Here is a 455,470-nt window from a genome sequence, read left to right on the forward strand (position 1 = left end):
CTGTGCCCGCGCCATGCTGCGTTGCGGGACTCGGTAAGGAAACAACCCTTACCTTCGTCCCGCGCCTTGCCTGGCACGACCACAGTACCAACGCGATCGTTGTTAAACGTCAGCGCACCTTCGGGCGCCTGAGTTTTTGCCATTCCTATGAGGCTCTCGCTATGACCGCACCGACTGCAATTCGCCGACTCAACGCTGCTGACCCGGATTTCGCGCATCATCTGGATCATCTGCTGAGCTGGGAAAGTGTGTCTGACGACTCGGTCAATCAGCGGGTGCTGGACATCATCAAGGCCGTGCGTGAGCGTGGCGACGCGGCACTGGTGGACTTCACCCGCCAGTTCGATGGGCTGGACGTGAAGTCCATGGCCGACCTGATCCTGCCGCGCGAGCGTCTGGAACTGGCGCTGACCCGCATCACCGTGCCTCAGCGCGAAGCACTGGAAGTCGCCGCAGCCCGCGTACGCAGCTACCACGAGAAGCAGAAGCAGGACTCCTGGAGCTACACCGAAGCCGACGGCACCGTACTGGGCCAGAAAGTCACGCCGCTGGACCGCGCCGGCCTGTACGTGCCGGGCGGCAAGGCGTCGTACCCGTCGTCGGTGCTGATGAACGCGATTCCGGCCAAGGTCGCCGGCGTCACCGAAGTGGTCATGGTCGTTCCGACCCCGCGCGGTGAAATCAACGAGTTGGTGTTGGCCGCTGCCTGCATCGCCGGCGTCGACCGCGTGTTCACCATCGGTGGCGCTCAAGCCGTTGCCGCTTTGGCTTACGGCACCGAAAGCGTGCCGAAGGTCGACAAGGTGGTCGGCCCGGGCAACATCTATGTCGCCACCGCCAAGCGCCACGTGTTCGGCCAGGTCGGAATCGACATGATCGCCGGCCCTTCGGAAATCCTCGTGGTGTGCGACGGCCAGACCGATCCCGACTGGATCGCCATGGACCTGTTCTCCCAGGCCGAGCACGATGAAGACGCCCAGGCCATTCTGGTCAGCCCCGACGCCGAGTTCCTCGACAAGGTCGCGGCCAGCATCGCTAAACTGATGCCGACCATGGAGCGTGCCGCGATCATCGAAACTTCGATCAACGGCCGTGGCGCACTGATCAAGGTTCGCGACATGGAACAGGCCATCGAAGTGGCCAACCGCATCGCGCCGGAGCACCTCGAATTGTCCGTTGCCGATCCACAGGCCTGGCTGCCGCAAATCCGCCACGCCGGCGCGATCTTCATGGGCCGTCACACGTCCGAAGCTCTGGGCGACTATTGCGCAGGCCCGAACCACGTGTTGCCGACTTCCGGCACCGCGCGTTTCTCCTCGCCACTGGGTGTGTACGACTTCCAGAAACGCTCGTCGATCATCTTCTGCTCCGAGCAGGGCGCATCCGAGTTGGGCAAGACCGCTTCCGTGCTGGCCCGTGGCGAGTCGTTGACCGCCCACGCCCGCAGTGCCGAATACCGCATCGTTGACGACAAGCAGGGGAACTGAACATGAGTAAATTCTGGAGCCCGTTCGTCAAGAATCTGGTGCCTTACGTGCCGGGCGAACAGCCGAAGCTGGCGAAACTGGTCAAGCTCAACACCAATGAAAACCCGTACGGTCCATCGCCCAAGGCCTTGGCTGCGATGCAAACCGAACTCAATGACAGCCTGCGCCTGTACCCGGACCCGAACAGCGATCTGCTGAAGAATGCGGTCGCCAAATACTACGGCGTGCAGAGCAACCAGGTGTTTCTCGGCAACGGCTCCGATGAAGTGCTGGCGCACATCTTCCACGGCTTGCTGCAGCACGATCAGCCGCTGTTGTTCCCGGACATCAGCTACAGCTTCTACCCGGTCTACTGCGGGTTGTACGGCATCAAGTTCGACGCGGTGCCGCTGGACGAGCAATTCCGGATCGACCCGGCGGACTACGCCAGGCCGAACGGCGGGATCATCTTCCCCAACCCGAACGCCCCGACCGGCTGCCTGCTGGCGCTGGAAGCGGTGGAGCAGATCCTCAAGGCCAGCCCGGATTCGGTGGTCGTGGTGGACGAGGCCTACATCGATTTCGGCGGCGAGACGGCAATCACGCTGGTCGATCGTTACCCGAACCTGCTGGTGACCCAGACCCTGTCCAAGTCCCGTTCACTGGCCGGCTTGCGGGTTGGCCTGGCGGTGGGGCATCCGGACCTGATCGAGGCGCTGGAGCGGATCAAGAACAGCTTCAACTCCTATCCGCTGGACCGCATGGCGAATGTCGGCGCTGCTGCCGCGTTCGAGGATCGCGAGTATTTCGACAAGACCTGCCGGTTGGTGATCGAGAGTCGAGAGAAGGTCGTTGCGCAGCTTGAGGAGAAGGGTTTTGAAGTACTGCCATCGGCGGCGAACTTCATCTTTGCCCGTCACCCCCGGCACGATGCGGCGGGGCTTGCGGCGAAGTTGCGCGAGCAAGGCGTGATCGTCCGGCACTTCAAGCAGGAGCGGATTGCGCAGTTCCTGCGGATCAGCATCGGCACGCCAGAGCAGAATCAGGCGCTGATCGACGGCCTGGGCGACCTCTAAAGCACCTTTATCCCCTTGTGGGAGCGTGGCTTGCCCGCGATGAACGATAACGCGGTATAGCTGATACACCGCGGTGTTCCTATCGCGGGCAAGCCACGCTCCCACAGGACATGTGTCGCCTGCTTAGTTTTCTTCTTTCTCTTTGACCGGTGCCGGCGGCGGACGCAGGCCGATTTCCGCGGTCAGCTTGAGTTCCTTGCCGTTGCGCATCACCTGGATCGCGACTTTGTCGGTCGGCTTGATCCGCGCCACCTGATTCATCGAGCGGCGGCCATCACCGGCCGGTTCGCCATCGATGGCAAGAATCACATCACCCAGTTGCAGGCCGGCCTTCTGTGCCGGGCCATCGCGGAAAATCCCCGCCACGACAATGCCCGGGCGCCCGGACAAGCCGAACGATTCGGCCAGTTCCTGGGTCAGCGGTTGCACTTCGATACCCAGCCAGCCACGAATCACCTGGCCGTGCTCGATGATCGATTTCATCACTTCCATCGCCAGCTTCACCGGAATCGCGAAACCGATGCCCTGGGAGCCGCCGGACTTGGAGAAGATCGCCGTGTTGATGCCGGTCAGGTTGCCGATGGCATCCACCAGCGCACCGCCGGAGTTGCCGGGGTTGATGGCGGCGTCGGTCTGGATGAAGTCTTCGTAGTTATTCAGGCCAAGCTGGTTGCGACCGGTGGCGCTGATAATGCCCATGGTCACGGTCTGGCCGACGCCGAACGGGTTGCCGATGGCCAGCGCGACGTCGCCGATGCGGATGTTGTCGGAACGCCCCACGGTGATCGACGGCAGGTTTTTCAAGTCGATTTTCAGAACCGCGAGGTCAGTCTCCGGGTCGCTGCCGATCACCCGCGCCAGGGTTTCCCGGCCGTCCTTGAGCGCCACCACGATCTGGTCGGCGCCACTGGTCACGTGGTTGTTGGTCAGGATGTAGCCTTCCGGGCTCATGATCACGCCGGAGCCGAGGCTCGATTCCATGCGTTTCTGCTTGGGCGAGTTATCGCCGAAGAAGCGCCGGAACTGCGGATCTTCGAACAACGGATGGTTGGTCTTGTTGATGACTTTGGTGGTGTACAGGTTCACCACCGACGGCGCGGCGGTGGTCACGGCGTCAGCATAGGACACCGGGCCCTGCTGCATGCTGGTGGTTTGCGGCGCCTGTTGCAGGTTGACGTCGAGGCTCGGCAGCCCGACCCATTCGGGGTAACGCTGGATTATCAAAAGAGCGACAAGCACGCCGGCCAACAGCGGCCAGCCGGAAAAACGCAGCGCCTTGAGCATTAAGCACGTCCTGAGAGAGTTGCAGGCGGTATGAGACCGCTCATAATGACGCGCATTATACGAGGCCGCACGCGCCTCTGAACGGGATATTTAGGAGTCTTTTATGGCCGTCGCCCTGAGCACCCTCGTCGAAGAAGCCGACCGTTACCTCAACAGCGCCAAAATCGCCGATTACTGCCCCAACGGCCTGCAGGTCGAGGGGCGGCCGCAAGTGATGCGCATTGTCAGTGGCGTCACCGCCAGCCAGGCATTGCTCGACGCCGCCGTGCAGGCCAATGCCGACCTGGTGCTGGTGCATCATGGCTATTTCTGGAAGGGCGAGAACCCGTGCATCACCGGTATGAAGCAGCGCCGCTTGAAGACCCTGCTCAAGCACGATATCAGCTTGTTGTCCTATCACTTGCCGCTGGATCTGCACCCGGATGTCGGCAATAACGTGCAGCTTGCACGCCAGCTCGACATCACCGTCGAAGGCCCGCTGGACCCGGACAACCTGAAGATTGTCGGCCTGGTCGGCTCGCTGAATGAACCGATGATGCCCCGGGATTTCGCCCGGCGCGTCCAGGAAGTCATGGGTCGTGAGCCGTTGCTGATCGAAGGCAGCGCCATGATCCGCCGCGTCGGCTGGTGCACCGGTGGCGGCCAGGGTTACATCGATCAGGCCATTTCGGCCGGCGTTGACCTCTACCTCAGCGGCGAGGCCTCCGAGCAAACCTTCCACAGTGCCCGGGAAAACGACATCAGCTTCATCGCCGCCGGTCACCATGCCACCGAGCGCTACGGCGTTCAGGCGCTGGGGGATTACCTGGCGCGGCGCTTTGCGCTGGAGCACATCTTCATCGATTGCCCGAATCCGATCTGACGAAACACCATCCCCGTAGGAGCGAGCCTGCTCGCGATGAACCTGAGAACACCGCGGGGTGTCAGGCTCCCAGCGTTATCGTTGACGACCATCGCGAGCAGGCTCGCTCCTACAGGGGGCGCGTTTGGCCCAAACGCAGGGGCATATTCATATGCTCTTTCGATCTAGTTGGCGTCCTGATTAGAAGAGGTCGCTGTGCTAGGATCCCCGCTCGAACACGGCCCGCTGGCCGTTCATAAGAAAGCTTTCGTGAGTAGCCATGGTCGACAAACTGACGCATCTGAAACAGCTGGAGGCGGAAAGCATCCACATCATCCGCGAGGTGGCCGCCGAGTTCGACAACCCGGTGATGCTGTACTCCATCGGTAAAGACTCCGCCGTGATGCTGCATCTGGCACGCAAGGCGTTCTTCCCGGGCAAGCTGCCGTTTCCGGTGATGCACGTCGACACTCGCTGGAAATTCCAGGAGATGTACGCCTTTCGCGACAAAATGGTCGCCGAGCTTGGTCTCGACCTGATCACCCACGTCAACCCGGACGGCGTGGCGCAGAACATCAACCCGTTCACCCACGGCAGCGCCAAGCACACCGATATCATGAAGACCGAGGGCCTCAAGCAGGCACTCGACAAGTATGGTTTCGACGCAGCTTTCGGCGGCGCCCGTCGCGATGAAGAGAAATCCCGCGCCAAAGAGCGCGTGTACTCGTTCCGCGACAGCAAGCACCGCTGGGACCCGAAAAACCAGCGCCCCGAGCTGTGGAACGTCTACAACGGCAAGGTCAACAAGGGCGAGTCGATCCGTGTCTTCCCGCTGTCGAACTGGACCGAGCTGGACATCTGGCAGTACATCTATCTGGAAGGCATCCCGATCGTCCCGCTGTACTTCGCCGCCGAGCGTGAAGTCATCGAGAAGAACGGCACGCTGATCATGATCGACGACGAGCGCATCCTCGAACACCTGAGCGATGAAGACAAAGCCCGCATCGTCAAAAAGAAAGTGCGTTTCCGTACCCTTGGTTGCTACCCGTTGACGGGCGCGGTGGAGTCCGAGGCCGAAAGCCTCACGGACATCATTCAGGAAATGCTCCTGACGCGAACTTCCGAGCGCCAGGGCCGTGTCATCGACCACGATGGCGCAGGCTCCATGGAAGACAAAAAACGTCAGGGTTATTTCTAAGGGGTTGTCATGTCGCACGTATCTGATTTGATCAGCGAGGACATCCTCGCCTACCTGGGCCAGCACGAACGTAAAGAGCTGCTGCGCTTTTTGACCTGCGGTAACGTCGACGACGGCAAGAGCACCCTGATCGGGCGCCTGCTGCACGATTCCAAGATGATCTACGAAGATCACCTGGAAGCCATTACCCGCGACTCGAAAAAAGTCGGCACCACCGGTGAAGACATCGACCTGGCGCTGCTGGTCGACGGCCTTCAGGCCGAGCGTGAGCAGGGCATCACCATCGATGTCGCTTACCGCTACTTCTCCACCGCCAAGCGCAAATTCATCATCGCCGACACGCCCGGCCATGAGCAGTACACCCGCAACATGGCCACCGGTGCTTCCACCTGTGACCTGGCGATCATCCTGGTCGATGCCCGTTACGGCGTGCAGACCCAGACTCGTCGCCACAGCTTCATTGCCTCGTTGTTGGGCATCAAGCACATCGTCGTCGCCATCAACAAGATGGACCTCAAGGGTTTCGATCAGGACGTGTTCGAGTCGATCAAGGCCGACTACCTGCAATTCGCCGAAGGCTTGAAGTTGAAACCGACCAGCATGCACTTCGTACCGATGTCGGCGCTCAAGGGCGACAACGTGGTGAACAAGTCGGAGCGTTCGCCGTGGTACACCGGCCAGTCGCTGATGGAAATCCTCGAGACCGTGGAAGTGGCGGGCGACCGCAACTTCACCGACCTGCGTTTCCCGGTGCAGTACGTCAACCGTCCCAACCTGAACTTCCGTGGTTTCGCCGGTACGCTGGCCAGTGGCATCGTCAAGAAAGGCGACGAAGTCGTGGTGTTGCCGTCGGGCAAAAGCAGCCGCGTGAAATCCATCGTCACCTTCGAAGGTGAACTGGAGCACGCAGGTCCGGGTCAGGCAGTCACGCTGACCATGGAAGACGAAATCGACATCTCCCGTGGCGACCTGTTGGTGCATGCCGACAACGTGCCGCCGGTGACCGACAGCTTCGAAGCGATGCTGGTGTGGATGGCTGAAGAGCCGATGCTGCCGGGCAAGAAATACGACTTCAAACGCGCCACCAGTTACGTGCCGGGCTCCATCGCCAGCATCGTCAACAAGGTCGACGTGAACACGCTGGAAGAAGGTCCGGCCAGCGCGTTGCAGTTGAACGAAATCGGCAAGGTCAAGATCGCGCTCGATGCGCCGATTGCCCTCGACGGTTACGACAGCAACCGCACCACCGGCGCCTTCATCATCATCGACCGCTTGACCAACGGCACCGTTGGCGCGGGCATGATCGTCGCCCAGCCTCTGGCCCATGGCACCAGCACGCACCATGGCAAACTGGCTCACGTCGCCACCGAAGAGCGCGCACAGCGCTTCGGCCAGCAACCGGCCACCGTGTTGTTCAGCGGCTTGTCGGGCGCGGGCAAGAGCACGCTGGCCTATGCGGTCGAGCGCAAGCTGTTCGACCTGGGTCGTGCGGTGTTCGTACTCGATGGCCAGAACCTGCGTCACGACCTGAACAAAGGTCTGCCACAGGATCGCGCCGGGCGTACCGAGAACTGGCGTCGTGCCGCGCACGTTGCGCGTCAGTTCAACGAAGCGGGTCTGCTGACGTTGGCGGCATTCGTTGCGCCGAGTTCCGAAGGTCGTGAGCAGGCCAAGGAGCTGATCGGCAAGGAGCGTCTGCTGACGGTCTACGTCCAGGCCTCGCCAACGGTCTGCGCCGAGCGTGACCCGCAAGGCCTGTACGCGGCGGCCGGGGATAACATCCCTGGCGAGTCCTTCCCGTACGACGTGCCGCTGGATGCCGATCTGGTGATCGACACCCAGTCCGTGTCGCTGGAGGAAGGCGTCAAGCAGGTGCTGGAGCTGCTGCGCAAGCGTGGTGCGATCTAAGCGCTAGCCGGAAATGAAAAACCCGCAGACAAGTGATTGTCTGCGGGTTTTTTGTTGCCTCTAGATTGCTATCGCTGGCAAGCCAGCTCCCACAGGTTTCTCGGTCGTACTGCAGCTCACTGTGGGAGCTGGCTTGCCAGCGATAGGGCCGGAACAGGCACCTCAATACTTCGCTGGATACTCGCGATGCATCTGTTCCAGCAACGCATCCTTGTCCTGCCACAACTGATTGATCCAACCCTGGAACTGCAGGCGGTATTCACCGTCCTGGTCGTAATTCTTGCCGATGAACTGCAGCGGAATGTTCAGTTGCTGAAAATGCACCACCACGTCTTTCACGTATCCACATAGCAGATCCCAGAACCAGGAAGCCTCTGAAAATCTAAAGTCAGAAGGAATAGTCAGAATCCTTGACCGGAAATGGACTACAAGAAAGTCGGAAGTTATGAGGTTTTATTGATTTGTAAATGAGAATAGTGTTTGCAACAGGGTAGATGTGTTTTTGCGCAGATTGTATCAAGTCGAGCAATTGCAAGGAAGTCGGTGGTTGCTTAAAAAGTAAGCTTGCGCTTGAGGATCAAGGAGTGCGAAATAAAATTTTTCCAGTTCCGGTTGGTTATGTTTCTAGTGCTTTTGAGATCGTTTTCTGTGTAATTGTTCTGTTGTTGTATCTTGTTTTTTCTCTTTATATTTATAGTAGGTTGATAGAAGTTCCTCCGGTTCCTGATAAGTTAGTTATGAAAGATGCTTTTGTATATAGGGGGCATTCACAAGCTTCAAAGACAACATCTTTTTTGTATCTGAGGGTTGGAACTGATGACGCTGCTTACAAATATATCATTGAGGCTTCGAATCGTGATGTTATGTACACGGACTTTGATAAGTCAAGAAGGTTGTGGGTGGCAGTAGATACTGACCAAAGTAAAAAATTTGTTTGGGGAGTATATGATGAAGATTATGGGTTGTTGATAAGTCGTCAAGATATATTGCGCTGGGCTAGCTCAGTTAATATCGATAATTACTTTGTGCTTTCTTTGTTATTTATTTCATCGTTGTATTTCCTTTATATTGTTTTTTTGACTGGTGTTTGGAATAGGTGTGCAGCGAAAAGGATGGCTTGTGAAAATAAATAAGATTGATGATGAGATATTTGTAATTGACGATTTTTTAACTCAAGGGGAAGAGGAGTGCATAAATGTTCAACTCAAGGGCGCCGTTTGGAGATACAACTGGCCAAATTATGAGGAGCTTCCATTTGTTAGGCCTTGTTGGCATGTTTTTATTGCGGGTAAAGGTCGGTCGGATCGGAAGTCATGTTTAGACGAATTAGACAGAAGTGAATCTTGGCGTTTTCTTGTCGGCTTCTGGGAAAGGTTATCAATATTACATGATTTCAAAATCACGTTATTAGGTGTTTATGCAAATGGGCAAACGTTTGGGCAAGACACGATTATACATCGGGATAACAAGACGCATCCAGGGATGACAGTGATCGTATTTTGTAATGAACACTGGCCAACGTCGTGGGGAGGTGAACTCGTATTCTACGATGACAAAAAAGAAAATATTATTAAATCAGTACTTCCAAAATCGCGACGTGTGGTGATTTTTGACGGGCGAGTTCCACATGCGGCGAGATCGCCTTCAGTAAAGTGTGATCAGGTAAGGATGACGCTTGCGTTCAAAACTGTGATTAAGGAGTAGTATATGGCCGGGAAAACCGAAATATTTGTAGCTGTCGTCAATGATGGTGTGACTATTGGCTCGGGGGCGACTGCAGTATCAGATCAGTTTTTAGTCAACGGAACTGGAATGGTGTTGCTGAGTCAGTCGGTGCAGACCGGTGCTGTGATAGCGAGTGTTACCTCGGTGACAAAATTAGCAGGTCCTTATGTACCGATTGTAAATATGCCGGCCAATATAGTCGCCGGTACGATAACTTTTCTGAAAATAGGGATCGATTTCAGAGATGGGCGCGAAATCAAGACGGGTGACGTTGTCAGTCTGGTTGGTAATGTTGCAGGGGTGATTGCAACCATGGCAGTTTTGCTAGCTGCGCCATTTTCGGTTGTTGCTACCTTAAGTGTTGTAGCTATCGGCACAGGGATATATTCGATTTATAACTCAGAAGTGCTCGGTGCTATTGCGACAAATGCCAAAAATTTCTTCAGCGATAAAGGATTGGAAAGCTACCTTGACTATGTGTGTGCGCCCGATATGCAGATTGTCCATAAAAACACCTTGAGGGATGTCTACAGTAATCAGATGCTTTCCTGTAATTGGATATCTGAAACCGGAGAGCTGCAGCCCTCAGTGGTACCTGTTTTCGATGAGGATATTGGCGGTGGAGGGGGGTATATACCAATACCTCCTGTTTTGCCGGCTCCCCTTCCTGATATTATCCCAGTTGTAACTATCGGGCCCCTTGAGATTAATGACGGCTCTGATGATAACGGTGATGAGTATGGTTGCTGTACAGGCGGAAGTGATGGTTATGTGTAGCAGTTCGCATATATAGATTTTCTGCTCCTCATTTTTGACTTTCGATTTTTAATACCAATTAACGAGCTGCTTGACACTATTTAGAGCTAAGCCCGAGTCAGGCTGAACTTAAGAGTGCGCTGGTGTGTGGGTAATCGTCAGCTTCATCGCTTGGAACTGAGTTGCGTTTCGTTGGAGGAAGGCGTCTAGCAAGTGCTGGATCTGCTGCGCAAGCGTGGCGCGATCTAAGCGTTAGCCGGAAATGAAAAACCCGCCGATGAGTGATCATCGTCGGGTTTTTTTGTGCCCTTGAGATAGTCATCGCGGGCTTGCCCGCGATGAGGGCATTACAGACACCTGATTATTTCGCTGGATACTCGCGATGCATCTGTTCCAGCAGCGCATCCTTGTCCTGCCACAACTGATTGATCCAACCCTGGAACTGCAATCGGTACTCGCCGTCCTGATCGTAGTTCTTGCCGATGAACTGCGGCGGTATCTTCAGCTCTTCAAAGTGCACCACCACATCCGCCACATTCCCGCACAGCAAGTCCCAGAATCCCGGGCGCCCGGCGGGGTAGTGGATGGTTACGTTGACCAGCGATTCAAGCTGCTCACCCATCGCATCCAGGACAAAGGCAATGCCGCCGGCCTTGGCCTTGAGCAGATACTTGAACGGTGATTGCTGTTGCTTGTGCTTACCCTCGGTGAAGCGCGTGCCTTCGACGAAGTTGAAAATGCCCACCGGGTTGTCGCGAAATTTCGCACAGGTCTTGCGGGTGGTTTCCAGGTCCTTGCCTTTCTTCTCCGGGTGCTTCTCCAGATACGCCTTGGAGTAGCGCTTCATGAACGGAAAGCCCAGTGCCCACCAGGCCAGGCCGATCACCGGAACCCAGATCAGCTCTTGCTTGAGAAAGAACTTCAGCGGTTGAATGCGCCGGTTGAGCACGTATTGCAGCACCAGAATGTCGACCCAGCTCTGGTGGTTGCTGGTGATCAGGTACGAGTGCTTGTAGTCGAGCCCTTGCAGGCCGCTGATGTGCCAGCGGGTGCGACGGACCAGGTTCATCCAGCCTTTGTTGAGGCTGATCCAGGCTTCGTGGGTATGGCTCATCAGCCAGCCGGCGAGGCGTTGGGTGAGGGCGAACGGCAAGACCTTGACGAGCGCCACGCAGAACAGGAACGAGCACAGCAAAATCGTGTTGAGTGCCAGCAACAGCGCGGCGATCACGCCGCGCAAAGGGACGGGTAGGAAGTCCAGCATTTACACATCCATAGGTCGGTTGGCGGCTTGAATCGCGGTCAGGGCGATGGTGTAGACGATGTCATCGACCTGCGCGCCGCGCGGCAAATCGTTCACCGGTTTGCGCAGGCCTTGCAGCATCGGCCCGAGGCTGACGCAGTCGGCGCTGCGCTGCACAGCCTTGTGGGTGGTGTTGCCGGTGTTGAGGTCGGGGAACACGTACACCGTGGCACGACCGGCTACCTGACTGTTCGGCGCCAATTGCCGGGCCACGCTTTCGTTGGCGGCGGCGTCGTACTGCAACGGGCCGTCGATCAGCAGCGAGTGCTGTTGTTCGTGGGCGAGCAGGGTCGCCTCGCGGACTTTCTCGACCTCTTCGCCGCTGGCCGAATCGCCACTGGAGTAACTGATCATCGCCACCCGCGGCGTGATGCCGAAGGCGGCGGCCGAGTCGGCGCTTTGCAGGGCGATCTCGGCCAGTTCGCTGGCGCTCGGGTGCGGGTTCATCACGCAGTCGCCGTAGACCAGCACTTCTTCCGGGAACAGCATGAAGAACACCGACGACACCAGGGTGCAGCCCGGTGCGGTCTTGATCAGTTGCAAGGCCGGGCGAATGGTGTTGGCGGTGGTGTTGATCACGCCCGAGACGAGGCCGTCGACTTCATCCAGGGCCAGCATCATGGTGCCGATCACCACGGTGTCTTCCAGTTGTTGCTCGGCCATCGGCGCGTTGAGGCTTTTGCTTTTGCGCAGCGCGACCATGGGCTCGACATAGCGCTCGCGGATCGAGTCCGGATCGATGATTTCCAGCCCCGGCGGCAGCTCGATGCCCTGGGCGCGGGCGACGGCTTGAACGTCCTCGGGCTTGGCCAGCAACACACAGCGAGCGATGCCACGGGCCTGGCAGATCGCGGCGGCCTGCACGGTAAATGGCTCGCTGCCTTCGGGCAAGACGATGCGCTTGTTGGCCGCCTGGGCGCGCTGGATCAATTGATAACGGAAAACCGCCGGCGACAGGCGCATCTCCCGTGGCGTGCCGCAGCGCTGGTGCAGCCAGTTGGCATCGAGGTGGCCGGCGATGAAATCGGTGATGATTTCGGCGCGCTCGCGGTCGTCGATGGGGATTTCCTTGTTCAGGCCATTGAGCAGGTTGGCGGTGTCGTAGGAGCCGGTACTCACTGACAGCACCGGTAACCCGGCCTGCAGGGCGCCGCGGCACAGGTCCATGATGCGTGGGTCGGGCAGGGTGTCGCTGGTCAGCAGCAGGCCGGCCAGCGGCACGCCGTTCAAGGCCGCGAGGCTGACGGCGAGGATGATGTCGTCGCGGTCGCCGGGGGTCACCACCAGCACGCCGGGCTTGAGCAACTCCACGGTGTTGCGCATGGTGCGGGCGCAAATGATGATCTTGGTCATGCGCCGGGTTTCGTAGTCGCCGGCGTTGAGCACTTGCGCGCCCATCAGGTCGGCGACGTCGCGGGTGCGCGGGGCGTTCAGTTCCGGCTGGAACGGAATGCAGCCGAGCAAGCGGAAATCACCGCTGCGCAGCAACGGCGAATGTTCCTTCAGGCGCGTGGCGAAGGCCTCCATGCTTTCTTCGGTCTTGACCTTGTTGAGGATCACGCCGAGGACTTTCGGGTCTTTCGGGCCACCGAACAATTGCGCCTGCAACTCGACGCGACCGGAGAGCTCGGTCAGCACTTCGTTTTCCGGTGCCGAGACCAGGATCACTTCGGCGTCGAGGCTCTTGGCCAGGTGCAGGTTGACCCGCGCGGCGTAACTGGCGCTGCGGGTCGGCACCATGCCTTCGACGATCAGCACGTCCTTGCCGATGGCGGCCTGCTGATAAAGGGCGATGATCTCTTCGAGCAGTTCATCGAGCTGACCGTCGCCGAGCATGCGCTCGACATGGGCCAGGCCCAGGGGCTTGGGTGGTTTCAAACCGTGGGTACGCGCCACCAGTTCGGTGGAGCGCTCCGGGCCTGTGTCGCCCGGATGCGGCTGGGCAATCGGTTTGAAAAAGCCGACCTTGAGGCCGGCTCGCTCAAGGGTGCGCACCAGCCCGAGGCTGATGGAGGTCAGACCCACACCAAAATCGGTGGGCGCGATAAAAAAAGTTTGCATGCGGATTCTCTGGAGGTGCATTGCAAAGGTGATGACCTATGACTGGTCGTCTACCGAAATTCAGTCACCAAGGTTATCGCTAACCATGCCTTGTGCGCACCAACCGCAGGCAAAGGGTTGGCCTATTTTTTCCTGGCGCTGTGCAGGGTCCATGACCCAGGCGCGCGATTGCCAGGGTGGCTGGTGCCGCAGGTGTTGGGTGTGGCCGCAGGAAAGCGCGGCCACCCAGTGTCCGTCTTCGTCCTGATGAAAGCCTGTGACCGTCGAATCCCGTTTGTCCGGGTTGTGTTCGCTTTCGGTCGATTGCTTCGCTAAACTTGGCCTTTCAATCTTCTTATGCAAAAGGTCTCGCCCCATGCTGATCGCCGCCAATAAGGCTGTCTCCATCGACTATACCCTGACCAACGACGCTGGTGAGGTCATCGACAGCTCCGCCGGCGGCGCGCCGCTGGTCTACCTGCAAGGCGCAGGCAACATCATCCCGGGCCTGGAAAAGGCTCTGGAAGGCAAGGCCGTCGGCGACGAGCTGACCGTAGCCGTTGAACCGGAAGACGCTTACGGCGAGTACGCTGCCGAACTGGTCAGCACCCTGAGCCGCAGCATGTTCGAAGGCGTCGACGAGCTGGAAGTGGGCATGCAGTTCCACGCTTCCGCTCCGGACGGCCAGATGCAGATCGTGACCATCCGTGATCTGGACGGCGACGACGTGACCGTTGACGGCAACCACCCGTTGGCTGGCCAGCGCCTGAATTTCCAGGTAAAGATCGTTGCCATCCGTGACGCCAGCCAGGAAGAAATCGCTCATGGCCACGTCCATGGCGAAGGTGGCCATCACCACTGATTTCTGCGCTAAGCTCAGATAACTGGAGAGGCGCCCCGAGGGCGCCTTTTTAGTCTGCGGCTGTCCCTGACGACACCGCCAAGTGGCTGTTTCGAGAAGAACACGGGAATCTGGAGTACGTCATGAGTGCTTTTCACGACCTAAAATTGACAGCCCTGGATGGTCAGGAGCTACCTCTGGCGCCTTTCAAAGGCCAAGTCGTACTGGTGGTCAACGTCGCCTCCAAATGCGGCCTGACCCCGCAGTACGCGGCGCTGGAAAACCTCTACCAGCAATACAAGGCCAAAGGCTTCAGCGTGTTGGGCCTGCCCTGCAACCAGTTTGCCGGACAGGAGCCTGGCACCGAGCAGGAAATCAAGGACTTCTGCAGCCTCAACTATGGCGTGACCTTTCCGTTGTCCAGCAAGCTGGAAGTCAACGGGCACGAACGTCATCAGTTGTACCGCTTGCTGGCGGGCGAGGGCGCGGAATTCCCCGGGGACATCACCTGGAACTTCGAGAAGTTCCTGCTGGGCAAGGACGGCCGCGTGTTGGCTCGGTTCTCGCCACGCACCGCGCCGGATGATCCGACCATCGTCCACGCAATCGAAAAAGCATTGAGCTGATTCCCCCTCCCTGTAGGAGCGAGCCTGCTCGCGATGGTTGTAGGAACACCGCGGGGCATCAGACCGCCAGCGTTATCGTTGACCACCATCGCGAGCAAGCTCGCTCCTACATCACCAAAATCAATAATGCTGTTCAATACGCTGGACTCTCCATATTATCGCCGTCATAAAATTATTTCCCGTGGAGCGTCCCATGCCCGTCAAAGCCCTGTTCAAACCGTTCCACCTCGGCACCCTCGAACTGCCGACCCGCGTCGTCATGGCGCCGATGACCCGCTCCTTTTCCCCGGGCGGCGTGCCAAATTCCAAAGTGATCGAATACTACCGTCGCCGCGCCGCAGCCGGCGTCGGCCTGATCATCACCGAAGGCACCACCGTCGGTCACAAGGCTTCCAACGGCTACCCGAACGTTCCGCATTTCTATGGTGACGCGGCCCTCGCCGGCTGGAAGAAGGTCGTCGACGCCGTTCACGCCGAAGGCGGCAAGATCGTTCCGCAGCTGTGGCATGTGGGCAGCGTGCGCCGTATCGGCACCGAGCCGGACGCCAGCGTGCCGGGTTATGGCCCGTCGGAAAAAGTGAAGGAAGGTCAGGTCGTGGTGCACGGCATGACCAAACAGGATATCCAGGACGTGATCGCTGCGTTCGCCCAGGCCGCCAAGGATGCCCAGAGCATCGGCATGGACGGCGTTGAGATCCACGGCGCCCACGGTTACCTGGTCGACCAGTTCTTCTGGGAAGGCAGCAACCAGCGTACCGATGAATACGGCGGCAGCCTGGCCAACCGCTCGCGCTTCGCCATTGAATTGATCCAGGCCGTGCGTGCCGCGGTCGGCGAAGGTTTCCCGATCATCTTCCGTTTCTCCCAGTGGAAGCAGCAGGACTACAGCGCACGCCTGGTACAAACCCCGGAAGCCTTGGGCGAGTTCCTCAAGCCGTTGGCCGATGCGGGCGTGGATATTTTCCACTGCTCGACCCGCCGCTTCTGGGAGCCGGAGTTCGACGGTTCCGAGTTGAACCTGGCAGGCTGGACCCGCCAACTCACCGGCAAGCCGACGATCACCGTGGGCAGTGTCGGCCTGGATGGCGAGTTCCTGCAGTTCATGGTCAACACCGACAAGGTCGCACAACCGGCCAGCCTGGAAAAACTGCTGGAGCGCTTGAACAACGACGAGTTCGACCTGGTGGCGGTCGGTCGTGCGTTGCTGGTGGACCCGGACTGGGCGCAGAAAGTGCGTGATGGCCGTGAGGAAGACATTCTGCCGTTCAGCCGTGAGGCGTTGATGTCGCTGGTTTAAGCGGCGACCGGGAAGGCCTCATCGCGAGCAAGCTCGCTCCCACAGGTTCTGCGGTGATCACCAATCATGTGTGAACCAAGAACCCTGTGGGAGCGGGCTTGCCCGCGAAGACTGACTCAAGAACACTGCAAAATCACGGAACAGTCGGTGCATTCGGCACCACCATCTCCCCGGCACACGCCCCGCGCAACTGCCCTTCGAACTGCTCGATGATCGTTGCCCATCCCTGGCGACTGGCATGCTGGCGCGCATTGAGCCGCACATTGCGCAGGGTTTCCCTGTCTTCCAGCAACCATGCCGCTGCATCGCAGAACGCTTCTTCATCCCCCGGCATCGCCAGCACTCCGTTGTAGCCATGGCGAATATGCTGGGCCGCTGCCGCCTGATCGTAGGCCACCACGCCCAACCCCGAGGCAAGTGCTTCAAGCACCACATTGCCAAAGGTTTCGGTCAGGCTCGGAAACAGGAACATGTCCCCCGACGCGTAATGACAGGCCAGGGCTTCCCCCCGTTGCGTGCCGCAGAAAATCGCCTCGGGCATTTCCTTTTCCAGTTCCTGGCGCTGCGGACCGTCGCCGACCACGATCAGTTTCAGGATGCGCTGGGGATAACTCGCCTTGAGGGTATTGAAGGTGCGCTTGAGCAGACCCAGGTTCTTTTCCGGAGCCAGGCGTCCGACATGAATGACGGCGATGTCTGCCTCGGTCAGCCCCCATTGCTCGCGCAGGGCATTCAAGCGTTTGGCCGGGTGAAACAATTCGCTGTCGACCCCACGGGACAGCAACGCCAGTCGCTCGAACTGCCGCCGCTCCAGCTCCATGCGCTGACTGACGCTGGGCACCAGGGTCATGGCCGAGCGGTTGTGGAACCAGCGCAGGTAGTGAGTCAGCAGGCGCGTGAGCAAACCCAACCCGTACTGGTTGGAATATTGCTGGAAATTGGTGTGGAAACCGCTGACCACGCAAATCCCCAGTCGCCTTGCTGCACGCAAGGCAGACAAGCCCAGCGGGCCCTCGGTGGCGATGTAGAGCACATCCGGGCGGTGACGCGTCCAGCGTCGCAGCAGTTTGTGCATCGACGACTGACCCCATTGCAAGCCGGGATAGCCCGGTAGCGGCCAGCCGCGACACAGCAGCAGTTCATCATCGCTGCCCAGGTGCTGGTCGCAGCCCTGACGCGGGCGCACCAGTTCCACCTGATGCCCGCGCGCGCGCAAACCGTCGCACAAGCGACCCAGTGTATTGGCCACGCCGTTGATTTCCGGTGGGAAGGTTTCGGTGATCAGGGTGATATGCAGAGCTGTCGTCATGACCCCAGTGTCGGCTGGGGCCATGTCGTCAGTGTGACGTCGGGATGATGGATTTGTGACGTTGTGAACTTGCCGATAAGCGAGTTTGCACTAACGAGTGCCCAATCAGACGCTCACGAAACCTGTTCTGTTACCACGGTTCTGGCGGCGGATGGGCGACGGCGCGTGCGATCAGTGACAGCGATTTGTACTCGGTAGCGCCGTTCGGAGAGTCCCAAGTGCGTTGCCCCAAAGGCAACAGCCAAGGGACCAGCTGGTTCCAGGCCTCTTCCGGGGAACTGAAGGACGGCACTTCGATCCAGAACTGGATTCCGGCTCCCACTAAAAACGGACTGTCCGCGGGAATATCCGATATCGCGCCTCCAGCCTCGTCCATGAAATGGTTGGCTTGCCACGTGTCATAAATACCGCGAGGCGAATGTTTATCATGGAGGAGATTGTCCCAGGTCTTGTTAATGATGAAGTAAAAGTCACCATGGGCGTTGATCACGTTGTATCCGGCATTTATCAAGTCTTGTGCGGTCATCTCTCCGCGCAGTCTGCCCCAGAGACTCCAGCATTCGATTTCTACCTTTTTATCCACAGCGATGACCGGGTTGGGTCGAACGGCCCCGTCGTTCCAGACTCGCGCGATTTTGCCTCTGTCTTGTATCAGGCCAGCCATGTCGTTGATGAAGTACCTGACAGCGTCCTCGGAAGATGCATTTGGATTGCCGGACATGTCACGTGCGTATTTGGCCAGTTGGGGCGTGTTGTTGTGGGTGATCGGGCTGAGAAAAAATTCATCGGCTCCCAAGTGGATACGCCGGCTGCGTGGAAACATTGTGAAAAGGTCAGAGACGAGAGTTGTGATAAAGGAACGTGCAGCACTAATGCTGAAATCGAGAGCTTTGGACACAACGGTGCCATTACTGAGGCGAAGCTGAAATTCAGGCCGGTCGCGTAGTATCCAGTCCATATGTCCAGGCATGTCGAGCTCGGGAATTACCTCGATATGGTAGGACGCGGCAGTGTCGAGAACGCGCTTGAGCTCTTCTGCGCTCCAGGCATCGGAACTGGAGATGTCCACGCAAGAGGGAAAGGTCACCCTTACGCCTTCGTTATCTGTCAGATGTAAGTGCAGCGTATTGAGTTGATTCCAGGCCATTTCCTGAATCAGGTTGATGACCCAGTCGGGGCTGAAATACCAGCGGCCCATATCGATCATGACCGAGCGCTCGGCATGCATGGGGGCATCAATTACAACCCCCGATTCGAGTGTGGTTGAGACTCGCACAGCTTTATGCAGGGTGGTCAGGGCGCGGGCCATGGCCTCCGGGGTTTGTGCGCTGACCAGAACATTGTGTGAGATATCAATCCGGTAACTTTCCCTTTTGCCTTTGACGGGAATCGGGACGTCCGCCGTATTCGGTGCGGACAATTGCAACGATACGTCACCGCTTAGTGGCGGAGCGCCTGGCAGTAGTGTGATGGCCGTGGGCTTGCCAAGCCCGGCGGCACCCGCGAGCCCGGCTGCCAGTCTTGTTGCCAAGGGCCGCAGGCTCTCGCTGTCGATGAGAATGCGCGAACTTTCACTGATGACAAAATCAGCTCCCGCTTCCGGTTTCGCATGCAGTACGGCCGGGCTCATGCTGGTCCAGGGGAAGGATGCATTCCGGTCCCTGGCACTGAGATGTTCGCCTGTCATCAAGGAAGCCGCAGCGGGGGGATGGATGGGTGTTGCCATTGAAGTGGTTCTCCATACGTTGAAGTTTTGACTCATCCCTGACAATTGATTGGGTTCAAGTTTGGGGAGTCGCTGTACGTATTGGATGTTTTATGCGCAGAAACGTATACGGTAAGAATTAACAGGTATGGGGTAACAGGTTTGTAAGGTTGTGTCGTTCATTGTTATTTGTTGGTGGAAGTAAGTGTTTGAATGGTGTGCTGGGGAAGGCGATCGCTTGCCGGACCTGTCACTTGTTATAGGTGTCTTTTCTATCAATTAACGTAAAGATAGCTCTGCATTACAGGCAATTGTGCCGGATAAAAGGAGTTTTAATGATGAAAGAGCAATCGAAAGTTAATCAGGATTCAAGTAATGTTGCCGAGCTCGGTATTCCCGTTCCGACGATCACCTATCCTTTAGATGGAACTCGTCACTCTTTGGGGCGAGTGTTTATTGAAGGGGAGTGTTTGCCGGGGGCAACCGTTGACATGCTTAATTATGACGACACCAGGCTGGGTTCTGCCACAGTGAACGGGAAGACTTGGTATTTCAGTCGCAACTGGGACGACGGTGCGAAAGTTGTGAAGGCACGGCAGCGTCTCGCGGGTCTATCTTCCTCCCCAACCGAGCCGCGGTTCTTTTTTGTCAGTCTACCTACTCCAGGTATTACTTACCCAAAAGACGCAAGTCGCTTACCAGCAGGTCAGATTGTCATCGAGGGCACCTGTAGCTACGGAGCAGAAGCGGTTGAAGTGCTGAATCATGACTTTAGTGTTTTAGGTAAAGCTATCATAGACTCTGATGGAGCGACTTGGAGGTACAGCCGTGTTTGGGATAAAGGTGTCAAACATGTCAAGGTAAGACAAATCCTGAATGGCAAGCTTTCTGAATCGGGCGGTCAAATTGAGTTCGTCGTACAGTGAAATACCCCACCAGGAACTGATTCAACTAACCGCTGTGAGTCAGTTGTAAGGCCTGCGGCAAGAGAAATACTCTTGCCGCAGTTTTTTTATCGGGCGTTTTTTACTTTGCAGGCGTTGTCAGCACTTGGGTGTCGCGTTCACGCACCCAGAACAGCGTCGCGCCGGCCACGGCCGCTGGCATCATCAGGATGTTGACCACAGGGATCAGCAGCACCAGGTACACGCTGCCGCCAAAACTCATGCTCTGCCAGCGCTTCTGCCGCAGCCAGGCGAGCATTTCGTTCCAGCCCAGCTTGTGGTTGTCCGCCGGGTAGTCGATGTACTGGATCGCCATCATCCACACCCCGAACAGCAGCCACAGCGGCGCGGCGATGATGTTCACCACCGGGATGAACGAGAGGATGAACAGCCCGATCGCACGGGGCAGGAAGTAGCCGAGCTTGCGCATTTCCCGGGCCAGGGTGCGCGGGATCATGGCAATCAGTTCACCCCAGCTGAAGGCCGGGAAGTCATCGGTGCCGCGCACCACCACTTCCACTTTCTCCGCGAGAAAGCCATTGAACGGCGCGGCAATGACGTTGGCGAGCATGGTGAAGGTGAAGAACACCATCAGCACGACGAGCACCACGAACAGCGGCCAGAGGAGGTAGTTGAGAAAACTCAGCCAGTCGGGCAGGGACGGCATCAAGGTGTCGACCCACAGGCTGAATTGATGGCCGGCCAGGTAGATCAATCCGACGAACAGCACCAGGTTGATGGCCAGCGGCAACAGGACGAACAAACGCAGGCTGGGGCTCAGCACCAGCTTGAGGCCTTCGCGCAGGTATTGCGGGCCGGACAGGACAGGGGCGGGCATAAGAGGCTCCGGACAGAGGGAAATCGCGCCGACCTTACCGGCTTTGCTTCACGTGCGAAAGCGCGGCAGTGGTATCGACATTCACTGTAACAAAGACGTCGATATCGTCGCTCAGATGGCATAGAGACCACCTATGAGCTGGATTGTTAATCCGTATTTCCTTAATCTTCGCCCCCTCGATACGCTGCACCCAATCTTTTACAGGACGGTCGGGTTCAAGCCTTCCCCAAGCGCTTGCAACCGTTCTTTTTTATTCCAGCCGGCAATCCGGCGTTCCGCGCCAGGTGTTCCGGGCCGGTCAACAGGAGCAGGTCATGTCTGAAGTCCGTCATTCGCGAGTGATTATTCTCGGTTCCGGCCCTGCCGGTTACAGCGCCGCGGTCTATGCCGCCCGTGCCAACCTCAAGCCGCTGCTGATCACCGGCATGCAGGCCGGCGGTCAACTGACCACCACCACCGAAGTCGACAACTGGCCGGGCGACGTCCACGGCCTGACCGGCCCGGCGCTGATGGAGCGGATGCGCGAGCACGCCGAGCGCTTCGAAACCGAGATCGTTTTCGATCACATCAATGCCGTGGACTTCGCTGCCAAGCCGTACACCCTGACCGGCGACAGCGCGACCTACACCTGCGACGCCCTGATCATTGCCACCGGCGCCAGCGCTCGTTACCTGGGCCTGCCGTCCGAAGAAACCTTCATGGGCAAAGGCGTTTCGGCCTGCGCGACTTGCGACGGTTTCTTCTATCGCAACAAGCCAGTGGCTGTGGTCGGCGGCGGCAACACCGCTGTCGAAGAAGCCCTGTACCTGGCCAACATCGCCAGCAAAGTCACGCTGATCCACCGTCGCGAAACCTTCCGCGCCGAGAAGATCCTGATCGACAAGCTCAACGCCCGTGTTGCCGAAGGCAAGATCGAGCTGAAGCTGAACGCAACCCTGGACGAAGTCCTGGGCGACAACATGGGCGTGACCGGTGCCCGCCTGAAGAACAACGACGGCAGCTTCGACGAAGTGAAAGTCGACGGCGTGTTCATCGCCATCGGCCACACCCCGAACACTTCGCTGTTCGAAGGCCAGCTGACCCTGAAAGACGGTTACCTGGTGGTGCAAGGCGGCCGTGACGGCAACGCTACTGCCACTAGCCTCGAAGGCATCTTCGCCGCCGGTGACGTGGCTGACCACGTGTACCGTCAGGCCATCACCTCGGCCGGCGCCGGTTGCATGGCGGCACTGGATGCCGAGCGCTACCTCGACGATCTGCAGAACGCTTGATTCTGCTTTCGTTGAAATGAAAAACCGGCTTCGGCCGGTTTTTTCATGGGCAACACAAAACAGACCTGTAGGAGCCGGCTTGCCGGCGATGGCGGCGTATCAATCAACATCGGCGTTGCCTGACACACCGCAATCGCCAGCAAGCCGGCTCCTACAGGATCAGGTTTCAGGTCAGTTTGGCGAGGCACGCCTCAAGGATATCCAACCCTTCCTCCAGCACCGCCGCTTCGATGGTCAACGGCGCCAGCAGGCGAATGATGTTCCGCGATTTACCACTGGGCATCAGCAGCAGACCCGCATCCCGCGCCAGGGTCAGCAGTTGGGTCAATTGTGTCGATCCGGGTGAGCCATCGACATTGATCAACTCGATACCGCGCATGGCACCGACACCAGTCAGGCGACCCAGGTAAGGTGTCAGTTTGCTCGCACGCCAGGTTGCATGGCGGCCAACAATCGCCTCTTCCTGCTGCGTGCCCCACGCTTGTAGGTTGGCATCGGTCATTTCGTCCAGGGTTGCCAGTGCCGCTGCGCAGGCGATGGGATTGCCGGAGTAGGTGCCACCGAGTCCGCCCTTGGGCAGGTTATCCAGCAGCGCTTTGCGCCCGACCACCGCACCCAGCGGCACGCCGCCGGCAATGCTTTTGCCGAGCAGGACCAGGTCGGGCTCGATGCCCAATCGCGAGAACGCGAAGCGCTGGCCGGTACGGCCGAAACCGGACTGGATTTCATCGGCGATCAGCACAATGCCCTTGTCGTCGCAGAACTTGCGCAGTGCCTGGGCGAACTCCACATCCATGGCCAGGAAACCCGCTTCGCCCTGCACGGGTTCGACGATGAAGCAGGCCACGTCCTCGACATCGATCTCGACGCTGAACAAACGCTGCATGGCCTTCAGGGCTTCGGCGCAGGTCACGCCGTTGTCCGGGCTGGGGTAGGGAAGGTGATACACCGGCCCCGGCAGCACGCCGACTTTTTGTTTGTAGGGCGCGACCTTGCCGTTGAGGTTCAGGGTGGCGAGGGTGCGGCCGTGGAAAGCGCCATCGAAGGCAATGACGGCGGTACGGCCGGTGGCGCCACGGACGATCTTCAGGGCGTTCTCGGCGGCTTCCGCGCCGCTGTTGGTGAGCATGCCGCTGACCGGATAATCGACCGGGATGAACGCGCTGAGGCGGTCCATCAAATCGATGTAGGGGGTATGGGGGGCTGCGTTGAACGCATAGTGGGTCAGCCGGGTGGCCTGCTCGCGAATGGCTTCGACGATGCGCGGATGGCAATGGCCGAGGTTCAACACGCCGATGCCGCCGACAAAGTCGATGTAGCGTTTGCCATCGGTGTCCCAGACCTCGGCGTTCTTGCCGTGGCTGAGCGTGACAGGGTGAACGATGTTGATCGACTGGCTGATGGTTTCGCTGCGCATGGATGACCGGCTCGAAAGAAGGAGGACTTCTTTTATCTAAGCCGTGAGCAGCGGTACCCGGCAAACGAAATAAAGTGGCGGGGTCAATCTTAAAAGTCGGGTTGTGCTGTTGACCATCTGTAGGAGCGAGCCTGCTCGCGATGGTCGTGAACGATAACACTGGGTGCCTGATGCCCCGCAGCGCTCTCAGGTTCATCGCGAGCAGGCTCGCTCCTACAATTTGAATCAGCGGCGGGTCAGTGGCTGTTGGGTGAATTTCACGCCAGCCAGGCCATGGGCCATCAATGCACGGATATTGCCGTGATCGCTGCCTTCAGGTGTGGCAACAACCGAACGGTAATGCTCGCCAAAAGCCAGCAGTGCTTCTTCATCACTCAAGCCTTCGAGCAGTGCCAGGCCCAGGGTCTTGCACGAGCCTTCGTTCTGCCCGGCCGCGTTTTCCACTCCACCGTTGTTGAAGGCCTGAGGCTGGTAGTCGTAACCGGCGGCAATGAACGCCAGGGTGTCGGCGAAGGCGTGTTCGCCGGTCTTGAGGCTGGCGCGCAGGGTGTTCAGATCACTCATTGGGTTTTCCTTTGGCGAACGCCGCCTGTTGTTCGGCGTTGGCTTCTTGCTGATATTGGGCTTTCCATTCGGCGTACGGCATGCCGTAAACCACTTCGCGGGCGTCGTCGAGGCTGACCTCGATCTGGCGCTCGTCGGCAGCCGCCTTGTACCACTTGGACAGGCAGTTGCGGCAGAAGCCCGAGAGGTTCATCAGGTCGATGTTCTGCACATCCTTGCGGCTGTCCAGGTGGGCCACCAGCCGGCGAAAGGCGGCGGCTTCGAGTTCCAGGCGTTGTTGATCGTTCATGGGAGGTCTCTGCGAGACAGCTGCAAGCTGCAAGCTGCAAGATGGATGGCGGTGGCTACAAGTTTACAGCCTGGCGCCTGTGGCTTGAAGCTAGCGGCTCGCTGCAAGCGTAATCGATACCGACTCGGCGAATCGCAGCGCATGGGGCTTGTCGACCTCGACCTCGGCGTAGAGCACCGATGCGTTGGCCATCACCAGGTCGAGAATTTCCTGGGTCAGGCGTTCGAGCAGCGCAAAGCGGTTGCCTTCCACATGGGCGATGATCGCCTTGGTGATGGTCCGGTAGTTCAACGCGTGATCGATGTCGTTGTCCCGGACCGCTTCCTGGGCGGCGTACAGAATGGTCAGGTTGATCAGCACATCCTGTTTGTTGAGGATTTCATCCTCGTTGATGCCGATGAAGGTACGCAGGCACAGGTCCTTGACCCGGATGCGTGCCATGCCTGGCTGAAGTTGTGGCATTGCTACTTGCTCCGTCCAATCAATTGCAGGAACTCCTGGCGGGTATTGCTCGACTCGCGGAAGGCGCCGAGCATCACCGAGGTGTTCATGGTCGAATTCTGTTTTTCGACGCCGCGCATCATCATGCACATGTGCTGCGCTTCGATGACCACTGCGACGCCTGCCGCGCCGGTCACCTGTTGCACGGCGTCGGCGATTTGCCGGGTGAGGTTTTCCTGGATTTGCAGGCGGCGGGCGAACATGTCCACCAGCCGCGCAATCTTCGACAGGCCCAGCACCTTGCCGGTTGGAATATAAGCCACATGCGCCTTGCCGATGAAGGGCAGCATGTGGTGTTCGCACAGCGAGTACAACTCGATGTTGTCGACGATCACCATTTCATCGTTGTCGGAGGCGAACAGCGCGCCGTTGACGATCTGCTCGATACTTTGCTCGTACCCATGGCAAAGGTACTGCATGGCTTTGGCTGCGCGCTTGGGCGTATCGAGCAAACCCTCGCGGTCGGGGTTTTCACCGAGACCGATGAGGATCTCACGGTAGCTCTGGGATAGGGCGTTCTGGGGCAGCGATAACGTCATGGAAAATCCTCGCGGGACACTTATTTGATGTGCCTTCCGCCGTTGACGGTCAGGGTGGTGCCGGTGACGTAAGGGTTGTCGAGCAGATAACGCAGGCTCTGGTAGATCACTTCGCAGCCGGGTTCGATGCCCAGCGCGGACTTGGCCAGCGCCCTGGCGCGGTAGGCCGCGTCGTCTTCAGGGTTGAACAGTAGCAGGGCCGGCGCGATCCCGTTGACCTTGATGGCCGGCGCGTACCTGGCGGCGAAGGACAGGGTCAGGCTGTCGAGCCCGGCCTTGCTGGCGCAATAGCCGATGTGCTTGCTGCTGCCCTTGCGCGTCACGTCATCGCTGATGTGCACGATGTCGGCGGGGCTCGAGCGTTGCAGCAGGTCGGCGCAATGCAGGTTGATCAGGTAAGGCGCCAGCATGTGCACGTTGAACATTCGGGTGAACGCTGCGGCATCGGTGTCCGGTGTTTCGGCCAGCCATTCGGAGGCGTTGTGGACAATCGCGCGCAAACAGTCGGTGTGGGTTTTCAGTTCGCTGATGAAGGCGAGAATCCCGGTTTCACTGGAGAAGTCCGCGAACACCGCGGTGGCCCCCAGGTCGCGCAGGGCTTGTACGCCGGGTCGCTCGCTGCGGTAGCTGAAAATCACCCGATGGCCATCTTCCAGCAGTCGCCGGGCGCAGTGCAGGCCGACGCGCTGGCCGGCGCCGGTAATGAGGACAGGGGCTGCGGAAGAAGTCATGAACGGCTCGCGTCGCGGTAAGAGCAAAACTATACCAGCGACGGGAGCGCTCTATCTATTGCAGGCAACATCCACAGAAGGTGATCAGTGGTTTTGGGTCGAGGGCTCGACGGGCAAGCGGCGCACGGGCGTGCTGTTCAGCCAGTTGGCCAGCAGACGGGTCGACAGCGGGATAAACCAATACACCATCAACGGCGTCAGGCACAGGGTGCTGATGAGTACGCGAGGCAATAGCGTCATCTCGCTCAGCAGCGGACCCAGTACAAAGTTGAACAGCAGCGAGACCGGAAAGAACGCCAGCCAGATCGCCACGGCCTGTTTCCAGCGCGGCGGGCGTTGGCCGGCGACGCCGAACCAGCCTTCTATGCCGCTGACCCGGTGCTCCGTCGGGTGGGCGAACAGCTCGCTGCCACGTCCGAGCCAGGCACTGCGCGAGGCGGAATGCTCCCAGGCGTGCAGGGTCTGTTCATCGGCGAAGCGGAAGATAATCTGGAATTCGTCATCATCGGGCGGCGGAGCAAGCACGCCGGAGCCGAGGTAGCCGGGAAAGTCGGTGGCCAGTTGTTCGCCTTCGCGCAGCCAGGCGATCAGGTCCTGATAACGTCCATTGGCAACGCGGCGCGCAACCATCAGCGTGACGGGTGGGGTAGACATTGTGTATCTCCATAAGGCATTTGCGTCGCTCCGGATAAGAGCTTCGCCAGGCACAGGCGCCGGGGTGGTGGGCCGTGTCTTGTAACAAGCAAGGATTATTCCTGATTCAGTCAATCGCGTCTGCGACGGTTTTAGCTCATTCGCGGCATGTTTTTTTACGGAATTTTTACGGGCTGGGCGAGTAGAATGTGTCTCGGACGATACAAGGATGTTACATCAGGATGCCCGTACTTACTGACGCTGCTTCAGATTCCGCGCAGGCTGCATCACTCGAACAGGAAGAACTCTTTCCCATTCGCGAGGTGGCGCGCCTGACAGGTGTCAACCCGGTCACGCTGCGTGCCTGGGAGCGACGCCATGGCCTGATTGTTCCAACGCGCACTGAAAGCGGGCATCGCCTGTATTCGCTGACCGATATCGAGCGGGTGCGCAGCATCCTCGGCTGGATCGAGCGCGGTGTAGCCGTCAGCAAGATCGGCAAGATCCTGGCCAGGGCCGAGCCGTTCAAGGCGTTGTCGCATTTCATCCCCAACAATCTCGTAACAGCCGATTACGCGCAGTGGCAGCATCAGGTACTTGCTGCGGTCAACGGGTTTGACGACCTTCGGCTGGAACAGGTCTACGGGCAAATCTTTTCCAGCTACGCCCTGACGGTGGTGTTTCAGGACATTCTGATTCCCGTGTGGAAGCAGTTGTTGCAACGCCAGGACCAGTTCGGCGGAACCAGCGAGTGGCTGTTCCTGGATGGTTTTCTGCGTGCCCGGGTGGCGCAGCGCCTGTTGTTGATGCGCGAAAAACAGCCGCGTTGCGTGGTCATCTGTGCCCTGGTCGGTCACTGCCGGGAGCTGGAACTGCTGGTCGCCGCCCTGTTCCTGAGTTGCGGGTCAATGACCGTTCGAGTGCTGCACATGGGCCAGCCATTCGAGGAGCTGGCGCTGACGTGTGAAAGAATCAAGCCCCAGGCGCTGGTGCTGTTTTCCAATCATGTGCCGGCTGCCGATTTGCCTCGGCGCCTGAATCGCCTGGCCATGGGGCTGGAGTGCCAATTGCTGTTGGCCGGCGATGCTTCTGACCTGGCACAGGAGAGCCTGACCGGTTCATCGATCGGTTGCCTGGGCAATGAGGGCGAGGTGATGGGCCAGCGTCTGAAACAGTTCCTGGCGGGGAATCTGGATACTTGAGGTTCAGAGATGCAGCGTTGGATGAGTCAAACGATGCTGCTGCAGGATGAACTGGCGCAGACGCTCGGTTTCGTCCGTATCGCTCTGGCTCAGTTGATAGGCGTAGAAGCCTTGCTCGTTTTCTTTCTCGAAAGTGCCACGCAGGGCAATCCGCTCATAACCTGAGGGGCTGAACCACAAGGCAAAATGCTTCGGCGGCTTGGTCTTGTTGCGAACTTCCAGCAAAACCCCTTTGCACGACACTTCGTGTACCCACAAGGTGCCGGGCTGACCCTGGGCGTTTTCCAACGCTACCGGTTCGTCCAGTACCAGACGCCACGGCCGGACCATCGGCCCGTCCTCATAGATGCTCGGCACGCCGAGGCGCAAATGCAGCGCATGGAACTCGTCTTCCACCAGGTGCAGGGGGAAGGTCATTTGCTGGTTTTCGAAGCTGGCTTGAATGGTGACCTGCTCATGGGCCGCCAGGCGGGTGAGCAGGTCACGGATTTGCGACCCACCATTGACCATCAGGCTCGACGTCGCATCCCGCACATTGAGTTGCGGGTTGTGTTGCATGGTCTGGATGAAATCCAGCTCATCCTGGGTCAGGAGTGCGTCGCGCTGCATGGCCAACTCGAAAGAAATAATTACAAAGTCATTGGTGATTGTAGTTACTGACAATTAATTCTGAATTTTGTTTTAGCCGTTCGTCGCCTTGAGCGCGGCAAGCTCGGCCTGGAGTTCAGCCAGTTGCCCCTCCAGTTGAGCCACACGCTGTTGCGCCTTGACCTGCACGGTGACGTCTTTCTGCACGCCGACAAAATAGGTTTGCCCGTCCGCCGGATTTTTCACCGTGGAAAGGGACAGCTCGTTCCAGAACGGAGTGCCGTCCTTGCGGTAGTTGCGCAGTATTTCCCGGCAGGAGCCTTCACGGTTCAGGGCGTCGCGAATCAACGGCAGGGCTTCCTGGTCGCGGTCGCCTGACTGCAGGAAACGACAATCCTGATAGAGAATTTCTTCGCTGGAATAGCCCGTCAGGCGTTCGAACGCGGGGTTGACGTAGATGAGGATCTTGTCCTGATCGCCTTCCTTCTCGGCAATCACGATACCGTCGTTGGAGGCATTGATCACCATTTGCAGCAATTGTGCATTAATCACCGGAGTATCCTTTCCTGATTGATATTCGATTGCATTCTAAAAGAACAATCACGACCGTGCTGTTAATATCCGGTTTTTTTACTCGGATTCAGGATCAGATTGATGAAAGTCGCCATCATTTCCGGCTCGGTGTACGGCACGGCCGAAGAAGTTGCCCGCCACGCCGCCAGCCTGTTGCAAGCCGCCGGTTTCGAAACCTCGCACAACCCGCGTGCGACCCTCGCCGATATCCAGGCGTTTGGCCCCGAAGCTTTTCTGGCAGTGACCTCCACCACCGGCATGGGCGAGCTGCCGGACAACCTGCAACCACTGTACTCGACCATTCGTGACCAATTGCCAGCGGCCTGGCGCGGTTTGCCAGGTGCAGTGATCGGGTTGGGCGATGCGAGTTATGGCGACACCTTTTGTGGCGGCGGCGAGCAGATGCGCGAATTGTTCGGTGAGCTGGGCATTCGCGAAGTACTGCCAATGCTGCGCCTGGACGCCAGCGAAAGCGTGACCCCGGAGACGGATGCCGAGCCTTGGCTGGCAGATCTGGTCAGCGCTTTGCGCGCGTGACAGATAACCCGATACCAATGCCGGTCAATGCGCTGGCAGTGCAGCAAAACCTGCCTGCCAGAGCTGCGCTGGCGCCGGTCATTTGACATGGATCCCGGGCAGCAGGGCGGCTGACTCGCTGGGCCATCAAGCTGGCTGCCAATGCAACTACACGAACCTCAACGGCTGACTAGACTCGGTAGTCATAGGAAACACTCCATAATAAAAAACACCGAGGCTCCTTGCCGTGACTGTCGCTCCCGTCCAATCGCCACACAGCGTCAAAGACCAGGTCAGTGCTGCCGAGTGGCAGACCCGTGTCGACCTGGCCGCCTGTTATCGCCTGGTTGCTCAACACGGTTGGGATGATCTGATTTTTACCCACATCTCCGCCAAGGTGCCCGGCACCGAAGACTTCCTGATCAACCCGTTCGGGTTGATGTTTCACGAAATTACCGCGTCGAGCCTGGTCAAGGTGGATCAGGCCGGCAACAAGCTGATGGACAGTCCTTACGAGATCAATCCGGCGGGCTACACCATCCACAGCGCCGTGCATGAGGTCCGTCACGATGTCGTCTGCGTGCTGCACACCCACACGGCTTCGGGGGTAGCGGTGTCGGCTCAGAAACAGGGCGTCCTGCCGATCAGCCAACAGTCGTTGTTCGTGCTTTCCAGCCTGGCCTACCACGCCTATGAAGGTGTGGCGCTCAACCATGAAGAGAAAGTGCGGCTGCAGGCCGACCTCGGTGAAAACAATTTCCTGATGCTGCATAACCACGGCCTGCTGACTTGCGGCAGCACCATCGCCGATACGTTCCTGATGATGTTCACCTTTCAGCGTGCCTGCGACATTCAGGTCATGGCGCAAAACGGTGCAGCCGAACTGATCGCCATCGAACCGCAGATCCTGGCCGGCGCCAAAGCCATGATCGCGGGTGTCACCAGAAGTGCTCAAGGAATGGGCGGAGCGCTGGCGTGGCCGGCGCTGCTGCGCAAACTCGATAAACTGGACCCGGGTTATAAACTCTAATGGAACTCGCCGAGATCCCTCTGTGTGTCTGGCGCAAACGCAGCCAGACCTTCGTATTCCGTGGCCACAGCATCCGTTACTGGACAGCGGGGCAGGGTGAGCCGTTGTTGCTCATTCACGGGTTTCCGTCCGCCAGTTGGGACTGGCATTACCTGTGGCAGCCATTGTCCCAGCGCTTTCGCGTGATTGCTTGCGACATGCTGGGCTTCGGCGATTCGGCCAAACCGGCGAATCACGAATACAGCCTGCTGGAGCAAGCGGATCTGCAAGAGGCTCTGCTTGAACACCTGAACGTCCGGCAACCGGTGCACCTGTTCGCTCACGATTACGGCGACAGCGTGGCCCAGGAACTGCTGGCCCGGCATTACGAGTCGCGGGTGGAGTTGGCCAGTTGCGTGTTTCTCAACGGCGGCTTGTTTCCGGAAACCCATCGTCCGGTACTGATGCAAAAACTCTTGCTCAGCCCTCTGGGCTGGATGATTGGCCGGGCCTTCAGCCGCGATGGTCTGGTGAGAAGCTTTCGGCAGATATTCGGTCCGCAAACCCGCCCCAGCGAAAGCCAGATGGATGATTTCTGGAGCCTGGTCGAAAGCCAACGCGGGCCACGTATCATGCATAGATTGATCGCCTACATCCCCGAGCGACGTGTCTGGCGCAATCGTTGGGTGCGCGCGATGCAACGCGGTGAAGTGCCGCTGCGGGTGATCGATGGCGGGGTCGATCCAATCTCCGGCCTGCACATGGTCGAGCGATACCGCGAACTGATCCCGGACGCGGACGCGGTGGTGTTGCCCGACATTGGTCATTACCCGCAGATCGAGGCCCCCGGCGAGGTGCTCAAGCACTACCTGGCGTTTCGCGATCAACTGCTCTTGCCACCGCGCAAGGTGGCGTATTCCTGACGCACCGCGTGAACCTGCGGGGCTTTTTTTGTGGTGAGGGGGCAAGCCCCCTCACCCCAGGTTTGTGTCAATTTCGCGGTCAATCATCCCCCAGCCTTATCGCGCACCATTCAGCCTCCCCCGTGTTCATTGTGACCCGCTGCGCCGTGCCTGAAACTCGGGCTCATTGTCCCTTGGCCTGCTGGAGTCCCCCCATGAACGAGCCTGTTCGCTTCGAAGATAAAGTCGTGATCATCACCGGTGCCGGAGGCGGCCTGGGACGGGCGCATGCGCTGCTGTTCGCCAAACAGGGCGCCAGGGTGCTGGTCAACGATCTCGGCGGCTCGACCCAGGGCGAAGGTGCCAACGCTTCGGCCGCCGCCCGCGTGGTAGCGGAAATCCGCGAGGCCGGCGGCATCGCCGAGGCCAACCACGACTCGGTCACGGACGGTGACAAGCTGGTCCAGCACGCCCTGGACGTGTTCGGTCGCGTCGACGTGGTGGTCAACAATGCCGGTATCCTGCGCGACAAAACCTTCCACAAAATGGAAGACGCCGACTGGGACCTGGTTTACCGCGTCCATGTCGAAGGCGCCTACAAAGTCACCCGCGCCGCCTGGCCGCACATGCGCGAGCAAAACTACGGCCGGGTGATTTTCACCGCGTCGACCTCGGGCATCTATGGCAATTTCGGCCAGTCCAACTACGGCATGGCCAAGCTGGGACTCTATGGCCTGACCCGCACCCTGGCCATCGAAGGCCGCAAGAACAACATCCTGGTCAACGCCATCGCCCCCACCGGCGGCACGCGCATGACCGAAGGCCTGATCCCGCCGCAAGTCTTTGAACAGCTCAAGCCCGAACTGGTCAGCCCGCTGGTGGTGTACCTGGCCAGCGAGAGCTGCCAGGAAACCTCCGGCCTGTTTGAAGTCGGCGGCGGCTGGATGGGCAAGGTCCGCTGGGAGCGCAGCCTCGGCGTCGGGTTCGATCCACGGGCGGGTTTTTCCCCGGAAGACGTGGCGGCGCACTGGCAGCAGATTTGCGACTTCCAAGGCGCGGCGCATCCGAAGGACAACATCGAGGCGCTGAAGGAAATGATGGGGAATTTGCAGAGGTATGCGATTTAACCGCACTGACAAGGGCACGCAATGTGCCCTTGCCGGTTTTTCAATGTCGGATCACATAGGTGATTCAGGGAAGTACTTATGCACCAACGCAGCCAGGTTTGCGGCGGTCTGCGCGTCTATCGCCCCATCATAATTGTCCTGGCGAAAGTGCAATTGAAACGCGCGGACAAGGGCTTTGAATCCAGCCTTGTTTGAGGCGTTGGATGTATCGTAGCCATAACGTTTAAACAGCCTCAATAATTCGCACTGCGCCGGAATTCCGGACACTTCGTATTGCTTCAGATACTTGTCGCGGGTCGACTCATCAAACCAGGCGCCAACGCCCTTCAAATAAAGTGCATGCCAGGGAAACGCCGGGCCGGGATCGCTTTTGTTGCCGATCGAGATATCGGAATGACCAACAACATTAGTGGGGGTGATGTCTGGATAACGTGCCAGAATATTCCGAGCCAGTTCTTCAATCGCCGCAATCTGCTCGGGATGATAAGGCGGAAAAAAGAACTCACCATTATTGTCCGTTGCAAGGTTGACGATTTCAATGCCAAGGGAAGTGTCATTCAGCGACGAGCGACTGCCCCACTGGCTAACGCCTGCATGCCAGGCGCGAGCGTTTTCATCTACCAGGTTGAATACTTCCTGCTCCTTGTAACCGGCTTTCAGATAACTCGGGTCGGTAATGTCTGGAATCAAATAGTGAGAACTGACCCGCGGGCCGGTCAATAACTCGACGGAGCGGGCAAAGTCGGCAGCGGTGTAGTGCATAACCAGAAAACGTACACGGCTGTTGAATCCTGCAGTTGAGCGATACTTATCATGGATAATGGGTTTCATATCAATACTCGTAATGGATAAGATAGGAATCAGCGGCCAATGCAAAAGTGAAAGGCTGCTGGAAACTGGATCTTAAGTCGCTCGAGTATTTTTGGTGCTGGTGAAAACGTGTATAGGTGTTCCTGACAAGATGGACATGTTGAATATGTAGTTACGATTTGATTCGTAACTAATTTTCGGTAAACCATCGCCCATAAAAAAGGCCGCTGCAAACGCAGCGGCCAAGTAAGACGTTGGATCAGGAGCTACAAAACAACGTCAGTGAACACGGGGCGATGAACCGAATCCTCGATTCATCTGAAATCTTTCAATCACGGCGCAGGCCGGCACATCGTGCCTTGCGTGGTTTACCGTGGCAGCCAGGTAAGAATAAGCCCTTACTGTCGTAGGAAAAATACCGAATCCGGACATGCACTGTTGCAGCCCCGGCAACAGTCAGGCTTCGGGCGCTCGCCGCCTGGGTCATGTCCATAGTCAGTCATCCTTTAGAGGTACACCGCGAATACCTCCTTGGTGCGCTTATCGACCCCGATGCCCGGCAGTAGGGTGTGGCCTTCTGTCACTCACCGGGGAAGACGCATGACAAAAACAACAATGCGCGCCATCTTCACACCGCAGGCGCTGGCGGCTGCGGTTGCATTGGGCTGCTGTGCCCAGGCTCAGGCCGTTTCGTTCAACATCGGGGAAATCGAGGGGACGTTCGACTCCTCGTTGTCGGTCGGCGCAAGCTGGGGCATGCGTGATGCCGATGACGCCCTGGTGGGTACCGTCAACGGCGGTTCCGGCCAGGCTTCGACCGGTGATGACGGGCGCCTGAATTTCAAGAAAGGCGAAACCTTCTCGAAAATCTTCAAGGGTATTCACGACCTCGAATTGAAGTACGGCGACACCGGCATGTTTGTGCGTGGCAAGTACTGGTACGACTTCGAGCTGAAGGATGAAAGCCGCCCGTTCAAGGACATCAGCGATCACAATCGCAAAGAAGGCGCCAAGTCTTCCGGCGGGCAAATTCTCGACGCCTTCATCTATCACAACTACTCCCTCGCCGATCTCCCGGGCACTGTGCGCGCCGGTAAACAGGTGGTCAGCTGGGGCGAGAGCACCTTCATCGGCAACTCGATCAACAGCATCAACCCGGTCGACGTTTCCGCGTTCCGTCGACCGGGCGCCGAGATCAAGGAAGGCCTGATTCCGGTCAACATGCTGTTTGCCTCTCAGGGCCTGACGGACAAGCTGACGGTCGAAGGCTTCTATCAACTGGAATGGGACCAGACGGTCGTCGATAACTGCGGCACCTTCTTTGGGGTCGATGTGGTGGCGGACGGCTGCAACACGGGCTACACCGTCGCCAGCCCGGCCATTGCACCCTTGCAGCCGATTGCAGCGGCCTTTGGCCAGGGCTTTGAAGTCAGCAAGGAAGGTGTGATCGTTCCCCGTGGTGGCGACCGCGATGCCCGGGATTCCGGGCAGTGGGGGACGGCGTTGCGCTGGCTGGGGGACGACACCGAATACGGCCTGTATTTCATGAACTACCACAGTCGCAGCCCGAATGTCGGAACCACCACCGCCGGCGCCGGTACGCTGGCAAGCATTCCGGGGATCGTTGCCGCGGCAAACCGCATCGCGCCCGGCAGCGGTTCAGGCCTGGCCCAAAGCGTGATGCTCGGTCGCGGCCAGTATTACCTCGAATACCCGGAGGACATCCGTCTCTACGGCGCGAGCTTCGCCACCACGTTATCCACCGGCACCGCGTGGAGCGGGGAGATCAGCTACCGCCCCAACCTCCCGGTGCAGGTCAACACCAATGACCTGACCCTGGCCATGCTCAATCCGATTGCAGGCGGCGCGGCATCGCCCATCGCCACTTCACCGGGGGCTGACAACAAAGGCTACCGCCGCAAGGAAGTGACACAGATCCAGAGCACCCTGACGCACTTCATCGATCAGGTCGCAGGTGCGGATCGCCTGACCCTGGTGGGCGAGGCGGCGGTGGTCCGGGTCGGTGGTCTGGAAGCTCGCTCCAAATTGCGCTATGGCCGTGACTCGGTGTATGGCCAGTATGGTTTTGGCGGCAATACCGATGGCTTCGTGACCTCGACGTCATGGGGTTACCGCGCCCGGGCCATCCTCGATTACAACAACCTCATCGCCGGGATCAATGTCCGGCCCAACCTCTCGTGGTCCCACGATGTTTCCGGCTATGGCCCCAACGGCCTGTTCAACGAAGGCGCCAAGGCCGTCAGCCTCGGTGTCGATGCGGACTATCGCAATACCTACACCGCGAGCCTCAGCTACACCGACTTTTTCGGCGGGGACTACAACGTCCTCACCGACCGTGACTTCGTGGCATTGAGCTTTGGCGTGAACTTCTGATCTGGCTGATAAGGATGATTTCGATGCGCAAGATGATGTTGCAATTGGGCGCGCTGACCCTCGGGTTGCTCGCCGCCAACGTGATGGCCGCGGTGTCGCCGGAAGAAGCCGGCAAGCTCGGTACCAGCCTTACACCGCTCGGGGCCGAGAAGGCCGGCAATGCCGATGGCTCGATTCCGGCCTGGACCGGCGGCATCCCGAAAAACGCCGGGGCGGTGGACAGCAAAGGTTTCCTGGCTGACCCGTTTGCCAGCGAAAAACCGCTGTTCGTGATCACCGCGGCGACGGTCGACAAGTACAAGGACAAACTCTCCGACGGCCAGATCGCGATGTTCAAACGCTACCCCGAGACCTACAGGATTCCGGTCTACCCGAGCCACCGCACCGTGGCATTGCCGGCTGAAATCTATGAGTCGGCCAAGCGCAGTGCGCTGAACGTAACACCGATCAACGACGGTAACGGTCTGGTCAATTTCACCGGCAATCGCTACTACGCCTTCCCGATTCCGAAGAATGGCGTGGAAGTGATCTGGAACCACATCACTCGTTACCACGGCTGCAATCTGCGGCGCACCATCACCCAGGCGACACCGCAGGCCAATGGCGACTTCACCGTGATCCGCTTCAGGGACGAGGTTGCCGTACCCTCGTTGCTCGGCGATCTGAAACCGGGCAGCGACGACAACGTCCTCAACTACTTCAAGCAGGAAGTGACCGCGCCGGCGCGGCTGGCGGGCAACGTGTTGCTGGTTCACGAGACCCTCGACCAGGTCAAGGAGCCGCGCAAGGCCTGGATCTACAACGCTGGCCAGCGCCGGGTACGGCGTGCGCCGCAGGTTGCATATGACGGTGTCGGCACCTCATCCGACGGCCTGCGCACCACCGACAACTTCGACATGTTTTCCGGCGCGCCGGATCGCTACGACTGGAAACTGATCGGCAAGAAGGAGATGTACATCCCCTACAACAGCTACAAGCTCGATTCGCCCGACCTCAAGTACACCGATGTGATCAAGGCCGGGCACATCAACCAGGACTTGACCCGCTATGAGTTGCACCGGGTCTGGGAAGTCGTCGCCACGGTCAAGCCGAACGAGCGCCATGTGTACGCCAAGCGCCACATGTACATCGATGAAGACAGCTGGCAAGTGGCGCTGGCCGACCACTACGACGGACGCGGACAGCTCTGGCGCGTCGCCGAAGGGCATGCCCAGTTCTACTACGATCACCAGGTGCCGGCCTACACCGTCGAAGCGCTGTACGACCTGATCGCCGGTCGCTACATCGCCCTGGGGATGAAGAACGAAGAGAAACGCAGCTTCGAATTCAACGTCAGCGCAAAAGCAGGGGACTACACGCCGGCAGCCTTGCGGAGTACGGGGGTTCGGTAGGTTTCCTACGGGCTCCTACACAAAAGGGTGACTTCGCGGTCACCTTTTTTATAGGGGACGATCAGTGTGTTGAATACTTCTTCAACAAGCGCTCGGGAGGGGTCTAGGGTGGCGCCAGAATTATAAAAAAGGCGCACCGCTATGACCGCACTGACGCACTGTCCGGACCGCTCTGGTTTTCTGCCCCGACTGTCGTCCCACCATCTGTCCCGCGAGCGGCTGACAGGCGCGTTGCTGGTCTCGACCGCTCGGGTGAAGTTGCTGTGCGCGCCGGCCGGCAGTGGCAAGAGTGCGCTGCTCACGGAATGCCTGCTGCTGGCCCCGGAGCATTGTCGGGTCTGTTGGCTGCCGCTGGCGGGAGAGCCGTCGAGCGCGGCCGATTTTCTGTTGCTTGTGGGGCAAGCGCTGGGGCTGCCTTCGACGGATGAGCCCGGGCTGCTGGCGCATCTGGCGCGATTGCAGACGCCGACCTGGCTGTTTCTCGACGACTTCTGCCGTGCACCCGACCCGGAACTCGACCGGATGCTCGATCGCCTGTTGGCCGTCGCCAGTCCGGCGCTGACCTGGTGGCTGGGTTCCCGGCGTCGCCCAGCCTGCAACTGGTCACGCTTGCTGCTGGATGATGAGTTGTACGAGTGCGAAGGCCGCGCGCTGGCCTTTACAGAGGCCGAGGTCAGGCAGTTGCTCGGTCATGTCGAGCCTAGCCTGGCTGCACAAACGGCCAAAAGGGTTGTCGAGCGCAGCGGTGGCTGGTGCGCCGGCGTGCGGATCGCGCTACTCAACGGTTGTCCCTGGTCGCAAGAGCAGGGGCGTTCGACGACGTTGCTCGATTATTTGCAGCACGAGTTGTTGAACACCTTGCCGCCGGAGTTGGTGGAGGTCTGGCAGGTGTTGGTTCATCTGCCACGTTTCAACGCCAGTCTGTGCGAGCATCTTTTCGGTGTCGGTGAGGGCGCGAAATGGCTGCACGCGCTGCAGGAAAGGGGATGCTTCATCGAACCCTGGGAAGACTCCGTCGAGTGGTTGCGGATCTTCGAGCCACTGGCGCGGGCGATGCGCGAAGAGCCGGCTTCGGCCGGGCGATCCTGGCATCGCCGCGCGTGCCAATGGTTCAGCGCCGAAGAGGACTGGCAAGGTGCGTTCGAGCAGGCGCTGTTGGCGCAGGAGTTCGAAGTGGCGGTCAGTCTGTTGCAACACTTCAGCTTCGAGCATTTGTTCAAGCGTCAGAATGTCAGATGGTTACTCAAGCTGCATGAGCAACTGGGTGAACAATTGACCCTGGGCACGCCGCAACGGGTGGGGCTGATCACCGCAGCGTTGCTGTTTGCCGGGCGTTTCGAGCAGGCGGCTGCCTGTATCGGGCAGCTGTCGCGATTTGCCCCACAACCGACGGCATCCTTGCAACGGCAACTGCTGGCGCGTTGGCAGGCGCAACAGGGGTGGTTGCTGCATTTGCAGGGACGCCTGCCGGCGGCACGGGCGCATTTTATCGAGGCGCTGGACGAACTGGCGGCCGATGCGTGGCCCGCGCGCTTGTTGTGTCTGTCCGGGTTGACCCAGCAAGCGCTGCTTGACGCCGACCTCGATGCCGCCCAGGCCTTCAATCGTGACGCATTGTGTCTGGCGCGGGCCCAAGGGTCGTTGTTGTTTGAAGGCTTGCTCGAACTCGATCATGCGCAGTTGCTGGAACAGCGTGGCGCACCCCGGCGAGCCGCTCAGCTGTTGGTCGACATCGAGGAAATGCTCCGTCGGCAGGCTGATCGACCAACGCCGCTGCTGGGACGGATCGCCCTGCGGCGTGGGCGGCTCGCCTTGTGCCAGGGGCAGGATGAACTGGCCGATGAATGTTTCCAGGCGGGCCTTGTTGACTGCCTGCACAGTCAGGACAAGCACGTGTTGTACGGGTTCCTCGGACAGGCGCAACGGGCGGCCAATCAACGCGACTACGCCCATGCGTTTGATCGCCTGCGCGAGGCTGAACGGTTGATGCAGCAACGGCAGATCCCCGACACGGTTTATCGCGGTGTGCTGCTGCAAATCAGCAGTCATTTCTGGTTGCAACAAGGGCGCCCGGAGTTGGCCCGGGAAGCGTTGACCCGGGTTTTGCGTCATTACCGCGGGGCCCACGCGCGCCAGGCGCCGCCGGCCACACTGCAGCTGATTGCGCGTATCGAATACCAGTTGGTGTTGGCCGAGACTCATCTGCAACTGGCGCACCGGCCATTGGATCAGCTCAAGGCGTTACTCGAGCATGCGCAACAACACGCCATGCTGGCGCTGGAAACGGAATTGCAGTTGGCGATCTGCGAAGTGGCGGACCTGACCGGCGAAACGAACATGGCCCGCGCTGCACTGGAGGCCGGTCTGTCATTGGTAAAGCGTTGTCAGGGGCAGCAGGCATTGCGTGATCTGAACTTGCGCCAGCCGAACCTGATCTGTCGTTTACAAGGCGAGGAAACGGTGTCCGCGTTAGCCCAGGACGCCAGTTTACTGAGCAGTCGGGAACTGGAAGTGCTCGGCCTGATTGCCCAGGGTAGTTCCAATCAACAAATTGCCGAGCAGCTGTTCATTTCGTTGCATACGGTGAAAACCCATGCCCGTAGAATCCATAGCAAATTGGGGGTTGAACGTCGCACGCAAGCGGTGGCGATGGGCAAGAGGTTGGGCCTGATCCTGCCCGCCTGATCAGCGCCGCTGTGTTCAGGTTGTCGATGAGTCGGGTTCAAAGCCCATACGCCAGCTCACGGCACGGGTGGCGGCTAACAAACGCTGCGCCGCCGGACCGTTTTCATCAGCATGAAACAGCGAAGTCGGCCCGACCACGGTCAGTACCGCCGCAATCTTGCCCATGGCGTTGAATACCGGTGCCGACAAGGCATCCACTCCGGGCATCAACAATCCATGCACATGGTGCAGGCCCCGTTGGCGGATCTGTTCGCACATCGTTGCGTACGCCTGGTCATCCATCAGGGCGTGGGCGGTACTGCCTTGCAGTTCCCGGGCGCGCAAGTCCACGGTTTCACGCGTGGGCTGGTAAGCGCCAAATACCAGTCCCGTCGAAGAACTGAGCAGCGGCAACACCGAGCCCAGCTGTGTCACCACCGTCACCGCGCGCACTGCCGGTTCGATGTGCACCACGGTCGCGCCCTGATTGCCCCACACCGCCAGAAAGCAGGTTTCGTTCAAGTCATCGCGCAACTCGGCCAGGGGCAGGGCGGCGACTTTCAGCACGTCCATACTGTTGAGTGCTGCCAACCCTACGCGCAAAGCTTCGCGACCCAGGCCGTAATGGTTGGTGGCGGCGTTCTGTTCGGCGAATCCGCTGGCGATCAAGGCCTGCAAATAGCGGTGAACCTTGCTCGCCGGCATCTGCACGTGTTCGGCCAGGCGCGACAGCGAAGTCGAGGGCGACAACTCGGCCAGAGCCTTGAGGATGTCAGTACCCACCTCGGCCGAGCGGACTTTCTGTTTACCGTTGTTGTCGCTGGTTTTTTCCATGGTGGCTGGGATCCCGGGACGAATGGGCGTCTTTATAGCTTGACGGTCAATACCAATCAAATTACGTTATGCGTAATCAAATTACGATAAAAATAACCCAGGCGTGCCTCGACCTCTGCAACAGAGCGAGCGGCCACTGCCGACTCCCTGTTCAGGAGGCTCCATGAACCCCGATTCAACGATGCCAGCGCTGGCCTACCTGTCAGGCTTCGGCAACGAATTCAGCAGCGAAGCGTTGCCCGGCGCATTGCCTGTCGGCCAGAACTCCCCGCAAAAAGCCCCGTACGGCCTCTATACCGAACTGTTCTCCGGCACGGCGTTCACCATGCCGCGCAGCGAGGCGCGGCGGACCTGGATGTACCGCATTCAGCCGTCGGCCAATCACCCGGCGTTCGTTAAACTGGACCGGCAACTGGCCGGCGGCCCGCTGGGTGAAGTGACCCCCAACCGCCTGCGCTGGAACCCGCTGGACATTCCCGCCGAGCCGACCGATTTCATCGACGGCCTGGTGAGCATGGCCGCCAACGCGGGTGCAGAAAAACCGACCGGGATCAGCATCTACAACTACCGCGCCAACCGCTCCATGGAGCGCGTGTTCTTCAATGCCGATGGCGAGCTGTTGCTGGTGCCTGAACGGGGGCGCCTGCGCATTGCCACTGAACTCGGCGTGCTTGAACTGGGGCCGCTGGAAATTGCCGTATTGCCACGCGGCCTTAAATTCCGCATCGAACTGCTCGATCCGCAAGCGCGCGGTTATGTCGCCGAAAACCATGGCGCACCGCTGCGCCTGCCGGACCTGGGACCGATCGGCAGCAATGGCCTGGCCAATCCACGGGATTTCCTGGCCCCGGTGGCGGCCTACGAAAACCTGCAACAACCCACCACTCTGGTGCAGAAATTCCTCGGCGAGTTGTGGGCCTGCGAGCTCAATCATTCGCCGCTCAATGTGGTCGCCTGGCACGGCAACAACGTGCCGTACAAATATGACCTGCGCCGTTTCAACACCATCGGCACCGTCAGTTTCGATCACCCCGATCCGTCGATCTTCACCGTGTTGACCTCGCCGACCAGCGTTCACGGCCTGGCCAACCTCGACTTCGTGATCTTCCCGCCGCGCTGGATGGTGGCCGAGAAAACCTTCCGTCCGCCGTGGTTCCATCGCAACCTGATGAACGAATTCATGGGTTTGATCCAGGGTGAATACGACGCCAAGGCCGAAGGTTTCGTACCCGGCGGTGCTTCGTTGCACAGCTGCATGAGTGCCCACGGTCCTGACGGCGAGACGTGCACCAAAGCGGTCAACGCTGATCTCAAACCGGCGAAAATCGACAACACCATGGCGTTCATGTTCGAGACCAGCCAGGTGTTGCGCCCGAGCCGTTTCGCCCTTGATTGCCCGCAACTGCAAAACACTTACGATGCCTGTTGGGCCACGCTGCCCGCCACTTTCGACCCGACCCGGAGATAACCCATGACGCAGACTTCCATCACTCGCAGCTGGGTTGCATCCGCCAACGACCACGCGGATTTCCCCCTGCAAAACCTGCCGCTGGGCGTGTTCAGCCTCAACGGCTCGGCGCCGCGCAGTGGCGTGGCCATCGGCGAACATATCTTTGATCTGCAAGCGGCCCTTGAAGCCGGGTTGTTCGATGGCGCTGCGAAAACAGCGGTCGAAGCGACCCGTGGCGGCCAGTTGAATGCCTTTTTTGAACTGGGCCGCGAGGCTCGCGTCGCGTTGCGCGTGCGTTTGCTGGAACTGTTCGCCGAGGGCAGCACCCTGCACGGCAAGATCGAAGCCCAGGGCGCAAAACTGCTGCCGCTGGCGGCGGATTGCGAGATGCACCTGCCGGCGAAAATCAACGACTACACCGACTTCTATGTCGGCATCGAGCACGCGCAGAACGTCGGCAAACTGTTCCGCCCGGACAATCCGCTGCTGCCGAACTACAAGTACGTACCCATCGGCTATCACGGTCGCGCGTCGACCATTCGCCCGTCCGGTACCGATGTGCGCCGTCCGAAAGGCCAGACCTTGCCGGCCGGTCAAACCGAACCGACCTTCGGCCCTTGCGCGCGCCTGGACTATGAACTGGAACTGGGCATCTGGATCGGCCAGGGCAACGACATGGGCGACTCGATCGCCATTGGCGACGCCGCCGATCATATCGCCGGTTTCTGCCTGCTCAACGACTGGTCGGCACGGGACATCCAAGCCTGGGAATACCAGCCGCTGGGTCCGTTCCTGTCGAAAAGCTTCATTACCAGCATCTCACCATGGGTTGTCACCGCCGAAGCGCTGGAGCCGTTCCGTCGTGCCCAGCCTGCGCGCCCCGAAGGCGATCCGCAGCCGCTGCCGTACCTGCTCGACAAGCGCGATCAGGCCGCTGGCGCATTCGACATCGAACTGGAAGTGCTGCTGCTCACCGAGGCCATGCGCGAACAAAACCTGCCGGCCCATCGCCTGACCCTGAGCAACACCGGGCACATGTACTGGACCGTGGCGCAAATGGTCGCACACCACAGCGTCAATGGTTGCCAGTTGCAGGCCGGTGACTTATTCGGCTCGGGCACCTTGTCGGGGCCGGAGAACGGTCAGTTCGGCAGTCTGCTGGAAATCACCGAGGGCGGTAAAAAGCCGATCGAACTGGCCTCGGGCGAGGTGCGCAAGTTCCTCGAAGACGGTGACGAAATCATCCTGCGCGCACGTTGCCGCCGCGACGGGTTTGCGTCCATCGGCTTCGGCGAATGCCGCGGCAAAGTGCTGCCGGCACGCTGAGAGGAGCGGGGCATGGAACTCTATACCTACTACCGTTCGACGTCTTCGTACCGGGTGCGAATCGCGCTGGCGCTCAAGGGCCTGGATTATCAATCCGTGCCCGTGAACCTGATCGCGCCGCAGGGCGGCGAGCATAGGCAGCCGCCTTACCTGGGCATCAATCCACAGGGCCGCGTGCCGGCCTTGCGCACCGATGAAGGCGAGTTGCTGATCCAGTCTCCCGCGATCATCGAGTACCTGGAGGAACGTTATCCACAGGTGCCACTGCTGTCCAAAGACCTGGCTGCCCGTGCTCACGAGCGCGGCGTAGCGGCGGTGATCGGCTGCGATGTGCACCCGCTGCACAACGTCAGTGTGCTCAATCGGCTGCGCCAGTCGGGCCACGACGAACCGCAGGTGGTGGAGTGGATCGGCCACTGGGTTGGCCAAGGCCTGGCCACGGTGGAGCAGTTGATCGGTGATGACGGTTACTGTTTCGGTCCCGAGCCAGGGTTGGCGGATGTCTACCTGATCCCGCAGCTGTACGCGGCAGAACGTTTCAATGTTTCCCTTGAGGCTTATCCGCGCATCCGGCGAGTGGCGGCATTGGCGGCGACGCACCCGGCGTTCATCGAGGCGCATCCGGCGAACCAGCCAGACACGCCATGAAATCTGTAGGAGCCGGCTTGCCGACGATAAACGATAACGCGGCCATTCAGAAAAACCGCGGCGTTCTGATCGCCAGCAAGCCGGCTCCTACAGTGCGAGTCAGTGAACGATTGAATTCGGCGGCAGATGGCCTAGCCGTTCCGTCAGGCGAATGCGCTGGATCGGATCGTCGCTGAGCAGCAATGCGTGCTCCAGGTCAAAACGCTCGGCGTTCGGGCAGTCCAGGCGTTGGTACAGGCTGGCCCGGGCCAGATAGTCGGAAGTGCTGGCGTTGCCCAGTTCGAGGACGCGATCGGCGTCGATCAAGGCGTTGATGAAATCGTCGTGGGACAGGTACAACTGGCGCAGGTTGCGCGACAGCCGTTGCAGCATCTGCCCCGGTTCGGCAGTTGCCAGATGCTCGGCGCTGAGCTTCATGTTCGGGCCGTATTGGCGGTGCAGCAGTTCCCGGCAATCATTGGGATAAAGGCGACGGCCGCCGCAAGGGTCGAGCAAGTGATCGGCGCCCGGCACCCGTAGCAGGAAATGCCCGGGGAAGTTGACCCCGACCATGGGAATCTCCAGGCTCCTGGCCAATTCCAGCGCAATCAGTCCCAGCGTCAAGGGTTGCCCGCGTCGGCGCTGCAGTACCTTGTCGAGCAGTGCCACTTGCGGGCGCAAGGGTGTGAAGTCGTCCTGGGCGAAGCCAAGATCGTTCATGCGCCGCAGCAGCGGCTGGGCCAGTTCACTGACCGGCAGCATCGGCAAACCGCCACTGACCCGTTGTTGCAACTCCTGGAAATCGGCCAGCAGCGCTTGCGGCTTCACTTCGCTGTCATGTTCGGCTGCAATCCATAGCGCCGCCTCGAACAGCGCGGGCGGTGAACGTTGCAGGCAGGTGAAAAACGATTGGCGCGGGGTCATCGGAATCTCCGGGCAATGCCTCGTTTTAGCCCCCTCTCCGGCATTCGTCCAGTGCTGCAAAAGGGCGATCCCGGGTTATTTCCGAAAGCCTGCATCGGTGGCGTGCTTATTCCGGTGCGCTTCTGCAATTTTTGGGCGCAAGCCTATACTGGCGTCTACAAGAAGTGATTCGGGAGCCTTACGATGTTCGCTCTCATGCAAAGTACTCGCCTTGAATCGCTGCATCTGAGCGTTGACCCGGTCACCGGGTTGAAGGCGGTCATTGCCATTCATAACAGCCGACTGGGGCCTGCCCTGGGTGGCTGTCGTTACCTTGCCTATCCCAACGACGAATCCGCGGTCGAGGACGCCGTGCGCCTGGCCCAGGGCATGAGCTACAAGGCTGCGCTGGCCGGCCTGGCCCAGGGCGGCGGCGTGGCGGTGATCGTGCGCCCGGCCCATGTGGAAAACCGGGCGGCACTGTTCGAAGCCTTCGGACGTTGCATCGAACAGCTCGAAGGCCGTTACATCACCGCCATCGACAGCGGCACTTCCGTGGCGGACATGGATTGCATCGCTCAACAGACCCAGCATGTCACCAGCACCACTTCAGCCGGTGACCCTGCGCCACACGCGGCGATGGGCGTGTTCACCGGCATCCGCAGTACCGCCATGGCGCGGCTCGGCAGCGATAACCTCGAAGGCCTGCGGGTGGCCATTCAAGGATTGGGCAATGTCGGCTATGCCCTGGCCGAACAACTGCACGCCGCCGGTGCCGAACTGCTGGTCAGCGACATCGATCACGGCAAGGTGCAACTGGCGATGGAACAACTCGGCGCGCATCCGATTGCCAACGATGCGCTGCTCAGCACACCTTGCGACATACTCGCGCCTTGCGGGCTGGGCGGTGTGCTCAACAGCCATACCGTGTCGCAATTGCGTTGCTCGGCGGTGGCCGGCTCGGCCAACAATCAGCTGACACATCTGGACGTCGCCGACCAGCTGGAACGGCGCGGCATCCTGTACGCGCCCGATTACGTGATCAACGCCGGCGGACTGATCTACGTGTCACTCAAGCATCGCGGCGAAGAACTCTCGACCATCACAGCGCACCTGTCGAAAATCAGCTCGCGCCTGACCGAGGTGTTCGCCCACGCCCAGGCGGAAAAACGCTCCCCGGCACGGGTGGCCGATGAGTTGGCGGAGAAAGCGCTGTACCGGTGAATGTGTTGAGTTTTCCACAGGCATGAAAAAGGCCCTGAGCCATTCGACTCAGGGCCTGTTCAATTTGCGTCTTGCTTACTTGGCGGCTTTGGGAGCCTTCGCAGGTTTGACCGGGGCAATCGGCTCGGCGGCTTCAACGACCTCGGCCACAGCAACGGGTTCTGCGACTTCTACCGGTGCGCTGAGCAGTTCGGACAGGGCGTCCGGCTGGCTCTTGAACGCCTTGGCGAACACATCGCGATTTTTCGCCATGTAGATCCCGGCTTCTTCCACCTGCTGCTCGGTCAGGGACGGAACGGCTTTTTGCAACACTTCAGCCAGCAATTCGGCCAACTCGAGCATTTTGTCATGACGGTCAGCTTCGGCTTTATCCATGAACAAGCGCTCCAGATCTCGGCTGCTGCGGTATACCACTTCGACGGCCATTCACCACCTCACATGCCTTCACATTGGTTGTCGATTTCGACTACTGTATCTATATACAGCTAAAGAATAAGCGAAACCCTGTCTTTTGGGTAGTGGCTTTTTAATGTAGACCGGTTTCGGCATTTGTCAGGCGAGGCGCTGCACAGGTGCGACCAAACGCCACGGCGCGTAATCCAGAGCGGCTCGCCATCATGGGCTGGCCTTTTTTCTGCATGCAGAAAAACCGTCACGTCCAACCCGCATCATCCGGTCGAACCGACCTAAGGAAGCAGCATCGTGAAAATCAACTGGGCCGAAAAACTGCGGCAGAACGTGCATGAACTGGCCGAGTCACTGGGCAATCTGTTCGTCGAAACCTTTCACTACCTGGCGCTGTTCGCCATTGGTGCGGTGACCGCGTGGGCGGCGGTGATGGAGTTTCTCGGGATGATCGAGGAGGGGCACATCAAGATCGATGACATCTTGCTGCTGTTCATCTACCTGGAGCTGGGTGCGATGGTCGGGATTTATTTCAAGACCAACCACATGCCCGTGCGCTTCCTGATCTACGTGGCAATCACCGCGCTGACGCGGCTGCTGATTTCCAACGTATCGCACCACAACCCGCCGGACCTGGGGATCATCTACCTGTGCGGCGGGATTCTGCTGCTGGCGTTTGCGATCCTGGTGGTGCGTTACGCTTCGTCGCAATTTCCTTCGGTGAAGATCGAGAACCCACACCGCAAGACAGGTGCGGGCTCCAGTGAACACCCGGAAGTGGAAAAGGGCGAACTTTAAAGTCCCATGGCGGGTCGGGGACGGCCACTGGGTGATGGTGGCGGCAGGCTGCGCGTGCCGTCGTCGGTCATGGCTTCGAGGATGGCCACGGCGCTGTGGCCCTGTTCGATGGCAATGCCGAATTGAATGCTTTGCACCAGTCGCTTGAGACGTTGCGGGTCATTGCGCTGTTCGGCGCTGATCATGCGTTTGGCCACTATGCGGCCACTGTTGGAAAGGGTCAGCATGATGTTGCCGTCCAGGCCCTGGATGCTCAGGTTGATCTGGTAATCCGCTGCAAAGGCATCGGTAATGAGCTGGAAAGGGTTGTCCATGATGCGTCACCGCCTGATTGAACGTGCAGTTGTTGACCGGCCGTGATCGGGTTGGTTCGCAATGCCAGACCACCGGCCATCTCGCCATCATTGTTCCAGTCAGGATGTAGCAAGGGGCATGCCGAGAAAATTGTCGGACAAAAAACAAACTCTGTAGGAGCGAACCTGTTCGCGATGGTCGTCAACGATAACGCGTAAACCCAGACACCCACGGTGCCTTCTGGTTTTTCGCGAGCAGGCTCGCTCCTACAGGGGGTTTCTGCACGTTTCAGGGCAATAACGGCGGGCGTGCAACCAAAACGGTCAGCATTCGACCCAGTTCACCGCCAGTCCGCCTCGTGATGTTTCCTTGTACTTGTCGTGCATGTCGGCACCGGTGTCGCGCATGGTGCGGATCACCCGATCCAGGGAAATGAAATGCTGGCCGTTGCCGCGCAGGGCCATTTGCGTGGCGTTGATGGCTTTCACCGCGGCGATCGCGTTGCGTTCGATACACGGCACCTGCACCAGGCCGCCAACCGGGTCGCAGGTGAGGCCGAGGTTGTGCTCCAGACCGATTTCGGCGGCGTTTTCCAGTTGCTCCGGGGTTGCGCCAAGCACCTCTGCCAAGCCCGCGGCGGCCATGGCGCAGGCAGAACCGACTTCACCCTGGCAGCCGACTTCGGCCCCGGAGATCGAAGCGTTTTTCTTGCACAGGATGCCCACCGCCGCTGCGCCCAGGAAGAACGCGACCACGTCGTCGTCAGACGCATCGGCATTGAATTTCATGTAGTAGTGCAGCACCGCCGGAATGATCCCCGCCGCGCCGTTGGTCGGTGCCGTGACCATGCGCCCGCCGGCCGCGTTTTCTTCGTTGACCGCCAGGGCGTACAGGTTGACCCATTCCATCGCCGACAAGGTGGACGTAATCACATTCGGCTTGCCGATTTCCTGCAGGCTGCGATGCAGTTTCGCTGCTCGGCGTGGAACATTCAGACCGCCGGGCAGAATGCCTTCGTGGCGCAAGCCTTGCTCGACGCATTCGCGCATCACCGACCAGATGTGCAACAGGCCCTGGCGGATGTCTGCATCACTGCGCCATGCCCGCTCGTTGGCCATCATCAGTTCACTCACCCGCAGCCCGTGCTCGTTGCACAACTTGAGCAGTTCGGCGGCGCTGGAGAAGTCGTAAGGCAGCACAACATCGCCGGCCGGTGCGATCCCGGATTCGGCTTCGGCCGCCTCGATGATGAAGCCGCCCCCTACCGAGTAATAGGTTTGCTCGAACAGTTCGCCGGTTTCGCCGAAGGCTGTCAGGGACATGGCATTGGGGTGGTAGGGCAGGCTCTCGTCGAGCAGCAGGAGATCGCTTTGCCAGTCGAAGGCAATTTGCGCAATGCCTGCCAGACACAACCTGCCGGTTTCGCGCAGGGCATGAATGCGGCTGTCGATGCTGGTGGGGTCGATGCTGTCCGGCCACTCGCCCATCAGGCCCATGACGCAGGCGCGGTCCGTCGCGTGGCCGACGCCGGTTGCTGACAGTGAACCGTAAAGGCGGATTTGCACACGTCGCACCTCAACCAGAAAACCCTGATCGACCAGCGCTTGGGCAAAGGTTGCGGCAGCGCGCATCGGACCGACGGTATGAGAACTGGACGGGCCGATGCCGACTTTGAAGAGATCGAAAACACTGATAGCCATGCTAAAGCCTGTACAAGGAATGGAAGAGGAATCGCCGCCATTTTTGTAGGACAAGCGCAATTTCAGCGATACTGCCCGTCAAGGTCCTACGTGACCAACGAAACTTCCTAAGACATCCTTTAGCAGGACTAAACGATGAGTCGTCAATTACACGCCCAGACCTATGTCTGGCTGAACGTGTTTGCCTGTGCCGCGCGACACCTGTCGTTCACCCGCTGCGCCGAAGAGCTGCACATCACACCGGGAGCCGTCAGCCAACAGATCCGCCAGTTGGAGGAGCGCCTGGGCTTTCGCCTGTTTCATCGCCGCGCCCGTGGGGTGGAACTGAGCGCTGAGGGGCAACGGCTGGCCATGACCGTCAACGAGGCCTTTGGCAGCATCGATGCGGAATTGCGGCGCCTGGACGCGGGCATGATCAGCGGGATTCTGCGGGTACGTTCGATTCCGTCGTTCCTGAGCAAATGGCTGACGCCGCGCCTGCCGCGTTTGCAGCAGCGTTTTCCGGACATCCAGTTGCGCCTGGTAGCCGAGGACAGCAGCGTGCCGTTGCACGAAGGCGACTTCGACCTGGCGATCGACCTGAACGACGGCAGCTACCCCGGCCTGTTATCCACAGCCTTGCTCGATGAGCAGATTTTCCCGGTGTGCGCGCCGGGTCTGTTGCGTGGTCGCCCGCCGCTGCACGGTCCGGCAGACCTGATGCACTTTCCCTTGCTGCACGACATCACCGCCTGGCGCGGCAGCTACGAGTACGCGGAGTGGGAGTTTTACCTCAACGCCATCGGCTTCGAGGGGGCAGATGTGCGGCGCGGGCATACCTTCAATCGCAATCACCTGACGATCGAAGCGGCCATTGCCGGAATGGGGGTGGCGATTGCCCGGCGAACGCTGCTCAACGATGAGCTGGAACGCGGCGCCTTGATCGTGCCTTTCGGCTTGGCGGTGCCCAATCACAAGCGCTACATGCTGCTGTACGCACCGGGGGCATTGAGCCATCCGGGTGTGCGCGCGGTGCACGACTGGCTGGTGGAGGAAGCAGGTGTTTTTCGCAGCTTGCACCCATTGGGGGAGCAGCAAATGTGAGCAATTATTACGTAAGAGCAGGGCGACCCAACTCCCGACCTTAACAGCGCTTTTGCTCGTTGTCCGGTTTTTTTGCGTGTGAAAAATTATCTTTTTTCAGGGGTTGAATTGTTCAGCGTACAGACCGATTGTGTAAGTAAGAGGTCACGGTGATGACGCCCAAGGGCTTAGCTGACCGGCCTCTCGCGAGCTAGCTGAAATAAGGGATGAACTATGCAAATCCAAGTCAATAGCGATAACCATATTCAAGGCAGTAAACGACTGGAGGAGTGGGTACGTACGACCATTGAGAGCACGCTCGAACGCTACGAAGAGGACCTGACACGCGTGGAGGTTCACCTGCGGGACGAGAACGGCGACAAGCCCGGTCCCCACGACATGCGCTGCCAACTGGAGGCGCGGCCAAAAGGCCATCAACCGGTTTCCGTCACCCATAAAGCCTCCACCATGGAGCAGGCGATCGACGGAGCGGCCACCAAACTTGAACATGCGCTGGAGCATATGTTCGGCAAATTACGCGGCAAACGAGCCAATGTGGTGCCCCTCGAGAGTGGCGCCCATGCCGACCAGCTGCTGGAAGAAGAGTTTCTGGAAAACGAACAGGCTGCGCTTAACGGCTGACACCTGATTCACTGTTTACCTTCCCATGAAAACGGGCCTGCATTGCAGGCCCGTTTTGTTTTCGCCCGATCCTTTTGCATATGAGAATATTTATCATTAATATTGCGGCCTTTCCGGCCCCCTGACGCTGTCGTGGCTTCACCGGTTTTCAGGTCGAAACGTGAACGATGATCACTCTGCCCCCCGAGCCCCACGATATCGAACGCGATCAACACCGCGGCGACCGTGCGCATTTTCTCCAGGTATTTCTCTCCCAGCGTTCGCAAATGGAGGCGCTGGTGAGTCGTCGCGTCGGTTGCCGGGCGACGGCGGCTGATCTGGTGCAGGATCTGTTCCTGCGGTTCTGGCGGCGGCCGCTGGTGCAGGTCGAGGAGCTCAGCACTTACCTGCTGCGCTGCGCCGGCAACATCGCCATCGACCATTTGCGCAGTGAAGGCACGCGGGTCCGCGCCAGTGAAGGCTTGATGGTCGAACCGCCGGACAGCCATGGCAGCGGACCGCAAGCGGCGCTGGAGGCGGGCAACGATTTGCGCCACGTGGAAGCTGCATTGCGTGCGCTACCTGAGCGCACGCGGCAGATCTTTTTGCTCAATCGCATTCACGGCCGCAAATACGCCGAGATCGCCAAGGCCATGGGCTTGTCCCAAAGTGCCGTGGAAAAACATATGATGCGCGCCCTCGAAGCCTGCAAGGCCAGCCTTCGGGAACCTGAACCGCGTACGCCAGGGAAAGCACCGTGAACCACTTCGAACGCGTCACCCCGACGCCCGCTCAGGAGCAGGCCGCGCTGGCCTGGCTGAGCCTGTTGCATGACCAGCCAAGCAGCGGTGACCAGGCGACGTTCAGCCAGTGGCTGCAAGCAGACCCCGCCCATGCCGAGGCATATGCCCGGGCGCAGGTCCTGTGGGAGTTGAGCGAAGGTCCGGCGCGCACGCTCGCCGATGAAGAGGCTTTTGCCTTGCAGGGCTATCTCAACGCCATGGACAAGCCGCGGCGCAGTGCGATCGGGCGCTGGTCAGGTGTGCTGGCGATGGCTGCATGCCTGCTGCTCATGATCAGCCTCGGAACCGGCTGGCAGCCCTCGCGCTGGATGGATGACCTGGGTGCGGATTACGTCTCGGCCCCGGGGCAGATTCGCACCGTCACCCTGGCCGACCAGTCGCAGGTGACACTGGATGCCGACAGCGCCATCGCTGTGGATTTCAGTCGCGGCGAACGGCATGTGCAACTGCGCCGCGGCGCCGGGTTTTTCAGCGTCACCCACACCGGCGAGCCATTTGTGGTGGATGCCGAGAAAGGCCAGGCGCGGGTCCTGGGCACGCAGTTCGAGGTCCGTTTGCAGCCCCATGGCGCGCAGGTCACGGTGTTGTCCGGACGGGTGGGCGTGACGGCGGAGCAGCACGCCGAACAGCAAATTCTTACCGCAGGCCAGCAAGTGGCCTACGGCAAAGGCACGGCGGAAAAACTCCACGCGGTGGACAGTGAAGCGCAGCTGGCATGGCGCCAGGGCTGGCTCAATTACTACAAGGCGACGCTGGCCGATGTGGTGAATGACCTGAGCCGCTATTACCCCGGGCGGATCGTGCTGCTCAATGATGAACTGGCGATGCGGCGGGTCAGTGGCAGCTTTCCGAGCAGGAACCCGCAGGCGGTGTTGAGTTCGTTGCAGGGGGTGTTGGGGTTTGAGCAGCATCAGGTGTTGGGGCATCTGATTATTTTGCGTTGAGACGACCGGCCTCTTCGCGAGCAGGCTCGCTCCCACGGGGAAATGCATTCCAAATGTGGGAGCGAGCCTGCTCGCGAAGACGTCGGGTCAGACGCCACTGTTCTTTCAATAAAAATATTTTCAGATTTTTGCTGAGGTAAACCCGATCGCCATCCGTGTAGTGACTGAAACTGCGAGTCATTCGCATCCGTTGCGGTTCTACACAGGTCATGAGCAATGAAGTCCAGGGCAAAATCGGGTTCGGTCAAACAATGGTTGAGTGTGTCTGTCTTGAGCTTTTCGGCATTGGCGTTGCTGCCATTGAGCGTGGCGCTGGCCGCCGAGGCCGGCAGCAACCAGTCGCGTACCCAGTTCAGCTTCTCCCTGGCCGCCAAACCTCTGCCCCAGGCCCTGAGTGATTTCAGCCGGGTGACCGGCATCAGCGTCGTCTACACCGATGAAGCGCCGTACGGCCTCAATGCGCCGGCGGTCAATGGCCAGATGAGCGCCGAACAGGCCCTGCAACGCTTGCTTAGCGGCTCGGGATTGACGTTCCGTCGCACCGACGGCCACACCATGGCGCTGGAACCACGGCCGACCGAGGGTGCGTTGAACCTGGGCGCGACCACCATCACCTCGGTGATGGACGAGTCCATGAGTTACCAGCCGCCACCGACCTCTTCGGTGATGCGCTCTTCGGCACCGATTCAGGAAATCGCGCAGTCCATCAATGTCGTGCCGGCCCAGGTCATCCGCGACCAGGCGCCGCGCAATCTCGATGACGCCCTGGCCAATGTCAGCGGCATCACCCAGGCCAACACCCTGGGCAGCACCCAGGATTCGGTGATGGTCCGCGGTTTTGGCGATAACCGTAATGGCTCGATCATGCGCGACGGCATGCCGATCGTGCAGGGCCGTGGCCTCAACGCCAGCGTCGACCGGGTCGAAGTGCTCAAGGGCCCGGCCTCGCTGCTCTACGGCATCCAGGATCCGGGCGGGGTGGTCAACATGGTCAGCAAGAAGCCTGAGCTTGAGCAGTACAACGCCTTGAATGTGCGCGGTTCCAGCTATGACGACGGCAAGAACGGCAGCGGCGGCGGCCTCGACAGCACCGGTGCCCTCGGCGATTCCGGGCTGGCCTACCGCATGGTGCTGGACTACGAGGACGAGGATTACTGGCGCAACTACGGTGTGCATCGCGAGAGCCTGATCGCGCCGTCGCTGGCCTGGTACGGCGAAAGCACCAGCCTGCTGTTCTCCTATGAGCACCGCGAGTTCCTCACGCCGTTTGACCGCGGCACGTTGATCGACCCACGGACCAACCATCCGCTGGACATCTCGCGCAACGAGCGTCTCGACGAGCCGTTCAACAACATGGAAGGGCGTTCGGACCTTTATCATTTCGAAGCCGATCACGAACTCAACGACAACTGGAAAGCCCACTTCGGTTACAGCTGGAACCGTGAAACCTACGACGCCAGCCAGGTGCGCGTCACCGCCATCGACACCCAAAAGGGCACCCTGACCCGCAGCATGGACGGCACCCAGAATGCGATCAGCACCGACCGTTTCACCACCGCCAGCCTTGAGGGCAACGTCAATTTGCTGGGCATGCAGCATGACCTGCTGTTCGGTATCGATGACGAGTACCGCAAGATCTATCGCGAAGACCTTATCCGCCAGAAAAGCCGCACCACCTTCAGCTACGTGAATCCGGTCTATGGCCAGGAAGTGCCGGGTACCACTGTCAGCGCTCCCGACAGCGCACAGACCGATGAGCTGCGCAGCGACTCGATTTTCCTGCAGGACTCCATCCACCTCACCGACCAGTGGATTCTGGTGGCCGGCGCACGCTTCCAGACGTACGACCAGTACGCCGGCAAAGGCGTGCCGTTCCACGCCAACACCGACAGCAACGGGCAGAAATGGGTGCCGCGCGCGGGCCTGGTGTACAAATACACCGATGCCTTGTCGTTCTATGGCAGCTACACCGAGTCCTTCAAACCCAACTCGACCATCGCGCCATTGAGCGGCAGCAGTACCGTGCTTGACGGCGGCATCGCGCCGGAAGAAGCCAAGTCCTGGGAGCTGGGGGCCAAGCTTGATCTGCCGGGCCGCGTCACTGGCAACATCGCGCTGTTCGACATCAAGAAGCGCAACGTGCTGGTGGCCAACGCCGAAGGCCCGACCACGATTTACAGTGCCGCCGGCGAAGTGCGTTCCCGTGGCCTGGAAGTGGACCTGAGCGGTCAATTGACGGATCGCTGGAGCATGATCGGCAGCTACGCCTACACCGATGCCGAAGTCACCGAAGACCCGGATTACAAAGGCAACCAGTTGCAGAATGTGGCGAAGAACAGCGGCTCGCTGTCGGCGGTCTACGACTTCGGCACCCTTGTCGGTGGCGATCAGCTGCGGGTCGGCGCCGGAGCGCGTTATGTGGGTGAGCGCGCGGGCAACGCGGTGAACGATTTCGACCTGCCGAGCTACACCGTGGCCGATGCGTTCGCCACCTACGACACCGGGGTCGAAGGGCAGAAGGTCAAGTTCCAGCTCAATGTGAAGAACCTGTTCGATCGTACCTACTACACCTCGGCGGCGAGCCGGTTCTTTGTGTCGATGGGGGATTCGCGGCAGGTGACGTTGTCGAGCACCTTGGAGTTTTGACGACTGTTTCTCCCTGTGGGAGCGAGCTTGCTCGCGATGGCGGCCTGAAGGCCGCCGAAAATCCCGCGCCTAGCGCACAAACGCCTGGCGATATTCGCCGGGCGTTCCACCCAGGGCCTGGCGAAACCGGTTGGTAAAATGGCTGGCGCTGGAGAACCCGCAGGCCAGCGCAATCTCCCCCAGCGGCTGCGAGGTCGTGCGCAGCAACTCCCGCGCCCGGTTCAGGCGCCGCGCCAGCACGTACTGGTGGGGCGGCAAGCCGAAGCTCTCGCGGAACATCCGCGCGAAGTGGTATTCCGACAAGGCGCACAACGCCGCCAGTTGACCGAGGCTGATGGCGTCGTCCAGATGGCTGTCGATGAACTCCACCAGATGCCGGCGCTGATGCGCAGCCAACCCGCCCTTGAGGCGCAGGTCGGGGCGTACATTGACTTGGCTGAGCAGGGCATGGCTGAGCAATTCGTGCGCCAGGCTGCTGGTGAGCAAACGTTCGCCCGGCTCGCCCCAGTTCAAGCTGATCAACCGTCGAAAGCGCAGCGCCTGCTGCGCATCGTCAAGAAAAGTCTGCTCGCGCAGCTGCATTTCCCGCGGCTCACGATCAAGCAGGGTGACGCAGCCGAGGGCAAATTGTTCAGGGCTGAAATACAGGTGAGCCAGGCGAATGTCGCCGTTGATCACCCAGCCTGACTGGTGACCGGCCGGCAGGATGCACAGTTTGTCCGGGCCGCCCTTGGTCGCGGGCTGATCGCGCCGGAAGGTGCCGGTGCCGCCGGCAATGTAACAGGACAACGTATGGTGGCTGGGCGCTTCGTATTCCTGGGCGTCGTGGTGATTGCTCCACAAAGCGGCAGACAAGCCGTCCCCAAGCTCGGCGCTGTGCTCGAGGCGAGCATTCGGCGAGCGGTTGAGGGCTTGAAAGACTTGTAGGTTATCCAGTGCAGCCATGATCGTTGTTCTCTGACACCTGCATGCAACGCCTTGCATCCTACTCCGTGGACGTGCGCCTGCCAGCCTGTCGCCAGACAAAAGCGCAAGTTTATGCAAGTGCATCCCGGCGTGGCGCCGGACACTGGGTGCCTATCGAGGAGCCTTTGCCATGAACCTTTCTTTGTACCTGTTGACCGTGCTGATCTGGGGCACCACCTGGATTGCCTTGAAATGGCAACTGGGGGTGGTGGCGATTCCTGTGTCGATCGTCTATCGCTTCGGCCTCGCCGCACTGGTGCTGTTCGTGATCTTGCTGCTCAGCCGACGCCTGCAAGTGATGAACCGTCGCGGACACCTTATCTGCCTGGCTCAGGGTTTGTGCCTGTTCTGCGTCAACTTCATGTGCTTCCTCACCGCGAGCCAGTGGATCCCCAGCGGTCTGGTGGCCGTGGTGTTTTCCACCGCCACGCTGTGGAATGCCCTCAATGCACGAGTGTTCTTCGGTCAGAGAATCGCCCGCAATGTGCTGATGGGCGGGGCGCTGGGCCTGCTGGGGCTGGGGCTGCTGTTCTGGCCGGAACTGGCCGGGCATGCCGCCAGCCCGGAAACCTTGCTCGGTCTCGCTCTGGCCCTGTGCGGCACCTTGTGTTTCTCGGCGGGCAACATGCTCTCGAGCCTGCAACAGAAGGCCGGTCTCAAGCCATTGACCACCAATGCCTGGGGTATGGCCTACGGGGCGGCAATGCTCTCGGTGTGGTGCCTGGTCAAAGGCATTCCCTTCGAGATGGAAATGAGCGCGCGTTACATCGGGTCACTGTTGTACCTGGTGATTCCGGGGTCGGTGATCGGTTTTACTGCCTACCTGACTTTGGTCGGTCGTATGGGACCGGAGCGCGCGGCCTATTGCACGGTACTGTTTCCGGTGGTGGCGCTGAATGTCTCGGCGTTTGCCGAAGGTTACCAGTGGACCGCTCCGGCACTGGCGGGGCTGGTAATGGTCATGCTGGGTAATGTGCTGGTGTTTCGCAAGCCCAGGGCGAGTGCCAGTCCGGTGGCGGGCAAGCTGGCCTGAAACTGTTCAGGTATCCTTTGCCGCCAACAGATAAATAATACCGAAGAACATGTATTGAATTTGGATTTGTGCCCAGTAAAGGGCGTTGGCCTGTTTGGAATACTCTAAGTCAAACCATTCGTTTAGTATGATGATGTAAAAGGTCTGATATGTAAAAATGGCTGTAATAAAGCCGCTTATGGCAAATTTCTTGGCTTCATAGAACTCGCTTCGTGATCCGTCGAGTTTACGGTAGAGTTGATAGGATCCAACTATGAAGCTACATGTGAATATGGTCTCGAGTGTGATCAGAGCCCAGTAGAAACGGTGGTGAACCAAGGGTGAGCTGATGGCGCGGTAACGGCGGGAATCATTGCCTATGGTGTCGCTCATGCCGAGAATTCGCCCGATATACTCGGCGTAGGCGGTGTAGTCGGTAAAATTGTTGATAAGGGTCGTTATACCGAATAATGCCGCGATGAAGACAATTATTAATTTGCTCCGCCTTACCATGCAGGCAGTGGTTAAATAGCTCATGCAGGATGCTCTCCGAATGTACGGTTGATACGTTCTTGTTTTTCGGAGTTTATAGCTGTTTAGATGTAGTGGGGGTAAAGAGTGCTTTGCGAGTTATGTCGCTTGATATAAGGGGGTGATGGAAAGTTGTTTAAGGTTTTATATAAAGTGGCACGCCAATGAAGACGTGCCGTTGTTCAATCAGGCTTTCCATACCTGCGGATTGACCAGATCCTGCGGTCGCTCACCCAGCAGGGCACTGCGCAAGTTGGCCAGGGCACGGTTGGCCATGGCATCGCGGGTCTCATGGGTGGCCGAGCCGATGTGCGGCAGGGTCACTGCATTTTTCAACTGGAACAGTGGCGACTCGGCCAACGGTTCTTTTTCGTATACGTCCAGGCCGGCCCCACGAATGCGGTTGTTTTGCAGCGCTTCGATCAGCGCCGGTTCATCCACCACCGGACCACGGGCGATATTCACCAGAATGGCGCCTGGCTTCATCAGCGCCAGTTCGCGATGGCTGATCAGGTGTTTGGTTTTCTCGCTGAGCGGCACCACCAGGCAGACGAAATCAGCTTCGGCCAGCAACTGGTCGAGGCTGCGGTATTGCGCGCCGAGTTCCTGTTCCAGCTCGGTCTTGCGGCTGTTACCGCTGTAGATGACCGGCATGTTGAAGCCCAGACGGCCGCGTCGGGCAATGGCGGCACCGATGTTGCCCATGCCGACGATACCCAGCGTCTTGCCATGCACATCACAACCGAACAGCGGCGCACCGACAGTGGCCTGCCATTGCCCGGCCTTGGTCCAGGCGTCCAGTTCGGCGACGCGACGGGCGCTGCTCATCAATAGCGCAAACGCCAGGTCGGCGGTGCTTTCGGTGAGCACATCCGGGGTGTTGGTCAGCATGATCCCGCGCTCGTTGAAGTAAGCGAGATCATAGTTGTCGTAGCCCACCGAGACGCTGGACACCACTTCCAGCCTGGCGGCGTTTTCCAATTGGGCGCGACCGAGCTTTCGACCGACGCCGATCAGGCCGTGGGCGTGGGGCAGGGCTTCATTGAACTGGGCATTGATGTCGCCGTTTTTCGGATTCGGCACGATGACGTCGAAATCCTGTTGCAGGCGTTCGACCATGGCCGGGGTGACGCGGCTGAAAGCCAGGACAGTCTTTTTCATGGGGGCGGACTCGTGGGGCGGTGAAGAATGATGAGCACGCTAACATTCTTCGCGGGATTTGTGCGAGTCGCCAGACGGTCAATGCAAGCTTGCAGCTTGCGGTGCTTCATCCAGTTATACTGCCGCACTTCTTAGACTGTGGCATGCGGCTCGCTCACCGGGCCCGACACTTCATGCATCACCCGGAGCTTTCATGACTTCCCCGAAACAATCGCCGGTCGCGGACGCCTGCGACGTACAGGCAGAGCTGCCAGACAGCGTCGACTCCAGTGCCGATAGCGAAACCAAAGCCGAGATCCCGTCGTTCAAGTTCCCGTTCAAGCCGGGTGAACTGGCCGCCGCCAAGGGCTCGAACCAGCCGTGGTACAAGAACGGCGCCAAGAACGGCCACACCAAGACGCCGGGCATGGCACCGCCGGGAACTCGTCGGTCGATGGGCAAGCGCTGAGATTTCATCAGCGCGGACTCTGATCAGCCGTCTTCGCGAGCAAGCCCGCTCCCACACTTGTTCAGAGCAAGTCGTGCGCCACTCAGTTGGCCTTGCCGGTCGGGCGGATGGAGTCCCATTCGGTGACGTACGCGGTTTTGTTGTTCTTTTTGTAGAGGCACAGCTCGGTGCCTTGTGTGCCTTTCATGTGCTTTTGCGGGTACTGGCCCTGGAGCAGGAGCGCGGTGTAGCCGACCCGGTCATCGAACTGCGCGGCGTTGCCCACGGGTTTGGCGTCTTTCAGGCCGCTGGCCTTGGTGCAGCTGGCGAGTACGGCTTTGTCGTAGTTTGCCCAGGCGTCGGGGCTGGAGGCATGGGCCTGGGCGGTGAGGGCGGTGAGGGCGGTGAGGCAGAGAATAGTCAGGGTTGCTGCTTTCATGGTTCAGGCATCCTTGGTGCTGTGACCGAAAGGTAAGTATGCCTGAAGGTTTTGAAGTGGTTGTGCCGGCCCCATCGTCGCGTCAGAGCGGAACCGGCTCCCGGCGGACGGCGTACATCCCGACGCTTTCATACAAGCGCCGCGCGCGAAGGTTGTCTTCACGTACTTTGAGGTCGACGAAACCTTCACGTCGCTGCTCGAACACCTTGAATGCCTGGAGCAATAACGCTCGCCCCAGTCCCCGCCCCTGAAACCGCGGGTGCACCACCAGATTCTTGATATAGGCACTGGTCCAGCACTGACACACCCCCACCACTTCTGCGCCTTCCAGGGCAATGAAGCACAGGGCCGGGTCATATTCCGGATCGGTTTCGAACTGGCGTTGCCACATTTCCAGCGCGGCTACGCGCCCGCCGCCGTCGAGATAACCGAACTCCATCACGCGGTGCACGGCTGCGCCCAGTTCAGGGCGATATTCGCTAAGTTGCAGGCCGGCTGGCCATTCGGAGGACGGCACGACGACAGACAGGTCGCGCCGCATCAGCCAGCAGTAATCTTCGGTCAACACTCAATAACCCTGTTCGGCGACAGCCTTGGCCGCGGTGATCAGACACTGGGTCAGTTCCGGCGAAGAGAACTTGGTCAGCACCGCGTTCGCCCCCGCCAGTCGTGCTTTCTCGGCGTTCATCGCACTGTCCAGTGAGGTGTGCAGCAGTACATAAAGATGCGCGAAGTCCGGGGTTTCCCGCAGGGTGCGGGTGAAGGCGTAGCCGTCCATCTCCGACATTTCGATGTCCGAGACGATCAGGTTGATCTGCTGCGCGGTGCCTTGCAGGTCCAGCAGGCAGTCGATGGCTTCCTTGGCGCTGCGGGCCGTATGGCATTGCAGGCCGAGGTTGCGCAGGGTGTGCACCGATTGCTGCAAGGCGACCTGGCTGTCGTCAACCACCAGGATGCGCGCATTGCCGAGCAGTTCGGCGTCTTCCATGCTCAGTTCGGTCGGCGCCATTTCGATTTGTGCCGGGGCAATGCTGTGGATGACTTTTTCGATGTCCAGCACTTGCACCAGGGTGCCATCGACCGACGTCACGCCGGTGATGTAGGCGCGCAAACCACCGGAGCCGAATGGCGGCGGGCGGATGTCGGAGGTCAGGCAATGGACGATCTTGCTTACCGCCTGCACGTGCAGGCCCTGCTTGGAGCGGCTGACATCGGTGACGATCAGGCAGCCGCCGTTGGGGTCTTCCAGTGGACGCTCGCCAATGGCGCGGCTGAGGTCGATCACCGACAGCGACGCACCGCGCAGGCTGGCGATGCCTTTGACGTGGGGATGCGACTCCGGCAGTTTGGTCAACGGCGGGCAGGGAATGATCTCGCTGACCTTGAGCAGGTTGATCGCCATCAACTTGCCGCTGCGCAAGGTAAACAGCAGAAGCGAAAGAGAGTCTGCGCGGGCTTTGGTGGAGGACATAGGAACCTTCTCTGGAAAAGGTGGCGGGCGATCACTGGATCGCCAATGACTTCGATGCCGGGTTATCGACTTGTCGGGGGCAGGCTTTAGGGTAAATGACTTGATTGCCCAGCAAATGGTGATCGCACTGTAGGAGCCGGCTTGCTGGCGATGGCGACCTCGAGGACGCTATCGCCGGCAAGCCGGCTCCTACAGCATTCGATGCCGGGTTATTTCATCCCCAACCTTTTGGCCATCCGCCCCAGGTTCGCCCGATCCAAGCCTAGCTCACGGGCCGCGCTTGCCCAGTTGTGGTTGTGCCGCTCCAGGCAGGCACTGATCATTTGGCGTTGATAGTTCTCCGTGGCCTCGCGCAAGTCGCCGGTCACCGCTTGCGTTACGGCGGCGGCAGGTTGTTCGGCGGCGGCTTCAACGCTGGCATTGGGCAAGTCCAGGTCGGCGGCGCTCAAACTGAGAATCTTTGGCCGTTCCTTGCAGTTGCCCAGTGCTTTCAAGGCACTGCGGCCGATCAGATGTTCAAGCTCGCGCACGTTGCCGGGCCAGTCGTAGGCCAGGAGCGCGGTCTGGGCGTCGCTGTTCAGGCGCAGGCTGTTGAGGCCCATGCGCGAGCGGTTCTGCTCCAGGAAGTAGCCGCTGAGCAGCAGTACATCGCGGCCGCGATCGCGCAGGGCCGGGACCCGCAGCGGGTAAACGCTGAGGCGATGGTAGAAGTCGGCGCGGTAACGGCCGCTGCGCACTTCTTCGGCGAGGTCGCGGTTGGTCGCGGCGATCAGGCGCACATCGACCTGATGCTCCTTGTCCGACCCCAGTCGCTGCAGTTGACCGCTCTGCAACACCCGCAGCAACTTGGCCTGCACGGTCAGCGACAGCTCACCGACTTCATCGAGAAACAGCGTGCCGCCATTGGCCAGTTCGAACTTGCCGCGACGGTCGTTCATCGCTCCGGTGAAGGCGCCACGGACATGGCCGAACAGCTCGCTTTCCACCAGGGTATCGGGCAGCGCGGCGCAGTTGAGGCTGATGATCGGTTTGTCGGCGCGGGGCGAGGCGGAATGGATGGCCTGGGCCACCAACTCCTTGCCGACCCCGGTTTCGCCGGTGATCAGCACGGTCAGGTCGCTGCCACCCACCAGGCTGATTTCTTCGACCAGACGTTTATGGGCCTTGCTCTGGCCGATCATCTCGCGGTTCTGCTGGCCGCTGGCCTGGCGGTACACCTCGGCACGTTGATGTTCGTCTTCGACCCGGTTGTTCAAGCGCTCGATGCGTTCGGCGGCGTTGACCGTGGCGGCCGCGAGGCTGGCGAAGGCTTGCAGGGCATCCAGTTCGATCGGTTCGAAGCGCTCGGGGTCGAGGGCGTCGAGAGTCAGCAGACCCCATGGGCGCTCGTCGATGAACAAGGGGCAACCCATGCAGTCGTGGACTTCCAGGTGGTCATCGAGGCCATCGACCAGACCGTCATAGGGGTCGGGCAAGTCGCTGTCGGCAGCGAAACGGGTCGGGCCGGGGCTGCTGAGCAGCGCTTCAAAACGCGGGTGCTCGCTGACCTTGAAGCGCCGGCCGAGGGTGTCGGTACTCAAGCCGTCGACGGCCAGCGGCACCAGCCATTCACCGTCGAGGCGCAGCAGGGCGGCGGCGTCGCACGGCAGCAGCGCGCGCATGGCATCCAGCAGGCGACGATAACGCTCGCCCTCGGGCAGTTCGCGGGACAGGTCGGAGACCAGGGGCAGCAGGGCAGTGAGCAGGGATTTTGCAGTCATAGTGACTCCATGTAGTCGGTATGACTATAAGTCAGATGCTGTCAAAATGACTATTTAGTTATTAACATGTTGATTTATAAGGATTAAATAGTTGGCATGGAAACTGATAGGCATAGGGTATTCCGTTAGCAACCCAAGAAGACCAGGAGTCACCTTATGCTGAGCGCTCAAGACCGTGCCATCGTCAAATCCACCGTGCCGCTGCTTGAAAGCGGTGGTGAAGCGCTGATCACGCACTTCTACCGCATGATGCTCTCCGAATACCCGCAAGTGCGCCCGCTGTTCAACCAGGCCCACCAGGCCAGCGGTGATCAGCCGCGTGCGTTGGCCAACGGCGTATTGATGTATGCGCGCCATATCGACCAACTCGACCAGTTGGGCGACCTGGTGGCCAAGATCATCAACAAGCACGTGGCCCTGCAGATCCTCCCGGAACACTACCCGATTGTCGGCAGCTGCCTGCTGCGGGCTATCGCCGAAGTGCTCGGCGAAGAGATCGCCACCCCGCAAGTGATCGCAGCCTGGGGCGCGGCCTACGGCCAACTGGCGGACATCCTGATCGGTGCCGAAACCAGCATCTACGACCAGAAGGAGCAGGCACCGGGCGGCTGGCGCGGGGCGCGGGAATTTATCGTGGCCGGCAAGGTGGAGGAGAGCGCCGAGATCACTTCGTTCTACTTTGAACCTGCGGACAAAGGCCCGATCCTGACGGCAGAGCCCGGTCAGTACATCGGTATGAAACTGATCCTCGATGGTGAAGAGATCCGTCGCAACTACTCGTTGTCGGCGCTGGCGAACAACGGCCAGTATCGCATCAGCGTCAAACGCGAGGACGGTGGCCGCGCATCCAACTTCCTGCATGACCAGTTGCATGTCGGCGCCAGCATCCAGCTGTTCCCGCCATCGGGCGAGTTCGTCCTGACCGCCAGCGACAAGCCACTGGTGCTGATCAGTGGCGGCGTCGGCATCACCCCGACCCTGGCGATGCTCGAAGCTGCGCTGGAGACCAAGCGGCCGGTGCACTTCATTCACTGCGCGCGCAACGGCAGCGTCCATGCCTTCCGCGACTGGATCGATGGCCTGGCCGAGCGTCACCCGCAGCTCAAGCGCTTCTACTGCTACGCCGAAGATGACGGCGTGAGCCCGGCGGCGCACAAGGTCGGTTTGTTGAGCCAGCAGCTGTTGAATGCATGGCTGCCGCAAGAGCGTGACCTGGATGCTTACTTCCTGGGGCCGAAAGGTTTCATGGCAGCGATCAAGCGCCACCTCAAAGACCTGGGTGTGCCGGAGAAGCAAAGCCGCTATGAGTTCTTCGGGCCGGCTGCGGCGTTGGAGTAAGACCGAGGCGGCTTCATCGCGGGCAAGCCACGCTCCCACAGGTTTTGTGTCGTTCACATCAATCTGGATTGACACAAATCCTGTGGGAGCGGGCTTGCCCGCGATTGCTTCACCTCGGTCTTGATTTGAAAAAACACCAGAAAGTTAATCCCTCCTTAACCGCCTTGTCGTCTATTCCCCCGAATCCCCCTCACACGCTCCAGGCTCTCAAAGGTCCGGGCCAGCGTGTAGACTGGCGGGCAATCGAAATCTTCAAGGGAAACGCGATGAGCGATGAATCCATGCGGTTGGGGCGTGAACGGCGCTACCTGGTATTGTTGGGCATCATTTGCCTGGCGTTGATCGGCGGCGCGCTGTACATGCAAATCGTTCTGGGCGAAGCACCTTGCCCGCTGTGCATCCTGCAACGTTATGCATTGCTGCTGATCGCGATCTTCGCCTTCATCGGTGCGGCCATGCGCAACCGTCGCAGCATCACGGTGTTCGAAGCGCTGGTGGTGATCTGCGCACTGGCAGGCGTCGGCGTTGCCGGGCATCACGTGTATACGCAGTTCTATCCGGCGGTCAGCTGTGGCATCGATGTGCTGCAACCGATTGTCGATGACTTGCCGCTGGCGAAGATCTTCCCGCTGGGTTTCCAGGTCGACGGTTTCTGCTCTACGCCGTACCCGCCGATCCTCGGCCTGTCGCTGGCGCAGTGGGCGCTGGTCGCCTTCGTGCTGATCGTGGTGCTGGTGCCGTTGCTGACCTCGCGTAACCGCAAAGCGCTGCGCTGAGGTCGTCTGTCGCCACGTATTGTCGGACAAAAAAAGCCCCGGTCCTCCCAGAGAAGGCCGGGGCTTTTTTTGTCCTGCCGGGCGCATTTCAGGCACCAGGTAAAAAGACCGTGATGTGCGACAGCCAAGGGTGCGACACATGTGCGACATGTTGTCACAGAGCCGGTGTCGCAGGCCGCTCGAGGAAGGCCGATTAGTACATGGAAACGTAACGGAATTGGGCTGTTTTACAGGCTTGCGGTTTTTTCCGTTGCGAATACGAACAGGCAGTTTTAACAGGCTCTGGCGAATGGCCAGAGCCCCCGTCATATCGGGCTTCGGGCAAGGTAAACGCAAGCAGGCAGGGGCAGGATACTGTCTGAACTGCGGGTGGAAGGCCTACTTATTTTGGTGTTTTTGTTGAGAATCAATTTCGATAAGATGCGCCACTTTTGCGAAAACGGTTAATGATTGTTGCTGGTTCGGATAAAAATTATTTCGGGATGAGACATGGTTTATAGATCGCTACCTATCTACAATCGCCCGCACTGAATTCCCGACACTGCTCAAATCTTAACCAGATATGAGCAGAAACAGGGTGTCGAGAGGTCTGGTGGCTTCATGCGATGCCCAGGTGTCGGAGCCTCCAACTTTCCGCACCAAATGGAATTGGTCTGTAACAAGGCCTTTGACCACGAATTCGAATAAGAACTCACCGCAGGCCCGGGATTTGTCGCACAGCGTCTGACGCTCGACGGGCATGCCCTTATTCAATCCAAGAAAAATGCCAACCCTTGGCAGGGTGAAGTGTTGGCGATCAAAACCCAACTGCATTGCGCAAGCTGCTTTAGAGGTCGTGAGATGAGTAAAAACAGGTACCCCAGACTACTAGGCTTATTGCCGCTGATCGGCACGCTGTTGCTGTCAGGCTGCAACATGACCTTGCTCAATCCCAAGGGCCAGGTAGGTCTGGATGAGCGAAACCTGATCATCACCGCAACGCTGCTGATGCTGTTGGTCGTGGTGCCGGTCATCGTCATGACCTTCCTGTTCGCCTGGAAATACCGCGCGTCCAACACCAACGCCACCTACACGCCGAAATGGAACCACTCCACCAAGATTGAAATCGCGGTGTGGGCTGTTCCGGTGCTGATCATCATTGCCCTGGGTTATGTCACCTACAAGTCGACCCACGCTCTGGACCCGTACAAGCCGCTGGAGTCCGACGTCAAGCCGGTGACCATCGAAGTGGTCGCGCTGGACTGGAAGTGGCTGTTCATCTACCCGGAACAAGGCATCGCGACGGTCAACAAGATCGTGTTCCCGGCGCACACGCCAATCAACTTCAAGATCACCTCCGACGCCGTGATGAACTCCTTCTTCATCCCTGCCCTGGGCGGCCAGATCTACGCGATGGCGGGCATGCAGACCAAGCTGCACCTGATCGCCAACGAGAACGCTGAAATGGACGGTATCTCCGCCAACTACAGCGGCGCTGGTTTCACCGGCATGAAATTCAAAGCGATCGCAACTTCCCAGGAAGATTTCGACGCCTGGGTAAGCGAAGTCAAAAAGGCACCTAAACAGCTTGAACAAGCTGAGTACGCAGCCCTTGCCAAGCAGAGCCAGAACAACCCAGTCGAGCTCTACTCCTCGGTCACGCCGAACCTGTTCCAGACCATCGTCGACAAGTACGAAGGCATGAAACCAGGTCCGAAAGTGAAGCACGAGAAGAAAGAGAAAGAAGTGGCCGCTACGGACATGGATTCGCATTCAGCTGCCGGGGCAGAGGAGTAAACGATGTTTGGTAAATTAAGTTGGGAAGCGGTCCCGTTCCACGAGCCGATCGTAATGGTGACCATCGCCATGATCGCGCTCGGCGGTCTGGCACTGTTCGCGGGTATCACTTACTTCAAGAAGTGGACCTACCTGTGGACCGAGTGGCTGACGTCGGTCGACCACAAGAAAATCGGCGTGATGTACATCGTCGTTGCCATGGTCATGCTGCTGCGCGGCTTTGCCGACGCCATCATGATGCGTACCCAGCTGGCCATGGCCACCGAGGGTTCGCCTGGCTACCTGCCACCTGAACACTATGACCAGATCTTCACCGCTCACGGTGTGATCATGATCATCTTCATGGCGATGCCATTCTTCACCGGCCTGATGAACCTGGCAGTGCCGCTGCAGATCGGCGCGCGTGACGTTGCCTACCCGTTCCTGAACTCCCTGAGCTTCTGGCTGCTGGTTTCCGGCGTAGTGCTGATCAACCTGTCCCTGGGCGTCGGCGAATTCGCCAAGACCGGCTGGGTTGCCTATCCGCCGCTGTCGGGCCTGCAATACAGCCCTGGCGTGGGGATGGACTACTACATCTGGGCGCTACAGCTATCCGGGCTAGGTACGACGCTGACGGGGGTCAACTTCCTGGCCACCGTGCTGAAAATGCGTACCCCTGGCATGAAGCTGATGGACATGCCGATCTTCACCTGGACCTGCACCTGGGCCAACGTCCTGATCGTGGCTTCGTTCCCGATCCTGACCGCTACCCTGGCACTGCTGACGCTTGACCGTTACATGGATTTCCACATTTTCACCAATGAACTTGGTGGCAATCCGATGATGTACGTGAACCTGTTCTGGGCGTGGGGTCACCCTGAGGTGTACATCCTGATCCTGCCAGCGTTCGGCATTTTCTCGGAAGTGATCTCGGCGTTCACCGGTAAGAAACTGTTCGGCCACAAGTCGATGATCTACGCATCGGGCGCAATCTCGATCCTGGGCTTCATGGTTTGGCTGCACCACTTCTTCACCATGGGTTCGGGGGCCAGCGTCAACGCCTTCTTCGGTCTGGCGACGATGCTGATTTCCATCCCGACGGGTGTGAAGCTGTTCAACTGGCTGTTCACCATCTACCAGGGCCGTCTGCGTTTCACCAGCCAGGTTCTGTGGACCCTGGGCTTCATGGTGACCTTCGCCATCGGCGGCATGACTGGCGTACTGCTGGCCATCCCGGGTGCCGACTTCGTTCTGCACAACAGCCTGTTCGTGATCGCGCACTTCCACAACGTGATCATCGGCGGTGCGGTATTCGGTTACATCGCAGGTTTCGCGTTCTACTTCCCTAAAGCGTTCGGCTTCAAGCTGCACGAAGGTTGGGGCAAGGCAGCGTTCTGGTTCTGGATCAGCGGCTTCTTCGTCGCGTTCATGCCGCTCTACGCTCTGGGCTTCATGGGCATGACCCGTCGCCTGAACGCCACCACCAACCCTGAGTGGGTGCCGTACCTGTACGTTGCGATGTTCGGTGCGGTGATGATCGCTGTCGGTATCGCTTGCCAGTTGATCCAGCTCTACGTGAGTGTGCGTGACCGCAACAAGCCAGAGAACATGTGCGAACACGGCGACCCGTGGAATGCCCATACCCTGGAATGGTCGACCTCGTCGCCACCTCCGTTCTACAACTTCGCTGTGCTGCCGAAAGCCGATTGCGTCGATCCGTTCACCGAAGCCAAGGAAAACGGTACCGCGTACCAGGCTCCGGCCAAGTACGAACCGATCCACATGCCAAACAACACCGCGACCGGTGTGGTCATGGGCGCTCTGTTGACGGTGTTCGGTTTCGCGATGATCTGGCACATCTGGTGGCTGGCAATCGCTGGCCTGGCCGGCACCGTGATCTACTTCGTGATCCACGCCGCTCGTGATGATCAAGGCTATATGGTGCCGGTCGACGTGATCGAGCGCATCGAAGCCGAGCAGCACAAGCGTCTGGTTGCGGCAGGGAAAATCCCGGCCACCGCCACCCGTGTTGAAACCTCGTTGGAACAGGCTTAAACCATGTCGAACTTAGTGACCAATGCTGGACACACCCATGTCGATGGACATGGGCATGATGACCATCACCACGACTCGGGCGAGATGACCGTATTCGGTTTCTGGCTCTACCTGATGACCGACTGCATTCTGTTTGCGTCGATCTTCGCGGCGTACGCGGTACTGGTTAACAACGTAGCGGGTGGCCCGTCGGGCCACGACATCTTCGAACTGCCATACGTACTGGGCGAAACCGCTCTGCTGCTGTTCAGTTCGATCACCTACGGCTTCGCCATGCTGGCGTTCTTCCGTGGCAACAAGAAGCAGGTCCTGGGCTGGCTGGCCATGACCTTCCTGTTCGGTGCCGGCTTCATCGGCATGGAGATCAACGAGTTCCACATGCTGATCTCCGAGGGCTACGGCCCTAGCCGTTCCGGCTTCCTGTCCGGGTTCTTCACCCTGGTCGGCACCCACGGTCTGCACGTGACCAGCGGTCTGATCTGGATGGCGATCATGATGTACCAGGTGCAGAAAAACGGCCTGACGGCGACCAACAAGACCCGTCTGAGCTGCCTGAGCCTGTTCTGGCACTTCCTGGACGTCGTGTGGATCTGCGTATTCACCGTTGTTTACCTGATGGGGACTATGTAAATGGCTAACACACACTCCCATGACAGCCACGATGCCGGTCACGGCAGCGTCAAGTCCTACGGTATCGGCTTCATCCTGTCGGTGATCCTGACCCTGATCCCGTTCGGTCTGGTGATGTACCCGACGCTGCCGAAGTCGATCACCCTGATGATCGTCGTCGCGATGGCCGTCATCCAGGTGCTGGTGCACCTGGTGTACTTCCTCCACCTGGACCGTTCGGCCGCGCAGCGTAACAACGTGATTGCGTTTGTCTTTGCCGCGATCGTGATTGTCCTGCTGGTTGGCTTGTCGCTGTGGATCATGTTCAGCATCCACACGTTCATGATGGCGAAGTGAGGTAGATCCGCATGTCCCTTAAGCACTTTATCCAAATCACCAAACCGGGGATCATTTTCGGTAACGTGCTTTCTGTGGCAGGCGGATTTTTCCTGGCCTCCAAAGGGCATGTCGATCTGGCCATCTTCCTGGCCGCCATGATCGGCACGTCCCTGGTGGTTGCCTCCGGTTGCGTGTTCAACAACTGCATCGACCGCGACATCGACCTGAAGATGGAACGCACCAAGAACCGGGTGCTGGTGCAGGGCTTGATCTCCCTGAAACTGGCCCTGATCTATGCGACCGTCCTGGGTGTCGCCGGCGTTGCGCTGTTGTACAAGGTGGCCAACCCGTTGGCCGCGCTGTTCGCAGTCATCGGCTTCGTGATCTACGTCGGCTTCTACAGCCTGTACCTCAAGCGCAAGTCGGTTCACGGCACGCTGGTGGGCAGCCTGTCGGGCGCCATGCCGCCAGTGATCGGTTATGTCGCAGTCAGCAACACCTTCGACATGGCCGCGCTGACCCTGCTGGTGATGTTCAGCCTGTGGCAGATGCCGCATTCCTACGCCATCGCGATCTTCCGCTTCAACGATTACCTGGCCGCATCGATTCCGGTGCTGCCAGTGAAGCGCGGTATCCAGGTGGCCAAGAAGCACATCCTGATCTACATCCTGGCCTTCCTCGTGGCGACCTTGATGCTGACCTTCAGCGGCTACGCCGGCATGAGCTACCTCGCCGTCGCCGCGGCCATGGGCATGTACTGGTTGTACATGGCCTGGACCGGTTACAAGGCAGTGGATGACACGGTCTGGGCACGCAAGTTGTTCGTGTTCTCGATCTTCACCATTACCGCGTTGAGCGTGATGATGTCCCTGGACTTCAAAGTGCCGACCGAGTTGCTGCTGACGTACGCGCCTTAAGCGTCGGATGCTTTAAAGAAAAGCCCCGCCTTCGAGAGAAGAGCGGGGCTTTTTTGTTGGGGTAAGTCGCAAGGGCTGCTCGTCAGGTAGATGTTTCGATGGTTGCCTGACTATAGGCAGTTTGCTTATAGTTGGCTAATGCGAACCGTATTCTTCGAAACCACATCTTTCACTGCTACCGTTGGTAATTATCTGACGGACGATGAGTATCGTGCGTTGCAGTCGCACATGCAGTTGAACCCGCAAGCGGGTGATGTCATGCCTCGAACAGGCGGTTTCCGAAAGCTGCGTTGGGCTGATGGACGCCGAGGTAAAGGTAGGCGAGGTGGCTTGCGGGTTATCTATTATTGGCTTATGAATGATGGCCAGTTCTGGATGTTTGCAATTTATGACAAAGATGAGCTTGAGAATTTGACCGCCGACCAAGAGAAGGTGCTCAAGAAAGCCATAGAGATAGAGTTGAAAAAACGAGGTACCCCATGAAAAAACGCGACCTGTTTGCAGAGTTGATGCAGGGCGTTGATGAGATGGCGGCTCAACGCGAAGGCAAGATTACATTGCGCAATACGGTTGTGGAGGACATCCCTGCACCTGAGGTGGGGGCGCAAGAAATCGTTGCGCTACGGGAAAAGCTACACATGTCCCAGGCTGTTTTCGCCAAGCGAATTCGAACCAGTCCCAGCACCCTGAGAAACTGGGAGCAGGAAAAGTCGAAGCCCAATGCTCAGGCCGCCTTGCTGATCAGGTTGGTTGAGAAGTTTCCGGATATGGTTGATCGACTGGCAGTCGTCTGATCACATCGTCGAATATCTGAAAAGCCCCGCGTTTCAAACGAAACGCGGGGCTTTTTCATTCACGCGCGGTTGTTACACGGTGCATCGAGCACCTTAACCACGTCATCGATGATTGCCTTGCTCATGTCCTGCAAAAAGTGCGAGGCCCAGGCGTGTCGGTCGGAGTCGCGAACCATGGCTGCGTCTGAGGCGAGCAGTTTTGCGAGGTGGAGCAGGTCGGAGGCGTGGTAGAGGGCTTCGGTTACCGGGACGCCGGCATTGATGCGGAACAGGGGTTCGTTGGCGTGGTAGGAGAAGGGGGTGAGGCCGATGGTTTTGAGGTCTTGGGGAATGGTCATTGGGCTTCACCTCCTGTTGGTTGGTAGGTGGTGAATGACGTTTGAAGCAGACAGACCAATAGCATTCATGAGTAAAGCTCCCGAATCAAGTTGAGAGCTACCACGTTCGTTCTCAGGCGAATGGGTGGCAGCTATGCGCGGGCTGAGAAACCGGAGATACAGGAATCCGGCAGACCCGAAGGTCTCCCACGCACAGCCGCCATTGCACGAATGTACTGGCATAAAAAAAGCGCCGGCAATCGTGATTGGTGGCGCTTGTGCGCCCGTATCTTACCCGGGTTCTCAGGCCCGGTCGCTGAATTGGCAGCGACCGGGCGAAGTTAGCGGGCAAGGATGAGGTCGGCAATCGTAGCGATCTGGTGGCCGGGGATGGCCGGGACACTGCAGGCCCTGTGGGAGCGGGCTTGCCCGCGATGGCGGTGTGTCAGGCGACATTGATGCTGGATGTGACGGCCTCATCGCTGGCAAGCCAGCTCCCACAGGATCGGTGAGTGGCAGTTATTTACCTGGTTTTTCGAGCAACCGGAAAAACCGTTCCCGCACCTGCAAGCTGTCGCTGTGAGCCACGTTGAATCGCAGGAACTGGCTGGCATCCGGCGCTTTGCTCAGCAACGTGCCCGGCGCCAATACCATGTTGTTCTCCAGCCCCTGGCGAGCCAGGTTCTCGGCGTGCAAGCCGTCCGGCAACCGCGCCCAGATAAATACGCCTTCACCCGGCAATGACGACAGCGAACACCCGGCCTCGGCCAGCCAACCCGCCACACGACTATTGGATTCATACAACCGATCCACCGTGCGCCGCGCATGTTTGGCATAGCTGCCATCGCTGAGCATGGTGCAGGTGATCTGCTCCGCCAGTTCCGACGTCACCCCGCCGCAAGCCATTTTCAGCGCGACCATGCGTGCCGCCAATTGTGGCGAGAGTACGGTGTAGCTGACGCGGCTGTTGGCGGTCAGGGTCTTGGAGAAGCCGGAGACGTAACTCACGTTGTCCAGCCCGCTGGCCGCCAGGCGCGGGGTGCGGCGTTGCTGGATGTCGCAGTACAGATCGTCTTCGACGATGTGGAAGCCATGGCGGTGGCTCAGTTCCAGCAAGCGGTACACCTGGGCTGGGGTGAACGAGTGGCCGGTGGGGTTATGCAGGGTGCTGTTGGTCATGTACAGCACGGGTTTGTGGGCGATCAGCAGTTGCTCGAACGCGTCCAGGTCGATGTTGTCGCGATTGCGCGCAATGGTGATGACTTTGGCCCCGTGCAGCGCCAGGTTGGCGTGCATGTTGAAGTAACACGGATCGTCGAGCAGCACGGTGTCGCCGGGTTTGACCAGCAGGCGCATCAACAGGTCGATGGCCTGCATGGTGTTGGCGGTGGTGATGATCTGGTCCACCGGCGCTTCGATGCCGAAGGTCGCCAGTTTGACCCGCAGGGCCTGGCGCAACGGCAGATATCCGCCGGCCACGCCGTACTCGCCCATGCGCAACGACGTCGCTCGCAGGGTACTGCGCACGGCTTTCTGCAATTCTTCGGCGGGCAGCCACGAGGTCGGCAGAAAACCGCAGCCGGGGCGCAGCGCGCCGTTGTCCAGCAGCAGTGCGCGGCGTACCACGCTCAGGGTGTCCTGGGGTTGCAGGTCCGGGCCGGTGCCGCTTTTCAGCGCCGCTTCGGAGCGATGCACGTAATGCCCGGAGCCCTGGCGAGACACCACCAGCCCCTTGGCCCGCAAGCGGTCCAGTGCATCGACCACCGTGGACTTGCCCACGTTCATCAAGTCGGAGAGTTCGCGAATCGGCGGCAGCTTGGCGCCATGGGGCAGGCCACCGGTGCTGATCGCCCGGGTCAGCTGATCGACGATCTGCTGCACCAGCGGCACGCCGGGCTGGAATTCAATGGCGGCAATGACTGCGCGTTGAACCTGCATTTTACTGGTCTCTCCGGCAGTAAAGTTTGTTGGATTCTATACGAACTTGCTCTGATCAGGACAAGCCTCTCTCTCTACCATGCCCTTACAGACTTTTCCGAGTGTCGGCCTTTGTTGGCGGGCGTTCTCCCGGTTCCTGAGGTGCTGCATGGGTGTCGAAACAACGGTCGCGGTGGCCAAACCGGTCATTAACCTGCGGTTATTCACGATCCGGATGATCACCGCTGTCTCGCTGTTCGCGGTGCTGGGCAAGGCCAACGTCTGGCTCGACACCGCCACCAACAGCATCCTGGCCCTTGGATATCGCGCCTTGCTGCTGCTGTTGCCCCTGACTCTACTGGTGCTTGGCCGCCGCTCCCTGAGCGTCACGCTGCTGTGTGCCGGCCTTGGCCTGGTGCTGCTGGCGCTGACCAGCAATCAAGGCATGGTGATGTTTGCCGCCGCACTGTTCGCCTATGGCATTGCCATTGCCGGTTACCTGATCAAGAGCGAAGCGGCCCAAACCAAGGAAGGCGCGGCCTACAACCGCGTGGCCATGAACATGGGCAGCCTGGTGGCCGGTCTGATCCTGTTGTCGCCACTGCTCACGCCTACGATGTTTTTCCTCGGTGCGGCGGCGTTCGTGCTGCTGTGCCTGCCGATCGCCCTCGGTGCGACCTTCACCACCGAACCGCTGGCATCCCGCCCGGCCAGCCAGGCCGGCAGCAACTGGGGCAGCAAACTGCCCCGGGTAATCGCCGGGATCATCATGGGCATCAAGCTGTTCGGGGTGTTCTCGATCCTGCCCCAGGCGATCCTGCTCAAGACCGGCGAGCTGCCGGCCTGGTACGGCTTGATGCTGATCCTCAACAGTGCCGTGGTGGTCTTCGCCCAGGTGCCGGTGATGAAGCTGATCGAGCGCACGGGGCGCTTCAAGGTGCTCGCGGTGATCGGGATCATCGTCGGCGGCTTTGCCGTGCTGTCGTCGCCATCCGCGTTCCACGTCGAGACCCTCGCCGGGGCGCTGATCTGGGTGGCGCTGCTGTCGATCGCCGAATGCGCCTTCAGCTACCTCGATTACTTTTCGGTCAAGCAAAACAACATGTTCGTTAAGGAAGTGTCCCTGGGGGTAGGGGCCGGGCTGACCGTGTTGATCATGCGAGTGGTGCCGGCGCCGTACAACGCGCTGGTCCTCGCCGCCATCGGCGCCGGCGGGATCCTGGCCTGGTATTGGCTCAACCGTAAATCCAATGCGTCGTTGCATGACTGAGTCATCGCCGTTGCGGATTTCACTTTGCGGGTCGGGGGCATCAATGAATACGACTTCATGCGTGGTAGTGGTGGGTTACAACGGCAGTCGAGTTCACGACATCCAGAAGCTGCGCGAGCTGTGCAAGTCGCTCTACAACGCCAGGCTCATCCTGCTGGTCGAGAAGATTCAGCCCCATGACGACCAGGTGGCCGATCACGTCTGCAGCACTTCGCTGGCCGAGAAAGACGTGGCGGCGTCCCTTGAACTGGTAGTGGGGTGCCTGAATGCCGACAGCTGGAAGCTGATCGGCGTACTGCCGTTCTCCGATCGCGGCGTGCTGCTGGGGGCCGCGCTGGCCAGTCACTTCGGCTTGCCGGGCATTACCCCGGGCGAGGCACGGGCGGGCCTGGACAAGCAGATCTTCCGTCGCCTCGAAGCGGCGGCCAGCAGCTCCCCTGAAGAATACCGGCCGGTGTTTTCCGCGCGGGTCGAAAGCCTGCCGGAACTGCGCCAGCGCGTCGTCGAACTGGGCGGCAAGGCCTTCATCAAACCGGCCTGCGAAGGTGCGAGCCGAGGTTGTCGCGTGATCCATCACCCTTCGGAATGCGACGACGCCTGGCTTGCCCTGAAACCCTACCGCGAGGGCGGCATCGTTCTCGAAGAGCTGGTGCAGAACGCCCGCGAATACAGCTGGGACTACGTGGCCGGCAGCACCTGGGTGACTGAAAAAACCACCACCGAAGGCGCCTACCGCGCAGAGATCCAGCAAGTCGTGCCCGCACCGCTGGCGGCTGAGGTGCAGGCGCGCTTGATGGCGGCCGGTCGGCACATGTCGGCATTGGTGTCCCGGGACAACGGTGCCTGGCACAACGAAGTGTTCCTGCGCAGCGACAACCTGACCTCCGCCGTGGAAACCAACATGCGCCCTGGCGGCATGCACATATGGGACCTGGCCAAACGCGCCTTCGTCGATTTCGATCCGTGGGAACGCTGGGTGCGCTGGGCGGTGGAAGGCAAGACCGAAGAGCACGAGCCAGTGGCCCGTGGTTACTGCGGCATTCGCCTGCTCAAGGCGCCGGCCGGCGGCATCCTGCGCACAATGCCCGACATCGAGGCTCTCGCCCGCGCGCTGCGCATCGACCTGGTGGAAGGCCAATACGCCAAGCGTATCGGCGACTCGGTCGACGCGCTGGTCAAAGACAATTTTTCATTCGTCGGCCACATCGTGTTGTTCAACGAACACTACGGGCAACTGAGCAACGACCTGTTGCGCCTGGCCGAAGTGATTGAGTCACACATCGAGGTCACTAGCCTGGCGCCGCCCACTCGCGCCGCAGGTTGAGCTGGCCAGCAGCCGTTTTTTTTGCATTACCGATCAAGAGGGTTCGATCCATGATCCAGCACATGACCTGCGATGAACGCTTCATCGCCCTGGCCAAAGAGTTTGGTTATGACATCTATGGCGAAAACACCGCAGGCGGGCACTACGCGCCGCTGATACGCCATCATGACGAGCTGTACATCAGTGGCCTGGTGCCGCGCATGAACGGCAAGATCCACTATCCGGGCCGCGTCGGGCTGGACCTCAGCATGGCCGACGCGCAAGCCGCCGCCAGCATCAGTGCGATGCGTGGGCTGGCGTTGATCGTCGATGCGATTGGTTCGCTGGACAAGATCAAGTCATTGATCCGGGTAACGGTCTATGTGAAATCCACGGCGGATTTCGTCGATTTGAGCGAAGTGGCCAACGGCGCCTCGGATGTGTTCAGTCATGTATTGGGCGATGCCGGTAAACATACCCGCACCACCGTCGGTGTTTATCAGTTACCCAAGAATGCCGCGATAGAGGTGGACATGATCGCGGCCTTGCGTCCATCGGTGTTGTAAGTTATTTCCATACTTTACAGCGCTGAATCCTTAACTTAGTGTTTAGCGCTAAAGTGTTGAAAATAAAAAGGGCGTACGAATGGATAACTTTCAAGGTGCGTTTTTTTCATATAAGGACTTCCGTCAAAGCCTGCACCATCGAGCGCCAAGTCCCAAAGTATGGAAAGGCAGCGAACTGGCGGGAATGCGACAGACCCTCGAAGCCAGCGACGTTGATATCGTCGCGCTGGCTCATGACAAAAGCATTGGGGGTTGCGAAGTGACGCCTGGGATGGCGATCGCCATGCAATGGCTGAACCCCGGTGTGACGCTCAACGGTCACGCGCATTCCTGGTGGCATCTGTTTGTCATCCAGTGCGGCAGCGGGGTGTTGACCCTCGGCGATGCCGACGGGGTCGACGTCAGCAGCGGCGACGTGCTGCTGGTGCCGGCCTGGACCCGGCATGGCTTCGTCAACACCAGCAAATACGAGCCTCTGGCGATGCTGAACATGAGCAACATGCCGCAAATGGCGTTGCTGTCGAACTTTGCCGACAGCCATGGCCTGATCACCACCCAGCCGTAATTCCCCCCCACCAGCGCTTTTTCGTAGGAGCCGGCTTGCCGGCGATAGCGTTCCCGGGACCGCCATCGCCGGCAAGCCGACTCCTACGTTTTTCATTGCCTTCACGACCCGCTCCCGAGCCTGTTTTTGCCTCTGCGTTTGCCCGCGTAAACGAACTTTCTGTATCGATTGAAACGAACAAATTCTGTATCTATTCAGCCCTCATTCAACTAACTACGATCACTTCCAATGCACGTTAATCCCTGCAGTCAGTGAATGGAGTGCTCTATGGAAAACAGCAAGCTAAAACTGTATGTCGGCGCCGATCATGTCAGCGCTTTTGCGATGTCGGCTTTTGTGGCGCTCAAGGAAAAGCAACTTTCATTTGAACTTGTGCCGGTTGATTTAAAAGCCCGCGAAAACTATTTGCCGGTTTATCGCGATCTTTCGCTGACATGCAAAGTTCCAACTCTGGTTCACGAAGATTTTGCCTTGGCGGAATCATCGGCGATTGCCGAGTACCTCGATGAGCTCACCCCGGGGCATACAAAACTTTATCCGCAGGGCATCCAGCAACGCGCCCGTGCCCGTCAATTGCAGGCCTGGTTGCGCAGTGACTTGCTGGTGGTGCGCAGGGAACGCCCGTTTGATCTGGTCTATTTCGGTAAAAAGGATCTGCCCTTGAGCGCCGATGCCCAGGCTGCCGTCGAGCGTCTGTTGTTCGTCGCCGACCATTTGCTGGAAGAGGGCGCCGAACATCTGTTCGGTGACTGGAGCATTGCCGACACCGACCTGGCAATCATGCTCAACCGACTGGTGGCCAACGGTGATCCGGTGCCGGCGCGGCTCGAAGCCTATGTGCAGCGACAGTGGGACCGCGACAGCGTCCGGGCGTGGATGGACATAGAGCGCAAAGCGCCGGCCATCGCCTAACAACACTCAGGGCATTCACCAGGAGCGCGGCCATGCAAGGACTGTCGGAGCACGAACGCTACACACCCTATAACTCACGCACCATCCGCGACACACCCTACTGGCACAAGCTGACGCCGGAGTTACAGGAGGCCATGACCGTGGTGGCGCGGGTCATGCCGTTTCGCACCAACGAATATGTGCTGGGCACGCTGATCGACTGGAACAACATTCCCGACGACCCGATTTTCCGCATGACTTTCCCGCACAAGGACATGTTGCTGGCGGACGAGTATGCCTCGCTCAAACACCTGATCGAGCTGGATGACAGTGCGGCGATCAAGCGCCGGATCGAGGCGATCTGGCTGCGCATGAATCCGCATCCGGCCGGGCAGTTGACGCACAACGGGGTCACCCTCAATGGCAAGGTCCTGCCGGGTATCCAGCACAAGTACCGCGAGACCGTGCTGTTTTTCCCCGGGGCCGGTCAGACCTGTCACGCGTACTGCACCTTCTGTTTCCGCTGGGCGCAGTTCATCGGCGAGGAAGAACTCAAGTTCAATGCCCGTGAATCCCGGGAACTGGTCAGCTACCTGAAGGTGCACAGCGAAGTGACTGACGTGCTGATTACCGGCGGCGACCCGATGATCATGAACACCCGTTCGCTGGCGGGTTACATCGAACCGCTGCTGGAATTGCCGCACCTGAAGAACATCCGCATCGGCACCAAATCCGTGGCGTACTGGCCGCAGCGGTTTGTCAGCGACAAGGATGCGCCCGAGCTGCTGGAGCTGTTCCGGCGAATCGTCGCGGCGGGGAAAAACCTGTCGATCATGGGGCACTACAACCACCCGGTGGAGATCCGCCCGGCCATCGCCCGCCAGGCCATCGAGCGCATTCGCTCGACGGGCGCGACGGTGCGCATGCAGGCGCCGGTGATCCGCCACATCAACGAAAACCCCGCCGATTGGGCCGCGCTGTGGACCGAAGGCGTGCGGCTCGGGGCGGTGCCGTACTACATGTTCGTGGAGCGCGACACCGGCCCCAGCCATTACTTCGCGATGCCGCTGGCGCGGGCCTTCGAGATCTTCCAGGCGGCGTACCGCACGGTGTCGGGGCTGGCGCGAACGGTGCGCGGGCCGTCCATGAGCACCTTCTACGGCAAGGTGCTGATCAACGGTATCGAGACCGTCGCCGGGGAAAAGGTCTTCGTTCTGCAGTTCCTCCAGGCACGCAATCCGCAATGGGTGTTGCGCACGTTCTACGCGCGCTTTGATCCGCACGTCACCTGGTTCGACGACTTGCAACCGGCCTTCGGCGAGCGTGCGTTCTTCTTTCAGAACGAACTGGCCGCGGTGCCGGAATTGATACCTGTGTTGCTGGAAACGGCGTAGGAAAATTCATGAAAAATGGGGAGATATGGAAATGAGCAGTATCCCGTTTGATCAGCGCGAGGGTGTTATCTGGCTCGACGGCGAGTTCGTCGAGTGGTCCCGGGCGCAGTTGCATGTGCTGACCCATGGCCTGCATTACGCGAGCACCGTGTATGAAGGCGAGCGGGTCTACAACGGCAAGATCTTCAAGCTGCGCGAGCACAGCGAGCGCTTGTATCGCTCGGCGCAACTGATGGACTTTGCCATCCCCCATGAGCTGGCTGAACTGGAGGCGGCGAGCCATGAACTGCTGCAACGCAACCAGGTGGTCGACGGTTATCTGCGGCCGGTGGCCTGGCGGGGCAGCGAGATGATTTCCACCTCGGCGCGCTTCAACCGAGTGCATGTGGCCATCGCTTGCTGGCAGTGGCCGAGCTATTTCGATCCGGCGGCGCGCATGGCCGGCATCCGCTTGAAAACCGCGACCTGGCGTCGCCCGCCACCGTGCAGCAGCCCGTTCGAAGCCAAGGCGTCCGGGCATTACCAGATCGCCACGCTGAGCAAGCACGACGCCGAGAACAGCGGTTACCACGATGCACTGATGCTCGACTGGCGCGGCCACGTTGCCGAAGCCACCAGCGCCAATGTGTTCTTCGTCAGAGGCCGGACGCTGCACACGCCGCTGGCGGATTGCTTCCTCAACGGCATCACCCGCCAGACCGTGATCGAGCTGGCCAGGGCGCTGGATTATCAAGTGGTCGAACGCACGATTCTGCCTACGGAGCTTGGCGACTTCGACGAGTGTTTTCTCACCGGTACCGCCGCTGAAATCACCCCGGTGCAGAGCATCGATGAGCAGCGTTACCGACCGGGCGATACCTGCCGCGACCTCATTGCCGCTTACACCTCAACCGTAAACGCCTGATCACCTGCCAGGAATCTCACCATGTCAGACCAAGGGATTGTTGCGTCTCAACCGTGCATCTCGCTCGGCCATCGTCATGAAGAACTGTCGACGCTGGGCTGGACTGTGCTGACTCCGGACGAATTTGCCGATGATGTCGTAGGCAACTTGCAGGCGTTCGGTCCGATCATTCCGCAGTTCAACGGCCAGACGGCCTTTGCCATTACCCGCAAGCCGGGTTACGAAGACTTGCCGTATTCCCAGAGCATGAACGGCATCGGTCCGCACACCGAAGCACCGGTGTACGGGCCGCCGCCGCGTTATCTGGCGTTGCACTGCCATACACAGGCCACGTGCGGTGGCGGGCACACCGGCCTGGTGGATGGTTATGAATTTCTCAAGTCTCTGGAACGCAGCGAGCCGCAATTGCGCCAATGGCTGGACGACACGCCGGTAGAGTTTGTCGCCACGGCCAAACCGGGTGAACCGGGGCAACGGCGGGTCAGGGAATACATCCTCACGCCAACGGAGGACGGCGATATTTTCCGTTTCAGTTACAACCAGTTTCACTACGGCGATGTAAACCCGTCCAGGGAAGCACTACAACAATCCCTGGTCGCCAACAGCACCTCGCCGCTGGCCCGGTTTGCCGCGCTCGGCGAGGCGTACTTCGTCGAGCACAACGTTGCGGTACTGATTCCCGACGGATGCCTGCTGATTTGGGACAACTGGCGAATGATCCACGCTCGCAGTCGTTACACTGACCCGGCGCGCAACCTGACCCGCTACTGGCTGGCCTGATTTTTCCGGCGCCCTTCATTCTTTTGGCGTACCCCTTGGCGGGTACGCGTCTTACAGGTATCGCGTCATGCAAACAGCAATCGAGATCGCCCAGGTCGATCACCAACTGATCGTGCGGCTCAACCAGGCCTGGACCAAGCGCGCGTCCGTGTGTGCACCGGACAGGGCCCTGATCGACGAAGTGTTCGACCCGCTGCGCCCGGATTACCCGGAGTGCATGGTGCCGTTCTTCCATCATCCGAAATTCCAGGCCCTGAGCGACGAGCTCAAGAGCAGCGTGGTGACCTGGGGCTGGATCGGCTACAACCTGCGCACCGTCACCGCCGAAGAACTCATCGTCAATCCGGCCCTGAGCGTGATCGCCAATCAGTACCTGGGCAAGGACGACTGGCATTTTCGCGAGGCCATGCAACAGACCCTGATCGACGAGCACTACCACACGCTGATGCACCTGCGCGCCATCGAACGGACCCGGCTGGATCGGGCGCTGGACCAGGATCTGGACTTGCCCCCCTCTGTCACTTACCTGCGCCTGAAAGCACAGCGTGAAGCACTGCCCGAGCAATGGCAGCGGGATTTGGCGGCGATCACCTTTGCGGTGGTGGCCGAGATCAGCGTCAACGCGTATCTGGATTTGCTCGCGGACGACCAGAGCATCCAGCCGCAGAACCGCCGCGTGGCCGAACTGCACAATCGTGACGAATACGCTCACAGCAAGGTGCTCGCCGAAGTGGCCAAGGTCATGTACGCGAACATGCAGCCCATGCAGCGGGAATTTTTCGCACGCAACCTGTCGGTGGCGCTGAGCGCTTTTATCGCTCAGGACTACTCGATGTGGGAGGCGATTCTGACGCAGCTCGGGGTCGAGGACGCAGCGCTGATCATTGCCGACACCCGCGAGAGCAACAAGAACGCGACCATCATGCGTGACTACAGCGGCCTGCATAAGCTGGCCCGGGACCTGGGCATCAGCGACCAGATCGATTTCGACTTCCGTCCGACCCTCAAAACCACGGCGGCCGCCTGAACCTGGAGGTGTCTATGTCTGCTCCTGTGTACGAAGTGTTCGCTATTCGTGTCGGCGCAAACGCCCAGCGCACCGCCAGGGAAAACTTTCTCTACGACGCCTGCTGCGGTGATCCGAATGCGCCGATGCCGCTGGATTACTACTTCTGGGTCATCCGCAACGAGCAACAGGTGATCGTGGTCGACACCTGTTTTCAACCAGCCACGGCGGATCGGCGAAATCGCCAGATGTACCGCCTGCCGGAGGAATCCCTGCGGCAGCTGGACATCGACCCGGCGCAGGTCGAGCACCTGATCCTGACCCATTTGCATTGGGACCATGCCGGCAACCTTGGACTGTTCCCCAAGGCGACCGTGCATTTGCAGGAAGCGGAACTGCGCTTTTGCACCGGGCCGAAAATGACCCATCGCACGCTGAACAAAACCTACGAGGTCGAGGATGTGATGTCGGCGCTGCCGCCGCTGTTCGAAGGGCGGATGCGTTTGCACAACGGTGTTGTCGAGGTGCTTCCCGGCGTGACGCTGCACCCGGTGGGCGGGCATACGCCGGGCAGCCAGGTGGTGCGGGTGAATACCGGACGCGGCTGGATTGTGCTGGCATCCGATGCTGCGCATTTGTGGGTCAACATTCGTGAGCGCAGCCCGTTTCCGATTCTCGATGACCTGGCGCAAACCCTTGAAGCATTCACCGAGATCGACCGACTGGCCGATGGCGAAGACCACGTCATCCCCGGCCACGACCCGCTGATCGCCGAGCGCTTCCCGCATTGGAATGACGACCCGCATATCATTTGCCTGCACCAGAATCCAATCTGAAGACCACCCCAAAACCTGTGGGAGCGGGCTTGCCCGCGATGACGGCAGCACATTCAACATTGATGTGGCTGACACACCGCTATCGCGAGCAAGCTCGCTCCCACAGGATCGCGGTTAACCCTGATTTTTCAGGATGCGCCCCAGCGTCAGCAGCGCCTCATCAATCCGTGGCGAGTACGGCGCGCCACAGCCAATGCGCACAAAGTGATCGAAACGATGGGCGTTGGAAAAGATATCCCCAGGGGAAATCTGAATGCCGAGCTTCAGCGCTTCCTGAAAAAGCAGCATCGATGAATGCCGGCGCGGCAGTTCCACCCATAACAGCGTACCGCCCTGGGGGTTGGTCACATGGGTGCCGAGGGGGAAGTAGCGAATGATCGCCTCGCTCATCTGTTGACGTTGTTGGGTCAGGGTTTTGCGCAACCGCCGCAGGTAACGTTCGTAGGACGGTGTACGCATGAATTCGCTGACTGCCAATTGCGATAACACCTCGCACCCCCGCGATTGCGTGTGCTTGAGCATCTCCACGCGGTCGTGCCATTTGCCGGCGCTGATCCAGCCCAGGCGTATGCCCGGTGCCAGGGTTTTGTTCAGCGAGGCGCAATAGATCACGTTGTCGGTGCGGTCCCAGTGTTTGAGCGTGGACAGCGGCTGCTCGCTGTCCACCAGGTCGCCGTAGGTGTCGTCCTCGATCAGCACCGTGTTGTGCTCGGCGCAGATTTTCACCAGCCGCGCCTTGTTGGCATCGGGCATGATGCTGCCCAGCGGGTTTTGCAGGTTGGGAATGACGATCAAAGCCTTGACCCGTTCGGGGCCCTGCAGCAGCAGTTGCAGGGCCGCCAGATTGAGCCCGGTGTGGGCCGAGGCCGGGACTTCCAGCACCCGCAGGCTCAGGCTTTCGAGAATTTGCAGCAGGCCGTAGAAGGTCGGCGACTCCACGGCCACGGTGTCGCCGGGGCGGGTGACCGCGCGCAAGGCCAGGTTGATCGCTTCGGTGGCGCCGTTGGTGATCACGATCCGTTCGGGGGCCAGATGGGTCTTGCTGGCCAGCGCCCGACGCGCCAGGAGGCTGCGCAATGCGCTGTTGCCGCAGGTCGAGCCTGCGGCACCGAGCAGATCGGCGTCGTAGCGCAGCGACTTGATCATGTTGTCTTGCAAGGTCTTCAACGGGTAAAGCTGCGGTGCGCAGTAGGCGCTGGCGAAGTTGACCTTGATCGTCGCACGCTGACTGGCCTTGAGCACCGCGCAGACCTGTTCATGAATGCCGACATAGACGCTGGTATCCAGCGCTGGCGCCAGGGCAGACGGGGCCGGCCTGGGCGCGATGTCGGGCTGGCGAATGTAGTTGCCGGAGCGTGGCCGGGCTTCCAGCACACCGTAGTCCTCCAGTTCCCGGCACACCTGCACGGCGGTCGACAGGCTGACGGCGTGTTTTTCCATCATCAAGCGGATCGAGGGCAAGCGTTCACCGGCTTTCAGGGTGCCGCTGCGGATCGCGTCCAGGTAGTGGTTGGCCAACTGGCGATACAAGGGGGGCGTGTTCATGATGACCTCGGCAGTTGCACCACCGGGGTCTGGGCTGGAAAGTGAGTTGACGCTCCCCGCAGGCGGACCCGTGGTGCTCATGGGTGAAGGGAAGTGGTGTTCTGCGTCGATACTGGAAGAGTAATCGCGGTTTTGCCCGAATCACGGGCAATAAAAAGCCCCGCACTGATGGCGGGGCTCTTGTGTCAGTCGCTGACTACTGTGTGGCGAGGGGCCTTACTGCGCGGCGATGCTGTACCCGTCGAACGCGGTCTGCTGCTGCAGGGCGGTGATGATGTTCTTGCGGTTGACCGCTTGCTCGGCGCCGCTGTTGTCCAGGAAAGTCTCGCTTTCCAGCTCTGCCTCTTCGCCTTCGCCAACGAAGGTGAAGCCGAGGAACTCCAGGGCCTCGCGGTCGACGTTCAGGCGCGAGCGCGGGGTGCGCAGCGGCAGGGTGACGCTCACGCCGTCCTTGCTGATGGTGAACACTTCGAGTTCTTTCTTGGCCTTGGCCGCCTTGCTCTTGCCGCCGCTCGGGTTGCTGATGGCCTGATGCGTCTGGTTCAGCACCTTCAGGGCCAGGCCGTAGACGATTTCCTGGAACGCCGGATCATCCTTGAAGCTGGACAGGATGCGGCTGATCGGGAATTTGATGCTCAGGTCTTCCAGGGCGGCGATGTCTGCCGACTCGGCGTCCTTGAGCTGCTTGAGCTGGCCCATCAGTTCGTAGGCCTTGTCGTCGTCGAAACTGTCGTGGGCCTGGCGGATCGCGACGCGAAGTTCGCGGATCTGATCGCTTTCGCGGGTGGACTGGAAAGCGTCCAGCACCATCTCGCTGATGGTTTTTGCCTGGGGAACGTGTTGTGAAAGATTGATGGAGTTTTCGTATTCCGCTTTGGACGACAGGGTAACTACGGATTCGGCGGTGTTGGAATCGGACATTGAAATTTCACTACTTCTTTGAACTTGAATAGGGGCGAGAAAGCACGGGGGCTTTTTCAGGCCGACTAATCTATTGGACCGGGGCGACGTTGTCACGGGCGAACAGGCGGCTGGTCAAGTTTTTGCTTTCGCGATGGGCGCTTACGATCACGCGTTTGTTCTGGATAAACCGATACTCTGTAGGAGCGAGCTTGCTCGCGATGGTCTCAAGGACACCGCGTTCATCCAGGATGAGCGCGTTATCGTTGACGTCCATCGCGAGCAGGCTCGCTCCTACAGGGATGTGCAGTGCTCAGGAATGCTGCAGTTTCTGCGCGCGTTTGTCCGCCAGATGCTGCACCACCAACCGGCCAATCAATACCAACAAGGTCAGGCTGATCAGCAACACCGAAATCGCCGCGACGCTCGGGTCGACGTTATCGCGCAGGCCGCTCCAGATGCGTTTGGGCAAGGTGTCGACGTTGACGCTGGTGATGAACAGCGTCACCGCCACCTCTTCCCACGACAAGGCGAACCCCAGCAGGGCAGTCGAGGCCAGGCCCAGTTTCAGGTTCGGCAAGATCACCATGAAGGTGGTCTGCATCAGGCTGGCGCCGAGGTTGCGCGAGGCCAGTTCGATGCGTCGGTCGACGTTGCTCAACGCCACCAGCATGGTCACCACGCCGTACGGCACCACCATGATCACGTGGGCGATCACCACGCCGGTCAGGGTGTCGTAGCCCATGCCCGGTGCGAAGCGGCCGAGTTTGGTCTCCATGAAGTACAGCACCAGCGCGGAGATCACCGGCGGGATCGCCATCGGCAACAGCACCAGGCCCATCAGCGCCGTGGCCCATTTCGAGCGCATGTACCAGATGCCCAGGCTGAAACTCGCCGCGAGCAACGTGGCGATGATGCTGGTGGCGAAGGCGATGGTCAGGCTCTGGCTGATCGCGTGGAACCAGTCAGGGTTGCTCACCAGCGCTTCGTAGTGACGCAGCGACCAGTTGCCTTCGGGCATCGACAGGAAGCGTTTGCTGGTGAACGACACCGGAATGACCGTCAGCAGCGGGAACAGCATGAAGGCCATGGCGACCACGGCCAGCAGGCGGGTACTCAGGCTTGTGCGATGGGTATTCATAGATATCTCAGCCTACCAGTCGGTTCACGCGGGTCATTTTCAGCAGCACCCAGATCAATGCACTGACCAACGCCAGAAGCACGACGCTCAGTGCAGCCCCCAGGCCCCAGTTGCTGGTCTGGAACATTTGCAGGAACACATACTCGGCGATCATCACCGTTTGCCCGCCACCCAGCAGCACCGGCGTTATGAAGAAGCCCAGGCAGAACACGAAGACCATGATGAAGGCACCGAGAATGCCCGGCAGGGTCTGCGGCAGCAGCACTTGCCAGAAGGTGCGCAGGGCACCGGCACCAAGGCCGCGCGAGGCCATGAGCACACGCTGATCGAGTTGACGCATGGTCGACAGCAGCGGGAACACTGCGTACGGGATCATCACGTGGAGCATGCCGATGACCACGCCGATTTCATTGCGGCTCAGTTGCAGCGGCTGATCGATCAAGCCCATGCCCATCAACCCGTTGTTGAGCACGCCGTTGCTGCGCAGGGCGATCAGCCAGCCGAAGGCCCGCACCAGCACGGAAATCCAGAACGGAATGAAGATGCAGATCTCCACCACGCGCTGCCAGAACGGCGGGCTGAACACCCAGCAGTAGGCCAGCAGGTAGCCGATCATCAAGGCCAGGCCACTGACGGTCAGGCACAGGCGCAAGGTACGCCAGAGCATCTCGTGGATGGCCGGGTCCGTGGCGATGCGCTGGTACTGCTCGATGCCCGGAGTGGGCAGCGAGAAGCTCCAGCCGACCACGCCGAGGAACGGCAGCACATAGAACACCAGCAGCAACACCGGCAGCGGGAACAGCAGCAAGCCGCGCTCCAGGCCCGGCGAACTGAAGCGGGGCTTGGGGCTGGTCAGGGTTGAGGTCAGGGTGGTAGTCATGGTCACAGGCTCACTTGGACAACCGCGTCAGGTACTCTTCCAGGGCTTTGGAATAGTTGTCGGCGTACCACTGGGCGTTGAGAGCGATCTGCTTTTTCAGGTTTTCTTCGGAGGCGCAGTTGGCTTCGAGCTGCTTGGCCGACATCAGTTTTTCCGTGGCGCTGTTGGACGGTCCGTTGCCCAGCAGTTCAAACAGCTTGAGCTGGCCTTCGGGTTGCAACGCTTGCTGGATGAACTGCATGGTTGGCTGAGTGCCGCCCGGGTTGCCATTGAGCACCGCCCAACTGCTGGAGTTGATGAAGCCGTTGTCGAAGCTCCAGCGCACGCGGTTGTCGGTGTCTTCGCTGAGCAGCTTGGCGCGGGTGTGCCAGATCGCACCGACCGACACTTCACCCTCGACCATCAGTTGCTGGCTCTCGGCACCCGAGCTCCAGAACGACAGCACGTGCGGCTTGATCTCGTCGATCTTCTTCATCGCCCGTGGCACGTCCAGCGGGTACAGCTGGTCGGCCGGAACGCCGTCGGCGAGCAGGGCCGCTTCGAGCATGCCGTTCATCCATTTGTACAAGGTGCGCTTGCCGGGGAATTTCTTCACGTCCCAGAAATCGGCCCAGGTCTTGGGCCCGTTTTCACCGAATTTTTCGCTGTCCCAGGCCATCACGTAGCTGAACTGGTAGCTGGCAATGCCGAAGTCGGAGGCCAGTGCCGGAGCCACCTGATCGCGCTTGATCACGTTGTAGTCCAGCGGCTGCAGGATCTTTTCCCGGCCCAGCACAATGGCGCTGTAGCTCTCGACGTCGACCACGTCCCAGCTCGGTTGACCGCTGGCCAGTTGCGAGCGGATGGCGCCTTCGGTCGGGCCGGCGCCGTCGATGCGCACCTGGATGCCGGTGTTCCTGGTGAAGGTGTCGGTCCATGCCGAGCGGAAGGCGTTCAGCGCATCGCCACCCCAGTTGACCACCACCAGTGGCTTGTCCGCCGACCAGCTGATGCCGCTGCGCAGCGCCAATGGCACGGCAGCCAGCAGGCCCATGGCCTGGATGAAGGTGCGACGGTTGATCTGACCGTCACGGGCCTTTTCGATAAGCACTTCGATGCAGTCTTGTTGGTGATCCTGGCGCATGGGCAAGTCCTCAGTCGGCAGGCACCTGCGTGGGCACCGGCCTTTTTGTTGTCATTGGAAGAGAGCTTTGTGACGCAATTTTTTAAGGGTCAAGCCTGGAGCAGGAAGCTTTGCTGCACCGGCCAGCTCAGCCACACCGGCGCGCCGCCGGGCATCGAGGCGCCCGGGTGATTGCCCGGCACGGACAGATTGATCGGCAAGGTGTCGCCGCCGACTTTCAGGGAAAGATGCGTGCTCGAGCCCTGGTAGACCTTGTCGGTGAGCTGTGCGGGCATGACGTTGTAGCCATCCCGGGTCGGGCACGCGCTGTGCAGTTCCATGTGCTCGGGGCGCACGGCCAGCACGATCGGTGCGGCGCTCAGGGCGTTCGGGGCCTGCGCATGCAGCACGCTGGTGCCGCAACGGCCGCTGGCGGTCTGGCCGTTGCGGGTCAGGTTGTCCAGCGGGAACAGGTTCATCTTGCCGAGGAATTCGGCGACGAAACGGCTCTCGGGGCGGTTGTAGATGTTTTCCGGGGTGTCGACCTGGGTCAGCTTGCCGTGGTTGAAAATCGCGATGCGCGACGACAGCGCCAGGGCTTCGTTCTGGTCATGGGTGACGAAGACGAAACTGGTGCCGACCTGGCGGTGGATGCGTTGCAGTTCGGTTTGCAGTTGTTCGCGCAGGTTCTTGTCCAGCGCCGACAGCGGCTCGTCGAGCAGCAGCAGTTCCGGCTCGAACACCAGTGCCCGGGCAATCGCCACGCGCTGCTGCTGGCCGCCGGACATCTCGGATGGCTTCTTGTGCATGTGCGCGCCGAGGCCGACCACTTCAAGGATGTGCTTGACCCGACGGTTGCGTTCTTCGGCCGCTACTTTGCGGATGCGCAGCGGGTAGGCGACGTTGTCGGCGACGGTCATGTGCGGGAACAGCGCATAACCCTGGAACACCATGCCGTAGTTCCGCTTCTCGGCGGAGCGCCTGATGATGTCGACGCCTTGCTCCATCAGCTTGCCCGACGTCGGGCTGAGGAAGCCGGCCAGGATCATCAGCAAGGTGGTCTTGCCCGAGCCGGACGGACCCAGCAGGGTCAGAAACTCGCCTTGGCGAACGTCGAGATCGACGTTATCCAGCGCCGCGAAACGGCCGTAATACTGGCTGATACCTTGAGCGCTGAGCTGAACCGCTGAACGGCTGGACACAATGAGGTTCCCCTTTTTATTGCCCATATGACGTACGAGGACGGATGCAGATCCGAAATGGGCTTTGGGGACTCATTATTGTTAAAAATATCGCTACATCAATGGAATTATTTTGCGCGTATTGGTTAGTTTTATTACTCAATTTTTGAAGGTGCATCGACCGCTTTTCTGTAGGAGCCGGCTTGCTGGCGATAGCGTTCTTCAGGCCGCCATCGCCAGCAAGCCGGCTCCTACAGATCAGCAGTTGCCAGGGCCTATCCGACCTGTCGTCAGAGGGTGTCCTGCCAGGTCTGGTGGGATGACTGTAACTGCGTCTTGACCCAATTGCTGAACGCCTGGACCACCGCGCGCTCGGCTTTTTGCGGGTCGGCCGCCAGGTAATAGCCACGGTGCAGATCGATGGTGATGTCGAACGGCCGCACCAGCAGACCCTTGGACAAGGCATCGCCGCTGATCAGGTTGTCGCCGATGGCGATGCCCTGGCCGGCAATGCAGGCGGACTGTGCGCAGTGCGCATCGGAGAAGAGGATGCCGCTCACCGCGTTGACCCCCGAGGCGCCCGCGGTGGTCAGCCACACGCGCCAGTCCGAGTAGTCGGTCATGTGCAGCAACGGGTAGTTGCTCAGTTCCTGCGGGGTTTTCAGGCCGCCCAGGGCGTTGATCAGGCGCGGGCTGCACACCGGGAAGAAACGCAACGCCACGATCTCTTCAACGATCACCTCCGGCCAGTCGCCGATCCCGTAGGCGATGAACAGGTCGGCGGCCGGATTGTTCACGTCATCCGGGGTACGGGGCGAAATGAGCTGGAGTTGCACCTGCGGGTATTGGCGTAGAAACGCCCCGATGTGGTGGCACAGCCAATAGGTGGCGAAGCCCGGAGCGCAACTGACGCACAACCGGCCGGAAATCTCCTGATCGTCGATCAACTGCCCGGCGTCGAGCAGGTTCAACAGAATCCCGTGGACTTCCCGCGCATAACGTTCGCCCTGATACGTCAGGCCGATGCCCCGGCCAATCCGCTCGGTCAGGGCAAAGCCGACGCACTCCTCGAGCTTGCTGATCTGGTGGCTGATGGCGCTGCGGGTCAGGTTCAGTTCACGGGCCGCGACCGACACGCTGCCTGTGCGGGCAACCGCATCCAGCGCGCGAAGGGCTGTCATCGAAGGAAAGCGCATAAATCCATCCCGTTGTTTGTTTTGAATGGCTCGTATGGTGACGTAAATCGAACAGTCAGGCCAAAAAAAATCGATTGTTGTATCGGTTGATTCAACAATACTAGCCCCATTCGTCGTTGGGCCGAGGTGGCCCCTTATCCAAGAGGTGCTGCATGACCCGTTGTGCCGAGGCGCTCGTTCAGTTGCTGGAAGGTTATGGTGTTGAAACCGTCTTCGGCATTCCCGGCGTGCACACCGTCGAGTTGTACCGTGGCCTGCACGGCAGTCGCCTGAAGCACATCAGCCCGCGCCACGAGCAGGGCGCCGGGTTCATGGCCGACGGTTATGCCCGCGCCAGCGGCAAGCCCGGGGTGTGCTTCATCATTACCGGCCCGGGCATGACCAACATCATCACCGCCATGGGCCAGGCCTATGCCGACTCGGTGCCGATGCTGGTGATCTCCACCTGCAACCGTCGCGAACACCTGCGCCTGGGCCATGGCCACCTGCATGAACTGCCGGATCAGCGCGCACTGGTCGCCGGGGTCTGCGCCTTCAGCCATACGCTGCAACATCCAGCGCAATTGCCGGAAGTGCTGGCGCGGGCCTTTGCCTTGTTTGGCTGCACGCGGCCGCGGCCGGTGCACATCGAGATTCCGCTGGATGTACTGGAGATGTCGGCCGACGGCCTGGACCTGCGTCCGCGTGCGTTGCCTGCCGCGCCAGCCCCTGCGCCAGAAAACATTGATGCAGCGGTTGCGCTGATCAGCAACGCGAAGCGTCCATTGATTCTCGCCGGTGGTGGCGCGCGCCGGGCGGCCGAAACCCTGAGCGCACTTGTCGAACGCTTGCAGGCTCCCGTGGCGCTGACCACCAATGCCCGCGGTTTGCTGGCCCCGGAACATCCGTTGTTGCTCGACGGCGTGCAGTCGTCGGCTCACGGTCGCGAACTGATCGCCGAAGCTGATGTGGTGCTGGCGGTCGGCACCGAACTGGGTGAAACCGACTACGACTTTTTCGGCCTCGGCCCGTTGGCGTTCAAGGCGCCGCTGATTCGCCTGGACATCGATCCGCTGCAAATCCTCGGTGTACAAGCGGCCACGGTCGGTTTGCTGGGGGATGCCGAACAGGGCTTGCTTGCGCTGTTGGAACGCCTGCCGCAACGCCAGGCTGATTCGGCCTGGGCAGGTGAGCGGGTGAGCCGGGTCAACGCCATCGAACGTGCTGGCTGGAGCGCGAAACAGGGCCGTATGCAAGCGTTGCTCGATACCGTCCGTGACCACCTGCCGCAGCCACTGATCGTCGGCGACTCGACTCAACCGGTGTATCAGGGCGCTCTCGGCTACCGTGCGCCAACCCCCAACAGCTGGTTCAACGCCGGCAGCGGCTACGGCACCCTCGGCTACGGGTTGCCCGCCGCCATCGGCGCCAAGCTCGCCCAACCATCGCGCCCGGTGGTGGCATTGGTCGGTGACGGCGGCTTGCAGTTTTCCAGCGCCGAACTGATCGCCGCCAAAGAGGCCGGTGTCGGCGTGATCCTGCTGGTCTGGAACAACAGCAGCTACGCCGAAATCCGCGACTACATGAATGCCAAAGCGGTGCCGTTGCTGGGGGTGGACATCCTCACGCCGGACTTCGCCGCCCTCGCGCAAAGCTGCCACGTCAGCCATCACCGGGCCAACAATCTGCAAGGTTTGCGCAAGCTGCTGGGGCAACTCGCCAACATTACCGAACCGGTGATGATCGAGGTCGACGCCGCAACGTTTCTGGCGGACTAAAACAACAACAAATTTTTCAGGTCGCCAACACGCACAGTGCCCGGTAGACCTTTCAATCTCCTGAACTCAAAGGTGGCTTACATGGCTGAGTCCGATAACTTTTCCTCTACCCATTCCGCGCAGGGGACCTACGCCGACCTGATCCTCGCCAATGGGCGTATCTACACCCAGGACCCGGCCAACCCGTGGGCCGAGGCCGTGGCGATCCGCGACGGCAAGTTGATCGGCGTTGCCAGCCTCGGCCAGATCGAAATGTTCAAGGGCCCGAACACCCGCGTGCATGACCTGCAAGGCGCGTTCTGCATGCCGGGCCTGCACGACATGCACACTCACCCCGACCTCGCGCTGGCGCCGCGCTACGCCGATGACCTCGACGTCGGCATCGAAGACCCGACTCCGGAGCAACTGCGCGAAAGCATCCTAGCCTACGCCGACAGCCATCCCGGCGATGGCTGGATCTACGGTCAATACTGGGTGCGCTACACCTTCCGCGAAGCCGGCCTGACCCCGGGCCGCGCCTGGCTCGACAGCGTCATGCCGGACCGTCCGGTGGCGCTGCTCGACCGCATGTGGGGCACCATGATGGTCAACTCCAAGGCCCTGGAACTGGCCGGCATCGATGGCAACACCTCTGATCCGCGCAACGGCTATTTCGAGCGTGACGAGCTGACCGGCGAACCCACCGGCCTGATGATCGACGGCGCCTACGCGATGATCCACGCCGCCATGCCGCCGACCTCGGTCAGCGTGCTGCGCCGCGCCTATCGCGATGGCGTGCATTTCCAGAGTTCGCGCGGCGTCACGGCGAGCAAGTACGTGCACGTCTGCGAACAGCGCTTGCAAGCGCTCAAGGAGCTGGACGACAGCGGCGAGCTGACCGTGCGCATCGAAGCGGCGATCAGTTGGCAGGACGACATTTTTCCGGTGCGTCGCCGCTGGGAACTGCTGGCCGGCGAGCGTCACTACTACCGCAGCGCACGCCTGAGCGCCAACGCGGTGAAGTTCCACTTCGACGGCACCGTGGAGCCGAAGTCTTCGTACCTGCTGACCCCGTGGCCAGAGGAAAAGAGCTGGCGCGGCAAGCTCAACCTGACCCCGGAACACATCACCGACATGGTGGTGGACATGGACCGCAAGGGCATCCGCGTGATCGCCCACTGCACCGGCGACGGCGCCTCCGACGTGTTCCTCGATGCCGTGGCCGAGGCCCGTCGTCGCAACGGTTTCAGCGGCGTGCGCCACCAGTGCGCCCACAGCACCTTGCTGCACCCCGGCAACCTGCCGCGCTTCAAGGAGCTGAATGTCATCGCCGAATTCTCTCCGGCCGCCTGGTACCCGACGCCATTCGCCAGCGGTGCGCGCTCCGGTTACGGCCAGGAACGTCTCAAGCGCATCTACGATTTCAAGGGCGTGCTCGCCGCCGGCGGCACCGCAGTGATGGGCACCGACTGGCCGGTGGCGTCCATCGACCCGTGGCTGGCGCTGGAAACCATGATCACCCGGCAGAACCCGTGGAACGACGACCCGGCCTGCTTCGGCGACCCGATCAGCCTCGAACAGGCGCTGAGCGTGATCACCAGCAACGGCGCGATCGCCATGGGCCTGGAACACAGCACCGGCAGCTTGCAGGTGGGCAAGGCAGCGGACCTGATCGTGATCGACCGTGACCTGTTCGCCGCACCTGCGCGCAACTACATCCACAAGACTCAGGTGCTGCTGACCTTCGTCGAAGGGCAACTGGTTTACGACCGCCACTCGACGCTGGAATCGCTCGGTCTCAAGGCCGTGTGGCAGGGCGAACCACCGGTGCTGGAGGGCAAGGCAGAATGACTTCCCAACGAATCGCCGTGACCGTCGTCTCGGGTTTCCTCGGCGCCGGTAAAACCACGTTGCTCAACCGCATGGTGCGCCGTGCCGAAGGCAGCCGACTGGCGGTGATCGTCAACGATTTCGGTGAGCTGAACATCGATGCGGCCATCGTTTCCGAAGTCACCGACGCGGTGTACAGCCTGCAAAACGGCTGCATCTGCTGCACCGTGCAGGAAGACCTGCTGGCGCAACTGGGCAGCCTGGCGCAGCTTGAACCAAGGTTGGAACGCATCGTCATCGAGTGCAGCGGCGTGTCCGACCCGCAGCGCATCGTGCAGACCCTGGCCTACCCGCAACTGCGCAGCCAGATGCAACTGGACATGGTGATTACCGTGGTCGACGCGACCCGTCATCTGCAACTCGACGGTGAGTACGCACGACTGGCGCGGGCGCAGGTGGCGGCCGCCGACTTGCTGCTGTTGAACAAGACCGATCTGGTTGATGAACCGCAGTTGCAGGCGTTGCGCGAGGCGTTGGGCCTGCGGACGCGAGTGCATGAAAGCGTGCAGGCGCAATTGCCCGATGCGCTGTGGCTCGACACCGATCTGGAGCTTGAGCCGCGCACAGTGAAACCGCTGACGCGGGTGTCCGACGGCGATCACGGCGAGATGTTCAGCAGTTGGCTGTGGCAGAGCGACAAACCCCTCGATACTGATGGCTTGCGCGCCTGGTTGCAGGCATTGCCCAGCGATGTGTTCCGGGTCAAAGGGCTGGTCAAGCTGGCGCAAGGCAACAAGGCGCACTGGCTGCAACACGTCGGCACACGCAGTCAGTTTTTGCCGGCCACGGATGAAGCGCAGGCGGTCACCACACGCCTGGTGTTCATCGCCCGTCGTGGCTTCGACGGCTGGGACGCATTGGGGGAGGGACTTGAGGCCTGTACGCTGAAGGAGACCGCATGAGCCCGACAGAACAACGCTTGCGTGAAGAACTGGCCGCCTGTTATCGACTGGTGGCGCACTTTCGCATGACCGACCTGATCTTCACCCACATCTCGGTGCGCATTCCGGGGCCGGAGCATCATTTCCTGATCAACCCTTATGGGCTGATGTTTGATGAGATCACCGCGTCGAACCTGGTGAAAATCGACCTCGATGGCCATGCCGTGGAGCCATCGCCGTACCCGGTCAACCCGGCCGGATTCGTGATCCACAGCGCCATCCACGGCGCCCGCGAAGATGCGCAATGCGTGCTGCACACCCACACCAGGTCCGGGTGCGCGGTGGCGGCGTTGCAGTGCGGGTTGTTGCCGGTGAACCAGATTTCCATGGAGTTCCATGGCCGCGTCGCTTACCACGACTACGAAGGCGTGGCGCTGGATCTGAGCGAGCAACAACGCCTGGTGGCAGACCTGGGCGACAAGTCGGTACTGATGCTGCGCAACCATGGTTTGCTGACCGTCGGCGAAACGGTGGGGCAGGCGTTCATGCGCATGTACTACCTGGAGAAGGCCTGTGAAATCCAGTTGACGGCCATGGCGGCGGGAGAGGTCGTGCTGCCCTCGGCCGAGGTGTGTGAACACACCGAGCGCCAGTTCAACGACCCGGGGCGGCCGCTGGACGAGGGGGAGCTGGCTGATCCGGATGCGATGCAATTGGCCTGGGCTGCATTGTTGCGACTGCTGGAGCGAGTGGCGCCGGGGTATCGGGACTGATCCAGGCTCTCGGTTGTCTGGGCTGGCCTCATCGCTGGCAAGCCAGCTCCTACAGGGGTTGTGGGTGTACGCAAATCCCGCGAACAACCGGGATCCTGTGGGAGCGTGGCTTGCCCGCGATGCAGGCGCCTCGGTCCGTCAGGCCTGCCTCGGTGTATTGAGGTTCATCGACCGCTCAGCCAACGCCGTCGCTGTCTCCTCATCGATCGGCAACGAAAACCTGAATGTCGCCCCACGCCCCGGCACATCGATCAACTGAATCTCGCGCCCATGCAATTGCAGGATGCGATGCACGATCCGCAGCCCCAACCCGCCATCACGCCGTGCGCCGCCGATATTGAACGGGCGCAGAAACAACCCTTCGCGCAGTTCCGGGGCAATCCCCGGCCCGGTGTCGCTGACCGTGACTTCGATGAATGCCCCCTGCGGGCGCAGGCCCAGTTCGACTTCGCCACCGGCCGGGGTATGGCGCAGGGCGTTGTCGAACAGGTTGGTCAGCACCCGCTCGATCAACCCCAGATCCGCGCAGGCGGCGGAGGCATTTGGCGCGAACGTGGCCTTGAGTTCGACCTTGCGTGCTTCGGCGGTGAGTTCGAACTTCTGGAAGATGTCCTGGGCGAGGTCCGTCAGGGAAAAACGCTCCAGCACCGGTTGCACGAAACCGTGCTCCAGCCGCACAAGCTCCAGCAGCGACTGCGCCAGACCACCCACTTTGCGACTCTGGTCCAGGGCGATGCCCAGATAGCGACGGCGGTCGGCGGGGGACAGCGTGGCGTCCTTGAGCGACAGGGTTTCCAGATAACCGTGCAACGAGGCCAGCGGCGTGCGCAAGTCGTGGGAGATGTTCGCCACCAGTTCGCGGCGCTCTTGATCCTGCCGGGTCAATGAGCGCCATTGCTCGCCCAGGCGTGCCTGCATCTGCCGGAACGTGGCGTCGAGGATGGCGATCTCATCGTGGCTGGCGGTTTTCTCCACCGCGACGGGCAGGGCCGGGGTAACCGGAACGCCGTCGATGTCGAACTGGCTGACGGTGTCGGTGAGGCGCCGCAACGGCCGGGTGATCAGGGCAAACGCGGTGAGACCGGCAATCAGGCACAGCAGCGCCACCAGCCCGATGGACAGCAGGGCGGTGTTGAGCGCCGCGCTGGTCGCGCCACGTTCGGCCAGGCGATCGTGATCCTCACCGAGCAGCACCACGTAGAGATAACCGGCCGGCTTGCCATCAACCTTCAGCGGTGCCGCGCTGAATACCTTGCGCGCATCGAGGCTGCGCGGATCGTCGCCGAGAATCGGCAGGGCATCGCCGCGCAACAGGCGCTGGATCGGCGCGATGTCGACCTGCTCGCGACGAATCCGGCCCTCGGGCGCGGCGCTGCCGACAATCTTGCCCTGGGAGTCGAGCAGGTACACCTCGACGCTCGGGTTGACCTGCATCAGCTTGCTGAACAGGTCGCGTACGGCGTTAGGCATCAGGCCCTGGGTGTCCATCAGCACCGTGTCACTGGCGATGTGCTGCGCCAGGTCGCGGGACAAGCCTTGCACCACTTCCTGCTCGTGCATCTGGTTGGCGCGCACCTGCATCCACGCCGAGGTGCCGCAGCACACCAGCAGCAGCACGGCGAACACCAGGGACAGGCGTTGCGTCAGGGTCAGCCTCATGGCTGCGGCTCCTCACCGGTGGCGAATTTGTAGCCGCGGCCCCAGACCGTGAGGATGCGCACCGGCTGCGCGGGATCGGTCTCGATCTTGGCGCGCAGGCGGTTGATGTGGGTGTTGACCGTGTGCTCGTAGCCTTCGTGGCTGTAGCCCCACACGGCATTGAGCAGGTCCATGCGCGAAAACACCTTGCCGGGCTGACGGGCGAAGAAATACAGCAAGTCGAACTCCCGGGGCGTGAGGTCCAGGCGCCGTCCATCGAGGGCCACTTCGCGAGTGATCGGGTCGATGGCCAGGCCGTCGATGAGCAGGCTGCCGGCGTCCATCTTCAGGTTGCGCGCCATGGCATCGACCCGGCGCAACAGCGCCTTGACCCGGGCCACCAGCTCAAGCATGGAAAACGGCTTGGCCAGGTAGTCGTCGGCGCCCAGCTCGAGGCCGAGAATCCGGTGCACTTCGCTGGAGCGCGCACTGGTGATGATGATCGGCGTGTAGCGCGCCATCGCCCGGGCGCGGCGGCAGATCTCCAGGCCGTCGACGCCGGGCAGCATCAGGTCGAGGACCAGTGCGTCCCAGTTGCCTTGCTGCAGCAGGCGCATGCCTTCATCGCCGTCGGCGCTGTGCACCACCTCGAACTGCTCATCGCGCAGATGCAGGCAGATCAGGTCGGCGATGTGCTGGTCGTCCTCGACCACGAGGACGCGTTTGGTCTGTTCCATCCAGGTCAATCCTTCGGCGCATTGTGCGTAATGCCCCCTGTAGGAGCGAGCCTGCTCGCGAAAAACCTGAGGACGCCGCGGGGCGTCAGAAATCCCGCGTCATCGTTGGCCTCCATCGCGAGCGAGCTCGCTCCTACAGTAGTGGCATGCGCATTGTGCGGGTTTTTCGGCGCCCGAGTTATCACGAATTGTTTAACTTCCCGTGAGGATTTGGCGATCACCCAAAGCCTAGGCTGTGTTCCATGAAACACCCCTGGATTTTTGGGAGGCGAGCATGTTTTCACGACGGCAATTTCTCGTAGCAGGCGGCGGGCTTGGGGTTGCAGCCCTGGCGATCGGCCTGTTGCCAAAGTTTTCCACAGGCACCGCATTGATCAGCGAGGCCAGTGCGGCCGAGGCGTTCGAAGTGACCCACAGCGACAGCGAATGGCACGCGATCCTGAGCGACGAGCAGTACGACATCCTGCGCGAAGAGGGCACCGAACGGGCCTACAGCAGCCCGTTGAACAACGAGCACCGCGACGGCACTTTTGCCTGTGCCGGTTGTGACCTGCCGCTGTTTTCTTCTGCCACCAAGTTCGACAGCCGCACCGGCTGGCCGAGTTTCTGGGCACCGCTGGACAAGGCCGTGGCCACCCGTCAGGACCGTGCGTTCGGCATGGTCCGCGAGGAAGTTCACTGCCGGCGCTGCGGCGGGCATCTGGGCCATGTCTTTGACGACGGCCCGAAACCCACCGGCCTGCGTTACTGCATGAACGGTTTGGCGATGAAATTCGTGCCGACGACGGTTTGATTCCCCTCTACTCACATTTTGCAGGTAATCGCCATGTGGCTGCTGGTCCTCGCTTATCTCGGTGGTGTGCTGACGATTGTCAGCCCGTGCATTCTGCCGGTGCTGCCGTTTGTCTTCGCCCGCACCGGACAACCTTTCGCCAAAAGCGGATTGCCGCTGCTGGTGGGGATGGCACTGACGTTCGCGCTGGTTGCCACGTTGGCGGCGGTGGGCGGCGGCTGGGTGGTGCAACTCAACCAGTACGGGCGCTGGCTGGCGCTGGTGTTCGTCGCGTTGTTCGGTCTGACCCTGTTGCTGCCGCAACTGGCCGAGCGCCTGACCCGGCCGCTGGTCGCGGCGGGTAGTCGATTGTCGGAAGCGGCGGGTGCGGATGCGCGGCCGCGTCCCGGTGCGTCGTTCCTGATCGGCGTGGCCACCGGCCTGTTGTGGGCGCCCTGCGCCGGGCCGATCCTCGGTTTGCTGCTGACCGGTGCAGCGCTGCAAGGCGCCAGCATCCAGACCACCTTTTTGCTGCTGGCCTATGCCGCCGGTGCTGCCACTTCCCTTGCGCTGGCGTTGCTGTTGGGCGGTAAGGTTTTCACGGCGATGAAGCGCTCGATTGGCGCCGGCGAGTGGGTCCGTCGCGGTCTCGGCGCGGCGATGCTGGCCGGTGTGGCGGCGATTGCCCTGGGGCTGGATACCGGGGTACTGGCGAAGTTTTCCACAGCCTCGACTGGCGGAATCGAGCAAGCGTTGGTGGAGAAACTAAGCGGCAAATCGCCGCGTAACAGCGCGGCGCCGAATACAGTCGCCGAGGGCGCGGTGCAAGTGGCTGACAAAACCCCGGGCACCTTGCCGGTCGAAGGCAACCTGCCGCCGCTGGATGGCGCCGTGCAATGGCTCAACTCGCCACCCCTCGATGCCCAGGCGCTGAAGGGCAAGGTGGTGCTGGTGGATTTCTGGACCTACTCCTGCATCAACTGCCTGCGTTCGCTGCCCTATGTGAAAGCCTGGGCCGAGAAGTATCGCGATCAGGGCCTGGTGGTAATCGGCGTGCACGCACCGGAGTTTGCCTTCGAACGCGACGTCAACAACGTCACCAAAGCCATGAAGGACCTGGGCATCAACTACCCGGTGGCCATCGACAACGAGTTCAAGATCTGGCGCGCCTTCAACAACGAATACTGGCCGGCGCACTATTTTGCTGATGCCCAAGGCCGCATCCGTTATCACCATTTTGGCGAAGGCGCGTACGACGAATCGGAGCGGGTCATCCAGCAACTGCTGCGTGAAGCCGGCGCCGCCAAGGTCTCGGACGGGCTGATCAATGCCAAGGCTGACGGCGTGCAAATGGCCCCGGACAGCAACGAAGTGCAGTCGACGGAAACCTACGTCGGTTATCAGCGCGCAGAACATTTCGTACCGGAAACCGCACTGGTACCGGACAAGGTCGCGGCCTACAACCCGCCGGCGCAACTGGCCCTCAACGACTGGAGTCTGGGTGGCCAATGGCATGTCGGCGCGGAGCGGGCCACGGCCAACGCACCCGCCAGCCGCATCGTCTATCGCTTCCACGCCCGTGATTTGCATTTGGTGCTCGGCCCAGGCGGCGATGGCAAACCGGTGCGGTTCAAGGTGCTGATCGACGGCAAGGCGCCGGGCGCTGACCACGGCATGGACGTGGCCCCCGATGGCAGCGGCACCGTGACTGACCAGCGCTTGTATCAACTGGTGCGGCAGAACGGTGGCGTGACCGACCGGACTTTCAGCATCGAGTTTCTTGATCCGGGCGCGTCGGCTTACGCCTTCACCTTCGGCTGATTACTTTCCAACGCTTCAGGAGTTCGCCCCATGAAAACCCTCTTTACCTGGCGCCGTACCCTGCTGGGGTTGGCGGCTGCCGGCATCATCAGCCAATGCTCGGCCTTCTCCTTCGGCGGCGCCGAAGAGGCGGTGATCATTCCACCACCGGCCCTCGACGAAACCACCCAGGCCCGCAGCGAAACCGCGGTGTTCGCCGGCGGCTGCTTCTGGGGTGTTCAAGGTGTGTTCCAGCATGTCAAAGGTGTGAAGAACGCCGTCTCCGGCTACGCAGGCGGTGCGGCCAATACCGCACAGTACGAGCGTGTCAGCGACGGTAATACCGGCCATGCGGAATCGGTCGAAGTCACTTTCGATCCAGCCCAAGTCAGCTACGGCACCTTGCTGCAGATCTACTTTTCAGTGGCGCACAACCCGACCGAACTCAATCGTCAGGGACCGGACAGCGGCACCCAGTATCGTTCGGCGGTCTTTACCAAAAGCCCCGAGCAGCAGCGGGTCGCGCAGGCCTACATCACTCAGCTCGACGCCGCCCATGCGTTCGACAAACCGATCGTGACCAAGCTCGAAACCTTCAACGGTTTCTACCCGGCGGAGGAAGAGCATCAGGACTTCCTGACCGAGCATCCGACCTATCCGTACATCGTGATCAACGATCTGCCGAAGGTCGCGCAGTTGAAGCAGCTGTACCCGGATCGTTATCAGGAACAGCCGGTACTGGTGAAGGCGGGGATGTGAATGCATGACCTATTCGGCCGAGGGGTGCTTGCCCCACTTCTGTACGGCGAATTCGACGAAGCGCCGCAGTTTCGGCAACCGGTGGCGATCCTGGGCATAGACCAGGTGCATCGGTCGGCTGGGCGGGCAGTAATCGGGCATCAAGGCCAGCAGCTTTCCGTCCTTGAGGTCCTGCTCGACCAGGGCGTCGGGCATCATCACGATGCCCATGCCGGTACGCGCCGCTTGATGCAGGCCGGCCGAACTGTTGATCAGCATCGGCCCGCCGACCCCCACGCTGACTTCGCCATCGGGGCCTGCCAGGCGCCATTCCTTTTGCACCGATTGCCAGTCATCGCCGGCCGGATAGGCGAAGGACAGGCAGTCGTGGTGTCGCAGGTCCTCAGGCGTTTGCGGCGTGCCGCGCCGGGCCAGGTATTGCGGTGACGCGCACATGGTCAGGGTGTAGTCGATCAGCGGGCGGGCGATCAGGTTGGAGGGCTCAAGTGCGCCCAGGCGAAACGCCACATCGAGACCGTTTTCCAGCAAATCCGGACGCCGGTTGGTCAGCACCACGTCGAGCTTTACCCGCGGGTGTTGCAGGCTGAATTCACTCAGTGCCGGCGCCAGGCGCTCGGTGCCGAAGGTCAAGGGGGCGGTGATGCGCAAGATGCCGCTCGGTTCGTCCAGCGCCTGTTCGGCCAGGCGCTCGGAATCGGCCACCAATCCCAATACTTCGAGACAGCGCTGGTAATACGCGGTACCGAATTCGGTGAGCCGCTGGCGCCGTGTCGTGCGGTTGAGCAGGCGCACACCCAGCCGCTGCTCCAGGGCCTTGAGGTGATTGCCGACCATGGTCGTGGACATTTCGCACTGCAAAGCGGCGGCGGTCATGCTGCCGGTTTCCACCACTTTGACGTAGACGGTCATTGCCTGGAACAGATCCATTATCAAGCCCAGCTTTTAAATGATTGAAGTTTTACAGCGTTTATCCAGCTTCGGTGGCTAACCATACTGCAAAAACACCGACCCCTGCTGGAGCTTGATGTCATGACCGCCGCCTGCCTGATGAGCACTTACCAACCCTTGGCCTTGAGTTTCAACAAGGGCCTGGGCACTCGCCTGTGGGATCAGGCCGGTCGCGAATACCTGGATGCGGTTGCCGGTGTGGCGGTGACCAACGTCGGCCACTCCCACCCGAAAATCGTTGCCGCGATTACTGAGCAGGCCGGGTTGCTGCTGCACACGTCGAACCTCTACAGCATCGACTGGCAACTACGGCTGGCGCAGAAGCTGACTCGGCTGGCGGGCATGGACCGGGCGTTTTTCAACAACTCCGGGGCCGAAGCCAACGAAACCGCACTGAAAATCGCCCGGCTGCATGGCTGGCACAAAGGCATCGAGCAGCCGCTGGTGGTGGTCATGGAGAACGCATTCCATGGCCGCACCCTCGGCACCTTGTCGGCCAGCGATGGCCCGGCGGTTCGCCTGGGTTTCAACAAACTGCCGGGGGATTTCGTCAAGGTGCCGTTCGGTGACTTCGACGCGCTGGACAAGGTGCAGCAGGCCCACGGTTCACGGATCGTGGCGATCCTGATGGAGCCGATCCAGGGCGAAAGCGGTGTGCAACTGGCGCCACCGGGTTATCTGAAGGCCGTGCGCGAACTGTGCAACCGGCGCTCATGGCTGTTGATGCTCGATGAAATCCAGACCGGCATCGGCCGCACCGGCCAGTGGTTCGCCTTCCAACACGAAGGCATCATCCCGGACGTCATGACCCTGGCCAAGGGCCTGGGCAACGGCGTGCCCATCGGCGCATGCCTGGCCCGTGGCAAGGCGGCCGAACTCTTCACGCCGGGCAGCCACGGCAGCACCTTCGGCGGTAATCCGCTGGCCTGCCGGGTCGCTTGCACCGTGCTGGAGATCGTTGAAGAACAAGGGCTGCTGCAAAACGCCCGGCTTCAGGGCGCGCGCCTGCTCGACAGACTGCACACAGAGTTGGCGGGCAATCCGAATATCCTGGCGATCCGGGGGCAGGGCCTGATGATCGGCATCGAACTCAAGCAATCGATCCGCGATTTGAGCCTGATCGCCGCAAGGGATCATGGTTTGCTGATCAACGTCACGCGGGGGAAAACCATTCGCCTGCTACCGCCGTTGACCCTTGATGAGCGGGAGGTGGAGATGATTGTCAGGGGGGTGAGTGGTGTGGTGAAAGCGGGCTGAGGCAATGCTCAGTAGTGGTATCTGCACATCACGACGCGTATTTCGCCATCTTCAACGGCGTAGACCAGACGATGTTCAGCCGTAATCCGGCGTGACCAGAATCCGCTCAAGTTATGTTTGAGCGGTTCGGGTTTTCCCAGACCGTCGAAAGGCTCGCGCTGGATAGCTTTGATCAGCAGGTTGATACGTTTGAGCCCTGCCTTATCGTTCTGCTGGAACCAGAGATAATCGTCCCAGGCTTCAGGAGTGAACTCGATATTCATTCTTCAATCAGTTGCCTGGTTTTGGTTTTGCCAGCTCGCAGGTTACCGATTGATTTGATCAGGCGTTCAGCGTTGGCTGGGGAGCGCAGCAGATAGGCTGTCTCTTCGAGAGCGTTGTATTCGGCCAATGACATCATCACTACCGGCTCGCCTTTCTGACGGGTTACCAGTAGCGGGGCGCGATCCTCATTCACCCGGTCCATGGTTTGCGCCAGATGTGCCCGTGCGTTGGTGTAGTTGATGGTTTCCATGTGATTGTCCTCGCTTGATGCAAAGAACGTACAGAAATGAGTACATGTTGGCAAGGCGATACCTACGAGTGGTTGTTACGTGGAAAGTGCATCCGCGCTTGTATCGAGTATCGCCGAATGTTCCTCAGGACGTTTCCGTGAAAAAATGTAATCCCGTTCTGAGCTACATGCCATCCATAAGGGGTTATGTCCGACCACAGCTTCGAAACCTTAAGAGTGATGAACCAGCGCCGCAGTTTCCTCCCGATCCACCAACCGGATTTTCGTACCGCGAAACCCTTCGAACAACCGCTGATGCACCGCAAACCCACTTGAGTCATCACGCACGCGATAGCTGCCCGCCCACTCCTGCATCGCCACCAATCGTTCGTCATCCTGTGTTTCCCGTCGGCGAATGTTGGCGACGCACTCCACGTCATCAATACACAACCAGATCAACGCCGTGGCGCGGTGGAGGATTTCGCTGACGATCCAGCCGTAAACCCCTTCGATCACCCAGCGCTCCTCATCGGCTGCGGTTCGCGCCATGGCCAGTGCCTGTGAGCGGGGGCGGGGGATGCTGTGCGGGTCCGACAACCAATGAATAGAATCCAGATCGATCCATGGCACTTGCAGGTGGCCGGCCAGTCTTTCGGCCAGCCAGCTTTTGCCGGCCCCGGAATTACCGATGATCAGGGTCCGGGTCAGATCCGGTTCGTATGCGCTTGGAGATTTCATCTTCATTCGCTGGAGTCCCATCGGCAGAACCCGCAGAATCGATGCTCACTCAAGGGAAAGGAGCTCCATCAGGTGTGGATTCCAATTGCGTTACTCATGACGTTGGGCACGGTTTCAGGCGTAAATGCTGCAACGCAAGCACCGGACATTGCCGGGCATTACACATTGCAGGCCAGGGAAATCGGCTCGAAGCTGGTGCTGGAGCCTGACAACACCTTTGAGGCCTACATCGAGTACGCCGGTGCCGAAGGTTCCGCCAAAGGTCACTGGAAGCAGGTCGACAATACCCTGACCCTGACCAGTGACGCCGTCGAACCGCCCGCTGAAAACCTGCTGTTCAATCTCAGTCGTACCCACAGTCTGGCAGACCTGCAAGACACCCATCAGCCCGATGGCGGCGACACGTTCAGGCAGGCGCAAGACAACTATGTGCTGAACCTGCGTTACGCCCGCTCCAGCCCCGTGCCGAGCATCGCCCCGGTGATGGTGACGTTCGAGTTCAAACAGGGGCCGGCCACCCAACTGTTGTGGAACAACGCGGTGGGCCGTCAGCTCTACGTACCCTATGCCGAGCAACGCCCCCTGACCCGGATCGGTTTGCAAGGCAGCCCCGACCAAGCGCCACAATGGTTTGCCATCGCCCCGCAGACACGCACCCTGTCCTTGAGCTGGAAGGTCGATCGCACGACCGGTCAAATGACTTACGACAAACCGGATGAGCTTGGCCTGGCACAGTCGCAACAGTTGTTTCGCAACGCCCGCAAAGCGCTGGCGCAGATTGATCACAACTACATCCTGACGCTGCTCTACGGCGTGACTGCCCAACCGCCGGCGATCAAGCCTGTGGATATCTATTGGTCGTTCGACGACGGTTCGCAGCAACACCAGCGCTGGACCGATTCACGGCAAGCGCAATTGCTGCTGCCGGCACCTGCGGGCAAGACCCTGAATAAAATCGGGGTGAAGTCGAGCGCTGATCAGAGCCCGCAATGGTTCGATGTCGCGGCGCACAGCCGGGCAATCGACATGATGTGGGACGAACGCGTCAACCCCGATCAGATGCGCGATTTGTCCGAGGTCTTCAAAACCCTGGAGCTGGAAGTGAAGGGTGATTGCCTGTCGGTGGACTTGGGCAATGGCCTGGTGTGTTATCGCCAATAGCTTCAGTCATTGTGCTCGGGGGCAAGCATCCGGGTCTTCGGCGAGCCGTTCGAGTTGTGCTGATAGATGGTCTGCGGCTGCCCCAGGTCATTGAAAAACACCTGGCCGATGCCCGCCGAGTTCCATAGCCGCTCACCGGCCTCGGCGTGTTCGGGCACGTGGGGCACGATGCGCATGCGGCGACGTTTGGTCAGCCAGTTCAGCGGCGAGCGTGGTGAGTACAGCCAGCGGTTGAGGCGGTCGAACCATTCAAGCAGGGCAGGCGGGAACTCGTTCTTGATGCCGCTGCTGGTGATCTGCCAGATGCGTGGCCCGGCCTTGCGGTGGCGGATCAGCACTTCGTAGACGAAGCAATAGTGCACATCGCCCGACAGCACCACGTAGTTACCCGGCGTGCGCGAGTGGCGGAAAATGTTCAGGATCACCTGCGCCGCACCGCGATGGGCCATCCAGTTTTCCGCGTCCACCAGCAGTGGATAACCGCACCAGCTGAATACCCGCTGCACGGTTTCAATCAGTTTGACGCCGAAGATCGGCGCCGGCGAAACGATGATCGCGCTGGGGTGGTCCAGCAGTTCCTGTTGCAGTTCGCTGAGGGCCTCCCAGTCGAGCAGGCCGGAAGGCTGCTTGAGGTTCATCTCGCTGCGCCAGCGCCGGGTGCGGGTGTCGATCACCACCATGGCCGGGGTGGTCGGTAACACGTAATGCCAGTGCTGGAACTTCAGCAGATCATCGATCAAGTCATCCTGAACCGTGCTGTCGAGGTGACTCTGGTGTGTGCTGGCGCTCAACGCGCCGGCCTTTTCCAGCACGGCACCGAACGCATCCGGATTGTTGCCCCAGCCCTGGCACAGCATGTACGCCAGCAGCGCGTTGCCGATGATGCGTCGGGAGAACGGATGGCCGTAGGCGGTTTCCTCCCATTGCGCACTAAGGTTCCAGTCATCGGTGATGTCGTGGTCGTCGAAAATCATCAGCGTCGGCAGATGCGCCAGTGCCCGCGCGACATTGCCAAGGCCCGCCTTGAAGGCATCGATGCGCGTCTGTTCAAGGGTGTAGCGCTTGAGCCGTTCCGGTGTCAGCGCTGGTGGCTGGGGTGCGATCAGGGTCCAGGGCACTGGCGACCAGACCAACAAGTACATGGCCATGACTTCGGCAAAGGTCACCAGATGATTGTCGGCGCTGCTGCTGGTGAAAATCGGCTTGCGCGCACCACCGAAAAACCGCTCGCGCAGGGTTTCATTGCTTTGCAGCGCCGGCAGCAGATCGGCCCGGTGGTAGTAGCTGGCCGGATGCTCGTAGAGCCTGGCGCTGTCGCTGACCACGGCGCCTTCGAGGTGCTCACCGAACAGGCCCAGACGCTCGATCAAGGCGTGAACCGCGCGCAACATCGGCCCTGCGACGTCGTCGGCGTAGACCTGATCGCCGGTCATCATCAGCAGTGCCGGGCGGTCTTTGGCGGCGTGTTCCTGCGCCAGCAACCGGTCGACGCACAGCAAGCCGTCGGCCGCCGGGTGATGCGGCTTGCGGCAGGAGCCGTGCAGCAACTGATCGACCCGTGCACGCAGGACGAAGTTCGGGCAGCGGGCAGCGCCGTACAGCAAGTGCGGCGCCCAATCCGCGATGCCTGCCCCTTCAATCAGCACGTCGTATTCGATCAATTCGTCGCAGGGCAGGGCGCTATCGAGTTGCACATCGATCAAGTGCACAAAGGCATGAGTCCCCGCGGCAATCACCGTACATTGCCCGGCATCGAGACGGATATTGCCGACGCCCTGCAACCGCAGGGTCAACGCCAGCGCCCGGGAACCCACCAGCCACAGCACCAGCCGCGTGGGCTCCAGGCGCCGCAGCAGCGGGCCGGCCAGGACCGGTGGCAGGGCTGGGTGATCGTCGGGCAGTGGCAGTGTTTCGGACATCCGCGGTCAAGGCTCTTGGGGCATAGAGGCGGGCGATGATAGCGCAGGTGACGGCGAGACAGGCTAGAGTGAGTCTGCCGCGCCGTGTGTCGGCGATTTCAGTCGGAGAAAGGCACCCATGTACAAGATTATCCTGCCGGCATTGGCCGTTTTACTCCTCGTCCAATCCCCGGCCCATGCCATCAATGACAAGTACCGCAAGCAACTGGAGAAGTCCGGTTGCACCCAGGTGAGCGAGTCGCAGGGCTGCGATATCCACAAGTCCAAGGCGGAAAACGCCAAGGCCGGGTTCAGCAACCCGCCGGCACCGGACGCTACCGGGAACAATCAGGAAAAGACCCCGGACAGCCAGCAAGGAGCTAACCCGCCTGTCACCAAATGAAAAGCCATTGTCGTCTGATGAGAAGCGTCCCGACAGGCCTCGTCCTACAGTCCAATCAGCGCAATTCGATGCAACACGCCCATATTGCAGATTGGAGAATAAGAAAAATGGCCAAAGCCGTACGCTTTTACGAAACCGGTGGTCCCGAAGTTCTACGTTATGAGGACGTCGAAGTCGGCGAACCCGGTCCGGGTCAGGTTCGGCTTCGTCATGTGGCAGTCGGCCTGAACTATGCCGACACCTATTTCCGCAACGGCACCTACCCGATTCCGATGCCCAACGGCATGGGCGTCGAGGCCTCTGGCGTCGTCCAGGCTGTGGGTGAAGGGGTCACCAACGTCGAGGTCGGTGATCGCGTCACCTACACCGGTTTTCTCAACACCCTCGGCGCCTACAGCACCGAGCGCCTGATCGCGGCCGCGCCGCTGATCAAGCTGCCGGAAACCATCAGCTTCGAGACTGCTGCGGCGATGACCATGCGCGGCTTGACGTCTTCGTACCTGATGCGCCGCATCTACGACTTCAAACCGGGCGACAGCATCCTGCTGCACGCCGCCGCTGGCGGTGTCGGCCTGATCGTTTCGCAGTGGGCCAAGCTGTTGGGCCTGAACGTGATCGGCACGGTGTCGACCGAGCAAAAGGCGGAAATCGCCCGGGCTCACGGTTGCGACCATACGATCAACTACAGCCATGAAGACGTCGCCGCTCGCGTTCGCGAACTGACCGATGGCGTGGGCGTCAACGTGGTGTTCGACAGCGTTGGCAAGAACACCTTCATGGGTTCGCTGGATTCGTTGAAGCCCCGTGGCCTGATGGTCTGCGTCGGCACCGCATCCGGACCGATCCCGGCGTTCGATCCGGTGATGCTGGCAATGAAAGGTTCGCTGTACCTGACCCGTCCGGCCCTGGCCAACTACATCAGCGACCCGGCCGAAAAAGCCGCGCTGGCCGGTGAGTTGTTCGACCACGTCGGCAGCGGCCGGATCAAGATCGAGATCAACCAGCACTACGCCTTGCAGGACGCGGTGCAGGCCCATCGCGACCTTGAGTCACGCAAGACCACCGGCTCGTCGATTTTCGTCATTTAAGGAGCGACCAGCCATGAAAGTCGAACAATTGACCTGCACCATCGGCGCCGAACTGATCGGCGTCAACCTGGCCGACGCCGTGCATGACGACGGCCTGTTTGCCGAGATCCGCGCACAGTTGCTCAAGCATCGCGTGGTGTTCCTGCGCGATCAGGACATCACCCGTGCCGAGCACGTGGCCTTCGCCCGGCGTTTCGGCGAGCTGGAGGATCATCCGGTGGCCGGCAGCGATCCGGAGCATCCGGGTCTGGTGCAAATCTACAAGCGTCCGGACCAGCCGGCGGACCGCTACGAAAACTCCTGGCACAGCGACGCCACCTGGCGTGACGCCCCGCCGATGGGCTGTGTATTGCGTTGCCTGGAGTGCCCGCCGGTGGGCGGTGACACCATGTGGGCCAACATGGTCGAGGCCTACGCGCGTTTGCCCGAAGACGTGAAGGTCAAGATCGCCGACCTGCGTGCGCGCCACAGCATCGAAGCGAGCTTCGGTGCGGCGATGCCGATCGAAAAGCGCCTGGCACTCAGGGAGAGGTTCCCGGATGCCGAGCACCCGGTGGTGCGCACTCACCCGGAAACCGGCGAGAAGGTGCTGTTCGTCAACGCGTTCGCCACTCACCTGAGCAACTACCACACCCCTGAGCGGGTGCGCTTCGGTCAGGACGCCAACCCGGGCGCAAGCGATTTGCTGCGCTACCTGATCAGCCAGGCGTACGTCCCCGAGTATCAAGTGCGCTGGCGCTGGAAGCCCAACAGCATCGCCATCTGGGACAACCGCAGTACCCAGCATTACGCCGTCATGGATTACCCGCCTTGCCATCGCAAGATGGATCGCGCCGGGATCATCGGCGACAAGACTTACTGATCCACGCCTCTGCATTCGCTCTCGTAAACACGCCTGCCCGGCGCGACTCCGGGTGGGCGGGACAATCATAAGAACTGGAGTAACCCATGCAATTTTTCGACGATTCCCTGCACCCCGAAAACATGGAAAAGGTAGTCATCACCGTGGCCCCGTACGGCCCGGAATGGATGCCTGAAGATTTCCCGGAAGACATCCCGCTGACCATGGACGAGCAAGTCCAGAAAGCGGTCGATTGCTATGAAGCCGGCGCCACCGTGCTGCACCTGCATGTGCGCGAACTGGACGGCAAGGGTTCCAAGCGTCTGTCGAAGTTCAACGAGCTGATCGCCGGTGTGCGTGAAGCCGTGCCGGACATGATCATCCAGGTCGGCGGCTCGATTTCCTTCGCCCCGGAAAGCGACGGCGAAGCGGCCAAGTGGCTGTCCGACGATACCCGCCACATGCTGGCCGAGCTGACGCCGAAGCCGGATCAGGTCACGGTCGCGATCAACACCACGCAAATGAACATCATGGAGCTGTTGTACCCGGAGTACCTCAAAGGCACCTCCCTGGACAACCCGATGATCCACGCCGCCTACAGCGAAATGACCGTACCGGCGGGCCCTGCCTGGGTTGCCGAGCACCTCAAGCGCCTGATGGACAACGGCATCCAGCCGCACTTCCAGCTGACCGGCATGCACGCCATGGAAACCCTCGAGCGCCTGGTGCGCCGTGGTATCTACAAAGGTCCGCTGAACCTGACCTGGATCGGCATCGGCGGCGGCTTCGATGGCCCGAACCCGTTCAACTTCTTCAACTTCATCCACCGCGCGCCGGACGGTTGCACCCTGACCTCCGAATCGCTGCTGAAGAACGTGATGCCGTTCAACACCATGTCGATGGCCATGGGCATGCACCCGCGTGTGGGCAACGAAGACACTATCATTGACCACAAGGGCGATCGTTTCGGCTCCGTTGCCCAGATCCAGCAAACCGTGCGCATTGCCCACGAACTGGGCCGTGAAATCGCCACCGGCAAGGAAGCCCGCGAGATCTACCGCATCGGCGTGCAGTACGAAACCATCGAAGAAACCCTGTTGGCCAACGGCATGGCCCCCAACCGCAAGGCTGGGCAGAAAGGTACTCCGCAACGCGGTTGACCGTGGGTCGGGACGAGGGGCCGTGACCTCTCGTCCGCCTGACCGTTACACGCTTGATAACAAAAATAAGACAAAGCTCTTGAGGAGGCTGCATGGCCTTTCACCCAATCGCCGCTGACGATGACGACGCAGGTTGCGTCGGCGTTGCGCGCCAATATGCCTGGATCGTCTTTGCACTGACGTTCGGCCTGTTGATTTCCGATTACATGTCGCGTCAGGTGCTGAACGCGGTATTCCCCCTGCTCAAGACGGAGTGGGCGTTGAGCGACGGACAGCTCGGGTTGTTGAGCGGCATCGTCGCCCTGATGGTCGGCCTGCTGACTTTCCCGCTGTCATTGATGGCCGACCGCTTCGGCCGGGTCAAGAGCCTGGCGTTGATGGCGATGCTCTGGAGCGTGGCCACCCTGGGCTGCGCGCTGGCGCAGGATTACCAGCAGATGTTCATTGCGCGATTCATGGTCGGCGTCGGCGAAGCCGCCTACGGTAGCGTCGGCATCGCGGTGGTGATTTCGGTGTTCCCCAAACACATGCGCGCCACCCTGGCCAGCGCCTTCATGGCCGGCGGGATGTTCGGCTCGGTGCTGGGCATGGCCCTGGGCGGCGCCATCGCGGCGAAGCTTGGCTGGCGCTGGTCGTTCGCCGGCATGTCGTTGTTTGGCCTGTTTCTGGCGGTGCTCTACCCGATCATCGTCAAGGAAGCGCGCATTGCGCCACAACGTGCCGCGCAGATCGCGAACAAGACGGCCGCGGCGGTCAAGCGCCCGCTGAGCACCTTGTGGTCGAGCCGTTCGGTGGTAGCGACTTACATCGGCAGCGGCTTGCAGTTGTTCGTCGGCGGGACGGTGATGGTGTGGATTCCCAGCTACCTCAACCGCTACTACGACATGCCCACCGACAAGGCCGGCGGCATGGCGGCGATCATCGTGTTGTGCAGCGGTGCGGGCATGATCCTGTGCGGCATGCTCAGCGACCGCCTGTGTCGCAACTCGCCGGAGCGCAAGGTCAGCCTGGCTATCGGCTTTTGCCTGGGCAGTTGCCTGTTGCTGTCGGCGGCGTTTGCCTTGCAGGCAGGACCGGTGCAACTGCTGCTGATCTGCCTGGGCATGCTGATTGCCACCGGTACCACCGGCCCCGCCGGCGCGATGGTCGCCAACCTGACCCATTACTCGGTGCACGGCACGGCGTTCGCCACGCTGACCCTGGCCAACAACATGCTCGGGCTGGCGCCGGGGCCGTTCATCACCGGCCGGGTGTCGGACCTGATCGGTCTGCATGCCGCGTTTCAACTGGTGCCACTGGTCAGCCTCGCGGCGGCAGCGGTGTTCTTTTATGCCAAGTGTCATTACCACAAAGATATTGCCCGCCTTCAGGGTCAGAGCGTGCCTGACCCTATCGGTGAAGCCGGGATAGAGGTGAAGTTGTGAGTCGTCGTTTACGTATTGATGTGTTTTTCGATTTTATCTGCCCGTGGTGCCTGATCGGCAAACGCCAACTGGAGCATGCGCAGGTACAGTTTCGCAGCCGCCATCCGGACGTGCAGATCACCACGGTGTGGCATGGCGTGCAGTTGTTGCCGCAGATACCGGTAGAGGGTGAGCCCTTCGCCGATTTCTACCGCAAGCGCCTGGGCAATGCCGATGCCATGACCATGCGCCAGAAACAGGTGCAGCAGGCTGCCAGTGCGGTGGGCCTGGCCATTGACCTCAGTCGCATCGAGACGATGCCCAACACCGCGGACGCCCATCGTTTGTTCGCGCGTGCCAGCACACTGGGCAATGCCAGTCAGCGTGAAATGCTGCTCGAGCGACTGTTCGCCGCTTATTTCCTCAGGCGCGAAAACCTCGGTTGCCGTGAGACCTTGCTGGCCATTGCCCGCTCCTGCGGCATCGCCACGGACGAACTGGTCGATTGCCTGATGGGCGACGCCACGCCATTTGCAGGCCCCCCAGGCGCGACCAGCGGCGTGCCGAGCTTTCAGTTCGACGGCCGTTTGACCGTGATCGGTGCGCAACCGGCCCAGGCGCTGCTCGCGGCCATGAACGAAGCCCTCAAGGAAAGTGAGCGCGAGCGGCAGCCAGCATGACCCGGCGCATTCCCGTACCGGCCGGCAAATACCCGCCGGCCGGTGGCCGGGCGCTGTTCGAATTCGAAGACAAAAGCCTGGCGCTGTTCAACGTCGACGGGCAGTTGTTCGCCATCGACGACAGCTGTCCGCATCAGGGCTCTTCGCTATGCGGAGGGCGTCTTGAAGGCCGGGTGATTCAATGCCTCGCCCATGGCTTGCGCTTCGATTTGCACAGCGGCTACCTGCTCAATTCAAGGCAGGTCAAAGTCACCAACTACCCGGTCGAGATCATCGACGGCCAGGCGTTTATCGTCATCGCAACCGAGGAGTCCGCGCCATGAGCGCCATTGCTCTCACCCGCATCCACAGCCGCACGCGCGAACTGGCACCGGGGTTTATCGTCAGCCTGATCGTGGCGGCCGCCGCTTCGTTCCTGTCCGAGCATTACGGTGCGCCGGTCATGCTGTTTGCCTTGCTGCTGGGCATGGCCCTGAATTTTCTCGCCGACGACGGCCCGTGCAAGGCCGGCGTCGAATTCACCGCCCGTACGGTGCTGCGCATTGGCGTGGCGCTGCTGGGCATGCGCATCACCCTGGAGCAAATGGCGGCGCTGGGCTGGAAGCCGATAGCGCTGGTCGTAATCCTGGTGGTGGTGACCATCAGCGTGTCGGTGATCGCCGCCAAGGCCCTGGGTTTCCAGCGTTTGTTCGGCCTGCTCACCGGCGGCGCGACGGCCATCTGCGGCGCCTCGGCGGCCCTGGCGTTGGCAGCGGCGCTGCCGAACCATCCGCAGAAAGAACGCGCCACCTTGTTCACGGTGATCGGCGTGTCGGCGCTGTCCACCCTGGCGATGATCGTCTACCCGATGATCGCCAACTGGCTGGAGTTATCGCCGCAGGTCGCTGGCGTGTTCCTCGGTGCCACGATCCACGACGTGGCCCAGGTGGTCGGCGCCGGTTACGGCATGTCGACCGAGACCGGCGACACGGCCACGGTGGTCAAGCTGATGCGCGTCGCGATGCTGCTGCCGGTGATCGTCACCGCCGCAATGATCACCCGCATGCAAGGCGCCGACCCGACCGGCAAGCGCCCGCCGCTGTTGCCGTGGTTCGCCGTCGGCTTCCTGATCCTGGCGTGCATCAACAGCACCGGCTGGATCGCTCCGGCGGTGCAAGGCGGGGTCAATGAGTTGTCGCGCTGGTGCCTGGTGATTTCCATCAGTGCCCTGGGCATGAAGACCCGCTTGCGCGAGCTGGCGGCTGTCGGGATCAAGCCGATCTTGCTGATGGTTGGGGAGACGGTGTTTCTCGTTGTGCTGGTATTGCTGTTGCTGCGCTGGGGGCTCTGAGCGCGCTGACGTTTTATGGCAGGGCCACGCGGCGTTGACTCCTCATGCCGTGGGGCTCCAGATCGGTGCTAAAAACACCGGTCTTTCGCGGCGACTGCCCCCAGCAGTCGCCGTTTTTTTATGGCGGCCAACTTGAGCATATGCCGGGTGCCGACGGGCGTTCATCGCTGTTCGCCACGTCTTGCCAAACAATAAATCGCCTCTCTTTTCCTCAGACTCAGCACAACAAACCAATGGACATATAACCACCCTGTTACTTCTGACAGTAGACAGTTGTCGCGATAAAAAATAGCTTAAACCCCACCGTATACCAGACAGTTTTCCAACGTTCGGCATACACGCCAATTTGTTGCTGACACTAAGCTTGGTCAGGGCGATTTGTAGTGCTTGCCCGAGAGATGGGAGTCTCTGCAAATGAACCTGTTCTTTTGGCTTGCACTCGTCAGCTATGCGTCGGCGTTTCTGATCATCATCTTTTTTTCAATTGCATATCTGTCACGATCCGACTTTATGCCTTATCACAGTATCGCCGTCGCCCGCCCTTGGAGCGAAGTTGAACCCCGCATGCAAGTGTTACTTCTGGCGCTGATCAAAGTGACGGGTTGGGCATGGCTGGCCGTGGCCACTGCTGGCTTCTTGCTGTTATACCTCCTGTTCTGGCAAAACGGTGGACTTGAGCAGCTTATAGTGTTTCAGCTGTATTGCTTCGTCGCTGTAACTCCTCCCATAGTTGTTGCTTGTTACGTACGTCAAAAAACCCTGGCCCCTACGCCGATACGCAGCGGCGCCCTTGTTGTGATTCTGACGCTACTGGGTTTTACATTTGCACTTCTATCGGCTCAGTTCACCTGATTGTTCCCAATGGAGGTAAAGAGCATGAATCCCGAAAGCCTGTTCTGGAAAGTCGCTAACGGCGAACTTCCCCGACCGAATGCCGCCGCACTGTTAGGTTGGAAGTTCATCACATACGATGAACAAAACAGCAAAGCCTACATCGAGTTCGACGCCAGCGCTGAATTGACCAACCCAATGGGCAATATTCAGGGTGGCATACTCTCCGCCATGCTGGATGACTGCATGGGGCCATCAGTTTATGCCAACTTATCCGCCACTCAGGTCGCTGTGACGATTGAAGCGAAGACCCAGTTCTTTCGCCCTGCATCACCAGGGCGCATTCTCGGTTGGGGGCAGGTTGAACACGCAACGAGCAAAATCTGCTTTACCACCGGCCAACTTACCAATGAAGCCCACGAGGTGCTAGCAAGAGCGACCGCCATTTACCAGATCCACAATCTCCGTTAGCACGGCGTTTGAAAGGTAGCTTCTGGATTTTTAGACTTCAGGCATTCAGGTGAAGTGGTGGATGCCTTGAGTTTTTCGCGAGCAAGCTCGCTCCTACAGGGTGATGGGTGATGGGTGATGGGTGATGGGTGATGGGTTATCGGGATAACGCAGCACCAGATCGCGACGCACATCGTTGATCACGTCGTTGAACGTACAGCGGTCGTCCTTGAATCGACTTTGCAGGGGCTTCACCTGTAATTTCTGACAGTAGACGCTGTCCGACAGCGAATGCTATCCAGAGCCCATGAACAATCCCGCTGTGCATCACGCCACGCCCACCCTCGCGGTCATCGACCCGCGCGGGCTGGCTGTGCGTGGTGTCGGCTACTGGCGCTCGACCGTCGGGCAAACAGCAGAGGCGCGGGTGACGCGGCAGGTATTTGATGCGGCGGGGCGTGAGGTTGAGCAGTGGGATGCGCGGTTGGCGATTCCGGCGTTGTGTCATGGATATAACTTGTCGGGGCAGGTACTGGCGACGGACAGCGTGGATGCCGGCTGGCGGGTGTTGCTGTCGGGGCAGACCGGTGAAAGCCTGAGCCAGTGGGACAGTCGAGGCTCGCGACAGGATTCTGAATACGACACGTCGTTGCGCCCGACGGCAGTGAGAGAGCAGGCGCTTGGTGCGGCGGTGCGGGTGGTCGAGCGTTTCGAGTATGGCGCCGCCGATTTTGAAGTCGGCAACCGGTGCGGTCGGCTGATTCGTCACGACGATCCGGCCGGTACCCGACATATGCCCGAGTACGATTTGCGGGGGCTGGCGCAGAGTGAAACCAGTCACTTTCTCACTGAGTTGGACACGCCCGACTGGCCGCTGGAGGCATCGGCGCGCGATGCGTTGCTGGAGCCTGGCACCGGACTGGAGAGTCGCTGGGCCTACAACCCCACCGGCGATTTGCTGAGCCTGGTCGACGCCCACGGCCACCGTCGGCGCTTCAACCACGACGTGGCCGGTCAGCTCACGCAAGGTTGGTTGCAACCGGCGGGAGAGGCATCACCCGGTCGCTGCCTGGTGCACGGCATTCGTTACACCCCGAGCACTCATGTCGAACGGGAAACTGCCGGCAACGGCGTTGTCAGCGAAGCCGAATACGCGCCCGACGATGGACGCCTGTTGCGCCTGGCCGCGGGATTACCCGGTGATCCACCCGTGCAAGACCTGCGTTATGCAGTCGATGCGGCCGGCAATATCGTCGGCATCGAAGACCGTGCGCTGCCGGTGCGCTTCTTCAAGAACCAGCGCATCGAGGCGCTACGCACCTTCGGCTATGACACCCTCGGTCAGTTGATCAGCGCTACCGGCTGGGAAGCCGACAAAGCCGCGTCCTATCCCGCCAGCGGTTACCGGGCGTCGAACGACGCCAACGCCGTGGTCAACTACCGCGAGGGATACGACTATGACGCGGCCGGCAACATGACCGAGCTGCGCCACCTCGGCGCACAGCCCTTTACTCGGCGTTGGGCCGTCGATTCGAACAGCAATCGCAGCTTGCTGGAGGATGATCAACCGGCGGATTTCGCCAGCGGCTTCGACCGCAACGGCAACCTGCGGTTTTTGCAGCGTGGTCAGGCGATGAGCTGGGATGTGCGCAACCAACTGTCCAGCGTGTCGCCAGTGCAACGTGAAAATGAAGGCGACGATGTCGAACGCTACCTCTACGGCGGCGGAGGTAAACGCCTGCGCAAAGTCCACACGGCCCTGACCGACGCTCGAACCGTAACCACCGAAGTGCGCTACCTACCGGGACTGGAAATCCACCAACGCAACGGCGCCCCCTCGCACCAGGTGCTGAACCTCGAGGCCGGCCGCAATCGCGTGCAGTGGTTGCGAGGAACGGACGCACCCGCGCATGCCATGCGTTATCACCTGACCGACCATCTGGGCTCCGGCACCCTAGAACTGGATGAACACGCCAACGTGCAGAGCCGCGAAGCGTACTACCCGTTTGGCGGCACGGCCTGGGAAGACCACAGCGACCAGAGTGGCGACTGGAAAACCCTTCGTTACTCGGGCAAGGAGCGTGATGCCACCGGGTTGTATTACTACGGCTATCGCTACTTTGCGCCGTGGTTGAGTCGCTGGATCAACCCTGACCCGGCGGGGGCGGTGGATGGGTTGAATCTGTATGGGTTTTTGGGGAATTCGCCGGTAGCAAGGGTGGACCGGGATGGGCGGGTGGGGAGTCCGGTATCGTCATTGTTTAAAGACGACTCACTGGCATCGTTACCTGAGAGCTTGCTTGAAACGTTAGACATGAGTGGAACAAGCCAGTTGCCGTCATTCGTCATCAACGAAGTCGACTTGGATTCACAGACTTCACAGACTTCACAGACTTCACAGATTTCACAATTGAGCATCGGGAAATTACTTGCGGCGCCGGTGACGCTGGCTGAGTTGAGTTTTGGCTGTTCCCTGGAGCCACGTATCTGCCCGACCTGCAGTAAAGCATTTACGAAAAACCGCAGTTTAACGAATCATCTTCGAACCCATACTGGTGAAAAACCCCATCACTGTGACCATCCGGGATGCGTCAAAGCGTTTGTGAAAGCGTCAGATCTTACGCTCCACAAGCGAATCCATACCGGCGAAAAGCCTTACAACTGTGACTATCCGGGATGCGGAAAAGCGTTTTCGCATAAGTCAAATCTAACGACCCACAAGCGAGCCCATACCGGCGAAAAGCCCCATCAATGTGATCATTCTGGATGCGGCAAAGCGTTTTCGTTTTCGTCAGATCTTACGATCCACAAGCGAATCCATACCGGCGAAAAGCCCTACGACTGTATATATCCTGAGTGCGCCAAAAAATTTGGCGATACAGTAGCCAGGGATAGACACAGCTGGAGCCACGTACCAAAACAAATATGTCCAGTTGTAGACTGTCTCTCTAGTGTCGGTGCCCCAACCTATATGAGAAAACATATAAAACAGAAACACCCAGGCTGGCAGCCCGGCACCGGACTGAAGGCGTTTTGGAACTACCAATAGTCCAACCGAATCAGCTTTCTTTCGGAACAACCTGCCCCGCACCCTCCACCTGAACCTTCACCCCCCCACCTTCTGCGCCCGCCAAGTCGCCGGCGGCATACCAAACTGACTGATAAACCACCGCGTAAACGAACTCGCCATCGAATAACCCAGCATGTCGGCAATCCGGCTCAGCGGATAGTTCGGGTTGTCCAGATAACGCAGCACCAGATCGCGACGCACATCATTGATCACGTCATTGAATGCACACCCATCGTCCTTGAGACGACGCTGCAGGGTGCGTACGTTCATGCCCTGGCTTTGGGCGATCTGTTCGATGGTGGCGCGGCCCATGGGCAGCAGCAGGTAGATGGCCTTGCGCACTTCGAACAGCATCGAGGTGCCCTGGTGGCCCTGCAGCGAGTCGAGGTAGCTCTGGGCGTAGCGCGCCATCGCCGGGTCGGCGTTGGGATTGGTGATGTCGAGGCTGGCGTCGGAGCAGACGATGCCGTTGAACTCGCTGCCGAACTCCAGGGTGCAGCCGAACAGGCGCCGGTGCAGGTGCAGGTTGTCCGGCGCCTGGTGCATGAAGTTGACGCTGTAGGGGTGCCAGTGCGAGCCGAGCAGGGCCGAGCACAGCCGGAACATCACGCCGATGGCCAGCTCCGTGGCCTGGCGGCTGGGCATGGGCGTTTCGGTGACCACCTCTTCGCGGATGATCACCATCTTGCCGGCCTCTTCGATGAAGATCGCCAGTGAATCGTTCATCAAGTGCCGGTAATGCACCACCACCTGCAAGGCATCGCGCAGGGTGCGCTGGTGGCTGAGCAGCAGGCTGACCACGCCGAAGTCCGAGAGCTGGCGCGACTCGGCCATGCTCAGGCCGAAGGTCTGGCAGCCGCTGGCGACGGCCGAGTCTTCGAGCAAGCGGACGGCGGCATCGATATGGATGCGGTGTTCAGGGGCTTGCAGTTGGGCCCTGCTCAGGCCGACAGCGGCCAGCACGTCGCGCGGGTTGAAGCCCAGGTACTGGGTGACCTCCAGGTAGTTGGTCAAGACGGCGGCGCGAACAAGCTTGGTCATGCGAAGGTCTTCCCTGTGCCGATGGCGAATGGCGTGAGCGTGGCGACTATATCCAGCGTATCAACAGTTGAACAGTTGTCATGTCGTTGATGGTTTTCATGCCGTGCGCTCACCCATCCTCTACGCTGCATGGAGCCATCAGCGCTCATCCGTTGATTACAGTGACCCTGCGCCAACCTGCGGGATTTTTCGACCAGTGGTCGCACTGTCCAAGTGTCCGACAATTTGTCATCAAAAGAAAAGTGCCTGACGTCCAATGTAAAGCGCTTCGGGCGGGCGCTCTTTAATGTCGACCCTACAAAAAGCCCCTGGCGAAAACAGCCAGTCGAGTTATCGAGAAAGCGAAGGTGTTGACCGTGGACAAACTGCAAACTGCCGCCACCGTTCTGATCGTCCCGGGTCTGCGCGAGCACGTGGCCGAACATTGGCAAACGTTGCTGCAAGCCAGGCTGGGCAATGTGCGTAGCGTCCCGCCGCTTACGACCGACAAGCTCGATTGCATGGCCCGTGTGCGGGCGATTCAACACGAACTCGAACAGATCGACGGCCCCGTGATCCTGGTGGCCCACAGCGCCGGTGTGTTGATGGTCGCGCACTGGGCGGCTCACTACAGCCGTCCGATCAAGGGCGCTTTACTGGCCGCGCCACCGGATCTCGATGCGGTCTGGCCAGCCAATTATCCTTCTTCCGAAACCCTGCGTAGCCAGGGCTGGAATCCTCTGCCACAAGGCCCGCTGCCATTTCGCAGCATCGTGGCCGCAAGCACCAACGATCACCTTGCCACGCTGCCTGCGGTCGCCCGCATGGCAGAAGGCTGGGGCGCCGAATTGCTCGACCTGGGCGATGTCGGTCACCTCAATCCGGCCTCGGGATTTGGCCACTGGCCGCAAGCCGAAGCACTCATTCTGGAGCTGGACCGCTAGTACAAGGAGCTGGACTGGCAGTACGCCACCGGCATTTGCCCTCATTCCTTAAACGCAGGCACAACGATGCTTGCGTGAGGGCGGCTGCGCTAAAACAAATACAAAAAGGGCGGAGACAACGCAATGCACAACAACAAGAATCACGGCTTCACCGCAGCACGCTACACCTTGCTGGCCTCGGCCATTCTGGCCGTGATCGCGCCGATGGCCCATGGGGTCGAGATCGACCTGGGCAACCCGGACTGGACTGCGCGCCTGGATAACACCGTCAAGTACAACTACGGCGTGCGCACCGAAAGCGCCGACAAACGCATGTTGGCAACGCCGAACAACAACGACGGCGACTACAACTTCCGCAAGGCCGGCACCAACATCACCAACCGTGTCGACCTGTTGACCGAAATGGATGTGGTCTACAAGAACGCCATGGGCTTTCGCGTCAGCGCCGCCAGCTGGTACGACAAGGCCTATGACAACACCGGTTCCAACTCCAACCCGTTCGTCAACGGCAACGATGCGCGTTCGGGCCTGATCGCCAACGACCCGCGCCTGGCAGGGGTCACCCGTGACAACGTCGGCAACGGCAGCTCGCACCTGAGCAACTATGCCCAGCGCTACTACAGCGGTCCTTCGGGGGAGATCCTCGATGCCTTCGTGTTCTACAGCACCGAAGTGGGCGAGGAGTCGATGTTCAGCGCCAAGGCCGGTCAGCACAACGTGTTCTGGGGCGAGACCATTCTCAACCCGGTGCACTCGGTCAGCTACGGCCAGTCCGGCCTCGACCTGGCCAAGCTTGCCGCGTCGCCGGGTACCGAAGCCAAGGAACTGTTCGTTCCGCGTAACCAGCTGTCGATGTCGTTCACCGTCAATCCCGAGCTGACCGTGGGTGCCCAGTATTTCCTGAACTGGGATGCCGCGCGCCTGCCGGAAGCGGGCACCTATTACGGTGGTTCCGACCTGGTCGGCTTCGGCGCGCAATCGTTCCTGTTGGGCAACACCAACGGCGTGGTACCGGGCAGCCCGCTGGGTTGTGGCCTGGCGCCGTGCAACGCCTTGACCAATGTGCGTCGTGGCAAGGACCTGACGCCACATGACAGCGGCGACTGGGGCGTCATGGCCAAATGGTCGCCGGCCTGGCTGGATGGCACCCTCGGCGTTTACTACCGCGAAACTTCGGAAATCCTGCCGCAAGCTTACCTGGACGCCAGGGGCATTACCTCGGCCAACCCCAACGGCACCCGGCCGGCAGGGCAAGTGCCAGCGGTGGTCAACACCCTCAATTCGCTGGACACCGCCACCTATCAACTGGCCTACGCCGACAACATCAAGATCGTTGGCTTGAGCCTGTCCAAGGATGTCGGCGGGATCAGCGTCGGTTCCGACCTGAACGTTCGTCACAACATGCCGCTGGCCAGTATCCCGGCGATCGTCAGTACCCGCAGCCCGCTGGGCCTGGGGCAAGGGCTTGGTCTGCTGCCTGCACGGACCGACGCCACCGGTGTGGTCTATGACACCCCGAGCCGCGGCGACAGCATGAGCGCCACCGGCGACACCCTGCACTGGACGCTCAACGGTCTGATGACCCTGCCGAAAACGCCGGTGTTCGATCAGGCAACCGTGCTGGCCGAGCTGTACTACAGCAACCTGCTCAAGCTCGATAGCGAAAACGAGGCGCTCTACAAAGGCAAGAGCAGCTATCGCGGCATCGACGCGCCGACCCGTGACAACTGGGGTCTGGCGGTCAACTTCACACCGACCTGGTACCAGGTGTTCCCGGGTGTCGACCTCAACGCGCCGATGTCGGTCAACGTCGGTCTCGACGGTGTGTCGCCGGTCTCCGGTGGTGGTGCCAAGGACACCGGCAACTATGCCGTGGGCGTCGGTGCCGTTGTGTACAACAAATACTTTGTCGACCTGAAATACGTGGACTCCTTCGGCCAGACCGACAAGTGCAACAACAGCGGTGTGAGTACCGGTTCCAAGGCCGGTGACGGCTCCACCCCGAACGCCTTCAGCGGCAACGAAAACTACGCCTGCTACGCCGGTGGCTACTCGTCCTTCTCCGGAGGCGGAGCCACGACCGAGGACCGTGGCGCCGTGTACCTGACGATGAAAACAACATTCTGATTCACCACTGATTTGCTCAATGCAAGCAGGAGAATAACAACATGAAATTTGTAAAAACCGTGTTGGCCGCGTCCTTGGCCATGGTCTTCGCCGCTCAGGCGCAGGCTGCTGTTTCAACTCAGGAAGCTGCCAGGCTCGGCACCAGCCTGACACAGGTAGGGGCTGAAAAAGCCGGGAACGCTGATGGTTCCATCCCTGCCTATGCCGGTGGCCTGACCACGCCGCCAGCCAGCTTCAAATCCGGCGACAGCATGCGCCCGGATCCGTTTGCCAGTGAAAAGCCGCTGCTGGTGATCGACGGCAAGAACGTCGATCAGTACAAGGGTCTGCTCACGGCAACCACGGTAGAACTGGCCAAGCGTTTCCCGACCTTCCGTGTCGACGTGTTCCCGACCCACCGCACCGTTTCGCTGCCCCAGGCGATTCTGGATAACGGCGTGAAGAACGCCAGCGGCGCCAAGTCCCTGGAAGGTGGCCTGGCCATCGACAACGTCCTGCCGGGCATTCCGTTCCCGATTCCGCAGTCGGGCAACGAAGCGATGTGGAACTTCCTGTTGCGCTACCAGGGCGTCAGCATCAGCTCCAAGTACGACTCCTGGAACGTCGACTCGGCCGGCGTGGCGAGCCTGGCAACCACCGGGCAAGCGAACATCTCCTACCCGATCTACGAAAACCTCTCGCAGCCGATCAGCAGCGCCGACGTGTACTACCAGATGAAGCTGGCGTACACGGGTCCTGCGCGCCGCGCCGGTGAGGCGATCATGCTCAAGGATGCCGCCAACCCGCTGCAGCAGCCGCGTCGCGCCTGGCAGTACTTGCCGGGGCAGCGTCGAGTCAAGCTGGCTCCGAGCCTGGCCTACGACACGCCAAACCCGGGGACCGCCGGTGCGGGCACCTACGATGACGTGTTCGTGTTCAACGGTGCGCTGGACCGCTACGACTGGAAGCTGGTGGGCAAGCAGGAAATGATCGTGCCCTACAACACCTACAAGCTGACCTACGTGCAGGATCCGAAGTCGCTGACCACCGCCAATCACCTGTCGCCTGACTTCGTGCGCTGGGAAAAACACCGCGTGTGGGTCGTCGAAGGCAACCTCAAGGCCGGTGCTCGTCACATCTACGCCAAGCGCCGCTTCTACCTCGACGAAGACAGCTGGACCGCTCTGGCCTCGGATCAATATGACGCCCGTGGTCAGCTCTATCGTGGTTCCTTCGCCTTCCTGAGCCAGAGCTACGACAAGCAGGTTCCGGATTCGACGCCCTTCATGATCTACGACCTGGTCGGCGGTTCCTACAACATCAACGGTGTGGTCGGCCCTTACGGGGGCATCAAGTACATCGAGCCGCTCTCCAAGGCCCAGTGGTCTTCGGAATCCCTGGCAGGCGCAGGCATTCGCTAAGCCAACCGCAACAATGCACCCGCACGATCCACCGGCACTGTAGGAGCGAGCTCGCTCGCGATGGACTCAAGAACACCGCGGGGAACCAGACTCCCCGCGTCATCGTTTACGACCATCGCGAGCAAGCTCGCTCCTACAACTGCATGAGCTGCACAGCGCGAGGTGTGGCGCGGTTTTCCGATGAGGACGCAGTATGTGTTCGTATAAAAATAATATCTTGCAGCTGGCGTTCGGCGCTGTGCTCTGCCTGTCGCAGGGCGTCACTCACGCGGCCGATTACGTCGATGTGCTGGACCTGCCCGCCAGGGTCAGCGCCTTGGCCGTCAACAGTCCGTTGTCGGGCATGACCCGCGCCGGTGAGCGCGTGATCACCGTCGGCCAGCGTGGCCACATTCTGTTTTCCGATGACGCCGGCCAGCATTGGCAGCAGGCCGCCGTGCCGGCCAGTGCCGATCTTACGGCCGTGAATTTTCCGACCGCCACCCAAGGTTGGGCGGTGGGCAATGACGGCGTGGTGCTGCACAGCAGCGACGCCGGCGCGACCTGGAACAAGCAACTCGACGGTCGCCAGATAGGCGAACTGTTGATCAAACATTATTCGGCATTGGCCAAGGCCGAGCCGGACAACGAGCAATGGCCGCTGCTGTCTGCCGAGGGCCAGAGGCTACTGGATCAAGGCGCGGACAAACCCCTGCTCGACGTCTGGTTCGCCAACGACAAGACCGGCTATGTGGTCGGTGTCTTCAACCTGATCCTGCGCACCGACGACGGTGGCCAGAGCTGGACCCCGTTCCAGGACCGCACCGACAACCCCCAGGGTTTCCACCTCAACGCCATCGCTTCCACCGGCGATAGCCTGTACATCGCCGGCGAGCAGGGCCTGTTGCTCAAGTGGGACGACAACGCCCAACGCTTCAATGCCGTGCCGACGCCGTATCAAGGCAGCTTCTTCGGCGTGCTCGGCAAGCTCGGCGAAGTGCTGGTCTACGGCCTGCGCGGCAACGTACTGCGCAGCACCGACGGCGGCCAGAGCTGGACCGCACTGGACAGCGGCCTGCACGTCAGCATCACCGCCGGCCTGATCGATGCCCGTGGCAATTATCGCCTGTTCACCCAGGGCGGGCAGATGCTGGTCAGCCAGGGCACGGGCGCGCAGATGCAATGGGTGCGCAAGCCCGCACGGACTCCGGTGTCCGCTGCCACCCAGTCCGCCGCCGGCGCGTTGGTGGTCGCGGGCAGCCGTGGCGCCCAGACGCTAGCCCTCGAACCCTAAGAGCGAGAACCCAGACATGGGCAATATCAAACAAGACGCCATGCCGGTGATCCGCGATGTGCGTGATTTCGACCAGCGCTCCGGCAACCTCCTCGAACGGCTGGTGTTCAACTTCCGCCCGCTGTTCATGCTGCTGATGGCGCTGACCACCGTGCTGCTGGGCTTCATGGCCGTGACTCGCCTGGAGCTGCGCCCAAGCTTCGAAAAAATGATCCCGCAGAGCCAGCCTTACATCCAGAACTTCCTGGAAAACCGCTCATCCCTGCGCGGCCTGGGCAACTCGGTGCGGGTGGTGGTCGAGAACACCAAGGGCGATATCTTCGACCCCGCGTACCTCGATGTACTCAAGCAGGTCAACGACCAGTTGTTCCTCACCGAAGGCGTCGACCGCGCGTGGATGAAGTCGCTGTGGAGCCCGGCGGTGCGCTGGACCGAAGTCACCGAGGACGGTTTCCAGGGTGGCCCGGTGATGCCCGACAGCTATCAGGGCTCGCCCTCCGACATTGAACAGTTGCGCCAGAACATCTCCCGCGCCGGCGTCGTCGGCAGCCTGGTGGCCAGCGATTTCAAGTCGACCATGTTGATCGTGCCGCTGCTGGACAAAGCCGGCGCCGGTGGCCAGCGCATCAACTACCACGCGTTCTCGCAGATGCTCGAAGAGCAGTTGCGCGACAAGATCGAATACGCCGGCGACAGCGCCGCGCGCAAATCCGGGGAGGAGGGCACGGGCCAGTACAAGGTGCGGGTGATCGGTTTCGCCAAACTGATGGGCGACCTGATCGACGGCCTGATCCAGGTGATGATGTTCTTCGGCCTGGCCGTGGTCACTTCACTGATCATCATCTACGCCTACACCCGTTGCGTGCGCAGCACCCTGCTGGTGGTCGGCTGCTCGCTGATCGCGGTGGTCTGGCAACTGGGCATCGTCGCCTGGCTCGGCTACGCCATCGATCCGTACTCGGTGCTGGTGCCGTTCCTGATCTTCGCCATCGGCGTGTCCCACGCCGCGCAGAAGATGAACGGCATCATGCAGGACATCGCCCGTGGCACCCACAAGCTGATCGCCGCGCGCTACACCTTCCGCCGTCTGTTCATCGCCGGTGTCACCGCGTTGCTCGCCGACGCCGTGGGCTTCGCCGTGTTGATGCTGATCGACATTCCGGTGATCCAGGACCTGGCGATCACCGCCAGCATCGGCGTTGCGGTACTGATCTTCACCTCGCTGTTGCTCATGCCGGTGGCGCTGTCCTACGTCGGTGTTGGCGCCAAGGCCGCCGAGCGCGCACTGAAAATCGACAACCGCGCCGAGAAGCACAAAGGCTTCGGCAAACTGTGGGATGCGCTCGACCGCTTCACCACCGCCAAGTGGGCCACGGGCGCCGTGCTGGTCGCGGTGTTGATGGGCATTGGCGGCTATGTGGTCAGCCTCAACCTGAAGATCGGCGACCTGGAAAGCGGCGCGCCGGAGTTGCGTGCCGACTCGCGCTACAACCGCGACAACGCCTACATCACCCAGCATTACGCGCTGTCCAGCGACCTGTTCGCGGTGATGATCAAGACCGCGCCGGAAGGCTGCCTGAACTACAAGACCCTGGTGCTCGCCGACCGCCTGGCCTGGGAGCTGCAACAGTATCCGGGCGTGCAGGCCACCACGTCGCTGGTCAATGCGGTGCGCCAGATCACCGCCGGCACCTACGAAGGCAACCCCAAGCTCAACAGCATCCAGCGCAACCAGGACGTGCTCAACTACGCCGCGCAACAAGCCTCGGTCAACTCTCCGGAGCTGTTCAACACCGACTGCTCGCTGATGCCGGTGATCACCTTCCTCAAGGATCACAAGGCCGAAACCCTCGACGCGGTGGTGGCGATTGCCGACAAGTTCGCCAAGGAAAACAGCACCCCTGATCGCCAGTTCCTGCTCGCCGCCGGCACCGCCGGGATCGAGGCCGCGACCAATATCGTGGTGCGCGAAGCCAACCGCACCATGCTGCTGTATGTGTACGCGGCGGTGACGCTGTTCTGCCTGATCACCTTCCGCAGCTGGCGTGCCACGCTGGTGGCGCTGTTGCCGCTGGTGCTGACTTCGATCCTCTGCGAAGCGCTGATGGTGGCCATGGGCATCGGCGTGAAAGTCGCGACCCTGCCGGTGATCGCCCTCGGCGTGGGCATCGGCGTCGACTACGCCCTGTACCTGCTCAGCGTGCAACTGCATTTCCAGCGCCAGGGCCTGCCGCTGTCCGAGGCTTACCGCAACGCGGTGTCCTTCACCGGCCGCGTGGTCGGGCTGGTGGGCATCACCCTCGCGGCGGGTGTGGTGTGCTGGGTCTGGTCGCCGATCAAATTCCAGGCCGACATGGGCATCCTGCTGACCTTCATGTTCCTGTGGAACATGCTCGGCGCGCTGATCCTGATTCCGGCCTTGTCCTACTTCCTGCTGCGCGAACGGGCTCCTCAGCCCGGTTCTGTCGCGGCAGCCGAAAACACTGAATCCACTGAACGTCCCGGCATGCCGCATGCCGTGACCACTTCCGAGTAAGCCAAGATGTCTGATTACAAAGCTCCCCTGCGCGACATGCGCTTCGTACTCAACGAGGTTTTCCAGGTGTCCCGGCTCTGGGCGCAGTTGCCCGGCCTGGCCGACGTGATCGATGAAGAAACCGCCGCCGCCATCCTCGAAGAGGCCGGCAAGATCAGCGGCGAAGTGATCGCACCCTTGAACCGCGCCACCGACGAACAGGGCTGCACCTGGGACAATGGCTCGGTCAGCGCTCCGGACGGTTTTGCTCAGGCCTATCAAGCCTTTGCCGGCGGCGGTTGGGTGGGTGTCGGCGGTGATCCGCAGTACGGCGGCATGGGCATGCCCAAGGCCATCTCGGCGCAGGTCGAAGAGATGGTCAACTCGGCCAGCCTGTCGTTCGGTCTGTACCCGATGCTGACCGCCGGAGCGTGTCTGTCGATCAAGGCCCACGCCAGCGAAGAGCTCAAGCAACGCTTTCTGCCGAACATGTACGCCGGCATCTGGACCGGTTCGATGTGCCTGACCGAAGCCCATGCCGGCACCGACCTGGGCCTGATCCGCACCCGCGCCGAGCCGCAGGCTGACGGCAGCTACAAGGTCACGGGCAGCAAGATCTTCATCACCGGCGGCGACCACGACCTGACCGAGAACATCATTCATCTGGTGCTCGCGCGCCTGCCCGATGCACCGGCCGGGCCGAAAGGCATCTCGCTGTTCCTGGTGCCCAAGGTGCTGGTCAACGCCGACGGTTCGCTGGGTGACAACAACGCGCTGTCCTGCGGTTCCATCGAACACAAGATGGGCATCAAGGCGTCCGCCACCTGCGTGATGAACTTCGACGGCGCCACCGGCTGGATCGTCGACGCGCCGAACAAAGGCCTGGCGGCAATGTTCACCATGATGAACTACGAGCGTCTGGGCGTCGGTATCCAGGGCCTGGCGCAAGGCGAGCGTTCGTACCAGAACGCCGTCGCATACGCCCGTGACCGTCTGCAAAGCCGTGCACCGACCGGCGCGCAGAACAAGGACCACTCCGCCGACCCGATCATCGTGCATCCGGACGTGCGCCGCATGCTGCTGACCATGAAGGCCTTGAACGAAGGCGGTCGTGCGTTCTCCAGCTACGTCGCGCTGCAACTGGACACCGCCAAGTACAGCGAAGACGAAGTCACCCGCAACCGCGCACAAGAGTTGGTGTCCCTGCTGACTCCGGTGGCCAAGGCCTTTCTCACCGACATGGGCCTGGAAACCACTCTGCACGGCCAGATGATCTTCGGCGGCCACGGCTACATCCGCGAATGGGGCCAGGAGCAACTGGTGCGCGACGTGCGCATCACGCAGATCTACGAAGGCACCAACGGCATCCAGTCCCTCGACCTGGCCGGGCGCAAGATCGTCGGCAGCGGCGGGGCGCTCTATCGCTTGTTCGCCTCGGAAATCCGCAACTTCACCGCCAACGCCAGTGCCGAACTCGACGAGTTCACCAAGCCGCTCAATGCCGCCGTGGACAGCCTCGACGAGCTGACCGCGTGGCTGCTGGACCGGGCGCAAAACAACCCGAACGAAATCGGCGCGGCGTCGGTCGAGTACCTGCACGTATTCGGCTACACCGCGTACGCCTACATGTGGGCGCGCATGGCCAAGGCCGTCATCAGCGGCAATGCCGAAGACGATTTCTACACCAGCAAACTGGCCACCGCACGCTTCTACTTCGCCCGGTTGCTGCCGCGTATCCACTCGTTGAGCGCTTCGGTCAAGGCCGGCAGTGACTGCCTCTACGAGCTGCAAGCCGATCAGTTCTGATCGAAAGGACAAGGAACCCTAATCATGATGGCGACAAAAATAATCCCGCCCGCCGACGGCGCCTATGCCTATCCCTTGCTGATCAAGCAACTGCTGCTGTCCGGTGTGCGCTACGAGCCGGGTCGGGAAATCGTCTACGCCGACAAGCTGCGCTACAGCTACCAGACGCTCAATAAGCGCATCCGCCGACTGGCCAATGCGCTGACGGAAGCGGGGGTCAAGGCCGGTGACACCGTGGCCCTGCTCGACTGGGACAGCCACCGCTACCTGGAATGCTTCTTTGCCGTGCCGATGATCGGCGCGGTGCTGCACACGGTGAACATTCGCCTGTCGCCGGAGCAGGTGCTGTTCACCATGAACCACGCCGAGGATGACCTGGTGCTGGTGCATGACGATTTCCTGCCCCTGGTCGAGCAGATCCACGGTCGGCTGGAAACCGTCAAAGGCTACCTGCAACTCACCGATGACGAGGCGACCACCACCTCGCTGCCGGTGCTGGGCGAGTACGAGCACCTGCTGTCCCTGGCCCCGGACCAGTACGACTTCCCCGATTTCGACGAGAACTCGGTGGCCACGCTGTTCTACACCACGGGCACCACCGGCGACCCGAAAGGCGTGTACTTCAGCCACCGGCAACTGGTGCTGCACACCCTGAACGCGGTCGGCACCCTGGGCGTCTATCAAGGCGCACCGCTGTTGCGCTCCGACGACGTGTACATGCCGATCACGCCGATGTTCCATGTGCATGCCTGGGGCGTGCCGTATGTCGCGACCCTGATGGGCATCAAGCAGGTGTACCCGGGCCGCTACGAACCCAACAGCCTGGTCAGGCTGTACCGCGAAGAGAAGGTGACCTTCTCCCACTGCGTGCCGACCATCTTGCAGATGATCCTCAACTGCGAAGAAGGCAAGGCGACCCGTTTCGACGGCTGGAAAATGCTCCTCGGCGGCAGCGCGCTGACCCTCGGCATCGCCAGCGAAGCCAACGCCAAAGGCATGGTGGTGCACGCCGGCTACGGCATGTCCGAGACCTGCCCGTTGCTGTGCGTGACGTACCTGCGCGACGAGGACCTGCAGCTGTCCGCCGAAGCGCAACTGCCGATCCGCATCAAGACCGGCACGCCGGTGCCGATGGTCGACCTGAAGATCATCGATGCTGAAGGCAACGACGTCGCTCACGACGGCGAGTCCCTGGGCGAGATCGTGGTGCGCGCGCCGTGGCTGACCCAAGGCTATCTGAAGTCCCCGGAAAAGGGCGCCGAGCTCTGGCTGGACGGCTGGTTGCACACCGGTGACATGGCTTCGATCGACAAGCTGGGCGGCGTGGAAATCAAGGACCGGATCAAGGACGTGATCAAGACCGGCGGCGAGTGGATCAGCTCCCTGGAACTGGAAAGCCTGATCAGCGAACACCCGGCTGTGATGTCGGTGGCGGTGGTGGGTATCGTCGATGAACAGTGGGGCGAGCGTCCCATGGCCATGGTGGTGTGCGAGCCGGGGCAATTCCTCGACCGCAAGATCCTCGAGACCCACCTGCAAGCCTTCGTCGACGGCGGGCGCATCAACAAATGGGCGATCCCCAAGCAGTTCAAGTTCGTCGCCGAAATCCCCAAGACCAGCGTTGGCAAGATCAACAAGAAGCTGATTCGCGAAAACGAAATGAGCTGAGCGCTATATCCGGGGGCGCGGCATCGTTGAGGGATCGAGTTGCTGCGAAGGGATCTGCCTGCTACTGCACCTCGGTGGCAGGCAGACGTTGCACGGCGTTTGCGCTTGCGGTTTCACTTTCCTGCTGCCGAAAAAAAGGTCTCGCTCAGCAAGACCTTTTTTGATTTGGGGACGAGGAGAAAAACGTTAAATAAATAACAGTCACACCAGGCTAGCCGAACACCACCACGGTCTGCCGGCTGAGTGCCAATAGTTTTCCATCGGGTGTATGCAGGGTGGTCGAACAGGCACTGTAACCTTCAAGCGCATAATCGGTTGAGGCATGCATGACACACCAGGTATCGGCTGGCAGATTGATCAGCGGTTGCGCGAACTCCACGCTCCAGGTCAGCGAGCTGCCCTGAGCCAAGGCACGGTGCTGGGAGAGTACCGCTGGTGGCCAGGCATCAAGCATCGCCAGTAGCTGTGTTTCACTCAACGTTGCGTCGAGGGGAGCGTCCTTCAATCGAATCCACCCTCCTGTCGACCGTGATGACGCGCCACTAAACGGCATTCCGCCATAGCCCCAGCGAATGTCGAAATGCTGTAAGTACCGCGGAGCCACATCAGGCAACAAGGGCAAGGGTTCGCACGTCTCCAGGGCTGGCAGCCCCGGCATCGGCTCAGCCGGCAACGCCAACGCAGAAGACCTGGCGGAACCAAAGCAAGCTTGCACGGAGGTGACGGTCTGCTCCGACTGCACGACCCGGCAATGCAGTTGAGTCACTGCACTGCCTTCGCGAAGTACTTCGGTTTCAAAGAACAACGGTTGATCTACCGCTACGGGGCCTATAAACGTCAACGAAAGTGACCGTAGCGAACGATCCCGAGGAACGAACTGACGCATTGCTTCGTGCGCAAGCGCCACGACGACGCCACCGAAAGCAGCTCGGCCTTGGCTCCAACTCGCGGGAATCATCAGGGGACGATGGGGTAGACGACTTGCGTCGATTAGCGCGGAGAAGTTCATGATTCGCTCATTGTCAGCCTTTGGGGATCCAATGGTAAGTTTCCTGGCAATTGTTCGCGACTGACATAATAGATAGTTGCGTGTGTAAGGTGATCAAGAAAAGTTGATGGGGGTCCGTGAATTAGCTAGTTGTCATTGCAATAATCAATGACGGTCTAACACATTTGCTAGTTATCATTAATGCTAAATGGCCAAATAATATTAGCTCTGAAAAGGAGGTAATAATGGCTATCGCAATTGGTTCCCGTATCGAACTTGATAACAAGCGACTTGAACAAATGCACAGGCTGCGTGCCGAAGTTTTCAAGGAGCGTAAATGTTGGGATGTTTCGATCATCGCCGGCATGGAAATCGATGGTTATGATGCGCTGAACCCCTATTATCTGATCTTGCAGGATGAGCCTGGCTCTGAGCGTTTATTCGGATGTTGGCGAATCTTGCCGACCACTGGCCCTTATATGCTCAAGGACACTTTTCCAGCGTTGTTGTACGGTGCCCAAGCCCCTCATTCAGAGCGTATATGGGAATTGAGTCGTTTCGCTATCTTGCCGCGGGAAAAGTCCCCGCAATGTCTGTCGCTTGATTCAATTCTGGCAATCAAGGCCCTGATTCATTTTGCCATTGAACGGGGCGTTGATCAGTTTGTAACGGTGACCACACTCGGCGTGGAAAAATTGCTCAGGCGAAAAGGGCTCGATATCAGCCGTTTTGGCCCGGCCATGCGCATTGGTGTCGAGAATGCGGTTGCGCTGCGTATAGAACTTAACGACACCACTCGTGCATCCCTCTCCATGTGAATAAAGCAACGGTGGGCGTTCGGAGATCCTGAGCAAATTGATAGTTTCACGGTAAAAGTCCGTGTCTGGGCCAGGGTCGACTATCAGAACTGATAGTCAATCTGCTCACAGGTTGACCTGCCGCAGGTGCCTCTATCAAATGTTCTATTTGGTTTCAGCCTCCACGACCACCGGTTCAATGGACGGAAGATTCACTGCTTGCCAAATATCGAAACAGAGGGATCAACGCGATGACAAAACGAATTGTAATTACTGGAATGGGGGCGGTGTCCCCGTTGGGTGTTGGCGTTGAACACAGCTGGAAGCGTCTGTTAGAGGGCAAGTCTGGCGTGCGCAAGATCGAGCGAATAGGCGATCTGCCGGTTGAAATTGCGGGTACGGTCCCGGACATTGGTGCCGACCCTGAAGCCGGTTTCGATGCCAGCGTCTTCGTGAATCCCAAAGAAGCTCGACGCATGGATCGCTTCATCATATTTGCCCTGGCTGCCGCCAGTGAGGCGATCCGGCAATCGGGCTGGGTTCCATCAACGGATGAAGAAAAGGCACGCACAGCGACCGTCATCGCTTCGGGCATCGGGGGGTTGAATTACATTCGTGATGCGGTGAATTCGATAAACGAAAGTGGCGTGCGCCGTGTTTCGCCTTTTACCGTCCCCGGTTTTCTGGTGAACATGGCATCCGGTCAGGTTTCGATCAAATACGGTTTCAGAGGGCCGCTGGGAGCACCTGCAACGGCCTGCGCCGCTGGCGTGCAGGCAATTGGCGATGCCGTGCGAATGATCCAGAACGATGAAGCTGATGTTGCCATTTGTGGTGGCAGCGAGGCGTGCATCAATGAGGTCAGCATTGGTGGGTTCGTCGCGGCCAAGGCAATGGCGACCAGTTTCAATGATCGCCCGCAAGAGGCCTCCCGTCCTTTCGATGCGGATCGTGACGGCTTCATTATTGCGGAGGGCGCAGGGCTGATGGTCATCGAAACCCTGGAACATGCTTTGGCTCGCGGTGCCAAACCTATCGCCGAGATTGTCGGTTATGGCACCAGCGCCGACGCCTATCACGTTACGGCGTCGCCTGAGGACGGCGCGGGCGCTCAGCGTTGCATGCGGGTTGCCCTGAAGAAAGCAGGTGTTGAACCGGGCGCGGTGAAGTACATCAACGCGCATTCCACTTCGACGATGGTCGGTGACAAAGGCGAACTGGCGGCAGTCAAGGCGGTATTTGGTCCGAAGAATGTCGCGGTGTCTTCTACCAAGTCATCCACCGGCCATCTACTGGGCGCGGCAGGAGGCCTGGCAGGCATTTTTACGGCCATGTCGCTGGTTAACCAAGTGGTGCCATTCAACCTTAACTGCCACCAACCTGATGAAGACGCACGAGATGTCGACCTGGTGCTTGGTGAACCGCGCGCTATAGAGATGGATTACGCGCTGTGCAACGGTTTCGGTTTTGGTGGGGTCAATGCCAGTCTACTGCTTAAGGCGTGGCGCGATTGACACCTGCCACATCGTTCGTGTTTATCTCCAGTTCTGTCGCTTGAGTGACAGGCTGGGTGGCATCGAACTGTTCTAACCGTCACTGCCGGGTTCGCCCGGCAGCGACCTTCCGAGACAACGCAGAACGGCGATCTGTCGTCTGGCTAGTTCAAGCCGCTTTGCGTCATGCCTGCTCGGCCATCCTCCAGAAAGCAGGGGCTCCCAGCCTCGGCATCCAATGATTGGGTCCGCCGATTCAGCGAACACATTTGTTCAGCCTGGATCAGCACCAATCCGCGTCATTGCATCCCCGATCAACTCATGCACTTAAACACCCACTGGGCTCGTTCGTCGAATCAGGTATAACAACGGCGAGTCGCTGGTTATGCGTGGGTGCAATAGTGACTACTGCGGGGCATCTCTATTTATTGTGCTTGGTTTAATTATCGACTAGTAGTTGTGCTAGTCGGTGCTCGTTTTCTTGTTTGTCAGTGCTTCGGTCGTCACTGTTAGTTGAGATAGTCAGTGGTTGGTGTGCTTGACTCGGAAAAATTCAACTGTAAACATTAGTTGGATATATGAGGAGTGAAGTTAAGAAATGAAATACGATCCACAAGTAGATAATTGCCCTCTACCCCACTCGCCGTTCAGAAGTTGCGTCGTGCCCCGTCCAATTGCCTGGATATCCAGCGTCGATGAAAGTGGCAATGAAAACCTGGCGCCATTCAGTCAGTGCGGCATTCTTACATTTGATCCACCTATGGTCATGTTCGCGGCTAACCATTATCCGACAGGTCAACGAAAAGATTCGGCCGTAAATGCTGAAAAGACCGGCTGGTTTGTCTGGAATATGGCAACCGAGGCGCTTAAGGAAGCGGTAAATATCTCCGCAATGATTGTCCCTTCCGATCAGAGTGAGTTCGAACTGGCAGGCCTCGAGAAAATAAAGGCCGATCTTTCCGATGTGCCGATGGTGAAAGACAGTCCGTGCCACCTTGAGTGTCGTTATGTTTCAACAACGGTGGTCAAGGGTAAAAGTGAACTGGGAACAGTGGACCTGATCATCGGTGAGGTGATTCGTGTACATATTAATGATGACTACATAAGGCCGGATGGTTGTGTCGATATTCAGAAGGTTCGGCCCATTGGTCGAATGGGATATCTCGATTATTCAGTGATCGATAATACTTTTTCCATGGAAGTGCCGATGACTGATGAAATCCGCGCGATCATGAGTGAAATCATGTCCGGCAGTGCCAATAAACCTCAATCAGTAGGAGTGGAATAATGAACGTAAGTACCGTGGTTAATAATGTGATTGGCGAGCTGACTGATTTTGACGTCGCGACCATCACCGACCAAACCCTGATCAGCGATATCCACTTGGTCAGTCTTGATTACGTAAGTATTCAGGTTGCCCTGAAGAAAGAGTTGGGCATCGCCATCGATGTCAACAAGTTACCTGAGGCGAAGCTCAGCACGATGGGCGATTTTTATGCCTTCTGCCGAAGCGAGCAGGCCCGGTCCAGTACGCTGGCATAACCATGCAAACACAGCTAGGGAGAGGCGTGCAGTGCAAACTAAGAAACGGGTAGTCGTTACGGGGTTCGGTTCCGTCTGTGCTTTGGGTCGGAACACGGAAGAGATCTGGGGGGCGATAAAAGACTATCAAATGGGTTACGCCCTGCATCCGATGCAAGATCAGTCGGTTACAGCCAGGTTTTTCGGAAAAATCGATTTTCCGATTGAGCTCAAAGCGGTGCCCAAGCGTATCGCCAAGAATCTTCCCCGCTTTGCGCGGATTGGTATGTCCGCATCGGAGCAGGCATTGTGCATGGCCTTCGGCGATGACCCGGTCGCTGAGATGGACAAGCACTATTCACCCTTCGACCGTGGCGTCGTGCTGGGGACAGGGTGGGGGGGCGTCGACTCGACCATTGATAACAACGACATGTATGTCGAGTCGGGTCTCGCTTCACCGCTCAGTACCATTTTTTCCATGCATAGCGTATGGACCGGGTCGGCTTCAATGGCCTGGAACCTCAGGGGTTACCAGAACACGTTGGTCGCGGCCTGCGCCACAGGAAACATTGCTATCGGTGATGCCTGCGAAGTTATCCGCAGTGGTCGGGCCAAATGCATGCTTGCAGGCGGCAGCGAGAGCATCACCGGAGCCTACAACGTATGGTCGGTGGACATCCTCGGTGCCTTGAGCAAGGAACAGGAGAATCCAGCGAAGGCTTGCTGTCCATTCAGTCAGGACCGTAGCGGCTTTGTGTTGTCAGAAGGCAGCGCCGTACTGGTTCTGGAAGACCTGGATGAAGCTCTCAAGCGAGGCGCTACGATCTATGCCGAGATCAGCGGCTACGCCAACTATTCGGATGCCTACGACATCACTGCCCCGGCCGAGGACTTGTTGGGGCGAGCGATGTCGATGGAAAAGGCTATCGAAGAGGCAGGTCTCAATACATGGGATATCGACTACATCAATGCGCACGGGACCTCGACTCAGCTCAATGATCTGAACGAGACCAATACCATCAAGAAGGTTTTTGGTGAGCACGCCCATACGGTGCCGATTTCCAGTACGAAGTCCTATACCGGCCATCTCATCGCCGCGGCGGGGGCCATTGAAACAGTCTTTTGCATCAAGACCATCCAGACCGGTATGGCGCCGGCAACGATCAATCTGGAGCGCTCCGATCCACTTTGCGATCTTGACTATATCCCTAACGAGCATCGCTACCTGGGGGTTGTCGACAACGTACTGAACATCAACTACGGATTCGGCGGGGCAAATAGTTGCCTGGTAATCAGAAGGTATTCGTGAAATGCGTCGAAACTTTAATCATGAAGACCTGGAGCGATGGGCACAGTTTTCCGGTGATCGTAACCCGGTGCATTTTGATGCGGACTTTGCCATAAAAAATGGCCATTCCGGGCGCATTGTCCATGGAATGCTGGCCATGTTGCCGCTAAAAAACCAACTGGCGTTGGAAGCCTCCATTTGTGCCCAGGCCTGCGAGATAAAACTGCATCTCAAACACGCGGTGCCGATCGACCAGTTTGTCGACTACACACTCAGTCCGGTTCAGAGCATTAAAGTGAGTTCTGACGGAAAGTCTCTGTATATGGGCAGTGTCAAGGCGCGGGTTGCCCCGCAAGTTGCGGCCCTGGTAGCAGCGGACGAGCGCCGCCCGATACTGGAGCGATTTAGCGCCGAAGAGCTGGATGAGAAATACGAGTTGTTGTCGACGCTTGTTGGAACACCGGTACATCCGAGTGTGTACTGGGACGCAATCCTGTTTTCCATTTATATCGAAGATAACCGCAAGACAGCCTTGGCCAGTGACGTTCAGCGCTTTCTCGCCAGGGAAGGCATTTCCCAGGCGCGGCCTTACGTCGTTTATCAGATATCCCATGCGCTGACACTCATGGACAGTGATTGGTCCCAGCTACCGCGCGCGGGCTATGACTCAACGTATTACAGCGTAAAGGGTAAGGATCTGGTCAGGGTCAACGATTCTATTTTTGCCTCTGTCGTTTTTACCTTGTACACCCAGGATCGGCCTGTATTGGCGGTAGAAATGGGGTTGATCGCCAATCTGCTGGAGGAGCCGGCATGAAACGCAAATGGATTTTCGTGACGGGTGGCTCTCGGGGTATTGGCGCGCAAATCGTACGCTCGGCCAGCCGTAGCTTCGATGTTGTGTTCACCTATAAATCCAGCGTGGACGAGGCCCGGTTGCTGGCTGAGCAGTTGAATAGTGAGCCTGGCAGGCAGGTGGAAGCTGTTCACTGCGACGTGTCAGACGTCAGTCAGGTCAATGATATTGCACAGTCGCTCATCCATCGTTTTGGCCCACCTTATGCGGTCATCAACAATGCGGGTGTTGCCGAGGATCGGCTTTTTTCCAATCTGGATGAACAGGTCCTTAACGCGATCTTCAGTCAAAATGTCTTTTCTGCATTTTCGGTTTCCCGGGCTTTTATTGGGGCGATGATGGGGGAATCAGATACATGCATTATCAACATCAGTTCGGTTTCAGGGGTGAAGGGCAATATCGGCCAAACAGCGTATTCAGCCAGTAAGGCTGCGTTGATTGGAATGACCCGCTCGCTCGCGCTTGAAATGGCCAGATTTAACATGCGCGTCAACAGTATCGCGCCAGGCTATATCGAGACCGACATGACCAGGCACTTGAAAGACAATGGATCAGGGTTGAAAAAAAGCATTCCGCTGCGTCGTCTTGGAAGCACTGCCGAGGTGGCGTCACTGGTGGATTACCTGATGAGCGAGGGCGCGGCCTATATAACCGGTCAGACGCTCGTGATCGATGGCGGCCTGAGTTGCTGAACATCGTTATTACCATCAGGCAATAACTGAGTCGCTCTCTAGCAGGTGACTCATTTCAAGGAGAACATTGCATGTCCGGGATCAGCACTATCGTTAACTTTGGCTGCCTTTCCGATGAGCAAAGGTGGGATGCGCAGCGCTATGACTGGAACTGGCTGACGGAACTGGACGAGCATGATCGAGATATTGTGAACTTGCTCGACTGTTTATCTGATGGCGAGTTTTCCGGCCAGGCATCAGCGGTGCAGTTTCATGATCTGCTGCTCACTGAAGTCCGTGAAGGTTACCCAAAAGACCTTGCCAATGACTGGGGGCAGATTCTTGCGTATGTCAACATCATTGCCTACGAGGAAATGCGTCATGGCATCGCACTAGCGACGGCCTATCACTATGTTTCAACGGGTGAGTTAGGGTATGTGGACAAACTGTCAGTCCGCGAGTATTCAGAAAAATACATCTGGTGCTACGAAGATAGAAAGTACTGGGATCTTTACAGTTATACCTTCGCCCACCTGTTCGGTGAGGTGGTCAACACTGAGTTGTACCGGGATGTACGTAGTCAAGTGCACCACCCGGCTCTCCAGGCGCTAATCACCAATATTATGAAAGACGAGGCACGGCACACTCAGGCATGGGCAGCGGTGATCGAGGAAATGGTCAAGTCCGATCCCGCTCATCTCGAGCGTTCGCTAGCCGTGATTGATGTCGGTTTGACGTACCACAATGCAATGGTCCATGAAACCTACTTTGAAGGGCAAAACAAGCTGATGCAGTTGTTCCTGCCCGCCAAGCGCGGAGAGGGCGCGGTCGATCGAATTGTGCGCAAGAAAACACAATTGATGGAGCAGATTTTCGGTGCCAAAAACCCTTATACCCAGGAACAGATGCGTGCCCAGCATGTTTCTTTCCTGGTTAAAGGGTTGGGGCAGACCCGAGCGGTTCATTCGCCGGAAAGCGAAGACGGGATTCTGTTTCTTCAGAACTGACAGTGTCGGGGGGCGCTCTACCGAGGGCGAGCGCCATTTCGCGATAGGCAGCCAGGACGCCGCATGAAAATTAGAAGAATTCCATTTGATATCAAGCAAGCCATGAAGATCGGTGCGGATTTCGATTTTCGCTGGGCTTACGACGATCAGACTTCGCTCGTGGGACTGGGGTATTCCTTTTACCTGGAATACATTGAGTATTTTTGTAATTTCGTCAGCAAACATTCGCGGGGATTGATTGCCGATGAGGGTTTGCTGGACCTTGAGCATACGTTTCTGGTCCAGGAGATGCACCATGCCAAGGCGCATAAACACCTGAATTCGTTTCTCTGTCCGGGCAATGTGTACAAAGATCAATTACACCCCAGGGTGTATCCCTATCTTCATGAGTTTCATGTGAAGAACTACGAGCCCATACTGCAAAGCGTTTCCAGGGGCGAGCGGGAAGGTATCAGGGACGCTCTACTAAAAATTGCCGTGTTTGAAAGCAAGAATTGTATTTCCAGTTTCATTTTTTTTGAGCAACTGTTCTCCGGAAAGAATTTTGCCCGGACTTGCAATATTTCAGCGAATTTGGGTGTGCTCTATTTGTTGGGCTATCACTTCACCGAAGAAATAGAGCATTGCGACGTCGCCGTTGATGTTTATCAACATATCTTTCAGGAGCCGGTCTGGAATGCTCAGCGAGTCCAGTCTGAAGTCATGGACGCCAACCACTCTGAGCACGAAGCCCTCGCCGCAGCACAATACTGCGCAAAGCGTCTTGGCATAGACACAGATGCCCGGCGTTTATCCAGCTCTCCGTTCATGTCATATACCAAGGCGCGGCAGATTGAACTTATTGGCGCTGATTTTGATTTGAATAGTCAGCAGATCCTTGATCAGCGCCATGATTATGTGCGGCAATGGGACGAAGTGTGGGAGCCCGCGCTGCGGGAACGACTGCTTGTAGAAATTGAAAACCGAACGTCCTGCGTTTGACCAGTGCAGCTGTGTTCTAAGTTTTGATTCAATACACCTGTTCAGTCGTAACCTGATGATCGCAGCCTGCTGTTTAAAACTCCAATACACCGGTTTGCAAGGCTTTGACAATCGCCATTCTCCTGGACCCGACATTGAATTTCGCCCTGACTTTTGAAAAGTGATAATTGATGTTGGCTTCTGAACAACTGAGAATACGGGCAATTTCCCAAGTGGTCTTGCCGAACGCGCTCCATTTGAGTACTTCCAGCTCTCGATTTGTGAGGGCAACGGGCTCATCGGCCTCCTCTTTGCCGATCAACTTCAGGAGCGTATCGAGAGCGTAATCGCGAATAAGGGTCAGGCTGGGAAGCGTCCGCGCCAAATGGTATTTGAGTTGACGCTCCGGGACCGCTTCGAGTCGGGCGCTGAGCATTCCCACCTGGCCACCGGCGCCGTGCACTGGCAAGCTCACACCTTGCATCAGGCCGTGATTTTTTGCTTCCTCCCTGAAATTCAGTTGTTGTACAGAGGTGTAAATATTGTCGAACCACACGATGGGCACCGTTGAGGTAAGACAGTGGGCAACGACGGGATCTATCCGGGCATAGTGTTCAGTGTCGTATTTCTTACGCCACGCAGCGGGATAGTCACTGAGAATGATGGCTTGATTATTATCGGTGCTGCTGTTCGGTTTGAAAGCAAACAACACACCATCACAACCCAGTGCCGTAGTATTTGACTTGAGGGCTTCGAACCAATCGCTCTTGCGCGACAAATCCGACATGGTGAGAAGTTCATCCAGTGAAATCATAATCCATTCCTTTGCTGATTTAGTCCTTCTGAACAACAGTTTCGGTGTTCGAAATCCTGGTGGTCGGGATCCGCTCGCGAGCTGTTTAATGTTCAATGACGTGAATCTGGCAATGTCGTCGCCAGCGGGTTTCCTTTCCTCGAATAGTCACCAGGGTGGTCGTTGCGCGTTGATCCCGAGATCAGCGGACGCCGCGATGCGCCGGGATTCTACAGTGTGGAGCGGACTCGATGCGCCAGCAAATGAAAATTATTTTATTGGGTCTGGCATCCTGATTTGAAAGCTGCGCTCTGATGTCGTTAGTGCTGGTAAGTTGAGACGATAGTTCCAATTTTTCGGGGCGATTATATAAACGCTTAGTGTCACTGCTGCAAGAATTTTCTGTGGGCGTATGTTTGTAGGGGCTGTTGATATTTATAACTGGCATTTTGAATTGGCAGGGTGATTATTAACATTCTCGATTGTGGCGGGTGGTTTGATGAAGTTCACGAATCTGGGGAGTTGCTGTCCTTCACGGACAGTGCCCTGTTGGTCGCAACCCGACGTTGGCCGACAGTCTTCAACGGTTGTGCCAAACTAGTAGGTTGTTGAAACGCCGCGCATGTCAATGCCGGCCAGGCAAACCCCAGGAAGCCCATGCCATGAACCCCGCCCGTGCATCAAACGTCCGCCACGAGTTCTACAAAGCCGTCTGGTTCTACTTCAAAGTGGTCTGGCCGATCTTCTCGATCCTGCTGTTAGTGATGGTCGCGTTCGGCCTCATCATCGCCCAACTGGAAGGATGGAGCCCCGATGACGGTGTCTACTTCGCCTTCGTAACAGGCCTGACCATTGGCTACGGAGAACTGGTGCCCAAACTCGGCGTCTCGCGAGTGCTGGCGGTCCTGCTGGGATTCAACGGCGTACTGATGACGGCGACATTCGCGGCGATCAGCGTGCGGGCGATTGAAGTGACCGTGACGGCGTCGCGCAAGGGTGTGTAGGCGCGAGCTTGCTCGCGATGGTTTCAAGGACGCCGCGTTTATCCAGGATTTGCGCGTTATCGTTGACGACCATCGCGAGCAAGCTCGCTCCTACAGGTTTTTCAGCCAGCAGGCTAAGCCTCCCAGCCCGCCCCAATCACCGCCGCCTGCACCAGCGGGTGCAAGTCCGCCCCTTTATGCTCCATCTGCCAAGCCAACAACTCCTTGCGCATGCTCGGCGCCCAGAACATCTGCAGGTGATTGCGCACGCCCAGCACCGCCTGCTCCTGGTCCGGTTGCGTGGCAAAGTACTGGCCGATCTGGTTGGCCATCTTGACCAGGTTGTCCGTACTCATCGGCGTACCTCCGCTTTGGCGCCACGGCCCCGGTCCTTGAGCAGACGATGCTGTTCATCGCTGAACTCCTGGAAGCGCTTCTGCCACTCCGAAGGGTGATAAACGCGGCTGACCTCCACGGCCGTGACCTTGTACTCCGGACAGTTCGTAGCCCAGTCCGAGTTGTCGGTGGTGATCACGTTGGCGCCCGATTCCGGGAAGTGGAACGTGGTGTACACCACGCCCGGCGCGACCCGTTCGGTGATCCGCGCCCGCAGCACGGTCTGCCCGGCACGGCTGCCGATGCCGACCCAGTCATCTTCGTTGATGCCACGGCTCTCGGCGTCGGTCGGGTGGATTTCCAGGCGGTCTTCGTCGTGCCAGGCGACGTTGTCGGTACGCCGTGTCTGGGCGCCGACGTTGTACTGGCTGAGGATGCGCCCGGTGGTCAGCAGCAGCGGATAGCGAGCGTTGACCTTTTCCTCGGTGGGCACATACCCGGTCAGCATGAACCGCCCCTTGCCGCGCACGAACTCCTCGATGTGCATGGTCGGCGTGCCGTCCGGTGCCGCCGCGTTGCACGGCCATTGCAGGCTGCCATGGCGGTCCAGCTCGGCGTAGCTGACGTTGGTGAAAGTCGGCGTCAGGCTGGCGATTTCATCCATGATTTCCGACGGGTGCTTGTAGCTCATCGGGTAGCCCAAGGCATTGGCCAGCGCCACTGTGCCTTCCCAATCGGCCTTGCCGCCCAGTGGGTCCATGACCTTGCGTACCCGGGAGATGCGTCGCTCCGCGTTGGTGAAGGTGCCGTCCTTTTCCAGGAACGAACTGCCCGGCAGGAACACATGGGCGAACTTGGCGGTTTCGTTGAGGAAGATGTCCTGCACCACTATGCATTCCATGGCCGACAGAGCCGCGGTGACGTGCTGGGTATTGGGGTCGCTCTGGGCGATGTCTTCGCCCTGGCAATACAGGCCCTTGAAAGTGCCGGCCAGGGCCGACTCGAACATGTTGGGGATGCGCAGGCCCGGATCGGGTTGGAGGGTGACGTTCCACGCCTGTTCGAACTGCGCCCGTACCACCTCGTTGGAGATGTGCCGGTAACCGGGCAACTCGTGAGGAAAGGAGCCCATGTCACAGGAGCCCTGCACGTTGTTCTGCCCGCGCAACGGGTTCACGCCCACGCCTTCGCGGCCGATGTTGCCGGTGACCATGGCCAGGTTGGCGATGCCCATCACCGAGGTGCTGCCCTGGCTGTGTTCGGTGACGCCAAGGCCGTAATAGATCGCCGCGTTGCCGCCAGTGGCATACAGGCGCGCAGCGGCACGGATATCGGCAGCAGGCACACCGCAGATCGGGCCGAGGGCTTCCGGCGAATTTTCCGCGCGGCTGACGAACTCGCTCCAGTGGGCGAAATCACCAGGTTCGCAACGGGCATCGATAAAGTCCTGGTTGAGCAGTCCTTCAGTCACGATCACATGGGCCAGTGCGTTGAGCATGGCGACGTTGGTACCGGGGCGCAGGGCCAGGTGATACTCGGCGCGGGCATGCACCGTGTCCACCAGATCGATGCGACGCGGATCGATGACGATCAGCCGCGCGCCTTCACGCAGTCGGCGTTTGAGCTGCGAAGCGAACACCGGGTGGGCGTCGCTAGGGTTGGCGCCCATCACCAGAATCACGTCGGCCTGCATCACCGAGTCGAAACTCTGGGTGCCGGCAGATTCACCCAACGTCTGCTTCAAGCCATAACCTGTCGGCGAGTGGCAGACCCGCGCACAGGTGTCGACGTTGTTGTTGCCGAAGGCGGCGCGCACCAGTTTCTGCACCAGGTAGGTTTCTTCGTTGGTGCAGCGGCTGGAGGTGATCCCACCAATGGAGTCGCGGCCATATTTTTGCTGCAGCCGGCGGAACTCGCTGGCGGCGTAAGTCACCGCTTCATCCCAGCTGACTTCCTGCCAAGGGTCGCTGATGTGTTTGCGGATCATCGGCTTGGTGATGCGATCCGGGTGGGTCGCATAGCCCCAGGCAAAGCGCCCTTTGACGCAGGAGTGGCCGTGGTTGGCCTGGCCATTCTTGTCCGGAACCATGCGCACCAATTGGTCGCCTTTCATCTCGGCGCGGAACGAGCAGCCCACGCCGCAATAGGCGCATGTGGTGATCACGCTTCGTTCGGGCTGGCCCAGTTCGACCACGCTTTTTTCCATCAGGGTCGCGGTGGGGCAGGCCTGCACACAGGCGCCGCAGGACACACATTCCGAGTCTAGGAAGTTATCGCCACCGGCAGCCGAAACACGGGACTCAAACCCGCGCCCGGTAATCGTCAGGGCGAAGGTGCCCTGGGTTTCTTCGCAGGCACGCACACAGCGGTTGCAGACGATGCACTTGCTCGGGTCGTAATCGAAATAGGGGTTGGAGGTGTCCTTCACATCGGCCAGATGGTTGTCGCCCTCATAGCCGTAACGCACCTCCCGCAGGCCGACCTGACCGGCCACGGTTTGCAGCTCGCAGTTGCCGTTGGCCGAGCAGGTCAGGCAGTCCAGCGGGTGATCGGAGATGTACAACTCCATGACGTTGCGCCGCAGGGTCGCGAGCTTGGGCGTCTGGGTGTGCACGCTCATGCCTTCCGTGACCGGCGTGGTGCAGGACGCCGGATAACCGCGCATGCCGTCGATCTCCACCAGGCACATGCGGCAGGAGCCGAAGGCCTCCAGGCTGTCGGTGGCACAGAGTTTCGGAATGGTGGTGCCGAGCAGCGCGGCGGCGCGCATCACCGAAGTGCCTTCGGGCACGCTGATGCTGCGCCCGTCGATGTTCAGGGTGACTTGCACCTGGCTGTCGCGGGCCGGCGTGCCGAGATCAATATCGGTGTTCGGGTCGAAGAGAGTAATCATTGCTCGGCCTCCGAGGCTTGCAGACCGAAGTCAGCGGGGAAGTGCTTGAGGGCGCTGGCCACGGGATAAGACGTCATGCCGCCCAACGCGCACAGCGAACCGTATTGCAGGGTGTCGCACAGGTCCTTGAGGATGATCACCTGCGCATCGCGACTGTTCTGGTCGGGCGCGGCCAGCAGACGGTCGATCACCTCGACACCACGAGTCGAACCGATGCGGCACGGCGTGCATTTGCCGCAGGATTCCTCGGCGCAGAATTGCATGGCGAAGCGTGCCATGTGGGCCATGTCCAGGCTGTCGTCAGCCACCACCACACCACCGTGACCGAGCATCGCGCCGATGGTGGCGAAGGCTTCGTAATCCAGCGGCGTGTCGAATTGCGAAGGCGGAACCCAGGCGCCGAGCGGGCCGCCCACCTGAGCAGCCTTCAGCGGCCGGCCACTGGCGGTGCCTCCGCCATAGTCCTCCACCAGTTCTCGCAAGGTCAGGCCAAAGGCCCGTTCCACCAGCCCGCCGTGACGAATATTGCCCGCCAACTGGAAGGGCATGGTGCCCAAAGAACGGCCCATGCCGTAGTCGCGGTAGAACTGCGCGCCCTTGGCCAGTATCAGCGGCACCGAGGCCAACGTGAGCACGTTGTGCACCAGCGTCGGCAAACCGAACAACCCCTGCAACGCCGGAATCGGCGGCTTGGCGCGAACGATCCCGCGCTTGCCTTCGAGGGAGTCCAGCAGCGCGGTTTCTTCACCGCAGATGTAGGCGCCGGCACCGACGCGCACTTCCATATCGAATGCCAGGCCGCTGCCGCCGACATTGGCGCCGAGGTAACCGGCGGTTCGGGCGATGTTCAGCGCTGCGCGCAACGTCGCCACAGCATCAGGATATTCCGAGCGCACATAGATGTAGCCGAAGGTGGCGCCGACGGTAATGCCGGCAATCGCCATGCCTTCGATCAGCAGGAAAGGGTCGCCTTCCATCAACATGCGGTCGGCAAAGGTGCCGGAGTCGCCTTCGTCGGCGTTGCATACGATGTATTTCTGCGCAGCCTGAGTGCCGCGCACCGTGCGCCATTTGATCCCGGCGGGGAAGGCCGCGCCACCACGGCCGCGCAGGCCCGAATCGAATACCTCAGTCGCAGTCTGTTCGCCACCTAGGGCAATGGCTCTTTTCAAACCCTCGAAACCGCCATGATCCAGATAATCGTCGATGTACAGCGGCCGGGTGATGCCGGCGCGGGCAAACAGCAGGCGTTGTTGCGTCTTCAGATAAGGCAACTCTTCCACCAGGCCCAGCGCCAACGGATGGGCAGACGGATCGCCTTTCAAGGCTTCGAGCACTGACGGTACATCGTCAGCAGTCAGTGGGCCGAAGCCGAAACGGCCTTGCGGCGTGTCCACTTCCAGCAATGGTTCCAGCCAATACAGGCCGCGCGAACTGGTGCGTTGCAACTCAGACATAACGCGGCCCCGGCCATGGATGATAAGGGCTGCCGCAATCTCTTCGGCGCCTACGGCACGGGCCAGCGAGTCACGGGGCAGATAGAAAGCCGGCATCACGCGTCCTCCCGACAAGCATCAAGCAACGCATCCAGCCGCTCGGCACTGAGCCGCGCATGCACCCGACCATCCAGCTCCAGTGCCGGCGAACAGGCGCAGGCACCCAGGCAATAAACAGGACGCAAACTGATGCTGCCATCGGCACTGCTGCCGTGATCATCCAGTTGCAGACGCTCACGCAACTGCGCGGCCAACTGCTCGGCGCCACGGCTCTGGCACGACTCGGCCCGGCACAGCCGCAGGATATGCCGCGCAGGCGGCGCGGTACGGAAGTCATGGTAAAAACTGATCACCCCACGCACCTCGGCCTGACTCAGATTGAGGGCATGGGCAATCTCGGGGACGGCGACATCGGGGACATAACCGATGCGCTCCTGAATATCATGAAGAATGGGCAACAGCGCACCCGGGGTGCCCTTATGGCGCTCCAGCAGACTGTTGACCACAGGCAGGTGCAACAACTCATCAGGCATTCAGCAATCCTCACGGTCACGGACAAACCAGGCGGTTGTCGGTTGTCCGAAAGTGTCGGCTGCGGCACTCACACCACGTCACGGTATCGTGGCATCTACAGACCGTCGGCCAGGGCACCCTGAGCGGGCATCTTGTTGTGCCCGGCACGGTCTTCGCCGCGCCTCAATAGGGGCATAAAAGCCAGATTGCCACGCGGCCCTTGAATCGGTTGCACCAGAGCGACGTGTTCGGTTCTGTCTACGACCTTGTATTGAGTCTAGAAGAATGAGGGTGGAGGCGCCGTGCCAGAGGGGAAGTTGCTGGAGTTATGCACAGCGGATTGCCTGTGGAGAAGGTGGCGATCAAGCCCACTGGAAGCACCCGGAGCCGGAAATCCCAAAACCGAATCCCCAGCATTTACTTTGCCCCAAGCAATAACAAAGCCCCGAAAACCCCGGGACTAATCCCCAATCCCACTAAACACACAAAGCCCCTTGTGGGAGCGAGCCTGCTCGCGAAAGCGCCAGCCCAACCAGCATCAATACTGAAGGTGTACCGAAATCACAAACCACTCACCCACTCAGGCCAAACAATGCCTGTCAGCTCACCGTACCCCCTGAGGGAGCGGGCTTGCCCGCGATAGCGCCAGCCCAGCCACCATCAATGCTGAAGATGCACCGCAATCACAACCCACTCACCACTCGGGCCAAACAATGCCCGTCAACCCACCGCAATCCCTGTGGGAGCGAGCTTGCTCGCGATAGCGCCAGCCCAACCACCCTCAATGCTGAAGATGCACCACAACCCCACTCAGACACCGTGGCCAAACAATGCCCATCAGCTCACCACAATCCCTGTGGGAGCGGGCTTGCTCGCGAAAACGCCAGCCCAGCCAACATAAATGCTGAATCAGCTACCACCATCACAAGCCACCCACACCCCCACAGGCCTCAACCACTAACCTTCAGCTTTTGCCCCCGCCCGCATAGAAGTCGATGCACAAGCCCGATCCCGAGTAAGCACCTTCACCGCATCATCCACCAACGCCTTGCTCATCGAAGTCAAATAATGCGCAGCCCAAGCATGACGGTCAGTGTCTCTGGCATAAGCAGCGTCTTCAGTGAGCGTCTTGGCCAGGAACAGAAAATCGGAAGCCATGGACAACGCATCGCCGAGAGGAACACCGCGAGTGACATGAAACAGCGCTTGATCCGCGCAGTAGATGGCAGGCGTCAGCCCAATGGTCTTGAGTTCAGGTTGTTCGGTCATTGGCCACCTCCGAGGATGGAGAGGCAATGGGGGAGGGGGGTACGCGATTGGGAGTTGCGTAGAGGGGAAAGCCAAATTTCAAACGGATTGATACTGCGCATTATCCAACTCCTTGATATGAGGAGCTGCCACGTTCGTTTCCACACGAATGGGTGACAGCTGTGCGCAGGGTGGAAAACCGGGAATCAAGGAAACCGGCACGCCCGAAGACGTCCCACGCACAGCCGCCATAACTCACGCCGCAGGCATAAAAAAAGCGCCGGCAGACATGATGGGGGCGCTGTTGCGCCTTGAATTACACGGGTTTCCACACCCGGTCGCTGAATTGGCAGCGACGGGTAGGAGGGTATCGTGCAGATTTCTTTCCCGCAACCTTCGGTTGACCGAGGTCGTCCACGGCGAGGTGAGCGCGCTACTTTCTGCCTGCCTTAGGATTAGCAGTGGTCTGTATGGCTTTGTGCCTCTATATATGTTACTCCAAGTGCTCCGGAATATGATTAGCTTGCAGCCGGCCAAAAATCAGTTCTGCTTAAGATCATTTTGTATGAAATTTCAGCAGAAGAGGCAATTGACATTTAAGGGACTAGATTGTGGATAAAAAAACAAAAGGGTCTTGGTTGATCCACCATACTAATAAGCTCCAGTCCATAACGAATCAACAAGGGTACGAAAAAACTTTTGTTGCTGGGAAAGCTGGGATATTGCTTTCTGCGATTTCTGCTGACAAACAAACAACAATTGATCAGCAAAGGCTTCATGTTTTAGCTAAGGCGGCAAATGTAAATATTATGATGGAGTTGCCAACGCTTCTTGATGTATTGAAGTCGCACCAATACATCGACGTGGGAGGGCAAGGAGGTGTTGCTGTATTAGGCGTTACATCAGCTTCCGTGTTGCAAAATACGTCCGATATTTTTACAAATCTTAATCCGGGTGTAAACGAATTAGCTGCTATCGAACTGGCTGAAATGGCATCGATCGCCCCTGTTGATTCCATTGATGCTATCGAAGAGCTCTCGGATACGTTCGAGCTTCAATCAAAAGATGCAGGTCAGCTGCTATTTGAATCTGATCAAATTGGGTTTGTAGATGTCGAAATATATGATGATGGTAGTTCTATATTGTTTAATGGAAATCTCTTCAGGCGAGAATCGACGCAAAAAATAAAATCTGTGCTTGATTCGTTAACACAGCAGGAACAGTTGGCGTTAGGGGAGTTTACGGATACGTTAAAGCGTAAAGCGTGTGTTGATGTAGATGTGGCCAAGAAAATTTTGGGAGATGATTTATTTAGAAAGACGTCTTCTATTGGGTTGTTTGATATAAGCATTGTTAGCAATAATAATACTAATACAGGTTTTGTGACCTTGCCGTCCGCATTTTCGAAATTTAGTAATTCAATGGTCGATGATGCTTTCGATTTGGCGAAGGCCTTTTTAAGCTCGATTACATATGGAATTACAAAGAGTACTCATGCGCGAGGAAAAATCCAGATGGTCGACGCGTTGTTGTCCGCGCTTGTCAGAGGTGAAAGTGTGGGGCCTGTTCCTGCAATTGCCCAAGATTATCGAGTGTTGGAACTCAAAGGAGTAGTCGCGGTATATGAAGGTGAGAAGGGTGGGCGCAAGGGTCCAATGTTAAGGCTTTTGAAAAAAGAGATTGGGGAATTGGCTTTGCAAGCAATTAGGCAAGGAGACGTAAGTGAACATTCCCTTGCGTCATTGCCAAGTGCGGCGATGACCAGTTTTAAAGGTCCAGAGGAAAATAGGTATGCAATTCGACGTAACCAAATTAAAACTAGCCCAAACGTCACGAATGATATGCTTTCAGCATTGAGAACCGGGAGGTTTTGAGGATGAAGGCACCTATTTTGGGTAAAGGATATATTGCAGAAGAGCTACTTCGTGCATATTTCTCAAAGGCTGGATATTACGTGGTTCGTGGTGTTCCTTTTAATTATGAAGGCTACTCAGTAACCGATATTGATTTGTGGTTGTACAGTCGGTCCTCGTCAGTTTCTAGAGAGATTACGATTGTGGATGCAAAAAATAAAAAAACACCTCAAGCCATAGAACGGATTTTTTGGGTCCAGGGTTTGAAAGTTGCCACGGGTGCCACCAGTGCTATTGTTGCTACGACAGATAAGCGTCCTGAAGTTAAAGATTTTGGTAAGGAAATGGGTGTTGTAGTCCTAGACGGTTCTTTTCTCGGACGTCTCGGGAGTCGCGATGGGCTTGATCCTATGAGGTTGAGCGATGAGGAGTTAATAAAAAATCTTGAAGGCTATGCGTTAGATAAAATAGATGGGGACTGGAAGGGTAAGATTAAATTTTGCAAAAGTTTGCTGTCGAAGGGCTTAAGTTTTGATAACTGTAATGAATGGTTGGCACAAGGTAAGTTTTTTGCTAATAGTGCAGTCTCGAATCTGCCACAGCGTGAAAATGCACTTAGATGCTTGTATTTGATATGCTCATTTGTAGCGATTTCAATAGACTATTTATTGAAGGACTTTGCCTTTCTAGAGCAGGCTGAGCGAAATGCGACTTTAGAGGAGGGCTTTAAATATGGAACCCGAGGGCGGTCCGGGCTTAAAAAAATACTTGAGCTCTCTCTAGGTTTGGTAGAGCAACATGCTTCAGAAGGAATTGCTACTTCTAGGCAGGTTAGGGCGAGCATTGAGAGGCAACTGGAAGATTTGCATGCCGATATACTTAGTGACTTTTTTTCAAGGCCAGAAGTAGCTAGGCAGCTATTTGGTGTGGCTAAAGAATTTGAGCAGCTGGCAATGGCACGCCAATTTTCAAGTCATAACTCTTCCTCGGTTGAACTCAAAAGCATGCTTTATTGCTTGATGGATCATTGGTCGATTGACAGGGTTCTTCTAGCAGATAAGCAGGCTAGTCTTTTTAGTAGCTTAACGTAGGTAAATTAGCAGGGGGGCGGTGTCGACTTCTTCGTTAGTGAGGCGAGCAAGCGTACCGTTCCGTTTGCTAACGAATATGACTGGCTAAAAGGGGATAGATTTTTTTTCGCTTGAGAAATAAAACTGTCCCCTTTCTTCCTTTATGAAGGTCGAGTTGAAAAAAATTGCTGCGGAGATAAAAATCCAAGGTAATAGTTCTGATGCTGTTATGGGAACTTAAATGCTATGATGGATGGTCATGAATTATGTGGGGCGAAAGTTGCAGAGCAGGTGAAGCGAAAAAAGTGCTTCACCAAGAGTTTAGTCGTCTTACAGAGGATTACAATAAGACTATTTTTTGGAAATTAACTCACTTTGGTACGCTATTGACCGAGCTTGAGATAGTTATGCGAGGAGAGTTAGGTCTTGTGGTCGATGCTGTAGCTTATCGATCCCAAGTGGAGCGCCAGCGGACGAGGGTAGGCAGTTTTCTTAAAGATGTGCTCGGTAATTTTGGCTCGTCCACTAACGATCAAAGATAGCAGAAAAGGAGGTAGATTTATTTCCTTGAAGTTAAATCTGTCCCTTTTTCTGCTTTGAGTGTGCCGCTTGTGGTCTAGCTAAACTAAATAAATATAAATAATGTAAGTTATCTTGAAAGGGTTTTGATGCGGTCTCTAATTAATTTCGTCTGACTGGCGTGGTTGTGCTTAATTGAGATAGCCTTGGCTTTTTTTAGGCAGGCTAATGATAGGCTGTATTCATTTAAGGCTGAATGAGTGGTGGATAGATTTATTAGTTGTTCTGTTTCTCTGTAGGTGTTCCCAGATTCTCTTTCGTATTTGCGCGATATTTCATAGTTTTCTTTTGCTAATAAGAAATTTTCTTTGCTGAAATATATCCCGCCGAGTGATGCATGTACCATGGCGAGTGAGCTTTTAGACTTTATTTCATTTGCTATTTTTAGTGCCTCTTGGCATTTGGTTAGTGCTAGGTCGTATTCTTTTTTTAGTTTGTGTAGGTTGGCAATATTCGCTAAGTCGCTTGCGATTCCGCTTTTTCTTGAAAGTTGGGTTTCTAGCTTTAAAGATGCTGTGTACATCTTTTCGGCTAGTGGAAAATCTCCTTTGTTTTTATAGACAATTCCTAGATTTCCGTATGCTTCAGCGAGCCCTTCAAGGTTTTCTGTATCTTTGTAGTAATTTAATGAAAACGTAAGAGCTTCCTCTGCAATAACATATTCGTTAAGTTTTGAATGGATGATTCCTTTGGTGGCATTGCTGCGCGCTAACAAATCTTGATCGTCTGTCTCCGCTGCTATCGATATTAACTTCTCAGTGATATCCTTGGCTTGTGAGAGGTTGCTTTGCTCTATATGTATGTTGATAATCTCCAGATAAATACTGGAAATCCCAATCAAATTTCCGTGGCTTTGCATGATTTTTAAAGAGATGTTTAGCATCTCATGTGATTTTCTAAGTTCCCCCTTGCAGAAATTTACTTGGCCAAGTGAGTAATATGCAGATGCCACCCAGTCGTGTTGCTTGTTTTTTTGGGCGATGCTTAGTAATTGAAAGTAAAGGTTTTCAGATCTTGTAAAGTTTCCTTTGCGCATAAACAGTCGGGCTAGATGTCCTATTGCAATTAAATTGTTTGGCTCTAGCTTGAGTACTCTTTCATATGCGGATATGGAAGAGTTAGTGTCTCTCATAAAGGCGAGCGCACCTCTGTTTAAGGCGGCGTCTACTACTTTTTTGGTGGATGCTTCGATGCTTTTTAACTCTGACTCTTCAATTTCCAAGAATAGACTTTCTGCTTTTGATGTGTTGCCATCTTTTATAAGGGTTAGTGCGTTTTCAAATTTTAATTTTGAAGCATCGTTTTCATTTGCATCCAAGGATTTTAATGCAAGTGCTCTAATTGCTACTTTAAGTTGTTCTTCTATGAATAGCTTGTCCCCTGTTAGGTTTTTTAATTGTTCTTCGAAGTTTGATTTGAGTGCGTTAACGCTTATTTGTACAATTTTTTCAACTTCGCTTGCGGTGTGGCCTATGTTGATATTTGCATCTCTGCCAGCTTGGATGGCTAAACAATCATTCCCCGTAGATTGGTGTTGGTTTTTGTTAAGCATCGTCTTTGTCCTTTTTGATATTGATGTCTCTTGCGGACTGATAGCCTGTTGAGTTATTACCTAAATTTTGATTTTGTTTAGGGGAGCTTTTGTTAAAAAAGAAGCCAGCTATTGCTAATGGTATAGATATTGCGATGCCACTAAAAAGCCATTCTTTATTGGTTATCAGCCAGTTCATTTTTTACTCCAGGTGGTAGGTTGTGTCAGAAGTGCTGTAGTATTTTAACATTGAATTTTTTAAGTATTGATTTGGTGTATTTTTTTACGTGATTGTAAAAATCGTTTGTTTGTGATGAGCTCCGGTAGCAGGATGATATCAAGATGCTACCAATCTGTCGATTATGTAGCTTTCGGTGGTTGAAGATTATGAAAGCCCATTGCTTTGCATCTGCTAAAATAATTTGTCGAGTCTTACTTAAGTTGCGGTGAATTTTTTAATGTTTGTCACTTTTGTAGTAAGTGCGTCATTGTGCTTTGCTGGTTTTTTGTCGTGGGGGAGTGGGGTTGTAGCGTGTAAAAGTTGACAGCTTTATTTTCAATGCAGCCAAGTTGTCGGCTGGAAGATTGATCCAATATTATTTCGAGAACCCTAGTGTCGAGACTATGCACAGCGCAGGGTCTCGCAGGGTGTGTTCCCGGGCAGAACGTGGGAGTGATCAATTACTGAGTAATATTATGGAAATTAATTCGATCGAGCGCGCCTAGGGGATGGTCTCGCAATTCTCATCAACACTGGTATCGATCTTTGATGAAATTGTCGAAGTACCTGCCTTTGGAAGCGGCCGCCATCAATCCTTTATGAATTTCAGGTGGTACTCGGCAAAAATCGTATGTTCGCCCTTGTTTGAAGGTGATTTTCATTCGATTAGTATTGCTGTCATATCCAACAGCTAAAATAGCCGTTGAGTTCACACGAACCATATCCATACCGATTCCTTTCACTTGAGTGCAAACTGATCAGTTAGCTTAGACAGTCATCCTAGCCCACGTCTGTCACTTCATCCTGGTACAAGAAAGGGTGACAGATTTATTTTCATTGTTGCCAGATAACCCAAGTGAAGCTTAGGCCAGAGTCCTTCCGAAGGAGTTGGCGTCGCGTGGAATTGCAAAGCAGAGCGTCGTGGGACGCATTCCTACACGAGTATGGGGAAGATTAAGGTTGGGCAGTGTCTTGGTAATTCCATCAGTCACAGAATGTCTTTCAGATAATCCTTAAGCGCAACGAGCGGTGCATCAAGCTCCTCCATCGCCCGAATCTCGGAAAATTCCCCCGCCAACCTCCGCAACTCCCGCCCCAACGGCTTATCCACACCACCAATGGCGTCCAGCGCTAACCCGACACACTCATCCACCTTAATCTGGATCCCCTCAACATCCCCCCGCCGCACCAGTAACTCAAACACATCCCGCTGGTAATCCCCCATCACCAAATCATCACGCAAAATCGGGCTTGAATCTTCCGTTTCATAAGCCAGCTTGAGGGAAAAGAGGGCGACGGTTTCCAGGTGCAATTCCATGGGGGGAATCCTTGTGAAATGGTCCGGCGGTGCGGGTGGTGTGGGAGGGCAGATCAAAAGCATCGCTGGCAAGCCAGCTCCCACAGGTTTTGGCGGCGTGGCGGTTACTTTGCTGCAGACGAAAAAAAAGGCCTTGCTAAGCAAGACCTTTCTTAATTTTGGTGCCCCGAGGGAGACTCGAACTCCCACTCCTTTCGAAAACGGATTTTGAATCCGCCGCGTCTACCAATTCCGCCATCAGGGCTCAATGGCGGCGAAGTATAGAGATGAGATAACCGCTGGTCAATCAGGTACATGGAGAATTTTTGATATTTCCGCTAGACTTCCCGGCCCTGCTAGACGAACCCCATCATGCGCGTTGCTGACTTTACTTTCGAGCTCCCTGATTCGCTGATCGCCCGCCATCCGCTGGCCGAGCGGCGCAATAGTCGCCTGTTGACCCTGGATGGGGTCAGCGGCGCCCTGGCACACCGTCAATTCACTGATTTGCTGGAGCATTTGCGTCCCGGCGACTTGATGGTGTTCAACAATACCCGGGTGATTCCGGCGCGGCTGTTTGGCCAGAAGGCTTCCGGCGGCAAGCTGGAAATCCTGGTGGAGCGGGTGCTCGACAGTCATCGCGTGCTGGCGCATGTGCGTTCCAGCAAGTCGCCGAAGCCGGGGTCGAAGATCCTTATCGACGGCGGTGGCGAGGCCGAGATGCTGGCGCGTCACGATGCGTTGTTCGAGCTGGGGTTCACTGAGGAGGTGTTGCCGCTGCTCGACCGCGTCGGGCACATGCCGCTGCCTCCTTATATAGACCGCCCGGATGAAGGCGCCGACCGCGAGCGTTACCAGACCGTCTACGCCGAGCGTTTGGGCGCGGTGGCGGCGCCGACGGCGGGGCTGCATTTCGATCAGGTGCTGATGGAAGCGATTGCCGCCAAGGGCGTCGAAACCGCGTTCGTGACCCTGCACGTCGGTGCCGGCACGTTCCAGCCGGTGCGCGTCGAGAAGCTTGAAGACCACCACATGCACAGCGAATGGCTGGAAGTCGGCCAGGACGTGGTCGATGCCGTTGCCGCCTGCCGCGCTCGCGGTGGTCGCGTGGTGGCGGTGGGGACCACCAGTGTGCGTTCCCTGGAGAGCGCCGCCCGCGATGGCGTGCTCAAGCCGTTCAGCGGCGATACAGACATTTTCATTTACCCTGGCCGGCCGTTTCATGTGGTCGATGCCCTGGTCACCAACTTCCATTTGCCCGAATCCACGCTGTTGATGCTGGTTTCGGCGTTCGCCGGTTATCCCGAAACCATGGCTGCCTATAAGGCCGCGGTCGACAACGGATACCGCTTTTTCAGCTACGGTGATGCGATGTTCATCACGCGTAATCCTGCGCCGACTGCCCCTAAAGAATCGGGCCCCGAGGAAACTGTATGAGTCGCACCTGTCGTATGTCTTTCGAGCTGCTGGCCACTGATGGCAAGGCTCGTCGCGGTCGTTTGACCTTCCCGCGCGGTACCGTCGAGACCCCGGCCTTCATGCCGGTGGGCACCTACGGCACGGTCAAGGGCATGCTGCCACGGGATATCGAGGCGACCGGCGCTGAAATCATTCTGGGCAACACTTTCCACCTGTGGCTGCGCCCGGGCACGGAAGTGATCAAGAAGCACGGCGACCTGCACGATTTCATGCAGTGGAAAGGCCCGATCCTGACCGACTCCGGCGGTTTCCAGGTGTTCAGCCTGGGCGCCATGCGCAAGATCAAGGAGGAGGGCGTGACCTTCGCTTCCCCGGTCGACGGCGCCAAGGTGTTCATGGGCCCGGAAGAGTCGATGCAGGTCCAGCGTGACCTGGGCTCCGACATCGTGATGATTTTCGACGAATGCACGCCGTACCCGGCTGACGAAGACGTCGCGCGTATCTCCATGGAATTGTCCCTGCGTTGGGCCAAGCGTTCGAAAGAAGCCCATGGCGAGAACACGGCGGCGCTGTTCGGCATCGTCCAGGGCGGCATGCACCAGGACCTGCGCATGCGCTCCCTGGAAGGCCTCGACCAGATCGGTTTCGACGGCCTGGCCATCGGCGGCCTGTCGGTGGGCGAGCCCAAGCACGAGATGATCAAGGTGCTGGATTACCTGCCGGGCATGATGCCGGCTGACAAACCTCGTTACCTTATGGGCGTTGGCAAACCGGAAGACTTGGTTGAGGGTGTGCGCCGCGGTGTGGACATGTTCGATTGCGTGATGCCAACCCGTAATGCCCGCAATGGGCATCTGTTCATCGATACCGGCGTGCTGAAGATCCGAAACGCGTTCCATCGCCATGATGATTCGCCGCTCGATCCGACCTGCGATTGCTATACCTGCCAGAACTTCTCCCGCGCTTATCTGCATCACCTGGACAAGTGCGGCGAAATGCTGGGAAGCATGCTCAATACCATCCATAACTTGCGTCATTATCAAGTGCTTATGGCTGGTTTGCGCGAGGCTATTCAACAGGGTACATTGGCCGCCTTTGTCGATGCCTTCTACGCCAAACGCGGGCTACCTGTTCCGCCTTTGGACTGAGTTTTCTGACCCCAAGATTCAACATTTGCAACTGGAGTGCTAAATGAGCTTTTTTATCTCGAATGCCATGGCTGACGCTGCTGCACCTGCTGCAGGCCCAATGGGTGGCGGTTTTGAGTGGATTTTCCTGGTCGGTTTCCTGGTCATCTTCTACCTGATGATCTGGCGTCCACAGGCCAAGCGCGCCAAAGAGCAGAAAAACCTGCTGAGCAGCCTGCAAAAGGGCGACGAAGTTGTGACCACCGGCGGTATCGCCGGCAAGATCACTAAAGTGGCCGACGATTTCGTCGTTCTGGAAGTTTCCGACACCGTCGAAATGAAATTCCAGAAAGGCGCCATCGCTGCCACGCTGCCAAAAGGCACGCTCAAAGCGATCTAAGTTTCAACTTCATCTTCAATCGACGGGGCGCGCAAGGCGCCCCGCGTCATAAACGGGCGGCGTGATGCTGAACAAATATCCTCTGTGGAAATACATTCTGATCCTGGCGGTGCTGGCGGTCGGTCTGATTTATTCCGCTCCCAATCTTTATCCTGATGACCCGGCCATTCAGGTCAGCGGTGCAAGCACTGCACTGCAGGTCAATCAGGCTGATCTGGATCGCGTGAGCGCTGCGCTCAAGGAATCCGGGATCAACGTCAAGGCTGCCACGCTGGCTGCCGGCGGCAAGGGCGGGCTGATTCGCCTGACCAAGGCTGAAGACCAGCTGCCAGCCAAGGACGTTGTGCGCAAGGCATTGGGTGATGACTACGTCGTCGCGCTGAACCTGGCACAAACTACCCCGCAATGGCTGCGCAACCTCGCTGCGCACCCGATGAAGCTGGGCCTGGACTTGTCCGGTGGTGTGCACTTCCTGCTGGAAGTGGACATGGACAAAGCCCTCGATGCACGCCTGAAAGTCTACGAAGGCGACGTCAAGAGCCTGTTGCGTAAAGAGAAACTGCGCTATCGCAGCCTGCCGCAACTCAACGGTGCCATCCAGCTGGGCTTCGCTGATGAAGACAGCCGTGAACAGGCTCGTGTGCTGATCCGCAAGAACTTCAACGATTTCGACATTGTTCCGGCCGACCTCAACGGTCAACCGGTGCTGCGTCTGGCGATGACCCCGGCCAAGCTGGCGGAAATCCGCGAATACTCCATCAAGCAGAACTTGACCACGGTACGTAACCGCGTCAACGAGCTGGGTGTTGCCGAACCGATCGTCCAGCGCCAGGGCGCCAACCGCATCGTGGTTGAGCTGCCGGGCGTGCAGGACACCGCCGAAGCCAAGCGAATCCTCGGCAAGACGGCCAACCTCGAGTTCCGTCTGGCTGCTGAACCTGGCGCTTCGAAAGCCACTTCCGAGGAATTCGAATTCCGCGAAGGCAAGCGTCCTCCTGCGTTGATCGAACGTGGCCTGATCATCACCGGTGACCAGGTAACTGACGCCAAGGCTGGCTTCGGCGAGCACGGCACGCCGGAAGTGAACATTCGCCTGGACGGTCATGGCGGCGAGCTGATGAGCCGTGCGACCCGTTCGAATGTCGGTCGCAGCATGGCGGTGATCTTCATCGAACAGCGCCCGGTGACCACTTACACCAAGCAAATGGTCAACGGCGTCGAGAAAGACGTAGCGGTTCAGACCTTCAAGGAAGAGAAGAAGATCATCAGCCTGGCGACCATCCAGTCGCCGCTGGGTGCTCAGTTCCGTATCACTGGCCTGAACGGCCAGGGCGAGTCGTCCGAACTGGCGCTGCTGCTGCGTGCCGGTGGTCTGGCCGCACCGATGTACTTCGCTGAAGAGCGCACCATCGGCCCGAGCCTGGGTGCGGACAACATCACCAAGGGTATCGATGCATCGCTGTGGGGCATGCTGTTCGTCTCGCTGTTCATCATCGCCATCTACCGCTTCTTCGGCATCATCGCCACCGTCGCTCTGGCGGTGAACATGGTGATGTTGCTGGCCCTGATGTCGCTGCTGGGTGCAACGCTGACCCTGCCGGGTATCGCCGGTATCGTGTTGACCATGGGTATGGCGGTCGACGCCAACGTGCTGATCTTCTCGCGGATTCGTGAAGAGATCGCCGCGGGCATGACCATCCAGCGGGCAATCAACGAAGGCTTCGGCCGGGCATTCACCGCGATTCTCGACGCCAACCTGACAACACTGTTGGTCGGCGGGATTCTCTTTGCCATGGGCACAGGTCCAGTCAAGGGCTTCGCAGTGACCATGTCCCTCGGGATCTTTACCTCGATGTTCACGGCCATCATGGTGACCCGCGCGATGGTCAACCTGATCTTCGGCGGTCGTGACTTCAAGAAGTTGTGGATTTAAGGGGCTGCCATGTTACGTACAATCAACTTCATGGGCGTTCGCAACTTCGCGTTCGGCGTCACATTGTTCCTTACGGCGCTGGCCTTGTTCAGCGTCGCCACCAAGGGCATGAACTGGGGCCTGGACTTCACCGGCGGTACGCTCATCGAGCTGACCTACGAGCGTCCGGCCGACGTTACCCAGGTGCGTGAGCAACTGGTTAAATCGGGTTATCACGAAGCCATCGTGCAGAACTTCGGTGCCACCACCGATCTGCTGGTGCGTATGCCTGGCGAAGACCCGCAGCTGGGTCACCAGGTCGCCGAGGCCTTGCAGAAGGTCGGTGGCGAGAACCCGGCGACGGTCAAGCGCGTCGAGTTCGTCGGCCCGCAGGTGGGTGAAGAGCTGCGCGACCAGGGCGGCCTCGGCATGCTGATGGCGCTGGGCGGCATCCTGATCTACCTGGCGTTCCGCTTTCAGTGGAAGTTTGCGGTCGGTGCGATCGTTTCCCTGATCCACGACGTGATCGTGACCATCGGTATCCTGTCGTTCTTCCAGATCACCTTCGACCTGACGGTGCTGGCGGCGGTACTGGCGATCATCGGTTACTCGCTCAACGACACCATCGTGGTATTCGACCGGGTTCGTGAGAACTTCCGTGTACTGCGCAAGGCCAGCCTGATCGAGAACATCAACATCTCGACCACGCAAACCCTGCTGCGGACCATGGCGACGTCGATCTCCACCTTGCTGGCGATCGCGGCCCTGCTGTTCTTCGGCGGCGACAACCTGTTCGGCTTCTCCATCGCCTTGTTCATCGGTGTCCTGGCGGGTACTTACTCGTCGATCTACATCGCTAACGTGGTGCTGATCTGGCTGAACCTGAGTACGGAAGACCTGATTCCTCCGGTCAATACCGAGAAGGAAGTCGACGACCGTCCTTGAGGGAAGCTTCTCTAGGTGGTGTAGTCCAAAAAAGGCGCGAGTTGAACTCGCGCCTTTTTTTGTGCTCCAAGGCTGGGAGAAGCGCGGACACGTTCCGCATGTGATGGTCCAGGAGGTTCATGTGAACAAGTCGATGCTGGTTGGTGCTGTACTGGGTGCTGTCGGTGTGACTGCCGGGGGCGCTGTGGCCACCTACAGCCTGGTTAAAAGCGGTCCGGAGTACGCACAGGTACTCGCCGTTGAGCCGGTCAAGACACAAATCAAGACTCCACGTGAAGTGTGCAAGGATGTAACGGTCACCCGGCAGGCGCCGGTGAAAGATCAACATCAGATCGCCGGTACGGTGGTCGGTGCATTGGCAGGTGGTTTGCTGGGTAACCAGATCGGTGGCGGTACCGGCAAGAAGATCGCCACGGTCGCGGGCGCTGTCGGTGGTGGTTATGCCGGTAACAAGGTGCAGGAAGGCATGCAGGAGCGTGACACCTACACCACGACCCAGACCCGCTGTAATACGGTCAATGACATCAGCGACAAGGTCGTAGGTTACGACGTGCGTTATTCGCTGGATGGCAAGGAAGGCAAGGTGCGTATGGATCGTGATCCAGGCAACCAGATTCCGGTGGATAAGGAAGGCAAGTTGATCTTGTCGCAGAACGAGCCGGCTCAATAAGCAGCTCGGATTAAAAAAGAAGCACCCTGCGGGGTGCTTTTTTGTGCCCGCGATTTAGTGCTGATCTGTAGGAACCGGCTTGCTGGCGAATGATGCCGCGCGGTTTGTCAGATACACCGCTATCGCTGGCAAGCCAGCTCCCACAAGGGCGTTGGAGTTGCCGGAAATGGACTGACCCCAAAATGTTGGACGGTCTACTGCCACATGCCCACTGACTGAGTCCTGTATTCCACAGGACTCAGTCCGCCGAGCTTTGATTTGATCCGATCATGATTGTAGTAACTGATGTACTCGTCCAGCCCTACATTCAGCTCTTCCAGGTTCTCGAAGCGTTTGAGGTAGAAAAACTCGGACTTCAGGGTGCCGAAGAAGCTCTCCATCGCCGCATTGTCGAGGCAGTTTCCCTTACGTGACATGCTCTGCTTTATGCCGCGTTGCTTCAGCGCATGCTGATAGCGAGGTTGCTGATACTGCCAGCCTTGGTCGGAGTGAAGCAGCAGATGAGTCGGTCCTCGTAGGCGCTCGAAGGCCTTTTCCAGCATTCCGGTCACCAAAGCAAAGCACGGTCGCGGGGCCGTTTCATAGGCGATGATCTCACCGTTGTACAAGTCCATTACCGGCGACAGATAGAGTTTCTTTGATCCGACCTTGAACTCGGTGACGTCAGTTACCCACTTCTGATTGGGCCGTTGCGCGACGAAATTACGCTCCAGGAGATTCGCCGCTATGGTTCCAATTTGCCCCTTGTAGGATCGATATTTTTTGGGGCGCACCAAGGACTTAAGGCCCATGCGATCCATTAAGCGCTGAATCATTTTTTCACTGACCGACTCTTTCTTTTGAAGCGCCAAAGCGATGCGGCGATAGCCAAATCGCCCTTCGTGCTCGTCGTAGAGGTCTCGGATCTTCGTTTTCAGCGAGGCGTATTTGTCGGGTTTCTGAAGGGCGCTGACCTGGTAATAGAACGTGCTGCGAGCCAGGTTGGCTAGCTTGAGCAGACCGTCCAGAGGAAACCTGGATCTCAACGCCATTACGGCGATGGTTTTTTCCCGGGGCGACTCCTCTTCGAAACCTCCTTTATCTCTTCGAGCTTTTTTAGGTAAGCGTTCTCCATACGCAGGTGTTCGAGTTCGGCCTTCAGTTGCTCTCGGCTCTTCGAATCGTCGTCCACGGATTGGGATTGATCAGGGACAGGCGTTTTTTTGGGCATGACGACAGCCTTTTTTCTCTTGGGTACGATCAGGACAGGAAGACCGCCACTGTAGTACTGCCGCTCCCAAATGCCCACCTGCGAGGACTGACCAAGCCCGAACCGCGCGGCGACTTCCCGATGTGAGAGCCGCTCCTTTTGCATGCATTGGATGACTGAGCGTTTAAATGCCGCGCTGTAATGGCGACCATGAGATTGCAGGCCAGCACTGCCTCGGGCCCGATAGGTGGCGACCCAGCGCCGAAGCAGGCTGCAGTCGATCAAGTAGCGGTGAGCTACCTTGCGAAAACCTACATTGCCGTTGATATAAGCCTCAATGGCCGTAATTTTGAACTGAAGCGAAAACTTGCCCATGGAAACACCGCCAAAAGTCAGGATTGGTGTCCAGCTTTTGGGGTGCAGTCCAAATTGTAGGAGCCGGCTTGCTGGCGAATGATGCCGCGCGGTTTGTCAGATACACCGCTATCGCTGGCAAGCCAGCTCCCACAAGGGCGTTGGAGTTGCCGGAATTGTAGGAGCCGGCTTGCTGGCGATAGCGGTGTAGCAGTCGACATCAATAGTGAATGTCAGACCGAATCGCCAGCAAGCCGGCTCCTACAGGAGGGTGGGTGTTGCTGGTGATAACTACAGGGGATTGCGGGATTTGTAGGAGCCGGCTTGCCGGCGATAGCGGTGTGGCAGTCGACATCAATAGTGAAAGTCAGACCGAATCGCCAGCAAGCCGGCTCCTACAAAGGGCGCCTGAATTTCGGGCATAAAAAAGCACCCCGACGGGTGCTTTTTCTGTCGCTGGACGCTTAGCGTTTCAGCGAGGCCGGCAGGTGCGGCTGGATCGCCGTCAGCACTGCCTTGAAGCATTTGGTGTTGCCGGCAACGACGTGGCCTTTTTCAAGGAAGTCGTGACCACCGGTGAAGTCGCTCACCAGGCCGCCCGCTTCCTGGATCAGCAGGGCGCCCGCAGCCATGTCCCACTCGGACAGGCCCGACTCCCAGAACGCGTCGAAACGGCCAGCGGCCACGTAGGCCAGGTCCAGGCTCGCCGAACCTGCGCGACGGATGCCGGCGGTCTGGCCAACCAGGGCGCGGAACATGCCCAGGTAGTTGTCGAGGTTGTCCATCTGGTCGTCACGGAACGGGAAGCCGGTACCCAGCAGGGCGCCGTCCAGGCTGGTGCGGCCGCTGACGCGCAGGCGACGACCGTTCAGTTGAGCGCCGCGACCACGGCTGGCGGTGAATTCTTCCTGGCGAACCGGGTCCAGAACAACAGCGTGTTCCAGGCGACCGCGGTATTTGCAGGCGATGCTGACAGCGAAATGAGGAATGCCGCGCAGGAAGTTGGTGGTGCCGTCCAGCGGATCGATGATCCACAGGTACTCTTCGCCTTCGATGCCGGTGCCGGCGTGCATGCCGGTCTCTTCACCCATGATCGAGTGATTCGGGTAAGCCTTGCGCAGGGCGTCGATGATTTTCTGTTCGGCGGCGCGATCCACCTCGGATACGTAATCCTTGGCGTCTTTTTCGTCGACCTTGATGGTATCCAGGCGCTCGATGGAGCGGAAGATCAATTCACTGGCGCTGCGGGCGGCGCGCAGCGCGATATTCAGCATGGGCTGCATGGATGTGTCACCTAAGGTTGTTAAAGAAAGCCGGGCATTCTATCAGAAAGTTTCTACAGGAGAAGGACGACGTTCGCTTTCATGGCTTAACGGTAGGATGAGCTGTAAGATTCCGCTCCCGATTATCGTGTTCGAGAGCGCCTCCCTTGCTGCAAAACATTCGTGTCGTCCTGGTCAATACCAGTCATCCGGGCAATATCGGCGGGGCTGCGCGTGCCATGAAGAACATGGGCCTGTCGCGGCTGGTGCTGGTCGAACCTCGTCTGTTCCCGCACCACGAGGCCGATGCCCGTGCTTCTGGTGCCGGGGATATCCTTGAAAACGCGCAAGTCGTCGCCACTTTGGAAGATGCCCTGGTCGGCTGCAACCTGGTGCTCGGCACCAGCGCCCGCGACCGGCGGATTCCCTGGCCGCTGCTCGATCCCCGCGAGTGCGGTACCAAAGTGGTCGAGGAAGCCGGGCAGGGTGCGGAGATTGCCCTGGTGTTCGGTCGTGAAGATTCCGGCCTGACCAACGAAGAGCTGCAGCGATGTCATTATCACGTGCACATCCCCTCAGACCCTGAGTTCAGTTCGCTGAACCTTGGGGCAGCGGTGCAGGTGTTGGGTTATGAAGTGCGCATGTCCTGGCTCGCTGCCCAAGGCCAGCCGAGCAAGGTCGAGAAGGAAGAAGTGGCTTCGGTCAAAAGCGCTGAGCTTGCGACCATGGACGAGCTGGAACGATTCTATGAGCACCTGGAGCAGACCCTGGTGGCCATCGAGTTCCTCGATCCGGAAAAGCCGCGGCACTTGATGGCGCGCCTGCGCCGGTTGTACGGACGCAGCTCGGTCAGCCGGGCGGAAATGAATATATTGCGTGGCATCCTCACGGAAACCCAGAAAGCGGCCCGTGGTGAGCTTCTAAAGCGGAAGGATTAATGATGTTCGAGCGTTTGCGTGAAGATATCCAGAGCGTATTCCACCGAGACCCGGCGGCGCGTAACGCTTTTGAAGTACTGACCTGCTACCCGGGCATGCACGCCATCTGGATTCATCGTCTGGCGGGGATGCTGTGGCGCAATGAGTTGAAATGGCTGGCGCGGCTGGTGTCGAACTTCGGTCGCTGGTTGACCGGGATCGAGATCCATCCGGGTGCCAAGGTCGGTCGTCGTTTTTTCATCGACCATGGCATGGGCATTGTCATTGGTGAAACCGCCGAAATCGGCGATGACGTGACCATTTATCAGGGCGTGACCCTGGGTGGCACCAGCTGGAACAAGGGCAAGCGTCACCCGACCCTGGGTGATGGTGTCGTGGTCGGGGCGGGCGCCAAGGTGCTCGGTCCGTTCACCGTCGGTGCCGGGGCCAAGGTCGGTTCCAATGCCGTCGTGACCAAGGAAGTGCCGCCGGGCGCCACTGTGGTGGGCATTCCGGGGCGGATCATCGTCAAGCCCGACGAAGAGCAGGATGCCAAGCGCAAGGCCATGGCCGAGAAGATCGGTTTTGATGCCTACGGCGTGACCGAAGACATGCCGGACCCGGTGGCGCGTGCCATCAATCAATTGCTCGATCATCTGCAGGCGGTCGATGGGCGGCTGGAGGGGGTGTGCGGGGCATTGAAGGATCTGGGCAGCAATTACTGTGCGAAAGATCTGCCTGAGCTGCGCGAAGAAGACTTCGCCTGTGTGAAGGACAAGGATCAGAGCCAGGCCAGCTAGACCGAGTCGCCCCATCGCGGGCAAGCCCGCTCCCACAGGGATTTTCGGTGTTCACACAATCTGTGTTTCAGCCGAGGCCCTGTGGGAGCGTGGCTTGCCCGCGATGAACGATAACTCGGTACTACTGGCTGTTCACACCCAGCCTTTGCTATGATGCGCCCGCTCTTTTGCGGGTAATCCTGACTAAAGTACTAGGTCTTATAGTTGACTTAAATACTCGGGAATTGCATACTCGCCCCATTCCGAACTCCGTGGTAATTGTCCATGCGACTGACTACAAAAGGCCGATACGCCGTGACCGCCATGCTTGACCTGGCGTTGCACGCGCAGCACGGGCCCGTGTCCCTGGCCGATATCTCCGAGCGCCAAGGCATCTCCCTGTCCTACCTCGAACAGCTTTTCGCCAAATTGCGCCGCAGCAACCTGGTGTCCAGCGTTCGCGGTCCAGGCGGCGGCTACCAGTTGTCCCGCGACATGCAGGGCATCCAGGTCGCCCAGGTGATCGATGCGGTGAACGAATCGGTCGATGCCACCAAATGCCAGGGCCAGGGTGATTGCCATCAAGGCGACACTTGCCTGACTCACCACTTGTGGTGCGACCTGAGCCTGCAGATCCACGAATTTCTGAGCGGTATCAGCTTGGCTGACCTTGTGACTCGCCGTGAGGTGCAAGAAGTAGCCCAGCGTCAGGATCAACGCCGTTGCAACAGCAAGGCGCCACGCCTGGACAAGATTGAAGCGTCCGCCGTCGAATGACAGCCACAGAGCTAACGGCACGCCAGCCAGCCTGATTTAGGAGATAGTCCATGAAATTGCCGATTTACCTTGATTACTCTGCGACTACCCCGGTTGATCCGCGTGTCGCGCAAAAGATGAGTGAATGCCTGCTGGTCGACGGAAACTTCGGTAACCCGGCGTCCCGTTCCCACGTGTTCGGCTGGAAAGCTGAAGAGTCCGTTGAAAACGCCCGTCGTCAGGTGGCCGATCTGGTCAACGCCGATCCGCGCGAAATCGTCTGGACCTCCGGTGCCACCGAATCCGACAACCTGGCAATCAAGGGTGCGGCACATTTCTATGCCACCAAAGGCAAGCACCTGATCACCACCAAGATTGAGCACAAGGCTGTCCTCGACACCATGCGCCAACTGGAGCGTGAAGGTTTTGAAGTGACCTACATCGAGCCTCGTACCGACGGCCTGGTGACCCCTGAGATGATCGAAGCCGAACTGCGCGACGACACCATCCTGGTTTCGGTCATGCACGTGAACAACGAAATCGGCACCGTCAACGACATCGCTGCGATCGGCGAGCTGCTGCGTTCCAAAGGCATCCTGTTCCACGTCGACGCCGCTCAGTCCACCGGCAAGGTCGAAATCGACCTGCAGAAGCTGAAAGTCGACATGATGTCCTTCTCTGCCCACAAGACCTACGGTCCTAAAGGCATCGGCGCCCTGTACGTAAGCCGCAAGCCGCGCGTACGTATCGAAGCGACCATGCACGGTGGCGGTCACGAGCGCGGCATGCGTTCCGGTACCCTGGCCACTCACCAGATCGTCGGCATGGGTGAAGCGTTCCGCGTAGCCAAGGAAGACATGGCTGCCGAGAACGTGCGCATCAAGGCCTTGAGCGACCGTTTCTACAAGCAGGTCGAGCACCTGGAAGAGCTGTACGTCAACGGCAGCCTGACCGCCCGCGTTCCGCACAACCTGAACCTGAGCTTCAACTACGTTGAAGGCGAGTCGCTGATCATGGCACTCAAGGATCTGGCGGTGTCGTCCGGTTCGGCCTGCACCTCGGCGTCCCTGGAGCCTTCGTACGTACTGCGCGCCCTGGGCCGCAACGACGAACTGGCACACAGCTCGATCCGCTTCACCTTCGGCCGCTTCACCACCGAAGAAGAAATCGATTACGCCGCGCAGAAAGTCTGCGAGGCCGTTACCAAGCTGCGCGCTTTGTCGCCGCTGTGGGACATGTACAAAGACGGCGTCGATATCTCGAAGATCGAGTGGGCGGCACACTAACTATAGAAGCCGCCGGATACGGGTCCTGTAGCAGCGCGGCGGTAAACGCAGCGCAACTGCAGGGTCTCAAGAGCGGCCCTGATGAGTGAGGATTGAGAATCATGGCTTACAGCGAAAAGGTCATCGACCACTACGAAAACCCGCGCAACGTCGGCAAGATGGACGCGGAAGATCCTGATGTCGGCACCGGCATGGTCGGCGCGCCGGCGTGCGGCGACGTGATGCGCCTGCAGATCAAGGTCAACGACGCCGGCATCATCGAAGATGCCAAGTTCAAGACCTACGGCTGCGGTTCGGCTATCGCCTCCAGCTCCCTCGCCACCGAGTGGATGAAGGGCAAGACCCTGGACGAAGCGGAAACCATCAAGAACACTCAGCTGGCTGAAGAACTGGCCCTGCCGCCAGTGAAAATTCACTGCTCCGTGCTCGCTGAAGACGCTATCAAAGCGGCCGTTCGCGACTACAAGCAGAAGAAAGGCTTGATCTGATTTTCGAGTTTTGGCGACGAGTAAGGAGTCACCGATGGCTATCAGCATGACAGAAGCGGCTGCTCGACACGTGCGGCGCTCCCTCGACGGGCGCGGCAAAGGTGAAGGGATTCGTCTGGGTGTTCGCACCACGGGCTGTTCCGGCCTTGCCTACGTGCTGGAGTTTGTCGACGAGGTGGTTGCAGAGGATCAGGTGTTCGAGAGTCACGGCGAAAAAGTGATCATCGACCCGAAGAGCCTGGCCTACCTGGACGGCACCGAGCTCGATTTCGTCAAGGAAGGGTTGAACGAAGGCTTCAAGTTCAACAACCCCAACGTACGCGGTGAATGTGGCTGCGGCGAAAGCTTCAACATCTGAGGCTTGTCGTGGGAACTCCTTGTCATTTCGCTTTATTTGAGCTGCAACCGAGTTTCGATCTGGACCTCGACCAGTTGGCTACGCGCTACCGTGAGTTGGCGCGCAGTGTTCATCCGGACCGCTTTGCCGACGCTTCCGAGCGTGAGCAGCGGCTGGCGCTAGAGCAATCCGCGAGCCTCAACGAGGCCTACCAGACGCTCAAGAACCCACCCAAGCGCGCGCGTTACCTGCTCGCCTTGAATGGTGGCGAGCTGCCGCTGGAGGTCACGGTGCATGATCCGGAGTTTCTTCTGCAGCAGATGGAGCTGCGTGAAGAGCTCGAAGACCTGCAGGACAGCGCCGACCTCAAGGGCGTTGCCGTCTTCAAGCGTCGCCTGAAGGCTGCCCAGGATGAACTGAACCAAAGCTTCGCAGCTTGCTGGAACGATGCCGCGCAACGCGAAAAGGCCGAACGCCTGATGCGGCGCATGCAGTTCCTCGACAAGCTCACCTACGAAGTGCGCCAGTTAGAAGAGCGCCTCGACGATTAACCCAGTGCCGCTCCGGTCGCACGCCTGATATACAGATAAGTCCTGATAACGATGGCCCTACTGCAGATCGCCGAACCCGGCCAAAGTCCTCAACCGCACCAGCGTCGCCTGGCTGTGGGGATCGACTTGGGCACTACCAATTCGCTGGTCGCTGCATTGCGCAGTGGTCTTTCCGAGCCGCTTGCCGACGCAGAAGGGCGGGTCATCCTGCCGTCTGCCGTGCGCTATCACGCCGATCGCGTCGAGGTTGGCGAATCCGCCAAGCTGGCTGCCGCTACCGATCCCTTGAACACCGTGCTGTCGGTCAAGCGCTTGATGGGTCGTGGTCTGTCCGACGTCAAGCAGTTGGGTGATCAGTTGCCGTACCGCTTTGTCGGTGGCGAGTCGCACATGCCGTTCATCGAGACGATCCAGGGCCCGAAAAGCCCGGTCGAAGTCTCTGCCGATATCCTCAAGGTCCTGCGTCAGCGCGCTGAAGCGACCCTGGGTGGCGAGTTGGTCGGCGCGGTGATCACGGTTCCGGCCTATTTCGACGACGCTCAGCGTCAAGCCACCAAGGATGCGGCCAAGCTGGCCGGTCTGAACGTGCTGCGTTTGCTCAACGAGCCGACCGCGGCAGCCGTGGCTTATGGTCTGGACCAGCACGCCGAAGGCCTGGTCGCGATTTACGACCTGGGTGGCGGTACTTTCGATATTTCGATTCTGCGCCTGACCGGCGGTGTCTTCGAAGTGTTGGCTACCGGTGGCGACAGCGCCCTGGGCGGCGATGACTTCGACCACGCCATTGCTGGCTGGATCATCGAGAGCGCCGGTTTGTCCGCCGATCTCGATCCGGGCGCGCAACGTCAACTGCTGCAAACCGCCTGTGCGGCCAAGGAAGCGCTGACCAATGCCCTGTCGGTCGAAGTGGCCCACGGCGACTGGAAAGCCGAGCTGACCCGCGAAGCCTTCGATGCTTTGATCGAGCCGATGGTCGCGCGCAGCCTGAAAGCCTGCCGTCGCGCTGTTCGCGATTCCGGTGTCGAGCTGGAAGACGTGCATGCGGTCGTCATGGTTGGCGGTTCGACCCGCGTGCCGCGTGTTCGCGAAGCCGTGGCAGAGGCCTTCGGTCGTCAGCCGCTGACTGAAATCGACCCGGACCAAGTGGTGGCCATTGGTGCCGCGATCCAGGCCGATACCCTGGCGGGCAACAAGCGCGATGGCGATGAACTGCTGCTGCTGGACGTGATTCCGTTGTCCCTGGGGCTGGAAACCATGGGCGGCCTGATGGAGAAGGTGATTCCGCGCAACACCACCATCCCCGTTGCCCGCGCCCAGGACTTCACTACTTATAAAGACGGCCAGTCGGCCATGGCGATCCACGTGTTGCAGGGCGAGCGCGAGCTGATCAGCGACTGCCGCTCCCTGGCACGCTTCGAATTGCGCGGCATTCCGGCGATGGTGGCCGGTGCGGCGAAGATTCGCGTGACCTTCCAGGTCGATGCCGACGGTCTGCTCAGTGTTTCCGCCCGCGAATTGGGTTCGGGCGTCGAGGCCAGCATCCAGGTCAAGCCGTCCTACGGCCTGACCGACGGCGAAATCGCCAAGATGCTCAAGGACTCGTTCCAGCATGCCAACGACGACAAGGTTGCCCGCGTATTGCGCGAGCAGCAGGTCGATGCCCAGCGTCTGGTCGAGGCCGTGCAGGCTGCTCTTGAGGTCGATGGCGAGCGCCTGCTCGATGCCGAAGAGCGCATGGTCATCGACATGCAGGTGCAGGAGCTGACCGAACTGATGAAAGGCACCGATGGTTTCGCCATCGAGCAACAGACCAAGCGTCTGTCGCAAGTGACCGATGCCTTTGCCGCCCGTCGTATGGATTCGACCGTGAAAGCCGCTCTGGCGGGCCGCAACCTGAATGAGATTGAGGAATAACGATGCCGCAGGTCATTTTTCTGCCACACGAGAAGTTCTGCCCTGAAGGCATGGTTGTTGAGGCCGAAACCGGTACCTCCATCCTCGAACTGGCCCACGAACACCACATCGAGATGGAAAGTGCCTGCGGCGGCGTCTGCGCCTGCACCACTTGCCACTGCATCATCCGCGAGGGTTTCGACTCGCTGGAAGAGGCTGACGAGCTGGAAGAAGACTACCTTGATAAGGCTTGGGGTCTTGAGCGCGAGTCCCGCCTGGGCTGCCAGGCCAAGGTCGGTACCGAAGACCTGACCGTCGAAATTCCAAAGTACTCGCTCAACCACGCAGCCGAAGCACCGCACTGATTCAAGGAATTGTCATGAAACTCAAGTGGACTGATGTGCTGGAGATCGCGATCCAGCTGGCCGAAAGCAAGCCCGACGTGGACCCTATGTCGGTCAACTTCGTCGATCTGCGTAAATGGGTAATGGAATTGCCCGATTTCGACGACTTGCCTGAGCATTGTGGCGAAAAGATCCTGGAGGCCATTCAGGCCCACTGGATCGAAGAACGCGACTGAGCCACGCCGCAGGTTAGGCAATACCCGAGAACCCGCGTATAATTCGCGGGTTTAATTTTTCGTAAATTACCGTTTCTGGAGTTACACCATGGCTGTTCAACGTACTTTCTCCATCATCAAGCCTGACGCCGTTGCTAAAAACGTGATCGGCGAGATCACCACTCGTTTTGAAAAAGCTGGCCTGCGCGTTGTAGCTTCGAAACTGAAGCAACTGTCCAAAGCCGAAGCTGAAGGCTTCTACGCTGAGCACAGCGCTCGTGGTTTCTTCGGCGACCTGGTTGCTTTCATGATCTCCGGTCCGGTTGTCGTTCAGGTTCTGGAAGGCGAAAACGCTATCGCTCTGAACCGTGAGCTGATGGGCGCTACCAACCCTAAAGAAGCTGCTGCCGGCACCATCCGCGCTGACTTCGCTGATTCCATCGACGCCAACGCCGTACACGGTTCGGACTCCGAAGCCGCTGCCGCTCGCGAAATCTCGTACTTCTTCGCAGCTACTGAAGTAACCACTCGCTAAGCATTGGCTTAAGAGTGAAGGTGAATCCATGACTACATCGACTGTAAAAATCAACCTGCTGGGTCTGACTCAGCTGGAAATGGAAAAATTCTTCGACTCAATCGGGGAGAAGCGTTTCCGTGCCGGTCAGGTAATGAAATGGATTCACCACTTTGGTGTCGATGATTTCGACGCCATGACGAACGTCAGCAAGGCCTTGCGCGAAAAGCTCAAGGCTGTTGCTGAAGTTCGCGGTCCGGAAGTGGTCAGCGAGGACATCTCCAGCGACGGCACCCGTAAGTGGGTGGTGCGCGTGGCGTCCGGCAGCTGCGTCGAGACCGTGTACATTCCCCAGGGCAAACGCGGCACCTTGTGCGTTTCGTCCCAGGCAGGCTGTGCCCTGGATTGCAGTTTCTGCTCCACCGGCAAGCAAGGCTTCAACAGCAACCTCACCGCCGCCGAAGTCATCGGCCAGGTGTGGATTGCCAACAAATCCTTTGGCAGCGTCCCGGCAACCGTCGACCGTGCCATCACCAACGTGGTGATGATGGGCATGGGTGAGCCGCTGCTGAACTTCGACAACGTCGTCGCGGCCATGCATTTGATGATGGACGACCTGGGCTACGGCATTTCCAAGCGCCGTGTGACCCTGTCGACTTCCGGCGTGGTGCCGATGATCGATGAGCTGTCCAAGCACATCGACGTCTCCCTGGCGTTGTCCCTGCACGCACCGAATGACGCATTGCGTAACCAATTGGTGCCGATCAACAAGAAGTATCCGCTTAAGATGCTGCTCGAGTCGTGCCAGCGCTACATGTCGTCCCTGGGCGAAAAGCGCGTGCTGACAATCGAGTACACCTTGCTCAAAGACGTGAACGACAAGGTCGAGCACGCCGTGGAAATGATCGAGCTGCTCAAGAACATCCCGTGCAAGATCAACCTGATCCCGTTCAATCCGTTCCCGCATTCCGGGTACGAGCGGCCGAGCAACAACGCCATTCGTCGTTTCCAGGATCAGCTGCATCATGCCGGTTTCAACGTCACCGTCCGCACCACCCGTGGTGAAGACATCGACGCCGCCTGTGGTCAATTGGTAGGACAGGTGCTGGATCGCACCCGTCGCAGCGAACGTTACATCGCCGTGCGTGAATTGAACGCCGACAGCGATCTGGCGACGAACGCTGCGAACAACAACTAAGAGAGGATCTCTATGTCCCTGCGCTTTGCGCTGCTTTTGCTGTTGGCCAGCCTGTGTGCTGGCTGCGTGCTTTCGGGTGACTACAACCCGATGAAGACCAGCAAGGGCCGTGATGAAGCGCGCGGGGCGTATGTGCAACTCGGTATCGGGTATTTGCAGCAAGGCATGACCGAACGCGCCAAGGTTCCGCTGAAGAAAGCGCTGGAGCTCGATGGCTCCGACCCTGATGCCAACGCGGCGCTGGCGCTGGTGTTCCAGGCCGAGATGGAGCCTGAGCTGGCCGACGAGCATTTTCGCAAGGCACTGTCCTCCCGTCCCTCCGATGCGCGAATCCTCAACAACTACGGCAGTTTTCTTTTCGGGCAGGAACGTTACAGGCAAGCCTACGAGCGCTTTGAACAAGCGGCTGCCGATACGCTGTATCCTGAGCGTTCGCGGGTGTTCGAGAACCTCGGCATGACCGCTGCGATGCTGGGGCAGCGCGAGCTGGCCCGGGAGCAACTGGAAAAAGCCCTGCGCCTGAACCGGCGACAACCTCGTGCATTGCTGGAAATGGCTGAGTTGTCTTACGAAGACAGGCATTATGTGCCCGCGCGAGACTATTACGACGGTTTTAGCCAGCTCTCCGAACAAAATGCACGTAGTCTATTGCTCGGCATTCGGCTGGCAAAAGTGTTCGAAGATCGCGACAAGGCCGCAAGCCAAGGCCTGCAACTAAAAAGACTCTATCCCGGTACGCCGGAATATCAGCAATACCTGTCGGAGCAATGATGAAAGCGGCGCATCCCGAAGTTGTAGCAGCGAATCGCGTTAACCCCGGTGAGACTTTGCGCCAGGCCCGCGAAAGCAATGGCTGGTCGCTGGCCGAAGTGGCTCTCAAGCTCAACCTCACCACCACTTCCCTGAGCAATCTGGAAGCCGGCGCTTTCGACAAGCTACCCGGGCATACCTTTGCCCGCGGCTACATTCGCGCCTATGCCAAATTGCTCGGCATGGACCAGGCCGTTCTGGTCCAGCAATTCGATCAATCCACCGGCACCGATTCCCAGGGCAGCAGTGTTCACAGCCTGGGCCGTATCGAAGAGCCGGTGCGGGTTTCCCATACCATTTTGCGTATCGTCAGCCTGCTGTTGCTGGTCGCGGTGATTGGCGGCGGTTTTGTCTGGTGGCAGGATCAGACGTCGATGCGCACCAAGGACCTGATCGGCCTGGCTCCGGAGCACGTTGAAGTCGAAGGCGCCGACGGTACGACGCAGATTCATCCGCTGGACGAGCCGGAAGACCAGGCCGTCGTGGAAGGTCAGACCGAAGGCAGCACCGCCCTCGCGCTGCCACAGGCCGAGACTCCGGCTGAAGCGCCGGCAGAGGCTCAGGCGACCGCACCCGTCACCCCTGCAACGCCGGTTGCTCCGGCCGCGCCTGCTCACAACGCCGCGCCGGTGACCCCGGCAGCTGCGGCCCCGGCAGCTCCTGCCGTTCCGGCCCCGGTGGTGACTGCCCCGGTTGCGCCTGTCGCGCCTGCTCCGGCGGTAACCGCGCCAGTGGCCGGTCAAGGCCAGGTCCAGGTGCAGTTCACCGCCGATTGCTGGACACAAGTGACCGACGGTGGCGGCAAGGTGCTGTTCAGCGGTCTCAAGCGCAAAGGCGACAGCCTGGCAGTCAATGGCAAGCCACCGTTCGCCGTACGTCTGGGTTTTGCCCGCGGCGCTCAGGTCAGCTATAACGGCCAACCGGTCGATGTCGCTCCGTTCACCAGTGGCGAGACTGCTCGCCTGAAGTTGGGTCAATAAGTCATGCACGGCGAATCTCCAATCAAACGTCGCGAATCCCGCAAGATCTGGGTCGGTAACGTGCCTGTTGGCGGCGATGCGCCTATCGCTGTGCAGAGCATGACCAACAGCGACACCAACGATGTCGCGGCCACTGTCGCGCAAATCAATCGCCTGGAAGCGGCCGGCGTCGATATCGTGCGGATTTCCGTACCGGACATGGACGCCGCCGAAGCCTTTGGCAAGATCAAGCAACTGGTCAAAGTCCCCCTGGTTGCCGACATCCATTTCGACTACAGGATCGCATTGCGCGTAGCCGAACTGGGCGTTGACTGCCTGCGGATCAACCCGGGCAACATCGGTCGCGAAGACCGTGTGCGCGCGGTGGTCGATGCCGCCCGCGACCGCGGCATCCCGATCCGCATCGGCGTGAACGCCGGTTCCCTGGAAAAAGACCTGCAAAAGAAGTACGGCGAGCCGACCCCGGCTGCGCTGGTCGAGTCTGCCTTGCGTCACGTCGAGCACCTCGAGCGCCTGAACTTCCAGGACTTCAAGGTCAGCGTGAAAGCTTCCGACGTGTTCATGGCCGTTGAAGCGTACCGCCTGCTGGCCAAGGAAATCGTCCAGCCGCTGCACCTGGGCATCACCGAAGCCGGTGGTTTACGTTCAGGCACGGTGAAATCCGCCGTGGGCCTCGGTATGCTGCTCGCCGAAGGGATTGGCGATACTATCCGCATCTCGTTGGCGGCCGACCCGGTCGAGGAAGTGAAAGTCGGCTACGACATTCTCAAATCCCTGCACCTGCGTTCCCGTGGCATCAACTTCATCGCCTGCCCGAGCTGCTCGCGGCAGAACTTCGATGTGGTCAAGACCATGAACGAGCTGGAAGGGCGCCTCGAAGATTTGCTGGTACCGCTGGATGTCGCGGTCATCGGCTGCGTGGTCAACGGCCCGGGTGAAGCCAAGGAAGCCCATATCGGCTTGACCGGCGGTACGCCGAACCTGATTTACATCGACGGCAAGCCGTCGCAGAAACTGACGAATGACAATCTGGTGGATGAGCTTGAACGCTTGATCCGCCAGAAAGCGGCCGAAAAGGTCGAAGCTGACGCTGCCGTTATTGCGCGCGGCTGATCGAACGAATTAAGGAAATTTTGTGAGCAAGTCATTGCAAGCCATTCGTGGCATGAACGACATCCTGCCCGAACAGACCCCCTTGTGGCGTCATTTCGAAGGCACCGTTTCGCGTCTGCTGGATAACTACGGTTACAAGCAGATCCGCATGCCGATCGTCGAGTTCACCGAACTGTTCAAGCGTTCGATCGGTGAAGTGACCGACATCGTCGAAAAAGAGATGTACACCTTCGACGACCGCAACGGCGACTCCCTGACCCTGCGCCCTGAAGGCACGGCGGCCTGTGTGCGCGCAGTGCTGGAGCACGGCATCACCGGCGGTGGCCAGGTGCAGAAGCTCTGGTACATCGGCCCGATGTTCCGTCACGAGCGCCCGCAGAAAGGCCGTTATCGCCAGTTCCACCAGATCGGTGTCGAAGTGTTCAACCTCGACGGTCCGGACATCGACGCCGAGCTAATCGTGCTGACCTGGCGCCTGTGGGGCGAGCTGGGCATCCGCGATGCGGTGAAACTCGAGCTCAACAGTCTGGGTACCAGCGAGTCCCGTGGTCGTTATCGCGAAGCACTGGTCGAGTTCCTGTCGCAACACCTGGACAAGCTGGACGAAGACAGCCAGCGCCGCCTGAAGACCAACCCGCTGCGCGTCCTGGACACCAAGAACGCCGAGACCCAGGCGATTCTGGTCGATGCGCCGAAAATGGCCGACTACCTCGACGAAGAATCCCGCGTGCACTTCGAGGGCCTCAAGGCTCGCCTGGACGCCGCCGGCATTCCTTACGTGATCAACCCGAAGCTGGTGCGCGGGCTGGATTACTACAGCAAGACCGTTTTCGAATGGGTCACCGACAAGCTCGGCGCCCAGGGCACCGTCTGCGCTGGCGGCCGTTACGACGGTCTGGTCGAGCAGATGGGCGGCAAGCCGACCGCGGGCGTAGGCTTCGCGATGGGCATCGAACGCCTGGTGCTGCTGCTGGAAACCCTGGAGCAGATCCCGGAAGAAATTTCGCGCCAGGTTGATGTCTATCTCTGCGCCTTCGGTGAAGCCGCCGAACTCGCCGGCCTGACCCTGGCGGAGCGCGTGCGTGACCAGTTGCCCAACCTGCGCCTGCAAGTGAACGCCGGCGCCGGCAGTTTCAAAAGCCAGTTCAAGAAGGCCGACAAGAGCGGTGCGCTGTACGCGCTGATCCTCGGTGACGACGAAATGGCCCAGCAAGTGGTAGGTTTCAAACCCCTGCGTGGCCAGGGCGAACAACAAAGCATTGCCTGGGATGCGCTTGCAGCGCACCTGGCCACCTGCGTCGTGCAGGGTTGAAGCTGTCTAAACAGCCGAATTAGCGATTAAGGAGTATTGGGGTGTCGAGTACCGAAGACGAACAGCTGGCGGATTTCAAGGAGTGGTGGTCACGCAACGGCAAGCCCCTGGTGACTGGCGGCCTGTTGGCGCTGGTCATCGTGTTCGGCTGGCAGGCGTTCCACAAGTATCAGAGCAATCAGTCGCAAGGCGCCTCGATTCTCTATCAGCAATTGCTCGAAACCACGCTGACGCCTGACGGCAAGCCTGATGCGGCCCGTGTTTCGGACCTGGCCGGCAAGCTCAACAGCGAGTTCGGCGGCAGCGCCTACGCGCAGTACGGCAGCCTGTTCGTGGCCAAGGTCGCGGTCGACAGCGGCAAGCTGGACGACGCAGCCAGCGAGCTCAAAGCCATTGTCGCCAAACCGGCCAACCCGGCGCTGGGCGAAATCGCCCGTCAGCGTCTGGCTCAGGTGCTCGGCGCGCAGAACAAGGCCGACGAAGCGCTGAAACTGCTCGAAGGCGATGCCGACAAGGCATTCCTGGCCACTCGCGAAGAGCTCAAGGGCGACCTGCTGGTGCAGTTGGGCCGTACCGAAGAAGCGAGCGCGGCGTATCAAAAAGCCAAGGCGGCACTGTCGGATGAAGCGGCGGTCGGTGGCCTGCAAATCAAGCTGGACGACCTGGCCAAAGGGGATGCGTGACGTGATTCGTTGGAAACATGCAGCATTGCTGGCCCTGGCCTTGTTGGCCGCGGGTTGCAGCAGCAACAGCAAAAAAGAACTGCCACCGGCCGAGCTGGTCGACTTCAAGGAAGAAGTGGTTCTGCAAAAGCAGTGGAGTCGTTCGATCGGTGACGGTCAGGGCGAAACCTACAACATGCTGGTTCCGGCCATCGATGGCGATACCATCTATGCCGCCGACGTCACTGGCGTGTTGATGGCGATGGACCGCCACACCGGCGACGTCAAATGGAAGAAAGACCTCGAGCTGCCTGTCTCCGGCGCCGTTGGCGTTGCTTACGGTCTGGTCACCATTGGTACGATCAAGGGTGAAATCGTTGCCCTGGACGCGATCAACGGTGAAGAAAAGTGGCGCGCTCGCGTGTCCAGCGAAGTACTGGCGCCGCCAGCCAACAACGGTGACGTCGTGGTGGTTCAGACCCAGGACGATCGTCTGATCGGCCTGGATGCCGCCACCGGTGACCGTCGCTGGATCTATGACAGCACGCCTGCGGTACTGACCCTGCGTGGTACCAGTGCGCCGATCGTGACCAACCGCCTCGCGGTGGCTGGCCTGTCGACCGGTAAAGTGGTTGCCGTGGACATCACCAACGGCGTGCCGGTATGGGAACAGCGCGTAGCGATCCCGCAAGGTCGTTCGGAACTGGAGCGCGTGGTCGATATCGACGGTGGCTTGCTGCTGTCGGGCGAGACCCTGTATGTCGCCAGCTATCAGGGGCGCGTTGCCGCTCTGGACCTGCAAAGCGGCCGCCAGCTCTGGCAGCGTGATGCTTCCAGCTACGCCGGTGTTGCCCAGGGTTTTGGCACCGTTTACGTAAGCCTGTCTTCGGGTACCGTTGAAGGCGTCGACGAGCGTTCCACCACAGCCTTGTGGAGCAACGATTCGCTGGCCCGCCGTCAACTGTCGGCCCCGGAAGTGTTCTCCAGCTACGTTGCAGTCGGTGACCTGGAAGGTTACCTGCACCTGCTGAGTCAGGTGGACGGCCGTTTCGTTGGCCGTGAGCGCATCGACAGCGACGGCCTGCGTGCCCGTCCGCTGGTGGTGGGCGACACGATTTATGTATATGGCAACAGCGGCAAACTGGAAGCCCTGACCATCAAGTAACAACTATGCTTGGGGTTTAACCCCCAAGCGGCTTCACTGTTTGTACAACTGTAGGAGCGAGCATGCTCGCGATGGACGCCAACGATGACGCTGGCGTCCTAAATAAACGCGCTGCCCTGGCGTTTTTCGCGAGCAGGCTCGCTCCCACAGAAAAGCACACAGTGATTGCCCCGAGCACCAGCCGCTGCCTCGCAGCGGCTTTTGTATTTTCTGAAATAACGAAGTGGAGAGCCGCATGGTTCCCGTAATCGCCCTGGTGGGCCGACCAAACGTCGGCAAGTCCACCTTGTTCAACCGCCTGACCAGGACTCGCGACGCCATCGTCGGCGACTTGTCCGGTCTGACCCGTGATCGCCAGTACGGTGAGGCCAAGTGGCAAGGGCGTTCCTACATTCTGGTCGACACCGGTGGTATCTCCGGTGACGAGCACGGTATGGACGAAAAAATGGCCGAGCAATCGCTGCTGGCCATTGAAGAAGCGGATGTTGTGCTGTTCCTGGTAGATGCCAAGGCCGGTTTTACCGCCGCCGACCAGATGATCGCCGAGCATTTGCGCAAACGTAACAAGCGTTCCTACGTGGTTGCCAACAAGGTCGACAACATCGACCCTGAAATGGCCCGCGCCGAATTCGCTCCGTTGGGCATGGGACACGCGATCCCGATCGCTGGCGCTCATGGTCGTGGCATCACCCAGATGCTGGAAATCGCCCTGAGCGAATTCCCGAAAGACGAAGAAGAGCCGGAAGAAGGCGAGGAAGAAGACGTCGCCGAAGGCGAGGAAGCCAAGCGCATTCCTGGTCCAAGCGAAAAAGACGGGATCAAGATTGCGATCATCGGCCGTCCGAACGTCGGCAAGTCGACCCTGGTCAACCGCATGCTCGGCGAAGACCGGGTCATCGTCTACGACCAGCCCGGCACCACCCGCGACAGTATCTACATCCCGTTCGAGCGTAACGACGAGAAGTACACGCTGATCGACACCGCCGGTGTGCGCAAGCGCGGCAAGATCCACGAAGAAGTCGAAAAGTTCTCCGTGGTCAAAACCCTGCAGGCGATCAAAGACGCCAACGTGGTGATCTTCGTGATGGACGCCCGCGAAGGCGTGGTGGATCACGACCTCAACCTGCTGGGCTTCGCCATTGAGTCGGGTCGTGCGTTGGTCATCGCGATCAACAAGTGGGACGGCATGACGCCGAGCGAGCGCGACTTCGTGAAGGTCGAGCTGCAACGTCGTCTGTTCTTTGTCGACTACGCCGACATCCACTTCATCTCGGCGCTGCACGGCACTGGCGTGGGCAACCTCTATGCCTCCGTACAGAACTCGTTCAAGTCCGCGGTCACCCGCTGGCCGACCAACCGTCTGACCCAGATCCTCGAAGACGCCGTTGGCGAGCACGCGCCACCGATGGTCAACAACCGCCGGATCAAGCTGCGCTATGCCCACTTGGGTGGTGCGAACCCGCCGATCATCGTGATCCACGGCAACCAGATCGAGAAAGTGCCGAAGTCGTATGTGCGCTATCTGGAAAACACTTACCGCCGTGTGCTGAAGCTGGTCGGTACGCCGATCCGCATCGAGTTCAAGGGCGGCGAGAACCCGTACGAAGGCAACAAGAACTCGCTCACCGACCGTCAGGTCAACAAGAAGCGTCGCTTGATGTCGCACCACAAGAAGGCCGACAAGAAGCGTCGTGACAAGCGCTGATCTACGGCTTGCTCGACTCCTGTGGGAGCGGGCTTGCCCGCGATGAACGATTGCGCGGTGTTCCTGTTACACCGCAGCGTGGCCATCGCGGGCAAGCCACGCTCCCACAGGATCGGGTTCCAGAAAGGGCGCTTTATGCGCCCTTTTTTTATGGGCTCCGTTTGGGCTATTCTCGGACTCCCCCGCGCCGCCGTAGAGCCGGGTGTAGAGCAGGGAACCACCGATGATCACCAGCAAGCTGCCGAATGTCGGCATCACTATCTTCACGCAGATGTCTCAGCTCGCGGCACAGACCGGCGCGCTCAATCTGTCCCAGGGTTTTCCCGATTTCGCGGCCCCGCAGGCCCTGTGCGATGCGGTCGGCCGGCATATCGCCAGCGGCCATAACCAATATTCGCCAATGACCGGCCTGCCGGTGTTGCGTCAGCAGATTGCGCTGAAGATCGCCCGCAGCTATGGCGTGCAGGTGGATGTGGATACCGAGGTGACGGTCACCCCCGGCGCGACCGAGGCGATTTTCTGTGCCATTCAGGCGGTTATCCACAGCGGTGACGAAGTCATCGTGTTTGACCCGGCCTACGACAGCTACGAGCCCTCGGTAGAGCTGGCCGGCGGTCGTTGCGTGCATGTGCAACTGGGCCTGAACGACTTCAGTATCGACTTCGAGAAGCTTGCCCAGGCACTCAGCCCGCGCACGCGGATGATCATTATCAACACCCCGCACAACCCCAGTGGTGCGCTGATCAGCCGTGCCGAGCTCGACCAGTTGGCGGCCTTGATCCGTGATCGCGACATCTATGTGATCAGCGACGAAGTCTACGAACACCTGGTGTATGACGGCGTGCCCCACGTCAGCGTGCTGGCGCATGAGGAGCTGTATCAGCGTGCATTCGTGGTCAGCTCGTTCGGCAAGACCTACCACGTCACCGGCTGGAAAACCGGCTACGTGGTCGCGCCACCGGCCCTGACGGCGGAATTGCGCAAGGTGCACCAGTACGTCAATTTCTGCGGTGTAACACCGCTGCAATATGCCTTGGCCGATTTCATGGCCGAGCACCCTGAGCACGTCGAAGAGCTGCCGGCTTTCTATCAGGCCAAGCGCGACCTGTTCTGCGATCTGCTGGCGCCGTCGCGTTTCAGCTTCACCCGGGTGACCGGCACCTATTTCCAGTTGGTCGATTACTCGCAGATCCGCCCGGACCTCAACGATGTCGAGATGGCCCTGTGGATGACTCGCGAACATGGCGTGGCCAGTATCCCGATCTCGGTGTTCTACCAGACGCCGCCCGAAGGCCAGCGTCTGGTGCGGCTGTGTTTTGCCAAGCGTGAGGAGACCCTGCGTGAAGCAGCGGAAAAGCTATGCGTGATCTGAGTGCATTGCCCAATCTGGATGTGGCGCTGATCCAGACCACGCTGGCCTGGCACGACCGTCAGGCCAATCTGGAGCATTTCGAGTCGTTGCTGGAGCAGGCTCGCGGCGCCGACCTGATCATTCTGCCGGAAATGTTCACCACCGGTTTTTCCATGGAGTCCGAGTCCCTCGCCGAAGCGGAAAACGGTCCCACCAGCAAATGGCTACGGGCTCAGGCTTCGAGGCTTGATGCGGTGATTACCGGGAGTGTGATCGTCCAGGCCGCCGACGGCAGTCATCGTAATCGCCTGCTGTGGGCGCGCCCGGATGGCGAGGTGCTGCACTACGACAAGCGTCACCTGTTCCGCATGGCCGGTGAGCATAACCACTACACCCCCGGCGAACGCCAGGTGCAGTTCGAGCTCAAGGGCTGGCGTGTACGGCCGCTGATTTGCTACGACTTGCGCTTCCCGGTGTGGAGTCGCGACGCTCAGGACACTGACCTGCTGTTGTACACGGCGAACTGGCCGGGTGCACGACGCCAGCACTGGAACCGTTTGCTGCCTGCGCGGGCGATCGAGAACCTGTGTTATGTGGCAGCGGTCAATCGCATCGGGACTGATGGTAAGGGCTTTGCCTATACCGGTGACAGCCAGGTGCTGGATTTCCAGGGTGAGACGCTGCTCAGTGCGGGCGAGGCTGACGGGGTGTTCAAGGTGGTGCTGGATGCGGCAGAGCTGGCGGCGTATCGCACCAGATTTCCGGCGAATCTGGATGCTGACACTTTCGAGTTCACCTAGTATTTTCGGCACCTGACAGGGCCTCTTCGCGGGCAAGTCGGATCGCCGCACCGCCGCTCCCACAGGGTATGTGGGTGTACACAAAATTTGTGTTCGCAACGGTCAACTGTGGGAGCGGGCTTGCCCGCGAAGGGGCCGGTTCAGACAACATAAAACAAGCAGGCAAAAAAAGGCCCCGAGGTTCACACCCCGGGGCCTTTTGCATTTCAGCGGTGGTTTACGCCGCTTTGGCTTCCGGCTGGCTCAACGAACGGTTCAGCGCACTGAACAGGGCCTTGAAGCTGGCGGTGGTGATGTTTTCGTCGATGCCGACGCCATGCACCGCACGTTCACCGTTCACGCGCAGTTCAATGTAGGCCGCGGCCTTGGCATTGGTGCCCGCGCCGATGGCGTGTTCGTTGTAGTCCATGATTTCCACCGGAATCGGCAGGCCGGCCACCAGCGCTTCGAGGGCGCCGTTGCCTTTGCCGCGCCAGTGCAGGTTGGTCTCGCCCTGGCCTTTGCTGGCCACTTCCACTTCGACGGCGCTGTGACCGTTTTCTTCCTGCAGGCGATGGCTGACCAGCGCGTACGGGGTGTTGGCCTGCAAGTACTCACTGTGCAGCAGTGCGTGGATTTGCTGGGCGGTCATTTCCAGGCCGAGGCGGTCGGTCTCACGCTGCACGACCTGGCTGAATTCGATCTGCATGCGACGCGGCAGGCTGATGCCGTATTCCTGTTCCAGGAGATAGGCGATACCACCCTTGCCCGACTGGCTGTTGACGCGGATGACCGCCTCGTAGCTGCGGCCGATGTCGGCCGGGTCGATCGGCAGGTATGGCACTTCCCACAATGCATCGGATTTCTGCTGGGCGAAGCCCTTGCGGATCGCATCCTGGTGCGAGCCGGAGAACGCGGTGTGCACCAGGTCGCCGACGTATGGGTGGCGTGGGTGCACCTGGATCTGGTTGCACTCTTCGACGACTTTGCGCACGCCGTCGATGTCGGAGAAGTCCAGCTCAGGGTGCACGCCCTGGGTGTAGAGGTTCAACGCCACGGTCACGAGGTCGACGTTACCGGTACGCTCGCCGTTGCCGAACAGGCAGCCTTCGACACGGTCGGCGCCGGCCATCAGGCCCAATTCGGTGGCAGCTACGCCGGTGCCACGGTCGTTGTGGGTGTGGAGGCTGATGATCACGCTGTCACGACGGTTGATGTGACGGCCGAACCATTCGATCTGGTCGGCGTAGATGTTCGGGGTCGCGCATTCAACGGTGGCCGGCAGGTTGAGGATCATCTTGTGCTCGGGCGTCGGGTTCCAGACCTCGATCACCGCGTCGCAGACTTCCTTGGCGAACTCAAGCTCGGTGGCGCTGAAGGTTTCCGGCGAGTATTCGAAGGTCCACTCGGTGTCCGGCTGCATGGCGGCGTATTTGACGAACAGCTTGGCGGCGTTCACGGCGATGGCCTTGATCCCGTCCTTGTCCTGGTTGAAGACGATACGGCGGAAGGAAGGGGAGGTCGCGTTATACAGGTGAACGATGGCTTTCTTCGCACCGCGCAAGGATTCGAAGGTGCGCTCGATCAGGTCTTCACGGCCCTGGGTCAGCACCTGGATGGTGGTGTCGTCCGGGATGTGGTTGCCTTCGATCAGGGTACGGACGAAGTCGAAGTCGGTTTGCGAGGCGGCCGGGAACGACGCTTCGATTTCCTTCACGCCGACCTGCACCAGGGTTTTCCAGAAGCGCAGCTTCTTTACGGCGTCCATCGGCTCGATCAGCGACTGGTTGCCGTCGCGCAGGTCGGAACTGCACCAGATTGGCGCGGCAGTGATGGTTTTCGATGGCCAGGTGCGGTCCGGAATGTCGATGGTCGGGAACGCGCGGTATTTCGAAGACGGGTCTTTGAGCATGCTCATCGGGAAATCCTTATTGTGTGGGCCGAAAAAAGGCGGCCTGCCGGTGGATCAAAAGTTCTTGGGGAAACGCTTGGGACGAGGCACCACGATTCAGCCCGGCAGTCGTGCGCTGACGAGGCACAGGCTGCGGTGCTGGCGGAGCTGAATGAGGGTGTGAAAGGTTTTCATGCCTTCAACCCTAACCGCGAGGGGGGAGGTTGGCAAGCAGTCGAAAAAAATTGAGAGGAATACTCGTGAGCGGGTGTTTATCGAGATTTTATTGCTTAAAATGGTTGCGATGATCATGTTGTTTGCGCGAGGTTCGAGCGGCGCGCAATTGAAGAAAGCAGCTCCCACAGGTACAGCGCGATCCCTGTGGGAGCGGGCTTGCCCGCGAAGGGGCCAGAAGCCTCAGCGAAAATTCAGGGTTGAAACGCACCAATGAAGATAGCCGGATCGACCCGTGCATCATTCAGGCTGACATTCCAGTGCATGTGCGGTCCGGTCGCGCGGCCGGTTGCACCGACTTTACCGACCACCCCGCCACGGGCCAGTTGCTGGCCGACTGTCACGTCGATTTTCGACATGTGACAGAACATGCTGATGAAGCCCTGCCCGTGGTCGACGAACACCGTGTTGCCATTGAAGAAGTAGTTGCCGATCAGGATCACCTTGCCGGCGGCCGGGGTCTTGATTGGCGTGCCGCCGGGCACAGCGAAGTCCAGGCCTGAGTGGGGATTGCGCTCTTCACCGTTGAAAAAGCGCCGCACGCCGAACTTGCTCGACAGCGGCCCGTTCACCGGTTTGTCCAGCAGCAGATTGCTCGGGGTGTTGGGGCTGAACGTGCGGTAAGCGGCAATCTGCTCGGCCAGTTCACGCTCGATTCGCTTGAGGTTTTCCGGGTCCGGATTGACCTGTTGGGTGTTCTTCAGGGTGATGCGCTGTTCCGGGTATTTCTTGTTGCCAACCGTAAAATTCAGATGACGGCCGCCGCTGTTGATCGATTGGGTCCCCGGCTTGACCGTCAGCGGCACACCGACGATGGCCAGCCAGTTGTTCTGTTCCTTCACGACCAGCACGGGTTTGCCTTGATAGGTGGCCTTTGGCGCCTGGGCGGATGCACCCAGGTCCAACACCGCAACGCCGCCCGGCACCGGTTTGTTCAACAGGCGGGTGATGTAGCTGTCGGCGTGGGCGTTGAGGGTCAGGCACAGCAACAGCAGCGGAGCGAGAAAACGCGGCATGGATCAATCCAGTAAAGAAAGGGTGACAGGCGTCAGGTGATTGTCTTCGACCCGCACTTGCAGTTCGCCTTCGCCGAGTTTGGCTTTCAGGCGCTGGCCGGTATGGGTTTGCGCGGCGTTGCGGATCGCGTTGCCGCGCTCGTCCAGCAAAATGCTGTAGCCACGGCCGAGGGTCGCCAGCGGGCTGACCACATGCAGGGTCTGCATCTGGCTGTGCAATTGCAGGCGGCGGTTCTTCAGCCCTTCGCGGATGGCGCGTGGCAGGCGTTCGGCCAGGCTGTCGAGGCGCTGGCGCAGCATTGCCAGTTGCCGGCCCGGATGTTGTCCGGCCAAACGGGTTTCCAGGCGGATCAAGCGTTCGCGACGGGTGTTGAGGCTGCGCTCGAACGCGCGGCGCATGCGCATGTCCAGGTCATCCAGGCGTTGCGCTTGCTGGCGCAGGCGCTCGCCGGGGTGACGCAGGCGTCGGGAAATGCCTTCCAGGCGCAGGCGGTCGCGCATCAGGCGGTCACGCATGCGCATCACCAGCCGGCGGTGCAGGCTTTCGACCCGGCGCACCAGATCGCTGGAGTCCGGTGCCAGTAATTCAGCGGCAGCGGAAGGGGTGGGGGCACGAACGTCGGCCACGAAGTCACTGATCGACACGTCGGTTTCGTGGCCGACGGCGCTGACAATCGGCGTCACGCAAGCGTCCACGGCACGGGCCACGGCTTCTTCGTTGAAGCACCAGAGGTCTTCCAGTGAGCCGCCGCCCCGGGCCAGGATCAGTGCGTCGAAACCGCGGGCATCCGCCAGTTTCAGGGCGCGGACAATCTGCGCGGTGGCTTCGCGGCCCTGCACGGCCGTAGGGATCAACGTCAGTTGTATTTGCGGTGCACGGCGACGGAACACGCTGATGATGTCGCGGATCACCGCCCCGGTAGGCGAGCTGATGATGCCGATGCGCTGCGGATGCGCCGGCAGCGGCACCTTGCGCTCGGCACTGAACAGGCCTTCGGCGCTGAGCTTTTCCTTGAGTGCATCGAAGGCCAGGCGCAGTGCACCATCGCCGGCCGGCTCCACGGTGTCGAGGATCAGTTGGTAATCACCGCGCCCTTCGAACAGCGAGACCTTGCCGCGCACCTTGACCGCGAGACCGTCCTTCAGTGCCTGGCGAACCCGTGCCGCGTTCTGGCGGAACAGTGCGCAACGCACCTGGGCGCCGCTGTCCTTGAGGGTGAAGTACACATGGCCCGACGCCGGGCGGGCGAGGTTGGAGATTTCGCCTTCGACCCAGATGTTGCTGAACACGTCTTCGAGCAACACCCGCGCGCGGCCGTTGAGCTGGCTGACGGTCAGGACTTCGCGGTCCAGGCCGAGTCTTGCAAAGGGATCTTTAATCATGGGGCGCAGTTTAAAGGCATTTGCCCGGCAATCTCCATGACTGCTCACAAATCCATTGAGGAGACCCCTGTGGGAGCGAGCTTGCTCGCGATGGGGGCCGCAAATTCAGCATTGATTCACCAGACAGATCGCCATCGCGAGCAAGCTCGCTCCCACAGGGGTAAAGTCGTGGCGCATGTTTATGGAAGATAGGGAAATGGATGTGATTGAGTTATTCAACCAATGGCCTTTCGGCCCGCTGGACTGGCTGGTCATCGGCGCGGGCATCGCCCTGGCCTACATCGTGTTCGGCATCGCCGGTTTCGGCACCGCGCTGGTGGCGGGGCCGATTCTGATTCTGTTCATGCCGTTGTCGAAGATCGTGCCGTTGCTGGTGCTGCTCGATTTTGTCGCGGCATTCGGCAATCTGCTGCCTTCGCGGCGCGATGTCGCCAGGCCGGAGTTGTTGCGGTTACTGCCCTGCATGGCGGTGGGATGCACGCTGGGGGTGATTTTCCTGCTGAACCTCAAGTCCGATCTGTTACTGCTGTTGATGGGGTTGTTTATCAGCGCCTATGCGATCTACAGCCTGTGGATAAAAGCGCGTCCGGCGCAGTTGTCCGCCGCTTGGGCATTGCCCATGGGGACTGTGGGTGGAATGTTTGGCGCGTTGTTTGGCAGCGGCGGCTTTCTTTATGCGATCTATCTGAACAGCCGTTTGCCTAAAGAGGCGGCTCGCGCGACCCAAAGTGCGTTGATCAGCTGCAGTACGATAGTGCGTCTTAGCCTGTTTGCAATCGCCGGGGTGTATGCCGATTTGCCGCTGCTGGTGCTGGCGGTTTGTCTGCTGCCGGCCATGGCGCTGGGGTTGTGGGCGGGACGCAGGTTGACCATGCGCTTGTCCCGCGAAGCGTTCGTGCGGCTGGTGACGTGGCTGGTGCTGGTGAGCGGAATTGCGTTGATCGGGCGTTACTTGAGTACCTGAAGAAACGGGTTCCGCTCTCTGTAGGAGCCCGGCTTGCCGGCGATAGCGTCCTTGAGGGCGTCATCGCCGGCAAGCCGGGCTCCTACAAAAAATGGTTCGTGTACAGGCTGGGGTTCAGTCGTTGTACTGGCTCAACAACCGCTCAAGGCGTGCACTGAGGCGGCGTTTGATTTCGGTCTCGATGTGCGGGGCGAAATCGTCGATCACGTCTTGCATGATCAACTGCGCGGCGGCGCGCAGTTCGCTGTCCAGGTGCAACAGGTCATCCGGGTTCTTGCTCGCCACTGGCGCCGGCGCCGCAGCGGGGGCAGGTTCAGCGAAGGGGGCAGGGGTTGCTGGCGCGGCGGGCGGGATGGGCTCGCTCACGGCGTCGAACAGCATGGGAATCTGTTCCTGGTCGCCGTCCTCGACCGTGTCGGTCAGCAGGGGCGGTTGCAGGTTGTCATCGCCGAGCAATTGGCGGATCGACTCAAGGTCGTCCAGCAGGTGCGCGGACTGTTGCAGCGGTTTTGGAGTGTCCATTGGCAGGCTCAGAGTCGCTGTAAACGGTGATCTTGCAGAGGATAGCCCTGTTCGCGGTAGAAACGGAAACTCTCCCGCGCGGCCTGGCGAATCGTCGGGTCTTCCACCACCACTTCCGCCACCCGGGCGAACTTGTTGGCGAAGGCCGGGACCTTCAAGTCGAGATTGACCAGCAGGTCCTGATGCTGACCGCAGTCATCGCCCACCCCCAGGACAATCAGACCGTCCGGTTCGCTGTCGGCAGGGCCGTGGGGCACGAAGCTTTCGCCCTTGAATGCCCACAGTCGCGCATCGAGATCGTCACGTTGGGCCGCGTCGCTGCAATGCAGGTAGACGCGGTGCCCCATGCGCCAGGCTTTTTCGGTGAGCTTGCAGGCGAAATCCAGGCGTGCCGAGGGATCGGCGCTGGGCAGAATGTAGAAGTCGACTTTGGTCATTACGGTTCCTTGACCCTTGGCGGCGCGGCCTGAAAGCCGCGCCGCCAGGAATCATCGGTTTCAGGCCTTGGCGCGGTCCAGCAGGTACTGGGTCAGCAGGGGAACCGGACGGCCAGTGGCGCCCTTGTCCTTGCCGCCGCTGGTCCAGGCGGTGCCGGCGATGTCCAGGTGCGCCCAGTTGAGGTTCTTGGTGAAGCGCGACAGGAAGCAGGCAGCGGTGATGGTGCCGGCTTTCGGCCCGCCAATGTTGGCGATGTCGGCGAACGGGCTGTCCAGCTGTTCCTGATATTCATCGAACAGCGGCAGTTGCCAGGCGCGGTCGTCGGCGGCCTTGCCGGCGCTCAACAGTTGGCCGATCAGTTCGTCGTTGTTGCCCAGCAGGCCCGAAGTGTGGGAGCCCAGGGCGACTACGCAGGCGCCGGTCAGGGTCGCGATGTCGATGACCGCTTGCGGCTTGAAACGCTCGGAGTAGGTCAGGGCATCGCACAGCACCAGGCGGCCTTCGGCGTCGGTGTTGAGGATCTCTACGGTCTGGCCGCTCATGGTGGTGACGATGTCGCCTGGACGCGAAGCGTTGCCGCTCGGCATGTTCTCGGCGCAGGCCAGGATGCACACCAGGTTGATCGGCAGCTTCAGTTCCAGCACGGCACGCAGGGTGCCGAACACGCTGGCGGCGCCGCCCATGTCGTACTTCATTTCATCCATGCCGGCACCCGGCTTGAGGCTGATGCCGCCGGTGTCGAAGGTGATGCCTTTGCCGACCAGCGCGTATGGCTTCTCGGATTTCTTGCCGCCGTTGTATTGCATGACGATCAGGCGCGGTGGCTGGGCGCTGCCCTGGCCGACGGCGTAGAACGAACCCATGCCCAGTGCCTTGATCTTCTTCTCGTCGAGGACTTCGACTTTCAGATCCTTGAACTCTTTGCCCAGGTCTTTGGCCTGTTCACCGAGGAAAGTCGGGTGGCAGATGTTCGGCGGCAGGTTGCCCAGGTTACGGGTGAAGGCCATGCCGTTGGCGATCGCGGTGGCGTGGGTCACGGCGCGCTGCACTTCAGCCTGAGCGGCCTTGATGGTCAGCAGGGTGATCTTCTTCAGGGCGCGCGGTTCGGCTTTCTGGCTCTTGAACTGATCGAAGCTGTACTCGCCGTCCACCAGGGTTTCGGCCAGCAGGCGGGTCTTGCCATAGCTGTCGCGGCCTTTGACGACCACTTCATCCAGGGCCAGCACCGCATCGCTGCCGCCCAGGCCCTTGAGGGTATTGAGGATGCCGGCGATGATTTTACGGAACGGGCGGTCACCCAGTTCGTCGTCCTTGCCAACGCCCACCAGCAACACGCGCTCGGCCTTGAGGTTCGGCAGGCTGTGCAGCAACAGGCTCTGGCCGACCTTGCCGGCCAGGTCGCCGCGCTTGAGCACGGCGCTGATCGCGCCGCCGCTCAGTTCGTCGAGTTGCCTGGCGACGGCGCCGAGCTTGCGGCCTTCGCCGACGGAGACCACGAGAGTGGCGGTCTTCAACGTTTCCGGGTTGACGCTTTTTACAACCAGTTCCATGTCCGGGTCCCTGAATTGATGGTTATCACGCATGCGCCCGACACCTTATGTGCGTCGATTGCCTATAGAAAGAAAGGCGCCAGGATCGACCGGCGACAAAGGCCGCAGTTTGAACCTCGCTACCGGCGGCTGACAACCCTCGGTTGTACGATTGTGGGAGCAGCCGGTCGACGCTCGACTGCTCGCGAAGAACCCAAGAGTGACGCAGGGTGTCAGGCTCCCCGCGTTATCGTTGACGACCATCGCGAGCAGGCTCGCTCCTACAAGGGGGGATGCATTGCGCAGTGACAGGCGCACCCAATCACAGGATAATGCGCCATCTTTTTCGGCGGCTCTGCCTTGCGGGCTGTCTGATACGTTTGCTTGTTTGGCCGCCTTAGCCTGACAACCCTGGAGTGTCTGGTTTGATCGTCTTCCGTTATCTGTCCCGCGAAGTCCTGTTGACCCTGAGCGCCGTCAGCGCCGTGCTGCTGGTCATCATCATGAGCGGTCGCTTCATCAAATACCTCGCCCAGGCGGCGTCGGGCCTGCTGGATCCGGGCTCGCTGTTCCTGATCATGGGCTTTCGCCTGCCGGGCTTCCTCCAGCTGATCCTGCCGCTGGGGCTGTTTCTCGGGATCCTGTTGTCCTACGGGCGCCTGTATCTCGAAAGCGAAATGACCGTGCTTTCGGCCACCGGCATGAGCCAGCAGCGGTTGTTTTGCATGACGCTGTTCCCGGCCACCCTGGTTGCACTCGTGGTGGCGTGGTTGAGCCTGAGCCTGGCGCCACAGGGGGCCAATCAGTTTCAACTGCTGTTGAACAAGCAGGATGCCCTGACCGAATTCGATACCCTCGAGCCCGGCCGCTTCCAGTCCCTGCGTGACGGCACCCGGGTCACCTACACCGAGCGCATGTCGGATGACCGGGTCAATCTGGGCGGCGTGTTCATCTCGCAAAAGAACATCAGCTCCAACAACAAGGATCGCGGAATTTCCGTCCTGGTGGCGGAAAAGGGGCGTCAGGAAATTCGTCCGGACGGCAACCGCTACCTGATCCTGGATAACGGCTATCGCTATGACGGCAGTCCGGGCCAGGCCGACTACCGGGCGATCAAGTACGACGAGTACGGCGTGTTGCTGCCTAAACCCGAGGTCAGCGACGAAGTCACCGACCGTGACGCGATGCCGACCCGTTCGTTGTTCGGCAGTGAAGACGTTCGCGCGCGCGCCGAATTGCAATGGCGCATATCGCTGCCTCTGCTGGTATTCATCGTGACCCTGATGGCGGTGCCGCTGTCGCGGGTCAACCCGCGTCAGGGCCGATTCCTCAAATTACTGCCGGCGATTCTTCTTTATATGGCTTACCTGAGCATTCTGATTGCCGCCCGCGGCGCCCTCGATAAAGGCAAGATCCCCGCAGCGCTGGGCTTGTGGTGGGTGCACGGGATTTTCCTGGCCATTGGCCTGGGCTTGCTCTACTGGGAACCCTTGCGCTTGAAGATGGCGAGTCGCCGCAGCGCGCTGGAGGTGGCCCGTGGTTAAGCTCGATCGCTACATCGGTAGCAGCGTGTTCATGGCGATTCTGGCGGTGCTGGGGATCATTCTCGGCCTGGCGACACTGTTTGCCTTCATCGACGAGATGGGGGAAGTCAGCGATACCTACACCCTGGTCGATGTCCTCAGTTATGTGACGCTGACGGCGCCGCGCCGGATGTACGAGATGCTGCCGATGGCCGCGCTGATCGGTTGCCTGATCGGCCTGGGCAGTCTGGCCAGCAACAGTGAATTGACGATCATGCGCGCTGCCGGTGTGTCGATCGGCCGCATCGTCTGGGCGGTCATGAAGCCGATGCTGGTATTGATGCTGGCCGGCTTGCTGATCGGCGAGTACGTCGCTCCACCCGCTGAAACCGCCGCGCAGGCCAATCGCTCGCTGGCCCAGGGCAGCGGCGATGCACAAAGCGCCAGGCACGGTTTGTGGCACCGCCAGGGCGACGAGTTCATTCACGTCAACTCGGTGCAACCCAACGGCATCCTGTACGGCGTGACCCGTTACCGTTTCGACAACGAACGGCACATGCTCTCGGCAAGCTTCGCCAAGCGTGCCGAGTTCGACACCGATCACTGGCAGTTGACGGACGTCACCACCACGCTGTTCCACGAGCGCAGCACGGAAGTGGTTTCGACCCCGACCGAGCGTTGGGGCGTGGCATTGAGTCCGCAGTTGCTCAGCACTGTGGTCATGGTGCCGGAGTCGCTGTCGATCAGTGGTCTGTGGGGCTATATCCACTACCTGGCGGACCAGGGGTTGAGCAACAGCCGCTATTGGCTGGCATTTTGGGTCAAGTTGTTGCAACCGCTGGTGACTGCCGCCCTGGTGTTGATGGCGATTTCCTTCATCTTCGGTCCGCTGCGTTCGGTGACCCTGGGGCAGCGTGTGTTCACCGGCGTGCTGGTGGGCTTCACCTTCCGCATCGTGCAGGATCTGCTGGGCCCTTCGAGCCAGGTGTTCGGCTTCCCGCCGTTGCTTTCGGTGTTGGTGCCGGCAGGCGTTTGTGCCGTGGCCGGGCTCTGGCTGTTGCGTCGAGCAGGCTGATGACGGGCATTTTCCGGCCGCTTTGAGGATAAAAAACGCCCCTGTCGCAAGACCGGGGCGTTTTTGTAGGTGCCGTCTGACCTGCGAACGTGACGCTTGCACCGTGGATCAGGTACAATTCCCGGCTATTTTTCGGCGGGCTATGCCTGCAGCCTTTTTGAGTGTTGATCCGTGAGTGATTTGAGTCATATCCGCAATTTCTCCATCATCGCCCACATTGACCATGGCAAGTCGACGCTGGCCGATCGCTTCATCCAGATGTGTGGCGGCCTGGCCGAGCGCGAAATGGAAGCCCAGGTTCTGGATTCCATGGACCTCGAGCGCGAGCGCGGGATCACCATCAAGGCGCACAGCGTTACTCTGTATTACAAGGCCAAAGACGGCATCAACTACCAGTTGAACTTCATTGACACCCCCGGCCACGTTGACTTCACCTATGAGGTGAGCCGTTCGCTGGCTGCCTGTGAAGGCGCGCTGCTGGTGGTCGACGCCGGTCAAGGCGTTGAAGCGCAGTCGGTTGCCAACTGCTACACGGCGATCGAGCAGGGCCTGGAAGTGATGCCGGTGCTGAACAAGATCGACCTGCCACAGGCTGATCCGGACCGCGTCAAAGAAGAAATCGAAAAAATCATCGGCATCGATGCCACCGACGCGGTCGAGTGCTCGGCCAAGACCGGTCTGGGCGTCGACCAGGTGCTCGAGCGCCTGGTCGCCACCATTCCCGCGCCGACCGGCAACTATGAAGATCCGCTGCAAGCGTTGATCATCGACTCCTGGTTCGACAACTACCTGGGCGTTGTCTCCCTGGTTCGCGTGCGCCATGGCCGCGTGAAGAAGGGCGACAAGATCCTGGTCAAATCCACCGGCAAGATCCACCTGGTGGACAGCGTCGGTGTATTCAACCCGAAACACACCCCGACCGCCGACCTGAAGGCCGGTGAAGTGGGCTTCATCATCGCCAGCATCAAGGACATTCACGGCGCGCCAGTGGGCGACACCCTGACCTTGAGCTCGACGCCGGACGTCGACGTGCTGCCAGGCTTCAAGCGCATCCAGCCGCAGGTATACGCCGGCCTGTTCCCGGTCAGCTCCGACGATTTCGAAGACTTCCGCGAGGCGCTGCAAAAGCTCACCCTCAACGATTCGTCGCTGCAATACACGCCGGAAAGCTCCGACGCACTGGGCTTCGGCTTCCGTTGCGGCTTCCTCGGCATGCTGCACATGGAAATCATCCAGGAGCGCCTGGAGCGCGAGTACAACCTGGACCTGATCACCACGGCGCCGACGGTAATCTTCGAGTTGCTGCTAAAGTCCGGCGAGACGATCTACGTCGATAACCCGTCCAAGCTGCCGGACCTGTCTGCCATCGAGGACATGCGCGAGCCGATCGTGCGCGCCAACATTCTTGTGCCGCAGGAGCACCTGGGCAACGTCATTACCCTGTGCATCGAAAAACGCGGTGTACAGGTCGACATGCTGTTCCTCGGCTCCCAGGTACAAGTGACCTACGACTTGCCGATGAACGAGGTGGTGCTGGACTTCTTCGACCGTCTGAAATCCACCAGTCGCGGCTATGCTTCTCTGGACTACCATTTCGATCGTTACCAATCGGCCAGCCTGGTGAAACTGGACGTGCTGATCAACGGCGACAAGGTCGACGCCCTGGCGCTGATCGTGCACCGTGACAATTCGCACTACAAAGGTCGCCAGCTGACCGAGAAGATGAAGGAACTGATTCCGCGGCAGATGTTCGACGTGGCAATCCAGGCCGCCATTGGCGGGCAGATTGTGGCGCGGACAACCGTCAAGGCGCTCAGAAAGAACGTATTGGCCAAATGCTACGGTGGTGACGTCAGCCGTAAGAAAAAGCTGCTGGAAAAGCAAAAGGCCGGTAAGAAACGCATGAAGCAGGTCGGCAACGTGGAAATTCCACAGGAAGCCTTCCTTGCAGTGCTCAGGTTGGATAGTTAGGTCCTATGTCACTAAATTTCCCGCTGTTGCTGGTCATCGCCGTGTTTGTCTGCGGCCTGTTGGCGTTGCTCGATCTGTTGATCCTCGCTCCGCGCCGGCGTGCCGCCATCACCTCCTATCAGGGCAGCGTCAGCCAGCCTGACATGGTCGTGGTCGAGAAGCTGAACAAAGAACCGCTGCTGGTCGAATACGGCAAGTCGTTCTTTCCGGTGTTGTTCATCGTGCTGGTGCTGCGTTCGTTCCTGGTGGAACCGTTCCAGATTCCTTCCGGTTCGATGAAGCCAACCCTGGATGTCGGCGACTTCATCCTGGTGAGCAAGTTTTCCTACGGGATCCGCCTGCCGGTGATCGACAATAAAGTCATCGAAGTCGGTGATCCGCAGCGCGGCGATGTCATGGTGTTCCGCTACCCGAGCGATCCGAACGTCAACTACATCAAGCGTGTGGTCGGCCTGCCGGGCGACACGGTTCGCTACACCGCCGACAAGCGCCTGTTCGTCAACGGTCAGTCGATTGCCGAGCAACTGGTCGGCTCCGAGCCGGGTACGCTGGGCAGCGCCGAGCTCTACAAGGAAAAACTCGGTGCGGCCGAGCACATGATCCGCAAGGAAATGAGCCGCTACCGCGCCATGCCGGACCATTCGTGGACCGTGCCGGCCGGGCACTACTTCATGATGGGCGACAACCGCGACAATTCGAACGACAGTCGCTACTGGGATGATCCGAACATTCCCAAGGATCTGCTGGGCATGGTTCCCGACAAGAATATCGTCGGCAAGGCCTTCGCGGTCTGGATGAGCTGGCCGGAACCAAAACTCAGTCACCTGCCGAATTTCTCGCGGGTTGGCCTGATCAAGTAATCAAACACGGCGCTGTTGAACACAGCGCCGAATGCATTTCTGGAACCTGAAGAAGGTGACGGAAAAAGCATGAAGCCAATGATATTCAGGACGTTATTTTTGAACACAGCGTTAATTGTCCCAAGCCTGCGCCGCCTCATGGCGATGGCAGTGCAATCGAACCACGAACTCAGCGTGGGTAAACCGTGAGCGTCTCCTTAAGCCGTCTAGAGCGTCAGCTCGGCTACACCTTCAAGGATCAGGAACTGATGGTCCTGGCCCTGACTCACCGCAGTTTTGCCGGGCGTAACAACGAACGCCTGGAATTCCTCGGTGACGCCATCCTCAACTTCGTCGCCGGCGAGGCGCTGTTCGAGCGCTTCCCGCTGGCCCGCGAAGGCCAGTTGTCGCGTTTGCGCGCGCGCCTGGTGAAAGGTGAGACCCTGGCCGTACTGGCCCGTGGTTTCGATCTGGGCGAATACCTGCGCCTGGGTTCCGGTGAGCTGAAAAGCGGCGGTTTCCGTCGCGAGTCGATCCTGGCCGATGCCCTCGAAGCGCTGATCGGTGCGATCTACCTCGATGCCGGTATGGAAATGGCCCGCGAGCGTGTGCTGGCCTGGCTGGCCGGCGAGTTCGAAGGCCTGACGCTGGTCGACACCAACAAGGATCCGAAGACCCGCCTGCAGGAATTCCTGCAGTCCCGTGGTTGCGAGCTGCCGCGTTACGAAGTGGTGGATATCCAGGGTGAGCCGCATTGCCGGACGTTCTTCGTCGAATGCGAAATCATCTTACTGAACGAAAAAAGCCGAGGTCAGGGTGTGAGCCGTCGTATTGCCGAACAGGTAGCGGCCGCCGCAGCACTGATTGCCCTGGGTGTGGAGAATGGCAATGACTGATACAAACGCAACTCGCTGTGGCTATGTTGCCATCGTCGGCCGTCCGAACGTGGGCAAGTCCACGCTGCTGAACCACATCCTGGGTCAGAAGCTGGCGATCACCTCGCGCAAACCGCAAACCACCCGCCACAACATGCTCGGCATCAAGACCGAGGGCGATGTGCAGGCGATCTACGTCGACACCCCCGGCATGCACAAGGGTGGCGAGAAGGCCCTGAACCGCTACATGAACAAGACCGCTTCGGCGGCGTTGAAAGACGTCGACGTGGTGATCTTCGTGGTCGACCGCACCAAGTGGACCGACGAAGACCAGATGGTTCTCGAGCGCGTCCAGTACGTAACCGGCCCGCTGATCGTGGCGCTGAACAAGACCGACCGCATCGAAGACAAGGCCGAGCTGATGCCGCACCTGAGCTGGTTGCAGGAGCAGCTGCCGAATGCGCAGATCATCCCGATTTCCGCACAGCACGGGCACAACCTCGATGCACTGGAGCGCGTGATCGCCGAGCACCTGCCGGAAAACGATCACTTCTTCCCGGAAGACCAGATCACCGACCGCAGCAGCCGCTTCCTCGCCGCTGAACTGGTTCGCGAGAAAATCATGCGCCAGATGGGCGCCGAGCTGCCGTACCAGATCACCGTCGAGATCGAAGAGTTCAAGCAGCAGGGCAAGACCCTGCACATCCATGCCTTGATCCTCGTCGAGCGCGACGGCCAGAAGAAGATCATCATTGGCGACAAGGGCGAGCGCATCAAGCGCATCGGCACCGAGGCGCGCAAGGACATGGAGCTGCTGTTCGACTCCAAGATCATGCTCAACCTGTGGGTCAAGGTTAAGGGCGGCTGGTCCGATGACGAGCGTGCGTTGCGTTCGTTGGGTTATGGCGACTTGTAAACCCGATTGGCGTTGCACCGTAGAACCCTGTGGGAGCGGGCTTGCCCGCGATGAGGATGTAACATTCAATAGAGAGGTTGAATGTGAAGCCGCCATCGCGGGCAAGCCCGCTCCCACATTGGTTTCTGGTTGTCTGTAAACCTGCGTTCCATTGAGATCGGCGATTCCCATGTCCCAACCCATCCCCCAACCCGCCTACGTCCTGCACTCCCGCGCCTACCGCGAAACCAGTGCATTGGTGGACTTCCTTACGCCGCAAGGCCGGCTGCGGGCGGTGTTGCGCAGCGCGCGGGGCAAGGCCGGGACGTTGGCGCGGCCATTCGTGCCGCTGGAAGTGGAGTTTCGCGGCAAGGGCGAGTTGAAGAATGTCGGGCGCATGGAAAGTGCCGGGGTTTCCACCTGGCTCAATGGCGAGGCGTTGTTCAGTGGCCTTTACCTCAATGAACTGCTGATTCGCCTGTTGCCCGCTGAAGATCCGCTCCCCTCGGTGTTCGATCACTACGCCGCGACTTTGCTGGCGCTGGCTGAAGGTCGGCCGCTGGAGCCCTTGTTGCGCTCCTTCGAGTGGCGCTTGCTCGATGACCTCGGCTACGGTTTTTCCCTGACGGCTGATATTCATGATCAACCCATCGCTCCGGACGGACTCTACCGTTTGCAAGTGGATGCGGGGCTTGAACGTGTCTATCTGCTGCAACCGGGCCTGTTCAACGGTGCCGAACTGTTGGCCATGGCTGACGCCGACTGGTCCGCCCCCGGCGCTCTGTCTGCCGCCAAGCGCTTGATGCGTCAGGCGCTGGCCGTTCACTTGGGTGGCCGTCCACTTGTCAGTCGCGAGCTGTTTCGCAAGCCCTGATCACCCCGTATGCTGTGCACCGAACTTTCTCTTCTTCTGGAGCGTTTTCCGTGACCACCAGCACCCGTATTCTTCTTGGCGTGAACATCGACCACGTTGCCACATTGCGTCAGGCCCGGGGCACCCGTTACCCGGACCCGGTCAAGGCAGCACTGGACGCGGAAGAGGCGGGCGCTGACGGCATCACCGTGCACCTGCGCGAGGACCGTCGGCACATTCAGGAGCGCGACGTTCTGATACTCAAGGACGTGCTGCAAACCCGCATGAACTTCGAAATGGGCGTCACCGAAGAAATGATGCAGTTCGCCGAACGCATCCGCCCGGCGCATATTTGCCTGGTGCCGGAAACCCGTCAGGAGCTGACCACTGAAGGCGGCCTGGACGTGGCGGGGCAGGAAGCGCGGATCAAGGCGGCGGTCGAGCGCCTGTCGAAGATCGGCTGCGAAGTGTCGCTGTTCATCGATGCCGATGAGCGTCAGATCGAAGCTTCCCGTCGCGTTGGCGCACCGGCCATCGAGCTGCACACAGGGCGTTATGCCGATGCCGAGACGCCGACCGACGTCGCCGAAGAACTCAAGCGCGTGGCCGATGGCGTGGCGTTTGGTTTGGCCCAGGGCCTGATCGTCAATGCCGGCCATGGCCTGCACTATCACAACGTTGAAGCCGTGGCGGCGATCAAGGGCATCAACGAGCTGAACATCGGCCATGCGCTGGTGGCCCATGCGCTGTTCGTTGGCTTCAAGTCGGCGGTTTCGGAGATGAAGGCGCTGATTCTGGCGGCGGCCGCCAAGGCCTGAAGAACGACACAAAACCCTGTGGGAGCGAGCTTGCTCGCGATGAGGTCCTTTCAGTCAGCATAGGTGGTGACTGTCAGGCCGCTATCGCGAGCAAGCTCGCTCCCACAATGATTTTGGGTGGCAGTCAGAGCGGCGCAGGCTCCTGCGCCGGCTTGCTCTTGTCGATACCCGGAACCACCAGCTTGCCCTCGGCGACCTGATCGCCTTCAAGCTGCGGCTGCGTGACCCAGGTCAGGATGTCGTAGTAGCGACGGATGTTCGCCACGAAGTGCACCGGTTCGCCGCCACGGGCGTAGCCGTAACGGGTCTTGCTGTACCACTTCTTTTCCGACAGGCGCGGCAGGATCTTCTTCACATCCAGCCATTTGTCCGGGTTCAACCCTTCCTTGGCCGCCAGTTTGCGTGCGTCATCCAGGTGCCCGCTGCCGACGTTATAGGCCGCCAGGGCAAACCAGGTGCGGTCCGGTTCCTGGATCGAATCGTCCAGTTGTTCCTTCATGTAGGCCAGGTACTTGGCGCCGCCCATGATGCTCTGCTTGGGATCGAGGCGGTTGGACACGCCCATGGCCTGCGCGGTGTTCTGGGTCAGCATCATCAGGCCGCGCACACCGGTCTTGGAGGTGACGGCCGGTTGCCACAGCGATTCCTGGTAACCGACCGCCGCGAGCAGGCGCCAGTCGACTTTCTCTTTCTTGGCGTAGGCCTTGAAGTGCTGTTCGTACTTGGGCAGGCGTTGCTGCAAGTGCTGGGCAAAGGTGGTGGCGCCCATGTAGCCGAGGACGTCGACGTGCCCGTAGTAGCGGTCCTTGAGACGTTGCAGGGTGCCGTTTTTCTTGACCTTGTCGAGGTACTCGTTGATTTCGTTGAGCAGGCTGTTGTCTTCGCCCGGCGCAACGGCCCAGCTCTGGTTGCTGGCGTCACCGAGGTCGAAGGCGACCCGGATGTTGGTGAAGTACACCTGGTTCATTGCCACTTCGTTGGAGTCGACCAGAGTCAGGTCGATCTGGCCTTCGTCGACCATGCGCAGGAGATCGACGACCTCGACCGCGTCAGACTCTTCGTATTCGATGCCGGGAAATTTCTGTTTCAGCTGCGCCAGTTGTTCGGCGTGGGTGCTGCCCTTGAGCACCATGATCTTCTTGCCCACCAGATCCTTCGCGTCGGTCGGCCGTGACTGGCCGTTGCGGTAGATGACCTGCGGGGTGACTTCCAGGTAGGAGTGCGAGAAGCGCACCTGCTTCTTGCGTTCTTCGCTGCTGACCAGGCCGGCAGCCGCCAGCACCGGACCGTTGGGCTTGCCGACCTGGTTGAACAGGTCATCGAGGTTGTCGGCGGTCTCGATCTTGAGCTCGACCCCCAGATCGTCGGCGAAGCGCTTCACCAGCTCGTATTCGAAGCCGGTTTCACCGTTGCGATCCTGGAAGTAGGTGGCGGGGCTGTTTCGGGTGACCACCCGCAGCACACCATCCTCCTTTATGCGCTCGAGCGTGTTGGGTTCATCAACACAGCCACCGAGCATCAGGAAGAGTCCGGTTGCGATCAGCCATTTGGCGTACCGCGGACGCAAAGCCGTTGGGGAAAACATCTGCGCAGTATACGCAAAGGACCACGGGCGCCATATCTCGACAGCGAGGGGCTTGTCTGCTAGCGATCACAAAACCAGGCGAAACCCCGCAGGAATGGGCATTTCCTGCATTTTGTTACAGTAAAAATAAGCGTTCATCCAATCGCCGATTAACCTGACTTTCGAGGCAGAAACACAGAGTGGCACCCGAGTGCAACCGTGCGTAGCGTTTCGGGTGATGTCGCGGGCTGTTTAGGCTAGAATGCACGGCCTCAAAGCACACCCCTTCCCGAGGCTGTCCCGAAGATGTTGATCCTGCGCGGCGCTCCTGCCCTTTCTGCCTTTCGCCACAGCAAGCTCCTTGAGCAACTGAGCCAGAAGGTTCCGGCTGTCAGTGGCCTGTATGCTGAATTCGCTCACTTCGCCGAAGTTACCGGCGTCCTGACCGGCGACGAACAGCAGGTGCTTGCGCGCCTTCTGAAGTACGGTCCAAGCGTTCCGGTACAAGAACCGACCGGTCGTCTGTTTCTGGTACTGCCGCGTTTCGGCACCATCTCGCCGTGGTCGAGCAAGGCCAGCGACATCGCTCGCAACTGCGGCCTGACCAAGATCCAGCGCCTGGAACGCGGTATCGCGTTCTACGTGACCGGCCAGTTCAGCGACGCTGAAGCCCAGCTGGTTGCCGATGTGCTGCACGACCGCATGACCCAGATCGTCCTGGGCAACCTCGAACAGGCCGCCGGCCTGTTCAGCCACGCCGAACCGAAACCCCTGACCGCCATCGACGTGTTGGGTGGCGGCCGCGCCGCGCTGGAAAAAGCCAACACCGAGCTGGGCCTGGCCCTGGCCGAAGACGAGATCGATTACCTGGTCAACGCCTTCGTCGGCTTGAAGCGCAACCCGCACGACATCGAACTGATGATGTTCGCCCAGGCGAACTCCGAGCACTGCCGTCACAAGATCTTCAACGCCAGTTGGGACATCGACGGCCAGAGCCAGGAAAAAAGCCTGTTCGGCATGATCAAGAACACCTACCAGATGCACAGCGAAGGCGTCCTGTCGGCTTACAAGGACAACGCTTCGGTGATCGTCGGTTCCGTGGCCGGTCGCTTCTTCCCGGACCCTGAAACCCGCCAGTACGGCGCGGTGCAGGAACCGGTGCACATCCTGATGAAGGTCGAGACCCACAACCACCCGACCGCGATTGCTCCGTTCCCCGGCGCCTCCACCGGTTCCGGTGGCGAAATCCGCGACGAAGGCGCGACCGGCCGTGGCGCCAAGCCAAAGGCTGGCCTGACCGGTTTCACCGTGTCGAACCTGCAGATCCCGGGCTTCGAACAGCCGTGGGAAGTGCCGTACGGCAAACCCGAGCGCATCGTTACCGCGCTGGACATCATGATCGAAGGCCCGCTGGGCGGCGCTGCGTTCAACAACGAATTCGGTCGTCCGGCCCTGACCGGCTACTTCCGTACCTTCGAGCAGTCGATCACCACCCCGCACGGTGACGAAGTTCGCGGTTACCACAAGCCGATCATGCTGGCTGGCGGCATGGGCAACATCCGTGAAGAACACGTCCAGAAAGCCGAGATCCTGGTCGGCTCCAAGCTGATCGTGCTCGGCGGCCCGGCGATGCTCATCGGCCTGGGTGGCGGCGCGGCTTCCTCCATGGCCACCGGTACCAGCTCGGCAGACCTGGACTTCGCTTCGGTACAGCGCGAAAACCCTGAGATGGAGCGTCGCTGCCAGGAAGTCATCGACCGTTGCTGGCAACTGGGTGACAAGAACCCGATCAGCTTCATCCACGACGTGGGTGCGGGCGGCCTGTCCAACGCCTTCCCGGAACTGGTCAACGACGGCGACCGTGGTGGCCGTTTTGAACTGCGCAACATTCCAAACGACGAGCCGGGCATGGCCCCGCACGAAATCTGGTCCAACGAATCCCAGGAGCGTTACGTCCTGGCGGTCGGCCCGGCTGACTTCGAGCGCTTCAAGGCGATCTGCGAACGCGAGCGTTGCCCGTTTGCCGTGGTCGGCGAAGCCACTGCCGAACCACAGCTGACCGTCACCGACAGCCACTTCGGCAACAGCCCGGTGGACATGCCACTGGAAGTGTTGCTGGGCAAGGCGCCGCGCATGCACCGTTCGGTGGTGCGCGAAGCCGAACTGGGCGACGACTTCGATCCGTCGACCCTGAACATCGCCGAGTGCGTCGAGCGCGTTCTGCATCACCCGGCCGTGGCCAGCAAGAGCTTCCTGATCACCATCGGCGACCGTACCATCACCGGCCTCGTGGCCCGTGACCAGATGGTCGGCCCGTGGCAGGTGCCGGTGGCCGACGTTGCCGTCACCGCCACCAGCTTCGACGTCTACACCGGTGAAGCGATGGCGATGGGCGAGCGTACTCCGCTGGCGCTGCTGGACGCTCCGGCGTCGGGCCGCATGGCCATCGGCGAAACCCTGACCAACATCGCGGCTTCGCGCATCGGCAAGATCTCCGACATCAAACTGTCGGCGAACTGGATGTCGGCGGCCGGTCACCCGGGTGAAGACGCGCGTCTGTACGACACCGTGAAAGCGGTCGGCATGGACCTGTGCCCTGAGCTGGGCATCACCATTCCGGTGGGCAAGGACTCGATGTCCATGGCCACGCGCTGGAACGATGAAGGCGTGGACAAGTCCGTGACTTCGCCGATGTCCCTGATCGTGACCGGTTTCGCGCCAGTGACGGACATCCGTCAGACCCTGACCCCGCAACTGCGCATGGACAAGGGCACTACCGACCTGATCCTGATCGACCTCGGTCGCGGCCAGAACCGCATGGGCGCCTCGATCCTCGCACAGGTTCACGGCAAGCTCGGCAAGCAGGCTCCGGACGTTGATGACGCCGAAGACCTGAAGGCCTTCTTCGCGGTGATCCAGGGCTTGAACGCCGACGGCCACCTGCTGGCTTACCACGACCGTTCCGACGGCGGCCTGCTGACCAGCGCCGTGGAAATGGCCTTCGCCGGTCACTGCGGCCTGAGCCTGAACCTCGACGGTCTGGCGGAAACCTCCGCCGACATCGCCGCCATCCTGTTCAACGAAGAACTGGGTGCGGTGATCCAGGTTCGCCAGGACGCCACCCCGGACATCCTCGCGCAGTTCAGCGCTGCCGGCCTGGGTGATTGCGTGTCGGTGATCGGTCAGCCAATCAACAATGGCGAGATCAGCATCACCTTCAACGGTGACACCGTGTTCGAAGGCCAGCGTCGTCTGCTGCAACGCCAGTGGGCCGAAACCAGCTACCAGATCCAGCGCCTGCGTGACAACGCCGACTGCGCCGATCAGGAATTCGACGTACTGCTGGAAGAAGACAACCCGGGCCTGAGCGTCAAGCTCAGCTACGACGTCAACCAGGACGTCGCCGCGCCTTACATCAAGAAAGGCATCCGCCCACAGGTTGCCGTGCTGCGTGAGCAGGGCGTCAACGGTCAGGTGGAAATGGCGGCCGCGTTCGACCGCGCCGGTTTCAACGCGATCGACGTGCACATGAGCGACATTCTGGCCGGCCGTGTCGACCTGAACGAGTTCAAGGGCCTGGTCGCTTGTGGCGGTTTCTCCTACGGCGACGTACTGGGTGCCGGTGAAGGCTGGGCCAAGTCGGCACTGTTCAACAGCCGTGCCCGCGATGCGTTCCAGGGTTTCTTCGAGCGTAACGACAGCTTCACCCTCGGCGTGTGCAACGGTTGCCAGATGATGTCCAACCTGCACGAGCTGATTCCGGGCAGCGAGTTCTGGCCGCACTTCGTGCGTAACCGTTCCGAGCAGTTCGAAGCCCGTGTCGCGATGGTGCAGATCCAGGAGTCGAACTCGATCTTCCTGCAAGGCATGGCCGGTTCGCGTATGCCGATCGCCATCGCCCACGGCGAAGGTCATGCCGAGTTCGCCAGCGAAGAGGCACTGCTGGAGGCCGATCTGTCCGGTTGCGTGGCGATGCGTTTCGTCGACAACCACGGCAAGGTCACCGAAAACTACCCGGCCAACCCGAACGGCTCGCCGCGCGGGATCACCGGTTTGACCAGCCGCGACGGTCGCGTAACGATCATGATGCCGCACCCGGAGCGTGTGTTCCGTGCCGTGCAGAACTCGTGGCGTTCGGATGAGTGGAAGGAAGATGCACCGTTGATGCGCATGTTCCGTAACGCTCGTGTGTGGGTGAACTAAGCGCTGTGTACAAGCTCGGCTTTTTTGTTCCCGACAGTCATGTCGACGTCGTGAAGAGCGCCGTATTCGCCGCCGGTGGCGGGCGAATCGGTGCTTACGACCACTGCGCATGGCAGGTGCTGGGCCTGGGTCAGTTTCGCCCACTGGACGGTAGTCAGCCGTTCATTGGCGAGGCAGGGCAGGTCGAGCAGGTCGAGGAATGGAAGGTCGAGCTGGTGGTGGCGGATGAGTTGATTCGCGCGGTGGTGGCGGCTCTGAAGCAGAGCCATCCCTACGAGACGCCGGCTTATGAAGTGTGGCGGCTGGAGGATTTCTGATTCCTGGCTGCTGAAATGAAAAACCCGCTGAAAGAAATTTCAGCGGGTTTTTTGTTGCTCAGGATTTGCGGTGGGAGTTAGGGCCCTATCGCGGGCAAGCCCGCTCCCACAGGTTTTGCGTACAACATGAAACCTGTGGGAGATTCTATGGTTGAGGGGAAGCCCTCAACTGGCTTTTGGTTGGTATTCGCTCTGCCCCTTCAGTAGGGCGAATACGATCCGAGCAAGCTTGCGAGCCAGTATCACCAGTGCCTGAGTGGTGCTGAAGCCTCGAGCTCTTTGCTCTTCGTAAAAGCCTTTCCAGGCTGACGTTCGGCTGGCCGACATCGCCGCGTTGTGCAAAAGCCGGCGGGCTTCCGGGTCACCTCGCTTAGTCAAACTCCGGCGACCGTCTTTTTGTCCTGACTTCGACACTCGTAAATCCATCCCCAGAAAGGCGATAAACGCATCCGCGCTTCTGAACTCGCCCCGCTGAAACGTCGTGAGCAAACGGGCTCCGGTCAGAAATCCAATGCCTTCAACTTTCAGGCAACGCTTCAACTGACCGAGCAAACCAGCTTCTTTGAGACGATCGTTAATCGTCTTTTCGACCAGCGTTTCAAGCTTTTGCATGGACTTCACTTGCTCGGCGAAAGCAGATTTCAGCAGCGGCTCATTCGCCCAGCTTTGCACCAGCCCGACCCGCGCCTGAACCAAGGCTGCGCGACGACGAAAAAGGCTCAAGAGCTGGCGGTACAGCGGTGATGGCGGGGTCCAAGGGTGAAGATCATCACCTTCGTTCTTCAGATAGCGAGCGAGCAGTCTGGCATCCAGCGCATCGGTTTTGGCGCGGATATTCACCCCTTTGCGGTAATGGCTGAGTTCATAGCCACCCACCATATAAATCACGCAGCCGGCCTCATAGGCCAGATCGGCAAACTCCAGGTGATAGATATTGGTCGACTCAATGGCTACAGCAACAGTCCCCGACAGGACCTTCAACCAATGCTTGATGGCTGTTTTGTTGTTGGGGATCTCTTCGAGCAGGTCAAGTTCGGCGTGATAGATCACCAGTTCGTTCTTGGCGACATCCACGCCTACGATCGGCTTTTTGACAGAAACCGGCATTGCCATTGGATTTCCTCCGGGATATGGTTTTGAGCACTTGAAGGGCTCACCCAGAGGCGCAGGCTTGTTCCTATCGTCGGTCTAGCCAGATGCATTCTTTATCGGCGCTTGGGTGAAAGGAGGAGGGGCGAAATCTCCCACGGATCTGTACTGCGTCAACAGTCAGAATCGGGCTTTGTCCCTCCTCCTCCCTTCAAGTCCTACCATACAAGCGGGCTTGCCCGCGATGAGGCCCGCCCAGGCGACAACAACCTAAACCTTGGCACTCACCTCACTGCGATTGACCAACGCCTCCAGCGCATCACTCAAGCTCGGTGCCTTGTCGCCAATCAGCAGATGCCAGATACCACCCTCCAACTGACTCACACCCTGGCAACCCAGCGCTTTCAAATCACACTCCGACAACGCCTTGCCATCGGCCAGTTGCAGGCGGATGCGGGTCATGGCGATGCAGTCGAGTTGAAGCACGTTGTCGCCACCGCCCAAAGCGTTCAGCCATTTCTGGGCTTGCGGCGTGGCCACGGCAGCAGGTTTCGGTTCATCGACCATCGCTGGAGGGGTGGACACAATCGCTCGACCCAACGCCGGCATGGCCAGGCGAATTTCATCGGCAATGGCGTCGGCCATCGGCCCCACCACCACCTGCAGACTCCCGCCCTTGCCTGGTCGGACCACGGCCATGGCGCCCAGTGCCTTCAAGTCGCCGTCCGAGGCCTTGTTGCGATCCACCATGTCCAGGCGCAGGCGCGTGGTGCAGGCGCCGACGGTGATCAGGTTTTCGGCGCCGCCCAGGGCCTTGATGTAAGCCCCGGCGCGTTCATTCTCGGCAACCGCGGCCTTCTCGACCGTGGCGGCGTCTTCACGACCCGGGGTTTTCAGGTCGAAGCGACGGATACAGAAATCAAACACCAGGTAATAGATCACGGCATACGCCAGGCCCACCGGGAACACCAGCCAGCCGTTGGTGGACTTGCCCCAGCCAAGGACCATGTCGATGAAGCCACCGGAGAAGGTGAAGCCCAAATGGATGTTCAGCGCGTTGGTGATGGCCATTGACAGGCCGGTCAGCAACGCATGCAGCACGAACAGCAGCGGCGCGAGGAACATGAAGGCGAATTCGATCGGCTCGGTCACGCCGGTCAGGAACGCGGTCAGCGCCATCGACAGGAAGATCCCGCCCATCACCTTGCGTCGCTCAGGCAGGGCGTTGCGGTACATCGCCAGGCAGGCGGCGGGCAGGCCGAAGATCATCACCGGGAACATGCCGGTCATGAACTGGCCGCCTTTCGGGTCGCCGGCGAAGTAGCGCGACAGATCGCCGGTCACCAGCGCACCGGTGGTGGGGTCGGTGAAATTGCCGAACACGAACCAGGCCATGTTGTTGAGGATGTGGTGCAGGCCGGTGACGATCAGCAAGCGGTTGAACACGCCGAAGACGAAGGCGCCGATGCTGCCGCTTTCCATCATCAGCGTGCCGAAGCTGTTGATGGCGTGCTGGATCGGCGGCCAGATATAGCCGAACACCACGCCCAGGCCCACGGCGGCGAATCCGGTGGCAATCGGCACGAAGCGCCGGCCGCCAAAGAACGCCAGGTACTCCGGCAGCTTGATGTCCTTGAAGCGGTTGTACAGCGCGCCGGCCATCAGGCCGCTGACGATCCCGGCGAGCATGCCCATGTTGATGCTCGGGTCGAGCGCCTTGAGGGTGGAGATCATCACCAGGTAGCCGATCACCCCGGCCAGACCCGCCGTGCCGTTGTTGTCCCCGGCGAAACCGACCGCGATGCCGATGGCGAAGATCATCGCCAGATTGGCAAAGATCACCTGGCCGGCATCGTGAATGATCGCGATGTTCAGCAGGTCGGTATCGCCCAGGCGCAGCAGCAGGCCGGCAATCGGCAGGATCGCGATCGGCAGCATCAGCGCGCGGCCGAGGCGCTGCAGGCCTTCGATGAAAAGTTGGTACATGGCGGTTCTCCCCGGATTCTTGTTGTTCTTTAGCTCAGAGGCCAATGCTGGTGACAGGCGTGACGCACGGCGCTGGCGCTGCTCAGCTTGAGCAGGTCCTGGCTGATGCGTCGGCATTCGCTGGCGTCGAGATGACGCACGCGGTCCTTGATTTCTCCGACCTGCACCGGGCTCACCGACAGTTCGCTCACGCCCAGGCCGATCAGCACCGGCGTGGCCAGCGGATCGGACGCCAGTGCACCGCACACGCCCACCCAACGCTTGTGCTGCGCCGCACCGGCGCAGGTCTGGGCGATCAGCCGCAGCAGTGCCGGGTGCAGTGCATCGACGCGGGCGGCGAGCCCGGCATGGTCGCGGTCCATGGCCAGGGTGTATTGCGACAGGTCATTGGTGCCGATGGACAGGAAGTCCGCGTGTTCGGCCAGTTGCTCGGCCAGCAGCGCGGCGGCCGGAACCTCGATCATCACCCCCAGTTCCGGGCGTTGCGCCAGTCCCAGTTCGGTGCACAAGGCGTCGAGGCGCTGGCGGATGTGCAGCAGTTCATCGACTTCGGTCACCATCGGCAGCAGGATCCGGCAGCGCGACAATGGCGTGACGTGCAGCAGGGCGCGCAGTTGCTGGTCGAGCAGTTCCGGACGCACCTGGGCCAGGCGAATGCCGCGCAGACCCAACACCGGATTGGCCTCGGCGGGCAGTGGCAGGTAGTCCAGTTGCTTGTCGCCGCCGACGTCGATGGTGCGGATGATCACCGGCTTGTCGCCCATGGCATCGAGCACGGCTTGATAGGCGTGGTGTTGTTCCTGTTCGTCCGGGGCGGTGTGGCGGTCGACGAAGAGAAATTCGGTGCGCAGCAGGCCGACGCCGTCGGCGCCATTGGCCAATGCGTCTGCCGCTTCCGAACTGGACGCCACGTTGGCGGCGACTTCGATGCACAGGCCATCGCTGGTCAGCGCGGGTGTGTGCGCCTGGGCCTGTTGCTCGGCCCGGCGTTGCTGCTGTTGCTGTTGCAACTGGCGCACGTCGGCCAGGCGCTCGGCATCGGGTGTCAGTTCGAGGCGACCACCGTCGGCGTCCAGCACCACCGCTTGGCCCTGTTGTTGATCGAGCAGCGACGAACCCAGCGCGACCACGCACGGCAGGCCTTTGCCCCGGGCCAGAATCGCCACGTGGGAGGTCGCGCCGCCTTCGGCCATGCACAGCCCGGCGACGCCTTGTTGGCTCAGTTGCAATAGATCGGAGGGCGTCAGTTCATGCGCCGCGACGATGGCGCCGGACGGCACGTCGTAATGCCAGGTGTCGCCAAGCAATACGCGCAGGATCCGTTGCTTGAGGTCGCGCAGGTCGTTGGCGCGTTCGGCCAACAAGGTGCTGCCGGTTTGCTTGAGCACTTCGCATTGCGCCTCGATGGCCTGGCTCCAGGCATGGGACGCGGCGGTGCCCTGAGCGATGGATTGCCTGGCGGCGTCCAGCAAGGCCGGATCTTCGAGCAGTGCGAGGTGTGCGGCGAAAATCGCCTCTTCAGCAGTGTCCCTGTGTTTTTTCGCCAAGGCCTGCGTGTGCTCGATTTCGCTGCGCACCTGGTTCAGTGCCGCGTCCAGGACCTGCTGTTGCTGCTGCGGATCATGATTGCCGGCATCCACCGGCAGGCTGATCGCATTCAGGCGAAACAGCGGCCCGCCGACCAGGCCGGGCGCCGCGCAGACACCGTGCAACACGCCGGCTTCGGCGGGGCGATTGCGTTGGACGATCGTGGCTGGCGCGACGGCGTGGCTGTCTTCGGCCAAGGCTGTGGACAGCGCGGTCAGCAAGGCTTGCAGCGCAGCTTCGGCATCCGGGCCCTGGCAGCTGACCCGGACCTCCGCCTGTTCGCCGACAGCCAGCCCCATCAGGCCGATCAGGCTGTCGCAAGTGGCCGACTTGCCGGCGAAATGCAGCTGCGATTTGCTTTTGAAACCCTGCGCGGTCTGACGGATCAACGCGGCCGGCCGCGCGTGCAGACCGCCACGGTGAGCAATGCGCACATGGCCGACAATCTCTGCGCCGGCAAACTCGACATCGATCTGTGCGCTCGACGTCTGGCGACGAATGATGTGCAGCAACGGCTCACCGACCTTGACCGACTTGAGGGTGATGGGGCGCGCCTGAAAGTCCTGGCTGTTGGTGAGGATCAGCAGGCTGACCAGGCTCTTGCACTGTTGCGCGACCTTGTCCAGGTCGTAGCGCAGCAGCGGTTGGCCATTGCTGACGCGCGCACCTTCCTCGACCAGCATCGAGAAACCCTGGCCCTGCAACTCGACCGTGTCGAGGCCCAAGTGCAGGAGCAGTTCCGCGCCGTTGTCGGCACGCAGGGTCACGGCATGGCCGGTGCGGGCCACATGCACCACCACGCCGGCGCAGGGGGCGTGGAGCGTGTCGTTGAGCGGATCGATGGCAATGCCGTCACCCATCGCCCCGCTGGCGAACACCGGGTCCGGGACTTTGGCGAGCGTGAGCACCGGGCCGCTGAGCGGGGCGCTTAAAGTCAGCTCTTTATTGTTGTTGTGCATGGCTCGGTCTCATCAAAAAATACGGTTCGGATCAACGCGTGATCCTTTGTAGGAGCGAGCCTGCTCGCGAAGAACCTGAGAACAACGTGTGCATTCAGGAAGAACGCGTCATCGTTGACGTCCATCGCGAGCAGGCTCGCTCCCACAGTTCAATGCGTACGCGTGACTTTGCTCAGGTGCCGCGGCTGGTCCGGGTCCATGCCGCGGGCCACGGCCAGGCCGGCGGCCATCACGTAGAAACTCTGGATCGCCAGGATCGGGTCGAGGGCCGGGTGTTCGGCGCGGGTCAGGGTCAGGTCGCGTTCGAGCACGTCATCCGGTGCGGCCAGCAGGACACGGGCGCCACGCTGGCGCATGTCGGCGGCCAGGCTCAGCAGGCCGGCCTGTTCGGCGCCCCGTGGGGCGAACACCAGCAGCGGGTAGTTGTCGCCGATCAAGGCCATCGGGCCGTGACGGACTTCGGCGCTGCTGAAGGCTTCGGCCTGGATCGCCGAGGTTTCCTTGAACTTGAGTGCCGCTTCCTGGGCGATGGCGAAACCGGCGCCCCGGCCGATCACCATCAATCGCTGGCAATCGCGCAAGGCGTCGATGGCCGGGCTCCAGTCCTGTTGCGCGGCGTCGCGCAGGCCTTCGGGCAAGGCGCGGCCCGCGTCGAGCAGTTCGGTGTCTTCCTTCCAGTGGCCGATCAACCGGGCGCTGGCGCTGAGGGTGGCGATAAAGCTTTTGGTGGCGGCAACGCTGCTTTCAGTACCGGCCAACAACGGCAGGCTGAACTCGCAGGCCGCTTCCAGTGGCGAATCGGTGGCGTTGACCATCGACACGCTCAATGCACCACGCTTGCGCAACAGGCGCAGGCTGTTGACCAGGTCCGGGCTCTGACCCGATTGTGAAAAGGCGAACGCCACTTGGCCGCTGACCTTCAACGGCGCCTGCTGCATGGTCACCACCGACATCGGCAGCGACGCCACCGGGATGCCCAGCAGTTGCATGGTCAGGTAGGCGAAATAGCTGGCGGCGTGGTCGGAGCTGCCGCGCGCCACGGTCATGCCCACTTGCGGCGGCTGACGACGCAGACGCCCGGCGATCTCGATCATCTGCGGGTCGAGTTGCTGCAATTGGGCTTGCACGGCCTCGAACGAGGACAACGCCTCTTCAAGCATTTTTGAAGTCAATGTCTTCTCCTTCGACCATGACGGCGGTCAGTTTCAGTGAGCGATCCAGCCGCACGCAGTCGGCCCAGGCCCCCGGTTGCAGGCGCCCGCGTTCGGTGATGCCGAGGTAGTCGGCGGGGAATTGCGACAGGCGCTGCGAGGCCTCGGCGATGGGTAGGCCGATCTTCACCAGGTTGCGCAGGGCCTGATCCATGGTCAGGGTGCTGCCGGCCAGGGTGCCGTCGGGCAGGCGCACGCCGCCCAGGCACTTGGTCACGGTGTGGCTGCCGAGTTTGTATTCGCCGTCGGGCATGCCGGCGGCGGCGGTCGAGTCGGTGACGCAGTACAGGCACGGGATCGAACGCAGGGCCACGCGGATGGCGCCGGGGTGCACGTGCAGCAAGTCCGGGATCAGTTCGGCGTATTTGGCGTGGGCCAGTGCCGCGCCGACGATCCCCGGTTCACGGTGATGCAGCGGGCTCATGGCGTTGTAGAGATGGGTGAAACTGCTGGCGCCGGCCTCCAGCGCGGCAACGCCTTCCTCATAGCTGCCCAGGGTATGGCCGATCTGCATGCGGATGCCACGGCTGCTGAGGTCGCGGATCAAGGCATCGTGACCGGCGATTTCCGGAGCGATGGTGATCACGCGGATCGGTGCGAGCGCCAGGTATTGCTCGACTTCGGCCATCAGCGCGGTGTGGGCGAAGTTGGGTTGTGCGCCGAGCTTGCCGGGGTTGATGTACGGGCCTTCGAGGTGCACACCGAGCACTCGGGCGCAGCCTTGAGGGCGCTGCCCAGAGAATTCGCCGACGGCTTTGAGCACCCCGGAGATCTCGTCGCTCGGGGCGGTCATGGTGGTGGCCAGCAGCGAAGTGGTGCCGAAACGCACGTGGGTTTTGGTGATGGTTTCGAAGGCGGGCGTACCCTCCATGATGTCCTTGCCGCCGCCGCCGTGGACGTGCAGGTCGATGAAACCCGGCAGCAGATATGGCAGGTCGTTGTCCGCCGGGTCGCAGGGCACGCCTTCGATGGACACGACCTTGCCGTGTTCGTGAACCAGTCGGCCGCGAACCCAGCCGCGGGCGGTGAGGATGTTGTCTTCGGACATGTCGGGATCTCGTTTTTTGGCGGCCGGCTATGGGTCAGCGACGCAGCTCTGCCACAAAGTCGTAGTAGTCGTTGCGGCAGTAGGTGTCGGTGACTTCGATCGGCGTGTTGTCTTCCAGGTAGCCGACCCGGGTCATCAGCAGCATCGCGGTGCCGGGGGCGATGCCGACCAGCGCGGCGAACTCGTCTGAGGCGTTGATCGCCTGGATGTGCTGCAAGGCGCGGACAACCGGCTTGCCGATGGCGTCGAGGTATTCGTAGAGGGAGTCGCCGACCATTTGCGGTTTGGCAATGATCGAGGCGGGCAGGGTGCTCATCTCGATGGCCATCACCGTGTCGTCGGCTTTGCGCAGGCGTTTGAGGCGCGCGACCTTGTCGTTGGGCGACAGGCCGAGGCGGATCAGTTCTTCGTGGGTCGGCAGGGTGATTTCCCGCTCCAGCCATTGCGAGCCGGGCACGAAACCCTTGAGGCGGAGCATTTCACTGAAACCGGAGAGGCGCGACAGCGGTTGCTCAAGGCGCGGCGTGATGAAGGTGCCGGAGCCCTGGTTGCGACGGATCAGTCCTTGTTCGAACAACACTTCCAGCGCCTTGCGGGCGGTGACGCGGGAGATGCCCAGCGTCTCGCTCAGGTGGCGCTCCGACGGCATGGCCTGTTCGGCTTTCCACTGGCCGGCATGGATCGCCGCTTCCAGATTGCGCGCCAGTTGCAGGTACAAGGGCGTGGGTTGGGTGTCGTCGGGGCGCAGGGCTTGTAGGTCGTTCATGTAGGGCTGTCCGAAACGTATGTAGGAATTGTCGCTCGGGTGTGCCGGAAAATTAATACCACTTGAATACCATGTCAACGACGGTGCCGGGCTCAAATGCAACAAAACCGGTCGGCTGAGGCAACCAGGAGGGAGGTGGATTTCAAGTGGTATTAGAGGAGGGGAGTTGAGAAGCAAAAATCGCAGCCTGTGACAGCCTCTGCCGGAGGGAGTGGTATCACCTCGGCAGGCGCTGCAGCAGGCTGCGATTTTTAGATTTTATTTTCCAATGCCGACCAATGGTCGTGGGAAATTACGGACGGATTTCGATCATCGTGCCGTCCGGCACCAGGTTCCAGATTTCGCGCATGTCCATGTTGCGCATGGCGATGCAGCCGTCGGTCCAGTCCAGGGTGTGGAACAGGTCTTCCGGGGTGTCTTCGGTGTCCGGGGTGCCGTGGATCATGATCATGCCGCCGGGCTCGACGCCTTCGCGACGGGCGCGGGCCGAGTCGCTGATGTTCGGGTAGGAGATGTGCATCGCCAGGTTGAATTTGTCACTGACCTTGCGCCAGTCGACCCAGTAGAAGCCTTCCGGGGTGCGTTTGTCGCCTTCCATCAGCTTCGGCCCCTTGGGACGCTTGCCCAGGGAAATGCGATAGGTCTTGAGCGGCTTGCCGTCATTGATCAATTGCAATTGATGGGACGACTTGAGAACCAGGATTTTCTCGATGACCTTGCCGTTCAGGGTTTCCACGGCAGAAGCCTGGGATACCGTGACGAACGACAAGCAGAACAGGGCAAGCAACCAGCGCATTGAAACGATTCCCCAGGAGGTGTCGCGACTATTTATTTATAGATGTTTTTGTAGGAGCTGCCGCAGGCTGCGATTTTCAGCGGCTACGAATGATAGCAATGCAGCATCAAGTAATGGCAGGCTGAGCAAGCGGCGGGATCGATTCAGACCGTACGGGATAGACCTCGGTCCGCCGGTCAGCGAAGAAGCATTCTAAGGTACGGCCCACCGTGCGGAAAGCCAGCTCATCCCAAGGAATGTCCGCTTCGTCGAATAGTTGCACCTCCAGGCTCTCGGGGCCGGCAGAAAAATCCAGGTCCGCCAGCTCGGCACGGAAGAACACATGCACCTGGCTGATGTGCGGCACGTCGATCAGGGTATAGATGCTCAGGTTGCGCACCCGGGCGCAGGCTTCCTCGGCGGTTTCGCGAATGGCGGCCTGTTCGATGGTCTCGCCGTTCTCCATGAAACCGGCGGGCAGGGTCCAGTAACCGCGACGTGGCTCGATGGCCCGCCGGCACAGCAACACCTGGGTGCCCCAGGTCGCCACGCAGCCGGCGACGATGTTGGGGTTCTGGTAGTGAATGGCGTGACAGCTGTCGCAGACAAAACGCAGGCGCGAATCGCCTTCGGGAATGCGCTGGGTCACCGGGTTACCGCACTGGCTGCAAAATTTCATGCTGGGGTTCCTGAATGCTGGGCCTATCTTGGCGTGCGGCAGTGCCGGTCGGCAAGTTGTCGTTTCGCGACATGGGGCGGTTGCGGGGGTTGGGCGACCGCAGCGATTGGTGCATGATGCAGGGTAAGGCACAGATCGAGAACACTCATGCTGGATGAGCTACTGCATCGGGTTAGTCACCACACACCACGCACACTGGAGACCGACCGTCGTTTTCCCGAGGCCGCGGTGCTGGTGCCCATCACTCGCAGTGACGAACCTGAGCTGGTGTTGACCCTGCGTGCCAGCGGCCTGTCGACCCATGGCGGCGAAGTCGCCTTCCCCGGCGGGCGCCGTGACCCCGAAGACCCCGACCTGATTTTCACCGCCCTGCGCGAAGCCGAAGAAGAGATCGGCCTGCCGCCGGGGCTGGTCGAGGTGATCGGCCCGCTCAGCCCGCTGATCAGCCTGCATGGCATCAAGGTCACGCCCTATGTCGGGATAATCCCGGATTTTGTCGAATACCGGGCCAACGATGCCGAGATCGCCGCGGTGTTCAGCGTGCCCCTGGAGTTCTTCCGCAAGGATCCCCGCGAACATACCCATCGCATCGATTATCAGGGCCGCAGCTGGTATGTGCCGAGCTATCGCTTTGGTGAGTACAAGATCTGGGGGCTGACGGCGATCATGATCGTCGAGTTGATCAACCTGCTGTATGACGCCAAAATCAGCCTGCACCAACCTCCCAAAAGCTTTATCAATACCTGAAACCATCGTTCGAATGGTTTGAAACTGCCCGCCTGAGCCTTGAGGACAACACGATGAAATACCGCCTGGGCGACGCCCGCGTCGAAACCCATCCACAGAGCTGGGTCGCCCCCAATGCCGTGCTGGTGGGCAAGGTCAAGCTGGAAGAGGGCGCCAACGTCTGGTTCAACGCCGTGCTGCGCGGTGATAACGAGTTGATCCTGATCGGCAGGAACAGCAACGTCCAGGACGGCACCGTGATGCACACCGACATGGGCTACCCGCTGACCATCGGCACCGGCGTGACCATCGGCCACAACGCCATGCTCCACGGCTGCACCGTCGGCGACAACAGCCTGATCGGCATCAATGCGGTGATTCTCAACGGCGCGAAGATCGGCAAGAACTGCATCATCGGCGCCAATTCGCTGATCGGCGAAGGCAAGGAAATCCCGGACGGCTCGCTGGTCATGGGCTCGCCCGGCAAGGTGGTGCGCGAGTTGACCGAGCAGCAAATCAAGATGCTGGAGGCCAGCGCTGCTCACTACGTGCACAACTCGCAGCGTTATGCCCGCGATCTGGCCGAGCAGGAACAATGACCGCCAGCGAACGCCCGGTAGCATCGCCCTGCGTGAATATCTGTGCGCTGGACGACGATGACATCTGCACCGGTTGCCAGCGTACGGTCGAGGAGATCACCCGCTGGAGCCGCATGGACAACGACGAACGGCGCAAAGTGCTGGGGTTGTGTCATGAGCGGGCCAAGGCCAGTGGGTTGGTGTGGATGATCGGGGCAAAGCCGGGGTTGTAGGAGCGAGCTTGCTCGCGATGGACTCAAGAACACCGCGGGGAACCTGACTCCCCGCGTTTTCGTTCACGACCATCGCGAGCAGGCTCGCTCCTACAGTATTCTGTGCGTCAAATTTCCAGGTATTTCCCCCCCCATGCTCTTCCTGATCGCCTACATCAGCAGCGTCGTGCTGATCAACTTCGCCTTCTCCACCGCGCCGCACCTGGACATCATCTGGTCGGCCTGGGGCGGGCTGGTGTTCATTCTGCGCGACATGGTGCAAACCCGCTTCGGCCACGGCGCGATCGCGGCGATGCTGGCGGCGCTGGTGTTGTCCTATGCCACTTCCGATCCGTCCATCGCCCTGGCCAGCGCCACGGCCTTCGCGGTGTCCGAGTGCATCGACTGGCTGGTGTTCAGCATCACCAAACGCCCGCTGCATGACCGCCTGTGGATAAGTTCGGCGCTGAGCATTCCCCTCGATACCTTTATCTTTTTCGGCATGATCGACGCACTGACGCCGGGTGTGATCCTCACTGCCCTGGGCTCGAAGTTCGCCGGTGTGACCGCCGTGTGGCTGATCATGGCCTGGCGCCTGCGCAAACAGGCTGTCGTCAGCTGAAGTTCATGTAAAATGCCGCGCTTTCTCCCCATGGGAAGCGCGCTTCCCTCGATGATCCGCTCCTTGAGGACCTTCAGATGACCCGTATCGGAACTCCATTGTCGCCGACCGCGACCCGCGTATTGATGTGTGGCTGTGGCGAGTTGGGCAAGGAAGTGGTGATCGAGTTGCAACGCCTGGGCGTTGAAGTGATTGCCGTTGACCGCTACGCCAACGCCCCGGCCATGCAGGTGGCGCACCGCAGCCACGTGATCAACATGCTCGATGGCGCTGCCCTGCGTGCCGTGATCGAAGCGGAGAAGCCGCACTTCATCGTGCCGGAAATCGAAGCCATCGCCACCGCGACCCTGGTGGAACTGGAGGCCGAAGGCTTCACCGTGATCCCGACCGCCCGCGCCGCGCAGTTGACCATGAACCGCGAAGGCATCCGTCGCCTGGCCGCTGAAGAGCTGGACCTGCCGACCTCGCCGTACCATTTCGCCGACACCTTCGAGGACTACAGCAAGGCCGTCGAAGACCTCGGTTTCCCATGCGTGGTCAAGCCGGTCATGAGTTCTTCGGGCAAGGGCCAGAGCCTGCTGCGCAGCGTCGATGACGTGAAAACTGCCTGGGATTACGCCCAGGAAGGCGGCCGCGCCGGCAAGGGCCGCGTGATCATCGAAGGTTTCATCGATTTCGACTACGAAATCACCCTGCTGACCGTGCGCCACGTCGGCGGCACCACCTTCTGCGCACCGGTCGGCCACCGTCAGGAGAAGGGCGACTATCAGGAATCCTGGCAGCCGCAAGCCATGAGCCCGGTTGCCCTGGCTGAGTCCGAGCGTGTTGCCAAAGCGGTGACCGAAGCCCTGGGTGGCCGTGGTCTGTTCGGCGTCGAGCTATTCATCAAGGGTGATCAGGTGTGGTTCAGCGAAGTCTCGCCGCGTCCGCACGACACCGGGCTGGTGACGCTGATCTCCCAGGACCTGTCGCAGTTCGCCCTGCATGCCCGCGCAATCCTGGGCTTGCCGATCCCGTTGATCCGTCAGTTCGGGCCTTCGGCCTCGGCAGTGATCCTGGTGGAAGGGCAGTCGACCCAGACCGCTTTCGCCAACCTGGGTGCGGCCTTGAGCGAGCCGGATACCGCGCTGCGTCTGTTCGGCAAGCCTGAAGTCAACGGCCAGCGCCGCATGGGCGTTGCCCTGGCGCGCGACGAGTCGATCGAAACCGCCCGCGCCAAAGCAACCCGCGCTTCCCAGGCGGTTGTCGTAGAGCTGTAATTAACTCTCTGTCAGGTCGTATCTCCTGTGGGAGCGGGCTTGCCCGCGATAGCGGTGGTTCAGTCGACATCAATGTTTGATGTGCCGACGCCATCGCGGGCAAGCCCGCTCCCACAGGGATACAGGCCAGCCCGACTTTACGGGTCGACCTATAATTTGTGCATGCGCAAGACCCTCTCATCAAAGCTTCAGGCCTGTACCCCATGAATTCGCAAAGCATCATCGTCCCGAAAATCTCCACCCTGCCGGTGCACGAGCCTCGGGCCCGGGCGATTGTGCGTTGGCTGGTGCGCAAGAACATCATCCAGGAAGAACTGACCACTTGCGGCCGCACCGGCAATCGCATGGCCCATGCCATCGCCGACGGTGCCCGCGCAGTGGTCCTGCACCCCGAAGCCCTGCCGTTCGGCGAACCGGTCAACGGCCTGGAGATCGTCACCAAGCGCTGCATCTATACGCCGGCCAAGGGTTTCCTTGAAGAAGCGGGCTGCGCCGAGTGCCGCAAGGAAGTCGGTGAGGCCCTGTTCGAAAGCCTGGAAGACTGGATGCCGGGGCGCACCGACAACTTCACCTGCCCCGAATGCGGGCATGAAGACGACATCAACGGCTTCCTGTTCCTGCAGGAATGCGGCTTTTCCAACCTCGGTTTCATCTTCAATAACTGGGCCGAAGCCGGGTTCAAGCAGAGCTTTATCGACGAGTTCGCCGATTGGCTGGATCACCCCGTCAGCTGGGTCAAAGTCGAACTCTGATGACCCTGTAGGAGCGAGCCTGCTCGCGATGGACTCAAGAACTCCGCGGGGAACCAGACTCCCCGCGTTATCGTTAACGACCATCGCGAGCAGGCTCGCTCCTACAGATTATTTGGCGCCAGATACCCCGTTGATCACTGCTTCGATAATAGACAGAGTTTTACATTGAACCCGAGGGGGTGTCTGACTATAATGGCGCGCTTCCATTTTCCCGCTCGGGAGCCCCCGCGATGCTGCGTATCAGCCAAGAAGCTCTGACATTCGACGACATTCTCCTAGTGCCCGGTTATTCCGAGGTGCTTCCTAACGAAGTCAGTCTCAAGACCCGCCTTACCCGTGGCATCGAGCTGAATATTCCACTGGTTTCCGCCGCCATGGACACCGTCACTGAAGCCCGTCTGGCAATCGCCATGGCTCAGGAAGGTGGTATCGGTATCATCCACAAGAACATGACCATCGAGCAGCAAGCTGCCGAAGTGCGCAAGGTCAAGCGTTACGAAGCCGGTGTGGTCAAGGATCCGATCACCATCGTCGCCGACGCCACCGTGCGCGAGTTGTTCGAACTGACCCGCATGCACAACATCTCCGGCGTTCCGGTGCTGCACAATGGCGACCTGGTCGGCATTGTCACCTCCCGTGACGTGCGTTTCGAGAACCGTCTGGAAGCCACCGTCCGTGAAGTGATGACGCCTAAAGAGCGTCTGGTCACGGTCAAGGAAGGCGCCGACAAGAACGACGTTCGCGAGTTGCTGCACAAGCACCGCATCGAACGCGTGCTGATCGTCGACGACAAATTCGCCCTCAAAGGCATGATGACCGTCAACGACATCGAAAAAGCCAAGGCTTACCCGCTGGCCAGCAAGGACGATCAAGGTCGTCTGCGTGTTGGCGCTGCAGTCGGTACCGGTAAAGACACCGGTGACCGCGTTGCCGCGCTGGTCGCCGCCGGCGTTGACGTGGTGGTGGTCGACACCGCTCACGGTCACTCCAAGGGCGTGATCGACCGCGTTCGCTGGGTCAAGCAGAACTTCCCTGAAGTGCAGGTCATCGGCGGCAACATCGCCACCGGCGCTGCCGCCAAGGCCCTGGCCGAAGCGGGCGCCGACGCCGTCAAGGTCGGTATCGGCCCAGGCTCGATCTGCACCACCCGTATCGTCGCCGGTGTCGGCGTGCCGCAAATCAGCGCCATCGCCAACGTCGCCGCTGCCCTCGAAGGCACTGGCGTACCGTTGATCGCCGATGGCGGCATCCGTTTCTCCGGTGACCTGTCCAAGGCCATCGTAGCCGGTGCTTCCTGCGTGATGATGGGCTCGATGTTCGCCGGTACCGAAGAGGCGCCGGGCGAGATCGAACTGTTCCAGGGCCGTTCGTACAAGGCTTATCGCGGCATGGGTTCGCTGGGCGCCATGTCCCAGGCCCAGGGTTCTTCCGACCGTTACTTCCAGGACTCCTCGGCAGGCGCCGAGAAGCTGGTTCCGGAAGGCATCGAAGGGCGTGTTCCGTACAAGGGCACCCTGAGCGCGATCATCCACCAGTTGATGGGCGGCCTGCGCTCCTCGATGGGCTACACCGGCAGTGCCGACATCGAAGAGATGCGCACCAAGCCTGAGTTCGTGCGGATCACCGGCGCCGGCATGGCCGAATCCCACGTTCACGACGTGCAGATCACCAAGGAAGCGCCAAACTACCGCGTAGGTTGAGCCTTCAAGCAACACGCTAAGCAACCGGGGCTGTTTGATTCAGCCCCGAGTTGTTTCTGAATCACGACTGTTTCCGAATTTTTTAGACGAGACTGAATCATGGCCCTCGACATTCACGCCCACCGCATCCTGATCCTCGACTTCGGTTCCCAGTACACCCAGCTGATCGCCCGCCGCGTGCGCGAAATCGGCGTGTATTGCGAACTGCACCCGTTCGACATGGACGAAGATGCGATCCGCGAATTCGCTCCTAAAGGCGTCATCCTCGCCGGCGGCCCGGAGTCGGTCCACGAAGCCAACAGCCCGCGCTGCCCGCAAGCGGTGTTCGACCTGGGCGTGCCGGTCTTCGGTATCTGCTACGGCATGCAGACCATGGCTGAGCAACTGGGCGGCAAGGTTGAAGGTTCCGAGCTGCGTGAGTTCGGTTATGCCCGCGTAGACGTGGTCGGCAAGAGCCGCCTGCTCGACGGCATCGAAGACCACATCGACGCCGACGGCCTGTTCGGCCTCGACGTGTGGATGAGCCACGGTGACAAAGTCACCAAGATGCCGGAAGACTTCCACATCCTGGCCAGCACCCCGAGCTGCCCGATTGCCGGTATGTTCAACGATGCTCGCGGCTACTACGGCGTGCAGTTCCACCCGGAAGTGACCCATACCAAGCAGGGCGGTCGTATCCTGTCGCGCTTCATCCTCGACATCTGCGGCTGCGAAGCCCTGTGGACGCCATCGAAGATCGCTGAAGACGCCATCGCCCAGGTTCGCGCCCAGGTCGGCACCGACAACGTCCTGCTCGGCCTGTCCGGCGGTGTTGACTCGTCCGTGGTTGCCGCGCTGCTGCACAAGGCCATCGGCGACCAGCTGACCTGCGTGTTCGTCGACAACGGCCTGCTGCGCCTGCACGAAGGCGAGCAAGTGATGGCCATGTTCGCCGAGAACATGGGCGTCAAGGTGATCCGCGCCAACGCTGAAGATCAGTTCCTGAACAACCTGGCCGGCGAGTCCGACCCGGAGAAGAAGCGCAAGATCATCGGCCGCACCTTCATCGACGTATTCGATGCCCAGTCGAACAAACTGGATAACATCAAGTACCTCGCTCAGGGCACCATCTACCCGGACGTGATCGAGTCGGCTGGCGCGAAAAGCGGCAAGGCCCACGTGATCAAGTCGCACCACAACGTGGGCGGCCTGCCGGAAGAGATGAACCTGAAACTGGTCGAGCCACTGCGCGAACTGTTCAAGGACGAAGTCCGTCGTCTGGGCCTGGAACTGGGCCTGCCGTACGACATGGTCTACCGTCACCCGTTCCCGGGCCCGGGCCTGGGCGTGCGTATCCTCGGCGAAGTGAAGAAGGAATACGCCGACCTGCTGCGTCGCGCCGACCACATCTTCATCGAAGAACTGCGCAAGGCCGACTGGTACCACAAGGTCAGCCAGGCGTTCGTGGTGTTCCAGCCGGTGAAATCGGTTGGCGTGGTGGGCGATGGCCGTCGTTACGCCTGGGTCGTGGCCCTGCGTGCCGTAGAGACCATCGACTTCATGACCGCACGTTGGGCACACCTGCCTTACGAACTGCTGGAAACCGTATCCGGCCGCATCATCAATGAAATCGAAGGCATCTCCCGCGTCACCTACGACGTGTCGAGCAAGCCGCCGGCGACCATTGAGTGGGAATGATCCCGCGTCAGCCCTGAGGGTTTGATCGCTGGATGAAAAGCCGTGTGAACGCGAGTTCACACGGCTTTTTGCATTGCGGCGGGGCCTTCCTGCGGCCCGTCGCCGCGCCCGCTTTGCTGTTTCTTTCACAACTGCGGGTGTATCGTATTCGCCTTTTGCGGGCCCAGGGCCTGCCGCGTTCAAGTGAGGTAGTTGAGTTCATGTCCTTTACCCGTCGCCAAATCCTCGGTGGCCTGGCCGGTCTTGTAGTCGTTGGCGTGGGGGCCGGTGGTGCGTCGCGTTACTGGCTGGGCAAGATGGCCGACGCGGATGCCGGTCACGACTATGAGCTGATTGCCGCACCGCTGGATGTCGAACTGGTGGCGGGGCACAAGACCGAGGCCTGGGCTTTCGGACCATCGGCGCCGGGCACCGAGTTGCGAGTGCGTCAGGGTGAATGGCTGCGGGTGCGCTTCATCAATCACCTGCCGGTGGCGACCACCATTCACTGGCATGGCATCCGCCTGCCGCTGGAAATGGACGGTGTGCCTTATGTCTCGCAATTGCCGGTGCTGCCGGGCGAATATTTCGACTACAAATTCCGCGTGCCGGATGCCGGCAGCTACTGGTATCACCCGCATGTGAACAGCAGCGAGGAGCTTGGCCGTGGCCTGGTCGGGCCGCTGATCGTCGAGGAACGCGAGCCGACCGGTTTCAAGTATGAAAAAACCTTGAGCCTCAAGAGCTGGCATGTCGACGATGTCGGCAATTTCGTCGAGTTCAGCATTCCCCGGGAAGCGGCCCGTGGCGGTACGGCGGGGCGCCTGGCGACCATCAACGGTGTGCCGCAGGCGGTGATCGACTTGCCGGCCGGGCAGATCACCCGGGTGCGCATTCTCAACCTCGATAACACCCTGACCTATCGCCTGAATATTCCCGGCCTCGAAGCGCAGATCTACGCGCTGGACGGCAACCCGATCGAGCCGCGTCCGCTCGGCAAAGAGTACTGGCTCGGTCCGGGCATGCGCATTTGCCTGGCGATCAAGGCCCCGCCGGCCGGTGAGGAGTTGTCCCTGCGCAACGGTCCGGTGCGTCTGGGCACCTTGCGTTCGGTGGCCAATACCGACGCGCCCACCGAGTGGCCGCCGGCACTGCCGGCCAACCCGATCGCCGAGCCGGACCTGGCCAATGCCGCGAAACTCAACTTCAATTTCGAATGGGTCGGTTCGGTGTCGGTCAACGTCGACAACGGCAAGCCGCCAAGCCTGTGGCAGATCAACGGCAAGGCCTGGGACATCACCGACAAGACTTGCGCCGACCGGCCTATTGCCAAGCTCGAGAAGGGCAAGAGCTACATTTTTGAATTGAAGAACATGACCCAGTACCAACACCCGATTCACCTGCACGGCATGAGCTTCAAGGTCCTCGCCTCGAACCGGCACAAGGTCATACCGTACTTCACCGACACCTACCTGCTGGGCAAGAACGAGCGCGCACAAGTGGCGCTGGTGGCGGATAACCCCGGTGTGTGGATGTTCCATTGCCATGTGATCGACCACATGGAAACCGGCCTGATGGCCGCCATCGAGGTGGCGTGATGCGTCAGATTCGACCCGCCGCCATCATCGACCGCAGCCGTGATCGCGACTTCATGCGTGAAGCCCTTGCCCTGGCCGCCCAAGGTGCCGCCCTCGGCGAAGTGCCGGTGGGCGCGGTGCTGGTGCAGGACGGGGAGATCATCGGTCGTGGCTTCAATTGCCCGATCAGCACCAGCGATCCCAGTGCCCACGCCGAGATGGTCGCGATCCGCGCCGCCGCCGAGGCCGTGAGCAACTACCGCCTGCCGGGCAGCACGCTGTATGTGACGCTGGAGCCGTGCAGCATGTGCGCAGGCTTGATCGTGCACTCGCGGATAACGCGGGTCGTGTACGGCGCGCTGGAGCCGAAAGCCGGGATCGTGCAGAGCCAGGGGCAGTTCTTTACCCAGGGATTTTTGAATCACCGGGTGCTGCATGAAGGCGGGGTGCTGGCGGAGGAGTGTGGGGCGGTGCTGAGCGAGTTCTTCAAGGCCCGGCGCGCCAAATCTTCAGAATAACTACCAACCCTGTGGGAGCGGGCTTGCCCGCGATGAGGGCCTTTCAGTCAACGAAGATGTTGAATGTTAGTCCGCTATCGCGGGCAAGCCCGCTCCCACAGGTTTTTTGGTGTTTGGGAGATCGGGTTACTTCTTCGCCACAATCACCGCGCGCATCGGCGCCGGCAGCCCTTCAACGGTCTTGCTGTGATCCTCGGGATCGAGGAAGTCACTGAGCGACTGATACTTCATCCATTCCGTCCCGCGCTGTTCCTCGACCGTGGTGGTGCTCACGTCCACGCACTTCACGTCGGTGAACCCGGCACGGCGCAGCCACAACTCCAGCGCCGGCACCGACGGCAGGAACCACACATTGCGCATCTGCGCGTAGCGGTCTTCCGGCACCAGCACCTGATGCTTGTCGCCTTCGACCACCAGGGTTTCCAGCACCAGCTCGCCACCCTTGACCAGGCAATCCTTCAGCGCCAGCAAATGCTCGATGGGCGAGCGGCGGTGGTAGAACACACCCATGGAAAACACCGTGTCGAAACCTTCGAGGTTCGGCGGCAGGTCTTCGAACGGGAAGGGCAAGTGCCAGGCGTTCGGCTCGGACAGGTAGCGCTGCACCGCCTGGAACTGGCAGAAGAACAGCCAGTTCGGGTCTACGCCGATCACGCTGTCGGCACCGGCGCCGAGCATGCGCCACATGTAATAGCCGTTGCCGCAGCCGACATCGAGGATGCGCTTGTCTTTCAGGTCCAGGTGCGGGGCGACCCGTGACCACTTCCAGTCCGAGCGCCATTCGGTGTCGACGTGCACACCGAACAGGTCGAACGGCCCCTTGCGCCATGGCGACAGGCCCATCAGCGCGGTGCGCATTTGTGCACGGGTTGCATCGTCGCAATCGGTGTCGAGCTTCAAGCCATTGAGCAAGTCGACTTCGCTCGGCTGGATCTTCGGCAGGGCGTCCAGCGCACTTTGCCAGCGCTCCAGGTCGCCGTGACCCTTTTCCATTTTCTTGTCGAGTTGTGCCTGCAGGGTGTTGGCCCAATCGGCCAGCGGAGTGCCGGCCAAGCGACGGGCGAGGGGGGACAGATCAATCATGGCAAGGCAATCAACGAGGCAAAGTTAAGACACTGGAACCACGGCACGACTTTCGAGAACCCGGCGGCCAGCAGGCGTTCGCGGTGTTCTTCGAGGCTGTCGGGCTTCATGACGTTTTCGATGGCGCTGCGCTTCTGGGCGATTTCCAGCTCGCTATAGCCGTTGGCGCGTTTGAACGCTACGTGCAGGTCGGTGAGCAATGCGTGTTCCTGCTCGTCTTCGAAGCGCAGTTTTTCCGAGAGGATCAGCGCACCGCCGGGCAACAGCGACTGACGGATGCGCGACAGCAACGCCGTGCGCTGGTCGGGTGCGATGAATTGCAGGGTGAAGTTCAGCGCGACCACCGAGGCTGGCTGGAACGCCAGCGCAAGGATGTCGCCCTCGATCACTTCGACCGGCAGCAACTCCTGGAACATCGAATCCTGACCGTTGAGGTACTCGCGGCAGCGCTCGACCATCGCTGCGGAGTTATCCACAGCGATGACGCGGCAACCGTCGGTGCGCACGTGGCGGCGCAGGGCTTGGGTCACGGCACCCAGCGACGAGCCCAGGTCGTAGAGCACGCTATTGGGCTGGGCGAATTGCGCGGCGAGCACACCGAGGTTTTCGACGATGGTCGGGTAACCCGGCACCGAGCGTTTGATCATGTCCGGGAACACCCGCACCACGTCCTCGTTGAAGGCGAAGTCAGGCACCTGGGCCAAAGGCTGGGCGAAAAGGCGATCGGGTTCTTTGCTCACGGCGGTTCCAGCGGTGTAGGTGGAAAAGGCCGGCATTTTAGCCAAGTTGGCGCGCGGATGCGCGGGTTGTCTGATAAAGCGCCAAGCAGCCTGCAATCTGTGTGTTCAGTGATATTGCTATCGCGAGCAAGCTCGCTCCCGCAGGGACTGCGCAGTACCTGTGGGAGCGAGCTTGCTCGCGATGGGGTCAACGCGATTTCTGAGCGAACGCCGAGGCAGTAATCCCCCATTGCCCCAGCCAGTAACTGAGGATGATCACATAAGGCGCCGCGTCGAACGGCATCACGAAACGGCTGATGCCAATCACGCTGTCGGAGAACACAAACGCCACCGCACCGCCCGCCGCCAACAGCGCCGAGCGCTTGGGCACGTCGGTACCGAGCCGCGCCAGCGCACGCCAGAGCATGGCGCTGATGGCCGTGCCGTAGACAATCACGGGCACCAGCAGTGGGCCGAGGCCGTTGGAAATCAGAATCCCCAGCAGGACGGCACCGACACCGAGCGCCAGCACCAACGGCAGCACGGCCAGGCGTCGGCAATCACTCAGATAAGCCTTTAGATAAGCCAGGTGCGCGACCAGAAACGCGCCCAGCCCAAACACGAACAAGTCCCCCGGCCACGCCAGCAACACGTCCCCGAGCAGGGAGAAGATCAACCCCAGGCTGATCCAGCGTCGATACTCGCCTGGCGGTGCGTCATGCAGCCAGCCGAGCAGGGCCAGCACGGGCAGCGGCTTGACCAGCAGGCACAACAGGGAGGCATGCACGCTCACGCCATAAAGAAAGGTCACCGCGCCCATCAGCGCCAGAATCAGCCAACCCACGGTCAGTTGACCGAGATCGCGCAGTCGAAGATCTCCACCGGCAACACTTCCGGTGCCCATGGCTGTTGCGAGGTCAGGCGCAGGCGTCCGGTGCCGGCCGCGAAGGCCTGAAAGCGCCAGGTCGAGACCCCGGCTGAGCCGACAATGCCGGCATCTTCCGGGTTTCGATAAACCTCTGGCCCCAGAGCGTGCAAGACGCCGCCGGCCGAATCCTGGATCGCCCAGCGATAGCCCGTGGTCGGGTTGCTCGGCAGGGTCAGGATCAGGGTTTGCCCGCTGGTGAGTTTCACCGGACATTCGCTCTGTTTTTCCACGGTCACGTTGTGTGCAGGTTGCGTGGCGCATCCGGCCAGCACGGCGAGGGCGAGGGGGGCAAGCAGGCGAATGGGGGACATAGGGTCAGGGGCTCCGGCGTTCACGACGAACGGCGAGCATAACCGAGATAAGACAAGATGTGACAGCTGGGGAAGGTGTCGTCCGGGCTGACGCCATCGCTGGCAAGCCAGCTCCCACAGTGGCCGGCGGTGTTCACAAAAGTTGTGCTCACCACAAACCCTGTAGGAGCTGGCTTGCCAGCGATAGCGGTAGCGCAGGCACTACAGGAGCATCAGAACAACACCTTCGCCACATCCGCAAACCGCTTGGCAAAGTGCGCGGTAATGCCTTCCTTCAGATACTCCGGCAGTTCCTCGAAATTGCCCCGGTTCGCCTCCGGCAAAATCAGCTCGAAAATCTTCTGTCGCCGCGCCGCAATCACCTTTTCCCGCACCCCGCCAATCGGCAGTACATGCCCGGTCAGCGTCAGTTCGCCGGTCATGGCCACGCCTTTTTTCGGCGGCTGGTTGCGCGCCAGCGACAGCAGGGCGCTGGCCATGGTCACGCCGGCGCTCGGGCCGTCTTTCGGCGTTGCACCTTCCGGCACGTGCAGGTGGACGAAGGCTTCGTCGAAAAATTTCGGATCGCCGCCATAGGACTTCAGGTGCGAGCTGACGTAGCTGTAGGCGATTTCCGCCGACTCTTTCATCACGTCACCCAGTTGCCCGGTGAGCTTGAACCCACGGTTGAGGGTGTGGATACGCGTGGCTTCGATCGGCAGGGTCGCGCCGCCCATGCTGGTCCAGGCAAGGCCAGTGATCACGCCAACACCCGACAGCACCTGCTCGTTGCGGAACACCGGTTTGCCGAGGGACGTTTCGAGGTCTTTCGGGCCGAGCTTGATCACCGCCTTTGGATCGTCGAGCAGTTTCATCACCGCTTTGCGCACCAGTTTGCCGAGGTTTTTTTCCAGCTGGCGCACGCCGGCTTCACGGGCATAACCGTCGACCAACGCCTTGAGCGCACTGTCGCTGATGCTCAGGCTGCCTTTGGACACGCCGGCTTTCTCGAGCTGCTTGGGCCACAGGTGACGCTTGGCGATGGCGACTTTTTCTTCGGTGATGTAGCCCGACAGGCGAATCACTTCCATCCGGTCCAGCAACGGGCCGGGGATCGAATCGAGGGTGTTGGCGGTGCAAATGAACAGCACTTTCGACAGGTCCATGCGCAAGTCGAGATAGTGGTCGAGGAATTCGACGTTCTGCTCGGGGTCGAGGGTTTCCAGGAGTGCCGAGGCCGGGTCGCCCTGGTAGCTCTGGCCCATCTTGTCGATCTCGTCGAGCATGATCACCGGGTTCATCACTTCCACGTCTTTCAACGCCTGCACCAGTTTGCCCGGCTGCGCGCCGATGTAGGTGCGGCGGTGGCCCTTGATCTCGGCTTCGTCACGCATGCCGCCAAGGCTGAAGCGATAGAACGGCCGGCCCAGGGATTCGGCGATGGATTTGCCGACACTGGTCTTGCCCACGCCCGGCGGGCCCACCAACAGCACGATGGAGCCGCTGATCTCGCCTTTATAGGCGCCGACCGCGAGGAATTCGAGGATGCGGTCCTTGATGTCGTCGAGGCCGGCGTGGTGTTTGTCCAGCACCTTGCGCGCGTGCTTGAGGTCGAGCTTGTCCTCGCCGTACACGCCCCATGGCACCGAGGTCGCCCAGTCGATGTAATTGCGGGTCACCGCATACTCCGGCGAGCCGGTTTCGAGGATCGACAGCTTGTTCATTTCCTCTTCGAGGCGTTTCTGCACCTGCGCCGGCAGGACTTTGCCCACCAGCCGCTGTTCGAACTGTTCGAGGTCGGCGCTGCGGTCGTCCTTGGTCAGGCCCAACTCCTGCTGGATGACCTTGAGTTGTTCCTTGAGGAAGAACTCGCGCTGATGTTCACCGATCTTGCGGTTAACTTCGGCGGAAATCTCTTTTTGCAGGCGTGCGACCTCGACTTCCTTGCGCAGCATCGGCAGGACTTTCTCCATGCGCTTGAGCATCGGCACGCAGTCGAGCACTTCCTGCAGCTCACTGCCCGTGGCCGATGTGAGCGCGGCGGCGAAGTCGGTCAGCGGCGACGGATCGTTGGGGCTGAAGCGGTTGAGGTAGTTCTTCAACTCTTCGCTGTACAGCGGGTTGAGCGGCAGCAGTTCCTTGATCGCGTTGATCAGCGCCATGCCGTAGGCCTTGACCTCGTCGGTCGGCTCGGTGGGCTGGTGCGGGTATTCGACTTCCACCAGGTACGGCGGGCGGTGATGTTTGAGCCAGGTTTTCAGGCGTACGCGGGTCAGGCCCTGGGCGACGAACTGCAACTTGCCGTTTTCGCGGCTGGCGTGGTGCACCTTGACCAGCGTGCCGTAGAGCGGCAGGGCGGAGGTGTCGAAGTGGCGCGGGTCTTCCTGGGGCGTGTCCATGTAGAACAGGGCCAGGGAGTGGTGTTCGGACTTGGCCACAAGGTCCAGGGTCTCGGCCCATGGCTCTTCGTTGACGATGACCGGCAGGACCTGGGCCGGGAAGAACGGTCGGTTGTGAATCGGAATGATGTAGACCTTGTCCGGCAGGTTCTGCCCGGGCAACGCCAGGCCTTTGCCGGGTTTGTGCTGCGGGGCGTTTTCCGGGTCGGCGTATTCGCTCGGGTCTTCGGGGAATTCCTGCTGGTCGCTCATGGGGGCACCTGCGCAATGGGTATGGGTCTTAGATGGGGCAGGTTGGCGGTGGTTTCAACGGTCATTTTCTGCAACGCCGTGTTTCGAAGGCGTGTTCAGCGCAGAGACAGGTTAGCTGGATTTCGGTGCGACGCGCTCCCACAGGAGGCCGGGGGTGTTTTGAAATCTGCGGCCACAAAAAAAGGCGACGTCCTCACGGACGTCGCCTTTCGTTTTACTGCCGCTAAAACTTATTCCGACAGTTTGTACGCAATCACATAGTCACCCTGCTTGGTGCCCAGCGAGCCGTGACCGCCCGCCACGACCAGCACGTATTGCTTGCCGTCCTTGCCGGTGTAGGTCATCGGCGTGGTTTGCGCGCCGGCCGGCAGGCGGCCTTCCCACAATTGCTTGCCGTTTTTCACGTCGTAGGCGCGCAGGTACTGGTCGAGGGTGCCGCTCAGGAAACCAACGCCGCCAGCGGTGGTGAAGGTGCCGCCCAGGCTTGGCACGCCCATGCTCAACGGAATCGGAACCGGCGAGCTGTCGCGCACGGTGCCGTTCTTGTGCTTCCAGAGGATCTGATGGGTGGTCAGGTCAACGGCTGCCACGTAGCCCCACGCTGGCGCCTGGCACGGCAGGCCCATTGGCGACAGCAAGGCTTCGAGGACCACGCCGTATGGCGCGCCCTTGTTCGGCTGCACGCCTTCGGTTTCGCTTTTGCGCGGGCCTTGGGCGGCGATTTCAGCGGCCGGGATCATTTTCGATTTGAACGCCATGTAGCTCGGGTTCACGAAAGCGATCTGACGTACCGGGTCAACCGAGATGCCGCCCCAGTCGAACACGCCGAAGTTGCCGGGATACACGATCGAACCCTGCAGCGATGGCGGCGTGAACGGGCCGTCGTAGCGCATGGACTTGAAGTCGATCCGGCAGATCAGCTGGTCGAACGGGGTAACGCCCCACATGTCGCGCTCTTGCAGCGGCGGCGGCATCAGGTTGAGGTCGGATTTGGGCTGTGTCGGCGAAGTGTGGTCGCCTTCCACCGCGCCTTGCGGCACCGGTACTTCGTTGATCGGCACGATGGCCTGGCCGGTGCTGCGGTCCAGCACGTAGATGCTGCCTTGCTTGGTCGATGCCAGCACGGCCTGCTTCACGCCGTCAGCGGTTTTCAGGTCCATCAGGGTTGGCTGGCCGCCAACGTCCATGTCCCACAGGTCGTGGTGGGTGAACTGGAAGTGCCAGCGTACTTTGCCGGTGGCGATGTCCAGGGCGGTCAGGCCGGCAGCGTGCAGCTCCGATTCCGGCGTGCGTGCGCCACCGAACTGGTCCGGGGTCTGGTTGCCCATCGGCAGGTAGAGCATGCCGAGTTTTTCGTCGACGGCGAACATGGACCACATGTTCGGCGAGTTACGGGTGTAGGTCTTGCCTTCAGCGATCGGTGTGGTGTCGTCCGGGTTGCCGCTGTCCCAGTTCCACACCAGTTTGCCGGTGTGCACGTCGAACGCGCGGATCACGCCGCTTGGCTCGTCGGTGGAGACGTTGTCGGTGACGTGGCCGCCAATCACCACCAGGTCCTTGGTGACCGCTGGTGGCGAAGTGGAGTAGTAGCCGCCGGCGGTGAAGCCGCCGATGTTGGCGCGCAGGTCAACCTGGCCCTTGTCGCCGAAGTCTTCACACATCTTGCCGGTGTCGGCATCGAGGGCGATCAGACGGGTGTCGGCGGTCGGCAGGAAGATGCGTCGCGGGCAAACAGCGCTGACAGGTGCCGGGCTGGCGCTGCCGGTCGGGCTCTGCTCGGAGGCGTACACGGCGTCGTCGTGATAGGTCACGCCACGGCAGGTCATGTGCGCCCAACCCTTGAAGTTCGCCGCGTTCTGCGTGGAGAGCTTCGGATCGAAACGCCAGATTTCCTTGCCGGTATCCGGGTCCAGTGCGATCACCTGGCTGTGCGGCGTGCACACGTAGAGCATGCCGTTGACTTTCAGCGGGGTGTTTTCGGCGGTGGTTTCACCCGGGTCGTTCGGCCCTGGCAGGTCGCCGGTGCGGTAGCTCCAGGCCTCAACCAGTTTGTGCACGTTCTGCGGGGTGATCTGCGCCAGCGGCGAGTAACGGTCACCATGGGCGCTGCGGCCGTAGGAGTTCCAGTCACCGTCGGGCATGGCCGGGGCGGTGTTGGTCATGCCATCGACGCTGTCGCGCTCCAGTTGACCCTTGATCTCCCCCGGGTTGGTGAACTGGCTGGCCAGTGCGGTGGCACCAGCGAGCACGACGGCCACGCTCAGGGCGCCGGTGCCCATCGGGGCGGCGCCGGTCACCAGCAGCGGCCGACGGAACCACGGCAGCAACATGACGATACCCAGTCCGAACAACAGCGACAGGCGCGGCACCAGTTGCCACCAGTCGAGGCCGACTTCCCAGAGTGCCCACACGGTGCTGGCGAACAGCACCAAGGCGTACAGGCCCAGGGCGGCGCGGCGAGCCATCAACAACAGGATACCGGTCAGCGCCAGGCCGATACCGGCCAGCAGGTAATACAGCGAGCCGCCGAGCATGCTCAGCTTGATTCCCCCGGCCAGCATGGCCAGGCCCATCAGCAGAAGCAGAATGCCGAGCAGGCTCGGCAATAGACGGCTTCGACTCAAGGCACTATCTGTGCTCATAGTGTGATTCTCCGTGACGTTTCATAGAGTCCCGCGCAAGTTCACTGTAGATGACGATCCGGCGCGGGCATGGTTCATAAACTTGACGCATTCCCTGTAGGAGCGAGCCTGCTCGCGAAAAACCCGAGAACGCCGCGGGGTGTCAGGTTCGCAGCGTTATCGTTGACGTCCATCGCGAGCAAGCTCGCTCCTACAAAGGGGTTGTGGTGTTTTTCAGAACGAGGACTGGACCTTGATCCCGCCGATCAGCGCGTCATCGACCTTGTTCACGCCACCGGGATGGCGGATGTATTGCAGGTTCGGGCGCACGGTCAGCCAGTTGGTCACGTGCACACCGTAATAGAGTTCGGCGCTGTATTCGGTGTCCTGGGGCGGCAGGTAGGACGGATTGTCGTAATCGAAAACGACATTGGCCTGGTTGGTCGCCTCTGCATTCTTGCGATAGGCCGGGTTGACGTGGACGCGGGCCATGGCAAAACCGATGTCGTCCCGGGCGCGTGCGTCGAACGGGCCTTTGTAGACGAGGCCGGCCTGGACGTAGTTGTCGATGGCGTTGGTCTTCTTGTCGTGCATCGTGCCGTTGGCGAACAGGCTCAGGCCGCGGGAGTGGTCGCTGGCCAGGCTGGTGACTTGCTGCTGAAGGCCCAGCCACACGCCGTGCTTGCTCGAGGCGCTGCGGTAGGCTTCGCCGCTCAGGGCGGCGGGCTGGCCATTGCTGTCCTTGTAGACATCGGTGGCGCTGGCGTTGCTGTAGTAGTAACCGGCGCGGTACTCGCCCGGCAGGCCGTTGAGCTTCGGCGTCCACACCAGCTCCACCGGCAGGACCGCGCCCTGGGTGCCGCTGCCGCTGAGCTTGAAGCCGTTGTCGCGATCAAGGTTCGACGGGTTCTGCTCGTACGCGCCGACCTGTGCATAAAGTTCTGGCGTCAGGTGATATTTGACCCGCAGCGCCCATTGGCTGACCGGCCAGTTGTACCAGATGTCACCCGCCCAGTTGCCGACCTGGGAGCCGCAGAACGCCAGGTTCTGGAAGTCGCAGGGGAAGCTGTTGAAGTCTTCGCCTTCACCGAATCGGCCGACCTTGATGTCGAGTTTTTCATCGAGGAATTTCTGCTGATACCACATCTGCGTCAGGCGCCAGGTCTGGCCGCGGCCCCAGACTTCCTGGGCCGAGGTGAAGCCGCCGACACGCGGGTCGTTGATGCGGTCGTTGCTGATGTTGTTGCCGCTGCGCTCGGTGATGGTCAACTGGAACTCGGCGCCGTTCCAGCCGAGGATCTTCTGCAAATCCAGGTGGGTGCCCAGGCCGAACTGGTCGCTGTAGCGCGCGGTACGGTCGTGGTCGTAGCCGCCATGCAGGTTGCTGCCCATTTCACCGGTGTAATCGACTTTGAAGTCGTAGCCTTTTTCCGCCAGTTCTGTACGGGTGCCATTCCAGTCGCCGAGCATCCACGGTGAGTCGCTGTCGAAGGCAGGTGCGGCTTGAGCGCAGGAGGCGAGGCTCAGCGCCGTGAGGCCGCCGATCAGCGCCAAGGCGTTTGGACTGGCAAAAGATGTTGAGACAGCGCTGTCTCGCGGAGTTTTAAAATCAGGCATAGAGAGGAAGTTCTTGATCTTTTTCTGGGGGAATAACGAAAACAGCGGCGTAAAGCTCGGTGCAGAAGCGTTTCAGCCAAGGCGGGCGCAAGGATAATGTTCTGTTACAAATAGAGAAAGCGCTTTTGCTGACATGCAGCTTTTCGGAATCGGTAACAGTCAGCTCTTTGTAGGAGCGAGCTTGCTCCGGGCGGCGTTCCGACGATGGTCGTGAACGATAACGCGTCAAACCAGATACCCAGCGGCGTCGTTGCGTTTTTCGCGAGCAAGCTCGCTCCTACAGGATTCCAGCGTCCCAAGATCACCTACATTTGATAGATCGCTTCCACCCGACGAAACCCTCGGCTAAGGTGCGCGGCTTCCAATTCCCTCTCCGCATGAAGGCCCGGCATGACCGAACACAACACTGACCCGCTGCACGGCGTGACGCTGGAACAGATCCTCAATGCGCTGGTTGAACATTACGAGTGGTCGGGGCTGGCCGAACGCATCGATATCCGCTGCTTCAAGAGCGAGCCGAGCATCAAGTCGAGCCTGACGTTCCTGCGCAAAACCCCGTGGGCGCGGGAGAAGGTCGAACGTCTGTACGTGAAGTTGATGCGTACCAAGCGACCGCTTTGAACATGATCGCCCCGTCCGGATTTCGCCGTCATTTCGTGGCCGTGGCTGCCACGCTCGGTTGGGCGGGTTTGAGCATCCAGATGTACCTGGTTTTCCATTCACGCTGGACGCTGGGTGCCAGCCTGATCGGCGGGCTGATGAGCTTTTTCAGCTACTTCACCGTGCTGAGCAATACCCTGGTGGCGACCGTGCTGACCTGTGAATGGACATCCCGCGAGTCAGCCGCGCGCCGCTGGTTCCTGCAGCCCTGGGTCAGCAGTGCGATCGCGGTGAGCATCGCCGTGGTGAGCCTCGCCTACAACCTGCTGCTGCGCCACTTGTGGCATCCCGAGGGTTGGCAGTGGCTGGCCGATGAACTGTTGCACGACATCGTGCCGCTGCTGTTCCTGGGGTACTGGTGGGCCTGTGTGCCCAAGGGCACCCTGCGCCTGTGGCATATCGCGGTGTGGGTGATTTATCCGCTGCTGTATTTCGCCTATGCGCTGTTGCGCGGGCATCTGCTGGCGGTTTATCCGTATCCCTTCGTGGATGTGGACAAACTGGGTTATCCACAGGTGTTCATCAATGCAGGCGGGTTGTTGGCGGGGTTTGTGGTGATTGCGTTGCTGGTGATCGCGGTGGATCGGTGGCGGGCTCGGAAGTGAGCGCGGATGTGGCGGTTTGGAGTGCTTTATGTGGCGAGGGGGCTTGCCCCCGTTCGGCTGCGAAGCAGGCGCAAACCCCCTCGCCACAATGTGACTCCAATCACTCCTCGTCGCTGTCATCCAGTTTCCAGTAGCCAACCGCCTTGACGAACTGCTCGTCCAGCCCGTGATCATCGAGCAACACCCGCCGAATCTGCCGCGAAACCTTGCTCTCGGTCGCCACCCACGCGTACAGGCTGCCGGTTGGCACCTGGATCTGGCGCACGGTGCTCAACAAATGATCCTTGCCGCCTTCGCGCAGCACCCAGATCACATTGACCTCGGCCGGGCTGTGCAGCACTTGCTGCTCCTTGCCGTTCTCCACTTCGACGATCACCAGTGCACGGCGGTTGGCCGCCAGGCCTTCCAGGCGCCGGGCGATGGCGGGTAGGGCGGTTTCGTCGCCGATCAGCAAGTAGCTGTCAAAGATGTCCGGCACGATCATCGAACCGCGCGGCCCGCCGATGTGCAGGAACTGCCCCGGTTGGGCTTGCGCCGCCCAGGTCGACGCCGGGCCGTCACCGTGCAGCACGAAGTCGATGTCCAGTTCCAGGCTATCGAGGTCGTAGCGGCGCGGGGTGTAGTCGCGCATCTCAGGCAGCGGGCCGTTGTCCTTGCCGGCGCCCAGCACCAGGGTTTCCAGAGCGGCAGCCTGCTCGGCGTTCTGCGGGAACAACAGTTTGACGTGATCATCCGTGCCCAGGCTGACGAAGCCTGCCAATTGCGGGCCACCCAGGGTAATCCGGCGCATGCGCGGGGTCAGGTCGACCACGCGCAATACCTCCAGGCGACGGCGTTTGATTTCGTGCATGACACGGTGAATGGTGCTGATCACTTCAGTCATTCGGCTTTCTCCTGAACGGGTTGAACGGCGGGGCCGTCGACGATGGCCTTGGCGGTGTCGTTGAGCAGGTCACGGACCCGCAGGATTTCTTCCGGGCTCCAGCGCCCGTGGTGCATTTGCAGGGCGTGGCGCAGGTTATGCACCGCTTCGTGGATTTCCGCCGGGCGATCATGGCCGCGCAGCGAACGCTTGCTGACGTCGATGCGCATGCGCACGCCATCCAGTGCAACGGCTTGCTCTTTCAGGAATAGACGTCCGGCATCGGTGATGGTGTAGCGTTTTTTCCGCCTTCGGCGTCGCCCAGGATCAGTTCGCTTTCTTCCAGGAACGTCAGGGTCGGGTAGATCACGCCGGGGCTGGGGCAGTAGGCGCCCTCGAACATGCCTTCGATCTGGCGGATCAGGTCGTAGCCGTGGCACGGCTGTTCGGCGATCAAGGCCGGCAGCAACAGTTTCAGATCGCCGGGGGCAAACACCCGGGGGCCGCGGCCACCGCGTTCGCGGGGGGAGCGTTTCTCGAAGCCTTCACGGCCGTCGCCGTGTTCACGGTGGGGGGAATGATGGTCTCTCATTTTTGCGTTCTCTCGTCGTGTTTAGATGTAACTTAAGATATATCTTAAGAAGATGGCAAGCCCTCCCGACCAGCGGCCACTCCTGACTGCAAAATGGAAATCAGCGTCAAACCCCAAAAAATAGTGATCAGCGGAGCGGGTCAAAAGGTCAAAATTAGTGTTAACTCTCTAATCTATTGTCCTTGTCCACTGTTTACGGGTAGTGTGGTATTGGTCTTACAGACGCTACGTGGTTAATATCTCGCAGGTCATGCTGTTAAAACGCTATTTGTAGTATTTCTCTTACAGTCAAACATTCGCTTTATATGTTTTTCTGCTTTTTTCTTTCTGCGTTAATGGCACTTTGGCTACGCATTAGCAGGAACCTTCCTGCTTACTTTCAAGACCAATTGGTCGATCATCTTTCGGCGTTGAAAGTTCAGCTGGGCAAATGGCTGCTCGTGACAGTTTTTACTCAACATGAACTTTCAGCACTCCATCCTTTTTAAAGACAGGTACTGAAAGATGTTCAAGAAAATCGCATTTGCTGCTCCCCTGGCTGTTCTGGCCCTGAGTTCTTCGATGGCGTTTGCCGCCACCGAAGCCCGGCACTCCATCAGCTTGAAGGCAACTGTCAACTCCGACGACTTTTACGCGGTGCCGGTTGATTTCGACCTGGTCAACAAGGATCAGGACATGAGCTACAACCCAGGCATCGACGCCATGAAAACCGTCGACGGGCACTTTGACGTCCTTCACACCGCCGGTAAGGTCAACGCGCGACTCGAAGGCGTTCCAAAGTTGATCGCCGGTAGTAAAACCATTGATTTGAAAGTCGAGCTCAATGGCAAGACATTGAATACCACTTCGCAGGAAGTTGTAGGAGATACTGATTCCAATACACGCTACCGCGCACCTTTCAAAATCAGTGCAATCACCAGCGGCAAACCTGATGCAGGCGAATACACCGGTGTTGTCATGTTGGTCGTTGAGCCTTCTGTCTAAACAAGACATTCGACACTGATACGCTTACTTGTTCCAGGTAACGTACCCGGTCGGCGAACTTTCCGGTTTGTCGGCCGTGTTTTGACTTCTTCGTAATCAGAGTATTCGTTCATGTTCCCGATGACGCCCATCGCGGCGGCGCTTGCGCTGCTGTTATGTAGCAGTGCATTTGCGGCGCCCACTTCCATTGATAACACGCCACGAAGTTTGCTGGCTCAGGCCAAGGGCCTGCCGGCCGAATTCGAAGAACATTTCTTCGATGTACCGCTGGCGGTTCGGGTCGAGCTCGATCAGCAACCCCTTGGCGAGGCGATGGTTGTGTTGTCCCGCGATGACCGGGTGACGTTGCTCGACTTCACCGATACCAGCGAAAGCCGCTTCAGTGCAGGTGAGCGCGAAACCTGGGCCGGTATTCTCAAACCCGGCGTGACGCTTGGCTCCTGCAGCGGGCAATGCCCGGAGCAAATGCTGGCGGCGCACTACAACCTTGAAAATTCATTGCTGTCGATCGTCACCGAAAATGCAGAGCGCGACAGCGAAGCCAAACGTTATTACGAGCAACCGCAAGGCGGCAGCAGCGGCCTGATGGTGCGTAACCAGCTCAATCTCAACGGCGGCCAGGACCAGGACCTGGGCGGTCGTTTTGGCCTGGAGGCCAGCGCCAGCCTGGGCAACTGGACACAGGCCTTCAACATGCAACTGTCTCGCCTTGGCGGCCCGGACGACAAGCTTTATCACGCCGTGCATGAGCTCTATAGCCAGCGCGAACTGGAAGGGAGCTTTTTTCGTCTGGGTTACTTCACCCCCAACTCCGAAGGCCTGACGCGCCAGCCCCGTTCATTCGGGACCAGCCCTGATACCGCTGTGGGGGTGATGTATGGCAGCTCCGACAGTCTGGCGATCGACAGCCCCAAGCCCAGCGTGTATCCGGTGTACGTCACGGCCAACCGTCAGGGGTCCGTGGAAATCTATCGCGATGGTTTGCTGATCAACACTCAGTCGGTGCCGGCGGGTTTGCAAACCCTCGACACGCGCCCCTTGCCCGGCGGCATTTATGAGGTGGAAGTGCGCCTGATCGAAGACGGTCAGGTGACGTCCACCACCCAGGAATTGATCTATAAGCCCAATAACTGGCGCAACTTTGATGAGCGCTGGCGCTACAACCTGTTCGCCGGGCAGGAAAGCAAACTGCTCAGCAATTGGGACCAGCAGTACAGTGGCGACGCAACGGCAGGCGCTGCGATCAACTACCTGCTGCACCCACGGGTGATTCTCGGGCTGTCGGCACGGCAGGTTCGCAACACGCTGCAATACGGCAGTTCTATCGATTGGAGCCTGGCCAACAGCATCAACCTGTACGCCAACCTTTATCAGACCGAAGACCACGGCACCGGCGTCGACCTGCAAGCGCTGTACAGCTATGGCTCGGGCAGCCTGGTGGTGAGTCACAACCGCAGCTGGCTCGACACCACCAACACTTACGACACGCTTCCTGACGGTACCCGCGTGCGCCAACGCAATGTATTCACCGGCGAGACCAGCAATTCATCGCTGGCGTTGAACCATCGGATCAGCCGCAAGAGTTCGCTCAATGCGCGGGTCTCGCACAGTGAAGGCAACGTTGAAGGTGTCGGCGTTGATCTGGGCTGGACGCAGCGCACCGAGTTGTTTGGCAGCGATGCCAACTGGCGGTTGTCGTTGTTTGATCGTCCGGGCAGCTACAGCAGCGGCAATGCGCGCAATCGTGGGGTCGACCTGAGTATCAATATGGCGTTGGGTCGTCCGGGCCAGCAGATCTCCGGCAGCATCGGCAGTCGCACCGCCCGTGATGGCAGCCGTGACAACAATGGCTCCATCGGTTTTCGCCAAGACCTGCAAGACCACGTACTGCAAAACGTCTCGGTGACCGCGCTCACCGACACCTATGGCGTCGGCTTGTCGAGCCTGGCGAACTTTCGCACCGATGCCATCAACGGCGACGGATTTATCCAGCGTTCGTCGTTCAACGGTAACTACACCGGAGGCTTGAACCTGGACAGTTCGGTGATCGTCGGTGCTCAGCGCATGGCCCTGACGAGTCAGCATCAGGGGCGAGGGGCGGGGATGATCGTCGACGTCGAGTCCGATATCGACGGCATCGCCTTGCGGGCCGACGACCTCAGCGGTGGTAGCGCGGCGTTGCGCCCGGGGCGCAATTTCATTCCGCTCACCGCCTATAAAAACAGTTCGGTGAGCTTCGACTTCGAAGGCAATCACGCGCCGGCGGCCAGTATCGAACCGGGTCGTACTCGCTATCACCTGAACAAGGGCGGCGTGGAGTACCGCAAGGTGCGCGTAATGAAAACCCTGACCGTGCTGGGGCGCTTGCTCGACCCGCAAGGTCGGCCGCTCAAGGGCCATCACGTGATCAACCATGCCAGCCGTGGCGTGAGTGAAGTCGATGGCTTCTTCTCGATGGAAATGCATGCCGGCTCGCCAACCCTGGAAGTGCGTTATGCCGACCAGTTGCTGTGTCAGTTCCGGCTCGATACCGACAAGCACCGCAGTGAAAACAACGTATTGATGATCGGGGATTTGCGCTGCTCGCCGGACACGTTGGCGGATGCCTCATTCACTCGACAGGAGGCCAGTTGAATGGTGAATCTCAAGACTTTTCTGCCGCAATGGCTGTGCGTGCTGGCGCTGTTTGTAACGCCCTCGGCCGAGGCGGTGAATCAGGAAATCAGGGCGTTGTTCCGTCCCGATTCGGCGAATCCGCAGCGCAACACGTTCATCAACAAGACCCCGGTCAGTGGTTACTGCGCGTCTTATCCCGACCAGTGCCAGGACAACGAAATCTTCAGTATCCGCCTGCCGACGCGCTTCGAGTCGGTCAGGGCCATGCAGCCCAATGATTCACCGCGCAACAGTTCGATGTTTACAGTCCCGGCGCAATGGCGTGCGTTGACAGTGACGAATGAGCAGACCGGGGAAACTGAACAGGTTGAGGTACGCATAGCCGGGTTTGGTTCTCAGTACTTGCTCAGCGATAAGGCGGCCAACCTCACGGGGGCGGTGAATGCGCTTGAAGGGCATAGGGCCTTGTGGGGCGGCCCGTTTGGGGGCTGGGTAAACCCGCCGTCTCCTTGCCAGTACAGTGGCGTCGGTTGGTACGACGACAGCTCTTACCAGTTTTTCTGGAAAACCCCGGTCCAGGGAACCTGCGTGAAAACCGCCAGTTTTCCGATTCCGGCCATGTCGTACAACTACCTGGATTTCGCTTATGAACTGCGCACGCCCAAGCCGCTTGGAATGTCGTCAGGGCTATACACCGGCGATCTGAGCTATCGCATCGGCCCTGGCGGTGACTTCGACATGGGCGATCTGATGCTGCCCACCGATGGCGATTTGACCTTGAACTTTGTGCTGGATGTTCAGCACACCCTGAAAGTCGAGATTCCGCCCGGCGGCGAAAGGATCCAGCTGGTGCCCGCCGGTGGCTGGCAGAGCTGGCTGCAGGCAGGGCGGCGTCCGGTGAACCTGTTCCGCGATCAGACTTTCAACATCTCGGCGTCGTCACGTTTCAAGATGCTAATAGATTGCGGGCCTGGAATTGGTAACGAATGCGCACTGGAAAATTCCGAGTTGAACAGACGAGTCGAGCTGTTCGTCTTTGTCAGCCTGCCCAATGGCATAACCGACCTTTCCGGACAACCTGTGAGGCGTTTGCGACTGAAGACGGGTGCGGGGAATGAGCTGTATTTCAAACCCGGTTTCTATGTGGATCGAGCACCGGGAACCCTGCATTTCGAAGTACCGCCCCATTCGATGGAAGGCATGCTGCGACCCGGTAGCGGCGGCAGGTATGCGGGCACTGTCAGGGTGTATTGGGATTCGGAAATCTGAAGGTGCGTGCTGCGAGCAAGCACGCCGCCATCCTTGGCCGATGTTCGCCACACGGGTCATTTTTACAGGGAGTTTTAGTGTGAAGACTTGCAATGGGATTGAACGGTGGTTGTTACGTTCTTTCGTGGCGCTTTTCAGTCTGGCGGTTTCGGTGTCGGCGCAGGCCGCCTCCATTGAGGTCACGGCTTCATTCAAGCCTGATCCGGGCAACCCGATGCGTAACGAATTTATCAATACGACGCCGTATACCGGGCACTGCTCCATTTACCCGACATTTTGCGAAGGGCTATCCATCTTCAGCATCCAGGTGCCGATCGAATTCAATTCCAATGGCCCGATCGAAGCCCGGCACAGCGATATGCGCAAAGGTGCGATGTTCAAGCCCCCGACCGAGTGGGCGTCACTACAGGTTGTTCATCAAGAGACCGGAGAACCGTCGATATTGCAGGTGCGCATAGCATCGATTGGCGGCCGGTACTACCTGCCGGAGCGGGTTCAAACCATCATCGGTGAGGGCGCGCCCGACAGTAATCCGGACGCGCACGAGATGCTGTGGAGTGGGTACAACTGGACCTATCCTCCGGCACCCTGTGGCTACACCGGAGGCATGTTTGTCGAGCCGACGTGGCGTTCGTTTTTTTGGTTGACGCGCCCAGGCAGTAGCTGTGTCCCGACGGCCGCTTACCGGATTGAAAGCCTGCGCTATGACATGTTTCAGATCGGCTACGAGCTTCGCACCCCCAATCCGCTGAAGATGTCCCCGGGACGCTATGTCGGCAGCCACACCTACGGGGTCGGTCCCGGACGTGATTTCGACATGGGCGACATCATGTTGCCCAGCGATGACAGCCTGACCATCAACTTCAATCTCGATGTTGAGCACACCCTCCAGGTAGAGATTCCTCCCGGTGGTGAAAACGTCCAGCTGGTTCCGGTGGGCGGCTGGCAAAGCTGGTTGCAGGCCGGGCGTCGGCCGGTGAGCCTGCTTCGAGACCAGACGTTCAACATCTCCGCCTCGTCGCGTTTCAATATGCAGTTGGAGTGCGAGACGCCAGGGATTGTCACCGATTGCCAGATTCGAGACCCCGTCACCAAGTACGCGGTGGAACTGCAAGTCAGCGTCAGCCTGCCCGATGGCTTGACCGATATGTCCGGGCAACCGGTCAAGCGGCGTCGCTTGCGTACCGGACAAGCCAACGCGCAACAGTTCCAGCCCGGCTTTTACGTGGACAGGGCTCCCGGCATCCTGCATTTCGAAGTACCGCCATACGTCATGGAGTTCATGTTGCAGCCCGGCAGAGGTGGCAACTATGCAGGTCGGGTCACGGTGATCTGGGATTCGGAAGTCTGATGAGCCGTGTATCGATACAGGGAGGTTGTGTTTTGTTCAATGTGAAGAGGTTTATGGCTATGAAGCGTTTGTTGCTGTTGATGGGTTTGAGCGGTTTTTCCCTGGCCATTTCGGCCGGACCGCAGATTAACGTCGGCACGGTGTATGACTATCTGGACGGGGAGAAGAGCACCTACCTCAAGCGCGTGTTCAACAGCGGTGACAGCACGGCGTTCGTCAAGGTCAACATCCTCGAAATCGTCTACGACGCCGACGGCGGCCACCAGGAAATACCGGTCAGGACGCAGGCGGATGGCAGTGGCCGCGATGGCTTGATGGCCAGCCCCGCGCGACTGATCGTGCCGGCCAAGGGCATGCAGGGCACGCGCCTGTTACACATGGGCGACCGTGACACCGAGCGTTATTTTCGCGTGCGTTTCATTCCTGTGGTGCCGGAGAAAGAAGACGAGTTCGCCGTGTCGAGTGAAGAGCGCGAAGCCTACAAAGAGAACTTGTCGGCGGGGGTCAACGTCATGACCGGTTTCGGTACGGTGTTTTTCGTACGTCCGAAAAACAGCCGCTTCGACAGCGTAATCGATGATAGCGCCAGTGTTTACCGCTTGCGTAACAACGGCAACACCGTGGTGCTGATCGATGAGTTTCGCAACTGCTCGCTGAAAAACGAAACCGAGTGTGAGCCGGTCACCAAGCATCACGTTCTGGCGGGAAAAACCTTCGAATTCGAAAAGAAACCCGGTCGTGAGTACCGTTTCAATCTGGTCGAGGGCGCGTCGAAAAAAGCGTTGCGCATTGCCAGCCAGTAACAGCGCAGGGGCGAGTGGCATGTGCTTGCTCGCGATTTTGTTTTTGACGTAGCAGGTAGCAGACATGATCAAGCAATCAGCCATCGGCATGTGCGCTGGCGTGATGGCGCTGGCGGGTTCCCTGGCGTTCGCGGCGCGGGAAGAACACAGGTTCTATGTCTCGGTGGACATTCCGACACTGGGCTTTTACGTGATCCCGGCCGAAACGGACTGGATACATCGCGAACAGATATTGCCATGGAACATTCACAGCAAAACCCTGGAGGGGATGCGCAAGAACTTCGACGTCAAGCATGACTCCAGCGCGATCGAGGCACGGCTGGAAGCCGAACCCTATTTGTCCAACGGCCGCGACGAGCAGAACATCTCTTTGCGCGTCAGTTTCAATGGTCAGGAGTTGAGCCATGATCCGCAACCGCGCGAAGTGGTATCGGCAGCCCAGGCCAGGGCCGGTGGGCGCTTCCCGCTGGAGATCCAGCCGAAAGTGCCCGCCGGCGGATACAAACCGGGTGTTTATTACGGCAATGTGCGAGTGATATTCATCGCCGCAGCGCCTTGATGTGCGGCAGCCTGATGGGGCAGGCTGCCGTTGGCCATTATTGGCCAGCTTTGCGCAGGGCCTCTCGGGTCAAGCGTCTGGCCAGTTCTTTTTCGTTGTTACCGAGGTCGACGAGCATTCGGTCGAAGCTTGCTTCGCTGATCGGCTCATCGGCAAAGACTACGGTCTCGGGCACCGGCAGATCGTTCATGAGCAACTTGAGCTGGTTGCGCAGGTCGGCTTTGCGAACGTCCGACGTCGCCTCGAGCCACTGAAGCTGGGTTGTACGCAGGGTCTCCAGTTTCTCGTATTTGCTCTGGTACAGTCGTTTGTTCGCCTCTATTTCAATCGGCCAGGTTTCGCGCAAGTAGTGCTCCCAGAAATCCTGTTCAAGCATCGTGTCGATCAGGCCGTCGCCTTCACCCAAGGCCAGAACCGTGTCGTACGCCTGATCAATCATGGCGTCCGTTACGCCGGCAACCGGTCGGTACAGCATGCCTTGCGATTGCCATGGCAAGTTCAACCGCGTGGCGAGACCGGTCTGGTACGCCAGGTAGACTTCAACGTCATCAGGGTTACCTCCACGACTGGCGACATCGGCCCGGGCAACTTCGTTGACCTGATCCAGTCGTGCGGCACCTTTGGCCAGGGTCACCAGTTTGCGCTGAAGCGCTGCACGGTCAGTGGTGAACGAATAGGCCTCGGAGGCGAGCACGCGAATGCCCATGCTGTTGAACAATTGCGCACCGGCATCGGCGCAATCGACGGGGGCGATGGCCATGGTGTAGAGCTGCTCGCGCAGATGAGTGTCGATATGCACGGCATCGAGCATGCGTGCCATGCGCTGTACCAATTGCTGGCGAGCAGGGCCACCAGCGACAGAGTCAGACGAGTGTTCCTGGTTGATCAGGACTTCGATAAACGCATGGGACCGGGGGTCGTCGGACAGTTCCTGGAAAGTGCTGATCCGTTCTACTCCCAACCCCGGTACATTGGCCCAATCGTTTGCAGTTGCCCCGTAATTCGCCGGGATAGAAATCACCAGAGGCTCGGGAGGCAATCCCACTGAGTGACGAATATCCTGGTATTGCAGTTGGTTCGTCTCTGACAAATTACCGACGTTGAGTCGGGTTCGGGCAATGACCCAGGCCTCCGGTCTGCCTGGCACTACCTCGGGAATAACGCCGAGAGGATTGTCCCGCAGGTCCAGGAGAAAACCCCTTGGTCGGGTTTTGCCCAGGGTGCCGTCGGGCCAGGTGGTCAGGCCGGTGTTTTTCAAGGCCACAAGCTTGAGCCTGGGCATGCGCCCAATGTCCGGCGCCATCGCCAAGGGGTTGTTGTCGAGCCTGAGTATTTCCAGGTAAGTCAGTGACTTGAGACGCAGTACTGCATCGGCATCAAGCACAATGGCATTGTCGCTCAACTGCAGGCGTTCCAGCCGGTGCATAGCCCCGATCCTGTCGGGCAGCGTCTTGAGTTCGCAACGTCTGGCGCTGAGTTGGCGCAGGTTGGGGAAGTCTTGCAGCAAGCCATCCGGCGTTGCCTTGAAACGCGTGTTGTCGAGCTTCAGTGCCGTCACTTTATCGAGGAATTTTTTCAGCTCCGGTCGTTTCGGCCATGAAGCTTCCAGATCCACGGATGAAAGCTCCCGTGACAGATCCAGCGCATAGCCATCCGGATTGGCACGGTTGCCGAGTCCACTGTTCTTTCGCTCGAAACACTCAAGCAGGCGCTCTGCAATGTGCAGGCGCGTGCCGCGTAGCGGCATCGGATTATCGGCATCCAGCCCGGCGAATTGATGCTCCCAGAGTTCGACCGTCCGGCGTAGTTCGTCGAGGTCTTTTTCCTGTTCATCGAGAAGTTTCATCGGTTCGCCCTTTTCGATCAGGGCCTGGGCAAACACGTCTACCTCGTTGTCACTGAAATGTGGATGCAGGTCATGAATCCGCTCGTGCAGTGTCGCGCCTGAACGGCTGGTCCCGGCACCGCGCACCAACAGCACGGTCTCATGCTCGGCCACGGTACGAATCGGTGGTGTGGCCAGAACTGTCCGGCGCTCGGCTGGTGTCTCGATCCTGGCGATGATCCACTGCTTGAAGAGCTCGGTATCGCCCGGTCGATAGCCCAACGCTCTGAGTTCATCCTTGCCTATGGCCTGGAGCAGAGAGGGAAGAAGCTCATCGGCCGTATGGATCTGACGGTCCTCGGCGTCGCGCACTGCATATTTTCCGGACTCGTCGCGAACCATGATCCGTACTTGTGCCGCATCTTCGGGCCCGGCGCTGCAGCGCAGTTCGCCGTCGAACGTGCCCTGGCGGATTTCGATGCGCAACTTGCCGAAGATATCGGTTTGCATGCGCAAGGTGCCCAGCACCAGGCGCTCGGTATCGCCGCTGACCAACGCGTCGTCGTACAGGCCGTGGGCGGCGCGGACCGCCTGCGTCTCGAACTGAAGCTCCCGGGCCTGGCTTTTCAGGCGCAAGGGCAGGCGCTTGTGCCGGGTCATCTGTTGGCGCTCTGCCGGAGTGGCGCCGGCGAAGATTTTTTCCGCGACGGTCTCGGGCAATTCGGGATAGTCGCTGAAAAGTGCGGCCATTTCCGGGGGCAATGCAGGAGGCGGATTCACCGGTGCCCCCAGGCGTTGCAGGGTGTCGGTCAGCAAGGGCGGTGGCGGGGCGTGCTCGATATGCATGCTGCGCAGGGCGGCCTCTTCGGTACTGCTGATCTGACGGATCTGCTCAAGTTGCGTGTCGCTGAAGGCATCGGTTGTATGGCCCAGCCGACGCATCAGTGTCGTGCCTTCCCACTCGCGCGGGTTTTCCGTTTCACTGACCCAGGCACCATGGTCGTTGTGCCGCAAGGTCGGTGAGTACGCGTCGGAGCGTTGTGGATGCTTGATTCGGTGTTGCCCGGTGGCCGGGTCTTTTTGCACTTCGAAGAGTTTGTTGTCGAGCCGCAAAAGTTGCTGGCCCTGGTGCTGGTACACGCCAGTTCCATCGGGCCTGGCGTCTTTTGGCAATGCCAGACCGGTTTTTTCATAGGCGGCAAGGTCCGGGTTCCATAACCGCGTCCGCCCCTCGGCCATTTGCACTGGTTTGAGCCCCTCGAAGAACGGCGAGAGTTTCGCTCGCGCGACATTACCGATTGCGCCACCCGCCGCAAATGCGCCCAGTTGGACGACGCTTTCCAGCACGCTGATGACTTGTTCTGCAAACTCGGCAAAATGACCTTCGGCCAGATCGACGATACCCTCGACCACTTCGTCCGTCAGTTGATAGGCGGTGTAGGCCAGCATCAGCTCGCCCATGCCTGGCACAAACGGCGTCGCCACCAGCAGCGCGACGTTGAGAATGTCCGAAAGTATTTTTTCCAGGTTATCCCACCAGGCCCAGCGGGCCATACGGTCGGCGTACTCGGTGGAAATCGCGAGTTCCTGCGCATCGTTGAGAATCTTGTTGAGCTTCTGTTGGTAGTAGTAGCCCCAAAGATCCTTCTTGAAAGTGGTTTCCTTGTCGGTCTTGACGTTCGACAGGCTGAATTTCAAGTCGGGGTTGGCCACGGGTGTTTCACGCCAAGTGGGCAGGCTGGAGCCAGGTGGGACCGGCTGCCATTTGATTTTGCTCAGGCGGTCATTCAGTCCGGCAAAAAAATGTCCGCGCTGCTGATGGGGCACGAATTGGCTGAAGTACTGTTGATAACTTTTGCTGGAGGTGCCGTCGCGCAGCTGGCGTGTGAGCTCCGCCATGAAATCGAGTATCGACGGGTATCGCTTGAGCGGATGTTCCGGGTCATGGGGAACATAGGCGATGACCGGTACGGCACGGGTGGCAGTGTCCAGATCGGGGGCAATCAGCACAATGCCAACCAGGCGCGTGTCCATCATCGACAGGTTGTAATAGCTGACGGGCTGCCCTAGCCATTGCATTTTCGAGCGATCGTCGAGCATGCCTTGCACGACGTCATGGGCCTCCTGGTCGATGTCCTTTTTCATCAGCGCCATGTGCGCCGCGATGTTGAGGGCGGTCTTGTGGCTGAGGGTGACCTTGTGGCGCAGGACGGTGTCGGCCACGGGGTTGTCCGACAGCAGGAACTCGTTCAGGTGTTGTTGGTAGCGGGCGCCGATATCCAGTTCACGGCACAACGATTTGAACTGCTCGATGCTCAGCTTGTGCTTGAGCTTTACTACGCCGAAGTGCCCACGGGCGTTGGGGCGGGTGATGAACTCCGAGTCCTGGGTGAATGCCTCGTCGCGGGAAAAATTGTGCAGGGCGGCATCCAGCAGCGAGACGGTGCGGCTGGTGGTGCCTGCGGAAAAGTCATGCACCCACCATGAGGTTTTTGCCGGTGCATACAGCCGCAACCAGGTCTCTTCGACGTCATCTTCGACACCGAAGCGTTCCTTCAGCGCCTGTTGCAACAAGGGTTTGGCGAAGGCGTAGACATCCTGCAATTCGCTCAGCGCCCGGTCGACATCGTTTTGCGCGGTCCAGCCGAGTTTGATGTCCCTGTTCAAGCGTTCCCGTAGCGCCTGTGCAGCGTCCAGCTGCCAGGCGGGAAGGGTCACGCGGTCAGCCTTCAGCGCAGTGATACGCGACAGTGAAGCTTCTTCTAGCCAGGAAGGGATGGCCTGCCTGACCAGTTCGAAATGGACGCTTTGATTCGCCGGGTCGTTGCCGAGCGGGTTGGAAGTCTGTTGCGTGTGGAGCATGGCTTGATCGTCCGTTGATCATGGATGGAGCGATCAGACTAGGCAGGCACCCTGCACAAAAAAAGCGCAAAAACAGGGTCGGAACGACGTCAATCGCGCCCCGAACCCTGCAAAAAACAGGAGTGAAAAATACAGGGTTACCGCCACGCGGACGCCTGTGTCGATCCGCGCCTAGCGGCGAACGGTTGCCTCGGTTGTCGAGGTTGGCTGGCACATGGTGTGGGTGCCCGGTTGCAGGTACGGCGTCAGGATCGGGGCCATGCCCTTGAGCACCTGCACCGGCAATGCCGAGGTGAAGGTAAAGCTCTCCGCCGAACGGCCCGGCACGAAAGCGGTCAGTGTGCCGAAGTGGGTGTCGCCGATATAGAACACAAACGTGGCCGTGCGGTTGAGGGATTTCGAACTGAGGATTCGTCCGCCCGAGCCTATGGCTTCGATACGGTTGTCGCCAGTACCGGTCTTGCCACCCATGGCCAACGGAGTGCCGTCGGGCAGTTTGAAGCTGCCGGCAACACGTTTGGCCGTACCGGCATCCACCACTTGCGAAAGGGCTTCGCGCATGGCCCTCGCTACCTCGGACGGCATCACCCGTTTGCCGACGTCGGGGTCATTGATCAGTTGGGTTTCATAAGGGGTGTTCGCGGCGAAATGCAGGCTGTCGATGCGCAGGGTCGGCATGCGCACGCCATCGTTGAGGATGGTGCCGATCAATTCGGCCAGGGCAGCGGGGCGGTCGCCGGAACTGCCGATGGCGGTGGCCAGCGAAGGCACCAGGTGGTCGAACGGGTAGCCGACTTTCTGCCAGCGCTGGTGAATGTCGAGGAACGCCTCGATCTCCAGCATGGTGCGGATGCGACTGTCGCGGGCGCCCTTGTGCCGGCTTTTGAACAGCCAGCTGTAGACTTCCTGGCGCTCGAATTTGCTGGCGTTGACGACGTCGCCCCACTTGGCGTCGGGGTGGTTGAGCAGGTAGCCCATCATCCACAGGTCCAGCGGGTGAACCTTGGCGATGAAGCCCTGGTCCGGCAAATCATAGGCGCCGGGACCGTAGGCTTCGTAAAGCCGCACGAGACGCTCGTCAGTGAGTTTTTCCGTGAGCTTGGCCCCGGTCAGGTGCGAGCGCACGAAGGCGTTGAAGCTTTCCTGGCTGGCATGTGGCAGCAGGTAGCGATGTACCGCGGCCATGCGGATCGGCGTAGGGCGCATGCTGTCGAGGAAGGTTTCGAGGCGTTCCTGGGTGTCCTTGTTCTTGTACTTCTTCCAGAACTTGAGCAGGAACGAAGTGCCCTCGCGGTCGGCGAATTCGGCCAGGTATTCCTGGCGCCGAGGGTCGCGGTCGTCCTTGAGCAGTTCGGCACTGCTGTTGGGGCCGGAGTAGATGGTGTAGCGCACCAGGTCACGCATCAGACGAATGAACGGCAGGTTGATCGACTCGCGCAGGGCGTCGCGCAAGGGGGGTATCCGGCCGTTGTCTTCCTTGCGGAAGTTGTGGAACACATGCAGGCCGCCCCCGGTGAAAAACGCCTCGCCGGGGCTGGCGGAGTATTTGCGGTCCAGGGCTGCGCCGAGCATTTTTTGCAGGTCGCGGTCCTTGTTTTCGATCAGGTAGTCGACTGCCCAGCGGCTCAGGCGGTCCTGGTCCGGCACCTCGACTTTCTTCAGGTCCGGGACGGCCATGCCGGCGTATTTGTCGTGCAGCTCGGCGATGATTTGCAGGTAGGTGGTCAGCACGCGCATTTTTGCGGTGGAGCCCAGTTCCAGTTTGCTGCCTTCGTTGATGTCGAATGGCTGGTCGGTGCTGTCGGTCTGCACCCGAACCCGCGAGCCGTCCGGGGTCAGTTCGAACAAGGTGAAGCTGTAGCGCACCTGGGTGGTGCTGGTCGTGGTCAGAAGGCGCTCGCCGATCAGGCCGATCTGCGTGGCAAAGGCGGGGTCGGCGAGTTTTTTCAGGTAGTCGGTGGCCTCGCTCTGCAACTCGCCTTGCAGGGTGCTGGTGGCGGAGAGGTCAAGGCGGTCGAGGTCATACAGCGGGCGATTGAGCATGCCGGCCAGACGGCTGCGCGCGACACTGATGCCCTTGTTGGTTTCGATCGGTTGAATGGTCGGTTGGGTCGCCCAGTCGCGGTAGGTGACTTTGCTGGCCAGGGCGGCAGCGGCAAAGTCGGCGTCGATCACATGGTTTTGCGCCAGCAGGCGAATATGGCTGTCGGTGAGGTCGGCCAGTTCATCATGGCCCTTGGTCAGGTAATGCGACGGACGGCGCTGGGCGATCATCAACGACAGCATCTCACGCAGGGCCAGGCCCTTTTCCGCCATGGTCTTTGGATCCGTCGCGGTGCTGGACAGCGCTGCGTTGGCCTGGTTGAAGTCGGAGCCGTACCACACGCGCAAGCCCTCGGCCATGCCATGCACTTCGCCGTGGCCCGGTACGGCCGACAACGGCACGCTGTTGAGGTAGTCGCGAACCACGTTCTGCCGGGCTTCGAGGGTCTGTGGCCCGGCCTGATAGGCGCGTACGGTGGCGGAAATCATCTGGCGAATCTTTTCCGCGCCATTGACCGTCAAGCCATCGGGTGAATGCCGGTACTTCTCCAGCTGAGTGGCCAGGGTACTGCCACCGGCGGACTGGCCGGGGACGTGCAAAATCTTGGCCACCTGGGACCACGCCGCCATGCCGAACCGCGGCCAGTCCACCGCCGGGTTGGCCAGCGGTTGCCTGGGGTCGAGCAGGAAGCGGTTCTCGATGAACAGCAGGCTGCTGACCACCACCGGCGGGATCGAGGCGAAGGTTGAGTAAAGCTGTTGCGGGTAGTTGTACCGGTACAGCGGCGCTGCACGGCAATCGGTGATCGACAGGCCGGCCTGGATTTTCTCCGCATAAGGCACGAACAGGCCCTTGTCGGTGTACTTCAACAGCTCTGGAGAAAAGCGCGTTTGCGCCTCGACGACGAAATCGCGCTTGATCAGGCGTGGCAGGAATTCATCCAGCGAGCTGTAGCCCAGGCGTCGATCGAACGGACCGTCGCCCGGATAGCGAATCGCATCGCTGGGGCCGGGCTTGAGCTCGTAATTCAGTGACGCGGCGTATTTGCTGACTTCCCGGGCCTGGAACTTCGAGGTGCGCATCTCCCTCGCAGCCGCCAGCCCCACGACGATCGCGATAATCAACAGCAATAGCCAGAACGCTCCCCATCCGTGCCTGGAACGACGGGGTTTTTCAGGTATAGGCGCTTCATCCACACTATCAGTCGGGACCACGGTTTTACTCGAATCGGTTTGCCATAAAGCGCCCATAGTCGACTGATCCATTCACGCAGATTGATCGGACTTGACTGAAGCTTAGACGGTGGTTGGCGAGGGTGAAAAAAATGTGCAGGGCAGAATGATGCACGGACGCAGCGATAATCAGTGAATTGAAGCACTTGTGGTGAGGGGGCTTGCCCCCGTTGGACTGCGAAGCAGACCCCTCCTGTCGCGTCTGGCACGCCGCGGTTACCTGTTTTTGCGACTGCTACGCAGCCGAACGGGGGCGAGCCCCCTCGCCACAGTTGTGATACTCCCAGGAGGAGTGTGGCGGTCTGTAATGGCCGAATTAGAGCCTTTTCCAGGTCAATTACGACTTTGGCAGGGGCATGACGATGCACCATTGTTGTGCAATACTCGGCGCCGTTTTTCCCACTGATCTTGCGGGTTTTTCCTACAAGACGACGCTGCCCACGAGGCAGGGCCGGTTCGGGAAGCGATGGCTTATCGGTCAGCGCTTCGCCACTTGGTGGTCATATCCAATAACAAGACGAGGTTGTCCCCCATGCCCGTAGGCAATCACCTGCCCCAGGGCGAGACCGCTCAGGGCGGTCCGCTTAAACGTGAACTCGGCGAGCGACATATTCGCCTGATGGCACTCGGTGCCTGTATCGGCGTCGGCCTGTTCCTGGGCTCGGCCAAGGCTATCGAAATGGCCGGCCCGGCCATCATGCTGTCTTACATCATCGGCGGTCTGGCGATCCTGGTGATCATGCGCGCCCTCGGCGAGATGGCCGTGCACAACCCGGTCGCCGGCTCGTTCAGCCGTTACGCCCAAGACTACCTGGGCCCGCTGGCGGGCTTCCTGACCGGCTGGAACTACTGGTTCCTGTGGCTGGTGACCTGCGTCGCGGAAATCACTGCCGTGGCGGTCTACATGGGCATCTGGTTCCCCGATGTGCCGCGCTGGATCTGGGCGCTCGCTGCGTTGATCAGCATGGGTTCGATCAACCTGATCGCGGTCAAGGCCTTCGGTGAGTTCGAGTTCTGGTTCGCCCTGATCAAGATCGTCACCATCGTGGCGATGGTGTTCGGCGGCATCGGTATCATCGCCTTCGGTTTCGGCAACGACGGCGTGGCGTTGGGGATTTCCAACCTGTGGACCCACGGCGGCTTCATGCCCAACGGCGTGCAAGGCGTGTTGATGTCGCTGCAAATGGTGATGTTCGCCTACCTGGGCGTGGAGATGATCGGCCTGACCGCCGGTGAGGCGAAGAACCCGCAAAAGACCATTCCCGACGCCATCGGCTCGGTGTTCTGGCGGATTCTGCTGTTTTACGTCGGTGCGTTGTTCGTGATCCTGTCGATCTACCCGTGGAACGAAATCGGTACCCAGGGCAGTCCGTTCGTGATGACCTTCGAGCGTCTGGGCATCAAGACCGCCGCCGGCATCATCAACTTCGTGGTGATCACCGCCGCGTTGTCGTCCTGCAACGGCGGTATTTTCAGTACCGGGCGCATGCTCTACAGCCTGGCGCAGAACGGCCAGGCGCCGGCGGGATTCGCCAAAACGTCGAGCAACGGCGTGCCGCGTCGCGCCTTGCTGCTGTCGATCGGCGCCTTGCTGCTGGGCGTATTGCTCAACTATCTGGTGCCGGAAAAGGTGTTTGTCTGGGTGACGGCGATTGCCACCTTCGGCGCGATCTGGACCTGGGTGATGATCCTGCTGGCCCAGCTCAAGTTCCGCAAAGGCCTGAGCGCCAGCGAAGCGGCCGGCCTGAAATACCGCATGTGGCTGTACCCGGTCAGTTCGTACCTGGCGCTGGCGTTCCTGGTGCTGGTGGTCGGCCTGATGGCGTACTTCCCGGACACCCGCGTGGCGCTGTATGTGGGACCTGCGTTCCTGGTGCTGCTTACGGTGTTGTTCTACGTGTTCAAGCTGCAACCGACGAATGTTTCGCAAGGTTCGGCGCGTTCGGCTTCGTAAGTTGTAATGCCTGAACGACAAAAACCCCGGTCGATTGGCCGGGGTTTTTTGCAATTTCAGGCGGGGGCGATTTGCGTTGAGCGGTTCAAACGCTTGTTGAACTCCAGCCACGCTCCCAGCAACGCCATCAACCCGGCCCCCACCAGCGCCGTGAAGATCTGCATGGCAAACGCATCGTCGGTCAAGGCATTGACCATGTCCGCCAACGGCGCCAGCAGTACGCCCAGGCAGAAAATCTCCAGTGAGAAGCGGCCCATGCGGCAACTTTGCTGCGCCAGCCAGTTCTGCGTCCACGGGCCGTCGGGAATCAGTTTCGCCGTGACGTAGGCCAGTGCGAGGAAGTGCAACAGGCGCGCGGGAGACAGGTTGGTCTTGCTGATGGGGTACAAGGCGTTCTGCAGGCTCGCCGGCACCACGGCATCGTGCAGCTCCGGCCAACGCCACAGCACGGTCAACACAGCCGCGACCACGGCATACAGCGCTGCAATGACAAACAATGGCTGGCGCAGCAAGGGGCGGGTTTCGGGCAAGCGCGGGCGCTGACTGTGAATCGCCGCCGCACCGCCCAGCACGAACAGCAACTGCCAGGCGACAGGGTTGAAGTACCACACGCCGTCCTTGATGGCCGCCAGGTTCCAGCCCGCCAGTGGCACCATCAGATACAGCGCCAATGACATCGCGACCACCACCCAGGCCTTGCGCATCAGCAACGGCAGCACCAGCGGCAAGCCCGCCAACAGCACGATATACAGTGGCAACGGGTCCATCAGGTTCGGCTTGAAGCGCAACAGCAGTTCATCGATCAGGGCCTGCTGCGGGTTGCTGATGAAATGATGCATGCCCATTTCCTCCACCAGATCCCGTGTTTCCACATGGCTGTTGGCGAAAAACACAATGCCCATCAGCATCGCCAGCAAGAAGATATGCACCACGTAGAGCACCCACGCCCGGCGCAGGATTTTCACACAGGCGATCAGAAAGCCTTCGCGCGCCAGGACTTTGCCGTACGCCAGCACGGCCGCGAAACCGGCCAGAAACACGAAAACCTCGGCCGCATCGCTGAAGCCGAAATTGCGCAGGGTGATTTGCCCCAAAGGGTTGTGAGGCACGTGATCCCAAAAAATGAAGATCAGTGCCAGACCACGAAAAAAGTCGATCCGGTGATCGCGCGTTAACGTCATGACAGCAGGCCCGTAACTGCGAGTGAAAATGGGGTTGGCCGCGCAAACAGAAGGTCGCGCGCCCAAGCGGCGGCGCGCAGGGTGGACTGATTCGTCCTCAATTGCAAAGTCGGGGTATTTCGGAATGTCTCCTGGCAATGCCCGAGGTCATGGCCACTGGTCTGAAAAGTGCCTGGACCTGCGATTTCTGACAGCAGACAAGCTCCAATACGTATGGGGCTATCAGGTTCCAATAAAGGGCTGACGGCATGAGGCGCTTGTGGAAAGGGTTGTCCAGCTACACGGTGATCGGGGTCGCCAATACGCTTATTCATTGGCAAATTTTCTTCCTGCTGAGTGTGGCGACCGGATTCAGCCAGGCTGTCAGTAACCTGGCAGCGTTTTGCGTTGCCGCCTCGTTTTCCTTCTACATGAACGCGCTCTACACTTTTGACAGCAAGGCATCGGTGGGTGGCTATCTGCTGTTCATGTCGGCGATGGGCGCGCTGAGCTATGGCGTCGGTCATGTCGGTGATCTGTACCGCTTGCATGGCTTGCTCACTGTGGCGCTGTTTTCGGCGTTGAGCCTGGTGTTTGGCTTCCTGTTTTCCAAGTACGTGGTGTTTCGCGAGCGTGACGCATGAAAATCTCGCTGATCGTTCCAGTGTTCAACGAAGAGCAGGCGATCGAGCTTTTCTACCAGGCTGTGCGGCGTGAGTTGAAGTTCGACGCCGAGGTGGAGATCGTGTTTGTCAACGACGGCAGCACCGACCGCACGGCCGAAAAGGCCGCCGTTCTGGCAGGAGCGGACAATCAGGTCATGCTGATCAATTTTTCCCGCAACTTCGGCAAGGAACCGGCGCTGTTTGCCGGCCTGGAACATGCCACCGGCGACGCAGTGATACCGATGGATGTTGACCTGCAGGACCCGATCAGCGTGATCCCGTTGTTGATCGAACAATGGCAGAAAGGCGCGGATGTGGTGCTGGCGAAACGCCGGGACCGTCATTCCGACAGCTATTTGAAGCGCCACAGTGCGGCGTTGTTCTATCACCTGTTGAATCGTATTTCCTACACCCGCATCGAAGAAAACGTCGGCGACTTCCGCCTCATGGATCGCAAGGTGGTCGATGTGATTCGCGCACTGCCCGAGCATCAGTTGTTCATGAAAGGCGTGCTGTCCTGGGCCGGGTTCAATACCGTGCTTGTCGAATACGAGCGCGCCCCTCGCGTGGCGGGCAACAGCAAATTCAACGGCTGGAAACTGTGGAACCTGGCGCTGGAAGGCGTGACCTCATTCAGTACCGTGCCCTTGAGGTTATGGACTTATGTGGGGGGCGCCGTGTCGATCTTTGCCGTGCTGTACGCGGTGTACATGGTGCTGGACAAGGTTTTCTTCGGCAACAGCGTGCCCGGTTATCCATCGTTGATGACCGCGATCCTGTTCCTCGGTGGCGTGCAGTTGATCGGCATCGGCATCCTCGGTGAATACGTCGGCCGGATTTACATCGAGGCCAAGCATCGGCCCCGGTATGTCATCAAAGACATCATCAAAACGACTCAGCAGTCGACAGAAAACTCCTCAATGACCAAGAGCGCCTGAACGCAATGGAGGGCGTGGCGGATGTTCGAGTGAGTCAGGGCAGGCTATCTCTTTACCGCGCGGGGCTGATCGTGCTGGTCATGCTGGCGCTGATCGTTCGATTCCACGCCATTTCAATACCGGTCATCTGGTATGACGAGGCCTTTAGCGTGCTGCTGAGTGAGCGTGCGCCAGGACTGATCTGGTCCACAACGGCGCGTGATGTTCACCCTCCGCTCTATTACGTCATTGTTCATTATTGGACGTTGCTGTTTGGAAACAGTGTGATTTCCTTGCGCGGTCTGAGTGCGCTGGCGGATGTCGGCACGCTGGTGCTTTGTCTCAAGCTGATGAGCCTTGTCGCTACGCGCAGAGCGACCTGTTTTGCCGGACTGATGCTGGTGTTGTTGCCGATCTCGGTTCGCTACAGCCAGGAAGTGCGTATGTACACCTTGCTCGGCTTTTGGCTGATGGCGGCCACGATTGCCCTGGTTTGCTGGAACCGGAAACCGCAAGCGAGGCGCTACGCGGTCCTCTACGTGTTGCTGATGTCAGCCGCGTTCTACACCCACTACTTCGCCGCGTTCTGTGTGCTGGTGCATTGGCTGTACTGGTCGGGGTTGGGCGCTGGCAAACCCGTGGCGCTGCCCGTTGGAAAGTGGTTCATGGCCAATGTCGCGATTGTCGTGCTGTATGTGCCGTGGTTGCCTCATCTCTCTGATCAGCTAAGGCGCATGAATGGGCTCGAGTGGGTTGCGCCCACCACGTGGGAGATGCTGCCGGGCGTTGTTTCACGTTGCATCGCGATGATTTCTGCGGACGGTAGCGGGTTGTGGTGGGCGATGGCGATCTCTGCTTCGATGATCGCGTGTTGTGTGATCGCGCTGTTGAATGATCGACAGGACCGCCGCTCAACGCTCTTGCTGATCAGCTATTTTTTTGTGCCGGCCATCACTGTGTTTTTGGTTTCCTGGATCGTGCCGGTCTTCGTCACCCGGTATCTGGTCTTCGCCGCCGTCGGTTTGCCCCTGATGGCTGCGGTGGCGCTGGATCGGTTGGCGGCGCGGCGGCCGCTTGTTGCTTACCTGTGTTTGAGTCTGTTTGTCGTGGCACAAGTGCACGGCGTGCTGAAGGTGTACGCGCAGGACGACGGATTGAATGGCACCGACGTTCGCAAGCTGGCCAGGCTGGACAGGGTGGCGCAGGGCATCAATCGTCAGGCGCAGGTGGGCGATGAGATTGTCATCGACGGTTTGTTCTGGTATCTGCCATTCAGTTACTACAACACCACAGGCATCCAGCCCAGGCTCTACATTTCCCGACTGCCAGGCGGGGAGCCGAATGGACCGTATGACTACGGTGGCTGGAGTCTTGTCCCGCAACGTCTGGACTGGATTTTTTTCAGCGACGTCTCGGCATTGAAACCCGCCGCAAAAAGAGTCTGGTGGGTGACCGGCAATCCCAGGCCGGAGGATGTGGTGACCTTCCCCAAGGACTGGAAGCAAACGCTCACTGTCCAAGGGGATGAAGTCCAGGCACGGCTGTTTATTCTGGAGGGTCGGCCCTGAAGTCATTTCAGACCTTCAGTGCCGAAACGTTGATTTCTATGCCGCCTCCATCTCATTGGGCTCGAAGCTATCCGCCCGGGCCATCTGCCACATCCGCGAGTAGAACTCGCCGTTCACTTCGCCGGTCAGCAACTCCCCCGGTTTGAGGAAAACGTGCAGCTGCGAGAACAGCTTGATCTCGGTCGCCGACATGCGTCGCACCAGATGCTTGGCGGACAACTGCGACGGATGTTCGAGGCCGGCGGCGGCGAGCATTTCCGCCAGGGCCTTGAGGGTGTTGCGGTGGAAGTTGAATACACGCTGGGCCTTGTCCGGCACCACCAGCGCGCGCTGGCGCAGGGTGTCCTGGGTGGCGACGCCGGTCGGGCATTTGTTGGTGTGGCAGCTCTGCGACTGGATGCAACCGATGGCGAACATGAAGCCACGCGCCGAGTTGGCCCAGTCGGCGCCGATGGCGAGCACGCTGGCGATGTCGAAGGCGCTGACGATCTTGCCGCTGGCGCCGAGCTTGATCTTGTCCCGCAGGTTCAGGCCGACCAGGGTGTTGTGCACGAACAGCAGGCCCTCGCGCATCGGCACGCCGATGTGGTCGGTGAACTCCACGGGCGCCGCGCCAGTGCCGCCTTCCTTGCCGTCGACGACGATGAAGTCCGGCAGGATGCCCGTCTCCAGCATGGCCTTGGCGATGCCCATGAACTCCCACGGATGGCCGAGGCAGAACTTGAAGCCCACCGGCTTGCCGCCAGACAGCTCACGCAGTTGCGCGATGAAATGCATCATTTCGATCGGCGTGGAAAACGCGCTGTGGCGCGACGGTGACACGCAGTCTTCGCCCATCAGGATGCCGCGGGTCTCGGCGATTTCTTTGGTGACCTTGTGCTTGGGCAGGATGCCGCCGTGGCCGGGCTTGGCGCCCTGGCTCATCTTGATTTCGATCATCCGCACCTGTGGCGTGCGGGCTTGCGCGGCAAAGCGTTCCGGGTCGAAGCGGCCGTCGCTGGTGCGGCAGCCGAAGTAGCCGCTGCCGAGTTCCCAGGTCAGGTCGCCGCCGTTTTCCCGGTGATAGGGGCTGATGCTGCCTTCGCCGGTGTCATGGGCGAAATTGCCCAGCTTGGCGCCCTGGTTCAGCGCGCGGATGGCGTTGGCGCTGAGGGAGCCGAAACTCATGGCCGAGATGTTGAACACCGACGCCGAATACGGCTGGGTGCACTGCGGGCCGCCGACGGTGACGCGGAAACCGCTCGGGTCGCTCAAGGGTGCCGGGCGCATGGAGTGGCCGATGAATTCGAAACCCGACTGGTACACGTCGATCAGCGTGCCGAAGGGTTTGTCGGCGCTTTCATTCTTGGCCCGGGAGTAGACCAGCGAGCGCTGGGCCCGGGAGAAGGGCAGGGCGTCGCTGTCGGATTCGAGCAGGTACTGGCGGATTTCCGGGCGGATGCCTTCGACCAGATAACGGATGTTGCCCAGGATCGGGTAGTTGCGCCGCACGGCGTGCGGGCTTTGCAGCAAGTCGAACAGGCCGATCAGGCTGAGGACAGCGGTGACGGCAGTGATTGGCCAGAGCCAGTCATATTGAAGAAACGGCAGGCTGGCGAGGGTAAAGATCACGCAGACGGCAAAGAAGGCGTAGCGGCTCAGGAGTGACAGGCTCATACGGGTTCCTTGGGTTCGGACTCAATAAATTTGGCTAAACACAAAACACTGTGGGAGCGAGCTTGCTCGCGATGGCGGCGGTTCAGTCGACATCAATGTTGAATGAAATATCGCAATCGCGAGCAAGCTCGCTCCCACATAAAAGCAAAGTGTTCCACAGGCCAATCAGGCATTTTGTGCCTGCAGAAAAATCGAAAACAGCTCGGACTGGGATTTGATCCCCAGCTTGCTGTACATGTGTTTCTTATGGACTTTCACGGTTTCGACAGAGATTTCCAGCTTACGGGCGATTTCCTTGCTGGAGCAACCGCTGAGCATCAAACGCCCGACATCCAGTTCCCGGGCCGTCAACTGCGCGCCTTTGAGCTGGCGCACCGAAGCCTCCAGTCGTACCCGCCAATCGACTTGCGGTGGAGCGGGGACCTGGGCCACGACTTCGTTGATTTCATAGGGTAGACGCTGGCGCATCAGGCCTAGCACCCACGGCTGGATCAATGACAACAGGGCGATCTGCTGGCCGCTGAAGCGCTGGGTGCTGCCCAGTGACAGGCACAGCGTACGGTCGCCTTCGAGCTGGCAATTGAACTGGATTTCGTCGGCCACCACATTCAGACGAAAGTAGCGTTGGTAGTACTCCGTCAGCTCGAAGTGCTCCGGCGCCACTTCCGACAGGCGAAACAGGCCGCTGCGCGATTGTTCGCGGCAGGCGATGTAGAAGGGGTCGAGCAGGTACAGCCCGCGCAGGTAATCCTGGAACAACGGGTCGGGGCTGCCGTCCTCGCCGGGGCATTCGGCGAACACCTGCGGGCGCTGATCCTCACTGAAAAGCAGGGCCACCCAGCTGTCGAAGGGCATGTACTGATCCAGCAGTCGTACAAGCTGGGTCCAGAAATTGGGCTTGTCCAGGGCGTCGATCAGTTGCCCCACCGAACGATGCCAGGCGATGTCGTCCAACGAGAGTGCCATGCCTCTATCCCTTTCGTGTTTCCCCGCAGCGTGATGCCCGCCCGGTTGCCTGCTGCGCATACTGGCGCACAGACACCGGTCGGGCAATCTTTCTGCCGCACGGTCTATGACAAGGAATACCCATGAAGGTCGAACTTGCCCAATTGGCAGGCCGTGACAACGACACGGCTTACAGATTGGTGTGGTGTACCTGTCTCAAACGTAAGTGGCTTGTCCTGTTAGCCGCTTTTTTTCTTCGTGTTTTTGCTTGTCACGGGGAAGGGCATTGATGCAGTAGTTGACGTAATAGAAGGTGAAAAGCACGATATAGACTAGGTTCATGCGCAGTTCGAAGTTGTGTTCAGCCAAGGCATATGCCCTTAACACCCTTCGTACACGGAAACACCAGAGAATGGACAACAGAAAACATAGTATGAGCAGAACACCTATAAGGTCGAGTGCATAGTAGTGAGGTACCAAGCCGAGATATCCGATAGAACTGATGCTGATCAGGTAGAAGACAAATAAAGCCGGGCTTATCGTCTTGATGTGAGTGACCTCTTCAAGTGCCGTGAAGGTTTTGTACATCCAGACATTCAGGTAGAGCCCGCCAGTTAATATTCCCAGTAGAAAGAGAGGAAACGTTCGGGTGTTGATTTTATCTTTCAGCGTTGAAATGTCGGACATGTAGAGTGCTCCAGTGGCGGCAGGATGGGGGTGATCGATCGATGAAAATCGGCAGGACACGCTATCAAGGTCGCGAGTAGGAAATTTCCGGGGTGGTTGGCAGATAGTTCCGGATCGCCCTTGGCCCAGGTTTGAAGGCGTGGGATTCTGTGCGCCCCTCAACATGGACCTGTGGTCACCGATGTCTCCTTCTACTGATATTTCGCCCAATCATTCCGGGCTCATCCGCATCGCCGCCGCCCTGTTGATCGGCCCCGACGGTCGCACGTTGCTGGTGCGCAAGCGCGGGACCACGGCGTTCATGCAGCCGGGTGGCAAGATCGAACCCCGTGAGTTGCCGGTTCACGCCCTGGCCCGGGAGCTGGAAGAAGAGCTGGGGCTGGACATCGATCCGGCGCAAGCCGTTTACCTCGGGCATTTTTCGGCGCCGGCGGCCAACGAGCCGGGTTTTGTCGTACACGCCGAGATTTTTTTGCTGCACATCGATGTCGACGTGACGCCAGCGGCGGAGATCGAAGAAGTGATCTGGATTGACCCGCTCACCGACGGCAGTGTCCCGTTGGCGCCATTGACACGGGACCTGATCCTGCCGTTTTATCGAGCATCGTTGACTGCTATCGCCTGATCATCCCGCAAAGGACTTCGCCCATGATCCCGCTTCAAGACCTGCTGATTTTTGCGGCTGCCGCGTTGCTGATGGTGCTGACGCCGGGGCCGAACATGATCTACCTGATCTCCCGTTCGATCTGCCAGGGGCGCAAGGCCGGGGTGATTTCGTTGCTTGGGGTGGTCGCCGGTTTTCTCGTGCACCTGTTCGCTGCCGCCGCCGGTCTGACGGCAGTGTTCCTCGCGGTGCCGGTGGCCTATGAGGTGTTGAAGTGGGCCGGTGCGCTGTACCTGTTGTGGCTGGCCTGGCAGGCGGTCAAACCTGGCGCGCGCTCGCCGTTCGAGGCGCAGCAGTTACCCCCGGACTCGTCACGCAAGCTGATCACCATGGGCTTTCTGACCAGTGCCCTGAACCCGAAAATCGCGGTGTTCTATCTGTCGGTGTTTCCGCAGTTCATCACGCCGGAGCACGGCTCGGTGTTCAGCCAGAGCATCATCCTCGGCCTGACCCAGATCAGCGTCAGTTTTTGCGTCAACCTGATGATCGCCATGTTTGCCGCGGGCATCGCCTCGTGGTTCGTCAACAATCCGACCTGGCTGGCGATGCAGCGCTATTTCATGGGCTTCGTGTTGTCGGCCCTGGCGGTGCGGCTGATGCTTGAGCAAAAACGGATGGCCTGAACATGTGGATCGAGCGACTGGATGCCAGCCATGCCCTGGACTATCAGGCACTGATGCTTGAGGCCTACGATCTGCACCCGCAGGCCTTCACTTCAAGCGTGCGCGAGCGGGCGGCGATGCCGCTGGGCTGGTGGGAATCGCGCCTGACCGGCAAGCTGGACGTGGTGCTCGGGGCATTCGAGGAAGGCCGGTTGGCCGGCATTGTCGGCCTCGCGTTCGAGCCCAGGGAAAAAGCCCGGCACAAGGTGACGCTGTTTGGCATGTACGTGACCGCCAGGGTCCGTCAGCGCGGGCTCGGCTATAAACTGGTTCAGGCCGCATTGGTCGAGGCGAAGGACCATGCGGGTGTGCGCCTGATCCAGTTGACCGTCACCGCCGGCAACGCTGCCGCGTTCAACCTCTACCAGCGCTGCGGTTTCGTCCAGTATGGCCTGGAGCCGATGGCGGTGCGGGTGGGGGAGGATTACTTCGACAAGCTCCATATGTGGCGCGAACTCTGAAACCAGCGCAATCCCCCTGTAGGAGCCGGCTTGCTGGCGATGGCGGCGGACCGTTCAACAATAGTGTCGCCTGATACACCCTCATCGCCAGCAAGCCGGCTCCTACAGGTCTGTATCGATTTAACGAACTGCGCTAACCCCATCCAGCGTCGAAAACGACGTGTCCTTGGCCGTCAGCAAGAAATCACGCATGTACGGCGCATCGAGCATGTCGGTGCGCACCGCCGCGTACAGCGTGGCGAACAAGCCTTTGTCACCCAGCCGCTTGGCTTTCACATAACCCCGCGAACTGTATTCATGCAGGGCCCAGTGGGGCATGCCGCACACGCCGCGACCGCTGGCCACCAGTTGCATCATCATCACCGTCAGTTCCGAGGTGCGGACCTGGGCCGGTTCGATGTCGGCGGGTTCGAGGAAGCGGGTGAAGATGTCCAGCCGGTCTCGCTCCACCGGGTAGGTGATCAGGGTTTCCGGGAGCAGGTCTTCAGGGACGATATAGGCCTTGCTGGCCAGGCGGTGCTGGTTGGCCACCGCGAGCATCGCTTCATAGGTGAACAACGGTACATAGGTGATCCCGGCCAGGTCCAACGGATCGGAGGTCACCACCAGGTCCAGATCACCACGGGCCAGGGCCGGCAGAGGGGCGAAGGAGAAGCCCGAGGCCAGGTCCAGTTCGACTTCCGGCCAGGCATCGCGGAACTGGTCGATGGTCGGCATCAGCCACTGGAAGCAGCTGTGGCATTCGATGGCCATGTGCAAGCGCCCGGCGGTGCCACCGGCCAGGCGACTGATGTCGCGCTCGGCGGCGCGCAACAGCGGCAAGGTGGCGTCGGCCAGTTGCAGCAGGCGCAAACCGGCGCTGGTGAAGCGCACCGGTTTGGTCTTGCGCACGAACAGTGGCATGCCCATGCGCTCCTCCAGCTCCTTGAACTGATGGGAAAGGGCCGATTGGGTCAGGTGCAGGCGGTCGGCCGCATCCACCAGGCTGTCGGCTTCGCGCAAGGCGTGCAGGGTCTTGAGGTGACGGATTTCAAGCACCGGGGGCTCCATGAGGAAAACTTATCGACAAGTCGAAAAGGTTGAGTTTGTCTCATGTTGCTGCCGCTGTCGACCATCAGCACGGCGGAGCACGTTGCGTGCTCCGCCGTTGCTGCTTTACAGCGTGGAAAAGTGTTTGTTGCCCAGCGGTTTGCCAATGTCACCGCGCCAGATCGCCTTGACCGTACCGCCACCGGCGGCCACGTCCTTCTGCCATTGCAGGCCGAGGTTGCGTTGTGACGGCAATTTCAGATGGCCTTTGACGAAGTCGCTGAATTGCGGTTTGACCGAGGTGTAGTGAAAGTGGGCGTACCACAGGGTTTGCGCCGGTTCGCTGCGCAGGTCGCGCACCTCGTACTCCTGAAGGAAATCCCGTCGTCCGTCGGCGCGTTTGCCCAGATCGCGCAGGCTTCCTTCCTTGCGAATGTCCACCACCTGCTGTTCAAGCAGATAGTCCAGATAACCTTCGCTCGGGGTTTTGCTGTTCAGGCTTTGTTCGATGCGCAGGGTGCGCCCGGTGCGCAGCATCTCCTTCGCGCGATTGCGCAGTTGTAGCGCTACGGCATCGGTGGGGAACAAGCGTTCGATGGCCTTGGCGCGCATGGTCAACTCCGAGGCCTCGCTGCTCATCATGTGCTCGAGGTCGACCGGCAGCATGTTTTGCCGCGCATAACCTTCGACTTTGCGGGTGTAGGCGTTTGCCGCCTCCAGCCTTTTCCTGGCTTCTGCCAGCAATGGCCCGACATCCGTCGGCAGTTCCGGCTGCACGGAACCCGTCGGCTCGCTGAGGTGATATTTGCCATTGGAGCGAGGCAGCCAGGTTTCCGTGTGGCCACCGACCCCTTCGACGGTGAAGCGCTTTTGCCGGGTGACGGCGTCGGTGCTGGCGATACCGATCAGCAACTGGTTGTCTTCGGTCTCGAACAATTGCTGTCCGGGCCGGCCTTCCTTGGGCACCACCGAAGGGCGCGTCTTGATGGCTTGGCGTGCAAAGTCTTCAACCTTGTCCAGGTTGTCCAGGAACACCGTGACGTGCTCCAGGTCCAGGTGCTGTGGATAGCCGAGTGTCCAGGCGCCCAACTGGCGACGGAACTCGGCATAAATGGTCAGGCAGTCTTCGAGAACTTTGTTGCGCTGACTGACGCTTGCGCTCACGTGGGGTAGCTGGTGTTGGGTCAGCAACGCGCGCCCGAGCTTGTTGCGGGCCGTTTTCAACTGCAAGTGGAAGTACGTCCAGGACAGGTCGGTCACTGCGTCATAGTGGGTGATGATTTCGAGGGTGTGCGCGGTTTTCAGATAGAAGTGATTGGCGTCGCTGAATTTCTCATTCACGATCGCCATGTCGTGTGCCATCTTCGATTTTTGCGCCCGGTTAGTGATCCGGCGGTTCCAGCGATTGGCTTCCTCTACTGTCACATAGACTTGATCGAAGTCATTGAGAAAGTCTTTGCGGGCCTCCTTGCGTTGCGCCATGAGTTGCAAATGAGTAGTGGTATCGGTGCCCGGCGTAGCGTCCGAGCGGTTGACCAGTTGTTCGATACGGTCGAGGTGCTCCAGCAGCCGTTCCTTGAGCAGACCGATCCGTCGCACCGAGCGGTCGACGATGACCCAGGCGCAGCGGCTTTGAATGTCTTCGATTTGCGCGCGTTTGCGGCCATGGCTGTACAGCATCAGTTCATCGAGATTCAGGTAGTGAGCCTGGGCGATGTCGATATCGCTTGCGCAGGCAGCATCGGCACGGGCGCGAAAGGCCGGGCGCTGGTCGAGTTTGAGGCCAAAGTAGTGCTCCAGCGTGTTGCTGCTGCTGCGGGTCAGGGTATCGAGTTGTCGGGTGTAGGCGTCGGCGGTATGGGTCAGGGTCAATTGTCGACGCAAGGCGCGGTCCGTCCACCAGCGCGGCAGCCAGCGGCGAATGGCGGCAGGCCAGAGCGGGTCGAGCCCGTCGGCCATGTGCCCGAGCACGGCACCGCCGCCCACGCCACCGCCTTCGATCACGGTGCCGTACACCCTGTAGTGAGTGTTCCACTGGCCGGCCTCATCGAGGGCGATCGGCTGTTTGTAGGTCCGCGTAGCGGTGCCGCTCAAGCGCCAGCGCGGTGGATTGTCCGCCAGTTCGATGCGGTAGATACGGCCCTGACTGAGCATGAAATCGCCGTCGGCGTGGCGATACACGTTGCGATAAATGCCTTCGGTGCCCGGTTGCAGGCCTGCGAGGGAAATCGGCTTTTCATATTCATAACCCCTGAAGCGTTCCAGGGACAGTCGCGCCTGGCGTGGCGTCGATACCTGCAAGGCCCGCGGGCTTTTGCCCAGTGCCCGCCACTGACGATTGCGCGTGGCGACGCGGGCGGCAGCCGGGGTGGCAGTGGTACCGGAGGCAATGTCCATGGCGGCGTCGATCAGCGACAACAGCACCGCTTCCACCTCGGCCAGGCCATGGCCGACATCACCGCGCAGAAAGGCTGCCACCGCCAGGTTGGCGCTGTGCCAGGCGTCGTACAGGGCGATGGCCGTACCGATGAAGGGCAACATGCCCACGGCCATTTTCAGGTAATTGAACATGGCGCCGGACTTCAAGGCGACCTGTTCCAGGTACAACGCATCATTGGAGCGCGAAGTTGCCCGATGGGCTTCCAGCAAACGGCCCATGTGCGCATTCAGCAAATGCGCTGCCAGGGAGGTGCTGGCTGGCCAGGGTGTACCGACGCCGATCAAACCGTCGAAATTTTTCACCCGGGCCTGATTGATCCGGCTGACGTGGTGGGCGAAATCCCCCTTCAAGGCACGGCCGGCCAGGTAGTTGACCATCGGGTCGCGCAGGCAGTCGTTGAACAGGCGCATCCGTGCCTGCTCGAGGCTGTCGAACTGGCGCAGAAAAACGCCGTCGGGACTGTCGGGCAGATACAGCAGGGTCAGGCCGCTGATGTGCTCGACGATAAAGGTGACGCCGGACAACGTGCTCGGTCCCTGGGCGTGGGTGTCCTTGCCGCCCACCGTCAGGTGTGCCGGCAACAATTCGATGCGCTTGCCGTCGCTGGCAAAGGCTTCACGGCTGGTGGCGTCGATGGCGATTTCCAGCACGCGCTGGCCGTTGGCATCGATGTCCTTTGCCAGCACGGCGAACTCGCCTTGCAGGCGAAGCATCAGGCGCCAGGGTTCGCTCAGGCATTCGTGCCGATATTCATGACTGAACGCCGAGGCCGTCGAGGGGCCGAGGAAGGTCTCGCGGATCAGCGTTTCATACTTCCCGGCCAGATCCAGCTCGGTGACCAGCTTGCGCAGCCAGGACGCATTTATGGTGCTTTTCAGTTTCTGCTGTTGTGCGGCGTCGGCACCGCTGACCTCAACCTTCATGAACGACAGTCGCCACCACATTTCCTGATCGATGTTGCTGAGCGCCAGCTCGCCGAGGGACAGTTTGCTGCGCTGTTCGCTGGCGATCAGCACGTTTTGTTGAGGGGTGCCGGGTGCGGCGCCTTCCATCACGACTTTGCGCCAGATGGTTGAATCCGGAACGTCGAGCAGCACCTCCACCTGCTGGCTGAGGTTGAAGTCCTGGCGCAGCCGGGCGTCGATAGCCTTGATGGCGAAGGCTTCCCGGGGCGGCAGCTCGCGTTCGAACCACTGGTGAGAGCGTCGCATCGCGGCGATACAGGACTTGAACAGCGTCTTGAGGCGCTCACGCTGCACGCTGGACAGTTCGCGATGCCATGATGGCAATTGAGCGGCCAGCGCACTGCTGCGGGTTTGTTCGACGATGTGTGCGTACACCAAATCCCGGGCGGCCGAATGGGGCACGGTCATGCGGGCGAGGGTCTGTTCGCGCAGTTTTTCCAGTTCGGCCGCACGTTCGCTGGCACGCGACGGCACAGGATTGGCCGCGATGATCCGGGCCGCCTGTTGTTCACAGCTGTGAAGCTGGGTCTGCAAGGCGTATTCAAACGGCGGGCCATTGAGCGGCAAGACGTGCAGTGCCAGGGCAGGGTCATTGGCCGGGCGTTTGAACAGTGACTGTTCCAGCTGCTGCCTGGAGGCAAAGCGTTGCAGTCCACCGAAGCGTCCGGGCCAGTAGAGCAACAGGCTGTCGGTCGAATGCGCCAGCAACGCCGAAGGTTTGGCAAACAGCAGAACGCCGTCCAGTTCCTCGGTTTGCGTGCGGCGGGTGTCGCCTTCGGTGTCCGTTGCCGACAGTTCCAGTCGCGCGACCACCAGGTCGGCTGCCCGGGGCTGATCGGGGGCATCCAGCACGCTGATGAGCCACTGGTGTTCTTCACTGTTGATCTGATTCAGGCTCAATTGCAATTCGGCTTCGGCGCGCAAGCCGTCCTGGCGTGCCTGGTGCAGGGCGGTGTAATGCGGGCCTGGCTGGTGGCGCAGCTCCAGCCATTTGAGTGCATCGGCTATGTCCAGCAGCGCCGTCGCGGCAGTGTTGCTGGCCTGCTCAGCAGCGCTGAGGGCGTCGAGTTGCTGGTGCAGGCGTTGTAGGCGGGGATCGTCGGCGGCACCGCTGAAATCATCACCGAGCAACGCCTCCAGTGCCGCCCGTTGTTGTGCCAGTGCACGGTGACGCACACCCAAAGGGATATCGGGGCTTAGCTGGCCGAACAGGGCTGCGGTGTCATTTACCTCCACCAGCGGCAGCTCGGGGGGCGCGGCCAGTGCAGCAGCATTGCCGGGCAGCTCGGGGGGCGCGGCCAGTGCAGCAGCATTGCCGGGCAGCTCGGGGGGCGCGGCCAGTGCAGCAGCATTGCCGGGCCGGTCGACGGGGGCCACGGACAAGCGGGATAACAGGCTTTCTGCGCTGGTGTGCAGCACCGTCTTGTCGAGGAGGGTGTACTCGAACTTGGCCGGGGCCGCAGACAGCTGGGGCTGATCGATCAACCAGCGTTCCAGTTCATTGCGGGATTTGAATGTCATCCAGGCGGATGAATGCGAAGGCAGATACAACAGTTGAGCGACCGGCTGATCGGTATCCTGGGTGATGACCAGCGCCCCAGACAGCAGGTTTGAGAGATCTTTGTCATTCTTGAGAATCAGCTGTTCGACATAAACAGGGTGTTGTTCGTCCGGGGTCGCCTGTTCCGGGTCGATGATGGCCAGTAACGTTCCGATCTGCCTGGCATCGAGAATTCCCTGGGCGAAGGCCCATTGGCTCGACGTCTCGAAATGCTGGCGGTACAGGCGGATGGCTTGTGCCCGGCGCGAACGATCGGTGCCCAGCGCGCGTGCGCTCCACCAATCGCTATCGAGAGAGGCTTGCGGGCTCTGCGCCATCAGGGTGAGCCACTGTTCGCGGCATTCTTCCCAGCGCGCCGAGGCGCTCAGGCTCAGGCCTTGATCCGGGTTCACGGGCAAAGGGAAGGTGAGGCCGAAATCGGCCGCAAGGGGGGTGGTTTCGTCAACCATGACGATGAGTCTCCAGAGAGCCGGGCTGGGCCGGCGGTACGGGCATTAGGCCGCGGTCGACTGGAGGTCGGGTGGTACATAGTTATTGTGAGGGCGGGATGACCGCTCGGCACTCTTCATCAAACTGTCATGGAACTGTGGCAGCGCGCTTGAACAAACTTCATCAGACTCGCGCTCTACTGGGGTTCTGCGTTTTGGTGTTTTTTCATGGGTGCTGCATTCTTTTCACGAATCGTATTTCTGGCCGCGCTGTTGTTCGGCCTGCCTTCCCTGGCGGCTTCGCGTTGTGATGTCAATGTTCCGACCGAACGGGTGGATCTGGCCCAGGTAAGCTTGGCGTACCAGAGCATCGGTCGTGCGTCGGACCCGGCCTTGCTGCTGGTGATGGGCCTGGGCGGGCAGTTGATTCACTGGCCGGACGAGGTGGTGGTCGCTCTGTGCCAGCAGGGTTTCCGGGTGATCCGCTATGACAATCGCGATGTCGGCCTGTCGACCTGGCGGCAAGCTCCGGCCGAAGCCAACCTGACCTTCGAAGTGCTGCGCTACAAACTCGGCTTGCCGGTGTCGGCGCCATACTCGCTGACCGACATGGCTGACGATGGCCTGGGCCTGATGGACGCCTTGCACATCGATCAATTCCACGTGCTGGGCGCCAGCATGGGCGGGATGATCGCCCAGCACATGGCGGCCATGGCACCGCAGCGGGTCGAGAGCCTGACCCTGATCATGACCAGCTCCGGCGCCGAAGGCTTGCCGGCGCCGAGTGCGGCGCTGGTGCAACTACTGGCGCGGCGTGGTGCACCGAACCGCGAGGTGGCCCTGGAACAACAGGCCGACCTGCTGGCGGCGCTGGGCAGTCCGATGGTCACCGACGATCGCCAGGCGCTGCTGCACCAGGCGGCGCAGTCCTATGACCGGGCGTTCAATCCCGAAGGCGTGAAGCGCCAGATCATGGCCATTCTCGCCGAGCCGAGTCGGGTGGCGCTGCTCAATCAGTTGCGGGTGCCGGCGCTGGTGGTGCATGGCACGGCCGACCCGCTGCTGCCGGTGATGCACGGTGTGCATCTGGCGGCGCATCTGCGCGGCAGTCAGTTGATCCTGATTCCGGGCCTGGCCCATCGCTTCCAGGAGGCGTTCAAGGCGCCGTTGCTGGCGGCGGTATTGCCGTACTTGCGCGAGCACCGTGAGGACACTTCGCACTGGGCGCAGATCGAGCCTGTGGCTGATCACAATCTCCTCTGACCCCCGGTCACCTGTTAATGGCTCAGGCCGTACTTTTTCACTTTGTCGAACAACGTGGTCTTGGCCATGCCCAGTTCCTGGCTGGCCTGGGTCAGGTTGCCGCCGCTGCGTAGCAAGGCATCGCTGAGCAGGTTGCGCTCGAACGCTTCCACCGCTTCGGCAAAGGCCAGGCCCTGGTTGCTGCTGCCGGCACCGGTTTTCTTGAACGCAGGCAGGCCGAGGGCAAAGCGCTCGGCGACGTTGCGCAGTTCACGCACGTTGCCCGGCCAGTCGTGGCTCATCAGGTTCGATACGGTCTGGTTGTCCAGCTCCGGCGCGATGCGGTCGAAGCGCAGGGATGACTGCTGCAAGAAGTGTTCGAACAGTTGCAGGATGTCTTCGCGGCGCTCGCGCAGGGGTGGCAGTTCCAGCGTCACCACGTTGAGGCGGTAGTACAGGTCGCTGCGGAATTCGCCGGCCTTGCTCGACTCGACGAGGTCGGATTTGGTCGCCGCGATGACGCGGCAATCCACCGCCACGCTCTGGTTCGAACCGAGGCGTTCGAGGGTGCGTTCCTGCAATACCCGCAGCAGTTTGATCTGCAAGGGCAGGGGCATGCTTTCCACTTCGTCGAGGAACAGCGTGCCGCCGTCGGCGTGTTCGATCTTGCCGATCCGGCGTTTGCCCGCACCCGTAAAGGCGTTGGCCTCGTGGCCGAAGATTTCGCTTTCGAAGAGGTTTTCCGGCAGACCGCCGCAATTCAGGGCGACGAACTGCTTGGTGTGGCGGCGACTGAAATCATGCAGGCAGCGCGCAACCAGTTCCTTGCCGGTGCCGGTCTCACCTTCGATCAACACGTTGGCCGAGGTGTCGGCGACGTTGGCGATCAGTTCCCGCAGGTTTTGCATGGCTGGCGAGCGGCCGATGATCCGCCCTTCAAGGGAGTCGCGCTCGGCCAGTTGCCGGCGCAGCGACGACACCTCCCGCGCCAGGCTGCGTTGTTCCAGCGCGCGGCGGGCCACGTCCACCAAACGTTCCGGGGAGAAAGGTTTTTCCATGAAGTCGTAGGCGCCTTTCTGCATCGCGCCGACGGCCATGGAGATGTCGCCGTGCCCGGTGATCAGCACCACCGGCAGGCTGCGGTCGCGGGCCTTGAGGCGGGTCAGCAATTCCAGGCCATCGATGCCCGGCAGGCGAATGTCGCTGACGACGATGCCGGCGAAGTCGTCGCCGACCCGCTCCAGGGCTTCTTCGGCGCTGCCCACGCCAATGCAGGGAATGTCTTCCAGGGTCAGCGCCTGTTGGCAGCCGAGCAGCACATGGGGGTCGTCTTCGACGATCAGTACACTAAGGTCGTTGTTCATATTGGCTCGGCGGGAGTGGGGCTTACCAACGGTAAACTGAGGACGAATGCGGTACCACCGCTGGCCGGGTGCTCGACACCCAGGTGACCGCCGGTGGCGGCGGCCAGGCTGGCGGAAAGGGTCAGGCCAAGGCCCAGGCCCTGTTCGCCGGGTTTGGTGGTGAAGAAGGGTTCGAACAGGTGCTTGCGGGCTTCGGCGTCGATGCCGTGGCCATTGTCGCGCACCCGCAGGCGGTATTTGCCATCGAACGCTTCGCCTTCGAGCCACAGTTCGGGTAGCGGCTGCGCTTGCATGGCGTCGAGGGCGTTGCCGATCAGGTTGACCAGGATCTGCTCCAGGCGGGTCTGGTCGATCTGCACCTGCACAGCGTCGAAATGGCGGTGCAGCTGCGTGTTTTTCATTCGTCCATCGAGCAACTGCAACGCCGCGTCCACGCCTTTGCCGAGGCAGGCCTGGCCCTTGTCGTCACCGCGCCGGGCGAACGAGCGCAGGCTGGCGGTGATCCGGCCCATGCGGTCGATCAGTTCGTTGATGGTCTTGAGGTTGGTGCTGGCGACGTCGAGCTGGCCGCGTTCGAGGAAGCGCACGGTATTGCCGGACAAGGTGCGCAGCGCCGCCAGCGGCTGGTTCAGTTCGTGGGCGATGCTGGTGGACATCTGGCCGATGGCCGCGAGTTTTCCGGCCTGTACCAGTTCATCCTGGGCACGGCGCAAGGTCTCTTCGGCGTGCCGGCGTTCGCGGATCTGGCCCTTGAGCCGTTCGTTGCTGGCGCGCAGGTCGGTGGTGCGTTCGGTAATCCGACGCTCCAGCTGATTGTTGGCTTCCTGCAAGGCTTCCCGGGCCGCGAGACGGGTGGCGATCACCTTGCGCCGCTCGTTCCAGGCGATCAGCAGAAAAGCGCAGAGGGCAAAGGCCACCGCCACCAGAATCCCCTGGTTGATCGCTTCGCGGCGCAAGTCCTGGAGCGGCGTGAGCAGGGTGAAATTCCACGGCGTATCGCTCAAGGGCCGGGTTTGCGACAGGTAGCTGATGTTTTCATCGTCGGCCACCAGATCGCTGTTGGCCGGGAAGGTGAGTTTTTCCACGCCTTCGGACAGGGTTTCCCGGGCCAGCGGTTGCAGTTCGTTGAGCGGAAACCAGTAGTACTGCAGGCTGCGGGCGAGTTTTTCCTTGGTTTCTTCGCTCAGCGGCAGCACCGATTTCAAACGCCGGGCCGGATCGCTGGACAGAATGATGATGCCGTTCTCGTCGCTGACGAAGGCTTCCAGGCGTGCCCGTTGCCAGCGTTCTTCCATGGCTTCGAGGCGGACCTTGACCACCGCCACGCCGATGATTTTGCCGTGTTCTTCCAGGCCATGGGCCAGGTAGTAACCGGGTTCGCCGTTGGTGCTGCCGATGCCATAGAAACGCCCGGGCTGACCGCGCACGGCGTTCTGGAAATAGGCGCGGAAGGACAGGTCTTCACCCAGGTAACTGTCGACATCGCGCCAGTTGCTGGTGGCCATGACGCGGCCGGTGGTGTCCATCACGTAGATGGCCCGACTGCGGCTGCGCCGGTTCAGGCCTTCGAGGTAATCGTTGACCGCTTGCCGGTGTTCCGGGGTCGGGTCGGCCAGCAGCTGCGAAACACTGGTTTCGAGTTCCAGCAGGCTGGGCAGGTAGGTGTATTTGCTGATTTCGCTTTCGACGGCGCGGGCGTGCAGTTCCAGCTGGCGCTGGCCGTTCTCGCCGAGGCTGCGGATGCCGTAGTGCTCACTGATCCAGAAGCCGATATAACCCAGGCCGATCATCATGGCGATGATCAGCGGCGGCAGGAACAAATGACGAACCAGACGGGGTTTCACGGCGAGTGATGGCGACGTTGCGCGATAAAGATTGGGGTCGCATTTCATCACAGATGCCTTGGGTCAACCACAACACAAATCTGCAAGCCACCGCCGCCCCCTGTGGGAGCGAGCTTGCTCGCGATGACTTCATCACAGTCAACATTGATGTTGAATGTCAGTCCGCTATCGCGAGCAAGCTCGCTCCCACAGGGGATTGGTGAGGCTTCGAGCTCTTAGTGCTGCAGAATCTTGTTGAGGAAGTGCTGTGTACGCTCGGCACGGTGGCTGATGTCGCCGAAGAACTCTTCTTTCTTGCAGTCTTCGATGATCTTGCCCTGGTCCATGAAGATCACACGGTCGGCCACTTTACGGGCGAAGCCCATTTCGTGGGTTACGCACATCATGGTCATGCCTTCGTGGGCCAGTTGCACCATCACGTCGAGCACTTCGTTGACCATTTCCGGGTCGAGCGCCGAGGTCGGTTCATCGAACAGCATGACGATCGGGTCCATCGCCAGCGCACGGGCAATCGCCACACGCTGCTGCTGACCACCGGACAGTTGGCCCGGGTGCTTGTGCGCATGAGCCGACAGGCCTACACGCTCGAGCAGTTGCAGGCCTTTCTTGGTCGCCTCTTCCTTGCTGCGACCCAACACCTTGATCTGCGCGATGGTCAGGTTTTCGGTGATGGTCAGGTGCGGGAACAGCTCGAAGTGCTGGAACACCATGCCCACGCGCGAACGCAGTTTCGGCAGGTTGGTCTTCGGGTCGGCGATGGAGGTGCCGTCGACCACGATGTCGCCTTTCTGGAACGGTTCCAGCGCGTTGACGCACTTGATCAGGGTCGATTTGCCGGAACCGGATGGCCCGCACACCACGATCACTTCGCCTTTTTTGACCTCGGTGCTGCAATCAGTCAGTACCTGGAAGTCCCCATACCACTTGTTGATGCTTTTGATAGAGATCATACGGCGAACCTTTTTTGCAGACGCTTGACCAGCTGCGAGGCGGCAAAGCTGATGATGAAGTACACGAGACCCGCGAAAATCAGGAACTCATTGGAGCGGCCAATGATGTCGCCACTGGCGCGCGAAGCATTGAGGAAGTCCACCAGGCCGACGGCGTAGACCAGCGAGGTGTCCTGAAACAGGATGATGCTCTGCTGCAGCAGCAGCGGTGTCATCTTGCGGAACGCTTGCGGCAGGATGATCAGGCGCATCATCTGGCCGTAGCTCATGCCAAGGGCCTGGGCGGCGCCCATTTGACCTTTTGGAATCGACTGCACACCGGCGCGGACGATTTCGCAGAAGTACGCCGCTTCGAACATCATGAAGGCCACGATGCACGAGGCGAACGCGCCGATCGGGGTGTCTTCGCCGGTGATCCAGCGCAGCACGAACGGCACCGCCAGGTAGAACCAGGTGATCACCAGCAGCAGCGGGATCGAACGGAAGTAGTTGACGTAGGCGCCGGCCAGGTTCGATAGCAGTTTGTTGTGCGACAGACGGCACAGCGCCAGGAGGGTGCCGAGAATGATCCCGCCGACCACGCCCATGGCCATCAGCTTGAGGGTCATGACCATGCCGTTCCACAGGCCTGGCAGGGACGGGATGATGCCCGAGAAGTCGAATTCCATCATTTACCCCCTACGGAGATCAGGCCCGGTACGGCGACTTTCTTCTCGACCAGGCGCATCAGCAACATCAGGCTCATGTTCAGGGTGAAGTAGATCAGCGTGGCCAGGGTAAAGGCTTCGAACAGGTTGGCGGAGAACTCGGCGGTTTGTTTGGTCTGCGCGAGCAATTCCATCAAGCCGATCAGCGAGGCCACGGAAGTATTCTTGAACACGTTCAAGAATTCCGAGGTAAGCGGCGGAATGATGATCCGGTAGGCTTGGGGCAGCAGCACGTTCCAGTAGATCTGCGGCAGCTTGAAACCCATGGCGCGGGCCGCGGATTCCTGGCCTTTTGGCAGGGCCTGGATACCGGTGCGTACCTGTTCGCAAACGCGGGCGGTGGTGAACAGGCCCAGGCACACGACGACGCTGAGGAACGCCGAGGTGGTCGGGTTCAGGTCCTGCTTGTACCACTCTTGCAGGTCCGCCGGCAGCAGGTCGGGTACCAGGAAGTACCAGATGAACAGCTGAACCAGCAGCGGCACGTTACGGAAGAGTTCGACGTAGCAGGTGGCGATGCCCGATACGATGCGGTTCGGCACGGTACGCATGACGCCCAGGATCGAGCCCAGTGTCAGGGCGATGATCCAGGCCGCGATGGCGATGGCGATGGTCCAGCCCAGACCGGTCACGTACCAGTCGAGATAGGTCTCGCTGCCCACGCCGGTGGACTTGAAGAACACGCCCCAGTCCCAGTTGTAATTCATTAGGGTCTCCCCTCAGTTCGATCGATGTACAAGTGCCCGCTTGGGGGAAGCTCCGTTCCCGCCCGACTGGAGAGTCAGGCACACGCGATCGGCTCGACAGCCACCGGTCCGAGTGTTTCCAAAAAATGCCAGCAGGAAGTGACCACCTCCTGAAAGGGCGAGGGCCCTTTCAGGAGATAAGGTTAGTCAGAAATCAGGACTTCTTGTCGTCAGCCGCTTTGTCGGTCGGATTGGCGATCAGGGCCTTGAGTTCGTCGCTCATCGGGAAGTTCAGGTTCAGGCCTTTTGGCGGGATTGGCTGCATGAACCATTTTTCGTAGATCTTGTTGATCTCGCCCGATGCGTAGGTGGCCTTGATGGCGTCATCCACAGCCTTTTTGAACGGCTCGTCGCCTTTGCGCACCATGCAGCCGTAGATTTCGTAGGACTGTGGAGTGCCGGTCACGGCCCAGTCGCTGGCCTTCTTGGCCTTGGCCGCTTCACCGGCCAGCAGGGCGTCGTCCATCATGAAGGCCACTGCGCGGCCGGTTTCCAGCATCTGGAAGGACTCGCCGTGGTCTTTGGCGGAGATGACGTTCATGCCCATCTGCTTGTCGGCGTTCATTGCCTTGAGCAGACGCTCGGACGTGGTGCCGGCGGTGGTCACGACGTTCTTGCCGGCCAGGTCAGGGAAATCCTTGTACTTGGAGTCTGCCTTGGACAGCAGGCGGGTACCGATTTCGAAGATGCCGACGGAGAAGTCGACTTGCTGCTGACGCTCGACGTTGTTGGTGGTGGAGCCGCACTCGAGGTCCACGGTGCCGTTCTGCACCAGCGGGATACGGGTTTGCGAAGTCACCAGGTTGTACTTGACCTGGAGGTTCGGCAAGTCGAGGTCTTTTTTCAGCGCTTCGACGACTTTCAACTGGATGTCGTGGGAGTAGCCGACCGGTTTGCCGGTAGCGTCCGCAATGTAGGAAAACGGAATGGAAGCGTCGCGATGGCCCAGGGTGATGGTGCCGGACTCTTTGATCTTCTTCAGGGTGCCGGTGAGTTCGGCGGCGAAAACCGGAGTGCTGATCAGAGCGGCAGCAATGGCTGCGCCCAGGATATGGGGAACGATGCGCATCAAATTTTCCTCGACTTTGTTTTTTTTATGGAGCCAGTTCATCGGCCCTTTTGTGCTGCAAAACACCTGAGCGCGATGATGAGTACGCGCAAAGGACATTCGTCGAAGAAGTGTAGAGCATGACTCGTGCCAGACCAGTGCTGATACATCAAGATATTGATTTATAAGGAAATAAAATATTTTTGGCGCGAATATTGAAGCCCTGCGGTCCGGTTAACCGAACCGACCCGCAGGTCGCGTTCGGAAAACCGAATGGCGGGGCTGTTCGTAGGAGCCGGCTTGCTGCGGGCGGCTACAGGGATGTATGTCAGGGATATTTGCGCTTGTCGGGGGCCGGCGGGAAGTACTGGTACAACCAGGTCTCGCTCAGTGTGCGATCGTTGGTGCGGATGAACAGGCGCAGTTCGACGGGCTCCACGCTGTCATTGGTGGGGTACCAGTCAAACAGGACACGGTAACCTTTGATGTCATCGAGTTTCAGGATGCTGAAATCCTTGACTTCGCCGTTCGAACAAGTGACGACCGGCTCGATGCCCGCGCCCTCGGGCAAGCGGTCCAGGCCGCCGCCGGTGAAGTCCACGGCGAAGCGACGGGCCCAGACGGGCGGGTAGTGCTCGCCCGGCGCCCAGCCTTCGGTGAAGCCGCCCATCCCGGAGCGGGTGGCGTTGACTCGCGCCAGCGGTGTGCCGACCGGTGGCAATGCGCTCCAGTAGAGCTTGTAGCCGTAGTTCAGCGAGTCGCCTGCAGCCACCGGTTTCTTGGGTGTCCAGAAGGCGACGATGTTGTCCATGGTTTCGCCGGTGGTGGGGATCTCCAGCAAATCCACCGAGCCTTCGCCCCAGGCCGTGGTCGGTTCGACCCACAGGCTCGGGCGGCGGCTGTACCAGTCGACGGTGTCCTGATAGCTGGCGAACTCGTGGTCGGTCTGCACCAGGCCGAAACCTTTCGGGTCCGTGTCGGCGAAAGCGTTGAATTGCAGGGTCGCCGGGTTGTTCAGCGGGCGGCAGATCCACTCGCCGTTGCCGCGCCACATGGCCAGGCGATCGGAGTCGTGGATTTGCGGGTGAATGGTGTCGCACATCCGCCGTTCGTGGGTGCCGCAGCTGAACATGCTGGTCATCGGCGCGATGCCAAGCTGGTCGATGGCGGTGCGTGCGTTGACGTGGGCGTCGACCTCCATCACCACGCGCTCGGCCTGGCAATCGATATCAAAGCGATAGGCACCGGTGGCGCTCGGCGAGTCGAGCAGGGCGTAGACCACGAAGCGGGTGCTGTTCTTGTCCGGCGTCTCGAACCAGAACTTGGTGAAGTCGGGGAATTCTTCACGCTTCTTGGCGTAGGTGTCGATGGCCAGGCCACGAGCCGACAGGCCATATTGGCCAGTGGCATCCACTGCGCGGAAATAGCTGGCGCCGAGGAAGGACACCACATCGTGCTTGTCCAGTTCAGGGGCCTTGAACAGCTTGAAACCGGAGAAACCCAGGTCGCCCTTGAGCTGTGCGGTGTCGACCGTGGTGTTTTCATAGTTGAACAAGGACGGGCGGAAATGCACCTCGCGGGCCATCCGGGTTTTCGGATCGACGCTGTACATGCGCACCGGCTGCTTGAACCCCATGCCGACGTGGAAGAACTGCACGTCCAACTGGCCCTTGTTCTCTTTCCAAAGCGAATGGTCGGCGTCGTAGCGGATCGCATTGAAGTTCTGCGGCGTCATGCTCGCCAGGGTCGGCGGCAACTGTTGCTTGGTGTCCTGGTAGCGATTGCTGGCGAGCTGTTTGGCCTGGAGCTTCAGCGCCTCGAAATCGAACGCGCTGGCCTCGCCGTCAGCGGTGCCGCTGGCGGCCCAGGCTTGGGTGGCCAACAGGCCCGTGGCGGACAAGCCGGTGTAGGCCGCGATAGCCATGGAGGCTTTGAGCAAGTTCCTGCGGTGCATAAATACAACCTGTCGTGAGCAATCCCGCGCCGTTCCTGGCACGTGCTGGATCAGAAATATCGGTTCGGACATGCCTTCGGCCAAACGCAACGGACTTTTTAACAGATGCCCGATAGCTTAAACCGTTCGATTGCAGAGCAAAATTGATTGATGGCATTGCGCTGGCTCGGCAATGAAACAAGACATGTCGGGAAACAATTCCGACAGTGGTTTCTGATTTAGAGGGCATTTCTGCTTTTTTCGACTAATTACTCTAAAAACTGCTTTTCAGCGCCCGGAATATTTCTATTCTGTGCACATGACCGGTTTATGCCCTTCGGGCCGGTGCGGTTCAGTTGGCACGAGTCGCTGCTGAAAAAGGGTTAGGGCGATGCGGTTTTTTGCAGTTTTCTTTGACGTATAGAGAAGGACATCGTCCATGTCGAAAGTACAAGGCATTACCGAAATGTTGGGAATCTTTCCGTGCCTGGCCATGGGGCGACGCAGGCGTCGGCTCAATAACGAGGAAATGAAGTTGGTGGAGCGCTATCGGGAGTTGTCGGAGAACGACAGGATTGCGATGAGGTATCTGGTGGATGCGATGAGGAGTGTTTCGAGGTTTTGAAGAAAGGGGGGCATCCCGTCCTGGCTGGATGCCCTCATCTACCAATCCTCAGAGCGCTCGGATCGCTGATGCAATACGCGCAGCACTTGTACCTGGCCTTGGGAAAATCGGTAAGGGGCGATAAAGGGAAAACGGCCAAGTACCAACTCTCGGACATCGGGCATGCCTGAAGGCCTGCCCGAGCCGGGAAACTGTTCCAACAGTTCAAGGGATTGCAACATCGTGGAAATGATTTCGAGAGCGGCTTTTGCGCCAACTACCATTCGGTAGTGTTCGTTGATGGCTTCGAGATCGCTTTCGGCTTTTTCAGTCAGTACTACGCTCGGCACGTTTTGCCCACTTAGCCTTCACGGCATCCAGATCGGTGAGTTTCCCCGCGTCGGCATCGGCGATGCCGTCACTGATGGCTTGCAGATGCCAGGACTCGGCTTCCACATATCGAACCAGTGCACGCTTGAGATGGTACTGACGATCTCTGTCGGTCGCCGCAGCCAATAAATCCAGCTGCTGAGCCAATTGTTCTTCGACGCGAAAAGACAAAACGGGTGAGGCCATGATGGCTCTCCTAAGGTGTATACGCTGTAAACGACGTAAACACCCTAGGCCGAGTCGGGATTTTCGTCAACCGCAGGCGTGCATGGGCTGTACGAAACTCTAGTGTGGTAAACACCAACGGGAGAGAGGGATGTGTTGCCGGATGCTAATGCATCGGAATGCGGTTAGCCCACTTCCCCCACCGCCCGATACGCCTCATCGATCGCCGCATGGGCATACGCGCTCCACGCCGCATCCGAGTTGGCGATGCTCACCCGTCCTACTGGCTGACGTGCCAGTTCCATCAGTTTCTCGCTCTCGTCGGCGTCGTCGTACAGGCTGTTGGAGAAGTACGCGTAGCCGTGTGACCAGCGGTTGACGGTGATGGCGAGGATGTCGGTTTCGTGGTTGAAGCCGCCAGGGCCGAGCATGCGTTGCAGTTGGTCGCGCAGTTGCGCTTCCAGTTGTTCGAAGCTCTGGCCGTACAAACGTCCACGGCCGGCGCGGGCCTGGTCGCGGGCGTTCATGCCGCTGTTGGGGCTGGTGGGCACGTAGACCATGTGCAGGCCAATGGGCTGTGTCGGGTCTTTCGGGTGGTCGTAACCGCCCATGCTCACCGGGTAGTCGAGTTTGATGCGGCTGTAGGGTTGGGTCGCCGCATAGATTTCATGCACGCCGAGCTTCTGGAACGACTGCCAGTTGCGGATCACCACCTTGGTGTAGACCAGCGGGAACTTCACGTTCTGGCTCAGGGCATGGGATTGCTCAGGCGGCAGGTCGCGCAGCAGGTACGGGATGATCATGTTGTAGCAGGCCATGATGCAGTGTTTGCCGCGCACCTGGCTGAGCTGGCCGCCACGGCTGTAGCCGACGTTCACGCCGCTGCCGACGTTGCGTACGCTCACCGCTGTACTGTTCAGGCGAATGCGTACCGGGGCTTTGGCCTGATCGAGTCTGGCGTAGTCGAACGGGGCCAGGACGATGTCGTCCATGGTGTGGCCTGGCGCCACGGCCGGAATCAGGCTGCGCACCAGCAAGCGCGCCAGCGAGGCGTTGCCGTCGGGGAAGTGGTAGATGTAGGGCTCTTCCATTTCCGCCTGGGCTTCTTCGCTGATCGGCTCCAGATTCATCGCGCTGAAACCTGGGAAACCGACCGAGTAGGCGTCGGACGCGGCGACCGCGTCGATGCTCAGGGCCATGAAGTCGTTGGTGCGGCTCTGGAAGTACTTCACCGCCTGAGCCGACAGGCCTACATCCTTGAGCAGGAAGTCCTGATAGCTGGTGGCTTCCAGGTGGGCGGTTTTTTCCTCGGTGGTTTTGCCGGCCAAGTAATCCTTGGGCGTCATGTGCAGGGCGATCAACGCCTGGCGGTCAGCTTCCGGCAACGGGAAGTCGTTGATGAAGTCGGGGATGGAGCGGGCGTGCAACTGGTCGGGGGCGATGTCGTCGGCCACCATCGGCGTCGGGTCGCCGGTCACCAGTTTGTCTTCGCCGAAGTTTTCCTTGTCGAAGAACACTCCGCGGGACAGGCCCAGGCCCGGGTAGAACTGGCGATCAAAGGCTGTCTCGAAGCGCTTGATGTTCACGCCGAGTTTCTTCAGCAGGCCGTTCACTTCCTTGCTGTACAGATGGTTCGGCGACTGGAAGGCTTCACTGCCGCCGTAGCCGATGATCATGCGACCACCGGCGGAGAATTCGTTGCGCTTGGCGTGACCGCCGAAGTCGTCGTGGTTTTCCAGAATCAGGATGCGCGCTTTCGGATGTTTCTCACGGTAGAACCACGCAGCGGACAGACCGCTGAGGCCGCCTCCTACCACCACCAGGTCATATTCTTCGGTGATCGGCAGCTTGTCGGTGTCGAAGACCTTTTTCTCCCAGCCCATCTGGTGGGCAATTTCGAACGAGCCGACGTGGCTGCCCCGCAGGCCGGTGAGGGCCGGTGGGTAGTAGCGCCCGTCGGGGGCGGCCTGGAGAAGTTGCATAGGAGTCATGCCGGCAGCGATGGTGACAGCGACGCCGTTGAGAAAGTCGCGGCGGGTGATATCCATATTTCTTCCTTGTTGGTGTTTTTAGATCGCCCCGGCGCCATGTCGGCACCGGGGCGAATGCCGTTACCGGCTGACTTTCCAGGCATCGCCCGCAGGTGCCTTGCCGTGGTCATACGGCTTGGCAATCCACATGTAGAGTAGGCCCAGGCCAATGACGATGGCGGTACTGAGCACCATCGCGTAGTTGATGTACCACGCAGCGTCCGGCGTACGTGGCCAGGCCATGTTGATGATTGCCCCGACACCATAGACCAGCGCGCCGATGTTCACCGCCCAGCCCCAGGCGCCGAGGGTGAATTTGCCGCTCGGTTTCCAGCCCTTCATGCGCGCATACAGGGCCGCCAGCACGATCATCTGGAACGCCAGGTAGATACCGATCGCCGCGAAGCTGACGATGGTGGCGACCGCGTCCTGCAGGAAGAAGCCGAGGATGATGATGAGCGCCGGCAGGACGCCAGAGACGAACAGCGCGGCAACCGGAACCTGAGTCGTAGGAGAAATCTTCTTCAGCAGTCGGCTGCCGATGACCATTTCGTCACGGGCGTAGGAATACAGCAGACGACTGGCCGCTGCTTGCAGGCTGATCACGCAGGAGATGAAGGAAATCATCACCACACCCATCACGACTTTCGAACCCACTGGCCCGAATGCGTTGTTGAGGATGGTGGTTACCGGGTCCTTGTCGGTGCCGTTGATCACCGCTTGCATGTCCGGCACCGCGAGGATCAGCGCCAGGCAGGCGAACATCGCCGCGACGCCGCCGATGTAGATGGTCATGCGCATGGCAATCGGGATTTGCTTGCTCGGGTTCGGGGTTTCTTCGGCCACATCGCCGCAGGCCTCGAAGCCGTAATACAGGAACATCCCCGCCAGCGAAGCGGTGAGGAACGCCGGCAGGTACGAGCCGTCGACGCTGATGTCGAAGGTGTTGAACAACACGCTGAGCGGTTGATGACGCTCGAAGATCAGCAGGTAAACGCCAACGATCACCGCGCCGACCAATTCGCAGAGGAAGCCGAACATGGCGATCCGCGCCAGCACTTTGGTGCCGCTGAGGTTGACCAGGGTGGCGAACAGCGTCAGGAACAGGGCGATGATGATGTTGGTGTTGTTGCTTGGCTCAAAGCCCATCATGGCGGCGAGGTACGGACCGGCACCCACGGCAACCGCCGCGATGGTCACGCATAGCGCGATGGAGTAGATCCAGCCAACCATCCACGCCCAGCGCTTGCCCACCAGGCGACGGGCCCATGGGTACACGCCGCCGGAAATCGGGAACTGCGAAACCACTTCGCCGAAGATCAGGCACACCAGCAACTGGCCGCAACCGACTAGCAGGTAAGCCCAGAACATCGGTGGTCCGCCTGCGGCCAGGCACAGGCCGAACAGGGTATAAACGCCGACGACCGGGGACAGGTAGGTGAAGCCCAGGGCGAAGTTTTCCCACAGGCTCATGCTGCGATTGAAGTTGGAGGTGTAACCCAGTTTGCGTAGTTGCTCGGCATCGCTGTCGGCAACGACTGCAGAGAGATCGGGTGATGCACTCATGTGTGTTTGCTCCGGAAAATCGGCAGATTTCGGATGTCCGAAACCGTGGCGGGGCTTTGGGAGCGCCGCCCGGATCGGTGGTTATTGTTTTGTCTTCTTTGGGGTGGAGCCTGGTGGTGCGTACTGCCGGTTTCTGCCTTGAAACCGGGGGGACCCAATCGCGGGCAAGCCCGCTCCCACAGGGATCGGGTTTGCCTGAAAGGTTTTTAATGCTTGAACATCACATGCCGAACGACGGTGTAGTCCTCGAGCCCGTACATGGACATGTCCTTCCCGTACCCGGACAGTTTCTGACCGCCATGAGGCATTTCGCTGACCAGCATGAAGTGCGTATTCACCCAGGTGCAGCCGTACTGCAAGCGCGCCGCCAGGCGATGGGCGCGGCCGACGTCGGCGGTCCACACCGATGACGCCAGGCCGTAGTCCGAGTCGTTGGCCCAGCCCAGCACTTGCGCTTCATCGCTGAATTGGGTCACCGACACCACCGGCCCGAACACCTCGCGACGGACGATCTCATCGTCCTGCTGCGCGTCGGCCAGCACGGTCGGTTCGAAGAAGAAGCCGTTGCCTTCCACAGCCTTGCCGCCGGTGATCAAGCGAATGTGCGGCTGGGCGATGGCGCGCTCGACGAAACCGGCAACGCGGTCGCGGTGTTGCGCGGTGATCAGCGGGCCGAGTTCGGTCGACGGGTCATCCTGCAGGCCGTACTTGATGCTGCTGACGGCGGCGCCGAGTTTCTCCACGAACTTGTCGTAGATGCCTGCCTGGGCATAGATGCGGCAGGCGGCGGTGCAGTCTTGCCCGGCGTTGTAGAAACCGAAGGTGCGGATGCCTTCGACGGCGGCGTCGATGTCGGCGTCGTCGAAGATGATCACCGGGGCCTTGCCGCCCAGTTCCATGTGCATGCGTTTGACGCTGTCGGCGGTGCTGGAAATGATGTTCGAGCCGGTGGCGATCGACCCGGTCAGCGACACCATGCGCACTTTCGGGTGAGTGACCAGCGGGCTGCCGACACTAGGACCACGGCCGAACACCAGATTGAGCACGCCGGCGGGGAAGATTTCCGACGCCAGTTCGGCCAGGCGCAGGGCGGTCAGCGGGGTTTGTTCCGACGGCTTGAGCACCACGGTATTGCCGGCGGCCAGGGCCGGGGCGATTTTCCAGGCGACCATCATCAACGGGTAGTTCCACGGCGCGATGGAGGCGATCACGCCCACCGGGTCGCGGCGGATCATCGAGGTATGCCCCGGCAGGTATTCGCCACCGGCCGAACCGCTCATGCAACGGCTGGCGCCGGCAAAGAAGCGGAACACGTCGGCAATCGCCGGGATCTCGTCGTTCAGTGCGGCGCTGTAGGGTTTGCCGCAGTTGTCCGATTCCAGCTTGGCCAGTTCTTCGCCGTGGGCCTCGATGGCGTCGGCGAGTTTGAGCAGCAGTAGCGAACGTTCTTTCGGCGGGGTCTGCGACCAGCTGGCGAACGCGGCATCGGCGGCGCGCACGGCGGCATCGACCTGGGCTTCGCTGGCTTCGTTGATTTCCACCAGCACACGGCCCAGCGCCGGGTTGAATACAGGTTGGGCGGGGCCTTCGCCGTCTTGCAGTTGGCCGTTGATCAGTAATTTGGTTTGCATGTTCATGTCCTCTTTGGCGCTTTTATTGTTCTGTAGAAACCGGATCACTGTAGGAGCGAGCCTGCTCGCGAAGAACGTCAGAGCGCCGCGTTCATCCAGGCAGCCCTCGTCATCGTTAACGTTTTTCGCGAGCAGGCTCGCTCCTACAGGAGATGTTGGTCGTCAGTTATTTCCCACCGCTACCCGCAACGCTTTCGCCGCCACGGGTCAGGTAATAGGCACCAAGAATCGGCAGCATGGTCACGATCATCACCAGCATCGCCACGACGTTGGTCACCGGCACGTCCCGTGGGCGGCTGAGCTGGTTGAGCAGCCACAGCGGCAGGGTGCGTTCATGGCCGGCGGTGAAGGTGGTGACGATGATTTCGTCGAACGACAGCGCGAACGCCAACATGCCGCCGGCCAGCAACGCCGAGCCGAGGTTCGGCAGGATGATGTAGCGGAAGGTCTGCCAACCGTCGGCACCGAGGTCCATCGACGCTTCGATCAAGCTGTGGGAAGTGCGGCGCAAGCGGGCGATGACGTTGTTGTAGACGATCACCACGCAGAAGGTCGCGTGGCCGACGATGATGGTGAACATCCCAGGTTCGATGCCCAGCGTCTTGAAGGTAGCCAGCAACGCGATCCCGGTGATGATCCCCGGCAGGGCAATCGGCAGGATCAGCATCAGCGAGATGCCCTGCTTGCCGAAGAAGTCCCGGCGATACAACGCGGCCGAAGCCAGTGTGCCGAGGACCATGGCGATCAACGTGGCAATCGAGGCGATCTGCAACGACAGCTTGATGGCTTCGAGCACGTCCGGCCGCGAGAACGCCACGCCGATCCACTTCCAAGTGAAGCCCTTGGGCGGAAAGCTGAACGCTGCGTCTTCGGTGTTGAAGGCGTACAGGAAGATGATCAGGATCGGGAAGTGCAGGAACACCAACCCGCCCCAGGCGGCAATGCGCAGGCCCAGGGAAGCTTTTTCAGAGTGCATCGAAGGCCCCCAGACGTTTGACGATGGACAGGTAGATGGCGATCAGCACGATCGGCACCAGGGTGAAGGCGGCGGCCATCGGCATATTGCCGATCGCGCCTTGCTGGGCGTAGACCATGCTGCCGACGAAGTAGCCGGGCGGGCCCACCAGTTGCGGCACGATGAAGTCGCCGAGGGTCAGGGAAAACGTGAAGATCGAACCTGCGGCGATGCCCGGGATCGACAGCGGCAGGATCACTTGCATGAAGGTCTGGCGCGGCTTGGCCCCGAGGTCGGCGGAGGCTTGCAGCAGCGACGGCGGCAGGCGTTCCAGCGAGGCCTGGATCGGCAGGATCATGAACGGCAGCCAGATGTAGACGAACACCATGAAGCGCCCCAGGTGCGAGGTCGACAAGGTGCTGCCGCCCACCCCCGGAATGCCCAGCACGAACTGCAGGACCGGCTCCAGCCCCAGGTGCTGCACGAACCACTGCGCCACGCCACCCTTGGCCAGCAGCAGCGTCCAGGCGTAGGCCTTGACGATGTAGCTGGCCCACATCGGCATCATCACCGCGATGTAGAAAAACGCCTTGGTCTTGCCCGTGGTGTAGCGCGCCATGTAGTAGGCAATCGGGAATGCGACGATGGCGCTGGCGATCGACACGACAATCGCCATGCCCAGGGTGCGCAGGATGATGTCGAAGTTCGATGGCTGGAACAGCGCCGCGAAGTTGGCCAGGGTCAGGTCAGGAGTGACCGCCATGGTGAAGTCATCGAAGGTGTAGAAACCTTGCCACAGCAGGGTCAGCAGCGAACCGAGGTAGATCGCGCCGAACCAGATCAGCGGTGGCACCAGCAGCATCGACAGGTACAGGTTCGGCCGGCGATACAGCAGGTTGGAGAACCGGCGCAACGGCGAGCCGCCCGACGGATTTTGAGAGATAGCCAAGGTGTTCATGTCACACCCCGCCCGCAACGGTGTCGTGCAACGGGATCATGGCTTCGCGCGCCCAGCGTGCGCTGATGCGCTGGCCGGTCTGGTGTTGTGCGCTGGTGTCCAGCCATTGGTTGTTGGCCTTGCTGATGTTCAGGGTCTGGCCGTTTTCCAGTTTCAGCTCGTAGCGGGTGGCGCTGCCCTGGTACTGGATGTCGTGCAGCAAACCGCTGACTTCGATCTCGTGGCTGGCCAGCGGGCCTTCGGCGAAACGCACGTGTTCCGGGCGAATCGAGAACGGCTGCGGATTGCCGCTGAGCTGTTTTGCCAGGTCGCCGCGAATCACGTTGGAGGTGCCGACGAATTCCGCGACGAAGGTGGTGGCCGGTTTCATGTACAGGTTGCGCGGGCTGTCGACCTGTTCGATGCGGCCCTTGTTGAACACCGCCACGCGGTCGGACATCGACAGCGCTTCGGTCTGGTCGTGGGTGACGAAGATGAAGGTGATGCCGAGCTGGCGTTGCAGCTTCTTCAATTCGCTCTGCATTTGCTCGCGCAGCTTCAGGTCCAGCGCGCCGAGGGGTTCGTCGAGCAGCAGCACCCGTGGACGGTTGACCAGCGCACGGGCCAGGGCCACACGCTGGCGCTGACCACCGGAGAGCTGCACCGGCTTGCGCTCGCCATAGCCGCCGAGGGCAACCATTTCCAGGGATTCTTCGGCACGCTTGAGGCGCTCGGCCTTGCCGATGCCTTTGACCTTCAAGCCGTAGGCGACGTTGTCGCGAACGTTCATGTGCGGGAACAGCGCGTAATCCTGGAACACGGTGTTCACGTCGCGCTGGTACGGCGGCAGGCCGGCGGCCTCTTCGCCATGAATTCGGATGGAACCTGCACTCGGTTGTTCAAAACCGGCGATCAGGCGCAAACAGGTGGTCTTGCCCGAGCCGGAAGGCCCCAGCATGGAGAAGAACTCGCCGTCCTGGATGTCGATGGAAACCCGGTCTACGGCTTTCACTTCGCCGAATTGACGGGAAACGTTGGTGAACTGGACTGCAAGCGTCATGGTGCGGTGCTCCAAAAAGGCGAAGGCCGTCGCAGCGGCCCTGCCTGGACTTCTGAAAAAACAAAAACTTTTATCTGCTGGCCGAGCGCGGTAGCGGCAGCGGCGGTGACACTGTGGGAGCTGGCTTGCCAGCGATGGCGTCAGCACAGTCACTACTGTGTTGCCTGACACTCCGCTATCGCGGGCAAGCCCGCTCCCACAGGGATCTGTTTCACTTCAAGGGTTAACGGCCGCCCATGATCGCGATGTAATCCTGGGTCCAGCGGCTGTACGGCACGAACTTGCCGCCTTCAGCCTGCGGGGTTTTCCAGAAGGCGATCTTGTCGAACTGGTCGAAACCGTTGGTCTTGCAGCCTTCGGCGCCGAGCAGTTCACTGCCCTGGCACGCCGCCGGAACCGCTGGCAGCGAGCCGAACCACGCCGCTACGTCACCCTGGACTTTCGGTTGCAGCGACCAGTCCATCCACTTGTAGGCGCAGTTCGGGTGCTTGGCCTCGGTGTGCAGCATGGTGGTGTCGGCCCAACCGGTGGCGCCTTCTTTCGGGATGGTCGAGGCGATTGGCTGTTTCTCGTTCATCAGGCCGTTGACCTGATACGGCCACGCGCCGGAGGCGACCACGCCTTCGTTCTTGAAGTCGCTCATTTGCACGGTGGTGTCATGCCAGTAGCGATGAATCAACGGCTGCTGGGCGCGCAGCAGGTCGAGCACGGCCTTGTACTGGGCTTCAGTCAGTTCGTAGGGGTTCTGGATGCCCAGTTCCGGCTTGGTGGACTTCAGGTACAGCGCCGCGTCGGCGATGTAGATCGGGCCGTCATAGGCCTGCACGCGGCCCTTGTTCGGCTTGCCGTCGGGCAGGTTTTGCGCATTGAACAGCACGCCCCAGGTGGTCGGCGCGGTCTTGAATACGTTGGTGTTGTACATCAACACGTTCGGGCCCCACTGATACGGGGTGCCGTAGGTTTGCTTGTTGACCACGTACCAGGGTGCATCCTTGAGGCGCGGGTCGATGTTTTTCCAGTTCGGGATCAACGCGGTGTTGATCGGTTGCACACGCTTGCCGACGATCAGGCGCAGCGAGGCGTCGCCGGATGCGGTGACCAGGTCGTAACCGCCCTTGGCCATCAGGCTGACCATTTCATCGGAGGTGGCCGCCGTCTTGACGTTGACCTTGCAGCCGGTTTCCTTCTCGAAACCGCTCACCCAGTCATAGGCCTTGTCGCTTTCGCCACGTTCGATGTAACCGGGCCAGGCCACAATGTCCAGTTGGCCTTCGCCCGCCCCGACAGCTGTGAGCGGCTCGGCGGCCTGGACAGCGGCGCTGGCCAGCAGCGCGGTGGTGATTGCACTGATCAGTGCGGTCTTGTGCACGAACATGGGAATTCCCTCTTCTTTAATTATGGTCGGGGCAGTGTTTTGAACGTGGTGAAGCATGCCGTTGATGGCTTGTTATTAGCGTAGTCAGAGATGCTCGCCATGGCGGGCCATGATGTGCCGCACCACGCTGTAGTCCTGGAGTGAGTCGCTGGACAGGTCTTTGCCGTAGCCCGAACGCTTCAGGCCGCCATGGGGCATTTCGCTGACCAGCATGAAGTGGCTGTTGATCCAGGTGCAGCCGTACTGCAAGCGCGCCGCGACCTGCATCGCCTTGTCCAGGTTCTGGGTCCAGACCGACGAAGCCAGGCCGTATTCCGAATCGTTGGCCCAGTCCACCGCTTGTGCCAGTTCGTCGAAACGGGTCACGGTGACCACCGGCCCGAACACTTCGCGCTGGACGATCTCGTCGCCTTGCTTGCAACCGGCCAGCAGGGTCGGCTGGTAATAGAAGCCTGCACCGGAATGCACCGCCGCGCCGGTGACCCGCTCGATGTGCGGCTGGCCGAGGGCGCGTTCGACAAAACTGGCCACGCGATCACGCTGGCGGGTGCTGATCAGCGGGCCGATTTCGTTGTCGGCGTCGCGTTTGCCGGCAAAGCGCAGGCTGCTGACGGCCGCGCCGAGTTCGGCCACCAGACGGTCGTGAATTCCGGCCTGGGCATAAATGCGGCAGGCGGCGGTGCAATCCTGGCCGGCGTTGTAATACCCGTAAGTGCGCACGCCTTCGACCACCGCCTGGATGTCGGCATCGTTGCAGACGATCACCGGGGCCTTGCCGCCGAGTTCGAGGTGGGTGCGCTTGAGGGTTTTCGCTGCGGCCTGGAGGATTTTCTGACCGGTGACGATGTCGCCGGTCAGCGACACCATGCGGATCTTTGGATGGCTGACCAAATGGCTGCCGACGCCTTCGCCGCCACCGCAAACGATGTTGATCACACCCCGTGGCAGGATTTCGGCAAGTGCCGGGGCCAGGGCCAGGATCGACAACGGCGTGTGTTCCGACGGCTTGAACACCAGCGTGTTGCCGGCGGCGAGGGCCGGGGCGATTTTCCACGCGGCCATCATGATCGGGTAGTTCCACGGCGCAATCGACGCGACTACTCCGATAGGATCGCGACGGACCATGCTGGTGTAGCCCGGCAGGTATTCGCCACTGAGCTGGCCGGTCTGGCAACGCACGGCGCCGGCGAAGAAGCGGAATACGTCGACCGTGGCACTCAGGTCATCCTGACGGGCCAGGTGCAACGGCTTGCCGCAGTTCATGGATTCGAGGCGGGCCAGCAGGTCGGCGTTTTTTTCGATGGCGTTGGCGATGTCCAGCAACAGGTTGGAACGCTGCTGTGGTGTGGTCCGTGACCAGCCGGCAAAGGCGCGGTTGGCGGCAAGGATCGCGGCTTCGACCTGCTCGGTGCTGGCTTCGGCGATCTGCGTGATGATTTCGCCGGTGGCGGGGTTGAGGATCGGCTCGACACAGCCTTGGCCGGCGACTAATTCACCATCAATCAACAATGCGGTGAACAACGGGGTCTGCGCGCCAGCCATTTTTCGGGTTCTCTTTTCTTGTGTGGCCATGGTGTTCCCAGTGATGGGGTCCCGGCCGTCTTATATAGATGTAACAAGACTAGTGCGCGGACCCGAGGACAACAAATACTAAATACTGAAGGTGGCGTTCGATTAAATAGATGGCTTGCGCCCGCCGTGGGGTTGTTCGCGTGCAACCGTGAGGAACGGGTCCACCAGCGCCGGCCGCGCGGTGCCGCGACGCCAGGCCAGGCCGACGTCGAGGGTCTGGCTGAGGTCGGCAATCGGTCGGGCTTCGATGATGTCGCCCTCCAGTGACCAAGGGCGATAGGTCATATCGGGCTGAATCGACACGCCGAGGCCGGCAGCCACCAGGCTTCGCACCGCTTCGGTCGAGGCCGTGCGCAGGGTGATGCGCGGTTGCAGGGAGGCTGCCGACCACATGCGCTGGGCGTTGCGGTCCATTTCATCGACGTTCAGCTGAATCAGCGGCTCGCGGGCCACGTCGGCGAGGTTGATGCTGTCGTGCTCCAGCAAGGGGTGTTGGGCGGGCAGCCATAGTCGGTGCGGCGAGTGAGTCAGCACTTCGGTCTGCAAGGCGTGGCGGTCTTCGAGGTTGGAGAGGATCAGCACACCGACATCGATCTCGCCGCTGACCAGCAAATGCTCGATGTACGGGCGCTCGTCTTCCATCACGCGGATTTCCACGTTGGGGTAGGCGCGCTGGAAGCGGGTGAGCAAGTCCGCCAGGTAATACCCGGCCACCAGGCTGGTCACGCCGACGATCAACTGCCCGGCCACCTGGTCGGTGCTCTGTTGCAGGCTGCGCTTGGCGTTATCCACGGTGGCCAGGATCAGGTGCGCCTGACGCAGGAATTGATGGCCCTGGTGGGTCAGGGTCATGCCTTTGGCGTGGCGGCTGAACAGGCTGACGCCGATTTCTTCCTCCAGTTGCTGGATCGCCAGGGTCAGGGTCGACTGGGAAATGAACGCGGTCTGCGCGGCGGCGGAGATCGAACCGGTCTCGGCCACGGCGATGAAATGGCGGATCTGACGCAAGGTCATCATGGGAAAGTACCCGGTGGGCTGTTTTTATCGATTAGCGAGAGTCTATATCTTTTTTTTCGATAGATAGCGTCTCGATGCAACATCTGGAAGCACTCTCGCGCACGGGGCGTGGGCACTTTCCAACTAGGCTGGTGGCCTTATTTCAGGTTAAACGTCCTGTGGAGGCGAAAAATGAACACCCGTGGATTGCTTGATCAACTGCTCAAATCCGGTCAGGACCTGTTGCAGAACAAGGCTGGCAGCTCTTCGCAAAAAGGCACGAGCGGCAGCTCCGGTGCCCTCGGTGGTCTGCTCTCCGGCGCAAGCGGCGGGGCATTGGCGGCCGGCGCCATGGGCTTGCTGCTGGGCAGCAAAAAGGCCCGTAAAGTCGGGGGCAAGGTCGCGGTCTACGGCGGACTCGCCGCGTTGGGCGTGCTGGCCTACAAGGCCTACGGCAACTGGCAGGCCCAGCAGGGCACTGCGCCAGAAACTGAACCGCAAACCCTCGACCGCTTGCCTGCCGCGCAAGTCGAGCAGCACAGCCAGGCGATTCTCAGGGCGCTGGTGGCCGCGGCCAAGGCTGACGGACATGTCGACGAACGTGAGCGCGCACTGATCGAGGGCGAGTTCATCAAGCTCGATAATGACCAGGAGCTGCAACACTGGCTGCACGCCGAACTCAACAAGCCGCTGGACCCCGCCGACGTCGCCCGTGCCGCGCGCACGCCGGAGACCGCCGCCGAGATGTACATCGCGAGTGTGATGATGGTCGACGAGGAGAACTTCATGGAGAAGTCCTACCTGGATGAACTGGCGCGGCAACTCAAGCTGGAGCCGGGGTTGAAGGCCGAGCTCGAGAAACAGGTGCGCCAGGCTTCGATGTAATTGTGGGCGCTGGCTTGCCAGCGAAGGCGGTCATTCAGTCAGTAATCGGTTGTCTGACACGACGCTTTCGCTGGCAAGCCAGCTCCTACAGAGTTCCTCGCCAGGCTCAGGATTTGCGCACGACGCAGTCAAATGTGGGAGCGAGCCTGCTCGCGATGGCGTTTTCAGCCACACCCCATCCCCAATGGCCGATCCGTCGCCCGTTTCTACCCAGTCGCCACTGGCACTCATCCCCTCCTTTAGCGGACATTCCCCATCCAGAGCCCACCGGCTTGTCCGCGGGATGAGCGGCGGCGTGCATCCGTCTTATAAATGAAACACCGCCCTCGGCTATACTCCCCGCATTTCGAATCAGGCCCGAGGATTGACTGTGAAGAACTGGACGTTGCGCCAACGCATTTTGGCGAGCTTTGCGGTAATTATCGCCATCATGTTGCTGATGGTGGTCGTCTCGTATTCCCGCCTGTTGAAGATCGAAAGCAGTGAAGCCAGCGTTCGTGAAGATGCGCTGCCAGGCTTGTATTACAGCTCGATGATTCGGGGCGCCTGGTCCGACAGCTACCTGCGCATTCAGGCCATGCTGGGTCTGGAGGCAGGGCAGGGCTTCAGTGCCGAGGATACTGAAAACTTCAAGGCTTACGCCGCGCGGCTGCAAGAGCAGATGGAACTCTACCGAGGGACGATTGCCGACGAAGAGGACCGGGTCCAGTACGCTGAGTTCGAAAAACGCAGCGAGGACTACCACCGTATTCTGGCGGCGGTGATCGAGTTGTATAAACGCAACCAGAACAGCGAAGCCATCAACCTGTACAAGGGCGAACTGACCCCGGCCTGGACGGCGGGCCGCATGAAACTCAATGACATTTTACGTCACAACAAGTCGGTGGCAGACAGGGACATCGCAGCCATCGACGATGCGGTAGTCACCGCCAAAACCATCATGGGCATTTCCCTGCTGGTGGCGGTGCTGGCCGCCGGCCTCTGCGGTCTGCTGCTGATGCGCGCCATCATGGCGCCGATGAACCGCATCGTGAAGATTCTCGAAATCATGCGCACCGGTGACCTCAGCAGCCGTCTGAACCTGGAGCGCAAGGACGAGTTCGGTGCGGTGGAAACCGGCTTCAACGACATGATGACCGAGCTCACTTCCCTGGTATCCCAGGCTCAGCGCTCGTCGGTGCAGGTGACCACGTCGGTGACCGAGATCGCCGCGACGTCCAAGCAGCAGCAAGCCACCGCCACGGAAACCGCCGCCACCACCACCGAAATCGGCGCGACCTCCCGTGAGATCGCCGCCACTTCCCGGGATCTGGTGCGCACCATGACCGAGGTCTCCACCGCCGCCGACCAGGCTTCCGTGGCCGCCGGTTCCGGGCAACAGGGCCTGGCACGCATGGAAGAAACCATGCACTCGGTGATGGGCGCGGCCGACCTGGTCAACGCCAAGCTGGCGATCCTCAACGAGAAGGCCGGCAACATCAATCAGGTGGTGGTGACCATCGTCAAGGTCGCCGACCAGACCAACCTGCTGTCGCTCAACGCTGCCATCGAGGCCGAGAAGGCCGGCGAGTACGGGCGCGGTTTTGCCGTGGTCGCCACCGAAGTGCGGCGCCTGGCGGACCAGACGGCGGTGGCCACCTACGACATCGAGCAAATGGTGCGCGAGATCCAGTCGGCGGTGTCGGCCGGGGTCATGGGCATGGACAAGTTCTCCGAAGAAGTGCGTCGCGGCATGTCCGAGGTGCAGCAGGTCGGCGAGCAGTTGTCGCAGATCATTCATCAGGTCCAGGCGCTGGCGCCACGGGTGCTGATGGTCAACGAAGGCATGCAGGCCCAGGCCACGGGGGCCGAGCAGATCAACCATGCGCTGGTGCAGTTGGGTGATGCCAGCAGCCAGACGGTCGAGTCCCTGCGCCAGGCCAGTTTCGCCATCGATGAGCTGAGCCAGGTGGCCGTCGGGCTGCGCAGCGGCGTTTCGCGATTCAAAGTCTGATGAGCGAAATCACGGCCAAACGCGCTGCCGTGAAGCAGGCGCCGCATGCATTGTTCCTGGTGTTTCGCATCGGCAACGAGCGCTATGCCTTGAAGGCTGTCGAAGTGGCGGAAGTGCTGCCGCGCCTGCCCTTGAAGCCGATTGCCCATGCCCCCGCCTGGGTCGCCGGGGTGTTCGCCTATCGCGGCACCGTGGTGCCGGTGATCGACTTGAGTGCGCTGACGTTTGGAACGCCTGCACAGGCTCGTACCAGCACCCGGCTGGTGCTGGTCAACTATTGCCCGGATGAAACCGGCGAAGCCCGACTGCTCGGGCTGATCCTGGAACAGGCGACCGATACCCTGCGCTGCGATCCGGCGGACTTTCAGCCCTACGGCCTGGACAATCGCCAGAGCCCTTACCTGGGGCCGGTGCGCAAGGATGAGCAGGGTCTGTTGCAATGGGTCCGGGTCCGCGATCTGCTGAACGATCAGGTGCGCGCCTTGTTGTTTCCTTCGCCGCCCATGGACCCGGCGCTGCTGGAGGCGCGGTCATGACCAGTGACCAGCGTTTTTTCGACTTCCTCAAGGAAACCATCGGGCTCGACGTGACCTCGGTGGGACCTGCGATCATCGAGCGAGCGGTGCGCCAGCGCAGCATCGTTGCGCAAGCCGTGTCGGCCGATGAATATTGGCGCACCTTGCAGGGCTCGCGGGACGAGCAGCAGGCATTGATCGAAGCGGTGATCGTTCCGGAAACCTGGTTCTTCCGCTATCCGGAGTCCTTCGCCACCCTGGCGAAACTGGCGAGCAAGCGCCTGAGCGAAATCAACAACCTGCGCGCCCTGCGGACTCTCAGTCTGCCGTGCTCCACGGGAGAAGAACCCTACTCGATCGCCATGGCGTTGCTCGATGCGGGGCTCAAGCCGCACCAGTTCAAGGTCGACGGCATGGACGTCAGCCCGTTGTCGGTGGATAAAGCCAGGCGCGCCTTGTACGGCAAGAATTCCTTTCGGGGCGACGACATTGCGTATCGCGACCGTCACTTCACGGCCGTGGGCGATGGCTATCGCCTGGACCCGCGCGTGCAGGAACAGGTGCGCTTGCAAGTCGCCAATCTGCTGGACCCGGGCTTGCTGGCCGGTGAACCGCCATTCGATTTCGTGTTTTGTCGCAACCTGCTGATCTATTTCGACCAGCCGACCCAGAAGCAGGTTTTCGAGGTGCTCAAGCGCCTGACCCACGTTGACGGGGTGCTGTTTATCGGCCCAGCCGAAGGCAGCCTGCTCGGACGATTGGGGATGCGTTCGATCGGTATCGCGCAGTCTTTCGCCTTCAGTCGACAGGCGACTCCAGACCCTGAGCCCTTGCCGGCATTCGTTCCAGCGCCCTTGCCGGTGCCGCAACCGTTACGCAAGCCAGCGCCTGCGCCGGTGCGCAGCCGTCCCTTCGCCAGTGTGGTGCCGCAGCCTTCTGCGCCGAAAACGCCCGGCAGCGATACGACCGTGCTGCTGGCGAACATCGCCGCGCTGGCCAACGCAGGCAAAAGCGCCGAGGCGCGGGCCGCTTGTGAAAGCTATTTGCGCAGTCATGAACCGGTAGCCCAGGTGTTCTATTGGCTGGGGCTGCTCAGCGATGTCGCCGGCAATGTCCTGGAGGCCCAGGGCTTTTATCGCAAGGCGTTGTACCTCGAACCGCAACATCCCGACGCGTTGATGCACCTGGCCGCACTGCTGCAGGCCCAGGGCGACGCGGCGGGAGCCAGACGATTGCAGGAGCGTGCCGCCCGCAGCGAGCGCGCCGCCGACAGTGAGCGTAAACGATGATCGCCTCCGACACCTTCAGCGTTACCCGGGATGCCCAGGCCATCGACGACTGCTGGAACCGCATCGGTATCCACGGCGACAAGTCCTGCCCCTTGCTGGCCGAACATATCCATTGCCGCAATTGTGCGGTGTACTCGGCGGCCGCCACACGCCTGCTCGACCGCTATGCGTTGCAGCAGGAGGATCGCGGGTCGGTGTCCGTCGCGGTCGAAAGCGAGGTGAAAACCCGCTCGTTGTTGATGTTCCGTCTGGGTGAAGAATGGCTGGGCCTCGCGACCCGCAGTCTGGTCGAGGTGGCGCCGCTGCAAGCGATTCATTCCTTGCCGCATCAACGTTCGCGCGCCTTGCTCGGCGTGGCGAATGTGCGCGGTGCGCTGGTCGCCTGTCTGTCGCTGGTGGAACTGCTCGGGCTCGACGCCACCGGCAATCCGGTATCGGGCGCGCGGGTCATGCCGCGCATGCTGATCATCGCGGCCCACGGCGGGCCGGTGGTAGTGCCGGTGGACGAGGTCGACGGGATTCACGCCATCGACGAGCATATCCTCGACAGCGCATCGCGCTCGGGGGCTCAGGCCAGCGCCAAATACACCCGTGGCGTGTTGCAATTCAAAGGTCGCAGCCTGCGTTGGCTGGATGAAGAACAGCTGCTGTCCGCCGTGACCCGGAGCCTCACATGACCCCCGAGCAAATGCGCGACGCCTCTTTGCTGGAGCTGTTCAGCCTCGAGGCCGAAGCCCAGACCCAGGTCTTGAGCGCCGGCCTGCTGGCGCTAGAGCGCGACCCGACCCAGTCGGACCAGCTTGAATCGTGCATGCGTGCCGCGCACTCGCTCAAGGGCGCGGCGCGGATCGTTGGCGTCGATGCCGGGGTCAGCGTTGCCCATGTGATGGAAGATTGCCTGGTCAGTGCCCAGGAAGGGCGCCTGTTGCTGCGCCCCGGGCACATCGATGCGTTGCTGCAAGGCACCGATTTGCTGATGCGCATCGCCACGCCGGGCAACAGTCCGCAAGCCACGGACATCGAGGCCTACGTGGCGTTGATGGCACACTTGCTGGATCCGACGGCGCCGCTGGCTGCGCCTGCAGCACCGGTGATGGCCGAGTTGCAACTCGAAGCACCCGCGCCCGTGGTCGAACCGCCACCGGAACCCGCCCCGCGCAAGACCAAGCGCACCACCGAAAACGGTGAACGTGTGCTGCGGGTCACCGCCGAGCGCCTGAACAGCCTGCTCGACCTGTCGAGCAAATCCCTGGTGGAAACCCAGCGGCTCAAACCGCACCTGGCGACCATGCAGCGCCTCAAGCGCATGCAGAGCAACAGCCTGCGGGCGCTGGAGAATCTCAACGTGCATCTCAAGGATCACGCCTTGAGCCTGGAGGCCCGGGAAGCCCTTGAGGATGCGCGGCGCTTGCTCGCGCAGTCCCAGCAGTTGCTCATGGAAAAGAACGCCGAGCTCGATGAATTCGCCTGGCAGGCCAGCCAGCGGGCGCAGGTGTTGTACGACACGGCGCTGGCTTGCCGCATGCGGCCGTTTGCCGATGTGCTGACCGGGCAGGTGCGCATGGTCCGGGATCTGGGGCGCGACCTGGGCAAACAGGTGCGCCTGGAAATCGACGGCGAGAAGACTCAGGTCGACCGCGACGTCCTGGAAAAGCTCGAAGCGCCGCTGACGCATCTGTTGCGCAACGCGGTCGACCACGGCATCGAAACCCCGGAGCAGCGCCTGCTGGCGGGCAAGCCGGCGGAAGGTCTGATCCGCCTGCGCGCGTCTCATCAAGCCGGCCTGCTGGTACTCGAGTTGAGCGATGACGGTAACGGCGTCGACCTGGAGAAGGTCCGTCGCAGCATCGTCGAGCGCAGTTTGTCGCCCGCGCAAACCGCCGCGCAGTTGAGCGAAGAAGAGCTGCTGACGTTCCTGTTCCTGCCCGGTTTCAGTCTGCGCGACACGGTCACCGAGGTGTCCGGTCGGGGCGTCGGCCTGGATGCGGTGCAGCACATGGTCCGGCAGTTGCGCGGCGCGGTGGTGCTGGAGCAAACGGCGGGCGAGGGCAGTCGCTTCCACCTCGAAGTGCCGCTGACCCTGTCGGTGGTGCGCAGCCTGGTCGTGGAAGTCGGCGACGAAGCCTATGCCTTCCCGCTGGCGCACATCGAGCGCATGTGTGATCTGGAGCCGGCGGATATCGTCCAGGTCGAAGGTCGCCAGCACTTCTGGCACGAAGGCCGGCATGTCGGTCTGGTGGCGGCCAGCCAGTTGCTGCACCGCCCGGCCAGCCAGGACAGCGGGCAAACCCTGAAGGTCGTGGTGATTCGCGAGCGCGATGCGATCTACGGGGTGGCGGTGGAGCGCTTTATCGGTGAGCGCACGCTGGTGGTGCTGCCGCTGGATGAGCGTCTGGGCAAGGTGCAGGACATCTCCGCCGGGGCCTTGCTCGACGACGGTTCGGTGGTGCTGATCGTCGATGTCGAAGACATGCTGCGGTCGGTGGAAAAACTCCTCAACACCGGGCGCCTGGAGCGCATAGCCCGTCACAGCAATCAGGTGGTCGAGGCGGCCCGCAAACGAATTCTGGTGGTGGACGATTCCCTGACCGTGCGAGAGTTGCAACGCAAGCTGTTGCTCAATCGCGGCTACGACGTGGCGGTTGCGGTAGATGGCATGGACGGCTGGAACGCGCTGCGTTCGGAGGATTTCGATCTGTTGATCACCGACATAGATATGCCACGCATGGACGGCATCGAACTGGTCACGCTGCTGCGTCGCGACAATCGCCTGCAATCGCTGCCGGTGATGGTGGTGTCCTACAAGGATCGTGAAGAGGACCGGCGCCGTGGACTGGATGCCGGGGCCGACTATTATCTAGCCAAGGCCAGTTTTCATGACGACGCCTTGCTCGATGCAGTGGTCGAGCTCATCGGAGGAGCGCGGGCATGAGGATTGCTATCGTCAACGACATGCCCATGGCGGTGGAGGCCCTGCGCCGCGCCCTGGCATTCGAGCCGACGCACGAGGTGGTCTGGGTCGCCGGCAATGGCGCCGAAGCGGTCCGCCATTGTGCGCAGGACACGCCGGACCTGATCCTGATGGACCTGATCATGCCGGTGATGGATGGCGTCGAAGCCACGCGGCGGATCATGGCCGAGACGCCGTGTGCCATCGTCATCGTCACCGTGGATCGCCAGCAGAACGTGCACCGGGTGTTCGAGGCCATGGGTCACGGTGCGCTGGACGTGGTCGACACCCCGACCGTCGGCGCCGGCAACGCCCAGGAAGCGGCTGCGCCGTTGTTGCGCAAGATCATGAACATCGGCTGGCTGATCGGCGACAAGGGCAACCGCCTGCGCTCGGCGCCGGCACCATTGCGCCATTCGGGTTCACGCCAGAGCCTGATCGCCATTGGCTCATCGGCCGGCGGGCCGGCGGCGCTGGAAGTCTTGCTCAAGGGACTGCCGCGTGATTTCTCGCCGGCCATCGTGCTGGTGCAGCACGTTGACCAGGTGTTTGCCGCCGGCATGGCCGAATGGCTCGGCAGCGCCAGCGGTCTCAGGGTGCGCCTGGCCCAGGAAGGCGAGACGCCGCAAGGCGGCACGGTGTTGCTGGCCGGCACCAACCACCATATTCGCTTGCTGAAAAACGGCACGCTGGCCTACACCGCCGAACCGGTCAACGAGATCTACCGGCCCTCCATCGATGTGTTCTTCGAGAGCGTGGCCAGTCACTGGAACGGTGATGCCGTGGGGGTTTTGCTCACCGGCATGGGGCGTGATGGCGCCCAGGGGCTTAAACTCATGCGCCAACAGGGTTACCTGACCATCGCACAAGACCAGGGCAGCAGTGCGGTGTACGGCATGCCGAAGGCGGCAGCGGCCATCGACGCTGCCGTGGAGATTCGCCCGCTGGACAAGATAGCGCCACGATTGCTGGAGATTTTCGCTAAATGAGCACCTTTTCCCGCAATCCTGGCCCAGGCAGTACTCAGGTGACCGCACATGAATGAATTACAGCTGGACGACTTCAAGACCGACGAAAACGCCGCCATGGTGTTGCTGGTGGACGACCAGGCCATGATCGGCGAAGCCGTGCGCCGGGGTCTGGCGAACGAAGAGAATATCGACTTCCACTTCTGCGCCGACCCGCACCAGGCCATCGCCCACGCGGTGCGCATCAAGCCGACGGTGATCCTGCAGGATCTGGTCATGCCCGGCCTCGACGGCCTGAGCCTGGTGCGCGAGTACCGCAATCACCCGGCGACCAAGGACATCCCGATCATCGTCCTGTCGACCAAGGAAGACCCGCTGATCAAGAGCGCGGCCTTCGCGGCCGGGGCCAACGATTACCTGGTCAAGCTGCCGGACAACATCGAACTGGTCGCGCGCATCCGCTATCACTCGCGCTCCTACATGACCCTGCTGCAGCGGGACGCGGCCTATCGCGCATTGCGGGTCAGCCAGCAGCAACTGCTCGACACCAACCTGGTGTTGCAACGCCTGATGAACTCCGATGGCCTGACCGGCCTGTCGAACCGCCGGCACTTTGATGAATACATGGAGCTGGAGTGGCGCCGTTCGGTGCGTGAACAAAGCCAGTTGTCGTTGCTGATGATCGACGTGGACTATTTCAAGGCCTACAACGACAGCTTCGGCCACCTGGAGGGCGACGAAGCCCTGCGCAAGGTCGCCGCGGCGATCAAGGACGCCAGCGCCCGACCTTCGGACCTGCCGGCCCGCTACGGCGGCGAAGAATTCGCCCTGGTGCTGCCCAACACCTCACCGGGCGGCGCGCGGCTGGTGGCGGAAAAGCTGCGCCAGACCGTGGCAGCGCTGAAGATCCCGCACAATTCGCCAAGCGAAGGGTCGAGCCTGACCATCAGCATCGGCCTGTCGACCATCACCCCGAAAGCCGGCAGTAATTGCCGAGAGCTGATCTCGGCGGCGGACAAGGGGCTGTATTCGGCGAAGAACAATGGGCGTAATCAGGTGGGGGTGGAGTGATCTGCAATTTCTACCGGGCGACATAGTACCTGTGGGAGCGGGCTTGCCCGCGATGAGGGCCTGACGGTCGAAACTTTCTTCGGCTGACATACCGTCATCGCGGGCAAGTCGGATCGCCGCACCGCCGGCTCCCACAGGGTTCTGCGTCGTTGCAGGGATCGCCGCTAAACCTGCCTTTTCAGCCAAGCGGACTGCCGTTGCCGGCCGTTTCCCGGTATACTCGCCGGCTTTCAAAAGTTCGCCAACGAGTGCTGCCCGTCATGGAAATCAACCCGATCCTGAACACCATCAAGGACCTGTCCGAGCGCTCCGAAACTATTCGGGGGTATCTTTGACTACGATCAAAAGCATGAGCGTCTGACCGAAGTCAATCGCGAGCTTGAAGATCCGAGTGTCTGGAACAAACCTGAATACGCCCAGGAGCTGGGCCGCGAGCGCTCTGCGCTGGCGCAGATCGTCGAAACCCTCGACGAGCTGAACACCGGTCTGGCCGATTGCCGCGACCTGCTGGACATGGCCGTCGAAGAAAACGACGAAGGCGCAGTGGGCGATGTCGTCGCCGAGCTGGCCCGTCTCGAGGAAAATCTGGCCAAGCTGGAATTCCGCCGCATGTTCAGCCACGAAATGGACCCGAACAACGCCTACCTGGACATCCAGGCCGGTTCCGGCGGCACCGAAGCCCAGGACTGGGCCAACATCCTGCTGCGCATGTACCTGCGCTGGGCCGACAAGCGCGGCTTCGACGCGACCATCATGGAACTGTCCGCCGGTGAAGTCGCCGGGATCAAGGGCGCGACCGTGCACATCAAGGGCGAATACGCCTTTGGCTGGTTGCGCACCGAGATCGGCGTGCACCGCCTGGTGCGCAAGAGCCCGTTCGACTCCGGCAACCGTCGCCACACCTCGTTCTCTGCAGTTTTCGTCTCGCCAGAGATCGATGACAAGGTGGAAATCGAAATCAACCCGGCAGACCTGCGGATCGACACCTATCGTTCCTCCGGTGCCGGTGGTCAGCACGTAAACACCACCGACTCGGCCGTACGTATCACCCACGTACCGACCAACACCGTGGTCAGCTGCCAGAACGAACGTTCCCAGCACGCCAACAAGGACACCGCCATGAAAATGCTGCGGGCCAAGTTGTACGAGCAGGAAATGCAGAAGCGCAACGCGGCGTCCCAGGCGCTGGAAGACACCAAGTCCGATATCGGCTGGGGTCACCAGATCCGTTCGTACGTGCTCGATGCCTCGCGGATCAAGGATCTGCGCACCAACATCGAACGCAGCGACTGCGACAAGGTGCTCGATGGCGACATCGACGAATACCTGGAAGCCAGCCTGAAGTCCGGGCTGTAATACCGCGATCCCCTGTAGGAGCCGGCTTGCCGGCGATCCCCGGCCGCAGGCCGGGGACAACAACCAGATGGAATATTTAAAGACATGAGCGACCAAGAACTCGATCCGCAAGCCCTGCAACAGGAAGAAAACTCCCTGATCGCCCTGCGCAAGGAAAAGCTTGCTGCCGAGCGCGCCAAGGGCAATGCCTTCCCGAATGACTTCCGCCGCGAAAACTACTGCGAGCAACTGCAGAAACAGTACGCGGACAAGACCAAGGAAGAGCTGGCAGAGGCTGCGATCCCGGTCAAGGTTGCCGGTCGTATCATGCTCAACCGTGGCTCGTTCATGGTGATCCAGGACATGACCGGTCGCATCCAGGTCTACGTCAACCGCAAGACCCTGTCCGAAGAAACCCTGGCCGCGGTGAAAACCTGGGACATGGGCGACATCATTGCCGCCGAAGGCACCCTGGCCCGTTCCGGCAAGGGCGACCTGTACGTTGAAATGACCAACGTGCGCCTGCTGACCAAATCCCTGCGCCCGCTGCCGGACAAGCACCACGGCCTGACCGACACCGAACAGCGCTACCGCCAGCGCTACGTTGACCTGATCGTCAACGAAGACGTGCGCCAGACGTTCCGCGTGCGTTCGCAAGTCATCGCCCACATCCGCAGCTTCCTGATGCAGCGTGACTTCCTGGAAGTGGAAACGCCGATGCTGCAGACCATTCCTGGCGGCGCGGCAGCCAAGCCGTTCGAGACTCACCACAACGCGCTGGACATGGGCATGTTCCTGCGTATCGCGCCGGAGCTGTACCTCAAGCGCCTGGTTGTTGGTGGCTTCGAGAAAGTGTTCGAGATCAACCGCAACTTCCGAAACGAAGGCGTTTCGACTCGTCACAACCCTGAATTCACCATGTTGGAGTTCTACCAGGCCTACGCCGACTACGAAGACAACATGGACCTGACCGAAGAACTGTTCCGCGAACTGGCTCAGCTGGTCCTGGGCAGCACCGACGTGCCGTACGGCGACAAGGTGTTCCACTTCGGCGAGCCGTTCGTGCGTCTGTCGGTGTTCGACTCGATCCTCAAGTACAACCCCGAGTTGACCGCTGACGACCTGAACGACATCGACAAGGCCCGTGCCATCGCCAAGAAAGCCGGCGCCAAGGTGCTGGGCTTCGAAGGCCTGGGCAAATTGCAGGTGATGATTTTCGAAGAACTGGTCGAGCACAAGCTGGAGCAGCCGCACTTCATTACCCAGTACCCGTTCGAAGTGTCGCCGCTGGCCCGTCGCAACGACGAGAACCCGAACGTCACCGACCGTTTCGAGCTGTTCATCGGTGGTCGTGAAATCGCCAACGCCTACTCCGAGTTGAACGACGCGGAAGACCAGGCCGAGCGTTTCATGGCCCAGGTGGCCGACAAGGACGCCGGCGACGACGAAGCCATGCACTACGACGCCGACTTCGTGCGTGCGCTGGAGTACGGCATGCCGCCAACGGCGGGTGAAGGCATCGGTATCGACCGCCTGGTGATGCTGCTGACCAATTCACCGTCGATCCGCGACGTGATCCTGTTCCCGCACATGCGGCCGCAAGCGTAAGTGTTTCAATTAAAAAACCGCCTTTTCAGGCGGTTTTTTATTGCCTGTCTGGTACAAACGTATCAACTTGTTACTTTCATCTGAGAGGAAATACCTGTCGTGATTCGTGCAATGGCTCAAGAAGGTGCAGCGGGTGTCGCCACTGCGGTCGCTGAAAGTGTTCAGTACCAGGGCCGCAAGGCCAGCCGACAGGGCAGCGAGCAGCGTCGACAGGACATTCTCGACGCCGCCATGCGCATTGTCGTGCGCGATGGCGTGCGCGCCGTACGGCACCGTGCGGTGGCCGCCGAGGCGCAAGTGCCGTTGTCGGCGACCACTTACTATTTCAAGGATATCGATGACCTGCTCACCGATACCTTCGCCCAATACGTGGAACGCAGTGCGGCGTACATGGGCAAGCTGTGGGTGAACAACGAAGGCCTGCTGCGCGACATGATCGCCAGTGGCGATGGCAGCCCGCAGGCGCGTTCGAAACTGGCGGACGACATTGCCCGGCTGATGACCGATTACGTTCACCGGCAACTGGTCAATCGCCGTGAACATTTGATGGCTGAGCAGGCGTTTCGCCAGGAAGCATTGCTCAACCCGCGCCTGGCCGAGCTGGTGCGCTCGCATCAGCAGATCCTGTTGCAGGGCTCTTGCCAGCTGTTCCAGGTGCTGGGCTCGCGCGAGCCGCATCAGGATGCCAAGGTGTTGACGGCGATTATCGGCCGGATGGAATATCAGGGGCTGCTCAACGTAGACGAGCCGGCCGCCGAAGAGGAAATGCTCGGCATCCTGACGCGCTATATGCACCTGGTGCTGGCGTCGGTGTAAGCCGGGCTGGTGCTTCACCCTGTGGGAGCAAGCTCGCTCCCACAGGGGAAGGTATCCACTTCAGGGCGACGTATGTTCATAGGGAGTATTGAATGAAAGCCTGGCGTGTCGTTGTGATCGCCTTGTCGTTCCTGCTGCTCAGTGGCTGTCTGGTGACCTTCAAGGAACCGCTGCCTGCAAGCCAGGCCGCGCCCAAAGGATTGCTCGGCAAGTGGACCAGCACCAATGCCTGGGGCGAGGCGCTCAACCTCGAGCTGACCCGCATCGGTGACAACCGCTATCAGGCCGTCAGCTATTACCGGGCCAGGCCCAGGGAACGGGAGGCCTATCCCTTCACGGTGACGCGCCATGGCAACCGCTGGTACCTGTCGGCGAAGGTGCCGGCGCAATTCGGCGGGCATTTCACCCTTGGCGGGTTTGAACTGACCGACAAACATGAGCTTGTGGTGTACAACCTCGACCTCGAACAAATCAATCAAGCCATCAAGCAGAAAGCCCTGAGTGGCGAAAGCTTCCAGACCAATGACGGCGACGGCGTATTGATCGACAGCAACGTGGATCAGGTTGCCGCCTACCTCGACGACCCGGCCAATTCCGATGTGTTCGTCGAAGCGGTCCGCTATCAGCGTCAGGCCAAAGCCAAATAACCGGCAACAACGGGTTTCTACAGGAGTTTCGCGTGGACGATTACCAACAGTCGATACGCATTTTGTCCGATCGCATCGTGCTGGCACAGACGCCGATCCGCGTACTCGATGCGGTCAAATGGGACGACAATATTCGCAAGGGCTTCCTCAAGGCCAAGGGCAAGGAAATGCCGGCGGTGGACCGCGACTATTACCTCAACCGGCCGTTGGCATTCGATTCCAGCAAAGTGAAGCTGGAGTTCCAGAACATCGAGCGCGACATCACCCGCCAGCTCGGCCAGTTCAACCCGGTCGGCCAGATCATGCGGCGAATGTGCAAGGAATACCGCATGGTGATCCGCATGCTCGAAGCGCGTGGCACCGAGGATTTCGGCCTGATTTCCCAGGAGTTGTACGGCGCCGCGTCCGACGCGTTCCACGCTGGCGACCCGACCCTGTCTGACCTGGGCATGATGTTGTCCGAATACCTGAACAACATCGACGGCCGTGGCGATCTGAAAGATGAACCGAAGACGCTGACGGCCAAGGATGCGGTCGACATGTTGCAGCATCGCTTGAACAAGGTGTTTGGCGAAGCCGAGGAGACCATTCGGGTGTTCGAGTCCGACGGCATCGTCGCCGACGCGGCGGCCGGCGCCGACTACATCAAGATCCGCTCCGACGCGATGTTCAACAACCGCGACGTGCGCGCCCTGGAAGTCCACGAAGGGCTAGTGCACGTCGGCACCACGCTCAACGGCCTGAACCAGCCGATCTGCACCTTCCTGGCCAAGGGGCCGCCCTCGTCGACGGTGACCCAGGAAGGCCTGGCGATCCTGATGGAAATCATCACCTTCGCCTCGTACCCGAGCCGCCTGCGCAAACTCACCAACCGCACCCGCGCCATTCACATGGTGGAGGAGGGCGCGGACTTCCTGCAGGTGTTCGAGTTCTTCCGCGAGCAGGGTTTCGAAATGCCCGAGAGCTACAGCAACGCCAGTCGCGTGTTCCGCGGCTCGGTGCCGACAGGTCTGCCATTTACCAAAGACTTGTCCTACCTCAAGGGCTTCATCATGATTTACAACTACATTCAACTGGCCGTGCGCAAAGGCAAGCTGGAGCAGATACCGCTGTTGTTCTGCGGCAAGACCACCCTGGAAGACATGCGCACCTTGCGCCAGCTGGTGGATGAAGGCCTGGTGGTGCCGCCCAAGTACCTGCCGGAACAGTTCCGCGACATGAACGCGTTGTCGGCGTGGATGTGCTTCTCCAACTTCCTCAACCACCTGAGCCTGGACCGGATCGAGGCGGATTACTCCAACATTTTGTAAGCCCGATGAGGTCACCTGTGGGAGCGAGCCTGCTCGCGAAAGCGGTGTGTCAGATAATAGAAGTGTTGAATGTCAGACCGCATTCGCGAGCAGGCTCGCTCCCACATTTGCTCCGTGTTTCAACTCCACACTGCGAGGTTTCAACGGATGAGAATCCTCGGCATCGTCTGCCTTCTCCTGGCCTTGAACGGTTGCAGTTCGCTGCTGTTCTACCCCGAACCCGGCCAGATGTTCACCCCGGACAAGGCCGGGCTCGAATACCGCACCGTCACCCTGATCACTGCCGACGGCCTCAAGCTGAACGCCTGGTGGCTGCCGGCGAAGCAGGGCGTCGAGGTCAAGGGCACGGTGCTGCACCTGCACGGCAACGGCGGCAACCTGCCCATGCACCTCGGCGGCAGCTTTTGGTTGCCGGAAAATGGTTACCAGGTGTTGCTTGTTGATTATCGCGGTTATGGCCTGTCCGAAGGCGAACCCAGCCTGCCGGCAATCTATCAGGACATCGATGCGGCGTTCGCCTGGCTGGACAAGGCGCCAGAGGTTCAAGGCAAGCCGCTGATCCTGCTCGGCCAGAGCCTCGGTGGCTCGATGGCCGTGCATTACCTGGCCCGGCACCCGCAACGACAGAAACAACTCAAGGCCATCGTGCTCGATGGCGTACCCGCCAGTTACCGCAGCGTCGGTCAGTATGCGTTGAGCCATTCATGGGTGTTCTGGACGTTCCAGGTGCCGCTGTCATGGCTGGTGCCGGATGGCGACAGCGCGATCAACTCCATGGCGCAGCTCAAGGACGTACCGAAACTGCTCTACCACAGCATCGACGATCCGATCGTGCCTCTTTCCAACGGCATCCGACTGTATCAAGCTGCGCCGCCGCCGCGGGTGCTGCAACTGACCCGTGGCGGTCATGTGCAGACGTTCGCCGACCCGGTCTGGCGCACAGTCATGCTGCGCTATCTGGATGACCCGCAGCATTTCAACGGCCTGCGCCGCTTGGGTGAAATCCCCAATTACCCGGCACCCCCGAATTCTGAAGATGAACCACCAGAGAGTCCGCAATGAGTGAAGAACGTAACGCCATCCCGCTGATCATCACCGGTATCTGCAGCATCCTCGGCACCGTCGGTGCCCTGTGGTGGTACGGCTACCTGCACTTCGCCAAACCGGAGGACGCGTTGCTGCTCAACGAATTCACCATGCTCAAGACCGTGCCGGGCGAAGACTACAAGGTCTCCCTGGAACCGGCCGCGCAAGTGGCGCAGTGCATCGATGGCGTGCTGGTGCTGTTCGACATGGAACAGAAAGGCCTGACGGGCGTACTGGTCGACAGCAAGAAAAAAGCCGTGCGTTGCATGGGGCAGGAAACGCCGCAGAAGCTGGAGCCATAAGGTCTCTAGTTGATAAGGCCTATCTGATTAGAGATAGGCCTTCCGATTTACCGGGCGTCAGGGTATTGAAATAACATACAGGCACTGAACTCCTGATTTCCGGGCATTGTATTCGTTTCGCTCAACGATCGATAACATGGAAACTACGGCCCTCACTCCACTTGCTGGGCAGGCCCTGCAGTGATTCGCCTGCTTGAATCCATCTTGTGCCCCTTCTCAGCTCTTTATTTGAGCGAACCGACCAATGTCCCAGAGCATCCACCATGGTGGTGGCAAGCACATCACCGGGATTGCCGTTGGAAATTACAGTAACTGTAGCTCCAGGTAATAAAGATCTACCGGAAAATATCGGGAATGGACCGGTAACTGCGCCCTGTAGTGGGGAACTTATGAGGGGAGTCTCACAGGCAGGTAATGTTTCTCCGTCGACAGACACCGCGATCGAGGCCCCAGTCGTTTCGGTGGAGCAAACTCTTACTTTTATTTTGGCATCGTCATCCACCAATGTTCTGACTGGTTGTAATGTCGGATCGGACGTAGTCGCCGTTTCCGGTGTGCCATCAAGTTGGGCATTGACCATGTAGCTGCTGTAGTAAACAAGAGTGCTGTATCTTGCCCATACACCTGTGACTCTGTTGTCCTCAGGTGGAAAGTTGTCGAAGGTCGTCGGTTTACGATACTCCAGTGATAAATAATTTCTTGTTCTTGCACCGTTGCCCGGACGTTCGATGAGATACAACTGAGGGTTGCCGCTGCCGAGAACGCCGAGACGATAGAGACCTGTTGTTTTGATCGTTGTAGCCTGCACTTCATCAAGCCAGCCGGAATACCAACGATTGAAGGCTGGATAGAGTGTTCCACCTCCTGAAACCGAATCCCCCGTGTCACCGTACCCGACTGTTGTACATCCTTCCGGAGCGCTGACAGTCTCGCCGTCTTTCGGGCATTTGATGTATGTGCTGCCGTGGGCGTAACCCAGGCTGTGGCCAAACTCGTGCTTGTAAACGTGTGGGCTGAGAGATTGGCCGTAAACACCGATTATCCGACCCGGCTGTAGCGCTGATCCAGCCCCTCCACAATCAATCAGGTTAATCAGGAAATCGAACTTGGCAGGGTCAAGCCCGTTTGCTCTTGCCGCCTTATCACCTTCCGAGGTCGCGAGGGACATTGGCATTGGCGTACCGCTTTTGCAAATCTCCGGTCGAGGGCCGGAGGTGTAGGTGATCACTTGACCATTGAGTGTCAACTTTCCCTGCGAGGCGGCCAGAATGTAAGAGCGCAACGAATCGGGATCGTCGGAAAGTGTATGTTTCTCGATCAAGGGATCGTTCAGGCTGTCTCCATCTTGCCAGTGCACCACACTGACCAGAACCGTTTTGACGCCTGTCACAGGTCGCTGGTTGATGCCTTCGTTGGGTAAGGGTAGTTCGTTAGGTATGGCGTCGCTCTCGCCATACTCAAAGTCCTTGAAAGGGGGAGAGTTTGAAGGTGTTTCAGATAGCATGCACCCCGCCAGAGTTATTGACAGGAAAAACAGCATGGCCCGACGCATAGTATTTGCTCCTTTGCACTTAGAAGGGTGCGTGGAGCCAAACTAAGCTGTGTATTAAATCTTGACTACTGTCATAAGTGACAGTGCCAGCAAGCCCTGCCTGAGCAAGCCGGGCAGGGCCGTTGTTTATCACCTGCAATTACTGTGTGGCACTAATCGCCGAACGCGGCATCACCGGTTGATTGTCATTGGAAATAGTCACCTCCACCCGACGGTTCATCGCCCGGCCCGAGGTGCTGGTGTTGTCCGCCACCGGATATTCCTTGCCGTACCCCTGCGCCACGATTCGCGCGGGATCGACGCCCATCTTCACCAGCGCCGTACGCACCGATTGTGCGCGCCGTTCCGACAGCGACTGGTTGTGCGACGCCGTACCGGTGCTGTCGGTATAACCCTCGACAATCACTTTGCGGTCGGGGTTTTCCTGGAGGTACTGCGCCAGTTTGTTGATGTTCATCATGCCGTTGGAGTTCAGCTCGGCCTTGTCCGTGGCGAACAGCACATCGCCAAAGGTCACCAGCGTCCCGCGCTCGGTCTGTTTGGCATTGAGGCTGTTCTGCAGCTGTTTGATCTGCTGGTCTCGAGCCTCCAGACGCGCCTGGGCCCGTTGTGCGGAGGCGTTTTTCAGATTGGCTTCAGCGGTGCGCAGGGCGATGGTTTGCTTGGCCACTTCGACGCGCTGGTTAGTCAGATAGGCGAGCTGGTCGACTTTGGCCGCATCCTCCTTGTCCAGGTAGGCCTTGTCGGCCTTGTCCAGATAGTCGCTGGCTTCCTTGGTTTCCAGGGCTGCGACTTTGCTCGCTTGCGGGTTGGCCTGCAGGCCGGCGTAGTTGCTGCGGGCCTGTTCCAGGCTGGGGTTCGGAGGGGTAGAGCAAGCCGCCAGTGCAACGCTGGCAGCCAGCAGGGCAGGGATCATTAATTGTCGGGAATTCATGATGTCGTCCTTTGAGTCGATTGAAGAAGTACGTCTGGCCGCGCCGTTACTGAACGGTGCGCTGGCTTTCCTGACGCAGTTCCTGAACGCCTTGCTGCGAATCCTTCTGTGTCTGTTCGGCTTTCATCGCCTGGGCCTTGCGTTCGGCCACGCGCGCATCCCACTCGGCCTGCTCGGCGAGCATCCGGGCCTGGTCGTACTTTTTGTCGTGCATGGCGATTTCGGCTTGTTTGAGTTTGTCCTGCGCGGTTTTCATTTCCACGGCGGCGAACTCGGTGCCGCCCGCACTGACGGCGTCGTTGACGGCTGATTGGGTGACCGCGTACTGCTCGGTCGGCGGGTTGCCGGCGCAACCGGCCAGGAGCAGGCTGCTGCCAAGGGCCAGCGCCGCCAGCTTGAGGCCGCGCGATGGGGGAAACGAGAATGTATCGGTTCGGGATTTCATGGTCTTCAACTCCATTGGGCTGACTCCTGAAAAGCTTTTCATTCCATCCTGGGCAGGGCGCTGAAACCATCAATTGCGGGGTGTTTTGAAACGCTCGTCCCAGGTGTGGTTACTTGGGTTGACCCGAGGCTTTTTTTGAAAGTTCAGAGAAATTAGCCGGCTATCGAAAAAACCTTGATCGAGTCGACAGGGCTCTAAAGCGCAAAGTTGTGGGAGCGAGCCTGCTCGCGATGGGCTTCACTACGCCGCGTTTATTCAGACGCCACGCGGTTTTGTTAACGACCATCGCGAGCAGGCTCGCTCCCACACTGGAGGGGGGACGGGCAAGGAGTCAGTGTTTCTGTTTGTCCTCAGGCATCGATAAATCGTGCAGATGCCGGCGGGACAGTGCCAGAAAACGCGGGGTTGGCCCGACGTCTTCGTACAGCGGATCACCTTCTTCGTCAGTGGCGACCACGGTCGAGCCCTTGACGTACGGGAAGCTTCTTTCCAGTTCCTCCAGGGCGGCGCCGATCAGATCGCCGAGCAGTTCTTCGGGATGCCGTTTGGGGTACATCTCGACGATCGCGGCCAGCCGGGCGGCGGACTCCATATCCAGATGAATCGAGTAGCCGGTATCGGTCAGGCGACCCTTGGCGTTTTCTTCCCAGTGGTGGGCAAGCTCGCGGATTTTCATATAGACCTCATTGCGCTCCCGCTCGTGGCAGGCAGGGTGAGTGTGGCGACAGCCATTGTGCGGCTTATCTTCAGACTAGCTTCAACAGGCAAGGTTTACAGGCCCTTCGTCGTCTTGCTTGTAAGAACCCGTCTGGGGCGGCACTCTCTAGGTTCGTAGCCGCCCGGATTTTTTGCTGGAGACCTGCTGATGACCGATATTGATGCACGCTTGCGCGAGGATGTTCACCTGTTGGGTGAGCTGTTGGGCAATACCATTCGTGAGCAATATGGCGATGATTTTCTCGACAAGATCGAGCAGATCCGCAAGGGCGCCAAGGCTGACCGGCGCGGCTCCATGGACGCCGAACTCAGCGCCAGCCTCAATCAGTTATCCGAAGATGAATTGCTGCCGGTGGCGCGGGCGTTCAACCAGTTTCTCAACCTGGCCAACATCGCTGAGCAATACCAGTTGATTCACCGCCGTGAGGAATCCCGGGAGGCGCCTTTCGAAGCCCGGGTGCTGCCGGAGTTGCTCGCCCGCCTGCGCGCCGAGGGGCATGGCGCCGAGGCGCTGGCCCGGCAACTGGGCCGGCTGGAGATCGAGCTGGTACTGACCGCGCACCCGACCGAAGTGGCACGCCGCACACTGATCCAGAAGTACGACGCCATCGCCGCGCAACTGGCGGCGCAGGACCACCGTGACCTGACCGCTGCCGAACGTGGGCAGATCAAGACCACCTTGCAGCGCCTGATCGCCGAAGCCTGGCACACCGAAGAAATCCGCCGCACGCGTCCGACGCCGGTGGACGAGGCCAAGTGGGGTTTCGCGGTGATCGAGCATTCGCTGTGGCAGGCCATTCCCAATTACCTGCGCAAGGCCGACCAGGCCCTGCACGACGCCACCGGCCTGCGCCTGCCACTGGAGGCGGCACCGATTCGCTTCGCCTCGTGGATGGGCGGCGACCGCGACGGCAACCCGAACGTGACGGCGGCGGTAACCCGGGAAGTTTTACTGTTGGCGCGCTGGATGGCGGCCGATCTGTACCTGCGCGATGTCGATCACCTGGCCGCTGAACTGTCGATGCAGCAGGCCAGCGATGAATTGAAAGCGAGGGCGGGCGAGAGCGCCGAGCCTTACCGGGCCGTGCTCAAACAGCTGCGTGAACGTCTGCGGGCAACACGCAACTGGGCACACGCCGCCTTGTCGACGTCGACCCCGGCACCGGTCGATGTGCTGCAGAACAACCGTGAACTGCTCGATCCGCTGGAGCTTTGCTATCGCTCCCTGCACGAGTGCGGCATGGGTGTGATCGCCGACGGGCCGTTGCTCGATTGCCTGCGTCGGGCGGTGACCTTCGGCCTGTTCCTGGTTCGCCTGGATGTGCGCCAGGACTCGTCGCGGCACTCGGCTGCAATGACTGAAATCACCGACTACCTGGGCCTGGGTCGTTACGAAGACTGGAGCGAGGAGGAGCGCATCGCCTTCCTGATGCGTGAATTGAGCAATCGTCGTCCCTTGTTGCCGGCGTACTTCAAGCCATCCGCCGACACCGCCGAAGTGCTGGCAACCTGTCGGGAAGTCGCCGCTGCACCGGGGGCATCCCTCGGTTCCTATGTGATTTCCATGGCCGGCGCGGCTTCCGATGTACTCGCCGTGCAATTGCTGCTCAAGGAGTCCGGGGTGTTGCGGCCGATGCGCGTGGTGCCGCTGTTCGAAACCCTGGCCGACCTCGACAACGCGGGGCCGGTGATCGAGAAACTGCTGCTGTTGCCGGGTTATCGCGCGCGCCTGCAAGGGCCGCAGGAAGTGATGATCGGCTACTCCGACTCGGCCAAGGACGCCGGCACCACCGCGGCGGCCTGGGCGCAGTACCGGGCGCAGGAGCGACTGGTGGACATTTGCCGTGAACAGCAAGTGGAGCTGCTGTTGTTCCACGGTCGCGGTGGCACCGTGGGACGTGGCGGCGGCCCGGCCCACGCGGCGATCCTGTCGCAGCCACCGGGTTCGGTGGCGGGGCGTTTCCGCACCACCGAACAGGGCGAAATGATTCGCTTCAAGTTCGGCCTGCCGGACATCGCCGAGCAGAACCTCAATCTGTACCTGGCTGCCGTGCTGGAGGCGACCTTGTTGCCTCCGCCGCCGCCTACCCCCGAGTGGCGCCATTTGATGGACGAGCTGGCCGCAGACGGTGTCAGCGCCTACCGCGCCGTGGTGCGGGAAAACCCGCAGTTCGTGGAGTACTTCCGCCAATCGACGCCGGAACAGGAACTGGGGCGTTTGCCGCTGGGCAGTCGTCCGGCCAAGCGTCGGGCCGGGGGGATCGAAAGCCTGCGGGCGATTCCGTGGATCTTCGGCTGGACCCAGACGCGCCTGATGCTGCCCGCCTGGCTGGGTTGGGAAGCCGCCCTGAGCAAGGCACTGGAGCGCGGCGAAGGCGAGTTGCTGGGGCAAATGCGTGAGCAGTGGCCGTTCTTCCGCACCCGCATCGACATGCTGGAAATGGTCCTGGCCAAGGCCGACGCCGACATCGCGCAGTCTTACGACGAGCGTCTGGTCGAGCCGAATCTGCTGCCATTGGGTGCGCACTTACGCGACCTATTGTCGCAGGCGTGCACCATCGTTCTCGGCCTGACCGGTCAGTCGCAGCTGCTGGCACATAGCCCTGCGACCCTTGAGTTCATCCGCTTGCGCAACACCTACCTCGACCCGCTTCATCTATTGCAGGCCGAGTTGCTGGCCCGTTCACGAGTGCAGGACGTGGCGCAGGGCAGCCCGGTAGAACAGGCCTTGCTGGTGTCTGTGGCGGGGATTGCCGCCGGTTTGCGTAACACCGGCTAAGGTTTTTGCCGTGGCCTCAGGCATCCGGCAAGTGAGCCGGATGCCGCCGCAGGACGGCTTGAAAAGTGCTGTCATGCGACAGTTAATGATGGGGTTGCGACTTGGGAAACTGCGCGCAACGGTCGCAAGAAGCAGCGGTTTCTCCGACTTTCGGCGTCTTGTGTGGGCGCAGCCTGCTGTGTATCTTGATCAGCCTTTGGCCGTTTGGGCGGTCACGACCCTATTTTTGAGATTGGCCCCACGAGGCGAATCTGACGTTATCCATATAAAAAATTGAGGAGCACATCGATGCGCGTCATTCTGCTGGGAGCTCCCGGGGCCGGTAAAGGTACTCAGGCTAAGTTCATCACCGAAAAATTCGGCATTCCACAAATCTCCACCGGTGACATGCTGCGTGCAGCGGTCAAGGCCGGCACCGAGCTGGGCATCAAGGCCAAGAGCATCATGGATGCCGGCGGCCTGGTATCCGATGACCTGATCATCGCACTGGTCAAGGACCGCATCGCCCAGTCCGACTGCGCCAACGGTTTCCTGTTCGACGGCTTCCCGCGCACCATTCCCCAGGCTGAAGCCCTGGTGACTGCCGGCGTCGAGCTGGACGCGGTCGTTGAAATCGCCGTCGAAGACGAAGAAATCGTCCAGCGTATCGCCGGTCGCCGTGTTCACGAGGCCAGCGGCCGCGTGTACCACATCGTCTACAACCCGCCGAAAGTGGCTGGCGTAGACGACGTCACCGGTGAAGAGCTGGTACAGCGCAAGGACGACACCGAAGAAACCGTGCGTCATCGCCTGTCGGTCTACCACTCCCAGACCAAGCCGCTGGTGGACTTCTACCAGAAGCTGTCGGCTGCCAACGGCAAGCCGAAGTACAGCCATATCGAAGGCGTCGGTTCGGTTGAAGCGATCACCGCCAAGGTGCTTGCAGCCCTGAGCTGAAAAGTCTGACCTGCTGCATCATCCACGGCCCGCTTGCGGGCCGTAGTTGTTTATACTGACGCACTTTTTCCGATCACTCTTGTGGATACATCGATGAGCACCTTGCTGGCCCTGGACACCGCGACTGAAGCTTGCTCCGTTGCCTTGCTGCATGACGGCAAGGTCACGAGCCATTACGAGGTGATCCCGCGCCTGCATGCGCAGAAGCTGTTGCCGATGATCCAGCAATTGCTGGCCGATGCCGGCACCACCCTGCAAGCGATCGATGCCATCGCGTTTGGCCGTGGCCCGGGTGCCTTCACCGGCGTGCGCATCGCCATCGGCGTGGTGCAAGGCCTGGCGTTTGCCCTGGATCGCCCGGTGCTGCCGGTGTCGAACCTGGCGGTGCTGGCGCAACGTGCATTGCGTGAACACGGCGCCACGCAGGTCGCCGCGGCCATCGATGCGCGCATGGATGAAGTGTATTGGGGTTGCTACCGCGAAACGGCCGGGGAGATGCGTCTGGTCGGCGCCGAAGCGGTACTGCCGCCGGAGTCCGCCGCACTGCCGGTCGATGCCGACGGCGAGTGGTTCGGCGCGGGCACCGGTTGGGGTTATGGCGAACGTATCGCCGTCAGCCTGAGCGGGCAGGCCGCGGGCATGTTGCCCCATGCCCAAGACCTGCTGACCCTGGCGCGGTTTGCCTGGGAGCGCGGCGAGGCGATCGTGGCGGACGAGGCGCAGCCGGTTTACCTGCGCGATAAAGTGGCGACGCCTAAAGCTCGATAATTTGCTGGACCGGGCTGGTCCAATCGCGAGCAGGCTCGCTCCCACAGGGATTTGCGCTGAACCTTGTGGGAGCGGGCTTGCCCGCGATGGCGATCTATCGGGCGCAGCCGATCATCAGTTTCTAACCCCAGCTTTTAAACCTTTTGCCTTTTATGTGTTCTAGTTATCACTCGGCGGTTTGCGAAGTGGGTTTTGCGCCACTAAACTGCCATCACTGATTCCGAGCATGCACCTATGCGTATAGACGGCGTTTCCTCTCAGTCCTATCCCATCAAGCGCAAACCTCGCAAAGGCCGCGTGGTAGAAGACGACGCCATCGATATCGAAGGCGAACTGGAGTTCCCGACTGAAGAGCAACTGGCTGCCCGTGCCGCCAAAGCCTCTGCGCAAAAACTGAGCAACCTTCCCGCCCGCCAGCAAGACATGATTTACCACCGTGCCATGAGCAAAAGCGTGGCCACGGCCCTGGCCAGCTACCTGAGCACCGCCGGTTTTGTCGATTGGGAAGCGGATGTGCTGGGCCTCGACCTGTACATCTGATGGCGCTGCCGTATTACCTCGGTTGTCCGTCCTGGAGCGAAAACGCCTGGCGCGACTACCTGTACCCGCCGCACGCCAAAACCGCCGATTTTCTTGATCTCTATTGCCAGGTATTCAACGCCGTAGAAGGCAACACGACCTTCTACGCGAGCCCGGCTGCCAGCACCGTAGAACGCTGGGCTGAAACCATGCCCGCGCACTTTCGCTTCACCGCCAAGTTTCCCCGCGAGATCAGCCACGGTGGCGATCTGCGCGAGCAGCTGACCGCCGCCGAGACCTTCCTGCAGTTACTCAACCCTCTCGGTGAACGGGTGTCGCCGCTGTGGTTGCAGCTGTCGAAAAGCTTCACGCCCCAACGCTTGCCCGAACTGGCGGGCTTTATCGATGCCTTGCAGCGGCCGCTGGCCGTGGAAGTGCGCCATGACGATTTTTTCGCCAAGGGCGACAGCGAGCGCATGCTCAACCGTCTGCTGCTGGATCGCGGTGTCGAGCGCATCTGTCTCGACCCCCGAGCGCTGTTCAGTTGCACATCGACCGAACCTTCGGTGCTCCACGCCCAGTCGAAGAAACCCCGCGTCCCGCCACGCCCGGCGGCCTTCACGCAGTTCCCGCAGGTGCGTTTCATCGGCCATCCGACGCTCGAGGCCAACGATCCGTTCCTGGAGCCGTGGGTTGAAAAAATCGCGGCATGGATCGAAGAGGGCCGCACCCCCTATATCTTCCTGCACACGGCCGACAATCTGCTGGCGGCGAAGCTGGCGCAGCGTTTTCACGCCAGGCTGATGTTGCGTTTGCCTGGCTTGCCGGCGCTGCCTGAGCTATACAGAGAACCCGTCGCCGAGCAACTTGGCCTGCTCTGAGGCGGATTTCTTCCCCTCTTCAGGAGCCTGCCCAATGGATGCGCAAACCCTTCGAGCCCAGGCATTCAAAGCCCTTCACGAACGCCCCGGGGCTTTTGTAATTCCCAATCCTTGGGATGCCGGTTCGGCGAAAATGCTGGCCAGCCTCGGCTTCGAGGCGCTGGCGACCACCAGCGCCGGTTATGCCTTTTCCCAGGGCCGTGCCGATGGCGGATTGACCCTCGACGACACCCTGATGAACGTTCAGGCGATTGTCGCCGCCACCGACTTGCCGGTTGCCGTCGACCTGGAAAACGGCTTTGCCGACAACCCGGCCGATTGCGCCAAAAGTATTTTGCGCGCAGCAGAGGCCGGCGCCGTGGGTGGTTCGATCGAAGATACCACCGGCCGTGAAGACGGCCCGATCTACTGCTTCGAACACGCCGTCGCGCGGATCGAGGCTGCTGTGGCTGCCGCTCGCAGCTTGCCGTTCCCCTTCACCTTGACCGCCCGGGCGGAAAACTTCCTGCACGGCAATCCCGATCTGGCCGACACCATCCGCCGCTTGCAGGCATTCGCCGAGGCCGGTGCCGATGTGCTCTATGCGCCGGGCCTGCGCAGTGCCGAGGAGGTGCTGGCGGTGGTGCGCGCCGTGGCGCCGAAGCCGGTGAATGTGTTGATGTCGGGCGGCTTGAAGCTGACGGTCGCGGAGTTGGCTGAAATGGGCGTCAAGCGCATCAGCGTCGGTTCGGCGCTGGCACTGGCGGCGTATGGCGAGTTCATGCGTGCCGCTGAAGAAATCCAGGCGTCGGGCACGTTCGGCTTCACGTCCCGGTCGATGCCGTACCAGAAGGCCAATCAGTTTTTCAAAGGCTGAGGGAAGAGGGCGCGACTGAGGATCAGGCGGCGATGCGCAGGTTCTGCAGGATGATCGGGCGCGCCCAGCCATTGTCGAAATCGAATTGTTTCTGCTGCTCCGCCAGTTCTTCCGGGGAGAATGGCGGGAACGGCTTGTCGAGCAGATCGAGTTCGAATTCGGCTATGGGCAGGTGCAGCGGACGCGGTTGCGCGGCAGGGCCAGCGTTCGGCAGCGGCTGACCGGCGTTGAGCACGATCGGGCGTACCCAACCGCTTTCGAAGTCCTGTTGTTTTTGCTGGGCGACGATTTCATCCGCCGGGAACGGTGGGAATGGCTTGTCGGCCAGGTCCGTTTCGAATTCGGCAATCGGCAGGAACAGTGGCTCGGGCGGGCGGACCACGTTGTCCTGCACATCGCATTCGCGCTGGGACACGATGTGCGCCAGCAGGTCGCTGCCAACGGTAGGCTCAACCGGGCTTTCGAGGTCGACCGGTGGGAAATTCAACGATTGCGGCAGTACTTCACCCGACTGTTCGGCCAGCGCTCGGGCAAAGAAATCCTGCCAGATGTGGCTGACGCCGCTCAGTGCCTGGGTGTTTCGCAGGTTGTAGTCGCCGTAGGGCGAGATAAAACCTGTGATTGTGGGTTGAATGTCTGACATTTCTCTCGGTCGACGCTCAGCTCTGGCAAAATGCTCGATAGTTTTGTTATCGGCAGTTTTTGCCGATCATTAATTTTTTGAGCGTGTTTTCCGATGATTGATCAACCTGCCGCCTGCCGCATCCATGTCCAGGCCCTGGACGCGGCTTTCGAGCCACAAGCCGAGCAATGGGCCGAGCGCCTGGGCTTGCCGATGCAAGTGGCGGACGGCGAGTTTGCCTTGCAGGTGGGCGAGCAGGGTTTGCAGCTGCAACAGCTGGGGCCGGATGCGCCGGGGCCGGTGCGGGTGGACTTCGTCGAGGGCGGGGCGGCCCATCGCCGGTTGTACGGTGGCGGCAGCGGGCAGATGATCGCCAAGGCTGTCGGCGTCGCCCAAGGCGTGCGCCCGCGGGTGCTGGATGCCACGGCGGGGCTGGGCAAGGATGCGTTCGTGCTGGCCAGCCTCGGTTGCGAGATGAGCCTGATCGAGCGTCAGCCGCTGATCGGCGCCTTGCTGGAAGATGGCCTGGCCCGAGGTGCGGAAGATTTTGACGTGGCGCCGATCGTGGCGCGCATGCGCTTGCTCAAGGGCAACTCGATCGAGGTGATGCGCAACTGGGAGGGCGAGCCCCCGCAGGTGATCTATCTTGACCCGATGTTCCCGCACCGCGAGAAAACCGCGCTGGTGAAGAAGGAAATGCGCCTGTTCCGGCCGCTGGTGGGCGATGACCCGGATGCGCCGGCATTGCTCGAAGCCGCGTTGGCGCTGGCCAGCCACCGGGTGGTGGTCAAGCGTCCGCGCAAGGCGCCGTGCATCGAAGGGCCGAAGCCGAGTCATGCGCTGGATGGCAAGTCCAGTCGGTATGACATTTATCCGAAGAAAGCTTTGAAGCCTTAAGACCGAGTCGCCTTCATCGCGGGCAAGCCACGCTCCCACAGGTTTTGTGCCGGGCCCAAGACTTGGGATCACCTCGGACCCTGTGGGAGCGGGCTTGCCCGCGAAGGCGTCAGATCAGCCAGCCAATATCTGTCAGGCCTGCTCCGGCCGATACGCCCGCATAAACAACCCCACCACTTCGCGCACATGACTCTCGGCGGCCTCGTCGTCCAATGGCTCGCCACAGCCGAAGAGCAGCCGGAAATTCGCTGCGCCCTTGAGCAGGCAGAAGAAGTGTTCTGCTGCATTGTGCGGTTTGTCGATGCTCAATGCGCCGCTTTCGTTGACCTTGCTCAACAAGCGTTCCATACCGTGCAGCATGCGCTGAGGCCCGGCCTCGAAGAAAATCAGTGAGAGTTTCGGGTCCTGACTGCCCAAGGCCATGATCAAGCGGTGCAGGTTCACTGATTCATCACTGTTGATCAGGTGATGAAAACCGCGTGCGATGTTCAGCAGTACGGTTTCCACGGCCACGCCTTCCGGCAGTTCGAAGAACAGCGTCGGCAACTGCTCCTCGCACTTGGCCATCACCGCAGCGGAGAACAGCGTCTCCTTGTCGTTGAAGTGGCTATAGACCGTCAGCTTTGACACACCGGCTTCGGTTGCAACGGCATCCATGCTGGTATTGGCATAACCCTTACTCAGAAACAGCGTTTTCGCCGCATCGAGAATCGCCTGGCGCTTGACCAGATCCTTGGGTCTGCCTGGGCCATTGGGTGCTGAAAGATTGTTTGGCATATTCGTTTTTATTACTGGACTGGTGAGTTTGCTATTAATAACATACTGCTCAGTATAATTATTCCAAGCACCATTAGCGAAAGGTCCTTCACCATGTTCCGCTATGCCTTGCCCCTCGCGTTGCCAGTCACCCTGGCTTTTTTATTGTCTGCGTGTGGTTCCGAGGAGGTGCCGCAGGTCAGCGTGCGCCCGGCCATGGTGGTCCAGCCAGAGCCTTCGGCACAGGCCATGGAAAGTTATCCCGGTGAAGTGCGCGCGCGTTACGAGCCGGATCTGGCGTTCCGCATCAGCGGTAAGGTCAGCCGACGACTGGTCGAGGAAGGGCAGCGGGTCAAGGCCGATCAACCCTTGGCCGAGCTCGATCCGCAGGACGTGCGCCTGCAGCTGGAGGCCACACGCGCTCAGGTCGCTGCCGCCGAAGCCAATCTGAGCATGGTGCGCGCCGAGCGGGATCGCTATAAAACCCTGATGGAGCGTCAGCTCGTCAGCCGTTCGCAGTACGACAATCACGAAAACCTCTACCGCTCCGGTGAAGCGCGCCTCAAGCAGATCAAAGCCGAATTCAACGTTTCCAATAACCAGGCCAGCTACGCCGTGTTGCGTGCGCCGCAGGACGGCGTCGTGGCCAAGCGTCTGGTGGAAGTAGGGCAAGTCGTGGCTGCCGGGCAAACGGTGTTCACCCTGGCAACCGATGGCGAGCGTGAAGTGTTGATCAGCCTGCCGGAGCAGAATTTCGGCCGCTTCAAGGTAGGTGAACCGGTGTTTGTGGAGCTCTGGACTCAGCCCGGCCAGCGTTTCGAAGGGCGCATCCGTGAGCTGTCGCCGTCCGCCGACCCCAAGTCGCGTACCTTCGCGGCGCGCATCGCCTTCACATCCGGCAAGGTTGCGGTGGAGCTGGGCCAGAGCGCCCGAGTGTTCGTGCAGGCCGCCGACGTGGTGCCACTGTCCGTTCCGCTGTCTGCGCTGACGGCGGAAAACGGCGTGACCTATGTCTGGGTCGTCAGCGCCAACAACACCTTGAAGAAAACCCCGGTGCGCGTGGGTGCCTTCGGCGAGAAAAGCGTACCGGTGCTCGAAGGGCTCAACGCCAGTGACTGGTTGGTGGCCGCCGGTGTCCATGTGCTTCTCGAGGGGCAGCAGGTGCGCCCGGTGGATCGCTCCAATCGCGTGGTCAATCTGGCGGACAAGGAGTAAGCCCCGATGCGCTTCAACGTTTCCGAATGGGCGCTGCGTAATCGCCAGATCGTGCTGTTCCTGATGCTGTTGCTGGCCATTGTCGGCGCACTTTCCTACACCAAGCTCGGCCAGAGCGAGGATCCGCCGTTCACCTTCAAGGCCATGGTGATTCGCACCAACTGGCCGGGTGCGACTGCCGAGGAAGTTTCGCGCCAGGTCACCGAGCGCATCGAAAAAAAGCTGATGGAAACCGGCGAGTACGAACGCATCATGTCGTTCTCCCGCCCCGGCGAATCCCAGGTGACCTTCATTGCCCGCGACTCCATGCACTCGGTGGAGATCCCGGAGCTGTGGTATCAGGTGCGCAAGAAGATCAGCGACATCCGTCATACCCTGCCACCGGGAATTCAGGGGCCGTTTTTCAACGACGAATTCGGCACCACCTTCGGCAATATCTACGCCCTGACCGGTGAGGGTTTCGACTACGCGGTGCTCAAGGACTACGCCGACCGCATCCAGATCCAGCTGCAGCGGGTCAAGGATGTGGGCAAGGTCGAACTGCTGGGATTGCAGGACGAGAAAATCTGGATCGAGCTCTCCAACGTCAAGCTTGCCACCCTCGGTTTGCCGCTGGCGGCCGTCCAGCAAGCCCTTGAAGAGCAGAATGCGGTGTCCACGGCAGGTTTCTTCGAAACCAGCAGCGAGCGATTGCAGCTACGGGTGACGGGGAATTTTCAGACGGTCGACGAGATCAAGAACTTCCCGATCCGCGTCGGTGATCGCACCTTCCGCATTTCCGATGTGGCCGATGTGCGGCGTGGTTTCAATGATCCACCGGCACCGCGCATGCGCTTCATGGCGCAAGATGCCATCGGCCTGGCGGTGGCGATGAAGGACGGCGGTGACATTCTGGTGCTGGGCAAGGCGCTGGAAGTCGAATTCGCCCGCATCCAGAAAAACCTCCCCGCCGGCATGGAGTTGCGCAAAGTCTCCGACCAACCGGCGGCGGTGAAAACCGGTGTCGGCGAGTTCGTGCAAGTGCTGGTCGAGGCGCTGGCCATCGTGTTGCTGGTGAGCTTCTTCTCCCTCGGCGTGCGCACCGGCATGGTGGTGGCCCTGGCGATTCCGCTGGTGCTGGCGATGACGTTTGCCAGCATGTACTACCTGGGCATCGGCCTGCACAAGATTTCCCTTGGCGCATTGGTACTGGCGCTGGGCTTGCTGGTGGACGACGCGATCATCGCCGTGGAAATGATGGCGATCAAAATGGAACAGGGTTTCGACCGGGTCAAAGCCGCGAGTTACGCCTGGACCAGCACCGCGTTCCCGATGCTCACCGGTACGCTGATCACCGCGGCCGGCTTCCTGCCGATCGCCACGGCGCAATCGGGCACGGGTGAATACACCCGTTCGATCTTCGAGGTGGTCACCATCGCGCTGCTGGCGTCGTGGGTGGTCGCGGTGGTGTTCGTGCCGTACCTCGGGGAAAAACTCCTGCCGGACTTGGCGAAGATTCACGCGGCCAAGCACGGTGCCGGCCAACCCGATCCGTATGGCACGCCGTTTTACCAGCGCGTGCGAAATCTGGTGGAGTGGTGCGTGCGCTGGCGCAAAACCGTGATCGCCGCGACCGTGGTGTTGTTCATCGCGTCCATCGTGCTGTTCAAGTTTGTCCCGCAGCAATTCTTCCCGGCATCGGGTCGCCTGGAATTGATGGTCGACCTGAAACTGGCCGAAGGCGCTTCGCTGAGCAACACCGCCGACGAGGTCAAGCGCCTCGAAGCGCTGCTCAAGGACAAGGCCGGGATCGACAATTACGTGGCCTATGTCGGCACCGGTTCGCCGCGTTTCTACCTGCCGCTGGATCAGCAACTGCCGGCGGCGAGCTTCGCCCAGTTCGTCGTCCTGGCGAAAACCATCGAGGAACGCGAAGCCCTGCGCACCTGGTTGATCGCAACCCTCAACGAGCAATTCCCGGCGCTGCGCTCGCGGGTCACGCGCCTGGAAAACGGTCCGCCGGTTGGCTACCCGGTGCAGTTCCGCGTGACCGGGGAGCACATCGAGGAAGTGCGGGCGCTGGCGCGCAAGGTCGCGGCCAAGGTTCGCGAGAACCCGCATGTGGTCAACGTCCACCTGGACTGGGAAGAGCCGAGCAAGGTGGTGTACCTGAACATCGATCAGGACCGCGCGCGGGCGCTGGGCGTGAGCACGGCGAACCTGTCGAAGTTCCTGCAAAGTTCGCTGACCGGTTCCAGCGTCAGCCAGTACCGCGAAGACAACGAGTTGATCGAGATCCTGTTGCGCGGCACCGTGCATGAGCGCACCGAGTTGTCATTGCTGCCAAGCCTGGCGGTACCGACCGATAACGGTCGCAGCGTAGCGCTGTCGCAGATCGCGACCCTGGAGTACGGCTTTGAAGAGGGCATCATCTGGCACCGCAATCGCCTGCCCAACGTGACGGTGCGTGCCGACATCTATGACAAGCAGCAACCGGCGACGCTGGTGCAGCAGATCATGCCGACCCTCGATCCGATCCGCGCTGAATTGCCCGATGGCTACTTGCTGGATGTCGGCGGCACGGTGGAAGATTCGGCGCGTGGGCAGAACTCGGTGAAGGCCGGGGTGCCGTTGTTCATCGTGGTGGTGCTGACCTTGCTGATGCTGCAGCTGCGCAGTTTTTCGCGGACGGCGATGGTGTTTCTGACGGCGCCGCTGGGGTTGATCGGGGTGACGCTGTTTCTGTTGGTGTTCCGTCAGCCGTTCGGGTTTGTCGCGATGCTGGGGACTATCGCGTTGTCCGGGATGATCATGCGTAACTCGGTGATTCTGGTGGATCAGATCGAGCAGGATATTGCCGCCGGGTTGAAGCCTTGGCAGGCGATCATCGAGGCTACGGTTCGGCGGTTTCGGCCGATTGTGCTGACGGCTCTCGCTGCTGTATTGGCGATGATTCCGTTGTCGCGTAGCGTGTTTTTCGGGCCGATGGCGGTGGCGATCATGGGGGGGTTGATTGTTGCGACTGCGTTGACGCTGCTGTTTTTGCCTGCGCTTTATGCGGCTTGGTTTCGGGTCAGGAAGGAGACCGTTTGACTGGGTGTATATCCATTTCTTGGGTAACGGCGGCTTATGGTTTCGCCCTTACGGCGAGTCCCTTTTGTCAAACGACACAAAAGGAACCAAAAGGTCTCGCCCCTTGCGTACGGCCCCTCGCTTAGGCTCGGGGTTCCTTCGCTCCGGCATTCATCCGGGGGCATCGCCCTCCGGTTGGCTTCGCTGGCACCTACATGCGATGAGTTCGACTGCGTCGAACGGCGCTGCGCGCCCATCCCCGGATGAACACCTCCACTCAGCCTCCCGAGGGGGCGGGTGGATCAAGATCAAGAGCTGCAGGCGAGCTAACGCTCGGCCTGAAGAGTGGTGAAGAGCAGTGGGTGTACGCCGATCCTCTGTAGGAGCTGGCTTGCCAGCGATGGCGGCCTCACAGCCAACCAATCTCTTGCAGGCATACCCGGATCAACTGTAGGAGCTGGCTTGCTAGCGATGGCGGCCTGCCAGCCAACCAATTCCTCACAGATGTACCCAATCCCCTGTAGGAGCGGGCTTGCCCGCGAAGGCTGCCCAACAGTCAACAATGTTTATCGCCAATGCCAACCATTCAGACCATTCCCACAAGACTTTCAGCTTGCCCGTCGGAATCACGATCTCTAGCCTTTGCCCGTTCGCTGCCAATTCAGCGACCGGGACTGCAAGCCCGCGAATAGTCGTTAGGCGCCTACTTTGGGAGCTTCGCAATGATCAAAGACAGTCCTGATAACTCTGCCTCCGAATCCGAAAAACAAACGAAAACTTCAAACCGCCCCTGCCCAATTTTCACCATCCGCCAAGGCGTCGATTCCGAAACCCTGCTGGTCCATGCCTATGAAACCCTCGCTTCAGCCAATGTAATGGCAACCGAATTGTCGTCCATCCTGACCGGTCCAACCTGCAATCTGGTGCTCGGTATTCAGCAGATGATTGTCCTGGCACAGCTATCTGTGAACGGTGTGCTGGATCATCTTGAATCGCCGCAATAACACAACGAAAAAGCCCGCTGAACCTGTGAAGGTCAGTGGGCTTTTGGTTGTTGCCGACGCCTGTGACATGAAATAAGTGGATCTTGCGTCAAGTGTCGATCCGCAGGCTTTTAGGTAGAGGCACCGAAACCTGGAAGATTAACAACATCATTAGGCTTCAGTATCAGCTTCGCTGGATGAAGTCCCAGCGACAGTTGGCGCGGGCCATAGGTCTCAAATGAGCCGACCAGCGTGTAAAGTCGGCCCGGTTTGATCATGGACGGGTCATATTTCAGATAGAAATTAGGTTCCCCGGTCAAGCCGACTCCTTCACACACAAGGGCCTCGTCGTTCTCATCGCTAACGGGTTCAATCAGCTTTACATACAGTTTCGAGTCGGCAGGGTAACCGATCCTCGGCATCCAGGTCTTTTCCACGGCGATGTAGCCCACGGGGCTCAAGTAAATGTCTGCATCGTGATCCCCTCCTGCCCAGTGGAATTCTCGATCTATATCCAGCAAGAGCGCGGTGTTCTGGTGGGAGATTTTTACGTTGATGACATAGCGACTTCCGACGGCATTCAGGTTTGAATCGACACTGATATCGAAATTGATCGGACGTGCCGAGGGTAGTGTATTACTGCCCCATATGCCGTGAAGGATCGGCACAGTTCTGTCGGTAATGTTTTGTACTTTGACATTGATGTCGCAGCCTTCCGGTACTTCGTAGTCCGGAGGAAAGTGCAAGAGCGCGTTGATTCTATGTTGCGTCATAATGATTTCCTTATCCGTTGGTTCGTCGAAATGACGAGCGCTGAGCGTATCCCCAAAGCAATCAAGCTTTGGTAGGAAAAACTCTCTGTGAGAAGGCGAATCGCAGACGGAATTGATCGGAAACATCCTTGTTTCCGGGAAAGGCGAAGGTCAGTTAAGTTCGACAAAACCCGCCGCATCTTCACTGCTATGCAGCGCACCGGTTCAGGCTTGCTACCACAGCGGTTCTCGGGGCTCAGAGCGTACCAAACACCTTCTTCGCCAAACTGGTCGCCGCAGCCGCCGGGTTCTGGCGGATGGTTTCTTCCTGTTTGCCGATCATTTCGAACAAGCCATTCAGCGCTTGCTCGGTAACGTAGTTTTCGACGTTGGCGTTCTTCGCATCCACGACACCCATGGTCGCCGCTTGGCCGGCGAAGGAGTTGTATTGTTGGGCCAGGCCAACCTTGTCGGTGGCTTGCTTGACGATGGGCAGGAATTTGGCGCGAATCTGTTCGCGGCTGGTCTTGTTCAGGTATTGGGTGGCCGAGTCGTTGCCGCCGCTGAGGATGCCCTTGGCGTCTTCCACGGTCATTTTTTTCACGGCATCGACGAGGATCGGCTGGGCCTGGGTCACGGCGGTTTCCGCCGCCTTGTTCATGCTGGTTTCCAGTTCATCGACCTGGTCACCCATGCCGAACTGCTTCATTTTGCTGGCGACTTTACCCAGTTTGCCCGGCAGTTCGATTTTCACGTCGGGGTTGTTGCTGAAGCCGCCCGGGGTGCCGAGTTGTTTCACGGCCAGTTGCGCGCCTTGGGTCAGTGCGTCCTTGAGTCCGCCGGTGGCGTCTTTCTGCGACAGGTCGCTGAGGGACAGCGCCAGGGCGCTGGCAGAAATCATCAAGCCTGCACACAGGCCGGCGAAACGAAGGGTAGGGCGGAACATGGCAACTTCCTTTTTCGAAAAAGACACTTAGTAGCGGGCCGGGTCGACACGGACCTTCAGTGGTTGTGGATCGGTACCGTCCAGGCGCACGGCATGATTCTCGGTGGTGATGAACATCAGTTTGCCGTCGACTTCAATGCGCGCGCTCACCGAGTAACGGTGGTTGGGCTCTACCTTCAGCGGGTCGTAGTTGAGATGGAAGGCCAATGGCACCTGGCCTTGGACCTGGCCGCGCTGTTCGTCGATGACCTTCGCCGGGGCATCGGCGAGTGAGATGTCCTGCAGGCTGACGCTGAGGATCGCGGTCGGTGGCAGGGCGATGCGTTGCAGGTAGAAGACTTCGCCATCGAGGGAGGCCTTGGGCGCCGGTGTCGGGTGCTGGCAGGCTGTCAGCAGGACGGCGGCTGCGATAAGTGGCAGTTTTTTCATGGGGGGATCTCCGTATCGAGGGCATCAGAACCGACTGGCGCCCTGATCAATTTAGACGGTTTCGACCGGGGGAGCGGGTTGGTCCGCCGCATCTTCACTGCGATGCACCGCCACCTGACGGATCGACAGACGAATATCCGCCGGCAACACCCGTTTGGCCGCGCCTTCAGCCAGTTCGCCGAGCAGTTCGTGATAGCTCAACTTGCCCGCTTCATCGCGCTTGAGCACTTCGAGGTCGAGCATCGTCTGGATGAAGTGGCGGAACAGGCTCTTGTCGAAGAACTCCGGGGCGTTCAGGCCGTGCAGGATCGACAGGCGCTGGGCCATGACCGTGCACAGGTCTTCCAGTTCTTCGGCGCTGATGCTGTTCTGGCCGCTGTTGAGCAGCAGGGACACGGTCATGTAGAAGCGCTGCAGGGTCTGGGCGATGCTTTTCGACAGCAGGGTCAGCAACACGAAATGCCGTGAGCTTGGCGCCGGGCGCAGGTACACGTTGTTCTCGAAACGCAGCAGGCCTTGCTCGACGAACGCTTCCAGCCACTGGTCGATCACCGCATCGAGTTCGTCCAGCGACCAGCGAATGAACAGCTCCGCTTGCAGGTACGGATACAGCGCGCGGGTGTAGCGCAGGATCTGTTCGCGGCTCATGCGCGAGGCGCTCTGGAAGAAGCTCGCCAGCAACGCCGGCAGGGCGAAGATGTGCAGCACGTTGTTGCGGTAGTAGGTCATCAGGACGGCGTTCTGCTCGTCCAGATACAGGATCTTGCCCAAGGCATCGCTCTGCTCGGACAGCAGGTCCATGTCCTTCACATGCTCGATCAGCGCGCGGCCGTCACCTTCCGGCAGGGTGGTGTGCGGCGAGTACGGCACTTTGCGCAGCAACGCCAGATACAGGTCCAGCACCCGCGCCATGGCACGGTCGTCCAGGGCCAGGCGGCTGGTGGACAGCAGCGCCAGGGCAACGAGGTTGACCGGGTTGATTGCCGCCGCTTCGTTCAGGTGCTGCGCAACTTTCTCGCCGAGGCGGTTGGTGGTCTCGTTGAGCCAGGCCGGCCTGAACTGCGGGCCGAGTTCCTGTTGGCGCCAGTCCGGCTGTTCGCTGTCGAGGAATTCCGCCAGTTTGATCGGCTCGCCGAAGTTCACTGCCACCTGGCCGAAGCGCTGCTTGAGTGCGCCGATGACTTTGAAAATATCGAAGATCGATTCTTTCTTCTTGGCTGCGCCGCGCAACTCGCCAAGATAGGTTCGACCCTCCAGTACGCGCTCGTAGCCGATGTACACCGGCACGAAGACGATCGGCATGCGCGACGAACGCAGGAAGCTGCGCAGGGTGATCGCCAGCATCCCGGTCTTCGGTTGCAGCATGCGCCCGGTGCGCGAGCGGCCACCCTCGACGAAGTACTCCACCGGGAAGCCCTTGGTGAACAGGGTGTGCAAGTATTCGTTGAACACCGAGGTGTACAGCGGATTGCCCTTGAACGTGCGGCGCATGAAGAAGGCGCCGCCGCGACGCAGCAGGCCGCCGATCACCGGCATGTTCAGGTTGATGCCGGCGGCGATGTGCGGCGGGGTCAGGCCGTTGCGGAACAGCAGATAGGACAGCAGCAGATAGTCGATGTGGCTGCGGTGGCACGGCACGTAGATCACTTCGTGACCCTGGGCGACCTTCTGCACGCCTTCGATGTGGTTGACCTTGATGCCGTCGTAGATCTTGTTCCAGAACCAGCTCAGCACCACCTCCATGAAACGGATCGCCGTGTAGGTGTAGTCCGAGGCGATTTCGTTGCCATAGCGCAGGGCCTGGGCCTTGGCTTTTTCCGGGGAGATGTTCTCGCGCTCGGCTTCGTCGAGGATCGCTTGCTTGACCATCGGCTGGTTCAGCAGGCCCTTGACCAGGTTGCGCCGGTGGGAAATGTCCGGGCCGATGACCGCAGCCTTGAGGTTGCGGAAGTGCACCCGCAGGATGCGTTGGGCCATGCGCACGGTGCGCTCGTGGCCCTTGTTGTGGTCGATCAGTTCGCGCAGGTGGATCGGTGCGGAGAACTGCACGCGGGTCTTGCGCCCCAGGACGATGATGCTCAGCAGGCGACGCAGGCGCCCGGTAACGGCCCAGCTGTCGGCGAACAGGAGTTTCCACGGGCTGTTTTCGCTGTCCGGCGACTGGCCCCAGAACACGCTGACCGGAATGATCTGCGCGTCTTCGGCGGCGTTCTGGCTCAGGGCACTGACCAGGCGGGTCAGGGTCGGCGGCGCGCCGCGCTTGTCCTGGCGGCCGAGCCAGTCAGGGTCCGGCGTCAGGTAGAAGAACGCGGCAGGTTCCAGCAGGTTGCCTACCGATACCGGCAGTACCGGCCGCGGCAGGCCGGCCTTGCTGCATTCGGTGTCGACCACGGCGAGGTCGGTCAGCGAAGGGTTTTGCAGGACGTAGAACACCGGACGACTGCGGTCGAGGTTGAGGGTGAACGACGACTGGTTGATCGTCTCCGAGCGAACCCAGAGGTACAGCAGTCGGCGCAGGGTGCCAAACACAAGACGGCGGAACGGGGAGCGGGTCATACGGCTTCTGCATGAGTGAATAAAACCGAGCGTTTGCTCGGGAGGCCGATAGTGTGCCGTATTCGCTTAAAATCGGCAAAAAAGCACCGAAGTAATCTCCTGTTGAGAGTTTTAACGTCTGTCATATACTCGGCCGTCTGCTGTCGGTGCCCTTTTAGGGACGTCGCACGCAGAAAGACGTTCCCGAGGCTTTCCTGCGAAAAGCCCGATCAATAATAAAAAGGAGTATGAACAAATGGCAACACGCGAAACCGGCAACGTGAAGTGGTTCAACGACGCCAAGGGCTACGGCTTCATTCAGCGCGAGGACGGGGTGGACGTGTTCGTGCACTACCGCGCCATTCGTGGCGAAGGCCACCGTTCGCTGACCGAAGGCCAGCAGGTTGAATACGCAGTGGTGGAAGGGCAGAAGGGGTTGCAGGCTGAGGATGTGGTGGGGTTGTAACCAGAATCTTCAGAACACCCAAAAACACTGTGGGAGCGAGCTTGCTCGCGATGAGGTCCTTTCAGCCAACGTAGATGTTGAATGTAAGTCCGCTATCGCGAGCAAGCTCGCTCCCACAGGTTTTGTGTATTGCTTTGTTATGCAGTTTTCCAGGTGATTTCTTCTTCACCGTCAGCGCTGATGCGAATCCAGCGGTCTGCTGTCTCTTCGCCTTCTTCCTCGACCCACGTTCCCGGTGCGCAACGCACTTCGACGTTGAGCGCGGCAAACGCAGCGCGGGCGCAGGCGATGTCGTCTTCCCACGGGGTTGCGTCGCTTTCCAGGTACAGGCTGTTCCACTTTCCTACGGCTTTTGGCAGCCAGGTCACCGGGACGTTGCCGGCCTTGCACTTGTACGTCTGGCCTTTCTGGATCCAGTCGGTGCACGGGCCCAATGCCGCAGCGAGCCAGGCGGAAATGGCTTTGTGGTCGACGTCGGCGTCTTTCAGGTAAATCTCGATATCGGGTTGGCGCATGGATGTCCTCACTGCGTGTCTGAAAAATCCATTCGCGGATTTAGCCGGTTTCGGGCATTCGCCCGGAACCAAAAGTTATTGAAGAACGAAATAATCGTAGCGCATTGATACGGTGGTCTCGAACGGCTCGGCCTGTTCGATAACCGCTGTCCGGCGCTCGGCACTGGCACGCCAGCCGTGGGGCGTCATCGCCAGCAGGTTGGCGCGGTCCTGCGGCTTGTCTAGCGTCAGCTTGAACGTCAACGTCTCGCTGTGGGCCAGCGCCATGCCTTTCGGCACCAGGTCCAGGTGCTTGTCGTCAATGTACTCGCGGACCTCGTCGTACAGCCGCTCGCGCAGTTCCATCAGGTGGCCGCTGGTCGGCCCGACTTTCATCAAGCCGCCGCCGACGCTGAGCAGGCGCTTGGCCTCGTCCCAGTCCAGCGGGCTGAAGACGCTCGCCAGGAACTGGCAGCTGCCGGAAGCCAACGGCACCCGCGCCATGCTGGCGATCAACCAGGTGAGCTTCGGGTTGCGTTTGCAGGCACGTTTGACCGCTTCGCGGGAGATGTCCAGCGCGTAGCCGTCAGCGTCCGGCAAGGCATCGGCGATCTGCGCGGTGTAGTAACCCTCGCCGCAACCGATATCGACCCAGCGCGCTGGCGCGTAACCGGCTGCGAGCTCGGCCAGACGCTTGGCCACCGGCGCGTAATGGCCCGCGTTCAAGAAGTCGCGGCGAGCCTCGACCATCGCCTGGTTATCCCCAGGGTCGCGGCTATTCTTGTGCTGCACCGGCAACAGGTTCAGGTAACCCTGGCGCGCGCGGTCGAACCGATGCCCGGCGGGGCAGGCCACGCCGTTGTCCACCGCATTGAGCGGCTCACTGCAGATCGGGCACGCAAGCATCAGGCGAGCAACTTGATCAGGGTCTGGTAGTAGATCTCGGTCAGCACGTCGAGATCGGCGGCCAGCACGCGTTCGTTGACCTGGTGGATGGTCGCGTTGACCGGGCCCAGCTCGACCACTTGGGTGCCCATGGTCGCGATGAAGCGGCCATCGGAGGTGCCACCGCTGGTGGACGCCTTGGTGTCACGGCCGGTGATGTCCTTGATGCTCGCCGACACCGCGTCGAGCAGCGCGCCCGGTTCGGTGAGGAACGGCAGGCCGGACAGCGCCCAGTCGATGTGCCAGTCCAGGCTGTGTTTTTCGAGGATGTCGGCGACGCGCTTTTGCAGGCCTTCGACGGTCGACTCGGTGGAGAAACGGAAGTTGAACACCGCCACCAGGTCACCGGGGATCACGTTGGTCGCACCGGTGCCGGAGTTGACGTTGGAGATCTGGAAGCTGGTCGGCGGGAAGAAGTCGTTGCCGTGGTCCCAATGCTCGGCAGCCAGCTCGGCCAGTGCCGGGGCAGCGAGGTGGATCGGGTTCTTCGCCAGGTGCGGGTAAGCCACGTGGCCCTGCACACCGCGCACGGTCAGTTTGGCGCCGAGGGAGCCGCGACGGCCGTTCTTGACCACGTCACCCACCAGGGTGGTGCTCGACGGTTCGCCGACGATGCACCAGTCCAGACGCTCCTTGCGCGCGACCAGGCGTTCGACCACGGCTTTGGTGCCGTGGTGCGCCGGGCCTTCCTCGTCGCTGGTGATCAGGAAGGCGACCTTGCCTTTGTGATTCGGGTAGTCGGCGACAAAACGTTCGGAGGCGACGGTCATGGCGGCGAGGCTGCCTTTCATGTCGGCGGCGCCACGGCCGCAGAGCATGCCGTGTTCATCGATCAGCGCGTTGAACGGCTCGATCTGCCAGGCCGCCACCGGGCCGGTCGGGACCACGTCGGTGTGGCCGGCGAAGCACAGCACCGGACCGTCGTCCTGGCCGTGGGTGGCCCAGAAGTTATCCACATCCTCGATGCGCATCGGTTCCAGGGTGAAACCGGCATCGCCCAGGCGCTGCATCATCTGCTTCTGGCAATCGGCGTCGAGCGGCGTCACGGACGGACGGCGGATCAGGTCGATGGCGAGTTGGAGGGTCGGCGAAAGGTCGGCGTGGGCCGTCATGGAAAACTCCGGAAGCTGTAAATGTGTAGGAGCGAGCTTGCTCGCGATGGACGTTAACGATAACGCGTGCGATCTGGGTAACCGCGTTGCCCTTGCGTTTCTCGCGAGCAGGCTCGCTCCTACAGGTATTGGGTCTGGCCCGCAAAATGGCGGTTATCTTAAAGCAAAACGGCGACCATTGGCCGCCGTTTAGTGCATCGGCAAAGATTTAGACCGCTGGTGCCGTTTCAGTCTCGACCGACGGTTTCGGCAGCGACGACAGGAACGCCATGATCAGTGCAGCCAGATACGGCAGCGACTGCACCAGCAGCATGGTGACCCAGAAGCGCATGTCGTTGCTCGGCATGCCGTTCACCAGGAATATCCCCAGCGCCGCGCTCCACAACAGCAGCATGATGAACATCTCTTCCCGGGCTTCCGAAATCGCTACCCAGAAGCCGTGGTTGTCGGCGTTTTTCGGCGTGCGGAAGAACGGAATGCTGCTGGTGAAGAAGCCGTACAGCACCGCTTTGGCGATGGTGTGGGACAACGCCAGGCCGGCCAGCGCCGCGCAGAAGGCATCCTTCAGGTTCACTCCAACCGCACGACGGTAGAGGAAGATGATCTTGGCGACCTTGAACACGAACAACGCCAATGGCGGGATGGCGAAGATCAGCAGCGGCGGATCGACCCGTTGCGGCACGATGATCATCGCCGCCGACCACAACAGCGCGCCGACGGTGAAGAAGATGTTCATGCCGTCCGCCACCCACGGCAGCCAGCCCGCGAGGAAGTGGTAACGCTGGCCACGGGTCAGTTCCGTGTCCTTGCCGCGCAGCAGGCTGGCGGTGTGACGCTTGATGATCTGGATCGCCCCGTAGGCCCAGCGGAAACGCTGTTTCTTGAAGTCGATGAAGGTATCGGGCATCAGGCCCTTGCCGTAGCTGGTGTGGTAATACGCGGCCGACAAACCTTTCTCGAACACGCGCAGGCCCAGCTCGGCGTCCTCGCAGATGCACCAGTCGGCCCAGCCCAGTTCTTCGAGCACCGAGCGGCGGGTCATGGTCATGGTGCCGTGCTGGATGATCGCATCACGGTCGTTGCGGGTGACCATGCCGATGTGGAAGAAACCCTTGTATTCCGCGTAGCAGAGCTTCTTGAAGGTACTTTCGTTCTGATCGCGGTAATCCTGCGGCGACTGCACCACGGCGATTTTCGGGTCGGCGAAGTGCGGCACCATGTGCTTGAGCCAGTTGCGGTCGACGCAGTAGTCCGAGTCGATCACGGCAATGACTTCGGCATCCTTGGCGGTGTGCGGGATCAGGTAGTTCAGCGCACCGCCCTTGAAGCCGGCCAGCGGTGCCACGTGGAAGAACTTGAAGCGCGGGCCGAGGGTTGCGCAGTAATCGCGCACCGGTTCCCAGACCGCCGGGTCCTTGGTGTTGTTGTCGATGATCAGGACCTCGAAGTCCGGATAGTCGAGGTTGGCCAGGGCGTTGAGGGTCTGTTTGACCATCTCCGGCGGCTCGTTGTAGCAGGGCACGTGAATCGACACTTTCGGGCGGTAGTTGGAATCGCCTTCGACCGGCAGGAATTCGCGCCGGCGCTTGTGCACCCACACCGCTTCGGCCAGTTCATGGGCTTCGGTCAGCAGCACGATAAACACCCCGAGCGCACCGAGGGCGAGCAGGAAGCCCACCGTCAGGCTGAACCAGGTGCTGTATTGCTGGCTGTAGTCGTAGCCGATCCACACCAGCACCGAACCACAGAGGAAGGCAATGAAGGTCAGGAAGGTACGGCCACGCTGGCGCAGGGCCGAGCCGTCGATCATCAGCAGGGTCAGCGACAACAGGGCCAACACCACCGAGCCAATGGCCAATACGCGCCACTGCGGAATCGCCACCACCGGGCCTTCGAAGTTGAATTTCTGCTGGCGCGCGGCGTTGAACACGCCCCAGTAGGCGCCCACGGAGCCTTCGTCGCTGGCTTTCCACGGCTGGTCAAACGCTTCGATCACGAAGTAGTTGAAGCCTTGGCGATTGAGCTTGTTGACCAGGGTTCGCAGGTAGATCGCCTGGTCCGCTGGCGACGCATCGGCGCCGCCGCGCATGCGGCCGTTGCTCGGCCAGCCCACTTCGGACAGCAGCAGCGGCTTTTTCGGGAACAGTTTTTTCAGGTCGCGGGCGCGGTCGAGGACGAACTGACCGGCCTTGTCCATCGGGATGAATTCCCAATAGGGCAAGACGTGCGCGGCGATCAGGTCGACGTGCTTGGCCAGTTCCGGGTGTTCTTCCCAGACGTGCCACTGCTCGGACGTGGTCACCGGCACTTTCACGGCTGCACGGACTCGGTCGAGCATCACGCTCAGTTCGGCGGCGGTAATTTCCTTGCGGTAAATCGCTTCGTTGCCCACCACCACTCGAACCACGCTACGCGAGGAATTGGCGATTTCGATGGCGCGGGTGATTTCCCGTTCGTTGCGTTCCTGGTCCGGGCTGATCCAGATCCCCAGGGTCACGCGCAAGCCGAACTCTTCGGCGAGTTTCGGGATGTCCTGCAGGGTGCCGTCGACCGAGTAGATGCGGATGTTGTCCGTCAGCTTGCTCATGATCTCCAGGTCGCGACGCATTTGATCGTCGGTCGGGAACTGGTCCTTCTGCGGGAACTGGCCCTGCTGGAATGGCGAATACGAGAAGCCGGAAATCTGTTCAGGCCAGTTGGGGGCGGTGACCGGGCGGTTTATCAGCGCCCAGAAGCCGGTAAACAAGGCCGCGATGGCGAGCACCACGACCAGGTTGAGTCCAAATTTACGCGATGACATAGTTATTTCGGGTTCCAAAGACTGTGGAACGAAGGAACGGTCGGACCGCCAAGGGGCGCGAATCCTACACTGGGCATTCTCTGAACGTACAGCGGACAGGGAATTACTCGACATTGGGCAATTCGCTTTCACATAAGTTCTTACACTTACCGTTTGAAGCCTAAAATTTAGTGCTGCGAAGCCCTATACTGCGCGCCGGTTTTTGAGGTGATGGTCATGAGTACAGAAGATCCGCGGTTTGCAGGCATCGCCCGTTTGTATGGCATCGAGGGCCTTGAGCGCCTGCGCGCGGCCCATGTGGCGATCGTCGGCGTCGGCGGCGTCGGTTCCTGGGCGGCGGAAGCCATGGCCCGTTGTGGCGTGGGCGAGATTTCGCTGTTCGACCTGGACGATGTCTGCGTCAGCAACGCCAACCGCCAGTTGCACGCGCTCGACAGCACCGTCGGCAAACCCAAGGTCGAGGTGATGGCCGAGCGTCTGCGCGGGATCAACCCGGACTGCACGGTGCACGCGGTGCCGGACTTCGTCACCCGCGACACCATGGCCGAGTACATCACGCCGAACATCGACTGCGTGATCGACTGCATCGACAGCGTCAACGCCAAGGCTGCGCTGATCGCCTGGTGCAAGCGCCGCAAGATCCAGATCATCACCACCGGCGGCGCGGGCGGGCAGATCGACCCGACGTTGATCCAGGTCTGCGATCTCAATCGTACGTTCAATGATCCGTTGGCTTCGAAAGTGCGTTCCACACTGCGCCGCGACTACGGCTTCTCCCGCACCGTGACCCGTCATTACAGCGTGCCGTGTGTGTTTTCCACCGAGCAGCTGCGTTACCCGAAACCGGATGGCAGCATTTGCCTGCAGAAGAGTTTTGTCGGTGATGGCGTGAAGCTCGACTGCGCCGGCGGGTTTGGCGCGGTGATGATGGTGACGGCGACGTTCGGCATGGTCGCGGCGACCAAGGCTGTGGACAAAATCGTGGCGGGTGTGCGGCGGCCGGCGGAACGGGTCAAGCCCGTGGCTTGAAACACACGCACTGTAGGAGCTGGCTTGCCAGCGATGGCGGTGTCTCAGACAGACCGCATCGCCTGGATCGCCAGCAAGCCGGCTCCTACATGGACATTTCACGCATCCATAAAGTCAGGCAGCCAACTCGCGCATGCGTTGCAATACGGCATTCAAGCCATTACTGCGAGACTCGGACAGCTGCCGGCCCAACCCCAACTGATTGAACCAGTCCGGCAAATCCACCTGCTGCAACTCAACCGCCGACAACCCGTTGACCCGCGCCAGCAGCAACGCCACCAACCCGCGAATCAACCGTGCGTCGCTGTTGGCGCTGAATTGCCAATGGCTATCGCGCAACTCACCCACCAGCCACACCTGGCTTTCACAGCCGTGGACCCGGTTGGCGTCGCACATTTGCGCGTCGCTCAATGCCGGCAGGCGCTCGCCCCATTGCATCAGCAGGCGTGCGCGTTGTTCCCAGCCGGCGGCTTTCTGAAAGGTCTCGAGCGCCGTGACGGCATCGGCAGGCAGATTCATCGCAATAGCTCCAGCGCCTGATCCAGGGCTTCAAAGAACCGTTCCAGGTCTTCGGAATCGTTGTACAGCGCCAACGACACCCGAATCGCTCCGGCCAGTTCGAAGCGTTTGAGCAGCGGCATGGCGCAGTGATGGCCGGCACGCACCGCGATCCCTTGTTCGGTCAGCAAATGCGCCAGGTCGGAGTTATGCACACCCTCGACGGTGAAACTGGCCAGTGCCACCTGGGGCTTGCCCAACAGGCGAATGCCATTGCGCGCTTCAAGGCCCTTGAGCAGACAGGCATGCAGCGCCGCTTCATGGGCGGACACGGCCGCCTGATCGAGCCCTGAGAGATAGTCCAGGGTCGCTCCCAGGCCAATCACACTGGCAATCGGTGGCGTTCCGGCCTCGAAACCCAGCGGTGCCGGGCGAAAGCGGGCGTTGTGATAATTGGCGTCCAGCACCATCTCACCGCCGAACTGCCAGGGCCGCAGCTGTTGCAGCGCCTCTTGACGTCCGAACAGCACGCCCAGGCCATCGGGACCGTAGAGCTTGTGGCTGGAGAACACATAAAAATCGCAGCCCAGCGCCTGCACGTCGTGGCGGCCATGGACCACGCCCTGGGCGCCGTCGATCACGGTCAGGGCATTGTGTGCCTTGGCCTGTGCCAGCAATTGCGGCAGCGGTTGCCACGCGCCAATCACGTTGGACAACTGGCTGACGGCCAACAGGCGCGTGCGTGGGCCGATCAAACCGGCGGCGGCTTCAAGGTCGATCACACCGTCGGCATCCAGCGGCAGGATCACCAGCTTCAGGTCGCGACGGTGCGCCAGTTGCTGCCACGGCAGCAGGTTGGCGTGATGCTCCAGGGCGCTGATGACTATCTCGTCGCCCGGATTGAAAAGAGGTTCCAGGCCATAGGCCAGGAGATTCAGCGCGGATGTCGCGCCGTGGGTAAAGATGATCTGCCCGCAATCACCGGTATTGAGCCATTGCACGACTTTGCGGCGGCTGTCCTCGAACGCCTGGGTGGCGTGGGCGCCGGGCAAGTGTTGCGCCCGATGCACATTGGCCGCGCCGTTGGCGTAGTAGTGCGTCAGGGCATCCAGCAGCGCTTGGGGTTTTTGCGTGGTGGCGGCGTTGTCCAGATAGGTCTGGCCTTGCCGTTGCAGGGCGGCGATGGCCGGGAAATCGGCGCGCCAGGGGGAGAGCATCATCATGGTGTTCGCCTGTACGCCTGCCCCCTGTAGGAGCGAGCTTGCTCGCGATGGATGTATGGACGACACGGGCTGTCTGATGCCGCGCGTTATCGTTGACGTCCATCGCGAGCAAGCTCGCTCCTACAGGGGTGCAGGTGGTCGTGTGGCTTAGTTGTGAGCGTGCAGCGCTTCGTTCAACTCGATGGCCGATTTGTGGGTTTTGCATTCCACGGCACCGGTCTCCGAATTGCGACGGAACAGCAGGTCCGGCTGACCGGCCAGTTCACGGGCCTTGACCACCTTGACCAGTTGGTTGTTTTCGTCCAGCAGGGCAACCTTGGTGCCGGCGGTCACGTACAGGCCCGACTCGACGGTGTTGCGGTCGCCCAACGGAATGCCGATACCGGCATTGGCGCCGATCAGGCAGCCTTCACCGACCTTGATCACGATGTTGCCGCCGCCCGACAGGGTGCCCATGGTCGAGCAGCCGCCGCCCAGGTCAGAACCCTTGCCGACGAATACACCGGCGGATACGCGGCCTTCGATCATGCCCGGGCCTTCGGTGCCGGCGTTGAAGTTGATGAAACCTTCGTGCATCACGGTGGTGCCTTCGCCCACGTAGGCGCCCAGGCGCAGACGCGCGGCGTCAGCGATACGCACGCCGGCCGGCACCACGTAGTCGGTCATTTTCGGGAATTTGTCCACCGAGAACACTTCCAGCAGTTCGCCGCGCAGACGGGCCTCGAGTTGCAGCTCGGCCAGTTCGCTCAGGTCGACCGCGCCCTGGCTGGTCCAGGCCACGTTCGGCAGCAGCGGGAAGATCCCGGCCAGGTTCAGGCCGTGTGGCTTGACCAGGCGATGGCTCAGCAGATGCAGCTTGAGGTAGGCCTCGGGAGTGGACGACAGCTGGGCATCTTCGGCCAGCAGGGTGGCGACCAGCGGCTTGTGGCTCTCGGCCAGGCGGGTCAGCAGGGCGGCCTGGGCAGCGTCGACGGCTTTGAGTGCTTCTGCCAGTTGCGAGGCCTGGGTGGTGCTGAATGCGATGGCCTGATTGCCTTCGCTGTAACCCAGGATCGGGGCGATGGCGGCGACGATTTCAGCCGATGGATTGAGCAGCGGGGCGGCGTAGAACACTTCCAGCCAAGCGCCTTGACGGTTTTGAGTGCCGACACCGAAGGCCAGGCTGAACAGGGTAGTGGACATGTGTATACCTCTAACAAAATTGAACGGGCTGCTTACTTGAGCGCGGCCGCGTAGATGTCTGGCTTGAAGCCAATCAGGGTTCGGTCACCGAGATCGAGCACCGGGCGCTTGATCATCGAGGGTTGTGCGAGCATCAGTTCGATGGCTTTCGTCTGGTCGAGATCGGCTTTGCGTTCGTCGTCGAGCTTGCGAAAGGTCGTGCCTGCACGGTTCAACACCACTTCCCAGCCGTGCTCGTTGCACCATTGGGTCAGGTGTTCGCGGTCGATACCGACCGCCTTGTAATCATGAAAGTCATAGCTGACAGCGTGTTCATCGAGCCAGGTGCGCGCCTTTTTCATGGTGTCGCAGGCTTTGATGCCGAAAAGGTGCAACGTTTTGCTTGAAACGGTCAAGGAATTGCCCCCTTTGCAGGTGCCGTAAATAAAAGGTGACGGATTATGCCATGGCCTTTCAGTTAAAACGCAAAACCTGTGGGAGCGAGCTTGCTCGCGATGAGGGCATGACAGTCGAAATCAATGTTGACTGACCTGACGCCATCGCGAGCAAGCTCGCTCCCACAGGGATTGGCGCGTTCCGGGTGCGACATAGGTGCAAGGGCTACCCGTAGTCTAAGCGGCTAATATGGCACTTCAATGCTGCCGATTGTCTGGGAACCACGCTTTATGCAAACCGCCTACACCGTCCTGATCCTGTTGATGCTGGTCGGCGTTTCGCGCCTGATCGGGCGGGTGATTCCGTTGCCGTTGCCGCTGGTGCAGATCACTGCCGGGGCATTGCTGGCTTGGCCGACGCTGGGCTTGCATGTGGCCCTGGATCCGGAGTTGTTCCTGTTTCTGTTCCTGCCGCCGCTGTTGTTCTCCGACGGCTGGCGCATGCCCAAGCGCGAATTCTGGCACTTGCGCGGTCCGATCCTGACCCTGGCGGTGGGCCTTGTGCTGTTTACCGTGGTCGGCGCCGGCTACTTCATTCACTGGTTGCTGCCCGATGTGCCGTTGCCGGTGGCGTTTGCCCTGGCGGCCGTGCTGTCGCCGACGGATGCGGTGGCGGTGTCGGCCATTTCCCGCAATCGTCTGCCGACCCCGTTGATGCACATCTTGCAGGGCGAGGCGTTGATGAACGATGCCTCGGGCCTGGTGACGTTCAAGTTTGCCCTGGTGGCGGCGGTGACCGGTGTGTTCTCGCTGGCCAATGCGAGTGTGACTTTCCTGCTGGTCGCCGTGGGTGGTCTGGCTGTCGGGGTGGCCCTGAGCTGGCTGGTCGGCCGTCTGCGCGCGTGGATGATCGCGCGCGGCTGGGACGATCCGGCGACGCACGTGGTGTTCATGTTGTTGCTGCCGTTTGCCGCCTACGTGCTGGCCGAGCGCATGGAGGTGTCGGGCATCCTCTCGGCGGTGGCGGCGGGGATGATGCAGAGCTGGCTCGATCTGCTGCCGCGCCAGACCAACACGCGCCTGCTCAATCGCAGCGTCTGGTCGTTGCTGGAGTTCGCCTTCAACGGCTTGATCTTCCTGCTGTTGGGCCTGCAGTTGCCGGACATCATCAAGGCCGTGGCCAGTCACGAAACATCCCTGTGGCCGACGCTGCTGTATCGCGGGCTGGACGTGGTGGCGATTTTCCTGATGCTGCTGGCCTTGCGCTTCATCTGGGTGCAGAGCATTTGGCGATTGTCGGTATTGCTCAGGCGCCTGCGCGGCAAGGGTGACGTGACGCAGGTGCCGACCGCGCGTTCCTGCTGGTTGCTGACCGTGGGCGGTGTGCGCGGGGCCGTGACGCTGGCGGGTGTGATGTCGGTGCCGATGCTGATGGGCGGCGAAGTGTTTGCCCAGCGTGATTTGCTGATCTTCATCGCCGCCGGGGTGATCCTGTTGTCGTTGATCGCCGCGTGCATCGCATTGCCGATGTTGCTGCGGGGCATCGAAACCAGCCCGGACGACAAACGGCGCAATGAAGTGCGCGATGCCTGGCGCAAGACCGCCGAAGCGGCCATTCATGCGCTTGAGGCAGAAGAGGTCAACCCGCAGGACGCAGCCCAGTCCGCGTTGGCGGCCGAGCTCAAGGCGCGGATCATGTCCGAGTACCGACACCAGCTGGAGGTGTTCAACGATTCCGCTGAAGCCCAGGCCCTGGCCTTTCAGATGGACCTGCTGGAGCGGCGGCTGCGTTTGAAGGCGCTGCGGGCGCAGCGCCTGGAGTTGTACAGCCTCAGCCGTCATCACCAGATCGGTGATGACGTGTTGCGTGAAGTATTGGGGGAGCTGGATCTGAGCGAGGCCAAGCTCGGCCAGGTGAAGTAAACCTGGCCGCAACCGGAACCGCGGTTACTTGCGGCGTTGAATGAAGTCGCGAATCCGCTCGGCAGCCTCGACACACTCCGCCAGCGGCGCAACCAGGGCCATGCGCACGCGCCCGGCACCCGGGTTGACGCCGTCCACATCCCGCGACAGGTACGAGCCCGGCACCACGGTCACGTGCTCCTGCTCGAACAGGTCGCGGCAGAAGGCGGCGTCGTCACCCGCCACATTCGGCCACAGATAGAAGCTGCCGTCGGGCCGCTGTACGTCCATGACCGGGCTGAGGATTTCCAGCACCGCGTCGAACTTCTCGCGGTACAGCGCACGGTTGGCGCGCACATGCACTTCGTCATTCCACGCAGCAACGCTGGCCAGTTGCGTTTGTACCGGCATCGCGCAGCCATGGTAGGTGCGATAGAGCAGGAAGCCCTTGAGGATGTCGGCATCACCGGCGACAAAACCCGAACGCAGGCCTGGCAGGTTCGAGCGCTTGGACAGGCTGTGGAACACCACACAGCGCTTGAAGTCCTTGCGGCCCAGTTCCACGCAGGCGCTGAGCAGGCCTGGCGGTGGGGTTTGTTCGTCGAAGTACAGCTCGCTGTAGCACTCATCGGCGGCAATCACGAAGTCGTATTCGTCGGCCAGGGAGATCAGCTTTTTCAGGGTTTCCACTGGAATCAACGCACCGGTCGGGTTGCCTGGCGAGCACAGGAACAGGATCTGGCAGCGATTCCAGATGTCCGGGGATACGGCATCGAAATCCGGGTTGAAACCGTTTTCGTCCAGGCACGGCAGGTAATGCGGCTTGGCCCCGGCGAGGAACGCCGCGCCTTCGTAGATCTGGTAGAACGGGTTCGGGCTGACCACCAGCGCGTCATCGCCACGGTTGACCACGGTCTGGGTGAAGGCGAACAGCGCTTCGCGGGTGCCATTGACCGGCAGCACGTTGCGCGCCGGGTCGATCCAGCCGTTCGGCACGCTGAAACGACGCTCGCACCAGGCGGCGATGGCTTCGCGCAGCTCCGGGATACCGAGGGTGGTCGGGTACACCGCCATTTTTTCCAGGTTGCTGGCCAGTGCCTCGGCGACAAAGCTCGGTGAACGGTGTTTCGGCTCGCCGATGGACAGTGCGATCGGGCGCTTGTCCGGGTTCGGCGTCACGCTGCCGAGCAGGGCGCGGAGCTTTTCGAAGGGGTAAGGCTGGAGCTGGGACAGAGCGTTGTTCATCGATGTATCTCGTTCGGTATGGGAGCAGGCAAACCGAGATTCCTGTGGGAGCTGGCTTGCCAGCGATGGTCGTCAACGATAACGCGTGCTTACCGGGTAAGTGCGGCGCTCTTTAGTCCATCGCTGGCAAGCCAGCTCCTACAAAGGGCAGGCTCGCGATGTTGGTTCAGATGCTGATGCGCGACAGTTTGATATCCGGTTCCTGGTTGACGCCCAGTTGTTCGACGATCGCATCCTGCAGGCGGCTGCACAGCAACGGGTCGGACAGCGGCTGATTGTGGGCGTCGGTGATGAAGAACACGTCTTCCACGCGCTCGCCGAGGGTGGCGATCTTGGCGTTCTGCAGCGACAGGTCGAACTCCAGGAAAATCGTGCCAATCCGCGCGAGCAGGCCCGGGCGGTCGGGCGCCGTGAGTTCCAGCACCGTGACCGGGCGCTGGGCGTCGTTGTGGATCGTCACCTGCGGCGCAAAGGCGAAATGCTTGAGCTGGCGCGGCACCCGGCGCTGGATGATGGTCGGGTAGTCGTCCGGGTTGCGCAGGGCTTCAGTCAGGCCGTCGCGGATCTGTTTGACCCGCGCCGGATTATCGCCAATCGAGTCGCCGTCGGTGTCGAGCACGATATAGGTGTCGAGGGTGAACTGGCTGCTGGAGGTGATGACCCGGGCGTCGTGAATGTTCAGGTTGAGCTGGTCCATCGCGGCCACGGTCACGGCGAAGAAGTCGTGCTGGTCGGGGGCATAGATGAAGATCTGCGTGCCGCCCTCGAACTCGCGCTGGGTGGTTTCCTTGATCAGCACCAGTGGCCCGCCGTCGGCCGGTTGCTGGAGGATCGCGTCGCTGTGCCAGGCCACGTCGCCGGCGGTGTGACGCAGGAAATAGTCATCACCCAACTGCGCCCACAGTTGCTCGACGTCGTCCGGGTCGGTGCCGCCGCGCACCAGGATATCCAGGGCGGCGCTCTGGGTCTGGCGGATCTGCTCTTCGCGGTCCACCGGATTCTCCAGGCCTCGACGCAGGGCGCGCTTGGTCTCGGTGTAGAGCTGGCGCAGCAGGCTGGCGCGCCAGGAATTCCACAGCGTCGGGTTGGTGGCGTTGATGTCGGCGACGGTCAGCACATACAGATAGTCGAGGCGGGTTTCGTCGCCGACGATCTGGGCGAAATCGTGGATCACCTGCGGGTCGGACAAGTCCTTGCGCTGGGCGGTGGTCGACATTACCAGGTGGTTTTGCACCAGCCACACGATCAGGCGGCTGTCCCACACAGGCAGTTGATGGCGCTGGCAAAACGCCTCGGCATCGACCGCGCCGATGTCCGAGTGGTCGCCATGCCGGCCTTTGCCGATGTCGTGGTACAGGCCGGCCATGTAGATCAGCTCGGGCTTGGGCAGCTTGCCCATGAGCTTGCTGGCCAGCGGGAATTTTTCCGACACCTGGGTGTACTGCAACTTACGCAGGTGCTTGATCAGGTTCAGGGTGTGCGCGTCGACCGTATAGATGTGGAACAGGTCATGCTGCATCTGTCCGACGATAAAGCCGAATTCGGGCAGATAACGCCCCAGGATGCCGTAACGGTTCATTCGCCGCAGGTTGCGGTGGATGCCGATCTTGCACTTGAACAGCTCGATGAACAGGCTGGTGTTGCGAATATCGTTGCGGAAGTCGTCGTCGATCAGGTGACGGTTTTCCCGCAGCAGACGAATGGTGTCGGCACGCACACCCTTGATTTCCGGCTGCTGGGCCATCAGCACGAAGATTTCGAGCATGGCGAACGGTGTGCGGCGGAAGACGTTGTCGTTGCGTGCCTCGATGTAGCCGTCATGCAGCTGGAAACGCGAGTTGATCGGCTGCGCCGGCGCTTCGTCCTCCGGCGCGAGGATGACTTCCTCGAAGTGCTGGATGATCAGGTCGCTGAGCTGGGCGATGCTCATCACCACCCGGTAGTACTGCTGCATGAAGTTTTCGATGGCTTGCTTGGCGTCGTCGCCCTTGAAGCCCAGCAGCCCGGCGATGGTGCGCTGGTGATCGAACAGCAGGCGGTCTTCGGCACGACCGGCAAGCATGTGCAGGGCATAACGAACCTTCCACAGGAACTCCTGGGACGAGGCCAGCAGGGCGTTTTCGCTCTCGACCAGGAATCCTTCGCCAGCCAGTGCCCGCAGGTTCAGGGTGCCGTATTCGCGACGGGCCACCCACAGGATCGTCTGGATATCCCGCAGGCCGCCGGGTGAACCCTTGACGTTGGGCTCCAGGTTGTATTCGGTGTCGTTGTACTTGTGGTGGCGGGCCTTCTGTTCGGCGCGCTTGGCCAGGAAGAAGTCCTTGCTCGGCCACATGTGCGCGGTGCTGGTGACGTCCAGCATGCGTTGGCGCAAATGCTCGGGGCCGGCGATGGTGCGGCTTTCCATCAGGTTGGTGACCACCGTCAGGTCGGCGCGGGCCTCGATGGCGCATTCGTCGACCGAGCGAACGCTCTGGCCGACCTCCAGGCCGATGTCCCACAGCAGCGTCAGGAAACGCTCGATGGAATCGCGGAAAACTTCGTGGTCGGCGCTGTCCAGCAGGATCAGCAGATCAATGTCGGAGTAGGGGTGCAGTTCACCACGTCCGTAGCCGCCGACCGCGACCAGCGCGATGTCGGCGTCCTCGCTCCAGTCGAACTGGTTCCAGGCCTTTTGCAGGATGTTGTCGACGAACCAGGCGCGATCCTCGATCAGCCGGCGAATGTCGCGGCCGTTGCGAAAGCGCGTGTCGAGCACCTCTCGGGCCTGGCGGATCGCCTTCTTGAAGGCCGCGATCGGGCTAGCCTTCAGGGCCAGTTCAGCCTGGAACTGGCCGCGGTCGAAGAGTTCGGGATCCACCTGCGGCATCGATTGGCTTTCCTTTCTATAGGCGAGGTACGGCGCCGGGGTCAGGCCGAAACGCGAGGGATGGTGTCATCGCCGCGCAGGGTGAAGATCTCGTAGCCGGTTTCGGTCACCAGCAGGGTGTGTTCCCACTGTGCCGAGAGCTTGCGGTCCTTGGTGATCGCGGTCCAGCCGTCGCCCAGAACCTTGGTGTCGGCACGGCCCTGGTTGATCATCGGCTCGATGGTGAAGGTCATGCCGGCCTTGAGTTCCATGCCGGTGCCGGCGCGGCCGTAGTGCAGGATCTGCGGCTCTTCGTGGAACACCTTGCCGATACCGTGGCCGCAGAATTCGCGAACCACCGAGAAGCCGTTCTTTTCAGCGTGCTTCTGGATGATTTCGCCGATGTCGCCCAGGCGGCAGCCGGGTTTTACGATCTCGATCGCCTTGTACATGCATTCCTGGGTCACCTGGGACAGGCGCTCGGCCCAGACCGGCACGCTGCCGACATGGAACATGCGGCTGGTGTCGCCGTGGAAGCCGTCCTTGATGACGGTGACGTCGATGTTCAGGGTGTCGCCGTCTTTCAGCGGCTTGTCGTTCGGGATGCCGTGGCAGACCACATGGTTGATCGACGTGCAGATCGACTTCGGGTAGCCCTTGTAGTTGAGCGGGGCAGGGATGGCCTTCTGCTCATTGACGATGTAGTCGTGGCAGATCTGGTTCAGTTGATCGGTGGTAACGCCCGGCTTGACATGTTCGGCAATCATTTCCAGCACATCGGCGGCGAGTTTGCCGGCGATACGCATTTTGGCGATATCCTCGGGGGTTTTGAGGGTGACGGTCATACAGGCTCTCTCTACGCTCGATGGCGCTTTCTAAACGGAAAGGGCATTGCGCGATCGGTCTTCGCGGCCCTGAAAAATACGATTCTACCAGACGATCAGCGCAAATCTGCGCCTGTGTGCATCGCTTCTCTCTATAGAATGGTGCATTCTTGGTGGATTCCAAGGGCCGGGGCAATGCAGTCGCCAGGATTTCACAATCCGGGTTCCGTTTTGCCCTGCCTTGTGATATAAAATGCGCCGCTTTCCGGGGATGTCCCGAAAAGCCTAAATCCACACACGTGTCGACACGATGACCTGGGTGCCTTCAGCTGATGCTGCTGGTTGGTCATTGGGATACGTGGAGGCCAAACCCGACTTATTAAGGAACTATCATGTCCCAAGTCAACATGCGCGATATGCTGAAGGCCGGTGTGCACTTCGGTCACCAGACCCGTTACTGGAACCCGAAAATGGGCAAGTACATTTTCGGCGCGCGTAACAAGATCCACATCATCAACCTTGAAAAAACCCTGCCAATGTTCAACGAAGCTCTGACTTTCGTAGAGCGCCTGGCCCAGGGCAAAAACAAGATTCTGTTCGTCGGCACCAAGCGTTCCGCTGGCAAGATCGTTGCTGAAGAAGCAGCACGTTGCGGTTCGCCGTACGTCGATCACCGCTGGTTGGGCGGCATGCTGACCAACTTCAAGACCATCCGTGCTTCCATCAAGCGTCTGCGTGACCTTGAAGTTCAAGCCGAAGACGGTACTTTCGCCAAGCTGACCAAGAAAGAGGCGCTGATGCGCACTCGCGACCTGGAAAAGCTGGATCGTTCCCTGGGTGGCATCAAGGACATGGGCGGTCTGCCAGACGCTCTGTTCGTTATCGACGTTGATCACGAGCGCATCGCGATCACCGAAGCCAACAAGCTGGGCATCCCGGTTATCGGCGTAGTCGATACCAACAGCAGCCCGGAAGGCGTTGACTACATCATCCCAGGCAACGATGACGCAATCCGCGCTATCCAGCTGTACATGGGTTCGATGGCTGACGCTGTAATCCGCGGTCGCAACAACGTTGGCGGCGGCACCGTTGAATTCGCAGCTGAAGAAACTCAGGCTGCAGCTGAGTAATTGACGCCCTGGCGTTGACTCAGTAAGCAAAAAGGGGGCTTGGCCCCCTTTTTGCCACCTCGAAAACCATTTGTCGGCGCCCACTGCTCTATCTGTAACGTGCGGCAGCTAACAAGGGTGGTTCGGGAAGAATTGATCGCCCGTTCGATCGGGTGGAATGGTTGAAAACCTATCCAAGAGGAATTTTAAAATGGCAGCAATTACTGCAGCGTTGGTCAAAGAACTGCGCGAGCGTACCGGCGAAGGCATGATGGATTGCAAGAAAGCCCTGGAAAAGGCTGGCGGCGACATCGAAAAAGCCATTGATGACATGCGTGCTTCGGGCGCCATCAAGGCTGCCAAGAAAGCTGGCAACGTTGCCGCTGAAGGCGCTATCGCCATCAAGGCTGACGACAAGGCAGCCGTGCTGCTGGAAGTCAACTCGCAGACCGACTTCCTGGCCCTGCAAGACGACTTCAAGAACTTCGTTGCTGCCAGCGTAGAAAAAGCCTTCGACGAAAAACTGACCGACGCAGCTCCGCTGATCGCCGCTCAGGAATCGGCTCGTGAAGCCCTGGTGGCCAAAGTTGGCGAAAACGTCAACATCCGTCGCCTGGTACGCGTAGAGGGCGACGTTGTCGGCACCTACCTGCACGGTAACAAGATCGGTGTTGCTGTTGTTCTCAAGGGCGGCGATGTTCAGCTGGCCAAAGAGATCGCCATGCACGTGGCCGCAAGCAACCCTGAGTTCCTGCTGCCATCGCAGGTTTCGCCAGAAGCCATCGAGCGCGAGAAGGGCGTCTTCCTGACCCTGAACGAAGACAAGATGAAAGGCAAGCCAGCTGAAATCGTCGAGAAGATGATCGCCGGCCGTATCACCAAGTTCCTGGCTGAAGCCAGCCTGGTCGAGCAAGCCTTCGTGATGAACCCGGAAATCACCGTAGGTGCCCTGGCCAAGAAAGCCGGCGCTGAAATCGTTTCCTTCACTTACTTCAAAGTAGGCGAAGGCATCGAGAAGCCAGTGGACAACTTCGCTGAAGAAGTTGCTGCCCAGCTGGCTGCCGCCAAGCAATAAGACGGTTTTTTAACTGTCGCCCAGAAGAGGCTGCCCGCTCACGCGCGCAGCCTCTTTTCAGATGGGGGCATCAATTTTTAATTGGTTTCCCTTTGGAACTGGCTTACAAAGCCATGTTCCGATGGCGCTGAAGCAGCGCCACGCTAGAGTGAACGCCAGCTGTAAACAGCTCGCAAAGAATTTTTAAAATACGCCGCAGGAGAGATTCGCAATGGCTCAGCAGGGCAGTGGTTATCAGGCTCGCTATAAACGCATTCTACTCAAGCTCAGCGGCGAGGCCCTGATGGGCTCGGAAGAGTTCGGGATCGATCCGAAAGTTCTGGATCGCATGGCATTGGAAGTTGGCCAACTGGTCGGCATCGGTGTTCAGGTCGGTCTGGTCATCGGTGGTGGCAACCTGTTCCGCGGTGAAGCGCTGAGCAAGGCTGGCATGGATCGGGTCACCGGCGACCATATGGGCATGCTGGCCACTGTGATGAACGCCCTGGCCATGCGCGACGCCCTTGAGCGCGCCAACATCTCGGCCATCGTGATGTCCGCTATTTCCATGGTCGGCGTGACCGATCACTATGATCGCCGCAAGGCCATGCGTCACTTGAACTCCAAGGACGTGGTGATTTTCGCGGCCGGTACCGGCAACCCGTTCTTTACCACGGATTCGGCTGCCTGCCTGCGCGCCATCGAAATCGATGCCGATGTCGTGCTCAAGGCGACCAAGGTCGATGGCGTCTACACCGCCGACCCGTTCAAAGACCCGCATGCCGAGAAGTTCGATCATCTGACCTACGATGAAGTGCTGGATCGCAAGCTGGGCGTGATGGATCTGACGGCCATTTGCCTGTGCCGCGACCACAAGATGCCACTACGCGTGTTTAACATGAACAAGCCCGGCGCCCTGCTGAACATCGTACATGGCGGCGCTGAAGGAACCCTGATCGAGGAAGGCCAACAATGATCAACGAAATCAAGAAAGACGCTCAAGAGCGCATGCAGAAGTCCGTGGAATCGCTGACGCACAACTTCGGCCGCATTCGTACCGGCCAGGCGCACCCGAGCATTCTGGAAGGCGTGATGGTGCCGTACTACGGTTCCGACACCCCGATCAAGCAAGTCGCCAACATCACCGTCAAGGACGCCCGTACCCTGCAAGTCGTGGCTTTCGAGCGCAACATGCTGGGCGCCGTCGACAAGGCGATCGGCAGTGCGGGTCTGAACCTGAACCCGACCAACCTCGGCGAACTGTTGTTGATCTCCATGCCTGCCCTGACCGAAGAAACCCGCAAGGGCTTCACCAAGCAGGCTCGTGACGTCGCAGAAGACGCCCGTGTTGCCGTGCGCAACATCCGTCGTGACGCCAACAGCCAGCTCAAGGATCTGGTCAAGGAAAAAGAGATCAGCGAAGACGAAGAGCGTCGCGCGACTGGCGAGATCGACGATCTGACCAAGAAGTTCGTGGCTCAAATCGACGCGAACCTGGCGCAGAAAGAAAAAGACCTGATGGCCGTATAAGGGTCGAGCTTTAAATGGAAAAGACCAAGCAGACTGCACCGTCCGCGGTGCCGCGCCATGTCGCGATCATCATGGACGGGAACAATCGCTGGGCGAAAAAACGCTTTATGCCGGGTGTCGCCGGGCATAAAGCGGGCGTGGATGCGGTGCGTGCGGTCATTGAGGTCTGTGCCGAGGCCAAGGTCGAGGTGCTGACCCTGTTCGCCTTTTCCAGCGAGAACTGGCAGCGTCCGGCCGATGAGGTCAGTGCCTTGATGGACCTGTTCTTCAAGGCACTGCGTCGTGAGGCCAAGCGCCTCAACGACAACAACATCAGCCTGCGCATCATTGGTGACCGCTCGCGGTTTCATCCCGAGTTGCAGGCCGCCATGCGCGAAGCCGAGGCCATGACGGCCGGTGCCAATCGTTTTGTCCTGCAGATCGCCGCCAACTACGGCGGTCAGTGGGATATCGCACAAGCGGCGCAACGTCTGGCCCGGGAAGTTCAGGCCGGACACCTGCGTCCGGAAGACATCACGCCTGATCTGCTGCAGACCTGCCTGGCCACGGGCGACCTGCCGTTGCCGGATCTGTGTATCCGTACCGGTGGCGAGCACCGCATCAGCAACTTCCTGCTCTGGCAACTGGCTTATGCCGAGTTGTACTTCTCCGACCTGTTCTGGCCGGACTTCAAACACGATGCCATGCGCAATGCGCTGGCCGATTACGCTTCCCGCCAGCGCCGCTTCGGTAAAACGAGCGAGCAGGTCGAGGCTGGAGCCCGGGTTTAATGCTTAAACAACGAATCATCACTGCACTGATCCTGCTGCCGATTGCCCTGTGCGGGTTTTTCCTGCTTGAAGGTTCCGGTTTTGCACTGTTCATCGGGCTGGTAGTCACCCTGGGTGCCTGGGAGTGGGCGCGTCTGGCAGGTTTCACCGGTCAGGCCTTTCGCGTCGGCTACGCCGCTGTGGTCGCCTTGATGCTGTTCGTCATGCACATACTTCCGAACTTGGCGCCTTGGGTTCTAGGTGCCTCGGTGCTCTGGTGGGGTCTTGCGACCTATTTGGTGTTGACGTACCCGCGCTCGAGCGAGCATTGGTCCAATGCGGCGACCAAGTTGGTGATCGGCCTGTTGATTCTCCTGCCAGCCTGGCAAGGTCTGATCGAAATCAAAAAGGATGCTTCCGGCAACGGCAACCTGCTGATTTTGGCGGTGATGGTACTGGTCTGGGGTGCCGATATCGGCGCCTATTTCTCCGGTCGTGCTTTCGGCAAGCGCAAGCTTGCACCGCAGGTCAGTCCGGGTAAAAGCTGGGAAGGCGTATACGGTGGTCTGGCGCTGAGCCTGGTCATTACCACGGTCGTTGCCTTTGTACGCGACTGGACGGTGGCCGAGCTGTTCAAGGGGCTGATCTGCGCTGCGCTGATCGTGTTCATTTCGGTGGTGGGCGACCTCACTGAGAGCATGTTCAAGCGTCAGTCCGGGATCAAGGACAGCAGTAATCTGCTTCCCGGTCACGGTGGTGTGCTGGATCGTATCGACAGCCTGACGGCAGCGATTCCGGTATTTGCCGTGCTGTTGTGGATGGCGGCCCCATGAGTCGCCCGCAACAGATTACCGTTCTGGGTGCGACCGGCTCGATTGGCCTGAGTACGCTCGACGTCATCGCCCGCCATCCTGATCGTTATCAGGTCTTTGCCTTGAGCGGCTTCACTCGTTTGAGTGAGTTGCTGGCATTGTGCGTGCGCCATGTCCCGCGGTTCGCTGTCGTGCCGCAGATCACTGCTGCCCGCACCTTGCAGGATGATCTGCGTGCGGCGGGTCTTTCGACTCGTGTTCTGGTGGGTGAGGACGGTTTGTGCCAGGTCGCTGCCGATCCGGAAGTCGATACGGTCATGGCGGCCATCGTCGGTGCGGCGGGATTGCGCCCGACGCTGGCGGCGGTCGAGGCTGGCAAAAAGATCCTCCTGGCCAACAAGGAAGCGCTGGTGATGTCCGGCGCGCTGTTCATGCAGGCGGTGCGCAAAAGCGGTTCGGTGCTGCTGCCGATCGATAGCGAGCACAACGCGATTTTCCAGTGTATGCCGAACGATTATGCCCGTGGTCTCGGGGCGGTCGGCGTACGGCGGATTTTGCTGACGGCTTCCGGCGGCCCGTTCCGTCAGACGCCCTTGGCTGAGCTGGCGGATGTTTCACCTGATCAGGCGTGCGCACATCCGAACTGGTCCATGGGGCGAAAAATCTCCGTAGACTCGGCCAGCATGATGAACAAGGGGCTTGAGCTGATCGAAGCCTGCTGGCTGTTCGATGCCAGGCCTTCGCAGGTCGAGGTGGTGATTCACCCGCAAAGCGTGATCCATTCGCTGGTCGACTATGTCGATGGTTCCGTGCTGGCACAGCTGGGTAATCCGGACATGCGCACCCCCATCGCCAATGCCCTGGCCTGGCCGGAGCGGATCGACTCGGGTGTGGCGCCGCTGGATCTGTTCGCCATTGCGCGACTGGACTTCCAGGCGCCCGATGAAGAGCGTTTCCCGTGCCTGCGTCTGGCCCGTCAGGCGGCCGAGGCGGGTAACAGTGCGCCGGCGATGCTCAATGCGGCAAACGAAGTAGCGGTGGCGGCATTTCTCGACGAACGGGTTCGTTACCCGGAAATCGCGAGTATCATCGAGGAAGTACTGAGTCTGGAGCCCGTAGTGGCGGTGGATGATCTCGAGGCAGTGTTCACGGCGGACGCGAAGGCGCGATTGCTCGCCGGACAATGGTTGAGCCGTCACGGGCGGTAAATGCCTGGCAGCGGCGGATAGGATTGCGGAGAAAGTAGATGAGCGCGCTCTATATGATTGTCGGCACCCTGGTCGCTCTGGGTGTGCTGGTTACCTTCCACGAGTTCGGCCATTTCTGGGTCGCGCGTCGCTGTGGGGTCAAGGTGCTGCGCTTTTCCGTAGGCTTCGGCATGCCTTTGTTGCGCTGGCACGACAAGCAAGGCACTGAATTTGTCGTTGCCGCCATTCCGTTGGGCGGCTACGTGAAAATGCTCGACGAGCGCGAAGGTGAAGTACCGCTCGATCAGGTCGATCAATCCTTCAATCGCAAATCCGTTCGTCAGCGCATTGCCATCGTAGCGGCAGGGCCGATTGCCAACTTCCTGCTGGCATTGGTGTTCTTCTGGGCATTGGCGATGCTCGGCAGCGAGCAGGTGCGGCCGGTCATCGGAGCTGTCGAGTCCGGCAGCATCGCGGCCAAGGCGGGTTTGAGCCCCGGTCAGGAAATCGTCGCCATCGATGGCGAGGCGACCACTGGCTGGGCGGCCGTGAACCTGCAGTTGGTTCGCCGCCTGGGTGAAAGCGGTTCGTTGCAGATAATGGTTCGCGAGCAGGGCTCCACAGCCGATTCACCTCGTGAACTTGCGCTGGATAAATGGCTCAAAGGGGCTGACGAGCCCGACCCGATTCATTCGCTGGGGATTCGCCCGTGGCGTCCGGCATTGCCGCCGGTCCTGGCCGAGCTCGATCCGAAAGGCCCGGCCCAGGCTGCCGGCCTGAAGACCGGTGACCGCTTGCTGGCGCTCGATGGTCGTACGCTGGATGACTGGCAGCAGGTCGTCGATACCGTGCGTATGCATCCTGATACCAAAATCATGCTGCGGGTTGAGCGTGACGGTGCTCAAATCGATGTCCCGGTTACACTTGCCGCTCGCGGCGAGAAAAAGTCACCCAGCGGCTATTTGGGGGCGGGGGTGAAGGCTGTCGATTGGCCACCGGAGATGATCCGCGAGGTCAGTTACGGTCCATTGGCAGCGATTGGCGAGGGGGCTCGACGCACCTGGACCATGAGCGTCCTGACCCTCGATTCGCTGAAGAAAATGTTGTTCGGCGAGCTCTCGGTAAAAAACTTGAGTGGACCGATAACCATTGCTAAAGTGGCGGGCGCTTCGGCCCAGTCGGGTGTTGCTGATTTCCTGAATTTCCTTGCTTATCTGAGTATTAGCCTGGGAGTTCTGAATTTGCTGCCCATTCCTGTGCTGGATGGGGGGCATTTGTTGTTTTATCTGATCGAGTGGGCGCGTGGTCGTCCCTTGTCGGATCGGGTGCAAGGTTGGGGGATACAGATCGGCATCAGTTTGGTGATCGGAGTGATGTTGCTTGCTTTGGTCAATGATCTGGGTCGTCTGTAACGTCGCTGAATTGCGAATCTGCCGCATTTTGCGGCAGTTTGTTTATTGCCAGTTGGAATAAGAAAGGACTTCATGAAACGTCTGCTGCTAACTGCGGTTCTCACCGTATTGATGATCGCCGAAGTTCACGCCGAGTCCTTCACTATCTCTGATATTCGCGTCAATGGCCTCCAGCGGGTCTCCGCGGGTAGCGTCTTTGGTGCTTTGCCGTTGAACGTCGGTGAACAGGCGGATGATCGTCGCCTGGTGGAATCCACTCGTGCGTTGTTCAAAACCGGTTTCTTTCAAGATATCCAGCTGGGCCGCGATGGCAACGTCCTGGTCATCACGGTAGTCGAGCGTCCGTCGGTCGCCAGTATCGAGATCGAAGGCAACAAGGCGATCTCTACCGAAGACCTGATGAAAGGCCTCAAGCAATCCGGTCTGGCCGAAGGCGAGATCTTCCAGCGTGCGACCCTTGAAGGTGTGCGTAACGAACTGCAGCGCCAGTACGTCGCCCAGGGTCGCTACTCGGCTACCGTCGATACCGAAGTGGTGCCGCAGCCGCGTAACCGCGTTGGCCTGAAGGTCAACATCAACGAAGGTACCGTTGCCGCCATCCAGCACATCAACGTGGTGGGCAACACGGTCTTCCCCGATGAAGACCTGATCGACCTGTTCGAACTCAAGACCACCAACTGGTTGTCGTTCTTCAAGAACGACGACAAGTATGCCCGTGAAAAACTCTCCGGTGACCTGGAGCGCCTGCGTTCCTACTACCTGGACCGTGGCTATATCAACATGGATATCGCTTCGACCCAGGTGTCCATCACGCCGGACAAGAAACACGTCTACATCACCGTCAACGTCAACGAAGGCGAGAAGTACACCGTTCGTGACGTCAAGCTCAGCGGCGACCTGAAAGTCCCTGAAGACCAGGTCAAGTCCCTGCTGCTGGTGCAAAAAGGCCAGGTGTTCTCGCGCAAGCTGATGACCACCACCTCCGAGCTGATCACCCGTCGCCTGGGTAACGAAGGTTATACCTTCGCCAACGTCAACGGCGTGCCTCAACCGCACGATGAAGATCACACCGTAGACATCCTGTTCGCGGTCGATCCGGGCAAGCGTGCCTACGTGAACCGCATCAACTTCCGTGGCAACACCAAGTCCGAAGACGAAGTGCTGCGTCGTGAAATGCGTCAGATGGAAGGCGGCTGGGCTTCGACCTACCTGATCGATCAATCCAAGACCCGTCTGGAGCGTCTGGGCTTCTTCAAGGAAGTCAACGTCGAGACCCCGGCCGTACCGGGTGTCGATGACCAGGTGGACGTCAACTACAGCGTTGAAGAACAAGCCTCCGGTTCGATTACCGCCAGCGTCGGTTTCGCCCAGAGCGCCGGCCTGATCCTCGGTGGTTCGATCACTCAGAACAACTTCCTGGGTACCGGTAACAAGGTCAGCGTCGGCTTGACCAAAAGTGAATACCAGAGCCGCTACAACTTCGGTTATGTCGACCCCTACTGGACTGCCGACGGTGTGAGCCTGGGTTACAACGCTTTCTATCGCACCACCGACTATGACGACCTCGATGTCGACGTGGCGAGCTATGCCGTGGACAGCCTGGGTGCTGGCGTGAGCGTCGGCTACCCGATCAGCGAGACTTCGCGTCTGACCTTTGGCCTGACCGCGCAGCAGGATGAGATCAAGACGGGTGTATACACCGTTGACGAGATTTTCGACTTCGTTAACAAGGAAGGCGACAAGTACCTGAACTTCAAGGCTTCGGCCGGTTGGTCCGAGTCCACCCTGAACAAGGGCGTGCTTGCTACCCGTGGTCACTCCCAGAGCCTGGTGCTGGAATCCACGATTCCAGGCAGCGACCTGTCGTTCTTCAAGCTCGACTACCGTGGCCAGTTGTTCCAGCCATTGAGCGAGAACTACACCATGCGTCTGCACACCGAGCTGGGTTATGGCGATGGCTACGGTTCGACCGACGGTTTGCCTTTCTATGAAAACTACTATGCTGGTGGTTTCAACTCGGTACGCGGCTTCAAGGACAGCACCCTGGGTCCTCGCAGTACGCCAAGTACCGGCAAGAACCCTGGTACAGCGACAGACCCCGACCAGGATCCGCTGCCGTTCGGTGGCAACGTCCTGATCCAGGGCGGTGTGGAGGTTCTCTTCCCTCTGCCGTTCGTCAAGGATCAACGCTCCCTGCGTACCTCGGTATTCTGGGATGTGGGTAACGTGTTCGATTCCTCGTGCTCGGATACCACAAACGCTGATGGCACGAAGTCCAACACCAAGTGCAACGACATTAGCCTGAGCAACATGGCCAGTTCTGTTGGTGTGGGTGTGACCTGGGTCACCGCACTGGGTCCTTTGAGTTTCGCATTGGCCATGCCGGTCAAGAAACCGGATGACGCCGAAACTCAAGTGTTCCAATTTTCCCTCGGCCAGACGTTCTAAGCGTCTGACCCAAGATAATGACAATGAATTTTGTAGGAGTGCATCGTGCGTAAGTTGACTCAATTGGTTCTCCTGGCCAGCGTACTGGTCGCTGGTCCGGCATTTGCCGACATGAAAATTGCAGTTCTGAACTATCAGATGGCTTTGCTGGAGTCCGACGCGGCCAAGAAATACGCCGTGGATGCCGAAAAGAAATTCGGTCCTCAGCTGACCAAGCTCAAAACCCTGGAAAGCAGCGCCAAGGGCATTCAGGATCGTCTGATGGCCGGTGGCGACAAAATGCAGCAAGGCGAGCGCGAGCGTCTGGAGCTTGAATTCAAGCAAAAGGCCCGCGACTTCCAGTTCCAGTCCAAGGAACTGAACGAAGCCAAAGCCGTTGCCGACCGTGAAATGCTGAAGCAGCTCAAGCCGAAACTGGACAGCGCTGTGGAAGAAGTCATCAAGAAAGGTGCTTTTGACCTGGTCTTCGAGCGTGGCGCAGTGATTGATGTCAAACCTCAGTACGACATCACTCGCCAGGTTATCGAGCGCATGAATCAGCTGAAGTAATCCATGACCGTGACCATTAAGCTCGGCCAGCTGGCCGAGTTCCTCGGCGCCACGCTACGTGGCGACCCCGAGAAAGCAATTACTGGGCTAGCCACCTTGCAGGAGGCTGGCCCAGCTCAGTTGAGCTTTCTTGCAAATCCCCAATACCGCAAGTACCTGGCAGGCAGTCAGGCTGCAGCCCTGTTGCTGAAGGCCGCTGACGCCGAAGGTCATGACGGGGATGTGCTGGTGGTGCCGGATCCGTATGCGGCTTATGCGCGTGTTTCGCACCTGTTCGATCCAAAACCCAAGGCTGCTGCCGGCATACACCCGACGGCAGTGATCGCGGCGGATGCGGTAGTCGATCCTGCGGCGAGTATCGGCGCTTTTGTGGTGATCGAAAGCGGAGCACAGGTTGCAGCCGGTACGACTGTCGGCGCGCACTGCTTCATCGGCGCTCGCAGCGTGGTGGGTGAGGGTGGCTGGCTCGCGCCGCGGGTAACCCTGTATCACGACGTTCGCGTCGGCAAGCGGGTCGTCATTCAGTCCGGCGCGGTGCTCGGCGGCGAAGGCTTTGGCTTTGCCAACGAAAAGGGTATCTGGCAGAAAATCGCCCAGATCGGTGGTGTGCTGATCGGCGATGATGTGGAAATTGGCGTGAATACCGCTATTGACCGCGGTGCGTTGGCCGATACCATCATCGGCAATGGCGTGAAGCTCGATAACCAGATCCAGATTGCCCATAACGTTCAGGTCGGTGATCACACCGCCATGGCGGCCTGTGTCGGGATCTCCGGCAGCACCAGGATCGGCAAGCATTGCATGCTCGCCGGTGGCGTAGGCCTGGTGGGACACATCGATATTTGCGACAACGTTTTCATCACCGGGATGACCATGGTGACCCACTCGATTACCGAGCCAGGCGCCTATTCTTCCGGTACGGCCATGCAGCCGGCAGCCGAGTGGCGCAAAAGCGCGGCACGCATTCGTCAGCTCGATGACATCGCGCGGCGCCTGCGCCAGCTGGAAAAGCAAGTAGGGGAAGTGACCCCTGACGGTAATGCTTCATCAGATGGCTGATACCATTTCCATATCAAGTGCGCGCAGCCGCTAGACTGCGTCCCTGATTTGCTAGTGGAGCGTGCGCCAGTCGCGCGCCCCCAATCTTTACATAGGCTTCCCCCCGAAATGATGGACATCAACGAGATTCGCGAATACCTGCCTCACCGTTACCCGTTCCTGTTGGTGGACCGGGTAGTGGAGCTGGATGTTGAAGGCAAGCGCATTCGTGCCTACAAGAATGTCAGCATCAACGAACCGTTCTTCAATGGTCACTTCCCTGCGCATCCAATCATGCCGGGCGTATTGATCATCGAAGCCATGGCTCAGGCTGCCGGGATCCTTGGTTTCAAAATGCTCGACGTGAAACCGGCCGACGGCACCCTTTATTACTTCGTCGGTTCCGACAAGCTGCGCTTCCGCCAGCCGGTTCTGCCAGGTGATCAGTTGATCCTTGAAGCCAAGTTCATCAGCTGCAAGCGTCAGATCTGGAAGTTCGAATGCCAGGCTTCGGTCGATGGCAAGCCTGTCTGCTCCGCTGAAATCATCTGCGCGGAACGCAAGCTATGAGTTTGATTGACCCTCGTGCAATCATCGATCCGACAGCCGTTCTGGCTGACGGCGTCGAGGTCGGCCCGTGGTCGATCGTCGGCGCAGGTGTGGAAATCGGCGAGGGGACAGTCATCGGGCCGCATGTGATTCTCAAGGGCCCGACCCGAATCGGTAAGCACAACCGCATCTACCAGTTTTCCTCGGTGGGTGAAGACACGCCTGACTTGAAGTACAAGGGCGAGGAAACCCGCCTGGTGATTGGTGATCACAACGTCATCCGTGAAGGCGTGACGATTCACCGTGGCACCATCCAGGACCGTTCGGAAACGACCCTGGGCGATCACAACCTGATCATGGCGTATGCCCACATCGGCCATGACAGCGTTATCGGCAACCACTGCATCCTGGTGAACAACACCGCCCTGGCGGGCCATGTGCACGTGGAAGACTGGGCCATTCTTTCCGGTTTTACCCTGGTTCATCAGTATTGCCACATCGGTGCCCACAGCTTCTCCGGCATGGGGACGGCGATCGGCAAGGATGTTCCTGCGTATGTCACGGTGTTTGGCAACCCTGCCGAAGCCCGCAGCATGAACTTCGAGGGCATGCGCCGTCGCGGTTTCAGCGAAGAGGCGATCCACGCGCTGCGTCGTGCCTACAAGGTGGTTTACCGCCAGGGCCTGACCGTGGAACAGGCGCTCGCCGAACTGGCAGAGCCGTCCGCCCAATACCCTGAAGTGGCGGTGTTCCGCGACTCCATCCAGTCTTCGACTCGCGGCATCACTCGCTGACCATGGTCAATCTGCGTATTGCGCTGGTAGCGGGTGAGGCTTCCGGTGACATTCTGGGTGCGGGCCTCATGCGCGCGCTCAAGGCTCGTCACCCTGCCGTCGAATTCATTGGAGTCGGCGGTCCGCTGATGCAGGCTGAAGGCCTGACCTCGTACTTTCCGATGGAACGCCTGTCCGTCATGGGCCTGGTGGAAGTGCTGGGCCGTCTGCGCGAACTGCTGGCACGGCGCAAGAAGCTGGTAGCCGACCTGATCGCCGCAAAGCCTGATGTGTTCATCGGTATCGATGCGCCGGACTTCAACCTCAATATCGAACTCAAGCTGCGTCAGGCCGGCATCAAGACCGTGCATTACGTCAGCCCGTCGGTCTGGGCCTGGCGGCAGAAACGCGTGCTGAAGATTCGCGAAGGCTGCGACCTGATGCTCACGCTGTTCCCGTTCGAAGCCAAATTCTACGAAGAAAAAGGCGTGCCGGTGCGGTTCGTCGGCCATACCCTGGCTGATGCCATCCCCCTGCAAGCCGATCGCGCCGCTGCGCGGGCCGAACTCGGTTTGCCTGACGGGCCGCTGGTGGCGTTGATGCCTGGCAGCCGTGGCGGTGAAGTCGGCCGGCTCGGCGCGTTGTTTTTCGATACTGCGCAGCGCCTGCGGGCGTTGCGTCCGGGGGTGCGGTTTGTGGTCCCGTGCGCCAATGCGCAGCGTCGCGCACAGCTTGAAGAGCTGTTGGCCGGTCGCGATCTGCCATTGACCCTGCTCGACGGCCAGTCCCATCTGGCCCTGGCCGCGTGCGATGCGGTGCTGATTGCTTCCGGCACCGCAACCCTTGAGGCGCTGCTGTACAAGCGGCCGATGGTGGTCGCCTACCGTCTGGCGCCGCTGACGTTCTGGATTCTCAAGCGCATGGTCAAGAGTCCGTATGTTTCGCTGCCGAACCTGTTGGCCCAGCGCCTGTTGGTGCCCGAGTTGTTGCAAGACGATGCGACGGTCGAAGCGCTGGCCCAGACCTTGTCGCCGTTGATCGAGGGTGGGGAAGAGCAGACCCGCGGCTTTGACGAGATTCACCGGACCTTGCGTCTGGACGCCTCCAACCAGGCTGCGGATGCAGTGCTGAACCTGATCGGCCAAGTACAGTGAGTAAAACGAACATGCAAATGGGGCTGGATTTCACCTTGGTCGCTGAAGTCGAAGAATTGGTTGCCGGCGTCGATGAAGTCGGTCGCGGCCCGCTTTGTGGCGCCGTGGTGACGGCGGCGGTGATCCTTGATCCGAACCGCCCGATCCTGGGCCTGAACGACTCGAAGAAACTCACCGAGGCTCGCCGCGAAAAGCTCTACGACGAAATCTGCGAAAAGGCCCTGAGCTGGTGCATCGCTCGCGCCGAAGTCGAAGAGATCGATGAACTCAATATCCTGCACGCCACCATGCTGGCCATGCAGCGTGCGATCGCCGGGCTGCATGTCCAGCCGAAGCTGGCGATGATCGACGGCAACCGTTGCCCGAAACTGCCGATGCGCTCCGAGGCCGTGGTCAAGGGCGATAGCAAGGTTCCCGCCATCGCCGCCGCATCGATCCTGGCCAAGGTCAGCCGTGATCGTGAAATGGCTGCGTTCGAATTGATCTACCCGGGTTACGGCATCGGCGGGCATAAAGGCTACCCGACGCCCGTTCATCTGGAAGCGCTGGCACGGCTTGGGCCGACCCCGATTCATCGGCGTTCGTTTGCCCCTGTGCGGCTGGCGTATGAGGCTCGCGAAGGATTGATCGAGAGTTAGTCGCAAGGCTGATGTTTTACTCAAGGCCCGGTACAATCCGGGCCTTGTTGTTTTCACGTTCACAGACAGGATCACTATGCCGGCTTCATTCGTTCACCTACGCCTGCACACTGAATACTCCCTGGTCGACGGTCTGGTGCGGATCAAACCGCTGGTCAAGACCCTGGTCGGCATGAACATGCCTGCCGTGGCGGTCACCGACCAGAACAACATGTGTTCCCTGGTCAAATTCTATAAAAACGCCATGGGTGCCGGGATCAAGCCGATCTGCGGCGCCGACCTGTGGCTGTCGAACAAGGATCCGGACAACCCGCTGAGCCGGATCAGCCTGCTGGTGATGAACGCCGAAGGCTATCGCAACCTCACCGAGCTGATTTCCCGCGGCTTTATCGATGGTCAGCGCAATGGCGCGGTCATCATCGAGCGCGAATGGGTGGCTGAAGCCAACGCCGGCTTGATCATGCTGTCGGCGGCCAAGGAGGGCGAGATCGGCCAGGCCATGCTCAGCGGCAACCCCGCCGAGGCCGAAACCCTGGCCCGCGAATGGATGGACGTGTTTCCGGATCGTTTCTACCTGGAAATCCAGCGCACCAGCCGCCCCAACGATGAAGAACAACTGCACGGCGCCGTGGCGCTGGCCGAGAAGCTTGGTGCGCCGCTGGTGGCGACCAACGATGTGCGCTTCATCAAGCAGGAAGACTTCGCCGCCCACGAAACCCGCGTCTGCATCGGCGAAGGCCGCGCCCTCGACGATCCGCGGCGTTCGAAGAACTACAGCGATCAGCAGTACCTCAAAAGCGCCGATGAAATGGCCGAGCTGTTCAGCGACATTCCCGAGGCGCTGGAAAATACCGTCGAGATCGCCAAGCGCTGCAATATCGAAGTGAAGCTGGGCACGCACTTCCTGCCCAACTTCCCGATCCCCGATGGCATGACCATCGACGAATACTTCCGCAAGGTCTCGTTCGACGGCCTGGAGGAACGGCTTGCAGTACTGTGGCCCAAAGACACCACCGAAGACTACGAGGCCAAGCGTCAGGTCTATGTCGACCGGCTGAATTTCGAGCTGGATATCATCATCCAGATGGGCTTCCCCGGTTACTTCCTGATCGTGATGGACTTTATCCAGTGGGCCAAGAACAACGGCGTGCCGGTAGGTCCAGGCCGTGGATCGGGTGCCGGGTCGCTGGTGGCCTATGTGCAGAAGATCACCGACCTCGACCCGCTGGAATATGACCTGCTGTTCGAACGTTTCCTCAACCCGGAACGGGTCTCCATGCCCGACTTCGACGTCGACTTCTGCATGGACGGTCGTGACCGGGTAATCGACTACGTGGCCGAGAAATACGGCCGCAATGCGGTGAGCCAGATCATCACCTTCGGTTCCATGGCCGCCAAGGCTGTGGTCCGCGACGTGGCGCGGGTGCAGGGCAAGTCCTACGGGCTGGCGGATCGTCTGTCGAAGATGATCCCGTTCGAAGTCGGCATGACCCTGGAAAAGGCCTACGAGCAGGAAGAGATCCTGCGCGACTTCATCAAGGTCGATGAAGAAGCCGCGGAAATCTGGGAAATGGCGCGCAAGCTCGAAGGCGTTGTGCGTAACGTCGGCAAGCACGCCGGTGGTGTGGTGATCGCGCCGACCAAGCTCACCGACTTTTCGCCGATCTATTGCGACGAGGCCGGTGACGGCCTGGTAACCCAGTTCGACAAGGATGACGTTGAGGCTGCCGGCCTGGTGAAGTTCGACTTCCTCGGCCTGCGGACCCTGACGATCATCGACTGGGCGCTGAAAACCATCAACCGCGAGCGCGCCAAGGTCAACGAGCCGCCGCTGGATATCGCGTTCATCCCGCTGGACGACAAACCGACCTACACGCTGCTGCAGAAAGCCGAAACCACAGCGGTGTTCCAGCTTGAATCGCGCGGCATGAAGGAGCTGATCAAAAAGCTCAAGCCCGACTGCCTGGAAGACTTGATCGCACTGGTGGCGCTGTTCCGTCCGGGCCCGCTGCAATCGGGCATGGTTGACGACTTCATCAACCGTAAGCACGGCCGCGCCGAATTGGCGTACCCGCACTCGGACTACCAGTACGAAGGCCTCAAGCCAGTACTGGCGCCGACTTACGGCATCATCCTGTATCAGGAACAGGTGATGCAGATTGCCCAGGTCATGGCCGGTTACACCCTCGGTGGTGCGGACATGCTGCGTCGAGCCATGGGTAAGAAAAAACCCGAGGAAATGGCCAAGCAGCGTGGCGGCTTCATTGAAGGTTGCGCGACCAACAATATCGACGCCGACCTCGCCGGTAACATTTTCGACCTGGTGGAAAAATTCGCCGGCTACGGCTTCAACAAATCCCACTCCGCCGCCTATGGCCTGGTGTCGTACCAGACCGCGTGGCTGAAAACCCATTACCCGGCGCCGTTCATGGCCGCGGTACTGTCGGCGGATATGCACAACACCGACAAGGTCGTGACCTTGATCGAAGAAGTGCGCACGATGAAGCTGCGTCTCGACGCGCCGGACGTGAACACCTCCGAATTCAAGTTCACGGTGAACGACGAAGGCCGGATCATTTACGGCCTGGGCGCAATCAAGGGCGTGGGTGAGGGCCCGGTCGAGGCGATCACTGAAGCGCGCCTGAAAGGCCCGTTCAAGGATCTGTTCGATTTCTGCGCACGGGTCGACCTCAAGCGCATCAACAAGCGCACCCTCGACGGTTTGATCCGCAGCGGTGCGCTCGATCGCCTCGGGCCGTATTTCCACGATGAGCAGAAAGCCTACCAGGCCAACATCGACCGCAATCGCGCGGTGCTGCTGACGGCCATGGAAGAAGCGATCAAGGCGGCCGAACAGACCGCGCGCACCCAGGACAGCGGTCACTCCGACCTGTTTGGCGGTCTGTTCGTCGAAGAAGACGCCGACGTCTACGCCAATCACCGCAAAGCCAAGGAACTGACCCTCAAGGAACGCCTGAAAGGGGAGAAAGACACCCTCGGCCTGTACCTGACCGGTCACCCGATCGACGAATACGAGGGTGAAATCCGTCGTTTCGCCCGCCAGCGCATCATCGATCTCAAGCCGGCGCGCGATACCCAGACTGTCGCCGGGATGATCATCGCCTTGCGGGTCATGAAGAACAAAAAGGGCGACAAGATGGGGTTCATCACCCTTGACGACCGCTCCGGGCGGATCGAGGCCTCGCTGTTTTCCGAGTCGTTCCATGCGGCGCAGTCGCTGTTGCAGACCGACGCCATGGTGGTGGTCGAAGGCGAAGTCAGCAATGACGACTTCTCCGGCGGCCTGAAGCTACGGGTCAAGCGGGTGATGAGCATGGAAGATGCGCGCACCAACCTGGCCGAAAGCCTGCGCCTGAAGTTGCATGCCAAGGACCTCAAGGGCGATCAGCTACGCTGGCTGGGTGAATTGTTGAAGCGTCATCGCGGCGCGTGCCCGGTCACCATGGACTACACCAGCCCCGATGCGAAGGCCATGTTGCAGTTCGGCGAAGGCTGGCGAATCGATCCGGCGGATGCGTTGATTCAAGCCCTGCGTGACCAGTTCGGGCGAGACAACGTCTTCCTCCAATACCGTTGACGGTCAGTGCCAGCAGATTGCCCTGACCTTGACCTGAATTTTTAATCTCGACCTCAACGCGCCTGTCCCTTAAGGTAGGGCGCGAATAGACAACCGGCCGGCCCAAGAACCCTTGGGACTCGACCCAAGACGGACGCCTATGAACCCGAATTTTCTAGATTTCGAACAGCCGATCGCCGACCTGCAAGCCAAGATCGAAGAGTTGCGCTTGGTCGGTAATGACAATTCGCTGAATATCGGCGATGAGATCTCCCGCCTGCAGGACAAGAGCAAGACGCTGACCGAAGACATCTTCGGCAAGCTGACCAGCTGGCAGATCGCACGTCTGGCGCGTCACCCGAAACGTCCGTATACCCTGGACTACATCGAACACATCTTCACCGAGTTCGACGAACTGCACGGTGATCGTCACTTCTCCGACGACGCTGCCATCGTTGGCGGCATCGCCCGTCTGGACGACAAGCCGGTGATGATCATCGGTCACCAGAAAGGCCGTGAAGTGCGCGAGAAGGTTCGCCGCAACTTCGGCATGCCGCGTCCGGAAGGCTACCGCAAGGCTTGCCGCCTGATGGAAATGGCCGAACGTTTCAAGATGCCGATCCTGACCTTCATCGACACCCCGGGCGCCTACCCTGGCATCGACGCTGAAGAGCGCAACCAGAGCGAAGCGATTGCCTGGAACCTGCGAGTGATGGCCCGCCTGAAAACCCCGATCATCGCCACCGTGATCGGTGAAGGTGGTTCCGGCGGTGCACTGGCGATCGGCGTCTGCGATCAGTTGAACATGCTGCAGTACTCGACCTACGCGGTGATCTCGCCGGAAGGTTGTGCTTCGATTCTGTGGAAAACCGCCGAAAAAGCGCCGGATGCCGCTGAAGCGATGGGCATCACCGCCGAGCGCCTCAAAGGCCTGGGTATCGTGGACAAGGTGATTGGCGAGCCATTGGGCGGCGCACACCGTGACCCGGCCACTGCCGCCGCGTCGATCCGCGCCGAGCTGAGCTCGCAACTGGCGATGCTCAAGAAGTTCGACAACGATGCGCTGCTCAAGCGCCGTTATGATCGCCTGATGAGCTACGGTCTGTAATCGGATCTCGCTGTACCCATGTGGGAGCGAGCTTGCTCGCGATGAGGGTTTAACATTCAACAAACATGTTGGCTGTTCTACCGCTATCGCGAGCAAGCTAGCTCCCACATTTGATTTGTGCAAAGGGAAAGATATGGATCGGCCCGGAATTGATTTGCCTTCCAGACTCTTGCTGAATCTGAAGTCGTGGCGCAACGCCACCGCTTGGCACATCGCCTTCTCCGGCGGCCTCGACTCCACCGTCCTGCTGCACCTTCTTGCACACCTCGCCAAAACCCAATCCCTGCCGACGCTCAACGCCATCCATGTCCATCACGGCCTTCAAGCCGCGGCCGATGCGTGGCCGGAACATTGTCGTTCCGTGTGCGCTGCGCTGGGCGTGCCGCTGCAAGTCGTTCGCGTGCAGGTGCAACCGGGCGCCAGCCTTGAACGTGCAGCCCGGGATGCGCGCTATCACGCCTTCACTGAAACCGTTCAGGCCAACGAAGTGCTGCTGACGGCCCAGCACCGCGACGATCAGGCGGAAACCCTGCTGTTTCGATTGCTGCGTGGGGCCGGTGTGCGCGGGCTGTCGGGAATGCCGCGTCAGCGTCCGTTGGGCAAGGGTCATCTGCTGCGGCCATTGCTTGATGTCACACGGGCTGAACTGGAGGCTTATGCCAGCGAGCAAGGCTTGAGCTGGGTCGAAGATCCTTCGAACGAGGATCGGCAGTACTCGCGCAACTACCTGCGACATCAGGTGTTTCCTGCGTTGGCCTCGCGCTGGCCGCAAGCGGTGGCGACCATGGCTCGCAGCGCTGCGCACTTGAGTGAGGCGCAGGCATTGCTCGATGATCTGGCGGACATCGATTTGAGTCTGGCGAGCACGGTCAGTGATTTCGATTGGCTGGGCTTGCCGTCTCTGGAGCTGGCAGCACTGGAGAAACTCTCGGTCGCACGCCAGCGAAATGCAATCAGTCGCTGGTTGGAACCACGCACGCGAATGCCGGACAGTGACCACTGGTCGGGTTGGGAAGATTTGCGTGATGCCACCGGTGATGCCCGACCGATCTGGCGCTTGGCGCAGGGCGAGTTGCATCGGGCCGGCGGACGAGTCTGGTGGGTGTCCGGTGCCTGGCTGAATCCATTGCCCGTTGCAGGAACATGGCTGGACCCCGCTCTGCCGCTGGTGTTGCCAGGCAACGGCGTGCTCACGCTCAGCGGCAAAATCCCCGATGGCCCGGTGCAGATCCGCTATCGTGAAGGCGGTGAGGTAATGGGTTTGCCGAACCGCGGGCATCGGGACCTGAAACGTTTGCTCAATGAAAACGCTGTACCGTCCTTCGTGCGCGGCAGATTGCCGCTGCTCTACAAAGACGGCCAATTGCTGGCGGTAGCGAACCTCAAGGGGCTCGATGGTGGTGCGATCGGCGACTGGCATTTGCATTGGCAGCCACTGAACGAAGATCAAGGTTTGAGCTGAAAGGGGCTTTCCGGTAGACTACGCTCCCTTCTTGATACAACTTCTGTGGATTCGCCTGAATTGCAGGAGTTGCCGATTACCAAGCAGTCTTTGCTGGGCGATTCCAAAAAATGTGTAGCGAGCAACGAACCGGTGATTCATTTCCCGGTCTGTCCCAACGCGGCGGTTTTTTTGAAAGGTGCACTGTGATTAATGCAGGTGATCGGGGGCTTCGGCCTTCCTTCGCTTTCCCCGGCGGCTCGGACCGCTTTAACGCAGACTTCTAGGGTTTTTCATGACGCGCTACATATTCGTCACGGGCGGTGTTGTTTCTTCATTGGGGAAAGGCATTGCATCGGCATCATTGGCGGCCATCCTGGAGGCGCGGGGACTTAAGGTCACCATGCTGAAGCTGGACCCGTACATCAACGTCGACCCGGGCACCATGAGCCCGTTCCAGCACGGTGAAGTGTTCGTCACCCACGACGGCGCCGAGACCGACCTGGACCTGGGCCACTACGAGCGGTTCATCCGCACGACCATGACCCAGAACAACAACTTCACCACCGGCCGTGTCTACGAGCACGTGCTGCGCAAAGAGCGCCGTGGTGACTACCTGGGTGCAACCATCCAGGTGATCCCGCACATCACCGACGAAATCAAGCGCCGCATCATCAAGGGTGCTGGCGACGCCGACGTGGCAATGGTCGAGATCGGTGGCACCGTGGGTGACATCGAGTCGCAACCGTTCCTCGAGGCGATCCGCCAACTGCGTTTCGAAGTCGGTGCCAAGCGCGCGATGCTGATGCACCTGACACTGGTGCCGTACATCGCCACTGCCGGCGAAACCAAGACCAAGCCAACCCAGCACTCGGTCAAGGAGTTGCGTTCCATCGGCCTGCAGCCGGACGTGCTGGTCTGCCGCTCCGATCACCCGATCGATGTGTCTTCGCGCCGCAAGATCGCGCAATTCACCAACGTTGAAGAACGTGCGGTGATCGCGCTGGAAGACGCCGACACCATCTACAAGATCCCGGGCATCCTGCACTCCCAGGGCCTGGACGATTTCGTCGTCGAGCGTTTCGGCCTGCAATGCGGCGGTGCCGACCTGTCCGAGTGGGAAGCCGTGGTCGACGCCAAGCTCAACCCTGAGCACGAAGTCACCATCGCCATGGTCGGCAAGTACATGGAGCTGCTGGACGCCTACAAGTCGCTGATCGAAGCGATGAGCCACGCCGGGATCAGCAACCGTACCAAGGTCAATCTGCGCTACATCGATTCCGAAGACATCGAGAACCAGGGCACTGCTCTGCTCGAGGGTGTCGACGCCATCCTGGTGCCTGGCGGCTTCGGTCTGCGTGGCGTTGAAGGCAAGATCACCGCCGTGCAATACGCTCGCGAAAACAAGGTTCCATACCTGGGTATCTGCCTGGGCATGCAAGTGGCCGTTATCGAGTTCGCTCGTAACGTCATGGGCTGGAAAGACGCCAACTCCACCGAGTTCGATCGTGCAAGCGGTCACCCGGTCGTGGGTCTGATCACCGAGTGGGAAGATGCCACCGGCGCCGTCGAAACCCGTACCGAAACTTCCGATCTGGGCGGCACCATGCGCCTGGGTGCACAGGATTGCCTGCTGGAGCCAGGTTCCCTGGTTCACGGTTGCTACGGCAAGGACGTGATTGTCGAGCGTCACCGTCACCGCTACGAAGTGAACAACAACCTGCTGCCGCAAATCATGGAAGCCGGTTTGAAGATCTCCGGGCGCTCCGGTGATGGCGCACTGGTTGAAGTGGTTGAAGCACCGGATCACCCATGGTTCGTCGCTTGCCAGTTCCACCCTGAGTTCACCTCGACGCCACGCGACGGTCACCCGCTGTTCAGCGGTTTCGTCAAGGCAGCGTTGACTCAACACCAGAAGAAGGCGTAACCCCCGATGGCACAGAAGATCATCCGCGTCGGCGACATCGAGATTGCCAACGACAAACCCATGGTGCTGTTCGGTGGCATGAACGTGCTGGAAAGCCGTGACATGGCCATGCAGGTTTGCGAAGAGTATGTGAAGGTCACCGAAAAGCTCGGTATCCCTTACGTGTTCAAGGCCAGTTTCGACAAGGCCAACCGGTCTTCTGTGACCTCCTATCGTGGTCCTGGCCTGGAAGAAGGCATGCGCATCTTCCAGGACATCAAGCAAGCCTTCGGCGTGCCGATCATCACCGACGTCCACGAGCCTGATCAGGCCGCGGTCGTCGCTGAAGTCTGCGACATCATCCAGTTGCCGGCCTTCCTGTCGCGCCAGACCGACCTTGTGGTCGCGATGGCCAAAACGGGCGCAGTGATCAACATCAAGAAAGCCCAGTTCCTCGCGCCTCAGGAAATGAAGCACATCCTGAACAAGTGTGTGGAAGCGGGTAACGATCAGTTGATCCTCTGCGAGCGTGGTTCGAGCTTCGGCTACAACAACCTGGTCGTCGACATGCTCGGCTTCGGCATCATGAAGCAGTTCGAATACCCGGTGTTCTTCGACGTGACCCACGCGCTGCAAATGCCTGGTGGTCGCGCCGATTCCGCCGGCGGTCGTCGCGCCCAGGTCCTCGACCTGGCGAAGGCCGGCATGAGCCAGTCGCTGGCCGGCCTGTTCCTGGAAGCCCACCCGGATCCGGACAACGCCAAATGCGACGGTCCTTGCGCCTTGCGCCTGGACAAACTGGAGCCATTCCTGGCCCAGCTCAAAGCTTTGGACGAACTGGTGAAGAGTTTTCCGACGGTAGAAACCGCGTAACATCGAAATCCGACTGTAGGAGCCGGCTTGCTGGCGATGGGTCCGTAAGGACGCTATCGCCAGCAAGCCGGCTCCTACAAGTGTGACCTCAAGTTATAAAATCGAGCAGTAAGCGTTTTCGTCAACTTTGGAGTGTTTACAACAATGGCTAAAATCGTCGACATCAAAGGTCGTGAAGTTCTCGACTCCCGTGGCAATCCCACCGTGGAAGCGGACGTGCTTCTCGACAACGGCATCATCGGCAGTGCCTGCGCGCCGTCCGGTGCTTCCACTGGCTCGCGTGAAGCGCTCGAGCTGCGTGATGGCGACAAGAGCCGTTACCTGGGCAAGGGCGTCCTGAAGGCCGTAGGCAATATCAACGGTCCGATCCGCGACCTGTTGAAAGGCATGGACCCAAGCGACCAGAAAGCGCTCGATCTGGCAATGATCAAGCTCGACGGCACTGAAAACAAAGGTTCCCTGGGCGCCAACGCGATCCTCGCCGTTTCCCTGGCCGCGGCCAAGGCAGCAGCACAGGACCAGGACCTGCCGTTGTACGCTCACATCGCCAACCTGAACGGCACCCCGGGTGTCTACTCGATGCCGGTTCCGATGATGAACATCATCAACGGTGGCGAGCACGCCGATAACAACGTCGACATCCAGGAGTTCATGGTTCAGCCGGTTGGCGCCAAGTCCTTCTCGGAAGGTCTGCGCATGGGCACCGAGATTTTCCACCACCTCAAAGCCGTGCTGAAGGCTCGTGGCCTGAGCACTGCCGTTGGTGACGAAGGTGGTTTCGCGCCGAACCTGGCTTCCAACGAAGACGCACTGAAAGTGATCTCCGAAGCCGTTGCCAACGCCGGTTACAAGCTGGGCACCGACGTGACCCTGGCCCTGGACTGCGCGGCCAGCGAATTCTACGAAGACGGCAAGTACAACCTGTCCGGCGAAGGCCAGGTGTTCACCGCCGAAGGCTTCGCTGACTACCTCGAAGGCCTGACCGAGCGTTACCCGATCATCTCCATCGAAGATGGCCTGGACGAGTCCGACTGGGCTGGCTGGAAGATCCTCACCGACAAGATCGGCGAGAAAGTCCAACTGGTCGGCGACGACCTGTTCGTGACCAACACCAAGATCCTGAAAGAAGGCATCGATAAAAAGATCGCCAACTCGATCCTGATCAAGTTCAACCAGATCGGCACCCTGACCGAAACCCTGGAAGCCATCCAGATGGCCAAGGCTGCCGGTTACACCGCCGTGATCTCGCATCGCTCCGGCGAAACCGAAGATTCGACCATTGCCGACCTGGCCGTGGGCACCTCGGCTGGCCAGATCAAGACCGGCTCCCTGTGCCGTTCCGACCGCGTTTCCAAGTACAACCAACTGCTGCGTATCGAAGAGCAGTTGAATGGTAAAGCCAAGTACAACGGTCGCGGCGAATTCCGCGGCTAAGCAGTACATGGTAAAAAAGACACCGGATTGTGTCGGAAAAATCGCTCCAGCGACGTTTTTGCCACTAATCTGATGCCTTATCAGCACAAGCCTGGTTCTTCCAGGCTTCGTGCTATCAGAAGCTTCACGTTTGGCATGGCTGTCTTTTTTCACTGGATACCTGATATTCGATGCGCAGTCCCAATTGGTTGTTCCTCATCCTGCTTTTGTTGCTGGCTGGCCTGCAGTACCGCCTGTGGGTGGGAAATGGCAGCTTGGCGCAAGTGGCCGAGTTGACTCAGCAGATTGCGGATCAGCAGGCTGAGAACCAGGCCTTGCTGGAACGTAATCGGGTGATGGACGCCGAAGTCAGTGAGTTGAAAAAGGGCATGGAGACCGTTGAAGAACGGGCTCGCCATGAGTTGGGCATGGTCAAGGACGGTGAAACCCTTTACCAGTTGGCCCAATGATTAATTCGTTGCCGGCCTTCTGGGCCGTGATTCCTGCCGCGGGCGTCGGTGCCCGTATGGCCGCGGACCGTCCCAAGCAATACTTGCAACTGGGCGGGCGCACTATTCTCGAACACAGCCTCGGCTGTTTCCTCGATCATCCTGCTCTGAAAGGCCTGGTGGTCAGTGTCGCTGTCGACGATCCTTATTGGCCAAACCTGGCGTGTGCCAGTGACCCGCGCATTGCCCGGGTCGAGGGCGGTTCCGAACGTTCAGGGTCGGTGCTCAATGCCTTGCTGCACCTGCATGCGCAGGGCGCTGATGATGAGGATTGGGTACTGGTTCACGATGCCGCACGGCCGAATCTGGCCCGTGATGATCTCGATAAATTGTTGGGCGAACTGGCGGATGATCCGGTCGGTGGTTTGTTGGCGGTTCCGGCACGGGATACGCTCAAACGGGTCGACAAACACGGTCGTGTGGTCGAAACCGTGGATCGCAGCGTGATCTGGCAGGCCTACACGCCGCAGATGTTTCGTCTCGGGGCGTTGCATCGGGCTTTGGCGGACAGCCTGGTGGCGGATGCACTGGTGACCGATGAAGCCTCGGCCATGGAATGGGCCGGTTTGGCACCACGCCTGATCGAAGGGCGCTCCGATAACCTCAAGGTTACGCGTCCTGAAGACCTTGAATGGTTGCGCCAGCGTTGGGCCAATCGTCGCTAATTGGCGTACTCGGGCCGCTCGGCCAACCCCTCCTTCAAAAAATCCACCAACTTGCGCACCTTCGGCGACAAATGCCGCTGTTGCGGATACAGCGCCCAAACCGCTGTATTCGGCGGTTGATGAGGTTCCAACAACGAAATCAACGCGCCGCTTTTCAAGTGCTCCAACACGTAATAGTCCGGCAACTGACACAGTCCTACGCCTTGCAGCGCGGCATCCAGAACCGCTTGCCCACTGTTGCAACGCCAGTTTCCCTGCACCCTTTGCGAAAATTCCCGCCCGTTCTGCTCCAGTTGCCAAAGGTCCGAACTGCCGATGAGGCAGTTGTGGCGGCTCAGCTCCGACAGGCTGTGCGGGCGGCCGTAGCGTTCAAGGTAGGAGGGTGATGCGCAGAGAAACATTCGCCTCGGCGCGAGGCGGGTGGCAACAAGTCGTGAGTCCTGCAAACGCCCGAGGCGGATCGCCAGATCGAGGCCTTCATGGACCAGGTCGAGTTGCCGGTTGGTCAGTTCGATATCAATGCGCAGTTGCGGATACAACCCCATGAACCGCGTCACCAGCGGCACGATGAAGCGTTCGCCATAAGCCACGGCGCAGGTCATGCGCAGCATGCCTTTGGGTTCGCTGGTCAAGTCGCCCACTGCGCGCAATGCCTCTTCGCGTCCGTCCTGCAGGCGCTGGCAGTGTTGCAGAAAGGTTTGCCCGGCTTCAGTCAGCGTGACGCGCCGGGTACTGCGATAGAGCAGGCGAGTCTGCAAACGCTCTTCCAGGCGTACGATTTGTCGACTGACGTGTGAGGAAGAAACCCCCAGGCGTTCCGCCGCCGCAGTGAACTGACTGCATTCGGCAACGGCGACAAACTCGTCGATCCCTTCCCAGCGATTTTCGGACATCAATGATTATCCCTGTGCGGCAATAATATTTTGCATTTGCATCGATTATTCATCGTTGAGCCATGTATTACACTCCCTGTCTCGTTTTTATTCACTGGAGACTCACCATGATCAAGTCGCGCGCCGCCGTTGCCTTCGAGGCCAAGAAGCCCCTCGAAATCGTTGAAGTGGATGTCGCCATGCCCAAGGCTGGCGAAGTCTTGCTGCGTGTGGTGGCCTCCGGTGTCTGCCATACCGATGCCTACACCTTGTCCGGCGCCGACCCGGAAGGCATCTTCCCGTCGATCCTCGGCCATGAAGGTGGTGCGATTGTCGAGGCCATCGGCGAAGGCGTGACCTCTGTTGCGGTCGGCGACCATGTGATCCCGCTGTACACCCCGGAATGCCGCCAGTGCAAATTCTGCCTGTCGGGCAAAACCAACCTCTGTCAGGCGATTCGCGCAACCCAGGGCAAAGGCTTGATGCCCGACGGTACTTCGCGTTTTTCCTACAAGGGCGAAACGATTTTCCACTACATGGGTACTTCGACCTTCTCCGAGTACACCGTGCTTCCGGAAATCTCCGTGGCCAAAATTGCCAAGGAAGCGCCGCTGGAAAAAGTCTGCCTGCTGGGCTGCGGCGTCACTACTGGGATCGGTGCAGTGCTCAACACCGCCAAGGTGAAACCGGGTGATACCGTGGCCATTTTCGGCCTAGGCGGCATCGGTCTGTCGGCAGTGATTGGTGCCGTGAAAGCCAAGGCAGCGCGCATCATCGCCATCGACATCAACCCGGCCAAATTCGAGATCGCCAAGCAGTTGGGTGCAACCGATTGCGTCAACCCGAAAGACTTCGATCGTCCGATTCAGGAAGTCATCGTCGACATGACTGACGGCGGTGTCGATTTTTCCTTCGAGTGCATTGGCAACGTGCAATTGATGCGTGCGGCGCTGGAGTGCTGCCACAAAGGCTGGGGCGAGTCGGTCATCATCGGTGTTGCCGGTGCTGGTCAGGAAATCGCCACCCGCCCGTTCCAGTTGGTCACCGGCCGCGTCTGGCGCGGTTCGGCGTTTGGCGGCGTGCGCGGCCGTACCGAGCTGCCGAGCTATGTGGAAATGGCCGAGACCGGCGAGATTCCGCTGGATACCTTCATCACCCACACCATGGGCCTGGAAGATATCAACAAGGCGTTTGACCTGATGCATGAAGGAAAAAGCATCCGTTCCGTCATCCATTTCTGAGGTCTGTCATGAGCCTGGAAAATATCTCCTGCCAGAAAAGCTTCGGCGGCTGGCACAAACGCTACCGCCATCGCTCGCAAGTGCTCGGCTGCGACATGGTGTTCGCCGTGTACCTGCCGCCACAGGCAGAGCAGGGCGGCAAGCTGCCGGTGTTGTACTGGCTGTCCGGCCTGACCTGCACCGACGAGAACTTCATGCAAAAGGCTGGCGCCATGCGCATGGCCGCCGAGTTGGGGCTGATCATCGTCGCCCCCGACACCAGCCCGCGCGGTGCCGATGTGCCGGGCGATCCGGATGGCGCTTGGGACTTCGGCCTCGGTGCTGGCTTCTATCTGAATGCCACCCAGGAACCTTGGTCGCGCCACTATCGGATGCATGACTATGTCGTGCAGGAATTGCCGACATTGGTCGAAGCCCATTTCCCTGCGTCGGACAAGCGCGGCATCAGCGGTCACTCCATGGGTGGTCACGGCGCGCTGGTCTGTGCCTTGCGCAATCCGGGGCGCTATCTGTCGGTGTCGGCGTTCTCGCCCATCAACAATCCGATGGATTGCCCGTGGGGACAGAAAGCGTTCTCCCGCTATCTGGGGGAGGACCGTTCGAAATGGCGTGAATGGGACGCCTGTGCGTTGATTGCCGAGGCCGAAGAAAAGCTGCCGCTGCTGGTCGACCAGGGTGATCGCGACGATTTCCTTGCCACCCAGCTCAAGCCGCAAGCCTTGCAACAGGCGGCCAAGCTGGCCGGTCACCCACTGACGTTGCGCCTGCAACCCGGCTACGACCACAGCTATTTCTTCATCGCGAGCTTCATCGAAGATCACTTGCGGCATCACGCGCATGCTCTGGTTGGCTAATGCAGGTAGAATCACGCCCTGACAAAATTCGGGGCGTTTTTTTATGCGTATTGGCCACGGCTATGATGTGCACCGTTTCGCTGAAGGCGATTTCATCACTCTGGGCGGCGTGCGTATTGCACACGGCTTCGGGTTGCTCGCGCATTCCGACGGTGACGTCCTGCTGCACGCCTTGAGCGATGCCTTGCTCGGCGCCGCTGCGCTCGGCGACATTGGCAAGCACTTCCCGGATACCGACCCGCAATTCAAGGGCGCCGACAGCCGTGTGCTGTTGCGTCACGTCGTCGCACTGGTCCATGCCAAAGGCTGGAAAGTCGGCAACGTCGATAACACCATCGTTGCCCAGGCGCCGAAAATGGCCCCGCATATCGAATCGATGCGCGCGCTGATTGCCGCGGATCTTCAAGTAGAGTTGGATCAAGTGAACGTGAAAGCTACCACCACCGAAAAGCTCGGCTTTGTCGGTCGCGAAGAAGGCATTGCCGTGCACTCCGTTGCCTTGTTGCTGCGCGCATGAACGAACTGCAATTGCTCGGCCCGCGGGCTTACGGTGAGGCCCTCGGCACGGCGGTACTGAAAGCCATCGCGGAAGACTTCCAGGTCGACGAAGTCCTCGACATTCCCCTTAGCGGCGACGGCGAACACCTGTGGATCTGGGTGGAAAAGCGCGGCCTGAATACTGAGGAGGCGGCTCGGCGGATTGCCAAGGCGGCGGGTGTACCATTGCGCACCGTCAGCTATGCCGGGCTCAAGGACCGTCAGGCCCTGACGCGTCAGTGGTTCAGCGTGCAATTGCCGGGCAAGGCTGATCCGGATCTGTCGGCGGCAGAAAACGACACGCTTAAAATCCTCAAGACCAGCCGGCACAAACGCAAGCTGCAACGCGGGGCGCACTCGGCCAACGGTTTCACGTTGCGCCTGACGCAATTCGCCGGCAACAAGGCCGCGCTTGAAGAGCGTCTGCAACTGATCGCCAAACAGGGCATCCCCAATTATTTTGGTGCCCAGCGTTTCGGCCATGACGGCGGCAACGTCGTCGACGCCCGTGCCTGGGCTGCGCGCAAGGCGTTGCCGGAGCAGCGCAATGTGCGCTCGCGGCTGCTCTCCACGGCGCGCAGTTTTCTGTTCAATCAGGTGCTGGCCGCACGTGTCGCCGATGGCACCTGGCAGCGTGCCCAGGTGGGCGATCTGCTGGCATTCACCGACAGCCGCAGCTTTTTCCCGGCAGGCGAAGCCGAGTGCAGTGACCCGCGCCTGGCGATTCTCGATCTGCACCCGACCGGTCCCCAGTGGGGCGAAGGTGACTCGCCGGCCACGGGGGTTGTCCATGAACTGGAGCAGGCGATTGCTGCACGCGAAGCGGACCTTCGCGATTGGTTGATCCGCGCCGGAATGAGCCACGAACGTCGCATCCTGCGGCTGCCCATTGGCGGGTTGACGTGGCATTATCCCTCGCTGGACATTCTGCAACTGGAATTCGTCCTGCCGGCCGGATGCTTCGCCACCGTATTGGTGCGTGAGCTTGTTGATCTGGTGCCGGTGGGGCAGACGGACAGCCCATGCGTATTCTGATTTCTAACGACGATGGGGTAACCGCACCCGGACTCGCCGCGCTTTATGCTGCGCTGGCGGATTACACCGAGTGCGTGGTTATCGCCCCGGACCAGGACAAAAGCGGCGCCAGCAGTTCGCTGACGCTCGACCGTCCGTTGCACCCGCAAACCCTGGCCAACGGCTTTATCAGCCTCAACGGCACACCCACCGATTGCGTGCACCTGGGCCTCAACGGCCTGCTGGAGCGCGAAGCGGACATGGTGGTTTCCGGTATCAACCTGGGTGCGAACCTGGGGGACGATGTGCTGTATTCCGGTACGGTGGCGGCGGCCCTCGAGGGGCGTTTCCTGAAACACCCTTCATTTGCCTTTTCGCTGGTCTCACGCCAGGTAGATAACCTTCCCACGGCGGCCCATTTCGCGCGCAAACTGGTCGAAGCCCATGCTGACCTGGATCTGCCACCGCGCACGGTACTGAACGTGAACATTCCCAATTTGCCGCTGGAGCGAATCCGCGGTATCCAGCTGACTCGCCTGGGCCATCGCGCCCGAGCCGCGGCACCGATGAAGGTGGTGGATCCGCGGGGCAAGTCCGGTTACTGGATCGCCGCTGCCGGGGATGCCGAAGACGGCGGCCCGGGTACCGATTTCCATGCGGTGATGCAGGGTTATGTTTCGATCACGCCGCTGCAGCTGGATCGCACGTTCAATGATGCCTTCAGAAGTCTGGACGGCTGGCTGGAGGGACTGCGCTGATGGGTCGCGAACAAGACGATATGCTGCGTCGCGGTATCGGCATGACCTCCCAGCGAACCCGGGAGCGGCTCATCCAGCGCCTGTACGAGGAGGGCATCTCCAACGCGAGGGTGCTGGAGGTCATTCGCCGGACCCCGCGCCACCTTTTCGTCGACGAAGCGCTGGCGCATCGTGCCTATGAAGACACTGCGCTGCCGATCGGCAACAACCAGACCATCTCCCAGCCTTATATGGTGGCGCGCATGAGCGAGCTGCTGCTGGAGGCCGGTCCCCTCGACAAGGTGCTGGAGATTGGCACCGGGTCGGGTTATCAGACGGCGGTGCTGTCGCAACTGGTCGAGCGTGTGTTCTCGGTCGAGCGCATCAAGGTCCTGCAGGATCGGGCAAAGGAACGCCTGGTCGAACTGAACCTGCGCAACGTGGTGTTCCGCTGGGGCGATGGTTGGGAAGGCTGGCCGGCCCTGGCGCCGTATAACGGGATTATCGTCACCGCGGTAGCGACCGATGTGCCTCAGGCATTGCTTGACCAGTTGGCACCGGGAGGGCGAATGGTGATCCCGGTCGGGTCTGGCGAAGTGCAGCAATTGATGCTGATCATCCGCGAGGAGCAGGGCTTTTCCAGGCATGTTCTGGGGGCTGTACGTTTTGTGCCATTGCTCAATGGGCCACTGGCCTGAGCATTTGTTTCGGCACGCTGAATTCTCTTCGATTGCCTTTGTCTTACAGCGGCATCGTTCAGTTAAACGGAGTTTATCGTCAGGCAGCAAACGTGTGCGCGACGGCGATTCGCCACATTAAAGGTAAAGCGTGCACGGCCCGTTATACTTGCGACAGTTCATGCCGGACTCCGGTATTTCATATTTTCAGCCACCACAGAGGGAGCGGCGGGTGAGTCTCACAGTCATTGCGCAGCGTATGAGTAAAACGAGCTTTCAGCGCCTGGTGACTGGCCTTGTCTTGAGCACATTGCTGGTCGGTTGTTCCAGCAACAAATCCAGTGATGTCCGTGTCGTGGATCGCAACAATGCCGCGCCTCAGCGCCCGGCCGTGACCACGGGGCAATACGTGGTGCGCCCCAAGGACACCCTGTTCTCCATCGCTTTCCGTTACGGCTGGGACTACAAAGCCCTCGCGGCGCGCAACAACATTCCTGCGCCCTACACCATCCATCCGGGTCAGACGATTCGCTTTGATGGTCGCACCGATTCAACGTCGACCGCGGTGGCCGGTACGTCCGGTTCAACACCTTCGTCGTCGAGTAAAACCACGGTCATCCGTCGTTCGGCAAACGGTACGACCACCAGTACGACGACGATTGTACCGTCCGTCGCGAGCAAGCCTGCAACCGCTCCCTTGCCCCCGCCCGGGCCAGCCCCGACCGGCTGGGGATGGCCATCTAATGGCATTCTGATTGGAAAATTCTCTTCAAACGGTAGTTTGAATAAAGGAATTGATATCGCCGGAGATTTGGGACAGCCTGTTTTAGCTGCGTCTGATGGGACGGTGGTATACGCCGGGAGTGGCTTAAGGGGCTACGGCGAATTAGTGATCATCAAACACAGTGAAACCTACGTCAGTGCCTACGGACATAACCGCAGGCTGTTGGTTCGGGAGGGGCAGCAGGTCAAGGTCGGACAGACAATTGCCGAAATGGGGTCAACGGGTACAGACCGGGTGAAACTGCATTTTGAGATTCGCCGCCAAGGTAAACCTGTAGATCCGCTGCAATTCCTGCCACGTCGTTGATCGCTTACCAGCCTGTTCCTCGCGTAGAGGGGACAGGCTCCAGCGTTGCCAGGGAGAAAGGCGCCGCTTGAGCTTGAGGTCGAACTCACCAAAGGACTATAACAATGGCTCTCAGTAAAGAAGTGCCGGAGTTTGACATCGACGATGAGGTTCTCCTGATGGAGAGCAGCATCGATACGGATTCGATGTCGAATGATGAAGGGGCGGCTCCACCTTCCGTTCGTGCCAAATCCAAACACTCCGCATCGTTGAAACAACACAAGTACATTGACTACACGCGGGCACTCGATGCCACGCAGCTGTATCTCAATGAAATTGGTTTCTCTCCCCTGCTTTCACCCGAAGAAGAAGTTCATTTTGCGCGCCTGTCGCAAAGTGGCGATCCGGCCGGGCGCAAACGCATGATTGAAAGCAACTTGCGGCTGGTGGTGAAAATCGCCCGGCGCTATGTCAATCGTGGGCTGTCGCTGCTGGACCTGATCGAAGAGGGCAACCTCGGCTTGATCCGGGCGGTGGAGAAGTTCGATCCGGAACGCGGTTTCCGCTTCTCGACCTACGCGACCTGGTGGATTCGCCAGACCATCGAACGCGCAATCATGAATCAGACCCGGACCATCCGGTTGCCGATCCATGTGGTCAAAGAGCTGAACGTGTACCTGCGGGCCGCGCGGGAGCTGACGCAAAAACTCGACCATGAACCCTCACCCGAAGAAATCGCCAACCTGCTGGAAAAACCGGTGGGAGAGGTCAAGCGCATGCTCGGCCTTAACGAACGGGTTTCTTCGGTCGACGTCTCGCTGGGTCCGGATTCGGATAAAACCCTGCTTGATACCCTCACTGACGACCGCCCAACCGATCCATGCGAACTGTTGCAGGACGACGACCTGTCCCAGAGCATCGATCAGTGGCTCTCGGAACTGACCGACAAGCAACGCGAAGTGGTTGTACGCCGCTTCGGCCTGCGTGGTCATGAAAGCAGCACCCTTGAAGACGTAGGCCTGGAAATCGGCCTGACCCGTGAGCGGGTCAGACAGATTCAGGTGGAAGGCTTGAAGCGGCTGCGCGAGATCCTCGAAAAAAATGGTCTGTCGAGTGAGTCGCTGTTCCAATAAGGCGCTCACTGCGATGGCTTGAAAAACCCCGAATGGCTCGGGGTTTTTTTTGCCTGGGCAAAAGACCGGATTCCCGCAAAATTTTGGTTTCGTGCTGTAAGCCCAAGCTTACACTTGCGTAAGTGTTCGTTATTTTTACACCCTGGCAATCGTCCATGCGTAGCGCCGATAATCGCTATCCATATGATTTATATTGATATTTTTTATTATGAATGGCGTGTGACAGCCAGACAGCACACCGGGGGGCGATTGATCCTGAAGGGGAAAGCTCTAGTATGGCGCTTGTGTCGACGGACAGACACGTCCTTCAAGGATGAAGGAAATGGACATCGCAGGACGCGATTCATCAGGACGATGAAAAGGAACACAGGGAATAGGGAAAAAATGTGGGCGGGTCAAACCGCCCCTTTTTTTTGCCCGCAGAAAAGCAAAAAGGCCCTTGTGGGGCCTTTTTCGCGAACGCGGGGGTAATCAGCGTTCGAGGTCTGCGATCTTGCCTGGCTTGCCGTCCCATTCCGCGGAATCGGGCATTGGATCCTTGCGTTCGGTGATGTTCGGCCAGATATCGGCCAACTCAGCGTTCAGCTCGATGAAGTTCTCCATGCCGGCCGGAACCTCATCTTCGGAGAAGATAGCCACAGCAGGGCATTCAGGTTCGCACAGCGCGCAATCGATGCACTCATCCGGGTGAATCACCAGGAAATTCGGGCCTTCGTAAAAGCAGTCCACCGGACAGACTTCTACGCAGTCGGTGTACTTGCACTTGATGCAGTTGTCGGTGACGACGAAGGTCATTTCTAATTTTCTCCTCAGGCGCGGCTTGCTGCGCCCCTTCTCGTAGGGGTCGCCAGGTTCGGGAGCGATAGTCTGCTGGCCAGGCTATTAGCCAGCAGCATCCCAAACCGCGCGAGATTCTAACAGCTTGCAAGCCGCTGCGTTAGATCCGTGTCTTTAGTGTATAGAGCATTTCTAGAGCACGACGTGGTGTCATGTCGTCCAGGTCGAGCTTGGCCAGGTCATCCAGCACCGGGTGCGGCAGGCTGGCAAACATGTCGCTTTGCTGTGGAGCAGCCGGTTTGCCCTTGGCAGGTGCCGGCGACTCATGGGGCAGGGCGGTGTCTTCCAGGCGGCTCAAATGCTCGCGCGCACGGGTAATGACCTCGGTCGGTACGCCTGCCAGTTGTGCCACGGCCAGGCCGTAACTCTGGCTGGCCGGGCCGGGCAGCACGTGGTGCAGGAACACGATGCGTTCGTTGTGCTCGGTGGCATTGAGGTGCACGTTGGCTACCAGCGGCTGGGCCTCCGGCAGCACGGTCAGTTCGAAGTAGTGAGTGGCGAACAGCGTGTAGGCACGCAGATGCGCCAGGCGTTCGGCCGCCGCCCATGCCAGCGACAGACCGTCGAAGGTACTGGTGCCGCGCCCGACTTCGTCCATCAGCACCAGGCTGCGCTCGGTGGCGTTGTGCAGAATGTTCGCGGTTTCGCTCATTTCCACCATGAAGGTCGAGCGCCCGCCGGCCAGGTCATCGCTGGAGCCGATCCGGGTGAAGATGCGGTCGACCAGCGACAACTCGCAACTGGCCGCCGGCACGAAGCTGCCGATGTGCGCCAGGAGCACGATCAATGCGGTCTGACGCATGTAGGTGGATTTACCGCCCATGTTCGGACCGGTAATCACCAGCATGCGAGTGTTGTCATCCAGGCTCAGGTCGTTGGCCACGAACGGCGTGGTCAATACTTGCTCGACCACCGGGTGACGACCCTGGCTGATGCGCATGCAAGGCTCGCTGACGAAGCGCGGGCAGTTCAGGTCGAGGTTCAACGCTCGCTCGGCCAGGTTGCTCAACACGTCAAGTTCGGCCAGAGCGCCGGCGGTGTCCTGCAGGGGTGGCAGCTGGCTGATCAGATCTTCGAGCAGCGCCTCGTACAGCATCTTCTCGCGGGCCAGTGCGCGGCTCTTGGCTGACAGTGCCTTGTCTTCGAACGCCTTGAGTTCCGGCGTAATGAAACGCTCGGCGCCTTTAAGGGTCTGGCGGCGGATGTAGTCGGCCGGTGCCGATTCCGCTTGCTTGCTCGGCAGCTCGATGAAGTAACCGTGGATGCGGTTGTAACCGACCTTCAGGTGCGACAGGCCGGTGCGGGCTTTTTCCCGTGCTTCGAGGTCGATCAGGAATTGACCGGCGTTTTCACTCAGCGACTGCAGTTCGTCGAGTTCGCTGTCGTAGCCGGTTTTCAGCACGCCGCCGTCACGAATGACCGCGGGCGGATTGTCGATGATGGCTTTTTCCGGGAGCGCCGCCAATTCCGGGTAGGTGCTGGTGATGGTGGCGAGTTGCTGGAGGTGGGGGGCTTCGAGCTCCGTCATTGCCACTTGCAGTGCAGGCAATGCACCCAAGGCGTCGCGCAAGCGGGCGAGGTCGCGTGGGCGGGCATTGCGCAGGCCGATCCGCGCGAGGATCCGCTCGATGTCACCGATCTCCTTGAGCTGCGGTTGCAGCCTTTCAAAGCGGTAGCCGTCGAGAAGGCAGGTGATCGAAGTCTGACGCGCCAACAGCACGGTCAAATCGCGTAACGGGCGATTCAGCCAGCGGGTCAGCAGGCGACTGCCCATGGCGGTCTGGCAACGGTCCACCACCGATTGCAGGGTGTTGTCGCGGCCGCCGGCCAGGTTGGTGTCGAGCTCCAGGTTGCGACGGCTGGCGCCATCGAGCACCACGGTGTCGTCCAGGCGCTCATGACGCAGGCTGCGCAAATGGGGTAGGGCGGTACGCTGGGTTTCCTTGGCGTAGGCCAGCAGGCAGCCGGCGGCGCCGATCGCCAGGGTCAGGTTTTCGCAGCCAAAGCCTTTGAGATCCTGGGTCGAGAATTGCTGGCACAGGCTTTTGAACGCCGAATCGCGCTCGAAATCCCATGGCGCACGACGGCGTACGCCGCGGCGCTTTTCCGCCGGCAAGTCCTTGGGCCAATCATCCGGGATCAGTAGCTCCACCGGGTTGACCCGCTCCAGCTCCGCCAGCAGATTTTCCCAACCCTTGATCTCCAGTACGCTGAAGTTGCCGCTGGTGATGTCCAGCACCGCCAGGCCGAACAGGCGTTCATCACCCAGCACGGCAGCGATCAGATTGTCCCGACGCTCATCCAACAGCGCCTCGTCACTCACCGTCCCTGGCGTGATGATGCGCACAACCTGGCGCTCCACCGGCCCTTTGCTGGTGGCCGGGTCGCCGACCTGCTCACAGATCACCACCGATTCGCCAAGCTTCACCAGTTTTGCCAGGTAACCTTCGGCGGCATGGTAAGGAATCCCGCACATCGGAATCGCCTGCCCGGCCGACTGCCCGCGAGCGGTCAGGGTGATGTCCAGCAACTTGGCGGCCTTCTTCGCGTCTTCATAGAAGATCTCGTAGAAGTCGCCCATGCGGTAGAACATCAGCTGGTCCGGGTGCTGGTTTTTCAGGCGCCAGTACTGTTGCATCATGGGGGTGTGGGAGGACAGGTCGGAGACGGCTTTATTCATCGGATTGTCAGGAAGCTCGTTGAAAGAGGTGGGGCAAAAGCGGGGCGACGGCCAGGCTTTTCCGCGATGGGCGCAAGGTTACCATGGGCGGTCTTCCCGGCGCAGGCATCGCGGTCGGGTGGCATCTTTTACGATGCAAAAACATGTTATGCATCATTTATGCAAATCTGCATTTGTTTTCTTCGATAAGAACAAGCACTATGCGTGTCATGCAAAAACGCAACGTATCAACTGTCTTGAGAGCATTGCTCGATCAGCACGGGATCTCCCCCACGGAGCTTCACCGTCGTACCGGCGTGCCTCAATCCACGCTCTCGCGCATTCTCGGCGGGAAGATCGTCGATCCTTCGGATAAACATATTTCGAAGATCGCCGAGTATTTCTCCGTGAGCACCGACCAGTTGCGTGGCCGCGCGAAGGTCGCGCCTGCCTCTAACGCCGGGCGCGCTCCCGAGCATTCGGAACTCAAGGATATAAGTCTGTGGGACGACGATACCCCCGTCGATGACGACGAGGTGTCGGTCCCCTTTCTTCGTGAGGTTGAATTGGCTGCGGGATCGGGAAGATTCGTCATCGAAGAAAGCGAGCGCTCTAGCCTGCGCTTCGGCAAGCGTAGCCTGCGCCATAATGGCGTGCAGTTCGACCAGGCCAAATGCGTCACAGTGCGGGGCAACAGCATGTTGCCGGTATTGCGCGATGGCGCCACGGTCGGCGTGAATGCCGGTAAGTGCGGCATTGGCGATATCGTTGACGGCGACCTTTATGCGATCAATCACAATGGTCAATTACGGGTGAAGCAGCTGTATCGTCTACCGACCGGGATTCGCCTGCGCAGCTTCAACCGCGACGAACATCCGGATGAAGACTACACCTTTCAGGAAATCCAGGAGGAGCCGATTGTCATCCTCGGGCATGTCTTCTGGTGGGGCATGTACGCCCGTTAGAACCTGTACGCTCAGATAAAACCCGCTTCTCGAGCGGGTTTTTTTTCGTGTGCTGAAAGCATTGGATTGTCTTGTTCGATGCGTTTGTGCATTGACTGAATATGCATCAATGCATAATCTGGTTGCCTATCTGGCGTAATCATTCACTCAAGGAGGCATGAAATGACCGCTGAGCAATATGCGTTGCTGGACATGCCTCTGTGGCTGGTCATCAGCCTGCCAATACTCGGTGGCGTTACCGGTGAAATGTGGCGTGCCGACAAAGAGGGCGTTCGTGGTTGGTCCCTTGTCCGGCGTCTGAGCCTGCGGTCTGGCTCCAGCATGATCTGCGGTGCTTCGGTCATCATGCTGCTGCACGCCGCCAATGTTTCCATTTGGGCTGCTTGTGCGGGTGGTTGCCTGGCAGCGATGGCCGGGACAGACGTCGTTTTGGGGTTGTATGAGCGTTGGGCGGCCAAGCGCCTGGGGATCGGTCATGCCCCTCCCGGTGACGTCGAAGAATGATACCTGGGCAGGCCTTTTCCAGAGCCTCTGGTTCTTTACATTTTGATCGCTCCAGTCGCTTGCAAGTGCGGTCTGCTCGTGTACGGTTAACCCATCCCGCCCCATCAGGAGATGACCGTGAAAGTAATCACCCAACTCGCCGCTGACCTTGGCAGGCAATTGCAGGTTCTCAATGCCCACGTCACCACGGCCGAGTCTTGTACCGGTGGTGGTATCGCCGAGGCAATCACCCGTATCCCCGGGAGTTCGGCCTGGTTCGAGGCCGGTTATGTCACCTACTCGAACCGGCAGAAAACCCTGCAACTGGATGTCCCGGTGGAGCTGTTCACCAGCGTGGGCGCGGTCAGCCGCGAGGTGGTCGAGGCCATGGTGCGGGGGGCGCAGAAGAAAAACAGCGCGTATTTTTCCGTGGCGGTCAGTGGTATCGCCGGTCCGGATGGTGGAATGGCAAACAAGCCGGTGGGCACGGTATGGCTGGCCTGGGGCGTTGGAGACAAGGTGTTCTGTGAGCGGCAGCACTTCCCGGGTGATCGCGATGACGTCCGCCGACAAACGGTGAAGGCCGCGCTAGAGGGGCTGCTGCGGTATGCCACGGCAGAAATCTCAAATCAGGGGTAGGCGATCCGGAATCGCTGTGGAATAATACTGGCTACTTATACAGGTGTTGGCCGTCAGGCCTTATTGATTACGTGAGGACTTTAATGGACGACAACAAGAAGAAAGCCTTGGCTGCGGCCCTGGGTCAGATCGAACGTCAATTCGGCAAGGGTGCCGTAATGCGTATGGGCGATCAGGACCGTCAGGCGATCCCGGCCATTTCCACTGGCTCTCTGGGTCTGGACATTGCTCTCGGCATCGGCGGCCTGCCAAAAGGCCGTATCGTTGAAATCTACGGTCCTGAATCTTCCGGTAAAACCACGCTGACCTTGTCCGTGATCGCCCAGGCTCAAAAAGCCGGTGCGACCTGCGCATTCGTCGACGCCGAGCACGCACTCGACCCTGAATACGCCGGCAAGCTGGGCGTCAACGTCGACGACCTGCTGGTTTCCCAGCCGGACACTGGCGAGCAGGCCCTGGAGATCACCGACATGCTGGTGCGTTCCAACGCGGTTGACGTGATCATCGTCGACTCCGTGGCCGCGCTGGTGCCAAAGGCTGAAATCGAAGGCGAAATGGGTGACATGCACGTGGGCCTGCAAGCCCGTCTGATGTCCCAGGCGCTGCGTAAAATCACCGGTAACATCAAGAACGCCAACTGCCTGGTGATCTTCATCAACCAGATCCGCATGAAAATCGGTGTGATGTTCGGCAGCCCGGAAACCACCACCGGTGGTAACGCACTGAAGTTCTACGCATCGGTTCGTCTGGACATCCGTCGTACCGGCGCGGTGAAAGAAGGTGATGAAGTCGTTGGTAGCGAAACCCGCGTCAAGGTTGTGAAGAACAAGGTGGCTTCGCCGTTCCGTCAGGCCGAGTTCCAGATTCTTTACGGCAAAGGCATCTACCTCAATGGTGAGATGATCGACCTGGGTGTTCTGCACGGTTTTGTTGAGAAGTCCGGTGCCTGGTATGCCTATGAAGGCACCAAGATCGGTCAGGGCAAGGCCAACTCGGCCAAGTTCCTGGCAGACAACCCGGAAATTGCGGCCAAGCTGGAGAAGCAACTGCGTGACAAGCTGCTGTCCCCGTCATCGGTAGCTGACGCCAAAGCTTCTGCGGTCAAAGAGACCGAAGACGACCTGGTTGACGCTGACATCTGATCGAAGCGATGACCGCCGTACTCGATACACTCGTCGCAGTGCGACGAACCGCAATGGACCTGCTCGCACGACGCGAGCACGGTCGAGTCGAGCTGACGCGTAAACTGCGTCAGCGCGGCGCCCTCCCTGAAATGATCGAAACAGCACTCGACCGGTTGACGGAAGAGGGGTTGTTGTCCGAATCCCGTTATCTCGAAAGTTTCGTTTCCTATCGCGCCCGTTCCGGTTATGGCCCTTTACGCATTCGTGAAGAGTTGAGCCAGCGCGGCCTGCAACGCAGCGATATTGAACTCGCTCTGCGTGAGAGCGGCATCGACTGGCAGGAGCAGTTGGTTGATACCTGGCGCCGCAAGTTCTCCGGGCAATTGCCGGCAGATATTCGGGAGCGAGCCAAACAAGGCAGGTTCCTGGCGTATCGGGGATACTCCATGGAAATGATCAATCGCCTCTTCAGCGGGCGAGGGATGGACGATTGAACTGAAACGGCCCGCTATTTCGATAACGGGCCGTTTTTTTTATGACTCACGTAACCTTTGACGGCTCCCGCGTGCGTTGTTGCACCTGGGGTTTTGCTTGTGCCCAGTTTTCCGGCAGGTTGATGTAGTCCACTAGTTCGCGCAGGCGACCATGATTGCGGGCGTTGAAGTTGAAGACCAGCCGCGCCAGATGGCTGAATTCGGCTTCGTCGTGTTCCTCACCGCTGTAGACATGCTGATGGAAATGATCGCTCAGGCACAGGTCGGCGAACGCTTGCTGCATATGTTCAAGCGCGTGGTCGCTGAGTGTGTGATTCATGCGAATCAGGAACTGGTGCTTGAGCCAGCGACTGGAGTGGAAGTTGCTGTAGAACTGGTTGATGTGTTCTACCGCCTCTTCGACGTTGTAGACCAGTTTCACCAGCTTCATGTCAGTGGGCAGGATGTAGCGGTTTTCCTCCAGTTGCTGGTGAATGAAGTCCAGCGCGCCTTGCCAGAATTTGCCGCCCGGCGTGTCGAGCAGCACCACGGGCACCAATGGGCTCTTGCCGGTCTGGATCAGCGTCAGCACCTCCAGCGCCTCATCCAGCGTACCGAAGCCACCCGGGCACAGCACCAGGGCGTCGGCTTCCTTGACGAAAAACAGCTTGCGGGTGAAGAAGAAATGGAAGGGCAGCAGGTTGGTCGTGCCATCGACAGTGGGGTTGGCGTGCTGCTCGAAAGGCAGGGTGATGTTGAACCCCAGGCTGTGTGTCAGGCCCGCCCCCTCATGCGCGGCGGCCATGATGCCGCCACCGGCGCCGGTAATGACCATCATGTCCGAGTGTGCCAGGGCGGCGCCGAGCTCCCGGGCCATGCTGTAGAGCGGATGTTCCATGGGGGTACGCGCCGAACCGAAAACCGTGACCTTGCGCCGCCCCTTGAATTGTTCGAGTACGCGGAAGGCCTGTTCCAGTTCGCGCAGGGCTTGCAGGGTGATCTTGGCGTTCCAGCGGTTGTGGTCTTCCTGGGCCATGCGCAGCACGGTCAGGATCATGTCGCGGTAGATGGGGATGTTCGGACTGTTGGGTGAAATCAGCTTGAGCTGTTTTTCGACCTTGTTGATGAGGTCGTGGCCGCTTTCTTCGAAATGACGGCTCAGGAGGTCATTCGGTTGGTAAGGCATTCAACTTCTCCTTCTGCACAGAACCCTCGGCCCGACAACGCATGTCGGTGCCACGACACTTCATGTGTCGCTGTCTGCCCAGGCCCATGCCTGGGCGATCCACTTGACCCGAAAGGCATCGGGTCATCCAAACAGGCTCTGTTTTTCCCTTGGATGAAAGAAACATTCGCACAGCATGACAAGCGACGGCCATCCCCTTACCGGCCTTGAAAACGTGAAGGTCAATACCTGAAATCCAGACCCTCACAGTGATTTGCGCTGATTTGATCATTGCGCCACAAAGTCTTTCCTGGCAACCGCTTATTGACGATATGCGAGGTAGTTTCACCGCTCGTCTGAACGCACGTCGCATGTGCCGTACTCTGATTTACTAAGTTACAGGTGTCACGCGACAACTTTGCGTCAACGGCAGGACGCACCGTACATGCGGTTCAAGGATTTATCGTGCAGGGAGGCGGGAAACCATGGCCAGAGTCGTTCTGGAGATCGATACGCAACTGTATCGATTGCTGAAGTCATCAGCCGAGACCCATCATTTGAGTCTCGAAGAGGAGTGTTGCCGTCGTTTGCGCGGTGGCGAACGCCGTTCACATTACTTGCAGGCGCTGCTGGCAGAATTGCGCGCCGAAGATGAACAGCGGCGCGCCAATTCCAGGTGATTACTTTTTCTTCTTCGCCGGTTGCAGGCAATCCGATTCCTGGAAGCTTGCGGAGCCGACCGGGCGGTTGGTCTTCACCTCGGTGAAGTCGTAACGCATGATCGCGCCTTTGGCCATCAGCTTGCGAAACCCTTCGTTCCTGCAGACAGAAGCGCCCAACTGGAAGTACACCGCTTTGGGGTCTGCACGCATCTTTTCGGCGTGGCTGCTCTGTACGCTCAGGTGGTTGATCAGCTGCTTGCCTTCAACGGTGTAGCCTTGATCGAGAATGTCTTCGTTGATCGCTCGTGGAGTGCCGGCGCTGCTCTGCGTGGCGACGTTTTGCAGCATTTTGTTCAGTTCCGTGTCTTTCAGGGACGCGGCCTGGGCAGTGAGGGACGATGCCAGCAAAATGGCCGCGGTAGGAACGATAAGGCGCAGCATGAAACTCTCCTGGTTCAGTGACGGGTGTTTGACCCGTCACGTGACTGTGCGTTCAGTGGCGGCGAATTATAGGGGAGGCGGGCTGGACGGTACAGGCTTGGTACGGGCGGTCTGGTAAACTGCTGGCACTGTTTACCCTGCCGAGTGTTTTTCGTGTCGATATCCCTTCTCCATGGGCGTTGCCCGTCATGAGTCATGCCCCCGCGCGCTTTGCCTTGAATGCCGTAGCCCGCTTGCGCGATCAGCGTGAGGAGGAAGGCATCAAGCCGATTCAGGCCCGCGGCTGGCGCGCACCGCGTTGCCGTGACTGCCGGGTGATCGAGAGCCACTGCCTGTGCGCCTGGCGGCCGCAGGTCGCGACCCGCTCCGGCGTGTGCCTGATCATGACCAACAAGGAAGTGTTCAAGCCGAGCAACACCGGTTGGCTGATCGCCGATGTGGTACCTGACAACCATGCCTTCATCTGGTCCCGTACCGAGGTCGATCCGAAGTTGCTGGCGCTGTTGTCCGACCCGCAATGGCAGCCTTACCTGGTGTTTCCGGGGGAGTACGTCGAGCCTGAGCGTGTGACGAACAGTGTGGATGTCGATGGCGTGAAGCGCCCGTTGTTCATTCTGCTGGATGCGACCTGGACCGAGGCGCGCAAGATCTTTCGCAAGAGCCCCTATTTCGACCGATTGCCAATTCTCAGCCTGCTGCCCGAGAAACTCTCCCGCTACCGGTTGCGTCGTTCGACCCGCAGCGAGCATCTGTGCACGGCGGAAGTGGCGGCGCTGTGCCTCGACCTTGCGGGTGATGTCGATGCGGCATCGGCGCTGGACGCTTACTTTGATGTGTTCAGCCAGCATTACCTCGACGCCAAACATCAGTTGGACATGAACGTATCGACGCCGGCGCATGCCGAGTTGATGCCCTATGTTCAGTTGGCTCCGGCTTTGGCGGATTGATTGTCGCGCGTACTGCAATAAAGTGTCCCGGCCAAGCTGCTTGACCACCCCGGTTTCGCTGGGCATGCTTGGCGCCGATTAGGGTGCGGCCAGAATTTACAACGCCGTTTTTTGCGTTGAGCGTACCTTTTCAGTGCAGCTTGGTGGCTGTGCCTTGAGTCGCTTTGGCGAGGTCCGACTGCATCGGGCGTCCCATGAAAAACAGGATCATTTGAAAAATGGCCACATACGAAATCCTGATTGCCGATGACCACCCACTTTTTCGCAGTGCCTTGCATCAAGCGCTGACCCTGGGCCTTGGCCCGGATGTGCGTCTGGTGGAAGTGGCGAGCATCGCCGAACTGGAAGTGCGCCTGACGGAAAAGTCCGACTGGGATCTGGTGCTGCTGGACTTGAACATGCCGGGGGCCTACGGGTTTTCCGGGCTGGTCCTGCTGCGCGGTCAGTACCCGCAGATTCCGGTGGTCATGGTCTCTGCCCAGGAAGAAGCGACCATCATGGTCAAGTCTCGTGAATTCGGCGCCAGTGGCTTCATTCCCAAATCCAGCGACTTGAGTGTGATCCAGAAAGCCGTGCGTGCGGTCCTCGATGGCGACGTGTTCTGGCCGCCGCAGGCGTTCGAAGCAGTCAGCGTCTCGGATGAGGCCAAGGCGGCCAGCGAAGGCCTTGCCAGCCTGACGCCACAGCAGTTCCGGGTGCTGACCATGGTTTGCGAAGGCTTGCTGAACAAGCAGATCGCTTACGAGTTGAGTGTTTCCGAGGCGACGATCAAGGCGCACGTGACCGCGATTTTCCGTAAACTGAATGTGCGGACCCGGACCCAGGCTGCGCTGCTCTTGCAACAACTTGAGTCAATTTCCAGCCATTAAAGGCTGGCAACTTCACGCTTTTTTGACTTTGGTTGAACTAGCTTTCCCACTTCCTTTTTTCTCAGTTGCCCACTCTATGTCACCTTTCAAAGGCCAGACCGGCCTGAAACGTATTCTCAATGCTTCCGGTTATTCGCTGGACGGCCTACGCGCAGCCTTCACCGGTGAAGCCGCCTTTCGGCAATTGGTGTTGCTCAACGTCATCCTGATTCCCTTGTCGTTCTTCCTGAATGTCAGTCGGGTCGAACAGGCACTGTTGATCGCGGTATGCCTGTTGGCGTTGATCGTCGAGTTGCTCAACTCGGCAGTGGAGGCGGCCATCGACCGCATTTCCCTTGAGCTACATCCGCTGTCCAAGAATGCCAAGGACATGGGCAGTGCCGCCCAGTTCGTGGCATTGAGCATGATTGCCCTGGTGTGGGCGGTGATTCTGCTCTAGGCGATCGTCGGCAGCACGATCTCGTCGCTGCGCTGAACCCCGGCGGTGAATGCGCGGCATAGTTCGAGGAACTCGCGCATCGCCGAGGTCTGATACTTCTGTTTATGCCAGATGAAATAAAACTGTCGCGCCAGATCCAGGTCTGGCGTCTCGACGGGCACCAGGCTGCCGCGACGGAACGCGTCGCGCAACGCCAGCCTGGAAATGCAGCCAATCCCCAAACCTGATTCCACCGCGCGCTTGATCGCTTCGGTGTGCTCAAGCTCCAGGCGGATATTCAAGGAAGTTCGGTGATGGCGCATGGCTTGATCGAAGGTCAGCCGTGTGCCGGAGCCTTGTTCGCGCAAGATCCATGCTTCGTGGCTCAACTCGTCCATGGTGGCCGTGCCGCGCTTGGCCAGCGGATGCTGAGGGGCGCAAAACACCACCAGTTCGTCCTCGACCCAGCTTTGTACTTCGATGTCAGGGTGGCTGCAGTCGCCTTCAATCAGACCCAGATCAATTTCATAGTGGGCTACTTGTTGCACGATATTGGCAGTGTTCTGTACGTGCAGCTTCACCTGGCTTTCCGGATGGCGCTGCATGAAGCTGCCGATCAGCAGGGTGGCCAGGTAATTGCCGATGGTCAGGGTCGCGCCCACGGCCAGCGAGCCGAAACCGGACTTGCCGTTGAGCAGGTCTTCGATTTCCTTGGCCTGGTCGAGCAGGGCCACGGCCTGGGGCAGCAGCTGTTTGCCGAGGGCGTTGAGGCTCAGCCGTTTGCCGGCGCGGTCGAACAGCTGGCAGCTGCACTGGCGCTCCAGTTCGGTGATCGAGGTGCTCGCCGCCGACTGCGAGAGGTTGAGCAAGCCCGCAGCACGGGATACGCTTTCCTGCTGGGCGACGGCGACGAATACTTGAAGTTGACGGAGAGTAAATCGCATATCGATATAACCGATAACCCTTATCTTAATAATCCATTTAACAGATATTGTCTCTGCCTTTAGAATGCGATGCAATTGCGCAGAGCTGGCTTTCTTGCAGAGCACGCCGAACACGCGCAGACCAATCTCCAGGAGTCCCACGTACATGAGCAACATGAACCACGAGCGTGTCCTCAGTGTTCACCACTGGAACGACACTCTGTTCAGCTTCAAGTGCACCCGTGATCCGGGCCTGCGCTTCGAGAACGGTCAGTTCGTGATGATCGGCCTGCAACAGCCCAACGGCCGCCCGCTTATGCGCGCTTACTCGATTGCCAGCCCGAACTGGGAAGAGCATCTCGAGTTCTTCAGCATCAAGGTGCCTGATGGTCCGCTGACTTCGCAGTTGCAGCATCTGAAGGAAGGCGACGAGATCATCATCAGCAAGAAGCCTACCGGCACGCTGGTACTCGATGACCTGAAGCCTGGCAAACATTTGTATCTGCTCAGCACCGGTACCGGTCTGGCGCCGTTCATGAGCGTCATCCAGGACCCGGAAACCTACGAGCGTTTCGAAAAAGTGATCCTGTGCCACGGCGTGCGTTACGTCAACGAAGTCGCTTACCGCGAGTTCATCACCGAGCACCTGCCGCAGAACGAGTTCTTCGGCGACGCGCTGCGTGACAAGTTGATCTACTACCCGACCGTGACCCGCGAGCCGTTCGAGAACGAAGGCCGTCTGACCGACCTGATGCGCAGCGGCAAGCTGTTCAGCGACATCGGCCTGCCGCCGATCAATCCGCAGGACGACCGCGCCATGCTGTGCGGCAGCCCGAGCATGCTCGACGAAACCAGCGAAGTGCTGAACAGCTTCGGCCTGAAGGTTTCGCCACGGATGCGCGAGCCGGGTGATTACCTGATCGAGCGAGCGTTCGTCGAGAAGTGACCGCAGGTCACTTTTTGTAGGAGCTGGCTTACCAGCGATGGGCTTGAATTCACCACGGTTACCCGGTGAACACGCGTTATCGTTAACGACCATCGCTGGCAAGCCAGCTCCTACAAAAAAAGCCCGCGCTGCCTGAGAGGGCAGCGCGGGCTTTTTCGTTTTTGGCGTTTATACCTGCGCGGGAATGACTTCCAGCACACGGATCAGCTCCGGTGTCGGGTAATGCCAGCGCACATCCAGATCCCAGAATTGCGCGCCGTATTCCCGCTCGGGTGCAGGCGTTTGATAGGCCGGACGTGGATCCTGCGCCAGGCATTGCTCGATCAGCTCAACCAAAGGCTCTGCAAGGCGCCGGGCATGCCCGTGAGCCTGTTGCAGTGCTGCGTCTGTCCACTGCACCGGAATCAACAGCGGCGCAGCGCTGGCGATGCTGTTGGAGGCTGTATCGATGATGTCGGCGTAGGGCACGTAGGGTTTGATATCGAGAATCGGCGTGCCATCCAGCAGATCGATGCCGGAGATCCACAGGCGGTTGGCCTCGACCTTGTCCAGCTTCACCACAGATTGCCCGATGCCATTGGGGCGGTGCGTTGCGCGGGTGGCAAACACGCCCATGGACTTGTTGCCCCCGAGGCGAGGAGGGCGGACCTTCAGGCGAGGTTTTTCCTCCAGGGCCTGGTGGAACAGGAACAGCAGCCACACGTGGCTGACCTGTTCCAGGCCCTGCACCGCATCCCCTTGATCGAACGGTGCCACCAGTTCCAGCACGCCACGGGCAGCCGGGGCCAGTTGCGGTTGGCGCGGAATGGCGAATTTCTCCTTGAAGCAGGAGCGCACGAAGCCGATGGGGGAAACGTTGTAGGTCATGGTTTGGGGTCGAGGCGGGAGCGGGTTGGCATGATAACCCGAGCAGCTTCAAGTCTGCTGGTGACTGGACTGACGTCATCGCGGGCACGCCCGCTCCCACAGGGATCACACTGAACCTGTGGGAGCGTGGCTTGCCCGCGATGGCCGCACCGCCGATCTAGAGACTGAACCCGCCATCCAGCGGAATGATATTCCCGGTCATGTAGGCCCCAGCTGTACTTGCCAGGCTGATCGCCAGCGCCGCCATCTCTTCCTCGCGGCCCCAGCGCTTCATCGGGATCAGCGCCGTGTCTTCGGCCAATGCCTGTTCATCATTGCCAATGTGCTGGGTCATCTTGCTCGGAAAGCGCCCCGGGGCGATTACGTTGACGTTGATGTGCTGGCTCACCAGTTCGCGCGCCAGAATCCTCGACAGTTGGTGCAACGCGGCCTTGCTCGGGCCATAGGCATACGCCTGTTCACCGAAGGAAGAAATTCCGGCCACCGATCCGATGTTGATGATCCGTGCAGGGTTCTGCGCAGAACCAGCCTTGCGCAGCAGTGGCAGGAATTGCTGGATGCAGTTGAACACCGACGTCACGTTGAGCTGCATGACTTTTTCCCAACCCTTGATCGGGTAGCTCTCCAGCGGTGCGCCCCAGGTGGTGCCGGCATTGTTCACCAGGATGTCCAGGTGGGTGATCTGCTCGCCCAGGCGGGTGGCCAGTTGCAGGACGCCCTCTTCGGTGGCGAGGTTGGCCGCCAGGGCGTGGCAGCGTCCAAGGGCGCCGAGTTCGTCGGCGGTTTGCTGGCAGGCCTCGGCATCGCGGGCGCAGACGTACACCGTGGCGCCGGCCTCGACGTAGGCCTTGGCGATCATTTTACCGATACCACGGGTGCCGCCGGTCACCAGGGCGGTGCGGCCTTGCAGGGAGAAGTAGGGGTGCATGGCGAGTCCTGAGAACTGAGGTCATTACACCCTAGTCGTCTGCCGCGGTCAGCGGAGCCACTATTTTTGCGCGGAATGGGGATTCATACAGACACCTTTGTAGGAGCCGGCTTGCTGGCGATGGCGTTTTGAGGATCGCCATCGCCAGCAAGCCGGCTCCTACAAGGATGGGTGTTTATTGCGGGCGAACGCGCAGGGTCAGGCCCTTGAGGAAGTTGCGCAGCAACTGGTCGCCGCACGGGCGGTAGTTGGTGTGGCCGAACTTGCGGAACAGCGCGCTCAGCTCAGGCTTGGACACCGGGAATTCGGCGGCCTTGAGGATGGCGTGCATGTCGTCTTCCTTCAGCTCGAACGCCACCCGCAGCTTTTTCAGGATGATGTTGTTGGTCACCGGCACTTCGATCGGCTGCGGCGGACGGCTTTCGTCCTTGCCGCGCTTGAAGATCACCAGGCCGTCGAGGAAGTGCGCCATGACTTCGTCCGGGCAGCGTACGAAACCTTCCTCGTCTTCCTCTTTTTTGTCGAGGTAGGTCAGCAGGTCCGGCAGGGTCACGTCCAGGCCGCCGAGCTTGATGATCTCGATGACTTTCTTGTCGCTGATGTCGAGCATGTAGCGCACGCTGCGCAGTACGTCGTTATGAATCATGTGTGCAGTCCTGATAATCAGCTGTGGGCGTCGCGGCCAGGCGCGGCGCCGAAATGTGTGGCGGCGAGAAAAGCCTTAGAACTTCTCTTTGCCGGACAAGTAGCGCCATTGCCCCACGGGCACCTTGCCGATGGACACGCCGCCGATGCGGATGCGGCGGATGGCGACGACCTTCAGGCCGACGGCCTGGCACAGCAGGGCGATGATGCCCGGTTGCGGATTCTTCATGGCAAAGCGCAGGCGGTTTTCGTTCTGCCAACTGGCCTTGACCGCCGGTAGCTCCTTGCCCTTGTAGGTCAGGCCGTGGTTCAGGCGGTTCAGGCCGTGAGCCGCCATCTCGCCTTCAACCTCGACCACATACTCTTGCTCGATCTTGTTGGAGTCGGCGGTGAGTTTGCGCAGGATTTTCCAGTCCTGGGTGAACACCAGCAGACCGCTGGCGTTGGCTTGCAGGTCGGTGCTGGCGGTCAGGCGCAGGAAATGCCCGCGCAACGGACGCTTGCCGTAGCGGTGCTCTTCGCTCAGGGTTTCGGCGCCGAGGGTGGCCATGGCGGTTTCTGCGTCCATGCCGGCGGGCACATTGAGCAGCAGGGTCACCGGTTCCGGTGCGGTGGCCTTGGCTTCTGGATCAAGTTCGACTTTCTGGGTATCGACCTTGAATTGCGGCTCGTCGATGACTTCGCCGTCGACGGTGACCCAGCCGCCCTCGATGAACAGCTCAGCCTCCCGACGGGAACAGCCGACGAGTTCGATGAGGCGTTTGGAGAGACGAATCGGGTCAGTCATGTCAGGGCCGTAACAAAAAGGGGGTGGGCATTGTACCTGCCTGGCGCCGGTTAAGCCCGGCTACATTTGCGCTGCAGCGCTTTTTGTAGGAGCTGGCTTGCCAGCGATGCAGGCAACACGGTCTGTCAGTTGCACCGAGGTGATGCTATCGCCGGCAAGCCGGCTCCTACAGGTTTTGCATGCATCAGCCGTTGCGTGTCAGTTGTTGTGGCTGACGCACACGCATGTGCAACAGCGGATACGGCTGCCCCATGCCATCGACTTCCGAGCGACCGATGACCTCGAAACCCTGCTTGAAATAGAAGCCGAGGGCCTGTGGGTTCTGTTCGTTGACGTCCAGTTCGTAGGCATTCAGGTGTTCCAGGGCATAACGCAACAATTTCTTGCCCAGCCCCTGGCCGCGATGGTCGGGGTCGATGAAGAGCATTTCGATCTTGCCGGCCGCGACGCCGGCGAACCCGGTGATGCGTTGGCTCGAATCCTTGGTGCAGATCAGCATCACCGCGTCGAGGTAGCGGGTCAGCACCAGGTTTTTCAGCAGTTCGATGTAGCTGTCGGGCAGAAAGTCGTGGGTCGCGCGTACCGAGGCCTCCCAGACCCGGGTCAATTCTTCGTAGTCGCCGAGTTTCGGCGTGTGGATGACCGAATGCTGACGCATGCCCGTCTGCCTCTCATGCAGTGGTTGATAGGAATCCTTTCAACCTCAAACGATAGCCGTAAAAAAGCCCCGCATCTCGCAAGAGGGCGGGGCTTTGCGTATTTTTTGCGTTTAGATCTGTTCAGCCCACAGGTCGTATTCGTCGGCGTCGGTCACTTTGCACCAGACCTTGTCGCCCGGCTTCAGGTTGCTGCCGTTGTCGATGAATACGTTACCGTCGATTTCCGGGGCGTCGAAGAAGCAGCGGCCCACCGCGCCTTGCTCGTCGACTTCATCGACCAGCACTTCGATTTCACGGCCGATGCGCATCTGCAGGCGCGCCGAGCTGATAGCCTGCTGGTGCGCCATGAAGCGATCCCAGCGGTCCTGCTTGACGTCGTCCGGCACGATCTCCAGGTCCAGATCATTGGCCGGTGCGCCTTCGACCGGGGAGTACTGGAAGCAGCCGACGCGGTCGAGCTGGGCTTCGGTCAGCCAGTTCAGCAGGTACTGGAAGTCTTCTTCGGTTTCACCCGGGAAGCCGACGATGAAGGTCGAGCGGATGATCAGGTCCGGGCAGATTTCGCGCCAGTTCTTGATGCGGGCCAGGGTCTTGTCTTCGAAGGCCGGGCGCTTCATCGACTTCAGCACTTTCGGGCTGGCGTGCTGGAACGGGATGTCCAGGTACGGCAGGATCTTGCCGGCAGCCATCAGCGGGATCAGCTCGTCAACGTGCGGGTACGGGTAGACGTAGTGCAGGCGAACCCAGACGCCGAGGGTGCTCAGGGCTTCGCAGAGTTCGGTCATGCGGGTTTTCACCGGCGCGCCGTTCCAGAAACCGGTGCGGTATTTCACGTCGACGCCGTAGGCGCTAGTGTCCTGGGAGATCACCAACAGCTCTTTGACGCCGGACTTGACCAGGCGCTGGGCTTCGTCGAGCACGTCGCCCACCGGGCGGCTGACCAGCTTGCCGCGCATCGACGGGATGATGCAGAAGCTGCAGCTGTGGTTGCAGCCTTCGGAAATCTTCAGGTAGGCGTAGTGGCGCGGGGTCAGCTTGATGCCTTGTGGCGGCACCAGGTCGATCAGCGGGTTGTGGTCCTGGCGTGGCGGCACGACTTCGTGCACGGCGTTGACCACTTGCTCGTACTGCTGCGGACCGGTCACGGCCAACACGCTCGGGTGCACGTTGCGAATGTTGCCTTCTTCGACGCCCATGCAGCCGGTCACGATGACCTTGCCGTTTTCCTTGATGGCTTCGCCGATCACTTCCAGGGACTCGGCCTTGGCCGAATCGATGAAGCCACAGGTATTGACCACCACGACGTCGGCGTCCTGGTAGGTGGACACGACGTCATAGCCTTCCATGCGCAGCTGGGTAAGGATGCGCTCGGAGTCGACCAGTGCTTTGGGGCAGCCCAGGGATACGAAGCCAACCTTTGGATTGGCCGACGCAGGAGTGGTGGACATGTCTAACCTCGGTATTTGTGACGCCTCGTGCCGAGTGCGGCAAGACGACGGACGGGCGCTTATGGCGCCTCTGATCAAAAAGTGCGCAATTCTAGCGATGGTAAGCCCACTTGACCAGCTTTATGCAGGGAAATACGACGAGTGCTGCGCTATGCTTCGCGCCGTTACGCTTTACTGGTTTTTTACAGTCAACAAAACGTCTGTAACGAGAAGTAAAACAGCGCATGCTGCACGTCAAAGCATAGTGCTTCTTTCAAAGAGGCCCGAGTCTGGGTAGTAGGAGTGGTGGATGGGTCAGGCAAGTAGTCAGACTGCGGGCGCCGAGCATTCGGCGGTGAAGCCGATCGGCATGCTGGTCGCGGCAGTCGGGGTGGTTTATGGCGATATCGGCACCAGTCCGTTGTACACCCTCAAGGAAGTGTTTTCCGGAGGCTACGGCGTGCCGGTCACTCATGACGGGGTGCTGGGGATTCTGGCACTCATTTTCTGGTCGCTGATCTGGGTCGTGTCGATCAAGTACATGATGTTTGTACTGCGCGCCGACAACCAGGGCGAAGGCGGGATCATGGCCCTGACCGCGCTGGCCCGGCGGGCGGCGGCGGGGCATGCGAAGCTGCGCGGCTTCCTGGTGGTCTGCGGGCTGATCGGTGCGGCGCTGTTCTATGGCGACAGCATGATCACCCCGGCGATCTCCGTGCTGTCGGCGATTGAAGGCCTGGGGTTGGCGTTCGACGGGATCGACCATTGGGTGGTGCCTATCTCACTGGTGGTGCTGGTGGCGCTGTTCCTGATCCAGAGCCATGGTACGGCGCGCATCGGTATCCTGTTCGGGCCGATCATGGTGACCTGGTTCCTCGTGCTGGCTGCGCTGGGTGTCTATGGCATCAGCCAGCATCCGGAAGTCCTGCAAGCGATGAATCCGGTGTGGGGCGTACGCTTCTTCATCGTGCACCCGGGCATGGGCGTGGCGATTCTCGGCGCCGTGGTGCTCGCACTGACCGGTGCCGAAGCGCTGTACGCGGACATGGGCCACTTCGGCCGCAAGCCGATCGCTCGTGCCTGGTTCATTCTCGTGCTGCCGGCGCTGGTGCTGAACTATTTTGGTCAAGGCGCCTTGCTGCTGGGCGACCCGGAAGCTGCCCGCAACCCTTTCTACCTGTTGGCGCCGAGCTGGGCATTGATCCCGCTGGTCGGCCTGTCGACCATGGCCACGGTGATTGCCTCGCAAGCAGTGATTTCCGGTGCGTTCTCCCTGACCCGTCAGGCAATCCAGCTCGGTTACATCCCGCGCATGCACATCCGACACACGTCCAGTGCCGAGCAGGGCCAGATCTATATCGGCGCGGTGAACTGGGCGCTGATGGTCGGCGTAGTGCTGTTGGTGCTGGGCTTCGAATCTTCCGGCGCCCTGGCCTCGGCCTACGGTGTGGCGGTGACGGGGACCATGCTGATGACCAGCATTCTGGTGTCCGCGGTGATCCTGTTGCTGTGGAAGTGGCCACCGGTGCTTGTGGTGCCGGTCCTGCTGGGTTTCCTGCTGGTAGACGGTGTGTACTTCGCCGCCAACGTGCCGAAAATCGTTCAGGGCGGCGCATTCCCGGTGATCGCCGGTTTCGCGTTGTTCGTGCTGATGACCACCTGGAAGCGCGGCAAACAGTTGCTGGTCGATCGTATCGATGAGGGTGGATTGCCGCTGCCGATCTTCATCAGCAGCATCGCGGTACAGCCACCGCATCGTGTTCAGGGCACCGCCGTGTTCCTGACCGCGCGGCCGGATGCCGTGCCCCACGCGCTGTTGCACAACCTGTTGCATAACCAGGTACTGCACGAGCAAGTGGTGCTGCTGACGGTGGTGTACGAAGACATCCCGCGGGTGCCGCCAGCACGGCGGTTCGAGGTCGATGCCTATGGCGAAGGCTTCTTCCGGGTGATCCTGCACTTCGGCTTCACCGACGAGCCGGACGTACCGAAGGCGTTGAAGCTGTGTCATCTCGATGAGTTGGACTTCAGCCCGATGCGCACCACGTATTTCCTCAGCCGGGAGACGGTCATTGCCTCCAAGCTTGAAGGCATGTCCCGCTGGCGTGAGGCGCTGTTCGCCTTCATGTTGCAGAACGCCAACGGCAACCTGCGCTTCTTCAATCTGCCGCTGAACCGGGTGATCGAGCTGGGGACGCAGGTGGAGATGTAGCCGGCACCATCAAAAATGCCCCCGTCAGCCTTTTTGGCTGCGGGGGCTTTTTGTTTTTTGACGATACCGGTGCCGTCTTTCAGAAACGGAACTGCTTGGCTTCCACGCACATCCTGCGAAGTAACTCCTTGGCGCTTGCGGGCGACATAATATGGGCGTGCAGCATTCGCGAAAGGTGTGCGTACTCTAGACGCAAACCGGTTGCGAAAATGCCGGGATCGTCCGAGCCGATGACCACGCTGACAGGGCCTTCTACGGGCTTCTTGCCCAGTCCCAACCAGTTTTGTGCGTGGTGATCGTTATAGCTTTTGTGAATGCTGATCCGCAGATTGCTGCTGGGTAGTGTTTCAATGGCAATCGAGCGCTCGCGGAGCAATCGCAGCACCGCATTTTGAATGGCTCGAATTACCTTGGGCCGCAATACATCGTTTTCCTGGGAAACGATCACGTCCTCGCGTGCTGCCTTAAGCTCTTCGCCTTTCGCTTCTATTCCGTGCCGACGCAAAAAGTGGTTCAGTGCATTTGCGTTACGTTGACGGGCGTTGGCAATGCATCGGGCTTCGAACCTTCGATTGGAGTCGACATCCTCCACGCTCGCGTTCTGCGCCAGAGGATCCAGGGCGCGCAGTTTCCAGGCCTCGGCGAGAAGGTCAGGGGTGATGCGTGGATCGTTCCAGATCTTCATCGACAAGCGCTGGATCTCCGCTTCGATCAACGGCAGGGAATCAATATGGATGCGGGTCGACAGCAGCATTTCTCTGGCGAACACCAAGTCGTCCAGCCGCTCTTCGGCTGGCATGACCACATAGCCGCTAACGGCTTGCCACCAAGCCTTCGGATCCAGCCCCGAGGCTGTGCCATGGCCTATCCGGCAGCCCGCATCGAAGTCAAGAAAAACCACCGCCTCATAGATTGCCCGGATCCCGGAGACGATGTGTCCGAAGTCTTCTCCTGCGTGATATGTGAAGCGGCGGATGCCTGCATGGCGCATGCGGCGAAACACAGGAGCGAATACCTCGGGGCCGGCATGCCGTTCATTGCTGGCTGCATCAATGCCACGGATCAGCGTTTCGAGTCCGGGTGTCCGCTGGATCAGCGCCACGAGCGCTCGTGCACGCTGATCGGATTCGCGACGGACTTTCGCGTCCCGGCAAATCGCGCGTAATTTCTCCCCACCAAAGAAGTCTTCACGCTCAACTTTATGGGTCTGTTTGACGAAGTGCGGTACCAGTCCCAGGCGCAAACGTCGGGACGAGCGCGGGATATGGCTGTGGCTGGGGTGTTTTCGTGAGCTATCAGGCAATTCGTCGTCCCCGACTTCCAGCCTACGGACCCGACTCAATAAGTCCGACAGTGAGCGGTACTCGCGTGCCTCGCGCATCACCCCAGCCGGCCGCGCCACACCTTCGCCGAGAAACTCCAGGTAGCCACGCAAAATCCGTCCGAGCAAGATCGCTGTGTCGTCCGGGGTCATTTTTGGAGTGAATCGGCCTTCCAGAAAGTCCACGCCTTTCTGCTGTCCGCGCTCGATCTGGCGGAACCGCTCGGCGTAATCCTTCTCCGTCGCCTCGCGTAATTCGTTGAGTGTGATGCTCTGAAACTGGTCAAAACCTTTCTGGTTCGATTGCTGAATTAGCAGGCGACAGAACTGGGCGCGTAGCAGTGCGTAGTGCCAGAAGAGCAGGCCGCTGGTGTGATCCATGCGGCTCTGATCAAAGCCTTTGAATAGGGCCACCAGTTGCCAGGCTTCCTTGACCACTCGGGGCGTCTGCGAAGAAATTCGTCGCAAACAGTGTTCTTGTGCTCGCCGATATGCCGCTACTGGCGGCTCGCAAAACGTCTGCTCAACCTTGGGCGTCGCGTGGTTCAACAAGCGCGCCTTGAGCTCGGCGGCATCTTTGACCCGCAGCATCAGTCGTTGCGGTGTAAGGTCCGGATCTTCCTGCTGGAGCAAGCGCTTCACACCGTTGCCAATCGGCACCTTGATGCCAATGTCTTCTTTAATAGTCTTTGCCGTGAGCCCTCCGACGACTTGTTCCGGCCGCTCCAGCGCATCGCACCAGACTTTTTCAGCCTCGGTGGTACCGTTGAGGTGGAGATGGGTTTCGTCCAGACCCTCGGTCAGGCACAGGTGGTCGAGGAACGGATCGTCATCCACCGGCAAGGTGGAATCGCACAGCCACGAATTCATCCGGGCTACAACACTTTGAAGCTCATCGATTGACGGCGTGGCGTCTGACAAGTGCAGGCGCTGCGCCATCCAGGCCGACGTAATAAGCAGCGGTGGAACCACCAATACCAGATCCTGCCAAGGCTCCAGCAACCTTGTCCGTACCCGGATCGAACCATCGTTGCCCTCGCAGAGGAACATTTCGCCCAGACAAGACAAAAGTTCCGGCAGGTTGCCATTCAGATTATCGTCCGTCCCGGTCTGCGGTTTCTGCAGGCAGCCCAGGCGTAGGCTGACGGGATACTGATCGGGCAGTGCCGTTCGGCCATTGATCCGCTTCACGATCCGCGCAATGCGGTTTTCGGCCCCCTCATCGGTCAGCGAAGGGTGGAGCCGGCGCATCTGCACGAAACGTCCTGTGCAATGGGCTTCGTTCAGATTTGCCTTTTGCTCCTGCGTGAAATGCTTCGTCTCGTCGACTTTGTCAGGCGCCGATTTCGACAAGCGCTCGAAAGCCCGCAACAGGTCCAGGTTGGACAGCACGCATTTGGCGTAGTCCACCAGTTCACGGGCTTCGAACAGCTCGTTCGCAAGGGGCGAGGACGGCTCGGGTTTATTTCGTGACATTGCGTGGTACGACGTTCAGGACATCATAGAAACCGTCCAAAAGTACGGAGCGTTGGTTAGCGGATTGAACGATAGGGCCGATTTTTATCCGGATTTTTGGCGCAGTCAGCCAGCTCTCGAAGCGCGGATAAACCTTGAAACTCTCCGCTGCCTGATGGTCTCTCCAGTCTTTCAAGGTTTCGAGCGCGGCAACATTAAGTAGGTTAGGAGTTAACTCTTCATCATCGTCGTAGTCGCGCGGGTCCATGAAAACCCAGACCAGCGGGCAGGAAAGGAGAATGACCGCCAATGGGTGAAGAGAGGCGCCCATTCTGGTTCCCTGGATGCGCCCGAGTGCCTCGCGCAATGGTCTATCAGAGACTTTTGGGCTTTCCTTGCGCCCCGGTAATCCTGAAGTGAGCACGAGGATACCGTGCAAGATGTTGGTGATTTGCCTGTGCAGGATTTGCCCGCTTTTCCAAGACGAGGTGACCTTTTCATCCAGATCCATCAGGTCATCATGTATACGCGAAGCAATGCTTCCGAGCATAGATGGAGAAACTGCGGCGTTCAGACGGTCGTCACGGGCGAAGGTGTGCCAATCCTTGAGGTCCCGCATGAAACTGTCGAAATATCCATCGTCCTGCACGTGAGTCGTGTCTTCATCCTCCCTTGATTCTTCCTCGTTTTGCTCATCGTCTGCTTCGTTCGAAAAGTTGAGTTCTTCTTGTGTTTTTTCGCGCTTGAATGGAGGGATGGTGGCAGACACGGCATGGGAGGTTAGGTCGCCGATTTCGTTGGACAATAACAAATCTCCAATAACGGCGAAAAGTGATAGGGCTGAAAGTGACCGAAATACCTCTCCGCGCGCGCTGAAGCGTTTGTAGACGATCAATTTCAGAACCTCGCTAAACTTTTCACTTCGCTCTTGTATCAGATCGTCGATCGAGAACCAGCTCACACTCTGCCGGACCTGTAGGTCACTGTTGTCTGAGACATAAACGTCATGAACCCAATGTGAGGTTGTGTCATCAATGTCAGGCCAGTTGAGCTCGACCAGATCGGCGACAGTCAGGCGATCGCCACTCTTGACAGGGTCGCTTAGACCGTAAAGTCGAAACAAATTGTCTTTCGGTGAAAGCTTGTGAGTTAGACCCACTGATCCAAAAGAACTAGCGGGTACTTTTCCGATCTCTTGGCGGCGAGACCGATCGATGGTACCGATGCGCGCTGCTATTTCGGGTAGTGAGGGGGCGGAATTGGTCCAGAGAAAGCGGAAAATGGACGTTCGAGTGTCTTTGTCGATGTTTTCGGGACGCCTCATCATCGTAACGGGTAGCGCGAGAGCAAATAGTGCTCGTAATGCTCCACCGCCACGTGTTTCGAGACCTTGAGCAAGTGCCAGTGCCAAGCAATGAAGAACCACAGCCCTGACCGGGTCTACCGGAACGCTGAATTGAAGCAAGTCGGGCGCGTCATCCTGATTGGCCAGCCACTCGAACGCGGATCTCAGGGAGTAATCGAAGTTGCCTCGCTCGATGAGGTCGGTCGGAACCTGGCTGGTTCTCAGTCGAGTTTCGAATACCTTCAAAATCATCTGGCGACTGGCTTTCTTGTCGTCCTGATTAAGTGCCTGCAGATAGCCAATGACCAAGCGCAGGTGTTCCATGGAGACGAAGTCGAAGAATGTCTGTGACTGCCCATCTTTTTCGAGGAGTAACTTTCGGATCTGCTCGTTGGCCCAAAAAGATAACTCTAGTTCGTTCTTCGGGTCCCCATCCTTATTCACGAAGACTTTTGAGCCTTGCATGATGCCTCCTAATGGCAACATTGGAATTCGGTTCTGTGGGGGTACGATTTTCAAAAGGTACTGCTCTTCCAGCTCGAGCACCGCATGGCCGAGGTTGCGTTTATCATCCCGGATGACAGCAGGATCGTATTTCAGGACTTGTTCGCCGAATGTGCTGTAGATGTTGCGACGCAGCAGGCGGCCATAGAGATCCAGGTCGCCGGACAGCAACAGAACAAGGCGGGGAGAAGTCAGGTATTTGCGGATGGTCTCGAGGATCGTGTGGCCGTGGTTAAAGTTGGTATCGACGTCGTCAAAGGCAATCACGAAAGCTTTTTTATCAAGCATAGCTAGTGCTGTTTCAAGATAAACGCCAAATTTCAGCTCAAACAATCGACCTTTCTTTGCTTTATGCAGACCTCGACTCATGACCCAGTTGGCATCTTCCCATTCATTACCGTATGCCGAGTCCGGTCCGATTCCATCCAGTAGACCGAGACCCTCTGCCAGAGATTGCCGCACCTTCTCCATTTTGCCGCTATCGTCCGTTGAATGCGCAATGGCGGCCTCAATCATCGACAGAATGACGATGATGATGTTTTCTTTGGTTTCTATCAGGGTCGGGTCAATCATCGGAAGGACGTGAAGGTTGCCCGCTACCCTGGCGATGTCTGGTTCTTCCGATTTGTCCAGGTTTTGGGGCGCGTTCAGTCGACGAAGGGCGTTAAGAAGAAAGGTAGTCTTGCCGCTTCCGCGCCCACCTTGAATGAGCATCGCATTGTGGATACGTGTGTAGCTCAAAGAGGTTTCTTTGACCTTGGCGTAACTGTCTTCGTTATCGTCAGAAATGCCGTTTACCTGTTCGACGATGAGAGCGTCGAGACGCTTGAGAGCATCCCGCTGCAGTATATCGTTACGTTCATCGAACTTTCCCGTCCCGCTATTTGAGAGGTTGATGACTAGTGGCAGCTGGCTCATCGTCGGTATCCCTTCCTGAAAAATAAAGGCAGTTTACTTGGACAGACCCGTGATGGCGAGATAATGGCGTTGCCGCCGAATTTCATTCGAGGCAAGATGGGTTTTCCCCTGAAAAGGAACCAGCCGCCCACAAAAAAGCCCCCGTTGCCTTGCGGCAGCGGGGGCTTTTTGCCGGCTGTTAGATCACTCTGTAGCCGCTGCTTCCTTCACCTGCCGCTTCTCGATCACATCCACCAGACGCTTGGCCAGCGCCGGGTAGTTCTCGTCGAAGTGGTGGCCGCCAGGCAGCTTGATGGCTTCGCCCACCGCTGTCTTGTCGGTGCAGCCGCTTTCGTCGGTTTCTTCTTCGCCGTAGATGCACACCACTTTGGCGGCTGGCAGCTTGGCCATTTCCGGGCCGGTGGCGGCTTCCTTGCCGGCGTTGCCGAGCCAGCCTTCGACTTCGATCTCGAAGCTGCCGGTGCGGGCGAAGGCCAGCAGGATGATTGCGTCGACGCGATTCTGTTCCGACTCGGCCAGACGGTTGTAGATCGCCGGCAGGACGTCGGCGCCGAACGAGTAACCAGTCAGGATGAAGCGCTTGGTGCCCCATTTCTGCCGGTAGTGCTGCATCAGCTCAGCCAGGTCCAGCGCGCTTTGCTCCGGGCTCTTGTGCTGCCAGTAGTAGCGCAGGGTGTCGATGCCGACCACCGGGTAGCCGATCTTGGCCATCTCGCCCGCCACGTCGCGGTCGAGGTCGCGCCAGCCGCCGTCACCGGACAGGAACAGGGTCACGGTGTCCCTGGCCTGGCCTGCCGGCACTTCGACCACCGGGATCTGCAGCCCGCCAGCGGCCTTGTCGCCGCCGACGAGGATCTTGCGCAGTTCGTTGTTCAGCACCTGCGGCAGGTTGATGTCGTAGTCGCTGATGCTGGTTTCGGCGTTCGGTTGATCACGCACGAAGCCGGCACTGGTGTCGTCCGGGTTGTCGTTCCACGCGACCAGCCAATGACCGTGGGCGGCGCTTTTGGGCAGCAGGTGAGTGCAGCCGCCCTTTTCCAGGGCCAGGTCGACCGAGACGGCCTGGGCCTTGTCATTCTTCTGCTCGGACAGCCAGCGCCAGGCCAGCACGGCGCCCGGGCCGATGCCGCTGACCAGGGTGGCCGGGCCTTTGAGTTCCCGCAGGCCCGCTTGCAGGGCACGGCTTTGCAGCAGGCAGTCCTTGGGCAGGATCACCTGGACAATCTGTGCCGAGCCGCTGCGGCTCAGGGTCAGCAATTGCTTGTCGCTGAGTTTCTGGTCTTCGTTGACCGCCACCAGCACCTGGGCTTGTGGCGTGGTGCCGGGGATGACACGGGTCATCGGCGCACCGTCGGCCGGGGTCAGCAATTGGAGGGTCGGTTCCGGTGCCGGGCGTTTCAGGTACCAGAAACCGCCACCGAGAATCAGGGCCACTATCACCAGTGTGCCCAATACATACCGCAAGGAGCGTTGAATCATCAGCGTTTCACCAATCCGGTCAAGCCGCCCGCGATCAGGGCGGCAGTGTCGGCCAGCGCAACCAGCGGATCGAGTCCGGCGGGCACGGCCATATAACGGGGTTCCCAATCAGGCTGGAACTTGTCTTTGAAGCGGCGCAAGCCCTGGAAGTTGTACAGCTGCTCACCACGGCGGAATACCATCGAGCCCAGGCGCTGGGTCAGTGGTGCGCCGCGACGGGGTTGCAACCCCGACAACGGCACCATGCCCAGGCTGAAACGCGCGTATCCATGATTTTTATAATGTTGAATCAGGCCGACCATCATGAATTCCATGGTCAGCTTCGGGGCGTCCGGGTGCGCGCGCATCAGGTCGAGGCTGGCCAGGTCGTGGCCGTAGGTCTCGAGCAGGTTGGCGAACGCCACCGGGCGTCCTTCGAAACGAATCACCGCGATGCGGAAATGCTTGAGGTAGTCATCGCTGAAGCGGCCCAGCGAGAAGCCTTTCTCGCGCACGTTCTTGCCGGTCAGCCAGGCATCGGAAATCACCTTGAGCTCCTCCATCGGCGCCTGGCCCGGCTCATGGATTTCCAGTGACAGGCCGTCACGGGTGCCACGGTTCCAGGTGTAGCGCAGGTCCTTCATCTCCTTGCCCTTGGCTTCGAGATCAAAACGCTTGAGGTCGACCCGGGCTTCTTCACCGAGCTTGATCGCGGTCAGGCCGATGTCCATGTAGTACGGCAGGTTCTCGGCGCGCACTTGATAGAACACGGGACGGGCGTGGTGGATGTCGCACAGGTCGCGGAACTGCCAGATCATTTCCGCCCGTTGCTGGCCCGGGCCGATCGGGTCATACAGCGCCACCAGGCTGCGGCCGCGACGGGCGTACATCAGGAAGGCTTCGTCATTGGGGTGAAACAGCAGCGCCTTGTCACCGGTCAGGGCCAGGCCGCCATCCGGTTGGGCCGATGCCATCAGGATCTTGCTGGCGCGTTCCAGTTCCTCGGGTGTCGGCAGGTGAATGACCGGGCGCGCGGTGCGCAGCAGCCAGGTCAGGGACACCACCACCAGCAGCACAGCGGCGCCGAGCAGCGAACGCAGGCCGCGAGGGGCATCGGCGTCGAGGGTGAACTGCCACCAGAGTTGGTGGCTGTACGGAACGTCCTGATAGGCAAATAGCAGGAGCCACATCGATGCACCGAGTACGCACAGGCTGGCCACCAGATACAGCGGCGAGAACGGCAGTTCGGTCAGGCGGCTGGGGCGATAGAACGAGCGGCGGAAGACCCCGAGCAGGCTCGCCGTCAGTACCATCAGGCTGGCTTCTTCCCAGTCGAAGCCTTTGAGCAGCGAAAGCAGGGCGCCGACCAGCAACAGAATGGTGGTCAGCATCCACGCGGCCGACAGCCGGCGGCGCAGGCCCTGGGCCAGCAACAGGCAAAGCACGCCGACCAGGCTGGCGCCAAAGTGCGATGCATCGACCAGGCGATGGGGGATCAGAAAACCGATGTGTTCCAGGCGGGTATCGATCTCCGGGGTGGCGCCGGAGAACAGCAGGACAACACCGGACAGGAATACCAGCACCGCCAGTATCGGCGCCGCCAGGCCTGAGGCTGCGCGCAAGGTCTGGCGTGTCTGGAACAGACGCTGGCCTTCGTTGATCAGCAACAGCAGGCAGGCCACCAGCAAGGGCAGGACCACATAGATCAAGCGATAGAGCAGCAGGGCGGCCGCCAGTGGCGCGGCACCGAGGGTGTCGGAAAAGGCCGCCAGCAAGATCGCTTCGAATACCCCGACACCGCCCGGCACATGGCTGAGCACGCCGGCGGCCAGGGCCAGCAGGTAAACCAGAAGGAACACACCGAAGGGCGGCGTTTCCGGCAGGAGCAGATAGAGCACGGTCGCGGCGGCCGCCACGTCGAGGGCAGTGATGAGCAATTGCAGGAACGTCAGGCGACGCCCGGGCAGGCGCAAGGTGCGGCGGCCGATCCTGACCAGCAGGTTGTCCGGGTAAGGCTGATCCGGCAGGCGACGACGGTAGATACCGATCGCCAGCACCGAAAACAGCACGAGCACTACGCTTGCCACCATGCCCAGCAACGTCTCGGAGAGCCCCAGGGCGGTGGACGCGGCAGGCAGGTCGCTGAGCGTCGCCAGGGCGGCCAGCGGTGGCAGGGCGCAACCCAGCGAAAGGCTGGCGAACAGCGTCATCTGGGCGACTTCAGCCGCCCCCAGGCCGTGACGGGCGTAGAGGCGATAGCGCACCGAGCCGCCCGACAGCATTGAAAGGCCGATGGCGTTGCCGATGGCAAAGGCTGTGAACCCGCCCAGTGCCAGGGTGCGCGGCGCCAGGCTCACCCCGGCATAGCGGCTGGCCGACCATTCGTAGCCGAGCAGAATGATGAAGCCCACCACGGTTGCGCCGAGCGCGCCCATCAAGGCAGGTTTGGGAACTTCGAGGATCGAGTCGTGCAGCGCGTAAAGGTCGAGCTCGCTCAGCAGGTGGCGACAGGCAATCAGCGCGATCGCGAACAACAGCAGGGTAATCGCCAGGCCGATGGGCTGACGGTACTTGCTCAACCGATCAAGCAGGCGCAGACGCTCAGCCTTGATCGGTTGTGTCGCTGTGACAGTGTCTTGTGAATCAGACGAGTTGGCGCGCATCAATCACCTCTTGGATTGTGCGCGACAGGATGGGGGTATCCAGCCAAGTTACCAATCCCTGTAGAAAAAAATAATCACAAATATTAACGCCTGTCAGCGGAGACGGCGCGACATCGGTCATGAAGGCTTCAGCCTGCGATAGAGCATAGTCTGAACCCGGCGCATGGGGGACCCAAGCGGCTTGCTACACAGTGACAGATCATTGTTGCGAAAGGACTTTTTCAACAGATACAAAAAAGGCCACTCTTTCGAGCAGCCTTTTTTGATGTTTGGTTGCGGGAGCCGGATTTGAACCGACGACCTTCGGGTTATGAGCCCGACGAGCTACCAGACTGCTCCATCCCGCGTCTGTGTGGCGGCATTCTATAGAGAATCGCCGGGGTGTCAACCGTTAATCCCGAACCAGGTCAAATAAACGTTGAATCGCGTCAAACGGTCGCAGGCTTGCCTTAAGTTTCGGAATCAGAACGATTTCTGCTTACGGCTCGAGTCCATAGGGCAGTGGGTTCAGGTGCCTGGCGCTACAAAACAAGCACGCACAAAAAAGGCCACTCTTTCGAGTAGCCTTTTTTGATGTTTGGTTGCGGGAGCCGGATTTGAACCGACGACCTTCGGGTTATGAGCCCGACGAGCTACCAGACTGCTCCATCCCGCGTCTGTGTGGCTCATTCTATAGAGATGCGCCGGGGTGTCAACCTTCAATTCCGATAAAACCTGTTCTGCTTCAATCGGTTAGCTTGTCGAAGGGGAGGGTTTTCGGTCTGTGAGGCAGGCGGGGCAAGGCCTGTGGCTCTATTGGGAATGATTTTCCGATTGAAAAAATAAATTCATCAGTGACATTTCCCACGCGTCGAAAAGAACATTCAGACTACTGGTGCTATATACAGGTGTCGGTGAGATACTGCATATCCGTCAAACAAAGACGCCATTTCCTTGCCATGAACACTGCTTTGCCATGACTCAGCGAAAGATCATCCACGTCGATTGTGACTGTTTCTACGCCGCCATTGAGATGCGCGACGACCCGCGTCTGGCCGGCAAGCCATTGGCGGTGGGCGGGTCGGCGGATCGGCGCGGGGTGATCGCCACCTGTAATTACGAGGCGCGGGCGTACGGCGTGCGTTCGGCAATGTCCTCCGGGCACGCCCTGAAACTCTGCCCGGACCTGACCATCGTGAAGCCACGCATGGATGCCTATAGAGAAGCGTCCAGGGAAATTCACACGATCTTTCGCGACTACACCGAGATCATTGAACCGCTTTCGCTCGATGAGGCCTACCTGGATGTGTCGGACAGCGCGCATTTCGCGGGCAGTGCCACGCGAATCGCCCAGGATATCCGCCGCCGGGTCTCCAACCAGTTGCACATCACCGTGTCGGCGGGTGTGGCGCCGAACAAGTTTCTGGCCAAGATCGCCAGTGACTGGAAAAAGCCCAACGGCCTGTTCGTCATCACTCCGGACCAGGTCGAGGACTTTGTCAGTGGCTTGCCGGTGAACAAGTTGCACGGGGTCGGCAAAGTCACTGCCGACAAGCTCGGCAAGCTGGGTATCACCGATTGCCTGCAATTGCGCGAGTGGGACAAATTGGCGCTGGTGCGTGAGTTCGGCAGCTTTGGCGAGCGACTCTGGAGCCTGGCCCGCGGGATTGATGAGCGAGTGGTGCACAACGACAGTCGTCGTCAGTCGATCAGCGTTGAAAATACCTACGACGTTGATCTGCCTGATCTGAAGAGTTGCCTGGATAAACTGCCCGAACTGCTGGAGACCCTGGCCGGTCGCATGGCGCGAATCGACAGCAGTTATCGTCCGGGCAAGCCATTCGTCAAAGTGAAGTTCCATGACTTCACTCAGACCACACTGGAGCAAGCCGGGGCAGGGCGGGATCTGGGGAGTTATCAGTTGATGCTGACCCAGGCTTTCAATCGCGGCGGTAAACCGGTGCGGTTGTTGGGGGTCGGGGTTCGGCTGGAAGACTTGCGGGGCGGGTTTGAGCAGATGGAGTTGTTTGAGCGGTAGTTGTCACCCTGATCGCGAGCAGGGTGACAACTAAGCTTTTCAATTCAATCCCGGGTTCGCCACCAGTCGTTCGCCATTCTGGGCCAGCGACTTGAGGAATTCGGTCTGCAATTCGGGATCATTGCGCGTCAGTTCGATCAGGCTCTGTTCCAGCTCGGTGGCTTCTTCTTCGAGACCCAACTCCGACAAGCGTTTGACCCGGTGAACCCATTGGCTGACCTCGTCGCCTTCGAGATCGTCATAAATCAGCCCGTGGGCCTCATAGAGCTTGCTGCGCAAGGTGCTGCTGATGGCCAGGGTCGCGTCGTTGCGGACATTGTCCTGGCCATCTTCGACACGAATCAGCAACCGGGTCAGATGATTGATGTCATGTTCGGCGAACGGGTTATCCAACAGGTTCAGGCGCAGTACGCCGTTTTTGTCGGTGGTCAGTTCGAAGGTTTCCTTGCCGGCCTTGACCTCGACCGGGCGCTCGCTCCAGGGCAGGCTCGAGTACTCCGTGCGTTTGTCACGCTGGATTTCATCGATGCCGGCCAGGTTCTGCTGCGCGCGGCCATGGGACTGCACGTTCATGAACGGATTGAGCCCGGCGAAACCGTAGCTCAGCCAGTCTTTGGTCACGCTGTCCGGCAGGTTGCCGAGGGCGAACACATTGACCACGTTGGCACCGATACCCGCCACCACGGCCACCGCGCCCAGCGGGATTTCGTAAACCTCCCGCCAGGGTTGGTACGGCGTATAGCGATCGTAGTGACGAGTGACTTCGTACTCGGTGACTTCGAAAGTCTTTTGCTCGTGGATTTTTACGCGCCGTTGCGGCAGCTCAAGCACCGTGGGCTCGCCGACATCGATCTGCAGGCTGTGATCGAGCAATTTGCGCTCGACACGTTCCTCGTGCTCGCTGCGTTGTGACATCTGATTGGCACAGCCGCTGACCAGCAGGGTGCCGCACAGGGCGGCAGCACCGAGGCCTAAGGTGTTTCGCTTGAACATGACGTCTCTATCTGGTTTCAGCGGCGGATACGGGCCTGAAGGAACGACAGTACTTCAGCGACCGGCAGCGCTTGCGGCTCGGCCTCGGTACGGCTCTTGTATTCCAGGTTGCCATCGGCGAGGCCGCGGTCGCTGACCACGATCCGGTGTGGAATCCCGATCAGTTCCATGTCCGCGAACTTGATGCCCGGGCTGGTTTTCTTGTCGCGGTCGTCCAGCAGCACTTCGAAGCCGGCAGCGGTGAGTTGCGCGTACAGCTTGTCGGTGGCTTCGCGAACCTGCTCGGTTTCGTAGCGCAGCGGCACCAGGGCAATCTGGAACGGCGCGAGTGTGTCGCTCCAGATGATCCCGTTTTCGTCGTTGTTCTGCTCGATGGCAGCCGCCACCACGCGGGACACGCCGATACCGTAGCAACCCATTTCCAGGGTGACCGGCTTGCCGTTCTCGCCCAGCACTTCGCACTTCATCGCTTTGCTGTATTTGTTGCCCAGCTGGAAGATGTGCCCGACTTCGATGCCGCGCTTGATTTCCAGGGTGCCTTTGCCGTCCGGGCTCGGGTCACCGGCCACGACGTTGCGCAGGTCGGCAACGGTCGGAACAGGCAGATCGCGCTCCCAGTTCACGCCGAAGTAGTGTTTGTCGTCGATGTTGGCACCGATGCCGAAGTCGCTCATCAGTTCGACCGAACGGTCGATGATGATCGGCAGCGGCAGGTTCAACGGGCCAAGGGAACCGGCGCCGGCGCCAATGGCCTCGCGCAGTTCGCTTTCCGAGGCCATGACCAGCGGGCTGGCTACGCCAGGCTGGTTGGCGGCCTTGATTTCGTTCAGCTCATGGTCGCCACGGATGATCAGGGCAATCAGCTTGCCTTTCTCTTCGGCGTGCACCACCAGGGTCTTGATGGTTTTCTCGATCGGCAGGTTGAAGCCTTCGACCAGTTGCGCAATGGTCTTGGCGTTCGGGGTGTCGACCAGACGCAGTTCTTCGGTCGCAGCGGCGCGCGAGGTTTCCCGTGGCACGGCTTCGGCTTTTTCGATGTTCGCGGCGTAGTCGGAGCCATTGCTGAAGACGATGTCGTCTTCGCCGGACTCGGCCAGCACGTGGAACTCGTGGGAGCCGGCACCGCCGATGGAGCCGTTGTCGGCTTCAACAGGGCGGAACTTCAGGCCCAGGCGGGTGAACACGTTGCAGTAGGCCTGGTGCATGCGGTCGTAGGTGACCTGCAGCGAAGGCTGGTCGGCGTGGAACGAGTACGCGTCCTTCATGATGAATTCGCGGCCGCGCATCAAACCGAAGCGTGGGCGGATTTCGTCACGGAATTTGGTCTGGATCTGGTACAGGTTGATCGGCAGCTGCTTGTAGCTGCTCAATTCGTTGCGCATCAGATCGGTGATGACTTCTTCGTGGGTCGGGCCTGCGCAGAAGTCGCGGCCATGGCGATCCTTGAAGCGCAGCAATTCAGGGCCGTACTCTTCCCAACGCCCGGATTCCTGCCACAGCTCGGCCGGTTGGGTGCTCGGCATCAACACTTCGAGAGAGCCGGCGGCGTTCATTTCTTCACGAACGACGGCCTCGACCTTGCGCATTACCCGCAGGCCCATCGGCAGCCAGGTGTACAGGCCGGAGGCGAGTTTGCGGATCATGCCGGCGCGCAGCATCAGCTGGTGGCTGATCACGACCGCGTCGGAAGGCGTTTCTTTTTGTGTGGCGAGCAAAAATTGACTGGTGCGCATGGTTGGCCGTTATCGATTGCTGATGACGAGAAATGACGGAGCATTGTACGGGCGAGATCCGCTGGCGTACAGGCGTGCGGTCGGCGGTGTGGCAGGAGGGCGCGATTCACTCGGCCCTCCGCGAATTTTCCTGGGTAAAGAGCCTACGACTCTTCGACGACCGGGGTCTGCACCGGTTCCGGTGTCGGTGTCGGTCCTGCGCGGCGGTTCTCCTGGAACCAGTGCAGGGCGATCAACAGCAGGGTCGGGACGCCGAGCAGCGCGGTAATCAGGAAGAAGTTGTGATAACCGAACTTCTCCACCATGACCCCGGAGTAGCCGCCGATCAGGCGTGGCAGCAGCAGCATGATCGAGCTGAGCAGGGCGTACTGGGTGGCGGAGAACTTGAGGTTGGTCAGGCTCGACAGGTAGGCGACGAAGGCCGAGGTGGCCAGGCCCGAACTGAAGTTGTCCAGGGAGATGGTCAGCACCAGCATGTTCAGGTTGGGGCCCATGTCGGCGAGCATCAGGAACAGGATGTTGGTCGCCGCGGAGGCGATGCCGCCGATGAACAGGATCGGCAGGATACCGAAGCGCACGATCAGCAGGCCGCCCATGCCGGCGCCGACCAGGGTCATGATCAGGCCGAAGATTTTGCTGACGCTGGCGATCTGGTCCTTGGTGAAGCCCTGGTCGATGTAGAACACGTTGGCCATCACGCCCATGACCGTATCGGACATCCGATAGGTGGCGATCAGGCCGAGCAGCAGCAGCGCTTGCCAGCGGTATCGCAGGATGAAGTCGTTGATCGGCGTCAGTACTGGCGCCAGGCCACGACGGCCCATGGCCGAGAGGCACAGGGCGGTGAGCGTGATGTAGAGGATGGCCCGCAGGAACGCGCGGTCTTGGAGCAGCAGGTCGAGCAGGCTTGCGCCTTCGAACAGAACGCTGGCGAAGTCGGTGTTGTAGAGCTGGGTGAACATGGCCGGCACGGACACCAGCAATATGATCAGCACGAACACCGAGGCCAGTTGGTGCGCGAAGCTGTAGCGCCCGGCCTGCAGTTGCGTGCGCAACGGCACGGGTGGTTCGCGCATGAACAGGGAGGTCAGCAGTGCCGGGATCATCAGCGCGCCGAACAGGATGTAGGTGCCGGCCCAGGCCGAATGCTTGTAGTTGAAACCGGTGGAGCCAAAGCCTTCGGCGAAGTACAGCGCGCCTGCGGTGGCCAGCAGCGCAGCGACCCGGTAACCGGACATGTAGCTGGCGGCGAGGGCGGCCTGACGATTGTCTTCGGCGATCTCCAGGCGGTAGGCGTCGACTGCGATGTCTTGGGTCGCCGAGGCGAATGCGACGACAACGGCGATGGCTATCAGCCAGGACAGATGCTTTTGCGGGTCGCAGAAACCCATCCCGATCAGGCCCAGGATGACCAGGGCCTGGGACAGTACGAGCCAGGATCGTCGTCGACCGAGTTTGCCGAGCAATGGCAGTCGCCATTGGTCGAGCAAGGGCGACCAGACCCATTTGAAGGCATACGCCAGGCCGATCAGGCTTGCATAACCAATGGTTTCGCGAGCCACGCCGGCTTCACGCAGCCAGACTGAAAGCGTCGAAAAGACCAGCATGTAGGGCAGGCCGGCGGCGAAACCAAGCAGCAACAGCACGAGTGTCGAGGGGCTGGCATAAGCGGCGAGCGCGGCGCGCCAGGTTTTACGGGGCATGGGCTGGAGTCTGCCTCAACAAATACGGAAACAAAGCGCGCACTCTAACCGCTGTGCTCTACCGGACGCCAGCCATGGCGCTGAATATCAACACGATTATTCAGGACACTGATGCCTTCCGTGCGTAATCGCGCGCGCTGCTCATCCCCCGAAGGGCTGCCGACCGGCAGGCTGATACGCCCGTTTGCACCCAGAACACGGTGCCACGGCAACTTGCTGTCGCTCGGCAATTGGCTGAGTGTGCGGCCGACCCAGCGCGCGGCGCGACCCAGTCCTGCCAGCTCGGCCAACTGACCGTAACTGACGACTTTGCCCTCGGGAACTTGCGCCAGTGTCAGATATAGCGCCGTGCGTCGGATTTGCGCTGCGCTCTCGGGTTCATCGGTTGGATCGGTCACGTGCGTCAGTCCTGAAGAAGTCTGCTTTACCGTCTGTAGAGTAATTCCAGTACGGGTAGTTGAGAAATGAACTCAATAGAAATAGTCGGGTCAGTCCTTGTCAGGGCCTTGTTCCTACGGATAATGCCGACTTTTTTTCGCAATCCCGAGTTTGTATCTTGCTTATGTTGTCCAGATCCCTGCTGTGCCTCGCCGTCCTCAGTGCCTCCACGCCCTTGCTCGCCGATACCATCTGGTTGAAGAACGGTGACAAGTTGAGCGGCAAGATCATCCTGTTCGATGGCGGCAAGCTATTGCTCAAGACCGAGTACGCCGGTGAGGTTCCGATCGAGTGGAGCAAGGTGAAAACCCTGGAGAGTGATCAGCATCTGCTGGTCAAGCAGGATGCCTATACCGGCGAGGTGGCCAAGTCGCTGCAGGCGGCGGGGGATGGCAAGGTTACCCTGGCCAACGGTGATGCACCCAGGACGGTGGAGTTGGCGAGTATTCAGCAGATGCTCAAGCCCAAGCCGGTCGTCGAGGATCTGGTCTGGAAGGGCAACATCGATGCCGCGCTGGATTACCAGCGCGCCGACAAGGACACCGACGACTACGATATCGACTTCAAGACCTCGGCACGTCATGGTCGCTGGCGACACACCGCCGAAGGCGAGTACAACCGCGAATTCCAGGATGACGTGGTCACGACGGACAACTGGCGGGCCGAGTACTCCCTTGACCGCTTCCTGACGGACAAATGGTTCTGGCAGGGTCGCCTGGTTTACAAGCGTGACAAGGTTGAAGATCTCTCGCGTCAGCGTACGGTCGGTACAGGTCCGGGTTACCAGTTCTGGGATAACGAACTGGGCGCATTTTCCCTGGGTTCGCTGGTCAACCGCACAGACTATGAGTTCGTCGATGGCAGCAAGGAAAATTTCTATTCCGTGGCCATGAAGTGGGATTACAACCGCTATCTGATTGGCAAGAAAGTCGAGTTCTTCACCAACGGCGAGGTGGGCAAACCGCTGACGGACGTCGCTGATTACGCCCTCGATTCCGAGATAGGCCTGCGCTACAAGGTGACTGACTGGGCTTCGCTCAATCTCAAGGCTGAACGCAACATCATCAGCGGTACCGACGACGCGGACCTGGACAAGACGCGCTACACCGCAGGGTTTGGCGTGACCTGGTAAGAAGGACTGATCGATCGCCGCTTTCGGCAGCTCCTGCGAGGTCAACGCAGGGGTTGTTGGAGGCGGCGATTTTTTTGTGGGCAAAAACACCCGCCCACAAAAAAGCCCCGCTGTTGAGGGCGGGGCTTTTTACTAAAGCAAGTACAAGTTAGATAACTTGAACTTCTTCAGCTTGCATGCCTTTCTGACCGCGGGTAGCGATGAAAGAAACCTGTTGGCCTTCTTTCAGGCTTTTGAAGCCGTCGGATTGGATAGCTTTGAAGTGAACGAACAGGTCGTCACCGGATTGTGGAGTGATGAAGCCGAAGCCTTTTTCATCGTTGAACCACTTAACGGTACCGGTTTGGCGATTAGACATGGTGTAACTCCTTGAACAAAGATAACTGCGACTCAGGAAGAACCCTGGCCGAGACTGAGTGCAAAGAGCAGGAAAAATTCTTGTAGATGGTTGGATCGAAATTCAACATATCGTGTAGAGATTCTCAGTGACACAAGCAGCACAGTGGCGCCACCTTAACCCTTTTTCCGGAACGTGCCAATGCTTCTTGCGAAGGTTTCTCTGTTTTAGGGATCGGCGGTGTGACGCTTCGTCGCCGGCGCCGGTAATTCCAGGCTGTTCGGCGAGAATTGCAGCGCGGACTTTGAACCCGGCGGCGCGCCCGGTAAGATGCCGGACAGAATTTTTCGACCTCGCTATTCAGGACACCCCGCCATGAGCATCAAATCGGACAAGTGGATTCGCCGCATGGCGCAGGAACACGGCATGATCGAGCCTTTCGTCGAGCGCCAGGTACGCGGCAGCGACGATAACCGTGTGATCTCCTACGGCGTGTCGAGCTACGGCTACGACGTGCGTTGCACCAATCATTTCAAGGTGTTCACCAACATCAATTCGGCCATCGTCGACCCGAAAAACTTCGATGCCGGCAGCTTCGTCGACATCCACAGCGACGTGTGCATCATCCCGCCGAACTCCTTCGCCCTGGCCAGCACCGTCGAATACTTCCGCATTCCGCGCAATGTATTGACCATTTGCCTGGGTAAAAGCACCTACGCGCGTTGCGGCATCATCGTCAACGTCACGCCGCTCGAGCCTGAGTGGGAAGGTCACGTGACCCTGGAGTTCTCCAACACCACCAATCTGCCGGCGAAAATCTACGCCAACGAAGGTGTGGCGCAGATGCTGTTCCTTGAGTCGGACGAAGAGTGTGAAGTGTCCTACAAGGACCGTGGCGGCAAGTACCAGGGCCAGCGTGGCGTGACCCTGCCGCGCACCTGAGTCAACCGTCCGACAAATTTCGGGAATTCCTGAGCGGGCGTACACTCTATGGAGTGTACTGTTCCGATCCGCGCAAGGCGGGTCGGACCATCGCCCTGGAGTGCCGAATGAAGATCGATCCGCGAATCAGTGCCGAACTGGCAAGGCTTGAACCCAATCAGGTTGGCGTTCTGGCCTGGTCGTTGCTGGCACATCCGCCCGTCAGCATGGCAGGGGGCATCCCCGGCCAGCCTGATCCCGATACCCCGAATGAACAGCCGATGGAACCTGGCGAACCTACATTGCCGGATGAGCCACCGCCTGCGCCTGTGGCCTGAATAGATCAGGCGGTAGAAATCAAATGTGGGAGCGAGCTTGCTCCCACAACAGGTATTGCTGTAGACGTTACTTCAGGTTGCCGCTGAGGAACTGCTTCAACCGCTCGCTCTTCGGGTTGCCCAGCACGTCTTTCGGCGCACCTTCTTCCTCCACCAGGCCCTGGTGCAGAAACAGCACCTGGCTCGACACTTTGCGGGCGAAGCTCATTTCGTGGGTCACCATGATCATGGTCCGGCCTTCTTCGGCCAGGCCCTGGATCACCTTGAGCACCTCACCCACCAGTTCCGGGTCCAGCGCCGAGGTCGGTTCGTCGAACAGCATGACTTCCGGCTCCATCGCCAATGCGCGGGCAATCGCTACCCGTTGTTGCTGACCGCCGGACAGGAAGGCCGGGTATTGGTCCGCCACACGGGAGGCCAGCCCTACCTTGTCGAGGTAGCGCCGGGCGCGGTCCTCGGCTTCTTTCCTGTCGCAGCCCAGCACCCGGCGCGGGGCCATGGTGATGTTTTCCAGCACCGTCATGTGGCTCCACAGGTTGAAGTGCTGGAACACCATGGCCAGGCGGGTGCGAATCCGCTGCAATTCGTCGGCGTCGGCCACGTGCATGCCGTGACGATCCTTGATCATGCGGATGTTCTGCCCATCGAGGCTCATGGCGCCGTCGTTGGGTTGTTCGAGGAAGTTGATGCAGCGCAGAAAGGTACTTTTACCCGAGCCGCTGGCGCCGATCAGGCTGATGACGTCGCCGGTCCTGGCCTTGAGTGAAACACCTTTGAGGACTTCATGGTCGCCGTAGCTTTTATGCAGGCCTTCGATGGTCAGTTTGTACATGGGGCGTGCATCCTCAAGGCGAAAGTAGATAGCCGCTGCGATAGGCTTCGGTGCCCGCGACGTGGGCGATCACCATGCCGGCAGTGGCCATGCGGCGCAGCGAGCGGGCGTACATCAACCCGGCGGTGGCGCAATGAACGGGGGTGACCTGATCGTTGATCGGGTCGATGATTTCGGCGACCAGTTGTCCGGCTTCCAGGTATTGGCCTGGCAGTGCGGTGAACACCAGCAACCCGCCGACCGGCGTAGCCACCGGTTCTACGCCGGCAAGCGGCGTCGCCGGCCAGGGAAGGTCAGGCAGTGGCGCGGGTTCGCCGGCGATCGCGCCGAAACGGATCAGGTAGTCGATCAACGCCTGGCAGTCGCGGCTGGCCAGAGGGTGGTTGACGTCGCCCTGGCCGCGCAATTCGACGGTCACCGAAAAACTGCCCGGGGGGATGTCGAAGTGTTCGCCGAAACGTTCTTTCAACTGCCACCAGAGCAGGGTGAAGCATTCGTCGAACGACTGGCCACCGGAATCGGTAGCCAGCAAGCTGGCTTCGGCGCCGATGTAGCGCGCCAGCGGCTCCACCTGCGGCCAGGCTTCCGGCGTGGTGTACAGGTGCGCGACCGCTTCGAAATCGCAATGCAGGTCGAGCACCATGTCGGCGTCGCAGGCCAGGCGCTGCAATGTCAGGCGCTGGGATTGCAGTTGGGTGCTGGCGGTCTGCCGGGCGAGCGCATCGCGCAGGCTGCTGCGGATCAATTGCTGATTGTGTTGCGGGTCATCACCGAGCTTGCCTTCGATCGCGTTGCCGACTTCCTCGCTGAGGTCGACGAACCAGCGGTTGAAGTTCTGCCCGCTTTCCAGCTCATAGCGGCCCAACGGCACATCCATCAGCACCTGTTCCAGGCCGACCGGGTTGGCGACGGGCACCAGTACGATTTCGCTGCGCAGGCGGCCGGCGGCCTCCAGCTCCGTCAGCCGTTGCTTGAGGTGCCAGGCCACCAGCATGCCGGGCATTTCGTCGGCGTGCAGGGAGGCCTGGATGTAGATCTTGCCATTGGCCGGTTGAGGGCCGAAGTGAAAGCTGTGGATCTGTCGTGCGGTCCCCGGCAGCGGGGCCAGCAGGTCATGTTTCTGGTGGCGCATCTGTTGTTTCCTGAAACTGGTTGAGACCTAGTGGGTCGGCCCGAGGAAGGCCAGCCATCGGCGTTCGGCAAGGCGGAACAGGCCGACCAGCGCAAAAGTGACGGTCAGGTAGATCAGCGCGGCGATGCCGAACGACTGAAAGGTCAGGAATGTCGCCGAGTTGGCGTCCCGTGCGACTTTCAGGATGTCCGGGATGGTCGCGGTGAACGCCACGGTGGTCGAGTGCAGCATCAGGATCACTTCGTTGCTGTAGTAAGGCAGCGAGCGACGCAAGGCCGACGGCATGATCACGTAGGCATACAGCTTCCAGCCGGTCAGGCCATAAGCTTTGGCCGCTTCCACTTCACCATGGTTCATGCTGCGAATTGCCCCGGCGAAGATCTCCGTGGTGTAGGCGCAGGTGTTCAGGGCGAAGGCCAGGATGGTGCAGTTCATCGCATCGCGAAAGAATGCGTCCAGTACCGGCTGCGCCCGGATGGCGGCCAGGCTGTAGATCCCGGTGTAACAGATCAGCAGCTGGATATAGAGCGGCGTGCCGCGGAACAGGTAGGTGTAGAACTGCACCGGCCAGCGAACATAGACCCGCGACGAGACCCGGGCGATGGACAGCGGAATCGACACCAGGAAGCCGAAGAAAATCGACGCGCTGAGCAGCCACATCGTCATGGCCAGGCCGGTGATGTTGTTGCCGTCGCTATAAAGGAAAGGTTTCCAGTATTCCTGCAGGAGTTCGATCATCGTACGGCCTCCCGGGTACCGGCGGAGTAACGACGTTCAAGCCAGCGCAGGATGAAGTTGGACGCGCTGGTGATCACCAGATAGATCAGCGCGGCCAGCACCAGGAAATAAAACAGCTGATAAGTACTTTTACCGGCGTCCTGGGCAGCCTTGACCAGGTCGGCGAGGCCGATGATCGACACCAGGGCGGTGGCCTTGAGCATCACCATCCAGTTGTTGCCGATACCCGGCAGGGCATATCGCATCATCTGCGGGAACACCACGATCCAGAAACGCTGGCCGCGCTTGAGGCCGTAGGCGGTGGCCGCTTCGACCTGGCCTCGCGGGACGGCGAGAATCGCGCCACGGAAGGTTTCAGTGAAATACGCACCGTAAATGAAGCCCAGGGTGATGACCCCGGCGCTGAACGGGTTGATCTCGATGTATTCCCATTCCATGTAATCGGTAAACGAGGTCAGCCAGGTTTGCAGGCTGTAGAAGATCAGCAGCATCAGGACCAGGTCCGGAACGCCGCGAATGAGTGTGGTGTAGAGCTGGGCAGGCACGCGCATCAGTTTGACTTTTGACAGCTTGGCACTGGCGCCGAGCAGCCCGAGCAACACGGCCACCAACAGCGATAACGCCGACAACTTGATCGTCATCCAGGTGCCTTGCATCAGCAGCGGACCGAAGCCCTTGAGGCTGAAGGCAGAGAGCCCCAGATTTTCTAATAGGTTTTCGAACATAAATCAGCAACCTGATCGGATGAAAAAAGCGCCCATCGCGAGATGGGCGCCGGGCATTATTTGCCGCTGTACAGATTCAGATCGCCAAAGTGTTTCTTCTGAATGGTGGCGTAGGTGCCATCATCGTGTAACGCTTTGATACCTTTATCCAAAAGTGCTTTCAGCTCGGTGTTACCTTTCTTAATGCCGATAGCTGTTTTGGCCGGCAGCAAAGCGTTGTCGACCGGCTTGCTGACGTCGTAGTCGGCACCCTGTGGCGACTTCAGGAAGCCCAGTTCGGCTTGCAGCATGTCCTGGATGCCTGCGTCGAGACGACCGGAAGTCAGGTCGGCGTAGACCTGGTCCTGGTTGGCGTAGGCCTGGGTTTTCACGCCGGCCTTGTCCAGAACGGCTTTGGCGTAGGCTTCCTGAATGGTGCCTTGTTCGTAGCCGACGGTCTTGCCCTTGAGCGAGGCGACGTCTTCGGTCACGCCGGAACCTTTCTTGGACACATAGGCGGTTGGGCCGGAGAACAGCTCGCTGGAGAAGTCGATGACTTTTTCACGGGCTTCGGTAACGGTCATCGACGAGATCACACCGTCGAATTTATTGGCTTTGAGGCCAGGGATCATGCCATCGAAGTCACTTTCGACCCACTTGCACTTGACCTTCAGCTCGGCGCAGATCGCGTTCCCCAGATCGATGTCGAAGCCCACCAGGTTGCCATCGGCCGCTTTCGACTCGAACGGTGCGTAGGAAGGGTCAACGCCGAAACGCAGTTCTTTGTATTCTTTCGCCATGGCGGAGCCAGCAGCCATGCACAACGCCAGTGCAGAAAGGGTCAGCAATGCTTTTTTCATTATTCAATCCCTAAAACCAATATGAGCGCTTGTGGCGCAGAATTATTGTTACTGGAAAGCGTAAGACCTGTTGAAAGTAGCAATTTCCGAACCAGAGTGCCGAACAAGCGTTTTAAAAGGTGTCTGGAAATAGCCGGAGACAGATTTATGCACGAAAACGGGCGCAGGGAAATGGCCGCACCCGTTCGGTTCAAAAAGAAAAAATATCGAGGGTGAAAAGAGGGCTTAGCTGAGCAGGTTTTGCAGGGTCGCCAAGCTGTCTGCATCGTCGACCGACTTGTCTTTGCGCCAGCGCAACATCCGCGGAAAGCGCACGGCAATGCCGCTTTTATGGCGGCGGGAGAGGGCGATGCCCTCAAAACCCAATTCAAACACCAGGCTTGGCTCGACGCTGCTCACGGGCCCGAACTTTTCCACGGTGGTCTTGCGCACGATGCTGTCGACCTGGCGGATTTCGTCATCGCTCAGCCCGCAATAGGCTTTGGCAAACGGCACCAGCGTGCGCTCGCTGGCATCTGGCGGGCCGTCCCAGACGGCGAAGGTGTAATCGCTGTAGAGGCTGGCGCGGCGTCCTTGCCCCCGTTGTGCGTAGATCAGCACGGCGTCAATGCTGAACGGGTCGACTTTCCATTTCCACCAAACGCCCATGTCCTTGGTCCGGCCGACGCCGTACAAGGCATCGCGGGCCTTGAGCATGAGGCCCTCGACACCGAGGCTGCGGGATGCTTCGCGCTGGCGGGCGAGGTCGAGCCAGGTCTCGCCGGTCAACAGGGGCGAGAGGTGCAACCGCGGGTTGGCACAGTCACCGACCACCCATTCCAGTTGCGCGCGACGCTCGGCCTGAGTGCGGTTGCGCCAGTCTTCACCCTGCCATTCGAGCAAATCGAAGGCGAGCAGCACCACCGGCACTTCATCGAGGATCTTGCGGTCCAGGGTTTTGCGACCGATGCGTTGTTGCAGGAGGGCAAAAGGTTGCGCTGCCGGTTCAAACGCCTTTTCGGTGCCGGTTGGCGCAGATTTCCAGGCGACGATCTCGCCGTCGATCACCGTCCCGTCGGGAAGGCCCAGAATCAGGCTGTCCAGTTCAGGGAAGCGTTCGGTCATCAACTCTTCACCCCGCGACCAGATCCACAGGCGCCCGCCGCGCTTGATCACCTGGGCGCGGATGCCGTCCCATTTCCATTCCGCCTGCCAGTGCTGGACTGGGCCGAGCAGCGCTTCGAACTGCTCCACGGGTGGCGACAACCCATGGGCGAGAAAAAACGGGTAGGGCTGGCCGCCACGCTGGGCGTGTTCATCCGGGGATTCGGCGGCGATCAGTTTCAGGTAATGGCTGGCGCTGGGGCGATGAGTCTGGTCGGTGTAACCCACCAGCCGCTGCGCCACGCGTTTGCTGTCCAGATGCGCCATGGCTGCCAGGGCACGGGTGACCAGCAGTTTGGAGACCCCGACGCGAAAGCTGCCGGTGATCAGTTTGATGCAGACCATCAGGCTCAGGCGATCCAGTTGCGCCCACAGCTCTGGCAACCTTTGCGTGAGCGATTGCGCGGTTTCGCCGCGCAGTGGCAGCAATTTGTCTTCGACCCAGGTGGCCAGCCCATCGGTTGATCGGTGCGGCACTTCGGGCAGAACCAGCGAAATGGTTTCCGCGAGATCGCCGACGGCCTGGTAACTTTCTTCGAACAGCCATTCCGGCAAACCGGAAAACTCCACCGCCAGCTCGCGCAGTACGCGCACGGGCACCAGTTGCCGGGGCCGTCCGCCCGACAGAAAGTACACCGCCCATGCGGCATCCTCCGGCGCGGCATGGGCGAAGTAGTGTTGCATCGCCGCCAGTTTGGCGTTGTTCGAGGTGGAGGCATCGAGTTCGGCGTACAGCTCGGCGAATGCTTTCATCACAGCACCTCGGCCAGCTCGGCTTCGGCCAGGGCAATGTCCTCTTCGTCTGCGCCGTATCGGGTTTCGAACGCCATGGCATCGAGCCCCTGCTCGCGCAGATGGCGTACCAGGGCGCCAGTCGAGCCATGGGTCACCATGACCCGTTCGGCACCGGTCTGTTCAATGGCCCAGAGCAAACCTGGCCAGTCGGCGTGGTCGGACAGGACGAAACCTCGATCCACTCCGCGCCGCCGGCGCGTGCCGCGCAAACGCATCCAGCCACTGGCGAAACCATCGCTGAAACAGTCGAAGCGCCGCATCCAGCCGCTATTGGCCGCCGAAGGTGGTGCGAGCACGAGAGCCTTGCGCATCATCGGGTCGCTTTTTTTGATGTCGGCGGCAGGAATCGTCGGCGGCAGATCAATCCCCGCTTCGCGGTAGATCCCGTTCACCGGCTCTACGGCGCCATGCACGAGGATGGGCCCCAGCTGCGCGTCGATGCCATGGAGAATGCGCTGGGCCTTGCCGAAGGCGTAACAGAACAGCAGGCTGGTTTTTTCCACCGCTGCATTGGCTTGCCACCATTGATTGATCTCGGCAAACACTTGCGCCTGGGGTTGCCAGCGGTAGATCGGCAGGCCAAAGGTCGACTCGGTGATGAAGGTGTCGCAACGCACCGGTTCAAACTGTGTGCAGGTGCCGTCGGCTTCGGTCTTGTAGTCCCCGGACGCCACCCAGACTTCTCCACCGTACTCCAGGCGTACTTGCGCCGAGCCGAGCACGTGGCCGGCGGGATGAAAACTGAGGAACACGCCATGGTGCAGCAGGCGCTCGCCATAGCGCAGGGTTTGCAGGTCGATGTCCTGGCCCAGTCGCGCACGCAGAATGGCCTCGCCGGGTGCTGCCGCCAGGTAGTGCCGATTGCCGGCGCGGGCATGGTCGCCGTGGGCGTGGGTAATCACGGCGCGCTCGACCGGCCTCCACGGATCGATGTAGAAGTCGCCGGCGGGGCAGTACAAGCCTTCGGGACGCGAGATAACAAGGTCCATGGTGTTGCCAGAATGGGGGGGACTTGTTAGCTATGAGGTTGGCGCGCAGCGAGAAGTTCTATTTGTTTTCAGGGGACCAGTATCGGCCCCCTGTAGGAGCGAGCTTGCTCGCGATGGATTCAAGAGCGCCGCGTTTAGCCAGCTAGCACGCGTTAGCGTTAACGACCATCGCGAGCACGCTCGCTCCTACAGAGGACCACATTCGCTTAAGGTAAATTGGGCGGGGGTTTCAACTTACTTGCCGGGTGTCAGCGTCAGTCGATTCTTGCCATAGGCATTGTCGAAGTTCTGCGGCTGCATCGGCAGGCTCATGTATTGGCCCTTGAGCCACGGGTCGATGCTGTTGAGGTAGTTCGGGCTGGCCGGGTTGCCGGATTGACCGGTGCCGTTTTGCGCCATCAGCGGTTCGGACTGGCCGAAATCGACGATAAAGCGCATGGCTGGCGCCAGCGTAGTGTTGAAATCCTGGCCCCAGGCAAAGGCGGCGGTGTTGAGCGTGGTGTGGTCGCCACCGGCCGGCAGCGGACCGCGTACGACCTGGCCGCTGCTGTTCTTCCATTCATAGCGATGCAGTTTGCCCCATTGCCAGGCTTTGTGATCGGCGCCCAACTGGCTGTCGCCGGCGCTGATCGCGGCGGCAAGGCTGCGCGCGAGGATGGCCGGTTTGTCTTCTTTCTGCGCGGTGCGCACGTCATCCCAGAACGGGCTGTCCTCACGCCCGAGCAGGTGATCGGCCTGGGCTGCGTAGGACAACTTGCCATCGGTGACAAAGGCTTTCCACGCCGGGCTGCTCTCCGGACCCAGTTCATCGAGGAAGATCTGCCGGGTGCTTTCCTGCAGGAACAGTTCGTAGATGGCCGCATCGGTGGAGGCCGGGCCGAGCTTGCCGTCGAACGCCATCAAGCGGCTGTAGGCTTCGTGAGCCTTGGCGCGATCGGCCGCCGGCAAGGCGTCCATGGCTTGTTTGAGCGGCTGGGCCATGCCCGGCGCTTCGAACATTTTCTTCAGCTTGGCAGCGAAAGTAGTGGTCTGGTCGTACTGCATGGCGATCACGCTGCGGCTGTCGTGCTTGCCTGCGCCGGCCAGTTCGGCCAGGCGCTCGCCCCGCTCCGGAGCGGCCCAGGAATTGGACAACTGCATGCCGTAGCCATGGGGAATGACCCGCTGGTTGGCGGTGCCGAGCCAGCCTTGGGCCGGGTCCTGGTCGTAGGGGTGCAGCATCGGGTCGGCGTAACCGTCCCAATCGTAACGGCCTTCCCAACCCGGTGAGGGCAGCAGGCCTTCGCCTTCACGGCGGTTCGGGTAACGACCGGTGACTTGCCAGCCGATGTGGCTGGCATCGGCGAACACCAGGTTCACCGCGATGGCGCGGATTTCACGGCTGGCATCCGAGGCTTTCTCGACACTCTGGGCACGGGACAGGTCGAAGAACGCGTCCAGGCTCTTGTCGTCGGTGAAGCTCGGCGTCTGCAGGGCCAGGCCGAAGCCATTGGCCAGCGTGCTGCCCTGGGCGCTGTTGAGCAACGGGCCATGGCGGGTTTCATACACGGCTTCGCGAGTCGGTCGCTGGCCTTTGACGAAATAGGTTTCGTTGCGCACGATCGCCGGCTGCCATTTCCCGGCATTTTCGTAGGTCAGGCCGTTGCCCTGGCGCTTGATCTTTTCCAGGAACAGGTCCTGGTTGTCGCCCATCACGGACGTCATGCTCCACGCCACTTTGCCGTTGAAACCGCCCAGCACCATCGGCAGGCCCGCGATGGTCACACCGGACGCCTGATACTTCGGCGCGCGAATCTGCACGTAGCTGAACAACGAAGGCACGCCCAGCGGGCCGTGACTGTCACTGGCCAACAGGCTCTTGCCGCTGCGGCTGCGTTGCGGGGCGATGGCCCAGTTGTTCGACGAGGCAGCGCCCGGCAGATTGAGGTCCGCCAGTTGCCCGGTAGCCTTACTGAGTTCGGCCAGCCCCGGCACTTGCCCGTTGAGCTTGATTCCTTGCAGTTTCTCGCTTTCGGCGACCGGCAGTTTTTCGTCCGGAGCCGATGGCGTCAGCCACGCGAGCTTGTCGGTAGTGACGGTCTGGGCCAGCACCAGCGAGGAAATTTCTTCCGGCAGGTTGGTCGACTGGCTGAAGTTCAACAGGCAGAAAATCAGCGCCGAATCTTCCGGCTGCCAGTATTCAGGCTTGTAGCCGGTGGCCGCCAGGTCCGCCGGCAGCTTGTCGCGGTAGCGGAACAGGTAGGCATTGACGCCCCGCGCATAGACTTCGAAGAAACGCTTGAGGCGCGGCGAAGAGGCCTTGTACAACTCGCCCGCACTTTTCTTCAGGTTGACCGCGCGCATGTAGCGGTCGGCATCCAGCAGGTCCGCACCGTGCATCTCGGCCAGACGGCCCTGGGCCAGCAGGCGCAGGGTGACCATCTGGGTGATGCGGTCGCTGGCATGCACGTAACCGAGGCTGAACAGCGCGTCGTGGAAGCTGTTGCTTTCGATCAGCGGCATGCCCATGGCATTGCGGCGCACCGAAACGTTCTGTGCCAGGCCCTTGAGCGGTTGTACGCCGGAGGCCGGCGGCAGGGTGTCCTGGGCGTTGTAGGTCTGACAACCGGTCAGGCTCAAGACGCCGGCCACTGCTGCGGCAACGCCGAACCGGGGTAGAAAATGAGTAAGGGCTGGCGAGGCCATGGCAAAGCTCCTGCGGGGGTAGAGGCGGCGGCGCGCAATAAAGGCGCTACGTTAGTGAGCGGGAGGTGGCCGTGCAAGCGGGGTGCAAGGTTATTTCAGGATTTGTCTGATAAACCGAAAAAAACACCGCCTTGCCGGTCACAATGGGTGATGCTGAGGTGCGACACGGTCAACAATCCCGGAGAACAGGCGGCATGGAGCTCAAGGCAAACGCGGCACTGATCATCATCGATCAACAAAAAGGCATCCTGCATCCCAGGCTTGGCCGCCGGAATAATCCCCAGGCTGAAGAGCGCATGCTGGAATTGCTCGGTCATTGGCGACGCACCGCTCGGCCGGTGATTCATGTGCAACACCTGTCCCGCTCGGAGGACTCGGTCTTCTGGCCGCAGCAGTCGGGGGTGGAGTTTCAGCAGCGGTTCGCGCCAATGACCGGTGAGCGCCTGATCCAGAAGCAGGTGCCGGATGCGTTTTGTTCGACTGGGCTGGAGGCGCAGTTGCGCGAGGCGGGGATCGGGCAGTTGATCATCGTCGGTGTCGCGACCCACAACTCGGTGGAGTCCACGGCGCGCACCGCGGGCAACCTGGGGTTTGATACGTGGGTGGCCGAGGATGCGTGCTTTACCTTCGACAAGGCTGATTTTTTCGGCCATGCCCATAGCGCCGAAGAGGTGCATGGGATGTCGCTGGGGAATTTGCACGGCGAGTATGCGACGGTAGTCAGCGCTGCATGTGTATTAAAGGCTGACTGAAAAACCTGTAGGAGCGAGCCTGCTCGCGAGGGTGTGTCAGCGACACAGATGTCGACTGACAGTCCATCGCGAGCAGGCTCGCTCCTACAGGGGAATGCATCAAGCGCCGTGGCACTTCTTGAATTTCTTGCCGTTGCCGCATGGGCACGGATCGTTGCGGCCGACGTCTTTCAGGGCATTGCGCACCGGTTCCTGGTGAGCGTGGCCGCAGTTCGGACCGTGGACATGACCGTGGTCGTGATCATGCTGGTGATGGTCATGATCGTGGTTGCAGTCAGGGCCGTGAACGTGGGGTTGCTGGGTCATCGGTGTTGCTCCGGAATTAAATCGGCGGCGATTATCACGCCATTGCGCGCCAGGTGCACGTAGTGGGCGATGAATATACCGGTTTCCAGTTCACCTTCCAGACGATAGGGAATGGGTTGATCGGCTTTTTTCAGCAGTTTGGCCATTTCACGGACTTTGGACCACAGGTTGGTGCGGATCGGCACCTTGAAGTAAGCGCTGTGCCGGGGGCTGATGGTGAACCAGTGTTCGTACTCGCCGTCGGCCAGCAGAATGTCGCCCAGGTGAATGCGGTATTCCAGGCTGCGCACCGTCAGTTCGCTGTCGTTGGGGTTGTCGATGCGAAAGTGCAGGAGGAACTTCTGTTCCAGCAGTTTGGCGCTGACCACCTCGACTTTCACCAGATGGACCTCGGGGTCCGGCAGGTCGTCGTCGAACCATGAGGCACAGCCGCCGAGTCCCAGAGTCAGGAACAACGTGAGCAGACAGCGTGCGCCGCAGCGGATGATCATCGTTCCATTTCTCCCTTGAGCCCCGGTCCAGACCCAAAAGATCGCCGCCTTCGGCGGCACCTGCGGGGTGCACAGGCATTACATCTCCTGGCTGCTGAAGTACCCCGCGCAACACTTCTTGAACTTCTGCCCGCTCGCGCACGGACAGGCGTCATTGCGCCCGGACTTGAGCTGCACGGTGGGGTCGATGAAATACCAGCGACCGGTGTTCTGCACAAATGACGAACGCTCGCGGTGACTGTGCTCGCCATTGCTGTCGTGCCAGCGCGCGGTGAAGGTCACGAAAGCATGTTCAGGCTGGCCACCCAGCACTTCGGAGCTTTCCACCTCAAGGCCCAGCCACGTACTTTGCGCGCTCCAGTCGCTGATCGATTGACGATCCAGGCCGGCCTGCTGGGCGGGCAGGGTGGTGGCCACCAGATAGTCGACCAACCCCAGCACGTAGGCGCTGTAGCGCGAGCGCATCAAGGCTTCGGCGCACGGTGCCGGGTGCCCGGCATGATAGTGACCGCAGCAGGCGTCGAGCAGGGTGCCGCTGCCGCAAGGGCAAATGGATGTACTCATTGCATTACCACCAGTATTTCCCGAAGTTTTCCGGATTGGCCCAGAAACGCGAGTTGAGCCAGTCGGGGACCTGCTTGTATTCAAGCAGATCGTAGGTAAACAGGGTCAAGACCTGTTCATCCCGTTGAAAGCGCTCGCTGGCTTGCAGGGCCAGGGAGAAAAAGTCGGTTTCCTGCCAGCCACAGGCCGACAGGTCCGCCAGCACGGCGATGCGGCTGGCGTTGAGGTTGCGGATGCCGCCCAGCAGGTTCAGGCCGTCGCGCTTGGGCAAATGCTCCAGGCAATCGACCGCCAGGGCCAGGTCGAAACGGCGGGCCGCCAACTCGTCGGGCAACGGCCCGGGGGCCGCGAAAGCGACGCTGCTGTCCGGGTGCGCGAGCTTGAACGCCTCCAGTGCCGGGAACTCACTGGCGCCGATCAACAACAGGCGCGCGGGGGCATATCGGTCAAGTAACGCAGCCAGTGCCTGTTGTGGTGTGCGTGAAGAATTACCTGCAATCATCGAAGATCCTCAATCAGATCTGCCAAGACTAGCCTGCCCTAACGTTCGGGCCTAGAGCGCCCTGACGACAAAAGCGCCAAGCTGCCGTTAATACGCGAATAAACAGCATGGCCTATTGCTGGCGGAGTTTAAAACTCGGGTCTTTACTACCTGAATCGGTTCTAAGCCGATCCCTCAGGAGAAAACTAGATGAGCATAGTTCGGACAGCATTACCCTTGGTTCTGCTAACCAGTGTGTTGACTGGTTGCGCAGGTTTGCAGAAAACCGACTGGCCGACCTGCGCGGCAGTCGGTGGTGTCGTGGGCGCGGGCCTCGGTGCGACCGAAAGCTCGGCATGGGCAGGGTATGGTGCTCTGCTCGTCGGCGGTACGGCAGCGGCTTATTGCTGGGTTCACGGTGATGGCGACGAAGACGGCGATGGTGTGCCGGACAGTCGCGACAAGTGCCCAGGCACGCCAAAAGGCGTTCAAGTCGATGCCAACGGTTGCCCTCCACCGGCACCTGTGGTCGAAGAAGCGGTTGTGGTCAAGGAAGAAACCATCGTCATTCGCGATGTTCACTTCCAGTTTGATAAAGCCACGCTTACCTCGTCCGACAAACAAGTACTCGACAAGATTGCCACTCGCCTGAAAGCCGAAGCCCCGACTGCCCAACTGACCGTGACCGGCCATACCGACAGCGTGGGCAGCGACGCCTACAACCAGAAACTGTCGGATAAACGCGCCCACTCGGTGGTTGAGTACCTCATCCAGGAAGGCGTACCTCGCAGCAACTTCGTCTCGGTTGTCGGTGCCGGTGAAAGCCAGCCGGTTGCGGACAACAAAACCGCTGACGGTCGTGCACAGAACCGTCGTACGGAAATCAAAATCCAGCGTTAAGCCCCCCTCGCATCCGCGCCTTGTGCAGTCGCGGATGCGGGTCTTACTCCTGTGTAACCGGTATTGGCCGGTGACACAGGAGCTTTCAATATGATCGTTCTCACAAGGACCGTCTTGCCGGTTCTGCTACTTGGCAGCCTCTTGACCGGCTGCGCGACCCACAGTGATGGCACTGCCCCCCTCAATCAACGCACCTGGCCAATCTGCAGCCTCATCGGCGGCCTGGTCGGCGGTGGCCTGGGCGCAATCGAGAGTGGCGCCTGGGCCGCGGGCGGCGCGGCGCTGGGTATCTTGTCCGGCGGCTTGATCTGCTATGCCCAGGATGGCGACGAAGACGGCGACGGCGTTTTCGACCGGCGTGACCGTTGCCCTGACACGCCCGCCAATACCCCGGTGGACCATCGCGGTTGCGCGGTTCCGCAGTACCCGGTCAGCGTCGCGCCTGAGCCTGCGCAATCGGAAGTCATCACCTTGAGCGATGCCGGCGACGTGCTGTTTGCCTTCAATAAATCCGACCTGACCCCGACGGCGAAGAGTCAACTGGATGCGTTGATGAGCAAGTTCGAGGATGCCAGTGTGGTCAGCATCAAGGTGGTTGGTCATACCGACAGCGTCGGTTCGGATGCCTATAACCAGGCCTTGTCGGAGCGACGCGCCAGCAGCGTGGCGGAGTACTTGTTCAGCCAGGGTGTGGCGCCGAACAAAGTCACCAGCGAAGGCAAGGGCGAGAGTCAGCCGATTGCCGACAACGGGACGGATGAAGGTCGTGCGAAAAACCGTCGCGTGGAACTGCATATAAACCGCTGAGCCAAGAGATAGAGCCGTCGAGCGACAGTAGTAAACGCTTCGACGGCCGTTCGGCGGCCCTCATGAAGATTTTTCCGTTGCCCTCTGGCTTATCCCGCGTGGAAGCCGTTACTGTGCGTGCAAACAATAAATCTCATCGGGGGCGCGTATGAAAGTCTTATGGGGGCTAGGTCGGTTGTTGACCTTGCTTTTCTGGTTGGTGGTGCTGGTCAATCAGCTCATGCCATTGGTCTTTCCGCTGCATCCGTTGGTCAATCTGGCCGGCGGCCTGTTGGGGTTCATCCATCTGCTGGAAGCGCTGCTGTGCTATCGCAGCCTGCGCGGTCGCGCCCATCCCTGGCTTGACCGCCTGAGAATCCTCATTTTCGGCGTATTCCACCTGCAAACCATTCCAGCCCCCACCGCTTCTAAGGCTTCCCATGCGTAAACTCTGTCTGCTCGCCGCACTCATCAGCCCATTGGCCAGCGCACAGGTGGTGAGTGTCGAACCCAACTCGCTGATGCGCTTGCCCAACACCGCCAGCACCCTGCAACTGGAACGCCTGGAGGTGGCCGATTACGGCACCTTGCTGATTCCCTCGAACGTCACCGAAGTCACCGTGGGTGAATTGCACCTGGGGCGTGAAGCGCGCATCGCCATCGTGCCGGCGGAACAGGCGCTGGCGCTGAAGGTGCGCCGGGCCGATTTGTCCGAAGGCAGCCAGATCACCTCCCGTGGTGCCCCGGGTACCTATCACAAGGCCGCCCGCTCCGGGCGCACTCTCGATTTGCAGATCAAGACACTGAACGCACCGCAATTGAACGTTGATGCGCGTGGCGGTGCGGGTGCACCGGGGTTTGTCGGCCTCGATGGCGCCAACGGCCAGGAGCCGGGCTGCACGTGGGGACAGGCCGGTCGCGGTGCCGATGGCAGTGATGGCAGCAATGGTCAACCGGGTGCACCGGGGGCGCTGGTCAAACTGTCGGTGCCGCACGACTTCCCGGCAGACCGGATCAAGGTTCAGGTGGCTGGCGGTGCCGGTGGCCTGGCCGGCCCGGGTGGCAAACCGGGCGCGGGTGGCAAGGCCAAGGGTTGCCTGATCTACAAGGCCGATGGCGGCAAGAGCGGTAAGCCTGGGGCTGATGGTCAGCCGGGGCCGGAAGGCGCGACGGGTTCGGTGACAGTGCAGCGCATGTAAGCAACACCGAGAGCCCTGTGGTGAGGGGGGCAAGCCCCCTCGCCACAAAAAGCCCTCTACCGCCCATTCTTCAAAACATCGGCCGAGCCGCCCCAATCACCACCACAGCCAACCCCACCAACAGATTGATCCCCACCAACCGGCGAATCCGCCCCAGCACAGCCGCTCCTGCCGGCCAATCCTGCCCGGCCACGGCCGTGCGCAACTCCGGCAGCATCAACGCCTGGATACGGATAAACAGCGCGGTCATCACCACGTACAGCCCCATCATCACCTGCACATAACGTGGCGCAGTTTCAAAGCCACCGAAGTGCATGTGCAGCATGCCCACGCCGCTGACCGGCAACAGCACGACTGCCACCCAGACCCAGCGGAAAAAACCTTGAAACACTTCTACCCACAGCTTCAACCGGGCAGGGCCCTCCAGTGCCGTGATCGCTGCGGGGCGCAGGACCATCCAGGCGAAAAACATGCCGCCGACCCAGACCAGGGCCGCCAGTACATGCAGGCTATAAATGAGGCTAAAAGGTGTCATTGGGGTACTCCGTTCTGCGCGGGATTCATTAGCGGGGTATGATAGCGGCCGAACCGAACTACTGAAAATTTATCCAGCGTTTTTGCGCCCGAAAATTCATGATCAGCACTGAACTCAAAACCACGATCCAGGGCGCCTACTCGCGTTTTCTCGAAGCCAAGAGCCTCAAGCCGCGCTACGGCCAACGCCTGATGATCGCCGAAATCGCCAAGGTCCTCGGTGACATCGACACCGACGACGAAGGCCGGCGCAGTGGCGACCCCGCGATTGTCGCGGTGGAAGCCGGCACCGGTACCGGCAAGACCGTGGCCTACAGCCTGGCGGCAATCCCGACCGCCAAGGCCGCGGGCAAGCGCCTGGTGATCGCCACGGCCACCGTGGCCCTGCAAGAGCAGATCGTCTACAAGGACTTGCCCGACCTGATGCGCAATAGCGGGCTGAACTTCAGCTTCGCCCTGGCCAAGGGACGCGGGCGCTACATGTGCCTGTCCAAGCTCGACATGTTGCTCCAGGAAGGCCACGCGCAGACCGCCACGGCGCAGTTGTTCGAAGAAGAAGGTTTCAAGATCGAGGTCGACGAGGCCAGCCAGAAGCTGTTCACCAGCATGATCGAGAAGCTCGCCGGCAATAAGTGGGACGGCGACCGCGACAGTTGGTCCACCGCCCTGGAAGACGCCGACTGGGCGCGCCTGACCACCGATCACAGCCAGTGCACCAACCGCCATTGCCCGAACTTCGGCCAGTGCGCCTTCTACAAGGCCCGCGAAGGCATGGGCAAGGTCGATGTGATCGTCACCAACCACGACATGGTCCTGGCCGACCTGGCCCTGGGCGGCGGCGCCGTGCTGCCGGACCCGCGCGACACCATCTACGTGTTCGACGAAGGCCATCACCTGCCGGACAAGGCCATCGGTCACTTTGCCCACTACACACGCCTGCGCTCCACCGCCGACTGGCTGGAAACCACCGCCAAGAACCTCACCAAGCTGCTGGCCCAGCACCCGTTGCCGGGCGACCTGGGCAAGTTGATCGAGCAGGTGCCGGAGCTGGCGCGGGAGATCAAGACCCAACAACAGTTCATGTTCACCGCGTGTGAACAGATTGCCGACTTCAAACCCGGCGAAGACGTCGAAGGCCGCGAGCGCCCGCGTCACCGTTTTGTCGCCGGGGTGATTCCCGAGCATATGCGCGAGATGGGCATCGAGCTGAAAAAAGGCTTCGCCCGTCTGACCGACCTGTTCACCCGCCTGACCGACCTGCTCAAGGAAGGCATGGACGGCGAAGTCAACATCGGCATCGCCAGCAACCAGGCTGAAGAGTGGTATCCACTGTTCGGCAGCCTGTTGTCGCGTTCTTCCGGCAACTGGGAGTTGTGGACCGCCTTCACCGTCGAAGACCCGGAGGACAACCCGCCCATGGCGCGCTGGCTGACCCTGGCCGAAAGCGGCTCGCTGTTCGACATCGAGGTCAACGCCAGTCCCATCCTTGCGGCGGAAATGCTTCGCCGCAACCTGTGGAACGTGGCCTACGGCTGCCTGGTGACCTCGGCGACCCTGACTGCCCTCGGCACCTTCGACCGCTTCCGCATGCGTGCCGGCCTGCCGAAAAAAGCCGTGACGGCGGTGGTGCCAAGCCCGTTCCATCACGCTGATGCCGGTGTGCTGCGGGTGCCGAACCTGAACGCCGATCCGCGTGATGCAGCGGCGCATACCGCGGCGATCATTCGTGATCTGCCTGAGCTGGTCGAAGGCTCGCGAGGCACGCTGGTGCTGTTTTCCTCGCGCAAACAGATGCAGGACGTGTTCGACGGCCTCGACCGCGACTGGCGCAAGCAAGTGTTCATCCAGGGCAACCTGTCGAAACAGGAAACCCTGAACAAGCACAAGGCGCGGGTCGATGGCGGTGACTCCAGCGTGTTGTTCGGCCTGGCGAGCTTCGCCGAAGGGGTCGACTTGCCCGGTGCCTATTGCGAGCACGTGGTCATCGCCAAGATTCCGTTCTCGGTGCCTGATGATCCGGTCGAAGCGGCCCTGGCCGAATGGATCGAAGCGCGCGGTGGCAATCCGTTCATGGAAATCTCCGTACCGGACGCCTCGCTGAAACTGGTCCAGGCCTGCGGCCGCTTGCTGCGTACCGAAGAGGACCGCGGCACCATCACCTTGCTCGACCGGCGCCTGGTGACCCAGCGCTATGGCAAAGCCATCCTCAACGCCTTGCCGCCGTTCCGTCGAGAAATTTCCTGAAACACCGGTGGGCAGTTTTGCCCGCCGCGTTGTCTATCTCTCTGCCACCGCTTTTCCACTGGCCCATTGAAGGTCGTTAGGGAGAATTTCGTTCTCATGATTTGCCGTTCGTTGCCTGCTGTTTTTGCCCTGATGTTCGCAACACCTCTGCTGGCCGCTCCCGCGAGCCAGCAGACGCTGTTCAACTTTGTGCGCCCCGCCGACGTGGTCCAGGTGGCGACTCAGGACGCCAGCCTGCCGCAATCCAACGCCGAGCAAACCGCCGAGGGCGAAGTGCTGCGCCGGGTGACGTTCAACCCGGTTGCCCGCCCGACTTTGCGCCTGACCCCGCAAACCGGCGCCTGGGACTGGTCGCAGTCCGGCGTGATGAGCCTGCGGATCCAGAGCGCGATGAACTGGGACTTGACCCTGTACGTGACCCTCCAGAGCAACGACGGCAAGACCCTGGTCAGCCGCGTCGACTTGCCGGCGGGGCCTGCGCAGACCCTGTTGGTGCCTTTGCAGGCGACATCGCCGCTGAGCCTGGGCATGAAGGCTGGCCCGCCGATGCCGATGACGGTTGATGGCCAGCGTGTGTTGCTGGCCAGTAGCGCCGGTGAACTGGATCGCAGCCAGGTGGTATCGGTGAGTTTGTCGATGGACCAGCCGAAAGCCGCGCAAAGCATCCTGCTGGAGCGCTTTGGTGTGCAAGACGGTGAGTCGGTCACCCAGGCCGTTTACGGTGGATTGGTGGACGCCTATGGCCAGTCGACCCGGGCCAAATGGCCGGAAAAAATCAGCAGCGACGAACAGCTCAAAGGCGCCGCCGGCAAGGAGCAGCAGCAGCTGAAAACCTGGCTGGCCGAGCGTGAGAAGTCGTCCCTGGACAAATTCGGTGGCTTGACCAAAGGCCCGTCGTTCAAGGCCAGCGGTTTTTTCCGCACCGAGAAACGCGATGGTCGCTGGTATCTGGTGACGCCTGAGGGGCACCCGTTCTACTCCCTGGGGGTCAATACCGTGGCCCCGGATGTCAACCAGACCTATGTTGCCGGTCGCGAGTGGATGTTCGAGTCCCTGCCCAAGCCCGACGAAGCGCTGGCCAGCCACTACGGCGAAGGCGACAACCGGGGCGGCAACGGTGTCGATCAGGGCCGCGGCTACAATGCCGGGCGCTGGTACGACTTCTACGCTGCCAACCTGCAACGCCTGTATGGCGATCCTTGTGCGTTGGGCAGCGCAACCAAAGCCGGAGTTGCCGCGGCGGCCAAGGCGGATGCGGTTGAAGCGACAGCAGCCAAGGCTGCGGAGCAACCCGTAGCGCCTGCAGCTGCCGAGTCCGGTGTCGCCGAAGCCGCCAAGACTGAAGCGACGACAGCGCAAGCCGCTGAGCCAAAATCTGTCGAGCCGTGCAAGGCGCTGTTCGACGAACAACGCTGGGCCAGCCACACCCTCGATCGCTTGCAGGCCTGGGGCTTCAACACCATCGGCAACTGGAGCGCCCCGGTACTGGGCAACGCTGATCGCGTGCCCTACACCTTGCCGCTGTCGATCGTCGGCGACTACGCCAGCATCAGCACCGGTACCGACTGGTGGGGCGGCATGCCCGACCCGTTCGACCCGCGTTTCGCCATGGCCACCGAGCGTGCCGTGGCGATTGCCGCCCGCGATCACCGTGACGATCCGTGGCTGATGGGTTATTACGCCGACAACGAACTGGCCTGGGCCGGTCCCGGCGATGATCCGAAAGCCCGTTATGCCCTGGCCTACGGCACTTTGAAAATGACCACCGATGTGCCAGCCAAGCGCGCGTTCCTCAAGCAACTGCGTGACAAGTACCGCAATCAGGCGGGCCTGTCGAAAGCCTGGGGCATTGATCTGCCGGCCTGGGAGCTGATGGAAGACCCGGGATTCGTGCCGCCGCTGCCAAGCGCCGAGCATCCGGAAATCGAAGCAGACTTCAAATACTTCCAGAAGGTCTTTGCCGACACCTATTTCAAGACCATCTCCGACTCACTCAAGTGGCACGCGCCAAACCAACTGCTGCTCGGCGGCCGTTTCGCCATCAGCACACCGGAAGCCGTGGAGTCCTGCGCGCAGTATTGCGACGTGTTGAGCTTCAACATGTACACCTTGCAACCACAGGACGGTTACGACTTCGCCAGGCTGCGCAGCCTGGATAAACCGGTGCTGATCACCGAGTTCAATTTCGGCTCGGCTGATCGTGGCCCGTTCTGGGGCGGTGTCACGCCGCTGGCGAAGGAGGAGGACCGCAGCGCGGCGTATGCCAATTTCCTCAAGCAGGCACTGAACGAGCCGTCGATTGTTGGCGTGCATTGGTTCCAGTACCTCGATCAACCGGTCACCGGACGCCTGCTTGACGGTGAAAACGGTCACTTCGGGTTGGTGGGCATCACCGATCTGCCGTTCCAGGGTTTTGTCGACAGCGTGCGCAAGAGCAACCTGGCGACTGTCGAGCAATTGGGCAAAGAGGCCGAGAAGGCCGCGGCCGCCGCCGACAAAACCAGCCACGACGCCGAGGGCGGTCGCAAGGCCGAGGCCGGCAAGGGGCCGGGGAAGGGCGCCGGTGGGCATTCCGGCCAAGGTCATTAATCGCTGAAACCGCGTCATCGTTCTTCGCGAGCAGGCTCGCTCCCACTTTGGAATGCATTCTCCTGTGGGAGCGAGCCTGCTCGCGAAGGCGTTATTAGCATCACCACTGCCTTTCAAGTTGATGGCAGAGCGACCGCCCGGCCCAACCCTGTTCCCAAAACCCTCAAGGGCTGGAACAATGCCCGCCACTTTGTAGAGCGTTAATCCGGGGAGTTGCGGGTGCAGATTCAGGGTCATTACGAGCTTAAGTTCGAAGCGGTGCGAGAGGCCTTCGCGGCGCTGTTCGACGATCCCCAGGAACGTGGTGCGGCGTTGTGCATTCAGGTCGGTGGCGAAACCGTAGTCGATCTGTGGGCCGGCACGGCCGACAAGGACGGCGCCGAGGCCTGGCACAGCGACACCATCGCCAACCTGTTCTCCTGCACCAAGACCTTCACCGCGGTCGCCGCGCTGCAACTGGTGGCCGAAGGCAAGCTGCAACTGGATGCCCCGGTGGCGCGCTACTGGCCCGAATTTGCCGCTGCCGGCAAAGAGTCCGTGACCCTGCGTCAACTGCTCTGCCATCAGGCCGGCCTTCCGGCATTGCGCGAGTTGCTGGCCCCCGAAGCCCTTTACGACTGGCAGACCATGGTCGACGCCCTGGCCGCCGAAACGCCGTGGTGGACGCCGGGCGAAGGCCACGGTTACGCGGCGATCACCTATGGCTGGCTGGTCGGCGAGCTACTGCGCCGTGCCGACGGTCGTGGGCCGGGGGAATCCATCGTGGCGCGGGTCGCCAAGCCCTTGGGCCTGGACTTCCATGTGGGGCTGGCCGACGAAGAGTTCCATCGCGTGGCGCACATTGCGCGGGGCAAGGGCAATGTCGGCGATGCCGCCGCCCAGCGCCTGCTGCAAGTGACCATGCGTGAGCCAACGGCCATGACGACGCGGGCGTTCACCAACCCGCCGTCGATCATGACCAGCACCAACAAACCCGAGTGGCGACGCATGCAGCAACCGGCCGCCAATGGCCACGGCAATGCCCGCGGCCTGGCCGGTTTCTACGCCGGCCTGCTCGACGGCAGCCTGCTGGAAAGCGAAATGCTCGATGAGTTGACCCGCGAGCACAGCCTCGGCGAGGACAAGACTTTACTGACCCGGACCCGTTTCGGCCTGGGTTGCATGCTCGATCAACCGGACGTTGCCAATGCCACTTTCGGCCTTGGCCCGCGCGCGTTTGGTCATCCGGGTGCCGGCGGCTCCATCGGTTTTGCCGACCCGGAACACGATGTAGCCTTCGGATTTGTGACAAATACCCTGGGACCCTACGTCTTGATGGATCCGCGCGCGCAAAAGCTGGTGCGGGTTCTGGCCACCTGTCTGTAAAAGCGGCTATCGGGCTCCAGGGCTGGAACCCGATTGCCTTTTCAGTTTCAAAGCGTCTGTTTATGCGGGCCGATGTGGCCTGATTTTTTTGACTTCATTTTTGTGGATATCCAATGTCATCCAATAAAACCCTCGCCTTGGCCCTGTGCTTCGCCATTACCGGTTGCGCACAGACTCCACAAAAAGACGCGACGGCACCTGTCGCCAAGACTGAAAGCGGCAGCCACTGGTACTGGCCGTTCGGTTCCGACGACAGCGCCGGCAAGCCCGCAGCCAAGCCGGAGGTGAAACCCGAGGTCAAACCCGCCGCCGTGGCCAAGGCCGAAACCGATAGCGGCAGCAAGTGGTGGTGGCCGTTCGGTGGCAGCGAGCAGAGCACCGCCAAGGCTGTGCCGATGCCAGACCCGAAAGTCACCCAGGCCTGGCTTGACGACTACGAGCCGCGCTTGCGCGAGGCGGTCAAGGACAGCAACCTGCAACTCGAGCGCCGCGAAAACGTGCTGGTGGTGACCGCGCCGGTCGAAGGCTCGTTCAACCCTGATCGTCCGGCCATGCTGCTGCCGGTCACGCTCGGGCCGTTCACCCGCGTTGCGAAAATCCTCGAAGCCGATCCAAAGACCGCCGTGTTGATCCTCGGCCACAGCGATACATCCGGCGCTGCGCCGGCCAACGTCAAGTTGAGCCAGGAGCGCGCCCAGGCCGTTGCGGCGATTTTCCGTCTCAGTGGTTTGCAGCGTGATCGCCTGATGCTGCGTGGCCTGGGTGGCGATGCGCCGCGTGCCGCCAACGACAGCGTGCAAGGGCGTGCGCTGAACCGTCGCGTGGAACTGCTGGTGACCCCGCAAAACACCATGGTCGCGTTGCTGAGCAAGTACAACATGCCGGCACCGGCCCCTGTGACCCTGGTTGCTGCCGCTGACGTCAAGCCGGTGGCCAAGCCTGTGACACCGGCCCCTGCGACCAAGAAGGCTGCTGTTCCAGCGGTGAAAAAAGCCCCGGCGAAAAAAGCTGCGGCCAAGAAAACCCCTGCGAAAACTGCAACGCCGGCGAAGAAAACCACGCCAGCCAAAGCCGCTGCGGCAGACAAGAAAGTCGCCAGCACCGATACTGCAAAGCAGTGATTCGTTAATTAAAAGGAATGCGCCATGACCCAGGGCCTGGCTGATATGCGTCGCGACTACACCCGTGATGGCCTGACCGAGGCACAAGCCCCGGCCGAGCCGTTCGCGCTGTTTCACCAGTGGTTCGCCGATGCGGTTAAAACCGAACAGGCGCCGGTGGAAGCCAACGCCATGACCCTGGCCACCGTTGACCAGGACGGTCGACCGCACTGTCGCATTCTGTTGCTCAAGGGCCTGGACGAGCAGGGCTTCACCTTTTTCACCAACTACGAAAGCGCCAAGGGCCAGCACCTGGCCGCGAATCCGTTCGCAGCCATGACGTTTTTCTGGCCGGCGCTGGAGCGCCAGGTGCGCATCGAAGGGCGGGTGGTGAAAGTGACGCCCGACGAGTCCGACGCCTATTACCAGGTCCGTCCGCTGGGCAGTCGCCTGGGGGCCTGGGCATCGCCGCAGAGCCGCGTGATCGCCGATCGTGGCGAACTCGAAACGCTGCTCAAGGACACCGAGCAACGTTTCAGCGACGCCCAGCCGCATTGCCCGGAGCATTGGGGCGGTTATCGCCTGCTGCCGGAGCGCATCGAGTTCTGGCAGGGCCGCGCAAGCCGCCTGCACGACCGCCTCAATTACCGTCAGCAGGGCGCCGACTGGATTCTTGAACGCCTGGCTCCCTGAACAGTCTACCGACCGGGATAGCTTGCCGCAGCGGCCTCCAGCCACTTCGGCAGGTCCCGACGCTTGATCTTCTGCGCCTGAGCGCTCGCCAACTGCGCAAGCATGAAGGCTTTTTTCTGCTCGTCCTTGCCGGCCAGCGCCAGTGCCAGGTCACGGTCCATCCAGAGTTTGATCCGCACGTACAGCCACCAATGGAAGTACAAACCGGCAACAGTCGTGACGACGATGATAAAGTAATCCATGAAAATCCTTGGCCAGTGGGCGGTTTTCCGATTTTGCCGCTACTGTGTGAGTTCGTGGAGGCGCCTTAACGGAGCCTGAATCAAAGCAATTTTACCCGGGCGTTGCCGTGACAGGCGTCAAGCTGCGGGGTTTAATGAACAAATGTTTCTTTGGAGTTGATGCTATGCGTAAGTCTGTTCTGCTGGTTGCTTCTTTTTCCACGATGGCGATGTTGCTCACTGGTTGCCAATCGAGCCTGACCGGTGACTCCTATTCTCGTGACGAGGCGCGTCGCGTGCAGACCATTCGCATGGGCACCATCGAAGCATTGCGCCCGGTGAAAATCGAAGGCACCAAAACCCCGATCGGCGGCGCGGCAGGCGCAGTGGTGGGTGGTGTTGGCGGCAGCGCCATCGGTGGCGGCAAAGGCAGTATTGTTGCTGCGGTCATCGGCGCAGTCGCCGGCGGCCTGATCGGTTCGGCCGCTGAAGAAGGCATGACCCGCACCCAGGGCGTGGAAATCACCGTACGCGAAGACGACGGCAGCATGCGTGCCTACGTTCAGGAAGTTCAGCCGAACGAAGTGTTCCGCGTTGGCGAACGTGTGCGCATCTCCAGTGTGGGTGGCACCAGCCGCGTATCGCACTAAGCGCATACTGCGGATAAACAAAAAACCCGATCAGGTGACTGATCGGGTTTTTTGTTTTTCAACTGTGGTGAGTGTTGCCGGTTATCAGGATGCCAGGCTGGAGCGCTTGCGGCTCGCCATCGCCGTCACCCCATAACCTATCAGTGCGGCCAGGATCGAACCGGTCAGGATCCCCATTCGGTCCATTCCGGCAAATTCACTCACGCCCGGCTCAAAGGCCAGGGAGCCGACAAACAGGCTCATGGTGAAACCGATGCCGCAGAGAATCGCCACGCCCAGTATCTGGCCCCAATTGGCGCCTTGGGGCAGGGCGGCGATACCGGTTTTTACGGCCAGCCAGGTCAGGCCGAAGACACCGACGGTCTTGCCCAGCAGCAGTCCGGCGGCGATGCCCATAGGGACGTGGTGAGTGAAGCTTTCGACAGTGACGCCGCTCAGGGAAAGGCCGGCGTTGGCGAAGGCGAACAACGGCAGGATGCCGTAGGCGACCCAGGGGTGCAGCGCGTGTTCCAGGGTCAGCAGCGGCGAAGGCTCGGCGTTTTTCGTGCGCAGCGGAATGCAGAAAGCCAGGGTCACGCCGGCCAGCGTGGCATGGACACCGCTCTTGAGCACGCAGACCCAGAGGATCAGGCCAATGATCATGTACGGTCCGAGTTTGACCACGCCGAGCCGGTTCATCCCGATCAACGCCGCGATACAGGCCGCGGCCAGCGCCAGGGACAACGTCGACAACGCGCCGGAATAGAAGATCGCAATGATGATGATCGCGCCAAGGTCGTCGATGATCGCCAGGGTCATCAGGAACAGCTTCAGCGAAACCGGAACGCGTTTGCCCAGCAACGCCAGCACGCCAAGGGCGAAGGCAATGTCGGTGGCAGTCGGGATCGCCCAGCCATCGAGGGCCGGGGGCGTGTCGCGATTGAGGTACCAGTAGATCAGCGCCGGCACCACCATGCCGCCAATCGCCGCGGCGCCGGGCAGGACGATCTGCGACGGCTTGGACAACTGGCCGTCGAGGACTTCGCGCTTCACTTCCAGGCCGATCAGCAGGAAGAACAGCGCCATCAGGCCGTCGTTGATCCACAGCAGCAAGGGCTTGGCGATTTTCAGCGCGCCGATCTGGGCCACCACGGGGGTGTCCAGCAGGCCGTTGTACAGCCACGACAGCGGCGAGTTATTGATAATCAGAGCCAGAACGGCAGCGGCGATCAGTAACAGACCGCTGGCAGCTTCCAACTGAAAGAAACGCGTGAAAGTGCTACGCAGAGGCAAGGTCGCTCTCCATCTGTGAATTCAAAAGGTGTTACACCCTAACAAGTACTGTTAGTTGTTAAAACAAAAGTTATATTCTTTTTTGTTATATGCCGTTACAGAGTGATCCGCCAGCATCGGGCTGAGCCTAGCAGTTGTCGGGTGTATTGGATCTCAGCTGTACCTGTGCCGGATGCAGGATATTTCCTAAGCTTGGTGGATGAGCCTTGATAAAAGGCCGACTCCTGCCCGATTCAACGA

At 60.1% G+C, this 455,470-nt stretch carries 409 protein-coding genes, 3 tRNA genes and 4 pseudogenes (1 of these 416 only partly in view); 241 read left to right on the top strand and 175 right to left on the bottom strand.

All coding sequences use genetic code 11. The features are described 5' to 3' along the window. Positions 1 to 143 carry the 5' portion of a hypothetical protein gene (locus AB4O16_RS20845; protein WP_460155700.1) on the bottom strand. 58 nt of this gene lie to the left of the window's left edge, so only the first 143 of its 201 coding nucleotides appear in the window; its start codon is at positions 141 to 143; its stop codon lies beyond the left edge, outside the window. A gap of 18 nt (positions 144 to 161) precedes the next feature. Between AB4O16_RS20845 and hisD the strand changes: the two genes are divergently transcribed. Together hisD and hisC are read left to right on the top strand one after the other, a co-directional pair. Beyond that, complete coding sequence (hisD, locus tag AB4O16_RS20850; RefSeq protein ID WP_460155701.1) at positions 162 to 1,487, top strand: histidinol dehydrogenase; 1,326 nt, start codon at positions 162 to 164, stop codon at positions 1,485 to 1,487. A gap of 2 nt (positions 1,488 to 1,489) precedes the next feature. After that, complete coding sequence (gene hisC, locus AB4O16_RS20855; protein ID WP_460155702.1) at positions 1,490 to 2,542, top strand: histidinol-phosphate transaminase; 1,053 nt, start codon at positions 1,490 to 1,492, stop codon at positions 2,540 to 2,542. Between the two features lie 123 nt (positions 2,543 to 2,665). Here the strand turns inward: hisC and algW are convergent, their stop codons facing one another. Then, entirely contained in the window at positions 2,666 to 3,826 is a 1,161-nt protein-coding gene (gene algW / locus AB4O16_RS20860) for a Do family serine endopeptidase AlgW (protein ID WP_160387052.1), read from the bottom strand. 103 nt (positions 3,827 to 3,929) lie between these two features. On the opposite strand from algW, the gene AB4O16_RS20865 reads away from it, so the two are divergent. The 3 genes from AB4O16_RS20865 to cysN all read left to right on the top strand — a co-directional run bounded on the left by AB4O16_RS20865 (position 3,930) and on the right by cysN (position 7,773). Next, positions 3,930 to 4,688: a Nif3-like dinuclear metal center hexameric protein gene (locus AB4O16_RS20865; protein ID WP_160387053.1), complete on the top strand. Its 759-nt coding sequence runs from the start codon at positions 3,930 to 3,932 to the stop codon at positions 4,686 to 4,688. A gap of 259 nt (positions 4,689 to 4,947) precedes the next feature. After that, positions 4,948 to 5,865, top strand: coding sequence for a sulfate adenylyltransferase subunit CysD (gene cysD / locus AB4O16_RS20870; RefSeq protein WP_007986727.1), 918 nt, complete (start codon positions 4,948 to 4,950; stop codon positions 5,863 to 5,865). 9 nt (positions 5,866 to 5,874) lie between these two features. After that, on the top strand, positions 5,875 to 7,773 hold the full coding sequence (gene cysN, locus AB4O16_RS20875) for a sulfate adenylyltransferase subunit CysN (protein WP_460155703.1): 1,899 nt from the start codon (positions 5,875 to 5,877) through the stop codon (positions 7,771 to 7,773). A 162-nt stretch (positions 7,774 to 7,935) separates the two neighbouring features. On the opposite strand, the pseudogene AB4O16_RS20880 reads toward cysN, so the two are convergent. After that, positions 7,936 to 8,136 (bottom strand): annotated as a pseudogene (locus AB4O16_RS20880) (acyltransferase); the annotation flags it as partial. 221 nt (positions 8,137 to 8,357) lie between these two features. On the opposite strand from AB4O16_RS20880, the gene AB4O16_RS20885 reads away from it, so the two are divergent. Genes AB4O16_RS20885 through AB4O16_RS20895 form a run of 3 tightly spaced genes read left to right on the top strand, consistent with a single transcriptional unit; the run spans position 8,358 to position 10,275 of the window. Beyond that, a complete protein-coding gene (locus tag AB4O16_RS20885) occupies positions 8,358 to 8,906 on the top strand; it encodes a hypothetical protein (RefSeq protein WP_160387055.1) in 549 nt (182 codons plus the stop codon). Further along, positions 8,893 to 9,477, top strand: coding sequence for a 2OG-Fe(II) oxygenase (locus AB4O16_RS20890; RefSeq protein WP_460155704.1), 585 nt, complete (start codon positions 8,893 to 8,895; stop codon positions 9,475 to 9,477). The genes AB4O16_RS20885 and AB4O16_RS20890 overlap by 14 nt, the downstream gene beginning before the upstream one ends. Before the next feature lie 3 nt (positions 9,478 to 9,480). Then, positions 9,481 to 10,275, top strand: a complete 795-nt coding sequence (locus AB4O16_RS20895) for a hypothetical protein (RefSeq protein ID WP_160387057.1) — start codon at positions 9,481 to 9,483, stop codon at positions 10,273 to 10,275. Positions 10,276 to 10,615: 340 nt separating this feature from the next. Here the strand turns inward: AB4O16_RS20895 and AB4O16_RS20900 are convergent, their stop codons facing one another. From AB4O16_RS20900 to AB4O16_RS20910, 3 genes are read right to left on the bottom strand one after another with little or no spacing between them, the layout of a single operon-like run. After that, positions 10,616 to 11,518: an acyltransferase gene (locus AB4O16_RS20900; RefSeq protein ID WP_160387058.1), complete on the bottom strand. Its 903-nt coding sequence runs from the start codon at positions 11,516 to 11,518 to the stop codon at positions 10,616 to 10,618. After that, positions 11,519 to 13,618, bottom strand: a complete 2,100-nt coding sequence (pta, locus tag AB4O16_RS20905) for a phosphate acetyltransferase (protein WP_150718037.1) — start codon at positions 13,616 to 13,618, stop codon at positions 11,519 to 11,521. A 60-nt stretch (positions 13,619 to 13,678) separates the two neighbouring features. After that, positions 13,679 to 14,005, bottom strand: a complete 327-nt coding sequence (locus tag AB4O16_RS20910) for a DUF3565 domain-containing protein (protein WP_160387059.1) — start codon at positions 14,003 to 14,005, stop codon at positions 13,679 to 13,681. Here AB4O16_RS20910 and AB4O16_RS20915 point away from each other — a divergent pair. The 3 genes from AB4O16_RS20915 to AB4O16_RS20925 all read left to right on the top strand — a co-directional run bounded on the left by AB4O16_RS20915 (position 13,974) and on the right by AB4O16_RS20925 (position 16,361). Continuing rightward, complete coding sequence (locus tag AB4O16_RS20915) at positions 13,974 to 14,459, top strand: FKBP-type peptidyl-prolyl cis-trans isomerase (protein WP_007942189.1); 486 nt, start codon at positions 13,974 to 13,976, stop codon at positions 14,457 to 14,459. The two genes, AB4O16_RS20910 and AB4O16_RS20915, sit on opposite strands and share 32 nt — an antisense overlap. 122 nt (positions 14,460 to 14,581) lie before the next feature. Next, the gene (locus AB4O16_RS20920; protein ID WP_110660533.1) at positions 14,582 to 15,064 is read left to right on the top strand and encodes a glutathione peroxidase; all 483 of its coding nucleotides are present in this window, start codon (positions 14,582 to 14,584) and stop codon (positions 15,062 to 15,064) included. 193 nt (positions 15,065 to 15,257) lie between these two features. After that, on the top strand, positions 15,258 to 16,361 hold the full coding sequence (locus tag AB4O16_RS20925; protein WP_160387060.1) for an NADH:flavin oxidoreductase: 1,104 nt from the start codon (positions 15,258 to 15,260) through the stop codon (positions 16,359 to 16,361). 133 nt (positions 16,362 to 16,494) lie between these two features. Here AB4O16_RS20925 and AB4O16_RS20930 read toward each other — a convergent pair whose 3' ends face one another. Continuing rightward, positions 16,495 to 17,694 carry a glycosyltransferase family 4 protein gene (locus tag AB4O16_RS20930; protein ID WP_460155705.1) on the bottom strand — a complete coding sequence of 400 codons (1,200 nt, stop codon included), beginning with the start codon at positions 17,692 to 17,694 and terminating at the stop codon, positions 16,495 to 16,497. 106 nt (positions 17,695 to 17,800) lie between these two features. Continuing rightward, positions 17,801 to 19,396 carry a family 20 glycosylhydrolase gene (locus AB4O16_RS20935; protein WP_160387062.1) on the bottom strand — a complete coding sequence of 532 codons (1,596 nt, stop codon included), beginning with the start codon at positions 19,394 to 19,396 and terminating at the stop codon, positions 17,801 to 17,803. Positions 19,397 to 19,710: 314 nt separating this feature from the next. Here AB4O16_RS20935 and AB4O16_RS20940 point away from each other — a divergent pair, with 314 nt between their 5' ends. Continuing rightward, on the top strand, positions 19,711 to 20,301 hold the full coding sequence (locus AB4O16_RS20940) for a hypothetical protein (protein ID WP_160387063.1): 591 nt from the start codon (positions 19,711 to 19,713) through the stop codon (positions 20,299 to 20,301). 100 nt (positions 20,302 to 20,401) lie between these two features. On the opposite strand, the gene cysZ is transcribed toward AB4O16_RS20940, so the two are convergent. Next, complete coding sequence (cysZ, locus tag AB4O16_RS20945) at positions 20,402 to 21,157, bottom strand: sulfate transporter CysZ (protein ID WP_160387064.1); 756 nt, start codon at positions 21,155 to 21,157, stop codon at positions 20,402 to 20,404. 314 nt (positions 21,158 to 21,471) lie between these two features. Here cysZ and trxB point away from each other — a divergent pair, with 314 nt between their 5' ends. Further along, positions 21,472 to 22,428 carry a thioredoxin-disulfide reductase gene (gene trxB / locus AB4O16_RS20950; RefSeq protein ID WP_160387065.1) on the top strand — a complete coding sequence of 319 codons (957 nt, stop codon included), beginning with the start codon at positions 21,472 to 21,474 and terminating at the stop codon, positions 22,426 to 22,428. A gap of 166 nt (positions 22,429 to 22,594) precedes the next feature. On the opposite strand, the gene AB4O16_RS20955 is transcribed toward trxB, so the two are convergent. The 7 genes from AB4O16_RS20955 to AB4O16_RS20985 form a co-directional block, all read right to left on the bottom strand. Next, the gene (locus AB4O16_RS20955; RefSeq protein WP_160387066.1) at positions 22,595 to 23,845 is read right to left on the bottom strand and encodes a 2-aminoadipate transaminase; all 1,251 of its coding nucleotides are present in this window, start codon (positions 23,843 to 23,845) and stop codon (positions 22,595 to 22,597) included. A gap of 225 nt (positions 23,846 to 24,070) precedes the next feature. Beyond that, positions 24,071 to 24,409, bottom strand: a complete 339-nt coding sequence (locus tag AB4O16_RS20960) for a HopJ type III effector protein (RefSeq protein WP_460155706.1) — start codon at positions 24,407 to 24,409, stop codon at positions 24,071 to 24,073. Next, positions 24,402 to 24,698 (bottom strand): DUF1244 domain-containing protein, encoded by a 297-nt coding sequence (locus AB4O16_RS20965; protein WP_095129425.1) that lies wholly within the window; start codon positions 24,696 to 24,698, stop codon positions 24,402 to 24,404. Before AB4O16_RS20965 ends, AB4O16_RS20960 begins: the two co-directional genes overlap by 8 nt. Before the next feature lie 90 nt (positions 24,699 to 24,788). Further along, the gene (gene folX / locus AB4O16_RS20970) at positions 24,789 to 25,160 is read right to left on the bottom strand and encodes a dihydroneopterin triphosphate 2'-epimerase (RefSeq protein WP_007970304.1); all 372 of its coding nucleotides are present in this window, start codon (positions 25,158 to 25,160) and stop codon (positions 24,789 to 24,791) included. A 2-nt stretch (positions 25,161 to 25,162) separates the two neighbouring features. Further along, positions 25,163 to 25,738 (bottom strand): GTP cyclohydrolase I FolE, encoded by a 576-nt coding sequence (folE, locus tag AB4O16_RS20975; RefSeq protein WP_160387068.1) that lies wholly within the window; start codon positions 25,736 to 25,738, stop codon positions 25,163 to 25,165. A gap of 20 nt (positions 25,739 to 25,758) precedes the next feature. Next, positions 25,759 to 26,469, bottom strand: coding sequence for a dihydromonapterin reductase (gene folM, locus AB4O16_RS20980; protein ID WP_160387069.1), 711 nt, complete (start codon positions 26,467 to 26,469; stop codon positions 25,759 to 25,761). Positions 26,470 to 26,553: 84 nt separating this feature from the next. Continuing rightward, positions 26,554 to 27,123: an antibiotic biosynthesis monooxygenase gene (locus AB4O16_RS20985; protein ID WP_160387070.1), complete on the bottom strand. Its 570-nt coding sequence runs from the start codon at positions 27,121 to 27,123 to the stop codon at positions 26,554 to 26,556. Between the two features lie 221 nt (positions 27,124 to 27,344). Here AB4O16_RS20985 and AB4O16_RS20990 point away from each other — a divergent pair, with 221 nt between their 5' ends. Next, positions 27,345 to 28,304, top strand: coding sequence for a MerR family transcriptional regulator (locus AB4O16_RS20990; RefSeq protein ID WP_160387071.1), 960 nt, complete (start codon positions 27,345 to 27,347; stop codon positions 28,302 to 28,304). A 3-nt stretch (positions 28,305 to 28,307) separates the two neighbouring features. Here the strand turns inward: AB4O16_RS20990 and AB4O16_RS20995 are convergent, their stop codons facing one another. Both AB4O16_RS20995 and AB4O16_RS21000 read right to left on the bottom strand, forming a co-directional pair. Then, positions 28,308 to 28,913: a hypothetical protein gene (locus AB4O16_RS20995; protein WP_150718051.1), complete on the bottom strand. Its 606-nt coding sequence runs from the start codon at positions 28,911 to 28,913 to the stop codon at positions 28,308 to 28,310. Positions 28,914 to 28,985: 72 nt separating this feature from the next. Next, a complete protein-coding gene (locus tag AB4O16_RS21000; protein WP_160387072.1) occupies positions 28,986 to 29,444 on the bottom strand; it encodes a PAS domain S-box protein in 459 nt (152 codons plus the stop codon). Between the two features lie 102 nt (positions 29,445 to 29,546). Here AB4O16_RS21000 and AB4O16_RS21005 point away from each other — a divergent pair, with 102 nt between their 5' ends. From AB4O16_RS21005 to AB4O16_RS21020, 4 genes are all read left to right on the top strand, one after another. Further along, positions 29,547 to 30,002: a flavodoxin gene (locus AB4O16_RS21005; protein WP_160387073.1), complete on the top strand. Its 456-nt coding sequence runs from the start codon at positions 29,547 to 29,549 to the stop codon at positions 30,000 to 30,002. Positions 30,003 to 30,228: 226 nt separating this feature from the next. Then, positions 30,229 to 31,011 (top strand): class II aldolase/adducin family protein, encoded by a 783-nt coding sequence (locus AB4O16_RS21010; protein WP_150718054.1) that lies wholly within the window; start codon positions 30,229 to 30,231, stop codon positions 31,009 to 31,011. Next, positions 31,011 to 31,913, top strand: a complete 903-nt coding sequence (locus tag AB4O16_RS21015) for an alpha/beta fold hydrolase (protein ID WP_160387074.1) — start codon at positions 31,011 to 31,013, stop codon at positions 31,911 to 31,913. The genes AB4O16_RS21010 and AB4O16_RS21015 overlap by 1 nt, the downstream gene beginning before the upstream one ends. A gap of 194 nt (positions 31,914 to 32,107) precedes the next feature. Beyond that, entirely contained in the window at positions 32,108 to 33,019 is a 912-nt protein-coding gene (locus tag AB4O16_RS21020) for an SDR family oxidoreductase (protein WP_460155707.1), read from the top strand. Between the two features lie 51 nt (positions 33,020 to 33,070). On the opposite strand, the gene AB4O16_RS21025 is transcribed toward AB4O16_RS21020, so the two are convergent. Further along, positions 33,071 to 33,850: an N-acetylmuramoyl-L-alanine amidase gene (locus tag AB4O16_RS21025; protein ID WP_160387076.1), complete on the bottom strand. Its 780-nt coding sequence runs from the start codon at positions 33,848 to 33,850 to the stop codon at positions 33,071 to 33,073. A gap of 579 nt (positions 33,851 to 34,429) precedes the next feature. Between AB4O16_RS21025 and AB4O16_RS21030 the strand changes: the two genes are divergently transcribed. The 3 genes from AB4O16_RS21030 to AB4O16_RS21040 all read left to right on the top strand — a co-directional run bounded on the left by AB4O16_RS21030 (position 34,430) and on the right by AB4O16_RS21040 (position 40,299). Next, positions 34,430 to 36,223 carry a DUF1302 domain-containing protein gene (locus AB4O16_RS21030; RefSeq protein WP_460155708.1) on the top strand — a complete coding sequence of 598 codons (1,794 nt, stop codon included), beginning with the start codon at positions 34,430 to 34,432 and terminating at the stop codon, positions 36,221 to 36,223. 23 nt (positions 36,224 to 36,246) lie between these two features. Further along, complete coding sequence (locus AB4O16_RS21035) at positions 36,247 to 37,614, top strand: DUF1329 domain-containing protein (RefSeq protein ID WP_460155709.1); 1,368 nt, start codon at positions 36,247 to 36,249, stop codon at positions 37,612 to 37,614. 141 nt (positions 37,615 to 37,755) lie between these two features. Then, complete coding sequence (locus tag AB4O16_RS21040) at positions 37,756 to 40,299, top strand: helix-turn-helix transcriptional regulator (RefSeq protein ID WP_460155710.1); 2,544 nt, start codon at positions 37,756 to 37,758, stop codon at positions 40,297 to 40,299. A gap of 15 nt (positions 40,300 to 40,314) precedes the next feature. Here the strand turns inward: AB4O16_RS21040 and AB4O16_RS21045 are convergent, their stop codons facing one another. Then, on the bottom strand, positions 40,315 to 41,112 hold the full coding sequence (locus tag AB4O16_RS21045; RefSeq protein ID WP_160387080.1) for an IclR family transcriptional regulator: 798 nt from the start codon (positions 41,110 to 41,112) through the stop codon (positions 40,315 to 40,317). A 163-nt stretch (positions 41,113 to 41,275) separates the two neighbouring features. Here AB4O16_RS21045 and hmgA point away from each other — a divergent pair, with 163 nt between their 5' ends. Genes hmgA through maiA form a run of 3 tightly spaced genes read left to right on the top strand, consistent with a single transcriptional unit; the run spans position 41,276 to position 44,536 of the window. Beyond that, entirely contained in the window at positions 41,276 to 42,580 is a 1,305-nt protein-coding gene (hmgA, locus tag AB4O16_RS21050) for a homogentisate 1,2-dioxygenase (protein ID WP_460155711.1), read from the top strand. A gap of 3 nt (positions 42,581 to 42,583) precedes the next feature. Continuing rightward, positions 42,584 to 43,888: a fumarylacetoacetase gene (fahA, locus tag AB4O16_RS21055; protein ID WP_460155712.1), complete on the top strand. Its 1,305-nt coding sequence runs from the start codon at positions 42,584 to 42,586 to the stop codon at positions 43,886 to 43,888. Positions 43,889 to 43,900: 12 nt separating this feature from the next. Beyond that, positions 43,901 to 44,536, top strand: a complete 636-nt coding sequence (gene maiA, locus AB4O16_RS21060; protein WP_160387083.1) for a maleylacetoacetate isomerase — start codon at positions 43,901 to 43,903, stop codon at positions 44,534 to 44,536. A 99-nt stretch (positions 44,537 to 44,635) separates the two neighbouring features. Here the strand turns inward: maiA and AB4O16_RS21065 are convergent, their stop codons facing one another. Then, a complete protein-coding gene (locus AB4O16_RS21065; protein ID WP_160387084.1) occupies positions 44,636 to 45,439 on the bottom strand; it encodes a SirB1 family protein in 804 nt (267 codons plus the stop codon). Positions 45,440 to 45,622: 183 nt separating this feature from the next. Here AB4O16_RS21065 and AB4O16_RS21070 point away from each other — a divergent pair, with 183 nt between their 5' ends. After that, the gene (locus AB4O16_RS21070; protein ID WP_460155713.1) at positions 45,623 to 46,642 is read left to right on the top strand and encodes a Glu/Leu/Phe/Val dehydrogenase family protein; all 1,020 of its coding nucleotides are present in this window, start codon (positions 45,623 to 45,625) and stop codon (positions 46,640 to 46,642) included. Positions 46,643 to 46,828: 186 nt separating this feature from the next. Here AB4O16_RS21070 and AB4O16_RS21075 read toward each other — a convergent pair. After that, positions 46,829 to 47,068, bottom strand: a pseudogene (locus AB4O16_RS21075) (YebG family protein); the annotation flags it as partial. 276 nt (positions 47,069 to 47,344) lie between these two features. On the opposite strand from AB4O16_RS21075, the gene AB4O16_RS21080 reads away from it, so the two are divergent. Next, entirely contained in the window at positions 47,345 to 47,845 is a 501-nt protein-coding gene (locus tag AB4O16_RS21080; protein ID WP_008000650.1) for a phosphate-starvation-inducible protein PsiE, read from the top strand. On the opposite strand, the gene AB4O16_RS21085 is transcribed toward AB4O16_RS21080, so the two are convergent. Then, entirely contained in the window at positions 47,842 to 48,159 is a 318-nt protein-coding gene (locus tag AB4O16_RS21085) for a DUF3509 domain-containing protein (RefSeq protein ID WP_160387088.1), read from the bottom strand. The genes AB4O16_RS21080 and AB4O16_RS21085 overlap by 4 nt on opposite strands. Before the next feature lie 303 nt (positions 48,160 to 48,462). Beyond that, complete coding sequence (locus tag AB4O16_RS21090; protein ID WP_160387089.1) at positions 48,463 to 49,839, bottom strand: L-serine ammonia-lyase; 1,377 nt, start codon at positions 49,837 to 49,839, stop codon at positions 48,463 to 48,465. Between the two features lie 135 nt (positions 49,840 to 49,974). Here AB4O16_RS21090 and AB4O16_RS21095 point away from each other — a divergent pair, with 135 nt between their 5' ends. The 5 genes from AB4O16_RS21095 (at position 49,975) to AB4O16_RS21115 (ending at position 55,915) form a co-directional block, all read left to right on the top strand. After that, complete coding sequence (locus tag AB4O16_RS21095) at positions 49,975 to 50,922, top strand: LysR substrate-binding domain-containing protein (RefSeq protein WP_150718073.1); 948 nt, start codon at positions 49,975 to 49,977, stop codon at positions 50,920 to 50,922. Between the two features lie 213 nt (positions 50,923 to 51,135). Further along, on the top strand, positions 51,136 to 51,543 hold the full coding sequence (locus tag AB4O16_RS21100) for an HPF/RaiA family ribosome-associated protein (RefSeq protein ID WP_160387091.1): 408 nt from the start codon (positions 51,136 to 51,138) through the stop codon (positions 51,541 to 51,543). Between the two features lie 167 nt (positions 51,544 to 51,710). Beyond that, complete coding sequence (locus AB4O16_RS21105; protein ID WP_160387092.1) at positions 51,711 to 52,283, top strand: RNA polymerase sigma factor; 573 nt, start codon at positions 51,711 to 51,713, stop codon at positions 52,281 to 52,283. Further along, entirely contained in the window at positions 52,280 to 53,269 is a 990-nt protein-coding gene (locus tag AB4O16_RS21110; RefSeq protein WP_160387093.1) for a FecR family protein, read from the top strand. Before AB4O16_RS21105 ends, AB4O16_RS21110 begins: the two co-directional genes overlap by 4 nt. Before the next feature lie 216 nt (positions 53,270 to 53,485). Further along, positions 53,486 to 55,915, top strand: coding sequence for a TonB-dependent siderophore receptor (locus tag AB4O16_RS21115; RefSeq protein ID WP_460155714.1), 2,430 nt, complete (start codon positions 53,486 to 53,488; stop codon positions 55,913 to 55,915). A 69-nt stretch (positions 55,916 to 55,984) separates the two neighbouring features. Here the strand turns inward: AB4O16_RS21115 and AB4O16_RS21120 are convergent, their stop codons facing one another. Next, positions 55,985 to 56,860, bottom strand: a complete 876-nt coding sequence (locus tag AB4O16_RS21120) for a helix-turn-helix domain-containing protein (protein WP_160387095.1) — start codon at positions 56,858 to 56,860, stop codon at positions 55,985 to 55,987. Between the two features lie 151 nt (positions 56,861 to 57,011). On the opposite strand from AB4O16_RS21120, the gene AB4O16_RS21125 reads away from it, so the two are divergent. After that, the gene (locus AB4O16_RS21125) at positions 57,012 to 57,914 is read left to right on the top strand and encodes a DMT family transporter (protein ID WP_460155715.1); all 903 of its coding nucleotides are present in this window, start codon (positions 57,012 to 57,014) and stop codon (positions 57,912 to 57,914) included. Positions 57,915 to 57,920: 6 nt separating this feature from the next. Here AB4O16_RS21125 and AB4O16_RS21130 read toward each other — a convergent pair whose 3' ends face one another. Further along, a complete protein-coding gene (locus AB4O16_RS21130) occupies positions 57,921 to 58,430 on the bottom strand; it encodes a DUF2165 family protein (protein WP_160387097.1) in 510 nt (169 codons plus the stop codon). Between the two features lie 180 nt (positions 58,431 to 58,610). Beyond that, a complete protein-coding gene (locus AB4O16_RS21135) occupies positions 58,611 to 59,585 on the bottom strand; it encodes a 2-hydroxyacid dehydrogenase (RefSeq protein WP_460155716.1) in 975 nt (324 codons plus the stop codon). 193 nt (positions 59,586 to 59,778) lie between these two features. On the opposite strand from AB4O16_RS21135, the gene AB4O16_RS21140 reads away from it, so the two are divergent. After that, positions 59,779 to 60,033: a hypothetical protein gene (locus AB4O16_RS21140; RefSeq protein ID WP_160387099.1), complete on the top strand. Its 255-nt coding sequence runs from the start codon at positions 59,779 to 59,781 to the stop codon at positions 60,031 to 60,033. A gap of 82 nt (positions 60,034 to 60,115) precedes the next feature. Here AB4O16_RS21140 and AB4O16_RS21145 read toward each other — a convergent pair whose 3' ends face one another. The 4 genes from AB4O16_RS21145 to norR all read right to left on the bottom strand — a co-directional run bounded on the left by AB4O16_RS21145 (position 60,116) and on the right by norR (position 63,682). Further along, positions 60,116 to 60,451 (bottom strand): hypothetical protein, encoded by a 336-nt coding sequence (locus tag AB4O16_RS21145; protein WP_460155717.1) that lies wholly within the window; start codon positions 60,449 to 60,451, stop codon positions 60,116 to 60,118. A gap of 82 nt (positions 60,452 to 60,533) precedes the next feature. After that, positions 60,534 to 60,992 carry a GNAT family N-acetyltransferase gene (locus tag AB4O16_RS21150; protein ID WP_160387206.1) on the bottom strand — a complete coding sequence of 153 codons (459 nt, stop codon included), beginning with the start codon at positions 60,990 to 60,992 and terminating at the stop codon, positions 60,534 to 60,536. A gap of 27 nt (positions 60,993 to 61,019) precedes the next feature. Beyond that, positions 61,020 to 61,922, bottom strand: coding sequence for a chemotaxis protein CheV (locus AB4O16_RS21155; protein ID WP_160387101.1), 903 nt, complete (start codon positions 61,920 to 61,922; stop codon positions 61,020 to 61,022). Positions 61,923 to 62,131: 209 nt separating this feature from the next. Further along, positions 62,132 to 63,682, bottom strand: coding sequence for a nitric oxide reductase transcriptional regulator NorR (norR, locus tag AB4O16_RS21160; RefSeq protein ID WP_460155718.1), 1,551 nt, complete (start codon positions 63,680 to 63,682; stop codon positions 62,132 to 62,134). Between the two features lie 156 nt (positions 63,683 to 63,838). On the opposite strand from norR, the gene hmpA reads away from it, so the two are divergent. Then, positions 63,839 to 65,020: an NO-inducible flavohemoprotein gene (gene hmpA / locus AB4O16_RS21165; RefSeq protein WP_460155719.1), complete on the top strand. Its 1,182-nt coding sequence runs from the start codon at positions 63,839 to 63,841 to the stop codon at positions 65,018 to 65,020. Between the two features lie 266 nt (positions 65,021 to 65,286). Further along, positions 65,287 to 65,796 carry a disulfide bond formation protein B gene (locus AB4O16_RS21170; RefSeq protein ID WP_160387104.1) on the top strand — a complete coding sequence of 170 codons (510 nt, stop codon included), beginning with the start codon at positions 65,287 to 65,289 and terminating at the stop codon, positions 65,794 to 65,796. A 552-nt stretch (positions 65,797 to 66,348) separates the two neighbouring features. Here AB4O16_RS21170 and AB4O16_RS21175 read toward each other — a convergent pair. Then, entirely contained in the window at positions 66,349 to 66,609 is a 261-nt protein-coding gene (locus AB4O16_RS21175) for a hypothetical protein (protein ID WP_460155720.1), read from the bottom strand. Positions 66,610 to 66,636: 27 nt separating this feature from the next. Between AB4O16_RS21175 and cyoA the strand changes: the two genes are divergently transcribed. The 7 genes from cyoA (at position 66,637) to AB4O16_RS21210 (ending at position 72,265) form a co-directional block, all read left to right on the top strand. Continuing rightward, positions 66,637 to 67,572, top strand: coding sequence for a ubiquinol oxidase subunit II (cyoA, locus tag AB4O16_RS21180; protein ID WP_160387106.1), 936 nt, complete (start codon positions 66,637 to 66,639; stop codon positions 67,570 to 67,572). Positions 67,573 to 67,575: 3 nt separating this feature from the next. Next, the gene (gene cyoB, locus AB4O16_RS21185) at positions 67,576 to 69,606 is read left to right on the top strand and encodes a cytochrome o ubiquinol oxidase subunit I (RefSeq protein ID WP_160387107.1); all 2,031 of its coding nucleotides are present in this window, start codon (positions 67,576 to 67,578) and stop codon (positions 69,604 to 69,606) included. A gap of 3 nt (positions 69,607 to 69,609) precedes the next feature. Then, positions 69,610 to 70,236: a cytochrome o ubiquinol oxidase subunit III gene (locus tag AB4O16_RS21190; RefSeq protein WP_056728483.1), complete on the top strand. Its 627-nt coding sequence runs from the start codon at positions 69,610 to 69,612 to the stop codon at positions 70,234 to 70,236. Further along, on the top strand, positions 70,237 to 70,572 hold the full coding sequence (gene cyoD, locus AB4O16_RS21195) for a cytochrome o ubiquinol oxidase subunit IV (protein WP_160387108.1): 336 nt from the start codon (positions 70,237 to 70,239) through the stop codon (positions 70,570 to 70,572). Between the two features lie 11 nt (positions 70,573 to 70,583). After that, positions 70,584 to 71,471 (top strand): heme o synthase, encoded by an 888-nt coding sequence (cyoE, locus tag AB4O16_RS21200; protein ID WP_007986830.1) that lies wholly within the window; start codon positions 70,584 to 70,586, stop codon positions 71,469 to 71,471. A gap of 138 nt (positions 71,472 to 71,609) precedes the next feature. Then, positions 71,610 to 71,954: a toxin gene (locus tag AB4O16_RS21205; protein ID WP_460155721.1), complete on the top strand. Its 345-nt coding sequence runs from the start codon at positions 71,610 to 71,612 to the stop codon at positions 71,952 to 71,954. Continuing rightward, positions 71,951 to 72,265 (top strand): helix-turn-helix domain-containing protein, encoded by a 315-nt coding sequence (locus AB4O16_RS21210; RefSeq protein ID WP_007970375.1) that lies wholly within the window; start codon positions 71,951 to 71,953, stop codon positions 72,263 to 72,265. The genes AB4O16_RS21205 and AB4O16_RS21210 overlap by 4 nt, the downstream gene beginning before the upstream one ends. 59 nt (positions 72,266 to 72,324) lie before the next feature. Here AB4O16_RS21210 and AB4O16_RS21215 read toward each other — a convergent pair whose 3' ends face one another. After that, positions 72,325 to 72,603, bottom strand: a complete 279-nt coding sequence (locus tag AB4O16_RS21215) for a DUF3077 domain-containing protein (protein WP_460155722.1) — start codon at positions 72,601 to 72,603, stop codon at positions 72,325 to 72,327. A 498-nt stretch (positions 72,604 to 73,101) separates the two neighbouring features. After that, a complete protein-coding gene (locus tag AB4O16_RS21220) occupies positions 73,102 to 74,520 on the bottom strand; it encodes an aminotransferase-like domain-containing protein (protein WP_460155723.1) in 1,419 nt (472 codons plus the stop codon). A 148-nt stretch (positions 74,521 to 74,668) separates the two neighbouring features. On the opposite strand from AB4O16_RS21220, the gene AB4O16_RS21225 reads away from it, so the two are divergent. The 10 genes from AB4O16_RS21225 (at position 74,669) to AB4O16_RS21270 (ending at position 84,014) form a co-directional block, all read left to right on the top strand. Further along, positions 74,669 to 75,769 carry an MFS transporter gene (locus AB4O16_RS21225; protein ID WP_460155724.1) on the top strand — a complete coding sequence of 367 codons (1,101 nt, stop codon included), beginning with the start codon at positions 74,669 to 74,671 and terminating at the stop codon, positions 75,767 to 75,769. Between the two features lie 43 nt (positions 75,770 to 75,812). After that, positions 75,813 to 77,093 carry an ATP-grasp domain-containing protein gene (locus tag AB4O16_RS21230; protein ID WP_460155725.1) on the top strand — a complete coding sequence of 427 codons (1,281 nt, stop codon included), beginning with the start codon at positions 75,813 to 75,815 and terminating at the stop codon, positions 77,091 to 77,093. A gap of 50 nt (positions 77,094 to 77,143) precedes the next feature. Continuing rightward, complete coding sequence (locus AB4O16_RS21235; RefSeq protein ID WP_046040191.1) at positions 77,144 to 77,638, top strand: RidA family protein; 495 nt, start codon at positions 77,144 to 77,146, stop codon at positions 77,636 to 77,638. A gap of 79 nt (positions 77,639 to 77,717) precedes the next feature. Beyond that, entirely contained in the window at positions 77,718 to 78,203 is a 486-nt protein-coding gene (locus AB4O16_RS21240; RefSeq protein ID WP_460155726.1) for a cupin domain-containing protein, read from the top strand. A 267-nt stretch (positions 78,204 to 78,470) separates the two neighbouring features. After that, on the top strand, positions 78,471 to 79,115 hold the full coding sequence (gene yfcF / locus AB4O16_RS21245; RefSeq protein ID WP_460155727.1) for a glutathione transferase: 645 nt from the start codon (positions 78,471 to 78,473) through the stop codon (positions 79,113 to 79,115). A gap of 32 nt (positions 79,116 to 79,147) precedes the next feature. Beyond that, positions 79,148 to 80,488 carry a KamA family radical SAM protein gene (locus tag AB4O16_RS21250; RefSeq protein WP_160387115.1) on the top strand — a complete coding sequence of 447 codons (1,341 nt, stop codon included), beginning with the start codon at positions 79,148 to 79,150 and terminating at the stop codon, positions 80,486 to 80,488. A gap of 31 nt (positions 80,489 to 80,519) precedes the next feature. Beyond that, positions 80,520 to 81,392 carry a branched-chain amino acid aminotransferase gene (locus AB4O16_RS21255; RefSeq protein WP_160387116.1) on the top strand — a complete coding sequence of 291 codons (873 nt, stop codon included), beginning with the start codon at positions 80,520 to 80,522 and terminating at the stop codon, positions 81,390 to 81,392. Between the two features lie 21 nt (positions 81,393 to 81,413). Beyond that, positions 81,414 to 82,172, top strand: coding sequence for a TauD/TfdA family dioxygenase (locus AB4O16_RS21260; protein WP_460155728.1), 759 nt, complete (start codon positions 81,414 to 81,416; stop codon positions 82,170 to 82,172). A 67-nt stretch (positions 82,173 to 82,239) separates the two neighbouring features. After that, a complete protein-coding gene (locus AB4O16_RS21265) occupies positions 82,240 to 83,199 on the top strand; it encodes a diiron oxygenase (protein WP_460155729.1) in 960 nt (319 codons plus the stop codon). Positions 83,200 to 83,213: 14 nt separating this feature from the next. Further along, a complete protein-coding gene (locus AB4O16_RS21270) occupies positions 83,214 to 84,014 on the top strand; it encodes an N-acyl homoserine lactonase family protein (protein WP_460155730.1) in 801 nt (266 codons plus the stop codon). A 114-nt stretch (positions 84,015 to 84,128) separates the two neighbouring features. Here the strand turns inward: AB4O16_RS21270 and AB4O16_RS21275 are convergent, their stop codons facing one another. The 8 genes from AB4O16_RS21275 to AB4O16_RS21310 form a co-directional block, all read right to left on the bottom strand. Continuing rightward, entirely contained in the window at positions 84,129 to 85,559 is a 1,431-nt protein-coding gene (locus tag AB4O16_RS21275) for an aminotransferase-like domain-containing protein (protein WP_460155731.1), read from the bottom strand. A gap of 216 nt (positions 85,560 to 85,775) precedes the next feature. Continuing rightward, positions 85,776 to 86,480, bottom strand: a complete 705-nt coding sequence (locus AB4O16_RS21280) for a hypothetical protein (RefSeq protein WP_460155732.1) — start codon at positions 86,478 to 86,480, stop codon at positions 85,776 to 85,778. A 70-nt stretch (positions 86,481 to 86,550) separates the two neighbouring features. Next, on the bottom strand, positions 86,551 to 86,736 hold the full coding sequence (locus AB4O16_RS21285) for a hypothetical protein (protein ID WP_160387122.1): 186 nt from the start codon (positions 86,734 to 86,736) through the stop codon (positions 86,551 to 86,553). 36 nt (positions 86,737 to 86,772) lie between these two features. Then, a complete protein-coding gene (locus AB4O16_RS21290) occupies positions 86,773 to 87,600 on the bottom strand; it encodes an ABC transporter permease (RefSeq protein ID WP_160387123.1) in 828 nt (275 codons plus the stop codon). A gap of 7 nt (positions 87,601 to 87,607) precedes the next feature. Continuing rightward, positions 87,608 to 88,480, bottom strand: coding sequence for an ABC transporter permease (locus AB4O16_RS21295; protein WP_103394243.1), 873 nt, complete (start codon positions 88,478 to 88,480; stop codon positions 87,608 to 87,610). 10 nt (positions 88,481 to 88,490) lie between these two features. After that, the gene (locus tag AB4O16_RS21300) at positions 88,491 to 89,603 is read right to left on the bottom strand and encodes an ABC transporter substrate-binding protein (RefSeq protein ID WP_160387124.1); all 1,113 of its coding nucleotides are present in this window, start codon (positions 89,601 to 89,603) and stop codon (positions 88,491 to 88,493) included. Positions 89,604 to 89,692: 89 nt separating this feature from the next. Further along, positions 89,693 to 90,784 (bottom strand): ABC transporter ATP-binding protein, encoded by a 1,092-nt coding sequence (locus AB4O16_RS21305; RefSeq protein ID WP_460155733.1) that lies wholly within the window; start codon positions 90,782 to 90,784, stop codon positions 89,693 to 89,695. Positions 90,785 to 91,053: 269 nt separating this feature from the next. Beyond that, positions 91,054 to 91,959, bottom strand: a complete 906-nt coding sequence (locus AB4O16_RS21310; protein WP_160387126.1) for a LysR substrate-binding domain-containing protein — start codon at positions 91,957 to 91,959, stop codon at positions 91,054 to 91,056. 152 nt (positions 91,960 to 92,111) lie between these two features. Between AB4O16_RS21310 and AB4O16_RS21315 the strand changes: the two genes are divergently transcribed. The 4 genes from AB4O16_RS21315 to AB4O16_RS21330 all read left to right on the top strand — a co-directional run bounded on the left by AB4O16_RS21315 (position 92,112) and on the right by AB4O16_RS21330 (position 97,239). Further along, positions 92,112 to 93,716, top strand: coding sequence for a 5-guanidino-2-oxopentanoate decarboxylase (locus AB4O16_RS21315; RefSeq protein WP_460155734.1), 1,605 nt, complete (start codon positions 92,112 to 92,114; stop codon positions 93,714 to 93,716). A gap of 81 nt (positions 93,717 to 93,797) precedes the next feature. Continuing rightward, entirely contained in the window at positions 93,798 to 95,546 is a 1,749-nt protein-coding gene (locus AB4O16_RS21320) for an amidohydrolase (protein ID WP_460155735.1), read from the top strand. After that, on the top strand, positions 95,543 to 96,487 hold the full coding sequence (locus tag AB4O16_RS21325) for a CobW family GTP-binding protein (RefSeq protein WP_460155736.1): 945 nt from the start codon (positions 95,543 to 95,545) through the stop codon (positions 96,485 to 96,487). The genes AB4O16_RS21320 and AB4O16_RS21325 overlap by 4 nt, the downstream gene beginning before the upstream one ends. Continuing rightward, positions 96,484 to 97,239, top strand: coding sequence for a class II aldolase/adducin family protein (locus tag AB4O16_RS21330; RefSeq protein ID WP_460155737.1), 756 nt, complete (start codon positions 96,484 to 96,486; stop codon positions 97,237 to 97,239). Before AB4O16_RS21325 ends, AB4O16_RS21330 begins: the two co-directional genes overlap by 4 nt. A 138-nt stretch (positions 97,240 to 97,377) precedes the next feature. Here AB4O16_RS21330 and AB4O16_RS21335 read toward each other — a convergent pair whose 3' ends face one another. Then, positions 97,378 to 98,898 carry a sensor histidine kinase gene (locus tag AB4O16_RS21335; protein WP_460155738.1) on the bottom strand — a complete coding sequence of 507 codons (1,521 nt, stop codon included), beginning with the start codon at positions 98,896 to 98,898 and terminating at the stop codon, positions 97,378 to 97,380. After that, positions 98,895 to 99,614, bottom strand: a complete 720-nt coding sequence (locus tag AB4O16_RS21340) for a response regulator transcription factor (RefSeq protein WP_160387132.1) — start codon at positions 99,612 to 99,614, stop codon at positions 98,895 to 98,897. Before AB4O16_RS21340 ends, AB4O16_RS21335 begins: the two co-directional genes overlap by 4 nt. Before the next feature lie 274 nt (positions 99,615 to 99,888). Here AB4O16_RS21340 and msrB point away from each other — a divergent pair, with 274 nt between their 5' ends. Genes msrB through msrA form a run of 3 tightly spaced genes read left to right on the top strand, consistent with a single transcriptional unit; the run spans position 99,889 to position 102,945 of the window. Further along, positions 99,889 to 100,407 carry a peptide-methionine (R)-S-oxide reductase MsrB gene (gene msrB / locus AB4O16_RS21345; RefSeq protein WP_460155739.1) on the top strand — a complete coding sequence of 173 codons (519 nt, stop codon included), beginning with the start codon at positions 99,889 to 99,891 and terminating at the stop codon, positions 100,405 to 100,407. A gap of 33 nt (positions 100,408 to 100,440) precedes the next feature. Beyond that, positions 100,441 to 102,207, top strand: a complete 1,767-nt coding sequence (locus AB4O16_RS21350; RefSeq protein WP_460155740.1) for a cytochrome c biogenesis protein DipZ — start codon at positions 100,441 to 100,443, stop codon at positions 102,205 to 102,207. A 30-nt stretch (positions 102,208 to 102,237) separates the two neighbouring features. Further along, a complete protein-coding gene (gene msrA, locus AB4O16_RS21355) occupies positions 102,238 to 102,945 on the top strand; it encodes a peptide-methionine (S)-S-oxide reductase MsrA (protein ID WP_460155741.1) in 708 nt (235 codons plus the stop codon). A 9-nt stretch (positions 102,946 to 102,954) separates the two neighbouring features. On the opposite strand, the gene AB4O16_RS21360 is transcribed toward msrA, so the two are convergent. Continuing rightward, entirely contained in the window at positions 102,955 to 103,872 is a 918-nt protein-coding gene (locus AB4O16_RS21360) for a LysR family transcriptional regulator (protein ID WP_460155742.1), read from the bottom strand. 102 nt (positions 103,873 to 103,974) lie between these two features. Between AB4O16_RS21360 and AB4O16_RS21365 the strand changes: the two genes are divergently transcribed. After that, the gene (locus AB4O16_RS21365; protein ID WP_460155743.1) at positions 103,975 to 105,150 is read left to right on the top strand and encodes an acetylornithine/succinylornithine family transaminase; all 1,176 of its coding nucleotides are present in this window, start codon (positions 103,975 to 103,977) and stop codon (positions 105,148 to 105,150) included. An 8-nt stretch (positions 105,151 to 105,158) separates the two neighbouring features. Here AB4O16_RS21365 and AB4O16_RS21370 read toward each other — a convergent pair whose 3' ends face one another. The 3 genes from AB4O16_RS21370 to AB4O16_RS21380 all read right to left on the bottom strand — a co-directional run bounded on the left by AB4O16_RS21370 (position 105,159) and on the right by AB4O16_RS21380 (position 106,381). Continuing rightward, positions 105,159 to 105,413, bottom strand: a complete 255-nt coding sequence (locus AB4O16_RS21370; protein ID WP_015093589.1) for a Txe/YoeB family addiction module toxin — start codon at positions 105,411 to 105,413, stop codon at positions 105,159 to 105,161. Continuing rightward, positions 105,410 to 105,664: a type II toxin-antitoxin system prevent-host-death family antitoxin gene (locus AB4O16_RS21375; RefSeq protein WP_056728535.1), complete on the bottom strand. Its 255-nt coding sequence runs from the start codon at positions 105,662 to 105,664 to the stop codon at positions 105,410 to 105,412. The genes AB4O16_RS21370 and AB4O16_RS21375 overlap by 4 nt, the downstream gene beginning before the upstream one ends. Positions 105,665 to 105,874: 210 nt before the next feature. Continuing rightward, positions 105,875 to 106,381, bottom strand: a complete 507-nt coding sequence (locus AB4O16_RS21380) for a P-loop NTPase family protein (RefSeq protein WP_460155744.1) — start codon at positions 106,379 to 106,381, stop codon at positions 105,875 to 105,877. Positions 106,382 to 106,453: 72 nt separating this feature from the next. Here AB4O16_RS21380 and AB4O16_RS21385 point away from each other — a divergent pair, with 72 nt between their 5' ends. Beyond that, the gene (locus AB4O16_RS21385) at positions 106,454 to 107,542 is read left to right on the top strand and encodes a hypothetical protein (protein ID WP_460155745.1); all 1,089 of its coding nucleotides are present in this window, start codon (positions 106,454 to 106,456) and stop codon (positions 107,540 to 107,542) included. A gap of 2 nt (positions 107,543 to 107,544) precedes the next feature. Here the strand turns inward: AB4O16_RS21385 and AB4O16_RS21390 are convergent, their stop codons facing one another. Beyond that, positions 107,545 to 109,461, bottom strand: coding sequence for an alkaline phosphatase D family protein (locus AB4O16_RS21390; protein WP_460155746.1), 1,917 nt, complete (start codon positions 109,459 to 109,461; stop codon positions 107,545 to 107,547). Between the two features lie 118 nt (positions 109,462 to 109,579). Here AB4O16_RS21390 and AB4O16_RS21395 point away from each other — a divergent pair, with 118 nt between their 5' ends. The 10 genes from AB4O16_RS21395 (at position 109,580) to AB4O16_RS21440 (ending at position 117,647) form a co-directional block, all read left to right on the top strand. Then, positions 109,580 to 109,843: a hypothetical protein gene (locus AB4O16_RS21395; protein ID WP_460155747.1), complete on the top strand. Its 264-nt coding sequence runs from the start codon at positions 109,580 to 109,582 to the stop codon at positions 109,841 to 109,843. A gap of 107 nt (positions 109,844 to 109,950) precedes the next feature. Continuing rightward, the gene (locus AB4O16_RS21400) at positions 109,951 to 110,931 is read left to right on the top strand and encodes a quinone oxidoreductase family protein (RefSeq protein WP_160387142.1); all 981 of its coding nucleotides are present in this window, start codon (positions 109,951 to 109,953) and stop codon (positions 110,929 to 110,931) included. Between the two features lie 13 nt (positions 110,932 to 110,944). Further along, on the top strand, positions 110,945 to 111,793 hold the full coding sequence (locus AB4O16_RS21405; protein ID WP_160387143.1) for a TauD/TfdA dioxygenase family protein: 849 nt from the start codon (positions 110,945 to 110,947) through the stop codon (positions 111,791 to 111,793). Positions 111,794 to 111,879: 86 nt separating this feature from the next. Beyond that, positions 111,880 to 112,932 carry a beta-keto acid cleavage family enzyme gene (locus tag AB4O16_RS21410; protein WP_160387144.1) on the top strand — a complete coding sequence of 351 codons (1,053 nt, stop codon included), beginning with the start codon at positions 111,880 to 111,882 and terminating at the stop codon, positions 112,930 to 112,932. A gap of 92 nt (positions 112,933 to 113,024) precedes the next feature. Next, positions 113,025 to 114,356 (top strand): MFS transporter, encoded by a 1,332-nt coding sequence (locus AB4O16_RS21415; RefSeq protein ID WP_160387145.1) that lies wholly within the window; start codon positions 113,025 to 113,027, stop codon positions 114,354 to 114,356. Further along, a complete protein-coding gene (locus AB4O16_RS21420) occupies positions 114,353 to 115,015 on the top strand; it encodes a DsbA family oxidoreductase (protein WP_460155748.1) in 663 nt (220 codons plus the stop codon). Before AB4O16_RS21415 ends, AB4O16_RS21420 begins: the two co-directional genes overlap by 4 nt. Then, positions 115,012 to 115,338 (top strand): Rieske (2Fe-2S) protein, encoded by a 327-nt coding sequence (locus AB4O16_RS21425; protein WP_160387147.1) that lies wholly within the window; start codon positions 115,012 to 115,014, stop codon positions 115,336 to 115,338. The genes AB4O16_RS21420 and AB4O16_RS21425 overlap by 4 nt, the downstream gene beginning before the upstream one ends. Beyond that, positions 115,335 to 116,345, top strand: a complete 1,011-nt coding sequence (locus tag AB4O16_RS21430; protein ID WP_110662420.1) for a YeiH family protein — start codon at positions 115,335 to 115,337, stop codon at positions 116,343 to 116,345. Before AB4O16_RS21425 ends, AB4O16_RS21430 begins: the two co-directional genes overlap by 4 nt. A gap of 414 nt (positions 116,346 to 116,759) precedes the next feature. Next, positions 116,760 to 117,197, top strand: a complete 438-nt coding sequence (locus AB4O16_RS21435; RefSeq protein ID WP_160387148.1) for a hypothetical protein — start codon at positions 116,760 to 116,762, stop codon at positions 117,195 to 117,197. A gap of 24 nt (positions 117,198 to 117,221) precedes the next feature. Next, on the top strand, positions 117,222 to 117,647 hold the full coding sequence (locus tag AB4O16_RS21440) for a PaaI family thioesterase (protein WP_160387149.1): 426 nt from the start codon (positions 117,222 to 117,224) through the stop codon (positions 117,645 to 117,647). 129 nt (positions 117,648 to 117,776) lie between these two features. Here AB4O16_RS21440 and AB4O16_RS21445 read toward each other — a convergent pair. Beyond that, a pseudogene (locus tag AB4O16_RS21445) lies at positions 117,777 to 117,881 on the bottom strand (AraC family transcriptional regulator); the annotation flags it as partial. A 52-nt stretch (positions 117,882 to 117,933) separates the two neighbouring features. Between AB4O16_RS21445 and AB4O16_RS21450 the strand changes: the two are divergent. Next, on the top strand, positions 117,934 to 120,675 hold the full coding sequence (locus AB4O16_RS21450; RefSeq protein ID WP_460155749.1) for an RHS repeat-associated core domain-containing protein: 2,742 nt from the start codon (positions 117,934 to 117,936) through the stop codon (positions 120,673 to 120,675). Between the two features lie 57 nt (positions 120,676 to 120,732). Here the strand turns inward: AB4O16_RS21450 and AB4O16_RS21455 are convergent, their stop codons facing one another. Beyond that, positions 120,733 to 121,737: an AraC family transcriptional regulator gene (locus AB4O16_RS21455; protein WP_460155750.1), complete on the bottom strand. Its 1,005-nt coding sequence runs from the start codon at positions 121,735 to 121,737 to the stop codon at positions 120,733 to 120,735. A 356-nt stretch (positions 121,738 to 122,093) separates the two neighbouring features. On the opposite strand from AB4O16_RS21455, the gene AB4O16_RS21460 reads away from it, so the two are divergent. The 7 genes from AB4O16_RS21460 (at position 122,094) to AB4O16_RS21490 (ending at position 133,449) form a co-directional block, all read left to right on the top strand. After that, a complete protein-coding gene (locus AB4O16_RS21460) occupies positions 122,094 to 122,660 on the top strand; it encodes an RBBP9/YdeN family alpha/beta hydrolase (RefSeq protein ID WP_460155751.1) in 567 nt (188 codons plus the stop codon). A 123-nt stretch (positions 122,661 to 122,783) separates the two neighbouring features. After that, the gene (locus AB4O16_RS21465; RefSeq protein WP_460155752.1) at positions 122,784 to 124,787 is read left to right on the top strand and encodes a DUF1302 domain-containing protein; all 2,004 of its coding nucleotides are present in this window, start codon (positions 122,784 to 122,786) and stop codon (positions 124,785 to 124,787) included. A gap of 41 nt (positions 124,788 to 124,828) precedes the next feature. Beyond that, on the top strand, positions 124,829 to 126,187 hold the full coding sequence (locus AB4O16_RS21470; protein WP_160387154.1) for a DUF1329 domain-containing protein: 1,359 nt from the start codon (positions 124,829 to 124,831) through the stop codon (positions 126,185 to 126,187). Positions 126,188 to 126,380: 193 nt separating this feature from the next. Continuing rightward, a complete protein-coding gene (locus tag AB4O16_RS21475) occupies positions 126,381 to 127,460 on the top strand; it encodes a WD40/YVTN/BNR-like repeat-containing protein (RefSeq protein ID WP_460155753.1) in 1,080 nt (359 codons plus the stop codon). Positions 127,461 to 127,476: 16 nt separating this feature from the next. Continuing rightward, entirely contained in the window at positions 127,477 to 129,996 is a 2,520-nt protein-coding gene (locus AB4O16_RS21480) for an efflux RND transporter permease subunit (RefSeq protein ID WP_160387156.1), read from the top strand. 6 nt (positions 129,997 to 130,002) lie between these two features. Continuing rightward, a complete protein-coding gene (locus tag AB4O16_RS21485; RefSeq protein WP_460155754.1) occupies positions 130,003 to 131,781 on the top strand; it encodes an acyl-CoA dehydrogenase C-terminal domain-containing protein in 1,779 nt (592 codons plus the stop codon). 24 nt (positions 131,782 to 131,805) lie between these two features. Beyond that, on the top strand, positions 131,806 to 133,449 hold the full coding sequence (locus AB4O16_RS21490) for a fatty acid--CoA ligase (protein ID WP_460155755.1): 1,644 nt from the start codon (positions 131,806 to 131,808) through the stop codon (positions 133,447 to 133,449). A gap of 211 nt (positions 133,450 to 133,660) precedes the next feature. Here the strand turns inward: AB4O16_RS21490 and AB4O16_RS21495 are convergent, their stop codons facing one another. After that, complete coding sequence (locus tag AB4O16_RS21495; protein WP_160387159.1) at positions 133,661 to 134,458, bottom strand: acyl-CoA thioesterase; 798 nt, start codon at positions 134,456 to 134,458, stop codon at positions 133,661 to 133,663. A 224-nt stretch (positions 134,459 to 134,682) separates the two neighbouring features. On the opposite strand from AB4O16_RS21495, the gene AB4O16_RS21500 reads away from it, so the two are divergent. The 9 genes from AB4O16_RS21500 to AB4O16_RS21540 all read left to right on the top strand — a co-directional run bounded on the left by AB4O16_RS21500 (position 134,683) and on the right by AB4O16_RS21540 (position 143,051). After that, positions 134,683 to 135,255 (top strand): acyl-homoserine-lactone synthase, encoded by a 573-nt coding sequence (locus tag AB4O16_RS21500; RefSeq protein WP_160387160.1) that lies wholly within the window; start codon positions 134,683 to 134,685, stop codon positions 135,253 to 135,255. A 230-nt stretch (positions 135,256 to 135,485) separates the two neighbouring features. Further along, positions 135,486 to 136,748, top strand: a complete 1,263-nt coding sequence (gene fabF / locus AB4O16_RS21505) for a beta-ketoacyl-ACP synthase II (RefSeq protein ID WP_460155756.1) — start codon at positions 135,486 to 135,488, stop codon at positions 136,746 to 136,748. Between the two features lie 640 nt (positions 136,749 to 137,388). Further along, a complete protein-coding gene (locus AB4O16_RS21510; RefSeq protein ID WP_460155757.1) occupies positions 137,389 to 138,015 on the top strand; it encodes a flavin reductase family protein in 627 nt (208 codons plus the stop codon). Next, the gene (locus tag AB4O16_RS21515) at positions 138,015 to 138,269 is read left to right on the top strand and encodes a hypothetical protein (protein WP_160387171.1); all 255 of its coding nucleotides are present in this window, start codon (positions 138,015 to 138,017) and stop codon (positions 138,267 to 138,269) included. The genes AB4O16_RS21510 and AB4O16_RS21515 overlap by 1 nt, the downstream gene beginning before the upstream one ends. Positions 138,270 to 138,300: 31 nt before the next feature. Beyond that, positions 138,301 to 139,557, top strand: a complete 1,257-nt coding sequence (locus tag AB4O16_RS21520) for a beta-ketoacyl-[acyl-carrier-protein] synthase family protein (protein ID WP_253562682.1) — start codon at positions 138,301 to 138,303, stop codon at positions 139,555 to 139,557. Between the two features lies 1 nt (position 139,558). Then, positions 139,559 to 140,353 carry a MaoC/PaaZ C-terminal domain-containing protein gene (locus AB4O16_RS21525; protein WP_160387175.1) on the top strand — a complete coding sequence of 265 codons (795 nt, stop codon included), beginning with the start codon at positions 139,559 to 139,561 and terminating at the stop codon, positions 140,351 to 140,353. Further along, positions 140,350 to 141,084 carry an SDR family NAD(P)-dependent oxidoreductase gene (locus AB4O16_RS21530; protein WP_160387178.1) on the top strand — a complete coding sequence of 245 codons (735 nt, stop codon included), beginning with the start codon at positions 140,350 to 140,352 and terminating at the stop codon, positions 141,082 to 141,084. Before AB4O16_RS21525 ends, AB4O16_RS21530 begins: the two co-directional genes overlap by 4 nt. Before the next feature lie 71 nt (positions 141,085 to 141,155). Further along, complete coding sequence (locus AB4O16_RS21535) at positions 141,156 to 142,070, top strand: hypothetical protein (RefSeq protein WP_160387180.1); 915 nt, start codon at positions 141,156 to 141,158, stop codon at positions 142,068 to 142,070. 63 nt (positions 142,071 to 142,133) lie between these two features. After that, positions 142,134 to 143,051 (top strand): metal-dependent hydrolase, encoded by a 918-nt coding sequence (locus tag AB4O16_RS21540; RefSeq protein ID WP_460155758.1) that lies wholly within the window; start codon positions 142,134 to 142,136, stop codon positions 143,049 to 143,051. A gap of 73 nt (positions 143,052 to 143,124) precedes the next feature. On the opposite strand, the gene AB4O16_RS21545 is transcribed toward AB4O16_RS21540, so the two are convergent. Beyond that, positions 143,125 to 143,844 carry a helix-turn-helix transcriptional regulator gene (locus AB4O16_RS21545; RefSeq protein WP_160387184.1) on the bottom strand — a complete coding sequence of 240 codons (720 nt, stop codon included), beginning with the start codon at positions 143,842 to 143,844 and terminating at the stop codon, positions 143,125 to 143,127. A 641-nt stretch (positions 143,845 to 144,485) separates the two neighbouring features. Between AB4O16_RS21545 and AB4O16_RS21550 the strand changes: the two genes are divergently transcribed. Further along, positions 144,486 to 144,827, top strand: a complete 342-nt coding sequence (locus AB4O16_RS21550; protein WP_160387186.1) for a potassium channel family protein — start codon at positions 144,486 to 144,488, stop codon at positions 144,825 to 144,827. A gap of 113 nt (positions 144,828 to 144,940) precedes the next feature. Here AB4O16_RS21550 and AB4O16_RS21555 read toward each other — a convergent pair whose 3' ends face one another. The 5 genes from AB4O16_RS21555 to AB4O16_RS21575 all read right to left on the bottom strand — a co-directional run bounded on the left by AB4O16_RS21555 (position 144,941) and on the right by AB4O16_RS21575 (position 151,313). Beyond that, a complete protein-coding gene (locus AB4O16_RS21555; protein WP_160387188.1) occupies positions 144,941 to 145,162 on the bottom strand; it encodes a formate dehydrogenase subunit delta in 222 nt (73 codons plus the stop codon). Continuing rightward, complete coding sequence (gene fdhF / locus AB4O16_RS21560) at positions 145,159 to 148,035, bottom strand: formate dehydrogenase subunit alpha (RefSeq protein WP_460155759.1); 2,877 nt, start codon at positions 148,033 to 148,035, stop codon at positions 145,159 to 145,161. Before fdhF ends, AB4O16_RS21555 begins: the two co-directional genes overlap by 4 nt. Continuing rightward, positions 148,032 to 149,588 carry a formate dehydrogenase beta subunit gene (locus tag AB4O16_RS21565; protein WP_460155760.1) on the bottom strand — a complete coding sequence of 519 codons (1,557 nt, stop codon included), beginning with the start codon at positions 149,586 to 149,588 and terminating at the stop codon, positions 148,032 to 148,034. Before AB4O16_RS21565 ends, fdhF begins: the two co-directional genes overlap by 4 nt. Then, positions 149,588 to 150,064: a formate dehydrogenase subunit gamma gene (locus AB4O16_RS21570; protein WP_053162370.1), complete on the bottom strand. Its 477-nt coding sequence runs from the start codon at positions 150,062 to 150,064 to the stop codon at positions 149,588 to 149,590. Before AB4O16_RS21570 ends, AB4O16_RS21565 begins: the two co-directional genes overlap by 1 nt. Before the next feature lie 937 nt (positions 150,065 to 151,001). Next, positions 151,002 to 151,313: a DUF3077 domain-containing protein gene (locus tag AB4O16_RS21575; protein WP_460155761.1), complete on the bottom strand. Its 312-nt coding sequence runs from the start codon at positions 151,311 to 151,313 to the stop codon at positions 151,002 to 151,004. A gap of 590 nt (positions 151,314 to 151,903) precedes the next feature. Here AB4O16_RS21575 and AB4O16_RS21580 point away from each other — a divergent pair. Both AB4O16_RS21580 and AB4O16_RS21585 read left to right on the top strand, forming a co-directional pair. Next, positions 151,904 to 153,166 carry a hypothetical protein gene (locus tag AB4O16_RS21580; RefSeq protein WP_460155762.1) on the top strand — a complete coding sequence of 421 codons (1,263 nt, stop codon included), beginning with the start codon at positions 151,904 to 151,906 and terminating at the stop codon, positions 153,164 to 153,166. Positions 153,167 to 153,168: 2 nt separating this feature from the next. Further along, on the top strand, positions 153,169 to 154,236 hold the full coding sequence (locus tag AB4O16_RS21585; protein ID WP_460155763.1) for a hypothetical protein: 1,068 nt from the start codon (positions 153,169 to 153,171) through the stop codon (positions 154,234 to 154,236). Positions 154,237 to 154,864: 628 nt separating this feature from the next. On the opposite strand, the gene AB4O16_RS21590 is transcribed toward AB4O16_RS21585, so the two are convergent. From AB4O16_RS21590 to AB4O16_RS21610, 5 genes are all read right to left on the bottom strand, one after another. Beyond that, a complete protein-coding gene (locus AB4O16_RS21590; protein WP_460155764.1) occupies positions 154,865 to 156,346 on the bottom strand; it encodes a tetratricopeptide repeat protein in 1,482 nt (493 codons plus the stop codon). Beyond that, positions 156,339 to 156,524, bottom strand: a complete 186-nt coding sequence (locus AB4O16_RS21595; RefSeq protein ID WP_460155765.1) for a hypothetical protein — start codon at positions 156,522 to 156,524, stop codon at positions 156,339 to 156,341. The genes AB4O16_RS21590 and AB4O16_RS21595 overlap by 8 nt, the downstream gene beginning before the upstream one ends. A 548-nt stretch (positions 156,525 to 157,072) precedes the next feature. Then, positions 157,073 to 157,273 carry a KTSC domain-containing protein gene (locus AB4O16_RS21600; protein WP_460155766.1) on the bottom strand — a complete coding sequence of 67 codons (201 nt, stop codon included), beginning with the start codon at positions 157,271 to 157,273 and terminating at the stop codon, positions 157,073 to 157,075. 260 nt (positions 157,274 to 157,533) lie between these two features. Beyond that, on the bottom strand, positions 157,534 to 157,863 hold the full coding sequence (locus tag AB4O16_RS21605; protein ID WP_460155767.1) for a hypothetical protein: 330 nt from the start codon (positions 157,861 to 157,863) through the stop codon (positions 157,534 to 157,536). Between the two features lie 159 nt (positions 157,864 to 158,022). Continuing rightward, positions 158,023 to 158,107: transfer RNA gene (locus tag AB4O16_RS21610), tRNA-Leu, on the bottom strand. A 107-nt stretch (positions 158,108 to 158,214) separates the two neighbouring features. Between AB4O16_RS21610 and queA the strand changes: the two genes are divergently transcribed. From queA to AB4O16_RS21640, 6 genes are all read left to right on the top strand, one after another. Next, complete coding sequence (gene queA, locus AB4O16_RS21615) at positions 158,215 to 159,279, top strand: tRNA preQ1(34) S-adenosylmethionine ribosyltransferase-isomerase QueA (RefSeq protein ID WP_218543671.1); 1,065 nt, start codon at positions 158,215 to 158,217, stop codon at positions 159,277 to 159,279. 14 nt (positions 159,280 to 159,293) lie between these two features. Beyond that, positions 159,294 to 160,409, top strand: coding sequence for a tRNA guanosine(34) transglycosylase Tgt (gene tgt, locus AB4O16_RS21620; protein ID WP_160387208.1), 1,116 nt, complete (start codon positions 159,294 to 159,296; stop codon positions 160,407 to 160,409). A 43-nt stretch (positions 160,410 to 160,452) separates the two neighbouring features. After that, the gene (gene yajC / locus AB4O16_RS21625; protein ID WP_007982729.1) at positions 160,453 to 160,788 is read left to right on the top strand and encodes a preprotein translocase subunit YajC; all 336 of its coding nucleotides are present in this window, start codon (positions 160,453 to 160,455) and stop codon (positions 160,786 to 160,788) included. Between the two features lie 64 nt (positions 160,789 to 160,852). After that, complete coding sequence (secD, locus tag AB4O16_RS21630; protein WP_460155768.1) at positions 160,853 to 162,721, top strand: protein translocase subunit SecD; 1,869 nt, start codon at positions 160,853 to 160,855, stop codon at positions 162,719 to 162,721. 9 nt (positions 162,722 to 162,730) lie between these two features. Beyond that, complete coding sequence (secF, locus tag AB4O16_RS21635) at positions 162,731 to 163,645, top strand: protein translocase subunit SecF (protein ID WP_110660599.1); 915 nt, start codon at positions 162,731 to 162,733, stop codon at positions 163,643 to 163,645. A 121-nt stretch (positions 163,646 to 163,766) separates the two neighbouring features. Then, positions 163,767 to 164,315 carry a glycine zipper 2TM domain-containing protein gene (locus AB4O16_RS21640; RefSeq protein WP_103394284.1) on the top strand — a complete coding sequence of 183 codons (549 nt, stop codon included), beginning with the start codon at positions 163,767 to 163,769 and terminating at the stop codon, positions 164,313 to 164,315. A 194-nt stretch (positions 164,316 to 164,509) separates the two neighbouring features. On the opposite strand, the gene AB4O16_RS21645 is transcribed toward AB4O16_RS21640, so the two are convergent. Together AB4O16_RS21645 and suhB are read right to left on the bottom strand one after the other, a co-directional pair. After that, positions 164,510 to 165,879 (bottom strand): IS3 family transposase gene (locus tag AB4O16_RS21645; RefSeq protein ID WP_371925942.1). Its coding sequence is split into 2 segments (ribosomal slippage): positions 164,510 to 165,403 and positions 165,406 to 165,879, totalling 1,368 coding nucleotides; the frame shifts between segments, so codons are not numbered across the junction. Positions 165,880 to 166,322: 443 nt separating this feature from the next. Next, positions 166,323 to 167,141 (bottom strand): type III secretion system regulator SuhB, encoded by an 819-nt coding sequence (suhB, locus tag AB4O16_RS21650; protein WP_007982736.1) that lies wholly within the window; start codon positions 167,139 to 167,141, stop codon positions 166,323 to 166,325. Positions 167,142 to 167,287: 146 nt separating this feature from the next. Here suhB and trmJ point away from each other — a divergent pair, with 146 nt between their 5' ends. The 21 genes from trmJ to AB4O16_RS21755 all read left to right on the top strand — a co-directional run bounded on the left by trmJ (position 167,288) and on the right by AB4O16_RS21755 (position 186,296). Further along, a complete protein-coding gene (gene trmJ / locus AB4O16_RS21655) occupies positions 167,288 to 168,058 on the top strand; it encodes a tRNA (cytosine(32)/uridine(32)-2'-O)-methyltransferase TrmJ (RefSeq protein WP_103394285.1) in 771 nt (256 codons plus the stop codon). 2 nt (positions 168,059 to 168,060) lie between these two features. Then, positions 168,061 to 168,837 carry a serine O-acetyltransferase gene (gene cysE / locus AB4O16_RS21660; RefSeq protein ID WP_460155769.1) on the top strand — a complete coding sequence of 259 codons (777 nt, stop codon included), beginning with the start codon at positions 168,061 to 168,063 and terminating at the stop codon, positions 168,835 to 168,837. A gap of 264 nt (positions 168,838 to 169,101) precedes the next feature. Beyond that, positions 169,102 to 169,593, top strand: a complete 492-nt coding sequence (gene iscR / locus AB4O16_RS21665) for a Fe-S cluster assembly transcriptional regulator IscR (protein ID WP_007903581.1) — start codon at positions 169,102 to 169,104, stop codon at positions 169,591 to 169,593. 50 nt (positions 169,594 to 169,643) lie between these two features. Then, entirely contained in the window at positions 169,644 to 170,858 is a 1,215-nt protein-coding gene (locus AB4O16_RS21670) for an IscS subfamily cysteine desulfurase (RefSeq protein WP_034150842.1), read from the top strand. Between the two features lie 101 nt (positions 170,859 to 170,959). Next, positions 170,960 to 171,346, top strand: coding sequence for a Fe-S cluster assembly scaffold IscU (gene iscU, locus AB4O16_RS21675; RefSeq protein WP_007974006.1), 387 nt, complete (start codon positions 170,960 to 170,962; stop codon positions 171,344 to 171,346). A 34-nt stretch (positions 171,347 to 171,380) separates the two neighbouring features. Beyond that, positions 171,381 to 171,704, top strand: a complete 324-nt coding sequence (gene iscA / locus AB4O16_RS21680; protein ID WP_003227904.1) for an iron-sulfur cluster assembly protein IscA — start codon at positions 171,381 to 171,383, stop codon at positions 171,702 to 171,704. A gap of 8 nt (positions 171,705 to 171,712) precedes the next feature. Further along, positions 171,713 to 172,234, top strand: a complete 522-nt coding sequence (hscB, locus tag AB4O16_RS21685; protein WP_110660597.1) for a co-chaperone HscB — start codon at positions 171,713 to 171,715, stop codon at positions 172,232 to 172,234. 51 nt (positions 172,235 to 172,285) lie between these two features. After that, positions 172,286 to 174,148 (top strand): Fe-S protein assembly chaperone HscA, encoded by a 1,863-nt coding sequence (gene hscA / locus AB4O16_RS21690; RefSeq protein WP_460155770.1) that lies wholly within the window; start codon positions 172,286 to 172,288, stop codon positions 174,146 to 174,148. A gap of 2 nt (positions 174,149 to 174,150) precedes the next feature. Further along, a complete protein-coding gene (gene fdx, locus AB4O16_RS21695) occupies positions 174,151 to 174,492 on the top strand; it encodes an ISC system 2Fe-2S type ferredoxin (protein ID WP_060543107.1) in 342 nt (113 codons plus the stop codon). A gap of 14 nt (positions 174,493 to 174,506) precedes the next feature. After that, a complete protein-coding gene (iscX, locus tag AB4O16_RS21700; RefSeq protein WP_102699123.1) occupies positions 174,507 to 174,707 on the top strand; it encodes a Fe-S cluster assembly protein IscX in 201 nt (66 codons plus the stop codon). Between the two features lie 88 nt (positions 174,708 to 174,795). Beyond that, the gene (gene ndk / locus AB4O16_RS21705; protein ID WP_007916882.1) at positions 174,796 to 175,221 is read left to right on the top strand and encodes a nucleoside-diphosphate kinase; all 426 of its coding nucleotides are present in this window, start codon (positions 174,796 to 174,798) and stop codon (positions 175,219 to 175,221) included. 28 nt (positions 175,222 to 175,249) lie between these two features. Beyond that, positions 175,250 to 176,398 carry a dual-specificity RNA methyltransferase RlmN gene (rlmN, locus tag AB4O16_RS21710; RefSeq protein ID WP_460155771.1) on the top strand — a complete coding sequence of 383 codons (1,149 nt, stop codon included), beginning with the start codon at positions 175,250 to 175,252 and terminating at the stop codon, positions 176,396 to 176,398. A gap of 12 nt (positions 176,399 to 176,410) precedes the next feature. Further along, positions 176,411 to 177,169: a type IV pilus biogenesis/stability protein PilW gene (pilW, locus tag AB4O16_RS21715; RefSeq protein ID WP_160390250.1), complete on the top strand. Its 759-nt coding sequence runs from the start codon at positions 176,411 to 176,413 to the stop codon at positions 177,167 to 177,169. Then, a complete protein-coding gene (locus AB4O16_RS21720; protein WP_460155772.1) occupies positions 177,169 to 178,188 on the top strand; it encodes a RodZ domain-containing protein in 1,020 nt (339 codons plus the stop codon). The genes pilW and AB4O16_RS21720 overlap by 1 nt, the downstream gene beginning before the upstream one ends. A 3-nt stretch (positions 178,189 to 178,191) precedes the next feature. Continuing rightward, positions 178,192 to 179,301, top strand: a complete 1,110-nt coding sequence (gene ispG / locus AB4O16_RS21725) for a flavodoxin-dependent (E)-4-hydroxy-3-methylbut-2-enyl-diphosphate synthase (protein WP_007944259.1) — start codon at positions 178,192 to 178,194, stop codon at positions 179,299 to 179,301. 22 nt (positions 179,302 to 179,323) lie between these two features. Continuing rightward, on the top strand, positions 179,324 to 180,613 hold the full coding sequence (gene hisS / locus AB4O16_RS21730; RefSeq protein WP_160390248.1) for a histidine--tRNA ligase: 1,290 nt from the start codon (positions 179,324 to 179,326) through the stop codon (positions 180,611 to 180,613). Between the two features lie 41 nt (positions 180,614 to 180,654). Then, positions 180,655 to 181,296, top strand: coding sequence for a YfgM family protein (locus AB4O16_RS21735; RefSeq protein WP_160390247.1), 642 nt, complete (start codon positions 180,655 to 180,657; stop codon positions 181,294 to 181,296). Continuing rightward, the gene (bamB, locus tag AB4O16_RS21740) at positions 181,289 to 182,440 is read left to right on the top strand and encodes an outer membrane protein assembly factor BamB (RefSeq protein WP_160390246.1); all 1,152 of its coding nucleotides are present in this window, start codon (positions 181,289 to 181,291) and stop codon (positions 182,438 to 182,440) included. The genes AB4O16_RS21735 and bamB overlap by 8 nt, the downstream gene beginning before the upstream one ends. Before the next feature lie 235 nt (positions 182,441 to 182,675). After that, complete coding sequence (der, locus tag AB4O16_RS21745; protein WP_160390245.1) at positions 182,676 to 184,145, top strand: ribosome biogenesis GTPase Der; 1,470 nt, start codon at positions 182,676 to 182,678, stop codon at positions 184,143 to 184,145. Between the two features lie 223 nt (positions 184,146 to 184,368). Beyond that, a complete protein-coding gene (locus tag AB4O16_RS21750) occupies positions 184,369 to 185,517 on the top strand; it encodes a pyridoxal phosphate-dependent aminotransferase (RefSeq protein WP_160390244.1) in 1,149 nt (382 codons plus the stop codon). Next, complete coding sequence (locus AB4O16_RS21755) at positions 185,505 to 186,296, top strand: amidohydrolase (protein WP_460155773.1); 792 nt, start codon at positions 185,505 to 185,507, stop codon at positions 186,294 to 186,296. The genes AB4O16_RS21750 and AB4O16_RS21755 overlap by 13 nt, the downstream gene beginning before the upstream one ends. A 217-nt stretch (positions 186,297 to 186,513) precedes the next feature. On the opposite strand, the gene leuA is transcribed toward AB4O16_RS21755, so the two are convergent. The 3 genes from leuA to xseA form a co-directional block, all read right to left on the bottom strand. Further along, positions 186,514 to 188,193: a 2-isopropylmalate synthase gene (gene leuA, locus AB4O16_RS21760; RefSeq protein WP_160390242.1), complete on the bottom strand. Its 1,680-nt coding sequence runs from the start codon at positions 188,191 to 188,193 to the stop codon at positions 186,514 to 186,516. 401 nt (positions 188,194 to 188,594) lie between these two features. Next, positions 188,595 to 189,416, bottom strand: a complete 822-nt coding sequence (locus tag AB4O16_RS21765; RefSeq protein WP_460155774.1) for a peptidoglycan DD-metalloendopeptidase family protein — start codon at positions 189,414 to 189,416, stop codon at positions 188,595 to 188,597. A 3-nt stretch (positions 189,417 to 189,419) separates the two neighbouring features. Then, positions 189,420 to 190,799, bottom strand: a complete 1,380-nt coding sequence (gene xseA, locus AB4O16_RS21770; protein WP_160390240.1) for an exodeoxyribonuclease VII large subunit — start codon at positions 190,797 to 190,799, stop codon at positions 189,420 to 189,422. Positions 190,800 to 190,995: 196 nt separating this feature from the next. Between xseA and AB4O16_RS21775 the strand changes: the two genes are divergently transcribed. Continuing rightward, a complete protein-coding gene (locus tag AB4O16_RS21775; protein ID WP_460155775.1) occupies positions 190,996 to 191,763 on the top strand; it encodes a sulfite exporter TauE/SafE family protein in 768 nt (255 codons plus the stop codon). A gap of 114 nt (positions 191,764 to 191,877) precedes the next feature. Here AB4O16_RS21775 and AB4O16_RS21780 read toward each other — a convergent pair whose 3' ends face one another. The 3 genes from AB4O16_RS21780 to AB4O16_RS21790 are packed head-to-tail and all read right to left on the bottom strand — an operon-like array spanning position 191,878 to position 194,273. After that, positions 191,878 to 192,285 carry a DNA polymerase III subunit chi gene (locus AB4O16_RS21780; protein WP_460155776.1) on the bottom strand — a complete coding sequence of 136 codons (408 nt, stop codon included), beginning with the start codon at positions 192,283 to 192,285 and terminating at the stop codon, positions 191,878 to 191,880. Between the two features lie 8 nt (positions 192,286 to 192,293). Then, positions 192,294 to 192,722 (bottom strand): DNA polymerase III subunit chi, encoded by a 429-nt coding sequence (locus tag AB4O16_RS21785; RefSeq protein WP_160390237.1) that lies wholly within the window; start codon positions 192,720 to 192,722, stop codon positions 192,294 to 192,296. 60 nt (positions 192,723 to 192,782) lie between these two features. Then, positions 192,783 to 194,273 carry a leucyl aminopeptidase gene (locus AB4O16_RS21790; RefSeq protein WP_160390255.1) on the bottom strand — a complete coding sequence of 497 codons (1,491 nt, stop codon included), beginning with the start codon at positions 194,271 to 194,273 and terminating at the stop codon, positions 192,783 to 192,785. Positions 194,274 to 194,677: 404 nt separating this feature from the next. Between AB4O16_RS21790 and lptF the strand changes: the two genes are divergently transcribed. From lptF to pdxJ, 8 genes are all read left to right on the top strand, one after another. Beyond that, complete coding sequence (gene lptF, locus AB4O16_RS21795; protein ID WP_160390236.1) at positions 194,678 to 195,796, top strand: LPS export ABC transporter permease LptF; 1,119 nt, start codon at positions 194,678 to 194,680, stop codon at positions 195,794 to 195,796. Beyond that, positions 195,789 to 196,850 (top strand): LPS export ABC transporter permease LptG, encoded by a 1,062-nt coding sequence (gene lptG, locus AB4O16_RS21800; RefSeq protein WP_460155777.1) that lies wholly within the window; start codon positions 195,789 to 195,791, stop codon positions 196,848 to 196,850. The genes lptF and lptG overlap by 8 nt, the downstream gene beginning before the upstream one ends. Positions 196,851 to 197,021: 171 nt before the next feature. Then, entirely contained in the window at positions 197,022 to 198,821 is a 1,800-nt protein-coding gene (gene lepA, locus AB4O16_RS21805) for a translation elongation factor 4 (RefSeq protein WP_160390234.1), read from the top strand. A gap of 5 nt (positions 198,822 to 198,826) precedes the next feature. Further along, positions 198,827 to 199,681, top strand: a complete 855-nt coding sequence (gene lepB / locus AB4O16_RS21810) for a signal peptidase I (RefSeq protein WP_460155778.1) — start codon at positions 198,827 to 198,829, stop codon at positions 199,679 to 199,681. A gap of 185 nt (positions 199,682 to 199,866) precedes the next feature. Further along, positions 199,867 to 200,556 (top strand): ribonuclease III, encoded by a 690-nt coding sequence (rnc, locus tag AB4O16_RS21815; protein ID WP_008053221.1) that lies wholly within the window; start codon positions 199,867 to 199,869, stop codon positions 200,554 to 200,556. Further along, positions 200,549 to 201,451: a GTPase Era gene (gene era, locus AB4O16_RS21820; protein WP_093214366.1), complete on the top strand. Its 903-nt coding sequence runs from the start codon at positions 200,549 to 200,551 to the stop codon at positions 201,449 to 201,451. Before rnc ends, era begins: the two co-directional genes overlap by 8 nt. 169 nt (positions 201,452 to 201,620) lie before the next feature. Continuing rightward, on the top strand, positions 201,621 to 202,304 hold the full coding sequence (recO, locus tag AB4O16_RS21825; protein WP_160390231.1) for a DNA repair protein RecO: 684 nt from the start codon (positions 201,621 to 201,623) through the stop codon (positions 202,302 to 202,304). A 50-nt stretch (positions 202,305 to 202,354) separates the two neighbouring features. Beyond that, a complete protein-coding gene (gene pdxJ / locus AB4O16_RS21830; RefSeq protein ID WP_460155779.1) occupies positions 202,355 to 203,101 on the top strand; it encodes a pyridoxine 5'-phosphate synthase in 747 nt (248 codons plus the stop codon). A 124-nt stretch (positions 203,102 to 203,225) separates the two neighbouring features. Here pdxJ and mltF read toward each other — a convergent pair whose 3' ends face one another. After that, positions 203,226 to 204,686, bottom strand: coding sequence for a membrane-bound lytic murein transglycosylase MltF (gene mltF / locus AB4O16_RS21835; RefSeq protein ID WP_460155780.1), 1,461 nt, complete (start codon positions 204,684 to 204,686; stop codon positions 203,226 to 203,228). Between the two features lie 285 nt (positions 204,687 to 204,971). Between mltF and purL the strand changes: the two genes are divergently transcribed. Then, complete coding sequence (gene purL / locus AB4O16_RS21840) at positions 204,972 to 208,868, top strand: phosphoribosylformylglycinamidine synthase (RefSeq protein ID WP_460155781.1); 3,897 nt, start codon at positions 204,972 to 204,974, stop codon at positions 208,866 to 208,868. A gap of 5 nt (positions 208,869 to 208,873) precedes the next feature. Further along, positions 208,874 to 209,185: an NGG1p interacting factor NIF3 gene (locus tag AB4O16_RS21845; protein WP_460158083.1), complete on the top strand. Its 312-nt coding sequence runs from the start codon at positions 208,874 to 208,876 to the stop codon at positions 209,183 to 209,185. Positions 209,186 to 209,350: 165 nt separating this feature from the next. Here AB4O16_RS21845 and AB4O16_RS21850 read toward each other — a convergent pair whose 3' ends face one another. The 8 genes from AB4O16_RS21850 to AB4O16_RS21885 all read right to left on the bottom strand — a co-directional run bounded on the left by AB4O16_RS21850 (position 209,351) and on the right by AB4O16_RS21885 (position 219,285). Continuing rightward, complete coding sequence (locus AB4O16_RS21850; RefSeq protein ID WP_460155370.1) at positions 209,351 to 210,298, bottom strand: IS110 family RNA-guided transposase; 948 nt, start codon at positions 210,296 to 210,298, stop codon at positions 209,351 to 209,353. A gap of 246 nt (positions 210,299 to 210,544) precedes the next feature. Continuing rightward, positions 210,545 to 212,260: an N-acetylglucosamine-specific PTS transporter subunit IIBC gene (gene nagE / locus AB4O16_RS21855; RefSeq protein ID WP_460155782.1), complete on the bottom strand. Its 1,716-nt coding sequence runs from the start codon at positions 212,258 to 212,260 to the stop codon at positions 210,545 to 210,547. Positions 212,261 to 212,289: 29 nt separating this feature from the next. Next, complete coding sequence (gene ptsP, locus AB4O16_RS21860) at positions 212,290 to 214,806, bottom strand: phosphoenolpyruvate--protein phosphotransferase (RefSeq protein ID WP_460155783.1); 2,517 nt, start codon at positions 214,804 to 214,806, stop codon at positions 212,290 to 212,292. Between the two features lie 149 nt (positions 214,807 to 214,955). Continuing rightward, entirely contained in the window at positions 214,956 to 215,978 is a 1,023-nt protein-coding gene (locus tag AB4O16_RS21865) for an SIS domain-containing protein (RefSeq protein ID WP_460155784.1), read from the bottom strand. Then, positions 215,959 to 217,065, bottom strand: a complete 1,107-nt coding sequence (nagA, locus tag AB4O16_RS21870) for an N-acetylglucosamine-6-phosphate deacetylase (protein ID WP_460155785.1) — start codon at positions 217,063 to 217,065, stop codon at positions 215,959 to 215,961. Before nagA ends, AB4O16_RS21865 begins: the two co-directional genes overlap by 20 nt. Positions 217,066 to 217,099: 34 nt before the next feature. Then, positions 217,100 to 217,831, bottom strand: coding sequence for a GntR family transcriptional regulator (locus AB4O16_RS21875; RefSeq protein ID WP_460155786.1), 732 nt, complete (start codon positions 217,829 to 217,831; stop codon positions 217,100 to 217,102). 292 nt (positions 217,832 to 218,123) lie between these two features. After that, the gene (locus tag AB4O16_RS21880) at positions 218,124 to 218,627 is read right to left on the bottom strand and encodes a L,D-transpeptidase family protein (RefSeq protein ID WP_160390367.1); all 504 of its coding nucleotides are present in this window, start codon (positions 218,625 to 218,627) and stop codon (positions 218,124 to 218,126) included. A gap of 106 nt (positions 218,628 to 218,733) precedes the next feature. Further along, positions 218,734 to 219,285, bottom strand: coding sequence for an NUDIX hydrolase (locus tag AB4O16_RS21885; protein WP_460155787.1), 552 nt, complete (start codon positions 219,283 to 219,285; stop codon positions 218,734 to 218,736). 147 nt (positions 219,286 to 219,432) lie between these two features. Between AB4O16_RS21885 and AB4O16_RS21890 the strand changes: the two genes are divergently transcribed. The 10 genes from AB4O16_RS21890 to tadA all read left to right on the top strand — a co-directional run bounded on the left by AB4O16_RS21890 (position 219,433) and on the right by tadA (position 228,885). After that, on the top strand, positions 219,433 to 220,032 hold the full coding sequence (locus AB4O16_RS21890; RefSeq protein WP_150717822.1) for a CoA pyrophosphatase: 600 nt from the start codon (positions 219,433 to 219,435) through the stop codon (positions 220,030 to 220,032). Positions 220,033 to 220,085: 53 nt separating this feature from the next. Continuing rightward, complete coding sequence (locus AB4O16_RS21895) at positions 220,086 to 220,610, top strand: gamma carbonic anhydrase family protein (RefSeq protein ID WP_160390365.1); 525 nt, start codon at positions 220,086 to 220,088, stop codon at positions 220,608 to 220,610. Next, the gene (locus tag AB4O16_RS21900) at positions 220,607 to 220,822 is read left to right on the top strand and encodes a DUF1289 domain-containing protein (protein WP_160390364.1); all 216 of its coding nucleotides are present in this window, start codon (positions 220,607 to 220,609) and stop codon (positions 220,820 to 220,822) included. The genes AB4O16_RS21895 and AB4O16_RS21900 overlap by 4 nt, the downstream gene beginning before the upstream one ends. Positions 220,823 to 220,955: 133 nt before the next feature. Beyond that, a complete protein-coding gene (locus AB4O16_RS21905) occupies positions 220,956 to 221,423 on the top strand; it encodes a VUT family protein (protein WP_150717825.1) in 468 nt (155 codons plus the stop codon). 77 nt (positions 221,424 to 221,500) lie between these two features. Further along, positions 221,501 to 222,682, top strand: coding sequence for a formate-dependent phosphoribosylglycinamide formyltransferase (gene purT, locus AB4O16_RS21910; protein WP_460155788.1), 1,182 nt, complete (start codon positions 221,501 to 221,503; stop codon positions 222,680 to 222,682). A gap of 203 nt (positions 222,683 to 222,885) precedes the next feature. Further along, complete coding sequence (locus AB4O16_RS21915; RefSeq protein ID WP_160390362.1) at positions 222,886 to 223,434, top strand: sugar ABC transporter ATPase; 549 nt, start codon at positions 222,886 to 222,888, stop codon at positions 223,432 to 223,434. A 230-nt stretch (positions 223,435 to 223,664) separates the two neighbouring features. Beyond that, positions 223,665 to 225,134 (top strand): IMP dehydrogenase, encoded by a 1,470-nt coding sequence (guaB, locus tag AB4O16_RS21920; RefSeq protein ID WP_008053208.1) that lies wholly within the window; start codon positions 223,665 to 223,667, stop codon positions 225,132 to 225,134. 99 nt (positions 225,135 to 225,233) lie between these two features. Next, positions 225,234 to 226,811 (top strand): glutamine-hydrolyzing GMP synthase, encoded by a 1,578-nt coding sequence (guaA, locus tag AB4O16_RS21925; protein WP_460155789.1) that lies wholly within the window; start codon positions 225,234 to 225,236, stop codon positions 226,809 to 226,811. 200 nt (positions 226,812 to 227,011) lie between these two features. Beyond that, complete coding sequence (locus AB4O16_RS21930) at positions 227,012 to 228,388, top strand: multicopper oxidase family protein (protein WP_460155790.1); 1,377 nt, start codon at positions 227,012 to 227,014, stop codon at positions 228,386 to 228,388. Further along, positions 228,388 to 228,885, top strand: coding sequence for a tRNA adenosine(34) deaminase TadA (gene tadA / locus AB4O16_RS21935; RefSeq protein ID WP_160390359.1), 498 nt, complete (start codon positions 228,388 to 228,390; stop codon positions 228,883 to 228,885). The genes AB4O16_RS21930 and tadA overlap by 1 nt, the downstream gene beginning before the upstream one ends. A 126-nt stretch (positions 228,886 to 229,011) precedes the next feature. On the opposite strand, the gene cmoB is transcribed toward tadA, so the two are convergent. From cmoB to AB4O16_RS21975, 8 genes are all read right to left on the bottom strand, one after another. Further along, positions 229,012 to 229,968, bottom strand: coding sequence for a tRNA 5-methoxyuridine(34)/uridine 5-oxyacetic acid(34) synthase CmoB (gene cmoB, locus AB4O16_RS21940; protein ID WP_460155791.1), 957 nt, complete (start codon positions 229,966 to 229,968; stop codon positions 229,012 to 229,014). Beyond that, positions 229,965 to 230,744, bottom strand: coding sequence for a carboxy-S-adenosyl-L-methionine synthase CmoA (gene cmoA / locus AB4O16_RS21945; protein WP_178120843.1), 780 nt, complete (start codon positions 230,742 to 230,744; stop codon positions 229,965 to 229,967). The genes cmoB and cmoA overlap by 4 nt, the downstream gene beginning before the upstream one ends. A gap of 151 nt (positions 230,745 to 230,895) precedes the next feature. Continuing rightward, complete coding sequence (locus AB4O16_RS21950) at positions 230,896 to 231,531, bottom strand: lysoplasmalogenase (protein ID WP_460158084.1); 636 nt, start codon at positions 231,529 to 231,531, stop codon at positions 230,896 to 230,898. A 2-nt stretch (positions 231,532 to 231,533) separates the two neighbouring features. Beyond that, a complete protein-coding gene (locus AB4O16_RS21955; RefSeq protein ID WP_460155792.1) occupies positions 231,534 to 231,926 on the bottom strand; it encodes a protease inhibitor I42 family protein in 393 nt (130 codons plus the stop codon). 212 nt (positions 231,927 to 232,138) lie between these two features. After that, positions 232,139 to 234,556: an endopeptidase La gene (lon, locus tag AB4O16_RS21960; protein ID WP_460155793.1), complete on the bottom strand. Its 2,418-nt coding sequence runs from the start codon at positions 234,554 to 234,556 to the stop codon at positions 232,139 to 232,141. 230 nt (positions 234,557 to 234,786) lie between these two features. Continuing rightward, the gene (locus AB4O16_RS21965; RefSeq protein WP_460155794.1) at positions 234,787 to 237,198 is read right to left on the bottom strand and encodes a glucose/quinate/shikimate family membrane-bound PQQ-dependent dehydrogenase; all 2,412 of its coding nucleotides are present in this window, start codon (positions 237,196 to 237,198) and stop codon (positions 234,787 to 234,789) included. 213 nt (positions 237,199 to 237,411) lie between these two features. Beyond that, positions 237,412 to 238,794, bottom strand: a complete 1,383-nt coding sequence (locus AB4O16_RS21970) for a carbohydrate porin (RefSeq protein ID WP_460155795.1) — start codon at positions 238,792 to 238,794, stop codon at positions 237,412 to 237,414. Next, the gene (locus AB4O16_RS21975) at positions 238,787 to 239,023 is read right to left on the bottom strand and encodes a hypothetical protein (RefSeq protein WP_460155796.1); all 237 of its coding nucleotides are present in this window, start codon (positions 239,021 to 239,023) and stop codon (positions 238,787 to 238,789) included. The genes AB4O16_RS21970 and AB4O16_RS21975 overlap by 8 nt, the downstream gene beginning before the upstream one ends. 161 nt (positions 239,024 to 239,184) lie before the next feature. Between AB4O16_RS21975 and AB4O16_RS21980 the strand changes: the two genes are divergently transcribed. Both AB4O16_RS21980 and AB4O16_RS21985 read left to right on the top strand, forming a co-directional pair. Next, on the top strand, positions 239,185 to 239,415 hold the full coding sequence (locus tag AB4O16_RS21980; protein ID WP_046041003.1) for a VF530 family protein: 231 nt from the start codon (positions 239,185 to 239,187) through the stop codon (positions 239,413 to 239,415). A gap of 2 nt (positions 239,416 to 239,417) precedes the next feature. Beyond that, the gene (locus AB4O16_RS21985) at positions 239,418 to 240,059 is read left to right on the top strand and encodes a Pr6Pr family membrane protein (RefSeq protein ID WP_460155797.1); all 642 of its coding nucleotides are present in this window, start codon (positions 239,418 to 239,420) and stop codon (positions 240,057 to 240,059) included. A 100-nt stretch (positions 240,060 to 240,159) separates the two neighbouring features. On the opposite strand, the gene AB4O16_RS21990 is transcribed toward AB4O16_RS21985, so the two are convergent. Further along, entirely contained in the window at positions 240,160 to 240,942 is a 783-nt protein-coding gene (locus tag AB4O16_RS21990) for a siderophore-interacting protein (RefSeq protein ID WP_460155798.1), read from the bottom strand. Beyond that, a pseudogene (locus AB4O16_RS21995) lies at positions 240,939 to 241,513 on the bottom strand (PadR family transcriptional regulator). The gene AB4O16_RS21990 and the pseudogene AB4O16_RS21995 overlap by 4 nt, the downstream one beginning before the upstream one ends. A gap of 504 nt (positions 241,514 to 242,017) precedes the next feature. On the opposite strand from AB4O16_RS21995, the gene AB4O16_RS22000 reads away from it, so the two are divergent. The 6 genes from AB4O16_RS22000 to AB4O16_RS22025 all read left to right on the top strand — a co-directional run bounded on the left by AB4O16_RS22000 (position 242,018) and on the right by AB4O16_RS22025 (position 249,095). After that, the gene (locus AB4O16_RS22000) at positions 242,018 to 242,497 is read left to right on the top strand and encodes a CS1 type fimbrial major subunit (protein ID WP_110660073.1); all 480 of its coding nucleotides are present in this window, start codon (positions 242,018 to 242,020) and stop codon (positions 242,495 to 242,497) included. 111 nt (positions 242,498 to 242,608) lie between these two features. Further along, positions 242,609 to 245,131, top strand: a complete 2,523-nt coding sequence (locus AB4O16_RS22005; protein WP_460155799.1) for a TcfC E-set like domain-containing protein — start codon at positions 242,609 to 242,611, stop codon at positions 245,129 to 245,131. Further along, the gene (locus tag AB4O16_RS22010; protein WP_460155800.1) at positions 245,132 to 246,382 is read left to right on the top strand and encodes a hypothetical protein; all 1,251 of its coding nucleotides are present in this window, start codon (positions 245,132 to 245,134) and stop codon (positions 246,380 to 246,382) included. Positions 246,383 to 246,461: 79 nt separating this feature from the next. Then, positions 246,462 to 247,733, top strand: coding sequence for a hypothetical protein (locus tag AB4O16_RS22015; protein WP_460155801.1), 1,272 nt, complete (start codon positions 246,462 to 246,464; stop codon positions 247,731 to 247,733). A gap of 59 nt (positions 247,734 to 247,792) precedes the next feature. Beyond that, positions 247,793 to 248,536, top strand: a complete 744-nt coding sequence (locus tag AB4O16_RS22020) for a molecular chaperone (RefSeq protein WP_460155802.1) — start codon at positions 247,793 to 247,795, stop codon at positions 248,534 to 248,536. A gap of 64 nt (positions 248,537 to 248,600) precedes the next feature. Continuing rightward, positions 248,601 to 249,095, top strand: a complete 495-nt coding sequence (locus AB4O16_RS22025; RefSeq protein WP_460155803.1) for a CS1 type fimbrial major subunit — start codon at positions 248,601 to 248,603, stop codon at positions 249,093 to 249,095. A gap of 37 nt (positions 249,096 to 249,132) precedes the next feature. Here the strand turns inward: AB4O16_RS22025 and AB4O16_RS22030 are convergent, their stop codons facing one another. Further along, a complete protein-coding gene (locus tag AB4O16_RS22030; protein ID WP_460155804.1) occupies positions 249,133 to 253,782 on the bottom strand; it encodes a dermonecrotic toxin domain-containing protein in 4,650 nt (1,549 codons plus the stop codon). 171 nt (positions 253,783 to 253,953) lie between these two features. Then, positions 253,954 to 257,076 carry a transglycosylase domain-containing protein gene (locus AB4O16_RS22035; RefSeq protein WP_460155805.1) on the bottom strand — a complete coding sequence of 1,041 codons (3,123 nt, stop codon included), beginning with the start codon at positions 257,074 to 257,076 and terminating at the stop codon, positions 253,954 to 253,956. 514 nt (positions 257,077 to 257,590) lie between these two features. Between AB4O16_RS22035 and AB4O16_RS22040 the strand changes: the two genes are divergently transcribed. Next, on the top strand, positions 257,591 to 259,012 hold the full coding sequence (locus AB4O16_RS22040) for an amino acid permease (protein ID WP_460155806.1): 1,422 nt from the start codon (positions 257,591 to 257,593) through the stop codon (positions 259,010 to 259,012). 56 nt (positions 259,013 to 259,068) lie between these two features. Here AB4O16_RS22040 and AB4O16_RS22045 read toward each other — a convergent pair whose 3' ends face one another. Beyond that, a complete protein-coding gene (locus tag AB4O16_RS22045; protein WP_160389842.1) occupies positions 259,069 to 260,193 on the bottom strand; it encodes an OpgC family protein in 1,125 nt (374 codons plus the stop codon). 248 nt (positions 260,194 to 260,441) lie between these two features. On the opposite strand from AB4O16_RS22045, the gene AB4O16_RS22050 reads away from it, so the two are divergent. From AB4O16_RS22050 to AB4O16_RS22060, 3 genes are read left to right on the top strand one after another with little or no spacing between them, the layout of a single operon-like run. After that, positions 260,442 to 260,816: a GtrA family protein gene (locus AB4O16_RS22050; protein ID WP_460155807.1), complete on the top strand. Its 375-nt coding sequence runs from the start codon at positions 260,442 to 260,444 to the stop codon at positions 260,814 to 260,816. After that, positions 260,813 to 261,775, top strand: coding sequence for a glycosyltransferase family 2 protein (locus tag AB4O16_RS22055; protein WP_460155808.1), 963 nt, complete (start codon positions 260,813 to 260,815; stop codon positions 261,773 to 261,775). Before AB4O16_RS22050 ends, AB4O16_RS22055 begins: the two co-directional genes overlap by 4 nt. Positions 261,776 to 261,780: 5 nt before the next feature. Next, on the top strand, positions 261,781 to 263,322 hold the full coding sequence (locus AB4O16_RS22060; RefSeq protein WP_460155809.1) for a glycosyltransferase family 39 protein: 1,542 nt from the start codon (positions 261,781 to 261,783) through the stop codon (positions 263,320 to 263,322). 36 nt (positions 263,323 to 263,358) lie between these two features. Here the strand turns inward: AB4O16_RS22060 and AB4O16_RS22065 are convergent, their stop codons facing one another. The 3 genes from AB4O16_RS22065 to AB4O16_RS22075 all read right to left on the bottom strand — a co-directional run bounded on the left by AB4O16_RS22065 (position 263,359) and on the right by AB4O16_RS22075 (position 266,610). Beyond that, positions 263,359 to 264,978: an FMN-binding glutamate synthase family protein gene (locus AB4O16_RS22065; RefSeq protein ID WP_160389846.1), complete on the bottom strand. Its 1,620-nt coding sequence runs from the start codon at positions 264,976 to 264,978 to the stop codon at positions 263,359 to 263,361. Between the two features lie 165 nt (positions 264,979 to 265,143). After that, positions 265,144 to 265,944, bottom strand: a complete 801-nt coding sequence (locus AB4O16_RS22070; protein ID WP_460155810.1) for a helix-turn-helix transcriptional regulator — start codon at positions 265,942 to 265,944, stop codon at positions 265,144 to 265,146. Between the two features lie 195 nt (positions 265,945 to 266,139). Next, complete coding sequence (locus AB4O16_RS22075; RefSeq protein ID WP_160389848.1) at positions 266,140 to 266,610, bottom strand: hypothetical protein; 471 nt, start codon at positions 266,608 to 266,610, stop codon at positions 266,140 to 266,142. A 181-nt stretch (positions 266,611 to 266,791) separates the two neighbouring features. Here AB4O16_RS22075 and AB4O16_RS22080 point away from each other — a divergent pair, with 181 nt between their 5' ends. The 3 genes from AB4O16_RS22080 to AB4O16_RS22090 are packed head-to-tail and all read left to right on the top strand — an operon-like array spanning position 266,792 to position 268,397. Beyond that, entirely contained in the window at positions 266,792 to 267,235 is a 444-nt protein-coding gene (locus tag AB4O16_RS22080) for an NUDIX hydrolase (RefSeq protein ID WP_460155811.1), read from the top strand. Positions 267,236 to 267,258: 23 nt separating this feature from the next. After that, positions 267,259 to 267,897 (top strand): LysE family translocator, encoded by a 639-nt coding sequence (locus AB4O16_RS22085; protein WP_160389851.1) that lies wholly within the window; start codon positions 267,259 to 267,261, stop codon positions 267,895 to 267,897. A 2-nt stretch (positions 267,898 to 267,899) separates the two neighbouring features. After that, entirely contained in the window at positions 267,900 to 268,397 is a 498-nt protein-coding gene (locus tag AB4O16_RS22090) for an N-acetyltransferase family protein (RefSeq protein WP_460155812.1), read from the top strand. Positions 268,398 to 268,517: 120 nt separating this feature from the next. On the opposite strand, the gene metR is transcribed toward AB4O16_RS22090, so the two are convergent. Continuing rightward, entirely contained in the window at positions 268,518 to 269,435 is a 918-nt protein-coding gene (gene metR / locus AB4O16_RS22095) for a transcriptional regulator MetR (protein ID WP_160389854.1), read from the bottom strand. A gap of 117 nt (positions 269,436 to 269,552) precedes the next feature. Beyond that, on the bottom strand, positions 269,553 to 274,841 hold the full coding sequence (locus AB4O16_RS22100) for a dermonecrotic toxin domain-containing protein (protein ID WP_460155813.1): 5,289 nt from the start codon (positions 274,839 to 274,841) through the stop codon (positions 269,553 to 269,555). A 207-nt stretch (positions 274,842 to 275,048) separates the two neighbouring features. On the opposite strand from AB4O16_RS22100, the gene AB4O16_RS22105 reads away from it, so the two are divergent. Continuing rightward, complete coding sequence (locus AB4O16_RS22105) at positions 275,049 to 276,083, top strand: alpha/beta fold hydrolase (RefSeq protein ID WP_160389856.1); 1,035 nt, start codon at positions 275,049 to 275,051, stop codon at positions 276,081 to 276,083. A 14-nt stretch (positions 276,084 to 276,097) separates the two neighbouring features. On the opposite strand, the gene aauR is transcribed toward AB4O16_RS22105, so the two are convergent. The 7 genes from aauR to AB4O16_RS22140 all read right to left on the bottom strand — a co-directional run bounded on the left by aauR (position 276,098) and on the right by AB4O16_RS22140 (position 284,675). Continuing rightward, entirely contained in the window at positions 276,098 to 277,426 is a 1,329-nt protein-coding gene (gene aauR / locus AB4O16_RS22110; RefSeq protein ID WP_160389857.1) for a two-component response regulator AauR, read from the bottom strand. Further along, on the bottom strand, positions 277,423 to 279,318 hold the full coding sequence (gene aauS / locus AB4O16_RS22115) for a two-component sensor histidine kinase AauS (protein ID WP_460155814.1): 1,896 nt from the start codon (positions 279,316 to 279,318) through the stop codon (positions 277,423 to 277,425). Before aauS ends, aauR begins: the two co-directional genes overlap by 4 nt. 167 nt (positions 279,319 to 279,485) lie before the next feature. Next, positions 279,486 to 280,220 (bottom strand): amino acid ABC transporter ATP-binding protein, encoded by a 735-nt coding sequence (locus AB4O16_RS22120; protein ID WP_015093699.1) that lies wholly within the window; start codon positions 280,218 to 280,220, stop codon positions 279,486 to 279,488. Continuing rightward, positions 280,217 to 280,888, bottom strand: coding sequence for an amino acid ABC transporter permease (locus AB4O16_RS22125; RefSeq protein WP_160389910.1), 672 nt, complete (start codon positions 280,886 to 280,888; stop codon positions 280,217 to 280,219). Before AB4O16_RS22125 ends, AB4O16_RS22120 begins: the two co-directional genes overlap by 4 nt. Further along, on the bottom strand, positions 280,888 to 281,634 hold the full coding sequence (locus AB4O16_RS22130; protein WP_160389860.1) for an amino acid ABC transporter permease: 747 nt from the start codon (positions 281,632 to 281,634) through the stop codon (positions 280,888 to 280,890). Before AB4O16_RS22130 ends, AB4O16_RS22125 begins: the two co-directional genes overlap by 1 nt. A gap of 193 nt (positions 281,635 to 281,827) precedes the next feature. Further along, positions 281,828 to 282,742 (bottom strand): glutamate/aspartate ABC transporter substrate-binding protein, encoded by a 915-nt coding sequence (locus tag AB4O16_RS22135; protein ID WP_160389862.1) that lies wholly within the window; start codon positions 282,740 to 282,742, stop codon positions 281,828 to 281,830. A 307-nt stretch (positions 282,743 to 283,049) separates the two neighbouring features. After that, positions 283,050 to 284,675, bottom strand: a complete 1,626-nt coding sequence (locus tag AB4O16_RS22140; protein WP_460155815.1) for a glucan biosynthesis protein D — start codon at positions 284,673 to 284,675, stop codon at positions 283,050 to 283,052. A 418-nt stretch (positions 284,676 to 285,093) separates the two neighbouring features. Here AB4O16_RS22140 and AB4O16_RS22145 point away from each other — a divergent pair, with 418 nt between their 5' ends. Next, a complete protein-coding gene (locus AB4O16_RS22145) occupies positions 285,094 to 285,279 on the top strand; it encodes a hypothetical protein (protein ID WP_150717864.1) in 186 nt (61 codons plus the stop codon). A gap of 38 nt (positions 285,280 to 285,317) precedes the next feature. Here AB4O16_RS22145 and AB4O16_RS22150 read toward each other — a convergent pair whose 3' ends face one another. The 11 genes from AB4O16_RS22150 to AB4O16_RS22200 all read right to left on the bottom strand — a co-directional run bounded on the left by AB4O16_RS22150 (position 285,318) and on the right by AB4O16_RS22200 (position 297,956). Beyond that, positions 285,318 to 285,608 (bottom strand): type II toxin-antitoxin system RelE/ParE family toxin, encoded by a 291-nt coding sequence (locus AB4O16_RS22150; protein WP_460155816.1) that lies wholly within the window; start codon positions 285,606 to 285,608, stop codon positions 285,318 to 285,320. Then, positions 285,586 to 285,834 carry a CopG family ribbon-helix-helix protein gene (locus AB4O16_RS22155; protein WP_056721085.1) on the bottom strand — a complete coding sequence of 83 codons (249 nt, stop codon included), beginning with the start codon at positions 285,832 to 285,834 and terminating at the stop codon, positions 285,586 to 285,588. The genes AB4O16_RS22150 and AB4O16_RS22155 overlap by 23 nt, the downstream gene beginning before the upstream one ends. A 164-nt stretch (positions 285,835 to 285,998) precedes the next feature. Further along, positions 285,999 to 287,861 carry an NAD(P)-binding protein gene (locus AB4O16_RS22160; RefSeq protein ID WP_460155817.1) on the bottom strand — a complete coding sequence of 621 codons (1,863 nt, stop codon included), beginning with the start codon at positions 287,859 to 287,861 and terminating at the stop codon, positions 285,999 to 286,001. 63 nt (positions 287,862 to 287,924) lie between these two features. Next, the gene (locus AB4O16_RS22165; protein WP_160389870.1) at positions 287,925 to 289,409 is read right to left on the bottom strand and encodes an APC family permease; all 1,485 of its coding nucleotides are present in this window, start codon (positions 289,407 to 289,409) and stop codon (positions 287,925 to 287,927) included. Between the two features lie 206 nt (positions 289,410 to 289,615). After that, complete coding sequence (locus AB4O16_RS22170) at positions 289,616 to 291,040, bottom strand: gamma-aminobutyraldehyde dehydrogenase (RefSeq protein WP_460155818.1); 1,425 nt, start codon at positions 291,038 to 291,040, stop codon at positions 289,616 to 289,618. 166 nt (positions 291,041 to 291,206) lie between these two features. Then, entirely contained in the window at positions 291,207 to 292,016 is an 810-nt protein-coding gene (locus tag AB4O16_RS22175; RefSeq protein WP_015093712.1) for an ABC transporter permease, read from the bottom strand. Beyond that, positions 292,006 to 292,953 (bottom strand): ABC transporter permease, encoded by a 948-nt coding sequence (locus tag AB4O16_RS22180; RefSeq protein ID WP_160389874.1) that lies wholly within the window; start codon positions 292,951 to 292,953, stop codon positions 292,006 to 292,008. The genes AB4O16_RS22175 and AB4O16_RS22180 overlap by 11 nt, the downstream gene beginning before the upstream one ends. 1 nt (position 292,954) lies before the next feature. Further along, positions 292,955 to 293,992 carry an ABC transporter ATP-binding protein gene (locus tag AB4O16_RS22185; protein ID WP_160389876.1) on the bottom strand — a complete coding sequence of 346 codons (1,038 nt, stop codon included), beginning with the start codon at positions 293,990 to 293,992 and terminating at the stop codon, positions 292,955 to 292,957. 223 nt (positions 293,993 to 294,215) lie between these two features. Continuing rightward, positions 294,216 to 295,367, bottom strand: coding sequence for a putative ABC transporter substrate-binding protein YdcS (gene ydcS, locus AB4O16_RS22190; RefSeq protein ID WP_160389878.1), 1,152 nt, complete (start codon positions 295,365 to 295,367; stop codon positions 294,216 to 294,218). An 84-nt stretch (positions 295,368 to 295,451) separates the two neighbouring features. After that, a complete protein-coding gene (locus AB4O16_RS22195; RefSeq protein WP_460155819.1) occupies positions 295,452 to 296,939 on the bottom strand; it encodes a gamma-aminobutyraldehyde dehydrogenase in 1,488 nt (495 codons plus the stop codon). Positions 296,940 to 297,041: 102 nt separating this feature from the next. After that, positions 297,042 to 297,956, bottom strand: a complete 915-nt coding sequence (locus AB4O16_RS22200) for a LysR family transcriptional regulator (protein ID WP_007975056.1) — start codon at positions 297,954 to 297,956, stop codon at positions 297,042 to 297,044. A 171-nt stretch (positions 297,957 to 298,127) separates the two neighbouring features. Between AB4O16_RS22200 and AB4O16_RS22205 the strand changes: the two genes are divergently transcribed. The 15 genes from AB4O16_RS22205 (at position 298,128) to AB4O16_RS22275 (ending at position 314,710) form a co-directional block, all read left to right on the top strand. Continuing rightward, positions 298,128 to 298,820, top strand: a complete 693-nt coding sequence (locus AB4O16_RS22205; protein WP_460155820.1) for a tellurite resistance TerB family protein — start codon at positions 298,128 to 298,130, stop codon at positions 298,818 to 298,820. Between the two features lie 370 nt (positions 298,821 to 299,190). Then, a complete protein-coding gene (locus AB4O16_RS22210) occupies positions 299,191 to 300,813 on the top strand; it encodes a methyl-accepting chemotaxis protein (protein WP_160389884.1) in 1,623 nt (540 codons plus the stop codon). Next, positions 300,813 to 301,349: a chemotaxis protein CheW gene (locus AB4O16_RS22215; RefSeq protein WP_460155821.1), complete on the top strand. Its 537-nt coding sequence runs from the start codon at positions 300,813 to 300,815 to the stop codon at positions 301,347 to 301,349. Before AB4O16_RS22210 ends, AB4O16_RS22215 begins: the two co-directional genes overlap by 1 nt. Next, on the top strand, positions 301,346 to 302,617 hold the full coding sequence (locus AB4O16_RS22220) for a CheR family methyltransferase (RefSeq protein ID WP_460155822.1): 1,272 nt from the start codon (positions 301,346 to 301,348) through the stop codon (positions 302,615 to 302,617). The genes AB4O16_RS22215 and AB4O16_RS22220 overlap by 4 nt, the downstream gene beginning before the upstream one ends. Further along, positions 302,614 to 303,294 carry a chemotaxis protein CheW gene (locus AB4O16_RS22225; RefSeq protein ID WP_160389887.1) on the top strand — a complete coding sequence of 227 codons (681 nt, stop codon included), beginning with the start codon at positions 302,614 to 302,616 and terminating at the stop codon, positions 303,292 to 303,294. Before AB4O16_RS22220 ends, AB4O16_RS22225 begins: the two co-directional genes overlap by 4 nt. Continuing rightward, a complete protein-coding gene (locus tag AB4O16_RS22230) occupies positions 303,291 to 305,549 on the top strand; it encodes a hybrid sensor histidine kinase/response regulator (protein WP_160389888.1) in 2,259 nt (752 codons plus the stop codon). Before AB4O16_RS22225 ends, AB4O16_RS22230 begins: the two co-directional genes overlap by 4 nt. Further along, entirely contained in the window at positions 305,546 to 306,556 is a 1,011-nt protein-coding gene (gene cheB / locus AB4O16_RS22235) for a chemotaxis response regulator protein-glutamate methylesterase (RefSeq protein WP_160389889.1), read from the top strand. Before AB4O16_RS22230 ends, cheB begins: the two co-directional genes overlap by 4 nt. A 48-nt stretch (positions 306,557 to 306,604) precedes the next feature. Continuing rightward, positions 306,605 to 307,606, top strand: a complete 1,002-nt coding sequence (locus tag AB4O16_RS22240; protein ID WP_160389890.1) for a response regulator — start codon at positions 306,605 to 306,607, stop codon at positions 307,604 to 307,606. Positions 307,607 to 307,866: 260 nt separating this feature from the next. Beyond that, positions 307,867 to 308,962, top strand: a protein-coding gene (gene prfB / locus AB4O16_RS22245; protein WP_157295629.1) for a peptide chain release factor 2 whose coding sequence is annotated in 2 segments (ribosomal slippage) — positions 307,867 to 307,938 and positions 307,940 to 308,962 — 1,095 coding nt in all. Because the reading frame shifts where the segments join, the coding sequence is not laid out codon by codon here. An 84-nt stretch (positions 308,963 to 309,046) separates the two neighbouring features. Beyond that, on the top strand, positions 309,047 to 310,549 hold the full coding sequence (gene lysS, locus AB4O16_RS22250; protein ID WP_460155823.1) for a lysine--tRNA ligase: 1,503 nt from the start codon (positions 309,047 to 309,049) through the stop codon (positions 310,547 to 310,549). A 99-nt stretch (positions 310,550 to 310,648) separates the two neighbouring features. After that, positions 310,649 to 311,365, top strand: a complete 717-nt coding sequence (locus tag AB4O16_RS22255) for a TetR/AcrR family transcriptional regulator (RefSeq protein WP_204933136.1) — start codon at positions 310,649 to 310,651, stop codon at positions 311,363 to 311,365. A 92-nt stretch (positions 311,366 to 311,457) separates the two neighbouring features. Beyond that, the gene (locus AB4O16_RS22260; protein ID WP_460155824.1) at positions 311,458 to 312,012 is read left to right on the top strand and encodes a hypothetical protein; all 555 of its coding nucleotides are present in this window, start codon (positions 311,458 to 311,460) and stop codon (positions 312,010 to 312,012) included. A 32-nt stretch (positions 312,013 to 312,044) separates the two neighbouring features. Next, a complete protein-coding gene (locus tag AB4O16_RS22265) occupies positions 312,045 to 313,322 on the top strand; it encodes a flavohemoglobin expression-modulating QEGLA motif protein (RefSeq protein WP_160389893.1) in 1,278 nt (425 codons plus the stop codon). A gap of 147 nt (positions 313,323 to 313,469) precedes the next feature. Next, on the top strand, positions 313,470 to 314,384 hold the full coding sequence (locus tag AB4O16_RS22270; RefSeq protein WP_160389894.1) for an alpha/beta hydrolase: 915 nt from the start codon (positions 313,470 to 313,472) through the stop codon (positions 314,382 to 314,384). Further along, positions 314,381 to 314,710, top strand: coding sequence for a hypothetical protein (locus AB4O16_RS22275; RefSeq protein WP_223546606.1), 330 nt, complete (start codon positions 314,381 to 314,383; stop codon positions 314,708 to 314,710). The genes AB4O16_RS22270 and AB4O16_RS22275 overlap by 4 nt, the downstream gene beginning before the upstream one ends. 121 nt (positions 314,711 to 314,831) lie before the next feature. Here AB4O16_RS22275 and AB4O16_RS22280 read toward each other — a convergent pair whose 3' ends face one another. From AB4O16_RS22280 to AB4O16_RS22295, 4 genes are all read right to left on the bottom strand, one after another. Continuing rightward, positions 314,832 to 316,262 carry a metallopeptidase domain-containing protein gene (locus AB4O16_RS22280; RefSeq protein WP_460155825.1) on the bottom strand — a complete coding sequence of 477 codons (1,431 nt, stop codon included), beginning with the start codon at positions 316,260 to 316,262 and terminating at the stop codon, positions 314,832 to 314,834. A gap of 139 nt (positions 316,263 to 316,401) precedes the next feature. Continuing rightward, positions 316,402 to 317,196, bottom strand: a complete 795-nt coding sequence (locus tag AB4O16_RS22285; protein WP_460155826.1) for an OmpA family protein — start codon at positions 317,194 to 317,196, stop codon at positions 316,402 to 316,404. A gap of 46 nt (positions 317,197 to 317,242) precedes the next feature. Further along, entirely contained in the window at positions 317,243 to 317,656 is a 414-nt protein-coding gene (locus AB4O16_RS22290) for a DUF4398 domain-containing protein (RefSeq protein ID WP_160389896.1), read from the bottom strand. Positions 317,657 to 317,972: 316 nt separating this feature from the next. Beyond that, complete coding sequence (locus AB4O16_RS22295; protein WP_150717894.1) at positions 317,973 to 318,317, bottom strand: pilin assembly protein; 345 nt, start codon at positions 318,315 to 318,317, stop codon at positions 317,973 to 317,975. Between the two features lie 189 nt (positions 318,318 to 318,506). Here AB4O16_RS22295 and ppc point away from each other — a divergent pair, with 189 nt between their 5' ends. From ppc to AB4O16_RS22325, 6 genes are all read left to right on the top strand, one after another. Next, positions 318,507 to 321,137 (top strand): phosphoenolpyruvate carboxylase, encoded by a 2,631-nt coding sequence (gene ppc, locus AB4O16_RS22300; RefSeq protein WP_460155827.1) that lies wholly within the window; start codon positions 318,507 to 318,509, stop codon positions 321,135 to 321,137. Positions 321,138 to 321,425: 288 nt separating this feature from the next. Then, positions 321,426 to 322,073, top strand: a complete 648-nt coding sequence (adk, locus tag AB4O16_RS22305; protein ID WP_160389898.1) for an adenylate kinase — start codon at positions 321,426 to 321,428, stop codon at positions 322,071 to 322,073. Positions 322,074 to 322,166: 93 nt separating this feature from the next. Continuing rightward, entirely contained in the window at positions 322,167 to 322,841 is a 675-nt protein-coding gene (gene tsaB / locus AB4O16_RS22310) for a tRNA (adenosine(37)-N6)-threonylcarbamoyltransferase complex dimerization subunit type 1 TsaB (RefSeq protein WP_460155828.1), read from the top strand. A gap of 234 nt (positions 322,842 to 323,075) precedes the next feature. Next, on the top strand, positions 323,076 to 323,381 hold the full coding sequence (locus AB4O16_RS22315; RefSeq protein ID WP_057716196.1) for a hypothetical protein: 306 nt from the start codon (positions 323,076 to 323,078) through the stop codon (positions 323,379 to 323,381). Next, complete coding sequence (locus AB4O16_RS22320) at positions 323,381 to 324,241, top strand: DUF72 domain-containing protein (RefSeq protein WP_460155829.1); 861 nt, start codon at positions 323,381 to 323,383, stop codon at positions 324,239 to 324,241. The genes AB4O16_RS22315 and AB4O16_RS22320 overlap by 1 nt, the downstream gene beginning before the upstream one ends. A 34-nt stretch (positions 324,242 to 324,275) precedes the next feature. Continuing rightward, entirely contained in the window at positions 324,276 to 325,097 is an 822-nt protein-coding gene (locus AB4O16_RS22325) for an isocitrate lyase/PEP mutase family protein (RefSeq protein ID WP_460155830.1), read from the top strand. Between the two features lie 22 nt (positions 325,098 to 325,119). Here AB4O16_RS22325 and AB4O16_RS22330 read toward each other — a convergent pair whose 3' ends face one another. Further along, a complete protein-coding gene (locus tag AB4O16_RS22330) occupies positions 325,120 to 325,740 on the bottom strand; it encodes an energy transducer TonB (protein ID WP_460155831.1) in 621 nt (206 codons plus the stop codon). 93 nt (positions 325,741 to 325,833) lie between these two features. Here AB4O16_RS22330 and AB4O16_RS22335 point away from each other — a divergent pair, with 93 nt between their 5' ends. Further along, positions 325,834 to 326,616 (top strand): class I SAM-dependent methyltransferase, encoded by a 783-nt coding sequence (locus tag AB4O16_RS22335; protein WP_460155832.1) that lies wholly within the window; start codon positions 325,834 to 325,836, stop codon positions 326,614 to 326,616. A gap of 132 nt (positions 326,617 to 326,748) precedes the next feature. Here AB4O16_RS22335 and AB4O16_RS22340 read toward each other — a convergent pair whose 3' ends face one another. Next, on the bottom strand, positions 326,749 to 327,393 hold the full coding sequence (locus AB4O16_RS22340) for a TetR/AcrR family transcriptional regulator (RefSeq protein ID WP_160389905.1): 645 nt from the start codon (positions 327,391 to 327,393) through the stop codon (positions 326,749 to 326,751). Positions 327,394 to 327,486: 93 nt separating this feature from the next. Here AB4O16_RS22340 and AB4O16_RS22345 point away from each other — a divergent pair, with 93 nt between their 5' ends. The 3 genes from AB4O16_RS22345 to AB4O16_RS22355 all read left to right on the top strand — a co-directional run bounded on the left by AB4O16_RS22345 (position 327,487) and on the right by AB4O16_RS22355 (position 332,642). Continuing rightward, positions 327,487 to 328,587: an efflux RND transporter periplasmic adaptor subunit gene (locus AB4O16_RS22345; protein WP_460155833.1), complete on the top strand. Its 1,101-nt coding sequence runs from the start codon at positions 327,487 to 327,489 to the stop codon at positions 328,585 to 328,587. Positions 328,588 to 328,593: 6 nt separating this feature from the next. Further along, a complete protein-coding gene (locus tag AB4O16_RS22350) occupies positions 328,594 to 331,659 on the top strand; it encodes an efflux RND transporter permease subunit (protein ID WP_460155834.1) in 3,066 nt (1,021 codons plus the stop codon). Between the two features lie 701 nt (positions 331,660 to 332,360). Continuing rightward, a complete protein-coding gene (locus AB4O16_RS22355; protein WP_160389912.1) occupies positions 332,361 to 332,642 on the top strand; it encodes a DUF6124 family protein in 282 nt (93 codons plus the stop codon). Between the two features lie 110 nt (positions 332,643 to 332,752). On the opposite strand, the gene AB4O16_RS22360 is transcribed toward AB4O16_RS22355, so the two are convergent. The 4 genes from AB4O16_RS22360 to plsB all read right to left on the bottom strand — a co-directional run bounded on the left by AB4O16_RS22360 (position 332,753) and on the right by plsB (position 337,304). Further along, complete coding sequence (locus tag AB4O16_RS22360) at positions 332,753 to 333,520, bottom strand: hypothetical protein (protein WP_460155835.1); 768 nt, start codon at positions 333,518 to 333,520, stop codon at positions 332,753 to 332,755. 109 nt (positions 333,521 to 333,629) lie between these two features. Next, positions 333,630 to 334,319 carry a DUF4197 domain-containing protein gene (locus AB4O16_RS22365; RefSeq protein ID WP_160389913.1) on the bottom strand — a complete coding sequence of 230 codons (690 nt, stop codon included), beginning with the start codon at positions 334,317 to 334,319 and terminating at the stop codon, positions 333,630 to 333,632. A gap of 27 nt (positions 334,320 to 334,346) precedes the next feature. Beyond that, positions 334,347 to 334,748, bottom strand: coding sequence for a YbaY family lipoprotein (locus tag AB4O16_RS22370; protein WP_160389914.1), 402 nt, complete (start codon positions 334,746 to 334,748; stop codon positions 334,347 to 334,349). 51 nt (positions 334,749 to 334,799) lie between these two features. Next, complete coding sequence (gene plsB, locus AB4O16_RS22375; RefSeq protein WP_160389915.1) at positions 334,800 to 337,304, bottom strand: glycerol-3-phosphate 1-O-acyltransferase PlsB; 2,505 nt, start codon at positions 337,302 to 337,304, stop codon at positions 334,800 to 334,802. A 235-nt stretch (positions 337,305 to 337,539) separates the two neighbouring features. Here plsB and AB4O16_RS22380 point away from each other — a divergent pair, with 235 nt between their 5' ends. Then, positions 337,540 to 337,749 (top strand): cold shock domain-containing protein, encoded by a 210-nt coding sequence (locus AB4O16_RS22380; RefSeq protein ID WP_007954750.1) that lies wholly within the window; start codon positions 337,540 to 337,542, stop codon positions 337,747 to 337,749. A gap of 137 nt (positions 337,750 to 337,886) precedes the next feature. Here AB4O16_RS22380 and AB4O16_RS22385 read toward each other — a convergent pair whose 3' ends face one another. From AB4O16_RS22385 to AB4O16_RS22400, 4 genes are all read right to left on the bottom strand, one after another. Continuing rightward, positions 337,887 to 338,264 (bottom strand): hypothetical protein, encoded by a 378-nt coding sequence (locus tag AB4O16_RS22385; RefSeq protein WP_160389916.1) that lies wholly within the window; start codon positions 338,262 to 338,264, stop codon positions 337,887 to 337,889. 75 nt (positions 338,265 to 338,339) lie between these two features. Further along, entirely contained in the window at positions 338,340 to 339,149 is an 810-nt protein-coding gene (locus tag AB4O16_RS22390; RefSeq protein ID WP_160389917.1) for a putative RNA methyltransferase, read from the bottom strand. Next, positions 339,149 to 340,300 (bottom strand): succinyl-diaminopimelate desuccinylase, encoded by a 1,152-nt coding sequence (dapE, locus tag AB4O16_RS22395; RefSeq protein ID WP_160389918.1) that lies wholly within the window; start codon positions 340,298 to 340,300, stop codon positions 339,149 to 339,151. The genes AB4O16_RS22390 and dapE overlap by 1 nt, the downstream gene beginning before the upstream one ends. A 208-nt stretch (positions 340,301 to 340,508) precedes the next feature. Then, positions 340,509 to 343,100: a glycosyltransferase gene (locus tag AB4O16_RS22400; RefSeq protein ID WP_160389919.1), complete on the bottom strand. Its 2,592-nt coding sequence runs from the start codon at positions 343,098 to 343,100 to the stop codon at positions 340,509 to 340,511. A gap of 210 nt (positions 343,101 to 343,310) precedes the next feature. Here AB4O16_RS22400 and tcdA point away from each other — a divergent pair, with 210 nt between their 5' ends. After that, positions 343,311 to 344,129, top strand: coding sequence for a tRNA cyclic N6-threonylcarbamoyladenosine(37) synthase TcdA (gene tcdA / locus AB4O16_RS22405; protein ID WP_460155836.1), 819 nt, complete (start codon positions 343,311 to 343,313; stop codon positions 344,127 to 344,129). A 114-nt stretch (positions 344,130 to 344,243) separates the two neighbouring features. Here the strand turns inward: tcdA and AB4O16_RS22410 are convergent, their stop codons facing one another. The 4 genes from AB4O16_RS22410 to AB4O16_RS22425 form a co-directional block, all read right to left on the bottom strand. After that, positions 344,244 to 344,648, bottom strand: coding sequence for a SufE family protein (locus AB4O16_RS22410; protein ID WP_460155837.1), 405 nt, complete (start codon positions 344,646 to 344,648; stop codon positions 344,244 to 344,246). Next, the gene (locus tag AB4O16_RS22415) at positions 344,645 to 345,850 is read right to left on the bottom strand and encodes an aminotransferase class V-fold PLP-dependent enzyme (protein ID WP_460155838.1); all 1,206 of its coding nucleotides are present in this window, start codon (positions 345,848 to 345,850) and stop codon (positions 344,645 to 344,647) included. The genes AB4O16_RS22410 and AB4O16_RS22415 overlap by 4 nt, the downstream gene beginning before the upstream one ends. A 147-nt stretch (positions 345,851 to 345,997) precedes the next feature. Then, positions 345,998 to 347,032 (bottom strand): 2,3,4,5-tetrahydropyridine-2,6-dicarboxylate N-succinyltransferase, encoded by a 1,035-nt coding sequence (dapD, locus tag AB4O16_RS22420; protein WP_460155839.1) that lies wholly within the window; start codon positions 347,030 to 347,032, stop codon positions 345,998 to 346,000. Positions 347,033 to 347,064: 32 nt separating this feature from the next. After that, complete coding sequence (locus tag AB4O16_RS22425) at positions 347,065 to 347,427, bottom strand: ArsC family reductase (RefSeq protein ID WP_008052792.1); 363 nt, start codon at positions 347,425 to 347,427, stop codon at positions 347,065 to 347,067. Positions 347,428 to 347,697: 270 nt separating this feature from the next. Here AB4O16_RS22425 and AB4O16_RS22430 point away from each other — a divergent pair, with 270 nt between their 5' ends. Next, positions 347,698 to 349,329 carry a Na+/H+ antiporter gene (locus tag AB4O16_RS22430; protein ID WP_460155840.1) on the top strand — a complete coding sequence of 544 codons (1,632 nt, stop codon included), beginning with the start codon at positions 347,698 to 347,700 and terminating at the stop codon, positions 349,327 to 349,329. Between the two features lie 24 nt (positions 349,330 to 349,353). Here the strand turns inward: AB4O16_RS22430 and dapC are convergent, their stop codons facing one another. From dapC to map, 3 genes are all read right to left on the bottom strand, one after another. Continuing rightward, complete coding sequence (gene dapC / locus AB4O16_RS22435; protein WP_460155841.1) at positions 349,354 to 350,553, bottom strand: succinyldiaminopimelate transaminase; 1,200 nt, start codon at positions 350,551 to 350,553, stop codon at positions 349,354 to 349,356. Between the two features lie 166 nt (positions 350,554 to 350,719). Further along, the gene (locus AB4O16_RS22440) at positions 350,720 to 353,422 is read right to left on the bottom strand and encodes a [protein-PII] uridylyltransferase (protein ID WP_460155842.1); all 2,703 of its coding nucleotides are present in this window, start codon (positions 353,420 to 353,422) and stop codon (positions 350,720 to 350,722) included. Positions 353,423 to 353,463: 41 nt separating this feature from the next. Next, positions 353,464 to 354,246 (bottom strand): type I methionyl aminopeptidase, encoded by a 783-nt coding sequence (gene map / locus AB4O16_RS22445; RefSeq protein ID WP_160389927.1) that lies wholly within the window; start codon positions 354,244 to 354,246, stop codon positions 353,464 to 353,466. A gap of 371 nt (positions 354,247 to 354,617) precedes the next feature. Here map and rpsB point away from each other — a divergent pair, with 371 nt between their 5' ends. The 23 genes from rpsB to ispD all read left to right on the top strand — a co-directional run bounded on the left by rpsB (position 354,618) and on the right by ispD (position 380,719). Further along, entirely contained in the window at positions 354,618 to 355,355 is a 738-nt protein-coding gene (gene rpsB, locus AB4O16_RS22450; RefSeq protein WP_095189367.1) for a 30S ribosomal protein S2, read from the top strand. 190 nt (positions 355,356 to 355,545) lie between these two features. After that, positions 355,546 to 356,409, top strand: a complete 864-nt coding sequence (tsf, locus tag AB4O16_RS22455) for a translation elongation factor Ts (RefSeq protein WP_150718421.1) — start codon at positions 355,546 to 355,548, stop codon at positions 356,407 to 356,409. Between the two features lie 211 nt (positions 356,410 to 356,620). Beyond that, entirely contained in the window at positions 356,621 to 357,364 is a 744-nt protein-coding gene (gene pyrH / locus AB4O16_RS22460) for a UMP kinase (RefSeq protein ID WP_003222124.1), read from the top strand. Further along, positions 357,361 to 357,918: a ribosome recycling factor gene (gene frr / locus AB4O16_RS22465; RefSeq protein WP_150718422.1), complete on the top strand. Its 558-nt coding sequence runs from the start codon at positions 357,361 to 357,363 to the stop codon at positions 357,916 to 357,918. Before pyrH ends, frr begins: the two co-directional genes overlap by 4 nt. Positions 357,919 to 357,932: 14 nt before the next feature. Next, positions 357,933 to 358,688 carry a polyprenyl diphosphate synthase gene (gene uppS, locus AB4O16_RS22470; protein ID WP_102699380.1) on the top strand — a complete coding sequence of 252 codons (756 nt, stop codon included), beginning with the start codon at positions 357,933 to 357,935 and terminating at the stop codon, positions 358,686 to 358,688. After that, the gene (locus tag AB4O16_RS22475; RefSeq protein WP_460155843.1) at positions 358,688 to 359,500 is read left to right on the top strand and encodes a phosphatidate cytidylyltransferase; all 813 of its coding nucleotides are present in this window, start codon (positions 358,688 to 358,690) and stop codon (positions 359,498 to 359,500) included. The genes uppS and AB4O16_RS22475 overlap by 1 nt, the downstream gene beginning before the upstream one ends. Then, positions 359,497 to 360,687: a 1-deoxy-D-xylulose-5-phosphate reductoisomerase gene (ispC, locus tag AB4O16_RS22480; RefSeq protein WP_160389930.1), complete on the top strand. Its 1,191-nt coding sequence runs from the start codon at positions 359,497 to 359,499 to the stop codon at positions 360,685 to 360,687. The genes AB4O16_RS22475 and ispC overlap by 4 nt, the downstream gene beginning before the upstream one ends. Before the next feature lie 38 nt (positions 360,688 to 360,725). Further along, positions 360,726 to 362,078, top strand: a complete 1,353-nt coding sequence (gene rseP, locus AB4O16_RS22485) for a sigma E protease regulator RseP (RefSeq protein WP_150718425.1) — start codon at positions 360,726 to 360,728, stop codon at positions 362,076 to 362,078. A 72-nt stretch (positions 362,079 to 362,150) separates the two neighbouring features. Further along, positions 362,151 to 364,526 carry an outer membrane protein assembly factor BamA gene (bamA, locus tag AB4O16_RS22490; protein ID WP_160389932.1) on the top strand — a complete coding sequence of 792 codons (2,376 nt, stop codon included), beginning with the start codon at positions 362,151 to 362,153 and terminating at the stop codon, positions 364,524 to 364,526. Positions 364,527 to 364,571: 45 nt separating this feature from the next. Further along, the gene (locus AB4O16_RS22495; protein WP_007990260.1) at positions 364,572 to 365,075 is read left to right on the top strand and encodes an OmpH/Skp family outer membrane protein; all 504 of its coding nucleotides are present in this window, start codon (positions 364,572 to 364,574) and stop codon (positions 365,073 to 365,075) included. A 3-nt stretch (positions 365,076 to 365,078) separates the two neighbouring features. Beyond that, positions 365,079 to 366,134, top strand: coding sequence for a UDP-3-O-(3-hydroxymyristoyl)glucosamine N-acyltransferase (gene lpxD / locus AB4O16_RS22500; RefSeq protein WP_160389933.1), 1,056 nt, complete (start codon positions 365,079 to 365,081; stop codon positions 366,132 to 366,134). 108 nt (positions 366,135 to 366,242) lie between these two features. Then, entirely contained in the window at positions 366,243 to 366,683 is a 441-nt protein-coding gene (fabZ, locus tag AB4O16_RS22505) for a 3-hydroxyacyl-ACP dehydratase FabZ (protein ID WP_007978374.1), read from the top strand. After that, complete coding sequence (gene lpxA, locus AB4O16_RS22510) at positions 366,680 to 367,456, top strand: acyl-ACP--UDP-N-acetylglucosamine O-acyltransferase (RefSeq protein WP_160389934.1); 777 nt, start codon at positions 366,680 to 366,682, stop codon at positions 367,454 to 367,456. Before fabZ ends, lpxA begins: the two co-directional genes overlap by 4 nt. A gap of 2 nt (positions 367,457 to 367,458) precedes the next feature. Beyond that, a complete protein-coding gene (gene lpxB, locus AB4O16_RS22515; protein ID WP_160389935.1) occupies positions 367,459 to 368,589 on the top strand; it encodes a lipid-A-disaccharide synthase in 1,131 nt (376 codons plus the stop codon). A gap of 11 nt (positions 368,590 to 368,600) precedes the next feature. Next, positions 368,601 to 369,227 (top strand): ribonuclease HII, encoded by a 627-nt coding sequence (gene rnhB, locus AB4O16_RS22520; RefSeq protein ID WP_160389936.1) that lies wholly within the window; start codon positions 368,601 to 368,603, stop codon positions 369,225 to 369,227. A 76-nt stretch (positions 369,228 to 369,303) separates the two neighbouring features. Continuing rightward, entirely contained in the window at positions 369,304 to 372,825 is a 3,522-nt protein-coding gene (gene dnaE, locus AB4O16_RS22525; protein WP_460155844.1) for a DNA polymerase III subunit alpha, read from the top strand. Between the two features lie 139 nt (positions 372,826 to 372,964). Then, a complete protein-coding gene (locus AB4O16_RS22530) occupies positions 372,965 to 373,912 on the top strand; it encodes an acetyl-CoA carboxylase carboxyltransferase subunit alpha (protein ID WP_150718431.1) in 948 nt (315 codons plus the stop codon). Between the two features lie 133 nt (positions 373,913 to 374,045). Beyond that, positions 374,046 to 375,374, top strand: coding sequence for a tRNA lysidine(34) synthetase TilS (gene tilS / locus AB4O16_RS22535; protein ID WP_160389938.1), 1,329 nt, complete (start codon positions 374,046 to 374,048; stop codon positions 375,372 to 375,374). 274 nt (positions 375,375 to 375,648) lie between these two features. After that, positions 375,649 to 377,280, top strand: coding sequence for a CTP synthase (locus tag AB4O16_RS22540; protein ID WP_110657475.1), 1,632 nt, complete (start codon positions 375,649 to 375,651; stop codon positions 377,278 to 377,280). Positions 377,281 to 377,286: 6 nt separating this feature from the next. Beyond that, positions 377,287 to 378,132 (top strand): 3-deoxy-8-phosphooctulonate synthase, encoded by an 846-nt coding sequence (kdsA, locus tag AB4O16_RS22545; RefSeq protein ID WP_150718434.1) that lies wholly within the window; start codon positions 377,287 to 377,289, stop codon positions 378,130 to 378,132. A 144-nt stretch (positions 378,133 to 378,276) separates the two neighbouring features. Next, positions 378,277 to 379,566, top strand: coding sequence for a phosphopyruvate hydratase (gene eno, locus AB4O16_RS22550; RefSeq protein ID WP_460155845.1), 1,290 nt, complete (start codon positions 378,277 to 378,279; stop codon positions 379,564 to 379,566). Between the two features lie 170 nt (positions 379,567 to 379,736). Continuing rightward, positions 379,737 to 380,015: a cell division protein FtsB gene (gene ftsB, locus AB4O16_RS22555; RefSeq protein WP_007970710.1), complete on the top strand. Its 279-nt coding sequence runs from the start codon at positions 379,737 to 379,739 to the stop codon at positions 380,013 to 380,015. Continuing rightward, a complete protein-coding gene (gene ispD, locus AB4O16_RS22560; protein ID WP_160389940.1) occupies positions 380,012 to 380,719 on the top strand; it encodes a 2-C-methyl-D-erythritol 4-phosphate cytidylyltransferase in 708 nt (235 codons plus the stop codon). The genes ftsB and ispD overlap by 4 nt, the downstream gene beginning before the upstream one ends. Here the strand turns inward: ispD and AB4O16_RS22565 are convergent. After that, a complete protein-coding gene (locus AB4O16_RS22565) occupies positions 380,716 to 381,612 on the bottom strand; it encodes a LysR family transcriptional regulator (RefSeq protein WP_160389941.1) in 897 nt (298 codons plus the stop codon). The genes ispD and AB4O16_RS22565 overlap by 4 nt on opposite strands. Positions 381,613 to 381,719: 107 nt before the next feature. Between AB4O16_RS22565 and AB4O16_RS22570 the strand changes: the two genes are divergently transcribed. From AB4O16_RS22570 to rpoS, 8 genes are all read left to right on the top strand, one after another. After that, the gene (locus AB4O16_RS22570; protein ID WP_060541048.1) at positions 381,720 to 382,832 is read left to right on the top strand and encodes an S-(hydroxymethyl)glutathione dehydrogenase/class III alcohol dehydrogenase; all 1,113 of its coding nucleotides are present in this window, start codon (positions 381,720 to 381,722) and stop codon (positions 382,830 to 382,832) included. A gap of 8 nt (positions 382,833 to 382,840) precedes the next feature. Further along, complete coding sequence (gene fghA / locus AB4O16_RS22575; protein ID WP_160389942.1) at positions 382,841 to 383,686, top strand: S-formylglutathione hydrolase; 846 nt, start codon at positions 382,841 to 382,843, stop codon at positions 383,684 to 383,686. 43 nt (positions 383,687 to 383,729) lie between these two features. Beyond that, the gene (ispF, locus tag AB4O16_RS22580) at positions 383,730 to 384,203 is read left to right on the top strand and encodes a 2-C-methyl-D-erythritol 2,4-cyclodiphosphate synthase (RefSeq protein WP_096513149.1); all 474 of its coding nucleotides are present in this window, start codon (positions 383,730 to 383,732) and stop codon (positions 384,201 to 384,203) included. Then, positions 384,200 to 385,258 (top strand): tRNA pseudouridine(13) synthase TruD, encoded by a 1,059-nt coding sequence (truD, locus tag AB4O16_RS22585; protein ID WP_460155846.1) that lies wholly within the window; start codon positions 384,200 to 384,202, stop codon positions 385,256 to 385,258. The genes ispF and truD overlap by 4 nt, the downstream gene beginning before the upstream one ends. After that, positions 385,246 to 385,995: a 5'/3'-nucleotidase SurE gene (gene surE / locus AB4O16_RS22590; protein WP_150718441.1), complete on the top strand. Its 750-nt coding sequence runs from the start codon at positions 385,246 to 385,248 to the stop codon at positions 385,993 to 385,995. Before truD ends, surE begins: the two co-directional genes overlap by 13 nt. A 41-nt stretch (positions 385,996 to 386,036) precedes the next feature. Then, entirely contained in the window at positions 386,037 to 386,672 is a 636-nt protein-coding gene (locus AB4O16_RS22595; protein ID WP_177323574.1) for a protein-L-isoaspartate(D-aspartate) O-methyltransferase, read from the top strand. A gap of 211 nt (positions 386,673 to 386,883) precedes the next feature. After that, positions 386,884 to 387,741, top strand: a complete 858-nt coding sequence (locus tag AB4O16_RS22600) for a peptidoglycan DD-metalloendopeptidase family protein (protein WP_460155847.1) — start codon at positions 386,884 to 386,886, stop codon at positions 387,739 to 387,741. Between the two features lie 104 nt (positions 387,742 to 387,845). Next, positions 387,846 to 388,853: an RNA polymerase sigma factor RpoS gene (rpoS, locus tag AB4O16_RS22605; protein WP_007990225.1), complete on the top strand. Its 1,008-nt coding sequence runs from the start codon at positions 387,846 to 387,848 to the stop codon at positions 388,851 to 388,853. 471 nt (positions 388,854 to 389,324) lie between these two features. On the opposite strand, the gene fdxA is transcribed toward rpoS, so the two are convergent. Then, positions 389,325 to 389,648 carry a ferredoxin FdxA gene (gene fdxA, locus AB4O16_RS22610; RefSeq protein WP_007970729.1) on the bottom strand — a complete coding sequence of 108 codons (324 nt, stop codon included), beginning with the start codon at positions 389,646 to 389,648 and terminating at the stop codon, positions 389,325 to 389,327. A 142-nt stretch (positions 389,649 to 389,790) separates the two neighbouring features. After that, the gene (gene mutS, locus AB4O16_RS22615; protein ID WP_460155848.1) at positions 389,791 to 392,370 is read right to left on the bottom strand and encodes a DNA mismatch repair protein MutS; all 2,580 of its coding nucleotides are present in this window, start codon (positions 392,368 to 392,370) and stop codon (positions 389,791 to 389,793) included. Between the two features lie 209 nt (positions 392,371 to 392,579). Here mutS and AB4O16_RS22620 point away from each other — a divergent pair, with 209 nt between their 5' ends. The 5 genes from AB4O16_RS22620 (at position 392,580) to recX (ending at position 396,054) form a co-directional block, all read left to right on the top strand. Beyond that, a complete protein-coding gene (locus AB4O16_RS22620) occupies positions 392,580 to 393,314 on the top strand; it encodes a LexA family transcriptional regulator (RefSeq protein WP_160389955.1) in 735 nt (244 codons plus the stop codon). A gap of 162 nt (positions 393,315 to 393,476) precedes the next feature. Continuing rightward, entirely contained in the window at positions 393,477 to 393,818 is a 342-nt protein-coding gene (locus AB4O16_RS22625) for a phage holin family protein (RefSeq protein WP_460155849.1), read from the top strand. A gap of 117 nt (positions 393,819 to 393,935) precedes the next feature. Further along, positions 393,936 to 394,436, top strand: coding sequence for a CinA family protein (locus AB4O16_RS22630; protein WP_460155850.1), 501 nt, complete (start codon positions 393,936 to 393,938; stop codon positions 394,434 to 394,436). Positions 394,437 to 394,519: 83 nt separating this feature from the next. Further along, the gene (gene recA / locus AB4O16_RS22635; protein WP_150718448.1) at positions 394,520 to 395,578 is read left to right on the top strand and encodes a recombinase RecA; all 1,059 of its coding nucleotides are present in this window, start codon (positions 394,520 to 394,522) and stop codon (positions 395,576 to 395,578) included. 8 nt (positions 395,579 to 395,586) lie between these two features. Beyond that, complete coding sequence (recX, locus tag AB4O16_RS22640; RefSeq protein WP_160389948.1) at positions 395,587 to 396,054, top strand: recombination regulator RecX; 468 nt, start codon at positions 395,587 to 395,589, stop codon at positions 396,052 to 396,054. 46 nt (positions 396,055 to 396,100) lie between these two features. Here the strand turns inward: recX and AB4O16_RS22645 are convergent, their stop codons facing one another. Continuing rightward, positions 396,101 to 397,219, bottom strand: coding sequence for an LOG family protein (locus AB4O16_RS22645; protein WP_160389949.1), 1,119 nt, complete (start codon positions 397,217 to 397,219; stop codon positions 396,101 to 396,103). A 464-nt stretch (positions 397,220 to 397,683) separates the two neighbouring features. Here AB4O16_RS22645 and AB4O16_RS22650 point away from each other — a divergent pair, with 464 nt between their 5' ends. Next, positions 397,684 to 397,878 carry a hypothetical protein gene (locus AB4O16_RS22650; RefSeq protein WP_057716151.1) on the top strand — a complete coding sequence of 65 codons (195 nt, stop codon included), beginning with the start codon at positions 397,684 to 397,686 and terminating at the stop codon, positions 397,876 to 397,878. Here AB4O16_RS22650 and AB4O16_RS22655 read toward each other — a convergent pair whose 3' ends face one another. Further along, positions 397,879 to 398,301, bottom strand: a complete 423-nt coding sequence (locus AB4O16_RS22655; protein ID WP_160389950.1) for a PA3611 family quorum-sensing-regulated virulence factor — start codon at positions 398,299 to 398,301, stop codon at positions 397,879 to 397,881. Between the two features lie 188 nt (positions 398,302 to 398,489). Here AB4O16_RS22655 and AB4O16_RS22660 point away from each other — a divergent pair, with 188 nt between their 5' ends. From AB4O16_RS22660 to AB4O16_RS22670, 3 genes are all read left to right on the top strand, one after another. After that, entirely contained in the window at positions 398,490 to 399,248 is a 759-nt protein-coding gene (locus tag AB4O16_RS22660; RefSeq protein WP_160389951.1) for a tRNA-uridine aminocarboxypropyltransferase, read from the top strand. A 218-nt stretch (positions 399,249 to 399,466) separates the two neighbouring features. Further along, a complete protein-coding gene (erdR, locus tag AB4O16_RS22665; protein WP_046041180.1) occupies positions 399,467 to 400,117 on the top strand; it encodes a response regulator transcription factor ErdR in 651 nt (216 codons plus the stop codon). A 76-nt stretch (positions 400,118 to 400,193) separates the two neighbouring features. Further along, positions 400,194 to 400,556 (top strand): diacylglycerol kinase, encoded by a 363-nt coding sequence (locus AB4O16_RS22670; RefSeq protein ID WP_008010143.1) that lies wholly within the window; start codon positions 400,194 to 400,196, stop codon positions 400,554 to 400,556. On the opposite strand, the gene AB4O16_RS22675 is transcribed toward AB4O16_RS22670, so the two are convergent. Then, entirely contained in the window at positions 400,553 to 401,479 is a 927-nt protein-coding gene (locus tag AB4O16_RS22675; protein ID WP_056720912.1) for a LysR family transcriptional regulator, read from the bottom strand. The two genes, AB4O16_RS22670 and AB4O16_RS22675, sit on opposite strands and share 4 nt — an antisense overlap. Positions 401,480 to 401,624: 145 nt before the next feature. Between AB4O16_RS22675 and fpr the strand changes: the two genes are divergently transcribed. Beyond that, positions 401,625 to 402,404 (top strand): ferredoxin-NADP reductase, encoded by a 780-nt coding sequence (gene fpr, locus AB4O16_RS22680; RefSeq protein WP_008054100.1) that lies wholly within the window; start codon positions 401,625 to 401,627, stop codon positions 402,402 to 402,404. Between the two features lie 168 nt (positions 402,405 to 402,572). On the opposite strand, the gene tsaA is transcribed toward fpr, so the two are convergent. The 6 genes from tsaA to rimO form a co-directional block, all read right to left on the bottom strand. Further along, positions 402,573 to 403,271, bottom strand: coding sequence for a tRNA (N6-threonylcarbamoyladenosine(37)-N6)-methyltransferase TrmO (tsaA, locus tag AB4O16_RS22685; RefSeq protein ID WP_460155851.1), 699 nt, complete (start codon positions 403,269 to 403,271; stop codon positions 402,573 to 402,575). Between the two features lie 157 nt (positions 403,272 to 403,428). Continuing rightward, entirely contained in the window at positions 403,429 to 404,199 is a 771-nt protein-coding gene (locus tag AB4O16_RS22690; protein WP_460155852.1) for an SDR family oxidoreductase, read from the bottom strand. A 175-nt stretch (positions 404,200 to 404,374) separates the two neighbouring features. Beyond that, entirely contained in the window at positions 404,375 to 404,845 is a 471-nt protein-coding gene (locus AB4O16_RS22695; protein WP_046041186.1) for a YehS family protein, read from the bottom strand. Between the two features lie 75 nt (positions 404,846 to 404,920). Continuing rightward, positions 404,921 to 405,631 carry an rRNA pseudouridine synthase gene (locus AB4O16_RS22700; protein ID WP_460155853.1) on the bottom strand — a complete coding sequence of 237 codons (711 nt, stop codon included), beginning with the start codon at positions 405,629 to 405,631 and terminating at the stop codon, positions 404,921 to 404,923. A gap of 184 nt (positions 405,632 to 405,815) precedes the next feature. Next, on the bottom strand, positions 405,816 to 406,289 hold the full coding sequence (locus AB4O16_RS22705; protein WP_460155854.1) for a GNAT family N-acetyltransferase: 474 nt from the start codon (positions 406,287 to 406,289) through the stop codon (positions 405,816 to 405,818). A gap of 111 nt (positions 406,290 to 406,400) precedes the next feature. Next, positions 406,401 to 407,738 (bottom strand): 30S ribosomal protein S12 methylthiotransferase RimO, encoded by a 1,338-nt coding sequence (gene rimO, locus AB4O16_RS22710; protein WP_460155855.1) that lies wholly within the window; start codon positions 407,736 to 407,738, stop codon positions 406,401 to 406,403. A 289-nt stretch (positions 407,739 to 408,027) separates the two neighbouring features. Between rimO and AB4O16_RS22715 the strand changes: the two genes are divergently transcribed. After that, complete coding sequence (locus AB4O16_RS22715) at positions 408,028 to 409,929, top strand: potassium transporter Kup (protein WP_460155856.1); 1,902 nt, start codon at positions 408,028 to 408,030, stop codon at positions 409,927 to 409,929. 79 nt (positions 409,930 to 410,008) lie between these two features. Here the strand turns inward: AB4O16_RS22715 and AB4O16_RS22720 are convergent, their stop codons facing one another. The 6 genes from AB4O16_RS22720 to AB4O16_RS22745 form a co-directional block, all read right to left on the bottom strand. Continuing rightward, on the bottom strand, positions 410,009 to 412,726 hold the full coding sequence (locus AB4O16_RS22720; protein WP_460155857.1) for an adenosine deaminase: 2,718 nt from the start codon (positions 412,724 to 412,726) through the stop codon (positions 410,009 to 410,011). Continuing rightward, positions 412,713 to 415,472: a hypothetical protein gene (locus AB4O16_RS22725; protein WP_460155858.1), complete on the bottom strand. Its 2,760-nt coding sequence runs from the start codon at positions 415,470 to 415,472 to the stop codon at positions 412,713 to 412,715. Before AB4O16_RS22725 ends, AB4O16_RS22720 begins: the two co-directional genes overlap by 14 nt. A gap of 183 nt (positions 415,473 to 415,655) precedes the next feature. After that, positions 415,656 to 416,951 (bottom strand): virulence factor family protein, encoded by a 1,296-nt coding sequence (locus tag AB4O16_RS22730; protein WP_460155859.1) that lies wholly within the window; start codon positions 416,949 to 416,951, stop codon positions 415,656 to 415,658. Next, positions 416,951 to 419,593 (bottom strand): bifunctional lysylphosphatidylglycerol flippase/synthetase MprF, encoded by a 2,643-nt coding sequence (mprF, locus tag AB4O16_RS22735; RefSeq protein ID WP_460155860.1) that lies wholly within the window; start codon positions 419,591 to 419,593, stop codon positions 416,951 to 416,953. Before mprF ends, AB4O16_RS22730 begins: the two co-directional genes overlap by 1 nt. Before the next feature lie 270 nt (positions 419,594 to 419,863). Further along, positions 419,864 to 419,940, bottom strand: a tRNA-Met gene (locus AB4O16_RS22740). Between the two features lie 231 nt (positions 419,941 to 420,171). Next, a tRNA-Met gene (locus AB4O16_RS22745) sits at positions 420,172 to 420,248 on the bottom strand. Between the two features lie 300 nt (positions 420,249 to 420,548). On the opposite strand from AB4O16_RS22745, the gene dinB reads away from it, so the two are divergent. Continuing rightward, a complete protein-coding gene (dinB, locus tag AB4O16_RS22750) occupies positions 420,549 to 421,610 on the top strand; it encodes a DNA polymerase IV (protein ID WP_160389022.1) in 1,062 nt (353 codons plus the stop codon). Between the two features lie 39 nt (positions 421,611 to 421,649). Here the strand turns inward: dinB and AB4O16_RS22755 are convergent, their stop codons facing one another. The 4 genes from AB4O16_RS22755 to AB4O16_RS22770 all read right to left on the bottom strand — a co-directional run bounded on the left by AB4O16_RS22755 (position 421,650) and on the right by AB4O16_RS22770 (position 426,437). Beyond that, positions 421,650 to 422,603 carry a hypothetical protein gene (locus tag AB4O16_RS22755; RefSeq protein WP_460155861.1) on the bottom strand — a complete coding sequence of 318 codons (954 nt, stop codon included), beginning with the start codon at positions 422,601 to 422,603 and terminating at the stop codon, positions 421,650 to 421,652. Between the two features lie 17 nt (positions 422,604 to 422,620). After that, on the bottom strand, positions 422,621 to 424,336 hold the full coding sequence (locus AB4O16_RS22760; protein ID WP_460155862.1) for a proline--tRNA ligase: 1,716 nt from the start codon (positions 424,334 to 424,336) through the stop codon (positions 422,621 to 422,623). Between the two features lie 143 nt (positions 424,337 to 424,479). Continuing rightward, entirely contained in the window at positions 424,480 to 426,039 is a 1,560-nt protein-coding gene (locus AB4O16_RS22765) for an AmpG family muropeptide MFS transporter (protein ID WP_160389025.1), read from the bottom strand. 44 nt (positions 426,040 to 426,083) lie between these two features. Then, positions 426,084 to 426,437: an MGMT family protein gene (locus AB4O16_RS22770; protein WP_160389026.1), complete on the bottom strand. Its 354-nt coding sequence runs from the start codon at positions 426,435 to 426,437 to the stop codon at positions 426,084 to 426,086. A 164-nt stretch (positions 426,438 to 426,601) separates the two neighbouring features. Here AB4O16_RS22770 and AB4O16_RS22775 point away from each other — a divergent pair, with 164 nt between their 5' ends. Continuing rightward, a complete protein-coding gene (locus AB4O16_RS22775) occupies positions 426,602 to 427,609 on the top strand; it encodes a DUF481 domain-containing protein (RefSeq protein ID WP_160389027.1) in 1,008 nt (335 codons plus the stop codon). 148 nt (positions 427,610 to 427,757) lie between these two features. Here AB4O16_RS22775 and AB4O16_RS22780 read toward each other — a convergent pair whose 3' ends face one another. Continuing rightward, positions 427,758 to 427,967, bottom strand: a complete 210-nt coding sequence (locus tag AB4O16_RS22780; RefSeq protein WP_002554837.1) for a cold-shock protein — start codon at positions 427,965 to 427,967, stop codon at positions 427,758 to 427,760. Positions 427,968 to 428,321: 354 nt separating this feature from the next. On the opposite strand from AB4O16_RS22780, the gene dcd reads away from it, so the two are divergent. Together dcd and AB4O16_RS22790 are read left to right on the top strand one after the other, a co-directional pair. Then, the gene (gene dcd, locus AB4O16_RS22785; RefSeq protein ID WP_110658603.1) at positions 428,322 to 428,888 is read left to right on the top strand and encodes a dCTP deaminase; all 567 of its coding nucleotides are present in this window, start codon (positions 428,322 to 428,324) and stop codon (positions 428,886 to 428,888) included. 107 nt (positions 428,889 to 428,995) lie between these two features. Then, positions 428,996 to 429,205 (top strand): hypothetical protein, encoded by a 210-nt coding sequence (locus tag AB4O16_RS22790; RefSeq protein WP_150718635.1) that lies wholly within the window; start codon positions 428,996 to 428,998, stop codon positions 429,203 to 429,205. 67 nt (positions 429,206 to 429,272) lie between these two features. Here the strand turns inward: AB4O16_RS22790 and AB4O16_RS22795 are convergent, their stop codons facing one another. From AB4O16_RS22795 to AB4O16_RS22830, 8 genes are all read right to left on the bottom strand, one after another. Then, entirely contained in the window at positions 429,273 to 430,037 is a 765-nt protein-coding gene (locus AB4O16_RS22795; RefSeq protein ID WP_460155863.1) for an ABC transporter ATP-binding protein, read from the bottom strand. A 13-nt stretch (positions 430,038 to 430,050) separates the two neighbouring features. Further along, positions 430,051 to 431,169, bottom strand: coding sequence for a succinylglutamate desuccinylase/aspartoacylase family protein (locus AB4O16_RS22800; protein WP_460155864.1), 1,119 nt, complete (start codon positions 431,167 to 431,169; stop codon positions 430,051 to 430,053). A 27-nt stretch (positions 431,170 to 431,196) separates the two neighbouring features. Further along, entirely contained in the window at positions 431,197 to 431,907 is a 711-nt protein-coding gene (locus AB4O16_RS22805) for an ABC transporter permease (RefSeq protein WP_160389030.1), read from the bottom strand. Continuing rightward, positions 431,904 to 432,632 (bottom strand): ABC transporter permease, encoded by a 729-nt coding sequence (locus AB4O16_RS22810; protein WP_007971646.1) that lies wholly within the window; start codon positions 432,630 to 432,632, stop codon positions 431,904 to 431,906. The genes AB4O16_RS22805 and AB4O16_RS22810 overlap by 4 nt, the downstream gene beginning before the upstream one ends. Before the next feature lie 56 nt (positions 432,633 to 432,688). Further along, entirely contained in the window at positions 432,689 to 433,471 is a 783-nt protein-coding gene (locus tag AB4O16_RS22815) for a transporter substrate-binding domain-containing protein (RefSeq protein ID WP_103394468.1), read from the bottom strand. 225 nt (positions 433,472 to 433,696) lie between these two features. Next, the gene (locus AB4O16_RS22820) at positions 433,697 to 435,367 is read right to left on the bottom strand and encodes an ATP-dependent DNA ligase (RefSeq protein WP_460155865.1); all 1,671 of its coding nucleotides are present in this window, start codon (positions 435,365 to 435,367) and stop codon (positions 433,697 to 433,699) included. Beyond that, positions 435,367 to 436,398 carry a ligase-associated DNA damage response exonuclease gene (locus AB4O16_RS22825; protein WP_460155866.1) on the bottom strand — a complete coding sequence of 344 codons (1,032 nt, stop codon included), beginning with the start codon at positions 436,396 to 436,398 and terminating at the stop codon, positions 435,367 to 435,369. Before AB4O16_RS22825 ends, AB4O16_RS22820 begins: the two co-directional genes overlap by 1 nt. Positions 436,399 to 436,632: 234 nt before the next feature. Beyond that, positions 436,633 to 439,083: a penicillin acylase family protein gene (locus AB4O16_RS22830; RefSeq protein ID WP_460155867.1), complete on the bottom strand. Its 2,451-nt coding sequence runs from the start codon at positions 439,081 to 439,083 to the stop codon at positions 436,633 to 436,635. Between the two features lie 194 nt (positions 439,084 to 439,277). Here AB4O16_RS22830 and AB4O16_RS22835 point away from each other — a divergent pair, with 194 nt between their 5' ends. After that, entirely contained in the window at positions 439,278 to 439,835 is a 558-nt protein-coding gene (locus AB4O16_RS22835) for a cysteine hydrolase family protein (protein WP_160389034.1), read from the top strand. Between the two features lie 99 nt (positions 439,836 to 439,934). On the opposite strand, the gene AB4O16_RS22840 is transcribed toward AB4O16_RS22835, so the two are convergent. From AB4O16_RS22840 to AB4O16_RS22855, 4 genes are all read right to left on the bottom strand, one after another. Continuing rightward, the gene (locus AB4O16_RS22840) at positions 439,935 to 440,141 is read right to left on the bottom strand and encodes an SEC-C metal-binding domain-containing protein (protein ID WP_008056806.1); all 207 of its coding nucleotides are present in this window, start codon (positions 440,139 to 440,141) and stop codon (positions 439,935 to 439,937) included. Continuing rightward, on the bottom strand, positions 440,138 to 440,632 hold the full coding sequence (locus tag AB4O16_RS22845; RefSeq protein WP_160389035.1) for an LEA/WHy family protein: 495 nt from the start codon (positions 440,630 to 440,632) through the stop codon (positions 440,138 to 440,140). Before AB4O16_RS22845 ends, AB4O16_RS22840 begins: the two co-directional genes overlap by 4 nt. 78 nt (positions 440,633 to 440,710) lie before the next feature. Further along, the gene (locus AB4O16_RS22850) at positions 440,711 to 441,196 is read right to left on the bottom strand and encodes a YchJ family protein (RefSeq protein WP_460155868.1); all 486 of its coding nucleotides are present in this window, start codon (positions 441,194 to 441,196) and stop codon (positions 440,711 to 440,713) included. Between the two features lie 4 nt (positions 441,197 to 441,200). After that, positions 441,201 to 441,698: a DUF6231 family protein gene (locus AB4O16_RS22855; protein ID WP_160389037.1), complete on the bottom strand. Its 498-nt coding sequence runs from the start codon at positions 441,696 to 441,698 to the stop codon at positions 441,201 to 441,203. Between the two features lie 189 nt (positions 441,699 to 441,887). Here AB4O16_RS22855 and AB4O16_RS22860 point away from each other — a divergent pair, with 189 nt between their 5' ends. From AB4O16_RS22860 to AB4O16_RS22875, 4 genes are all read left to right on the top strand, one after another. Continuing rightward, on the top strand, positions 441,888 to 442,577 hold the full coding sequence (locus AB4O16_RS22860) for an OmpA family protein (RefSeq protein WP_150718621.1): 690 nt from the start codon (positions 441,888 to 441,890) through the stop codon (positions 442,575 to 442,577). A 90-nt stretch (positions 442,578 to 442,667) separates the two neighbouring features. Next, positions 442,668 to 443,384, top strand: a complete 717-nt coding sequence (locus AB4O16_RS22865; protein ID WP_460155869.1) for an OmpA family protein — start codon at positions 442,668 to 442,670, stop codon at positions 443,382 to 443,384. 148 nt (positions 443,385 to 443,532) lie between these two features. Further along, on the top strand, positions 443,533 to 443,811 hold the full coding sequence (locus tag AB4O16_RS22870) for a DUF1145 domain-containing protein (RefSeq protein ID WP_460155870.1): 279 nt from the start codon (positions 443,533 to 443,535) through the stop codon (positions 443,809 to 443,811). Then, positions 443,804 to 444,562 (top strand): collagen-like triple helix repeat-containing protein, encoded by a 759-nt coding sequence (locus AB4O16_RS22875; RefSeq protein ID WP_160389039.1) that lies wholly within the window; start codon positions 443,804 to 443,806, stop codon positions 444,560 to 444,562. Before AB4O16_RS22870 ends, AB4O16_RS22875 begins: the two co-directional genes overlap by 8 nt. A 70-nt stretch (positions 444,563 to 444,632) precedes the next feature. Here the strand turns inward: AB4O16_RS22875 and AB4O16_RS22880 are convergent, their stop codons facing one another. Then, positions 444,633 to 445,097: a CopD family protein gene (locus AB4O16_RS22880; protein ID WP_460155871.1), complete on the bottom strand. Its 465-nt coding sequence runs from the start codon at positions 445,095 to 445,097 to the stop codon at positions 444,633 to 444,635. Between the two features lie 98 nt (positions 445,098 to 445,195). Here AB4O16_RS22880 and dinG point away from each other — a divergent pair, with 98 nt between their 5' ends. The 5 genes from dinG to pdxH all read left to right on the top strand — a co-directional run bounded on the left by dinG (position 445,196) and on the right by pdxH (position 453,087). Next, positions 445,196 to 447,340, top strand: a complete 2,145-nt coding sequence (gene dinG / locus AB4O16_RS22885) for an ATP-dependent DNA helicase DinG (protein ID WP_160389041.1) — start codon at positions 445,196 to 445,198, stop codon at positions 447,338 to 447,340. A gap of 96 nt (positions 447,341 to 447,436) precedes the next feature. Next, positions 447,437 to 449,929: a beta-agarase gene (locus tag AB4O16_RS22890; protein WP_460155872.1), complete on the top strand. Its 2,493-nt coding sequence runs from the start codon at positions 447,437 to 447,439 to the stop codon at positions 449,927 to 449,929. A 219-nt stretch (positions 449,930 to 450,148) separates the two neighbouring features. Beyond that, on the top strand, positions 450,149 to 451,294 hold the full coding sequence (locus AB4O16_RS22895; protein ID WP_460155873.1) for a serine hydrolase domain-containing protein: 1,146 nt from the start codon (positions 450,149 to 450,151) through the stop codon (positions 451,292 to 451,294). A gap of 113 nt (positions 451,295 to 451,407) precedes the next feature. Next, complete coding sequence (locus tag AB4O16_RS22900; RefSeq protein ID WP_460155874.1) at positions 451,408 to 452,415, top strand: OmpA family protein; 1,008 nt, start codon at positions 451,408 to 451,410, stop codon at positions 452,413 to 452,415. Positions 452,416 to 452,439: 24 nt separating this feature from the next. Continuing rightward, a complete protein-coding gene (pdxH, locus tag AB4O16_RS22905) occupies positions 452,440 to 453,087 on the top strand; it encodes a pyridoxamine 5'-phosphate oxidase (protein ID WP_460155875.1) in 648 nt (215 codons plus the stop codon). Between the two features lie 5 nt (positions 453,088 to 453,092). Here pdxH and AB4O16_RS22910 read toward each other — a convergent pair whose 3' ends face one another. Continuing rightward, positions 453,093 to 453,329 carry a hypothetical protein gene (locus AB4O16_RS22910; RefSeq protein ID WP_460155876.1) on the bottom strand — a complete coding sequence of 79 codons (237 nt, stop codon included), beginning with the start codon at positions 453,327 to 453,329 and terminating at the stop codon, positions 453,093 to 453,095. Positions 453,330 to 453,493: 164 nt separating this feature from the next. Here AB4O16_RS22910 and AB4O16_RS22915 point away from each other — a divergent pair, with 164 nt between their 5' ends. Then, complete coding sequence (locus tag AB4O16_RS22915; RefSeq protein ID WP_150718610.1) at positions 453,494 to 453,958, top strand: outer membrane lipoprotein; 465 nt, start codon at positions 453,494 to 453,496, stop codon at positions 453,956 to 453,958. 84 nt (positions 453,959 to 454,042) lie between these two features. On the opposite strand, the gene nhaA is transcribed toward AB4O16_RS22915, so the two are convergent. Continuing rightward, positions 454,043 to 455,230, bottom strand: coding sequence for a Na+/H+ antiporter NhaA (gene nhaA / locus AB4O16_RS22920; protein WP_160389047.1), 1,188 nt, complete (start codon positions 455,228 to 455,230; stop codon positions 454,043 to 454,045). Positions 455,231 to 455,470: the final 240 nt, after the last annotated feature.

It is taken from the genome of Pseudomonas sp. S2_H10 (assembly GCF_054668285.1).

What these genes read in the sequence shown, in the direction of transcription:
- hisD (WP_460155701.1), top strand. Translation starts at nt 162, where the DNA reads ATGACCGCACCGACTGCAATTCGCCGACTCAACGCTGCTGACCCGGAT.
- hisC (WP_460155702.1), top strand. Translation starts at nt 1,490, where the DNA reads ATGAGTAAATTCTGGAGCCCGTTCGTCAAGAATCTGGTGCCTTACGTG.
- algW (WP_160387052.1), bottom strand. Translation starts at nt 3,826, where the DNA reads ATGCTCAAGGCGCTGCGTTTTTCCGGCTGGCCGCTGTTGGCCGGCGTG.
- AB4O16_RS20865 (WP_160387053.1), top strand. Translation starts at nt 3,930, where the DNA reads ATGGCCGTCGCCCTGAGCACCCTCGTCGAAGAAGCCGACCGTTACCTC.
- cysD (WP_007986727.1), top strand. Translation starts at nt 4,948, where the DNA reads ATGGTCGACAAACTGACGCATCTGAAACAGCTGGAGGCGGAAAGCATC.
- cysN (WP_460155703.1), top strand. Translation starts at nt 5,875, where the DNA reads ATGTCGCACGTATCTGATTTGATCAGCGAGGACATCCTCGCCTACCTG.
- AB4O16_RS20895 (WP_160387057.1), top strand. Translation starts at nt 9,481, where the DNA reads ATGGCCGGGAAAACCGAAATATTTGTAGCTGTCGTCAATGATGGTGTG.
- AB4O16_RS20900 (WP_160387058.1), bottom strand. Translation starts at nt 11,518, where the DNA reads ATGCTGGACTTCCTACCCGTCCCTTTGCGCGGCGTGATCGCCGCGCTG.
- pta (WP_150718037.1), bottom strand. Translation starts at nt 13,618, where the DNA reads ATGCAAACTTTTTTTATCGCGCCCACCGATTTTGGTGTGGGTCTGACC.
- AB4O16_RS20915 (WP_007942189.1), top strand. Translation starts at nt 13,974, where the DNA reads ATGCTGATCGCCGCCAATAAGGCTGTCTCCATCGACTATACCCTGACC.
- AB4O16_RS20910 (WP_160387059.1), bottom strand. Translation starts at nt 14,005, where the DNA reads ATGGAGACAGCCTTATTGGCGGCGATCAGCATGGGGCGAGACCTTTTG.
- AB4O16_RS20920 (WP_110660533.1), top strand. Translation starts at nt 14,582, where the DNA reads ATGAGTGCTTTTCACGACCTAAAATTGACAGCCCTGGATGGTCAGGAG.
- AB4O16_RS20925 (WP_160387060.1), top strand. Translation starts at nt 15,258, where the DNA reads ATGCCCGTCAAAGCCCTGTTCAAACCGTTCCACCTCGGCACCCTCGAA.
- AB4O16_RS20930 (WP_460155705.1), bottom strand. Translation starts at nt 17,694, where the DNA reads ATGGCCCCAGCCGACACTGGGGTCATGACGACAGCTCTGCATATCACC.
- AB4O16_RS20935 (WP_160387062.1), bottom strand. Translation starts at nt 19,396, where the DNA reads ATGGCAACACCCATCCATCCCCCCGCTGCGGCTTCCTTGATGACAGGC.
- AB4O16_RS20940 (WP_160387063.1), top strand. Translation starts at nt 19,711, where the DNA reads ATGATGAAAGAGCAATCGAAAGTTAATCAGGATTCAAGTAATGTTGCC.
- cysZ (WP_160387064.1), bottom strand. Translation starts at nt 21,157, where the DNA reads ATGCCCGCCCCTGTCCTGTCCGGCCCGCAATACCTGCGCGAAGGCCTC.
- trxB (WP_160387065.1), top strand. Translation starts at nt 21,472, where the DNA reads ATGTCTGAAGTCCGTCATTCGCGAGTGATTATTCTCGGTTCCGGCCCT.
- AB4O16_RS20955 (WP_160387066.1), bottom strand. Translation starts at nt 23,845, where the DNA reads ATGCGCAGCGAAACCATCAGCCAGTCGATCAACATCGTTCACCCTGTC.
- AB4O16_RS20960 (WP_460155706.1), bottom strand. Translation starts at nt 24,409, where the DNA reads ATGAGTGATCTGAACACCCTGCGCGCCAGCCTCAAGACCGGCGAACAC.
- AB4O16_RS20965 (WP_095129425.1), bottom strand. Translation starts at nt 24,698, where the DNA reads ATGAACGATCAACAACGCCTGGAACTCGAAGCCGCCGCCTTTCGCCGG.
- folX (WP_007970304.1), bottom strand. Translation starts at nt 25,160, where the DNA reads ATGCCACAACTTCAGCCAGGCATGGCACGCATCCGGGTCAAGGACCTG.
- folE (WP_160387068.1), bottom strand. Translation starts at nt 25,738, where the DNA reads ATGACGTTATCGCTGCCCCAGAACGCCCTATCCCAGAGCTACCGTGAG.
- folM (WP_160387069.1), bottom strand. Translation starts at nt 26,469, where the DNA reads ATGACTTCTTCCGCAGCCCCTGTCCTCATTACCGGCGCCGGCCAGCGC.
- AB4O16_RS20985 (WP_160387070.1), bottom strand. Translation starts at nt 27,123, where the DNA reads ATGTCTACCCCACCCGTCACGCTGATGGTTGCGCGCCGCGTTGCCAAT.
- AB4O16_RS20990 (WP_160387071.1), top strand. Translation starts at nt 27,345, where the DNA reads ATGCCCGTACTTACTGACGCTGCTTCAGATTCCGCGCAGGCTGCATCA.
- AB4O16_RS20995 (WP_150718051.1), bottom strand. Translation starts at nt 28,913, where the DNA reads ATGCAGCGCGACGCACTCCTGACCCAGGATGAGCTGGATTTCATCCAG.
- AB4O16_RS21005 (WP_160387073.1), top strand. Translation starts at nt 29,547, where the DNA reads ATGAAAGTCGCCATCATTTCCGGCTCGGTGTACGGCACGGCCGAAGAA.
- AB4O16_RS21015 (WP_160387074.1), top strand. Translation starts at nt 31,011, where the DNA reads ATGGAACTCGCCGAGATCCCTCTGTGTGTCTGGCGCAAACGCAGCCAG.
- AB4O16_RS21020 (WP_460155707.1), top strand. Translation starts at nt 32,108, where the DNA reads ATGAACGAGCCTGTTCGCTTCGAAGATAAAGTCGTGATCATCACCGGT.
- AB4O16_RS21025 (WP_160387076.1), bottom strand. Translation starts at nt 33,850, where the DNA reads ATGAAACCCATTATCCATGATAAGTATCGCTCAACTGCAGGATTCAAC.
- AB4O16_RS21030 (WP_460155708.1), top strand. Translation starts at nt 34,430, where the DNA reads ATGACAAAAACAACAATGCGCGCCATCTTCACACCGCAGGCGCTGGCG.
- AB4O16_RS21035 (WP_460155709.1), top strand. Translation starts at nt 36,247, where the DNA reads ATGCGCAAGATGATGTTGCAATTGGGCGCGCTGACCCTCGGGTTGCTC.
- AB4O16_RS21040 (WP_460155710.1), top strand. Translation starts at nt 37,756, where the DNA reads ATGACCGCACTGACGCACTGTCCGGACCGCTCTGGTTTTCTGCCCCGA.
- AB4O16_RS21045 (WP_160387080.1), bottom strand. Translation starts at nt 41,112, where the DNA reads ATGGAAAAAACCAGCGACAACAACGGTAAACAGAAAGTCCGCTCGGCC.
- hmgA (WP_460155711.1), top strand. Translation starts at nt 41,276, where the DNA reads ATGAACCCCGATTCAACGATGCCAGCGCTGGCCTACCTGTCAGGCTTC.
- fahA (WP_460155712.1), top strand. Translation starts at nt 42,584, where the DNA reads ATGACGCAGACTTCCATCACTCGCAGCTGGGTTGCATCCGCCAACGAC.
- maiA (WP_160387083.1), top strand. Translation starts at nt 43,901, where the DNA reads ATGGAACTCTATACCTACTACCGTTCGACGTCTTCGTACCGGGTGCGA.
- AB4O16_RS21065 (WP_160387084.1), bottom strand. Translation starts at nt 45,439, where the DNA reads ATGACCCCGCGCCAATCGTTTTTCACCTGCCTGCAACGTTCACCGCCC.
- AB4O16_RS21070 (WP_460155713.1), top strand. Translation starts at nt 45,623, where the DNA reads ATGTTCGCTCTCATGCAAAGTACTCGCCTTGAATCGCTGCATCTGAGC.
- AB4O16_RS21085 (WP_160387088.1), bottom strand. Translation starts at nt 48,159, where the DNA reads ATGGACAACCCTTTCCAGCTCATTACCGATGCCTTTGCAGCGGATTAC.
- AB4O16_RS21090 (WP_160387089.1), bottom strand. Translation starts at nt 49,839, where the DNA reads ATGGCTATCAGTGTTTTCGATCTCTTCAAAGTCGGCATCGGCCCGTCC.
- AB4O16_RS21095 (WP_150718073.1), top strand. Translation starts at nt 49,975, where the DNA reads ATGAGTCGTCAATTACACGCCCAGACCTATGTCTGGCTGAACGTGTTT.
- AB4O16_RS21100 (WP_160387091.1), top strand. Translation starts at nt 51,136, where the DNA reads ATGCAAATCCAAGTCAATAGCGATAACCATATTCAAGGCAGTAAACGA.
- AB4O16_RS21105 (WP_160387092.1), top strand. Translation starts at nt 51,711, where the DNA reads ATGATCACTCTGCCCCCCGAGCCCCACGATATCGAACGCGATCAACAC.
- AB4O16_RS21115 (WP_460155714.1), top strand. Translation starts at nt 53,486, where the DNA reads ATGAAGTCCAGGGCAAAATCGGGTTCGGTCAAACAATGGTTGAGTGTG.
- AB4O16_RS21120 (WP_160387095.1), bottom strand. Translation starts at nt 56,860, where the DNA reads ATGGCTGCACTGGATAACCTACAAGTCTTTCAAGCCCTCAACCGCTCG.
- AB4O16_RS21125 (WP_460155715.1), top strand. Translation starts at nt 57,012, where the DNA reads ATGAACCTTTCTTTGTACCTGTTGACCGTGCTGATCTGGGGCACCACC.
- AB4O16_RS21130 (WP_160387097.1), bottom strand. Translation starts at nt 58,430, where the DNA reads ATGAGCTATTTAACCACTGCCTGCATGGTAAGGCGGAGCAAATTAATA.
- AB4O16_RS21135 (WP_460155716.1), bottom strand. Translation starts at nt 59,585, where the DNA reads ATGAAAAAGACTGTCCTGGCTTTCAGCCGCGTCACCCCGGCCATGGTC.
- AB4O16_RS21140 (WP_160387099.1), top strand. Translation starts at nt 59,779, where the DNA reads ATGACTTCCCCGAAACAATCGCCGGTCGCGGACGCCTGCGACGTACAG.
- AB4O16_RS21145 (WP_460155717.1), bottom strand. Translation starts at nt 60,451, where the DNA reads ATGAAAGCAGCAACCCTGACTATTCTCTGCCTCACCGCCCTCACCGCC.
- AB4O16_RS21150 (WP_160387206.1), bottom strand. Translation starts at nt 60,992, where the DNA reads ATGCGGCGCGACCTGTCTGTCGTCGTGCCGTCCTCCGAATGGCCAGCC.
- AB4O16_RS21155 (WP_160387101.1), bottom strand. Translation starts at nt 61,922, where the DNA reads ATGTCCTCCACCAAAGCCCGCGCAGACTCTCTTTCGCTTCTGCTGTTT.
- norR (WP_460155718.1), bottom strand. Translation starts at nt 63,682, where the DNA reads ATGACTGCAAAATCCCTGCTCACTGCCCTGCTGCCCCTGGTCTCCGAC.
- hmpA (WP_460155719.1), top strand. Translation starts at nt 63,839, where the DNA reads ATGCTGAGCGCTCAAGACCGTGCCATCGTCAAATCCACCGTGCCGCTG.
- AB4O16_RS21170 (WP_160387104.1), top strand. Translation starts at nt 65,287, where the DNA reads ATGAGCGATGAATCCATGCGGTTGGGGCGTGAACGGCGCTACCTGGTA.
- AB4O16_RS21175 (WP_460155720.1), bottom strand. Translation starts at nt 66,609, where the DNA reads ATGCAGTTGGGTTTTGATCGCCAACACTTCACCCTGCCAAGGGTTGGC.
- cyoA (WP_160387106.1), top strand. Translation starts at nt 66,637, where the DNA reads ATGAGTAAAAACAGGTACCCCAGACTACTAGGCTTATTGCCGCTGATC.
- cyoB (WP_160387107.1), top strand. Translation starts at nt 67,576, where the DNA reads ATGTTTGGTAAATTAAGTTGGGAAGCGGTCCCGTTCCACGAGCCGATC.
- AB4O16_RS21190 (WP_056728483.1), top strand. Translation starts at nt 69,610, where the DNA reads ATGTCGAACTTAGTGACCAATGCTGGACACACCCATGTCGATGGACAT.
- cyoD (WP_160387108.1), top strand. Translation starts at nt 70,237, where the DNA reads ATGGCTAACACACACTCCCATGACAGCCACGATGCCGGTCACGGCAGC.
- cyoE (WP_007986830.1), top strand. Translation starts at nt 70,584, where the DNA reads ATGTCCCTTAAGCACTTTATCCAAATCACCAAACCGGGGATCATTTTC.
- AB4O16_RS21205 (WP_460155721.1), top strand. Translation starts at nt 71,610, where the DNA reads ATGCGAACCGTATTCTTCGAAACCACATCTTTCACTGCTACCGTTGGT.
- AB4O16_RS21210 (WP_007970375.1), top strand. Translation starts at nt 71,951, where the DNA reads ATGAAAAAACGCGACCTGTTTGCAGAGTTGATGCAGGGCGTTGATGAG.
- AB4O16_RS21215 (WP_460155722.1), bottom strand. Translation starts at nt 72,603, where the DNA reads ATGACCATTCCCCAAGACCTCAAAACCATCGGCCTCACCCCCTTCTCC.
- AB4O16_RS21220 (WP_460155723.1), bottom strand. Translation starts at nt 74,520, where the DNA reads ATGCAGGTTCAACGCGCAGTCATTGCCGCCATTGAATTCCAGCCCGGC.
- AB4O16_RS21225 (WP_460155724.1), top strand. Translation starts at nt 74,669, where the DNA reads ATGGGTGTCGAAACAACGGTCGCGGTGGCCAAACCGGTCATTAACCTG.
- AB4O16_RS21230 (WP_460155725.1), top strand. Translation starts at nt 75,813, where the DNA reads ATGAATACGACTTCATGCGTGGTAGTGGTGGGTTACAACGGCAGTCGA.
- AB4O16_RS21235 (WP_046040191.1), top strand. Translation starts at nt 77,144, where the DNA reads ATGATCCAGCACATGACCTGCGATGAACGCTTCATCGCCCTGGCCAAA.
- AB4O16_RS21240 (WP_460155726.1), top strand. Translation starts at nt 77,718, where the DNA reads ATGGATAACTTTCAAGGTGCGTTTTTTTCATATAAGGACTTCCGTCAA.
- yfcF (WP_460155727.1), top strand. Translation starts at nt 78,471, where the DNA reads ATGGAAAACAGCAAGCTAAAACTGTATGTCGGCGCCGATCATGTCAGC.
- AB4O16_RS21250 (WP_160387115.1), top strand. Translation starts at nt 79,148, where the DNA reads ATGCAAGGACTGTCGGAGCACGAACGCTACACACCCTATAACTCACGC.
- AB4O16_RS21255 (WP_160387116.1), top strand. Translation starts at nt 80,520, where the DNA reads ATGAGCAGTATCCCGTTTGATCAGCGCGAGGGTGTTATCTGGCTCGAC.
- AB4O16_RS21260 (WP_460155728.1), top strand. Translation starts at nt 81,414, where the DNA reads ATGTCAGACCAAGGGATTGTTGCGTCTCAACCGTGCATCTCGCTCGGC.
- AB4O16_RS21265 (WP_460155729.1), top strand. Translation starts at nt 82,240, where the DNA reads ATGCAAACAGCAATCGAGATCGCCCAGGTCGATCACCAACTGATCGTG.
- AB4O16_RS21270 (WP_460155730.1), top strand. Translation starts at nt 83,214, where the DNA reads ATGTCTGCTCCTGTGTACGAAGTGTTCGCTATTCGTGTCGGCGCAAAC.
- AB4O16_RS21275 (WP_460155731.1), bottom strand. Translation starts at nt 85,559, where the DNA reads ATGAACACGCCCCCCTTGTATCGCCAGTTGGCCAACCACTACCTGGAC.
- AB4O16_RS21280 (WP_460155732.1), bottom strand. Translation starts at nt 86,480, where the DNA reads ATGTCCGATTCCAACACCGCCGAATCCGTAGTTACCCTGTCGTCCAAA.
- AB4O16_RS21285 (WP_160387122.1), bottom strand. Translation starts at nt 86,736, where the DNA reads ATGGACGTCAACGATAACGCGCTCATCCTGGATGAACGCGGTGTCCTT.
- AB4O16_RS21290 (WP_160387123.1), bottom strand. Translation starts at nt 87,600, where the DNA reads ATGAATACCCATCGCACAAGCCTGAGTACCCGCCTGCTGGCCGTGGTC.
- AB4O16_RS21295 (WP_103394243.1), bottom strand. Translation starts at nt 88,480, where the DNA reads ATGACTACCACCCTGACCTCAACCCTGACCAGCCCCAAGCCCCGCTTC.
- AB4O16_RS21300 (WP_160387124.1), bottom strand. Translation starts at nt 89,603, where the DNA reads ATGCGCCAGGATCACCAACAAGACTGCATCGAAGTGCTTATCGAAAAG.
- AB4O16_RS21310 (WP_160387126.1), bottom strand. Translation starts at nt 91,959, where the DNA reads ATGCGCTTTCCTTCGATGACAGCCCTTCGCGCGCTGGATGCGGTTGCC.
- AB4O16_RS21315 (WP_460155734.1), top strand. Translation starts at nt 92,112, where the DNA reads ATGACCCGTTGTGCCGAGGCGCTCGTTCAGTTGCTGGAAGGTTATGGT.
- AB4O16_RS21320 (WP_460155735.1), top strand. Translation starts at nt 93,798, where the DNA reads ATGGCTGAGTCCGATAACTTTTCCTCTACCCATTCCGCGCAGGGGACC.
- AB4O16_RS21325 (WP_460155736.1), top strand. Translation starts at nt 95,543, where the DNA reads ATGACTTCCCAACGAATCGCCGTGACCGTCGTCTCGGGTTTCCTCGGC.
- AB4O16_RS21330 (WP_460155737.1), top strand. Translation starts at nt 96,484, where the DNA reads ATGAGCCCGACAGAACAACGCTTGCGTGAAGAACTGGCCGCCTGTTAT.
- AB4O16_RS21335 (WP_460155738.1), bottom strand. Translation starts at nt 98,898, where the DNA reads ATGAGGCTGACCCTGACGCAACGCCTGTCCCTGGTGTTCGCCGTGCTG.
- AB4O16_RS21340 (WP_160387132.1), bottom strand. Translation starts at nt 99,614, where the DNA reads ATGGAACAGACCAAACGCGTCCTCGTGGTCGAGGACGACCAGCACATC.
- msrB (WP_460155739.1), top strand. Translation starts at nt 99,889, where the DNA reads ATGTTTTCACGACGGCAATTTCTCGTAGCAGGCGGCGGGCTTGGGGTT.
- AB4O16_RS21350 (WP_460155740.1), top strand. Translation starts at nt 100,441, where the DNA reads ATGTGGCTGCTGGTCCTCGCTTATCTCGGTGGTGTGCTGACGATTGTC.
- msrA (WP_460155741.1), top strand. Translation starts at nt 102,238, where the DNA reads ATGAAAACCCTCTTTACCTGGCGCCGTACCCTGCTGGGGTTGGCGGCT.
- AB4O16_RS21360 (WP_460155742.1), bottom strand. Translation starts at nt 103,872, where the DNA reads ATGGATCTGTTCCAGGCAATGACCGTCTACGTCAAAGTGGTGGAAACC.
- AB4O16_RS21365 (WP_460155743.1), top strand. Translation starts at nt 103,975, where the DNA reads ATGACCGCCGCCTGCCTGATGAGCACTTACCAACCCTTGGCCTTGAGT.
- AB4O16_RS21370 (WP_015093589.1), bottom strand. Translation starts at nt 105,413, where the DNA reads ATGAATATCGAGTTCACTCCTGAAGCCTGGGACGATTATCTCTGGTTC.
- AB4O16_RS21375 (WP_056728535.1), bottom strand. Translation starts at nt 105,664, where the DNA reads ATGGAAACCATCAACTACACCAACGCACGGGCACATCTGGCGCAAACC.
- AB4O16_RS21380 (WP_460155744.1), bottom strand. Translation starts at nt 106,381, where the DNA reads ATGAAATCTCCAAGCGCATACGAACCGGATCTGACCCGGACCCTGATC.
- AB4O16_RS21390 (WP_460155746.1), bottom strand. Translation starts at nt 109,461, where the DNA reads ATGTCCGAAACACTGCCACTGCCCGACGATCACCCAGCCCTGCCACCG.
- AB4O16_RS21395 (WP_460155747.1), top strand. Translation starts at nt 109,580, where the DNA reads ATGTACAAGATTATCCTGCCGGCATTGGCCGTTTTACTCCTCGTCCAA.
- AB4O16_RS21400 (WP_160387142.1), top strand. Translation starts at nt 109,951, where the DNA reads ATGGCCAAAGCCGTACGCTTTTACGAAACCGGTGGTCCCGAAGTTCTA.
- AB4O16_RS21405 (WP_160387143.1), top strand. Translation starts at nt 110,945, where the DNA reads ATGAAAGTCGAACAATTGACCTGCACCATCGGCGCCGAACTGATCGGC.
- AB4O16_RS21410 (WP_160387144.1), top strand. Translation starts at nt 111,880, where the DNA reads ATGCAATTTTTCGACGATTCCCTGCACCCCGAAAACATGGAAAAGGTA.
- AB4O16_RS21415 (WP_160387145.1), top strand. Translation starts at nt 113,025, where the DNA reads ATGGCCTTTCACCCAATCGCCGCTGACGATGACGACGCAGGTTGCGTC.
- AB4O16_RS21425 (WP_160387147.1), top strand. Translation starts at nt 115,012, where the DNA reads ATGACCCGGCGCATTCCCGTACCGGCCGGCAAATACCCGCCGGCCGGT.
- AB4O16_RS21430 (WP_110662420.1), top strand. Translation starts at nt 115,335, where the DNA reads ATGAGCGCCATTGCTCTCACCCGCATCCACAGCCGCACGCGCGAACTG.
- AB4O16_RS21435 (WP_160387148.1), top strand. Translation starts at nt 116,760, where the DNA reads ATGAACCTGTTCTTTTGGCTTGCACTCGTCAGCTATGCGTCGGCGTTT.
- AB4O16_RS21440 (WP_160387149.1), top strand. Translation starts at nt 117,222, where the DNA reads ATGAATCCCGAAAGCCTGTTCTGGAAAGTCGCTAACGGCGAACTTCCC.
- AB4O16_RS21450 (WP_460155749.1), top strand. Translation starts at nt 117,934, where the DNA reads ATGAACAATCCCGCTGTGCATCACGCCACGCCCACCCTCGCGGTCATC.
- AB4O16_RS21455 (WP_460155750.1), bottom strand. Translation starts at nt 121,737, where the DNA reads ATGACCAAGCTTGTTCGCGCCGCCGTCTTGACCAACTACCTGGAGGTC.
- AB4O16_RS21465 (WP_460155752.1), top strand. Translation starts at nt 122,784, where the DNA reads ATGCACAACAACAAGAATCACGGCTTCACCGCAGCACGCTACACCTTG.
- AB4O16_RS21470 (WP_160387154.1), top strand. Translation starts at nt 124,829, where the DNA reads ATGAAATTTGTAAAAACCGTGTTGGCCGCGTCCTTGGCCATGGTCTTC.
- AB4O16_RS21475 (WP_460155753.1), top strand. Translation starts at nt 126,381, where the DNA reads ATGTGTTCGTATAAAAATAATATCTTGCAGCTGGCGTTCGGCGCTGTG.
- AB4O16_RS21480 (WP_160387156.1), top strand. Translation starts at nt 127,477, where the DNA reads ATGGGCAATATCAAACAAGACGCCATGCCGGTGATCCGCGATGTGCGT.
- AB4O16_RS21485 (WP_460155754.1), top strand. Translation starts at nt 130,003, where the DNA reads ATGTCTGATTACAAAGCTCCCCTGCGCGACATGCGCTTCGTACTCAAC.
- AB4O16_RS21490 (WP_460155755.1), top strand. Translation starts at nt 131,806, where the DNA reads ATGATGGCGACAAAAATAATCCCGCCCGCCGACGGCGCCTATGCCTAT.
- AB4O16_RS21495 (WP_160387159.1), bottom strand. Translation starts at nt 134,458, where the DNA reads ATGAACTTCTCCGCGCTAATCGACGCAAGTCGTCTACCCCATCGTCCC.
- AB4O16_RS21500 (WP_160387160.1), top strand. Translation starts at nt 134,683, where the DNA reads ATGGCTATCGCAATTGGTTCCCGTATCGAACTTGATAACAAGCGACTT.
- fabF (WP_460155756.1), top strand. Translation starts at nt 135,486, where the DNA reads ATGACAAAACGAATTGTAATTACTGGAATGGGGGCGGTGTCCCCGTTG.
- AB4O16_RS21515 (WP_160387171.1), top strand. Translation starts at nt 138,015, where the DNA reads ATGAACGTAAGTACCGTGGTTAATAATGTGATTGGCGAGCTGACTGAT.
- AB4O16_RS21525 (WP_160387175.1), top strand. Translation starts at nt 139,559, where the DNA reads ATGCGTCGAAACTTTAATCATGAAGACCTGGAGCGATGGGCACAGTTT.
- AB4O16_RS21530 (WP_160387178.1), top strand. Translation starts at nt 140,350, where the DNA reads ATGAAACGCAAATGGATTTTCGTGACGGGTGGCTCTCGGGGTATTGGC.
- AB4O16_RS21535 (WP_160387180.1), top strand. Translation starts at nt 141,156, where the DNA reads ATGTCCGGGATCAGCACTATCGTTAACTTTGGCTGCCTTTCCGATGAG.
- AB4O16_RS21540 (WP_460155758.1), top strand. Translation starts at nt 142,134, where the DNA reads ATGAAAATTAGAAGAATTCCATTTGATATCAAGCAAGCCATGAAGATC.
- AB4O16_RS21545 (WP_160387184.1), bottom strand. Translation starts at nt 143,844, where the DNA reads ATGATTTCACTGGATGAACTTCTCACCATGTCGGATTTGTCGCGCAAG.
- AB4O16_RS21550 (WP_160387186.1), top strand. Translation starts at nt 144,486, where the DNA reads ATGAACCCCGCCCGTGCATCAAACGTCCGCCACGAGTTCTACAAAGCC.
- AB4O16_RS21555 (WP_160387188.1), bottom strand. Translation starts at nt 145,162, where the DNA reads ATGAGTACGGACAACCTGGTCAAGATGGCCAACCAGATCGGCCAGTAC.
- fdhF (WP_460155759.1), bottom strand. Translation starts at nt 148,035, where the DNA reads ATGATTACTCTCTTCGACCCGAACACCGATATTGATCTCGGCACGCCG.
- AB4O16_RS21565 (WP_460155760.1), bottom strand. Translation starts at nt 149,588, where the DNA reads ATGCCGGCTTTCTATCTGCCCCGTGACTCGCTGGCCCGTGCCGTAGGC.
- AB4O16_RS21570 (WP_053162370.1), bottom strand. Translation starts at nt 150,064, where the DNA reads ATGCCTGATGAGTTGTTGCACCTGCCTGTGGTCAACAGTCTGCTGGAG.
- AB4O16_RS21575 (WP_460155761.1), bottom strand. Translation starts at nt 151,313, where the DNA reads ATGACCGAACAACCTGAACTCAAGACCATTGGGCTGACGCCTGCCATC.
- AB4O16_RS21585 (WP_460155763.1), top strand. Translation starts at nt 153,169, where the DNA reads ATGAAGGCACCTATTTTGGGTAAAGGATATATTGCAGAAGAGCTACTT.
- AB4O16_RS21590 (WP_460155764.1), bottom strand. Translation starts at nt 156,346, where the DNA reads ATGCTTAACAAAAACCAACACCAATCTACGGGGAATGATTGTTTAGCC.
- AB4O16_RS21595 (WP_460155765.1), bottom strand. Translation starts at nt 156,524, where the DNA reads ATGAACTGGCTGATAACCAATAAAGAATGGCTTTTTAGTGGCATCGCA.
- AB4O16_RS21600 (WP_460155766.1), bottom strand. Translation starts at nt 157,273, where the DNA reads ATGGATATGGTTCGTGTGAACTCAACGGCTATTTTAGCTGTTGGATAT.
- AB4O16_RS21605 (WP_460155767.1), bottom strand. Translation starts at nt 157,863, where the DNA reads ATGGAATTGCACCTGGAAACCGTCGCCCTCTTTTCCCTCAAGCTGGCT.
- queA (WP_218543671.1), top strand. Translation starts at nt 158,215, where the DNA reads ATGCGCGTTGCTGACTTTACTTTCGAGCTCCCTGATTCGCTGATCGCC.
- tgt (WP_160387208.1), top strand. Translation starts at nt 159,294, where the DNA reads ATGTCTTTCGAGCTGCTGGCCACTGATGGCAAGGCTCGTCGCGGTCGT.
- yajC (WP_007982729.1), top strand. Translation starts at nt 160,453, where the DNA reads ATGAGCTTTTTTATCTCGAATGCCATGGCTGACGCTGCTGCACCTGCT.
- secD (WP_460155768.1), top strand. Translation starts at nt 160,853, where the DNA reads ATGCTGAACAAATATCCTCTGTGGAAATACATTCTGATCCTGGCGGTG.
- secF (WP_110660599.1), top strand. Translation starts at nt 162,731, where the DNA reads ATGTTACGTACAATCAACTTCATGGGCGTTCGCAACTTCGCGTTCGGC.
- suhB (WP_007982736.1), bottom strand. Translation starts at nt 167,141, where the DNA reads ATGCAGCCCATGCTGAATATCGCGCTGCGCGCCGCCCGCAGCGCCAGT.
- cysE (WP_460155769.1), top strand. Translation starts at nt 168,061, where the DNA reads ATGTTCGAGCGTTTGCGTGAAGATATCCAGAGCGTATTCCACCGAGAC.
- iscR (WP_007903581.1), top strand. Translation starts at nt 169,102, where the DNA reads ATGCGACTGACTACAAAAGGCCGATACGCCGTGACCGCCATGCTTGAC.
- AB4O16_RS21670 (WP_034150842.1), top strand. Translation starts at nt 169,644, where the DNA reads ATGAAATTGCCGATTTACCTTGATTACTCTGCGACTACCCCGGTTGAT.
- iscU (WP_007974006.1), top strand. Translation starts at nt 170,960, where the DNA reads ATGGCTTACAGCGAAAAGGTCATCGACCACTACGAAAACCCGCGCAAC.
- iscA (WP_003227904.1), top strand. Translation starts at nt 171,381, where the DNA reads ATGGCTATCAGCATGACAGAAGCGGCTGCTCGACACGTGCGGCGCTCC.
- hscA (WP_460155770.1), top strand. Translation starts at nt 172,286, where the DNA reads ATGGCCCTACTGCAGATCGCCGAACCCGGCCAAAGTCCTCAACCGCAC.
- fdx (WP_060543107.1), top strand. Translation starts at nt 174,151, where the DNA reads ATGCCGCAGGTCATTTTTCTGCCACACGAGAAGTTCTGCCCTGAAGGC.
- iscX (WP_102699123.1), top strand. Translation starts at nt 174,507, where the DNA reads ATGAAACTCAAGTGGACTGATGTGCTGGAGATCGCGATCCAGCTGGCC.
- ndk (WP_007916882.1), top strand. Translation starts at nt 174,796, where the DNA reads ATGGCTGTTCAACGTACTTTCTCCATCATCAAGCCTGACGCCGTTGCT.
- rlmN (WP_460155771.1), top strand. Translation starts at nt 175,250, where the DNA reads ATGACTACATCGACTGTAAAAATCAACCTGCTGGGTCTGACTCAGCTG.
- pilW (WP_160390250.1), top strand. Translation starts at nt 176,411, where the DNA reads ATGTCCCTGCGCTTTGCGCTGCTTTTGCTGTTGGCCAGCCTGTGTGCT.
- AB4O16_RS21720 (WP_460155772.1), top strand. Translation starts at nt 177,169, where the DNA reads ATGAAAGCGGCGCATCCCGAAGTTGTAGCAGCGAATCGCGTTAACCCC.
- ispG (WP_007944259.1), top strand. Translation starts at nt 178,192, where the DNA reads ATGCACGGCGAATCTCCAATCAAACGTCGCGAATCCCGCAAGATCTGG.
- bamB (WP_160390246.1), top strand. Translation starts at nt 181,289, where the DNA reads ATGCGTGACGTGATTCGTTGGAAACATGCAGCATTGCTGGCCCTGGCC.
- der (WP_160390245.1), top strand. Translation starts at nt 182,676, where the DNA reads ATGGTTCCCGTAATCGCCCTGGTGGGCCGACCAAACGTCGGCAAGTCC.
- AB4O16_RS21750 (WP_160390244.1), top strand. Translation starts at nt 184,369, where the DNA reads ATGATCACCAGCAAGCTGCCGAATGTCGGCATCACTATCTTCACGCAG.
- AB4O16_RS21755 (WP_460155773.1), top strand. Translation starts at nt 185,505, where the DNA reads ATGCGTGATCTGAGTGCATTGCCCAATCTGGATGTGGCGCTGATCCAG.
- leuA (WP_160390242.1), bottom strand. Translation starts at nt 188,193, where the DNA reads ATGAGCATGCTCAAAGACCCGTCTTCGAAATACCGCGCGTTCCCGACC.
- AB4O16_RS21765 (WP_460155774.1), bottom strand. Translation starts at nt 189,416, where the DNA reads ATGCCGCGTTTTCTCGCTCCGCTGCTGTTGCTGTGCCTGACCCTCAAC.
- xseA (WP_160390240.1), bottom strand. Translation starts at nt 190,799, where the DNA reads ATGATTAAAGATCCCTTTGCAAGACTCGGCCTGGACCGCGAAGTCCTG.
- AB4O16_RS21775 (WP_460155775.1), top strand. Translation starts at nt 190,996, where the DNA reads ATGGATGTGATTGAGTTATTCAACCAATGGCCTTTCGGCCCGCTGGAC.
- AB4O16_RS21780 (WP_460155776.1), bottom strand. Translation starts at nt 192,285, where the DNA reads ATGGACACTCCAAAACCGCTGCAACAGTCCGCGCACCTGCTGGACGAC.
- AB4O16_RS21785 (WP_160390237.1), bottom strand. Translation starts at nt 192,722, where the DNA reads ATGACCAAAGTCGACTTCTACATTCTGCCCAGCGCCGATCCCTCGGCA.
- AB4O16_RS21790 (WP_160390255.1), bottom strand. Translation starts at nt 194,273, where the DNA reads ATGGAACTGGTTGTAAAAAGCGTCAACCCGGAAACGTTGAAGACCGCC.
- lepB (WP_460155778.1), top strand. Translation starts at nt 198,827, where the DNA reads ATGTCACTAAATTTCCCGCTGTTGCTGGTCATCGCCGTGTTTGTCTGC.
- era (WP_093214366.1), top strand. Translation starts at nt 200,549, where the DNA reads ATGACTGATACAAACGCAACTCGCTGTGGCTATGTTGCCATCGTCGGC.
- recO (WP_160390231.1), top strand. Translation starts at nt 201,621, where the DNA reads ATGTCCCAACCCATCCCCCAACCCGCCTACGTCCTGCACTCCCGCGCC.
- mltF (WP_460155780.1), bottom strand. Translation starts at nt 204,686, where the DNA reads ATGTTTTCCCCAACGGCTTTGCGTCCGCGGTACGCCAAATGGCTGATC.
- purL (WP_460155781.1), top strand. Translation starts at nt 204,972, where the DNA reads ATGTTGATCCTGCGCGGCGCTCCTGCCCTTTCTGCCTTTCGCCACAGC.
- AB4O16_RS21850 (WP_460155370.1), bottom strand. Translation starts at nt 210,298, where the DNA reads ATGGCAATGCCGGTTTCTGTCAAAAAGCCGATCGTAGGCGTGGATGTC.
- nagE (WP_460155782.1), bottom strand. Translation starts at nt 212,260, where the DNA reads ATGTACCAACTTTTCATCGAAGGCCTGCAGCGCCTCGGCCGCGCGCTG.
- ptsP (WP_460155783.1), bottom strand. Translation starts at nt 214,806, where the DNA reads ATGCACAACAACAATAAAGAGCTGACTTTAAGCGCCCCGCTCAGCGGC.
- nagA (WP_460155785.1), bottom strand. Translation starts at nt 217,065, where the DNA reads ATGTCCGAAGACAACATCCTCACCGCCCGCGGCTGGGTTCGCGGCCGA.
- AB4O16_RS21875 (WP_460155786.1), bottom strand. Translation starts at nt 217,831, where the DNA reads ATGAACGACCTACAAGCCCTGCGCCCCGACGACACCCAACCCACGCCC.
- AB4O16_RS21880 (WP_160390367.1), bottom strand. Translation starts at nt 218,627, where the DNA reads ATGCGCTGGTTGCTTGCCCTGTTCTGCTTGTCGTTCGTCACGGTATCC.
- AB4O16_RS21885 (WP_460155787.1), bottom strand. Translation starts at nt 219,285, where the DNA reads ATGAAATTTTGCAGCCAGTGCGGTAACCCGGTGACCCAGCGCATTCCC.
- AB4O16_RS21890 (WP_150717822.1), top strand. Translation starts at nt 219,433, where the DNA reads ATGCTGGATGAGCTACTGCATCGGGTTAGTCACCACACACCACGCACA.
- AB4O16_RS21895 (WP_160390365.1), top strand. Translation starts at nt 220,086, where the DNA reads ATGAAATACCGCCTGGGCGACGCCCGCGTCGAAACCCATCCACAGAGC.
- AB4O16_RS21900 (WP_160390364.1), top strand. Translation starts at nt 220,607, where the DNA reads ATGACCGCCAGCGAACGCCCGGTAGCATCGCCCTGCGTGAATATCTGT.
- AB4O16_RS21905 (WP_150717825.1), top strand. Translation starts at nt 220,956, where the DNA reads ATGCTCTTCCTGATCGCCTACATCAGCAGCGTCGTGCTGATCAACTTC.
- purT (WP_460155788.1), top strand. Translation starts at nt 221,501, where the DNA reads ATGACCCGTATCGGAACTCCATTGTCGCCGACCGCGACCCGCGTATTG.
- AB4O16_RS21915 (WP_160390362.1), top strand. Translation starts at nt 222,886, where the DNA reads ATGAATTCGCAAAGCATCATCGTCCCGAAAATCTCCACCCTGCCGGTG.
- guaB (WP_008053208.1), top strand. Translation starts at nt 223,665, where the DNA reads ATGCTGCGTATCAGCCAAGAAGCTCTGACATTCGACGACATTCTCCTA.
- guaA (WP_460155789.1), top strand. Translation starts at nt 225,234, where the DNA reads ATGGCCCTCGACATTCACGCCCACCGCATCCTGATCCTCGACTTCGGT.
- AB4O16_RS21930 (WP_460155790.1), top strand. Translation starts at nt 227,012, where the DNA reads ATGTCCTTTACCCGTCGCCAAATCCTCGGTGGCCTGGCCGGTCTTGTA.
- tadA (WP_160390359.1), top strand. Translation starts at nt 228,388, where the DNA reads ATGCGTCAGATTCGACCCGCCGCCATCATCGACCGCAGCCGTGATCGC.
- cmoB (WP_460155791.1), bottom strand. Translation starts at nt 229,968, where the DNA reads ATGATTGATCTGTCCCCCCTCGCCCGTCGCTTGGCCGGCACTCCGCTG.
- cmoA (WP_178120843.1), bottom strand. Translation starts at nt 230,744, where the DNA reads ATGCCGGCCTTTTCCACCTACACCGCTGGAACCGCCGTGAGCAAAGAA.
- AB4O16_RS21955 (WP_460155792.1), bottom strand. Translation starts at nt 231,926, where the DNA reads ATGTCCCCCATTCGCCTGCTTGCCCCCCTCGCCCTCGCCGTGCTGGCC.
- lon (WP_460155793.1), bottom strand. Translation starts at nt 234,556, where the DNA reads ATGAGCGACCAGCAGGAATTCCCCGAAGACCCGAGCGAATACGCCGAC.
- AB4O16_RS21965 (WP_460155794.1), bottom strand. Translation starts at nt 237,198, where the DNA reads ATGAGCACAGATAGTGCCTTGAGTCGAAGCCGTCTATTGCCGAGCCTG.
- AB4O16_RS21970 (WP_460155795.1), bottom strand. Translation starts at nt 238,794, where the DNA reads ATGCCTGATTTTAAAACTCCGCGAGACAGCGCTGTCTCAACATCTTTT.
- AB4O16_RS21980 (WP_046041003.1), top strand. Translation starts at nt 239,185, where the DNA reads ATGACCGAACACAACACTGACCCGCTGCACGGCGTGACGCTGGAACAG.
- AB4O16_RS21985 (WP_460155797.1), top strand. Translation starts at nt 239,418, where the DNA reads ATGATCGCCCCGTCCGGATTTCGCCGTCATTTCGTGGCCGTGGCTGCC.
- AB4O16_RS21990 (WP_460155798.1), bottom strand. Translation starts at nt 240,942, where the DNA reads ATGACTGAAGTGATCAGCACCATTCACCGTGTCATGCACGAAATCAAA.
- AB4O16_RS22000 (WP_110660073.1), top strand. Translation starts at nt 242,018, where the DNA reads ATGTTCAAGAAAATCGCATTTGCTGCTCCCCTGGCTGTTCTGGCCCTG.
- AB4O16_RS22005 (WP_460155799.1), top strand. Translation starts at nt 242,609, where the DNA reads ATGTTCCCGATGACGCCCATCGCGGCGGCGCTTGCGCTGCTGTTATGT.
- AB4O16_RS22010 (WP_460155800.1), top strand. Translation starts at nt 245,132, where the DNA reads ATGGTGAATCTCAAGACTTTTCTGCCGCAATGGCTGTGCGTGCTGGCG.
- AB4O16_RS22020 (WP_460155802.1), top strand. Translation starts at nt 247,793, where the DNA reads ATGAAGCGTTTGTTGCTGTTGATGGGTTTGAGCGGTTTTTCCCTGGCC.
- AB4O16_RS22025 (WP_460155803.1), top strand. Translation starts at nt 248,601, where the DNA reads ATGATCAAGCAATCAGCCATCGGCATGTGCGCTGGCGTGATGGCGCTG.
- AB4O16_RS22030 (WP_460155804.1), bottom strand. Translation starts at nt 253,782, where the DNA reads ATGCTCCACACGCAACAGACTTCCAACCCGCTCGGCAACGACCCGGCG.
- AB4O16_RS22035 (WP_460155805.1), bottom strand. Translation starts at nt 257,076, where the DNA reads ATGGGCGCTTTATGGCAAACCGATTCGAGTAAAACCGTGGTCCCGACT.
- AB4O16_RS22040 (WP_460155806.1), top strand. Translation starts at nt 257,591, where the DNA reads ATGCCCGTAGGCAATCACCTGCCCCAGGGCGAGACCGCTCAGGGCGGT.
- AB4O16_RS22045 (WP_160389842.1), bottom strand. Translation starts at nt 260,193, where the DNA reads ATGACGTTAACGCGCGATCACCGGATCGACTTTTTTCGTGGTCTGGCA.
- AB4O16_RS22050 (WP_460155807.1), top strand. Translation starts at nt 260,442, where the DNA reads ATGAGGCGCTTGTGGAAAGGGTTGTCCAGCTACACGGTGATCGGGGTC.
- AB4O16_RS22055 (WP_460155808.1), top strand. Translation starts at nt 260,813, where the DNA reads ATGAAAATCTCGCTGATCGTTCCAGTGTTCAACGAAGAGCAGGCGATC.
- AB4O16_RS22060 (WP_460155809.1), top strand. Translation starts at nt 261,781, where the DNA reads ATGGAGGGCGTGGCGGATGTTCGAGTGAGTCAGGGCAGGCTATCTCTT.
- AB4O16_RS22065 (WP_160389846.1), bottom strand. Translation starts at nt 264,978, where the DNA reads ATGAGCCTGTCACTCCTGAGCCGCTACGCCTTCTTTGCCGTCTGCGTG.
- AB4O16_RS22070 (WP_460155810.1), bottom strand. Translation starts at nt 265,944, where the DNA reads ATGGCACTCTCGTTGGACGACATCGCCTGGCATCGTTCGGTGGGGCAA.
- AB4O16_RS22075 (WP_160389848.1), bottom strand. Translation starts at nt 266,610, where the DNA reads ATGTCCGACATTTCAACGCTGAAAGATAAAATCAACACCCGAACGTTT.
- AB4O16_RS22080 (WP_460155811.1), top strand. Translation starts at nt 266,792, where the DNA reads ATGTCTCCTTCTACTGATATTTCGCCCAATCATTCCGGGCTCATCCGC.
- AB4O16_RS22085 (WP_160389851.1), top strand. Translation starts at nt 267,259, where the DNA reads ATGATCCCGCTTCAAGACCTGCTGATTTTTGCGGCTGCCGCGTTGCTG.
- AB4O16_RS22090 (WP_460155812.1), top strand. Translation starts at nt 267,900, where the DNA reads ATGTGGATCGAGCGACTGGATGCCAGCCATGCCCTGGACTATCAGGCA.
- AB4O16_RS22100 (WP_460155813.1), bottom strand. Translation starts at nt 274,841, where the DNA reads ATGGTTGACGAAACCACCCCCCTTGCGGCCGATTTCGGCCTCACCTTC.
- AB4O16_RS22105 (WP_160389856.1), top strand. Translation starts at nt 275,049, where the DNA reads ATGGGTGCTGCATTCTTTTCACGAATCGTATTTCTGGCCGCGCTGTTG.
- aauR (WP_160389857.1), bottom strand. Translation starts at nt 277,426, where the DNA reads ATGAACAACGACCTTAGTGTACTGATCGTCGAAGACGACCCCCATGTG.
- aauS (WP_460155814.1), bottom strand. Translation starts at nt 279,318, where the DNA reads ATGAAATGCGACCCCAATCTTTATCGCGCAACGTCGCCATCACTCGCC.
- AB4O16_RS22120 (WP_015093699.1), bottom strand. Translation starts at nt 280,220, where the DNA reads ATGATCTCTATCAAAAGCATCAACAAGTGGTATGGGGACTTCCAGGTA.
- AB4O16_RS22125 (WP_160389910.1), bottom strand. Translation starts at nt 280,888, where the DNA reads ATGGAATTCGACTTCTCGGGCATCATCCCGTCCCTGCCAGGCCTGTGG.
- AB4O16_RS22130 (WP_160389860.1), bottom strand. Translation starts at nt 281,634, where the DNA reads ATGAATTACAACTGGGACTGGGGCGTGTTCTTCAAGTCCACCGGCGTG.
- AB4O16_RS22135 (WP_160389862.1), bottom strand. Translation starts at nt 282,742, where the DNA reads ATGCGCATCGTTCCCCATATCCTGGGCGCAGCCATTGCTGCCGCTCTG.
- AB4O16_RS22140 (WP_460155815.1), bottom strand. Translation starts at nt 284,675, where the DNA reads ATGCACCGCAGGAACTTGCTCAAAGCCTCCATGGCTATCGCGGCCTAC.
- AB4O16_RS22145 (WP_150717864.1), top strand. Translation starts at nt 285,094, where the DNA reads ATGTCGAAAGTACAAGGCATTACCGAAATGTTGGGAATCTTTCCGTGC.
- AB4O16_RS22155 (WP_056721085.1), bottom strand. Translation starts at nt 285,834, where the DNA reads ATGGCCTCACCCGTTTTGTCTTTTCGCGTCGAAGAACAATTGGCTCAG.
- AB4O16_RS22160 (WP_460155817.1), bottom strand. Translation starts at nt 287,861, where the DNA reads ATGGATATCACCCGCCGCGACTTTCTCAACGGCGTCGCTGTCACCATC.
- AB4O16_RS22165 (WP_160389870.1), bottom strand. Translation starts at nt 289,409, where the DNA reads ATGAGTGCATCACCCGATCTCTCTGCAGTCGTTGCCGACAGCGATGCC.
- AB4O16_RS22170 (WP_460155818.1), bottom strand. Translation starts at nt 291,040, where the DNA reads ATGCAAACCAAATTACTGATCAACGGCCAACTGCAAGACGGCGAAGGC.
- AB4O16_RS22175 (WP_015093712.1), bottom strand. Translation starts at nt 292,016, where the DNA reads ATGCACTCTGAAAAAGCTTCCCTGGGCCTGCGCATTGCCGCCTGGGGC.
- AB4O16_RS22180 (WP_160389874.1), bottom strand. Translation starts at nt 292,953, where the DNA reads ATGAACACCTTGGCTATCTCTCAAAATCCGTCGGGCGGCTCGCCGTTG.
- AB4O16_RS22185 (WP_160389876.1), bottom strand. Translation starts at nt 293,992, where the DNA reads ATGACGCTTGCAGTCCAGTTCACCAACGTTTCCCGTCAATTCGGCGAA.
- ydcS (WP_160389878.1), bottom strand. Translation starts at nt 295,367, where the DNA reads ATGTTCGTGCACAAGACCGCACTGATCAGTGCAATCACCACCGCGCTG.
- AB4O16_RS22195 (WP_460155819.1), bottom strand. Translation starts at nt 296,939, where the DNA reads ATGGCCACACAAGAAAAGAGAACCCGAAAAATGGCTGGCGCGCAGACC.
- AB4O16_RS22200 (WP_007975056.1), bottom strand. Translation starts at nt 297,956, where the DNA reads ATGATGACCTTGCGTCAGATCCGCCATTTCATCGCCGTGGCCGAGACC.
- AB4O16_RS22205 (WP_460155820.1), top strand. Translation starts at nt 298,128, where the DNA reads ATGAACACCCGTGGATTGCTTGATCAACTGCTCAAATCCGGTCAGGAC.
- AB4O16_RS22215 (WP_460155821.1), top strand. Translation starts at nt 300,813, where the DNA reads ATGAGCGAAATCACGGCCAAACGCGCTGCCGTGAAGCAGGCGCCGCAT.
- AB4O16_RS22220 (WP_460155822.1), top strand. Translation starts at nt 301,346, where the DNA reads ATGACCAGTGACCAGCGTTTTTTCGACTTCCTCAAGGAAACCATCGGG.
- AB4O16_RS22225 (WP_160389887.1), top strand. Translation starts at nt 302,614, where the DNA reads ATGATCGCCTCCGACACCTTCAGCGTTACCCGGGATGCCCAGGCCATC.
- AB4O16_RS22230 (WP_160389888.1), top strand. Translation starts at nt 303,291, where the DNA reads ATGACCCCCGAGCAAATGCGCGACGCCTCTTTGCTGGAGCTGTTCAGC.
- cheB (WP_160389889.1), top strand. Translation starts at nt 305,546, where the DNA reads ATGAGGATTGCTATCGTCAACGACATGCCCATGGCGGTGGAGGCCCTG.
- AB4O16_RS22240 (WP_160389890.1), top strand. Translation starts at nt 306,605, where the DNA reads ATGAATGAATTACAGCTGGACGACTTCAAGACCGACGAAAACGCCGCC.
- lysS (WP_460155823.1), top strand. Translation starts at nt 309,047, where the DNA reads ATGAGCGACCAAGAACTCGATCCGCAAGCCCTGCAACAGGAAGAAAAC.
- AB4O16_RS22260 (WP_460155824.1), top strand. Translation starts at nt 311,458, where the DNA reads ATGAAAGCCTGGCGTGTCGTTGTGATCGCCTTGTCGTTCCTGCTGCTC.
- AB4O16_RS22270 (WP_160389894.1), top strand. Translation starts at nt 313,470, where the DNA reads ATGAGAATCCTCGGCATCGTCTGCCTTCTCCTGGCCTTGAACGGTTGC.
- AB4O16_RS22275 (WP_223546606.1), top strand. Translation starts at nt 314,381, where the DNA reads ATGAGTGAAGAACGTAACGCCATCCCGCTGATCATCACCGGTATCTGC.
- AB4O16_RS22280 (WP_460155825.1), bottom strand. Translation starts at nt 316,262, where the DNA reads ATGCGTCGGGCCATGCTGTTTTTCCTGTCAATAACTCTGGCGGGGTGC.
- AB4O16_RS22285 (WP_460155826.1), bottom strand. Translation starts at nt 317,196, where the DNA reads ATGAATTCCCGACAATTAATGATCCCTGCCCTGCTGGCTGCCAGCGTT.
- AB4O16_RS22290 (WP_160389896.1), bottom strand. Translation starts at nt 317,656, where the DNA reads ATGGAGTTGAAGACCATGAAATCCCGAACCGATACATTCTCGTTTCCC.
- AB4O16_RS22295 (WP_150717894.1), bottom strand. Translation starts at nt 318,317, where the DNA reads ATGAAAATCCGCGAGCTTGCCCACCACTGGGAAGAAAACGCCAAGGGT.
- ppc (WP_460155827.1), top strand. Translation starts at nt 318,507, where the DNA reads ATGACCGATATTGATGCACGCTTGCGCGAGGATGTTCACCTGTTGGGT.
- adk (WP_160389898.1), top strand. Translation starts at nt 321,426, where the DNA reads ATGCGCGTCATTCTGCTGGGAGCTCCCGGGGCCGGTAAAGGTACTCAG.
- tsaB (WP_460155828.1), top strand. Translation starts at nt 322,167, where the DNA reads ATGAGCACCTTGCTGGCCCTGGACACCGCGACTGAAGCTTGCTCCGTT.
- AB4O16_RS22315 (WP_057716196.1), top strand. Translation starts at nt 323,076, where the DNA reads ATGCGTATAGACGGCGTTTCCTCTCAGTCCTATCCCATCAAGCGCAAA.
- AB4O16_RS22320 (WP_460155829.1), top strand. Translation starts at nt 323,381, where the DNA reads ATGGCGCTGCCGTATTACCTCGGTTGTCCGTCCTGGAGCGAAAACGCC.
- AB4O16_RS22325 (WP_460155830.1), top strand. Translation starts at nt 324,276, where the DNA reads ATGGATGCGCAAACCCTTCGAGCCCAGGCATTCAAAGCCCTTCACGAA.
- AB4O16_RS22330 (WP_460155831.1), bottom strand. Translation starts at nt 325,740, where the DNA reads ATGTCAGACATTCAACCCACAATCACAGGTTTTATCTCGCCCTACGGC.
- AB4O16_RS22335 (WP_460155832.1), top strand. Translation starts at nt 325,834, where the DNA reads ATGATTGATCAACCTGCCGCCTGCCGCATCCATGTCCAGGCCCTGGAC.
- AB4O16_RS22340 (WP_160389905.1), bottom strand. Translation starts at nt 327,393, where the DNA reads ATGCCAAACAATCTTTCAGCACCCAATGGCCCAGGCAGACCCAAGGAT.
- AB4O16_RS22345 (WP_460155833.1), top strand. Translation starts at nt 327,487, where the DNA reads ATGTTCCGCTATGCCTTGCCCCTCGCGTTGCCAGTCACCCTGGCTTTT.
- AB4O16_RS22350 (WP_460155834.1), top strand. Translation starts at nt 328,594, where the DNA reads ATGCGCTTCAACGTTTCCGAATGGGCGCTGCGTAATCGCCAGATCGTG.
- AB4O16_RS22355 (WP_160389912.1), top strand. Translation starts at nt 332,361, where the DNA reads ATGATCAAAGACAGTCCTGATAACTCTGCCTCCGAATCCGAAAAACAA.
- AB4O16_RS22360 (WP_460155835.1), bottom strand. Translation starts at nt 333,520, where the DNA reads ATGTTTCCGATCAATTCCGTCTGCGATTCGCCTTCTCACAGAGAGTTT.
- AB4O16_RS22365 (WP_160389913.1), bottom strand. Translation starts at nt 334,319, where the DNA reads ATGTTCCGCCCTACCCTTCGTTTCGCCGGCCTGTGTGCAGGCTTGATG.
- AB4O16_RS22370 (WP_160389914.1), bottom strand. Translation starts at nt 334,748, where the DNA reads ATGAAAAAACTGCCACTTATCGCAGCCGCCGTCCTGCTGACAGCCTGC.
- plsB (WP_160389915.1), bottom strand. Translation starts at nt 337,304, where the DNA reads ATGACCCGCTCCCCGTTCCGCCGTCTTGTGTTTGGCACCCTGCGCCGA.
- AB4O16_RS22380 (WP_007954750.1), top strand. Translation starts at nt 337,540, where the DNA reads ATGGCAACACGCGAAACCGGCAACGTGAAGTGGTTCAACGACGCCAAG.
- AB4O16_RS22385 (WP_160389916.1), bottom strand. Translation starts at nt 338,264, where the DNA reads ATGCGCCAACCCGATATCGAGATTTACCTGAAAGACGCCGACGTCGAC.
- AB4O16_RS22390 (WP_160389917.1), bottom strand. Translation starts at nt 339,149, where the DNA reads ATGCTTGCGTGCCCGATCTGCAGTGAGCCGCTCAATGCGGTGGACAAC.
- dapE (WP_160389918.1), bottom strand. Translation starts at nt 340,300, where the DNA reads ATGACGGCCCACGCCGACCTTTCGCCGACCCTCCAACTCGCCATCGAC.
- AB4O16_RS22400 (WP_160389919.1), bottom strand. Translation starts at nt 343,100, where the DNA reads ATGTCATCGCGTAAATTTGGACTCAACCTGGTCGTGGTGCTCGCCATC.
- tcdA (WP_460155836.1), top strand. Translation starts at nt 343,311, where the DNA reads ATGGTCATGAGTACAGAAGATCCGCGGTTTGCAGGCATCGCCCGTTTG.
- AB4O16_RS22410 (WP_460155837.1), bottom strand. Translation starts at nt 344,648, where the DNA reads ATGAATCTGCCTGCCGATGCCGTCACGGCGCTCGAGACCTTTCAGAAA.
- AB4O16_RS22415 (WP_460155838.1), bottom strand. Translation starts at nt 345,850, where the DNA reads ATGATGATGCTCTCCCCCTGGCGCGCCGATTTCCCGGCCATCGCCGCC.
- dapD (WP_460155839.1), bottom strand. Translation starts at nt 347,032, where the DNA reads ATGTCCACTACCCTGTTCAGCCTGGCCTTCGGTGTCGGCACTCAAAAC.
- AB4O16_RS22430 (WP_460155840.1), top strand. Translation starts at nt 347,698, where the DNA reads ATGCAAACCGCCTACACCGTCCTGATCCTGTTGATGCTGGTCGGCGTT.
- dapC (WP_460155841.1), bottom strand. Translation starts at nt 350,553, where the DNA reads ATGAACAACGCTCTGTCCCAGCTCCAGCCTTACCCCTTCGAAAAGCTC.
- AB4O16_RS22440 (WP_460155842.1), bottom strand. Translation starts at nt 353,422, where the DNA reads ATGCCGCAGGTGGATCCCGAACTCTTCGACCGCGGCCAGTTCCAGGCT.
- map (WP_160389927.1), bottom strand. Translation starts at nt 354,246, where the DNA reads ATGACCGTCACCCTCAAAACCCCCGAGGATATCGCCAAAATGCGTATC.
- rpsB (WP_095189367.1), top strand. Translation starts at nt 354,618, where the DNA reads ATGTCCCAAGTCAACATGCGCGATATGCTGAAGGCCGGTGTGCACTTC.
- tsf (WP_150718421.1), top strand. Translation starts at nt 355,546, where the DNA reads ATGGCAGCAATTACTGCAGCGTTGGTCAAAGAACTGCGCGAGCGTACC.
- pyrH (WP_003222124.1), top strand. Translation starts at nt 356,621, where the DNA reads ATGGCTCAGCAGGGCAGTGGTTATCAGGCTCGCTATAAACGCATTCTA.
- frr (WP_150718422.1), top strand. Translation starts at nt 357,361, where the DNA reads ATGATCAACGAAATCAAGAAAGACGCTCAAGAGCGCATGCAGAAGTCC.
- uppS (WP_102699380.1), top strand. Translation starts at nt 357,933, where the DNA reads ATGGAAAAGACCAAGCAGACTGCACCGTCCGCGGTGCCGCGCCATGTC.
- AB4O16_RS22475 (WP_460155843.1), top strand. Translation starts at nt 358,688, where the DNA reads ATGCTTAAACAACGAATCATCACTGCACTGATCCTGCTGCCGATTGCC.
- ispC (WP_160389930.1), top strand. Translation starts at nt 359,497, where the DNA reads ATGAGTCGCCCGCAACAGATTACCGTTCTGGGTGCGACCGGCTCGATT.
- rseP (WP_150718425.1), top strand. Translation starts at nt 360,726, where the DNA reads ATGAGCGCGCTCTATATGATTGTCGGCACCCTGGTCGCTCTGGGTGTG.
- bamA (WP_160389932.1), top strand. Translation starts at nt 362,151, where the DNA reads ATGAAACGTCTGCTGCTAACTGCGGTTCTCACCGTATTGATGATCGCC.
- lpxD (WP_160389933.1), top strand. Translation starts at nt 365,079, where the DNA reads ATGACCGTGACCATTAAGCTCGGCCAGCTGGCCGAGTTCCTCGGCGCC.
- fabZ (WP_007978374.1), top strand. Translation starts at nt 366,243, where the DNA reads ATGATGGACATCAACGAGATTCGCGAATACCTGCCTCACCGTTACCCG.
- lpxA (WP_160389934.1), top strand. Translation starts at nt 366,680, where the DNA reads ATGAGTTTGATTGACCCTCGTGCAATCATCGATCCGACAGCCGTTCTG.
- lpxB (WP_160389935.1), top strand. Translation starts at nt 367,459, where the DNA reads ATGGTCAATCTGCGTATTGCGCTGGTAGCGGGTGAGGCTTCCGGTGAC.
- rnhB (WP_160389936.1), top strand. Translation starts at nt 368,601, where the DNA reads ATGCAAATGGGGCTGGATTTCACCTTGGTCGCTGAAGTCGAAGAATTG.
- dnaE (WP_460155844.1), top strand. Translation starts at nt 369,304, where the DNA reads ATGCCGGCTTCATTCGTTCACCTACGCCTGCACACTGAATACTCCCTG.
- AB4O16_RS22530 (WP_150718431.1), top strand. Translation starts at nt 372,965, where the DNA reads ATGAACCCGAATTTTCTAGATTTCGAACAGCCGATCGCCGACCTGCAA.
- tilS (WP_160389938.1), top strand. Translation starts at nt 374,046, where the DNA reads ATGGATCGGCCCGGAATTGATTTGCCTTCCAGACTCTTGCTGAATCTG.
- AB4O16_RS22540 (WP_110657475.1), top strand. Translation starts at nt 375,649, where the DNA reads ATGACGCGCTACATATTCGTCACGGGCGGTGTTGTTTCTTCATTGGGG.
- kdsA (WP_150718434.1), top strand. Translation starts at nt 377,287, where the DNA reads ATGGCACAGAAGATCATCCGCGTCGGCGACATCGAGATTGCCAACGAC.
- eno (WP_460155845.1), top strand. Translation starts at nt 378,277, where the DNA reads ATGGCTAAAATCGTCGACATCAAAGGTCGTGAAGTTCTCGACTCCCGT.
- ftsB (WP_007970710.1), top strand. Translation starts at nt 379,737, where the DNA reads ATGCGCAGTCCCAATTGGTTGTTCCTCATCCTGCTTTTGTTGCTGGCT.
- ispD (WP_160389940.1), top strand. Translation starts at nt 380,012, where the DNA reads ATGATTAATTCGTTGCCGGCCTTCTGGGCCGTGATTCCTGCCGCGGGC.
- AB4O16_RS22565 (WP_160389941.1), bottom strand. Translation starts at nt 381,612, where the DNA reads ATGTCCGAAAATCGCTGGGAAGGGATCGACGAGTTTGTCGCCGTTGCC.
- AB4O16_RS22570 (WP_060541048.1), top strand. Translation starts at nt 381,720, where the DNA reads ATGATCAAGTCGCGCGCCGCCGTTGCCTTCGAGGCCAAGAAGCCCCTC.
- fghA (WP_160389942.1), top strand. Translation starts at nt 382,841, where the DNA reads ATGAGCCTGGAAAATATCTCCTGCCAGAAAAGCTTCGGCGGCTGGCAC.
- ispF (WP_096513149.1), top strand. Translation starts at nt 383,730, where the DNA reads ATGCGTATTGGCCACGGCTATGATGTGCACCGTTTCGCTGAAGGCGAT.
- truD (WP_460155846.1), top strand. Translation starts at nt 384,200, where the DNA reads ATGAACGAACTGCAATTGCTCGGCCCGCGGGCTTACGGTGAGGCCCTC.
- surE (WP_150718441.1), top strand. Translation starts at nt 385,246, where the DNA reads ATGCGTATTCTGATTTCTAACGACGATGGGGTAACCGCACCCGGACTC.
- AB4O16_RS22595 (WP_177323574.1), top strand. Translation starts at nt 386,037, where the DNA reads ATGACCTCCCAGCGAACCCGGGAGCGGCTCATCCAGCGCCTGTACGAG.
- rpoS (WP_007990225.1), top strand. Translation starts at nt 387,846, where the DNA reads ATGGCTCTCAGTAAAGAAGTGCCGGAGTTTGACATCGACGATGAGGTT.
- fdxA (WP_007970729.1), bottom strand. Translation starts at nt 389,648, where the DNA reads ATGACCTTCGTCGTCACCGACAACTGCATCAAGTGCAAGTACACCGAC.
- mutS (WP_460155848.1), bottom strand. Translation starts at nt 392,370, where the DNA reads ATGAATAAAGCCGTCTCCGACCTGTCCTCCCACACCCCCATGATGCAA.
- AB4O16_RS22620 (WP_160389955.1), top strand. Translation starts at nt 392,580, where the DNA reads ATGCAAAAACGCAACGTATCAACTGTCTTGAGAGCATTGCTCGATCAG.
- AB4O16_RS22625 (WP_460155849.1), top strand. Translation starts at nt 393,477, where the DNA reads ATGACCGCTGAGCAATATGCGTTGCTGGACATGCCTCTGTGGCTGGTC.
- recA (WP_150718448.1), top strand. Translation starts at nt 394,520, where the DNA reads ATGGACGACAACAAGAAGAAAGCCTTGGCTGCGGCCCTGGGTCAGATC.
- recX (WP_160389948.1), top strand. Translation starts at nt 395,587, where the DNA reads ATGACCGCCGTACTCGATACACTCGTCGCAGTGCGACGAACCGCAATG.
- AB4O16_RS22645 (WP_160389949.1), bottom strand. Translation starts at nt 397,219, where the DNA reads ATGCCTTACCAACCGAATGACCTCCTGAGCCGTCATTTCGAAGAAAGC.
- AB4O16_RS22650 (WP_057716151.1), top strand. Translation starts at nt 397,684, where the DNA reads ATGGCCAGAGTCGTTCTGGAGATCGATACGCAACTGTATCGATTGCTG.
- AB4O16_RS22655 (WP_160389950.1), bottom strand. Translation starts at nt 398,301, where the DNA reads ATGCTGCGCCTTATCGTTCCTACCGCGGCCATTTTGCTGGCATCGTCC.
- AB4O16_RS22660 (WP_160389951.1), top strand. Translation starts at nt 398,490, where the DNA reads ATGAGTCATGCCCCCGCGCGCTTTGCCTTGAATGCCGTAGCCCGCTTG.
- erdR (WP_046041180.1), top strand. Translation starts at nt 399,467, where the DNA reads ATGGCCACATACGAAATCCTGATTGCCGATGACCACCCACTTTTTCGC.
- AB4O16_RS22670 (WP_008010143.1), top strand. Translation starts at nt 400,194, where the DNA reads ATGTCACCTTTCAAAGGCCAGACCGGCCTGAAACGTATTCTCAATGCT.
- AB4O16_RS22675 (WP_056720912.1), bottom strand. Translation starts at nt 401,479, where the DNA reads ATGCGATTTACTCTCCGTCAACTTCAAGTATTCGTCGCCGTCGCCCAG.
- fpr (WP_008054100.1), top strand. Translation starts at nt 401,625, where the DNA reads ATGAGCAACATGAACCACGAGCGTGTCCTCAGTGTTCACCACTGGAAC.
- tsaA (WP_460155851.1), bottom strand. Translation starts at nt 403,271, where the DNA reads ATGACCTACAACGTTTCCCCCATCGGCTTCGTGCGCTCCTGCTTCAAG.
- AB4O16_RS22690 (WP_460155852.1), bottom strand. Translation starts at nt 404,199, where the DNA reads ATGCACCCCTACTTCTCCCTGCAAGGCCGCACCGCCCTGGTGACCGGC.
- AB4O16_RS22695 (WP_046041186.1), bottom strand. Translation starts at nt 404,845, where the DNA reads ATGATTCATAACGACGTACTGCGCAGCGTGCGCTACATGCTCGACATC.
- AB4O16_RS22700 (WP_460155853.1), bottom strand. Translation starts at nt 405,631, where the DNA reads ATGACTGACCCGATTCGTCTCTCCAAACGCCTCATCGAACTCGTCGGC.
- AB4O16_RS22705 (WP_460155854.1), bottom strand. Translation starts at nt 406,289, where the DNA reads ATGCGTCAGCATTCGGTCATCCACACGCCGAAACTCGGCGACTACGAA.
- rimO (WP_460155855.1), bottom strand. Translation starts at nt 407,738, where the DNA reads ATGTCCACCACTCCTGCGTCGGCCAATCCAAAGGTTGGCTTCGTATCC.
- AB4O16_RS22715 (WP_460155856.1), top strand. Translation starts at nt 408,028, where the DNA reads ATGGGTCAGGCAAGTAGTCAGACTGCGGGCGCCGAGCATTCGGCGGTG.
- AB4O16_RS22720 (WP_460155857.1), bottom strand. Translation starts at nt 412,726, where the DNA reads ATGTCACGAAATAAACCCGAGCCGTCCTCGCCCCTTGCGAACGAGCTG.
- AB4O16_RS22725 (WP_460155858.1), bottom strand. Translation starts at nt 415,472, where the DNA reads ATGAGCCAGCTGCCACTAGTCATCAACCTCTCAAATAGCGGGACGGGA.
- AB4O16_RS22730 (WP_460155859.1), bottom strand. Translation starts at nt 416,951, where the DNA reads ATGATTCAACGCTCCTTGCGGTATGTATTGGGCACACTGGTGATAGTG.
- mprF (WP_460155860.1), bottom strand. Translation starts at nt 419,593, where the DNA reads ATGCGCGCCAACTCGTCTGATTCACAAGACACTGTCACAGCGACACAA.
- dinB (WP_160389022.1), top strand. Translation starts at nt 420,549, where the DNA reads ATGACTCAGCGAAAGATCATCCACGTCGATTGTGACTGTTTCTACGCC.
- AB4O16_RS22755 (WP_460155861.1), bottom strand. Translation starts at nt 422,603, where the DNA reads ATGTTCAAGCGAAACACCTTAGGCCTCGGTGCTGCCGCCCTGTGCGGC.
- AB4O16_RS22760 (WP_460155862.1), bottom strand. Translation starts at nt 424,336, where the DNA reads ATGCGCACCAGTCAATTTTTGCTCGCCACACAAAAAGAAACGCCTTCC.
- AB4O16_RS22765 (WP_160389025.1), bottom strand. Translation starts at nt 426,039, where the DNA reads ATGCCCCGTAAAACCTGGCGCGCCGCGCTCGCCGCTTATGCCAGCCCC.
- AB4O16_RS22775 (WP_160389027.1), top strand. Translation starts at nt 426,602, where the DNA reads ATGTTGTCCAGATCCCTGCTGTGCCTCGCCGTCCTCAGTGCCTCCACG.
- AB4O16_RS22780 (WP_002554837.1), bottom strand. Translation starts at nt 427,967, where the DNA reads ATGTCTAATCGCCAAACCGGTACCGTTAAGTGGTTCAACGATGAAAAA.
- dcd (WP_110658603.1), top strand. Translation starts at nt 428,322, where the DNA reads ATGAGCATCAAATCGGACAAGTGGATTCGCCGCATGGCGCAGGAACAC.
- AB4O16_RS22790 (WP_150718635.1), top strand. Translation starts at nt 428,996, where the DNA reads ATGAAGATCGATCCGCGAATCAGTGCCGAACTGGCAAGGCTTGAACCC.
- AB4O16_RS22795 (WP_460155863.1), bottom strand. Translation starts at nt 430,037, where the DNA reads ATGTACAAACTGACCATCGAAGGCCTGCATAAAAGCTACGGCGACCAT.
- AB4O16_RS22800 (WP_460155864.1), bottom strand. Translation starts at nt 431,169, where the DNA reads ATGCGCCACCAGAAACATGACCTGCTGGCCCCGCTGCCGGGGACCGCA.
- AB4O16_RS22805 (WP_160389030.1), bottom strand. Translation starts at nt 431,907, where the DNA reads ATGATCGAACTCCTGCAGGAATACTGGAAACCTTTCCTTTATAGCGAC.
- AB4O16_RS22810 (WP_007971646.1), bottom strand. Translation starts at nt 432,632, where the DNA reads ATGTTCGAAAACCTATTAGAAAATCTGGGGCTCTCTGCCTTCAGCCTC.
- AB4O16_RS22815 (WP_103394468.1), bottom strand. Translation starts at nt 433,471, where the DNA reads ATGAAAAAAGCATTGCTGACCCTTTCTGCACTGGCGTTGTGCATGGCT.
- AB4O16_RS22820 (WP_460155865.1), bottom strand. Translation starts at nt 435,367, where the DNA reads ATGAAAGCATTCGCCGAGCTGTACGCCGAACTCGATGCCTCCACCTCG.
- AB4O16_RS22825 (WP_460155866.1), bottom strand. Translation starts at nt 436,398, where the DNA reads ATGGACCTTGTTATCTCGCGTCCCGAAGGCTTGTACTGCCCCGCCGGC.
- AB4O16_RS22830 (WP_460155867.1), bottom strand. Translation starts at nt 439,083, where the DNA reads ATGGCCTCGCCAGCCCTTACTCATTTTCTACCCCGGTTCGGCGTTGCC.
- AB4O16_RS22835 (WP_160389034.1), top strand. Translation starts at nt 439,278, where the DNA reads ATGGAGCTCAAGGCAAACGCGGCACTGATCATCATCGATCAACAAAAA.
- AB4O16_RS22840 (WP_008056806.1), bottom strand. Translation starts at nt 440,141, where the DNA reads ATGACCCAGCAACCCCACGTTCACGGCCCTGACTGCAACCACGATCAT.
- AB4O16_RS22845 (WP_160389035.1), bottom strand. Translation starts at nt 440,632, where the DNA reads ATGATCATCCGCTGCGGCGCACGCTGTCTGCTCACGTTGTTCCTGACT.
- AB4O16_RS22850 (WP_460155868.1), bottom strand. Translation starts at nt 441,196, where the DNA reads ATGAGTACATCCATTTGCCCTTGCGGCAGCGGCACCCTGCTCGACGCC.
- AB4O16_RS22855 (WP_160389037.1), bottom strand. Translation starts at nt 441,698, where the DNA reads ATGATTGCAGGTAATTCTTCACGCACACCACAACAGGCACTGGCTGCG.
- AB4O16_RS22860 (WP_150718621.1), top strand. Translation starts at nt 441,888, where the DNA reads ATGAGCATAGTTCGGACAGCATTACCCTTGGTTCTGCTAACCAGTGTG.
- AB4O16_RS22865 (WP_460155869.1), top strand. Translation starts at nt 442,668, where the DNA reads ATGATCGTTCTCACAAGGACCGTCTTGCCGGTTCTGCTACTTGGCAGC.
- AB4O16_RS22870 (WP_460155870.1), top strand. Translation starts at nt 443,533, where the DNA reads ATGAAAGTCTTATGGGGGCTAGGTCGGTTGTTGACCTTGCTTTTCTGG.
- AB4O16_RS22875 (WP_160389039.1), top strand. Translation starts at nt 443,804, where the DNA reads ATGCGTAAACTCTGTCTGCTCGCCGCACTCATCAGCCCATTGGCCAGC.
- AB4O16_RS22880 (WP_460155871.1), bottom strand. Translation starts at nt 445,097, where the DNA reads ATGACACCTTTTAGCCTCATTTATAGCCTGCATGTACTGGCGGCCCTG.
- dinG (WP_160389041.1), top strand. Translation starts at nt 445,196, where the DNA reads ATGATCAGCACTGAACTCAAAACCACGATCCAGGGCGCCTACTCGCGT.
- AB4O16_RS22890 (WP_460155872.1), top strand. Translation starts at nt 447,437, where the DNA reads ATGATTTGCCGTTCGTTGCCTGCTGTTTTTGCCCTGATGTTCGCAACA.
- AB4O16_RS22900 (WP_460155874.1), top strand. Translation starts at nt 451,408, where the DNA reads ATGTCATCCAATAAAACCCTCGCCTTGGCCCTGTGCTTCGCCATTACC.
- pdxH (WP_460155875.1), top strand. Translation starts at nt 452,440, where the DNA reads ATGACCCAGGGCCTGGCTGATATGCGTCGCGACTACACCCGTGATGGC.
- AB4O16_RS22910 (WP_460155876.1), bottom strand. Translation starts at nt 453,329, where the DNA reads ATGGATTACTTTATCATCGTCGTCACGACTGTTGCCGGTTTGTACTTC.
- AB4O16_RS22915 (WP_150718610.1), top strand. Translation starts at nt 453,494, where the DNA reads ATGCGTAAGTCTGTTCTGCTGGTTGCTTCTTTTTCCACGATGGCGATG.